We start from the raw sequence: 389,221 nt of genomic DNA on the forward strand, positions 1-389,221 counted from the left end.
TAAAATGGGTCTATATAGAAGATGAATAGCACATGGGGACGGGGGTAAAGTGCTATGTATTTTAATTTATGATTGAAGAAGAATAAAATGATATAGTAATGGGGCGTGATTAAAAAGTTTTGAATATGCACGGGGAAAGATGTTGTACCGGTGGACTTGCGTAAAATAGTTTTGCAAATGTAAAAAATTAAAGGTATTTTGAAAACGGTTTCAAAATATAATTAATTGTAATGCTATGGAAATAAAATCCCTCGGGAAAACGGACTTCAATATTGTGTTTGAGGCATTTAATCGGGCTTTTGCCGATTATGAGATTCAATTGAATAAAGAACAGCTTCAGATGATGTTGAAGAGGCGTGGTTTTGATCCTGAATTGTCTTTTGCCGCATTTGAAAAGGGTGGAATCGTGGCTTTTACGTTTAACGGCATCGGAAATTTCAGAGGGATGCCAACGGCTTACGATACGGGTACCGGGACATTAAAAGAGTATAGGGGAAAAGGGGTGGCTACGGAGGTCTTTAAATATTCTATCCCTTATTTGAAGGAAACAGGGATTAAGCAGTATTTGTTAGAAGTTTTGCAGCACAATACAAAGGCTGTTTCCGTTTATCGAAATCTCGGATTTGAGGTAATTCGTGAGTTCAATTATTTTATGGCCGAGAATGAGGAGGTTCGGAATACAATCAATCGTCCTTTTGTTGCCTGTATAATCAAACAAATTAATAATATCGGCGAATATGATTCGATTCCTGAATTTTGGGATTTTACCCCATCCTGGCAGAATAGTTTTGAATCCATCCAAAGAGCTGCCGAGGGGTTCGTTTGTTTGGGTGCATTTATTGAAGATAAGCTTGTCGGGTATTGTGTTTTTGAACCCGCTTCCGGAGATATTACCCAGATAGCGGTCGATAAACGATACAGAAGGAGAGGAATTGCTTCCGTGTTACTTCATGAAATGATTAAATTAAATCAAAATGATACAGTTAAAATCATAAATACGGATATTTTATCACCTTCGATCACCGATTTCCTAAAGGCGAGAAATATAGATATACAAGGAAAGCAATTTGAAATGATAAAACAGTTATAGCGTGATTTTATAGTAAAATTACTGTTTTATGTTTCTTTTGCTGTTCGATTTTTATCCGATAGGTTTTGGAGAAAGAATGAAATGTTTTGAAAGAGTGCCGCTTTACTAACGGCACTTTTTCAATTTATAATATATCGATAGCTTGTTGTTTTTTCAGAGTCGTATTATTTTATTCATCTTAGAATGCACGTCCTTGTTTCAGATCCTCGACGAATTTATCAATGCGTTGCATCTGAGCAGGTATGTTAATGTTTTGCGGACAATGGGGATTGCATTGATCGCAGCCGATGCAATGGTTAGCCTGTCGCAGGTACGGAACGGAACGGTCGTAGCCGATAAGGAATACCCGGCGGGCCTTGCGGTAGTTCGTATCCCGTGACGAAGAGGGCATGTTGCCTTCGTTGATGCATTTGTTGAAATGGAGTAAGATACCCGGAATATTCATACCGTAAGGACATGGCATACAATATTTGCAATCGTTACAGGGAATGGTCGGGTAACGGGGCAATTGCCGTGCCGTTTCTTCCAAAAATTCCTTTTCTTCAAAGGGGGAGTAAGTGCTTAAGTTGTCCTGAAGGTGTTCCATATAGGTCATGCCGCTTAGTACGGTTAGAACATTCGGAAAAGAGCCGGCAAAGCGGAAAGCCCAGGATGCGACGCTCGATTCGGGACGTCGTTGTTTCAATTGGGCGGCAATATGGTCGTGTACATTAGAGAGACGTCCTCCCAAAAGCGGTTCCATGATTATGGCCGGAATACCCCGTTTCTCTGACTCTCCGTAAAGATATTCGGCATCCGTGTTGCGGGTATTTACCTCTTTGGCATGTTTCCAGTCCACATAGTTGAGCTGAATTTGTACGAAATCCCATTTGATTTCGCCGTGTCGAGAGAGTAGGTAATCGAATATGCGAATATCCCCGCGGTAAGAGAATCCGAGGTTCCGAATACGTCCGGTTTCCCGTTCATCAAGTAAAAAATCCAATAGGCCGTTATCTAATGCTTTATTCTTGGCTCAATTCGCCAAAGAGTTATGGATATAATACTCTGAAACGGACAACGATTGGTATAGTAAATGACCAACTCTTTTAGTCGGCACTTTCTCCACTTATTACACACTTTTTAAAAGAAGGAACAGAAGGAGCTATTTTTAAGGCGAGAAGCGAAAAGCCGTTTGATCGTTTTTCAACGGTTTCCAAACCCTGTCTCGGGAACCATTCGGTATTGCTCATAAAGTGATATTTTTTTGTTTCGATTACTGTAACCAAACCATTTGTGCCTTGCTATTTGGCATCGTCGACGACAGTTTTTAATAAGGCTTTGGCATACCCTTTTCCTTTGTATATTTCTGTCATCCAAAAGAATAATTGATTATTAGATGGTTATGATCTCTACGGGAGTCCATGCTTTTTGTGCGGGAACATATTCGATAAAAACTTTTGCTTTTTCATCCAATCTTTTTTAATTCGTAACCTTCGCTACATTTCTTGTCGGAGAAAACGCAACAGAGATGTTGTGTATCAATATTCTCTTTTGTCAGGGTGATGTATATTTTAGGTTTAGTTTTTATATTTTATAAAAATAGATAATTGTTGTTTGTGTGTTAATCAAGCTTTTTTCGCTTGTCGATGGGCAATAGAATCTTTGGATATGATAAAAAATGATTGTAGTTTTGAGCATTGCTGAATAGATAAAATAATGATATGAAATTAAAAGGCTTATGGTTGGTTTTCAGTTTACTCGTGTTGCCGGTTATAGTAAAAGCGGAACATGAAAATTTACAAAAGCGATTACGGGAAACGATCGCCGGAAAGAATGCTCAAGTCGGTATAGCCGTTATTCTTAACGGCAAGGATACGATCACTGTGAACAATGATTGTCAATATCCTATGATGAGTGTTTTTAAGTTGTACCAAGCCTTGGCTGTTGCAGATTATTGTCAAAAAGAGAAGTTGTCTTTCGAAACGTCTGTTTATATTCGACGATCCGATTTGAAATCGAATACATATAGTCCCCTTCGCGACAGATATCCTCAAGGTGAAATTTTTCTTCCGATTAAAGAGTTGCTGAAATATACCTTGCATTTAAGCGATAATAACGCGTGTGATATTCTTTTTGCTCGAACCGGTGGGACGGAGGCAACTGACAAGTATATACGAAGTTTGGGTATCCGGGATTTTTCCGTTGAATTTACGGAGGATGAAATGCATAAGGACATAAATACCTGTTATAGGAATTGGAGTACTCCTCTTGAAGCGGTTAAAGTCATGGAATTACTGCTTACTCGGCCGTTATTCGATAAAGATTATCAGGATTTTATTAAACAGGCGATGGTTACCTGTGAGACTGGAAAAGATCGCTTGCCTTTTCCGTTAGAGGGGACAGAAGCAATCATCGGTCATAAAACGGGAACAGGAGATCTCAATGATAAAGGCCAGATCATCGGAATAAATGATGTGGGTTTTGTATATCTGCCGAACGGGAAAAGATACACGATAGCCGTTTTTATAAAAGACTCCGCGGAAAATATGCAGGAATCTTCTCGAATCATAGCTGATATTTCTCGTGTCGTATATCAATATGTGAGCGAAATATAGACAATACTACCGGTAAGAGGTATTTCTCTTCCGGTAGCGGGAAGTTTTGTGAGGGGATGGTTCGCTTTATCGGGCATGTTAATTTTGAGCTATGTATTCTTTATACATTTTCTCTATCTCCTTTATTGAAATATCCAATGTCTTTATTTGTTTGAAAAATTCCGGTAATTCTTCGTGCAGGAATACATCCTTGCGAAGAGTCATAATCCGGTCTTTGGCCCCTGCCGATACGAAATAACCGATACCGCGTTTATTGTATATTATTTCTTGCCCCTGAAGGTAATCGTAAGTACGAACGACCGTGTTCGCATTTACCTCCACGGTGGCAGCGTATTCCCTGACGGATGGAATACGCTGCTCTTCTTTATATTGTTCTTGCAGGATTTCGTCGCATATCCGGTCGGCTATCTGCAAGTATATGGATTTACTTTCTTTAAATCTCATAATAAATGAAATTTCGGTTTAATAATTTGTGAACGGGTAAAGAGTTTATAACTCAACCACCAGTTGAAAATAGTAAATAAACTAAAGAAAGTCACACCTGCTGTCAATATATTCTTCACTGTCGCCCAAGTGGCCTCTCCGGAATACAACAGGGCAGACGTGTTTTCGGGGTCCTGTCGTCCTATGGCGATTGATGCGATAAAGCCTAATAGAAACATTATACCCCAAAGGGTTCCCAATGTTTTTAAAAAAGGTTTTTTATACCAATAATTGCCGCCTAATATGAACAAGGAATGATGCCAGATAACCGAAGTCCAGATACAAGCCGAAACCAATCCCCAATTAGAAATTCCGCTTCCGTAAATAACGGAACTATTTTTACCACTCATACAAATCATATCTATAAACATAGAAAATATCTTAGGTAATACGGTCTGATGCAAAGTGGCAGGTACGTTGAATAAAGGAAGCAGAAGAAGACGGGTAATCTCTGCCAAGGATACGGTTAACAGGATAGCCACGAAAAGACCTACCGTAACGTATAAGAATCTTACAATGAACTTTTCAAACATAGTAGCCGGAAGCATAAGGAATGATATGCGTTTCTCTTTCGTTTTCATATTTTCCATAATATTGGCCGCGTAAATAAAAGATGCAATTCCCGCAATTATCATAAAGGCAATCATTCTGCTTAGACAAAAATGTTCTACCGCCCACTCGGGATTATCCAACCAACGCGGCTCGTTATTTGCCTTGATCATGGCAAATATTAACGTCAATGCAAATGCCGCGTAAAGACCGATTAATCGGTATACATTCGTTTTCCAGTTTTCAATGATCTCGCGTTTCATTACCATGACTATGCGCGATAAGCTAAAAAAGTTGTTCGCATCCATAATGTGCCTGTTTTTACTTGTTAAATATTGATTGCATTTTTTCCCTTTCTGTCAGCATAGCGTTGAATAATACTTCCAGATTCAAATTTGTTTCTTCATTTTCAAAATTCGGGAAAATTACGCTATTTCCTTGGATTGATGATTGAATATATAGTGCATTATCTGTCGGTTCATTTATCCCTTGATCTGCAAAATATAATTTATTACAGATGTTTTTTACCGATGTATTTAGCAATACGCGGGTACCGTCGATAATAATTACATGATCCAGCAAGCTGTCGATATCTCTTACCTGATGGGTCGAGATAATTACCGATTTATCATCTGTCATGCCCGAAGCGATCACTTTACGGAACTGGCTCTTTGAGGGAATATCCAATCCATTGCTGGGTTCATCCATTAACAGCAGAGGGGTGTTGGTTGCCAATGCAAAACACATAAATGCTTTCTTCTTTTGTCCCATCGATAGTTCGCCCAAATGGATATCTTCATTCATATCGAAATCGCGAAGACAGGCTCTTAGCTGTTCATGGCTGAAATTCGGATAAAACGGGGTATTCAGTTTCAAATATTGTTTCAAGCTGACCGGTGGTAGAGTGAATTCTTCCGGTACAAGGAACATATCTTTTAATATTTGCGGATGGCGCATTGAAACATTCATTCCCTTGTAAAATATTTGTCCTGCTCGAGGACGAAGTAAGCCTGTCATTAAATAAAGCAAAGTCGATTTACCTGTACCGTTCTTGCCTAAAAGACCGTAAACTGAGCCTTTGCCTAATGTCAGCGAAAAGTCGTCAAAGATTTTTTGTTTTCTCTTTCCATAACTGAAAGATAAGTTTTTTACTTCGATCATCATGGTGGTTATAGATTAATTGGTTTATGTGTGTATTAGTTAAATAGTACACTGCAAATGTGTATAATTTATTTGATTAGACAAGCGGAAACCTTAATATTTAACTCTAATTAACTAATTGAGTGTGTTATATTGTTGATTTTCAGGTGGTATTTGATTTGCCAGACTCTAATTTGCCGAATAGCATTTTACGTTACAGGGGTGGACTGTTGATAAAGGTTTCCAAACGGTAAATCGGAAAAAGAGTTTGAAGAGTGATAGGTGGTGCTTGATCTGCTTGAAATATAATGATAATAATCGGAATTGTTTATACGAATTGTGGATATGATTAAAATAAGTATTTTTGTGTTCAATCATGATAGCGAGCATCTTATAATAAAATACTTACGTGTATTAAAATATAAAACGAAAAAATTATGCAGGATATCGTAAATGGCCGATGCGGTTGGTGTGGAACCGATGAATTATATGTTAAATATCACGATCTGGAGTGGGGAAAGTTAGTGACGGATGATAAGATACTTTTTGAGTTTTTGGTATTGGAGAGTGCTCAGGCGGGCTTGAGTTGGATAACTGTTCTCAGGAAACGCGAAGGTTATCGTAAGGCTTTTCATGACTTTGATGTTGAGAAAGTTGCTCGAATGACCGATGAAGACGTTGACCGGTTGATGCAATTCGATGGTATCGTGCGGAATCGGTTGAAAATCAAATCGGCCATTACGAATGCAAAACTGTTTATTGCCATTCAAAAGGAGTTTGGTAGTTTTTACAACTATACCCTTTCGTTTTTTCCGAACAGAGAGCCGATTGTAAATCATGTTCGGTCAATGAGTGAAATCCCGGTATCTTCTCCCGAATCCGATGCGATGAGTAAAGATATGAAAAAGAGAGGATTCAAATTTTTCGGGACGACAATTTGTTATGCTCATTTGCAGGCTTCGGGGTTTATTAACGATCACCTGACGGATTGCATTTGTCGAAAATCGTAAAAGTACCGTCTCGTTACGGAGTCTTTTCGAGGTATAGGCTGTATATTTAATTGATCTGCCGGGAGTCGAAAGTAAGAATGTGTTGTAATTTATGATATATATTGATTTAACGGTAGTTTTTGAACTCCTTATGAGGGTAGAGAGATAATTCGGAATTTTGTTTTATATATACATTTTGATCTTTAGAGAGACATGATTATTTTTGTCTTTCCGAAAATAGTGCATACAGTTATAGTGCCGTGCAAAATGAACTGCATGTATCGTGTAATAAAAAAGTAATCGAAATAATGAGAAAGAGGCTGTTTTTGTTTGTCGAGCATATTGTTTTCATATTTGTAAGTCTGAGTTTTTCTTCTTTCACTTCTCGAGCGGCCGATGTCAGGGAGCACCGCTTGCTTATCATCAACTCCTATAACGAGGCGGCTCCGTGGAGCCAGGAGTTGATCACCCCGATCGCGTTGTTAACCGCACGGATGGATGGCGTACGTGCCGATATCGTCCATATGAACGGTACGTTCATTCGTAATGCATCGATGTACCGTCAGGTGGAAAATGGTATATTTCAGCGTTTCGAGGATCAAAAACCGGACTACTTGGTACTGATCGGCAACATGTCCTTTACTTTAAGGGAACGTATCGTGAAGGAATGGGGCGATATTCCGATGGTGTTGATTTCCAAAACTAAAATATACGGGCCTCAGGAATTTTATATGACAGGCGAAACATCCGATGTATCGGACGATATGCTTAAACCGTTGATCGACCTGCAGGGCAAATACAATTTCACAATGGTCGAAGTGCCCGATTTGTATAAGGGGACGATCGACATGATGGTGGGGATGCTACACGGAATGCGCAAGGTGGTGTTCCTGGCCGATGAATTCTACCTGAACCGCTACCTAAACGGGCTTATCCGCCGGTATATAAAGGAAACCTATCCTGATTTGGAGTACGAATGGCTCGTGGGTAATGAGCACAACAGTGATCTTATGCAACAATATTTGAACGACCAGGATCCTTCGGTCGGGTTGTTGCTCTCCACTTGGTTTTACGAACGTGTCAATGTGCATGGGTTTCCGATGCTGATCTCGGGTGATGCCCGGATGATCTCTGCCGCGAAACGTCCTGTTTTCGCCCTACGGAGCGCTTATCTGAGCAACGGTATCGACGGGGGGTATTTCCCCGATCCTCGGCGGACGCAGGCAGCCGTCATGCATGCCGTCAATCAAATGTTGGACGGCGTACCTATGCGCACGCTTCCTTTCGCTTACGCAACAGAGGCATTCCCTATCGTCAATTATCCCAGGCTGGTTCAGGATGGGATCCCAGTAGACAGATGCCCCGAGAATACGGTGTATCTCGATAAACCCAAAACATTCTGGCAACAGTACAGCTGGTACATCATCGTGGGATTCGTCATTTTTACAGCAACGATCGTGATCGCTATCCTTAATGCGGTATTCCAGCGTAAGAAGATGGCTCTTTTCAGGAAACACGCCGAGCTGGTCGAGCGTATGCCCATCGCCTATACGCAGGCGACCGTGCGGTACGGTGCAGACAGCCATGTTGCCGACATCGATTGTCACTCGGGAAACGAGGCGTTCGCGTGTCTGATCCGGCAAAATGCCCTCCCGGACACTCCCGGCAAACTGTTTGCTCCCGAATATATCTCCAACTTGATCGAGACCGTATTAAGGAAAGGACTCCCCGTTACTTTTTCGCACTATTTCAAACAGACCGATACGTATTACGAGTTTCTGATGTACCAGTCTGAGCAGGGAAAGGAGTTGGATATCTTCGCCATCGACATTACGGCAAAAAGCAAAGCGACCAATGAGCTGAGGGAATTTGCGGAGAAACTGGACATCACTCTGAGCGTGGCGCATATCATTCCGTGGCGCTGGGATTTGGAGAGCCACAAGATCGCCTGTGAGGCTCAGCGCATATTGAGGCACATGAATTTCACCAAGCAGCGAGGATCAACCCATCTGGTCCATATTATTGAGGAAGCCGAATATTTCGAGCGCATCCATCCCGATGATGTAGTGCACGTAAAGCAGGCCCACCAAGGTTTTCTGGAAGGAAAGCTCCAGTACATCAAGACCGAATTCCGGATAGTTACCGACAAGAACGGACAGTTGCATACCGACTGGCTGGAGGTCCATGCTGCCGTAGTTGAAAGTGACGACCGGGGGCGGGCGAAAGCGCTTATCGGTTCGCTGCTCCTGATCACCGAACGTAAGAAGCAGGAACAAGCTCTTATTGCGGCCAAAGAGAAAGCTAGGGAGTCCGACCGCCTGAAGTCGGCTTTCCTTGCCAATATGAGTCACGAGATCCGTACGCCGCTCAACGCCATCGTCGGGTTCTCGAACCTGTTGCTCACCACCGAGAATGAGCAGGAGAAACAGGAGTTCGTAAACATTATCGAAACCAACAACCAGTTGCTACTGCAATTGATCGGCGATGTACTCGATTTGGCTAAGGTCGAGTCCAATACGTTGGACTTCATTTATAAAGCCGTGGATCTTAACGATCTGATCCGTACGATAGACAGCACGGAGCGTCTGCGCCTGCAACCCGGGGTAGTGCTCAACTTCATGCTCGGTGCGACCGATTGTGTTGTCCACACCGAACCCAATCGCTTGTCACAGGTACTGATCAACCTGATCTCCAATGCTCGTAAGTTTACGAAGAGCGGAAGCATCGTTTTCGGATACGAGTTGCGTGGAGACAAGATTTACTTTTTCGTGAAAGACACCGGTATGGGGATCTCCCCTGAGGGCCAATGCCGACTTTTTCAGCGTTTCGTCAAACTGAACGATTTCATGCCGGGCAATGGACTTGGACTCTCTATCTGCAAAGGAATCGTCGAGAAGATGAACGGGTCAATAGGCGTCGAATCTGCAGGTGAAGGCAAGGGTTCTACGTTCTGGTTTAAAATTCCGTATTTGCCCGCCGAGATCGTAAAGGCGGAACAAGTCGTTGCGGAGCCCCCGAAAGTTCCGCTGGGACGGAAGAACATCACGATTCTCGTTGCCGAGGATAATGAAAGCAACTTCCTGCTGTTCCAGTCCATCCTGAAGACGGAATACAAACTCATCCACGCTTGGGACGGATGCGAAGCAGTGGCACTCTGCCGGGAGCACAATCCCCAGTTGATCATCATGGATATCAATATGCCGAACATGGACGGTTACGAAGCTACCCGGGAGATCCGCAAATTTTCCAAGACGCTCCCCATCATTGCCGTGACGGCCTATGCATTCGCGTCGGATAAGGAAAAGATCCTCAAAAACGGTTTCAACGGTTATGTCTCTAAACCGATCAATCCGACAAAATTGGGTGTTGAAATACGAACTATACTCAACAAGAACTTTACGTTAGTCTGACCAAGGGAACATATCGACCGCCGGGTGTTGAAGACTATATACGGCATCCGTTTCCACAACGATCCCGATGGAAGCGTTTATCCGTATATATCGGTCAGCACTATGCTGGTGGATAAACAGCATCCCAGACTGCAGGAGTTCTTCGAAAAATGGTTTAAAAGCCCCGAAGGCAATGTACACGGGGAAGAGGCTTTCGTTATATAACAAGGTCGTATCTTCAATTTTTAAAATATATTTATTTGTTTTTATTTCCGTTAAAACGTCTTTGGCAACTGCACTCCCGTTACGTGCGGCACAAGCCAGGCGAGTCTGTAACTCTCTTTTATAATCGCTTTCGTGATTTATTGTTTTTAATTAATCCGGCTTTATAGGGTGGAGGTTTTAGCGGGATTTGTCTTTTTATATCTTTCTTTTCTATTTAACACCAGTGATATGAAGTTGTGCGATGTTTCACGTCGGCCATATTGTACAAGCTGTTTCTTTTTCTATTTCGTGTTTCTCCAGAAAAGCCCGGTCCACCGGTTCGAGGTGAAAGCGTATTTCGGCAAACGGGTCTTTCTTCAGCCATTCTTTCTGCATGGCGATCCGGGTGATTTTCTTAAAGTTTTTCAGATATTTCGTCGTCGTGTTGTGATTGCATTTCCGTACTGTCTTTAAATAAAATTCATAATCCTCAATAAACTGGCGGCTCATTTCATCCAAGTAGAAGTCATCCCGTTTGTAGGTAAAATGAATGAATTCGGCTGTGAGCTTTAGGCAGATTTCGTATCGTTCGACCGTTGCCAGGGCCATGTCTATTCCCGAGAGTTTACGGCATTTTTTATTATGCTCCCGGAATACTTCGAGGATCGTGTGGCGTTTTTTTTCGTCCCGTCCGAGCCAGCGGTCGAGAATCATTTGGGCGGTTATGTGTTTTACTCCGTCGATTTCCATTTCTCTTTGAATACGAATGATCTTGCATCGAATGGCCTCCATGTAAAGGTTTAGTTCATAGCCTTTTCTGTTGTTTTTTTCAGATGCTTTTCCTTTTGCGGAATCCCATTGATCCGGGTGGATTGTTTTTTTATCGTGGCATCTGCATGCATACCGTCTATGGTGATACGCATTACAATTGGAGCTTCGCCGTCACGATTTATTCGTGCACGGCGTAAGTAAAAAATTACGCTGAATGTTTTTCTTTCCATTTTTGCTACTTTTTAATGGTTACAAAACTAATTTTAAGTATGCAAAAACTTAAGATGCAAAATGATGATTTTTAGCGTTTTATATGTTTATTCGGTGACCAATTTTCAGGCCTCGTTTGGTCACCGAATAGTACACCGGAAAATGCTTTAAAATACGTTTTTCTGCGATGCGGCTGAAAAGAAAAAATCCTGTAAGTGTGCAACTTACAGGATTTAGCTCTATTCTTCTATGATACTTAGCGGAGAGAGAGGGATTCGAACCCCCGGTACCTCTCAGTACAACGGTTTTCAAGACCGCCGCGATCGACCACTCTGCCATCTCTCCTGTGCGGTTGCAAAGATAAGGGAAAATTTCGAACGACAAAATAAGATTTTGCTTTTTTACGGGAGTACGTTAAAATGGAGTGTGAAAGAAACCAATTTTTATTTCGTACGTTATAGAAAATTAAATTCTAAACTAAACTAATTATATCTATCAAAACAAGAGAAAGATGGGGAGTTTTAAGAACAAAATGCAAGCTTACGGAATTCGGCAAATATTGAATTATGTGGAGAAAGATCCGGAAGCCAATGCACCGAAAGCATTGAAATGGATAAGAAAAGTGGACGTGGATGGAACGTATGATTCTGCATGGAGTAGTCTGGAGACTTGTTTATCCGATCCCGATAATAATTGGAACCTTTTGATTAAAAAGGCTTACAATGAATGGGATCCTTTCGTGAGGAGGAAGTTATTCGAATCGTTGATCTGTAATTCCGCCATTATCGGCAACAGTATGGTGAAAGTGACCGGAAAGAAGCACGGGGTAAATGTACCCTGGACGATTTTGATGGACCCGACTTCTGCCTGTAATTTGAAATGTAAGGGATGTTGGGCAGCGGAGTACGGTCACCAGATGTCGCTGGATTTCGATACCATGGACCGGATTATTAAGGAAGGGAAAGAGTTGGGTATATTTATGTATATCTATTCGGGAGGAGAACCTTTGGTAAGAAAAAGAGATATCATCCGTCTCTGTGAAAAACACCCGGAATGTTATTTCTTAGCTTTCACGAATGGAACATTGATTGATGAGGATTTTGCGGATGAGATGCTCCGGGTCGGTAATTTTGCCCCGGCCATTAGTGTTGAGGGGTTTGAAAAAGAGACGGATATGCGTCGAGGAGAAGGGACTTATCAGGCGGTCATTAAGGCGATGGAACTTCTCAAACGTAAACGATTGATTTTCGGATATTCGACCTGTTATCATAGTCAAAACGTGGATGTTGTCGGTTCGGACGAATACGTTGATTTCATGATAGAAAAAGGAGCCGCTTTTGCTTGGTATTTTACCTATATGCCTGTTGGTGAAGACGCTATTCCTGAATTGTTGGCTACGCCAGAACAACGGAAATACATGTATTATCAAGTTAGAAAGTTTCGGCGTACCAAACCGATTTTTGCCATGGATTTCTGGAATGACGGGGAGTATGTCGACGGATGCATAGCCGGGGGAAGATATTATTTCCATATTAATGCCAACGGCGATGTAGAGCCTTGTGCTTTTATTCATTATTCAACGGCTAATATAAAGAATATGAGTTTGTTGGATGCGCTTAGAACACCGCTTTTCCAAGAATACCAGAAACGTCAGCCTTTTAATAAAAATCATTTGCGGCCTTGTCCCTTATTGGATAATCCCGATCGATTGAAAGAGGTCGTGAATGCGGCTCATGCTCATTCTACCGATATGTTGAAGCCCGAAAGCGTGGAAGATTTGACCGGAAAATGCCAGGGATGCGCTCATAAGTGGGCCGTCGTTGCGGATCAAATATGGACGGAAAGGGGAAAAACACTGAATTAAATTGTTCTGTATCAAATAGCTGACAACGGTATCGGCAACCGATGGAGGCTGGAGAGGGAGTGACTTTTAAAAGTTCACTCTCTTTTTATTTTCACTTTCTTGGGGGATAAATTTTTTATTGTATTTTCGTTTGTATTTTTCTGTGTAAATATAATCTTATGAACAAAGTATTGATTATTGACGACGAGAATCAATTAAGGGGATTGTTGTCCCGTATCATCGGGTTGGAGGGATATGAAGTTTTTCAGGCAGATAGTTGTACGTCCGGGCTGAAACAAGCTAAACAATGTATGCCGGATGTCGTTTTATGTGACGTGCGTTTACCGGACGGGAATGGGGTGGAGATTATTGAAAGATTAAAACAGCTGTCTCCTCGTGCGGAGATTATCATGCTTACGGCACATGGGAATATTCAGGATGGAGTGCAGGCGATAAAAAACGGAGCTTTTGATTATATTACCAAGGGGGATGACAATGACCGGATTATCCCGTTGATCAGTCGTGCTATGGAGAAAGTAGCTCGTGAGGTGGATGAAAAAACGGAAAATAGAGGCGGGGAGAGGAGATATACTTTTGACACGATACTGGGGCGATCGGAGGTAATGCAGGAAGCTATCCATTTGGCCCGGAAGGTAGCGGTCACGGATGTCCCGGTTTTACTAACAGGTGAAACGGGTACCGGAAAAGAGGTGTTTGCTCAGGCTATTCATCAGGGAAGTAATAGAAATAAGAAGTCTTTTGTGGCTATCAATTGCTCTGCTTTTAGTAAAGAGTTGTTGGAGAGTGAGATGTTCGGTCATAAAGCAGGTGCGTTTACCGGGGCCTTAAAAGATAAGAAAGGATTATTCGAAGAGGCACATCAGGGAACCTTGTTTTTAGACGAGATCGGAGAGATGGCATTTGATCTACAGGCAAAGTTACTTCGGATTCTGGAATCCGGAGAGTTTATAAAGATCGGAGATACTAAACCGACGAAAGTAGATGTGAGGGTGATTGCCGCGACTAACCGGGATCTGCCTAAGGAGATCGCTGCCGGACATTTTAGAGAAGATCTGTTTTACAGGCTTTCGGTTTTTCAAATTCACCTGCCTCCGCTAAGGGAACGTATCCGGGATATTGAAGTGTATGTTCATGCTTTTGTGAACCAGTTTTCGGCAAAGATGAGGAAAAAAATCACTTTTATTCAACCTGATTACATGGCTCTGCTTAAACAGCATGCCTGGAATGGGAATGTGCGGGAACTGAGAAATGTCGTTGAACGTAGTATTGTTATTGCCGACGGGGAACAGCTTTCCTCGGGAGATTTGCCTATTGATTTACAGCATGGAAATTTCGGGTCTGGAGAAGACCGACGTTTTTCTGAATTCGAATTAGCCAACATAGAAAAGAATCATATTCAAAAAGTGCTTCAATACACGGGAGGGAATAAGACCGAAGCAGCTCGTTTAATGCATATCGGTTTGACTACTTTATACCGTAAGATAGAGGAGTACGGGTTAGGTGAAAAATAGCGGCTGCTCTGTTTTTTTTGATTGCAGATCGATATGCTATTATGATATGGTACCTTTTCAAAATGAAAAGGTGATAGACGGATAGAATATTCCATTCTATCCGTCTATTTATTTTATATACAATTAGTTATCTTTTGTGGTGATTCCGATGGCATGGCTTTGGCATAGGGAGAAACGAAAACTTAAATTAAATTGAAAAGTCATGGAAGAAGTATTATCATTTATTTTTTTAGGTATGGTTGGTGTTATTTGTTACTGGTTCTTTTTCAAGTGTATTTATTGGTTTGAAAAAATCTGAAAAGGAGGGAGGTTATGTTTACGGTATTGTTTATACTAAGTGTGATGATGTTCGGGTATATGATGTACGTGTTGGTAAAACCCGAAAAATTTTAGAAAGAGTATCAAGCGAATGTAGAAACGAGATAGAAATCCCGGATAACGGGAAATCGTAGTAATGTTTTAAAAGATGAATACGGAAATATTAGGAAGTATTTTGCAGGTCGTGATGATGGTAGTATTGAGCTATCCATTGGGCCGTTATATCGCAAGAATATATAAGGGAGAAAGGACCTGGTCTGATTTTATGGCCCCCGTTGAAAAGTGGATGTATAGGATGAGCGGGATTAATCCCGCGGAGGAGATGAACTGGAAGAAATTTTTGGTCGCGTTGTTGACCGTAAATGTTTTCTGGTTCTTTTGGGGAATGGTGTTGTTGGTTTCCCAGGGGTATTTGCCGTTGAATCCTGACGGAAATGCGGGACAAAGTCCGGACTTAGCTTTTAATACCTGTATCAGTTTTATGGTAAACTGTAATTTGCAGCATTATAGCGGAGAGAGCGGATTGACTTATTTTACACAACTTTTCGTGATCATGTTGTTTCAGTTTATTACGGCGGCTACCGGAATGGCGGCTTTGGCCGGAATATTTAAGGCCATGGCGACTAAAACGACCCGGAATTTCGGTAATTTCTGGGTACTTTTAATAAAGAGTTGTACGCGTATTTTATTACCGTTGTCTTTAGTTGTCGGATGTATTCTGATTATCGAGGGTACACCTATGGGATTCGAAGGAAAGGAACGGATCACGACTTTAGAAGGTGTGGAGCAAGCCGTATCCCAAGGACCCACGGCGGCCATTGTGCCTATAAAACAATTGGGTACGAATGGAGGAGGTTATTTCGGCCCTAATTCTTCTCATCCCTTGGAGAATCCGACTTTTTTATCGAACATGATAGAGTGTTGGTCTATTTTGATTATCCCTATGTCTATGGTTTTCGCTTTGGGATTCTATCTGAGACGTAAAAAATTAGCTTACACGATCTACGGTGTTATGTTGTTTGCCTTTTTGGTCGGTGTCGTGGGTGCTCATTATTTCGAGCTGAAAGGTAGTCCGCAAATAGATGCCATGGGAATTGCCCAGGAGCGGGGAAGCATGGAAGGAAAGGAGATCCGTTTAGGTACTGCAGCCACGGCTTTGTGGAGTCAGGTAACAACCGTAACTTCCAACGGTTCGGTTAACGGTATGCATGATAGTTTGACTCCGCTCACGGGAATGCTATCGATGTTGAATATGCAGATAAATTGTTGGTTCGGGGGAGTGGGAGTCGGATTAATGAACTATTATGTATTTATTATTATTGCGGTATTCATCAGCGGATTGATGGTAGGACGGACACCTGAATTTTTAGGAAAGAAGATCGAGGCGAGAGAGATGAAGATAGCTGTTATCGTAGCTTTGGCTCATCCGTTCTTTATATTGGTATTTACGGCGATCTCCAGCTTTTTGGCCACTCGTAATCCGGAGCTGGCGGAGGCTTGGTTAAATAATCCTTCTTTTCATGGATTGAGTGAGATGCTGTACGAGTATACCTCGTCGGCTGCCAATAACGGTTCCGGTTTTGAAGGGCTGAGGGATAATACCTATTTCTGGAATTTTACTTGTGGTATCGTTTTGATCATGGGACGTTACTTGCCGATAGTAGGTCAGGTGGCCATAGCCGGATTGTTGGCGAAAAAGAAATTTATTCCGGAGAGTGCCGGAACTTTAAAGACGGATACGGGGACTTTTGCGGTAATGACCTTTACGGTAATCTTTATTATTGCTGCCTTGTCGTTTTTCCCGGTATTGACGTTAGGGCCGATTGCGGAATATCTAAGTTTTTGATTGATGGTTTCCGGTGAGAAAAAATCGGGATGGTAAATTGTAAAACCGAGAATTTTTAGGATAAAATAGTATAGAGATGAAAAATAATAGGTCTGCTTCTTTGTTTCCAAAGGAGTTAGTTGTAGAAAGTTTAAAACAGTCGTTCGTGAAATTGCATCCGCGTACGATGTTTCGTAACCCAATCATGTTCACGGTAGAGGTTTGTACTGTCATGATGTTCCTTGTATCCGTATACATTGCGATCACGGGGACGACAGGGCAAGGTTCGTTCGGGTATAATATGATCGTGTCCCTCGTGTTGTTGGTTACTTTGTTATTTGCCAATTTTGCGGAAGCCATAGCCGAAGCGAGGGGAAAAGCGCAAGCCGACAGTCTGAGGAAGACCCGCGAAGAGACTCCGGCCAAGGTGATCGTGAACGGGAAAATAGAGATAGTAAGCAGTTCCAAATTAAAAAAAGGTGATCTGTTCGAGTGCGAAGCGGGGGATATTATTCCTTCCGACGGGGAGATTGTCGAGGGATTAGCCTCTATCGACGAGAGCGCCATTACCGGGGAGAGTGCTTCGGTTATCCGGGAGGCCGGGGGAGATAAGAGTTCTGTCACCGGCGGAACGAAAGTACTTTCCGATCGTATCAGAGTATTGGTAACCACACAACCGGGAGAAAGCTTTTTGGATAAGATGATTGCGCTTGTGGAGGGGGCATCCCGTCAGAAAACTCCGAACGAGATCGCATTGACGATTTTATTGGCCGGTTTTACTTTGGTGTTTGTTATCGTATGTGCTACTTTAAAACCTTTCGGGGATTACGTGGGAACCCATATTACCGTGGCGGCTTTTATCTCTTTGTTTGTATGTTTGATTCCGACGACGATAGGAGGATTATTGTCAGCCATTGGAATTGCAGGTATGGATCGGGCTCTACGAGCCAATGTCATCACGAAATCGGGAAAGGCTGTTGAAACGGCGGGGGATATCGATACCTTGCTTTTGGATAAAACCGGGACGATTACGATCGGTAATCGTAAAGCTACCCGATTTTATCCTGCCAATGGCGTGGACGAAAAGCATTTTATCCGGGCCTGTTTGTTATCCTCTCTCTCGGATGAGACACCCGAGGGAAAATCCATCGTCGAGTTGGGACGGGAGAGAGGTATTCGTATTCGTGATTTGAACGCGGTGGGGGCTTCGATGATTCGATTTACGGCTGAGACCCGTTGTTCGGGTGTTAATTTAGAGAACGGAGTGAGAATACGGAAAGGAGCAGCCGATGCGATTCGTCGAATAGTGGAAAAAGCGAATAACATTATAAGTCGGGAGACGGAAGAGACCATACGGGCTATTTCGGAAAACGGAGGGACTCCCTTAGTGGTTTCGGAGAACGAGAAGGCAATAGGAGTTATCGAATTGCAGGATATTATTAAACCGGGTATACAGGAGCGTTTCGAACGGTTGCGTAAAATGGGTGTGAAAACGGTTATGGTGACAGGAGATAATCCTTTGACGGCAAAATATATAGCTGAAAAAGCAGGTGTGGATGATTTTATAGCGGAAGCCAAGCCGGAAGATAAGATGGAATATATCCGTAAAGAGCAGCAGAACGGGAAATTGGTCGCGATGATGGGGGATGGAACAAATGACGCACCTGCTTTAGCTCAGGCCGATGTCGGGGTAGCTATGAATAGCGGGACTCAGGCGGCAAAGGAAGCCGGTAATATGGTAGATTTGGACAATGATCCGACCAAATTAATCGAGATCGTAGAAATTGGCAAGCAATTGTTGATGACACGGGGAACCTTGACTACTTTCAGTATCGCCAATGATGTTGCCAAGTATTTCGCCATTGTTCCGGCTTTATTTATGTTAACGATTCCCTCTTTGGGGGCTTTGAATGTTATGCATCTTCATAGTCCGGAAACAGCCATCCTTTCTGCTGTCATTTTTAATGCGATCATTATACCTGTATTGATTCCCTTGGCCTTGAAAGGTGTAAGTTACAAACCTATTGGTGCTTCCGCTTTATTGCGGCGTAATCTATTGATTTACGGTGTAGGAGGGATTATAGCGCCCTTTATAGGGATTAAATTGATAGATCTTTTAGTTGGGTTATTTTTCTAAGTCAGGAAAGGGCCCGCGAGGACGACGTGCAGCGGGTCCTCCTGACATTTGGATGACGTTTAAATTAAAATGTAAAGATGATGAAGTCTAATTTATTGAAATCTTTAAGGTTGACACTTGTTTTTTGCGTATTCTTTAGTGTGTTTTATATTTTCATCCTATGGATATTTGCTTTGATTGCGGGTCCTAATCATGGACGGGCAGAGTTAGTTACTCTAAATGGAAAAGTGGTCGGAGTTGCGAATGTAGGCCAGGCTTTTACGAAAGGTATTTATTTTTGGGGGCGCCCTTCGGCAGTTGATTATGCCGGAGACGGGGCTGGAGGTAGTAATAAAGGTACTTCCAATCCGGAATATTTGCGGGAGGTAGAGGCACGAATTGATACTTTCTTAGTAAAGCATCCCTATTTAAAACGTTCGGAGGTTCCTTCAGAGATGGTAACGGCCAGTGGTAGTGGTTTGGATCCGCATATTTCTCCGGAAGGGGCTTACGTGCAGGTAAGACGGGTGGCTCGGGCCAGGGGTATATCGGAAGAAAAAGTTAGAGAGATCGTGGATGAACAGATCGAAAGACCTTTGTTGGGTTTATTCGGTACTTCAAGAGTCAATGTATTGAAACTCAATGTCGCATTGGAAAAAAGTGCGAATTAAGTTTATATTAGTTGGGGTTATTTAGAGAAATGTATAAATCTTTAAGTGATGTTATTGCATTTCGGGGAAGTTCGAAGGTAAAGGAGTGTTGAGATAACTGATCCGTAACGAGAGGACTTCCCATTTTTATCTATTTTTTAATCTTTCTTTTGAAGCCTGTTTTATCATGTTGATAGGCAGGAAGGATTATGCTCGAAGATTTGATTGTAAATTATTGTTTGTTTTAATTTTTAATAAAATGAATTTTTTAGGAAAGACGATTTTGGTACTCCTATTGATAGGAGTTGTCGTAGAAGTAAAGGCGAGGAATAGCCTAAAAAGTGTGGTGTTTAAGGTGAGCGGAGATGTTGTAAGTTCTTATATTTGGCGCGGAGCTTATAACGCGGGAGCCAGTATCCAGCCTACCTTATCGATGGGTATAGGAGCTTTTTCTTTCACGGCTTGGGGATCTAAAGAGATAAGCGGTACACATAAAGAGATCGATTTGACAGCAGCTTATCGTTGGGGAAAATTTAATTTATTCGTGGCGGATTATTGGTGGGAAGGAGAGAAATTGGGAGATAGGGTTTCCTGGAAAAATAACAACTATTTTCATTTCGATAATCGTAACACCGCTCATCATGTGGAGGTCGGTATAGGGTATGTCGTTTCGGATAAATTTCCGTTATGTATCTCTTGGAGCACGATGGTTTGGGGGGCTGATAAAAAAGATAATGAAAAGCAAAATTACTCTTCTTACGCGGAGATGACCTGTCCTTTTTCAGTAAAAAATGTGGATTTGAATTTCACCTTGGGTTTTTCTCCGTATGAAAGCGAACTATATGCCGTTCGCGGTTTTAGTATAACGAATATCGGATTGGGAGCTTCGAAGGAGATACAAATCACCAAGGCTTTTTCGTTACCTGTTTTTACGAGAATTATTTTCGATCCCGCTCATGAAGATGCCCATTTTGTTTTGGGATTTACTTTAAGGTAGTACAAGTGATTTATTTTACGTTTTAGCCCGGGAAGAAATCCTTGCCGGGCTTTGGCAAATCGAGCGGTAATATTTTTCATTTTGAAAAAAGCATTTTCAAAATGAAAAAGCAGAATCAACGATATTATATGACTTCCGGTATGTAAATTATTGATAAAAAGTAAACTATATATTCTTTATCTTTGTAGTATATTTTTTGCTGAAAAACGATTATGGACAAGGAACAAAATGTACAGCATTTTTTAAATCTGATTCGGAAAAGCCGGAGAGGACATTTTAAGGTATATATCGGTATGATAGCGGGGGTGGGGAAGACCTACCGGATGTTGCAGGAGGCACACGAACTATTGCGAAACCGGATAGATGTGCAAATCGGCTATATCGAGACACACGGACGAGTGGATACGGAAGTTCTTTTGAAAGGATTGCCTGTTATTCCCCGGCGGAAAATATATTATAAGGGGAAAGAAATCGAAGAGATGGATTTGCAGTCTATCCTGCAAATTCGTCCGGAAGCGGTTATTGTGGATGAATTAGCTCACACGAATGCAGAAGGAAGTGTGAACGAGAAAAGATGGCAAGATGTTTTTGACTTGTTGGATGCCGGAATAAATGTTATTAGTGCGATCAATATTCAGCATATAGAGAGCTTAAACGAAGAGATACAGGATATTGCCGGCATAGAGGTGAAGGAGAGAGTGCCTGATCGTGTATTTGAAGAGGCGGATGAGGTTGTAAACATCGATTTGACGGCGGAGGAGTTGGTTGCCCGTTTAAAAGCCGGGAAGATTTATAAACCCGAAAAGATAGATATAGCTTTGAACCATTTTTTTAAAGTGGAAAATATCTTGCAGCTCCGGGAGTTGGCATTGAAGGAGGTTGCGTTGCGGGTGGAAAAAAAGGTGGAGAACGAAGTCGTGGAAAACGTGGGACTTAGGCACGAGCGTTTTATGGCCTGTATCAGTAGCCATGAAAGAACGCCTCGAAAATTGATTCGCAAAGTGGCACGGTTAGCCACAAGGTACAATTCCAGATTTTCTGTCCTGTACGTAGAGACTCGTCGTGAAAGTCCTGACCGGATACCATTGGCCAATCAGCGTTATTTGATCAATCATTTTAAACTTGCTTCCGAGTTGGGAGGAGAAGTGATTCAGATACAGTCCGATGATATTATCGGGAGCATCATTCGGGTTTGCCGGGAACGTCAGATCAGTACCTTGTGTGTGGGCAAGCCGGATATTCGACTGTTTTCATTTGTGAGAACCGCCTTACGGTATAAGAAATTATTGAATAATTTAGCGGCATTGAATGTGGATTTGATCGTTTTAGCATGAAAATGTAAGATTATGAAGATAAAGACGAAATTGACCTCGGGAATAGGAATCTTGTTTTTGATTATCGTTCTGATGGGAACACTGTCAGTGGGTTATATTTATAAGTTATCGGCGGATACCCAGAATATTTTGGCTGATAATTACAATTCGTTGGATTATGCGAAACGGATGTTACAGGCTGTCGAACAGATTGAGACGGATCAGTCGGCTATTCAAGTATTTATCGAAAACTTGGAGAGGCAGCGGAAAAATATAACGGAAATAGATGAATCGGAAGTCACGGAACGCCTGATCGGGCATTTTAGATTGTTGCAGGAGAGCCGGAATGAGGAATCTCTTCAACAGGTCCGCATGGATTTGATCCAGATAATGAATCTGAATATGGCTTCCATCCAACGTAAAAGCGAAGTCGCCGCACGGACGGCTCATGAGGCTATGCTATGGCTTTCGATCATGGGGATGGGAAGTATAACCGTTGCTTTTTTATTGTTGCTCGTTTTTCCGGCTCAGATAACTCGTCCCATAAAAGAGTTGACGAACGGTATCATAGAGATTGCCAAACGAAATTATGATCAGCGTTTATATTTTCATAAAACGAAAGAGTTCGGAGATGTTGCGGCTTCGTTCAATACGATGGCGGAAAAATTGGCGGAATATCAGCAGAGTTCTTTGGAGGATCTGTTATCCAGTAAGAAATATATAGAAGCGATCGTGAATAGTATTCGCGAGCCGATTATCGGTTTAAACGAGGAGAGAAAAATCATATTTGTTAATGACGATGCGTTGTCTGTTTTAAATTTGAAGCGGGAAGAGATTATCCGGCAATCGGCGGCGGAGCTTTCTTTAAGAAATGATTTATTGCGCCGTCTTATACGGGAGTTAGTACATCCGAATGAAAAGCATGAACCTTTGAAGATATACGCGGATGATAAGGAGAGTTTTTTTCAGGCTTATTATGTTCCGGTTCGTCTCACCAAAACGGGGGAGAAGGAGCAAAAATACGTGGGCGATCTGATTATATTGAAAAATATTACGGAATTCAAGGAGTTGGATTCAGCTAAGACTACCTTTATTTCGACGATTTCTCATGAGTTGAAGACTCCGATTGCCGCTATTATGATGAGTTTGAAATTATTGGAAGACCAACGGGTCGGACAATTGAACGAAGAACAGTTCTCTTTAACGGAAAGTATTAAGGAGAATAGCGATCGCTTGCTAAATATTACCGGTGAGTTATTGAAATTAACACAGGTTGAGACGGGGAAATTAACATTGAGCCCCAAGGTAACGAAGCCGATAGAATTGATTCATTATGCCCTTTCGGCAACCCGGGTATTGGCAGAACGGTTCGGATGTAATATCGAAGTCGAATACCCTGAGAAGATCTCTAAATTGTTTGTGGATAGCGAAAAGATCGCTTGGGTGATTACGAATCTGTTGTCCAATGCCATCCATTATTCCAAAGAGAATTCAAGGATTATTATAGGAGCTTATGAAGAAGACAAACGAGTCGAAATTTTTGTACAGGATTTCGGAAAAGGTATAGACCCGCGTTACCATCAAAGTATATTTGATCGTTATTTTAGAGTGCCTGGAACCAAAGTTCAGGGAAGCGGCTTAGGACTGGCTATTTCCAAAGATTTTGTTGAAGCTCACAACGGAAAGATCCGGGTGGACAGCGAAGTAGGCAAGGGGAGTCGGTTTACGATTTCCTTTCCTGTTCGGTAACTTTATCCCTCGAAAAAAAAATTTCGAGGGATAATTGATCAATTAGAATATACCGAATTTAACGCCGGCAAAATAGGTACGAGGGAGTCCCGGTCCGTAAATGTATTTGGAATCCCGATTGGCTCCCTTGTCGAAGTCGTTCTGATAACTGTCAAACAGGTTTTGTACGCCTCCGCTTACCTGTACCGTGTAATTATTGAATTTGATATCATAATTCAATTTGAGTGTGGCATCGTAAAAAGAAGAGGTTTTTTTCAATATGCTCTTTTCGATGTATCCTTTTTCATGTCCTATATACATCGGTCCGGTGTAAGTTCCCGAAAGAGAGAATGAGAAGTTTTTAAAAGGGATGAAATTGGTTGTAAGGTACCCGTATGTATCGGGAGAGCGTAGTAATTTACGCGTTTTCTCTGCTTCCGGGTCATCCGTCCAGGCCCGAGACCGGTCGTATTTACTGCTTTGCAAAGTAGCTCCGAATTGAATTTGCGCTTTATAATGAGGAACGATTTTCCCTTCCACGTTTATTCCTTTTACGATCGCTTCGTTACCGTTTCTACGTTCATAGATGATGTTTCCGTCTTTATCCGGTCCGAGAGGTTCCAATACGAAAATATGTCTTAAATTGGTATAAAATCCTTCGACTAACAAGTTCAGTTGTGTGCTTCCGTAGGTAGCATAATAGTCGATGGAAGCACTATAGCTTTTGGAGCGTTCCGTTTTCAGGTCTTTAGCCACTTGAATGATGGCTACCTCGTTGTTTACGGCGGCTACATGCAGGTCTTCATCATAGGTTTGGGGAGCCCGAAAGCCTTCGGAATAGCTGGCTCGCAGGTTGATGGCATCGATCGGACTATATCGAATATTCAATCTCGGACTAAATATAGGGTTATCTACGGCACTATTTTTATCCATGCGTCCCCCGATTAAAAAACTTAAGTGTCCTGTTTTCCATTCGTTCTGTAAATATAAGCTGTAAACATATATCTCTTGGTTTAGGTTTCTATTGTACCCCAGCATGATATCGGTCAGTCTGTCGTAAGAATATTCGAAACCGGTAGTCAACTCCGAGGGGAGGAATAAAAAATGGTTAAAGTCATAAGAGTATTGGACTCCACCTACGAATGTAATATCCGTCGTCTTTCCGTATGCCGCCGTATCCCTGTCTGCACCGTAATATGATTTTCGTCCTATATTTTGCAGAGAGGTATACACATTTAGATGGTGTTTGTAATCTGAAGAATTGAACGTGTAGTTTACACCTCCACCGTGTATGTTGTGTTCTGCCTGCTCCGTAATATCCGTTTCGTGAGGAGGTTTGTCAAGTAAATTTCCTCCCCTGCGGAATTCTTTAATATGATGGTATTCCAATGTAATTTTACTGTAGTTGGTCGGTTTGTAATACGTTCTAAAACCCAATGAGGTATTATTTAGTTTACCTAATTCCGTGAAACCGTCTTTGTCGTGATCGTAACCTTGGCGGTCTCTTACCATGCCGAAAAGGTATGCGCCTGTTGTCTTTTGTTCGTTAGTAATAGCCCCGTTAAAGTTAGTTACGTTATCGAAACTTTCACCGTCAATAGCCGATAAGTTGTGACTGATTTGGAAGAAATTATATAGCGGTTCTTTGGTGATGATGTTGATTGTTCCCGCGATGGCATTTGAACCGAATAGAGCGGAACCTCCTCCTCTCATGATTTCGACACGTTCGATCATATTGACGGGAATTTGTTCCAGTCCGTATACTCCCGATAGAGAACTGAATGAAGGACGACTGTCGATTAATATTTGGGTATAGGGACCGTCTAAGCCGTTGATACGGACTTGTTGGAATCCACAGTTCTGGCAATTGTTTTCCACTCGTAAACCCGGTTGGAAATTTAGTCCTTGTGCCAGACAAAACGAATTGGTGTTTTCAAATATTTTAGGTGTTAATACGTTGATGACCACCGGAGCTTCTTTACGGCTGGTTTCGTTTCGGTTAGCCGTGACAACAGATCCCTCCAGCATGATATTGTCTTCGCTAATCTCAAAATTAATTTCCAGGGTTTTTCCTTTTTCCAAAAATACGTCTTTTTCAACGCTTTTATAACCGATGCCTTGTACGCGTAAAGTATGTTTTCCTGCCGGTAAGTTTTTAAGGAAATAATGACCTGTTTCATCCGTATAAGTACCTATATGTGTGTCTTTAAGAAAAACGGATAAAAAGGGTATATGTTCTTTTGTCTCTTTGTTGATAACGTGTCCCATGATGTTGGCATCGCTTTTGGGGTTGCTGTTTTCTTCGTCAGCGAAACCGGGTAAAACGAATGTTAAAAAGAGGGTTAGTATATATATGTGTTTCATATGTTATTGATAATTAAATAGTTTTTGATTTTTGGATATGCCTGTTATCCCGAATGGACTATTCTTCCTGTTAGTTATTAACAAGAAAAGACAGTTATCCCGAGTAATAAAAATAACTTAGAATAGATTGACGAAAATGTCAGATACAGACCGGGGGGGCCCTTAATTTTTTATGAAAGAAGAAACGCGAAGCGGGTACTTCCGCTTTCCGTGTAATATATAAAACGAGTTTCCGTGTCAATGGGGCGGTAGATACGGAAGGTGCTAATAACAAAAGGGTGAAGAAATAATTGAGATGTGCGATTAATTTTATCTCGTTGCCGGAATGAGAGTGTTGGGGCTGATGATTAGTTGTTGTTTTATGAAAATGCGAGTGAACAATCCTTATCCCGTCCACGATATGGTAGTGAGGGAAAAAAGTGATATTTCCATAGTAACTCAGAAATAGAGCTAACAGGAATATCCTTAGGGTGATATGCGTTCTCTTTTTTTGCATTAGTTTTGTATCGATGCAAATGTAGAATGTTTCTAAATAAAAGATTAATTTTTCTTCTTAAAATATTGTTAAAAATGGAAGACGTTATTCCAATCTCATTACGGGATAACATCTTCCGTTGTTTATTATTTCTCTATTATGATTCGATTTCCGGCAAGAGTTGCCGTAATTGAATCGTCATACATGGCAGAACAAGTAATTGCCGGCAGTAGGTATGTTCCGGGGTACGAGGCGTTGAAACGGAGAGTGAATTTTTTGGTTTCTCCTTGCTTTAATGAAAAATACAGGTAGATCCGGTCGTCTCGGATATCTACGTTCTCAGTTCCTTTAAAAGGATTTATCCTGGAAATCAGACGTTCATTGATAAATTCGAATCCGGAAGGAAACATGCACGTTAAAGCCAGCTCATCGTATTGACCGATCTTACCGGTATTCTGTACGGATATTTCCGCTGTTATATCTTCACCTTGTCGGTATGTAGGCCGATCGATCCGTTTATTGTTACTATAATAAGTAATTTGCATTTTCAATCCGGACATTTCATTCTGTGTTATGACTCCTAACGGGACGGAACTATTGATGGTCCTAACGTGTAATGTTCCGTCGGTATTGTTTTTAACGGTCACGTTAGAGCGTTGTTGTTTAACGGTTAAGGGTTTAAGAATAACTGTTTTTTCGGTTTGGATTTTTTCTTTTCCGATCTCAACCTTTATACCGTTTCCTTCTTTGAAATACCGTTTAACGTATTGAGCCGCGGCACATAGTCCAAAGGCATTTTCCTGGGTACTCATCCAGTCGTTAGAAGCAAGGCGCAAGGCTATTTTTCGCAATAGGGTATAGGCTTCTTCTTGCATGTCCACATCCACCATACTCCGGAGAAGAATGGCATTGTCACGCAATCCGGAACCGTAGCATCTGCCTAATTGCCTGTAAGATTCCGCTTCCGTTGGCAGATTGGCGATCAACGACCGGGCGACTTTATCGTATTTACCTATTGCGTAGGCTCCGGCCAGTTGCCAACGTGCAACGGGATTTTTATAGATTATATCTTTCATCCGGTTCATGGCTGCCAGATTTGGCTTGTCGGCAGAAGCTAAAACGTATAGACGGTAAGCTTGCTCCAGTTCGGCATAATAATCGGAAGGTTTCCAGGTGTTTGCCTGTTGATTCAAATAATTGACGGCATTATTCTTCATGGATGCAGGAACCTGGTATCCTTGTTTTTCGGCTTGGATGAGGAAGTCGGTAATATAACTGCTTACCCAATCCGAGATAAATTTGCTACCGGCCCAGTAGCTAAAACCTCCGTTGTTCCGTTGGTAATTGCGTAACCGGGAGATTACCTCTTTCACGTTGAGTTCTGCGGTTACCCGTTGGGCTTCCGTGAGGTCCATCAAAGTGTTGAGCATAAGCTGTGGAAATACCGCAGAGGTAATTTGTTCTCCGCATCCGTGCGGATACTGAATGAGATCATTTAATCGTTTTTCTAAGTTTAGAGGAGGGATAGAAGTAATTTCCAACATGGAGGTCGGATTGATTCCCTCGATTGGGTTATCGAACGTTAATGTCTCTCCGGCTTTTAGCTCTTTCGCGTCCACCCGTGTAATTCGGGGATTGGGTATGCGGATGTCGATATCGCAACTGAAGTATGCTTTTTCCTGACCACTTTGTGCCGAGAAGGAGAGTGTCGATTTTCCGGTCGTCTCTTTGATCTTAACTTTAAAGAATATAATTTGTTCTCCTGTTTTGTCGAAATGTACCTTTTGTTGAGCGGAGGCGAGATTTTCTATCTTATCGTCTGTTCGGATACTTACGTTTACCTCTTTAATCCGGTCTTTCATGGCGAAGAGGGTAACCGGAATTTCGATTACATCGCCCGGGGTGAAGATACGCGGCATCGTAACGTTAAGCATCAGGGGCTGATTGACACTTGTATTTTTGGAGGCCGAACCGTATTGCCCCTTATGTTCGGCTATAACCATGGTACGTACTTCTCCGATATATTCCGGCATACGTAGGGTATGACTCTTTTTTTCACCCTTTTTTAAGGTAAACGGTCCCTGGAATAGTACTACCGGAGTGAACCGATTGCTCTTGTGGTTCTCTTCCGGTTTTAGTGCTTCGTCTCCGCCGATGGCAAAGGCTTTTTCCAATCTTCCGCCGAAAGCTCCGCATACGTCGTCGTAAAAATCCCACGTTTTCACGCCTAAAGCTTCCCGTGCGTAAAATGCGGGGAAGGGGTCCGGAGTTTTGAAAGAGGTCAGCGAGAGAAGACCTTCGTCCACTACGGCTAAGGTATAGGCCATCGGGTGGCCGTCGGCTTCGCTTACCGTAATCGTAAAATCTTCGGATGGACGCAACTCCTTGGCCATGTTGATCTGAGGATGTAAATGGAGGCTCGGATCTTCCACGTCGATATTCATCACTCCGTATAGTCTTATCGGTTTATCGTTGTCCCGGCCTTTGTGCGGTTGTATTAAGGATACGTTCACGTATATGTTGGGACACATATCCTGTTTTGCCTCTATCTCGAATATCGTAAAGTCGTTTGTTGTCGGAATACGGAAAATATCTTTCACCGTTTTGCCATTTTCGATGCTGATAAGGGCGATGCTACCCGATGAGGAGGGAAATTTGATTTTTATTTTTTCGCCGACACGGTATGCTTTTTTATCGCTGGTCAAAGTCAAGAGATTGGCCATTCCGGGCATGTTCAAGTCGTTGCGCCAAGAACTGATATAAAAGGTCGAACCGCAAGAATGACCGGAAACTTTATCTTTAGCAATGAGGTAATAGCGTCCCCACTCGTTACAGGTAATATCGACGTTAAATTTTCCGTCCGTACTTTTTACCATTTTATGTAATATGGGTTTTCGGTAAGACCGGTTAACGTATGAACCAAGATTATCGTCGCTGGAGTCCCACCACCAGCGCCAATCCAAAGCATAAACTTCAATCTCTATTTCATTGGATGCAACGGGTTGCCCCAGGGTGTTTACGACAACGCCTTTTACGGGTATCGGTTTACCAGCCGGATACCAATTATCATCTGTTTCCGGTAAGGCTATTCCGACGTATTGTGTGTAGGGGGAATATTTAAAAGAGGAGGTGACGATACTGAAATCTCCGCTATTTTCAAAAACCCGAATGGTCAGGAGGGCATTCAACATTCCCGGGGTATTTTCTGTCGTGATATTTTGCGTGGACAAAGTAAAATTGCCGTCTGGATCGGTTGTTCCGTCGAACAGGGTTGTCGTAGTTGTTTTATAGAATCTGGAACGGTCGTCGAAATTGTAATTTTTGTATTTCTCGAATACGGTTTTCCCCTGAGTTAATTTTAATTCGGTAATGGTTTTCAATAAACTGGTTTTAGCCCCGTGTAACCAGCGGGTCGTAACCGGAATCTTATTTTCATGGATTCCTTTCCCCAGTATATTTCCCGGCAAAATAGCATTTATATTTAAGCGGTTAGGCTTTATACTTTCAATCCGTATGGTTTTGGAAAAAGAGGTCCCACCGATTTTGACGATCGTTCGCCAGTATCCCGTTACCGCGTTATCATCCGTTTTGAAGGTAAAACAATACATGCCGTTGTCGTTTCGTCCCTCTTTCCGGGTTTGTACGACATGTCCGTTGGGATCGTATAATTCGGCAATGATGGGATGGCCTGCCGGAATTACGTTTTCTTTGTCTTCCAGGATAAAAGATAAATGGATTTCATTGCCGGGACGCCATACTCCCCTCTCCCCGTACAAGAATCCTTTGAGCCCTTTTTGAACGACGGTTCCCGTTACGTCGAAATTGCTGTAAGATAAAGAACCGGCATCATTGACTTTTAAATAGGCCTGATCATTACCTTTCCGAGCGACGACGGTAAATGCTTTTCCCCGTATCCGGGCTATTGCGATGCCTCGATCATCGGTCCGGGTCGAATCTATTTTTTGGTTTTGATAATTGTAGAAGAATAATTCGCAATGGCTTACCGGAGTGGCGTCAGACAAATCATTTACAGCCACTATGTATTTTCCGTCAGTGCCTGCCTTAGCCGTGATACCTAAGGAGGTTACCACTATATTTTTTTGAGGGAAACGACTGGATACGTAATAATAAGAGTTTGAACAGGGATTATCCCTCTCTTCCCAAGAGTAATCTTCGGGATACCCGTAATAATACTCGTCGTAGTTATCGTAACCTTGCCAGAACTGATCGTCCGAATCATCCCGATCTGGATTTTGTTTTTTGTTACAGGCGAGAGTGGTATAAGATCGTTTGAACCGAAGTTCGACTTTATAAACGACACCTTTTTCCAGTTGAATGTGGTCCGCGAGGTTGATCGTGTAGTCTTGCCATTTATCAGAATGAATCGTTTGTCCTTCTTTTGCCAATACAATTTTTTTATTTAGAATAGGACGGCCTACTCTTCGTAATTCGTAGTCGCCGGCGTATTCGTAAGAATTTTGTTGTAAATAAAAATTCATATTTTGCGGTAGAACTTTAACAACACGTAATTGGATCGCCTTCAGGCCAACCGCGGAAAAAGGGATTAAGATATTCCCATCTGCCGGAGTTATCGTACCTTCTCCAATAAACCGTATTTCTGGCTTCGCTGAAGGGAAGCTTACGGATTGAGCTACTTCTTTGGTTAATTTGTCCCCAGTGGCATTCATGATACCCCGGTAAACGTTTACTTGTACGATACCCCTCATTTTGCTCGTTTCGTTGGTATACAGGCGAACGATATTGCCTTGCACGTTATAGTTCAGCCGGTTTATGCCGTCAATAGTGATTAATCCTTGTAAATCTTGGGTCGGACTTACATTATCAGAGAAAATAACGTCTATACTTTGGGAATAGTCGTCGGTAACTTTGATATCCAGGACGGAGAAGTTGTTTTCACCGGGGATTTCAACGAGTAAATCGTTTCCGTTTTTTATCTTCTTGTCGAAGGTGAGTTTTAAGGTCTGGGAGTGTTTTTCCCGTTTCAGATCGGGAATTGTAAAGTTATGTATATAAGGAGAATGATCCCATACAAGAGAGAGAATCCGATCGTCTAATTTCGCCGTAATCAACCGCTCGATTTGTTCGGGGGTCGTTAGATCCGCATTTGCGATAGCTCCTTTGTAGAAGAATTGATCGTTATTCTCCGGATAGATGCCTAAATTCCCTTCCTGAAAAGAGTATGCCTGGGGAAGTATCTTAACTGTGAAATTAAATTTCTTCAATGCAGCGGGGACATCGAACAATTGGTCTAATTGTACAGAGATTTGGTAAATTTGCTCGTTTTTAAATCTTTCGCTTGGAATAAATTTCAAAGTATTTTGATGGAATTGAAATGTTCCTTTTACTCGGGGAGATATTTTAAAAATATCATCAGCCGAAACAGGAAGAGAATCCAAGTTCGCGTTAAAAAGAATACAAATAGGATCCGTTGACCGTATCATTCCCTGTGTGAATTCGCTGACGTATTTGCTGTATTCTGATTTGTTTGGATTCTGTCTTTCTTTACATGAAGAAAATGCAAAGAGCATGATCAAGAATGAGATAAAGAGAAAACACCTATTCATGGCCTTTGTTTTTGTGATTAATATTAGATTAGGCAAATTTATGTAAATAAAACCAATTCGTTTGGGTTTGTATTTAAATTTTATTCGAAAAAACGAGGATCATTCAGGTAGTATAAGATCCGGATTGTGTAAAATTGTTCGTTACTCCTTTGGACAGTTCTCTTTTAGGGGTTCGTTAAAATTAATGAGGTTAGGACCCGATTGTTTATATTAAATTTGTATTTTTGCAAAATTGAAAAATGATCGGTGGCGGGTGTAAGGTAGAGTTGTCGGTCATGAAATGAGAATCATTCACGTAAAAAGGATAAAGATGAGAATAGCTGTCGTTGGAACCGGTTATGTAGGATTAGTATCCGGTACATGTTTAGCGGAAACCGGAATTACGGTGACGTGTGTCGATGTAGACCGGGCTAAGATAGAGTTGTTGAACAATGGAGGTATTCCTATTTTTGAGCCAGGATTGGCAGAGTTGGTGGTTCGTAACCAGAGTGACGGACGTCTTTTTTTTACGACCTCATTGAGAGAGGCATTGAAAGATGCCGACGCTGTATTTATCGCTGTCGGTACTCCGCCGGACGAGGATGGAAGTGCTGATTTGAAATATGTATTGGGAGTAGCGCGGGAGATAGGTGAAATTATCGATGATTATATTGTGGTTGTTACGAAATCGACGGTTCCTGTGGGGACGAACATGAAGGTAAAGGCCACGATAAAAGAGGCTTTGCAAAAACGAAAGGTATCCGTACCTTTCGATGTGGCTTCCAATCCCGAGTTTTTGAAAGAGGGTGATGCTGTTAATGATTTCATTTCTCCTGACCGGGTGGTGATCGGCGTTGAGAGCGAAAGGGCCAAACGGGTGATGGAGCGTTTGTACCACGTGTTTATCTTAAATAATACGCCGATCTATTTTATGGATATTCCTTCGGCGGAGATGACTAAATATGCTGCCAACTCCATGTTGGCGACCCGAATTTCATTTATGAATGATATTGCGAATTTGTGTGAGATCGTGGGGGCGGATGTCGAGGCTGTAAAGAAAGGGATAGGTAGTGACAGCCGTATCGGTAAAAAGTTTTTGAATGCAGGTTGCGGTTATGGAGGTTCTTGTTTCCCTAAAGATGTGAAGGCGTTGATTAAGACGGGAGATGAAAACGGACATAGTTTAGAATTATTGAAGGCTGTGGAGAGAGTGAACGAGAGGCAAAAAGAGGTGTTGTTTAAAAAAGTAATAGCTCATTTCGGTCCGGATTTGAAAGGTAAACGTTTTGCCATGTGGGGATTGTCTTTTAAGCCTGCTACTGATGATATGCGGGAGGCTCCTTCGCTGGTTCTGATCGAACGTCTGGTGGAAGCCGGAGCTGTAATACGAGCTTATGATCCGGTGGCAATGGAAGAGTGTGAGAGACGCGTAGGGGCGAAGATCGAGTATGCAAGTAATATGTACGATGCATTATCGGATGCGGATGCTTTAATTGTTGTCACGGAGTGGCCTGAGTTTAAGATTCCTAAGTTTACTTTTATTGAAAAGGCTTTAAAGCATAAGATTATATTTGATGGTCGTAATATATATAGTCCGGAACAGATGAAAGAGTTCGGTTATATTTATTATGGGGTAGGACGGCAAAAGTAATTCGTCGTCACAGGATGATTTGTTCGGGAGTATGAATGAGGCATCTTTGCTTCAAAGTTATGATTTATGGATAAATTGCGGATTTTATTTATTATAAATCCTATATCGGGTTTTGGCTTGGGTTGGGAAGTCCCTTATCGACTGAAGCGTATTGCGGCTTATCGTCAGGTCGACTATATGATACGTTTTACAGAATATGCCGGACACGCCAAAGAGTTGGTCGAGAATGCAAAACATGAAAATTATACGCATATTGTGGCTGTCGGAGGTGATGGTACGGTAAATGAGGTAGGAACGGCTTTATGTGGTACGGATATTGCTTTTGGGGTTATTTCTTTGGGGAGTGGGAATGGTTTTGCTCGTCATCTCGGATTCTCCTTGATGATGTCGAAGGCTTTAAAGCAATTGCTTCAAAGCGAGATCACCCGAATTGATGTGGTTGAAATCAATGGTTATTATTCTTTGAACGTAAGTGGGTTAGGGTTTGATGCAGAGGTGGCTCATTTTTTTAATAAAATGAAGATGCGGGGAATATTTTCCTATATTTATTCGATCGTCCGCATGTGGTTTCGTTACCCGAGTAAACGTTATCGTTTTAAAATCGGGGATAAGGTATGGGAGGAGGATTGTTTTATTTTAAGTATTGCGAACAGTTCGCAATATGGAAATAATGCGCGGATTGCTCCCAAAGCTTCTTTACGGGACGGGTTGTTTGACATATGTATTTTAAAACGGCCTAAATATTACCAGATACCCCGTTTTATATATTGTTTTATGAATTCTCGGATATCCAAACTGTCTTATTTTAGTGAAATACAATGTGCAGAGGCGGAGATCGAGGGAGATATATCTAAAGCCCATATCGATGGGGATCCCTATGTTTTAAATGTACCGGTAAAGGTGAGGATCCATCCGGGGGTACTGAACGTAGTTGTTCCTAAACTATCCAGAAAGAAGAAGATTAAAAGGAATGTTTGATTCATACTGTCCCGGAATAATCCGGTAGACAGCATCTAATCAAATTATTTTGTCGGTGCGGGGTCCACGTTCAGGTTAATCTGTTTCTCGATGAGTTGGTCCAAAGAGATAAAAGTTTCCGTTTTTGCTATTCCCGGAATATTTTGTAAGGTGTTGATTAATATATCCATAAGATGTTGGTGGTCATTGCATCTCAGTTTTATTAAGAAGGTAAAACCTCCGGTGATGAAATGACATTCGATGACTTCGGGAATATTTTCAATCTCTTTGACTACTGTTTTATAAGTATGAGCGTGGTCTAAGATTACTCCGATGAAGGCGCATACGCCGAATCCGAGGGCATCCGGTTTTACGATAAATCTGGATCCTTCAATAATACCGGAATCTTCCATTTTTTTCACTCTTTGGTGAATGGCAGCTCCTGATATTCCGCACTCCCGCGCTATTTCCAGAAAAGGGACTCTTGCATTTTTCACGAGATGCGATAATATTTTCCGGTCGATTTCGTCAATTTGATATTTTGCATTCATTTTATTGTGTATTATCTGTTGAAATTCAATACATTATATAGTTGCTTCCGTTGTTTGTAATATTGCCATCCTTCTTCATTGGTAATGGTCTTTATTACGCTGTCGATCATGTTATTGAAAATAGTTGCAAAGTCGTATCCTTCCGGCGGATAGATTTCCGGATTATGTATGTCGTTTAACTTGGCGATATACATGCGTGCGACCATTTCACTGGAAACATCATTTTTGTACATACCTTGTTGCATTCCTTTTTCAATATTGATTTTTATTTTTTCAAAGATAAAATCGGAACGTCTGAGCCGGTGTTTTTCGTATATCTCCGGGTAGGCTTTTGCCAATTTGAAAGTGACAGAAGGCGATACGTTGAAGAAGCGATCGTTGATTTCATTACCGACCAGCAATAAGATGTCGATGGCATTCCATCCTTCGAAATTGTATTTGTCGAAAATCTCTTCAAAACAAATTCTTTCCCGCTCAAATATAGAATTTACGATATCCTCCATATCAGAGAAGTTTTCGTCTATTTCTTCCCGCGTAATATTTACTTTTCGCAAATTCTCATCAGATAAATCAGTGCCGTACCGAAAGACGTAAGTTCTTAATTTCTCTGTAAGCAAACATTTCTTTTCAGTCATAAATGAAATCTGTTTTATGTTTTATGCTGTAAATATACGAAACAATTAAGAATTGAAATAATTATAGGTTGTAAATTATCATATTCTGACTACTTTTGTAGAATTAGTAAGAGTTTGTAAGTATATCCTATGAAGAAGATTATTTTATTCGTGTTGATGTTCAGTAGTTTTGTTTCTTTTGCCGCGGAGAATAAAACAAAGCTGGTTGTTGGTGTCGTGATAAGCCATTTTTATCCGGAGTGGCTTGAGTGGTATAGGCAGGATCTTTCTGCAGGAGGCTTTAAAAGACTCATGCAGCAGGGGGTTGAATTGAATATGAATTATAATTACGTTTATACTCAAACGGGAGTAGACCACGTCACCCTATATACCGGAATGCTTCCGGCAGAACATGGGATCGTATCCAAAATTTGGTATGACCGACTCCGTAGGGGAAGACAAAGTGCCGTAATGACGGGGGATTATTATGAGGTCGGATCTCAACAAGGGGATAGTATAAAAAGTTTAAGTCCTGACTTTATCCAAACCCTTAACTTAGGGAGTGCTTTAAAGATGAATAATGGTTTCTCGAAGGTTTATAGTGTGGCCATGAACGGGGATGAGGCGGTATTGAGCGGAGGGAGTAGTGCCGATCAGGCTTTTTGGTTTAGTGAAAAGACTGGAAAATGGGTTTCATCGACTTTTTATAAAGAGCGGTTACCGGAGTGGTTGATTCGTTACAACGATCGTATTGAGAGTGATTCTTTGGTAAACAGAGGGTGGATGCCATTGTCGGATGAAAGAAGAAGTGCTGCCAAAATCAAAAGTAAATTCGGATTGGCAAATTTGTTTTATTACGACCTTGTTCGGGCAAAAAGGGAATACAAGACCTATCGAGTTTTGAAGGCGACCCCTCATGCTAATACTTTAGTCTGCGCTTTGGCGAAACGATTGATTGCCGAAGAGAGATTGGGAAAAGATAACGATCCGGATTTGCTGGCCGTCAATTTTTCATGTTTGGATTACATGCACAGGGATTTTACCGTAGATTCGGAAGAAGAGAAAGATGCTTTCTTGCGTTTGGATAGGAATATGGAGGATTTGTTGACTTTTCTTGATCTTAATGTGGGGAAAGGAAATTATACCTTATTCGTTACTTTCTCCGAAATGCGGGAATTGATGCCCGAAGACTTGAGAAAGGTAAAACTGAATTCGAGTTATTTTAGTATATATAAGGCCGTAGCTTTATTAAAATCTTATTTGGGGTTGATCTACGGACCGGGAGATTGGATCGCCGATTATGATCAGGGACAGATATATTTGAATCGGGATTTAATCGAAAGGAAAAAATTGAATTTAAAAGAGATGGAAGACCGTATAGCGGATTTCTTGATCGATTTTGAGGGAATTGCAAAGGTTATTACTGCTTATTCACTAACACATACGGCTTTTACTTCGGGCGTGGATCAATTGATACAAAACGCTTTCTCTCATAAGCGAAGCGGAGACGTGTTGTTCTGCCTGTATCCGACCTGGATTTCAGAATTGAAAGAGATGGAAGATATTTATTTCCGGCATAGTAAGCGTCCGTTTGTCCCTCTGTATTTGTATGGAGCCGGGGTAAAAACCGGTTTGAAAGGAAATTTCGATATGGTGGATTTATTGCCTACTTTATGTGATATAATGGGAATACCTGTTCCTTATACCGTACGGGGGAATAAGATAGAATAAACGGTTCCGTTTTTAGGTCTCTCGGAGGGGGAGTTATTTCTCTTTGGGGGACGCTTGTATTTTTTGGTATTGTATCTTCTTGATTCTCCGGTTATCCACTTCTTCTATCGTAAACTGATGATTTTTATAGGTGATGACATCTCCTTTTTGAGGTAATTCGCCTTTAATCTCCAGAATAAGTCCGGCTAACGTATCCGCGTCTCCTTCTATATCTTCAAAACTCTCTTCTTCAATATCGGTTATTTTAAAGAAATCGTTGAGTAAGGTAGAAGCTTCGAATACGTAAGCGCCGTTTTTACTCCGCGTGTAAAAAATCTCCTGTTCGTCGTATTCGTCGTTAATGTCTCCCACGATCTCTTCTATGATATCTTCCATCGTCACGATTCCGGAAGTTCCCCCGTACTCGTCGACCACGATGGCCAAATGGACTTTTTTACTTTGAAACTCTTCCAGTAAATCGTTGATTTTTTTGGTTTCCGGAACGAAATAGGCGGGGCGAAGCAAACTTTGCCATTTGAAATCGTTTTTTTCATCCAGGTGTTGCAACAGGTCTTTGACGTAAAGTATCCCGTTGATATTATCCAGGTTTTCTTCATAGACAGGCATTCGCGAGTAACCGTGTTCCGTAATGATCTCTTTTACCTGCTGGTAAGAAGATTCTATATCTATGGCGACTACGTTGATTCTGGCTCGGATAATATCGATTACGGCTATGTTTCCGAAACGGACTATACCTTCCAGAATGTCTTTCTCTTCATTAATTTCCGAGTCTTTCGTTAATTCCAACGCTTTCGAGAGTTGATCGATGGATATGGCATCTTTTTTTTCGATGCGGTTACTGATGATTGAAGTTGACTTGATTAATAAATACGAGAGCGGTCGAAATAAATGAGACAAAAACAGGAGCGGGCCGGTCATTAGAATAACCACCTTTTCTTGTGAACGATTCGCGTATAATTTGGGTATGATTTCTCCAACCAAAAGGATGATAAACGTAACTGCAATCACTTGGATAATGAAGCCCAGCACGGGATTTGCGGATAAATTGAATAAAGAATTAACCAGATAAGTCGAGAGTATGACGATTCCGACATTGACAAAATTGTTGGAGATAAGGATGGTGGCTAACAAAAGATTGGGCTTTTTTTGAAGATGGCATGCCTTATCGTATCCTTTTTCTTCCAAATGTTTTAGTTGAGCGGGCGATAGTGAGAAAAAAGCAACTTCCGAGCCAGAAATAAGAGCTGAACATATCAGCAGGAATAGTAAAATAATAATGAAAATAAGATCAAGCGTTCCAAATGAACCGGTAAAAATCTGCTCCGCCGGGGGAAAATAATCTGTATCCAAGGTTACTTTAATTGGTTAAACATAAAATCGTCCAAAATTATAAAAAAAACCGGAGGTTTAGCGCTTATCCCGTTAAAAATTCGGTTGTGCGGACGAATTTGTCCCAAGGTAAGCGTAAACCTGGATAAATTAGAAGGGAAGATCGTCGCTATCGTCCGAATTGCTTAAACTGCTTGGAGACTCTGGCATAGGAGGTTCCGGCGTTTTTTCATAGTTGTCCTGTTTGCGGGATAGCATTTGCATGGTATCTCCGTAGATTTCCGTCGTGTAACGTTTATTCCCGTTTTGGTCGTCCCAGGTACGTGTTCTAAGGCGTCCTTCAATATAAAGGGTCATCCCTTTTTTCACGTACTTTTCGGCAATTTGCGCTAAATTTCTCCAAAGTACAATATTATGCCATTCCGTTTGGCTGACACGTTCTCCGTTTTTATTATTGTATGTTTCCGTTGTAGCCAAGCTAAATCGAGTGACCGCAACCCCTCCTTCCAAGTACCTGACCTCCGGGTCGGCACCGACGTTTCCTATAAGAATAACTTTATTTACCATAATTATTTAAGATTAAATTTGACACAAATTACAAAAAATAGTTGATTAAAAAAAGTTTTTGACTTTGAGAAACGAAGATAATATTTTATCGTTGAAAATGAAAAACGGCTCGATGGATAAGATCGCGTTACGTGGAGCGGGAGACAGGCGGGTTGCAAAATTCACTATTTCAATCTGTGGAGTGAAAAAATATTGACAAAAAAGTCTAAGTTTGTTTCATTGTTTGTGGAAAAGATATATATTTGCAGACTGAAAACAGAGTTTAAAGAAATATATTATTGAATATTAAATATTTAAAGAAAATGACAAAGGCGGATATTGTGAATGAAATTTCGAGAACGACCGGAATCGAAAAAGTAGCTGTTCAAGCGACGGTAGAAGCATTTATGGAAGCGATTAAAGGTTCTGTTGTTGAAGGCAAGAACGTGTATTTGAGAGGTTTTGGAAGTTTTGTTGTGAAAAAAAGAGCAGAAAAAACAGCTCGTAACATTTCAAAAAACGTAACGATTAAAATTCCTGAACACTTCATTCCTTCATTTAAACCTTCAAAGAGTTTCGTTGTTCAAGTAAAGGAAAAAGTTAAATAAGAAAGGAGTGTAAGTTATGCCAAGCGGAAAAAAGAGGAAAAGACATAAGATGGCTACTCACAAACGTAAAAAAAGACTGAGAAAGAATAGACATAAGAAGAAGTAGTCGTTTGTGAGTTAAGAGATATAAACCTAAAGGCTATAGCCTTTAGGTTTATTTAGTATAATACGATTAATTGTTTTAGGTAGTGAGTACGGAGTTAGTCATAGATGTAAGAGCAGAAGAAATAGTGATCGCTCTATTAAAAGATAAGCGATTGGTAGAGTTGACGACAGAGAAGACTAGCATGAAGTTTGCCGTAGGAGACATCTATTACGGGAAGGTAAAAAAGATTATGCCGGGGCTTAATGCTGCTTTTGTTAATGTCGGGTATGAAAAAGACGCTTTTCTTCATTACCTTGATTTAAGTCCCCAATTCCATTCACTGGATAATTATATTAAACAATGTATTGCCAGAAGGGGGATGCCGGTTTCCAAATTGAAGCTGGAGCCGGAAATCAACAAGAACGGTAAGATATCGGATGTGCTTAGCGTGGGACAGTATGTTGCTGTTCAAGTCGCCAAGGAACCTATTTCGACTAAAGGTCCGCGTTTAACTTCCGAGTTGAGTATTGCCGGACGTCATTTGGTTTTGATGCCTTTTTCCGAGAAGGTGTCTGTTTCGCAAAAAATAAAATCTGTCGAAGAACGGAAACGTTTAAAACGACTGATAGAGAGTATACGCCCTAAGAATTACGGGGTGATTGTTCGAACGGTAGCAGAAGGAAAGAATGCGGAGTTGTTCGACAGTGAATTATGCGAACTCGTGGAGCGGTTTGAGACTGCTTTCAAACATATACGGGACATAGAACCTCCCAAGTTGATTTTGGGGGAGATCGACCGGACGAGTGCCATGCTTCGCGATATTTTGAACTCTTCTTTTGAAAATATTTATATTAATGATATTACGTTGAGTAAAGAGATAAAAGGTTATATCAGTACAATAGCCCCGGAAAAAGAGGATATCGTGAAGTATGTTTCGACGGATGTACCTATTTTGGATCATTTTGGCGTTGATAAACAGATAAAGTCTTCTTTGGGACGTACCGTCTCTTTTAAAAATGGAGCCTATTTGATTATTGAGCATACGGAAGCTTTCCACGTGATTGATGTGAATAGTGGTAACCGCACTAAACTTGGCGATGATCAGGAGACGAATGCCTTGGAAGTGAATTTAGCCGCGGCTGACGAGGTGGCTCGTCAATTGCAATTGAGGGATATGGGAGGGATCATTGTCATTGATTTTATTGATATGCAATTGGCTGAAAATCGACAGAAATTGTACGATAAGATGAAATCGGCCATGGAGATAGACCGTGCCAAACATACGATTCTGCCTTTAAGTAAATTCGGTTTAATGCAGATCACGCGTCAGCGTGTACGTCCCGAAATGACGGTGACAACGACGGAGACTTGCCCCGTGTGTCACGGTACGGGAAAGGCTGAAGCCGCGGTATTGTTGATCGATAAAATAGAAGATCAGCTGGAATATTTGATTGTTGAGAAAAAATACAAGATATTGAAGATCAAAGCGCATCCTTTCGTGGAAGCTTATTTGAAGAAAGGTTTTTGGTCTATTTTGAGAAGGTGGCGATTCAAATATTTTGTATCTATCCAAGTGATAGGCGTGCCTTCGTTTTATATTTATGAATATAAATTTTATAACCGTTTTAACCGGGAAATCGAAGAGTCGTGATTTGTTCAAATTTGGATTATAAAATATAAATAATTGTCAATATTTGACTTGTATGGTGTATGATAAGTGAATTTTTGCTAAGTTTGCAAGGTTCACTTATTTTATTTGTGATCGAGACATATGAAAATGGATGTTTTATATAAATGGATGTTTATGAAAAAAGGACTATTGGCACTATTTTTTGCTCTATGTGTAGGAAATATAGCGGCTTTTGCCCAAATGACCGAAGACCCTACTTCCTGGTCTTTCTCTAAAGAGAAAACCGGAGAAAATGAGTACGATTTAATTTTAGAGGCCACTTTACAACCGGGTTGGTCTATCTATTCCATGTATACTCCGGCTGGAGGCCCCATGCCGGTATCTCTGACTGTCGATGGGGTTGGAAAGGGCATTGAATTGGCAGGGGATGCGGTTGAAGGAGAACCGAAAAAGAAATATAGCGATATTTTTAAGGTAGACGAATGGTATTTCACGGATAATTATCGATTGGTTCAAAAAATTAAAATAACAGACCCTGCCATAAAGGAGGTAAGGGGAACGATCGAGTATCAGACTTGCCAGGATGGGGCTTGCGTACCGGGGGAGAAGGAATTTTCTATTCAGTTGGAGGAAAAGAAGGCTACAAATACTGCCGGTGCTCCATTAACGACTGATCCGGCGAAGGATGATTCTTTGTGGTTGTTTTTTTGGCTGGCTTTCGTCGGTGGTTTAGCCGCTGTGGTCATGCCTTGTGTCTTTCCGATGATTCCGATGACCGTCTCTTTTTTTATGCATGGGGATGCTAATAAGGCGAAAGCGAAGGCAAAAGCGTTGTTTTTTGCCCTGTCGATTGTTGCGATTTATACGGCATTAGGGTTGATTATTTCAATCTTTTTGGGACCTGACTTTATCAATTGGTTGAGTACGAATTGGATTCCCAATATCTTTTTCTTTATCATTTTTATGGTTTTCGCCGCTTCTTTCTTTGGGGCTTTCGAGATCGTATTGCCCTCCTGGTTGGTAAATAAATCCGATAAACAGGCGGATAAGGGCGGATATATCGGCGCTTTCTTTATGGCTTTCACCCTGGTATTGGTATCCTTCTCCTGTACGGCTCCCATTGTCGGTACCGTTTTAGTGGAAGCCGCGAGAGGCTCAATCCTCCGCCCGATTATCGGTATGTTGGGTTTCTCGATAGCGGTTGCCTTACCTTTCGGTTTCTTCGCTTTTTTCCCGTCGAAATTGAGTAATTTACCCAAATCCGGCGGTTGGCTGAATTCGGTAAAAGTGGTGTTAGGATTTATAGAGGTTGCTTTGGGATTCAAATTTTTGATGGTAGCGGATCAGGTTTATCATTGGGGATTATTGGATCGGGAAGTTTATATCGCGATCTGGATAACCATATTTACCTTGCAGGGACTCTATCTTATGGGTAAAATAAAATTCGCTCACGATAGCGATTTACCTTATATCGGAGTGCCTCGTCTCGCTTTTATTATTTTGACGTTTTCTTTTGTCGTCTATCTGATCCCGGGTATGTTCGGGGCTCCTTTAAAGGCTTTAGCCGGTTATTTCCCTCCTCAGGAGAGTATCGATTTCGATATCAACCGGATTGTCAGGGAGAATGCGAAAGAGATAATGAAGAGTGGAATCAAGGTCGGGAATCCTGCTGATGTTTCAACAGAAAGTGTAAAATATTCGGACTTTTTGCATTTACCTCATGGACTGGAAGGGTATTTTGATTATGATCAGGCATTAAAAGCCGCTCTAAGTCAGAATAAGCCTTTGTTTATTGATTTTACGGGACACGGTTGCGTGAATTGTCGGGAGATGGAACAAAGTGTATGGTCGGATCCGAGGGTTTTAGAGATGTTGAAGAACGATTACGTGGTGGTTGCCTTGTATGTGGATGATAAGGCGAAGTTACCCGAAGAGGAATGGTATATTTCCGAGTACGACGGAAAAAAGAAAAAGACGTTGGGAAAAAAGAATGCGGATTTCCAGATAAAGAAATTCGATTCCAATGCTCAGCCGAACTATATATTATTGGACAGCCGGGGAGGAAACGATACGGATTTGAAACCTCATATCCTTGCTCCACCGCGGGGACATAATTTGGATCGGGATGCCTTTGTCGCTTTCCTGAGAAAAGGATTGGAAGAGTATAAAGCCCGGCAAACGGAAAATTAGACGATTCCCCCTCCAAAGAGCATCTTTGGAGGGGGAATCGATTCTCGTGTCAGAAGTAGAGAGAGTAAAATCCGTGGTTATTGAATATTCGCTATCTTTGCTCCCGTAATATATCACCGTAGGATCGATGGAAACAAATCCCGAACTGGAATTGGCGTATGACTTTTTGGAAAACACGGGCTTGAACGTATTCCTTACCGGAAAAGCCGGTACCGGCAAGACGACTTTTTTGCGTCGGTTGAAAGAGCGGACCCCCAAAAGGATGATCGTGGTCGCTCCGACGGGTGTGGCGGCAATTAATGCGGGAGGGGTAACGATTCACTCATTTTTCCAGTTGCCTTTTGGACCTTATATACCTGGGCTTTCGGAAGCGGTAGGCGGAGAAGGTAAAAAATCAAAAATCAATAAATTTAGTCGGGAAAAGATTAACGTTATCAAGAGCATAGATCTGTTGGTCATTGATGAGATCAGTATGGTAAGGGCAGATCTATTGGATGCCGTAGATGATGTGTTGCGTCGTTACCGGGACCGGTCCCGGCCTTTCGGGGGTGTACAGTTATTGATGATTGGAGACTTGCAACAGTTGGCTCCTGTCGTGAAAGAAGACGAATGGGCTTTACTGAAAGAACATTACCCGTCGATATTCTTTTTTTCGAGCAAGGCTTTGGCTGATACCCGGTTTGTGCCTATCGAATTGAAACGGGTGTATCGTCAGCAGGAATCCTTTTTTTTGGAATTGCTGAATCAAATACGGGAAAATAAGATAACGGCAAATGTATTGAATAAATTAAATGAACGTTATGTTGCGGGGTTTGATTCGGGAAGCGAGGAGTATATCGTTTTGACCACTCATAATTTTCAGGCAAAACAGATTAACGAGAGTAAGCTGTACGCTTTGGAAACGGAAGCCTATTCATTCAAAGCCGAGATTAAAGGGGAATTTCCGGTTTACGCTTACCCGACGGATGAGAATCTTGCTTTAAAAAAGGGGGCTCAGGTGATGTTTGTGAGAAACGATGCTTCCCCGGAAAAACGTTATTATAACGGAAAGATTGCAATTGTAACGGAGATCAATCGTAATTTGATCCGGGTGAAGGGAAAAGAGGACGGGGCATTTATCGATGTAGAGAGGGTAGAATGGTGTAACACGAAATATAGCGTGGATCCCGATACAAAGGAGATCACGGAAATTGTTGAAGGCAGTTTTTCGCAGTTTCCCTTAAAAGCGGCTTGGGCTATTACCATTCATAAAAGTCAGGGACTAACATTTGATAAAGTGATCATTGATTCCGGTGCGGCTTTCGCCCACGGACAGGTTTACGTGGCTTTAAGCCGTTGTAAAACCTTCGAGGGGCTGATTCTGAGAACGCCGGTAAATGTTCGTTCTTTAGTAAATGATACGACGATCGATCGCTTTATGACGGAGTTGAAAGAGCATCAACCCGGATCACAATTGTTGAAAGAGGCTCGTCGGGAGTATTATAAAGAGTTGCTGTTGGAACAGTTTGATTACGGTACATTGCAGCGTCGTTTGCGTTATCTTTTTTTTCTTTTAGATGATAATTTAGGTCGTTTCTATCCGGATTTTGTTGCCAAATACCGGGACGCCAATGAACGATTTGCGGTTGAACTCTACCAGGTAGCCGAGCGGTTTAAAGGTCAATTGAAACGGTTATTGGAAGGGGAGACGTCTCGCAAAATACTCGAGGAACGGATCGTAAAAGGAAAAATATATTTTGAAGAGAGTACGGAGAAAATTTTGGGAACCCTATTGCTCCTGCCTCTACCGGAAATCGATAATAAAGAGGTACGGAAATCGATAGATAAAGCTTTGAAAAACCTGCAGGAGGAATTGAATATAAAGACAGATACATTAAGATCGATCTCTGACGGGTTTGATATAAAGTGTTATTTGATCGCTAAAGCCAAGGCTCGTATCGAGGTCCCTCAGCGAAAACAGAAATCGAAGAAGGCGGATGAGAAGCAGGAAGTTACTCGGGATATTTTGCATCCGACGTTATACGAGGAGATTCGGATTTGGAGAAAGCGGGAGGCCGACCGGTTGAAGCTGCCGGTTTATACGGTGCTTCATCAAAAAGCATTATTGGGAATCGCTAATGTACTTCCTACCAATTCGAAAGAGCTTTTGTCCATTCCGGGCATAGGGAAAAAGGTCATCGAACGTTATGGGGCCGTTTTATTGGACTTAGTCGATCGATATCGTTTTCAAGAAGATAAAAAATAGCGTTAAGTAAAATCTTAACGCTATTTTTTTTATCTGTAAGAATCTTTTATTCTTGAGCCTTGGGTACGAACATGAGGTCTACCACGTCAGCGCCTTTAAACAATTTTTTTGCGAAATTCTGAATATCTTTCGGTTTTACACTATCGACGATTTTGTCGAAATTCTTCGGATCGTTGATGTTGATACCGGAGATGAAGTAGGTTGTCAACGCGTTTAACCAATAAGAATTATGTTCTTTACCTTGTTCGCGGTTTTTCTTCATTGTAGTAACCACTTTATCCAATTCTTCCTGAGTGGGTCCTTCTTTCATTAATTTGTCGATTTCCACGTAAAGAAGTGATTTCAGATGCTCTGCTTTATCCGGGTCGCAATCGAAACTCATGGTCATGCTGTAACTTTGATAAGGTTCTCTGGAAGAACCGGCATTAACGCCCACGCCATAGGTTCCTCCTTCTTTTTCACGGATATTTTCAGTATAGCGAAGATCTAAAATACCTTTCAGAATATTGTTATAGATGTTGTTTGCAACGCTATATTTCATCTCTTTGGAGTGATGGGTAATCACCGTTGTTTTCGGTGTTGTCAAGGCTATTTCGATTACTTTTTCCGTTTTGCCTTTCGGACCTCTAACCTTGTTATCTCTCCAAGTCTCTTTTCTGTTATAAGATTTAATGGAACCGATGTATTTTTCAGCCATCGTTTTTGCAATCTCCGCATCGATGTTACCCACGATGAAGAAAATGAAATCGCTGGCATCTTTGATACGGTCGCGGTAGATCTCTTCAATCTGTTCGATACTTACTCTGTCGAAGAACTCTTTGTTGACAAGTAAAGTTCTCGGATTGTAATTGCTCGTAATCAAATCTATTGAATCCTGCATTATTTTTTGCGGGTTCTTTTGCATATTGGCGATAGCCGCGTATTGTCTTTGCATAAGGGTATTGTGTACCTCTTTGTCGAAACGGGGTTTTTCAAAGCGCAGATAAATCAATTGCATCAGCGTTTCGAAATCTTTTGGAATAGAGCTACCTCCGACTGACTCGGAAAGGCTTCCTATGCTTACTTTTGAACCGGCTCGTTTTCCCGTGAGCAGCTTGCCTAAGGTAATATTGTCATAATCTCCCAGACCGTACGCTCCTACTAAGTCGGCCGTAACTTGTGCGGAAGCTAATTTATCCAAATCATACAAAGAGGTTCCTCCTTTACTATAAGAAGTGACTACAACCTGATCTTTTTCATAGTCGGCTTTGCGATAAACTACTTTCGCTCCGTTGGCTAAAGTCCACTCTTCTGCATCGAATTGCGGAAGTTTTTTAACGGAAACGATTTTGGCTCCCGGTAACTCTTCGTTAATCAAGGAGGACTCTGCTATTTGGTCTTTATACGGTTCGATATCGGATTTGTCTACTTTATCCATAACGGCTAAAGCTTCTTCTTTTGTGATATGAGTAGCTCCTTCCGACGGTCCTTGTACTACGATAACCATGTTTTGAGGTTTGATGTATTCCTGGGCAAGGGCGGAAATCTCCTCTACGGTAACGGTAGGAATAATCGTTTTCATGAAATTGTAGTAGTAGTCGAAATCTACCATAGGTTCACCTTCCAAGAAGTTTTGTTTGATTTCTTCAATATAGGATTCAGAAGAAATTTTATCCTTTTGTTTAAGAGCGGATTCCAAGCTTACCAACGTGTTGGTTTTTACTCTTTCCAACTCGCCTTCTGTAAAGCCGAATCTTTTTACTCTTTCATTTTCACGATAGATGGCTTCCAAAGCTAAGGCTTCTTCATTGGGTTTGGCTGTTGCAGACATGATATAGATACCCGTTCCTCTGACCATTCCGCTAAAACCGCTACTACCGTTGATGAAAGGAGGATTCCCTTTTTGCAGTAATTCACGGATCCGTTGGCTCAACATAGCATTATAGAAAGATTTCAACAATTCATTTCTCATGTATTGGTGATTTTTTTCTTCTTTAGGAGAGGTCGGAAATTTAATGTAAACGGCTACGGAAGATTGGGTAACTTCTTTATCGGTAGCGCATACGTAACGAATATCCTCGTGTGCGGGGACCGTGTATACTTCTCTAACAGCTGCATCTTTTACCGGCGGAATTTGAGAGAAAAGTTCGATGATTTTTTTCTCCATTCGATCCACGTCGAAATCTCCGACGACAGCTATAGCTTGTAAATCGGGTCTGTACCATTTGTGATAATAATCCCGTAACGTTTGGTATTTGAAATTTTTGATGATATCTAAATTTCCGATCACATCTCTTTCTGCGTATTTGGAACCTTCCAACAAAACAGGCATAACCTGAGCTCTGATCCGGAAACCGGGGGTTCTTCTGGTCCTCCACTCTTCGGTAATCACACCTCTTTCGCTATCGATTTCATCTCCTTCCAAAATAAGGTAGTGGGACCAGTCGTGTAATACCAGCAGACAAGTATCCATTAAGCCTTCATTGGTGGTAGGAACATCGCTGATGTTGTAAACCGTTTCATCTTGAGCCGTATAGGCGTTAATGTTACGTCCAAACTCAACACCGTGTTTTTCCAACATATTTACGATCCCTTTTCTGCCGGGGAAGTGTTTGGTTCCGTTGAATGCCATGTGTTCCAGAAAGTGGGCCAAACCATCCTGATCGTCATTTTCCAAGATCGCCCCCACGTTTTGGATGATATAAAAACTTGCTCTCTCTTTGGGTTCTGCGTTATGACGCACGTAATAAGTTAAGCCATTGGCTAATTTCCCTGTTCTGACCTGTGGGTCTAAGGGAAGCGGTGCTTTCATATCATATTGTGCGAATAAGTTTGCACTGATTAGTGATATGATGGCACACACGATTAAAAGTCTTTTTACCATACGAGTTTTTTTAATGTTTTAATGTTTGTGTTTGCAAATATAGTAAACACTGCTTCAATTGATATGAAAAGTTAACGGTTTAACGTTAATTTAGGGGGTAATTGTAAAAATAGGGAAAAATGAACCTGTTTTTCTTTATATAGCAAGATTTCTTGTTAATTATTTTTAATGTTCAACTCTGATTTTGCTAAAAGATAAGGGGATTATGTGACATTTCTTTAGAATTTCCGTATAAAGAAAAATAGATCGGAGAAAAATTATGGAATTAAAAATGGATTGGCATCGTTGGTTTTCCTGGCTTGATTTGGGAATTACGGATCCGGAGACAGCTCCTACGCTTGAAATCGTCATTCAGTTAATCGTTATCGTGATTATTGCGTGGCTTTTAACTTTTATTGCCCGGAAATGGATCGTTAAACTGATCGCCCAAATGGTTCATCGAACGAAAACGAAATGGGACGACATATTATTTCAAGAGCGTTTTTTTGAAAAATTGTTTAATTTGATTCCGCCTATTTTTATCGATTTCGCCATCCGGTTCGTATACGGGGATTGGGAAAAAATCGATACATTCCATCATTTGATCGTTGTCTGGATATTGATTGTGACGGGATTTATCATGATAACCGCAATGGATGCGGCCAATAAAATTTATGAATCTTATCCGATTGCCAGAGACCGTCCGATTAAGGTATTTATACAGGTGGCTAAGATCTTTGTTTTCTCTGCCATTTTTATTACAATTATCAGTATTTTCATCGGAGAATCTCCCCGTAATCTCTTGGTCGGATTGGGTGCTTTTGCCGCGGTACTTATGTTAATTTTCAAAGACTCCATTTTAGGGTTTGTAGCCGGAGTGCAATTATTGGCGAATCAGATGATAAGGATCGGGGATTGGATCGTGATGCCCAGTAATAATGCTGACGGAACGGTGTTGGAAATCAATCTCTATACCGTGAAAGTGCAAAACTGGGATATGACGATAACAACCATACCGACTTACCAAATGGTTTCGGCTTCTTTTACCAATTGGCGGGGAATGCAGGAGTCTGACGGTCGGCGGATTATGAGATGGGTTAATATTGACATGCATTCTGTCCATTTTTTATCGGATGATGAGATTGCCGTCTTGAGAAAATCCGAGTTTTTGAAAGGATATATAGAGAGCATTTTACCTGAAATAGATAAAGCAAATGAGGGAAAGGAGGATATACTTGACGAAAGGCGTTTAACGAATTTAGGAGTGTTTCGACATTATGCCGTATTGCGTTTGAAAGCTAATCCGGATATTAATTTGAACATGACCTATATGGTACGTCAGCTTCAGCCGACTCCGACGGGAATTCCTTTGGAGATTTATTGTTTTTCCAAGAATAAGGAATGGGTTGCTTACGAGAAGATACAATCCGATATTTTCGACCACTTGTTGGCTGTGATTCCCTATTTTAATTTGCAAGTATTCCAGTATCCGAATCGAATTTTGGTAAATGAACCGGGTGAAATGAAAAGTTAGGTTGACAAGCTGGTATAATTAGATTTTTGTACTATTTTTGGAGGCTAAAAATAGTCGAATGAAGCGTAAAAAAAATTTTTGGAATAAGCTAAAAAACAGATATAAGCTGACCATCTTCAACGAATCTACTTACGAAGAGGTTATGCATTTCCGTTTGTCCCCATTGCATGTGTTCATGGCATTGAGTACGTTAGCGGTGGTTTTGATTACGTTGACGATCATATTGATTGCTTTTACTAATTTGCGGGAATTTATTCCGGGATATCCGGATCGAGCCATGAGGCGTCAGATTACTTTGAATGCTTTACGAGTTGACTCGTTGATGGTCGAATTAAATAAAAAAGACCAATTTTTTCAATCCATCCGCATGGTTATGACGGGGGAGGACGGAGATACCACAGCCAGGGTTACAACGTCTGTAGAGAAGATTAATCATGATACCATTGTCATGGGAACTACTCCCGAAGAGAATGGTTTTAGAGAGATGATAGAGGAGAAAGAACGTTTTAATCTTTCGTTGGGACAGATCTCTTCTTCTCCAGATGATTTTTATCATTTCTTCCCGCCGTTGCAAGGGATTGTGACCAATCACTTTGATGAGGCGAAGCGTCATTTCGGTATCGATCTGGTAACGAAACAGAATACCAATGTCGCGAGCGTGTTGGACGGAGTGGTCGTTTTTGCGGATTGGACGGTGGAAACGGGTTTTGTCCTGGCTATTCAACACAGTAGTAATTTGATTTCCATTTATAAACATAATTCCGTTCTATTGAAGAGGCAGGGTGATTTTGTCCGGGCCGGAGAAGTTATTTCGATTGTCGGGAACACGGGAGAAGAGACAACGGGTTTGCATTTGCATTTGGAGTTGTGGAAGGCTGGAAAGCCGATTAATCCGGAGAATTATATTAAGTTTAAATAGATAAAAGAGAACGTTCGGGATAGAGTATGTTTCCGGCGTATGATAGATAATGATGAAAAATATTGCAGTATTAGGTTCGACAGGTTCGATTGGAACTCAGACGTTGCAGGTGATAGAGGCAAATCCCGGACGTTTTCGTGTTGAGGTGCTGACTGCCAATAATCAGGTCGAATTGTTAGCTCAACAAGCCGTTCGTTTTAAACCGAATATGGTAGTTATTGCTAACGAGGAGAAATACGGACAATTAAAGGAGTTATTGGCGGATGAAGATATAAAAGTATACGCGGGGAGCGAGGCGATAGCGCAAGTCGTGGAGAGTTCCATTATCGATACCGTTGTCACGGCTATGGTGGGGTACAGCGGTTTATTGCCTACGATCCGGGCGATAAAAGCAGGCAAGACGATAGCATTGGCCAATAAAGAGACGTTAGTCGTTGCCGGCGATTTGATTCATGACCTGGTAACGGAATATAAGGTAGCCCTATTACCCGTGGATTCGGAGCATTCTGCTATATTTCAATGTTTAACGGGCGAAATGAATAATCCTGTCGAGAAAATTTTGTTAACGGCTTCCGGGGGGCCGTTTCGGGGTAAGGATTATGAATTCTTGAAGCGGGTCACTCCGGAGCAAGCTTTGAAGCATCCGAATTGGAAGATGGGGGCTAAAGTGACGATCGAATCCGCTTCCATGATGAACAAAGGATTTGAAGCAATCGAGGCCAAGTGGTTATTTGGTTTGAAACCTTCCCAAATAGAAGTGTTGGTTCATCCGCAATCGATCGTACATTCGATGGTTCAATTTACGGACGGATGTATCAAAGCCCAATTGGGAGTGCCCGATATGCGTTTGCCTATTCAATATGCCCTAACCTATCCTGACAGGATCGTTTCTTCATTTGAACGTGTCGATTTTAGCCGGTATTCCAATTTGACATTCGAGAAACCGGATCCGGTCACTTTTCGTAATTTGGGATTGGCTTTTGAAGCCATGGAAAAAGGGGGGAACATCCCTTGTATATTGAATGCGGCGAATGAGATTGCGGTCGATGCCTTTTTGAAAGAGAAAGTCTCGTTTACTCGTATGCCCGAAATCATAGAAGAGACCATCTCCAGGGTTTGTTTTATACAGAAGCCCGATTTGCAAGATTATATAGAAACGGATAGGGAAGGACGTAAAATAGCTGTGGATATTATTGAAAAATAGAGTTATACGGAGGATTTGTCGGGAAAATGTAGGAAATTAGACAGATGAAATTATTGAAGCTAAAATTTTAAAATTGAAATATGGAGATAGTTGTAAAGGTAGTACAGTTTATATTGAGTCTTTCCATTTTAGTCTTGTTACATGAATTCGGACATTTTACAATGGCGAAGATCTTTAAGACCAGAGTCGAAAAATTTTATATCTTTTTTAATCCGTGGTTTTCGCTGTTTAAATTTAAGAAGGGAGATACTGAATACGGAATGGGGTGGTTGCCTTTAGGCGGATATGTGAAAATTTCCGGAATGATAGATGAATCCATGGATATTGCCCAGATGAAAGAACCTCCTAAGCCTTATGAATTTAGGGCTAAACCGGCATGGCAGCGTTTGTTGATTATGCTGGGAGGAGTTTTGGTTAATTTTATTTTGGCCTTCTTTATTTATATCATGATTTTATTTGCTTGGGGAGAGAAATATTTGCCGGCAGAGAATGTGAAATACGGGGTTGTTTGTGATAGCTTATTCACGAATGTGGGAGTGCAAACCGGCGACATTGTTATCTCCTTGGATAATCAGAAATTAGAACGTTTTTCCGATATTATTCCGACCATCTTATTGGAGAGTCCCCAAACGATGCAGGTGCTTCGAAACGGACAATTAGTAAATATTGATTTGCCTTCATCGTTAGTGAAAAATTTACTGACATACTCCTCCAAGGGATTCGCGCATAAAATGCTGATAGAACCCCGTTATCCTTATTCGGGGGAGATTGTTGGTTTTGCTAAAGAATCTCCTGCAAAAAACGCGGGTATTACAGAGAGTGACCGTTTTTTGAAATTAAATGGAAAAACGTTTGCTTTTTACGACGAATATACGAAAATCATCCGTTCACATAAAAATGACACCTTACGGGCAGAAATTTTAAGGGGTGCGGATACATTAACCGTGGCTATACCTGTGGGAGCCGACGGGATAATAGGAGTTGGAGTTAAAATAGATCCGGCTTTTGATTATGCCGTGAAGTATTACTCTTTTTTTGAAGCTATTCCGGCGGGCATCCATATGGGGATCGATCAAATCAGTTCCTATTTGAAGCAGTTTAAATTGTTTAAAAATCCGGAGGCGTTGAAATCCGTAGGAGGCTTCTTATCTATCGGTAATATATTCCCGGGATATTGGGATTGGCAAGCTTTTTGGAGCTTAACGGCTTTATTATCTATAATTTTAGGGGTGATGAACTTATTGCCGATTCCGGCATTGGACGGTGGCCACGTGGTGTTCTTGTTGTATGAGGTTATTACCCGGAGAAAACCGAATGAGAAATTTTTGGAGAATGCGCAAATAGCAGGAATGATTTTTTTGTTGTTACTGCTTGTATTGGCCAATACGAATGATATACTCAAGTTATTTCATTAAGACATGCTTTTATGGGTAAAACGGTTGAGCAGTTCAGGGAATACAGGGCAAAAATGAATGAAAAGATTTTAGCCGCCGACAACAGAGTGATTAAACGGATTTACAATCTGGATACGAATACTTATAGGGATGGGGCTCTTTCTGCCACGGTGAAAGAGATGTTGGGTCTGGCCACTTCTATGGTATTACGTTGTGATGATTGTATTAAATATCATCTGGAGCGTTGTCATGAATTAAAGGTAACCACGGAACAATTGTTCGAGATTTTTGCCGTGGCGGATCTTGTAGGAGGTACTATTGTTATTCCTCATATGAGACGTGCGCTTGAATATTGGGAAGAATTGGGAGAATACGTTTCCGAGAACTCCGGGGAAAGGTAGAGGTTCGGTGCAGGTAGATATTTTCGGATAAAACGATAAAAGATGCGTAAAATAGTAGCAGGAGTTTTGATATTGCTGTTCGTTCTTAAAACGGGTTACGGACAGGTAAAGGAAGAACGTTATCGAATTGTATTTTATAATGTTGAAAATTTGTTTGACGTTAAGGACGACCCTAATACATCAGATGATGATTTTACTCCCCATGGAAAACAACATTGGGGAAAGGAGCGTTACCATTCAAAGATACGGCATATTTCGGAAGTTTTGAGTGCGACCGGAGAGGGGGAATTGCCTGTTTTTATCGGGTTGGCGGAAGTAGAAAATCGGGAAGTGCTGGAAGATTTGATTGGTAAAACGGTTCTGGCTGATGGCGGGTATGGTATTGTACATGCGGATTCTCCTGATCCGAGAGGGATAGATGTGGCTTTTTTATATCGTAAGCCGTATTGTCAATTGTTGAAAGCCTGTTTTTTTCCGGTATTTTTGGAGGGAGAGGGTCATACGAGAGATGTTTTATACTGCAAAGGAGTGATCGGAAAAATAGATACGCTTCATTTTTTTGTGGCTCATTTTCCTTCGATGAGAGGGGGTGAGAGTCAGAGTGAATGGAAACGTGTTCGTGCCGCTAAGGTCATTCGTCAACGAGTAGATTCCATTCAGGCCGAAAACCCGAGAGCTGCGATCGTTATAATGGGAGATCTTAACGGTAAGGCCAATACTATTGCACAGAAAGCTATGAAAACGAAAAATTCTGATACCCGTAAAATAAAGGATAAAGGATTGTATAATACCGGGTATTATTTGTTGTGGGAGAATCACGGGAGTTATCGGTACAAGGGCGTATGGCAGACCATCGATCATTTGATCCTGTCCGGGGTTTTACTCAATGGCAAGTTCCCTTTGCAAGCTTCTCGACATTTGACGGTGGGAACATTCGGTTTTTTGTTTGAAGAAGATAAAAAATATTACGGGGTGAAGCCGAAACCTACCTATAGGGGCCCCTATTACGTGGGTGGATATAGCGATCATTTACCGATTTATATCGATTTGAAAAAATAAATTTTTATATTCAATACTTTCGTTTATTTTTGCAGCGTAAAAATTCATAAACAAGATATGGACGATTATCATCAACAGTATTAATCAGGACGGGGGTTCCGTTAACCTCTGTTCATAAATTGAAGGAGGATTAACTATGAGAACATTCCTAATGGGTAATGTTGGGTTCGAAGAAAAGAAAGCGTGGGAACCTAAGTGTTGGATTAATGTTGTTTCACCGACGGAAGAAGACATTCGTTTTCTTACCGATAAAATGGGGGTTCCCCAGTCATTTTTCGGAGATATAGAAGATATCGATGAGCGTTCTCGTTTGGAGATAGAAGATGAGTGGATACTCATGATTTTACGTATTCCGTATAAGGTGGACGAAAGTATTCCTTTTATTACAGTTCCTTTGGGTTTTATTATAAAAGATGATGTCATTATTACGGTGTGTCATTATAAAACGGAGATGATACCTGATTTTATTCAATATGCCGACCGTAAGGGGGTTGAGGTAAAACAACCTTGGGATTTGGTATTTCGTTTGTTTTTATCTTCTTCCGTTTGGTATTTGAAATACCTGAAGCAAATAAACAATCAAATGCACGCGGCTGAGATCGAGTTGGAAAAATCAATTCGTAACGAAGAGTTACAACGCTTGTTAAAAATTGAAAAATCATTAGTCTTTTTTATAACATCTTTAAGAGGAAACGATAACCTGTTGATCAAAGTGAAAAATTTAAGAAGCCAGCGTAAATATTTTGATGAAGATTTGGTTGAGGATGTTGAAATCGAGCAGCGGCAGGCACAGGATTCAGCCCGTATATATAGTGATATTCTGAGCGGTACGATGGATGCGTATGCTTCCGTTATCTCTAATAATTTGAATATCGTAATGAAACGATTGACCTCTATTTCTATTATTTTAATGCTTCCGACGTTAATAGCCAGTTTATACGGGATGAATGTACCTAATTCTCTGGAGAATAACCCGTATGGTTTTTTGATCGTGCTTGTCGTATCTCTCCTGTTTTCGGCGATCGGATTTATTGTATTTAAATGGAGGAATTGGTTTTGATACGGGAGAGTTAAAATATAAAAGGGGTTTAACAAGAACCCCCCTTTTATATTTTAACATACTCTTAACGGATTGTAAATAAACTTTTGGCCATTTTTGATGTCCATAAGGTGAATCAAGGGATGGTGTAGGAAGTGTGAAAGCGGAGAAACTATATACATGCAGACATAATGGAAAACTAAATATGAATAAAAGGGTAAAAAGAGTTTTGCAGATAGGAATACCGGTTGTAATAGTACTCCTTATTTTAGTTCCTCGTTTAAATGATTCTTTCACTAAACGGCAAAGAAGCGGACAGGGCCGACGGGGGATGTCACAGGGTATTTTGCCTGTAAGCGGATGTGTCGCCGGATTGTCGATGTCTAATAATGGAATCATGGCTAACGGGACTTTATTACCTAACGAGGAGGTTGAATTGGTTTCTGAAACGGCCGGGAAGGTAGACAAAATTTATTTTAATGACGGGGACCATGTAAAGAAGGGAAAACTTCTTTTAAAAGTGGATGATTCGGATTTGAAGGCTCAGTTGGAGCGTGCCGAATTTGAAAAGAAGTTATTGGAAGACAAGCTGGAACGTCAGCGTATATTACTGAAGCGGGAATCTGTCAGTTATGAATCGTTTCAACAAATGGAAACCGAATACAATATGCTTTTGGCCGATATCGAGTTGTTGAAAGTAAAAATTGCCAGAACGGAGATTCGTGCTCCTTTTGACGGAAAGATGGGATTTCGTTACGTGAGTGAAGGGAGTTATGTACAGCCGAGTACGAGGGTTTCCAGTCTGGTGGATAATTCTGTATTGAAAATCGAATTTTCAATTCCCGAAAAATATATAAATGTTCCTTTAATCGGGAAAAAGATCAAGTTTAGGACCGAAGGGATAGAAAAAGATATTATAGCGGAAATATATGCTGTCGATCCTCAGGCCGATATCCAGACTCATATGATTACCCTGAGAGCTCGCTATCGGAATACGGCGAATTTGGTGGCCGGAATGTTTGTAAAAGGGGAGTTGATGACGGAAAGCAATCGGACATTTATGATGATTCCCAGTGAGGCCGTTGTTCCGGAGATGAATGGAAAACGCCTGTGGGTGGTGAAAGAAGGGAAAGCCCTGAGTGTACCGGTGGAAACGGAGAGTCGGGATTCCCGTTATGTAGAGGTTATTTCCGGTATTCAACCCGGAGATACGGTACTTACGGGCGGACTGATGCAATTACAGAATGGTATGCGAGTAAGTGTTTCTCTTGCCAAAGAGACAAGTGGGGAATAAGATGGAGGATAGCAATTTATATCTGGTGATGGAATTTTGATATTATTAGGGTTAAAAATCTAAAAATAAAAATGGAATGAGTCTTTCTTCGACCTGTATAAAACGTCCGGTATTTGCCACGGTGATGAATCTGATTTTAGTAATTGTGGGGGGAATCGGACTTTCTTATTTAGGTGTACGTGACTATCCCAGTGTCGATCCCCCGGTTATTTCGGTATCGACTTCTTTCGTGGGTGCTAATGCCGATGTTATCGAAACGCAGATTACGGAGCCTTTGGAAGCGGCTATCAACGGTATTCAGGGAATTCGTTCTTTGAGTAGTACGAGTCGTGACGGTCAGAGCCGGATTACGATAGAGTTTGAGTTGGAGGTAGATTTGGAAACGGCTGCTAATGATGTACGGGATAAGGTATCCGGAACCTTAAGACGTTTACCGCAAGATATAGATCCCCCGACGGTTTATAAGGCAGATGCTGACGCACAGCCTATATTCGGAGTTTCTTTACGTAGCGATAAACGCTCTTTGATTGATTTGAGCGGATACGCCGAGCGTTATTATAAAGAGCGTTTGCAGACCATTCCGGGGGTAAGTAGTGTGGAAATATGGGGTGAGAAACGTTATTCGGTTCGTTTGCGAATGAATCCTTCTTTGTTGGCAGCCCGCAAACTGACTCCGATGGATGTGAAAGCGGCTATTGAAAATGAAAATATAGAGTTGCCCTCCGGTCGGGTGGAAGGTGATAATACGGAATTAACCATCCGGACGTTAGGACGGTTGATGTCTATCGAAGATTTTAATAATTTGGTGATTTCCAGGGATGGGGATAAATTGGTTCGTTTCCGGGATATCGGTGTGGCCGAAGTGGATGCCGAGAATGTGCGTAGTATATTGAAGCGCAACAGGGTTCCGATGGTTATCTGTGCGTTGATTCCTCAACCGGGAGCGAATTACATCGATATTGCGGATAGGGCATACCAAGTTATGGATGATTTGCAGAGGGATTTACCTGAGGATATTGAAGCCGGAATAGCCTATGATAATACTGTTTTTATTCGTGATTCCATTAATGAGGTAGAGGATACGATTCTTGAAGCTTTTGTTTTGGTCGTGTTGATTATTTTTCTGTTCCTGCGTAACTGGAGAACGACCTTGATCCCGGTATTGGCAATTCCCATTTCGCTGATTGCGGCTTTTTTCATTATGTATATGGCCGGTTTTTCCATTAATATATTGACGTTATTAGCCGTGGTTTTGGCCATTGGTTTGGTCGTGGATGATGCGATTGTTGTGATGGAGAATATCTTTACGAAAATAGAGCAGGGAATGACACCTTTAGAGGCCGGTTTTAAAGGATCCAACGAGATTTTCTTTGCTGTTATAGCGACAACGGTCGTGTTGGTAGCCGTATTTTTCCCTATTGTCTTTTTGGAGGGAACTACCGGAAGATTGTTCCGGGAATTTAGCGTGGTTATCGCGGGTGCGGTAATCGTTTCTTCTTTTGTCGCCTTGACCTTTACTCCGATGATTTCGACGAAGTTATTGACGAAGGATGCGACTAAAAATTGGTTTTATCGAAAAACGGAGCCCTTCTTTGAAGGGATGAATCGTGTGTATCGCCGTTGGTTAGAGCGTTTTCTTCAGGTACGTTATTGGGCATTGATTATCATCGGTATCTCCGGAATTGCTATTTATCTTTTATGGTTGGCCATTCCATCGGAAATGGCTCCTTTGGAGGATCGTTCCAATATTCGTATTTCATCGACGGCGCCGGAAGGGGCTACTTTTGAATATACGAATCGTTATTCTCAAGAACTTTCAGCTTTTATCGAAGAGACTGTACCCGAGCAGGATAAGTTGATAGAGTTCGTGGGGGGAGGACAGACCAATCGCTCCAGTTTGAATTTATGGTTAGTGAGTCCGGATGATCGAACCCGGACGCAACAAGAAATCGCTGATGAATTGGCTGTAAGCGTGCGTCAATTTACTGGAGCCCGTACATTGGTTTCCCAACAACAGACTTTTGGAGGACGCCGAGGAGGACTTCCGATTGAGTATGTCATTCAGGCTAAAAATCTGGATGATCTGAAATCGATCTTGCCGAAATTCATGGAGGAGGTAAATAAAAGCCCTCTGTTTTCCGCATCAGACTTAAACTTGAAGTTTACTAAACCGGAGTTGACTATTAACATCGATAGGGATAAGGCTGCGGCCATGGGGGTGACCGTGCAAAATATCGCTCAAACATTGCAGTTGACGATGAGTGAACAACGGGTAGGGTACTATATTATGAACGGAAAACAATACCAGATATTAAGCCAGCTGGAGCGGGAGGACCGAAATAAACCTTCCGATCTGAAAGGAATTTATGTCCGGAATCAGGAAGGAAATTTGATTTCTATGGATAATTTGATCTCTATGCGGGAGAGTTCTATGCCCCCTCAGCTATATCGTTACGATCGTTTTGTTTCCGCAACGGTTTCCGCGGGTTTGTCCAAAGGCGTAACTATTTCGCAAGGATTGAAGGAGATGGATCGGATTGCTGACGAGGTATTGAATGATGATTTTAAAACGACTCTTTCCGGTAATTCAAAAGATTTTGTGGAAAGTTCTTCCAGTTTAATGTTCGCCTTTTTGTTGGCCTTATTGTTTATATATCTGGTCTTATCCGCTCAGTTTGAAAGTTTCAGGGATCCCTTGATTATTATGTTGACCGTTCCTTTGGCATTGATCGGAGCTATGGTTTCCTTGTGGTATTTCGGACAGACCATGAATATTTTTAGTCAGATCGGAATTATTATGTTAGTCGGATTGGTTTCGAAGAACGGTATTTTGATCGTGGAGTTTGCCAATCAACGGAAAGCTGCCGGATTGTCTATGTCAGAGGCTATTCGAGAGGCATCGGTTTCCCGGCTGCGTCCGATCCTGATGACGAGTCTGTCTACTGTTTTGGGTATTTTGCCAATGGCTATCGCAACGGGAGCCGGATCGGAGAGTCGTGTTGCTATGGGAATCGCTGTCGTCGGCGGGATGGTTTGTTCCACTTTACTGACGTTGTTTGTTATTCCCGCTATCTATACCTATTTTTCTTCTCAAAGAGTAAGAATTATAGAGGAGATAAAGGAGTAAAAAGGACTTAAAAAGAGAAAACTATGAGAAGAGAGGTGTTATATCAATCCGCATTATGGAAAACATTCGGTATGCTTATTTTTTTTCTGGGTTTTGAATTTAACGGATTTGCCCAACAGAGAATAACTCTCCCGGAATGTATTAATCAAGCGTTGGAGTCAAATTATGCTATAAAGATAATTCGCAACGAGGCCTCCATGGCTAAGAATAGTGTGGATTATTCTTATTTTTTACCCAGTTTGGCTATTGATGCCAGACAGAATCAGACGCGCAACGATGTGAAGACGGAGAGTAATGCGGGAGAGATCAGTAAATTATCTGACGTGAAAACCGATAATTATTCGGCCGGAGTGGCCTTGAACTGGCGTTTGTTCGATGGATTGGAAATGTTTACTACTCATGAACGTTATAAAGAGTTGGAGTCCAGAGGGGAATTATCCGTAAAAATGGCGGTGGAGAATTTGATCGTGGAGGTAAGTGCCGCTTATTACGATGTGTTGGTACAGCAACATCGATTAAAAGCGGCTAAGCATTCGTTGAATCTGTCAAAAGAACGTTACGATGAAGCGCGTGTTCGCCATCAGATCGGTAATATGGCTGGTTTAGAGTCTCAACAAGCAAAAATCGATTTGAATTCGGATAGTTCTGCTTTCGTGCAACAGAAAGAGATGGTGAAAAGTGCTTATATCAATTTAAATAAATTGATGAATGTCGATTTACAGAAAGTGGCCTATGTGCAGGATACGATATTATTGGACCTGCCATTGGAAATGGCGACTTTGGAGAAAAACACGTTGGTGCGCAATACGGCTTTGTTAATCGCTAAAAAGGAACAGAAAATATCCGCATTGGATTTGAAAAATGCAAGAGCCGTTCTATTCCCGACATTGGATTTTAGTTCCGGATATAATTATAACAAAACGGATGCTCCGGCTTCCAATACGAAACTGAACCGGACAAACGGGTTTTATTGGGGATTTTCCGTGAATATTCCGGTATTCGGTCGCATGCAAAATCGGACAAAAATCAGAAATGCCCGTTTGGAACAAGAGAATAGTGAGTTATCCTATAAAGAGGTAGAAAAAGAGACATTAGGTGATTTGGCGTTACTGTATAACACCTATGAAAATAATTTGCTGATGGTTGGCTTTGAACGGGAGAGTGCGGATGTTGCCGAAAAAAATTTGGATGCCGCGTTGGAGAAGTATAAATTAGGATCCCTCTCCGGTATTGAATTTCGTGAATTTCAGCGAAGTTATTTGGATGCGGTGGATAGAATGTTGTTAGCTCTTTATCAAGCTAAAGTTTCGGAACTGTCCCTATTATTGATTAGTGGAGGTATTTGAAATTGTGGATTGAGGGAAGACAGGAGAGTTACTGTAAAACAAAAGACGGTTTGTGAATAGGTTTCGCAAACCGTCTTTTGAATGTATATAATCAATTTTTAGCAAATCTCATTCAATTTATCTGCCATCGCGTAGGCGATTTGACGACATTGTTCGAAATCTTCTTCTTTGGGTGCACCACAAGCTTCAACGGAAGGTACTACCACTTCCCATTTGATTTTTTCGGCAAATTGATTGAAACGAGGCATGGCTCCTCCCGCCCAAGCTTTACCTCCGAAAAAGGCTACAACATGATTTTTAACACCCATATGTTCCAATTCGTTTAAAAAGGTCTCCATGGTGGGGAAGATGCCTCCGTTGTAGGCACAGCTACCCAAGATCACGCCTTTGTAACGGAAGATATCGTTAATCATATAAGAAGGATGGGTTTTGGACGTATCGTGAATTCGTATTTTTTTAATACCTTTTTCAGTCAAAAAGCGGGCAATCATATCGGCCATCTTTTCCGTATTTCCATACATGGAGCTAAAAGCGATGACTACTCCTTTGTCTGTTTCGTATTTACTCCATTTATCGTATTTCGCGACGATATCGGCGATATGGGAACGTCGGATGGGGCCATGTGTGGCACAAATCATCCGTATGGGAAGTCCTCCTAATTTCTTTAGTGCCTGTTGTGCCGGTTGTCCGTATTTTCCCACGATATTCGAATAGTAACGGCTGATCTCTTCTTCCAAATAATCCAAATCCACTTCATCGTCGAAAACTCCTCCGTCCAATGTGCCGAAAGCACCGAAAATATCACCGCTGAACAGAATGCCTTCCGTGGATTCGAAGGTGACCATGGTTTCCGGCCAGTGAAGCATGGGAGCCATATAAAAATTCAATTTATGTTTTCCCAGATCCAACGAATCTCCTTCTTTTACTTCCAGCAGGTTATCGTATACACCGTAAAAATTTTTCAACATGGGAAAAGTTTTCGAGTTGCCGATCACTGTTACGTCGGGATAATGACATAGTAAAGCTTTGATTGCTCCCGTGTGATCGGGTTCCATGTGATTTACAATCAGATAATCGACTTTACGTCCGTTCAACAGTTGTTCGATGTTCTCCACGTAATCCTCCATTTTGCTTCTTTCAATGGTATCGATCAGGGCTACTTTTTCATCGATAATGAGATAAGAGTTATAGGCTACACCTTTGGGAAGAGGCCAATAATTTTCAAATATATGAGTTCTTCTGTCGTTAACACCTACCCAATAAATGTCCTTTTTTATTTCTACTGCTTGATTCATATCGATTAAGTTTTTAATTAAACGTTTCAATTCTTCGCAAAATTATAAAAAAAAGACTGTCTTCTCGGAGGAAGGACAGCCTTTTTTTAATTTAGTTTCTCTATCAGGAAATAGAGAAAATTTATTTAAGACCTAATTTCTTTTTGATCTCTTTAGGTATTGCATTCTTGTGAATGAGGATATTCATCGTTTTTAATTGCATGAAAGGATAAGAAACATAGAAATAACCTCCGAATTTGTTATATTTATTCCATGAGTTTTTCACGATGAAATAGGGAGTTCCGTTTTGGTCTTTAGCTTTTCCGATAATTTGCATGCCGTGATCGTCGGTTGTTTGGTAGTTATCGAACTCGCGTTGTCTCATTTCCTGGGTAATCTGTTTCTCGGGAGCCGGACCACTTTTGAAAGCGTCCGGATTTTGTTGTTTTTTCGGCATAGCCTCCCATTTGGCGATTTCAGCCCCGCTCATCTCTTTGGTATCAGTTGTCGGAACCACGGCAACACCCGGATTTACAGTAGCAAATCCTTTTTCGCTAACATCGGCGCCCCAGGCAAAAGTATAACCTTTATCGATGGCTTTGTCCATTACTTCCATGAACTCATCGAGAGGTAAGTTGTATGATTCTCCCCATAACCAGTTATCCGGAACCTCAATTGCAAACGAGGTGTAGAAAGGGTGATGCGTGAAAGAGGTTAAACTGACATAGTCGTCCATATTTAGACCTACAACTTCGTCTGCGAATGTCCTGGGGGTGTATTCTTTTCCTTTGTATTGGAATTTTTCAGGTTCGGCTCCTAAATAAGCGTCTAAAATGCCTTCATATCCTTTTTTCCAAGCCGTACTTAGTTTCTTATTTTGGTTTGTGATAACCGCTTCCACGTAAGCTTTTAAAACGGCGTCGATTTCACCGAAAGCATGATTGGATTCTCCGTACTCCAAACCTTCGTATACTTCTAAAGGAACAATACCGTAATTTTTAATCGTATGCACAACATCTCCGAATGAACCGCCTACACCGAAATTCAAAAAACCATGAAGGCGTACGTATTTGTCTGCTTTATCGCTATAGGCATGTCTTACCGAATACATGGCGGAAAGATTAACCGAATCTTTGCCCATACGCATCATTTCCGATTCGAAAAATGCAGTTGCTGACCAGGACCAGCAGGTTCCTGCACGACTTTGATCTTTCACCGAGAGTGTCGGTAATCTGACAATTTCCGTGAAAATATAACCTTCCGGTTTTTGCTTTTCTTCTTTTTCTTTTACTTGGGCGTTGGCAAATAGAGAGAGCCCAAAGATACAAATAAACAGTAACGAACTGATCTTCTTCATTTTAATGTGATTTGTGTGAATAATGATATGTTATTAATTCTATTTCCGTTCAGACTGTCGCCAAAGATAAAAAATTGCTTGTTCAAAACGGAAGATCAAAATTAAATTCAGTGTTTTTTAAGAAAAAAATAACATTTAAATTTTTTTCCATATATTGATTTTCGGGAAAAAACGATACTTGTTGTCGCAAATCCAGATGAAGAGTATACCGCCTATTAAAATAATGATCGGATCCCAATAGGAGGAAGTCGGATTTAAATCTTTAAATAGAGCATGTGTTTGTAGAGCTGCCGAATCATGCGTTACGAGTATGGATGCGAGAGCGTTGTTGGCAAAATGAAGGCCAAGTGCCAATTCGATACCGTCGTCTTTTACGGCAATATAACCTAAAATAAGTCCCATGAGGATATATTGTGACATGGCGTTGAAGTAGCCGAAGCGTTCGACTTCCGGATTGCTCGAATGTAATAAACCGAAAATAATGCCGGTCATCAGAATGGCGATCCACCTGTACTTGAAGAGTAAGGCAAAACCTTGCATGAGATATCCTCTGAATATAAACTCTTCAAAAGCAACTTGAAAAGGAATTAAGGTGATGACAATTACACACATGATGATAAAAGGAAGCGGTTCGAACTGGAAAAGCAGTTCAGACTTGTCACTCAGAAGGTATTGCGAAAGCAGGGAGAGAAGTGTTATGATCCCCCAAATCCCGGCTCCAAACAGAAAGCGATGGATATCGAAACGGTTTCGGCCCGTGAGAATATCTACGGACTTTTTTTGATGGATGAATCTTATACAGATCAATAAGGTGATTACTCCCACGGCGAAAGGAAATAATACTAAGGCTAATCCCGGGTTCGTGTTAGGGACAAGGAAGCTACTGCTTTGCAGGATAGAACCCGTATTCATATAAGTGCTGTAAAGCAGGACGGGAATGGAGGCTATTTGTATGGCTATAAACGTAATGGCCAGGGTGAGGACGTATCTGTACCATTGGTTTTCTCCTTTAGTTGCTTTTTCTAAAAACATAACTGATGTTTGAATGGTTACTAAAATCGTTCTCCTACAGAACGGAGTAATTGTTCCAAGCTGTACTCGTCGGCAATCAGTACTTGTCTGGCCTTGCTTCCTTCGTATGGTCCCACGATACCTGCCGCTTCCAACTGGTCTATGATTCTTCCGGCCCGGTTATAGCCTATCGAGAAACGTCTTTGAATGGAGGAAGTTGAACCTTGTTGAGTATTTACGACCATTCGTGCCGCCTCTTCGAATAGCGGATCTTTGATACCGAGATCGGTTTCTGAACTAAATCCGTTTTCCGTATCCGATTGGTATTCAGGCAACATATAGGCAGACGGGTAGGCCTGTTGGTCCGCAATGAAATGGGTAACGGCATCGACTTCGGGAGTATCCACAAATGCACATTGTACGCGGACCATATCTCCGTCGGCGGAGATGAGCATATCGCCTCTTCCTATCAGTTGATTGGCTCCCGGGGAATCTAATATGGTACGGGAGTCGATCATGGAGGCGACTTTGAAAGCGATCCGAGCCGGGAAATTGGCTTTGATGACGCCGGTGATGATGTTGGTGGACGGTCGTTGAGTGGCGATAATCATATGAATTCCAACGGCACGGGCAAGTTGTGCGATTCGGGCAATGGGTTGTTCAACCTCTTTGCCGGCAGTCATGATAAGATCCGCAAACTCATCTACAACCACTACGATATATGGAAGATACCTATGGCCGTTGTTCGGGTTTAACTGACGTTTGATGAATTTCTCGTTGTATTCTTTGATGTTTCGCACCTGCGCCATTTTCAATAAATCATAACGGCTATCCATTTCGATACAGAGTGAATTCAAGGTAGCGACCACTTTACTTGTCTCCGTAATAATCGCATCTTCTTCTTCCGGTAATTTGGCTAAAAAATGTTTTTCTATAATGGAATAGATACTTAATTCTACTTTCTTAGGGTCAACCATCACGAATTTCAACTGGGACGGATGCTTTTTGTATAATAGAGAGGTAATGATTGCGTTTAGACCTACGGATTTTCCTTGTCCTGTTGCTCCGGCTACTAATAGATGAGGCATTTTGGCCAGATCAAAGGTATAAGGTTCATTGGAGATCGTTCTGCCCAGTGCAATCGGAAGGGCGTATTTGGATTCCTGGAATGCTTTGGAGGCGATAATTCCTCGCATGGAGACGATTTCCGGATTCTGGTTCGGTACTTCAATGCCAATGGTGCCGGCTCCCGGAATAGGGGCGATGATACGGATACCCAAGGCTGCCAAGCTTAATGCGATGTCGTCTTCCAGGTTCTTAATCCGGGCTATCTTAACTCCCGGGGCTGGGACTATTTCATATAGAGTAACAGTCGGACCGATTGTCGCTTTTATTTTGGTGATTTCAATCTTATAATATCGTAATGTTTCGACGATGGTGTTTTTATTTGCTTCTAATTCTTCTGCCGTTACCTTGGGATTTCCTGACGAATGTTCTGCCAATAACTCTAACGTGGGATAGCGATAATTAGAGAGATCCAATGTGGGGTCGTAGTCTTCGTCGGGTCGTAAGTTCCTGTTTAACTGCTCTTCCAGCTTATCTGCGATTATAGTGAGCTCAATGTCTTTACCTGAATCTCCTGTTATAGTTTGTTCGTCGGATTCTGCTTCGATCCTTTTCTCAAAAGGTTCATCCTCTTTTTTTATGTTTATCTCAAAATCGGGTTGGTCTAAATCTTGAAAAGTAGGGGTATCTGGAGTATCGAATTGATGTTCGAATATACTGTTTTCTTCCTCTTCTTCCTGAGGAAATGTTTCCCCGCAAACAGATTCTTTCTCCCTTTCTTCCTCCTCTATCCTCATTGCCTCTGTTTCGGCTTCTTCTCGAATTTTTTCTTCTCTTTCAGCTTGTAGATGCGCTTGTTTTTCCTTACGCTCTCGTCTGCGGATAAAATAATTTTTTACTATGGCGACACATTTATTAAAGGCATTTTCGAATCCGAAAAAGAGAATAACGGAAAAAGAGATTAACAGTAAAAATAAAGTTCCCACTTTTCCGACCAGTGAGTTTAACCAATTGCTGATAAAATAGCCGTGTGTCCCTCCGGGAAAAACATAACCTGTTGGGATAAAATTAAAAAGATATCCGAAGAACAGAGAACACCAGATGATAAGAATAAACCCGATCAATAGTTTTCTCGAGAACCTATAAATAGAGCGTCCCATTACCTGCAGACCTCCGATAAAGAATAGATAACAGAATATAAAAGAGGATATTCCAAACCATTGGTTGATGAAAATATCAGAGAGTATAGCACCTACTTTGCCAGCAGGATTGCCTGCTTCTATTTCGGAATTAGTGATTAATTCCATCGAATTCTTGTCGACTAAACTCTGGTCAATTCCTCCTGTGAAAAAGAACCCGACAAATGAAAGCAGAAGATATACAGATAATAAAATCAGGATTAATCCCATAATTACACGTGTTCTTGGGTCTTGTAGTATATGTGGTTTGTGCCAACTGCTTGATTTCGTACTCTTTTTCTGATTGATTCTTGTTATCATGTGCTTGAAATTTGTAGCAGGCAAAGTTACAATTTATATGGGAGAGTTACAAAGTAAGGATAAATTTCCGATAAAATTTTAAAGGAAGATTTTTTTATAATATACTGACATTACGTCCCGATATAGGGGGGATTGTATACGGTTTTGTGAAACTACAAAATCATAGGTTAAGTTATATTAATTAAGAAATTCTTAGTAAACGATTGGCAGGGATATTGTTAATATTGTGAGAAGTAAAATGAAAAGTTGAGTTAAATCAAAAGATAAGGATATGGCAATTACAAAATCATTACTAAACCTCGGATTAGGTATGGCAGGAGGATGTATTGCATTCTTCGTTACAGGTACTTTACAAAAGGAACCGGTAAAATCCGCTCAGCCCTTGGAGGTCGTTTCTCCGGCTGCGGCTCGTCCGGTAACCATGGTAAACGGTAGTGCGATTAATGTACCTGCCGGAAATGTGGACTTAAGGGATGCTGCCAAAAAGACAGTTCCTGCCGTAGTCCATGTCAAAACGATACAGATGGGAAGGGAGATAGTGGGGAATCCTTTGTTGGAATTTTTTTACGGTAGAGCACCTCAGGTGAGGGAAGTTCCGCAACGTATGGGATTTGGCTCGGGGGTTATAGTTTCAGAGGACGGATATATCGTAACTAATAATCATGTGATCGACGGGAGTGATGATATTACGGTCGTTTTGAACAATAAGAAAGAGTATAAGGCAAAAGTTATCGGGAAAGATGCAAATACGGATATTGCTTTATTGAAGATAGAAGAACATGGATTATCCTATTTGGAATATGGTAATTCAGATGATGTCGAATTGGGTGAATGGGTGTTGGCTGTCGGAAATCCGTATAATTTGACTTCGACCGTGACGGCCGGAATTATTAGTGCGAAAGCGCGTGATTTGGGCATGGATAGAAGAAAAATGAATTTAAGTTCTTTTCTGCAAACGGATGCGGCTGTGAATCCCGGTAATAGTGGGGGGGCTTTGGTAAATGCCAAAGGGGAGCTGATAGGAATCAATACGGCTATAGAATCGCCTACGGGATCTTATTCCGGTTATGCTTTTGCGGTTCCGGCGAATATTGCTCGTAAGGTAGTCGGAGACTTGAAAAATTTTGGAACCGTGCAACGGGCCGTTTTAGGTATTCGCATGAACGAGGTAACGGCAGAATTAGCTAAAGAATTAAATCTAAAAGATGTAGGAGGAATATATGTCATAGAGGTACTTGCTAATGGAGCAGCAGCAAAGGCTGGTATAAAGGAAGGGGATATTATTAAAGAGATCAATGGTATAGAGGTTAATACTGTTTCTGCATTCCATGGCCAACTGGGGAAATACCATCCGGGAACAACGGTAAATGTAAGTGTTGAACGGAAGGGAAAGAGAAGAAATATGGATGTACTTTTGCAAAATATGTATGGAGACACGGCATTGGTGGATATGAAGGATGACGGCATTTTAGGCGCGGTGGTTGAGCCCTTGTCCAAAGAGGAGAGGTATCGTTATGGAATCAATAAAGGGGTGAAAATTACCGAATTGAAAAACGGACATTTTAAAGGTATCGGTTTGCAAAAAGGGTATATTATTGTAAAGATTAATAACCATTGGATATATGATAAAGACGATCTGGTGAAGGCATTGAAGATAGCAGAGAATGAAGGGGTTTTGATTACCGCTATTTCTCCGAGGGGGCGGATCGAATATTTTGCATTGTCGTTACAGGATTAAAAAAAGTTAATAAACCAAAGGTGGCGATTTTAACATATTGGTATATGGATAAAATGTTCTACCTTTGCCACATATTTCGGGGAGAATATAAAAACAATTATGAGACAGCTAAAGATAACAAAATCTATAACAAACAGGGAAAGTGCATCTCTCGATAAGTATTTGCAGGAGATTGGTAAGGAGGATTTGATTACCGTGGAGGAGGAGGTCGAGTTAGCTCAGCGAATTCGGAAAGGAGATCAAAGGGCTTTGGAGAAGTTGACGAGGGCAAATTTACGTTTTGTTGTTTCTGTAGCGAAGCAATACCAGAATCAAGGATTAAGTTTACCGGACTTAATCAACGAGGGGAATTTGGGGTTGATTAAAGCTGCTGAAAAGTTTGACGAAACCAGGGGATTTAAATTTATTTCTTATGCCGTATGGTGGATTCGTCAATCTATTTTGCAAGCTTTAGCTGAACAGTCGCGTATCGTGCGATTGCCTTTGAACCAAGTCGGTTCATTAAATAAGATCAACAAAGCTTTTTCTCGTTTCGAGCAAGAACATGAACGTCGTCCTTCTCCTGAAGAGTTGGCGGATACGTTAGATTTGCCGGCCGAGAAAGTGGCGGATACGTTAAGAGTATCCGGACGTCATATCTCGGTAGATGCACCTTTTGTGGAAGGTGAGGATAATAGTCTGCTGGATGTATTGATCAACGATGATTCGCCAGTAGCGGATAAGACTTTGATCAACGAATCTTTGTCTACGGAGGTCGAGCGTGCTTTGTCTACCTTGACTGAAAGGGAACGGGATATTATTCGCCTCTTCTTCGGGATCAATTGTCAGGAGATGACCTTGGAGGAGATCGGTGAGAAATTTGGCTTAACACGCGAACGGGTTCGTCAAATCAAAGAAAAAGCGATAAGACGTTTGCGTCATTCGTCGCGAAGTAAATTGTTAAAAACATATTTAGGATAATAGAATAAAGCGCCTCGAAGAGGCGCTTTATTCTTTACGGGAGAGTCGCTATCTGATGTTATATTGATGTTTTTCAAAGTATTCCCGTAACTTTCGTAAAGCCGCGTATTTAAGTGTTTTAATGGTATTAACGGAAGCCCCAAGAAGTTCTGCAATCTCTTTATTTTCATAGCCGGATAATACCAGACGCATGATTCTTGCCATTTGTCGGGGAAGTTGGTTGATAGCATGAAGTAAAATCTGATTGGTCTCTTCCTCGATCAGCATATTTAGGATATGCGGGTCCTCGCTTTCTTCATTGATGATTTTATCGTATCGTTTTGTTTCCCTTTGACAGCTTCGAAGGTAATTTAGTGATTCATTCCGGATCATGATAAAAAGAAAATTTTCAATCGAGTTTAAGTTTTGATGTTCTTTTCTATTTTCCCAGAATTTAATGATCACTTCTTGAGCGATATCTTGGGCGATATCAGGAGAATTGACATAGTGAAGTGCTGATGTACAGAGTGTTGTATAGTATTTGCGGATAAAAACTTCAAGTTTTAAAACTTCTCCCATATCTCATTAAACCTTCGTTTGTTGATAGTACACAATATTCCTGCTGATATGATTAATCATGTCATATATCTCTCATTATCAGTTTATTTAAAAATACGTGTTATCGATTTTATCCCTTCGTTTTTGCGTTTCAACAAACGAAGGTTAATTTATATCGAATATGCAAGTATAGAAATAATTTTCGAGAAAAGCCATTTTAAAATCATCCAAAAATGATTTTAATGGCGTATTTTACAAGAAAATATGATTATTTGTGTTATCGTTTATTTTTACTTTTGAAATAAGTTTAAACCCAGTAAGTTTTTTTCGTTTTATGATTTTTGCATGTCGAATCATTTGCAATAGGAGAATGGGTCGATTTTCAATTGTTTTTCTATTTCTTCGAATAGGCTTTATACAAGGAATCTTCTGGAATATTGTTTTCTAATCATGAGATGGTTTAATGTTAATTATTTCTAATTATTATGGTTGTATTAATCCTTTTATATTTTTAGTGGTGTCTTAGTTGTATAATACATTATCAAATTGTTGACCGATGAATCAAAAGGTGCGTTCTGTTGCTCGTTATAGGGGTGTTATGATGAGGCGGAGCTGGGAATTTAGGCTATTTGCTGTAGTTTCAGTGTTACTGATCGTTTTTTTGCAATATCTTTTGCAAGGAGGTATCGGGATGGGGGAACATCGCGTATCGCTTTCCGCTTCGCCACCTTGGTTAAGTACTTATTTCTTCAATATTGCCCAATCTTTTATGTTTGTTTTGGTTATCGGGGAGGTTATGGCGAGAGATAAACATCCGGATTATTTTCTATCTGCGGCAGGTGAAATTGTCGTGGATGACGAAGATCCGTTTTTTGATGATAATTGCTACGGAGATCATATCGCAACAGCCTACGTGAGGTTGCGGGAGAAAAAGAGAAGTACTGTATCCCGGCTTGCTTCTAATCCAGAAGCCGGTCGGTGCGAATTATGGATTTATATCCCGTGGATTATGCCTATGACTGTTTCTTCTGCTGAAGAGGCAATGCCGTGTTATGTAGTGCGGGATAAGGGTGGAGAACGGGAGATCGGCATTCATATGCTGAAACGGGGTGGGTGTTTTTAGATGAATGTGAACTTCCGGAAGGAGAAAACAGAGTAACTCTTTTACATAAAGGAACGGAAGGGCAACGCCTCATGGCCGATGCGGTAAAGTGGGTTCGGGTGAGAAGGGATTAAATCTGTCTGAGAATCTCGATGTGAATTGAATTTATAAAAAACTAACGTACTAAAATAAGACTTATGAAATTTCGAATGATAAAAACAATCGCTTGTTACGAGGCTAAGTTACTGAGACGGAATTGGGGATTCCGGATATTTGTTGTGATTGCTCTATTGGGAACATGGGGATTCCAATATATTGAACAAATTCAATTTTCATCTTGGTTTAAAATTGCAATGCCTGCCTCTTTGCCTTGGTTCAATACCTATGTTTATAATATCTTACAGTCATTGATGGTTCTATTTGTCGTGACGGATGTAATAAAAAGAGATCGGAAATGCGATTCAGGAATTGTGTTTACACTGTATCCGGTTTCTAACAGCGAACTTATTTTGGGAAAGATGTGGGGTATCTCCCGCATCTTCATCGGATTGAATTTTATTTCGCTATTATTAGCGGCTTCGATGAATGTTTTTTTCAGTTTGTCCCCTTTTGATCTTTGGTTGTACTTTTTTTATTTTTTGACCTTATCGTTCCCCTCCCTGATTTTTATGATCGGTTTTTCTTTTTTCATTTCTCGTTTGATAAGAGAACATATTTTTTCTTTGTTGCTATTGTTGTTGTTTTGGGGTGTAGCCTACTGGTATTTGCCGGAGATTTGTGGAGGAGCTTTTGATTTTTTTGCGATTGGAATTCCCAATCTTTTTTCTGATGTCACCGGACATCCGGCACTTTTTCTTTATCTGCTTCAACGCGTTTCGTTCATCGGAATTGGTTTGGGGATGCTGATGTTTTCTGTTCTATGGTTCAACCGGTTAACGGACGGGAAGGAGTTAAAGAGGCTAAGGATTCTGTCTTGCACACTGTTGACTGTCGGGATTATTTGTATGTTGGGGTGTTGTTACTCTTTTCTGCATGATAAGAGTATCAGAAAGAGGTATGCGGATACTTATGTAAAGTATGCGGATAAACTTGATTTGCGGGTGGAGAAATCCTCTATCGTTTACCGTCAGGAAGGGAATCGTATTTTTGTTTCCGCTCAATTGCAAGTAAGAAATACCGGTGTAAGCCGAATGCCGGAACTTATTTTTTACCTGAATCCGGGATTGTCGGTACGTCAATTATGGGACAATGGAAAAAATTTGGTTTTTCATAGGGAAAATCAGGTTATAGTGGTGCAAAAAGAACTTCAGCCAGGGGAGAATATAACGCTGAGGATAGAGTATGACGGCAAAATTGACGAGCGAATTTGTTATTTGGATATTTCGGATAAAGAATATGACCATGCGTATTGGCTGGATAAAAAATGGAGGTTCGGAAAGCGAAGCGCCTTTGTTGAGAATGGATATACCTTGTTACTTCCGGAGTGTTTGTGGTATCCGGTAGCTGTTCCTCCGGTAAACCTAAAGTCTTTGTATGCCACGGAGAAGAATTTTACAACCTATGATCTTCGCGTGTTTAATCCGGATCGTCGAATGGTGATTTCTCAGGGAAAAGCAGAGGAGGTGGGAGATACCGTTAAATTTACGCCGGAAAATAAATTGACGGGAATCACGTTGACTATGGGATCTTACGGTAAGAAATCCGTAAAGGTGGATAACGTGCTGTTGGAATGGTACTATTTTAAAGGGAGCGATCTTCTGATAAAGAAGGTTGAGAATCTTTCGGATTTTCTAATGCCGTTTTTGCAAAAACACTTGAAAGGATATCCGTTTCAGTATTTGAGAGTAGTTGAAACTCCCGTTACGTTGACGTCTTACGTGAGAAATTGGAAAGGAGGGAGTGAAAATGCCCAACCGGAATTGCTGTTTTATCCCGAGCGGGGGAGTAAAATCTTAGCGATGTCGGATTATATTCAATTTCAAGAAGGTGTTGCGATGAACTTCGTGGGCGGAAATGAAATGATTCAAGAACCTAATGTGGATTTTATGCGATTGAGTATATTTTTAGAGTCCTCCTTTCTACGGGAATGGGCTGTACTGAGAGAGCTTGATTTGAATCGGCGCTTAAAATTATATTTGAGACAAGAAACAATAGGTGTTTTACAATCCACGACTATTCCTAATGATTATTCAATCTTACCTTTGTTTTCTGATTATCTGGGATTTATGAGTTCTGTCGATTATCCGGTGATGGATCGTATCATACAAACCATGTTAAAATTTCAGGAAGATAACGTTTCTTCAAGTATCATGAAAATGCCTCTTTTTTTAGGGATAGACGATTATCAACGGGCAATGGCTTACCTGACTTCGCATAGTTTGGAAGATGCATTGAATGATGAGACCCTACCTGTAGGGGTTATGACGGAAATAATCAATATAAAGGCCAGGGATTTGAAAAATAGAATCTCTACCTCTGTACCTTATACGGATCTGCATCGATTCTTAAATGATTTTAGAAGTTCTTATTTTTTTAGAGAGACTGATTTAAAACAATTCAAGCAAGCTTTTACAGATCGGTTTAAGGTAGATATTTCACAATGGTTGCCCGAATGGTATAAAAGTCGGCAAGCAGCTGGTTTAGTAATAAAGGATATAGGGGTCGATAAGGTAGAGAACGGAGAGGTGAAGGGATATCGTGGGCGAATGCGGGTGTATAATCCTTCAGAAGCAGATGGCGTTTTTTCTGTTATGGTCCGGGGTGGATATATAAATCATTTTATGATTAACAGGGGAGAAGCAAAAGAGATTCGATTTTTTGCCGAGAAGATGCCGAGGTTGATCTATGTAAATACCAATTTATCGCAAAACATTCCTCAGACCATTCGTTGGGTTTTCAATCCCACGATAAAAACGGCTGTTGTTTCGGATACGTCGCAAGGAATCTTTGATATCGATAAAAGATACTTTTTACCTGTTCCCGATGAAATTATAGTGGATAACGAAGATCCCGGATTTAACGTAAAGACGGCGGCTTCTAATCGACTTTTGGGGAATATGTCGAGTAGGAAAGAATACCAGTTGCCGATGAAAATTGTCTCTACGAGCTGGGCTCCCGGAATAGATGAAGGGTGTTATGGGGATATTGTGCGTAGTGCTTATGTGAAATTGGGAGGAGGAGAGAATAATCATGCTGTATGGACAGCAGAAATTCAGCAAGAGGGTGTGTATGAGTTATGGATACATGTGCCTGCTCTTCCTGCTTATGTTTATAACGGCTCGTTGGATGGGGACTGTTTACAATATTATACGGTCCAGAATGGAGAAAAGAATGACGAGTTTAATATTAATGTAACGAAGGAACAAGGTTGGGTTTATGCCGGAGAGTATCGGCTTCCACAAGGAGAAAACCGTGTTGTATTGTTAGATAGGGCTCGGCAGCAGATGCGTCTTGTAGCCGATGCCATCAAATGGAAATATGTTAAAAAATAGCCTTTCCTGATTTATAAGTAATCTTTGAGGAGAAAGGGTATCTTTGATTATGTTGATATTGAATACACTACTGCAGTAATAATAAATGTTTTACTAAAATTAATGTTATGAAAACAAAAATTTTTTTTCAGAAGATGATAATGCTTCTTTTTGTTATTTGTTCTTTTCATATGGTGTCTTACGGGCAATCTTCCAGAATAACGGGTGTTGTGACGGATATGGCGGGCGAACCGTTAATAGGGGTTAATGTGCAAATAAAGCGGACTAATATAGGTACTATTACGGATTTTGATGGCAACTTTACAATCGTTGGCGTTATGCCGGGGGATACGTTGGTGTTTTCTTATATAGGGATGAAGAAAGTCGAAGTAGGAGTTAGAGGGCTTAGTGTGATTCATGTTGTTATGCGTGATGATTTTATGGTTTTGTCGACTGATACGTTTCAAAAAAGATTGCTGACTTTTTATAAAGATTGCGTCTTTTTTGATTATGACCGGTTTTTAAGGACGAGGATACAACCTCAGGTGTGTTAATTTTTAGGTGAATGTGTTGGGTACAAAAAGAAGAATGGTTATACTGTAGTATTGTATTCTGTTGATATATATTTGTTTCGAGGGTTGTCTTTAAATGAAAATTTGGACAACCTTCATTTTGTCGGGTAAGATGAGCCTGATACGGTGTTTTTGTGCTTTTGTAATAGGATAGAATATCGATTTTTTCGCCCAGGTGGTTTCTGCGAAATTTATAACGGGGAGTGAAATTGATGCTGAATTCGATGAACCAATGATCGGAGTTTCCATATCGATTGTCGGGACGACAAAAAGGAGAGTTCCTGAGTTGGACGGTATTGATCCAATAGTCCGTTAATTATTAGATATATGGCGAAAAGATGATTTTTTTATTATTTTTTTCGTGTTTCATTCATCCCGTATTGTGCTTTGCGGTGTCTTAAGATAAAATTAGAAGATAAGTTATGGTAGTAGATAGAGCCAGGCTGTTGGCCGAAATTATTATACGGGTTAAATTGCGGAGAGCTTCTTTGGAGGAGAGGGAAGAGTTGGGAAAGTGGTTGGACGAAAGCGATGAGAATCGTCAATTGTATAAAAGTATTATTCGGGGAGAGAGTATCGCAAAGCGATTGAAGTTAGAAGATGAAATCAATCGGACCACGAGTTTCGATGAGGTTCACAAAGAAATCTCCGGAAAACTTCTCGCCGGGAAAAGACAGAAGAGATATTTTGTATTAGGGGGAAGCGTTGTTGCGGCCAGTGTTGTCGTTGCGTGTATGCTGTTGATTTTTGGATTGGAAAAACAACAAAAGGAATCTTCTCCGGTTATGGCCGGACAAGAAAAGGTTGAAATCAATCCGGCAAAAGGGAAAGTAATGTTAGTGCTGGAGAACGGGAAGCAGATTAATTTGAGTAATTCTTTACCGGATACTTTGCACCTCTCTTCTGTCGCTATGATCGGGGAAAAGGGCAAACTATCTTATAGAATGACAGCTGATTCTTTGCCTGTCGAGGAAGTTATACATAAAATTGTCACAACTGTTGGCGGAGATTATCAATTAGTGTTGAGTGATGGTACGAAAGTGTGGCTTAATGCAGAGTCTGAAATTGATTATCCGATTGAGTTTTTGGGAGATAAGAGAGAAGTGTTTTTAAAAGGGGAGGCTTATTTTGAGGTTGCACCTGATCCGGAAAAACCTTTTATTGTAAAAACGACTTCCATGCAGACAAGAGTGTTGGGTACTTCTTTTAATATTAATGCTTATGAAAATGAGCCTAATGTTTATACCACTTTGTTGACGGGAAAGGTAGAGGTGATGTTGAACAAGAGGGGAAATGCCTCTCCGGTTGTATTAAAACCAGCCATGCAACTGAAATTAGATAAGGAGAGTGGAGATTTTTCCGTGGAAAAGGTACGGGTGGAAGAGATTACCGCTTGGCGTTATGGCGTATTCATGTTTGCTGAAGATGATATAGAGGTGGTTACTCGGATGCTGAGTCGCTGGTACGATGTGAAGTTTGTCTTTGACGGTGAACGGAAAGGTCCCCATACTTTTAGCGGACGAATGAGTAAAGATGACAAATTGAACGAAATATTGAAAATGCTTACCTTAACGGGAGGGCCGGAATTTAAGATCGAAGGAAATACAGTGCATATCATAGAGAAATAGAATACCGGAAATGCTTTGGCGAGCATTTCCGGCTTAAAAAACCTTGTTGATAGCAAGGTGTGTGTTTAATTAAAACGTAACAAAAGTATGAAAAAAAACTACAAACCGAAAAGGTTCTGTAGACTTTTGGTGACTTGTAGAGTATTGTTTTGCAGTATTTTGCTGTTAGGTATTACTGCGGCGCTTACAAGTTCACCGGTCTACGGACAACAAAACTCCAAACGATTTTCTTTAAAGCTTGCTCAAGTTAGTGTGTTGGATGCACTACGGGAAATCAACCGATTGAGCGATAATTCAGTTGTATTTAAGAAGGAGGAAGTGGAGAAGGAAACGGTAAAAGTAACAGTAGATTTAAACAATGTTACTACTCTTCAGGCTGTTCAAGCTTGTATCAAAAACACAAATTTGGAATGCAGAGAATTGAACGGTAAGGTTGTGGTGGGACCTAAAAAAGCACCGGTTTCCATTACAATTACTGGTACGGTGAAAGATAAAGAAGGGCAACCGTTACCGGGAGCTACAGTTGTTGTTGCGGGAGATTCTTTGCATTTGGGAACAAGTACGACGATTGACGGGACTTATACTTTAACCGTTCCGAGCGCAGTAAAATCTTTGATTTATTCATTTATCGGTTATAAGTCGCAAAGCGTAGTGATCGGTAACCGTACCGTGATTAACGTTGTACTGGAAGAAGATGTTAAAGAGGTAGAGGAGGTGGTTGTAACCGGTATGTTTACTCGTAAAGCAAATACTTATGCCGGGTCTGCCGTTACGCTAACGTCAAAAGACATCGTTCGTACCGGTAGTTCGAATCTGTTTCAAAGTTTGAAGAACCTGGACCCGGCTTTGTTTATTATGGATAACCTGGATATGGGATCGAATCCGAATAGTTTACCGCAAATGCAAATGCGTGGTGTATCCAGTTTTCCGATAGAAGAGACTGGAATTCAGCTTAAAGGTAACTACCAGAACAATCCCAATCAACCGTTATTTATATTGGACGGATTTAATACCACGGTAGAACGTGTAATGGATATGGACATGAACCGGATCGAGAGTGTTACTTTATTGAAGGATGCCGCGGCGAAAGCAATTTACGGTTCTAAAGCTGCTAATGGGGTAGTGGTTATAACGACTAAACGCGTAACGGGAACTCAGCAATTGGTAACCTATACGGGAAGTGTCGATATTGAGATGCCGGACTTGACCAGTTATAATTTATGTAATGCTGCGGAAAAATTAGAAGCCGAGAGGATAGACGGTATGTACGATTATAAAAATATGGACGAGGAGATCAGGTATTCTCAACTGTATGAGGAGAGAAAGCAACTCATTGCCGCCGGTTTGGATACTTATTGGCTTTCCAAACCTTTACGCACGGGCGTCGGACATAAACACAATCTTTCGGTCCAATTGGGAGACCAGAACCTGCAGGCATTGTTCAGTTTGACATACAATCAGGTGAAGGGAGTCATGAAAGGATCCGATCGTAGAAATATTATCGGAGAGATCGATCTTTCTTATCGCAAGGATAATTTGTTATTCAGAAATAATGCTTCCATAACGAGCAATAAGAGTAATGATTCTCCTTATGGGGCATTCAGTAAATATGCACAAATGAATCCTTATTGGAGAGCCAAGGATCCGGACACGGGAGAAGTGGCCCGTTGGGCTTATACCGGTCAAGGAGCTTCGGTTGCCAACCCTATGTACGATGCTGAAATCGGAACGCTTTACCAGCAATCCTATGTTGAGTTTGTCAATAATTTTGAAATCGAGTGGAGACCTATACAAGCTTTGATTTTAAGAGGAGGAATTACGTTAGGCCTAAAGAGAAATGACGGAGATGAATTTTTACCCGCGACTCACTCTTCATTTGCCGATATTAATAAGTACTCTTCTACCGAAGATCAATTGCGTAAAGGTTCTTACCGGATCGATGAGGGTAAAAGCAGTACCATTTCTGCTAATATAAATGCGACTTATTCTGCGACATTTGCGGATCGTCATAATATCTTCTTGAACTTTAGAACGGAGATAGGAGAAGATAAAAGTCAGGCTTATGTATTTCAGGCAGAGGGATTCCCTAATAATCAGATTGCCGATATCACTTTCGCGCGTCAATATGCAAAAGATTCCCGTCCTTACGGTAGTTCTTCCTGGAATAGGAATTTAAGTTTCGTACTTGCCGGCGGGTATAACTTCGATAATCGTTATTTATTGGACTTCAGTGCCAGAGAGGATGCTTCTTCTTTATACGGTAATGACAATCGCTGGGCTTTAGGTTGGTCTTTGGCTTTAGGTTGGAACCTGCATAACGAGAAATTTTTCAAAAACGATATTGTTCAACAGTTTAAGTTACGGGCGTCTATCGGAGTAACCGGAAACCAGAATTTCTATAACAATGAAGCAGTTGCAACCTATGAGTATTACACGACGGATAATTATTTGGGAATGACGGGAGCCCAGGTTGCACGTATGGCTAATCCTCAGTTGAAGGGTGAACAGAAGAAAGACTATAACGTGGGATTTGATGCCATTATTTACAAGGCTAATATTCGTTTTGACTATTACTGGGCGGATACCAAGAATATGTTGACGGATGTTTCTGTCTCTACATCGACCGGTTTCTCTACCGTGAAAGATAATTTGGGTTTGGTCCGGAATCAGGGTATCGAGGCCTATTTGACTTATAGCGTATTTCAGACTAATAAGGGTTTCTTGCAGTTGTTCGGTTCTTTGACGACCACGACGAACAAGATTATCCGCCTGTCGGAAAGTATGAAAACGTATAATGCATTGCGGGATAAGATGGCAGCCGATAAGGGAAATAATAAACCGGTAACAAAATATGTGGACGGTGAATCCATGAATACGATATGGGCTGTTCGTTCTTTGGGTATCGATCCTCAAACGGGAAACGAGGTTTATGTGAAACGCAACGGGGAATTGACCTATACGTATGACGAGAACGATCAGGTACCGGCCGGAAACTCTTTGGAAAAATACAGGGGGACTTTCGGTTTTAATGCCGAATACAAAGGATTCGGATTAAGTACGACTTTCCGTTATGCTACCGGCTACCAGAAATACAATTCGACCTTAGTAGAACGGGTAGAAAACGTGGATATGAACTATAACGTGGATAAGCGGGCTTTATACGGTCGTTGGAAAGAACCGGGACAGGTCGCACAGTTCAAACGTTTGGGAACATTCCAATATGACGGCGATGCGCAGGCATATCAGGAAAAGACACGTCCCACGACGCGCTTTGTACAAGATGAAAGTTTACTTACCTGGGGAGCTTTGAATGTTTATTATGAATTCCAGCCTGATGTTCTTAAATCTCTTAGAATGAGTAGATTGAAAATTTCTTTTAACATGAATGATATTGCTACCTTCTCTTCTGTCAAGGTAGAGCGGGGATATAGTTATCCGTTTGCCAGAACCATGTCATTCTCTCTTATAGGATCATTTTAAATAAATAGGATATGAAACGAATAACACAATATATAACTTTGTTTATCCTCTTCTTTTCTGTTACGTCATGTAACGATTGGTTGGATGTAACGCCTGCCTCACAGGTCCCAGAAGAGGATCAGTTTAAAGATGAGCCCGGATTTCGACAAGCGTTGATCGGTTGCTATATCGGAATGGCCAGTGAAACCTTGTACGGTAAAAACCTGAGTTGGTACGTACTGGATGTACAGGACGGAAAATATGATTTGTATCCTTCGGCTCAGGTTTATCCGATGGCTGCTTATCAATATAAACATGTGAGAGCCACTCCTATCATCGATGCGGTTTGGTTGAACGCGTATAACATCATTGCTAATGCGAATAACGCCCTGAAATTTATTGAAAAGAGATCGAATGTTTTAGATCCGGTCTCTTATAAGGTGATAAAAGGAGAGTTATTGGCTATTCGGGCGATGTTACACTTCGACCTGATGCGTATTTACGGTTACGGAGATTTGGCCTCCCGTACGGATAAAGAGACAAAGCTCACCATTCCTTATGTGAAAGAGTACAAGAAAGAGACAACGGAACAATTGTCTTATAAAAAGACCATAGATTTGATCGTGGCCGATTTAAAAGAGGCTTTGGATTTGTTGGAAGAGGAAGATCCGATCACGAAAAAGCATACGGATGACTATTATGATAATTTGAATGACGACGGATTTTATAGTGATCGTACCTATCGTTTGAATTATTTTGCCGTAAAAGCGTTGTTAGCCAGGGTATACATGTGGGAAGGTAGCGATGCCTCTTTGTTGTTGGCCCGGGAGGAAGCTAAAAAGGTGATTGAAGAGGGAGAAAAGGTCAATCTTTACACGTGGGTGACGAATGATAACATTTCCTCGAATTTGATTCTTTCTACGGAACATATCGCTTCTTTGAACGTGTTGACCCTGTCGGACAAGATTTCCGGGTATTTCAAATTGAATTTTACGGATACGGATTATGAGCAGATCAAATTGTCAGAGGAGGGAGTACAGAGTATTTTTGATGAAAGCGGAGCGGGTAGTAATGCCGATTTCCGGGGATCATCCAAAATGTTGTTCCCTGCTTCCAATGGCTATTATGTGCCTTTGAAATTAGCTCAGGACCGGGCTATCAGCGGTACCGATTGTTTGAACAGAATCCCGCTGGTACGTATTTCGGAGATGTACCTGATCGTGGCGGAAACTTATTTGAAGGGAACGGATATTAACACAACCGAAGCGGCCAAATATTTAACGACGTTGCGTGAGAATCGTTCTAATTTCATTGATATCTCAGGTTATACCCGGGACCAGTTGTTGACTTGTTTGACGAACGAATACAGGCGTGAGTTCCTGTGTGAAGGTGTGACCTTCCTTTATTACAAGCGTATCGGAGAAGTGAATATTCCGAATTTGTCTACTCCGATGAGTGATGAGACTTATGTATGGCCCTATCCGGAGGCAGAAAGTGGAATGGGTCTTGTTCAATAAGTTTAATAGCATAAATTCAAAGTTATGAATAAATTAAGATTTATATATACGATGTGTATATTCGCTTTGGGATTGCTTGTTGCAGGATGTTCCAAAGAGGAAATACCTACTTATAACGAGGAGTTTCCTTCGGTTACTTTTCCGTGGACGGGAATAGGAATAAAAACCTATCCGGGATATAATACTACTACAAAGAAATTTGAGAAAGTATACTCTTTCTGGTCGGACCCGAACGAGGAGAAAGTCATTGTCGATATTCCGTTGGAAGTGATAGGGGACGTACGGAGTTACGACCGGAAAGTGAATTGTACGCTTGATCTGGACAGTTGTACGTTAATAGAGGGTTCTTATAAAATTCTGGAGGCGGTGGTTCCGGCAGGAGAGGCATTCGGTAAGATCTCGATCGAGGTTACCAAATTGCCGGCTTTGGAGACGGAAACTTGTGTACTGGAACTGGTGTTGACAACTTCGGATGATTTTGCAAAAGGACCGAAAGAGTATATTCGGGCAAAGTTTATGTTTGATAACCAGTTGCCGATGCCGAGATCCGGAACATTCTATTGCCGTACTTACAACTATTTGATTGCTGCAGGTCAGAGTATGAATTTAGCTAATTATAACTATTATAGTAAAAATGCTCATAAGGCGATATTGGAAGCTTTGGACTGGCCTTGGGAATCCGATAAATGGCCGGCATATAATAACCGTGATCCGCTCGGACTGACCTTCTACACTACCGCTCAAACCAACGCCTATTACGATTTGCTGAATGCTTATTTGGAGGCTTACGAGGAAGTACACGGAGAGCCTTTGTTGCATGACGGAGGATTGGCGAAAGGACAACCGGTTAAGGCAAGAAAGTTTTAATTTAACAGATCAAAGATTATTCATATGAAAAATATATTTTATCTATTGGTACTTTTATTGAGTAGTGGCCTTTGGTCATGTTATGACGATAAAAGTACTTACGATACAGAAAAACTTCCGGAAATAAAGATTGACTTGGAAAATATTTCCGAGGTCCAGAATGTTAATTATTTGGGGAATCTTAAATTAGATATACCCATTACAAAAAACGGGCAGGCAAATCATCCGGATTTGGGATATTTGTGGAAGATCCAGTTAGGAACCTCCTCTTTGGATTACGTGACGGAAGAGTTGTCTCATGAAAGAATATTGGATGTTACGGCTACTATGCCGATCAATGCGGGGGGATATAAACTTTTGTTAACGGTAACGGATTCTGCGACTACTTTGCAGTATTTTGCTTCCTTTACGGTGGTGGTGACGAGTGAGTTCGGAGAAGGACTTGTGGTTGCTCACTCTCGCGACGGACAAACTTCCGATCTCTCTTTGGTGATGGACGAGAATCTGACGAAGGATTTTACCGGAGAGAGGAAGGTGATTTCCGATATTTACGCCTCCAAAGGAGAGGTATTCCCGGATAAAATCAAAAATATGATGTATACCGTTTCCGGATCCACCTATGGAAATTATCGGAATATTTTATGGGTAGCGGGAGAAAAAGGAGTTTACCGGATTGACGTGGAGGATTACTCCTACACGGATACCAAGAGTATTGTACCCATGGCGGATGCCTCTTTTGAAGCAGATGCTTTTTATCCTTCCATACAAGCTACTCTTATGGTTGCCAATCATCAGGTTTATCAACATAATCGTCAAAACGACAATATGTTCGTTAAACCGGAAAAGGTTACTAACGTGTTAGGCCTTGAGTCCAATCATGTAGATAATGCGATTCTTGCGGCTGTTGCCGGAGACTTTGCCGGACATCGGGCCGGCGCCGTGTGGTATGATTCTCAAATGGGGTGTTTTGCCCGTTTTAACTCTTTGTTTGCGGCTCCGAAATGTCAATTATTCAGTTCTTCGGAATATAACCAAACTTTCCCGTTCGATCCTTCCAATATCCGGGGTAAAGAAGCCGTAGCGGGAGGCGTGATGGAAAGAGACGGTTTGGCTATGGTATTGCGGGATAAAACGACTCGGGAGTACGAAATATATATTTTTAAAACGCAGAATTCGAACTATGATCTGGTAGCTCCGACTCCTTACGCTCTGTATCAGGTGCCGGCCGGATTGAAAAGCATCATGGATGCGGCGGTTTCTTATACTTTCAGCTCGGTTGACCCGATTATGTACGTGGCAACGGAAACGGATGTTTATGCCGTTAGGATGTCATTGGGTTCGTTGACTTATGAATCCAAATATACGGTTGCCGACGGAGAGAAGATCACTATCGTCCAATTCTATCAGCAAGGACGTTACACGATGAGTCCGTCTGATTTTGATGGAGATGTTTCCTCTTTGGTTCCCTTGAATGCGAAAGCCGTGTTGATCGCCACGCAAGCAGGAGAGGCCGGAAAGGTTTATTTAGTTCCGCAAAAGGATTTGGGAACGGGTAATCTGGATAAAGGAAAACAAATAGCTTATGACGGATTCGGTATAATCTCAAATATCGTTGTCCAAGGAAAATAATTTTTATAAGTAGGTAAGCAGCTACTGCTTACCTACTAATTCATTTCGTATATAATTGCTGTGTATTAAAGATTTTGTTCCGTTTGGGCCTGCTTTTTCATAAAAGGCGGAAAGGGGAGGGTATAGCCTGAAATAACGGCACAATCAGGTTTGAAATATATTTTTTTTCCGGTTGGCAGTAGGAGTAAAGAAGTTTACGATAATTGTCGGAAAGGTGTGTCGGGGATATGATTTGTATTGTAATCGTACATGATAGTATGATCGGGGTGTGTATGTAATCAAAAGTATTTGTGGAAGAAACCATTGTAAAAGTGGAGAATCTATTCCCGTCGAAGAGTTGCGTGCCGTTCAAGGCGTGTCGGCCGTGGAAGTTAAATTGATAATTATGTGGCGGTCCCTTTTGAAGAGCTCCTCATGTAGTTGCTAATCGAAATAAAGAGAATATTCGATGTAATATATAATGTAATTCAAATAAATTTATGGAAGAATCAGTAGTAAGAGTAGAGCATTTGTCTCATCGTTACAGCGTTCAATGGGCGATCCGGGACATTAATTTCGAGATATACCAGAAGGGTATTCTCGGTTTGTTAGGTTCGAACGGTGCCGGCAAGTCGACAACGATGAACATTATGTGCGGTGTTTTGAACCAGACAGAGGGTGAGGTTTACATCAATGGAATCAATTTCCGGGATAATCCGATAGCGGCAAAGATGAACATCGGTTTTTTACCGCAGAAACCGCCATTGTATACTGATTTGACGGTTCGGGAGTACCTTGCTTATTGTGCGGAGTTACGTTCCGTTGAACCGAGAAAGATAAAAGCAGCCGTAGACACGGCTATGGCCAAATGTGGTATCACTCATTTCAATAAACGTTTGTTGAAGAACCTGTCGGGCGGTTATCAACAACGCGTAGGCATTGCTCAGGCGATCATCCACAACCCTAAATTCGTGGTTCTCGACGAACCTACCAACGGTTTGGACCCGAATCAGATCCTCGAAATCCGAGAACTGATTAAAGAGATCGCTTACGATCGTTCGGTATTGCTGTCGACTCACATATTGTCGGAGGTACAGGCTACCTGCGATCATATCAAGATGATAGAGAAGGGTAACCTCGTCTTTTCAGGGACGATGGAAGAGTTTAACAATTATGTTCAACCCAACACTTTCGTCGTGGTAATGAAAAACCCTCCGGCAATCGAGATGTTGCGGGAAATACCGGGAATCGATCGGGTTGAAGAAGTCAGTCAAAACAGTTACCGTATGTGGTTTACCCGTGATAGCGACGTGACTCGCGAGGTGGTAGAGTTGAGTGTTTCCCGCGGTTGGGAGTTAAGCGAGATCACGGTAGAACGTAGCTCGTTGGATGAAGTATTCGCCCGCCTGTCCGGGAAAGTAAAGATGAATAGTCGTTTGTCATGAGAAAGATATACAAGATAGCGATAACAGAGTTACGTACTCTGTTTTATTCCCCGGTGGCATGGTTGATCCTGGTGATTTTCACCGTTCAGGCAGCTATGTCTTACACGGGTTTAATCGATACCATGTTGACACAACAGTTTTCCCGTCCGTTATGGTACAGTATCGTACGTGAGCTTTTTACACGAAGTTTCAGTCTTTACCCGACGATGCTTGGCAACCTTTACCTCTACATTCCTTTATTGACGATGGGGTTGATGAGTCGGGAGTACAGCAGCGGTTCCATAAAATTATTATATTCGTCACCGGTTTCGACGACTCAAATCGTTTTGGGGAAATACTTGTCGATGATGCTTTATAATTTGATTCTTGGAGGAATTTTGCTGGTATTTGTGTTCTTAACGGGTTTTAATGTTCCTAATTTTGACTACACGTTGGCTTTGAGTGGTGTTTTAGGGCTTTACCTTGTTGTTTGCGCTTACGCGGCGATCGGTCTTTTTATGTCCTGTCTCACCTCTTATCAGGTGGTGGCGGCAGTTTCAACACTTGCGGTCTTGGCTTTTTTAAATTACGTCGGCCGGTTGGGGCAGGATATCCCCCTCGTTCGGGATATCACTTACTGGTTGTCCATCCAGGGGCGTTCCTCGCAGATGATCGAGGGGCTAATCACGAGCGAGGACGTCTTGTATTTTCTGATCGTTATCGGTTTGTTCCTTTCTTTATCCGTGATTAAGATTCTCTCGGGTAAGAAACGTAATAAAGGTTTGATCGTGACCAGATACTTCGTTGTGACTTTTCTGGCTTTATTTTTGGGCTACCTGAGTTCCCGTCCCGTCTTCAAGTTTTATTATGACGCCTCGGCGACCAAGTTAAACACGCTGGCCCAGGCAAGCCGGGAGGTGATGGAGAAGATGGACGGAGGTTTGACGGTCACTACTTACGTTAACCTCCTGGAGAGTCATTACCATTACGGTATCCCCTCGGGAGTGAACGGAGATAAAGATCGTTTTAAAGAGTACACTCGTTTCAAGCCCAGGATGAAGATGAAATACGTTTATTATTATAAGGACGTGAAGGACTCGAATAATTACCTGACCGAGCGTTTCTCTGGATTGACGGAGCGCCAGAAAGCGGAGAAGGTGGCGGTGGCTAATGACTTGAATATGAAAATGTTCTTAACACCTGAAGAACTTTCGCACCAGATCGATCTATCGGGAGAGAATTATCGTTTCGTTCGCGTGATCGAGCGAGACAACGGTCGGAAGACTTTCTTGCGTGTTTATGATGACGGTTACGTTTTTCCTAATGAGGCGGAGATTTCGACGGCAATGAAACGACTGGTGACAGATGTCCCGGTGGTGGCTTTCGTCGTGGGGCATGGCGAGCGTGATATACGCAAAGCCGGAGACCGGGATTATTATACCTTTGCGCAGAGCCCTACTTTCCGTCACTCGTTGATCAACAAGGGTTTTGATACGGAAGTGCTCGATTTATCGAAAGTCGGAGAGGTGTCGCCGGAGGTGGACGTTTTGGTTATTCCCGATCCATATACGGCTTTCTCGAGTGATGATATCGATAAATTGAACCGTTATATCGATCGCGGGGGTAATTTGGTCATAGCAGGAGAACCTGGCAAGCAGTCGATTATGAACCCGATTACGCGTATGCTGGGGGTAGAATTCATACCCGGAGAGCTTGTCCAACCGACGGGAGTTTATAATGATAATCTGCTGATTTGTCGATTCAATGAAGAGGGCGTGAACGTGATGACCTCTTATAAAAATTTGTTAAACCGTTACGGTATCGTGATGCCCGGTACTTCAGCACTCTCTTTTGACACGACACGCGGTTTCCGGGTAGCACCTGTTTTGACGACCTCCGGGGAGGGGAGTTGGAACGAGCTCGAAGGTGGCGATAAGGCGGTCTTCAACCCCCGGGTTGGCGAGGTCCAGGGTGCTTACCCGACGATGCTTGCTTTAACGCGACAGGTCGGCGATCGAGAACAACGGATCGTGGTGTTGGGTGATGCCGATTGTATCAGTAACTCGGAGTTGTTGATGAATCGCATCGGTGTTCAGACGTCTAATTTCTCCTTGATTACGGGTATGTTCCGGTGGTTGAGTTACGGTGAGTTTCCGTTATCGATCACTCGTCCGGCGTTTAAAGACACGGTTCTGGAGTTGACACGCGAAGGAATGCCGCTGACGAGTTTATTATTGACATGGATATTCCCTGCCTTGTTCGTTTTGGGAGGAGTGGGTGTTTGGATGAAAAGAAGGTTGGGTTAAATAATATAGAATATGAGAAAAGTATTAAAAATAGCTGGAAATGAGTTAGGTGCTCTTTTTTACTCGCCTGTGGCTTGGTTTATATTGGTGATCTTCACAATCCAGACGGGTCTTACCTATATGGACCTTTTCAAATCTTGCGTGACGTCACAGTTTTTGAATGATGCTCCCGGCGAGGGTAGTTTGACGGGTGTGATCCTGGTCTCTTTAAGCGGTCTTTTTATCGTGGTGCAACAATATTTGTACCTTTACATACCCTTGTTGACGATGAGCCTGATGAGCCGGGAGTACAGCAGCGGTTCCATAAAATTGTTATATTCGTCACCGGTAACGGCAACCCAGATTATCACGGGTAAGTTTCTTTCGATGATGTTTTACGGTTTACTTCTGGTAGGTATTTTGTTCGTTTACATCTTGTTTTCCTGCCTGACGATTCCTCATTTCGATCTTTCGATGGCGTTTTCGGGTTTGTTGGGGTTGTATTTGTTGATCTGCGCTTACGCGGCAATCGGTCTTTATATGTCGAGTTTGACTTCTTATCAGATTGTAGCCGCAATGGGAACCTTAGCGGTACTGATCGTTTTGAATTTTATCGGTAGTGTCGGTCAGGATATCGGTTTCGTTAGAGAGATTACCTACTGGCTGTCGATTAAAGGGCGGGCTATGGTTTTTGTTAACGGTTTGATCTGTAGTGAAGACTTGTTCTATTTTCTTTTGGTCATTCTTTTTTTCTTGGCTTTGTCCATCATGAAGGTCGAATCTCATCGGGCCAAACGAAGTTTGGTCGTGTCTGTCGGGAGATACGTGGCGGTGGTTGCGGTGGTTGTCGGTTTGGGGTATTTGACTTCGCGCCCGACACTGCAATTGTATAAGGACATGACGGCTTGCCAGACGGAGACGGTGACGGAATCCACCCAGAAAATTCTGGAGCAGATTGACGGCGAAATTAAAATTACGACTTATGTAAATCTCTTGGGAACAAATTACATTTACGGTTTGCCGAGAGCGGAGAAAGGAGACATGGACCGTTTTAAACCTTACGTTCGTTTCAAACCGGATATAGAGATGTCTTATGTGCGTTACTATTTGCAGACAGCCCCCCTTCATGGTAAGCGATTCGCCGGTTTGGACGAATGCGGTGTAGCGGAGGAGTATGCGAAGATGGCGAAGGTTTCGTTAAAAGGTTTTATCTCTTCCGAAGAGATAAATAAACAGATCGATTTGCGTCCGGAGGGCTATCGTTTTGTTCGTTTGCTGGAGGCAGCAAACGGACGTAAAACGTTCCTGCGCATGTACAACGACCAGCTACAATTCCCGACGGAGACGGAGGTGGCGGCAGCGTTGAAACGTTTGGCCGTTGATGCGCCTAAAGTGGCTTGTTTGACAGGTCACGGAGAGCGTAGCACGAGCGGTTTCGGTGATCCTGATTATTACTCTTTTGCCAGTAACCTGACATTTCGTTATGCGTTAGTAAATCAGGGTTTTGACGTTTATGTTTACCAGATGAAAGAGGGTGAAGATATTCCTATCGAGTACGATATTCTTGTAATTGCCGATATGAAAAGTCCTTTTACCCCGGACGAGTTGTCCAAGGTTAGCCGTTACATCGAAAGAGGAGGTAACCTTTTGATCGCGGTAGAACCGGATCGTGTGGATTTGGCCCGTCCTTTGCTTTCGTTGTTTGGCGTAAGCTCGGTGCCCGGTGTATTGGTGCAACCGACATCAGATTTTAGTGCCGATTTGTTACAATGTCAGGTGACGGAAGAGGCAGCTCATATTTCTCGTGAATATGCCCGAATGTTAAAGAAAGGAGAACGAGTGACAATGCCTGGAGCTGTGGGGCTCGAGTATGACAATACCGCAGGTTATGCCTTTTTTCCCATCTTACGAACAATCGAAAAAGGTAGTTGGAACGAGTTGGAAACGAGTGATCTGATAAACGATCAAGTGGTGTTGAATCCTGCTGCCGGTGAGTTCGAGGGATCTCATGTCACGGCTTTGGGTTTAAGCCGGAAGACGAAAGGCAAGGAGCAACGGGTAATAATTCTCGGGGATGCGGATTGTGCCAGTAACGCGGAGTTGATGATGATGCGCAAGGGAATCAATGCCTCGAACTACTCGTTGATTACGGAGAGTTTCCGTTGGTTGACAAATGGTGAATTCCCGGTAGAGATCGTTCGTGCGGATCCGAAAGATACAACGGTCGTTTTTCCTATCACGGACATCTTTTGGGTGAAGTTCTTTCTTCTGGGGGTATTCCCGTTATTGTTAATCGCTTGCGGGATCATTATTAATTATTTGAGAAAAAGAGGCTAAATTGCTTAACTATAAATGAATTGTTATGAAACAAAAAATACTTTTTAAAGGCCTATCGTTAGCCGTCATGTTTTTTATGGGTTTCACTTCTGTCGTGATAGCTCAGAATCGCCAGGTAAAAGTAAAAGGCGAAGTTTGTGATCCGGAAATGAATGTCATTTTAGGTGTTCAGATCGTCGAGAAAGGAACGACGAACAGTACGATCACGGATTTGAGCGGGTATTTCGAGTTGATTGTTTCAGAGGAAGGAACACTTTTGATTATCTGTAATGGTTATGTTACTCGTGAGATAAAAGTAAAGGATTTTTTAGCTGCACAGGGACATTATTTATTCATTACCCTTGTGGAAGAAGAGTTACCTGAAGAGCCGCTGATTCATTTTTATAATCGACTTGTTTGTTGTTTAGAAACAAAACGCTAAAGAATATTGTGTAGTGTGTATACTGAGGCAGGCCTTAACCTTACAAAAAAACCAAAGGGGAAAAACGTTTTGTAGGGGAGAGGGTCTGCCTTTTGTATATAATTTCGAATAGAAAACGAATGAGTGAATACGTATCGGTTATTGTATTGCGAATGAATTATTACGGTACGATGAAGCAAATTTATTGGGAATCAATTAAAAATGGGTATTTCGTGCATATTTATAATAAAAATAAAATATTTACAGAAAATTTATTTTTTGTTTTTAAGTGAATTTAGTATGTAAAAATGTTGTTATATACTGAGTTAACAATAAAGAGATGGGAGGTTTCAGAATAAATAGGGTAGTTGAGCAAAATTAACTATGATTTTTAGTTTGGATTTCAAATGAAGATACTTTATATTTGAAAAGTGTGTAACTAAAAATAAAATCATGAAATTACGTCTCATCTCTACATTCATCCGGCATAAAATCAATGCTTTAAGGAAGCTTTGGTTGTCTCGGGTGTTTGTCTCATTTTGGTTGATAGGAATTTTTTGTATTCCGTTTTTATTTCAGGAGGCCGGGCATGATAGGATGGGGTTATCTGTAAGTATTCTATTCTCTGATGCATTGTGTGGCCTTTTCTTGTATTTTATCGTGTGGGATTATTTTAGGGTAAGAGGGAAGGTAAACGTGTCGAATTCTTTTCGAACGTATCCGATTAATGATGCAGATCCTTTTGGGGAGGGTTTGTCCGTTATTCTTTTACAGGTTGAAAAGAGAGCTAAGGTAATTGGAAGGATGGAGTAAAGCCGGGATGGATATGTTTGTAAGAATGCTATCCGATGTTTTGTGTTGAAAAAGGATAGGTAATATGACTGAAATTTAAATTGGAAATTATGAAATTGAATCTTATATTGACCGTAGCTTGCTATGAAGCGAAAGTGTTAAAAAGAAGTTGGTTATTGCGTTTATTCGCTTTATTGGCATTTGTCGGAATAACCGTTTTACAGATTATGACTCAGAGTTCGTGGAGTATAACGGAACACTATATGGTGGCCCTGCCTTCTTCCATGCCTTTCTTTAATGCATACTGGTTTAATTTGTTACAGGTTTTTTTGTTGGTCTTTATTGTGGCGGACCGCTTTAAAAGTGGAAAACACGTGGATACGACCGATTCTCTGCGTGTGCGTCCGGTGAGCAATACGGATTACTTGATAGGAATGGCAGGTGGGATTTTCTCCGTATTGGTAGTATTGAATGTCATCTCCATATTGATATCGTTGTCCCTTAATATTTTTGTCAGTGAGGCACCGGTAAACGTTTGGCTCTATTTCTTTTATTTGTTTACCCTAACCATTCCTTCTTGCCTGTTTATCTTGGGAGTGTCTATTTTGATCTACTCATGGATAAAAAATGCCATGCTTGCTTTGTTGGTATTGTTGGTAGCGGTTGGATTGGTTTATGTTTTTATTCCTTCTGCCGGATATGGTATATTTGATCTTTTTGCCCGGGAAATGCCCAATATGTTTTCGGAACTGACCGGGCATCCCGAAATAGGATCTTATCTTTTACAGCGTTTGACCTATGTCGTTTGGGGTGTGGGATTACTGGGATTTGCCATTGTATCGTATCCTCGAATTCCAAATGGAAAAAAAGGAAAATTGAAATTATGCAGCGGACTTATTCTGTTATCGGGTATATTAATCGGAGGGATCTTCGTCGGGGCGAAAGAGGCCGACAGGCGTTTTCGGAAGCATATGGTGGAAACTTTTGAAAAGTACAGCGCGCGAGACCGGCTCTATTTATCCGATGCAGAGATTACTTTCGAGCAATCGGGTACTACCATGTCGGTGAAGAGTAAATTAACCGTCCAAAATAAGGAGAATCATCCGGTATCGGAGATCGTTTTATTCTTAAACCCGGCCTTGCGCATCAAAGAAATTCGGGGAGAGAGCGGTGAAGCTATTTCTTATCGTCGGGATGGTCAAGTCGTTATTTTGGAAAAAAACTTGGCACCGGAAGAAGAGTTTTCTCTCCAAGTGGATTACACGGGAAAGATAGATGACCGGGTATGTTATCTGGATATTTCCGATGAGGAATATTACGATAACCGTTGGATTACGAATATTTTTTGCTTCGGTAAACGATACGCTTTTTTAGAGAAGGATTATACGTTGCTGGAGCCTGAAGTGTTGTGGTATCCGGTAACAGAACCTCCTGTTCATTGGGTGCATCCTTATTCTACGGGGAAAAATTATACGAATTATGTTTTAAATGTAATTCATAGGGATAAACGTACCGTGATTTCGCAAGGAAATCGAAAGGTATCCGGTGATACTATCCGTTTCGAAAATTGCGATAAATTGACAGGAATCAGCTTATGTATGGGAGATTATACCCACAAATCATTGACCGTGGATTCAGTAAGCTTAGATCTCTATTTTTATCGCGGGGAAAACTATTTTAGAGCTCCTTTTGTCAGCATTAAGGATTCGCTTCCCTCTTTGGTCAAGCAAACGAGTGAGTTGATGGCAACTAAATGGGGGCATCCTTATCTATATGATAGACTCTCTCTTTTGGAAGCTCCCGTGTCGTTCGCTACTTACATACGGGGATGGAGTAAAAAGAGCAATTACGTGCAGCCGGCTATGGTATTCGTTCCCGAACGAGGGATAACTATACCTGAAATCGCAAATCAAATGGCGAAGGAGTATGAAAGAATAAAAAGAGTAAAAAAGAATTTGAATAATACAGGACAAGCTCCTTATGATGAAGAATGGACAATGCGTAGTTTTATCGATTGTGTACAAAGTGTGTTTGTATTTCCCGGTTCTGAATTTGTGAAGGTCGATTTCGATTTGTTAAGAGGAAAACAGGATTATAGCGGAACGCCCGTAACGACAAAGGTGGGAGTCGGAAATAAGCATATTCTCTCCTCATTATTTCAAGATAACGGGTGTGTCGTTCTTTCTAAGGAGATCCCTATAGCCGGACAAATATTCGATGAGTTTCAGATACTGTTATCTCCGGCTTACAAGACGGCGAATACCGCTAACCACTCGCCACAAAACGAGATGCGCGTACTCGATTATCTTTCTGAACATAGTTTGGAGGATGCCGCAACAGATCCGTCCCTCTCTTCGGATATGTTTAAACTACTGTTGCTGAAGAAATGCAATTACTTGTATGAATTGATTATGGTGGATATTCCTGAGCGTTCATTGCAGGCTTTTATGGAAGAATTTATGACTAAATATCGTTATCAACAAGTTACCTTCGAACAGTTTATGAAAGAGTTTGAAGAGCGGTTCGATTATAAGTTGGGCGAGGTATTTGATGAATGGTACAGGAATAAAGGATGTTCTTATCTGGAAACTAAAGATATCGGGGGATATAAAGTGGAACAAGGGGAGTACGAAGGTTATGCGGTTCATTTTAAGTTGTATAATCCTGGAAAGTCCGATATTTTGATCTCGGCTACGGCGAGTGCGAATTGGCTCAAAAATGCTCGCGGGTATTGGGAGAAAAGATTCGTTTTGCCGGCGGGAGAGGCTTTGGAGGTACATATACCGTGTGACGACGTTCCTGGACTGGTTTCGATAACTCCGAGTATAGTATTGAATCAGCCGGCAGCGGTCACGATTATGTTGCCGGACGAATTAGAGGTAATTCGTGATTCTACGCGGGGACTATTTCCGATCAGTCCGGAGCTTTTCCAGCCCGATCCGAATGTCATTGTCGTAGATAATGAAGACGAGGGCTTTTCTTTATTTGATTCGAGCGGGAAACGGATAGCGGAGAAAAGAGATAGGAGGGATACCGGTTACGAGGAGTTGAAGGGTGGTCATCGTTGGACTTATATTATAAGACAGGGATTTTACGGGAAATATATCGCGAGTGCTTATTATAAAAAAGCCGGAGATGGAAAGGCCATGGTCGAATGGAAAGCGAACCTTCCTAAACGGGGAAAGTATGAACTGTTTATTTATAATGTAAGCGGAGGGAGTAATATAATAAGTGTTAATAAGGGAATAACACAATATTATACATTGTATTTCGGGGATAAGAAGGAGGAGATAGAATTTAATGCACGGAGAGAGATAAGTACTCCATGGGTTTCCGCCGGCACATTCTTTTTCGATAAAGGAGAGGTAAGACTGGTGATGAATGATAAATGCGATGTGGACCTCGTGTATGCCGACGCAGTGAAATGGGTATATGTAGGGGAGGAATAAAGTTCGGATTTTATAAACGGATAACCGGTTGCCTGAAAAGGGAACCGGTTATTTGTTTTCAAGAATCTTCTTGTTGAGAACCGAAATTTTATAAGGTGTTGTATATAAATATGATGAATCGTTATACCGTATGAGAAAAGACCATAGAGGAATAGTTGGGAGAGTGCGAATAAGTGTCTACTTTAGTCAAAAATTTAATAACGTATTAAAAGATGGATTATCTTTTAATTGATTAATCGGAATGAAAATGAAAACAGAAATGCAAGAATTCATGGATGCCTTAAAGGCAAGGACTCCGGGAGAACCCGAATTCCATCAAGCGGTAGAAGAGGTTATTGAAACCGTATGGGATACCTATCAGGCTAATCCTAAATACAAGGCTAATAAAATATTGGAGAAAATGGTAGAACCCGAAAGAGTGATTATGTTCCGGGTGCCCTGGATCGACGATAAAGGAGAGGTACAGATCAACCGGGGCTATCGGGTTCAATTCAATAGTGCAATCGGACCTTATAAAGGGGGAATTCGTTTTCACCCGGCAGTAACGCTCGGTACGTTAAAATTTCTGGGTTTCGAGCAGACTTTTAAAAACTCTTTGACAACTCTTCCCATGGGGGGAGGTAAGGGGGGATCGGACTTTAACCCGAAAGGAAAATCTGATAACGAAGTGATGCGGTTTTGTCAAAGTTTTATGACAGAACTCTGTAAATACATCGGCCCTGATACGGATGTTCCGGCAGGGGATCTTGGCGTAGGCGGACGCGAAGTCGGGTATATGTTCGGGCAATACAAGAGAATCCGTAACGAATTTACCGGAGTTTTGACCGGGAAACCCTTTGAGTTCGGTGGCTCTCGGGTACGTCCGGAGTCTACGGGATACGGTACGGTTTATCTCGCGCAACATGTGTTGGCTTCCAAGGGAGAGAAGATTGCCGGTAAGGTTGTTGCTATTTCCGGTTTCGGTAATGTTGCCTGGGGGGCAGCTCAGAAATTGGTTCAGTTGGGGGCTAAGGTTATTACGGTCTCGGGCCCTGACGGATATATCTACGATGAAAAGGGATTGGACCAGGAGAAAATTAACTATTTGCTTGAACTGCGGGCAAGTAATAACGATGTCGTAGAGCCGTATGCGAAAAAATTTGGAGCTCGGTTCAAAGCCGGTAAAAAACCTTGGGAGGTTAAATGTGATATCGCTTTTCCTTGTGCGATCCAGAATGAGCTTAATGGAGAGGATGCCAAACAGTTGGTTGCTAACGGTTGTCGACTAATTGTAGAAACCTCAAATATGGGATGTACTCCGGAGGCCATACATTATGCTAATGAACATATTACTTTTGTTCCCGGAAAGGCGGCTAATGCCGGCGGCGTGGCAACTTCCTGTTTAGAAATGAGCCAGAATGCCATGCATTACAGCTGGCCCGCCGAGGAGGTAGATGCCAAATTATCACAGATCATGAAAGATATTCATGATACCTGTCTCAAATACGGCAGGGAAGGAGATAAGGTGAATTATGTGAAAGGAGCTAATATCGGAGGTTTTATCAAGGTCGCAGAAGCCATGTGTGCCCAGGGACACGTATAATTTGTAGATTGAAGAATCGTTTATATTGAATATTGTTGGGAACAAGCGGTCGTATCGACCGCTTGTTTTGTTTCGATGGAAAATTTTAAACCTTTTATTTCATTCTACGTTTGATAAGGTATGAATTTAATAAGATAATAATGAAAAGAGATAAGAAAAAATATTCGTTACCCGAAGAGGAACGAGACAATCGTTATTCGAAAAGCGATGATGTCCTGAATGCCGAATACAATGAGATTCTGGAATCTATTTTAGAGAACAATGATGAAGATGCGAAGGATAACATGTCTGATTATATGGATGAATTGAGGGAAGAATCTGCTGCTCTGGATGATTTTGAGAAGCAATCGTAGAGGTTATTTTGCGAATGCTCCCAAACCGAAGAGGGCAAAATCATAACGGATCGGATCGACGGGGTCGAACTCCCGAAGACGGCAAGTTAATTCAAGTACCGCTTGTCGATCGTTTTGCGATCGAGTTAAAAGTCCTAATTGTCTGCTGACATTTCCGGTATGCAAGTCCAATGGAATAAGAAGGGCGGAAGTAGGGATCTCCTTCCATAATCCGAAGTCAATTTCATCCCGACGGACCATCCAGCGCAGGAACATATTAATCCGCTTGGCTGCAGATCCCTTTTCTACGTTGGCAATATGACGCAGAACTCTGGGATCCGCCGGAGAAGACGTAAATATCGCGTGCCATTCCGCCAATACGTCGAACATATCCGGATGTTGTCGGTAAGCTCGGGAAAACAGCCCCTCTAATCCACCGTAATCTTTATAAATGCGGGATAGTGATTTGAAAAAGTAGATACAATCGTAATCATTGAAAGTGCGGTGCTTAAAACCGGATAAACAGGAGTAATCGGCATCCGTCGCGTGGAGGACAAAGTCATAGGGAGCGTAATCCACTCGTTTCATCAACTCTTTGCATTTTTTGATAATAGTCGGTCGTTGACCCCAGGCTAATGTGGCTGCCATGAATCCGGCAATTTCAATGTCTTCCTTTTCCTCAAAAAGTTTAGGGATTTGGATGGGATCCGTTTCGATAAAAAAATCGGATCTGCAATACTCAATATATTTCTCGTCAAGAAGTTGTTTAAGTGCAGACATAGTTGAAATTATTTTCAGTTTTTATTAATCGCTCAATCACCTAATCACTCAATCACTCAATCACTCAATCACTCAATCACTTAATCACTTAATCACCTAAATCTTCTCCCCTCTCAGCATCTCCCGTTTTCCCGGGGGACCGGGAAGGCGTTTCAGTTTAAATCCGAGATTGCGGAGGGCTCTTTTCACGGTTCCTTTCACACAATAGGTTGTAAGAATTCCTTCCGGTTTTAATGCTTTGTAAAACTTGGCGAACATATCTTCCGTCCACAAACGGGGCTGTACGTCGGGGGCAAAGGCGTCAAAAAAGACAATATCGAAATATTCTTGGAAGTTGACTTCTTCAAAATCTGCCTTGTGTTTATGGAGCGTGAAATAGGGCGTGACGACAACATCCTCGTTCCAGGGGGCATTATGTAATCGTGCGAATAAAGATGCGTTTTCCGGAGCGAAATGATCCGGATAATTAAGTTGTTCCACTTCGTCAGGGGTCAGCGGATATTTTTCAAAGGTATGGAATACCACGTTCCTTTGATTTTCACGGGCCTCCATAAGTGTCAGAAAAGCGTTTAACCCGGTTCCGAATCCGGCTTCCAGGATACGGATATTCTTTTGACCGTAATGGACTATTCCGGCTTTAATAAATACGTGAATCGATTCCTGTATCGCACCGTGAATAGAATGATAGGGCTCATTCAAATCAGGTATATACAGGGTATTGCTGCCGTCTTCCGTCGTGATGATTGCTCTATCCATCCTTTAGCACAACTCTTGACGCAGAAGATTTGCGAATTCGATGACATCATTTTCCGTGGTGTCGAACGAACAAACCCATCTCACTTCGGCGGCGTCTTCATCCCATACGTAAAAAAAGCATTCATTTTGAAGTTTGGAGATTTTTTCTCTCGGAATAATGGCGAAAATTTCATTCGCTTCCACTTTTTGCGTGATGTTTACGGAGGGTATCTGTTCTGCGGCATTGGCCAGTTTTTGTGCCATGGCATTGGCATGAGCCGCTGATTTCAACCATAAATTATCTTTTAACATGGCGGAGAACTGGGCGGCAATAAAGCGGGATTTAGAGTGTAATTGCATCAATTGCTTCCGGATATACTTAACCTCTTTCGACATTCGTGTATTGAAAAAAATGACGGCTTCCCCGAACATCATACCGTTTTTGGTTCCACCGAAACTTAACACGTCAATCCCCACTTCTTTGGTTATACTGGCCGCGGTGCATCCCAGATAGGCTACGGCATTGGCTAATCGGGCTCCGTCCATGTGGACATACATATCGTGGGCATGGGCGAAATCGCAAATTTCTTTCAACTCCTCATGCGTGTAGACGGTTCCGAGTTCCGTGCATTGGGTTAAAGAGATTATTTTCGGTTGGGAGTGATGTTGATCGTCGAATCCATGCATATGGTTATGAATCAGTCCCAAGGTGAGTTTCCCGTCATACGTCGGAACGGTTAACAGTTTACTTCCGGTCTGTTTTTCGATAGCCCCGCACTCGTCCACGTTGATATGGGCTGTTTCTGCACAAATGATGGCATTATACGAATGTGCGAATGCCGAGAGGCTCAAAATATTGGCTCCCGTTCCGTTGTAAACGAAATAGACGTCTATATCGTCTCCGAACAATTGTTTGAAATCTTTAACGGCTTTCTCCGTGTATTTGTCTTCCCCGTAGGAGTGTTGATGTCCGAAAGCCGATTCTTCCAGTGCTTTGAAAACTTCCGGTAATACTCCGGAGAAGTTGTCACTACCGAAACCTCTAAGTCCCATGAATAGAAATTGAATTAAATGGTTAAAGGAAAATGATCCGAACGAACGGAATATAAAAAGACTACCTCAAAACAGATTTGAGGTAGTCTCTGATATTGAATTATCCCAAGAAAGACAATAATATACCGGCGGCTACGGCAGAACCGATAACTCCGGCGACGTTGGGTCCCATGGCATGCATCAGCAGGAAGTTACCCGGGTTGGCTTCCTGGCCTACGTTTTGTGATACGCGGGCAGCCATCGGAACGGCGGAAACTCCGGCGGAACCGATCAACGGATTGATCTTGTTTTTGGTAAACAAGTTCATGAATTTTGCAAGTAAAACTCCACCGGCACTACCGATACTGAAAGCCAGAATACCGATAACCAGAATAGCCAGTGTCTGGAAATTCAGGAAAGCGGCGGCAGTCGTAGTCGCTCCGACGGAAATTCCTAAAAATATCGTACAGATATTCATCAATTCGTTTTGAACCGTTTTGCTCAAGCGTTCGACCACACCGCATTCGCGCATCAGGTTACCCAGCATCAGACATCCGATTAGAGGAGCAGCAGAGGGTAAGAGTAACGATACGAAGATGGTTACGACGATCGGGAATACGATTTTCTCTTTTTTGGAGACTTTACGCAATTGTTGCATTACAATTTCCCGTTCTTTCTGGGTTGTCAGAGCTTTCATGATCGGCGGTTGGATCACGGGAACCAAGGCCATATAGGAATAAGCCGCTACCGCGATAGGGCCAAGTAACCCCGGAGCCAGCTTAGACGTCAGGTAGATGGCCGTAGGGCCGTCGGCTCCCCCGATAATACCTATGGAGCCTGCTTCCGCGTAAGTGAATCCGAGTGCAAGGGCTCCCAAGAATGTTGCGAAGATTCCGAGTTGGGCTGCCGCACCTAACAGAAAACTTTTAGGATTCGCCAATAGCGGACCGAAATCCGTCATTGCCCCGACACCGATAAAAATGATACAGGGATAAATCCCTAATTTTACTCCTAAATAAATGTAATCCAGCAAACCTACATTATTGTAGTTTGCGAAATTGCCCCAATGTACGTGTCCTCCTTCAAAGAGTTCCGGATGGTATAGTCCTGCCCCGGGCAAGTTCGTCAGCAACATCCCGAAAGCGATGGGTAACAACAACAAGGGCTCGAATTTTTTAACAATGGCTAAATAAAATAGTACGCAAGCTACGACTATCATGACCAGACATAACCAGTTCCCGGAATAGAGATGTGCAAATCCTGTGTCATTTAAGAATTTGGTCACTTTTTCTCCCATATCGATCTCTTCTGCTCCGGCAGCAAAGGGTATGATAAATATTCCGAGTAATAAGGCTATCTTTAACAGGTATTTTTTTACTTGTTTCATTTTCAAATGTTTTACGGTAATTAAGCCAATTCAACAAGTGGGTCGTCCTGTGAAACACTCTGACCTACGGTAACATGAATTGTTTTCACTTGGCCGTCGCTACTTGCCACGATGTTATTTTCCATTTTCATGGCTTCCATCACAAGCAGGCAATCTCCGCGTTTCACCTGACTGCCGACTTTAACACTGATTGCGGATATCGTACCGGGAAGCGGTGCTTTAATCGTGTTGGTTTTGTTGGACGCCGTATTTTGCGCCGGACTCTTGTACGTGGTCGATGTCGGTATTGCCGCGGGCTTGCGGGGTACGGCGGTAGGAGCAACCGTATTCCTACTTTCGTAAGTTACGTCATAAGATATCCCGTTCACCTCAACCGTGGCCTTGTTATGGTCCGTTATATTAACAGTTACGTCGAAGTTATTTTCGTCTATGGTGATTTTGAATTTATTCATAATCTGTTTATTTTACTTATTAAGATTTCTCATGCCATAAATTTTAGAGCTCCACGGAGAATAACGTTTTTCAACCTCTTCGATCGTGATTACATGAGGCTCTTCGTCATGAGAGTTAAAATATAGATGCATAGCCATGGCAACGGCAGCTTGTTCGTGTGGGGTCGGATGAGTATCCGTCGTCACAACTGTTTTTTCCGGTTCTTGAACCGCTTTGGTGGCATGATCTTTCACTTGATTCGCGATCCTGGTCTGTAAATTAATGATCCAGATCAAAAGAACCAATAATAGAAACACTGTCAGCATTCCCACACCTGTAATGAGGAGAGCATAACCCCAGTTTATTGCTAATGTGATCATATGGCTTACAACGGTATATTTGAATGTTTCTTCATCGGGTTAACGACGCGCTTGGTCTGTAAAGACTGGAAAGCGCGGATAATGCGGAAACGCGTATTACGCGGGTCGATGACATCATCGATGTATCCGTATGAAGCGGCTTTGTACGGGTTTGCGAAGGCCGTGTTGTATTCCTCTTCTTTTATGGCGACGAACTTAGCTTTTTCCTCCGGATCGGAGATGGCGGCTAACTCCTTGCCATACAACACTTCAATGGCACCCTTGGCTCCCATAACGGCGATTTGTGCCGTCGGCCAGGCGTAATTGAAATCTCCCCGCAATTGTTTACACGACATCACGTCGTGAGCACCACCGTAGGATTTCCGTAAAGTAATGGTTACTTTCGGTACGGTTGCCTCGCCGTAAGCAAACATGAGTTTTGCCCCGTGGGTGATGATACCGCCGTATTCTTGCATGCGTCCCGGTAAAAATCCCGGTACGTCAACCAAGGTTAACACGGGAATGTTGAAACAGTCGCAGAAACGCACGAAGCGGGCTGCTTTGCGGGAGGCTTCGATGTCAAGTACTCCGGCGTAGAAATTCGGCTGGTTAGCGATTACACCGACGGAACGTCCTCCCATGCGGCAGAATCCGACAATGATATTCCGTGCATAACGTTTGTGAACTTCCAGGAATTTTCCGTTGTCCACGATGGCTTCGATAACATCCATCATGTTATACGGTAAATTCGGGTTATCGGGTATCAACTCGTTTAACTGGTCTTCCAAACGATCGATCGGATCATTGCATGGAACGATCGGGGTTTCTTCCAAGTTGTTAGAAGGCAGGTAAGAGAGCAAATCACGGATAATAGCGATTCCCTCTTCTTCGTTTTCTGCCAGGAAATGAGAAACACCGGATTTCGTTGAATGAACTTCCGCACCTCCTAATTCTTCGGTCGTGATGTCTTCTCCTGTTACGGTTTTTACTACCTTCGGACCGGTTACGAACATATAAGATGATTGGTCGGTCATCAGAATGAAGTCCGTCAACGCCGGAGAATACACGGCTCCTCCGGCACAAGGACCGAATATGGCGGAGATTTGCGGAATTACTCCCGACGCCAGGATGTTCCGTTCGAAAATTTCGGCGTATCCGGCTAAAGAGTTAACACCTTCTTGAATACGGGCACCGCCTGAGTCGTTCAATCCGATAATAGGAGCTCCCACGGTCATGGCTTTATCCATCACCTTGCAGATTTTTTGAGCTAACGTTTCGGAAAGTGCTCCACCGAAAACCGTGAAGTCTTGAGCGAAAACAAATACGAGACGTCCGTCAATTGTTCCCTGACCGGTCACCACGCCGTCTCCCAAAAACTTGGTTTTTTCCATGCCGAAATTATAGCAACGGTGTGTTATGAACATATCGAACTCTTCGAAACTGTTTTCATCCAGCAACATGGCGATTCTTTCTCGGGCGGTATATTTCCCTTTCTTGTGCTGGGATTCTATTCGCTTTTCCCCTCCGCCAAGTCTCGCCTGGGCTCGTAATTCGATTAACTCTTTGACTTTATCTTGATTGGTCATAGTATCAAAATTTATATAGGCTGATTATCTGAAAAAATTATTTTGTCCCGCAAAGTTCCGTCAATACTCTGAACGTTGATTTCGGGTGAAGGAATCCGATTCTTAGTCCTTCTGCACCTCCGCGGGGTGCTTTGTCGATTAGCTGACAACCTGCAGCTTGTGCATCGTTCAATGCGGTTTGAACATCTTCAACGGCGAAAGCTATGTGGTGCATACCGCCTCCGTTTTTTTCCACGAATTTACCGATAGGGCCTTCCGGATCAGTCGACTCCAGTAATTCAATTTTTGTCTGTCCCACTTTGAAGAAGGCCGTTTTTACTTTTTGATCTTTTACTTCTTCAATTGCATAGCATTCTAATCCCAATACTTTTTCATAAAATGGAATGGCTTCATCCAAACTGGCAACGGCAATGCCAATGTGCTCGATATGAGTTGGTTTCATCGTGATAAAATTTAATTAATTAGATATTATGTTTAATCTTAATTTGTTTTCCACACATATTTTTAGAACTTTTTGTCTGCTAAAAATACAAGGTGCGAAATTACTGATTGTTATTGCGATTTTCAAACAATTTGATGTTGATTATTCTTAAAAAACAATGTTTAGAATCGTTTTAAATAAACTGCAAAAAATCAATGGTTTCCTTCTGTAACTCTTTACTTGATAAATACGTAAATCTTAAAAAATGAAATAAAAAATAAGAGATCATGAGTAGACAGAAATTAGTTGTTTTTATTATGGCGATCATCGGAATGATAGCTACTTTTTTACCTTGGTACGAAGTAAACCTTTATGGTTCGATTATGGGATATCAGTCGGCGGGTTGGTTCACGTTCATTATGTTTGCCGTCGCTTTTTTATTGGGGTTGAGGGGAAAATTGAGAGAAGATATGGGTGTGGGTTGGGTATACATCGGTTCGGGTTTCAGTTTGGCCGCGGCTTTTGTGGTGTTATGGCGCATTATCGTTATTTATTTGGATAAGGAGGGGGCTGCGACGACATTGACCGGGGAGATGATGGCGGAGGAAGTACGGGTTTTGTATGGCGCTTATCAGGTAGTCATTGCCGGAATATGTCTTCCTTTCGGGGCATTTCTTTTTCAGCGGAAAAAATGAAGAAAATAAATAAATTCCGGGATCGGGGGACTTGGAGAGTTAAAGAAGAACTCAATTCCCTGATCCCGGAATGGTTGTGTTTAAAAAGAGAGGAATTTGTGATTTTGGAAATGAATTTTTTCATCTATTAAAAAAAATCAGTACCTTGTCGTCTCATTTCTGACGTTGAAAATTATTCATTAAAATAACAATAAGATATGTTTGATAAAAGCGTGTATGTTAGTAGAAGAAAGCGACTTATCGAGAAAATGAGTAGCGGTTTGATACTTATTCTCGGTAATGGAGAAGCCCCTGCGAATTATACGGATAACACCTATAAGTTCAGACAGGATAGCTCGTTTCTTTATTTTTTCGGGTTGAATTTGCCCGGTTTTGCCGGGGTGCTGGATGTAGATTCCGGTAAAGAGTATATTTTCGGGAACGATGTGGATATGGACGATATTATCTGGATGGGCCCCCAACCGACCGTGAAAGATATGGCCGCTGGTGTCGGAGTCGCTGATACGGCACCTTTTACCAAATTAGCTGATTGTTTGAAGGAGGCGATAGCTGCCGGACGCAAAATTCATTTCTTACCTCCTTATCGGTATCGAAATAGGATTATTTTGGAGGATTTGCTGGGCATTCATCACTCTTTGGTGAAGAGTTATGCTTCGTTAGAGTTGGTTAAGGCTGTTATCTCCTTGCGTTCCGTGAAAGAACCGTGTGAGATTGACGAAATTAACCGGGCTTGTAACATCGGATACGAAATGCACGTGACAGCGATGAGACACGCTCAACCGGGAGTGAAAGAACAGTATATTGCCGGATTGATCGAAGGTATTGCCGCTTCTTACGGTAGTATGGTCTCTTTCCCGGTTATTTTATCTCAAAATGGAGAGACCTTGCATAATCATGACCACAGTAAGATATTGACGGAAGGACGCATGATGCTGACGGATGCCGGGGCCGAATCGGTTATGAATTATTGTTCGGATTTTACGCGTACCGTACCTGTCGGAGGAAAATTTAACCAGAGGCAAAAAGAGATTTATAATATAGTACTGGCTTGTAATAATAAGGCCATGGAAATTGCCCGTCCGGGAGTGACTTATCAATATGTACACCTGGAGGCCTGCAAGGTATTGGCCCAGGGGTTGAAGGATCTCGGAATGATGAAAGGAGATGTGAATGAGGCGGTTGCTGCCGGTGCGCATGCCTTGTTCATGCCTCACGGTTTAGGTCATATGATGGGGTTGGACGTGCATGATATGGAAGATTTGGGGCAGATATACGTAGGATACGATGAGGTTACCCGTCCGATTAACCAGTTCGGTGCTTCTTCTTTACGGATGGGAAGAATGTTACAACCAGGGTTTGTTATTACGGATGAACCGGGTTGTTATTTTATTCCGGCTTTGATTGATCAGTGGAGAGCACAAGGCATGCATAAAGATTATTTAGTGTATGATAAGATCGAAGCTTATAAAGATTTCGGGGGTATTCGTTTGGAGGACGATATCCTAATCACGGAAAACGGTTGTGAATGCATGGGAGATCGTCGTGCTCCGATTACCGTTGAAGAAGTCGAAAATACTATGCAAATGTAAATTTAAAATCGTATAATATGAAGTTTGTTATATCAAGTAGCACTTTTCTTTCTCGGTTGCAAGCGGTGAGTCGCGTCATTAGCGGAAAGCCTGCTCAGCCGATTCTGGATAATATTTTATTGGTGGCTAAAGACAATAGGTTGTATGTTACCGCATCCGATAAAGAAACTACCATGGAAGCCCGTGTAGAGTTGGAACAATTGGAGATTCCCGGTAGTATTACCATTCCTGCTAAATTATTGTTGGATATATTGAAGGAGTTTCCGGAACAACCGTTGACTTTTGATATCAATGAGGCGACTCATAAAGTAACAATTATTTCCGACAAGGGCGAGTTTTCCGTGATGGGAGAGAGTGCGGAGGATTATCCGGTACAATCCGGTTTGGATGAAAATTCGGTCGTGTTAGTAACCAATTGCGGCATGTTGTTAGAAGGGATCTCCAAGACCGTTTTTGCAACGGCGAACGACGATCTCCGTCCGGTGATGAACTGCATCCTGATTGAGATGAACGCCGAAAATTTCACTTTTGTCGCTTCTGACGCTCATAAATTGGTACGATACAAGCGTTTCGATGCTCGCACGGATGGAGAGCAACGGGCTTTGATCCTGCCGAAAAAACCCTCTTTATTATTGAAGAATATTCTACCGAAAGATGATAGCGAATTGAAAATGCAATTCAATGAAAAAATGGCCTGTTTCATTTTCGGAGATTACAAGATGATATGTACTCTTGTGGAGGGACGTTTCCCTAATTATAATTCGGTTATTCCTCAAAATAATCCCAAGAAAATTATTATTGAGAAGAAAGAGTTGTATAATACCCTGAGAAGGGTCTCCGTGATGGCTAATCAAGCCAGTAATTTGGTGAAATTCGATTTGACAAGAGGTTCGATGGTTATCTCGGCTCAGGATGTGGATTATGCTATGTCCGGACACGAAACGATCTCGTGCCAATATGACGGAGAGGAGATGGCAATCGGGTTTAAATCTCCTTTCGTGTTGGAAATCTTAGCTAATTTGAATACGGAATATTTTGTATTGGAGTTATCGGATCCGAGTCGTCCCGGTCTCTTCCTGCCTTATGAAAGCGATAATCAGGATGAGGATTTATTGATGCTATTGATGCCGATGATGGTATAATAGCTTATTTGAAATTTAAATTGGAAGTTTGTGAAGTTAAAACTGACCTGCCCGATCGTTTTCTTTGATTTGGAAACGACGGGTATTAACATCGCCAAGGACAAGATTGTTGAAATATCTGTTTTGAAAATTCACCCTAATGGGAAAGAGGAACAGAGGACCCTCCGGATTAATCCGGAGATGCATATACCAGAACAAGCGACAGCGATTCACGGTATTAAGGACGAAGATGTAAAGGATTGTCCTGTTTTTAAGGAAGTAGCCAAAGAGTTGGCCCGTTTTATTGAAGGATGTGATCTGGGAGGATATAATTCGAATCGTTTTGATATTCCTCTGCTTGCAGAAGAGTTTTTGAGGGTGGGAGTGGATTTTGATATGCGCAGACGCAGATTTGTGGATGTACAAACTATTTTTCATAAGATGGAACAACGTACGTTGAGTGCGGCTTATCGTTTTTATTGTGATAAGAATTTGGAAGATGCACATACCGCTGCGGCGGATACCTTGGCTACTTATGAAGTATTGCAATCTCAATTGGAACGTTATGAGGGGCAGTTGGAAAATGATATTACTTTTTTGAGTAAATTTTCGTCGCAAAGTAATAATGCGGATTTCGCCGGTTTTATCGTGTATGATGAGAATGGGGTTGAGGTATTTAATTTTGGAAAAAATAAGGGAGTTCCCGTACTTCAGGTATTGAAGGAGCAACCGGGGTATTTTGCTTGGATGCTGAATAGTGAATTTCCATTGTATACGAAAAAAATATTGACTGAAATTAAATTAAGAAGTGCCGGATTAATGAAGTGATTCGTATGGATAGTATAGAATACGTATAATTAATAAAAAACGTTCGATGGCACTATCGAACGTTTTTTATTTCAAAATGTGTATAGATGAACTTTTTATGGTTTATTTCGTATTGTATATATTTGGGTGAAATCTTTATCTGAATTTTTGCTTTATTTCGTTAATTGGGATTCTGGCATGGAAGTTGTAAAGACGTAGCCCTTGTAGTAAAGAAATGGATTAATAACTAATAATAATTTGTTTTATGAGGTGTAAATGGGCAATTGTAGGTTTATACGTACTTCTGGGCATCTCTTGTAAAGGGAAAAAGGATAATGCGGCTCCCGATATTATCCGTCCAGTGAAGGTTGTAAAAGTAGAATCGTTAGATGCTATCAATAAGGTGTATACGGGGATCGTTGAGGCGGAAGAATATAGCAATCTGGCTTTTAAAGTATCGGGTCCGTTAATTGAAATGAACGTGGAGGAGGGACAGAAAGTAAAGAAGAATCAAATCATCGCACGGGTAGATCCCTTGGATTATCGGTTACAATACGAAGCGAATAAGGCTGCCTATTTGACGGCTAAATCTCAATTGGAGCGAAATAAGAAATTATTGGCTATGCAAGCCATTTCCAAACAAGATTATGAGATAGCTGAGGCGAATTACATTAAAGGAAAATCGGCTTATGAAACTTCACAAAATACATTGGAGGATACGAAATTGAGAGCTCCTTTCGACGGGTTCGTGGAAAAAAAATTCGTGGAGAATTATCAGAAAGTGATGCCGGGAGAATCTATTATAAAATTGGTGAATCCCCGCAAATTAGCTGTCAGTTTTACCTTACCGGAGACAAGTGTGGATTTGACTCGGGTACCGATGACGGTAACGGTTGAGTTTGATACCTATAAAGGGATTTGGTTTAAAGCCCGAGTAAAAGAGTTTATCGATGCTTCTCCTGACGGGACGGGTATTCCTGTAAAATTGTCCATTGATGATTCTCGTTTTTCCAGGGATATACATACTATTTATCCCGGGTTCTCCTGTAAAGTTAACTTGAAGATCGAAACGGCAGTAGCAGGTAGTTATATCGTGCCGATGAGTGCTCTTTTTAAGGATTTGAACACGGGTAAAACATGCGTGTGGTTATACAACACGACTTCGGAGACGGTAAAGAGTCAGGCGGTGGAAATCGGACAGTTGATCGGTAATGATAAGGTGATCGTGGAGAAAGGATTAAATAGCGATAATATCATTGTAGTAGCGGGTGCTAACTATATCACGGAAGGTCAGAAAGTAAAAATATTAAAATAATAAGGAAAAATTATGAATATAGCAAAATATTCGCTGGATAACACGAAGGTAATCTATTTTTTCCTGGCCATATTGATGATCGGAGGCGTTTTGTCGTTTGATTTATTAGGGAAAAAAGAGGATTCTCCTTTTGTAATTAAAACGGCAGTGATTATTACGCAGTATCCGGGAGCGACACCCGCTGAAGTGGAACAATTGATCACGGAACCTATAGAACGGGAAATTCAGTCTATGCGGCGTGTGCATAAAATAAATTCGGAGTCTTTTTATGGAATGTCTAAAATTAAAATTGAGTTGAGTCCTGCGACCCCTCCGGATGAAATGCCTCAGATGTGGGATGAATTAAGGCGTAAAGTATTGAACATCCAACCGAGTCTGCCTCAGGGAGCTTCTCAAATTAGCGTATCGGATGATTTTGGAGATGTATTCGGCATATATTACGGTTTGACGGCTGACGAGGGATTTAGCTATCACGATTTGAGAGAGTGGGGGCAAAAATTGAAAACTCAATTGGTGACGATAGACGGTGTGCAAAAAGTGGCGCTGTTCGGGGAACAAACGGAAGTTGTAAACGTTTTTATAACGATGTCTAAATTAGCTAATTCCGGGTTAAATCTAAACACGTTGATCAATACTATAAAATCCCAGAATTCACTTATCAACACGGGGGTAAAGAGGGCTGGGAATATTGAATTGAAAATCCTTGCCGATGGAACTTATAAGACTTTGGACGATATCCGGAATCAATTAATTGTGACAGAAACCGGACAGCAAGTTCGCTTGGGGGATATCACGATCGTGGAAAAGGGGTATCTGGATCCGCCCTCCAGTTTGATTCGGGTGAATGGTAAACGGGCTATAGGAATCGGTATCTCTACGGTACCCGATATGGATGTGGTAAAGGCCGGAGAGAAGGTGAAGGCTAAATTGAGCCAGTTGGTGGAGATGATGCCGGTAGGTATCGAATTGGTAACTCTTTATCCGGAGAATGAAATTGCAAGAGAAGCAAACAACGGATTTATTTTAAATCTGATAGAGTCCGTCGTGATCGTTATTCTGATTATCCTGCTCGTTATGGGAACTCGAGCAGGGGTGTTGATCGGTTCTTCCTTGCTATTTTCCATCGGCGGAACCATGTTAATCATGCAATTCATGGGTGTAGGATTAAACAGGACCTCTTTGGCGGCTTTTATTATTGCCATGGGTATGTTGGTCGATAATGCCATTGTCGTCACCGATAATGCCCAGATATTGATAAAAAAGGGAATGAGACGGCGAGATGCTCTGATAAAAGGAGCGACCTCTCCTCAGTGGGGATTGTTGGGGGCGACCTTGATAGCAATCTTCTCCTTTTTACCCCTCTATCTCGCTCCTTCGGCAGTTGCGGAGATGGTAAAGCCTTTGTTTATCGTGTTGGCTGTTTCTTTGGCATTGAGTTGGATATTGGCATTGACGCAGACGACTGTATTCGGTAATTTTATCTTGAAAGAAGGAAGCGGTGAGGCGGTGAAGGATCCTTATGATACGAAATTTTATAATAAATTCACCTCTGTATTGCGAGAATTGATACATCATAAGGTATTAACGCTTGTTACCGTGATCATATTGTTTTTCGTTTCGCTTTATATTATGGGGGCCATGCCTCAAAACTTTTTTCCGAATATGGATAAACCCTATTTCCGTGCAGATTGTTTCTTGCCGGAAGGGTATAGTATTCGGGAATCGGAAAAAATATTGATGGAGATAGAGGGATATTTGATGAAACAGAAGGAGGTGAAAAATGTCTCCTTAACAGTGGGTAGTTCTCCGTTACGTTATTATTTGGCCAGTACCTCTTTCGGTCCGAAATCGAATTTCGGTAATTTGTTAATAGAAGTGGACGATAAGTCTGATTCTCCTATTTTAGAGGAGAGATTGAATGCTTATGTCCGGGAAAATTATCCGGATGTATTGATCCGTTCTTCTCTGTTTAAACTTTCTCCGGCCGTAGAAGCCTCTATTGAAATCGGTTTTATCGGGGACAATATAGATACCTTGGTCGCTTTGACCAATCGCACCATGAAAATCATGCGGGAAACCGGAATGGTCACTGATGTGCGGAACAGTTGGGGAAATAAGGTGCCGGTTTGGGAGCCTGCTTACTCTCAGGAGAGGGGACAACGGGTGGGAATTACTCGACAATCCGTTGCTTACGCGTTGAAGATTGCAACCAATGGGTTAGCGCTTGGGGATTATCGGGAAAAAGACCTGTTTATGCCGATTTTATTGAAAGAGGATGGATTGGATACCAAGAATCTCGATAATATGAAAACCTTACCGGTATTTACTTCGAAAGGTTTGACCGTCCCGTTGGCTCAGGTTGTGGATAGTTTTGCTTATGATTATAATTTTAATGTTATCAAGCGTTATAATCGGGATAGGGTAATGATGGCCCAATGCGATGCGAAAAGAGGAGTAAATACGAAAGCTGCTTTTGCCAAGGTCTTAAGCAAGGTGAAGCAGATGGATCTGCCGGAAGGCTATGCGATGAAGGTTTTTGGAGAGGAGGAGACGCAAGAAGAATCAAATCAGGCTTTGGCTGCTAACATGCCACTGACCTTGATACTGATGTTTATCGTGCTTTTGTTGCTGTTCCGTACTTATCGAAAACCGACGGTCATTTTACTGATGGTTCCGCTAATCTTTATAGGTGTCGTTTTTGGATTGTTAGTGATGGGAAAAATGTTTGACTTTTTTGCCCTGTTAGGCGTGTTGGGATTGGTTGGAATGAATATAAAAAATGCTATTGTGCTGGTGGATCAGATAGGAATAGAACAGGAAAACGGTTTGGCTCCTTTGGATGCTGTTTTGCAGGCTACGAAATCCAGGATCGTACCGGTGACGATGGCTTCAGGAACGACTATCTTGGGAATGCTGCCCTTGTTGTTCGATGCCATGTTCGGGGGAATGGCCGCTTGTATCATGGGCGGATTATTGATAGCCAGTTTATTGACCATAGTCGTATTGCCGGTGACTTATTGTTTGATTTTTAGAATAAAAGTAAGATAGGGCATGGTATCCCGATTTTTGAGGTTTCAGGGTCGGGAGCCACCGTCTAAATTCATAAACAAAAAAATATGAAACAATTTATTTTGAGTATATCGATCCTGTTGACTGCTATTACGGTGAACGGACAAGCGTTGACGCTAACCTTGGAACAATATCGCCAAAAGGTATTGGAGTATAATCAAGATGTAAAGCAGTCGAGGGAAGCTGTAAAAGCTGCCGTTTCCGCTTTGAAAGCGATCAAGACAGGTTTTTTTCCCAAGGTCCAGATAGGAGGAGATTATTCTTATCAATTCGAGGATGTGGAGTTTATGCAGGGGATTGATATGAAGCATAATAATTATTCCGCCACCGCAACGGCTTCCCAGAATATATATTCCGGAAGCGGAGTGAAAAAGCAACGGGATGCAGCGAGATTGCAGGAAGCTATTGCGCGGTTGAGTGAGGATTTGACAAGGGATAATATTGTTTATGCCGCAGATTTGAGCTATTGGTCGGTTGCTGCTAACGAAACCCTTTATCTGATATCGGAAGAGTTTGTATTGATTGTACGTGAGTTATACGATATCGTGAATAAACGTTTCGATGAGGGTGCGATAAGTAAAACAGATGTATTAATGGTAAAGACACGGTTAAAGGAGGCCGAATTACAGTTGTCCACGGCTGGCATGAACTTTAAAACAGCCATGCAATCGCTAAAGATTATGATGGGAGTTACTTTGGAGGAGACGGTTGTTGTCATTGATTCTATTCAGAAACCGATGGTTGTTCCCGCGTTACAGCCTGTTGAGACGGCCTTGAAACGTCGCCCTGATTTTCTGATCGCCATGGAAAACCTGAATCTGGCGAAACAACAAACAAAAATAGTGCGGGCAAAATATCTTCCTCAGTTCAGTATCGGCTTAAAAGAGGCATGGGGAACACCGATGATTAATGTAGACGGCAAAGAGCGTTTTACCACGGTAGCTTTTGCTAAATTGAGTATGCCTGTATTCAATTGGGGGGAGAAACGTCACTATGTACAGCAGAATCGAGCCATGGAGGTTTATAAGGAATTGGAAATCAGTAAAGTGGAAGATCAGATTAAAGAGGAGTTAGCTAATGCCTGGGTGAAGTTGAATGAATCGGCCAAACGAGTGGAGATAGCACAGTCCACCTTGGATATTTCCCGGGAAAACTTAATGTTAAATACATTTAGTTACAACGAAGGAAAGTTACCGATATTGGATGTGCTTTCATCCCAGGCGACCTGGTTGCAAGCATATACGAGTGTGGTTTCCGCGAATTATCAGTACAAGGTGGCCTTAGCGGAATATGTTAAAATATTGGGAGGTTACGAGTGACTTAGGGATCGGAGATTCACGGTTTCGGATTTGAGGGTATTACGCTTAGAAAGATAGGGATAAGGTTTTTTATAGTTTGAGTACTACCTGTAAATAGAATTGAATTCCGGCATCGCCGTGATCTCCTTGAAGGGAGACAAAATTAACCTTACATCCGTGTCGTCGAAACGATTGAAAGGCCTGTTCGGCATTTAGGTAGGGTACGTACGTATCATCGGGAGAGTGCATCAGCGTGATGGAAGAGTTCGGAGTCCACTCAACAAGAGAATTTTGTTTTAAAGCTCTTTCCAGTTTCTTTATGGAGTTGTTTTTCTCCGGCAAAAAGAAAGCAGGCGATAAAATGTTTTCCAACCGATGACCTAATCGGGAGTTTATTTCCGATAAATCTTGTTTTCCGTCAAAGAGGGAAATGACCTGATCGGGAGAGATGAAAATCTCGTTCCAAGCTAACTGCAAATGGTTACCCGTGTTTAAACCGAGGAGGAGATAGGGTATAAAAGCGGGTTGGGAGATATAATTTTGGTTCAAAAAACAGTTGTAGGTAGCTTCCAAATCATAAGCACCTCCTCCTGCAAAAGTTTGTTTGACTTTTAGGTCGGTATCGGGTATTTCTTCGATTTTCTTCAATAAAGCGAGAGTGGCGTTTCCTCCTTGTGAATATCCCATCAGGGAGATCTCTTCAGGGACGGGAAAACAAATGGATTGCAGGTACTCTTTGCCGGCCCTGATCATATCAATGCAGGACTGGGCCGTACTGTTGCTGTGAAAGAAGGGATGAAATAGATGTTCCGTTTCTCCGAATCCGATGTAGTCCGACATAAAAACGACTTGCTTAAAGAGAACGGGAGCAAGCTCGAAATGGAGAAGTTGGCGGGAAGGAGCTTGGGATTTTAAAAACAGAGAAGAGTGTTGTACGCTGGTAACTCCCGTTATTTTTTTGTTGGAAGGATAAGCGATAACACCGGACGCAATAATGTCCTGATTCTTGGAGTCCTTTGTCCGGTAACGTATGGCCGTGACATGAATATTTTGTAAAAGAACGGATAAGGACGAATAACGAATGAAAATTTCAGGATACCTGTTTTTTATCTCGTCAACGGAAAATTCTTTTTCCTGGATGACCGATACAAAGTAGTGGGGAGAGACAGATTCTTCATCTTTGGAGCAGGAATAGAGTAATATGAGTCCGATAACCGAAAAGAGGAAGAATTCTTTCATAATGTATATTTTTCATATGGATGCTCAAATATAATAAATTATATAAATTCAGCATCGGATAAATTACCGGGTGAAAAGTAAGATTTTTATTTTTCGTTCGGATCATTCGTTCAAAAATGGAAATAATCGCGGGAAAAAGTGTTTTTTCCGATTAATTGCGGATATTATCTTGATAAATTGTATTTTTGCGGATGTTAGTGAATGGTTTAAAAGTTTGAACGATATGACGATAGAAAAAATGCTTACTCGGCAAGTATTGGAGGCCGTAAAGGCGTGTTACGGGGTTGAATTGACAGCTAAGGATATTCAGTTGCAGGAAACGAGAAAAGAGTTTGCCGGAGATTTGACGGTAGTGGTTTTTCCGTTTACCCGATATTCTCGAAAATCTCCTGAAGAGACGGCGAAAGAATTGGGAGAGTATTTGAAACAGAATATAGAAGAGGTCAAGGAATACAATGTTATTAAAGGTTTCCTTAATGTTACGATCTCTTCTGCTTATTGGCTCGAGGTGCTGAATGAAGTCGCAGAAGAGAAGAGGTTCGGCTACTTAAAAGAGAAGAGCGGGAAGACGATTATGATAGAGTATTCTTCTCCTAATACGAATAAACCGTTGCATTTGGGTCATATACGAAATAATTTGTTGGGGTGGTCTGTGTCTGAAATCCAAAAAGCGAACGGCCATGAGGTGATTATGGCTAATTTGGTAAACGATAGGGGAATACATATTTGTAAAAGTATGATAGCCTGGAAGAAATTCGCGAATGGAGCAACACCGGAATCCACCGGAACCAAAGGAGATCATTTCGTGGGTGATTATTATGTACGTTTCGATAAAGAGTATAAAGCTCAAATAAAAGAACTGGTGGGAAAAGGAATGTCGGAAGAGGAGGCAAAGAAAAATGCTCCGATTTTGTTGGAAGCTCAGGAGATGTTGCGAAGATGGGAGGCTGGAGACGATGAGACTGTGGCTTTGTGGCGGATGATGAATGATTGGGTATTGAAGGGATTTGATGAAACCTATCAATTGATGGGGATCTCTTTCGATAAGATCTATTTCGAATCGGAAACTTATAAAAAGGGGCGTGATCTTGTGTTGAAAGGGTTGGCTGACGGAGTTTTGTATCAGAAAGAGACGGGAAGCATTTGGGCGGATTTGACAGGAGACGGGTTGGATCACAAATTGTTGTTGCGGGATGACGGCACGTCCGTTTACATGACCCAAGATATTGGAACGGCTTACGATCGTTTTAATGAATTTAATATCGATCAGGAGATCTATGTCGTGGGTAATGAGCAGAACTACCATTTCCAAGTATTATCACTGATTTGTAAAAAATTAGGTTTCGAGTGGGCGGATAAAATCAAACACCTCTCTTATGGAATGGTGGAATTGCCCGAGGGAAAAATGAAATCAAGGGAAGGTACCGTGGTCGATGCCGATGATCTTATTGCGGAGATGATTCATACCGCACGGGTAACCTCGGAGGAGTTGGGGAAGTTGGAAGGTTATTCCAGAGAGGAGGCAGAAGAGGTGTATCGTAAAGTTGCTTTAGGTGCTTTAAAATATTTTATTTTAAAGGTGGATCCCAAGAAGACGATGATGTTCAATCCGAAAGAATCGATTGATTTTAACGGGAATACGGGACCTTTTATTCAATATACCTATACGAGGATTAAGTCGGTATTGCGTAAAGCGGCGGAAGCAGGAATTACGGTTGAACCGGGAGATATCCATACTCCGTTGACGGAAAAGGAACAGAATCTGATTAAGTTAATAGCTAAATTGCCTTCGGTTGTAAAAGAGGCCGGAGACAATTATAGTCCTGCCGTATTGGGAAATTACGCGTACGAGCTGGCCAAGGAGTTTAATCAGTTTTATCACGATTACTCTATTTTGAAGGAGGATAACGTGGCTGTTCGGAATATCCGATTGTTGTTGGCCCGGCAATGCAGTGAGGCTATAAAAAGCGCTATGGGTATGTTGGGTATCGAAATGCCGGAAAGAATGTAAACGGAAGGGAAATGAGTATGCTTCAAAAAATAGATCCTAAGGTCATTCAGGAGAATGCCATAAAATTAATCGGTGAGGAGTGGATGCTGATTGCTGCCGGTAATGCCGATCGTTTTAATATGATGACGGCAAGTTGGGGTATGATGGGTTTTTTGTGGAACAAGCCCGTCGTGACCGTTTTCGTACGTCCGCAGCGCTACACGTTTGAATTTATGGAAAATAATGCCTATTTTACGCTTGACTTTTTGGGAAAAGAGAATCGGAAAGCATTGAATGTATGCGGTTCGATTTCGGGTAGGTGTGCGAATAAGATAGAGAAGAGTGGGTTGATTCCCGGATTTACGCTATTGGGGAATCCTTTTTTTGAAGAGGCCCGATTGGTTTTGGAATGTAAAAAAATATACGCGGATTGGTTAAAGGAAGATGCTTTTTGGGAGAAAACGCCGATAACGGAAAGCTATCCTGAAAAAGATTTTCATAAAATATACGTGGGTGAAATTGTTAACGCCTGGATGAAAAAGTAAGAATGGATTTATGTAATTATCATAGTCATTGTACTTTTTGTGACGGAAGAGCACCTGCAGAAGATTTTGTAAATGCGGCGATAGAAGCAGGATTTCATAGTTACGGAATCTCTTCCCATTCCCCGTTACCGTTTGAGACCGACTGGTCTTTGAAACGGAGTGAGGTGGGGAATTATTTACGGGAAATGCAAAGGCTTAAACGAATATATGCCTCAATGCTTGAGGTATATGTAGGGTTGGAAATTGATTATTTGAATGATGAATACGGACCTTCTTCCCTTTATTTTCAACAATTGCCGTTGGATTATCGTATCGGTTCCGTTCATTATGTGGTAAATCCGGAAAGAGGAGAAATGATGGACATGGATGGAAGAGTCGAGGATTTCCGGAGGAATTTGGATAAGGTGTTCGCCGGAGATTTGAAGCTGTTGATAAAGAATTATTTTCAGGCCTCGATGCGGATGGTTGAGTTGGGCGGCTTCGATTTCGTTGCCCATGCGGATAAGGTGGCGATGAACGGTTCGCTTTGCGATCCGGAAATAGTGGACAGCAACTGGTTTCGAAACATGATGATGGATTATTTGAGGGTGATTGCAGAGAAGGGAGTGATGATGGAGATCAATACGAAAGCCTATGGGCGGAGAGGAATGTTATTCCCGGACGTGCGTTATTTTAAAGAATTGAGGGAGTTGAAGATACCCTTGATGGTTAATTCCGATGCTCATGAGCCTGAAAAAATCAATCAGGGCAGGGCGGAAGTATTTGGGTTGTTGCGGGAGGCCGGGATTCGGAGTACGGTACATTTACGAAAAGGATTTTGGGAAGAAACAGAGATAACGGTTTAATAAAAACAAGTATGGGAAAGTATTGTATTTTATCGGTATGCGTGCTGATGCTGAGCTTTTGGAGTTGTTCCGAAGAAAAAGAGGATGACCTGATTGATGTTCTGGAGAAAGAATCCGTTGATATTCGGGAGTATTTGAGGGAAAATGTTACGACTCCCGTTACTACGGTGTGTTTTTATTCCGTAAAAGGTTTGCCTATAGATTCTATCTATATTTTTAATAATGATAAGACGGGAACTTTGGTAAAAGAGGATGAATACGCCCTGATCGATTATGACGTATTGGACTTGAACGGGAAATACATGGACTCTACCGATCCGCAACAAAAACTGGATTCAACTTATGTCAGGACCTATGCGATGGGGGGACCGGTATATAATGTGCTCGATACGGCGAATAAGTTCAATTATATCGGGGAGGCGTTGAAGTACATCGGAGAGGGTAAAACGGGAGAGATGATCGTTCCCTCTAAATTAGGTAGTCAGAACGGAAAGTCGCTACTGTATAAGCTTCAGATAAAACGGGTTATTCCGGATTTCAAAGGGTATGAAGATGCTTTAATTCAATCTTATATAGACAATCACATCCAAGACAAGATCGGCGAGCCTGTCGAGATAAGGCGAAACGATTCGATTGCCTATTTGGTGATGACACACCAGGGAAGTGGCGTCTCTGTGATCAAGGAGGGAGATACGGTTTCGATTTCGCATGAGGCATACGTTTTGACCGAGGGATTATTAAAGCAGTATGAAGTCTGGGACAGCGTGACGATGATTCATCCTTTGGCCCCGAGAAACGGGACGATATTGGAGGTTTACGCGAAGGCTTTGACTTATTTGCACGAAGGCGATGAAGCTACGATAATCGTACCTCATGTGCTGGGGTACGGGCGTGCAGGGGTGAAGAGTGCGAGCGGACAAATTTTAATACCTTCTTTTTCAACTTTGGTATACACGTTGAAGGTAAAGAGGGTAGGTATATTTACTCCTCCGGAAGATCCGGAGACAGGGAGAGGTAATGAACCATGACAGATGGTATTTTAATAACAACTAAAAAAAACGGAAATGAAAAAAAACAATTTAATTTGGGGTTTAGGCTTGCTGATGGGTATATTCGCAGGTTGTTCGGATGGTGTAGATACGATCGATATTAAAAAGGTTCTTGCTCAAGAACAAAAGAATATCGAAGCTTATCTTGATAAAAACGCCAAAACAGAGATAATAAAAATACCTGTATCGGAACAAAGCCAGCATATCGCAGATATGTATGTGTTCAATAACGATCGGACCGGAACGGTTGCGGAAGATAAAGAGTGGGTATTGGTCAATTATGATCTGACGAACTTGAACGGGTATATATTCGATACGACGGATCCGGCTAAAGCCGCGGGTAGCGGATTTACCGCTACTTTTCCTTACGGGGGGCCGGTATATTGCCGGGTGGGAGACGGTAGTTTCGTGGGATTGTTAGCCGGATATGTCGGTGAAGGTAAAAAAGGAAATTTACTTGTACCCTCTCCGGTGATGTACAGTAACGGAATTACCCATCTGTATGATATGAAGGTGGAGAAAGTCGTGGGAAAAGACCTGTTCTCCTATGAGAAAGAGATGATTAAACGGTATATGGATGAGGTCTATTCGAATATTCCTCGGGAAAACATTTTGGATGTGAAAAGTGGCGATACGACAACCTATATTGTGCGGACGACATTGGATTCGGAGGGAGAAAACATTGGGGCGAAAGACAGTGTGCGCGTTGTGTGTGCGGCTTATCTTTTGGATGAAGTGAGAGATCGGGATAACTTAAGACAAATTATAAAGCTCGAGGGAAATAAGTCGGTGAAGTGGTTGGTAAGCGATTTAATAGATGGTTTGAGATTAAGTTTTCCGTTATTGAAAGTCGGTGATAAAGCCGATATTATCGTGCCTTACGGTATGGCTTATGAAGATAAACTTTTTAGAGGGATTCCTCCTTATTCAACCATTATTTATCAGTTGGAAATTAAAGAAAAAATTGCCAAAAAATAAAGAAGTAAAGAGATGGACCTGGATTTGAAAAGTACGCTGGAACTTGTAGTTGGCTGGGCGAAAGAGGTCGGAAGTATGCAACGCTCCTATTTTAGAGGTGATAATTTGGGAATTGAGACCAAATCGAATGTTTTCGATGTGGTGACTAAGGTGGATAAGTTATGTGAAACCTTTTTGTTGGAGCGAATAAATGCCTCTTTTCCGGCTCATGGCGTGTTGGGGGAGGAGAGCGGAGAGCATGATGTTCATAGTGATTACTTGTGGATTGTGGATCCATTGGATGGAACAAATAATTACAGTCAGGGGCTTCCTGTTTTTTGCGTGTCTATCGGATTGACCTACAAGGGAGAATCCCTTTTAGGTGTGGTATACGCTCCCTATCTGGATGAAATGTATACGGCGATCCGGGGGAAAGGCGCTTTTAGGAACGGAATCTCTATTCGTGTATCGGACAAGAAGGATTTGGCCCATAGTGTATTGGGAACAGGTTTTCCATACGATAAGGATGTAAATCCGGATAATAATGCCGCTAATTTAGCTCGTATTCTTCCGCGTATCCGTGGAATCCGGCGATTGGGATCGGCTGCTTACGACCTGTGTTGTGTGGCTGCCGGATTTTTGGATGCTTATTGGGAATTGGGACTGCATCCTTGGGACGTGTGTGCCGGAGAGCTTATCGTACGGGAGGCCGGGGGAGAAATCCGTTCTTTTCGGGAAAACAGGGGAATTGCCATAATGGCCGGAAACATTCATCTGATTACAAAAATGCAAGAATATGTAAAATGAAAAAACGAGGAGGCCTGCCTCCTCGTTTTTCTTAGAAGGAGATGGCGAATTTTGTTTTCATGTTTTTGATTTTTTCATTCCGAATAAGGGAGAGGGTTTTTCGTATCCTGTTTCGTTTAATGGCCGCAAAAGCATGAAAATCTTTTATTTCGATACGTCCGATCTCCTCTTTATGTAAATTCCCTTTTTGACAGAGGAAACCGACGATATCCATTTTGCTCAGTTTATCTTTTTTTCCTTTTCCGATGTATAAGGTATCCCATTCCGGTTTCGGGGGAATCTTATTTTTGCCGGATAAACGATATACCTCCGGAATTTCCGGGAGATAGGCAGGAAATATTTCCGATTCTCCTATGAGAACAAAAGCAGTTCCCGAAGCTTTCATCCTGGCTGTACGTCCGTTACGGTGGATAAAGGCCTCTTCCGTATCCGGGAAATGATAATGGATGATGTATTCTATTTCAGGTATATCTAATCCTCTGGCAGCTAAATCGGTAGAGATTAGGATGGTCGTGCTGCCGTTCCGGAACTTGCATAGAACTCTTTCCCTTTCCGCTTGTTCCAGTCCGCCGTGAAAAAACTCGTTTTCCACCGCCTGTTTCCGAAGATAGGTGCTGATCCGTTCGGCATGTTCTCTGTAATTACAAAAAATAAGGGTCGGGGACCCGTTTAACTCGCCTAACAATCGGTATAGGGTAGTAAGTTTGTCCGGATCTCCTGAATAGACGGTTTTTATTTCTAATTTACCCAAAGGTGTTTTTTCTAAAAAATTAATCGCGTGAGGCGATTTTATCCCGACAAATACGGGGATCTCAACGGCCGAAGTAGCAGAAGTGAGAATCCGCTGCCGAATTCCGTGTAAGCAGGCAAATATTTCTCTCATATCTTCAATAAATCCGAATTCAAGCGATTTATCGAATTCATCCAGGATAATCGTGTGTACCTCTTTTAAATCGATAGTTTGCCGATCGATATGGTCTAATAGTCGTCCGGGAGTACCTATGAGTAAAGCCGGAGGGTAAACGAGACTTCTCTCTTCAACTTGAATATCGTGTCCGCCGTAACAACATACCACCCGATAGGAACTTCTTAGAGAGCGAAATACGGATTCGATTTGGAGTGCCAACTCTCGGGAGGGGGTGAGAATCAATGCTTGTATCTCCTTTTTGTCGCTTGATAATTTTTCTAAAAGAGGAAGTAAAAAAGCTAACGTTTTTCCGGAGCCGGTCGGGGATAACAGAAGGATATCCCTGTTATTTCGTTGAGCTTCGATGGCTTGGATTTGCATCTCGTTTAAGGTTGCAATTCCGAGCGATTGCAATATATCCCGAAAAGTGTCGTCGATAGGTGGCATTAGTATGATATGAATTTTCGACAAAAGTAATATTTACTTTTCGGTTTAAAACAGATACGACTGATTATTCGGTCAGTTTAGTCCTAAAGTGGCCATTGTTTTGGGGCGTTTAAACATAATCATGGCTTCCTTATAGCCTTCGTCGAAAATTTTTTCCGTATTGTTCAGATCGAACATACTGTATTGACTGATATGTTTGGGCATGATCAGAATATCGCAACTTTTAGCATCGATATTCATGTTGGAAAGGATTCCCATGTGGAAGGAGCGCTCTGCGAGATGTACTAAATTTTTAATGTGATCACTGGGTTCAACCGGATCGATATGGACTCCGATAATGATATCGCATAAATCGCGAATCGGACGTACCGGTAAATTCATAAAAACACCGCCGTCCACGTATTGTTGATTGTCGATAACCGTAGGTACGAATACGATAGGGACGGATGAAGATGCCACGACCGATGGAATGACCTTGCCGCTATTGAAGTGAGCGGGAACACCTAAATTCATGTTAGTCGCCGTGACGACTAAAGGAATTTGGAGTTGGTCGAAAGTTTCTACTTGAATGAATTCGGACAATCGTTTTTCCATGCCGCCCATCATCATAACGCCCATTTTGGAGACAACAGGACGAGCGAAGTCTAACATCTTGGTTCCTATAAAGAACGAAAGCGATTCTTCTGCCGTATGTCCGGAGGCGATCATGACTCCGGCAATAGCTCCGGCACTGGTACCGGAAATAATATCGGGTTTGATCCCTAATTCTTGCATGGCCTTGTATACTCCCAAGTGTGCAAAACCTCTTGCCCCTCCTCCACTTAAGACTAACCCCAAATGATAGGGTCTTTTTTCCTTGATTATATCCATAGAATATATAATGTTGCTTATTTACTATACGGGAATGAAAGAGAATGGTTGAAAAAAAGAGCCGGTTTATAACCGGCTCTTTTCGTATTTATTTTACGGTCGCCATATGAGCGATTAATTCGATTACTTTGTTTGAATACCCCCATTCGTTGTCATACCAAGAGACCAGTTTTACGAAGTTGGGATTCAATGCGATACCTGCTTTTGCGTCGAATATGGAAGTACGGGCGTCACCTAAGAAATCGGATGAAACAACATCTTCTTCCGTGTATCCTAAGATTCCTTTTAATTCGTTTTCAGAAGCTTCTTTCATGGCAGCCTTAATTTCATCGTAAGTTGCCGGTTTCTCCAAACGACAAGTTAAATCAACCACGGAAACATCAAGCGTCGGAACCCGAAATGACATACCTGTCAACTTGCCGTTTAATTCGGGAATTACTTTGCCCACGGCTTTAGCTGCTCCTGTAGAGGAAGGTATGATATTACCGGCAGCAGCACGTCCGCCTCTCCAATCCTTGACAGAGGGACCGTCAACTGTCTTTTGAGTTGCGGTAGTGGCGTGTACAGTAGTCATCAAACCTTCAACAATGCCGAATTTGTCGTGGATTACTTTTGCTAACGGAGCCAGACAGTTGGTCGTACAAGAAGCGTTGGATACGATAGTTTGCCCGGAGTAAGATTTATGATTTACACCCATAACGAACATGGGAGTATCGTCTTTTGAAGGTGCTGACATTACAACACGTTTTGCTCCGGCCTTTAAATGAGCTTCGGCTTTTTCTTTTGTCAAGAATAATCCGGTAGATTCTACAACATATTCAGCTCCTACCTCGTTCCATTTTAAATTGGCTGGGTCTTTTTCAGCCGTAACGCGAATAGCTTGCCCGTTTACAACTAATTTGCCGTCTTTCACTTCGATCGTTCCATTAAAACGTCCGTGCATGGTATCGTATCTAAGCATATACGCCATGTACTCCACGTCAATAAGGTCATTAATCCCTACGATTTCAATATCGTTTCTACCCATAGCTGCACGGAAAACCAAACGACCAATACGTCCGAATCCGTTAATACCAACTTTAATCTTTGACATTTCTAATTATATTAATCGGTTAATAATGATGTTATTATTCTTATCATTCTCTTATTTTCATACAAAAGTATGGATAAAAAAATGAAAAACAAAGAAGTTTTGGAATTGTTATACGCGAACGTTTTTTTTCTTAAAAAAATTTGCGCAAACGTTTTAAATTACTATCTTTGCCCACGCAATCTAAGAAATGTTTTTTGCTTTTATAAGTGTAGTAAATTTATTGTTAGTGTGTTAAAAAGAGGCTGAGGCCTCTTTTTTAATTTTTTGCCTGTTTTTCTCCTTGAGGTTTGGCTGAGACTTTTATTATTAAAGCTTTTTTGGTGCCGGGAGTAATTTTATAACGATCGTCCAAACGATGTCCCACGACCCAAACGATGTCTTTTCCGGATTGGATGATAAGGCATTCTTTTTTTTGTTTTGCGCTGAACTTTAAATCGGTAAATAAATCACTCAATTTCTTTTTGCTTCTTTTCATTCCTAATGGACAAAACCAGTCTCCTGTAGCCCAATGACGTACGATAAGAGGATAATTGATTTTATCTAAATCGAAACAGGCGATATGGCTTTCTTTGGGTATTTCAAACTCGGGAGTGATCTCCGTTTCATCCAACGTAAAAGTGACGTTATTTAAATAATAAGTACCGTTGTCGGCCATTAGAGTATGTTCGTCTTCTTTTTCAAGGATATTAAATAATCTCCAGTACGTGCGTCCTTTGGTCAATAAGTACTCTTCCGCTTGAAATTGTTTCCCGGGGATGGAATCGTTACTTTCTAATATATCTTTTACCTGAGTGGTATTAAATCCGTAAGGTTTTAATATCTCGTATAATAAAGTATAAGGTGCAGGTGAATCTAACGTCTGTTGGATATGGATTAGTATCTCTCCGTTTTCTTCGGACATGATTTGTCGTTTCAACTGTTTTATACCGTGTAGATAGATTTGTTCGACTTCCCGCATCGCCTGACAATTTTCCTGTACGGTTTTTAAAAAGGAGGGATTGATGTCTTTGCATACTGGAATAATAAGGTGGCGGATTTTGTTTCGTACGTAATCTAACGTGTTGTTCGTTGAGTCAACACGGTACCCTAACTTATTGAGAGTAATATAATCGATGATTTCATTTTTAGAGCGGTTTAATAGAGGACGTAATATCCGTCCGTTTATCGGACGGATTCCGGTGAGTCCTTTAATGCCGGTTCCCCGGCAGAAATTGATAAAAATAGTTTCAGCCAGGTCATCGGCATGATGTCCCACCACGATATAGTCCATGTTTTTTTTCTGACGGACTTCTTCAAACCAATTGTATCGCAATTCTCTGGCAGCCATTTCAATACTTATTCCTTTGCTTTTGGCGTAAGCGAGCGTATCGAATTTTTTGACGCTATGAGGGATTCCGTAAGTGTCACAAAATCGCTTGACGAATTGTTCGTCCATATTGGATTCTCTTCCACGCAAATTAAAGTTGCAGTGTAGTGCCAATATTTTGATATTTAAGTATTTAAATGCATGTAATAAGGCTATTGAATCAGCTCCTCCGCTTACCGCAATGATAAAACCGGCGTTTTTGTCGATGGAATGCTCTTCCAGAAAATGATTAATTGTCTCTATCATGATTTTATCGTTCTAATGATAGACTAAAATAGCGATTTTTATCGAGATTATGAAAATTAGCATATCGAAAGTTCTGTAAAAAGATGATCGGCCTCCGGCTATCTCGTAAAGAGGAGATTACCAGAAATGTACTTCTCCGTTCTTGTAGGTAAAAGGACGTTCTTCCCGTCCCGTCGTATGATTTCTTAACCAGTATAAGGCTCCGGCCGGGACGGATTCGTACTCGATATAATGATCGTCCGCTGTTTTCCGTCCCAGAGAGTGCCAACCGTTACGGTCGTAAAAGAATAGTTCGTACTCGTTGCCGGGGTATATACCATTACCGTCGTTTTGAGAAAGATAACCTACGGAAGAGATTTGTACCGGTTCCCCGAAATCCAGAAGGAGATTCCTGTAAATGTAAGTATAGGTTAACGGATCGTTGTCGCCTAAATATTCTTCCTGGCGGTTTCTATCCTGAGGAATGGTTTTCCAGGATAAATAATTCCCTTTTGCATCACGGAAAACAAGTTCTGCTATATGAGAGTAATGCGTATTGCTTATTTTCCAATACCGGTATTTTAAATTCGTATCCACTTTGAATGTCGTGTAATGCATGTATGGGTTTTCGGTAATTTTGTGGATGATTGTCGAGTCTTTAAACGAAAGGGTATTGGAGGCACTGAAACAGTTCCCTTTTAATAGTTCTCCGTATACGGTTTTGTAACCGATAACGGGAAATTTCCGGGTAATCCTGATGGTTTGACGTCGGGTGGTATCCGGAATCAAAAATTCGGTTTCGCCATTCATTTTTAAAATAAACGGGAAGTTTCCGTTCATCAGCTGATTGCCTGAGAAGTAGACCGGAAAATAAACAATACCTCTTCCTAATTTTGGGAATGTTACTTGATCGCGTGTTATTTTGCCCCACCCCACGATTTTTAGGGTCAAATCGTTAAACATGGCTATATAGGCGTATTTGACACCGCGGGAAGGAGGGAATAAAAGGTTTACCTTTACATCGGAAGTGTTGAGGTATATATCAGTCACATCTTTATTAAAAGGATCTTTGAAAAATTCTGGAATAAAATTTTCCCCTTTCGGATCACGCGGGATTTCGTTGATGGAAAAAGTTCTCCGGTACACCTTCGGGGCTGTTTTCCCTTCGATCTGATAGGAGGAAAGGGTTTTGTATTTTGGATCGACAACGACCATCCAATAATGATATCCGTTCATGTCTGCCCAAGCCGGGACGAAATCGATAGTACAGGGAATGCCTACCTTGCGCGTTGCTATCACGCGTAACCGACTGTCGTTGATACACTCGTATTTTTGGTAAGGAATACCGGCAATCATATCGGAAGAGGCTTGTTCGCTGCTATAAAACTCAATAGATGTTTCTTTTGCCAATTGGAACGCAGAATATCTTTGATCGTCACAATAAGTCGTCTTTTCTGTAATTTTATTTTCGTAAATGGGAATAATCGAATCCTTCCAATTGTCGAGTAACTCGTTATCGATACGGTAGGGTAATAGATATTCACAAAAATCCTCGAATGGTAAAGATTCCAACCAAGGTTTGGTTTCCAGCATCTTAAAAGCTGCGTCTATGTTATGGATCAAATAGTCGGCTTTGATATGTTTGATATCCTCCTCTTCTTGTAGTTGTTCTCTGTACTCTTTATAACGGTAGGGTTGCATTAAGATGATTTTTTTTAGCCAATAGGAATCCGGCAACGTATCGACAATATTTTTAAACTCTCTCAGGTAGGGGCCGTTGTAGGAAAAATGACCGGGCATATTTTCAATGAGGAAAATAGCCGCTTTCCGTTTCAAGCTATCGGCCCGGTCTTGTGAATAATGCTTTAATACTTTTTCTAATTCTTGTCGATTTTTTCCGCTTAATTTTAAGGCATCGTTTAACTTTTCGGAATGTGTACGACAAGAAAAGCATAACGTGGTGCAGAAGATCCACGATAAATAGATAAACTGTTTTATTTTTATCATAGCAGCTATTCGTTTTATTTTGGCAAAAGTAATGAAATTTATCTCGGTTGTAACGTGTTCTATTTTTCATTTGATATCGATCAATAATAGATAAATCTCTTCTTTTATGACTTTTGTAATTCATAAAATATGTGAAATATGCACGAGTCTCTTGTATTATTGAAATAAAAAAAGATAAAAGGTGGATGAGAGAAATAGTCATGAAATTTTTAATAGGCCGATAAATTGTTTTTTTGTTTGAAGCTCTTTGAGGGGGATAAAATGATTTTTACTTAGTGTTATTAAGTATTGCGATTTTTTTTATTGATGGATATGGTTTATCTTTGTATCCGTTTTGAGTGGAAATCAGTCGTAGATATAATTTAAACATAATAATAGAACAAGTTAAAGCATATGGCAGACGATAAAAAAATTATTTTTTCAATGATGAGGGTAAGTAAAACTATCCCTCCGCAACGAAAGATAATAAAAGATATATCCCTTTCTTTCTTTTATGGTGCGAAGATTGGAGTAATTGGATTGAATGGGTCGGGTAAATCCACTTTATTAAAAATTATCGCCGGCTTGGATTCCAATTATGAGGGGAAAGTTGTCTGGTCCAAAGAACATTCGATAGGTTATCTTCCCCAGGAGCCTTTGTTGGATGATACGAAAACAGTGAAAGAGGTCGTTGAGGAAGGAGTTCAGGAAGTGATGGATTTATTGAAAGAGTACGAGGAGGTGAACCTGAAGTTCTGTGAACCGATGAGTGATGAGGAGATGGATAAATTGATGGTCCGTCAGGGAGAATTGACCGAATTGATAGAACATAACGGAGGATGGGAAATCGATCAGAAATTGGAGCGGGCTATGGATGCTCTTCGTTGTCCGGAACCGGATGCTTTGGTTAAGAACTTGTCCGGGGGAGAACGTCGTCGGGTTGCTCTATGCAGATTGCTGTTAAAGGAACCCGATATTTTATTACTGGATGAGCCTACGAACCATTTGGATGCCGAATCGGTCGAATGGCTGGAACAACATTTGCATCAATATCCCGGAACGGTAATATGTGTGACTCACGACCGTTATTTTCTGGATAACGTGGCAGGATGGATTTTAGAGTTGGATCGGGGAGAAGGAATTCCTTGGGAGGGAAATTATTCCTCCTGGTTGGAGCAAAAAGCGAGACGTATGGAGCAGGAAGAGAAACAGGCAAGTAAACGAAGAAAGACGCTGGAAAGAGAATTGGAATGGGTGAGAATGTCTCCGAAAGCCCGTCAGGCAAAAAGTAAGGCTCGTTTAAAGGCTTACGATCGAATGATGGAGGAAGACGTAAAGGAGAAAGAAGAACAATTGGAGATTTTTATACCGAATGGTCCTCGTCTCGGGAATAAGGTTATTGAAGCGGAGCATGTGTCGAAAGGATTTGGCGAGAAATTGCTTTTCGAGGATTTGGAGTTCCAGTTGCCTCCGGCCGGAATTGTCGGGGTGATCGGACCGAATGGAGCGGGAAAAACGACTCTTTTCAGGATGATAATGGGATTGGAAAAGGCTGATGCCGGGACGTTTGAAGTCGGCCCAACGGTGAAGATTGGTTATGTCGATCAACAACATGCTTCCATTGATCCGGAAAAGACCGTGTATCAAATTATTTCGGGAGGGAGTGACCTGATAACCGTGGGAGGGCGTGAAATAAACGCCCGGGCGTATGTTTCTAAATTTAATTTTTCAGGTTCCGACCAGGAAAAAAAGTGTGGAGTCCTGTCCGGGGGAGAGAGAAATCGCCTGCATTTGGCTTTGGCGTTAAAGGAGGAAGCAAACGTTCTATTATTGGATGAGCCTACAAACGATATCGATGTGAATACGTTGCGGGCATTGGAAGAAGGTTTGGAAAATTTTGCCGGTTGTGCGGTTGTGGTTTCCCATGACCGTTGGTTTTTGGATCGTATCGCGACTCATATTCTGGCATTCGAGGGTGATTCTAAGGTGGTGTATTTTGAAGGGAGTTACTCCGAATACGAGGAAAATAAAAAGAAACGTTTGGGGGATGTTACTCCTAAACGTATACGTTATAAAAAATTAATCGGCTAAGGTTAGAAAGCGTGCCTAAGAAAAAAGAAAATAATATCGTGAATACTGGTTTTGTTCCCGGTATATATAATTATTGCGATCGTTGGTGTGAACGCTGTAAATTTCAATCCCGTTGCATGAGCTTCACGATGGGGAAAAAATTGAAAGAAAGAGCAAAGGTCGATTTCGATGAGGAGTTGCCGGATGATGATGATGTAGCTCTTTCTCGTTTGAAAAGTATCTTCGATTCAACCTATGAGGTATTACGGGAGTTGGCTGAGGAGAAGGGAATCGCGATTGAAGACATATATCGGGCAGAAAATATCGATAAGGGTTTCTGGGGCGAAGATTATGAGGATTTGGACGATGATGACGAAGAGCTGGCCAGAAAAGTGGAGAGGGAAGATATGATCTGCTGTAACCGGATATATGAGACTTTGGCTGATAAGTGTCAGGAGAGTATATATCAGAAATTGGATGAAGAGGAGGAGAAAGGTAATGGAATAAAGACGAAGGAGGTCGATGAAGCATTGGTGGAAATCAGCTGGTATCTGGATCTGATTCACGCGAAAATGAAACGGGCTTTGTACGGCTTTCATATTTACGCGGATAAAATCAATGCCAAACAGGAAGAAAATGATTATAACGGCTCGGCGAAGGTAGCCTTGTTGGCTATTGAAATTTCTTATCAAGCCTGGTCCGTGTTGAAAAACAAGGTGGTTTATTTTCAACAGGATATAGAACGTATTTTGGTCGTTTTGGAGCAAATGCTGCGGGACCTGGAACATCGCTTTCCGGATGCCCGAAATTTTTGTCGTCCGGGTTTCGATCAATAAAATAAGGCTACTTTTAAAAGCAGCCTTATTTTATTGAGGAGGGTTATTTCTTTTTGAACAGCTTGTCAAGTCCTTTCAGTATATTCTTTTTAACTTCTTTGCCCGCTTCTTTCTCTACGGCTTTTATCGCTTTTGTTAAATCTGGTTTCACGATAGGTTTATCAAGGGTTCCTTCAATCTTTACGTCAACATCCAACGCTTTAATATTGCTTGCTCCCGGGAGTGCGGAGAGTACGTTGTTGATATCTTTTCCGAAATATTTCCGGTCGATGTTCATGGAGAGGGTATAGTCCATCTCCCCGTTTACAGTTTGGGAACCGTAGATTGTCGTCGGGTTTCCTGCTAAATGGGTGGTAAAGGGTTCTATGATAATATTTCCGTGATCCAGTTTAAAGTCTATTTTTAACTTGCTGATACTGATTCGGCTTAATTCGTCATTTTTTAATAAAGTGGCTAATTTCGCCATAGCCGGGTTGTCTTTTATTAAGAATCCGGCCGTGGAAAGACTTCCTCCTCCGTTTACCGTGTTCATGATCGGACTCATCTCCTGATCCAAATTAGCGGAAAATTTCATTACGGTAGAGATTTTTCCGGAACAATTCATCGCCATGGGAATACTTTGTTTGATAAAGCTAAACGCATGGTAGGCGGCATCGATATCGAAATCGTCTATCCGGAGATTGAAGTCCACGAATGGTTTAGCCGGATGGGTCGTGTTATAGGATCCGTTCATGAGTATTTTTCCCTCCAGCATATCCATGCTGAGATTTTTAAGGGTAGCCACGCCTCCTGCTGTTTGTACATTCCCGTTAATGTTCTTGACGGTCAGTTGATCGAACAATAAGGTTTTAACGTTGGTATTTAAACCCAGTTGGATATTTTTGGGAACTTCAAATACTCCGTTAGGCGATGAAGAAGCGTTATCCTTTTGTATTTGTGTGGTATCCGTGGCTATATTTGCCATCAATTCATTCAGGTTCAATAATTTTGAATTTAAATTAAAATTCCCTTTTAATGTTTGGTTCTTAAATATATAGGGCAGATAGTCGGCCACGTATCCCTCCAAGGTGAGATCGGATGAATTGATTTGAATCGATAGATTCTTCAAATTCAAACGAGCCGGGGTTACGGTTAAATCTCCGGAGGGGATGACGATGCCTTTGGGAAAATCACTGTTTTTGAACAGAACATCTTTCAATGAAATTTTTCCGGTAGCGGAAAATTTTTCGTATTGTTCTTTTTCGATGTATTGGTATTTTCCGTTGAACGCCATATCTACGGAAAGTATTCCGTTGAGGGTGATGTCTTGCAAGGGAAGAGCTTTTTTAAGACTTTCGAAATTGATGACGCCTTTGGCTTCTCCTTTTAGTGTGGGATCTTCCGGGTTGGAAACCAATAAGCTCATGTCGAACGGATTATCTGCCACGGAAAAGGATAGGGTACGTAAATCTGCAACCGTTAGGGAGGGAGTTCCTCCCGGATTAGTAATACTTAACTTAAGATTGATCTTTTCGATGGATTCAGGAAGCTCCGGATATTTTAAACTGGCATCCAATATATTGAATTGGATATCGAATTGCGGGAGATGATTTTCGTAATATTCTCCTTTCGCCGTGGCATTAAGCTGAAAACCTCCGGAAGTTTTTACTCCTTCAATCTCTTTTTGGAATTCTTTCGGAACCATAGCCAAAAGACTTTCGAATTGGGTATCGGGAGCGTTTAGCTTCAGATCCATATCGTATTTTTCTTTTCCTATACCAACATTGCCTGTCAAATCTAATTTCAGGTCGTTCAACGACATGTCGTTTTTCTTAATATGGAACAGCATCTCCTTCAGATTGGCTTCGATATCGGCTTGCCAGTTGAAATTCGTGTTGTTGACCCATACGCTGTTGCCTTGACGGAAACAGATATTTTCCAAATGGAGTAAAATTTGTAGAAGCGTATTTGTTTCGGAAAGATTTCCTTGCAATTCCAGGTTGATTTTATCGATGCTGAAATAGGTGGAAGATTGAAAATCTTTGTAATCTAAATAAAGGTCCCGGATCTCGATGTGATTGAATCTGACCGATTTTCCGGAGGCGTCTGTTTTTGTCTGAATACTATCTTGTGGAGTGGCGGTTCCCGTACTGTCCGATGCGATCATAATGTCCCAGTTCTCCCGACCGGAGGCCGTTACTTGCGGCATCAAACGGCAATCTTTTAATAAAATACGGTTGATGATGATCTCGTTTCCCGAAATAAGAGATTTTAGATTAACGGATGCTTCAAATTCAGGAATACGAATTAAGGTGTCTTTTACCGTTTCCCGGTTCTCGGATAACATGACATCCGTTAATGTAACGCTTAAATCCGGAAAATTTTTGAACATGCTTAAGTTTACGTCTCCGATTTTTAAGTCGGCCTTCATATACTTTGAGGACTGTTCTTCTATAAGCCGGAGAATGTCGCTTTTAAAGAATACCGGAATCGTTATCAGTGCGATAATGAACAGTATAAAAATACCGAGGATAATAATGAATACTTTCTTCATATTTAGTTGTTTTATGTTTCTAATCAATAATGAGTCCCTACAAAGTTATGTAAATTATTTGAAGTAAGGTTTTATCTTTTTGAGTTTGTGGGGTGCCAATATTTTTTTCTGCTCCAACAGGGAGTAGGTGATTGTTCCCCACTCTTTCTTCGCTTTAAAGATCAGTTGCACTTCCCCGTATTCCAAATAAGGATGGCTCAATATGCTTTTAAAGCTCATGGTATCCATCTCTTTTTTTGTAATGTGTTTGGGATCGGCATAAAAGTGATCCAGCAAAGAGTCTACGGAGAGGTATTTGAAGGAGATTTCTTTCAATTGTAGGGGAGTATGAAAACCACCGAGGCGTTTTCTGTATTTTAGTATCTTGGAAGCGTAGTAGGGACCGATGCCTTTTATCTTGGTTAAAGAAACACTGTCGACCGAGTTCAATTCAAACCGTTTTACCGGAGAGGCCGGATGAGTCGAGAGCTGTACCATGGAATCGGGAATCTCGGCTTGCGTGAGCAGGAAAAAAGGGGTGTCGTCTTCCTCGATTAGAAGAGGAAATACGAAGAAGCCTGTTAGCAGAAAAGATAGTACGATAATTCCTTTTTTCTCTGACGATCTAAGCGGCATATTTATTGTGATTTTATAAATGGTTATAAGTTATGATATTTTTTTGAAATATCAAAGAGAAGGGCTATGCACTATGGAGATTTTGTTTATCAACTATTTAATGTTTTTCCAAGAAAGAAGTGTAAAAAAGTCCGGAAAATAAACGAAAATAAATTTGTGTGGGATGCAAAAATATATACCTTTGCACCGCAATTGTAAAAAAACAATTGACGATTCAGTAGCTCAGCCGGTAGAGCACAACACTTTTAATGTTGGGGTCCTGGGTTCGAATCCCAGCTGGATCACAATGCTTTAGAGACCAAATCGATCATAGACGATTTGGTTTTTTTGATGGCTGATTTTAATTTAATTATCGATACTTGTTATGTTATAATTCGATTTTACGATTTTTTTTCTCTCTCTTATCTGATATGGATTTTGTAAATTCTTTGATTTTTCTGTTTTTATGCCTACTTCTCGCGTGTACATCTCGTTACTCGTCATCTAACAATTCGATTCCAAACCCTTTGATTTTTTTTCCGTTTCTTACGATATAAATTTTATATACTGGTTTTTGTTGGCCGGGATAATTACCGGAATAACCGATTTCTCTAAAGTGGGTAATATCTCCGGACCATAAGTATCGTAAGTTTTGTAAATCTCTCGATTTTCTTTCAAGCGGGTTATAGAAAAGAGATCTTTTATCCGGCATGGGTTTGGGGGAATAATCCCATAACGAGATATAAAACAAGGGTTTTGCAGGTAATATGTATTTGAAATCAACGTTGGATAACCCATCCCTCTTTGCATTCGGTTCTTTAAGAGGTAGTTTTTTGAAATAGATCGAATCGTTTCTGGTCAAAATCTTTTTTTTCGGATCTGGTTGGAGTGGATTGCTTAAGGTAAATGCGTTATCGAGATTTGGTTTTTTTAGGGTATCTGAAAATAATCTGCCAAATGGTCTTTTTTCAAACAAAAAATCATATTCCGAAAATTCTGTTATCCTCTGTGCCGATAAGGAACCCCAGAATAATAGCTGAACCGCAAGCAAGGCGATAAGGCGTTTCATAAGCTGTAATTTTTAATCGTTCTACACAAATATAGGGATATTTTTTACATATGCAATTATATTTGTCATATAACAGGCTGAATAATAATTATGTATAGAATGGTTTATTTATGTCTGAAAAATCTACGGTTGGTAGTAAGCAGGGGTGTTATCATGAGAACAGTGAATTGATCATACACCCTATTTGTCAAATGACAAGAAGTCTTAAACCCGTATTGTTTACAGTTTTTGCTTTTTATCTCTTCTTTCGGTAATACCTTTAATGCTAAAGTATTATATTTATAATGAATGGATATTGGAAGTGTTGGTAAAATAATGATATTGTTTTAATGTCATTAAATATCTATTTTTATTTTATTAATCTAATTTTGATATTGTATATTTGTACCGGATACAGGGTATTATATGATTAAATTTATTGACCATAAAGAGGTTTTTGAACAGTTGTTCCGGGAGAATTATGTCCGTTTGTATTATCATGCCCTTAGCTTTTTGAATGATGAGGAGACGGCGAAAGATACGGTCAATGACGTGTTTGAAAAGGTTTGGAGGAATTTTGAAAAGATCGAACGATCCCAATCTCTTCTACCGTTATTGTATACTTTGGTACGTAATCATTGCGTGAGTCAGCTTCGGCGTCGGAAGGCAAAGGAGCGTTTTGCCTTCGAATGGTCGTTAAAGAAGGAGACAATTAACGAGGACTGCATGGAATATGAACTTTTAATCGAGCGTTTGTGCGATTCCGTCGGAAATTTACCAGGACAAACGAAGACCGTATTCAGGAAATGTTTTCTCGAGGGAAGAAAATATCGAGAAGCAGCAGATGAATTGGCTATCTCTATCAATACGGTTAAGACGCATATAAGTAAGGCTTTACGTATCCTCCGGGAAGAGTATTCGAATGATGCACTTTGGTTGCTGGTATTTTTTTTACGAAAAACAAATAAAAAAGTATTCCAAGACATCACCCTTTTTGAAACGTAGTGCGTGTTCTTAAAAACAGGAGACGAAAACATGCAAAACGATTTTAATTGCGAGGATATAGAATTCGCATTATATATTTTACATCATCAGAAATTATTAGCTGAGCCGAAGGTTCGAGCTTGGTTGGAGGTGAAGGAGCATCGGGATCTGTTGGAAGGATTACGGCGTTACCGGGAAGCCGGTATGCGTGAAAAGGGAGGGATGGAGGTGGACGAGGAGTATCAATGGTTTTTGTTGGACGAGAGAATAACTTTACGGGCGAGTAAAATACGGATCCGTCGTAGGATGATGAAGTTCGTGGCTTCGGTTTTAGTGTTGATTTCCGTGACGATGGCTGTTTACTATCAACAGAGAGAAAGACAATTTATCCAACCGATGGAGTTAACCCGGAATACGGAGAAGAATACGGTAACGTTGATCACCGAAGGCGGAAAAAAGTACTTTTTGGCTTCCGGTACGGGTGCTGAAGATTCTTTAAACATACGAGGGGTGGTTATCGATTCGGTGGGAGGAATGAAATACATGAGAGTATTGCGGGATGATTGTCGGCCGGAAGAGTTTCACACGATAAAAGTACCTCGCGGGGGCGAGTATATTCTGATTTTGGATGACGGGACCCGGGTATGGATCAATTCCGATTCCGAATTGAGATATCCTTTGGCGTTTAGCGGGGCGAAGCGGGAGGTTTTTTTGAAAGGAGAGGCTTATTTCGACGTGAAACGGGAGGAGGATCGTCCTTTTGTCGTGGCGACAACCCGAACCGAGGTCAACGTATTAGGTACGGAATTTAACGTGCAGTCATACGAGAACGGGGTGGAGAATATCACACTTATAAAGGGAGTTGTCTCCGTGAAGGAAGAGGGAACGGGTGCGGATCATGAGGTCGTGTTGAAACCGGGAGAGAATGTCTCGTTGCGTGACGGTTTATTACACGTAGAGGAGGTTGATGTGTTAGAGTATACCTCTTGGAAAGAGGGATTTTTCTATTATAATAACGTACGTTTAGAAGACATACTCGACGAGTTGGGCAGGTGGTTCGATTTTACCGTGTTTTACCGGAATCCGGAAGCCAAGGATTTTCGCTTTAAGTTTTGGGCTAACCGGAAGGATACGGTGGAACAGGTGATCGGACGTTTGAACGAGACGGGTAAATTGCGGATTGAGGTAACGGGAAAAACGGTAATCGTTTTTATATAAAAGATAAAGTGAACGAGGACCAAATAAGAAAGGGATAGTTGAGACCTATCCCCTTAACATGAATTTGGTTCATCGGACGGATGAACATGTTTAATTCTTAACTACAAATCTATGGAAAAAAAATCGATTTCACCTCATTTTGAGGAGCGAAAAACGAAGAATCGGGTGCAAAACATCACGTGTATTCGCTTGATTTTGTTTTTAAGCTTCTTTTGTATGGCCTCGGTTGTTTTCGGTCAGCAAAAGAAACTGAGTTTCAAATGGGAAAATGTGCCTTTGTCGGATGTATTCAATGCCTTGGAAAAAGCGGATGTCTACAAATTCGTGTTTAATTACGAAGATACGAAACCGTATAAGGTAACATTCGACGTGAAAGAAAAAACGGTATTCCAGATTTTGGATACGGTTTTTCGGGATAAGCCTTTTTCCTATAAACAGGAGGGTATCTATATCATGATCCGACGTAAGGAAGCGGATGTAAAACGGTTTGTCGTGAAAGGGAAAGTGACGGATGAAAAGGGTGTGCCTTTGCCGGGGGTTACCGTGTTGCTGGAAGGAACGAATATCGGAACGGCTACCGATTCGGAGGGTAAATTCGAGATGTCAGTAACCCGGGAAAAGGGGAGCTTGCTACTCTCGTTTGTCGGGTATAAATCGCAAAAAGTGGCTTATGAAGCGGATAAGGCTGTGTCGGTAAAGATGGAGGAAGAAGTGACGGATCTGGACGAGGTGGTGATTCGGGCTTACGGTACGCAGAATAAAAAAGAGATGGTCAGTTCGATTACTTCGATAAAGGCCGATGAGATGAAAGAGCTTCCTTCGCACAGTATTTTGAGTATGTTACAGGGGCGTTTGGCCGGCGTGGATATCGTGAACCAGTCGGGAGCTCCGGGTTCCGGGGGGAACCGGGTTGCCGTTCGGGGATATAACTCCTTGATGCAGGAGGGGGCGACCGACGGACAGCCTTTGTACGTGGTCGACGGGGTTCCCATGTTTTCCTTTACCTCTCCGGTAACGGGGACGAATACGTTATCGGATTTGGATCCTTCCATGATTGCTTCCGTGGAGATATTGAAAGATGCCGCTGCTGCCGCAATCTACGGGTCCCGGGCGGGAAACGGGGTAGTCTTGATTACGACTAAAAAAGGACAGGCTGGGAAAACCAAATTTTCCGTGAATTTTTCCTATACGGCTTCTTTTTTACCTGTTACACCCGAGCAGACGGGAGGGCGTTTGGAGAGAATGACCAAGATATACCATATGCGGAATAGCCTGAAAACGGGATATGATTATATGAACGGGCTCTATTTTTACCCGACTTCTTATGAAGATGCATTCAATAGGGGTGACGGAGGATATGACGGATGGTGGGGAAACGGGTTTCCCGATTCAGCGGGAGAAAATAAAGTTCTCCAGGATAGTCTGAATCCCTTCTATAACAACCAGACAAACTGGTATAAATATAGTTTCCGGACGGGTAAGGTGATCAATGCCAATATTCAGGCATCCGGGGGAACCGATAAGATACAATATATGATCGGGGCCGGGTATTACGACGAAAAAGGTATTATGTTGAGCAGTAATTACTCTCGAGCAAACTTAATGGTGAACCTCTCGGCCAGACCTGCTCCTATTTTAACGGCAACGACCCAACTTTATTTGGGGTATATGGATAAAAGCCGAAATCTGAATAACAAGGGAGGAAATCGCGGAATCGAGGGAATGACGGTCGATCCAGCTTCGCAATCCACGCTATTTCCCGGGCATGGAAAAATAGAAGATAAGTTTTTGGAAAAGATCAACCAGACGGTGACCCGGAATGACAATTACCGTTTAATCGCCAGTTTGGGCTTGGAGTTTCAATTGGCTAAAGGATTGACTCTTTCTGGAATGGGGGCGGTCGATTACGCTCAGTTCAACGTGAACGAATTTATTCCGAGTAACTTGGATGCGACTCAGGGTCAAAATCTTTCCATGGGGCAGATATCCAGGGATATTTCGCTGATGAATGAAAATTTGTTGAAATACAGGATAGAGGGTAATATACACACCTTAGAGGCTTTATTGGGGATGAGTATCTCTAAAGAACAGGGATTCGAGAATTGGGGATCCGGTAACGGAGGTGCAAGCGATAATGTGTATTATTATCAGGGACCGGGAGGTATTTATTATACGGAATCGGATAAATTAACTCCAAGACCCCGAACGGATTACCGATCGAACTTTAACGAAAAGGTCATGTTGAGTTTTTTCGGTCGCTTGAGTTATAATTTCAAAAAACGTTATATCGTGGAATTTGCTTATCGCCGAGACGGTTCTTCTACTTTCGGAAGAAATGTACGTTGGGCCAATTTTCCCTCGGTTGCGGTGGGATGGAATTTTGCGGACGAAGCCTTTCTGGAAAATGTGGCGTGGTTAAACAGCGGGAAGTTGCGTTTAAGCTGGGGAAAGTCCGGTCAGGTATTTCTTGATCCGTACATGGCTTACGGGTTGATGTCCAAAAACGGTATATTTCACGGGAATCCGGGGATGACCAGCTATAATGCCGTTGCACCCGATTTAACCTGGGAAAAGACCAAACAGTATAACGTCGGTTTGGATCTGGAATTATTCGATTATCGTTTGAATGTGAAATTTGATTACTATAATAAACTGACCTACTCTTTGATTACGGACGTACCAACTTTCGGGGATGTGCAGGTGATGGATTCTTACAAGAAAAACGCAGGAGAGATCTCAAACGAGGGAATCGAATTGGAATTAAAAGCCGATATACTCAGGAATACGAGGATAAAATGGAGAAGCCGGCTGAATATATCCCGGAACTGGAACAAATTGGAAAAAACCTTTGACGGTAAGGATATGATGGGTAACGTGCTGAAACGGGGTTTGTTCGGTATATACGTGTTTAACGATCAGGGGTATTACCAAAACGAGAAAGAGGTTCCCGTTTATTACAATAACGAGGGTTTCCCGATTTATATCAATAAGGTATACGGGGAGACGAGTGGAGTCGTAGGGGAGGTGAAAATAGAGGACGTGGACGGCAACGGGGAGATCGGTAACGGAGATTTGTATTACATCGGTAGTGCTTTGCCGTTGGCTTACGGGGGATGGGCAAACGAGATTACCTGGAATAATTTTGACTTGAATATCCTTTTCAATTATTCTTTAGGACGGAGAATGATAAATGCCGCACGATACGGTACTCCGATGAACATCGACGGGCCTATGTTCAGGGATTTGAGAAAGACGACTTTCTGGGAAAAAGAGGGGGATCTGACGGATTTGCCGCGCGTGGGGGCTTCCTTCGTTTTTCCGGAATTGCGTTCGAACGTGGAAAGGGTCAATATGCTCCGGTTGAAACAATTGACATTGGGATATAACCTGCCGGAAAAATTCAATAGGAAATTTTATTTCAGCGGCATCCGTTTGTTTATCACGGGAGAGAATATCTGGACTTGGACCAATTATTCCGGTACGGATCCCGAAGTGGTGGATATGGATAGTGGTATTGATTGGGGCAAAGCATACCCTTTGCCTGAAAAATGGACTTTTGGTATAACCCTTAATTTTTAATAGCGATGAAAAGGTTTTATATATATATGATCATGGGACTCCTGTCTGTTGCGTGTACCGATTTTTTGGACGTGAGACCGGAGAATTCAACGACGTTCAATAACTATTTTCGTTCGGGAAAAGATGCGGAAGCACTGCTCAACTCCATGATGTCGAATCTGCGTTTCGCGGAGAATCAGGATCAGGTGCACGCGTGGGCCGGGATGAAGGTGGATAACGTGGCTCAGGATTACCGGGGGAACAGCATAAGGCGTGCCCGGCAATTGGCTCCGCGAACCTATTTTCAGGCGAGTTGGCAATTGTATTATGCCGCCATCCATGATGCCGATCTGCTTTTGGATAACGCTTACCGTTTCCCGATGTCGAAAGAGATCGTGGATATCTATCGTTTACAGGCTTATTTCGTGAAAGGGGTCTGTTATTTTTGGCTCGGACGGGCCTGGGGTGAAGCTCCGATCGTTCCCAACAGCGAGTCCGTTACGGAGAAATTAGGAAAAAGCAGTGTAAAGCAGGTCTTGGAAGAGGCGACGAAATGGGCTTTGTTGGCTATCGATTTACCGAATTACGAAGATTTAAAGGATTATGCCGGAAAGTCCAGAACGATCAAACAATACGCGAGTAAAGGTGCTGCTGCGGCCCTGTTGGCTAATATCTATGCCTGGCGGGCCAATTTGGAAAATAAAAAAGAGTATTGGGAGGAAGCGGAGAAATACTGTACGATGATTATCGAGAACAAGGCCGGTGCCTATGGTTTGGTCGCTGATCCGGAAGAGGTATGTACCCGGGTATTAAAAGGGGGAAGCGAGGAGAGTATTTGGGAAATTTACAGAACGTGGATAACGCCGGGAGAGTTTACCGAACGTGCTTTTGTCAGCGAGGAGTTTATCGGCTGGCCGGTCAGAACGGATATGGACGTGAGCTTTGCTTATCCGGATGTATTGGAGTTTACGAAGGAGACGGTCAATGAGCTTTATCCGTTTGAGGACCTGCGAAGAAAAAGTTATTTCTATGGTATTGATTCGACCGAATTCCATGTGAAGGTTATGCAATACGATTGGCTGACGGGACAAATGGTGGAGGTGATAAAGGTTTACGATTACACGGAAATGGAAAAAGCTTTTGCTAATGTATTCCGTTTTCCATTTTATAATATTAAGGATAATGAAAGTTCGAAACGGTATTTGGGAATGGAGATGAATAAGGTGGTTTGGCGCTTGCCGGATATCATGTTGTTAAGAGCAGAATGTCGTTTCCGTGCCGGATTGCCCGATCCCATGGAGGACGTGGTCGCCGTACGTCAACGTGCGGGATTATCGGGACCCGACCTGACGGATGACTTTGGCGGAGACGTTCAGTTAGCAATATTCAGGGAGCGGGAAAGGGAGCTGTTGTTCGAGGACACCCGCTATTATGATGCCGTGCGAAACGGGTTAGAGTATGTACGGCGGGAATTGCCGGAGGCTTTCGGACGTTTGACCGACGCTGATATCCGAAACGGGGCCTTGTATTATCCCGTGAACGCTGGGGCGATGGAAAACAACGATTTGGTTTTACAAAATGTTTACTGGAACACAAAAGTACAATAAGATGATGAAACATATATTTATAGTGGCCCTTGTAGGTTTTGTTGTAGCTACGGGAGCCTGTACGAAGGATAATTTTGTCAAAACGGGGCTGCATAACGGCCGTTTTGAAGGTAGTTTACTGGAGTATTTAAAAGCTTCAGGGCACTCTTACGATTGGGATTCGACAGCCAGATTAGTAGAACAGGCCGGACCGGATATGATCCGTTTGTTCGAGGGGAAGGATCCTGAGCACCCTGAAATTACTTTTTTGGGACCGACAAACCATTCCATTCGTAGGTATATGCTGTTTGAAGGTTACGAACGAATTTCGGATATAGAACCTGAAGTGTGTGAGATGCTATTGCTTAATTGCATCATCGATGGGAAGATTTACCGGGATGATGTTCCGAGAGGAAAGTACGATGAGGATGAAGCTGAGCCGGGTGATGGCGGGGATTGGTATGTCACTTTGGGAGGAAATTCGATCTGGTTGTATACGCATCAGGAAACCTTGCAGGGAATTCCCGATGTAGGTGCGGTTTCTCTGAATGTATATTCCCAAAATGCATTTCGCGATTTTTCGATTGCTTCTTCGAATATCGAACCGGATAATTGCGTGGTGCACTCTTTAACCTACCAATTTACATTGGGTGATTTATAAAATATAAAAAACAGAATGTTATGAAATGGATCATGTTTATATTACCGATTGTCTGCCTCTGTCTTGTCGCTTGCGAAGAAAAGGAGGGGTATTTGAGGACGGAAAATGCCGTTTATGAACCCGACACGATGGTTGTTCGTCTTGTTCCGGATCCGGAACTGGATGCCGTGCGGATAGAGTATAAATCTCCTTGGCAATCACTGGCGATGCAAGGGTACGAGGGAACGGAACGTATTGATTTTACAGTGGAATCTGTTTCCTCAACAGCCGGAGAGGTGGCTGTTACCTCCTTTATGAAAGAGGTATCTATTTTAGGCGGGGGTATTTTACGTTATCCTTTCGAGGGGAAGTCTCCGGCCGGACGCTATACGGTATCGGTTCGTTTGACAGGCCCGGGATATAGTCAAGTGGTGAAAGATGCTTTTACATTTATCTTAAAATGAAATAGATGAAAAGAGTAAAGTTTATTTATTTATATTGTGTCCTTGGAATAATAGGTATTCCCGGAGCATTCGCGCAATCGGAAGATAAATTGCTGATCATGCTTTCCGGTGAATTGAATGAACATTACCGGGAATTGCAGGGGGAAAAATTTCCCCCCTATTATATGAATTACAGGATTATCGATACTTGGAGTACGACGATTGCGGCCTCGTTCGGGGTATTGAGGGACAATCAGTCCAGGCATACCCGGATCATGATTCCGCATATCCGGATCGGGGATTCTCTTCTGGATAATTTCAGCTATTACCCGATGGGAGCGGAAGTCTCCGAGAGAGGAATTTCATATGCGGTATTGCCTATCGATGACGAGAATAACGAGAAAGCCATCCGTCAGGCGATCTGGATGGAGTCTTCTTCCCGGTACGCGTTTGCCTCGGATATATACGAGCGTTCGAAGGCGCAAAGTAAGGTGAACGTCAAGAACGAGGACAAAGCTCCTTATTTCTCTTTCGCTCCCGTGGAGTCTTATTACGAACCTCCTTTCCCGGCTGACCGGTTGAAGGTCGATACGCACGCCTGGATTGTCCGGTTGAAAAAAATATCCGATTTATTCAACGAGAACATGTATATGACGCGGGGGGATGCGATCTTGACGTATGAGGTCGAGCGCCGTTATTTCGTCGATACGGAAGGTCGGAACGTGGCGGAGAATCTGCCCTATGCCCGGATTATGATTCAGGGGAGTGTTACGGCTTTGGACGGTATGGAACTTCCTTTGTTGCTTTCCTATTTTGCTTACGATCCGGCGGATTTGCCCACGGATGAGCAAATGATTGCGGATACCCGTGAGATGGTAAAAATGTTAGCTGCCTTACGGGAGGCTCCGGTTGCCGAACCTTATACCGGACCGGCTTTGTTATCGGGAGCTGCCAGCGGGGTGTTTTTTCACGAGATATTCGGGCATCGGCTGGAAGGACAACGTATGAAAACGGATGAAGACGGGCAGACATTTAAACAGATGGTGGGGGAGAGTGTATTGGCACCCGATTTTCAGGTGTTCGACGATCCGACCTTAACCCGTTATGCCGGAAAGGCTTTGAACGGTTATTATAAGTTTGATGATCAGGGGATCCGTTCCAAACGGGTTGACGTAGTTGTCGACGGTAAATTACGCGATTTTTTGATGACCCGGGTACCGATAGACGGATTTCCCATGACCAACGGGCATGCTCGTGCCAGTGATGGATTCGATCCGGTATCCCGGCAATCCAATCTCTGTATCGAAACGAAATCCCCGAAGACGAAAGAAGAGCTGCGCCGTATGTTAGTCGAAGAGGTGAAAAAGCAGAAAAAGGAGTACGGTTATTTCTTTAAGGAGGTGACGAGCGGTCTGACTTACACGGGTAAGGGCAGTACCAATTCGTTTAACGTGACCCCCTTGGTAGTCTATCGGATTTACACGGATGGTCGTCCGGATGAATTGGTTCGGGGAGTGATATTGATCGGGACCCCTTTGTCGATGTTTTCGAACATCGTGTGTGCGGGAGACGATCCAGACGTGTTTGTCGGTATTTGTGGGGCAGAGTCCGGAAATGTTCAGGTTACGGCCATATCTCCGACTATTTTGGTTAGCAAAATAGAGACGCAGCGCACGGCTAAGTCCAGTATTCTGCCTCCTATTCTCCCGAGAGTGCATTTACCTCAGAAATAGTTCAATGAAAAAATGGAGTTATGGATAAAAATGGAAAAATAATGAAATATAGAGTACTGTTAACGTTGATTTTGCTCTCGGGTGTCTTGCATGCCCAGACTCCGGAAGAGTTGATTATCTTTACGGCGATGGGTGATGAACAGGTGAGAACGAAAGAGCGTTTAGCTCTTCCGATGATGAGTAAGCCCTTTTATGTTTCTTATGCTGTTTCTCTCTCCCGTCAGTATTCGGTAGAAGCTACTTTGGGTTCCGTGTTGAACTCGGTTCTTTTGCCTCTTCACCTGATGGGAACAGCGCAGGTATTGATCGGCGACTACAATCGAACGAATGATTTACGCCACGTGGGACAATTTTTAAGAGTGGATTTAGGGGGAGAAATCGATTATAATGCGATTCGTTTCGGTTTTTGGTTAGCTTCCGATCAGGCGTACAAGATAGCATTGCAGGAATTTTCAGCCAAGAAAGCTTACCTGGAAGCTAATCCTTACGAGGTTCCTCAGGGGCTTCCCGATCTGTTGCCGACCCCTTCGGTAGAGAAGATGGTTCAGGCAAAACAACCTTATATTTCCGGTATTTCGGAGGTGGAAACGATGGCACGGGAATTATCGGCCGTGTTCGGTCATTACAAGGAGATTATCGGATCGAAAGTGATATTACAGGGCAACGAGATGACTTTTTATAAGTTGACTACGGAGCAGGTAGCGATCAAACAACCGCTGGATTTCGTGGAGTTGTATATGGAGGCAGCCGTTATGACGGCAACTGGGGAATATATACGAGATTCCTATATTTTGCTTGCCCCCTCGTTTACAGCCTTACCTGCGCTCGATGAGCTCAAACAAATCGTGGCTGGTTTTGCCCGGCGTCTGATGGATCTGAAAAACGCAGAGGTGTTTCGAGAGGAGTACAGTGGGCCGATTCTTTTTGAAAACGAAGCCGTACGGCAGATTTTTACAGAGAATCTGTTGGGGAATAACGGTGGTCTATGTACTTACCGGATGCCGTTGGGGGAGAGGGAGGCGACAACCTCTTTCGAAGATAAGATCGGGAAAAAATTGCTCGATTCCCGGTTGAGTGTAGTGAATTACAGTTCTATGACGGAATATATGAGTGTACCCCTATTGGGAAGCTATGTCGTGGATGCCGAGGGAGTGGTTCCTGAAGAAGAGATGCTGCTCGTGGATAAAGGTGTTTTGAAAAAAGAGCTGAACGGGAAGATTCCGACGAATAAAGTGCGTTATTCCACCGGAAGTGCCCGATTTATTCCCGCCCGCGGTGACGTGATCTACGTGACTGCTCCCGGAACGCTCCATGTGAAAGCGAACGACGGGTTAAAACCCGAAGCCATGAAAAAAGCCTTACTTAAAGTGGCAAAGGAAGAGAAAATGGATTACGCTTATATCGTGCGTCGCTTGTCCGGTAACGCTTCCTTGTTGTATCGGGTGGATGTGAAAACAGGAAAAGAGACCCAGGTCCGATTCGGGAAAGTTTCCCCCGTGAACATGGCTAAGTTGAAAAATATCAGGGCGATTTGCTCCTCGGAGAGGGTAAATAATTTTATACTCGATAAAGGAGCCGTCGTATCGATGATCTACCCCGCATCCTTTCTTTTGGATAATGCGGATATAACTGTCATGAATGTCCGGAAAAGAAAGCCTCCGGTTTTAAAAAATCCTTTACTGGAGTAGATCTTGTTTTTTTATTTTCGGTTATCGGATCATGTTTAGCATCCATCCGATAACCGATTTTATAGTATATCGATACGTGTGGAAATTCGGAGATAAGTTGACGGGTTATCGTGCCGGAAATGGTGTTGAGGTTCGAAATGGACCTCAAAAGACATCACTGGAAATTATTTTTACCCATTTTACGGCATCGGTCACGAGTCCTTGCCGGTAGTCTTTATTGATAGCCTTGTCGCTCAGGGTTACCCGGGCATTTATTGAAAAATCGAATATGCCCAAGGATACCCAAGTTCCTTTTTCCTTTTTGCTCAAAGAGATGATAACTTCTTGCTCTTTTTTACCGTCGAAAACGGTATAGGAACGTAATATCTTTAGATTTTCTGGTACACCAATGGTAAAAGAATCTAAGTCACCGAATTCCGTGTAGTAAAAGAATACCTCGTGTTTTCCCTTTTGCGGGAAGGTGACGTTCCACACCACTTTTTGTTTTCCGGAACTCACACTTTTAAAGTATGCACTTTTCACGGGGACGCCATAAAAATGGTTAGTAGGCAACCAAGTATCTTCCATGAAAAATTCATGATATTTTTCCCGTTTTTTTCTTTTCGGAATAAAGAGGTGATAAAACTCTCCGGTTTTACCACCTTGAACCCTGGATCTTCGTTATCCACGATAATTTCATTTGCGTTCTTGTCAGCGGGGAACATCGATGCGTCTAATTTAAAGACCCCGGTGGTCGTGTCCACGTTGGCGTTTCCCATGTCTTTTGTTTTGAAACGTACAGTAGCGGTAATGTTTTGAGCCAAAGGTTTTTGCGGGATGTGTCCATTATATTGCTGTCCCCGGGCCCGTATTTCCCTTCCCTCGTGTGGTAGGATAATCCACCCTTTGTGTTCTCCCGTCTTGATTAGTCCGGGCACCTCACTCCAGTTAAATACCTTGAAGCTATACAAACTATAGGGGGGCTGTTTCTGTGATCTTCATGATCCGTACATCCCGCACATCGAGCAGGGCATCTTTTAAACTCTTGCCCTTTAGGTACTCTGTGGCCAGGTAATCGTCCATCGGGGATGAATTATTGTCTTTGAAATCTCCACGTGACACGTCGGTTAAAATATCGTGAACGATCGGGTATTTCCGAGAGGAAATAAACATTGTTTCTCCGCTGAACATAGGTTTCACGTCATAACTGCTGTTCTGCTTGATAAATTCAATATCCAGGTTTAACCAGAAAATTGCTATATCTCTTTCTGTCATTTCTTTAGTAGGTTCTAAAGAACGAATAAAAATACTGACCTTGTTTATAAAGATCAGTATTTTATTGTAATGGTAGGACGGAAAGTTACTTTATCTCTTTTTCTTTTAAAAGGTCCCGGATTTCTGTTAATAACTGGATATCGGCAGGAGGAGCGGGAGGTGTTGCGGGAGCTTCTTCTTTCTTTTGAGATAGCTTGCTGATTACCTTTATAAGGATAAATATAGAAAAGGCAATGATTATAAAGTCTATGACTACCTGTATAAAATTGCCGTAAGTTAAGGCTACTTCCGGGGAGATCATTTGCCCGTTATCGATGACAGCCTGTTTTAAGACTATCTTCAAATGGGAAAAGTTGACCCCTCCCAATGCCAATCCGATGGCAGGCATTAAAATATCGCCGACCAACGAGGATACTATTTTGCCAAAGGCACCTCCGATGATGATACCGACAGCCATATCCACCACATTTCCACGCATGGCAAAAGCTTTGAATTCTTGTAATACTTTTTTCATTTCGTTTTGTTTTTAGATGTTATTCATGTATATCGTATGTATGTTTTATTTTGTTCTACTTAAATGATGCGGGATTACTGAAAACAGCATGATTTTTAACCGACAAATTATTTTTCCGGTTCATATGATTTTCCCAAATTCTTCCTGTCGTATATTATATGATTTGATCCGTGTATATACAAGCATTATGAGCTTTTGAAAGGAGGTAAAGAGCCGGAAAATCTCCTTCTCCACGGACAATATGTTCCATGATCTCCTTTTTTTCGGGGTCGAGGATAGGAACTAAAATATGTTTTCCTTGCAAAATGAGAGGACCGGTCATGCTAATTCGTTTTTGTCCGGTGGCAGGATGCTGGGATACCGCATAACAACGGCGGTCCGTCAACAAGTTGGACGACTCCGGGAAGATGGAAGCCGTATGGCCGTCCGTACCGACACCGAGAATGATACAGTTGAAACGGGGAAGATCGGAATATCCGGGGAGTTCCCACTTAACCATTTCCGAGTAACGTTCCGCCTCGATATTGGGATCTTGTTCTCCCCAAATACGGTGAATGTGGTCTATGGGAATTTCCAAAGGATGGAAAAGAAGTTGTTCGGCGTGCTTGAAGTTACTTTCATCATCATCCGGGGCCACGCATCTCTCGTCTACCCAATAGAAACGAAGAATATCCCAGGGAATACGTTCTTTGTATTCTTTTGTCCATATTTTGAATAATGTTTGTGCCGTTTTGCCGCCGGATAACGCGATATGAAACGGATTTACCCGGCTTTGTCCGATGATAGAGATGAGTTTTTCACTCAGTGAACGTAAGGCCTCTTCAGCTGTAGTTAAAGTTTCTATTTTCATGTTCAATACGATTTGTTTACATGATTTGAGTAATGCAAGTTATGTTTTATTCGTGATTAAAACAAGGGTTGTTACATCTTTATGCATTAAAATGACCTGTTGCCGAATGGAAATAGTAGGTTGGTAACGTTAACTTTTTGATTTATCAATCGTATAAGAAAATTAAAATATGATATATAAACAAAAGAACATCGATTAATGTGAATCATTGTCAAATTCAAAATTTATTTGTCAAAAAGATTTTTTTTGAGAATAATATTTCTTAATTTTGAACGTAATTAATATGAAAAAATGAGAAAGATATTGTTGAAATATGTCTCGCTGTTCATGCTTCTCTTCCTGTTTGGCACGGAACTATTCGGTTTGGAGTCCGATAGTCGGGGTGTCGTGGGGAATGAAGTATGTGTAGAAGGGGAGAAGGATGATTCAACGCTTTCGACCGCAGAAATAGACCACGGTTGGGCCATAGAGCGATCTCTCGTTTTTTCTCAACAAGAAATTTCTTTTAGTGGTAATCGGGAACATATATCTCTATTATACTATCGGAATATTCAACTTTCTTCTTTAAAAATAGATGTAGCTTTATCGGAGAAAATTCTTTCACAAGAGAATTTTAATACTCTTCTTGAACTACGACACCAAGAAGGTTTCTATGTCTATCAGCTTTGTAAAATAATAATTTAGCCTACCGTTATTTCTCTGTTCTGACCGATTTGCATTTAGAGGGTCAGGTGTAAAGGGTAATGAATGGATGGGTTGATAAGGTTCATTCCGGAACAGGTTTCCCCGGGCATTGATACCTCATCCGGGTATCAAATTGTATCCCCTATGCTTGTGGGTAATTGTAATTGGCATTTCGTGTATTGGAGAGAAAACGGAGGGTCCCGTTTCTGTATTTCACGAAGGGTAACTGTTTTATGTTTTTTAATAAGTAATTATACCATGGAAAAGAAGAAGTTACGCGGGGAATTGGTCCTGCAAAAGTTATATCCGTTTCTCGTGATGGGAGTTGTCTTTGGGTTGGTTTTTTTAGCGTTATATCTGGCATTGTAATATATAAAATTTGAAATTATGAAAAAGAGTGAAAATATAAATAAAGGAAAAAGGAATTTTGGAATATCCGCGTTTCCGATTATTGTTCTTTGTTTTGCTTTGGCTTTGGTCATCTATCATTTCGTGTTCGGTAATCCTGCAAATTTTGTGAACAATGATCCGAATAATCATCCCTTACCTGGAAATTTGTTAGGAACTATTTATAAAGGAGGTATAATCGTTCCTGTGATTCAGACTCTATTATTTACCGTATTGACATTAAGTGTGGAACGTTTTTTTGCTTTGCGCAAGGCAAGGGGTAAAAATGATTTGAAACAGTTTGTAATAAGAGTGAAGCAATCTCTGGCGGATGGAGATATCGAGGGGGTAAAATCATTGTGTGATGAACAGAAAGGAGCCGTTGCTAACGTAATACGGGCATCCTTGGTCACTTATGCCGATGTGAAGGCGAACGATAAAATGCTTAAGGAGGAGAAACAGTTGGCCGTGAGAAAAGACCTGGAAGAGGCGACGATGCTGGAGTTACCTACCATGGAACAGAATTTACCCGTTATCGCGACGATAACCACGTTAGGGACCTTGATGGGGTTGTTGGGAACCGTCATCGGCATGATCAAATCGTTTGCGGCTTTATCGTCTGCCGGGGGAACGGATTCCATTGCGCTTTCAACAGGTATCTCGGAAGCTTTGGTAAATACGGCTTTTGGTATAGCCACGGGAGCTTGTGCGGTTATCGCTTATAACTTTTACACGAGTAAAATAGATGGCATTACGCATAGTATTGATGAAATAGGGGCTTATATCGTGCAAACTTTTGCCGTTCGCGAATCGCAAGTGAACGTTTTGAAAAAGACGGGAAATCGGGTCGCTCCGACGACCGATCCGCTTTTAGCATAAATGAATACGAAAACCGTTAAAATGAATGGGTGATGAGTCAGAAAATAAAAAAGAAATCGACACTTATCGATATGACGGCCATGAGCGATGTGACGGTCTTATTGTTGACATTCTTTATGCTGACATCCACTTTTATCCAGAAGGAGCCCGTGAAGGTTGCTCCTCCGCAGTCCGTATCGGAAATAAAGATACCGGAAAACAATATTGTATCCATATTGATCGAATCGAATGGAAAGGTATTTATGGGTTTGGATAAACCTCAGGATCGGATGGAAGTTTTAAAGAAAATGGGAGAAAATTATCATATCGCTTTTACTGATCAGGAGTTGAAAAAATTTAGTTTGAATACTTCTTTTGGGGTTCCTATTCAAGGAATGAAACAATTTCTTGCGTTATCTCCGGAAGAGCAGGATAAGCTGATCATGAATTACGGCATACCGTGTGACAGTACGGATAATCAATTTAAGACCTGGATGCAATGCGTGCGGGAAGTAAATAAAGAGTTAGTCATTGCGATTAAGGCGGATCAAAGTACTCCTTATCCTTTGATTAAAGATATCATGAATACCCTTCAGGATCTAAGAGAGAATCGGTATAATTTGATTACCAATTTGAAGAATGCACCTGAAGTCTGAGCAATTTTAAAATAAAAAATTATGGCAGAGATTCAACAAAAAGAGGAGGGTGGCAGAAAAAAGGGTAAACAGAAAAAGTTCAACATTCATGTGGATTTTACACCCATGGTGGATATGAATATGTTACTGATTACTTTTTTCATGCTATGTACCTCCATGAGTAAACCTCAGACAATGGAAATCAGTATGCCTCGGAAGGATTTATTGAATGAACAGGAGCAAAATAAAGTGAAAGCTTCTAAGGCCATAACGATTTTATTAGGGAAAGAGGGTAAGGTATATTATTACGTGGGGGAGCCGAATTATGATGATCCCGATTTGTTGAAAGAGACGGATTTTTCTTCCAACGGATTACGTGCTTTATTGTTGGGACGTAATCGGTTCGTGGTTCAAAAGATTCGGGAGCTGAAACAGAAAAGAGCCAACCTGGAGATTACGAATGAAGAGTATATGAAGCAGTCTTCAGAGATCCGGAAAGATAAAGATTCTCCCGTGGTATTGATTAAAGCGACAGATTTTGCCAGTTATAAGAATCTGATAGATGCTTTGGACGAGATGCAGATTTGCAATATAGGGCGTTACGCTATTATGGATATTACTCCCGGCGATTTGCGTTTATTGCAGGATTTGACGCATGATGGGTATGCGGAAGATTTGAAAGAAGTTGTTCGTTATGTAGAATTAAAACAATAGGTTATGGCGAAAGATTTGGATGTAACCTGCGGAGAATGGTGTGATCTGATCTTCGAAGGAAAAAATAAAGAGTACGGGGCTTACGTGCTTCGTAAGAGTTCTTCCAGACGCCATATTACGGCATACCTGATTATTATCGGGTTGATCGTGTTGTTTATGGTATTGCCGATTTTTATTCGTTTTTTAACACCGGTGAAGGCTCAGGAGAAAATGGTTACGGTAACTGAGTTGTCGAATTTGAAGATGGAATTACCGGAGGTAAAGGAAGAAAATAAGGTGGTTGCGGTAAATGTCCCGCCTCCTCCCACGTTGAAGAGCACGATAAAATTTACGGCTCCGGTAATTAAAAAAGATGAAGAGGTGAGGGAGGAAGACGAGTTGAAAACTCAGGAGGAAGTAACTCAGGCGAAGATGGCGATCTCGATAGCGGACGTAAAGGGAAACGATGAGGAGTCCGGAAAGGATATTGCCGATTTGGAGGATCATAAATTAGTCGTGAATGATGAAGATGCTGTTTTCCAGGTGGTCGAACAGAGTCCGACATTTCCCGGTGGGATGAAAGCTTTGTTGAAATGGCTCGGTAAAGAGATTCATTATCCGCCGGTAGCAGAAGAGATGGGAATTTCCGGTAAGGTAATCGTTCAGTTCGTGATCGGAAAGGACGGGAGTGTCAGGGATGTCGAGGTGTTGCGTTCCGTGGATGCAGATTTGGATAAGGAAGCCATACGGGTAGTTAAGAAAATGCCGAAATGGATTCCCGGAAAACAACAAGGTGTGCCTGTTTCTGTACGATTCACGTTGCCGATCACGTTTAAAATTCAACGGTGATTTATGAAAAAATGGAGTAACTATACCGGGTTCGTTTTTGTTTTGCTGCTGATGGTTGCCTGTAAAGGCAACTCGTCGGCGGGACAGGAAACCTTGTTTAGCGGCGTAATGTCCATAGCTGTCGACCAAACTCTTGCTCCGCTTGCGGAGGAGGAGATAGCCGTTTTCGAATCGCGATACCAATATGCGGGAATACTACCTGAATATACGAATGAAGTAGAAGCGATCAATCTTTTATTGAAGGATAGCGTGCGTTTTGTTATAGCAACCCGTCCTTTATCGGGGGAGGAAACGGAATCGTTTCATAGCCGTAAATTTTTCCCGCGATCGATAAAAATCGCCACGGACGGGATTGCCTTGATCGTACATAGACAAAATGCCGATTCGATTGTCAATTTGGATATGTTACAACAGATCTTTTCAGGAAAAGTGACGGATTGGAAAGAGCTCCCTTCCCGTTCCGCATCGGGAGAGATCCAGGTCGTATTTGATCACCCGAATTCCAGTACGGTTCGATACGTGATCGATTCCATATGCCGGGGAGAACCGTTGTCCGGTCGTTGCCGGGCAGCCGGGACGAATCAGCGAGTCATAGATTATGTCGCACGTACACCGGGTGCTTTAGGGGTAATCGGGGTTAATTGGATTAGCGAAGACCAGGACTCTCTTTGCAAAGATTTTAGGAAGGATATTCAGGTTATGCGTGTTAGTCGTTCTCGACAACCTTCTTGTCAAAACAGTTATCAACCTTACCAGTATTATCTCTATACCGGTCAATATCCGTTGAGAAGAGATATCTATATTTTGTTGAATGATCCCAAGGGGGTTTTACCGACCGGATTGACCTCCTTCATTACGGGAGCTCAGGGCCAGAGAATTATTTTGAAGGCCGGATTGTTACCGGCCACGATGCCTGTGAATATCGTGGATATAAGAAGTGAATTGTGAAATTGATGGATAAAAAAATGTAAAGTCATGGACTCGATAAAATTGATAGGATGTATAGGTTTGTTATTTGCCGGATTATGCGGAAAGGCGGCGGACAATAAAGAGGGTATTGAGTTATATCAATCAGGGATGTATGATGTCTCTAAAATCTATTTTTTGAAAAATTTGGAAACCATAGTTCCGGAACAAAAGATGGAGGCGTATTATTATTTGGGTGAAAATTACGTGATGTTAGGGCAAATCGATTCCGCGCGAATTTATTTCGAAAAGGGGATGGAAATTCAACCGGAATATCCTTATAATCGTATAGGGATTGGCATGTTAAAATTGAAAGAGGCGGAGGAAGAGGCGGAGGATATTTTTAAAGAAGTTCTTAAAACCAAAGGATATAAAAAAGATGTCCGTTTACAGGTGGCGTTGGCCCGGGCTTATTATTATGCCGGTAATAGGGAAAAAGCGATGGAATATATACAACAAGCCAAGGAGTATGATGCTGAAAGCGGATTACCCTATTTATTGGAGGGAGATATTTTGACAAAAGAGGGCCGTATCGGAGAGGCTTGTGCAAAATACGACATGGTTCTTTATTTTTCTCCGGATTGCATAGGAGCTTACCTCAAATTGGCTCGGTTATATATGACGGCCAATTCATCGCTTTCAAAGGAAAACTTGAATCACGTGAAGGAGATGGCTCCTGACTTTTGCGGAACGTATGGTCTGCTTGGCGAGCTGTATGAGATGTCCGGCGACTATAGTAATGCGGCGAAGTATTATGGCGAATTTATTCGTTGCGGGTATAGCGATTCGGGTCATAGGTTACGTTATGCGGGAATCCTTTATTTTAACAAACAATACGAAGAGATGTTTCCGGTAATCAATTCGGTCTTAAAAGAGTTGCCGGATAATAAAGTGGCCAAGAGGTTGTATGCTTATTGTCTATCGAAACTGGAGACGGATGCCAACGGGATAGATGCTATCCGGCATTTTATGGAAACGACTTCCGAAAATGAATGCATCGCGCAGGATTTTTTGTGCTATGCCGAGCAATTAGCATCAGTAGAACGTTATGATGATGCTCTCTCTTATTACGAAAAAGCATTGCTTAAGGATGAGACGAAAAGAGAGCTTTACCGGGAGATGATGGATATATGTATAAAAACAAGGCAACCGGATCGGGCCATTCGTTATTACCGAAAATATACGGAAACGACGGATAACTGCGAACCCGGGGATGTGTTGCGATTGGGAAAATGTTTTTATGACGTGGCATGTCGGGACTCCGTTGCGGAATCTCGAAATAGAGAGTTGATGGTAGCTGATTCTTTATTCCATATCGTGAGCGAAGAGGTGCCGCAAAGTTATGTCGGCTATTTTTGGCGTGCCCGGGCGAATTCCATGTTAGATCCAGAGACGGCAAAAGGTTTGGCCCGTCCTTATTATGAAAAAGTAATTGAAATTGCTTTGGGACAGCCGGAACGTAATAAAAAAGAGCTGATAGAGAGTTATAAATATTTGGGGTACTATTATTATTTGCAAGCGGATGCCGTTACGGCTAAGAATAATGGCAATCCCTTACCGGCTAAAACGGAATATGATACTGCAAAATCCTATTTTTATAAAGTGATCGGGCTCGATCCTTCGGATGAGGTTGCCAAGCAAGCATTGGAACAGATCAAGTAGAATCCTGCCAGGAAAACGGTAGGCAATAAAAGATGTCTTTTTCTCCTGATCTAAAGATTGCCTCCGTTTTCCGATTCTACGCGGCCTGTGGTGGGTTGCGTTGGAAGATATGGCTTTTTATTTGAAATATGTTGTAATAATTCAAAATTGGCATTATCTTTGATAGTGTATGAGTAGTTATGCAAAGATTGATTTGGATTATATTGATTTTATCGGTGTCCCTGAGTGTCGGGGCAAAACCTTTCCAGAAAGCTATTTATGAGGGAGAGGAGGAAATTTCAATTGTTTCCGAGGATTGTCAGACGAGTTTTTCTTTGCCTGTAACAGTTGATAAATTAATGAATGTTTACGATTGGATAGGAAATTCGTTTGTTTTGACGCCTACTGTTGATTTGCCTGCTGAATCCGAGTTTCAAAAGGGCAAACGGTCTGATCCTTTTGCGAGGAGTAACCGTCAAACGATGATCGCTTTTTTGAGATGTACCGACAGTTACCGGAAGATAGGGGGGTATTTATTCGAGCGGCATATACAAGGATTTTATATCTATATGTTGAGTAAAATGATTATTTAGTTCTATTTGAGCCTATTAAATAGAGGATATTCCTGCCTTGTAATGTTAACGGTATTAGAATAATAACTTTTTTAGTTGAAATACGTTAACATATTGTTCTGAAGTTTAGAGATTTTAAATTGATGTTATGATACAGAAAATTGGGTATGTTACACAGGTAATCGGACCTGTTGTCGATGTTATCTTCGAAAATAAAGAAGGCGAATTACCACCGATTTATGAAGCGTTGGAGATTGAAAGAGATAACGGGCATAAGTTGATCGTGGAGGTTGAACAACACGTCGGAGAAAATACCGTACGTTGTGTTGCTATGGATACGACGGACGGTTTGTACCGGGGAATGAAAGCTATTGATTTGGGTAGGACTTTAACGATGCCTGTAGGGCGACAAATAAAAGGACGTTTGCTGAATGTCACGGGTGATGCCATTGATTACTTGGCTCCTTTAGACTATTCGGAAACGCTTTCTATCCATAGAGAGGCTCCTAAATTTGAAGATTTATCGATTAAGGAAGAATTTTTGTTTACGGGCATTAAGGTTATTGATTTGTTGGAACCTTACGCTAAAGGGGGAAAGATCGGATTGTTCGGCGGAGCGGGTGTGGGAAAAACGGTATTAATCATGGAGATGATCAATAATATAGCGAAGGGACATAATGGTTATTCTGTTTTTGCGGGAGTTGGGGAACGAACGCGGGAGGGAAACGATCTGTTACGGGAAATGATAGCATCGGGAGTTATTGACTATGGCGAAAAGTTTAAGAATGAGATGGAGGAGGGGAAATGGGATCTGAAGAGTGTGGATATGGAAAAAGTGAATCATTCTCAGGCGACTTTGGTTTTCGGACAAATGAATGAACCTCCCGGAGCTCGTTTAAGGGTAGCTCTCTCCGGATTGACGGTAGCGGAAATGTTTAGGGATTCAAACGAGGGAGGACGAGAAATCTTATTTTTCATTGACAATATATTTCGGTTTACTCAAGCAGGGTCCGAGGTTTCGGCCTTGTTGGGGCGGATGCCCTCTGCCGTGGGGTATCAGCCGACGTTGGCTTCCGAGATGGGTAAATTGCAAGAGCGGATTACATCTACAAAAAACGGATCGATCACTTCCATTCAGGCTATTTACGTTCCTGCGGACGATTTAACGGATCCGGCCCCGGCAACTACGTTTAATTTTTTGGATGCCACGACCGTATTAAGTCGTAAGATTACGGAATTGGGTATTTACCCTGCTGTTGATCCCTTGGAGTCCAGTTCTCGTATTTTGGATCCGAATATTGTAGGTGAAGAACATTATAATGTGGCTCAGCGGGTAATAGAGTTGTTGCAGCATTACAATGAATTACAGGATATTATTGCTATTTTGGGCGTGGACGAACTTTCGGATTCGGATAAAATTGTTGTCAACCGGGCGAGGCGGGCACAAAGGTTTCTTTCTCAGCCATTCCACGTTGCGGAACAATTTACGGGAATACCGGGAGTGATGGTTCCCCTGGAGGAAACCATTCGAGGCTTTAAGATGATTCTGGACGGTGATATGGATGAATATCCGGAACAAGCATTTATGAATGTGGGAACTATCGATGATGTGATAAAGAAAGGAAAAGAGATGATGGCAGCGGCCGAGAAGTAGAGGTTTTGTCGAGTAGAAAGGAGGGTATTATGAAATTGAAAATTATTTCTCCGGAAAAAGTAGTATATAAAGGCGAGGTGGAACGGGTCTCTTTGCCGGGAAGTCTGGGATTTTTTACCGTTTTAAAGGATCATGCTCCCTTGGTCTCCTCGTTGGTTGAAGGAAAAATTGTTTATTTAGAAGCAGAAGGAGAGAAAGAGATGGAGATCGAAAGCGGAGTGGTGGAAGTGCGAGATAACGAAGTGATTATTTGTATCGGTTAAGGTTATGAAAAAATGGATTACATATTTCGTGATGCTGTTTTTGTTTGCAGGGGGTATGAAGGTATATGCCCGCGAGAATCCGGAAGTACCGAACGATACTTTGGGAATCGCATCAAGAATGAGTATGGGCGATGAGATCGATCAGGAAGGAAAGAAAGATGTTTTCCAGCCTAAAAAGGTTATTTTTGAGCATTTGGGAGATACGTACGGGTGGGAAATTGCCAGCAATCTGAAATTACCTTTGCCTGTTATTGTAAGAGATGATACGGGTAAATGGCATGTATTCAGTTCGAAGCATATTGAGAAGGGAAAAAAACACGAGGGCTTTTATGTTGCCGGAGAAGGAAAATACGAGAATAAGGTAGTAGGCGAGGACGTTTCGGGTAATTTGTATCGGCCGATGGATTTTTCTATCACGAGAAATGTGATGTCAATTATTCTGACAGCCCTTTTAACCCTGTGGATGGCTTTTGCTTTGGTTCGTTTTTATAAACGAAAGAGATGGAAAGCTCCTCGTAAGATATTGGGATTCATTGAGATGATTATTGAGATGCTGTATCGGGAAGTTATTGTCGGGATACTGGGAGAAGAAGCTAAGCGTTATGCCTCTTATTTGTTGACCGTATTTTTCTTTATTTTCATAGCCAATATAGTGGGGATGATTGCCGTTTTTCCCGGGGGAGCTAATGTGACCGGAAATCTCTCGATTACGTTGGTATTGGCTTTATGTACTTTTGTTATCGTGAATGTATCGGGAACGAGGAGGTATTGGAAAGACGTTTTTTGGCCGGATGTACCGACTTGGCTGAAGTTTCCTCTTCCGATCATGCCTTTGATTGAAATATTCGGGGTATTCACGAAACCGGCCGCTCTGATGATCCGGCTTTTCGCCAATATGCTGGGAGGGCATTTGATTATCATTATTTTGATATCGTTGATATTCCTGTTCGGGGCTATGGGAAGCCTTGTGGTGGGTACGACGACAGTTTTATCCGTTTTTTTTGCCGTGTTTATGGATTTGATTCACGTGTTGATCGCTTTTATTCAGGCTTATGTGTTTATGATGCTTTCAGCCTTGTTTATAGGATTAGCCCGGGTAAAAAAGAGCAGTGACGAATAATCGAATGAAAACAGTTATGGGGTTGTGAAACGATAGATGAAATTAAGAATAAATTAAAAATGAAAAGGTTATGTTAAGTATGATTTTATTAGAAGCAGTAGCCAGCGTTGGTTTGGCAAAGATCGGAGCAGCAATTGGAGCGGGTATTGCGGCAATAGGGGCCGGTATAGGAATTGGAAAAATAGGTTCTTCTGCCATGGATGCCATCGCTCGTCAACCGGAATCAACCAATAAGATCAGAACCAATATGATTGTTATTGCCGCTTTGGTGGAGGGAGTTGCCCTATTTGCGATTATTGTTTGTTTATTGGCTTTATTTGTATAAACGTTAGATTATGTCGTTATTTACACCGGAATTCGGGTTGGCGTTTTGGATGCTGGTTGTTTTTTTGATCCTGTTGGGTATTCTCGGAAAGTTCGCTTGGCCGGTGATCATAAAAAACATGGAGGAACGGGCTGCTTTTATTGATAAAGGCGTGGAGTTCACCCGGGAAGCTCAAAAGGACAGGGAACAGGCGAAAGTCGATGCCCAAAAGTTGCTTGCCGAAGCGCAAAAGCAGCAATTGGAGGTGTTACAGCAAACAGAACGACTGAAACGGGAAAAAATAGAAGAGGCTCGTCAAGAAGCGGATAAGGAGGCTCGTCGGGTGGTGGAGGCGGCAAAATTGGCTGTAGAACAATCGAAGCGGGAAGCTGAATTGCAAATGCGAAGGCAAGTGGGGATACTTTCTCTTCAGATTGCGGAAAAGTTGGTACGAAGAGATTTGTCTACCGATAAGGCTCAGATGGAAATCATCGATAAGTTATTGAACGAGTTAGAGAATAAAGAGTAAAAAGCATGGATGAAGGATTGATTGCACGTAGATACGCGAAGGCCCTATTCCGGTACGCGCAAAGTTTAGGAGTGGAAGAGTTGGTCTATGATAAGATGAAATTATTTCAGGCAAACTATATCTCTCATCCGGATTTGCAAAAGGCTTTGCTGAATCCGATGTTATCGGTTGATGATAAGATACAACTTTTGTCGACAGCGATCGGGATAGAGCCGGGACAAGCTTATTTGAGGGCCATTCGGTTGCTGATCAAAAATCACCGGGAGATGTATATGAGATCGATTTGTCTGATGTATCAGAAACTTTATAGAGAGGCTTACGGTATAATACGGGTAAAAGTGGTTACTGCAACCGATCTGAAGGAAGAAGGATTGGAGAGAATCAAGGCATTTGTGAGAAAACATACGGATAAAACGATCGAGTTCGTGCATAAAATAGATCCGGCCATTATAGGGGGATTTATATTAGTAATCGGAACCCGTCAGTTGGATGCTTCATTGCTCAGGGAATTAAAGGATATTCGTTTGGGACTTTTGAAATAGAAATTAATTTTTAAGTGAAAAGTTATGATTAAAGCGGATGAAATTTCAGATATATTAGAGATGCAACTTAAGGAGGTGGACACCAGAATGGCTTTTGAAGAGGTGGGGACGGTAATGGAGGTCGGTGACGGAGTTGCTCACGTGTTCGGATTGGATAACGTGCGTTCCAACGAGCTGATCGAGTTTGAAAACGGGGTACTGGGAGTGGCTATGAATCTGGAAGAGGATAATGTCGGGGTCATACTGATGGATGCGGGAGATAAGGTAAAAGAGAATTTCACGGTAAAGCGTACCGGTAATATAGCCTCTATCAAGGTAGGAGAGGGATTGTTAGGGCGAGTGGTGAATACGTTAGGCGAACCGATCGACGGGGCCGGCCCAATTCAGGGTGATTTAGTCCAATTGCCTTTGGAGCGGAAAGCCCCGGGGGTTATTTATCGTCAGCCGGTGAAGGAACCTCTGCAAACCGGGATTAAAGCGGTCGACTCCATGGTTCCCATCGGTCGAGGACAACGGGAGTTGATAATAGGCGATAGGCAGACAGGAAAGACAACGATAGCAATAGATACCATATTGAATCAACGAAAGAATTTCGATAAGGGAGATCCTGTCTATTGTATCTATGTGGCGGTCGGACAGAAGGCTTCTTCTGTTGCCATGTTGGTAAATACGTTACGGGAACGCGGAGCCTTGGAGTATACGATCGTATTAGCTGCCAATGCATCGGATTCGGCGGCGATGCGTTATTACGCTCCTTTCGCGGGGGCGACTATCGGAGAGTTTTTCCGGGATAGTGGCCGTCATGCTCTTGTCGTGTATGATGATCTTTCCAAACAGGCTGTGGCTTATCGTGAGATCTCGTTGATTTTACGCCGTCCTTCCGGACGGGAGGCTTATCCTGGTGATATTTTTTATTTGCATTCCAGGCTATTGGAGCGGGCCGCACGAATTATTTCGAATGATGAGGTGGCTGCCACTATGAATGATTTGCCGGATGCGTTGAAACCTCATATTAAGGGAGGTGGGTCTTTGACGGCCTTGCCCATTATCGAAACTCAGGCCGGTGATGTCTCCGCTTATATTCCTACGAATGTGATTTCGATAACGGACGGACAAATATTTTTAGAGTCCGGTTTATTTAATGAAGGAGTGCGACCAGCTATCAATGTGGGGGTTTCTGTTTCCCGCGTGGGGGGGAATGCACAAATAAAATCTATGAAAAAAATAGCGGGGACATTGAAAATCGATCAGGCCCAGTACCGGGAGTTAGAGGCTTTTGCTAAATTTGGCGGGGATATGGATTCGGTGACGGCTATGGTTATCGACAAGGGACGTAAAAATGCACAACTGTTGATACAGCCTGCTTATTCTCCTATGCCCGTGGAGGAAGAAGTGGCTGTCATATTTTGTGGTACGCAAGCTTTGTTGAAGGGGGTTCCCTTGAAGAATATAGCTGAGTTCGAGAAATTCTTTTTGGAAATTTTGCGATCCAGATACCGGAGAGAAGTACTGGATAAATTACGAGACGGTATTTTGGACGATTCTGTTACTGTTTTGCTGAAAGAGGTTGCAACGGATGTAGCTCAAAAATTTAAGGAATAAACGACATGGCGACGACGCGAGAATTAAAAGGAAGAATTAATTCTGTACATTCTTCTCAAAAAATAACGGGGGCGATGAAAATGATCTCATCGGCGAGGTTACGGAAAGCAGAAAATGCTTTGTATAATACTCGCCCCTATTTAGAACAATTGCAACGTCTTTTGGATCGCATTGCGGGTACGTGCGATTACATTTCTCCATGGAGTATTGAACGGTCCGTGGAAAAAGTTGCCGTTGTCGTTTTCGGGTCGGACGAGGGACTTTGTGGTTCCTTTAACCTCATGTTGTATAAAAAATTGCAGGAAGAATTATTGGATAGGGAGAAGGGAAAAAAGGTAGAGGTGTACCCTGTCGGGAAAAAGATTTTGACGGAAGTGAAACGTACGGCAGGTATCGAAATAAAAGAGATTCCCGAATTGACAGTGCAGAAAGAGCATTCGAACGTTATGTTGTCTTTAGCCGATGAACTGATGTATCGTTTCCTGAAGAAAGAAGTTGATCGGGTGGATATCATATACGCTCATTACAAGAGTATCGGTTCCCAGGAAATGACTTGCTTTCAGCTTTTACCCTGGAAAGGGAAAGAGCTTGAAAAACTTTCGGTCACGGAACAAAATAGAATATATATTTATGAGCCGGATTGCGTTTCCATTTTGGATACGGTCTACCCGTTGACGATTCGATCCGCTTTGTATCGGGCTTTTTTGGAGAACCAGACGTCCGAGCAGGCGGCCCGAATTCTTTCCATGCAAATGGCTAATGATAATGCGATTAAGTTACTGGGAAATTTGCAGTTGGAATACAACAAACTTCGACAACAAGGGATAACGACAGAACTATTGGATATTGCCGGAGGCGTCGTAGAGTGATTTTGGGATATGTTCCGGATAATCCGCATCGATCAAGGTTGATATCTGCCAGTCTTTGGTTAACGAAAGAGCCGAGCGATCTAAAAAGAGATCCAAGTGAGCGTTATCTTCCTGTAGAATGAATTTGGCCGCGTAATCATCGACTAAATTGGAATCGATTAATATTTCTTTTACGATGGGGGCTTTTTCCGCTCCGGTGATATATAGGCTGATATCACGGGCATGAAGCGTGGGGTTACCGGTTAAGGCTATTCGTTTTTGTCCGGTTTCCGGTTGAAAAGCTACGGCGTAATTTTCTTGACAATGGAGAACGGGTTCTTCTCCCGGAAAGACGGAGGAAGTATGTCCGTCATTACCAACACCGACTATAACCATATCGAAAACGGGGATACCGTCTTTGGACGGTAATTGGTCTTTTACCAATTGCGAATAGCGGCAGGCTTCTTCTTCCGGGTCGGCTTCCCCGCGGATACGGAAGATTTGAGATGCGGATAGAGGAATACGGTCTAAAAGCAGCCGTTTTACCAATCCGTAATTACTTGCCGGATGGGTCGGTGGTACGCAGATTTCGTCTACCCAGTAGAGGCAGACACGCTCCCATGGAATATCTTTTCTGTATTTTCCCGCTAAGGCATTATAAAACGGGATGGGGGTATTGCCGCCAGGTATGGCTAAATGGAAAGTCCCCTCTTTTTCTTTCATCTTTTCCATCAGTTTCCGACATAATGCGTGAGCCGTTTTTCGAGGCGAAGAATATACGTGCAATTTCATTTTCCTGTCAATTGGTTTATTCGTTGTACGTTTACGGCTTTATTTTGTTTACGGGAAAGATAGAGTTAAAGAAAAGAAGCTGCTTTATTAAAGAGACCCTCGAATGATTGGTAAAGTAATTCGGGGGCGATGTGCGTATGGGAAGGGAACGGATTCTGATGGTTGTAATCATACGGGAAATCCCATTCCTTTAACATCGTGGTGGCGTTAGATTCACCCAGGGCTTCGATGACGCCGGACGTCGGCATAACGACATCTTTCTTCAACGTGAGGATTCTGATCCGTTCTCTGTTCTTTTCAAAGAAAGCTTCCCTGTATTCTTTGCAGGTTTCGGGAACAAGCATGGCCTTAAAAGCTTTTTCCAGGAAATCTTCTTTACATACCGCAGGTAGCAGCCGGTGATGCTCGTTGTTCTCTAAAAAGTTATGGAGAAAATACTGACGTACGCGTTCATAGGCTTCCTGGTCCATGATATCCCTTGCGTTTCCGTTCATTCGACTGAATATGGAACCGCCGCAGAACATGAATAAGCGGCTGTTTTGAACCAAGTGATCCGGATTGGCTAACAATAAAATCTGAGCAAGAAACGCACCTATCGAGTAAGCGAATATGTTTACAGACGAATCTTCTTTGAAAAGCGGATGTTCGCCGTGTTTGATTTCAGATAATAGTTGCCATAGATTGAAAACGGATTCCCTTCCTGAAGTATAAAAACGGATGGGACTTTCGGATAGTCGACTGCTCAGAGCCACGTTAACAAAGGTCGAATTTTGCAGGTCGTTGATCTGTTGTTTGCGTTTGGTTACCCAAGGCAGGATAGCTCTTGGGTTGTACCAGTTACTGGGAGTCCTGTTCATGTGAAAGGCAATGGGAAAAAGGATAACGGCTTTTCCGGTTGCCAAAGAGAGAAATTCTGCCCAGGTCAGGTATTTTTCCCAGCTTCGTTCGTTTAATCCGTGTAAAAACAGAATCGCCTGGTCGGTTTTCCGTGTTCCTTTGGGAACGAAAATCGTGTATTTGAAATTTTTATTTTCTTCGATACCGTTATCGTGTATCGGGCAAAATTCCGTGGTGGGGATAGACTCTTGGAAACAATTGATTTCGTTTTCCCCGATGCGTTGTATAAAACGATAGGGACGAATTTCCAAAGGTCTGTCTTCGATAGTCGTCTTTTTTTCGTAAGAAAAAATAGTTTTCAGTTGTTGGGTGCGTAACGAAATTTTCATGACTTAGCGTGTTTTTATATACAAACAAAAAAGAGAATACTCTATTTTCCAAAAAAAAGTTTCAGTGCTTTCCGGAAAGGGATAAAAACCGATATAATGGGGTAAAATTCATTTATGCGTGGTGAAAATTCTGAGAAAAAATAATGTATCTTTGTTTAAAAACATGGAAAAATGGGATTGTTGAATCGTAAAATACCGGTTTACATGTACGAGAAATCGAACTTGGTTCGTTTGGTCTTGTTTACAGCTCTTTTTGCTCTTGTATTTATTAATATATATAAACCTTTCAGTTCTTCTTACTGGTATCCTGTTTCCGAATTCAAATTTTTTCTCTTTTCGAGTTTGATCATTTTGACGGGGGTATTGGTGGTGGTCATCAGTCGTATCATAATGTATCATTATGTAAAGTCTCATTTTATTTCATACGGTCAATACGGGCTTTGGATTTTGGGAGAAATATTTTTGATGGCTCTTTTTTACACGATATATACGCTCTCGTTAAAAGAAGAAAAGGAGGTGTTGGATGTTTTTGAAGATTCCATGAAGAACACGAGTTTGGTATTGCTCCTTCCTTACGCTATTCTTGTGCTTTATTTTTCCAAACAGGAAAAAGAACGTCAATTAAGGAGACTGGAAGAGGGAAGGGCGGATGTCGGCGGGAAGGGAACCGTTCTTTCGTTTTATGACGAGAAAGAAGAGCTGCGTTTATCCGTAAAGCGGAATAATCTGTTATACATGGAGTCGGCAGACAATTATGTTTTTATCTGGTACTTGAACAAGGGGATCGTGACCCGGTTTATGTTGCGTAATACGTTGAAGAACATAGAAAAACATTTTATCAATACGACCGTATTGCGTTGTCATCGTTCCTATATGGTGAACTTCGAGCAGGTCAAAGTCATTCGACGCGGAAAAGACGGGATATATTTAGAATTGGGAGTGGATAAGGTTCCGGATATTCCGATTTCAAAAACCTATAGTGAGAAAGTTACCCGGTGGTTTATGAGCTACTCCTCCTGAGCGAAGTTGTGGCGAGATTATTTTTAAATGAAAAAGCCCTGAAAGATTTGTTTTCAGAGCTTTATATCTTAGCGGTGCGGACGGGACTCGAACCCGCGACCCCATGCGTGACAGGCATGTATTCTAACCAGCTGAACTACCACACCAAAATATTTCAAAAAAGCGGTTCGGACGGGACTCGAACCCGCGACCCCATGCGTGACAGGCATGTATTCTAACCAGCTGAACTACCGAACCTTTTTGTATAGAATAACCGCTGTTATTCCCAATTGCGGTGCAAAGATATAGACTTTTTCTTATTCTGCAATACCCGTAGGAAGAAAAATGAAAAAAAGTTATTTAAAAAAGGGGAGACAAGTAAGAAAAAAATGATTCCCGTTATTCTCTTCTGAAAAGATACCTTTTGAGTATTAAAATGTTAAATATACGGAGAATAAAATAGAGATGTAAAATATTTGATTACTGTTTTGGAGTTTAATTTTTTGAGTATATTTGTGGCATTAATATACGTCAAATTTAATTTAATTAATAAGATAATGAACGTACCAGCAGAATTAAAGTACACTAAAGAACACGAATGGATTCGTGTTGAGAGTGAAGAAGCATTTATCGGTATAACGGATTATGCGCAAAGTCAATTAGGTGATATCGTATTTGTAGAGGTCGAAACCGAAGGAGATAGTTTGGAGGCTGGAGATACTTTCGGAACGATTGAAGCCGTGAAGACCGTATCGGATCTTTATATGCCGGTTGCCGGTGAGGTGATTGAATTCAATGCTGCATTGGAAGATCAACCGGATTTGGTAAACAAGGATCCTTATGGAGAAGGTTGGATCATCAAGGTCAAAATAGACGATGAAGCTCAATTGGACGGATTGCTTAGTGCTGATGCCTATAAAGCGTTGATTTAAACATATTATGGATGGTAGAGACTGTACCTTTATTCTTGAGTGGAGGTACAGTCTTTTTTTTTGTATAAACAATTATGACACTAATAAAATCTATTTCAGGAATTCGTGGAACGGTCGGAGGGAGGCCGGGTGAAAATCTTACTCCTTTGGATATTGTTAAGTTTGTTTCTGCTTACGCGACTTGGCTGAAAGAGAAAGCTGGAAAGCAAAAGGCAAAGATTGTATTGGGACGGGATGCAAGAGTATCCGGTGATATGTATGCCAAATTGGTAGAAGCGACACTTTCCGCTTTGGGGCATGATGTCGTGAATATCGGGTTAGCGACGACTCCGACAACCGAGGTTGCGGTTACGGCGGAGAAGGCCGATGGCGGTATTATTCTGACGGCGAGTCATAATCCCAAGCAATGGAATGCTTTAAAACTGCTGAATGCTGAAGGAGAATTCCTTTCTGCCGAAGAAGGGGGTAAAGTGTTGGAAATGGCAGAAGAGGAGTGTTTCGAATATGCTGATGTGGATGGATTAGGGATGATCACGTATAAGGATTATACCGATTATCATATTCAGCAAGTTTTGGATTTAAAATTGGTAAATCGGGAGGCTATAGCCAAGGCCAATCTAAAGGTTGTCGTGGATGCCGTGAATTCCGTGGGTGGAGTTGTCATTCCTGCTCTATTGAAGGCTTTGGGAGTAAAAGAGATCATTCCATTGAATTGTGAGCCGACCGGACATTTCAGTCATAATCCGGAACCTATTCCTGAAAATTTAACGCAAATATCAGAAAAAATAAAAGCATGCGGTGCCGATTTGGGAATTGTGGTAGATCCGGATGTCGATCGTTTGGCGTTGGTTTGTGAGAATGGCGAAATGTTCGTGGAGGAGTATACCTTAGTTGCTGTTGCCGATTACGTTTTAAAACATACTCCGGGAAACACGGTTTCTAATCTCTCTTCTTCCAGGGCCTTGAAGGATATAACCCTCGGATACGGACACTCTTATTATGCAGCGGCAGTCGGAGAAGTCAATGTCGTTGCCAAAATGAAAGAGACGCGGACCGTAATCGGGGGAGAAGGAAACGGGGGAGTTATTTACCCGGAGAGTCATTACGGTCGGGATGCTTTAGTCGGAGTAGGGCTTTTCCTTTCCCATTATGTTGCAGAAGGGAAAAAAATGACGGAGTTGAAAGCAGCCTATCCGCGGTATTTTATTTCAAAAAATAAATTGACCCTGTCCCCGAGTACGGATGTGGATAAGATCCTGACCGGATTAAAACAAAAATATGCCTCGGAGGAGATAACGGATATAGATGGAGTGAAAATTGATTTTGCAGAGGGGTGGGTACATTTGAGAAAATCAAATACGGAGCCCATTATCCGGATCTATTCGGAAGCAAAAGACGAGAATTCCGCCAATCGATTAGCTGATGAAGTTATACAAGTAGCCCGGAGTTTAATCGGATAAAAAAATCGGCAAGTGCCGATTTTTTTATTATTCCACGTATAAAACCAGTCCTTTTAAGTACTCTCCTTCCGGGTGGTAGATGTTGATCGGATGATCGGCCGGTTGTGTCAGCTGATGTAAAATCTTTACTTTTCTTCCCGTGTTGGCTGCTGCCGTGAAAACGGTTTGCCTGAAAAGTTCTTTGGTCATCACCTGGGAACAAGAGAAAGTGAAAATGAGACCACCGGGTTTTACGACTTCGATTCCTTTGCGATTGAGTTTCTTGTATCCTTGAATGGCGTTTTCCAGTACATTCTGGTGTTTGGCGAAAGCTGGGGGGTCGAGGATGATGAGGTCGTATGTGTATTTGGATTTTTCCAAGAACTTGAAGGCGTCTTCAACGAAAGCTTCGTGTCTTGAATCTCCCGGGAAATTTAAATCTACATTTCGGTTCGTGAGCTCGATGGCCCGGGCCGAAGCGTCAACGGAGTGTACCAGGCGTGCTCCTCCACGCATAGCGTAAAAGGAGAAACCTCCCGTGTAGCAAAACATGTTCAATACGTTTTTATCTTTCGCGTATTTTTCTAACAAACTGCGATTCTCCCTTTGGTCAACAAAAAATCCGGTTTTTTGTCCTTCGAGCCAATCGACGTTGAATTTTAAACCGTTTTCTATGGCAATGAAGTTTTCAGATGCTCCGTATAAATATTCGTTACGGGGATTTAATCCCGCTTTAAAAGGGAGGGTTCCTTCCGATTTATCGTATATGGCTGATAACTGATCTCCCATAACCTCTACGATTGCTTTGGCTATTTCCTGACGAACTTTATACATACCGACCGAATGGAATTGAACGACGGCGACACCGGCATAAAAATCGACGATTAAACCGGGAAGATCATCCCCTTCTCCGTGTATCAAACGATATACATTGGAGTCGTGGGATTTTGCCAGTCCGATCGTTATCCTGGTATCGTATGCTTGTTGGATACGTTCTTTCCAAAACGCATAATCGATCTCTCTTTGTTCAAAGCAGAGAACCCGAACGGCGATGCTTCCGATCTGGTAATGTCCGATACACATAAATTCTTCATCGTAGTTGTATACTTCGACCACATCGCCTTCCTGGAGATCACGCGGCATTTTAGCTATGGCACCGGAAAATATCCATGGATGCAAACGGAAAAGAGAGCGTTCTTTACCGGCTTTTAATATTATTTTGTTCATAATTTTATTTGTCTATCACCTGTGCGATATCGATTTTTCCGGCGCAAAAGTAGCTAAAAAACGGATAAAAAAATACCGGGAACTGTTTTCATCGTTTCCCGGCATTCAATTTCTTTGTTTACACTTCCAGCATTTCTTTTGCTTTTTCAAGGATTGTCGTGTCGTCTAAAACAACGATTCCACCGTTTGGACCTTGTTCTAAATGAATACCGGCAGAACTACCCTCTTCATAATTATCCCCTCCGAAGTAGTTTCTTACGGTATCGGTACTGATTCCCAATTCATCCGCAATTTTTTGCATGCTACCGTGTGGCAACATATCTTTAATTCTTCTTAATTCGTTGAATGTAATAGTATAAGTCATAACGTAGTAGTTTTAGAATTATTACCTGCAATAAATGTAGAACTTTATTTTGAGAAAAGCAAATAAAATATTCTGTTCTCCGACTCTAATTTGTAGCCGGTCTGAAACATGGATTTGGATAACTCTTTTATTATGAGAGAATATATTTATTGTATTTAGATTCATTATATTTTATGGCGGTTGCCTCGTATCGCCTTTGTTATGGAGAATCAACGCGTACGACCGATATCTTTCTTGTAGACAGCCGGAAGGACGGAGAAGCGAAAGAGTTTTCTTGTAATTAAATAGGTTTTTTATTTTTCAGGAGAGATGCTTTTTATACCTTTGTACACTCGATTATTGAGTATTAAGATGAATAGTCCGGTTGTTAGATGAGACTATTTATGAAAGAAGATCTAAATTATAAATCTATTTTAAAGCATGAGTTTTCAGGATTTAAATATAAGTAAGCAGATATTGATGGCTTTGGAAGAAGCCGGATTCGAGACGCCTACACCTATTCAAAGAGAGGTATTTCCTGTCGTTCGTTCCGGAATGGATGTGATTGGAATAGCACAGACGGGAACAGGGAAGACATTGGCTTACCTGATACCGATATTGATGAAATTGCATTACGCTCAGGATGTTTATCCGCGGGCCTTGGTTGTCGTTCCGACCCGGGAATTGGTGGTTCAAGTATGTGAAAGTGTAGAGCTTTTGGCAGAGTATATGGATATTCGCTGTGTCGGAATATACGGAGGAACTAATATTCGTACGCAACAGGATAAGGTGTATGAAGGCGTGGACTTGCTGGTGGCGACTCCCGGGCGATTTATGGATATTTATTATAATGGTATTATTCGGACCAAATTGATCAAAACGGTTGTTATAGATGAAGCGGACCGGTTGATGGATTTGGGATTTTTACCTCAATTGAAAAGTATTCTGGAGGTTATTCCCGAGAAACACCAAACCTTGTTGTTTTCCGCCACTTTTTCGGAGGCCGTGAATATGCTGGCAAGTGATTTTTTGCGTGATCCGGTAAGAGTGGAGGTCGATCGGCAGGCGACCCCGGTGGAACATATCGAACAGATACGGTATGACGTGCCCAATATCATGACGAAGATTAATTTGTTGAAGTCGTTATTAGCTGATAAAGAAAGTTTTAAAAAGGTTATGATATTTACGGAAACCAAAAAGAACGCGGATCGTATCGTGGAGCGATTGGCGGACTATTGGAGAAATGAATTAAGTGTAATTCATTCGAATAAGGCACAGAATACCCGCTTGAAAGCCTTAAACGCTTTTAAAGAGGGAACGACTCGAATCATGGTTGCCTCCGATGTGGCGGCACGCGGTATCGACGTACAGGATATTACGCATGTTATAAATTTTGATATTCCTTCTCTTGCGGAAGAGTATGTACACCGTATCGGGAGAACGGCCCGAGCCGGGAAAACGGGAACGGCTATAAGCTTTGTTTCCGAGAAAGAGGAAGAGCGTTTTGACGATATAGAAAAACTGATCTCGCAAAAAGTGAAATTGGCGGATTTACCTGAAGATTTGGAAGTGTCTCAACTTTTATTGGATGAAGAGCGGATACAGACCAATAATATCGTTTACCAGAGAGGAAAACCGCAAGGGGGAGGGGCTTTTCATACACGGAAGCAAAAGAACAGTTATACGACGGATGACAATCGTAGAAACGTAAAGGCCAAAAGGATGGCACATCGTAAGAAAAGATAGAGATATAAAAAAGATCAAAATAATTTTGATCTTTTTTTTTATTTTCTCAAATTTGCCTGCATGAAAGTAAGAAACGTCATATTGATCAATCAGCTTTTTCTGAATATTAAGAAGCGGGATGCGTTTCTTGTCTTGGCGTGAAGTTTTTTCACGGACTTTCCTATGCAAAAGACCGCTGGGTCTGATTATTTGTGAAAAGAATCAAATAAAATAACTTATATTATTTACCAATTTAAATTTTAGGATTATGGAATTGCCATTTTCAGAATCGTATAGAATTAAGATGGTGGAAACCATCCGTAAAAGTACGCGTGAAGAACGCGAACAATGGATTAAAGAGGCGAAGTATAACCTGTTTAACCTGAAGAGCGATTATGTGTTCATCGACTTGTTAACGGATTCCGGAACCGGAGCCATGAGTGATAAGCAATGGTCGGAATTGATGTTGGGTGATGAGAGTTACGCCGGGGCTCGTTCTTACTATAACATGAAGAACGCGATTAAAAATATTTTAGGTTTTGATTATTTCTTGCCTACCCACCAAGGACGTGCTGCCGAAAATGTTCTTTACTCAACCATTATTAAAGAAGGAGATGTACTTCCAGGTAATTCTCATTTCGATACGACAAAAGGACATATTGAATTTCGTAAGGCTTTAGCCATTGATTGTACGATAGACGAAGCTGCCGATACGCAATTGGAAATTCCGTTCAAAGGGAATATGGATCCGGCTAAGCTGGAAGCCGTATTAAAGAAATACCCGAAGGAGAAAATTCCGGCAGTCGTTTTGACGGTCACCAATAACACGGCCGGAGGACAACCGGTTTCTATGGCTAATATACGTGAGGTTTCCGCTATCTGTAAGAAATACGGTGTTAATCTGCAAATTGATTCCGCTCGTTTTGCTGAAAATGCGTACTTTATCAAAACCCGGGAGAAGGGTTATGAGAATAAAACTATCAAGGAGATCGTAAAAGAGATGTTCTCCTATGCCGATATTATGACGATGTCCTCTAAAAAAGACGCTATCGTGAATATGGGCGGATTTGTAGCGTTCAAAAATGAGGAACTATGGAAGAAATGCCAGATGTTCTGTATCATGAACGAAGGGTTTATCACTTACGGAGGTATGTCCGGTCGTGATATGAACGCTTTGGCTCAAGGTTTGGATGAGGGGACTGAGTTCGATTACCTGGAAACCCGTATCAAACAAGTTGAATATCTGGGGGCTAAATTGGATGAATACGGTATTCCGTATCAACGTCCTGCCGGTGGACACGCTATTTTTGTGGATGCCAAGAAGATCCTGACTCATGTTCCGAAAGAAGAATTCATTGCTCAAACTTTAGGTATTGAGCTTTATTTGGAAGCCGGTATCCGCGGTGTAGAGATCGGTTCGATCTTAGCTGACCGTGATCCGGTTACCCGCGAAAATCGTTATCCGAAATTGGAGTTGTTACGTTTGGCTATCCCGCGTAGAACATACACCAACAATCATATGGATGTGATTGCAGCAGCGTTGAAGAATGTATATGACCGGAGAGAATCAATTAATCGCGGTTACGTGATTACCAAAGAGTTCCCGATTATGCGTCACTTTACCGTGGAGTTGGAACCTGCCAAGTAAATTTTGGGGAGTAGAATATGAAAACCGGGTTGGTGTGAGCCAACCCGGTTTTTTCATGTGCGAAAATTGAGTAATTGAATATTAAATGAGTTGTGTCGTAAAGTTTTTCACTTAAAAACTGAACCCACTTTCAAAAATATTAGATTGACTGTAAGGTAGCAGTATACCGGAGAAAGTCAATTGTCTTCCGTTCGTGTTGCCGGTTACCGTTGCCGTCGCGTAGTTACTTCCGTACGAGAGTTGTACCGTAACTTGTGCAAAAATAGCAGCACCCATGACATTGAACGTGTAAGTAACATTCCCTTTCTTGTCTATTCTTTGATGTATACTGGATGGCCAACCGGTAACCGTGATCCCTCCGAGTCCGTTAGGACCGGGATTGAAGCCGTTGAAGGCTAATTGTAAGGAAACCCGATTACGATCCATCGCGATAAAGTTCGTGTTGTTGGTTACGGACATCGGCATGCCGTAATTATTATACAAGGTATTTGCCTGTAATGCCCAACTATTGTTCTTTAACGCTTGTAGTGCATTTTGGTAAGCGATTTCGTTTTGTAACTGGCGAACCATTTTATTATGTGCCCTCATCGCTTGTCTGTGTGCTTTTCTCTCCGCTTTTATCTCTTGTTTTGTTTTGGTTTGTGCTTGAAGACTGAAATCGTAAAACAAGAATGTAGCCATTGCCAATAAAAAAAGTAATCTTTTCATAGCGTCTCTTTTTTATTTTTTTATGTAGTTTAGTTTAACGAATTTATCCCATTCGATACTCCTCTTGTGATGCTAGTCTCTATCCATAAGGAGTAGAATATTGAAATTCTATGGCATATACGTGAGGGATGGAAAGAGGGTTAGCCTTCTTTCTTTAAAAAAGATTAATTTTCTCCTTTTCCGTTAGAATAAATTAGAAAACTTTGAATAAAAACAGATGTGGTATAAGAGATAAGTTGAAGTGTATTGTTTTGATATATAGTGATATAGTTGTCTGACGGATCTTTTGTAAAGACAATCTTTCCTGTTTGTTTCGTTTTTCAAACCGGTGATATTTGTATACTTTTGTAAGCGTTCGAAAACGGAAGTGTATACATGAAATGGAAATATTATGAGCTATTTATTTTTAGAATACCCCAAATGCAGTACTTGCCGGAATGCCAGAAAGTGGTTGGATCAACATCGTGTTTTATATGAGGACAGAGATATCGTTGTGAATAAGCCGACATTTAATGAGTTAAAAGAGTGGATAATCCGGAGCGGATTGCCTGTCAGGAGTTTTTTTAATACAAGCGGGCAATTATACCGGGCACTTCAATTGAAAGATAAATTACCCTTGTTGAGTGAAGAGGAGCAGTTGAAGCTCTTGGCTTCTGACGGAAAACTGGTAAAACGTCCTTTGCTGATAGGAAAAGACCGGGTGTGGGTAGGTTTTCATGTGGAGGATTGGGAAAATATAGGCTGACATGGTCGTACAAATAGAATTTGCACTTCGGGAAAAACCGAGAGGTGTTCATGTGATTACGGATGAAGTTATCTGCCATTTACCTCTTTTGCCGGAAACGGGTATATTGAATTTGTTTATAAAACATACTTCTGCTGCTCTGACGTTGAATGAGAATGCAGATCCCGAAGTCCGGGGGGATCTCGAACGTATTTTTAATCGTTTGGTAAAAGAACGGGAACCCTATTACCGCCATGTGTTGGAGGGGGATGACGATATGCCGGCTCATGCTAAAACAGTCATTGCCGGGGTAACGCTTACGATCCCGATCTCGGGCGGAAAATTGAATCTGGGTACCTGGCAGGGAATATACCTTTGCGAGTTTAGGGAACAGGGGGGAGCACGTCGGCTTGTGGCAACCGTAATTGCTTAGAGATCGTATCTTGGGAAATAAAAAACAGTAGATTGAAAACTTACATTTACTTCAATCTACTGTTTCGATTTTCCTATTATTCCTATTTCTTATCGTATTATTTTTATTTATTCTTTAGGTCTAAGGGGAACTTTTGTGGTTTTCTTGTTCAATATACCGTTTATGTTGGAATAGTTCATGTTGGCCTTGCTTGTTGGAGTCCATGCATAAGCCAAGATCGGTGGGTAACACCATATACTAATGGAGAGTTCCCATAGCGGACTCATTATCTCGTAAAATTTACTATCAGCCGGTCTTCCTTCCCCATATTTTGATGCCAATATGACTCTGAATTGATATTGTTTCCCCTCGCGTAAACCTTTAATCACAATTGTTGGAGTAAATGCAGGAATTTTTGCATGGAGGGTCCATCTTGATTCTGATATTTCCCGATATTCAATAATTGTTAGCGTGACGTCTTTTATGTCTGTATTGTCGGCAATAAGATTTAAGACCACTTTAGTATCTTGTGCAAACAAAGAAGAACTGATCGATAACACGCATAGTGTTAAAAAGATTTTTAATGTTTTCATGATTTTACTTTTTTAGTTACACATTTTGATATTGCAAGGAATAATAGCGTCTTGTTATTTATTTATGTCATTAAGAATAATGATATTTTATTTTGACAAAAATAAATCATCTATTTTTAATAAATGTATCTAAACTGTGTTCTTTTTGTTCCTGGATTGTGGCTATTTTAAATGGAATTATGGTTTTCTTTTTTATACAGTCTATGTTTTCCAATAAATAATAAAAGTAAAAGAGGCGAAAAATGTAAAATAAGAAAGGATAAATACCGGAGATTTCGGTGGTATGATGTTCGTATTTTTTTCGTACATTTGTATCTGGAAAATATAGATATTTTGAAGCGTAAATGATTGATAATAATAAGGCAATAGAGATTCATCCTTTAGAGCCGTTCTTACCGGAAGGGGCGAGATTGTTGATGTTGGGGAGTTTTCCCCCGCCCCGGTCCCGTTGGTCCATGGACTTTTACTACCCTAATTTTCAAAACGATATGTGGAGGATTCTGGGGATTGTCTTTTTTCAGGATAAAAACTATTTTCTGACGGAGGACGGAAAACATTTTTACGAGGAGAAGATACGGGCATTTTTGATTGAAAAGGGAATAGCCTTAAGCGATACGGCCACCAAAATTATCCGCCATAAAGATAATGCTTCGGATAAGTTTTTAGAAGTGGTGGAGTCTTTGGACTTGCAAGTCGTTTTACAACGACTTGCTGCATGTAAAGCGATTGTAACCACAGGACAAAAGGCGACGGATACGCTGATCGCGTTAACTGGAACGGAGCAGCCGCCGGTAGGAGGATTTTCTGAATTTTGTTTTCAGGGGCGGGTGATAAGATTGTATCGGATGCCTTCCTCTTCGAGGGCCTATCCCAAACCGGTGGAGGAGAAAGCTTTGTATTACCGGAAAATGATGGAGGAGATCGGATTGTTGAAAAAAGAAAAAGAATAGGGGATATGGTTATAAAAAGTTTTATAGATAACGACTTGTATAAATTCACGACGATGAATGCTATTCAAAAGAAGTTTCCGGATGCGGAAGTGGTTTATCGTTTCGTGAATCGGGGAAAAACCTCATTTCCGCCGGGATTCGCAACTGTTTTGCGGGAAGAGGTCGATCGAATGGAAAGTTTGGTGTTGACGGAAGAGGACGAACGTTTTATGCGTGCAAAGTGTTATTATTTTGATTCCGTATTTTTTGATTTGTTAAAAGGTTTTCGGTTTGATCCTAAGGAGGTTGAAATTTCACAGGAGGGGGGAGAGTTAAACGTGGAAATTCGCGGGTTGTGGTATCGTACGGTACTTTGGGAGGTTCCTTTAATGGCTATTATCTCTGAATTGTACTTTAAAATGATGGGATTAGAGGCTCGGGATGAGGAGAAAAATGCCGTCTGTAAAGCTAAAGAGTTTGTGCGCTTAAAAGCAGAGATTTCGGAATTTGGAACCCGGAGGCGTTACTCTTACGAAGTGCAGGATCGGGTGGTCGGTATATTGAAAGAGCATATGGGACGTTTTCTTAACGGAAGCAGCAACGTGTATCTTGCCATGAAGTATGATTTGATTCCTATGGGAACACATCCGCACGAGTGGTTTATGTATCATGGGGCTCACTACGGCTATCGTTCGGCCAACGAGATCGCTATGGCTAATTGGGTGGAAGTATATGACGGGTACTTGGGAATAGCACTTGCGGATACTTATACGTCGGCAGATTTTTTTCGAAATTTCAATACCAAATACGCCAAATTGTTTGACGGTCTGCGATGGGATAGCGGTGATCCGTATGAGTTTACGGAGAGAGCGTTGAAACATTACCGGGAGCATCGGATTGATCCGACGACCAAAACAATTGTTTATAGCGATGCCTTGGATCTGGAAGGGGTAAAGAAGATCAAAGCGTTTGTAAACGGCCGGATTCATGATGTATACGGGATCGGTACTTATTTGACGAATGACGTGGGTGTAAAACCTTTAAACATGGTGATAAAATTGTTTGAGTGCAGGCCCAAAGGAGGGGCGGATTTTTTGCCAGTGGTAAAGCTTTCCGATGTGGAGGGTAAACATACCGGAGATCCTCGGGAGATTGATTTGTGTTTGGGTATATTGCGATTATGAAGACATAGAATAACAGAAGGGAAAAATATGTTGGTGACTTATGAAGATATAAGAAAAGACGAGGGAATAAAAAGTTATATAGCTCAAGCGGATAACGTGTTGATAACGTTGGGCTATACGGAACATTCGTTTCCTCATGTGGTGAAAGCGGCCAATACGGCGGAGATGATATTACAGACTTTGGGTTATCCGGAGAGGATAGCCGAATTGGCCAAAATAGCCGGATATATGCATGATATCGGCAACATCGTGAATCGGGTGGATCATGCCCAGAGCGGAGCAGTAATGGCTTTTCGATTGTTAGATAGAATGGGGATGGAAGCGGATGAGATTGCCCAGGTGATAAGTGCTATCGGCAACCATGATGAAAGTACGGCCGCTCCGGTAAATCCGATTGCAGCGGCATTGATTTTGGGAGATAAGACGGATGTGAGGCGTAGTCGTGTCCGGAACCGGGATTTCGCTAATTTTGATATTCACGATCGGGTAAATTATGCCGTAGAAGAATCCGAAATCTATTTTAACGAAGATAGAAGTGCTGTTATTCTCGATTTGACAATTGATACCAAAATTTCTGCCGTTATGGATTATTTTGAGATCTTTTTGGGCAGAATGTTGTTGAGCAGAAAAGCGGCAGAGTTTTTGAATATTCGTTTTGAACTGGTCATAAACGGTCAGCGATTGCTATAGGAGTGGATTTAATTTGCGGTTATGGGAAAAAATATTTTAGTGTTGGAAGGAAGTCCCAGGATGGATGGGAATAGCGATATGTTAGCGGAAGCTTTTGCCGAGGGAGCCGGAGGCCAGGGACACGAGGTCAGCATTATAAAGGTATCCTGTTACCGGGTAAACGGCTGTTTTGCCTGCAGTATGTGTTGGAATATGGGAAAACCTTGCGTACAATCGGATGACATGGAAAAAATATATCCGGAGATAGAACAGGCTGATGCCGTTGTTTGGGTGTCTCCTCTCTATTTCTTTACCTGGTCAACCCAATTGAAAGCCGTTATAGATCGTTTGTATCCTTATTATCTCGATCGTTCTCCTGTTAAGTTGAAGGGAAAAGAGAGTGCTTTGATATTGGCGGCTGCTACCGATCAGATGGCGGAATTGAAAGGTATTCAGGAAACTTACCGGATTATGACGGAGTACATGGGGTGGAAGAATCGGGGAGAGATGTATGCCTGTGACGTTTGGGAAAAAGGTGAGGTCCGACATATGGATTATTTGGAAAGGGCCCGGAGTTTAGGTGCGAGTTTTTAAATTTAGAAGACAATAGATGCGTGGATACCGGGGTAGTTGTCCAGGACGGCGGGAGTGATGCTAATGGCCGTTCTGCCGAAAGGTTTGGTGAAGATATAGGTACTGCCTACACCTATGGCCGTTCCTGCTAGTACATCCCACCAATCGTGTTTTTTCCCGTATACACGACTCCAGGCCACGTAGGTAGAGAGTAGATAGGCGGGTATCCCGAATTTCCATCCGTAACGCCGTTGCAGGAAAGAGGCTCCCGTGAAAGAGATGGAGCTATGGGCGGACGGAAAGGAGTGATCGTCGCTTTTATCGGGGCGTTCCTTGCTGATACTGTATTTAAGAATATAGGTCAATCCGACAGCCGTGGCACCCGAAAGTACCAATTGTTTGGTTCCCTCGTAATCTTTCTTGAATAGGGTCATGGTAAAGGCCGTTACGGGAGCGACGAAGAGAAGGGCGTCTCCCGTTGTACGGATAGCTTTGCGCTGGGCTTGTAGGGGGTGTATAAAAAAGAGTCCCAATAGGGTTATCGATATGAAAAGATAGCGCATCATTTTTATTGAAATAAAGTGATTAATCGAGGGATGAAAACAAGTAATCCGATAATAGCGGCGACGATAGCGGTAAATAATACGCCTCCGGCGGCCACATCTTTGGATTTACGGATTAGTTCGTTATAGTCAGGCGATACCAGATCTGCTAAATATTCGATAGCCGAATTAAAAGCTTCCGCGGAGAAAACCAATCCGATGGCGAAAATGACGGCGATCCATTCGTTATTTGAAATATCAAGTAAGAATCCGGCAATAGAGACACATACCGCTGCAAAAAGGTGAATACGGGCGTTATGTTCATGGGTAATTAGTATTTTAATTCCTTGAAAGGCGTATTTGAAACTGCGTATTCTAGCTTTTATTGAAAATTTGCGGTCATTCATCTTTCTGATAATTAAAAAGTCGGGACAAACATACGAAAAAATGAGAAATGATACGGGAATTTTTTTGATTTATCGTTTTTATGTTTGAAAATTTGTACTACATTTGCAGCCGTAATTGCCAATTTAGCTCAGCTGGTAGAGCAACGCATTCGTAATGCGTAGGTCTGGGGTTCGAGTCCCCAAATTGGCTCGGAAGGATCGGAATATTTTATTCCGATCCTTATTTTTTTGTTCTGAGAGAAATCTAATTCTCCATGGGGGGATAAAATGTACGGTTAGATTGTTTAATAAGAGATGGATATGTAACAATTAAACATTACTTTTGTCTAAATTCAAATGGGGAAATGATGGAAAAGACGGTGTATTTTTTAGGTTCAGGATTTTCGAAAGAAGCGGGAGGGTTGGTTCAGAATGAGATAATCCGGACGATTTTGGACGAGAAGTTTACCGGTGATAATAAAAAGTTGATCCGGGCGAGAGATCATTTTATCGACTTTTTGAAAGAGGAGTTGCATATATACGAGGATCATTATTGTAATGTAGCTCTTGAGGATGTATTTACCCCCATAGATCGTTGCATTTGGGATGGACTTTCTATCGGTCGTTACAGTGCAAAGGGTTTGGTCGAATTGAGGGAGGAGTTTCATGCCCTGATGGCAGCGGCGGTGAATTATAGTTTTAAAAAGAATAGAAGTTGCGGGGATTACGTGGATCAATTTGCCGAGTATATTGACGGGATGGCCAAGAAAAGGATGGAGGACGGGGAGGATCGGGTCGCATTGATTACCACGAATTGGGACGTCCTTTTCGATCATGCCTTGAAGCGAGCCATTGATAACGGGCATCCGGAAAAATTGAGTGTTGTGGACTATTGTTGTTACGTGAGTTCCTGGGAAGCCAATGACGATACGGTGAAGCCCGGTTTGCTGGCGATTGGTTACGGCGGTTACAATATCAAGTATTTGAAATTGCACGGTTCGATGAATTGGTTTCATTGTCCCATGTGTCAACGGATGTACGTGAGATTCGGGGAGGAGATAGAGATGATGGAAGCGGCTTATTGCCGTCATTGTCGCAAGAATTACGGGATGGGGGAGATCAGTTCGATTAAATTAAGGAGTAATTTATTATTGCCTACTTACCTGAAGAATTTGAGTAACATACAGATTAAGTTGGTATGGCAGAATGCAGCCATCGAACTTTCTGAAGCGACAAGAATTGTTTTTATCGGTTACTCTCTTCCCTCTGCCGATTTTGAGATCCGTCAGCTTTTGGCTCGTATGATTCGTCCGGATGCAAAAATCGAGGTCGTCATATACCCGTATGGAAATAGGGTGAAGGCCGAAGTCGACCGTTATAAAAATTTCTTCGGTAGCCGGATAGCAGGTCGGGATATTATTTTGAAGAGCGTGCCCGATTATGTAACGGGTTTAAGAAACGAAATGAAATAGTACTATATCTACTTGATAATAGAGATAGTATGTCTATATTATGATGCGAGAATGACATAGATACGAGTGCGGGTAGGCTTTTGGCTGTCGTACCGGATTTGGCACATAAGTTGAATTATCTTTTCATGCATTTGAGCTCGCGGTAAAACCCCATTCAGAAGAATATGAATGTTTGACTTAATAATGGGAGGATAGGGTTATGATGCCTATTAGAAGATCTCAAAATGGGTTATCGGGTATTGTTTGCTTCCCTCTTTTTGATCGTGAATGGGAGCAGCTACAAACAGGGTGTAATAGCGTCTGATTCGAAAGTTTATTTTAAGATAGCCTCTTTTTTCGCGTGACTTTTTCTCCCTGTTTGGCGAAAAGATAAAGAATAAGCAGTAAAACGATAAGTCCTGCTAAAAAGTATTGCCATCCCCATTTGTCTAATACGATACCCGTGGCCGATCCCCAGAAACTGGAACCGAGGTAGTAGGCTAAAAGGTAAATGGAGATCGTGACGGAACGTTTCATCACGTTGTATTCGCTGACGATACGATTGCAGATGACGTGTATGACGAAAAAATCGAAGGTAAGGATGGCTAATCCTAACGTGACAATCCAAAAATCAGTGATATACATTAACCCGATGCCGGGAATGGAGATGAGAATGGTCGTTTTCAACACCTGTACGGGATTGAAATAGTAAGTTAGTTTTGCCGTGGCGACGGAACCGAAAATACCGAACAAATACATCAGATAGATGTAATGGATCAGGTTGGGAGAAAAGTTAAAAGGTTCTTTTACCAAATAAAATCCCAGGTAGTTATATAAACTTACGAATATGCCTAACATGAGGGAACCGATGATATAGAACGGAACCAACTCTTTGACCGTGATAAATTTTATATTTTCCGTGATCAAGGATTTGAAATTCTCTTTTTTAGGTATAAAATTGGTCGACATAGGACTGAAAAAGAGAAATAACAGAGCGAAAAATGCACATAGTATTCCGATGGATACGGAGGCTATTCTCCAGGAGTATTCTTCACTGATATAAGAAGAGATGACCCGTCCCGCCATACCTCCTAAAGCATTCCCGGCAATATATAATCCGGTGATTTTTCCCTTGTTTTGCGGTAAGACTTCTTCCGAAATATAGGCTAAGGAGACGGAAGTGGCTCCGGAAAGCAGGAAACCTTTAGCGGCACTTAATAGTACAAGGAAAAAAAAGGATGTTGAAAAAGATGAAATGACGGAAAAAATGGAAGAAGAGAGCAAAGCCCAACTGATTAATTGTTTTCTTGGAATACGATCAGCGATAAACATGGCGGTAAATAACCCTATAACCATACCTAACGTGGAGAAAGATATGGCCAAACTGCTATGGCTGGCGGTTAAGGAAAACTCTTTGGCCAGATCGGGAAGAAGCGGTTGAAAATAATAGAGTTGGGCGAAGCAGGAAAATCCCGATAGGAATACACATACTGAAATAACAATGTCTTTTGTCATTTTTTGTTGCAGATAATCTTTGGATTTCATGTACATGTCAGTTTGATCAAAACGCGGGTACAAATATACGTAGTTTCTCTGCTCGATGTCCCTTTTCCGGTGCCTTTTTCCGCTTGAAAAATTGATCGGGTAAAAGTCTGCTATAAAGCTGGTTTTTATTACTTTTGTGTTGTTCGGTTCCGAGGAAAGTAAATGTTTGTAAGAATTTAATATTTAGGTTAAAATGATGAATGTATTATTATTGGCAATTACGGATTTTTCGCTCCCTCTGGAAGACCCTGTTCTGAAGTTCTTGTTGATTTTGATTATTATTCTGGCGGCACCGCTGCTATTGAACAAATTGAGAATACCTCATCTCTTGGGGTTAATTATCGCGGGGGCGATTATCGGTCCGAACGGTTTTAATTTGGTTCTGCGGGATAGCAGCATTATTCTTTCCGGTACGGCGGGACTACTCTATATTATGTTTTTAGCGGGTTTGGAGATTGACTTGGAAGATTTTAAAAAGAATAGCGGGAAAAGTTTGATTTTCGGAATGTATACTTTTCTTATTCCGATGGTCTTGGGAACCGTTGTCGGTCTTTACGTGTTGAATTTTTCCTGGCTGACTTCCATTTTATTGGCCAGTATGTTTGCTTCGCATACGTTAATAGCCTATCCTATTATCAGTAAATTAGGTGTCAGCAAGAATCTGGCTGTTAATCTGACCGTGGGTGGGACCATGATCACGGATACCTTGGCTTTACTTGTATTGACGGTCGTCGTCGGAATGTCGACGGATAGTGTGGACGATATGTTCTGGTATCGTTTGGCGATAGCCGTGATGGTGTTCGGTTTGTTCGTCATGTTGGTGTTTCCATGGATCGGACGTTGGTTTTTTAAGCGCTGTGAGGATAGCGTGTCCCAGTATATTTTTGTATTGGTCATGGTATTTTTGGGAGCCTTTTTGGCGGAGGTAGCGGGCATCGAGTCTATTATAGGTGCTTTCTTGGCCGGAATGGCTTTGAACCGTTTGATTCCTAGAACCTCTCCATTGATGAATCGGGTCGTATTTGTCGGTAATGCTATTTTCATTCCCTTTTTCCTGATCGGGGTCGGGATGTTGATTAATTATCGTGCTTTTTTTAATAGTTGGGAAACGATAGAGGTCGGTGTCGTGATGATAGTCGTGGCTACTGTCGCTAAATACGCGGCGGCATGGCTTACTCAGAAAACATTTCGAATGTCGGTAGACCAACGACGGGTTATTTTCGGCTTGAGTAATGCACAGGCGGCGGCAACCCTGGCGGCGGTGATGGTCGGGTATAATGTGATATTGGGGCATACCGATACGGGAGAACCGGTACGATTGTTAAATGAAAGCGTACTGAACGGTACGATTTTAATGATATTGGTAACCTGTACGATGGCCTCTTTTTCTGCTCAGAAAGGAGCTCAGAATCTGGCTTTGGCCGATATGTCCGATACGGATTCGGATAATAGCGTTGAGGTTGAACGAATATTGATTCCGGTAAGCTATGAACATAACGTGGATGAATTGGTTAATTTGAGTACGGTCATAAAATCAAAAAAGAATAAAAGCGGTTTGTATGCTTTGAATGTAGTGGATAGTCGGGAAACAGACGAAAAGGTACTTAAGCGGGCGAAGAAGATTTTGAATCAGGCCGTTGTGACGGCTTCTGCGGCAGATAATCATGTACAGGATTTGATTCGTTATGACTTGAGTATTGTAAATGCCATCATCGGGGTGATTAAGGAGAGGAACATCACCGATCTGGTACTTGGATTGCATAAAGAGAAGGGTATTTCGACTTCGTTTTTAGGTAAAATAACGGAAGGTTTATTGAGTCAAAGTCATACCACGACCTTGATTTATAAACCGGCTCAACCTTTGGCAACCATAAAACGGCATTTGGTTGTCGTCCCGGATAAAGCGGAAAAAGAGGTCGGTTTTACTTTATGGGTGGCAAAGATCTGGCAGGTGGCCAACAATACGGGAGCTAAGATCGTATTTTACGCTTCCGGACAGACCTTGTCGGCATTGAAGGAGATTTATGCCAAACGTCCTATTGCGGCCGAATTCGTAGAATTCGGAGATTGGGAAGATTTTTTAATTGTGTTCCGGGATATCCGTAAGGATGATGATTTATGGATCGTGTTAAGTCGCAGGGAAGGGCCTTCTTATCATGCTAATATGGGGCGTGTTCCGGGATACCTGAATAAATATTTCCAGGAAAACAGTTTTGTACTTATCTATCCTTCGCAAGCAATGGAGATCTCTCATAACCGATATTTTATTTGATACCACTCTTTTTTCGAAATCTTATCGTAAGGCGCCCTCGTGACGGATGATAGTGAATATTGGTCGCAGGAATGATGTGTATGAAGAAACTTTTTTCAGACCGTTTCGTTATACCTTATGGCTGTCGTAATGATATGGAGCTGTAGAAAAAGAGGATCAAAACAGTATTACGACAGGCAAAAGAGGAGCTGTTTGTATTTTTCAGACAGCTTTATCTTTCGTCGGATAGAAATTTAATAAACTATATGAAGATGATGAAAAATGGAATTTTGGCGGTCGTTATCGGTTTTTTCGCTTTTTTTGCGGCTTGTAGCGATGACGATCATAACGGAGGGAAAAATACTCCCGGAAAACAGGTTATTGAAGCGTTTCAGGCAAAATACGCGACGGCCTCGAATGTGGAATGGAAGATGGATAACGGGTATGCCCGGGCGGATTTTACGTTTGAAGGAAAAAGTTGTGAAGCATGGTTCTCTCAATCCGGTAAATGGTTATTGACGGAAACGGATTTGTCGTATAATCAATTGCCTTCAGCCGTTAAGACAGGATTTGAAGCCGGAGCTTACTCCACCTGGAAAGTAGAAGATGTCGAGATGCTGGAACGGTTGAATATGCCTTTATCCTATCGGATAGAGGTGGAACAAGGACAACAGGAAAGAACGCTTTATTATGATGAGGAAGGAAATTTGAGGCGGGAGGCCGATGACAACAGTACTACGGATTTACCGACGGCAATGGTCAGTTTTATTCAGAAGGATTATCCACAGTCCGTCATCGTTGATTCCGATTTCCTGATCGATGGGCGTAAGATTGTCACTATTTTGGATGAGGGACGGGTAAAAGAGGTTTTATTCGCATCGGACAACTCGTGGCTTCAGACTCAATGGAAAGTACTGTTGACGGAGTTACCTCAGCCTGTCCTTAATACTTTGAAAGGAAATGCTTTTGTAGGGTATACTCTGATCGGAGCCGAATTCAGGGAATACGCATCGGGGGATGACGTATACAGGATAGAGTTACAAAAAAACGGAAGTCTGAATATGTTTGTCGAGATTTATGCAGACGGATCGTTATTTCTTGATTGATTTAACAAATAGATAAAAAGCTGCTTCAAAATGATTTTTGGAGCAGTTTTTTATTGAGATAAATTTCCGGTTCGCTCCGTGTATAAACTAACGTTGATGATTGAAACAAGCCTTATAAAAGGGATGAAAAGCTCTCCATACGGATAATTTTCATATCTTTAAAGTATGAAAGAAGAGGGTATAAAAATTCAATACGCGTCTGATTTACATTTGGAATTCAGTCAGAATACAAAGTTTCTGGAGGAGATCCCTTTGATCGTTAGAGGAGATATGCTTGTTTTAGCCGGGGATGTTAGCTACATCAAAGATCGGCGTTTGAATCGTCATCCTTTTTGGGATTGGGCTTCCGAGCATTATGAACAGGTGTATGTCGTACCGGGGAATCATGAATTTTACGGGGGATACGACTTGGCGAATGTACTGGAAGGTTTTGTCATGGAAGTTCGTTCGAATGTAAGGTGGATTAATAATCGGAGTGTACGGATCGGGAAGGCGGAACTTTTTTTTACCACCTTATGGTCACCCGTTCCGGAAGAGATGTTGTGGGATGTCGAATACGGTATGATGGACTGTCAACGGATCTGTTATTCCGGTCGCCCCTTTGCTGCTGTCGATTATGATAAAGTACACGAGAAGTGTTTATGTTTTTTAAACAAAGCGTTAGAGAAAAGTACGGCGAATAAAAGAGTCGTAGTTTCTCATCATGTACCGACCTATTATTGTAATCCTCCCCAGTTTAAAGATGGCGTTTTAACTTCGGCTTTTGTCGTGGAGTTGAAGGATTTTATAAAAAAATATCCGATTGATTATTGGATATACGGGCACTCCCATTCCAATATGCCGGAAGTCGATATAGAGGGAACGAAATTATTATGTAATCAATTGGGCTACGTGAAATACGATGAGCATCTTAATTTTCAATTGGATGCTTTCGTTGAGGTATAATCGCGTAAAATTTTTTTTTGCGTTTACTTGTATATTCAAATATATGTTTATATATTTGTATTATTAAATGAAAGAATATACAGATGGAACATTGTTTAACGAGGGAAGAATTAGAGAAGATGGCTTATGTATTGAAAGCTGTCGCTCATCCGAATCGATTGAATATCATATGCCTGCTTTCGAGAAATGCCGAGTTGAGTGTTTCTGAAATTTGTGAAAAGATGGAGTGTAGTCAGGCATTGGTTTCGCATCATTTGACGGATATGCTGGCTAAAGGGATATTGTTAATTCGTCGGGAAGGACGGAATGCCTACTATCGATTGGCAGATGACCGTATCACGAACGCCATGCGGTGTATGATGAAGTGTTCGGAATAATTTTTACCTTATTATATAAATGTATGTTTATGTATTTGATATTATAAATTTAAATTAGATAAGATTATGGAAAAGTTTAACGAGTTGATTCAAGGAGATAAATTGGTATTGGTTGATTTTTATGCGACCTGGTGCGGTCCTTGCAAAATGATGCATCCTGTTTTGGAGGATTTAAAAAAGCGCTTGGGCGACAAGATAACAATCGTAAAGGTGGATGTTGACGTTCCTGCCAATCGTCAGCCTGTTTATACTTATCATATACAATCGGTGCCGACACTAATGCTTTTTAAGCAAGGACGGGTACTATGGAATAATAGCGGTGTAGTTCCGGCCAACCAGTTACAGCAGATTATCGAGAAGTACTTGTAAGAAAATTATAAATAGGGAAGAGAGTTATGAAATATATTATTATCGGGGGTGTTGCCGGTGGAGCGTCGACTGCGGCTCGGTTGCGTCGGTTGGATGAAGAGGCGGAAATTATTCTATTGGAAAAGGGGGAATATATCTCCTATGCTAATTGTGGTTTGCCCTATTACATCGGGGATGTGATAGACGAGCGTTCGAAGTTATTCGTGCAAACACCTCGGAGTTTTGCTGCCCGTTTTCGGGTAGGTGTGCGGGTGAAGTCGGAGGTTACGGATGTCTTGCCGGATGCTAAGAAGGTGGTTGTAAAGGATATTGAAACAGGAAGAGAATATGAAGAGACTTATGATAAACTGGTTCTTTCTCCGGGAGCGGAACCGGTTCTTCCTCCGTTGGATGGTATTCAGCATCCGGGTATATTTACCCTTCGTAACGTAGCCGACACGGACCGGATAAAAACGTTTATAGGGGAACATCGCGTGAAACGGGCCTTGATTGTCGGGGCTGGCTTTATCGGTTTGGAAATGGCCGAGAATCTTAAAAGACAGGGGATCGAAGTGACTGTCGTAGAGATGGCAAATCAGGTTATGACGCCTGTAGATTACGAAGTGGCTACGTTTGTTCATCAGGAGTTGAAGGATCAGGGAGTAAATTTGCGGTTGGAAGAGGCTGTGGTCTCTTTCGAGAAAGAGGAAGAAACTATTTTGGTCGCGTTGCGTAGCGGGGATAGATTAAAAACGGAGTTGGTTTTGCTTTCCATTGGTGTGCGTCCCGATCATCGGTTGGCCTCGATGGCGGGTTTGAGGGTTGGAGAGACCGGCGGGATATGGGTAAACGAGTATTTACAAACTTCTGATCCGGATATTTATGCTGTCGGAGATGCCATTGAGTTTCCGAATCCCGTTACTGGGCGTCCTTCGTTGTCTTTTTTAGCCGGTCCGACGAATAAACAGGGAAGGATATGCGCTGACAATATGGTATACGGGAATCGGTATTCCTATAAAGGTGCTATTAATACGGCTATTGCCAAGGTGTTCGATATGACGGTCGGCAGTACCGGGGTTGCGGCTAAATTGTTGGAGAAAAATAGTATTCCTTATCAGAATGTGATCATCCATGCTTCTTCCCATGCCGGGTATTATCCGGGAGCTATGCCCTTGATGATCAAAATTAACTTCTCTCCGGAGGGAGGACGTTTGCTGGGAGGACAGGTTGTGGGGTATGAGGGGGTGGATAAACGACTGGAGATGTTGGCTTCGGTCATACGTGGTGGAGGTAGCGTGTTCGATTTGGCGGAATTGGAGCAGGCTTATGCACCGCCGTTTTCTTCCGCTAAAGATCCGGTAAACATGGCTGGATTTGCGGCAGATAATTTGTGGAGCGGTAAGGTACAAACCATAGAGTGGCGTAACTTAAAAGAGGTCCGGAAAGGGGAGTTTATTTTGCTTGATGTTCGCACGCCGGATGAATATGTATTAGGAAGTATTCCCGGAGCTATAAATATTCCATTGGATCGTTTGAGGCAGGAGATCGATTCTATTACCCCCGATCGGCCGATTGTCGTTTTTTGTGCCGTCGGACTCAGGGGTTACATTGCCGCCCGGATTCTTTCACAAAGAGGTTTTCGGGTTATGAATTTAAACGGAGGTTTGAAAACCTACAGGATGGCTATACAGGAACAAGGTAGTAGTGTTCAGGCGAAGCCAGAAACAAATACGGAAGAGAAAAAAGAAGCGAAAGAGCCTCAAACTGTATCGATTGATGCTTGCGGATTGCAGTGTCCGGGGCCTGTGATGAAATTGAAGGGAGAAATTGAGCATCTCAAGGTTGGAGAGCGGATGAAGATAACCGCAACGGATAATGGTTTTTATCGGGATGTGGTTTCGTGGGCCAAGATGACCGGAAATCAGGTGGTAAGTTTGCAACGGGAAAAAGGTATTATTACGGCTGTTGTTGAGAAAGGCGATTCTTTCCGGCAGAAAGAGAGGTTGCTGGCTGATAATAAAACATTGATTGTTTTTAGTGACGATTTGGACAAGGCCATTGCATCGTTCGTCATTGCTAACGGAGCGGTATCGACGGGACGTAAAGTGACGATGTTCTTTACTTTTTGGGGATTGAACGTGATCAAAAAAGAGCATCCGGGAAGGACGGAAAAGGATTGGGTCGGAAAGTTGTTCGGTTGGATGCTTCCCTCGAATAGTAAGAAGCTGTCTTTGTCTAAAATGAATATGGGCGGTATGGGAAGTTGGATGATGAGAAGGATCATGAAGAGTAAAAAGATCGATTCTCTGGAGAGTTTAATTCAACAGGCCCGACAAAGTGGAGTGGAATTCATTGCTTGTCAGATGTCGATGGAGGTCATGGGAATAGGGCCGGAAGAGTTGTTGGAGGGAGTGAATGTGGGAGGTGTGGCGACTTATTTAGAGAGGGCGGAGGAGGCGAACGTGAATTTATTCATTTAATGAGGGAGCAGGTCAAAACGATCTCGTCTTGACCTGTTTATTTGTTTAACTGATCGATCCAAGCTTTGGTTCCTTTATATTTACAAGAGAGACTGGCTATTTCGGAGGCTTGTTTTAAAGCTTTTAAAAAGTTGAAATGCTCTATATAGTAATGACAAAAGGCTCCATGGAAAATATCTCCCGCACCTAAGGTATCGACAACGGGGAAGTCGGGAACGGTAATCTCTGTTTGCAGATCGTTCTCGAAAGCCAGAACGGAGTTTGCTCCACGTGTAAAAGCTACTTTTTGGGGGCCAGTATGAAACAAATAAGCCTTTTTTTCCAAATAGTTATCTGCAACGGAAGGAATACGAAACGTATCGGAACAGATGATGACGTTGATCCATGGTAATAATTTTTCCATTCCTTTTTTCCAGCTTCCCCCGTCTAAAATGGTAGGAATTTTTTGCTGATAAGCTATTTGGGAAAAATGTATGGCCGATTCTAAATAATGTCCGTCAGTCAACAAGATACGGGTATCGGGAGGGATATCTCCGGGTAGTTGTTCCGGCTGTAAAGAACGCGGACCGGAATTGGTTAATACGGCACGTTCTCCGTCAGGAGTGATTTGTATGGAGGATACGGGGAGTGTCTGGGAAGAATCTTTAAAACCATCGATACAAGAGATGTGGAAATCTTTTAGTTCTTTATGAATAATAGTTGAAAGAGAAGAAGGGCCTATTCCACTAATCAAGAGACTTTTGTTTCCTAATGCCGAAAATGTGACGGCGGCATTATAGGCTGGTCCGCCGCCGGATAATACAATCTCTTTTGCGTTTATCTTTTCGTTAGCATATACGGTTCTTTCAACGTAATAAATCAGATCTATGGTTGATAAGCCTATAAATAATCCGTTCATGAAGTAATTCTTGTTTTTATATATCCAAAGGTAGTGAAAGTTTTGGTTGGAGAATATATTAAAAGAGAAAACCATAACGGAACCGACTGCTATGGTTAACACGGAATATTCCGGAGGTCGATGGGAGATGAATTTGGTGTTTGATCTTTCAGTGGAAGCGGAATGGAATGTATACCAGGAGTCACCGCTCATTAGTAGATTTGTTTTCTATTCGTATCGACAGGAAAACGAGGGATAAATTACCATACCCGTCCGGATTTTTTCCAACCTTTTTTGTAATAAGGGTCACTCAGGTGACTGATGATGACTCCTTTGGATACGCTGGCATGGGCAAAATAACCGTTTTTTAGGAAGATACCCATATGTGTCAGTCTTTTTTTCTTTTTCTTCGAAAGGGTAAAGAAAAGCAGATCTCCGGATTTTAGTTTATGTTTTCCGATACGCCTACAGTCTTTTTGGAAAATATGCGCAACGGTCCTTTCTAATTTTTTGTGATATACATTTTTATAAACGGCCCCGACAAAACCGGAACAATCAACTCCGGTCCGAGTAGTTCCCCCGTATCGATAAGGTACTCTTAACCAGGTGGTAACCTCTTCGAGTAGAGGTAGGTCGTCTTTCCGATTCACGGTGAATCCGAGTTTCCGGGACAGTTGTGCCGTTTGTTGCTTATTGAAGGCTAATTGCCGGTTTGTACCGCAAGAAGAAAAAGTGGCCCATATGAATAGAAATCCAATAAATAGTATGTATCTCATGATTTGATCGCAACTTTAGGACAAATGTAATAAATTTCATTCTTAAAAACGATCCTCTTTCAGCAAGGATTTTTGTAATTTTGCCTTGTTAATGTAAAAAGTATGTTTGAGAAGATCGTGATAGTAGATTCTACCGGATTGAGACCCTGGGCTATACAGGGTTTGAGAAAGTTTGCCCGTCAGGTCGATGTATACGGGGATATACCGGAGAATAATAAGGTTCTCGTAAAGCGTATTGCTGATGCCGAGGGGGTATTGGTATCCTACAATACCCGGATTGGCAGGGAGGTGATAGAAGCATGTCCTTCTATTCGATATATAGGGATGTGTTGTACTTTATATAGTGAACAGAGTGCGAATGTCGATGTGGTGGCGGCCCGGGAGCATGGAATTATGGTGACCGGAATTTGCGATTATGGGGATGAAGGGGTTGTCGAATACGTGATTAGCGAATTGGTTCGGCTGTTGCATGGTTTCGGAAAACAACGGTGGAGAGACGAGGCTTACGAGCTGACCGGGTTGAAAGTCGGGATAATTGGTTTGGGACGAACGGGGAGTATGATTGCCAAAGGATTGAAGTTTTTAGGAGCGGAGGTGTATTACTATAATCGTCGTCGTAAACAGGAGGCAGAACGGGAAGGGATAATGTATTTGCCATTGAACGAGTTGTTACGACAGGTGGATATTTTGGGGACTTGTTTGCCGAGAAATACTTTTGTTTTGGGAAGAGATGACTTTGCTGCTCTTGGAGAAGGAAAGATATTTTTTAATACATCGGTGGGCCCCACTTTCGATGGAGAGGCTTTGGTCGAGTGGTTGGCAGGGACAGGTAATTTTTACGTGTGCGATCAAGTAGGAATGGGAAATTTAAAAAATTCTCTATTACCTTTGGAAAATGTATTATTTACCGATCGGGTTTCCGGACACTCTGCTCAATGCATGGAACGGCTTTCCCGGAAAGTGTTGGAGAATTGTTGTCGTTACATGGAAATCGACGAGTAGATGAATTATTTGGCCCATATACTTTTTTCCGGGGAAGATAAAGACATTCAGCTTGGAAATTTTATCGGAGATGCGGTGAAAGGAAGTTACGATCACTATCCGGAACGTATACGCGAAGGTATCGCCTTGCATCGTAGAATGGATCAATACGCGGATGGGCATCCTGCGGTTCGGGAAGCAGTTTTATTATTGAGACCTGATTTCGGACGTTATTCCGGAGTGTTGACGGATATCTTTTTTGACCATTTCTTGGCTGTTAATTTTGAAAGATATACCTCTAAGTCTCTACAACGTTTTGCATGGGGATTTTATTGGAATTTAATAAGACATTACGCGATACTTCCTCCCCGGATAAAAGGATTCTTATGGCATTTTGTAATCACGAATCGGTTGTGTCGTTACGGGTCTTTAAACGGAATACGGGAATCGTTGTCTATTATGACAAAATACAGAAACTTCGTCGTGGATCCGGATAAAGCCGTTATTTTTGTAAAGGATCGGTATACGGTATTCAATGATTCGGCTGTTACTTTTTTTGATAGTTATAAGGATTGTATATTAAACAAGGCGACAAGATAATCTTATTTTGTTGTTTTAAATAAAGGTTTATATATTTGTGAAATATTGAAAAGTTTAATGAAGTAAAAATTAAATTATGAATGAGTTTTTGGGTTCGACATCAGCTATGTCATGGGATGTTTTTTTAACTAAAGTGATTGATTTGGGAGTGTCCTTAGGATCAAAGTTATTGATTGCATTGGTCGTTTTTCTTGTAGGACGTTGGATTGTAAAAAAATTGAATCGATTACTGGTTACTATTCTAGAGAAAAGAAAGGTAGAAGCTTCTTTATCTTCTTTTGTGAAAAGTTTGGTAAGTATCACGTTAAATTTATTGTTGATCATTATCGTGATCGGGGTGTTGGGAATAGAGACCAGTTCATTCATAGCCTTGTTTGCATCTGCCGGTGTCGCTATCGGTATGGCATTGAGCGGTACATTGCAAAATTTTGCGGGCGGAGTAATGATTTTGTTATTTAAACCTTTTAAGGTAGGAGATTTTATCGAAGCTCAGGGACAAAGCGGTACGGTAAAGGAGATTCAGATATTCAATACCATTGTAACGACTGCAGATAATAAGATCATTATTATTCCCAACGGGGGACTTTCTACCGGTATCATGAAAAACTATTCTAAAGAGGAGACCCGGCGTGTGGATTGGCAGTTCGGTATTGCATACGGGGATAATTACGATAAGGCCAAAGAGGTTATAGGCAGATTGTTGGATGAGGACTCTCGGGTATTGAAGACCCCTGCTTATTTTATAGCTCTTACCTCTTTGGGTGACAGTTCCGTCAATATCGTTGTACGGGCGTGGGTAAATGCCGCCGATTATTGGGGGGTATTTTTTGATATGAATGAGAAAGTTTATAAAACGTTCGCTCGGGAGAACCTGAATATTCCGTTCCCGCAGATGGATGTTCACGTGCATGGAACGAAATAAAACGACTTGCAGGTTGAGAGGTTATTAATTTACAATTTATAATCAAAAAGCCATTCGTCAAAACGAATGGCTTTTTTGTGAGGCAATAGATCGTGTTTTTTCTTTAGATCGTCTATCTTTGTGAAAGAATAAAACAGGATTATGCGATTACTCTGGTTGGATTTAAACTCTTCGTACGCTCATTCTTCATTGGCTTTACCGGCGATTCACGCTCAGCAACCGGGGACGGAGATTGATGTGGAGTGGTGTCGGGTTTCGGCTACGATCAATTCGAACGTGGGGAGTGTTGTGACGGAAATCGTCGGGTATGCTCCGCAAGTTTTAGCGGCCACGGCTTGGCTATTTACTCACGAAGTATTGCGTAAAATTATTATTCGGGTAAAGGCTTTGTTGCCGGATTGTATTGTTATATTGGGAGGACCGGAGATGTTGGGTGATAACGAGGCTTATTTGCGAACCTATCCGTTTATCGATTGCGTGTTTCGGGGGGAGGGAGAAGTAGGGTTTCACGAATGGTTAGCCGTGTATAAGCGACCGGATAGATGGGAGGAGATTATCGGATTGTGTTGGTTGAATGAAGCAGGGGTGTATCGGGATAATGGTATCGCTAAGATTAAAGCTTTTGACAGTTTGGCTTTGCCGGAGCAAAGTACTTTTTTTGATTGGACTAAACCTTTCGTGCAGTTGGAAACGACCAGAGGGTGTTTTAATACCTGTACTTTTTGCGTGAGCGGAGGAGAGAAGCCGGTACGTACCTTACCTGTCGAGCGTATCCGGGAGAGGTTGGATCTTATTCGGAAAAGGGGTATCCGGGACATCCGGTTGCTGGACCGTACTTTTAACGGGAGTTCCCGACGTGCCGTAGAACTTCTGTCTTTGTTCCGGGAATATGCCGGAAAAATGCATTTTCATCTGGAAATTCATCCGGCATTGCTTTCCGAAGAGGTAATGAACTTGCTCCGGGAGATGCCGGAAGATTTGTTGCATTTGGAAGCCGGAATACAGAGTTTACGGGAAAAGGTATTGAAGACGTGTCAGAGGATTGGGAATATAGAAGCCGCTTTGGAAGGTTTGCGTTATTTGTCCTCTCTTTCTAATCTCGTGGTACATGCGGATTTGATAGCGGGTTTACCTTTATATTCCCTTAGGGAAATAGTTGAAGACGTGAGAACCTTGGTCTCTTTCGGGACAAGCGAGATCCAGTTGGAATTATTGAAATTGTTACCGGGAACGGTGATGCGAGAACGAGCTGAAGAGTGGGGAATAATCTATTCGCCGGATCCTCCTTATGAAGTTTTACAAACGCCGGTCATGTCTGTTGGCGACTTGAGACGAGCTCGCCTGCTTTCCCGTTTGATAGACGGTTTTTATAACGCTCTGGCTTGGCAAAAAGTGATTCGTCAGCTCGTCACCGATCATCCTTGTTTTTTGGAAGAGTTTCTTTCTTGGCTTGAAGATCAGGAACTTTTAGAACAACCTTTAAGTCTGGAAAAACGGGGTGTGTTGTTGTATCGATTTTGTAGTGGGGCATATCCCTCTTATTTACCGAAGATAGCAGTGGCATGGATTGCGGCCGGAATACCTTTTACCAAAGAGCCGAGCAGACGTTTAGAAGCATGGGATAGCCGTTTGCCGGAAAACTTGGAGGTGTTGGAAGGGGAGTGGACGGAGGTCATGCGTCTTTATCGTCTCCCCTTTGAAACCGAAACGTACTGGTTCGGATTTGACAGGAGCAAGTCACAATCCAAACCGCTCTTTATAGCCAGAAATTAGTTTTAGAAAGAAAGGTATCTTTGTGTAGGATTACATTGGATTTTTATTCTGTTTATCCAATTGTTAATAAGGAGAGAGCCGATGTTGGTAATGATGGATTCGGGATGAAATTGCAAACCATGAATGGGGAGGACCGGGTGATAAAAGGACATGATATGTCCCTCTTCATCGATAGCGCTGACTTTAAGAGGAGGAGGGAGGGTAGAAGGGGTTACCGTCCAAGAGTGATAGCGCCCGATAACAGCCTGGGGCGGAAGATTACGATAAATCGGATCTTCGGTATCTTGAATGATTAAAGGGCTTTCGTGTCCGTGTTTGGGGAAGGGCAATCGTTCTAATTTTGCACCGAAACTTTCCGCAATGGCCTGGTGTCCCAGACAGATTCCTAAAATCGAATGAGTCGTTTTGCACTGATTGACGACACGAAGCAGATCCCCGGCTTCAGCGGGTATTCCCGGGCCGGGAGAAAGCAGTAAGCCGTCGTATCGGCTTAGTCGAGTGAAATCAATGCGATCGTTTCGAACGATATCGAATCTGCATTTCCCGTTTTCTTTCAGGAGTTGGACCAGATTATACACGAATGAGTCGTAATTGTCGATTACCAATATATTTTTCATGCTTGAAGCTCCCTTTTACGGGAGACAAAAATAGAGAAAACAGGGCTATTTTTAGTTTTTTTCATCGGTTTGAATGATAAAATTAAATACCTTTGGCCCGAAACGCGGGGGTGATAAAGGTAAATGATGCGATAAATTCGGATTATGAGTAAAAATAAAAATTGGTTACCTCTCTTTTTTACAAACTATTTGGGGGTATTGAATGATAATTTCCTGAAGACTTTGGCGTGTTTTATATGTATTGCTTGGGTCGGAAAGGAGCATGAGTCGATGGTCGTTACTTCAGCATCCGCCGCCTTGGTGATTCCCTATTTGCTGTTTTCCCCTTTGGCCGGTCGGTTGGCCAAGATTTATAAGAAGCACAAAATTGTCGTGTGGGCGAAATTTGCCGAATTATGGATTATGGCTGTGGCAAGTCTGGGGTTATTGATGACATCTACTTCTGTTGTATTGATTGCTATTTTGCTGATGGGGTTGCAGAGTGCGCTATTTTCTCCTTCCAAGTACGGGTTGATTCGGGATATCGGAGGTGAAAAAGGTATATCTTTCGGATCGGGGGCTATGGAGATGTTTGCTTTTGTCGGAATACTATCGGGGACTCTCTTGGCTGCTTTTCTTTCCGAGAATGTGAGTATTTTAGGGTTATGCGGGTTGTTGTTTGTGATTGCCTTTTTGGGATGGGGCTGTAGTTTAACGATTCGGGTCCGGGAGAGCGAACCGTTGAAAGAGAGTCATGAAACATTGAATCCGGTTAAATTCGTTCGGGATATGTATATCCGTGCGAGTGATTTTAAAGGGTTGAATCTGATTGTCGTGGGATTGGCTGTATTCTGGTTTATCGGTTCGATGATTCAGATGACCTTGATCGTTTATTGTCGGGGAGAGTTGGGAATGAGCGATTCAGAAACCGGTATGGTCATGTCGTTGGCTGCTATCGGGATCGGAGCGGGGTGTTATCTGGCGGGAGTGTTTTCTCACGGGGAGGTAGAATTGGGATTGGTTCCGTGGGGTGGGATGATGACAGGAATTGCTTTTGCCATTATTTTCTTGTTTGATCTGCAAGGAATTGCTTTTGCCTTGTTGGTATTTTCAGCTGCTTTTTGCAGCGGGATGTATAAAGTGCCTTTGGATGCCTGGATACAAGCGAATGTGAAAGGAAGGGAGTTGGGAGACATGTTGGCTTATTCCAATCTGATCACCTTTTTATTCATGCTTGTTGCCTCGGGTTGTTTCGGAACGATGGAGATGTTATGGGATACCAAATATATATTTTTGTTTTTAGCTACGTTGACATTTTTCATGACTTTTGTTTTGTATAAGCAGGTGAAAGAGATGAGAGGGAGATTTAAGAATTTAAAAATACGGAAATAATGGTAAGAGTGTTTGCTGCTATATATCGTTATCTGCTGGCATTGAGGTATAGAGTGAAATTGGAGGGAACCGAACATTTAACTTCTTCTTCAACGAAATTGTTTTTGCCAAATCATCAGGCAACGGTTGATCCTCAATTGATTTTTGCTCATTTATATAAATACACGAAAGCTTCCCCTTTGGTGACGGAAGCTTATTGTAAAGTTTGGATATTGAAGCCGATATTTCGTTTGATGGGCGTCGTATCCGTTCCGGATCTGGAAAAAAGCCGGAAAGGGATAGAGGTGGTTGCCAATCTTTATAAAAACGTACTTGAGGCTCTCGCCCATGGTCATAGTATGTTGATTTATCCGGCGGGCCAATTGGCCGGTCAAGGGTATGAACGGATTTATAATAAACAGAGTGCCTGGCAAGTATGCCGGCAATTGCCGGAGAATACCCGTATCATCGGCGTCCGTATTCGGGGATTATGGGGTAGCATGTGGTCCAAGGCTTGGAACGGGGAATCTCCTAACTTTTTATGGACTTATTTGAAGGGAATTTTTTATGTTTTGGCTAATGGCCTGTTTTTTTTGCCGCGAAGGGATGTTACGATCAGTTTTTATGATATTACCGATGCGGGATGCGGGAGAGCGGCAGTGAGTCGTCAGGAGTTCAATCGTTATTTGGAGAGTTTTTATAATGCGGAAGGGCCGGAGCCGGTCCTGTTTTTGAAGCATTTTTTTTATTCTCCCGCTTTAAAACGTAAATTACCGGAACATATAAAGGGAGCAGACCCCCAAAAATATGATGGAATCAGCGAATAAAGTCAAAGAATTAATGAATCGGGCCGGAGCATCCGGATCCTCTTTTCTTTTCGGGGTTGATTTTGAATTGACTCGCGGTTTTTTTATCGAGAGTCCCTTGGAACAACAAAATATTCTTTTTGATGTACGGGGAGTTTCTAACGTGGAGCGTGCTAAGATAAACGGTGAGCAAAAAGCATTAGTGAAAAATCCGATTGCTTTCGAGGAGTACGAACGTAAATTCAGGGAGGTAAGGAAAGGATTGTTGCGGGGGGATTCCTTTTTATCGAACCTGACGGTGGCAACAGAGGTCGAGACCTGTTGGTCTTTGGTGGAGATATTTCATCAAAGTCACGCTTTGTACCGGTTATGTATACCGGAGAATTTTGTTTGTTTCTCCCCGGAACGTTTCGTGTTGATAGAGGAGGGCAGGATCTCTTCCAACCCGATGAAAGGGACTATCGATGCTTCTGTTCCTTTTGCCGAAGAGGTGATATTATCCGACTATAAAGAGCGTTCGGAACACAATACGATAGTGGATTTGATCCGTAATGATTTGAATCGGGTGTCGGAACAAGTAAGACTGGAACGTTTTCGATACGTGGATCGCTTACATACCAGTAATGGGGATATCCTGCAGGTCAGTTCGGAGATTACGGGCCGTTTGCCGGAACATTATGAAACTTTCTTGGGAGATATCGTGTTTGACTTATTACCGGCCGGTTCCATATCGGGAGCACCCAAACCTGCTACGTTACGTATTATATCTCGTGCCGAGGGAGAAAAGCGGGGATTTTATACGGGAGTTTTTGGCTTGTACGACGGGAAGCGTTTGGATACGGCCGTGATGATTCGTTTTATAGAGGAGAAGGGAAGGAAACGTTATTTTCGTAGCGGAGGAGGAATAACGATCAATAGTTCTTGCCGAAGTGAATACGAGGAGGTATTGGAAAAAGTGTATTTACCTTTTTAACGGGAAACGGATGTCTGCATTTATTGAGACCATACAAGTGATTGACGGTGAATTTTGTAATTTTTCATTCCATGTGGCTCGAATGAAAGAGACCTCTGTTGTTTTTTTCAGACGGGAAATCGTTTTCATACCGGATGAATTGATAGTTCCCGAAGATTTACGGGAGGGGGTTGTAAAGTGTCGGATTATTTACGATTATGTTATTCGGGAAGTGGAATTTATTCCTTATCATATTCGGAAAATTGCCAGTTTGAAATTAGTGGAGGACAACGAGATTGTTTACCCTTTTAAGTCTACGGACCGGGATGCTTTAAAGAGATTGTCTGATCGTCGGGGAGATCGTGATGAGGTTTTGATCGTGAAACAAGGGCAGATAACAGACACTTCATTTTCAAATGTTGTCTTTCGAGCCTGCGACGGTCTCTATACTCCTTCCGCTTTCTTGTTGAACGGAACCCGGCGTCAGCGTCTGTTGCGGGAAGGGATTGTCCGTGAAAGAGAGATTCGTGTTGCGGATCTCACCCGTTATCAAGGGGTATTTTTGATCAATGCCATGATCGATTTGTCGGATCAAGTATATGTTCCCGTGGAGCGGATCTACTCTTCTTGATGGTGATATACTCGTTTGCTGTTGATAAAGGTAAGCTCTTTTGTACTGTAATTGATATACGCTTTGTTCCGGTAATTGGTAAGGGGTGTTATTTCTAAAGCGATCATATCTTCGGATAACTGATACCAATACCCTTTTGCTTTCCGGGTAGAGTTAGACAACATGTTGAAAATGGTGAAGGTATAAGTATAATCCGGATGAAGGTTCAGGGTAAATTTATCTGTCGGTTGTTGTCGATTAGGAATTAATGCCACGTATTCACCGGTAATCTTTCTTTGCGGATCGCAATCGTTTACCGTATCGAAACGAATAAAATCGGTCAGTGTCAATTGGAGTGTTTGATTCTTTTCGATATCGTTCGAGAAAGAGAGTGAACCTTCGAACACCCCTAATAGACTTGTGTTTGTACCCTTTTGAATTTTTCGGTATTTTTCGATAACCTCTTTCGCGATGCTGTCCATGGTGATTGTTAATCGGTTTCCTGTGGCACAGTCCGTGAGAACCGGATGTTCCCGTATGAGCGAAAACTCTCCGTTAAAATAATGTGGTATGGATAATTCTGTTTGTGCCGGAAAAGTAGTATGCTTCGGCTGTTCTTCTTCTTTCGTTTTCTGTGGTTTGCAACCCGACAAAAAAAGGGTGATGAAGCAAATGCTTACGATTTGTATTGTATTCATATCATTTCGTTTTCTGGGTATAACGGAATGACAAAAATAAAGTTATACCAGTCCCATTTTCTTTAAAAGAATGGAGGCATTCATTGTTTGGCTGATTCCCGGCTTTAATTTGTAATCGTAACTTATTTCCGTTCCGGAATGTGCGATCTCAAAGCAGTTATTGATAAAGTGCCGAGGAAATACATCCGCCAACTTTCCTAATTCTAAATCGTGGGTTGCAATTAAGCCGGAAACAGGAAGAGATAGCAATTTTTGTAGGAAAAGGCGCGAGCCGTTCAATTTGTCGACCGAGTTAGTTCCTTTTAAAATTTCGTCTAAAATAATAAAGAGTTTATCTTCTTTTTCGGCAGTTTCGACCAATTGCTTCAGACGCAATAACTCTGCGTGGAAATAGGAGGTTCCTTTAGCCAGATTATCGGCAGTTCTCATGCTTGAAAAGATAGCTATGGGCTGAAAACGGAAGGTTTTGGCACATACGACGCAACCGCAATTAGCCAAAATCAGGTTAGTGCCTATTGTGCGTAAAAACGTGCTCTTTCCTGCCATGTTGGCTCCCGTGACGATATAGAATTCATGCAAACGTGCTACCTGGAAATCGTTGACAATCCGTTGCGATGCCGGGAGCATCGGATGACCTATTGCTTCTCCGCGTAAGATAACCTCGTCGTCGGGAATGGGAAAGATGTAATCGGGATGGTTGAAGCGGTAATTGGCGAGACTCACGAATACATCCAATTCTCCTATTGATTCTAACCATTCCGGGATGAAGGAGGCATATTTTTCCTTCCATTTAGTTAATCGGCGGATAAGATGAACATCTTTCATGAAAAGTCCGTTCAACAGTATGGCGGCTAATATATTGCCCCGCTGGTCAAAACTTTCCGATGTTTTGTGAAGCGAACGGAATGCTTCTTCTGCGTTGTATTTTTGCTCGTATAGTTTATAATATATCTCTTTCAGTCGCTCCGAATCTACCTGTTTGGATCGAACGTGTTGCATCAATCGGTGAAGATTGCTGAACGAATGGATAAATTGATCCAGTTGGTGTTGGACCCGGTTTATTTTTTTCGCGGAAGAGAGAACGATCGTTAATTGAATAAACGATAATAAAAGCGGTAAAGAAAAGGGTATGATTGAAAACAGACATAAGCTCCAGCCTGCTATTGTCACTATCGGAAGATAGTAGGATAGTTGGAGCATGGCGGTAGGGAGTCGTAATTGTTCTTCGGACCATTCCCGAATCTCTTTTATGGCGATACCGGATAATTTATGGCTGACACCGATAGCTCTGAAACTGTGACACCAGTCCGGATCTTCGCTTAACTCCTGAACGGCTTGTTGTCTTTGTAGCACTCTTTCTTTAGATTTTAGAGGGGAACACAGCCACTCGGAGAGTTTTTGAGTCCCGTTAGGGGTAACCGTCCGGTTGACGGATTGAAAAAGCGAGTTTTCTCCGAATAGATCCAAATCGTGAGAGTAGGCATGCGATAGATCTTTGAATTTGTCTCCCTTAGGCAGGTGCGTCGAATCTCCCGCCAAGTACTCTACCTCTATTTTTGCACCATGACGTAATTCGGTATAGTAGGTTATTTTTTGTAACAATTTGGTTTCCGTATAATTGATATAGACGAAGAGTATTATGGAAAGAATTCCGGTGTATAATGCAAAAAGGTTTCCCGTCGTAAGCAGGGAATATAAAAAGTAGATGATCAGTAAAAAGAGTATGATCTTGGTAAATGTAATGTAGTTACGCGTTGCTTTCAATTTCTTTACCTGTGAGGTCGCTTCTGCTATTTTATCTTGATAATATAATTCTGCATGCATGGATATGGGATTTTTACAAAGATAATTCAAAATGAGTAATAAATGAGATCAGGAGCCTTTTTTAGCAGGGATACGTTGCAATATCCAGGCCAGGGTAATTCCAATCAGGGCCCCGACGGTCGCTTCCGTAAATCTCAACAGACCGTTTAGCAGGGGAGAAATATCCGGTGACATGATAGAGACAATCATGATTACTACTAAGGTAATGGCGGCCATTTTGCTGCCGTCAGGAAGTCCGATCGCCATACATAACAAATCGAGAATGAGTACGGAGATCACCATTCCTGTAATGGTAAAAGGAAACCAGGTAAGATAGGCGTAAGCGATACAACTTCCGATAAACGTGCCTGCAACTCGCAACCATCCCTGGTGGATGGATGTCTTGAAATCATCTTGAAGCACCACAATTCCGGAAATGGCGGCAAGCATTGCTCCCATATATTTGGAACCTTCATGGAACCTTCCCGTGATGTATGCTCCCAGCAGACAAGAGAGTAGTACCACGATGCCTTTTGCGATAGCCGAACCCGGTTTAATACGGGTTAAGATAGTTTTTACCCGAAGTTTCATACTCTCTTGTATCGTCAGACTTAATGAAAAGTTGCACTTTTTGATCTTTAATCTTCCTGGAGACCGAGAGGATTCGGAATATCAGCGGGTAGAGTGATTAAAGCGGATTTAACCGTAGATACGAATTGAACAGGTACTTCGTTAATTACCTGTTCGGTTCTTTACGAGCAGACTAAAACGTTTCGGAACATCTGTTCTAAAATTCATAACCTGACCGGTTGAGGGGTGAATGAATTTCAATTGACGGGCATGTAAGGCTAAACGGTTAATCGGGTTATTGCGTGCGCCGTATTTGGTGTCTCCGGTTACGGGATGTCCTATTTCTGCCATGTGAATGCGGATCTGATTCTTGCGTCCGGTTTCCAATTCCAGTTCAACCAATGAGTACTGACGATTGGATTTAATTACTTTATAGTGGGTAACGGCCCATTTTCCCCGGTCGGAGGTATAAACATTCATGGCTTCATTTTCTTGAAGATAGGTCGATACCTGATCTTCCGCTTTTTCCGGTTCCCCCTCAATAATGGCCACGTATTTCCTTTCAAGAAGCATTTCGTTCCAGTGTTGTTGCATTCTTTCCTGTGTTTGCTGATTTTTGGCGAACATCATTAAACCGGAGGTTTCCCTGTCTAATCTGTGGATGATAAATATACGATTCTGTGGATCAATGGATTTGACGTAGTCACTTAAAATATGATAGGCTGTTTTCTTTTTTTCATTTTGGGTAGCCATGGAGAGTAGACCGCTCTTTTTATTGATAACAATAAGGTCGGAGTCTTCATACACCATGTCCATATGCGGACTGGAAAATTCAACGTTTCCTTTTTCCATGTTTATGGAAATATAATCCCCCGGTTTTAACGGCTCGTTGAATTGTGTCGTAACTTGGCCGTTCACGTTGACCTGTCGGTTGCTCAATATGGATTTTACGGTTGTTCTGCTCTTTTCCGGGAATTGTTTGAATAGATAGGACAAAAGTTCAATTTCCTCTCCGACCGTAAATTGACGTATCTGAGGTTTGTGTCTTCGGGGATGGTTGGTTTTATTCATGGCGCCTTGTTATTTGCGGCAAAAGTAATAATAAAAAGTGACTTCCCTTAAAGGAAGCCACTCTTTTCAAAATTATTTAATGAAGGCTTACACCTCGATCTCGATTAGTTTACTGCCTGCTGCAACGGTTGTTCCCTCTTTTGTTAAGATTCGTTTAACCTTGCCGGCATAATCCGTGGCAATGCTGTTTTCCATTTTCATTGCCTCGAGTATGAGTACGTTTTGTCCTTTAGCCACGATATCTCCCGGTTTTACCAAAATCTTGAAAATGCTTCCTGGCATGGGAGCTTCAACTACTTTTCCTGTAATCGGTTCCTCTTTTTTCTCCTCGACTGCGGATTGGGTCTCCTCTTGTTTATGAGTAGCCATATAACGAGCCTCTTTTTGTTTGGTTAGGAACGTTTTAGCGACAGCCGGGAAGAGTTCGAGCAGAAGTACTTCTTTTTCATTTTCCGCTAATTTAACACCTCCGAATGCCGTCAACACGGGATTCTCCTGCATTTGGTATTTTGAAGTATCATACGGTGTTTCTTCCCGTGTTCCGGCAATTTTCAGACGAAAAGCGGGATCGACGGGAACCGGAGTTTTTCCGTATTCACCTTTGACAAGAGCAACGAATTGGTTGGATACATTAGAATACATGGGTTTGCCGTTTTTGATATCCAAAGCACAGTTTACGGCTTGTGCTCCGACAATTTGGCTTGTTGGCGTAACCAAAGGAGGAAGACCGGCAGCTAAACGAACCGTCGGGATCAACTTCATGGCATCTTCCAATATATCCATGGCATTCAATTGCTTCAATTGAGCGACCATATTGGTGTACATACCTCCGGGAACTTCAGCTTTCTTAACCAATTCGTTCGGTTTCGGGAAATTGAAATAAGCCTCGATGGCATGACAGGCATTCAACAATGCCTCTTCGTTATTCTGTTTTGCGGCTTCGATGGCTTTGTCAAACTCTTTATCCACTTCCGCCGGTAATTTGTCCGTGAGCGGATTGAACGGTTTCGGGAATTGTTTAACAGCGTCGAAAGCTTCCAGTTCTTTACGGATCGTGTAAAGTTCTTTATTGATTTTAGCTACAGCCTCCATGTTTACATCCATTTCTATACCTAACTTCTGACAGAAGATGTAAATCAATTCGATAGCGGGAGCGGCAGGACCGCCTGCGAAGTTCCATATATTGGTATCTACGATATCGGTTCCTTTGACGATAGCCATCAATACAGCTCCCAACCCGTATCCGGGAGTGCAGTGCGTATGGAAATCGACGGGAATTTTCAGATTTTGTTTAAATAACGGAATTAACTCTGCAATCCGGGCCGGGTTGATCAGACCACTCATATCCTTAATAGTGATCATATCAGCCCCGAGAGCTTCCATCTCTTTGGCTTTGTTTAAAAAATAAGCGTTGGTGAACACCGGTTCCGGGTTTTTCTTTCCCTTCAATTTATCCATTAAACTGAGTTTCGGATACTTCGGATCAATGGTGTAGCAAACTGCACAGTCAGCTATACCGCCGTATTTCTTCACGTATTTAATGGTCGATTTTACGTTATTGACATCATTCAACGCATCGAATATACGCATGATCCCAAGTCCGGATTCGATAGCATTTTTACAGAAACCTTCGATGATTTCATCCGTGTATGGAGCATAACCGAAAAGATTACGACCTCTCGACAAAGCGGTTAATTTTGAAACGTCTCCGATACCGGCTTTGATTTTTTCCAAACGATCCCAGGGATTTTCATTCAAGTAACGCATTACAGAGTCGGGAACGGCACCACCCCAAACTTCCATTGCATAGAAGTTTGCATCCTTGTAGTAAGGTAATACCCGGTCTACCTGTTCTTGTTTCATTCGTGTCGCAAAAGCAGATTGTTGACCATCTCTAAGAGTTAAGTCTCTGATTAGTAATTTTTGTGCCATGTTTTATAAGAATTAATTGTTATGTGTTGTATTTTACTATTTCACAAATATATCTAAAGTTATTTTTTTATCCTAATAATTTTCAATGAAATCGAGGAGAAATAATAACAATTCCTTTGTTAATTCAGAAAAATAGTTTTAATTTGTAATATGTGGGGGAAGTTGCTTGTGTATTGTATTCTATGTGTGTGCAAATGAGAAAATTAGGGTTTGTTTTTAATCATAAATGAATTGTAATGGAAAAAATTGCCGTATTTCCGGGTTCATTCGATCCTTTTACCGTGGGACACGAGGAGATCGTCAAAAGAGGATTGAAGATATTCGACCGTATTATTGTGGCTGTAGGTATCAATGCCGTCAAAAGGGAATTTTTGGATATAGATACTCGTATTGCCATCATACAGAAAGTATTTAAGGGTATAGAACGGGTTCGGGTGGAGAGTTATTCCGGCTTAACGGTTGATTATTGTAACCGGATAGAAGCCGGTTTTATCATTCGGGGCTTGAGAACGGCTGCTGATTTTGAATATGAAAGAGCTGTGGGGCAGATAAATAAAGCTATGGATTCTTCCGTTGAAACCGTATTTTTGTTAACTTCTCCGGAACATACCTTTATCAGTTCGACCATCGTGCGGGATATTGTTATGAACGGAGGAGATGCTACCAAATTTTTGCCCACGAATATTACGACTGAAGATCTGATTTGTTTTCAATAGGCACTTAAAGCTGAAACAGAAGAAGGGTATTACGGGGAAGTAGTTCCTTTCGATGTTTTAAATTGCAATTCAAAAATAAAAAATAGGATGATAGAGGCACCGGAAGCTTTATGTTTGGCCGAACAATTAAACCGGACGATCAAAGGAAAGCGTGTTACGGATTTAATTGTGAAGAATACGCCGCATCGGTTTACTTTTTTTTATGGGGATACGGACGAATATGAAAAGCGTTTGTTCGGGAAGACCGTGAGAAGAGCGTGTGCTTTCGGGGGTATGGTTGAGATATGTGCCGAAGATATTCGTTTAGTCTATACTGATGGGGTAAATCTTCGTTATTATGGGCCGGGGGAGAGACTTCCTTCCAAACATCAATTGTTAGTTGGTTTTGAAGATCAAAGTTGTATAATTGCTTCTGTCCGGATGTACGGTGGAATCTGGTGCTTTCCGACCGGAGATTTTGAAGGCTCTTTAAAACCTTATTACGAGAGTGCGAAATATAAACCTCAAGTAATGACGGATACTTTCGATATATCTTATTTTATGGAGTTGCTTAAAGGAGAGGAGCAGGGAAAAAAGAGTATTAAGGCTTTCTTGGCAACGGGGCAAACGATTCCCGGTTTGGGGAATGGGGTATTGCAGGATATCCTTTATCACGCGAGGATCCATCCGAGGAGTAAGGTCTCTTCCTTATCTTTTACGCAAAAGGAGGGGTTGTTTGAAGCTATTAAGGTGGTATTAAGTGAGATGTATTGTTTCGGGGGTAGAAGCACCGAAACCGATTTGTTCGGAAAACCGGGAGGATATATTTCTCATTTGTCGAAGGCTACGCTGGGAAGCAATTGTTTACGCTGTGGCGAAATGATATTGAAAGAAAATTATATGGGAGGTAGTATATATTACTGTCCCGGTTGTCAAAAATACGAATAAAAAAGCTGCTTCAAAAGCAGCTTTTTTATTCGTATTCGATAATATTACCAAGCGAACATCGGTCTGTCGCTCATCATGGCGTTTACCTCTTTTCTTACTTGTGCAATTACATCGGCGTTATCGACGTTGCTTAATACCCGGTCGATCATATCCACGATGACAGGCATATGTTCTTCTTTCAAGCCGCGGGTCGTAATGGCAGGAGTACCTACCCGCAAACCGGATGTGGAGAACGGGGTACGCGTATCGAACGGTACCATATTTTTATTGATCGTGATGTCTGCCAATACCAATGTATTTTCGGCTTTTTTACCGGTTAAATCCGGGAATTTGGTTCTTAAATCGATTAACATGGAGTGATTGTCAGTACCTCCGGAGATTACTTTGTATCCTTTGTCCATGAACGCTTTTGCCATGGCTTTGGAGTTTGCTAACATCTGTTTGGCATAATTGGTATACTCTTCGGATAACGCTTCACCGAAAGCGACGGCTTTAGCGGCAATCACGTGTTCGAGCGGTCCTCCTTGCTGTCCGGGGAAAACGGCGAAATTAATTACCTGCGACATCATTTTGATCTCTCCTTTCGGTGTTTTCAAACCCCATGGATTTGGGAAATCTTTAGGGAGAAGGATCATACCGCCGCGGGGACCGCGAAGTGTTTTGTGGGTCGTGGTAGTTACGATATGACAATATTCCATCGGGTTATTCAGTAATCCTTTGGCAATCAAACCGGCCGGATGAGACATGTCACACATCAGTAAAGCTCCTACTTTATCGGCAATCTCACGCATACGTTTGTAGTCCCAGTCGCGAGAGTATGCGGATGCTCCGGATACGATCATTTTGGGTTTGTGTTCGATGGCTAATCGCTCCATCTCATCATAATCCACCATACCGGTCTCTTCCTTCACGTGGTAAGCTACCGGATGGTAGTTGATACCTGAAAGATTCACGGGTGAACCGTGGGAAAGATGGCCTCCGTGTGCCAAGTCTAACCCTAAGAACGTATCTCCCGGTTTCATGCAAGCAAAGAACACGGCAGCGTTGGCTTGTGCTCCCGAGTGGGGTTGTACGTTGGCGAATTCGGCTCCGAAAAGTTGGCATGCGCGATCAATAGCCAGCTGTTCCGTTTGGTCGACAATTTGACATCCTCCGTAATAACGCGCTCCGGGGTAGCCTTCGGCGTATTTGTTGGTTAAACAGGAACCCATGGCTTGCATTACTTGATCGCTTACGAAGTTCTCAGAGGCAATCAACTCCAGCCCCTGTTTTTGACGTTGACACTCCTTATCAATGAGGTCAAAAATTTGTGTATCTCTTTTCATTATTTAAATTTTTAATATATAGACATTCTAAAATCTTTGCCAAAATTATATTAATACTCGTTGTAAACAAAGTATTTCAAGTTTTTTTTTAATCCTAAAAACCCTTTATCCCGTAGATTCGTAAGGAATAAGGAAATTGAAATATAAAAGGTAAAATAATGAAGATAGGAGAAAAAGAATTATCCGGCGGCGCTTCTTCCGAAGAAGTGTATGAATTGATGGAAACGGGGCGAAGTTATGTATCGGATAACCGGGAAGGAGGCCGGGAACCGGAAAGACCTGCTTTTTTAACCGTACTTTGTATTCTGACCTTTATCGGTAGCGGATCCACTCTTTTAGTCAGCTTCGTGAGTCTATTGATATCCGGTTACATAGAGCAATTGTTTTGGATGAATGGAATGGTTCCCCAGGAGTATCTTTCCGGGCAAACTGTAATGATGGCTTCTTTTATTTCACTCGTGTTGAGCGGAGCTTCTCTTTATGGAGCACATCGGATGTGGCGATTGGATAAATTCGGTTTTTTTGTATACACGACCGTGCAATTCGTGTCGATATTTCTTATTTATAATGTATTGGGTTTATTGGTCAATGCGGCTTTTGTTTTGATGTATTATGCAAATTATAAATATATGGTAAAATAGTTCTAATATTTTATATATTTGATTTCAAATTTAATTTTGAATACTATGGAAAATCCTTTTGAAACGAGTAAACCGAAACGTTCGGCCTTTTTAACGGTACTTTGTATCCTGACTTTTATCGGGAGTGGCTGGGGAATTTTAAGTAATTTAATGGGATTGTTTACAGCGGGGCTTCAGAATTCTGCAATGGAAATACAGCAGTTGTATCAAAGTAGCGGAAGTTCGGGTTCCGGTTTTCTTAAAGCATGGATGAATTCGAGCATGGATCTTATGCAAGTGACAGCCCTGCATGCAACAGCGATTAATTTATCCGGTTTGTTTTTGTCTTTGTTTAGTTTGATCGGGGCTATTTTTATGTTTAATTTGAGAAAGGTCGGGTTTTATATTTATTCGGCAGCTCAGATTTTGGCTTTGTTCGTACTTCCTTATTATGCAGGTTTTTCGATGATCGTCTGGGTCTCATTCCTTACTTCCGGCTTTTTTGTCTTGCTGTTTATTGTCCTTTACGCGGTCAATTACAGGCAAATGAAATAAAAGCGGCGATAAAATCTCCCCGGAGACCGTACAATGTTTTGTTTGCCTACATGGTAAATAAATAAAAAAGCCCTTGGGAACAAGGGCCTTTTTATTCATGTTATCCTCCGAAATTGTCGTACATAACGTTTTCGTCGGGAACACCTAAATCGTATAACATTTTCGTGACGGCCTGAATCATCATAGGAGGTCCGCACAAATAGTATTCAATATCTTCCGGATTTTCGTGATTCTTGAGGTATTGTTCGTAGATTACCTGGTGTACGAATCCCGGCTTATAAGCTACTCCAGCCGCATCAGCCACCGGATCCGGTTTATCAAGAGCCAAGGTCCACCTGAAGTTCGGGTTTTCTTCTTGTATCTTATTGAATTGATCCACGTAAGGGGCTTCCTGCAATGCTCGGGCACCATACCAGAAGGTCACTTTCCGTTTCGTGTGCATGGTTTTAAATAAATTGAAGATGTGCGAACGCATCGGGGCCATACCGGCACCTCCACCGATAAACATCATCTCGTTATTGGTATCCCGTAGAAAAAATTCTCCATAAGGTCCGGAAATGGTCACCTTATCACCCGGTTTGCGAGTGAAAATATAAGATGAACAGATGCCCGGGTTTACATGGGCGAATCCACCTATTGCTTTGTCGAACGGGGGAGTGGCAATACGGATATTCAACATGATGATATTCCCTTCTGCCGGGTGGTTGGCCATGGAGTAGGCTCTGTAAGTGGCTTCCGGATTATGCATTTTCAAATCGAACATCTTCATGCGTTCCCAGTCTGCCCGGTATTTCTCGTTTACCTCAATATCTTTGAAATCAACATCGATGGCCGGTACATCTATTTGAATATAACCTCCCGATTTGAATTTCAAAGTTTCCCCTTCCGGCAATTTCACGACGAACTCCTTCAAGAAAGTTGAAATGTTGTTATTGGAAACGACTTCACATTCCCATTTTTTGATACCCAATACGGATTCGGGAATTTCCATCTCGATGTTTTCTTTCACTTTTACCTGGCAGGCCAGACGCCAGTTATCGTGTTGCTGTTTATAGGAGAAGAAGCCCGTTTCGGTGGGAAGAATGGATCCCGCACCCGATTCTACCTGACAACGGCACATGCCGCAGGAGCCTTTTCCTCCGCAAGCCGAAGGAAGAAATATTTTATTATTTCCGAGGGTGGCCAATAAGGTTGACCCGGGTTCCGTTGTTATCTCTTTTTCGCCATGATTGATGCTGACCTTCACTTCCCCCTTGGGAGTTAGTTTTGCTTTGGCAAACAGGAGCATGCCCACGAGAATGAGTGTTACGATAAGGAACACGATTACTCCTGCCGTGACGATCGCTGTATTTATTACTAATAATGTCATCTTATTAATTTTAGATTTACTGATAAAGTGATCCCGTGATTTTAGATTCTGTGATTAATCGTCACTGAATCGGCAATCTCTAAATCACTGAATTGTTTTACAGATTGATACCCAAAAAACTCATGAATGAAATAGCCATTAATCCTGTCACGATAAACGTAATCCCGATACCTCGCAGGGGAGCGGGGATATTCGAGTATTTTAGTTTTTCACGGATAGCAGCGATTCCCACGATGGCAAGTAACCAGCCGATACCGGACCCTAATCCGAATGCAGTGGCTTCCGCTACGTTTGCGTAGCCTCTTTCTTGCATGAATAATGATGCTCCCATGATGGCACAGTTAACGGCAATCAACGGTAAAAATATTCCCAATTGATTGTATAAAGTCGGTGCGAATTTCTCAACGACCATCTCCACTAATTGTACCATCGCGGCGATAACAGCGATAAACATAATAAAACTTAAAAAGCTGAGATCGATGTTGGCCGCACTCTCTCCCAGCAACCAGGTCAATGCTCCGGCTTTTAGCACGTAGTTGTCCAACAAATAGTTTACCGGAACGGTAATCAGTAACACGAAAACGACAGCTATACCCAAACCGAAAGAAGTTTTAACGGTTTTCGACACGGCCAGATAAGAACACATACCCAAGAAGTATGCGAAAATCATGTTGTCGATGAATATAGAGCGAATGAATATATTTAAAAGGTTTTCCATATCTTCATTTTATCTTTTGGTTAACTACTTCTGTTCGATTAAGTCTTTATTCCTGGAACGGTGTATCCAGATAATGATTCCCACAATGATCAGGGCCATCGGAGGAAGAATCATCAAACCGTTATTCATGTATCCCATATCGTAAAAAGCCTGTGGTACCACTTTGATACCGAAGAGTGTTCCTGAGCCGAGTAACTCCCGGAAAAAAGCCACGATAACCAGGATGATTCCGTATCCCAAACCATTGCCGATACCGTCGAGGAGGGAAGGCCACGGTTTGTTTCCTAAAGCGAAAGCCTCGATTCGGCCCATGATGATACAGTTTGTAATAATCAAACCGACGAATACGGATAGTTGTTTACTTACATCGTAAGCATAGGCTTTTAATATTTGATCCACGATGATTACTAAAGCTGCGACCACAACCAACTGCACGATAATACGGATACGGGTCGGGATGGTATTTCTCAACAGCGAAAGGATCACGTTAGAGAAGGCGGTTACGGCAGTAACAGATAGTGCCATAACGATGGCCGGTTCTAATTTTGCCGTAACAGCAAGAGCAGAACATATTCCCAAAACCTGTACGAGGATCGGGTTATTCTTGCTCAAAGGACCTAACAGTAATTGTAGGTTCTTAGCTGAAAATAATGCTTCTTTTTCGCTCATCAGAATTATTTTTTTAAGAATTGTTCGTAACAGGTTAAGTAATTTTTAAGCATGCTTTCTACTCCTTTGGAGGTGATGGTTCCCCCGGAGATGGCATCCACTTCATGCGGGCCGGTAGCTCCTCCGCCTTTTTTCACGAATATGGAGACCAGATTACCGTTATCAAAGATTGTTTTTCCGTCAAATTGACGACGGAATTGATCTTGAGTAATTTCTGCTCCAAGGCCGGGAGTTTCACCTTTGTGATCGAAAACGGTTCCGTAAACGGTATTTTTATCCTCGTTTAGCGAAATATATCCCCAGATGGGTCCCCATAGACCGGTTCCTTGTAACGGCAAGATGTATTTGATCACGCCATCGATATTGGCCACGTAGACCGGAAGCTGTCTATCTTCGCACGATTTTTTCACTTCCTTGCTGAGATCAACCGCGAAAGCGTTCCCCGCCACTTCTTCTCCTTTCGAATTGACAATAAATTGTTTGGTAATGTATTTGTCGAATAGTTCTTTGGAGTTTTCCGGGGTGGAGGTAATATTCACAGAACGCAGTATGTTCTGTCTTTTTTCATTCTCTATATTTTCATTTTGGGTAGGCTGTAACCACAGGGCTATCACGGACAGCAGAACGGCAACGATGACTACCAGTATAATGGAATATATAAAGGTGTATGTATTTCCTTGTTTATTCATCTCTCTTTGATTTAGAATTAGATCAATCTACCATGACTTTTGCCCTTTTCAACCGGCGTTTAATGTTGCCTTGCACAACAAACCAGTCGATAAGCGGAGCGAACGTGTTCATTAACAAAATGGCTAACATCATTCCTTCCGGATACCCCGGATTCAAGGTCCTGATTAGAATTGCCATTACTCCGAGAATAAATCCGTAAATCCATTTTCCCTTTTCGGTTTGAGCTGAAGTTACCGGATCTGTCGCCATGAATACGGCGCCGAAGGCAAACCCTCCCATCACCAAATGATCGATAGCATCTACGGCTGCATACGGGTTTGTTTCGGGTAAGGTTAGGTTTAACAAGTAAGCCATGCAGAATCCTCCGATAAAAGTGGATAGCATGATTTTCCAACTTCCAATTCCTGTTGCAATCAATAAAATAGCACCCAGTAAAATACAGAAGGTCGAGGTCTCTCCAATGGATCCCGGAATCAACCCCCAAAACATGGTGCTGAAGTCTGCGGTTAGAGGTGTGCCTTGGGCGGCCTGAGCCAACGGCGTAGCCTGTGAAAAACCGTCAGGCATTCCTGCGATCCATACTTTATCGCCGGAGATCATAGAAGGGTAGGAGAAAAAGAAAAATGCCCGAGCCAATAGAGCCGGATTCCAAATGTTCATCCCGGTTCCTCCGAATATTTCCTTTCCGATGATGACCGCAAAGGCTGTAGACACGGCAATCATCCATAACGGTGCGTTTACCGGCATGATTAACGGAATCAACAAGCCGGATACAAGAAAGCCTTCGTTAATTTCATGCCCTCTGATTTGTGCCACGGCGAATTCTATACCTAACCCGACCACGTAAGAGACGATGATCATGGGAAGAACTCTCCATAGACCGTAAAAGAATAGTTCGAAGAATCCGGTTTCCGCTAATGAACCGATTGCTTTGAAATGCTGATAACCTACATTGTAAATACCGAACAGTAAAGCCGGGATCAGGGCTATGACCACGATGATCATGGTTCTTTTTAAATCAACGGCATCCCTGATATTGCAACCTGAAGTCGTTGTGCGATTGGGCACAAAAAGAAAAGACTCGAAACCCGTGAAAACGGAGTGCAACTTGTGCAGTTTACCTCCCTCTTCGAATTTAGGCTTTTGCTTATCTAAATAATTTCGTAAAAAGTTCATTTTCTATTGTTTTGAATTTATGATTTATGATTTTTGATTTCCGAAATCTAAAATCTAAAATCGTCAATTAACTCAGTTCTTTCATCATCAGTTCAATACCTTGCTCTACGATTTGTTGTACCGGAGTTTTAGAGGTGCAAACAAATTCACAAAGAGCCAAGTCTTCCGGTGCAATTTCATACATACCCAATTGCTCCATCTTATCCAGGTCTTCGGCTAAAACGGCTTTTAGCAGGTAAACCGGCAGAATGTCCATGGGTAATACTTTCTCGTATTGTCCGGTGACGACAAACGCTCTCTCTTCTCCATGATAATTCGCGTTCAACGCGTATTTCTTGTTGGGAAATAAGAAAGAGGGGAAGGTTTTGGACATGGAGAATTTGTTGAATCCGGGGGTGGCCCAACCTAAAAATTCGTATTCGTCTCCCTCCGGAATGACGGTTACCATATTGTTGTAATAACCCAAGAACGATTCCGGGGATACTTTATAACCCGTGAGAACATTTCCGGAAATGATCCGTTGGTGTACTTGGTTCTTCAACTTGTTGTTAACGATACAACCGATATTTGCGCCGAGGATTGTTTTATAGTATGCTGGTTTTTTCACCTCGGAACCTACTAAGGCAATAATTTTACGCGCATCGAAATGGCCTGTTAAAAATAACCGACCTATGATGGCAACATCCATGATATTGACAACCCATACGATATCTCCTTTATTGATCGGATCCAAATGATGGATTTGTATGCCTACGTTCCCGGCTGGGTGGGGACCGCTGAAATAGTTGATCTCAACGTTTTTTAGTTTTGCAAAAATGGAATGGGAAGGAGTTCCTTCTCGGAGATTTAAATATACCTTTTTATTGCAAAGCTTTTTCAGGCAATCGATACCCGTCTGTAATGCCTCTTCTTCTCCTTGTAAGGCGAACTCGAAATCAGGAGCTAACGGAGCCGAGTCAAAGCCTGAGATGAAAATGGCTTTCGGTGTGGTTTCCGGGTTTGCAATTACGTCGTAAGGACGTTGTTTGATCATGGGCCATATTCCGCTTTCAAGTAATTTGGAAATGATCTCCTCCCGGTTTAATTTGTTCACATCAGCCTTACCGAAATCTTTGTAGCTGATTTCTGCATCCGCTTTTATGACAATCTCTAATAATTTTCTTCTTTCACCTCTGTTTACCGTATCCACGATACCGCTAACCGGGGCCGTAAACTGGACTTCAGGTCTGTATTTATCCGAGAATAATACGTCGCCTGCTTTAACTTCATTGCCTGCTTTTACCATTAGTTTAGGAGTAAGCGCTCGGAAATCGGTAGGCTTTACCGCGTATAGGTTACATCCCTCCACGGAGGCCACTGTTTTTTCCGCCTCTCCTTTTAACTTGATATCAAGGCCTTTTTTCAGTTTTATTACCTTGGACATTGTTCTTTTATATTTTTGATATGTAGATAATTATTTATTAATCTATCGTAAAACAAACGTTTTCAAAATACCTGCAAATATATAACCTATTATTGAATTTTATCCGTAATTGTCAGGTTAATTCTTACGATGACTTACTTTTTTTTTCGTGAGCTTTTTTTTGTTGTTTTTTTGACGAAATGAACCTTTAAACGGGTTATCGATTGTTTTGGCATGTAATTTGTATAAATACAAGAACTAATCAAAGGTTAATCAAGAGTATCCAAACAATAGAGAAAAGAAATATGAAACAAATCTTGTTTTTTTGTCTGGCGGTATTAGGGGCTGTCTCGTGTAAATCGGCTAAGGAAAATTTGCCGTTGACGGGAGTGAATTGGGTTGCCGAAAGTTTGAACGGTAAAGAGTTAAAAATGAAAAATAGCAACCAACAAGTCAGTATCACTTTTGAGAAGGCGGGGAAAAAGGTGGCGGGACAAGCCGGATGTAACCGTTTTTTCGGGACCTATGCCACGGAGGAGGATAAATTGACCTTTAGTCAGATGGGAGCGACCAAGATGGCCTGTCCTAATATGGATATCGAGGTAACCTTTTTTAAGATGCTGGACGAAACGAATCGTTTTGTAATTAAAAACGATAAATTGAGTTTGAAAAACGACGGGAATGTGATTGCTGTTTTTAAAGCGGAAAAAATAGAAAAGAAAAAGTGATTGAAATAAATATTTACAATTGATTCTTCAGTACATAGAAAAAACATCCGGTATTTGCCGGATGTTTTTTTATACGATTTCGGCAACGACAAAAGTGCTTCCGCCGATGTAAATCATGTCCCGGGGTGATGCTGCTTTTTGTGCGGCTCGATATGCGGCATCTACCGTGGGAAAGGTTTCTCCCGTTAATCCGACAGACCGGGCTTTTTCTGCTAAAATTTTTTCGTTCATGGCTCTTGGAATGGAAGCTTTACAGAAGTAGTACGCGGCATCTTTGGGCAGGATATGCAAAACGCTGTCGACATCTTTATCGTTTACCATACCGATGACAAAATGTAGTTTTTCGTATCGACAAGCATTTATTTGAGCGACAACCTCGGTCAATCCGTCTATATTATGTCCGGTATCGCATACCGTGTACGGATGTTTCTTTAATTCCTGCCAACGTCCTAACAGACCGGTATTTTGTATCGTACGGGCGATCCCGGCGTAGACGGCATGATCCGGGAGAGACAACCCTTGTTCTTTCAGTGTTAGAACGGTTTCTAATACGGTCGGAATATTTTTTCGTTGGTAGAACCCTTTTAGATCCGGTTGGATATTGTCGAATAGGATCCCGTTTCGACGGTGAAGGGTATAGGTGTTTGTAGAATTCCGGTTTACTTCCCAGTTGTCGGAAGCAAATTCAAGAAGCGATTGGCATTCGTCCGCTTTATCCTCGAAAACGAAATCCGTTGCGGTATCCCGCGTACCGATAATTACCGGGACTTGAGGTTTTATGATACCGGCTTTTTCGCGTGCTATTTTCTCGAGCGTGTCTCCAAGAAGAGCCATGTGATCGAAAGAGATGTTCGTAATGATAGAAGCCAAAGGCTTAATGATATTGGTGGAATCGAGCCGGCCGCCTAACCCGACCTCGATGACGGCTATATCTACTTGTTGATCTGCGAAGTATTTGAAAGCCATGGCAACGGTCATTTCAAAAAACGAGGGTTTTATCTCGGCAAAAAGATCCCGGTAGTCTTTTACAAAATTCACGACGTATTCTTCACTGACCATTTCGCCATTGATTTTGATCCGCTCGCGGAAATCTTTCAAGTGGGGAGATGTGTATAGTCCCGTTTTATATCCGGCTTCCTGAAGGATGGAGGCCAGCATATGCGAGACGGAACCTTTACCGTTCGTGCCTGCCACGTGTATGGTTTTGAATTGACGATGAGGGGAGTCAAAATGTTGATCCAACTTTAAAGTATTATCTAAATTAGCTTTATAAGCAGCTTTTCCTTCTCTTTGGTACATCGGTAGTTGAGTAAAAAGCCATTCTAATGTTTCTTTGTAATTCATGATAGATACAAAATCTTTTTATTGAGCGTGCAAAAGTAACAATAATCACGGTAAAGAAGAATACGAAATCGGAAATTTCAGCGTGCGGCTGGTGCTATTTTCGCTTCCTGCAAATTTTAAAGGATGGGGTTATTTACAGGAGAAACATGTTGTAAGAGATGGGAGGGAGAGGGAATGGGCATGGAATGTTAAAAAAGAAATAGTATGATTTTTTGCAGATGATTCGCGAAAAGATGTACCTTTGCAGAAATTATTGAACGCTTTATGAGTAGTGATAATAAAATAGTTCCAGTGCCCGTATTGAGGCGAATGCCGGCTTATCTTTCTTTTGTGAAGACTTTACAAAAACAGGGGGAGAAATATGTTTCCTCAACGCGCATTGCTGAATACATGGAGATTGATGCGACGCAAGTGACAAAGGATTTGTCTCATACGGGAATATCGGGCAAGACGAGAGTAGGATACGAGGTGGATAATTTTGTCTGTATTTTGGAAGATTTCTTAGGGTTCAATAAAATCAATAACGCTTTTCTTGTCGGGGTAGGTTCTTTGGGTAGTGCGTTACTTCATGATAAAGGTCTGCGTAATTTCGGGTTGAATATAGAGAAGGCATTTGATGTGGATCGTTCCAAAATCGGAACGAAGATTAATGACATTGAAATTTATCACATCGATCAATTTCGCGGAATGCCTGCCGAATGTAACGTGGCCATAGGAATTATTACGGTTCCCGCCGAATGTGCCCAGGGAGTAGCCGATCTGATGGTTGCTTGGGGAATAAAAGCCATATGGAACTTTACTCCGGCCCGTATAAAAGTTCCTTCCCATATTGCCGTGCAGAACACAACCATTTACACGAATTTGGCCATATTGTTTAATAAGCTCCATGCTCAAGAGTGACCAATGTCTTTTCATTGCCGTTTTTTTTGTTTTTCCGTAAAAATTTTTACAGACAAGAGGATTCCAAAATCGTTCTTCCATGTTTTTAGTGTATAAATCCCCTGTCCGTTTTACCCCGAACCATTTTTGAAATAACGTCTGATTGGCTCGGTCGTCATACGAGAAATCGGGGTCTAAATTGTCCACGATGATTTCTTTGTGAGACGGTTGGAAAGCGGAGGTGTCCATGTCGATCCACCCGGCTGGGTTTTCGACTTTACTACCGGAATAGGGTAACTCGTTATATATGAAAGAGAATTCATTGGGACGGTTAATGGCCATGCCTGTATTTAAAACAGCCGACGGATAATACAATCCTTCTGCTGTTGAGATCGACCTGAAGGCTTTAGCCTCTCCCGGTTTAATATAACAACCGTAATTTTCTTTGCCCCGGCCCGTGATTAGCTTCATGAAAACAAAGCCGCCTTCTTTGCCCCGATTCATTACTTTCCCTTTTATTTCAACCCATCCGTTCGGATGGTCTTCGTCTCCGGGGTAAAAATTGCGTGTTAAATCTTTTACAGCGAAATATTGATTATGTCCACTTCTTAACCATTTGTCAAACACATCCCGTATGTTTCCTTCTATCTTCAGCTCTTTTGCCAATTGCTCGAGGCTGATAATGCCTTGTTGCTTGTGATAGACCTCTTCCAATCTCATGAAAAGAGAGTCCAAAGAAATCTTTGGACCCAAGTAATTGGTTAGTTCAAACAGGTTCTCGCGAACGGTATGGTATAAAATGTTGGGAGCGACTTCCCGTCCTGCAAAGCGTTTTCTAAACTGTGATACCGTATGTAAGCCTGCAATTGTTTCTCGTCTCTACCTGAAAAATTGTAAATAAAGGGTTTTGCAAGACGGCCGGATACAAAATGCGATTTGTCGGAATATAAAGTTCTAAACAGAAAATCTGCAAAGGGGTACTTTGCGGAATATACATTTGAACGAGTGTCGTAAAACATCGCCATGGCATTCCAGAGAGTGTATTTCCACTTTCCTGTTTTTCTCCATTTCAATAACGGATGACTGATCTGTGCATCGGCTCCTACTGTTTCTACTGCCATTTTTAAGGCGATGGATTGTCCGATCTCGTGGAAATATTCACTTTCCGTGTCGTATGAACCGATGTATCTGACTCTTCTATTGTCTTTTTCTCCTTTTGAGGAAATGGGAATGTTCAGTATTCCCATCAATTCCATGCCGAACCCTTTTTTCCGGTAAAAATGTCATTCCTGGTTCCACTTGTCCACTCATGAATTTTCCTTCATTAAACTCCAATAAAAAAGATACCGGGGTTTCGATAAAACGGACATGAGCTACTCCATGCTCAGCCAGCTTAAATCGGATAATTTTAAATCCGGATTAAAATAAAAATCACTTTGGAAATACGCTTTAATTCCTTTCGGTTTGGCCTGGGCAAAGTGTTCTAAAAATACATCCGGTTCTTGAAACGTGTTCAATGAAAACTTCAAACTGTCTATATCTAATATTCGACTCGTAAAATTACCACCCGGATAAGTAACTCGATGGTTCAAAAACGACAGAATCTTTACCACGAAACTTTACTCCCTGCGAAAAAAGAACTCGTTGATTCGGACGAATAACCACCGTACGAAATTTAGTCATATCGCGCCCGCTATACATCGGGCGGACATTAATAGATTCTAAACTGCCGCCCGTATTTTCCCGACGAGAGAAATCCGTTATTACGATGATAATGAATAACGACTGAACGACACAGAAAAGATACGCGTTTACAAGTGGCACGGAACAAGGCAATGCTACTAATTTCCAATTCTCACCGTATCCTTGTTCTTGTAAAAGTATTATTTTGGGATTATTGATTCAGGTGCGGAAAAAAAACAGGAGAGAATTCTGAGGATCGTTTCGGATTGATTTTGTTGATATAGATCGTTTATTGGAAGGCTTTTTCTTTTGTTATTCCGATGGTTTTTGCTACCTTTGCAAATTGTAAATTACATTAGTAGTAACTAAAAGAAAGCGTAAATGGTAAAGATTAAATTTCCTGACGGGAATGTAAAAGAGTTTGAATCCGGGATTACCGGTTTGGACATAGCGAAGTCGATTAGTCCTAAGTTGGCTAAGGAGGTATTGTCAATATCCGTAAATGGAGTCACGTGGGACTTGACGCGGGGAATTACGACAGATGCCGAGATTAAGCTAAACACGTGGGATGATGAGGAAGGACGCCATGCTTTCTGGCACTCGTCTGCACATCTTATGGCAGAAGCTTTGCAAGAACTCTATCCGGGAATAAAATTCGGGATAGGCCCTTCGATCGAAAACGGTTTTTATTATGATGTAGATCCGGGTGAGGGGGTATCCATCCAGGAAAAAGATCTTGTGGCAATCGAGAAAAAGATGTTGGAGTTAGCGAGAAAGAACGAAGAATATTGCAGGATAGATGTTAGTAAGCGGGAGGCGTTGGATCATTTTTCATCTTTGGATGAAACCTATAAGGTCGAATTGATCAACGATCTGGAGGATGGAACGATCACCTATTATCGACAGGGGGATTTTACGGATTTGTGTCGCGGACCGCATCTGCCCAATACCTCCTATATAAAGGCTATTAAGTTAACCAGCGTTGCCGGCGCATACTGGAGAGGGAACGAACACAACAAGATGTTGACCCGCGTATACGGAATCACTTTCCCGAAACAGAAGATGTTGGAGGAGTGGGTGCAGATGATGGAGGAGGCTAAATTACGGGATCACCGGAAAATAGGTAAAGAGATGGAGTTGTTTACTTTTTCTCAGGCCGTGGGTTCCGGTTTACCCATGTGGTTGCCGAAAGGGGCGATGCTCAGGGATCGTTTGGAAGCGTTCTTGCGGAAAGTACAGAAAAAGTATGGATACGAGCAAGTCATTACGCCTCATATCGGTAATGTAAATTTGTATAAGACTTCCGGGCATTTTCAGAAGTACGGAAAAGATAGTTTTCAAGTAATCACCACTCCGCAGGAGGGAGAGGAGTTCATGTTGAAACCGATGAACTGTCCTCATCATTGTGAGATATATAAATTTAAACCTCGTTCCTATAAAGATCTCCCGGTGCGTTTTGCCGAGTTCGGTACGGTATATCGTTACGAGCAAAGCGGGGAGTTGCACGGGTTGACGAGGGTACGCGGATTTACGCAGGATGACGCGCATCTTTTCTGTACTCCGGATCAGTTGAAAGAGGAGTTTAAAAAGGTAATCGATATTATTTTCATTATATTTAAGGCTCTTGATTTTAAAGATTATACGGCTCAGATCTCTTTACGGGATCCGAACAATAAAGAGAAATATATCGGTACGGATGAGAATTGGGAGAAGGCCGAACGAGCTATTATAGAGGCTGCCGAGGAGAAAGGGTTGAATACCACCGTAGAGTTGGGAGAAGCTGCTTTTTACGGCCCGAAGTTGGACTTTATGGTAAAGGATGCCATCGGCCGGAAATGGCAGTTAGGAACGATTCAGGTGGATTACAACTTGCCGGAGCGTTTCGAATTGGAATATACCGGAGCCGATAATCAAAAACATCGTCCCGTTATGATTCATCGGGCGCCTTTCGGAAGTATGGAGCGTTTTGTTGCTGTTTTGATCGAACACACGATGGGGAAATTCCCCTTGTGGTTGACTCCGGAGCAGGTTGTTATTCTTCCGATCAGTGAAAAATACAACGAATATGCTCAAAATGTTTTGAATTTGTTAAATAATTACGATATTCGCACCGTCTTAGACGATCGTAACGAAAAGATTGGTCGGAAGATACGTGATAACGAGTTGAAAAAGATCCCGTATATGTTGATTGTCGGGGAACAGGAGATGAACGAGCATAGGGTTTCCGTGAGACGTCAGGGAGAGGGAGATAAAGGATCTATGACACCGGAAGAATTTGCGACAATGATAAATAAAGAGGTAGAATCCCAGCTGGACTCTATCTATAATTACTAATAAAGGAGGATTAATTATAGCACGAACAATGGAAAGTAGGGGCTTTAGAGGTCAAAATGACAAGCCACAGCACAGAATAAACGAGCAGATCAGAGCTGCCTCTGTGAGAGTCGTTGGAGAAAATGTAGAACCGGGGGTTTATTCTTTGAAAGAGGCCTTAGCGATAGCGGAGGCTGCGGGAGCCGATCTGGTAGAGATTTCTCCTAACGCGGATCCACCTGTTTGCCGGGTGATTGATTACAGCAAATTTCTGTATCAGTTAAAAAAGAAGCAGAAAGAGATCAAGGCGAAAAGTGTTAAAGTGGTAATAAAAGAGATTCGGTTCGGACCGCAAACGGATGAGCATGATTTTAACTTTAAATTAAAGCACGCCAGAGGTTTTTTGGAAGAAGGGGCGAAAGTGAGGGCATACGTGTTTTTTAAAGGACGTTCTATATTGTTTAAGGATCAGGGATCCGATCTTTTAGAGCGTTTCATCAGTGAATTGGATGATTACGGGAAGGTAGAGTCAGCTCCGAAATTGGAAGGGAAAAAGATGATTGTGGTTATTGCTCCTAAAAAGTAATTTTGATCGATATTTTATAATTATATTTTTCTGAAACACAATTAAAATTAGAACAGATGCCAAAGATGAAGAGCGTAAGTAGCGCGAAAAAAAGGTTTACCTTGACCGCTACGGGGAAGATTAAAAGAAAACATGCTTTTAAGAGTCATATTTTGACGAAAAAGAGCACAAAAAGAAAGAGAAATCTTACTCATTCGACAATTGTAGATCAAGCGAATGTAAAGGGCGTGAAAGAGATGCTTTGCATGTAAGATTATTTTAAATTAAACAGTTATTAACCAGAATGTTAAGCTTAAATAGAAGTTTCCATTGGAACGCTAACATTCAAAAAACAAAAGAGTATGCCAAGAGCTAAAAATGCCGTTGCTTCGAGAGCACGCAGAAAAAAGATTTTAAAACAGACCAGAGGAAACTTTGGAGCAAGAAAGAACGTCTGGACGGTTGCCAAAAACACGTATGAGAAAGGTTTATTATACGCGTACCGTGACAGAAAGAAGAAAAAATCAGAATTTAGAGCATTGTGGATTCAGAGAATTAATGCTGCTGTCAGAATGGAGGGTTTGTCTTATTCCAAATTTATGGGCTTAGTTCATAAAGCAGAGATTAATATGAACCGTAAAGTTTTGGCTGATTTAGCGATGAATCAACCGGAAGCTTTCAAAGCTGTTGTTGCGAAAGTGAAAGAGTTAGCATAGTGATTATGAAATATCGATTAAAAAGGCTGCCGTAAGGTGGCCTTTTTTTATTTTTAAATGTTAACTTTGTGGCGTAGAGTTCCGAATAAAGCAATGGTACGATGGAAGGGGGGAATCCGGGGGGCAGGTAAAATTTTTAACATGATGAAAATAGCATTATTGGGTTACGGTAAAATGGGAAAGGCGATCGAGCGTATGGCTTGTGAGAGAGGGCATGAAGTGGTTTTTATCGCGGATGACCATGACCGTTCTGTCGAACAGGACGAGCGGTTACGCGAAGCGGATGTGGCGATTGAGTTTACGATGCCGGCTGCAGCCGTGGATAACTATACCTGGTGTTTTCGTAACCGAATTCCAGTGGTTTCCGGTACGACCGGTTGGTTGAATCGTTGGGAGGAAGTGATTGGCATGTGTAAGGAATTGCAGGGTAGTTTTTTTTATGCTTCTAATTTCAGTATCGGTGTCAATATATTTTTCCATTTGAATCGTTGGTTAGCCAAGACGATGTCCCGCTTCGAAGGTTATAAAGTATTCGTGGAAGAGACGCACCATATTCATAAGTTAGATGCTCCGAGCGGAACGGCCATTGCCTTGGCAGAAGGGATCATGGAACAGCACGGGAAATATTCTTCGTGGAAGTTGGACGGAGAACCGGTAAGAGAGGGGGAAATCCCTATTACGGCAAAACGGGAGGGGGAGGTGCCTGGTATACATTCGGTAACGTATCAATCCGATGCGGATGAGATCAAGATTTATCATTCGGCTCTTTCAAGAGAGGGTTTTGCGTTGGGGGCCATAATGGCTGCGGAGTTCTTGGTCGGCAGAAAGGGTGTCTACGGAATGGAAGATTTATTGCATTTGGACAATAATAAATAATGGGCGGTTTGTATGCACTTTTCCGTTTGGACGGAGAAGGAATAGATCGTAAATCTAAATAGAAAAATATGAGAGATATCTTAATAAACAAATGGTTTAAATTCGGGATCGTTTTATTGGTATATTTATTGTGGACTTGTTGGGTAAGTTCCTGGTGGCTATTATTAGGCGTACCTGTTATTTTTGATATTTATATTACGAAAAAAATACATTGGGCGTTTTGGAAGAAGAGAGGGGTAGAAAAACAAACAAAGGTGGTTGAGTGGATCGATGCCTTGATTTTTGCTATTGTTGCGGCTACCTTGATTCGTATGTTTTTCTTTGAAGCCTATACCATACCTACTTCCTCCATGGAGAAATCGATGATGGTCGGAGATTATCTTTTCGTGAGCAAATTGGCTTATGGTCCTAAATTGCCGAATACCCCGTTGTCGGTACCTTTTACTCATCATACGTTACCTTTTACGACATCTGCCAAGGCGTATTCCGAAGCCATACAATGGCCTTATAAACGAATTGCCGGTACGGGAAAAGTTAGACGGAACGATATTGTCGTGTTTAATTTTCCGGCCGGAGATACCGTGGTACTCGGCATGGAGAATCCGGATTATTATTCTCAGGTAAGAGACGAAGCCATAAAGGTTAAAAATGCAGGAGCGGGTTTAGGATACATGTTGTCCGACGAGGAAGCCGCTTTGTACGCGGGAAATGCTTTGAAGAAAAAATACCGGGTTATAACTCGTCCCGTGGACAAAAGGGAGAATTATATTAAACGGGCGGTCGGAATGCCGGGGGATGTGTTGGAGATGAGAGATGCTCAACTTTACGTGAATGGAGAGAAAGCGGAGGACAGCAAAGGGATGCAATACAAGTACATCATAAAAACAAATCGTCCATTGGATTTGGCTAAATTGCATGATATGGGGGTTTCTTACGAGGATTTGAGGATGAATTACGGAGATGTTTACATTGTACCTTTGACCGTAGAGATGTTGAAAAAGGTAAAGGCTCTTCCGAATGTGATTTCTGTGACGAGGGAGCGGAGTAGCGAGCAGGTATTTCCGTATAGTTCCGATTATCCATGGACAAGAGATGATTTCGGCCCTCTTCCCATACCTAAGAAGGGAGAGACTGTAACTTTAACTTTGGAAAATCTACCTCTTTACAGACGAGTGATCGGAACATACGAGGAGAATAAATTGGAGGTGAAGGATTCTGTCATTTATATCAATGGTCAGCCGACTGACCAATATACATTTAAGATGGATTATTACTGGATGATGGGAGATAACAGGCATAATTCGGCGGATTCCCGTTATTGGGGATTTGTTCCAGAAGATCATATCGTCGGAAAGGCGTATTTTATCTGGCTGTCCTTAGATCCTGATAAATCATTCTTAAGTAAGATACGATGGAACAGAATGTTCCGGTTTATTCATTAAAAAACGGCTCAGCCGTTTTTTTAATACGATTTAATTTATTATTTTGTCGGTGTAAAAAATACATATACAATGACTGCTAAAAATAATAAAAAGACATTTGTATTAGATACGAATGTTATTCTTCATGATTACAAGTCAATTTATAATTTCGAGAATAATGATATCGTTATTCCTATTGTCGTGTTGGAGGAGTTAGATAAGTTTAAACGGGGAAACGATCAGATCAATTTCCATGCCCGCGAATTTGTTCGCGAATTAGACCAGATTGCGGGACAGGATTTTTTCGTTAAGGGAGCTTCTTTGGGAAAAGGGATGGGAAGATTGTTTATCCAACCGGGAGTCCCTTTTTCTGACGAGATGAAAATTTCTTTTAGCGATGATATTCCTGATCACCGAATATTGGCCGTGGCTGAATATTTAAGTAAAAAGAAAGAGGGCGAGAAGGTAATCTTGGTCACGAAAGACATGAATCTTAGGATGAAGGCTAAATCTTTAGGTGTTCAGGCTGAAGACTATAAGACCGATCAAGTAAAGAACTTAGACACTTTTTTGAATAAAAGCGTCGTTACGATAGAGGATTTTTCACCGGAATTGATCGCCAAACTGTATGAAAATAACGGGGGAATTCCCGTTGCTACTTTTTTTCCGGGACAGGAGATTAAAGGAAACCGGTACTATATTCTGAAGAACGGCAGTAATTCGGTGCTTGCCTGTTATGATCCTGTGAAACAGGTAGTTCGTAAAGTGGAAAAATTGAACGCTTTCGGAATATACCCGAAAAATTCGGAACAGGCTTTTGCCATGGATGCTTTACTCAATCCGGATATATCCTTGGTCGCCCTTAGCGGAAAAGCCGGTACCGGAAAAACTTTGCTTGCCTTAGCTGCCGCTTTGCAACAGAATAAGAATTTCGAACAAATATACTTGGCACGTCCTATCGTGGCTCTCTCCAATAAGGATTTGGGGTATTTGCCCGGAGATGCGACCGAAAAAGTCAGTCCTTATATGCAACCTCTGTTCGATAATCTGGGGGTGATAAAACACCGCTACAATATGCATAGCCAGGAAAGCCGCATGATAGACGATATGCTGAAAGATGAGAGGTTGGTGATTTCTGCCTTGGCTTTTATACGGGGCAGGAGTTTGTCCGATGTCTTTTTTATCGTGGACGAGGCTCAAAACTTGACCCCCCATGAGGTCAAAACGATTATCACCCGTGCCGGAGAAGGGGTAAAAATGGTATTTACCGGAGACCTTGATCAAATCGATTCTCCGTACTTGGACCGGCAATCCAATGGCTTGTCCCATCTGTTTGACCGGATGGAGGGACAGGATATTTTCGCCCATGTGCATTTGGAGAAAGGGGAGAGAAGCTACTTGGCCGAGGTGGCAAGTAATTTGTTGTAACTTGTCGTCACGTGATCGATAAAGAAAAGAGGTGACCGGAATCCCGGTCACCTCTTTTATTATATAAAAGCTGTTGTTACTCTACAATGTCCATGAAGACAGTCTCTTGAGCGTACGGATAGAACTCTCTGTCGGTGGTAGCTTTTTCCTTTAATTGAGGCTCCATTTGAATGGCTTTTTGTAATGCCATGGCCATAGCAGAGGTATCCTTTACTCTGGCGGCAGCGATGGCCATCAAATAGTATTCATAACCGTTTGTCAAATTTAATTTTTTGAACGTATCTAAAGCGGCACGGTTATCTCCGGCCATTAATTGGGAATAAGCTAAGTTGATATCCGGCATCTCTTTCAAATAGGGGATGGCTTGTTTATAATTACCTTCCTGCATGAGGATTAATCCCATATTGTATTTAGCTTCTTTTTTGACGGAGGCCTTACCGAACATCTCTTTTGCTTTTGCTTTGTTGCCTTCTTTCATATAGGTTATACCCAAATTATTGTATGTTTCCGGTTGTTGTTTCATAACAAGGGCAGATTCCAATAATTTTTTGGCTTTACCGTATTCTTTATTCTGGATGGCCATTGCAGCTAAATCGTTTAATAAGTTTGCATCCGTTTGTGAAGAGAGTACGGAATTTTCCTGCAATTGTGGTAAATAATAAGCCGTTACCTGATTTTCAACCTGAATGGTTGCGGGTACCGTGTAGAATACGAAAAAGTCAGCTCTGCGGAGTACGGGAAGAATGACATCTTTCAGTTGCGGAACTTTTTTGATGTACGATTCCAATAGAGCTTCGCGTTGGGCATTGGTCGTGGCATTTTTCATCTCTCTTACCATCATCTCCTTATCCTTGATGTTAGAGTCGTTGAGTAATAAGTAAAGACCTTCCCAGTTTTCGTTTACCGTATTAGCCACGATGAATTTGGAATTTTTAGCCATGGGGGTATTGGTAAAGCCTAAGTCCTTTTCGAAGAAGGCTTTTGACGTTTTAAACCGGTTGGTCGTCAGGTTTTTGTTTAATCTTTCGGCTCCTTCCGGTGAACTGGAAACGAACATGATCATATTGGTAATTCGAGCGTTTTTATCTGCCAAAACTGCTTTCATCTGTTTGCTTGCCTGCATCATGATGTTTGATTTTTTCTGTGCATCAGGAATAACGGATTGCGCTAAGGGGAAAAGTACGTAACCGCTTACCACTCCGACACCCGTAGCCGGGACATCTTTTACGAATGTTTCCGTGAATAGGGGGATTGCGTTAGGATCGGAAGGAATGGAATAGGCATATGTTTTCCATACTTTTACTCCATTGGAGTTTAAAATAGCGGGAGTCAGGGTTACCGACTTGTCGCCCATCATCGCTTCGATGTCTGCCATCAATACGCCTTTTTGCATCCCTTCTTTAAACGGGAAGGACAGGTTGTGCGTGGAGAATGTGTTCCCTTTGTATTCTATCACCGGATAGTTCGTACCTTTTACTTTTTCTCCCTGGAAGTAAAGGGGAGATAAAACTTCTTCACCGCCGGGATATTGCATTTTGGGAGTCACTTTTAATGTCAATTTTTTATAAAATTGTTTCGGTGCGAAAGCAATATTGTAGTTGAAGTTTACAGTCCCGTCCACCGAAATGAGTTGTTCCGGACTTACCTGTCCTATAACGGCCGTTTCGATGGCTTCTCTTTCCAATTTTTTCATGGAATTACAGCTTCCCATTAGGAATGAGAGTGCAAGAATGAATGCGCTACTAGTTATTAAGGTTAGTTTTTTCATAATACTCTTTTTTTAGTTTAACTTATTTTCTTCATTTAATTCTTCTGTTCACTATTTCATAATCACTCTAACGAATTTAAATGAATAAGGTTTGTAAAATTTATTTTTATCTTTGTCCGAAATTTTGATTTTTGAATAGATTGATGATGGAAGATAGAGTTAAGCCTGTCTATATAGAAAAACTTTTTGAAAGTAAGAATCCTAAATTGGCCAGATGGATTCCCGGTTTTGTGTATTCTTTTTTAAAGAGAGTTATTTGCCAGGATCAAATAAATGATTTTATCTCTAAATACGGGGATCGGAAGGGACTGGATTTTTCCGACGGTATATTAGAATATTTGGATATATCCTTTCAGGTAGAGGGTGCGGAGAATCTGCCGGATCCTGACGGGAGATATATTTTTGCCTCCAATCACCCTTTAGGAGGACCTGACGGAATCATTTTGATCTCTTTTTTGGGTCAGAAATATCCGAATTTAAAGTTTCCGGTCAATGATTTGTTGATGAACCTGAAAAATTTGAACAATATCTTTTTGCCGGTTAACAAGCACGGAGGGTTGGCGAAGGAGGCTGCTGCGGCTATCGATGAGGCGTATGCTTCCGATTGTCAGGTGATCATGTTTCCTGCCGGTATGGTAAGTCGTAAGTATCATGGTGTGATACAAGATCCTGAATGGCAAAAGAGTTTCGTCAGTAAAGCGGTCAAACATCATCGGGATATCGTGCCGATACGGGTTGTCGGAAGAAATTCGAACTTTTTTTATAATCTGGCGAATTTTCGAACCAGGATCGGTTTAAAAATAAATATAGAGATGATGTTTTTACCGAAAGAGACCTTTAAAAAAAGAGGAGCCTCCTTTACGATAAAGATAGGAAAGCCCATACCGTGGCAGACTTTAGACAATAGCAAGACCTCCAAAGAGTGGGCAAAGATTATCCGGGATATGGTTTATCGGATGTAGAGGTTCGTTTTGACAGGCAATTAAAAGTCTGGAATGAAAGGTAAAACTCTATATTTTTTTTATTTTTGTGCGTAGATAAATCGTGATACCATGCAACCGGTTATATATCCTGTGGAAAAGGCGAAACTGATCGCCGAGTTGACGGAAGACAAGTTTGTTCGCAAGACGAATAAGGGAGGGAATGAGATTTACTCTTTGAATGCCCATAACGCTCCTTGTGTCATGCAAGAGATAGGTCGCTTACGCGAGTTGACCTTTCGTACGGCAGGAGGAGGAACCGGTAAGGCTGTCGATATCGATGAGTTTGATACGGACGAGTGCACACCTTACCAGCAATTGATTGTTTGGGACCCGAAGGAGTGTGAGATATTGGGAGGGTATCGCTACATATTGTGCGATAATCTTTCTTTGAACGCGGAAGGAGAACCGAATTTAGCTACCACTGAACTTTTTAGATTGTCGGAGAAATTTAAGAAAGAGTACCTGACGAAGATGATCGAGTTAGGGCGTTCTTTCGTGCAACCGCTTTATCAATCTACGAAAATGGGACGCAAGTCTTTGTTTGCTTTGGATAATTTGTGGGATGGATTGGGAGCTTTAACCGTTGAAAATCCCGAGATGAAATATTTTTTCGGCAAAGTGACGATGTACACGAGTTTTAACCGGGAGGCCCGGGATCTTATACTTTACTTTATGAGGAAATATTTTAGAGACCGGGAAAGACTTGTAGAACCGATTCGTCCTTTAGAGATTCATATTGACGAGAAAAAATTCAGCCGGATTCTGATCGGTGCCAATTACGAGGAGGATTATAAGATCTTATCCAAATGCGTTCGGGAGCACGGAGAGAATATCCCGCCTTTGGTGAACGCTTACATGAGTCTCTCTCCTTCCATGAGGACTTTCGGTACGGCCATTAACCCGACATTCGGAGGGGTGGAAGAGACGGCGATTATCATTAAAATCGAGGATGTTTACGAAACGAAAAAGGCTCGCCATATTTCAACCTACATTCCGAGAATATTGCGTTTAAGACGTTTTTAGTATGAGATGCCGACGAATATGAGACTGATGCCGATGGTTAAATAGACGAGAGATTCGATGTAATGCATGGCTAAGGAGAAGTGTTTCTGTTGCATCAGGCGACGGGATAGTCTGTCTGAGAGGATAGCCACAAACGAGAATACGAACCAGGCCTGGAGCATGAATAGGACGCCGAGGAGGAGAAGTTCCCCCGAGACGTTCGTTTTTGTCGGATTTACGAATTGAGGAAAGAAGGCTATAAAGAAAAGGAGCACTTTCGGATTCAAAATATTCATTAATATCCCTTTCTTGTATAATTTTTGTTCTGCCTGCTGATGCCGGGACATGGCAAGTGTGTCCGAATTCCTGTGAAGGAAAGATTGGACGCTCAGGTAAATCAGGTAGGCGGCTCCCATGAATTTCAGTATGATGAATGCTATCGGAGATTGGTATAACAAGAGGGAGAGTCCTAAACTTACGGTTGCCGTGTGGACGATCAATCCGGTACACAATCCCGTGGCGAATATGATTCCCGCTTTTTTTCCCCGGAGGATACTTTGCGTGATCACGAACAATATATCCGGTCCCGGCATTAAGGTCAATAGAATGGAAGCACTTAAAAATCCGATTATGTTCATATTTCCCTCTTTTACGTTCGTTTAAAAGCTGTCAAATCAGTTTATCCGGATTCTGCTTGATGAAATCATCCCAATCCTTGCATTTGGAACCTCCGGTTGTGGGTAGGGAGCCTTGCAAATGGTGACAATAGGCGATGGCAATAGCGTCCGTTTCGTCCAACGTGGAGATCGTATCCGGCATGACCATGAATTTGCCTAAAAGCAAGGCGATTTGTTCTTTAGAAGCTTCTCCGGTTCCCGTGATGCTCATTTTAATTTTTTTAGGAGCGTACTCGAATATGGGAATATTACGTTGTAGGGCCGCAGCAATGGCAACCCCTTGCGCGCGACCCAATTTTAGCATGGATTGAATATTTTTCCCGTAGAATTGGGATTCAATGGCTAATTCATCCGGGTGATAACTATCGATGACTTGTAGGGTACGTTGAAAAATACGTTGTAGTTTAAGATAAGGATCTTCTACTTTTTTCATATCGACGACTCCGGAAACGACAAGTTCCGGCCTGCAATTTTTCCCGGTAGTCCGAATGATGGCATACCCCATAAAATTAGTGCCCGGGTCGATTCCCATTATGAGTTTTTCCATGTTATATTTCCTCCAATAAGGTGCTGAAATAGAGAACTTGTCGACCGAATTGATCGAGTAGCTTTTTCAATAACTCCTCCTGATGTTTTTCGAGGAAAGCCTGATAATCTTTTTCTGCCGGAAAGATCAATTGCAAGGAGAACGATTTGCCTTGCGGTTCTTGTGTTTTTATCCGGGTGAACAGTATATCGCTACATAATCCTTTCTCCCGAATAGCGGGAAGGTGATGATTTTGCATCCAGTTGATCAAGGAAGCTTCTGTGTCGTTTTCCACGTGGAAGGTGGTGTTGTAAACGTAGCGCATGGATAATATGGGAATGAACTGTTTACCTCTAAAAGCCCGATTATAAACAATTCGGCTTTCAGAGGTAATGGTTATTATTTTATCAAATCGGTTTTCATAAACGGCTGCAATACTTCCGGCACGCGAATGCCTTCGGGACTTTGGTTGTTTTCCAACAAAGCGGCCACGATACGGGGAAGGGCTAACGAACTGCCGTTCAGAGTATGCGCCAGCGTTGTCTTTTTGTCTCCTTTGTTTTTAAACCGTAATTTCAAACGGTTGGCTTGGAACTCTTCGAAGTTGGATACGGAGCTTACCTCTAACCAACGGTCTTGTGCTTTCGAATAAACTTCGAAGTCATAGGTTAAAGCAGAGGTAAAGCTCATATCTCCGCCACAAAGACGAACGATCCGATAGGGAAGGCCTAATTGGATCAATAAACTTTCCACGTGTTTAACCATACCGTCCAAGGCTTCGTAGGATACTTCCGGACGGGTAATCTGGACGATTTCCACCTTATCGAATTGGTGCAGGCGGTTCAGACCGCGCACGTCCTTTCCGTAAGAACCGGCTTCCCGCCGGAAACAAGCCGTATAGGCGGTATTTTTAATCGGCAATTGTTCCGCATCCAGAATCACGTCACGGTACAGGTTGGTAACGGGAACCTCCGCAGTCGGGATAAGATAGAGTCGGTCCTCGTTAACGTAATACATCTGTCCCTCTTTGTCCGGCAATTGTCCGGTTCCGAAGCCGGAATCTTCATTGACGACCAAAGGAGGCATGACCTCTTCGTATCCTGCTTTTGTATTTTCTTCGAGAAAGAAATAGATTAATGCTCTTTGTAAACGGGCCCCTAATCCCTTGTATACAGGAAATCCGGCTCCCGTGATTTTTACGCCCACCTCGAAATCTATCAATTGATATTTTTTTGCCAGATCCCAATGGGCTAATTGGCCTTCCTCGTGGACCGGAATATTATCGCTGATCTTTACGATCACGTTGTCTGCTGCACTTTTACCGGGAGGAACACAATCGTGCGGAAGATTCGGGAGTCTGACGATTAGTTCGTTCAATTCTGCTAAGGTGTCGCTGTGTCTCGTCGTTAAAGCGGCAATCTCTTCCTTTAAGCGGGTGGTTTGTGCTTTAGCCGTCTCGGCTTCGGCTTTTTTCCCCTCTTTCATGAATAACCCGATCTGTTTGGAGATCGTGTTCATTTCTGCCAGCTTGTTGTCCGATTCTTTTTGAAGATTTTTTCTCGCATCATCGAGATATATGATTTTTTCCACCAATTCCTTTGCATCAAAGTTCTTGACGGCTAATTTTCGAATAACCGTCTCTTTGTTCTCTTGAATAAATTTTAAATTCAACATATTGATTTCGATTTATGATTTACGTTGGATTCCGGTCATTAAGTTGTCGATCCGAAACTCTTGTTTGCGGTTGTAAAAATAAAAAAAACTCCTGTCTTTAAGAGGCAGGAGTTTAAATATTTTGCATTTTTCTATTTATTCTGCAATAGGTTCTATGGAGACGTAAGATTTATCTCCTTGTTTTCTGGTGAAAACAACGTTTCCGTCAATCAAAGCAAATAAAGTATGATCTCTACCCATGCCCACGTTTAATCCCGGGTGATGTTGGGTTCCTCTTTGACGAACGATAATATTACCGGCTTTGGCAAACTGTCCGCCAAAAACCTTCACTCCTAATCGTTTACTTTCAGATTCACGACCGTTCTTAGAGCTACCTACTCCTTTTTTATGTGCCATATCGTATTAAAATTTTAGAAGTTACAAAATAAATTAAGCGTTGATCTCTTCAATTTGAAGCTGAGTCAAATATTGACGATGACCTTGTTTCTTAGCGTAACCTTTTCTTCTTTTCTTTTTGAAAACGATTACCTTGTCCCCTTTTAAGTGGGATAGTACTTTGGCCGTAACCTTTGCTCCCTCTACAATAGGAGTTCCGACTTTTACCTGACCTTCGTTTTCCACCAAGTATACTTTGTCAAATTCTACTTGTGAGCCTTCTTCTGCTTCCAGTCTGTGTACATAGACTTTACGGTCTTTTTCTACTTTGAACTGCTGTCCTGCGATTTCTACAATAGCGTACATTGTTTTTTATTATTAAAGTTAATACCATGGGGTGGGATGATTCCGCTTTTCATACCCCTGAGGTTAAATTTTCGCTCGGCAAAGGTAATAATAGTTTTTTGAATAGCAATCTTTTCGCTGGAAAAATCAATGATGGTGATTTGTCATTGTTTTATTTATAAAAATATATATATATTTAATAGCTGTATTGTCGTCTTATTTGAAGATCTTGACGTTTTACTTTCGCTTAAAATGTTGTATTTGTTTTCTAAATTGTAAAGATGGGGATAATGAATTTTAATCATATCGATCTGGTAGCCAAGTACGAGGAAAGAATCGTAAGGAGAAGCGGTATTTTCGTTTTTCTGGCGTTTTTGCTAATCGGGGGAATTTTAAGTTTTCACGTGTTTGCGCATAGTGACTGGCGTATTGCTTCTTACGCCTTTAGATTGGATATTCCTTCTGCCATCCCCTACACGAATGCTTATTTATTTTGCATTTTTCAAGCCTTTCTATCTATATTTATAGCGGGTGATTTTATAAGAAGGGAACCGCAAAAAAACACGAATGAAGCTTTATTGACACGTTCTGTCACTAATGTGGAATACGTGTTGGGAAAGGGATTAGCTGTTGTGAAAATTTTGATTGTGCTGGATATCGTGTTAATGGTGTTAACATTGATCCTTCACGTTTCTGCGACGGATGCGGTATTTTCTCCTTTATTGTATCTGTTTTATTTCTTTACCTTAACACTACCGGCCATTTTTTTTACCACGGCATGGATTGTATGTATAAAGATTTTCGTGCGGTCACGGGTTTTTGCTCTGTTGTTGTTATTGTTATGTTTGTGGGGAACTTTAATGCTACTTCCGTTTTTAGCTCACGGGATAGGTGATTTTACGGCTTCGCGTATACCGAATATATTTTCGCCCATAGCGGGACATCCCGGAATAGGAAGTTATCTTTTGCAGCGCTTGGTGTTTGTTTGGTTTGCCCTGGGGTTATTCGCTCTTTCCGTTGTCGGTTTCAAACGATTATCCGAAAAGCGGAAGTACGTCGGATGGATTATACCCGTTTGTTTTTGGGCAGGTATAGTCACCGCTTGTTGTTATCTTTTCCCTTTTGAACGTCATAATGAACTTCGGGATCATTATCGGTCTATTTACGAACGGTACGATAATACTCCCAAGGTGAACACGAATAAACACGAGATCACGTTTCGTCAGGAAGGAGAACGTTTATCTTCGACCAGTAAGCTCATGATCGAAAATCGGAACCTCACGGCGATAGATACGCTACTGTTTTACCTGAACCCGGGGTTGGAGCTTTCCGGCTTGACAATAGACGGAAGGGAGATGTCCTTCGAGCGAGAGGAGCAGGTAATAATTATTCCGTATGGGTTGCAGCCGGGTGATAGTTTATCGGTAACCATGAGTTATTCGGGAAAGATCGATCCTTTTATTTGTTATCCCGATATCGAGAATAAAGAGTTTAACGAGATGGATTTTAACAACATGTTATGTTTAGGTCATCGTTTTTTCTTTTTGACGGACGCTTTTACCTTGTTGACTCCTGAAACGATCTGGTATCCCACGACGATACCGGTTACTAACATCGGTTTTCCCTGGATGTCCCGTCGTGATTACACGTTATACCGGTTGACCGTGGTAGATCCCGTTCAAAAAACAGTTCTTTCGCAGGGAGAGATGTCCGTAAAGGAGGATACGATCCGTTTCGATAACAAGCAGAATCTTTTTGGAATAACGTTAGTGATGGGCGACATGGATAAAGAACAGTTTCGAGCTCTGGATTTTTTAAGTGAATATTACTATCCCCGGGGAGAGATCCCCTGTCAAGGGGCATTTTTGGCTTCAGAGGAAGGAAAAACACAATCCGTAGAAAGAATCAAATGGTTATTTACAACTTATTATAAGTATCCGTACGGGAAGGTGCAGCTTGTAGAAGTTCCTGTTTCTTTTCATACTTTTATTCGCCGGTGGAGAGAGGGAACCGATTACGTCCACCCGGAGCTCTTTTTTGTATCGGAACGGCGAACCAGCCGATTGACGGATTACAAAGACATCTTAGAAAAAAAGATACAGAGAGATTTGGCGCAAATCACTGAAGACATGAAAGATATGTTATGGGATGCGGTGAAAGCTATGCCGTTGGCTGAAGTTGAATCTGACCTAATTGTAAAAAATTTTAATTTGTTTTATAGAGCGGAACGAGAAAAGAATTTTTTTTCCTGGTTGTCTTTTATGAAAAAAAACGAGGATCGTTCTTCTATCACGGCATCTTCCTGGAATAAATACGATTGTTCTTTTTTGGGAAAAGAGGGTACTGTCTTGTTGAGTTCTTTCCGGTATCCCATGATTAATTCACTGTTTAACGTGATGAAGACGGATGAGTCACTTGCGAGTAATATATGGTTCAAAATAGTAAGGGATATGAAGGCAATTGAATTTCTTTCGGAGAAGAGCTTGGAACAAGCGTTTCAACCGGGAGAGGTGGTTCCTGAAATAAAGAGTATTGTAGACGTGAAAGGAAAAGAGTTGAGAAATCGTTTACTAAGTTTGGTGGGAGATTCGTTGAATCGCTTTGTCGATAGCTTTACGGAACGTTATAAACACAAAGAGGTCGATTTTGACCTGTTTTGTAGCGAGTTGAATCGTCGTTTTGATATAGATATTTATCCTGTATTGAATAGATGGTACACGGGGAAAGGGATTCCTTCTTTCGTGGTTCGGGATATAGAAATAAATGGGGATAAGGAAAAAGAGCTGGCTACAGTTTATTTTAAAGTTTGGAATAAAAGTGAGGTAGAGGGAATGGTTTCCGTGAATTATCAGTTTGCAAAAACCTCTGCGTTAAAATACATCACGATTGCTCCTCGTGCTTGTCTGGAGGTTGCGTTAGCCGTCCCGTTTAAAGATGGATTTTCGCAGTTTTCAATTTACCTCGGTTTATCTAAGAATTTACCGGAAGAGTTTGTCATTTGGGATGAGGGAAAAGTGTGGGTAGATCGAGATACGATTCGAGAGATCGACACGACTTGTTTTATGCCCCCTGCTAATGAAATTATCGTGGATAACGAGGACGAGGGATTTGTGATCCGGGAAGAGCGGTCGTCTTATTTCGAAAAGCCGGCTAAGGATAAAAAATACAATTCTTATCCTCCGAAGCAATCCGAATGGCGTTGGACACTTTTTGCTTCGTACGATGCTTATGGGGATGTGGTAAGAAGTTTTTACAGTAAGGGTAGCGGTAGAGGTAAGTCTCAGGTAGAGTGGAATGCCTCGATTCAGGAAGCGGGTACGTACGAGTTGTTTATCAAACATGTTTCTATTGATGGAAATTCTCGGAAATGGAAGGATGCTCCATCGGTGGAATACTCTTTCTTTCATGATAATGTAGAAGATAAAATAGTTTTCATTACTGATCAGTATTGGAAAGATAATATATTAACGGTTAAATTACATCGGGCAAACGGGGAGCAAGAAGAGATCGAGTTGGAGGGAAGAAAAGAGGGGAGAGGTTCTGATTTTTTTTATGGATGGATTTTTTCGGGAAGGTATGAGCTTTCTCCGGGCAATGTGAAGCTCATGCTTCAGGACAAGGGACTTTTACCCGGGGAGGTGTTGGCTGCCGATGCGGTAAAATGGGTTAAGGTAGAGTAAGATTTGTGTTGAAAATGATTATATCCCGGGGAAATCGATTTTATCTCCGGGATTTGTTTTATTTTTGCATGGGATTGGTTTTGTTAATTGGTAATGATATGAAATATATTGCTCGTTTTATCATGAAACTTTTCGGTTGGAAGATGGTCGGAGAGTTACCGAAAGATAAGAAAGCTGTGGTTATTTCCGTTCCCCATACTTCTATAATGGATTTTATTTGGGGAAAGTTGACTTTTATGAGTAAGGGAATACCCACATTTATATTGATGAAGAAAGAGTTTTTCTTTTTTCCGTTGGGAATGATATTGCGTGCGATGCATGTGATACCGGTTGACCGGGGAAATAAGGATAATCATTTGGTGGAGCAGATGGTGGAGGAGTTTAAGAAACGAGATACCATGTATTTGACGATTACTCCGGAAGGAAGTCGGAAAAAAAGGAAGAAATGGAAAAAGGGTTTTTTAGTAATTGCCAAGCAAGCCGGAGTTCCGGTTTATTTAGGACGTATCGATTACAAATACAAGTATTGCACGTGGGGAACCCGTTTTGAACCGTCGGATGATCCGGATGCCGATTTGCGTTACATCATGTCGACTTATAAGGATGCTCATCCTCGTCATCCAGAGAATTTTTCTACCGGTGATTGATTATGAAAGGGAAATTAAATATAGCTATTATACAAGCCCGGTTAGCGTGGGAAAACGTTCCTGAAAATTTAAGGCGTTTTGACGAGCGGATAGAGCATGTGACAGGGGCGGAGGTAATTGTTTTGCCGGAGATGTTTTCTTCCGGTTTTACCATGCAGGGTAAGGAGAAAATAGCTCCTTTTTACGAGGAGACTTATTCGAAATTGTTGGAATGGGCTTCCCGGAAGAAAGCTTTGATTATGGGATCGGTTATCTTTCGCCAGGAGGAGCGTTTTTATAATCGCTTATTGGCTGTTTTTCCGGATGGGAAGGTAGAGTGGTATGATAAGCGTCATTGTTTCACCATGGGGGGAGAAGACAAACATTTTACGTCCGGAAATAAAAAATTGCTCATTGAATACGAAGGGGTGAAAATAGCACCTTTCATATGTTATGATTTGCGTTTTCCGGTGTGGAGCCGCAATACGGAAATGTACGATATGGCTGTTTACGTGGCCAATTGGCCTGCCGTCCGGCGGGAAGCGTGGCAAATACTGTTGCGGGCGAGAGCGATAGAGAATCAATGTTATGTAATAGGTGTAAATTGTGTCGGGAAAGACGGGAACGAATTGGAGTATTCCGGTGATTCTGCGATTGTTTCTCCCAAGGGAGAGGTGCTGGTGCGATGTGAGGTTTACGAAGATGATATTCGTCAGATGGATATCGATTTGGTCGGTTTACGGGAATTTCGGAAGAGATTTCCCGTACTGGAAGACCGAGATAGGTTTATTATTCAGAAATAGTAGTAATTTCGCGTGTATTGTAGATCATAAGTAGTAATAACAGTTAACGGCAACGGATTTTGTATTCGAAGCTATTAAAAATGTAAGAAATGAAAAAAATTGGGTTAACCTTAATGGGATTGTGTATGATGTTAAGTTTGGCTGCGCAGGAGAAAATTTTGACAATGGAAGAGGCTATCGTGGGGTATCACCTCTATCCGCAGTCGAAATATATCGCGTGGCAGGGAGAGAGTAATAATTATACTTATCTTTCTGATAAAAATTTGATAAGTGAAAATGCGGCCACGGGAGAAAAAAGGGTCGTATTGACAACGGAAGAGTTGAATCGGATTTTAGGAACGGAATTGAAGGGATTTCCTCAGTTCTCCTGGTTGGATGAACAGACATTGGCTGTTCGACGTCAAGGTAAAGAGTTCCAAATCGATGTGGTCGGTAAAAGGTTGAAAAATACCATCGTGTTTCCCAAGGGTGCTGCTAATATAACTTATTGTGCTCCGGCTGAGGCTTATGCCTACACGGTGGATAATAATCTTTATTATGTCGATAAGCGAGGAAATAGTTTTGCCGTGACGGAGGATGAGGATAAGAATATCGTGAACGGGCAGTTCGTGAGCAGAAATGAATTTAATATTAACGAGGGGATATTTTGGGCTCCTGACGGAAAAAAAATGGCTTTTTACCGTAAAGACGAGAGTGAAGTAACCTCTTTTCCCTTGTTGGATATCGAGAGCCGTACGGGTACGTTACGTGAGATTAAATACCCGATGGCCGGAATGAAATCGGAGCAGGTAAGTTTAGGTATATACGATATGGCTTCCCAACGTATCGTGTTTTTGAATGCGGATGATTTTGGTAGGGAACAATACCTGACTAATATTACATGGAGCCCCCGAGGGGATGCCATTTACGTGCAGGTCTTGAATCGGGGACAGAATCATATGCGTTTGAATAAATACGATGCGTCAACAGGTAAATTGATAGCGACTCTGTTCGAGGAAAAATCGGATACTTACGTGGAACCGCAGGATAAATTGCATTTTGTCAACGGTTCGGATCGTTTTATTTTCCGGACGAATAACCGGGACGGTTATTTTAATCTTTATCTGCATGACGGGGACGGAAAATTACTTAAACGTTTGACTCCGGTGGAAGCTGATGTAGAGTTTGTCGCTATGGATAAGGCGGGTAAATATGCATACTATCTTTCGTCCGAGATCTCCCCGGTTGAGAAACAGCTTTTCCGGGTGGATTTGAAAAGCGGAAAAAGAAGTCGTTTGACTTCCGCCGAAGGATGGCACATGATTAACATGAGTAGCGACTGCTCCTATTTCGTGGATAATTACAGCAACCAATATGTTCCCCGGGTCATTGATTTGGTAGCTAATAACGGGAAACAGGTGCGTCGTATTTTGACGGCCGAAAATCCGGTGAAGGACTATAAATTCGGAGATATTACTTTGGGCAAAATAAAAGCGGCTGACGGGAGTGATCTGTACTATCGTTTGATCAAACCGATCGATTTCGATCCGAATAAGAGATATCCGGTGATCCATTATGTGTATGGAGGCCCGCATCTGCAGCTGGTTAAGAATTCCTGGAATGCCTCTTTGAGTATGTGGGAGATGTATATGGCCCAGCGGGGATACGTGGTGTTTATATTGGATAATCACGGAACACCTAACCGGGGAAAAGCGTTTGAGGATATCATCCATCGGCAATGCGGACAACAAGAGATGGCCGATCAGATAGAGGGAATTAAATTCCTGACTTCTCAGCCGTGGGTAGATACGGATCGTATCGGTGTTCACGGATGGAGTTACGGAGGATTTATGACCATATCGTTGATTACCAATTATCCGGATATCTATAAGGTAGCCGTGGCCGGAGGTCCCGTTATCGATTGGAAGTGGTATGAAGTGATGTACGGAGAACGTTATATGGATAGCCCTCAAGAGAATCCGCAAGGATATGAGAAAGTAAGCCTTATTCATAAAGCGAAAGATTTAAAGGGAAAATTATTGATTTGCCAAGGAGCGGTCGATCCGGTAGTTGTGTGGGAGCATAGTTTAAGCTTTATCCGGGAGTGTATTAAAAATAACGTACAGGTGGATTATTTTCCTTACCCGTGTGCCGAGCACAATGTACGGGGTCGGGACCGGATTCATTTGATGCAAAAAGTGACGAATTATTTTGAAGATTATTTGAAATAAAATACGGAACAGGAGCCCAGATGGCGGCTCCTGTTTTTTTTATCAAGAAATCGGTCCGCGTGGAAAGTCCCGTTATAGGAAGTTGACGGTATGCGATATTTTGACGCAGGTGGTATCTCGAAGGTATGTAATTACATTTAGTAGTTTATTTTTTCTGTTTCTTCGGGTACTAATGGCTTCGATGTCGGAATTGAAATTTTTGTAGGGAGTAGTTTCCTGTCAATATTCAGGGGGAGGACGATGGTAACTTATGGAGCGATTTTTTTTTGAGGAGGCTATTTGTTGGAATAGGTTCATTAGAGTCTATGACTTTATCCGTATATTTGCCTCGAAATGGAAAGCTGTTTTCAACGTTCAATATTTTAATGTATGCGTATAGATATTTTAAGTGTAATACCGGAATTATTGGAGAGTCCGTTAAATCATTCCATTATTAAGCGGGCGAAAGAGAAGGGAATTGTGGAAATTTTTATCCATAATATCCGGGATTGGTCGAGAGACAAACATCGGAAGGTGGATGATTATTCGTTCGGGGGAGACGCGGGATTGGTTATGATGATTCAACCGGTTTTTGATTGCATTCGGGAGTTGACTTCCCAACGTCGGTATGACGAAATTATCTATACGGCTCCCGATGCTCCGACATTTAATCAACGAATGGCTAATGAATTGTCGTTGAAGGAGAATATTATGATTCTTTGCGGACATTATAAAGGGGTGGATCAACGAATCCGGGATTATTTGATTACCAGGGAAATATCTGTCGGGGACTATGTGTTGACGGGTGGGGAGTTACCTGCCTGTATCATGACCGATGCCATTGTTCGTTTGATTCCCGGGGCTATGAATGACGAGAGTTCGGCATTGAGCGATTCGTTTCAGGACAATTTATTGGCACCTCCTGTTTATACCCGTCCGGCGGATTTTAACGGATGGAAGGTTCCGGAGGTCTTGCTTTCCGGTAATCACGCGTTAATCGACGAATGGCAGGAAGAGCAGGCATACGAGAGAACCAGGTTATTGCGTCCGGATTTGCTGGGGGAAGATGAGTCTTCCGAGTAAATCCACTTCGTCTGTATCGAGGGTTTTATCGTTATAATGAACCTGAAAAGGAAAACGGGTGTAAGGTTGGCGTGAAAAAACAGAATGGATAACGAGTTGAAATGAAGAATCGCTGGCCGATAAATAAATAGCCCGATGATTATAGCTATCAGGCTTAATGAAATGTACGTATCATGATTCCGACGCTATTCCCGAAAAGATTCCGTTATTGTATAGGGCGGGACAAATAGTCTCCAGTGAATCGATCTGTCTGTTTGGGTATCCCCTACAACAATGAAATAACGATAAACGATTATAAAAATAAAAAGACATGTTACCGTAAAGGAGTGGTCACAAACAATAAATATATGATTCCTATCAGTATTACGATTACTGAAATTTAAAAATAAGATCTCACCAAGTCGTTTTAAATTTAATTCGAGTCACGGACCGGATATGCCGGGTGTTTATCATGAACAGAACATGTCCCTGTCAATTAACAAGCTTTTAATAAAAATGAAGGGGTATCAGTTCTTTTCGCTGGAATGTGTATTGAATTTGTTCCCGGAAAATTAGCAACTAAATCGGTATTTTCTGTCGTATCTTCACGTAGGGTGATGGTGAACGTGGCACTACCGGCGTTGGGTACGAATATGGCTGTTTCTGTCGTTTTATAGCCGATGTATGAGATTCTCAGTTTATACTCTTTCCCCATAACGGGTATGTTAAATTCGCATGTACCGTCCGCGGCTGTACTTGCTGCTGCAACTGTATTTCCTGTTTTGACATCTATCAATTCTACGGAGGCTCCTTCAATTGCTTCTCCGTTTGGGGCTTTAATTACGACTTTAACACTACCGGCTAAACTTGGAAGATAGATAAATGCCGTTAAAAAAATCATTAAAATTGTTTTCATAGTGGTTTGATTTTTAGTTAATAATTAAGGTCAGCGATTCTAAATTTTTTTCGAATATAGTGAATAATATTTAAATTGCAAATTTGAAACAGTACGGTTGAGAATAGATAAAATCGTGTTTTTGAGTACCACTTTTTTGTAAAATTCATTGTAAGCTAAAGATTTATTTGTATTTTTGCGCCCGTTATTAGAAAACATAATGTCTAATTTATTAGCAGAGAAAGAATTAATCATGACAGAAGAACAAAAAGAAATGCAAGTAGAACTTGCAAAAGAAGAAGTAAAAAAAACGGCGCCGGCAGTGGCAACTGCTGAGGCTGACGAGGATTTTGATTGGGAGGCTTATGCGAATGATGATGTGATTTCTGCATCAGAAAAAGAAGAATTAGCAAAAAAATACGCCGACACTCTTTCTTCCGTGGTAGAAAAAGAGGTAGTTGAGGGTACGGTTATCTCTATGAACAAGAGAGAGGTTGTAGTAAACATCGGTTACAAGTCGGACGGTATTATTTCGTTGAATGAATTCCGTTACAATCCGGAATTGAAGGTGGGTGACAAGGTAGAGGTATACGTTGAAACTCAGGAAGATAAAAAAGGCCAATTGACCTTGTCTCATAAAAAAGCGAGAGCTTTACGTAGCTGGGATCGCGTGAACTCGGCATTGGATAACGATGAGGTGATCAAGGGCTTTGTAAAATGTCGTACGAAGGGTGGTATGATCGTGGATGTATTCGGTATCGAGGCTTTCTTGCCGGGATCTCAGATCGACGTGAAACCGATTCGCGATTACGATGTATACGTTGGTAAGACCATGGAATTCAAAGTGGTTAAAATCAATCAGGAATTCAAAAACGTTGTTGTTTCTCATAAAGCTCTTATTGAGGCTGAGTTGGAACAACAGAAGAAGGATATTATTTCTAAATTGGAAAAAGGACAGGTACTTGAAGGTACTGTTAAGAATATTACCTCTTACGGAGTATTCATCGACTTGGGCGGTGTAGACGGATTGATCCATATTACGGACCTTTCTTGGGGGCGCGTAAACCATCCGAACGAAATCGTTCAATTGGATCAGAAGTTGAATGTGGTTATCCTTGACTTCGATGATGAGAAGAAACGTATTGCCTTAGGTTTGAAACAATTGACTCCTCATCCGTGGGATGCTTTGAGTGCGGACTTGAAGGTCGGTGACCGCGTGAAGGGTAAGGTCGTTGTTATGGCGGATTACGGAGCTTTCGTAGAGATTGCCGCGGGTGTAGAAGGTTTGATTCACGTATCGGAAATGTCTTGGTCTCAACATCTGCGTTCTGCTCAAGATTTCATGAAAGTGGGTGACGAGGTAGAAGCTGTTATTCTTACCTTGGATCGTGATGAGAGAAAGATGTCTTTGGGTATCAAACAGTTGAAAAACGATCCTTGGCAAAATATCGAAGAGAAGTATGCCGTGGGAACAAAACATAAAGCTATTGTTCGTAACTTCACTAACTTCGGGGTATTCGTAGAAATCGAAGAGGGTGTTGACGGATTAATCCATATCTCTGATCTTTCTTGGACGAAGAAAGTGAAACATCCGGCAGAATTTACTCAGATCGGAGCTGAAATCGATGTGGTTGTTCTTGAAATAGACAAGGAGAACAGAAGATTGAGTTTGGGACACAAACAATTGGAAGAGAATCCTTGGGATGTATTCGAGACTATCTTTACCGTTGATTCCATTCATGAAGGAACGATTACTGAAATTTTCGATAAGGGAGCGGTTATCGCATTGCCTTACGGTGTGGAAGGTTTCGCCACTCCACGTCATTTAGTAAAAGAAGACGGATCTCAGGCTCAGGTAGATGAAAAATTGCCGTTCAAAGTAATTGAGTTCAACAAGGGTGCCAAACGGATTATTCTCTCTCATTCCCGTATTTTTGAGGATGAGCAAAAAGCCGTAGAATCAGCCAAGAGAAAAGACGAAGCTCAAACCACGAAAAAAGCCGTTAAGAAAGTGAAAGAGAAGTTGGAAAAAACGACTTTGGGAGATATCACCGAGTTGGCTGCTTTGAAAGATCAAATGGAGGCGCAAGCTGAAGAAGAAGCTAAAAACGAAGAGGCGTAATTGATTCGTGAAATTTGAATTAACCATATTGGGGTGCGGTTCTGCCGTGCCCACTCTTCAAAGAAATGCTGCCGCTCAAGTACTTAATGTGCTTGAGCGGTACTTTCTTATAGATTGCGGTGAGGGTACCCAACACCAGCTCCGGCGTTTTAAGGTGCCTTACAATAAGATCAATCGTATTTTTATTTCTCATTTGCACGGGGATCATTTTTTCGGTCTGATTGGGCTGTTATCTACTTTTTCCATGCAAAACCGCAGGGGCGAGTTACATGTCTATGCCGACAAGCGATTACAGGAGATAATTGAATTTCAATTGAAACTCATGAACTCCCGCTTAAATTATCCCTTGATCTTTCATCATTTGGGACGGGAGCCGGAATTGATATACGAGGACAAGTTGGTTACCGTTCGTTCTTTTCCATTAAAACATCGGTATGAAGCTCCGGCAAACGGTTTTCTGTTTGCCGAGAAAGAGAGGCCGAGAAGTATCTGCCGGGAGATGGCAGAGGCTTTTCAGGTTCCGGTGGCTTTTATGCATCGGTTAAAAGAGGGAGAGGATTTTATAACTTCTGAAGGAGAGATTATTCCTAACGAACGGCTTACGGCGTCTCCGCCGGCACCTCGTTCGTATGCCTATATGACGGATACTCTTTTCCGGGAATCTTTTGCCGAATACGTGCGAGGTGTCGATCTTCTCTATCACGATGCCACGTATGGAGACGAGTTCGCGGACCTGGCGAAGGCGACTTACCACAGTACGGCAACCCAGGCAGCTCGAATGGCCGTGTTGGCCGGGACCAAACGACTTTTGTTAGGACATTTTTCATCCCGTTACATTGATCCTTCTCCTTTATTGGAACAAGCCCGTATCGTTTTTCCTGATACCGAACTTTCCAAGGATGGAGCTGTTTTTGAAATACCTTTGATAAAACGGTCTCGCCTTTAATTTTTATAACAATTCGTTTATACCTGTACGGGCTACGGGAAATTTTTATCGCGACTAAATTCAGCTTAGGAACCTCGATGTTTAGGGAGAGCGAATCTTTGTAGCTTATTTTAAAAATTATTTAGGAACAATAGTACCAACGACGATTTTGAGTATTCTATATACGTGGTTAAAAGATAAAGTCATTTATTCAAAACTATGTTTATATGGAAGAATCAATTGTGAAGGTGGAACATTTGTCCCATCGTTATAGTGTGCAATGGGCTATTCGAGACATTAATTTCGAGATAACCCGTAATGGTATTTACGGTTTGTTGGGTTCTAACGGAGCCGGAAAGTCTACCACGATGAATATTATGTGTGGGGTTTTGAAACAGACGGAGGGAGAGATCTACATTAAAGGGATAAGTATGCGGGAAAATCCGGTAGAGGCGAAGAGATATATCGGATTCCTACCTCAGAAACCTCCGTTATATAATGATTTGACAGTAGAGGAGTTTTTGACGTTTACGGCTAATATCCGAAGAATTCCGGCCAGTGAAGTGGCTGCGGCGGTGAAGAGTGTAATGGGGCGTTGCGGATTGACTCATTTCAGTAAGCGTTTGATCCGTAATCTTTCCGGCGGTTATCAACAGAGAATAGGTATTGCACAAGCTATCATTCATGATCCTGCATTTGTCGTATTGGATGAGCCTACCAACGGGTTGGATCCGAATCAAATCGTGGAGATTCGCCATTTGATAAAAGAGATAGCGGAAGACAGAACGATTATTCTTTCTACTCATATTCTACCCGAGGTACAGGCTACCTGTGACTATATACGGATGATAGAGGAGGGGCAAGTGGTCTTTGCCGGAACCGTGGAAGAGTTTGATAATTATATCGTTCCCAGCAGTATATTTGCTTCTTTGGCTTCTGCGCCCGACGTGGAGGATTTGAAGTCTCTTCCGGGAGTGATCAGTGCGGAGCATTTGGGAGGTATCAATTATCGTATTCAATTTACGGATGCGAGAGAGGCCATTTCTCATGTCGTCCAAGCCAGTGTGGCTAATGATTGGCAATTATTGGAAATCCGAATGGAAAAGAGTTCGTTGGATAATATTTTTGCCGAATTATCTACCAAAAGTAAAAAATAAAGAGATTGCGTATGAAGATGATATTTAAAATAGCCAAGACGGAATTGCAGTCTTTGTTTTATTCTCCTGTGGCTTGGTTGATACTGGTTATTTTTACTTTTCAGGTCGGTATGATTGCTTCTGCTTTGTTTGAGGAGACGGTCCGTTATCAAGCCATGGGCTATACCGGCGGAGGTAAAACTTTTTTATTCGGGAAAATATTCACTGTCGTGCAAAGTTATCTTTATCTCTACATCCCTTTGTTGACGATGGGAGTCGTAAGCCGGGATTTGGGGGGCGGCACGATTAAATTGTTACACTCATCTCCATTGCGTAACAGTCAGATCATATTGGGTAAATACTTGGGAGTAATGGTCTTTGGTCTGGCTATGATGGGAGTGTTGGTGTTTTATACCGTTTTGGGACTTTGTACGATCCATTTGATGGATCTTCCTTACGTGTTGTCCGGATTATTGGGGTTGTTCTTGTTGTTGGGCGCTTACGCGGCTATCGGTGTTTTCATGTCCAGTATTACTTCCTATCAGGTCGTGGCGGCTTTGGGCACGTTAGGCGTTTTATCCGTGTTGAATTATGTGGGTATGGTATGGCAGGATATGGAATTTATACGGGATCTTACTTACTGGTTATCTATTAGGGGACGGACGGAGGAATTTATACGGGGATTGATATGCAGTGAGGATGTGATTTACTTTTTAGTCGTTATCGCTTTATTCCTCACTTGGGCTACCCTTCATATACGTTACCGGGTACAAAGGAGTCGTTGGTCCGTACGTTGGGGAGCCTATGTCGGGGCGTTGGTTTTTGTCATGCTGGTAGGTTACCTCAGTTCCCGGCCGAAATTAATGTCTTATTACGATGCTACCCGGACTAAACGAAATTCGTTATCGGTTGCCAGTCAGGATATCGTTGCCAGAGCGGAAGGCGGACTCACGATTACGACTTATACGAATATTTTGGATAAGGATTTCTGGTCGACTTTACCCGGAAGAATAAATAGCGACAAACGGGAATTCCGCGAGTTTGTTCGTTTCAAGCCGGAAATGAAGTTGAAATACGTTTATTTCTATGCTGATGCGAATAATGAGGAGTTGGATCAGCGTTTTCCGGATTTGAATGATAAAGAGAGAGCGGAAAGGTTGTGTGATCAGTTGGAGTTGAATTTTTCGAAATTTCGTTCACCTGAAGAGATGCAGGATATAGAGGATTTGAGCGAAGAGGGGAATCGGACCGTACGGGTCGTGGAACGGGAAAACGGACAAAAAACTTTTTTGCGTTTTTACGATTTCGGCGGTTTCAGGATGGGACCCGGGGAAGCTGAGATTTCTGCTGCTATCAAACGCTTGGTCATGAGATTGCCTCATGTCGGATTTCTGAAAGGACACGGGGAGCGAAGTATATATAAGGAGGGAGACAGGGAGTACAAGCGTTTCTCGAGTGATAAGAGTTTTATGTCGGCTTTGATAAATCAAGGATTTGACGTAGAAGAGGTAACGTTGGAAAAAGAGATTCCGGCCGAAATAGATATTTTGGTTATTTCAGAGTTGAGGTCGGCTTTGACTTCGGCGGAAAAGGCCTATCTGGATCGTTATATCGAAAGAGGGGGAAATTTGTTGATTTTGGGAGAGCCGACAGCACAAGATCGGATGAATCCTGTTGCGGAATCTTTTGGAGTTCAGTTTATGTCCGGAAGATTGGTACGACCGTCAGAGGTTTATCAAGCGGATTTAATTCAAAGTATTCCTACGGATGCCGGAATCGCTTTGTGGGATGGGTTGGCATACATGAGAGAGAGGGAGGGGTGTGTGGCGATGCCCGGGAGTGCCGGGTTGATTTATACGCCGGATAAGGGGTACTCCATGACTCCTATTTTGGTCAGCGATACGGTCGGGTGTTGGAATGAAGTCGGAACGAAAAATTTTATTGAAGGGACGATTACTTATGATTCCTTATCCGGGGATAGGATGGGACCCTTTATTACGGCAATGGCTTTAACCCGCCAGGTGAACGATAAAGAGCAGCGGGTGGTTATCGTGGGTGATTCCGATTGTATCAGCAACGGAGAGTTCGCTTCGGGGCGAAAAGGCGTACCCGCCATGAATTATACTTTAGTGCGGTCAGCCTTTTATTGGCTTTCCTATGAAGAGGTGCCGGTGAGAATAACTTATCCGGAGTTGATCGATGATTACCTTTTCGTGAGTGAAGACGGCATGGAGTTTTTGAGCGTTCTATTCATGGGAATATTACCGGCATTGTTGGCTATGGCCGGTATGATTATTTGGATACGCCGGAAAGGCCGGTAATTTGTTAATTATTTATGTTTTGATGTGATGAAAATGATAATGAAAATCGCGAAAACCGAGTTGCAGATGTTATTTTACTCGCCTGTAGCCTGGTTGATTCTTATAATTTTTACCTTTCAATCGGGTTTGGTCTTTTCCGAGGGAGTTTCGCGGATGGTTCTGGAAAAGACGATGGGGTGGAAATTAATGGGCGTCAGTACGAATATTTTCGTTCGGGTACTTTATTCGATGCAGGAATATCTTTTCCTTTATATTCCTATTTTGACCATGGGATTGGTGAGTCGTGATCTGGCTGGCGGAACAATGAAATTATTGCACTCTTCTCCCATGACCAACGCTCAGATTATTTTAGGAAAATATCTTTCTATGATGATATTTGCTTTGGTATTGGTTGGTATTTTTTTAGTCTACCTGCTTTTTCTTTTGTGTTTTGTCGAGAATGTCGATGTGTTGACCATTCTTTCGGGAATTTTTGGCATTTATTTATTGATATGTACTTATGCGGCTATCGGACTTTTTATGTCGTCTGTCTCTTCCTACCAGATTATCGCTGCTATCGGTACGCTGACCATCTTGTCTTTCCTGAATTATATCAACCAGATGTGGCAAGAGATTGCATTTGTGCGGGATGTGACTTTCTGGTTGTCTATTCGCGGTCGGACAGGGGGGCTTATCGGGGGATTAATTTGTAGCGAAGACCTTATCTACTTTATTATGGTTCCTGCCATGTTCGTCACTTTTGCGATCATACATCTCTCTTCCCGGGTTAAACACGTGTCGTGGGGAAAAAATGCCATGAAATACGCGGGAGTATTTTTAATTATTGCTTGCGTGGGGTATTTAAGTTCTCGTCCCCGTTTGATGGGGTTCGTGGATGTTTCCCGGGAGAAGGGCAATACGCTGACTCCCCATAGTCAGGAGATCGTGAAACTTTTGAAAGGGGGATTGACGATTACCACTTATAATAATCTGATGGACCGGGATTACATGAAGGCATTGCCCCAGTACGTGAATTCCGATAAATACTCTTTCTGGAGATACATACGTTTCAAGCCGGAGATTAAATTGAAATACGTCTATTATTATGATACGGTTGTAAATAAACAGATGGAAAACTTTTATCCGGAACTCTCTTTTGAAGATCGTGCCAGAAGGTTTGCAGGAATTCATAAGTTGAAATTCTCCCGGTATTTATCGCCCGAACAGATCAGAAGCGTGATCGATTTACGTCCGGAGGGTAACTATTTTGTTCGGCAAATAGAGCGGGAGAGCGGAGAAAAAATGTTTTTACGCCTTTACAATGATATGTTCCGGGATCCAGGCGAAGCGGAGATTTCTGCCGCATTCAAACGTATGGTAATGGAGTTGCCTACCGTGGGATTTTTAACGGGACATGGGGAACGGAATATTAATCGGGAAGGAGACCGGGATTATATTCGTTTCGCTCAGGATAAATGGTTCCGTCAGGCTTTGGTTAATCAGGGATTCGATGTGCAAGAGGTCGAACTTACCGGAGAAATACCTGCCGTTATTAAGATCTTGGTGATTGCCGATATGAGGAAAGAGTTGACGGATGAGGAGAAAGAAAAGTTGGATCGTTATATCGAGAGGGGTGGGAATCTGGTACTTATCGGGGAGAACGGATATCAAAAGTATATGAATTCGTTGGTCGAACCTCTGGGAGTTTCTTTCGTGAACGGAGTATTGGTACAACCCTCGGAAAATTATTCTCCGGATATGGTGTTGAGCAGACCGACTCCGGAATCATGGGAGTTGTCTTATTATTTTAAAGGGATGGCCAAATGGAATTCCTGTGCCACGATGCCGGGATGTATGGGACTGGAATATGTGACCGATAAAGGGTTTACGGTAACACCTCTTTTAGTGACCGATTCAACAGGCGTATGGAATGAATTGGAAACGACTAATTTTATAGATGATACGGTAAAATTGAATCCGGCGGTCGGGGAGAGAGAGCAACGTTATGTAACGGCTTTAGCCCTATCCCGGAAGATCGGGGAAAAGGAACAAAAGATTGTCGTGTTGGGAGATGCTGATTGTATCAGTAACATAGAGTTATTTAAGAGAAGAGAGGAGATACGTGCTGAGAATTATTATATTATTTTAGGATCTTTCCACTGGTTATCGGATGGGGAAGCTCCGGTTGATGTTCGCCGTCCTCTTCCCATAGATAACGATATCTTTTTGGGAAAGGAAGGTGCTAAGATTACTAAAGTTGCTTTCACCTGGGTAATCCCCGGATTGATATTACTGTTAGCTCTTTTGGTCTGGATCAGGAGAAGGAGCCGGTAGGTTTAGTTTCTTATATTTTCATGGTGTCGTTTTGCGACACCATGTTTTTTTTAATTAGTAAAAAACCATAATAAATAAAAATAGGGCATGGAACTATAATATTTTATGAATATATTGTTTAATAGTAATCATTATAGCGGAGGAGATTATGCGTATCGAGAGCATTTAAAAAAACAAGAAATCGGATAATACCAAAAGTGTATTCATGTATTCTATATTCAGTAAAGGTCAAATGAGTGTCGGTTTGTGCTGATTTTAGTATTAATAAACGAACGATTTTTGATGACATGGAACAAAAGATTATAAAAGCTATAAATTATTGATTCTTTGAATCAAATACTTTAAAAAAAAGAACAATCGAGATCAGTTACGAATTAGTATTAATCGTTGGTTTTTTGATATGGATAGGGGGAAGATTACGCTGATTTAAATTGTTGATGTGTAGTATACAAATAAAGAAACTAAAAGGGTGAATTCCAACAATGATAAGATTAGAAAGCATTTTGGAAGGGATTAACAGGAAGGATGAACGTAGCTGGGAGCAATTGTATGCAGCCTGTTATGCGGCTTTGTGTACCTATACGGAATCCTTCGTGTCCGATATGGATACGGCTAAAGATATTGTGCAGGAGTTGATGGTGGGCATATGGAATTCGGATGCTCATTTCTCAACCTCGGCAGAGTTATTAAGCTATTTGTATAAGTCTCTACACAATAATTCTTTGATCTACATAAGGAATAAAAAAACGCGGGAACGGATTTTAGATAAATTGACAAAGAACGAAGAAGAGGAGGATGATCATGATTTTTCAATCAGAGTCGTGCGGGAGGAAGTTACGAGATTGTTGTATATGCATATAAGAACTTTACCTCGGATGCGAAGAAAGATTGTTGAGTTGAGTATAAATGGTTTTTCGGGAAAAGAGATCGCGAGTAAGTTGGGTATTAGTATTAATACGGTGAAGGTCCAGAAAAATAGAAGTATAAAGTATTTACGTGATTGTTTAATAAATGTGAAAACGGAATACGAACTCTGATTTTTTTTAAAAAAAAGTAATACCGAGTGAAGGTTTAGGTATTTCATAATCGATATGAAGGAAGAAAAGCGATATATTGAATTAATTATTAAGTCCTGGGCAGGAACACTAACGTTAGCGGAAAAACGAGAAGTGGAGAAGTTGTTGGAAAAGGAAGAGTGGGCGGAATTGAAGAGGGAGTTGGAGAATGACCGCGTTTTAATGGGGCGTTTCAAGGAGTATGAAAAATACGATACGGCAGGAGATTTTTTGTTGTTTTTGGAGCGGGTACGCAAGAATAAAAAAACGACGAAAAAACAGAGGTCTATGTCCCGAATGTTTGCTTGTGCGGCTTGTTTCGCGTGTTTGATCATGGCTTCGTGGATATTTATTCATCAAGAATTATTACCGGTTGACGAAAGCATCGCAAAAGTTTCGCCGATGGAACCCATAGACCGGAATAGTATCCGTTTGATTTTAGACAATGATTCCATGATTGCTTTATCGGGAGAAGCAGAAGCTAAAAAATTGGATACGTTAGGAGTTTCTTTCATGACGGGTATACAGACTTTAGATTATACGCGGGTGAAGCGGGATACGTTGGTCGATTCTATGACCTATCATACTTTAATCGTTCCGAAGGGGTGTGTATTCAACATCGTTTTGGAGGACAGTACGAAAGTGTATCTGAACGCGGAAACCGTGATAAAATACCCGAGGTTTTTTGCTGGAAATAGGCGGGAAGTCTATATAGAGGGGGAAGCCTATTTCGAGGTTAGCAGAGATGAGGAGAGACCTTTTATCGTAAAAGGAAATAATTTCTTCGTGGAGGTGTTGGGAACTTCATTTGATGTAATGAATTATGAGAATGAACACGAATCGCGGGTAACCTTACTGTCCGGTAAAGTAAGGATGTGTACCGAAGATACCGTTTGGCAATTAACACCCGGGGAACAGCTCTCTCTTTCTGTTGCCAACGAGATAAATGTACGTCGTGTAAATACAAAAAATGTGATATCATGGATGGATCGTAAGTTCAATTTCGAAGGAGAGACCTTGGAAATGATTATGAGAAAGATTTGTCGATGGTATGACGTGGAAGTACTGTTTGAGAAGCCTTCTTTACGGGAATCGCGTTTTACGGGGACTCCTCCGAATAATATTTCGTTACAGGAGTTATTGGATGAATTTTTAAATTATACTACGGATATAGAATTTACATTACATAACGGTGTGATTAGTGTAAAAGAGTTAAAGCATATTTAAATTTTTTAGTAATTAGTTAATTGATAGAGTCGGAAGATATCTAAAAGGGGAATTTACATTCTAAATTGTATTTCATTTAATTAAAATTTATATTACAAAATAAATATATATAATATTTCATTAAAAATAGTCTAATATCAATTTTCAGCAAATTCTACAACCAATCTACAAACAGCGGTGAAACCCGCGTAAAAGGAGGCAAACGAATGGAATGCGGGTTTCATTTTTAGTAATTTAAAACTAATCTACATGAAAAAAAAGAAGTCAAACTTATTGATGATGGGGAAAAAGATAAGTAGGATCTTATCTCTTTTTATCTTGCTTCAAGTGTTCGGGTTCGCAATTTGTCGGGCACAGTCTCCGACAGAGCCTAAGTTAACCGTGGAATTCGAGAAGTCAACATTTATGCAGGTGTTGGATTACATTAAAGAAAACACCGATTACGATTACATGTGTAATAATGAGGAGATGAAAAAGATTCCTTTGATTACGCATTCTTTTGAGAATGCCCCGGTTTCTGAAATTCTCGAAGTGTGTTTAAAGGATACGGAATACACTTTCGTTATTACTCGAAACGTGATTGTTATTCAAAAAAGACAGTCGAAAGCTGCCGTTTTGGAACAGGTTACGATTCGTGGAAAGATTTTCGACGAGAAAGATCTGCCTCTGCCCGGAGCTGCGATTGTTGTCAAAGGAACCCATTTGGGGGTAACCTCCGATGTAGATGGAAATTTTAGTTTATCTCTTCCCAGGAAGGATACGGTTCGTCTGTTGGTAAGTTTCGTGGGAATGATTACCAAAGAGGTAACCGTTACGGATTTTCAAAAAGAGGTTATAGTTAAGATGGAGCTCGAGGTAAAACAGGTGGAAGAAGTTATTGTTACCGGGTACGGTAATATTCGGAGATCCGCTTTTACGGGAAATGCGGTGAGTGTGACTCGCGAGGAGCTTTTGAAGGTTTCCAAGACGAATGCCGTTGCAGCTTTGCAGGTTTTCGATCCCTCTTTCCGTATCATAGACAATAATTTGTGGGGTTCGGATCCGAATGCCTTGCCCGAAGTACGGCTCCGCGGCCAGGCCAGTATCGGTGTGAAAGATTTGGATCGGAGTAGCGTATCCAAATCGGTATTGCGTAATAACCCGAATCTGCCTCTTTTCATCATGGATGGATTTAAGGTATCGATCGAGCGCGTATACGATATGGATCCGAACCGTATCGAAAGTATGACTATTTTGAAAGATGCGGCAGCCACGGCGCGATACGGAGCTGAAGCCGCTAACGGTGTTGTCGTTATCACGACGGTAGCTCCTAAAGCCGGAGAAGTTCAATTTACCTATAATATGACGGGTATTTTGGAAATGCCTAATTTGCACGGTTATAATCTGATGAACGCCGAAGAAAAAGTGGAGGCTGAAAAAGCTGCTGGTTTGTATGACTTTACGGATCCCGTTTCTCGAACTTTGTATAACGAGAAAATGAAACTTTTAGCCCGCGGCGTTGATACCTATTGGTTGAGTAAGCCTTTAAGAAACAATTTCAACCATACTCATAGTTTGACGGTGGAAGGCGGTTCCAAAGAGATGAGATACGGACTTAATTTTGCTTTTGACGATCAGAAGGGGGCAATGAAGGGTTCTTACAGACAAGGGCTCGACGTCTCTTTTGATTTCCGCTATTTGACGGAAAAGGTACAGGTCTCCAATTTAATCAGGTATGGTGTCGTGAAGAGTCATGAATCTCCTTATGGAAATTTTTCCGAATATACAACCTTACTACCCTATCTTGAATATAAAGATGCTGACGGAAAGTATGTGAAGTCATTGAAGGATTTTGACTTACATTCAGATCGTTTTAATCCGAATCCTTTGTACGAAGCGAATATAGGAAACTATGACAAGTCTAAATACAACGAGTTGACCGAACAATTCAGTATCAGATGGTATATCTATCCTACACTTCAATTGGAAGGAAGATTGCAGATAAATCAGAGGAGAGACAGGGGAGATAAGTTCACCCATCCTGAGTCTTTGTACAGTGAAAGAGAGGCGGGTGACGATATGTCTTTGCAAGGGCAATTAAGTCGTACCGACGGCGATGATGTTTCATGGCAGGGGCGTGTTTCTTTAACTTATAATGAGTTGGTAGGTAAACATAATATGAATCTTTCCGCCGCAATGGACGTTTCAACTTCCAAAAGGGAGAACAATGCAGCTGTTTACAGGGGATTCCCTTCCGGGGAATTTACCTCTATCAGTTTTGCTAAAGAGGTGGTGGATAAGCCGACTTCAAGCGATGAAAAGAGAAGAACGCTCGGTTTTACCTTGATGTTTAATTATTCTTATAATGATATCTATCTGGGGGATGTCTCTGTTAAGATGGACGGTTCTTCCGAATACGGTTCCGATCGTCGTTTTGCGCCTTTCTGGGCATTCGGTGCCGGTATCAATATTCACAATTATCCGTTTATGAAAAATTCCGTTATTTCTAAGTTGAAACTTCGCGGATCTTACGGAACCGAGGGATCCTTGAACTTCCCTTCATATGCGGCGATTCCGATGCACGAGATCGATATTTCTCGTTGGTATGCAACAGGTCCTGGAGCGTCTTTGATGAGCACGAGAGGTAACACGGACTTGGAGTGGCAAAAAACAAAATTGTTTGATGTCGGTCTCGAATTGGGAATTTTAAATGATCTTATTTACATCCATCCTTCTTACTATATAAAGATTACCAATGGATTGGTGGATAATGTTACGCTACCTTCTTCAACCGGTTTCAGTACTTACACCAGTAATGTGGGTAAAACCGAGAATAAAGGTTTCGAGATAGAATTGAGAAGTAACATCATTAATCGTCAAGATCTCTATTTGGCCGTATTTGCCAATTTGGCTCATGTGACGAATAAGATTAAGAAGATCTCGGATGCTTTGAAGGCTTATAATGATAAGGTAAACGAATACTATTCGGATCAGGAGAACGATGTAACGCGTGTATTGACCAAATATGAAGAGGGACAATCCACGACGGCCGTTTACGGAATGAAATCCTTGGGTATCGATCCGGCGACGGGTAAAGAACTTTATGTTTACAAAGACGGAACTGTGGGGTACGAGTGGAAAGCCACGGAGATGAGTGTTATCGGAGACAAAACGCCGAAAGCGGACGGTTCGTTCGGTCTTAACTTCCGGTATAAAGGCTTCTCTTTGTTTACGGCCTTTACTTATAAGTTCGGAGGAGATTTTTACAATACTACTTTGATATCGAAAGTCGAAAATGCCGATTTCAGAAAGAATGTGGATAAGCGAGCCATGGAATTGCGTTGGCAAAATCCCGGTGATATCACCATGTATAAGGATATAAAAGATCGTGAAGTCGATACGAAACCTACTTCTCGTTTTATGCAGCGTGATAATGAATTGAAATGGAATTCCTTGACATTGGAGTATGATTTCTCGGGAGAAAAATTGCAGAAATATGGTATCAATATGTTGCGGTTCTCTGTGGGAACGACAGATATTTGGAGACTCTCTACGGTGAAGACAGAGCGGGGAACGAATTATCCTTACGCGAATTCGGTGAACTTCACTTTAAATATTGGTTTCTGATCGATGGATTAAAAGTTACAAAATATGAAAAGAATAAAATATACATTATTTTTTATAGGTATCATCACCTTCATGTCATGTGAAGATTGGTTCGATGTAAAACCTGACAATCAGGTGAGTAGTGATGATCTGTATTCAACGGGCAGCGGTTATCGAATGCAGTTGAATGGTATCTATATGGGGTTGTCAGAAACTTCTTTGTATGGCGAAAACCTGAGCTGGGGGTTTATGGATATTTTAGGACAATACTATACGGAAGAGTGTCTGACGGATGATCAGAAAGATATCAATAATTTCCTTTACAAAGGAAATGTCGTAAAAGGACTCGCCAGTACGATATGGAGTAGAATGTATCACGTGATAGCCGATTGTAATGACTTGATCGACCATGTATCCAAAGAGAGTGCGAGTGCTTTTGAATTCGGAGAGATAGAGAAGGCAAAAATTTACGGAGAAGCTTTAGCCATGAGGGCGTTCGTGCATTTCGATTTGTTGCGTTTGTTTGCTCCCGCTAAAGATGACGGTAAAAGATACATTCCTTATGTGACGGATATTAACGGTACGATAAATATACCGTTAACCGTGAATCAAACGTTGGAAAGAATCGTGAACGATTTGAAGGAGGCCCAGCCTTTGTTGGTACAATGGGATTCATCCTATGTAATAGAAGATGATCGGTCTGTTATGCGTATAGTTAAGGTTTTAAGAGATACCAGGTTTACGTTATTTTGGAACGAATACGAGACGAAGGTTGTTTCTTACTTTGAGAAACGCCCGGGATATCGTATGCATTATGCTGCTGCAAGAGCTATTTTAGCCCGGGTTTATTCCTATATGGGATTGCAAAAAGAGGCCTATGACGAAGCCTATGCCGTGTGTAACCTGAAAGAGAGTAGCTGGTCGAAACCCTTTGACTTTAATTACGAATGGGATATAGATGGAACAAGTGAAAATGGAAATAAAAAGTTATTAGGTGATGTCATCATGGCATTTTATAATGAGAAAAATGCGGATAATTTTAAACCTTACCTGAGCACGTCCCCTCTTTATTATAGAAACCTGAATGGATTGTTCAGCGGAGATGCATTGGGAAGTGACGTGCGTTATCTCTATCTGACCATGAATTATCGGGACGGTGGCCGTGTTTCCGTGAAAAACAGACAAGGAACTACCGATGTGGAAGCTATTCCGGTCATTCGTAAAGCCGAATTGTATTATATCATGGGCGAGTATTTGGCATCGCACGGAGATGTTGAAGGTGCTTGTGAATTGCTTCAAGAAATTAAAGAGCGGCGGAATGATATCACCCTTTGGCCGGATATCAATAACGTCACGGAGTTCATGGACTTTATGTTGATCGATGCCCGGAGAGAGTTTATGGGTGAGGGACAGTCTTTCTTTATGTACAAGCGATTGAATCGTTCCTTGTGGGACGGTGCCAGTTCGATAGATCTGACAGGGCGGAGCTATTTACCGATACCTGATAGTGAAAACGTATTATTATGACGTTAATTAATAAATTAAAATATAGTATTATGAGATATATATTCATATTAACAATACTGTTTTCCGTTTTTTATTCCTGTAGTGAAGATAAATTGGATACATACGATGCGGAACGGTACGTTTATTTTTCCAATACTTCCGCCGATAGTATTGTGGAATCGTTTTTCTTTTATCCCGGGGCAAACAGTCGAGAGGTAAAGATAGAGATCGGTTATGCCGGGAAAGAGATTACGGGTAATTGCAAGTATCGGATAGAAGTAGATCAGGATTTGACGACTGCGGCTGCAAATGACTATAGTTTCAGCAATGATCAAGTCTGGGAGGCCGGGAAGGATAAGGATACCCTCGTACTTACGTTAAACAAGACTCCTAATTTGGACAATAAACGCGTACGTTTGGTTTTGAAGATTGTTGCAAGTGATGATTTTAATGTCGGTCCTCTTGCGAATACGAGGTTGATCGTTAATTTTACCTCGATGGCCATTACACCTACCTGGTGGGACGAGCGTATCAGTTCTTCTTATTTGGGCAGATATACGGAGACTAAATATGCCGAGTTTATCAAGGCGACAGGTATAAGCAGCATGGAGAACATGAGTGCAAGTGACAAGAGGTATTATTCATTGAAGTTCAAATATTATTTGATTAATATCAAGAATGAGACGGGTAAGCCGGTTATGGATGAAGGAAATGTAGAGATGACAGTTCCTGTTTTGGGTTAATTATAAATTGATATGATATGAAAATAAGAATATTATTAGCCTTATTCCTTTTTGTTTCTCTTTATAGCTGTTATGAAGATAAAGGGAATTATAATTACAAGGCCATCAATGAAGTTCAAATAACGAGTTTTATAACGAATGAATCGGATTACGATTCCGAAGGGGGATACTCGATCGGTTCTACGGTAAAAGTCTCTCCCGAATTGACATTTGCATTGGATGAAGAGAATGTGCGTTTGGGCTTTCAATGGGTTTTGTTTGGTGAAGTGGTTAGCAGGGAGAGAGAGTTGGTGTGGATTGCCGATACGGCCGGATGGTTTTCTGGGAGAGACTGTTATCTTATTATCCAGGATAGCGTGAGCGGTTTGGAATTCGTGTCCGGTATATATTCCAATGATGCAAATGCAGGATTGCAGTTGTACATTCGGTCGGATGATTTGACGGGCGGATGGATGATTGTAACTAAACGGAACGGCGACTACGTGATCGACTATGCCAATATCGAACATCGTCGTGATCCGGTAACAGGTGAGTATGTTGTTGTACCTTATACCATCGAAAATGTTTTTGCGGAACGAAATATGGGATTGGAATTGGGCGGAGAGATAAAGGATCTCGAGTGTTTCTTCGTGGAGCGAGGTTTTATGACGCCTTGCCAGGTTTTGATTTTGCAGGAGGGGGGTATCGGACCGGTTTATGTTGACGGTGCAACTTTCCAAAAGAGTATATCCTTGGCAGATGAATTTGTGGGAGCAAGTTTACCGCAGGGTGTGAATTTTGCCAGGGCTTACGATAAACCGAAAGGAACTATTCTGCTTACCGATGACGGACAAGTGTATTTGAGAAGAAAAGATGATCCGGATGCTTATTTCACCGGAAAATTCCCGGATTTTTCTGTAGCTATCGAAAAAGGAATGGATGCCGGCCCGTTTGCCTCTTATCGCTATGATGAGTTGGTTGGTTTGACATTCGATAAGAAAAACAATCGTTTCCTGATGTTACAGGATCGTTTCGAATATTATGACGGAGCTGTTGAGGGCGGTGTGATTTCTCAGGTGTATCAGGCACCGTCCGAGGAGTTTACCATGATGAATAATATGGGTGATGTGGAGATGCTTTATTACGGTAGTTATAAAGATGGGGACGACTTGAGATATTTCGTTATGTATAAAAATAACAATCCGGGAAAGGATGGAAAATATTACTATATGATATTCAAGTATCATAGAGATTGGGAAACCGGATTGTGGGAAGTAATTCCGTTGATAGAAAAAGTTTTCCCGAGTAGCGAGTTGTTAGATGGAAAGAATGTATTCGCAATTTCTCCTCGAGAGAAACAATATTTCCTGTTTTCGGGAGGTGATCAGCATGATAAGTTGTATGGTTATATGTTTGCGGGAGACGAGGGTGGTGTAGCCAACGCGAGATTGCTTTATGACTTTAAAGGAGCCACGATTAAAAGTATTGAGGTAACTGACCTATCGAGTCGGGCCGTGTACATGGGAATTGGTTTGTCGAACGGGAAATTGTGTGAAATGGGTATTGCAGCCGATGCTTTTATCAATGGTGTTACAGAGGATTACATTGATTTTTATCCTCAAGATTTCGGAGATATTCAGTTTATAAGAAAATTAAGAACAAGTAGTAATCAGTGGTAAAAATAGAAGGGAGAGAGCTTTCGCTCTTTCCCTATTTCAATATCGGGTGTGCGTATGTTATGTGAATCGATTTTCTGGTAATAGAACTGGAATTAACTGTTAAAATTATTAAACAAAAAAGTATGAGGAACAAGACGATTTTTTTTCTGATCGTTGCATTTTTATTGCCCTGTATCGGTATGGCAGGTAGTAAAAAAGACAAAAAGACTAAAAAAGAGACTCCTTACCAACGGCTATTTAAGGATAAAAAGTGCAAGACGGTAAAGGGAGTGATTACTATTCACAAAATGGACGATAAGGTCTATTTTGAAATTCCTTTACAGGTATTGGGGAGAGAGATGTTACTGGGATCCACGATCACGGAGATCACCAGTAATTTATTCGGTAGTGTGGGAGAGAAACCTTTCGATCCGCTTCATGTGGTGTTTGTAAAGGATGATTCGGCCACCGTCAGTTTACGGGAGGTTAATTCTATTCAGACTACCAATACCGAGCGGTACAAAAAGTTGATGAGCGAAGGAAGTATGCCGGCAACCATGGAGAGTTTTGAAGTTAAAGCTTATACTCCTGACAGTTCTGCCGTCATCATAGATATGACGCGATTCCTGCTTAGCGATAAGGGGGAGTTCAGTCCTTTTACTCCGTGGAGTCCGATCTTGATGATGAATCGGGATATGAAGATGGAAAAACAGTATAAAAATCAACTATCCTGTGTCGGTGAGGTTAAATCTTTTGAAGATAATTTTAGTGTTCAGTCTTTGTTGACTTACGAGATGAGTGTGCGGGACAGATGGTTTTATTATTTATACAAGATGCCTTTTTCAGTCGTTATGACCCGTAGTTTTTTGCTTTTACCGGAGACTCCGATGCGTCCTCGCCCGGCTGATCCTCGTATCGGTATTTTCGTGGGAGGGAAATATGCTTTTGACGAGGGAGAACAGACCCAAATCGATTATTATGCTACTCGTTGGAGATTAGAGCCTAAGGATAGGGAGGCTTACGAGAGGGGAGAGTTGGTAGAACCGATAAAACCCATTGTTTTTTATGTGGATAACGCTTTCCCTGAAAACTGGAAAAAGTACGTGAAAAAAGGAGTGGAAGAGTGGCAGGCTGCTTTCGAGAAGATCGGTTTTAAAAACGCTATTGTAGCCAAAGATTTTCCGACGGACGATCCGAATTTCGATCCGGACAATCTGAAGTATTCCTGCGTGCGTTATTCTCCTTCGCCGATAGCTAATGCTATGGGACCTTCTTGGACAGACCCGAGAAGTGGCGAGATCATCCAGGCTAACATTTCGGTTTACCATAATTTGATCCAGTTAGTTCAGGATTGGCGTTTTTTGCAGACGGCCGCAGCTGATCCTTCGGTCAGAAAGGTGGATATGGATGAAGAGACATTGGGAGATTGCATCCGTTATGTTATCTCTCACGAAGTGGGGCATACCTTGGGATTTATGCATAACATGGCTGCTTCGGCTGCCATTCCGACGGACTCTTTGCGTTCTCCGTCATTCACGCAAAAATACGGTACGACTTATTCTATTATGGACTACGCCCGTAACAATTACGTGGCTCAACCGGGCGATGCCGCCCGCGGCGTGCGGATGACACCTCCCGTATTGGGACTTTACGATTATTACCTGATCCATTGGTTGTATACACCTATATACTCGGCTCGATCTTCAAAAGAAGAGGTTCCTGTACTGGACAGATGGATTTCTGAAAAATCGGGAGATCCTGTTTATCGTTACGGGAAACAACAGATTTTAGCGCATTATGATCCGAGTTCCTTCGAAGAAGACTTGGGTGAGGATCCGGTTAAATCGGCTACTTATGGTGTGCAAAATTTGAAGTATATCCTAAAACATTTGAATGAATGGACGGCTGCCGACGATAAGGATTTCAGTTTCCGGCAAAATATGTACAACGAGTTGTTGTATCAATATATCCGTTACATGAATCATGTATTGGCCAATATCGGTGGAGTGTATTTGAACGAACGTTATGACGGAGACCTGCGTCCGAGTTTTGCTATCGTGGCGAAGGAGAGACAAAAACAAGCCCTTCGTTTCATGCTCGAACAAGTAAGGGATATGGAATGGATTGACGATAAGGATTTTCAGGCGGGGATGCCGATTATGGGGACTTTTACGCAGACCATTCAGGATATCGTATTGCCTGCCGTTTTGAATCGTACTGGAATCGTGGCTTTCGGGACGAAGTATACGAAAGAGATTGAACCCTATACTCCTGAAGAGTATTTCAATGATATTTATGAATTTGTTTTTGCCCCGACAAAAGCAGGTAAAGATTTGACCGGGGCGGAACGGAAACTTCAAATGGCGTTGTTGTCGGAATTGATCAAGGGATCCGGAGCAACAAGCACTCAATTAGGATCCGGTGGAGGCATAGGATTCCGGGATCAGAATCTGATCATCGTTCCGGAAACTATACTTGCGAAGAGCAGAGATACCTATGGATTTACAGGGGAGTATGATTCGGGATTGCTGCGGAATCGTTTCATGGTAAAAAATGAGTTGCAGAATCGGTTCGATACTCCTCAGGTGGGAATAAATGGATTCAGTTTTTGGGTACAACTGCCTATAGAGAACTATTCAATGGAACCTCTTTATTTGTCGACTTTGCAACAAACGTTAAGTTTATTGAAAGACAGAGCGAATACAGGTTCAAAAGAGACCCGGCAACATTACGAGTTACTGATTCATAAAGTAGAACAAGCTTTAGGCAGATAATCATCGAATAGATTCAGCAGAGTTTGATTTTTCGGATGAATGCGAAAAATAAAGTGAATAAAATAAGTAGAAATTATGAGAAAAGTTATATATGTCATATCTCTTTTTGCTCTTCTTTTTGCGTTTTCAATGGAAGTCGACGCGAGTAACCGTAAAAAGAAAAAAGAGAAGAAAAATAAAGAGCAGGTAGAGGAATTGACTCCATACCAGAAATTATTTAAAGATAAGAAAGTAACTACCGTGAAAGGATTGATGACCGTACACCAGGTTGATAAAAAGGTGTACGTGGAATTTCCTCTTCGCTTGTTGGAGAAAGATATGTTATTGGCTTCCACTATAGACAAGATTACCGATAACGGCGAAGGTTCCGTGGGAGAATTTGTCGGAGGAGGTTTTACCCTGCGTTTTATCCGTCGGGATTCCGTTATTCAGGCACGGATGGCTGTTGAAACGGATTTTTTACCGGTAGCTCCTTCCAATAGCAGTAAAGATCCGGCTATAGAGAAAGCCTTGGAGCAATCCTCCTTACCGGGAGTCTTTGGTACGTATAAAATTGAGGCCTGGACTCCGGATAGTTCGGCCGTGGTTATCGAATTGACCCCTTTGTTTACGAAACATTCCATTTATACCAATCCGTTTCCTCCCTATGCACCGAATGCGATGTTCGGTTTTATCGGGCGGAGACATAAGTTGCAGGAGAACCGTACGCATTTGAAAGGGATTAAAGCCTATGACAGCAATATTGTGGTAAAATGCGAACAGGGATACGATGTGGATTATTTGGGATTTTTCGGTGGTTATCTGGCACAGGACGTGAAGATTTCGGTAATTAGTAACAAAATATTGATGTTATTGCCGGAAGAACCCATGATGCCTCGCCTTTCGGACTCCCGTATCGGTGTGAATTACGTGATGAGTAATGATTTTACCAGTCCTATGAAGGGATTGGAAAGGGTGTATTATACCAGTCGTTGGCGGATTCAGCCTTCCGATCCGGAGGCTTACAAAAGAGGCGAATTGGTAGAACCTACGAAACCGATTGTATTTTATATGGATACGATTATGCCTCAAGCATGGAAAAAATACATCAAAGCGGGATTGGAAGAGTGGAACGGTGCTTTTGAAAAAATCGGGTTTAAAAACGTGATAGAGGTTCGGGACTTCCCAAAAGACGATCCGGATTTTGATCCGCTTAATATTGAATATTCTGTGATTCGTTATGTTCCCGTCAATTGGTTTATGGCAATGAACCATAGGGTGGTGGATCCCCGTACGGGAGAAATTTTAAGTATGTCTATTTGTATTCCTGATAATTTTATCGGTGGTTTGTACGGAGAACGGGTTCTTTCCACGATGAATGCGGATCCTTCCGTGCGTCGGGCGAAGCTGACCGAAGAGCAGTTGGGGGAGATGATTCGTTTGGAGATGGCTTCTACCATGGGATTTAATCTCGGTTTAATATACAATTGTGCGGCCTCCGCCGTCTATCCTGTCGACTCTTTACGTTCGGCTTCGTTTACGCAAAAGTACGGGTTGAGTCCCTCCGTTATGGATATCGTTCCGAGTAATTATATCGCTCAACCGGAAGATGTCGAGAAGGGGGTAAGGATGACGAATAAAGGTATCGGCGAATACGATGAATATGCTATTAAATGGTTGTATAAACCGATAGAAGGAGCCCGGACCCCTCAAGACGAAAAGGTTACTTTGGACCGTTGGATCAAAGAGTCCAGGAATAATCCGAATTGCCGTTATCGTTTGTTTGAATATTACGGTGCTTTTGATCCTTCCGTGTTCCTTTCCGATTTGGGAGACGACCAGATTAAGGCGTTCGAGTATTTTCTTCAGAATATGAAAGGGGCGCTGGCTCATTTTTACGAGTGGTATAAAGAAGATGACAGAGATATGTCGAAACGGGCAGGTATTTATGAAGGTTTGTGTTCGAATTTAGGTGGAAATCAACTGGTTCAATTATCCAATTTTATAGGTGGAATCCGGATGATCGAGGCCAATGCGGATGAAGATGTGAAGAAATACGAAATGCTTCCGAAAGAAGAACAACGGAAGATGGTTCACTATTTATTAAATTTCTCTAAAGATCTTTCCTGGCTGGAGGACCTGGATCTGATCCGTCAAATGGGACCGGGGCGCGGTTCTATGGTAGATGCTATGCATAGTACCGTTTTTGGTCTTCTCTATTCTAAAATGGGACGTTTGAAACTATGTGAAGCCAAGTTTGCGAATGCGTATACCTCGAATGAACTTTTAAAGGATATTTATCAATTCGTTTGGGAAGGGACTTTAAAGAATCGTACTTTGACAAAAGAGGAGATGAAATTACAAACTTCTTATTTGGCGATGGCATTGAAGAATTCGACTTTGGGCGAATCGGCTGCAACCTTGCAAGCTTCAGGCGATAGGTTATTTACAACAAATCGGTTGGCCTGGAATACCAGTTTGAAAAACGAGATAAGGATGAAAGGAAATAGTCCTATTCATAAAAATAGATTCGAAATGGAAAGTCCGGTCCGTGAAGTAGGGGCTTATTGGCTGCCTTGGTGGATTCGTGTTTCGGATTACCCGACTTCTCATGAATTTTATGCTATGGTTTTGCAGGTACAAGACTTATTGAAAAAGGCGAGCGTAAAAAGTTCGGGAGAGACAAAACAGCATTATGATTACTTACTCTATAAGATTAAGAAATCTTTAGAGAAGAAATAGTTAACGGGTAAAATGTTTAAATAAATGAACAAATGAGAAGCAGAATAATATATTTATTGGTAATTGTTTTGTTACTGCCTTGTATGGCGCATGCTCGGAAGAAAAAGGAGAATCCGAAAGAGGCAGTAACGGAAAGAAAAGACAACCGTTACGAGGAACTATTCAGAGATAAGGCCTGCGAAACGGTGAAAGGCTTGCTTACTTTGCATAAGGTAGACGGCAAGATCTATTTTGAAATTCCCACGAAATTGATGAATCGGGAAATGTTATTGGGATCCACGATTTCGGGAACCACGGATAATATGTTCGGTAGTATAGGAGAACGCCCTTCAGATCCTTTGTTGGTAACCTTTACTCAGAAAGATTCGACTTTGGTCAGCTTGGGTTTGATTCAGACGACTTACATGACTCAGAATGAAACATTGAAGGATCGTATGAACCGGGGAAATATTCCGGCAGTCATTAAAAATTTCGAAATTAAGGCTTATACTCCGGATAGTACGGCAGTTGTTGTCGATATGACGGATTTTTTATTGAGCGATAACGAGACGTTACCCTCTTTTTCTCCCTGGTCTCCGATCTTATCTATGATGTGGGGGAGCCCTCTGAATAAGAATTTTATGCGGGAAGAGTCTCAGGTATTGAAGATAAAAGCTTTCGAGGATAATGTAACGGTTCAATCCCAATTGGCATTCCGTTTATCTGCTGAAACTTCGTATTTCCGTTATTGTTCGGACAAACCGGTCACGCAGATCATGACCCGTAATTTTATTCTTTTGCCGGAGATACCCGCACGTCCCCGTTATGCAGATCCGCGCATAGGCGTATTCTACCAGGGAATGTATGAAATGGGAGATCCGAAAAAAGGGATAGATGTTTTGTATTATGCCACCCGTTGGAGATTGGAGCCTACCGATGAGGAAGCTTACCGGAGGGGCGAGTTGGTGGAACCTAAGAAGCCGATTGTTTTTTACGTGGATAATGCCTTTCCCGATCAGTGGAAAAAATACATCAAAGAAGGTATATGCGAATGGAATGCCGCTTTTGAGAAAATAGGGTTTAAGAATGTAATGCGTGCGGAAGATTTTCCGACAAACGATCCTGATTTTGATCCGGATAACCTGAAATATTCATGTATCCGTTACTCTCCTTCCATTGTTGCGAATGCCATGGGACCCTCCTGGACGGACCCTCGTACGGGAGAGATTTTAAATGCTTCCGTGTACGTGTATCATAATTTGGTGGAGCTGGTTCAGGATTGGCGTTTTTTACAGACTGCCGCCGCAGATCCCTCCGTCAGAAAAATCCGGTTGGATGACAAGGATTTCGGTGACTGTTTGCGTTATGTATTGGCTCACGAGGTCGGACATACGTTGGGTTTGATGCATAATATGTCTGCTTCGGCGGCTATTCCGACGGACTCTTTGCGTTCTCCGTCGTTCACGCGGAAATACGGAACAACCTATTCCATTATGGATTATGCCCGCAATAACTATGTGGCCCAGCCTGGAGATGCCGCTCGTGGCGTGAAAATGACACCCCCTCGTTTGGGATTGTATGATTATTATGTTATCGAGTGGTTGTATAAGCCCCTGCTGGATATAAGGTCTGCCAGAGAAGAGATTCCCGTTCTGGATCAGTTTATTACGGAGAGGTCTGACAATCCTGTTTATCGTTACGGAAAACAACAATTCAGGGAGTATTACGATCCCCGTGCCATGGAAGAAGATTTAGGGGATGATCCCGTGAAGTCCGCCACTTATGGAGTGAAAAACTTAAAATATGTGTTGGAACATATGGATAAATGGGTAAAGGATGAGGATAAGGATTATAAGTTCCGTAAGAATATGTTGAATGAAGCACGTTATCAGTTTGCCCGTTATTTGAACCATGTGATGTGTAATTTGGGTGGTCTTTATTTGAACGAAAGATATGAAAACGATAAGGTCCCGGCTTACGGTGTGGTATCCCGGGAAAGACAAAAGAATGCCTTGCGTTTTGTATTGGAGCAGACCCGGGATCTTTCCTGGTTGGATGATAGGAAGGGATTGCCTTTGGGACGGGAAGTTGCGGAAGAGTTTCAAAAAGACATACTTCGCGGTCTTCTTATGATTATCCATAAGGTTGCGATGACACAAACCTTTTCCGACGAAAAGAAACCTTTCAGTAGAGAAGAGTATTTGAACGATCTGTATGATTTTGTAATGACTCCGACCTTGCAAGGGAAGAAACTCACGAAGGGTGAACAGAGTCTGCAAAAAGGTTTGTTAGCGGCATTGCTGGAGGCATCCGGTGCGCAGAAAAAAGACATGGGGATGAAACCTTTCGAGTGGAATCTGAAAACGCCGTTTGTACGGGTGCCGGAAAGCGTGAGAGCTTTGAGCCGGGAGAAATACGGGGAGATCGGTGAGGATGTGATGGGACGTTTCACGAACAGAAGAACATGGGGTGAACAACGGAATATGCAGCACCCGGCAGAGGTTTCCGGATTTGGAGATCCTTTCTTCCTCTTTAAAACTTTTCCGATGGAACCGGATAATTACTCTTTGTTACGGAAAATGTATTCCGCTTTTAAGGGTAAACAAAACGTAGGGACTCCTGAGATGCAACAATACTATAAATTAATGGTTCGTCAGATGGATAATATTTTCAATGATTGAGATATAAAATAGAAAATTATGAAAAAGATCATATACATATTGTTTCTTTTTACTCTTGTGTTTGGCGTGTGTGATGCCTCTGCCGGGGAACGAAGGAAGAAGAAAGAAGATAAAAAGAAGAAAGAGTTGACTGCCTATCAGAAATTGTTCGATGGTAAGCAGGTTCAAACGGCTCGCGGTTTAATGACCCTTCATAAGGTCGGCGATAAGGTTTACGTGGAATTTCCGGTGCGCCTGTTGAATAAGGAGATGTTGTTTACCTCTTCCGTGGAAAGAATCAGCGATTGCGGAGAGAGTGCCGTGGGAGAATTTTCCGGTCCCGGAGTACCTTTGAAATTTACCCGTATGGATTCTGTCCTTCAGGCCAGGATACTGCTTATGAATCCTTTAAGAAACATGACGGACGATTTAGGTGTCAACGAAGCCTTTAATCGTTCGGCCATGCCCGGAGTATACGGGAGTTACAAGATCGAAGCGTGGACTCCGGATAGCAGTGCCGTAGTGGTGGATATGACCTCATTGTTTATGTCTCACAGTATTTATACGACACCCTTTACCGACTATGCCGGAAATTCATTTTTTGGTCTTGCCGTACGGGATCATAAATTTCAGGAAGATCGTAATTTTTTGAAAGGGGTAAAGGCTTATCCGACAAATGTTGCGGTGACTTGCGAGATGGGATACGATGTGGATATTTACTTCTTCGGTATGTTCCTTATAGAAAAAGATATGAAGGTATCTATCGAGGCCAATCGGATATTGATGCTTTTACCGGAAGAGAAGATGTTGCCTCGTCTGGCGGATTACCGCGTAAATGTGGAATATAACCGGGAAAGCGGTTTCGAATCTCCCCTGAAGGGTGTGAAATCGGTATATTTCACGAATCGCTGGCGTTTGGAACCTTCCGATCCGGAAGCTTACCGGGAAGGAAAAACGGTGGAACCTAAAAAACCCATTGTTTTTTATATCGATACGTTAATACCGGAGTCGATAAAGCCCTACGTGATAGCCGGTGTTAAGGAGTGGAATGCTGCATTCGAGAAAATCGGTTTTAAAAATGCGATTCAAGTGAAAGATTGTCCGAAGGGTGATCCTGATTTCGATATGGCAGACGTGAGTCATTCTACCATTTTGTATGCTCCGATTAAGATGTATGATGTAAAATCTCAGAGGTATTGCGATCCGCGTACGGGAGAGATTATATCGGCTTCTATTCTTATCCCGGTGGGATATGATCCTACTTATGAATTGAAAATGAATACGATGGCTGTCAACCCTCAAATCCGTAACAATCATATTCCGGTGGAGGTTTATGGAGATGTGATTAAATCGGATGTGGCTAGAGAGATGGGTGTCTGTTTAGGATTTACTGATAATTTCATGGCCTCTTCTGTCTATCCGGTAGACTCTTTGCGTTCCGCAACATTTACCCGGGCCCACGGATTGACGCCTTCCGTTATGGATCTCGTGGCTTGTAACTATATCGCACAACCCGGAGATATGGAAAAAGGCGTCCGTATGTTTTCCAAGGGGATTGGCGAGTTTGATTATTTTACCGTTAAATGGTTGTACCAACCAATAGAAGGGACAGTGAAACCGCAGGATGAAACAGAGGTTTTAAACCGGTGGATTATCGAAGCTAAAAAAGAACTCAATTATAGGTATAGTCCCATGATATGGAGTTTCTACCGTTTGTTGGGAGATCCTCGCCGGAACAGGGGCGATTTGGGAGACGATCCGATGAAATCTCTCGAATACAAGATCAACAATATTAAATATGCCATGAAACATTTCAGAGAGTGGTTCAAAGATGATGATAAGGATTTGCGTGTAAGGACTTCCCTTCATTCCTCTTTTTCCAATCTGTTATCGAATGAAATGAATAACTTATTGGGATACGTGGGTGGAATCTACCTGAATGAGGTTACTGCGGACGAGGATATGCCGACTTTTACTGTTGTACCCAAGGAGCGTCAACAAGAGATCGTACGGTATGTTTTGGATATGTCTAAAACGTTCGGATGGATGGATGATAAAGAGTATACAAAAGAGACCGGATTGGGGTACGCGAGAGTTCCTTCTCGGGAGATGCAGTTAGCCGTTATCGGTAGCTTACTCGGTAAGGTCGGCGATCTGAAATTATGTGCTGAAAAATCGGGCGATGCTTATACTCCGGATGAATTTTTGGATGACCTGTATGCCTATATTTGGGAGGGAACGTTGAAAAAACGTGCGTTGACGGAGGATGAACGATTTTTACAGAGGAGTTTTGTTGGTATGGTTATGGCTTCTTCCGCTGTTGCTGAATCTCCGGCTTCTTTTGAAAAGGAACAACAGAGATTCCCTTTTGTGGCCGGGAAGAACTTGGTTTACTGGAAACCGGATACGCGAGAATTCAATCGAATGGAGCAAAAGTGGAGGAACGATTATTTGCCGTCGCAACGTAGCGGTTATCAAGGTTATGTCGCAACAGCGAAAGGATACAATGCGGCTCCGGAATATTATTCCATGTTGGTAAGGATCCAAAAATTATTGCAAGGGGCTGTTCTTTCCAGTAGCGGCGATACGAAAGCCCATTACGAGTACTTGTTGTATCGGATTCGTAAAGCCATGTCTAAGAAATAAACAATAAGTAATAAAGTTAAAAAAGATATATCATGAAAAACAACACGATTATTATACTGTTAGTTGTTTTGTTGATGCCATTCCTTGCAGAGGCTCAGAAAAAGAAAGGGAAGAAGGGGAAAGGGGAAGTAGAGCAAGAGGTAAAAGCACCTAAGAAGGAATCGGCTTATGACAAACTTTTTAAAGATAAAGCTCACGAGAGTGCGAAAGGGTTGATGACGGTTCATAAAATAGACGGTAAAGTTTATTTTGAGGTACCTTTGAATTTGTTGGGTAAAGAGATGCTGATCGGATCTGCGATTGCCGAGAATTCGAGTAGTTTGTTCGGGGCGGTGGGAGAAAAACCGCATGAACCTCTTCACGTTGTGTTTACTCGTACGGATTCTTTATTGAACTTACGTGAGGCAAACTCCTTGCATACGACGGATAACGAACGGATGCGTCAAAACGTGGAGTTGAGTGCTATCCAGGCTGTTATTAAGAATTTTGAAATAAAAGCCTATTCTCCGGATAGTACGGCCGTGGTCATCGATATGACGGATTTTTTGACTAACGAAAATGAGAAGTTGGATCCTTTTTCTCCATGGATGCCGATTTTAATGGAGTATTGGAGAGATGCCAGATTGGAAAAAGAGTTTCAGCAGGCACATACCCAGATCGGAAAAATCAGTGCGTTTGAAAATAACGTGAACGTGCAGACCTCTTTTACTTATACCGTGAGTATTAATGCCGATAACTGGTACTGGCTTTATAAAATGCCCTACACGGCAACCATGAGCCGGACATTCCTTTTGTTGCCGGAAAAGCCGATGCGTTCCCGGATAGCCGATCCCCGGATTGGAATATTCTTCGGAGGTAAGTATTTGTATAGTGATAAGGAGAGAGGAGTAGAGGTGGTTTATGATGCCAATCGTTGGCGTTTGGAACCGAAAGATGTGGAGGCTTATAAACGGGGTGAGCTGGTTGAACCGATAAAACCCATTGTTTTCTATGTGGACGATAATTTCCCTGCGGCGTGGAAGGAATATGTAAAGGCTGGTGTCGAGGAGTGGCAGGCGGCTTTCGAAAAGATCGGTTTTAAAAATGCGATTATTGCCAAGGATTTTCCTAAAGACGATCCCGATTTCGATCCGGAGAATCTGAATTACTCTTGTGTACGTTATTCTCCTTCCTCTGTTGCCAACGCCATGGGGCCTTCTTGGACAGATCCGAGAAGCGGAGAGATCCTGCAAGCTAACGTATCGGTGTATCATAACCTCATCCAATTGGTACAGGATTGGCGTTTCTTGCAGACGTCTCCGGCGGATCCTTCTGTTCGTAAGATACAATTGGATGACGCTACAGTTGGAGATTGTATTCGTTACGTGATTGCTCATGAGATAGGCCATTGTTTAGGATTAATGCATAACATGGCAGCTTCGGCGGCTATCCCGACGGATTCTTTGCGTTCCCCGTCATTCACGCGGAAGTACGGCACGACTTATTCTATTATGGATTATGCCCGTAACAATTACGTGGCTCAACCGGGAGATGCTGCTCGTGGTGTGAAGATGACACCCCCTAATTTGGGATTATATGATTATTATGCCATCAAATGGTTGTATACGTTTCTTCCGGATGCCCAAACGGCTAAGGATGAGCTTCCGACATTGGAACGTTGGATTTCCGATAAATCGGGAGACCCGATTTATCGTTATGGAAAACAACAAATTTGGGCACACTATGATCCGAGTTCGTTCGAGGAGGATTTGGGAGACGACGCAATCAAATCAGCGACTTACGGTGTGAAAAATCTTAAATATGTACTGGCTCATTTAAACGAGTGGACGGCCGGGGAAGATTTGGATTACTCTTTCCGTGAAAGGATGTATAACGAGATCGTATACCAGTATGTACGTTACCTGAATCATGTGGCAGCCAATATCGGAGGAATTTATTTGAATGAAAGTTATCAGGGAGATAAACGTCCGAATTACGCTTTTGTTCCGCGCGAGAAACAAAAACGGGCATTGAGATTTTTGTTAAATCAGATAAAGGATGCCGGATGGTTGGAGAATCCTGATTTTCAAAAAGAGATGCCTTTGATGGGAAATATTTCCAGGGAGTTGGAAGATAAAATTATGAGCGGGATTTTAGGACGATTGGGGGCTGTCTCTTATTGTGCGGAGAAGGCACCTGCCAATCAGGTATACACGTCTTCAGACTATTTAAACGATTTGTATGATTTTATTTTTACGCCTACCAAACAAGGAAAAACCTTGTCTAACGTCGAAAAGAAAATGCAATTGGCTCTTTTGAGTCAGGTGATCGGGGGTGCCAACGTGGAAAAAGATGCCAAGGGAGGAAAAGGCCGGGTACGTATGATCGTGGAAGTTCCCGAGAGCGTTAGGGCCAAAAGTCTGAAATATTACGGGCAGGTGATGGGAAATAGGGGGCTGGCGGATAAGCAGGGATTCAGCTATTACGTGGATATTCAGATGGGTAACGCAGATGTGGCTCCTTACTATTACGATTTAATGAAAAAGACGTTGAATCTGTTGAAAAACCAGGCGATGACCGGTTCTTCAGACACTCGGCTTCATTATAAATTACTGATCCATAAATTGGAACAGGCTCTAAATTAATGTTTCTTCTCCGGTTTCTCTTTGTCGTCATTCTGTTCTCCATGAATGACGACAAAGGAAACCCGATGAAAGGATGTTCAATAACTAAAATTTAATAATTGTATGGAAGAATCGATCGTAAAAGTTGAAAATCTATCCCATCGCTACACGGTTCAGTGGGCTATCCGGGATATTAATTTTGAAATCAACACTAATGGTATATATGGTCTTCTCGGATCCAACGGGGCCGGGAAGTCGACCACGATGAATATCATGTGTGGCGTTTTAAAACAGACGGAGGGAGATGTTTATATAAAGGGGGTCAGTATGCGAGAAAATCCCGTAGAGGCTAAGAAACATTTGGGTTTTTTACCGCAAAAACCGCCTTTGCATATGGATATGACGGTAGAGGAGTACTTAACCCATTGTGCCAATATGCGTTTAATGCCATCTAAGGAAGTGAAAAACGCTGTAAAAGATGCTATGGGACGTTGCGGTATTTCTCATTTTAATAAGCGTTTGGTACGTAACCTTTCCGGGGGATACCAACAACGATTGGGAATAGCGCAGGCTATCATTCATAATCCGGAATTTGTAGTGTTGGACGAACCGACGAACGGGTTGGATCCGAACCAGATCGTGGAAGTGCGTCATTTGATCAAAGAGATTGCAGAGGAACGTACTGTCATCCTTTCGACACATATCTTGCCGGAGGTTCAGGCCACCTGTGATTATATCCGTATGATTGAGGAGGGTAGATTGGTTTTTGCCGGGACGGTAGACGAGTTCGATAATTATATCATACCGAATACCATATTTGTTTCGTTGATCGCTCCGCCTGCCGTGGATGAATTGGCTAAGGTTCCGGGAGTAGTTAACGTGGAGGAGTTGGGAGGAACGAAATTCAGGTTACAATTTTCCGATAACCAGGATGTTATCGAACGTGTGGTAGAGACAAGTGTGGCCAGAGGATGGAGGTTGAATGATATACATCTGGAAAAGAGCTCATTAGATGCCGTATTTGCCGAATTATCCAAAAAGTAAGAGACGATGAAGACCATATATAAATTGGCGTTGGCGGAATTACAAACGTTATTCTACTCACCGGTAGCCTGGTTGATTCTGATTATTTTTACTTTTCAGGCGGGAATGGTCTATACCAATCTTTTCGGAGGCTTGGTACGTGCCCAATCATTAGGTTATCCTGTGTACAATGTTACTGCGGAAACTTATTTTCCATTTTTCAGAGCCATGCAACAATATCTCTATTTTTACATTCCTTTGTTGACCATGGGGATCATGAGTAGAGAGTTGGGGAGCGGTTCGATTAAATTATTGTATTCTTCACCGGTTACCAATACTCAGATCATATTGGGAAAATATCTTTCCCTTATGCTTTACTGTTTCGTGTTGATAGGTGTTTTGATCGTATTTGTCTTTTTTGGCGTATGTACGATTAAAATGGTGGATATTCCATATATGCTCAGCGGTCTTTTAGGACTCTATCTGTTGTTGTGCGCTTACGCGGCTATCGGGCTTTTTATGTCCAGTATAACTTCGTATCAAGTGGTTGCCGCTATGGGAACTTTGGCGGTTCTTGCCGTATTGAGCTATGTAAAAGGAATGTGGCAAGGCATAGAGTTTGTAAAAGATATTACTTTTTGGTTATCCATAGACGGACGGGCGGATGAATTTATCGGCGGGTTGATATGTAGTGAGGATTTTCTCTATTTTGTCATTGTGATCGCAATGTTTCTAATGTTGTGTATCCTGCGTTTGCAAGCCAGGAGACAAAGGATATCTTGGATCGTTCGTTGGGGGAAATACCTGGGTGTTGTCGGTATTGCCATGTTGTTGGGATACCTCTCTTCCCGTCCCGTGTTTATGAGTTATTACGATGCTTCCCGGACAAAATTCAATACACTGACGCCCAATAGTCAGGAAATTGTCAAGAAATTGGACGGGGGATTGACGATTACTACTTTTACCAATATTTTGGATAATGATTTTTACAGTACTTTACCCGAAAATGTTAATTGGGATAAGGAGGTTTTCAAACAATACGTGCGTTTTAAGCCGGAGATAAAGATGAAGTATGTTTATTTCTATGCCGATGCTCAAAACAAAGAGTTGGATAAGATGTACCCGAATATGACGGATAAGGAGAGAGCCCGGAAAATGATAGAGTGTTGGGGTATCGATTCCACGATCGTACTTCCTCCGGAAGAGATAAAGAAAATTATCGACTTGGAAGCGGAAAAAAACCACTCTGTTCGTTTGGTGGAACGGGAGAACGGACAACGGATCTTCTTGCGTTTTTACGAGGGATTTGATCGGAACCCGCGTGAAGGGGAGATTTCGGCGGCCTTCAAACGTCTGATCATGAAATTGCCCATTGTCGGTTTTTTGCAAGGACACGGGGAACGTGATCCGAAAAAGGAGGGAGATAGGGATTATAATCGTTTTTCTCAGGATAAGTGGTTCCGTTATGCTTTGATCAATCAAGGTTTTGATGTTGCGGAGGTAACTTTGGATAAAGATATTGCTCCGGATATAGAGATACTGGTGATAGCCGAGATGAAATCAGCGCTGACTCCGGAGGAGAGAATGAGATTGGATGCTTATATCGAAAGGGGAGGAAATTTATTGATTTTAGGGGAGCCGAGACGTAGGGATATTATGAATCAGATTGTGGAACCTCTGGGAGTAAAATTTTTACCTGGGGTTTTGGTGAAGCCTACGGAGAATTTTCAGGCGGATTTGATCATTACGACTCCGACAAAAGAGGCGGGTGAACTCTCTTATCCTTTCCAGACGATCATCGATTATGAAGGGTGTGTAACGTTTCCGGGAAGTTCGGCCTTGGCTTACGCGGCGGATAAGGGATATAGCGTGACTCCTCTTTTCATGAGCGATACGGCGGGGAGCTGGAATGAATTGCAGACGACCGATTTTATCGATGACGTCGCTACCTTGAATCTTTTGGAAGGAGAGAAAGAGGAGAGCTTGCCGATAGCCTTGGCTTTGTCTCGGAAAGTGGGAGAAAAGGAGCAAAGAATTATCATTTTCGGTGATGCCGATTGTATCAGTAACGGCGAGTTGGGTATGCAACGGAAAGATGTTTGGGCGATGAATTTCAATATCCTTACGGGTTCTTTCTTCTGGTTATCGCATGAGGAAGTTCCTATTGATATGCGACGCCCGACTCCTCCCGATAATGCCGTTTATGTCGGTGAAATCGGGATGTCAGTTGCGAAAATCGGATTTTTGGGAGTTTTTCCTGCCATTTTAATATTCTTCGCTCTGTTTATTTGGATACGTAGACGGGGAAGATGATACCGTAGGTGTTTTTGTATAAAAGTTTCCGGGAAAGTGCGTGATCCCGGAACTTATTAGAGCTTCGGTTGTTGTGAGATATAAAATAAAATTATTAATTAAAACAAAGTTGATGAAGACAATCTATAAATTAGCGATAGCAGAATTGCAGACCCTCTTCTATTCGCCTGTGGCTTGGTTGATTCTGATTATATACACGTTTCAGGCAAGCATGATGTTTACTGAGAGTATATCCGGTATGGTACAAAGTGTCTCTCTGGGGTATCCTTTGAGATCTGTAACAGGAAGAGCTTTCGGGTATATGTTATGGCAAATGACGGAGTACCTTTATCTTTATATTCCGTTGTTAACCATGGGATTGATGAGTCGTGAATTGGGGAGCGGCTCTATTAAATTGTTGTATTCTTCGCCCGTGACCAACGCTCAAATTATTTTGGGAAAATTTCTTTCCATGATGATTTACGCCTTGGTTTTAATCGGTGTTTTATTCTTGTTCTTCCTTTATGGTGTGTTTACCATTAAGGATATGGAGATCGGAACCCTTTTGACCCAGTTCCTGGGAATTTATCTGTTAATCTGTGCTTATGCGGCTATCGGACTCTTTATGTCCAGTATAACTTCCTATCAGGTCGTTGCGGCAATGGGAACCTTGGCTATATTGGCTGTTTTGAACATGGTGGGAAATTTATGGCAGGATATTGATTTTGTAAGGGATATTACCTATTGGTTGTCCATGAGAGGACGCGTCGGTACTTTCCTGAGGGGAATGATATGCAGTGAAGATTTTCTCTATTTCGTCATTGTAATAGCCATGTTCTTAATGCTCTGTATTTTGCGTTTGCAAGCACGGAGACAAAAGATTTCTTTCTGCGTTCGTTGGGGCAAATATGTAGGAGTGGTTTGTATCGCTATGTTACTGGGGTATTTTTCTTCTCGTCCGGTATTGATGGGGTATTATGATGCTACCTCCACCAAAAGTAATACCTTGACTCCCAATAGTCAGGATATCGTGAAGCGTTTGAATGGCGGTTTGACGATCACGACTTACGTCAATCTGTTGGATGAGGATTACCGTTTCGGTCTGCCTCGAATGATGAATATGAACCGGGGACATTTTGAAGACTACGTGCGTTTTAAACCGGAGATCAAAATCAAATACGTCTATTATTACGATAAAGCGGAAAACAAACATCTGGACGAGCGTTATCCGAATTTGAGCGATAAGGAACGGGCAAAGAAATTATGTGAGATCTGGGATTTGGATTCCAATATGTTTTTACCGCCGGAAAAGATTCGGGAAATGGTGGATTTGCAACCGGAAGGGAATCGGTTCGTGCGTTTGATAGAGCGTGAAAGCGGAGAAAAGACGTTTTTGCGTGTTTATGACGATATGCGGAAATTCCCGGGAGAGAGTGAAATTACGGCGGCGTTGAAGCGACTGGTAATGGACCTTCCGACAGTCGGCTTTTTGACAGGACACGGGGAGAGGGATATCAATAAGGAGGGAGACCGGGACTATAAACGTTTTGCCCAAGATAAAAAATTCCGTTATGCTTTGATCAATCAAGGTTTTGATGCCAAAGAGGTTACGTTGGATCAGGATATTCCGGACGATGTACGTATTTTGGTTATAGCCGAAATGAAACAGGCGCTTACTCCGGAAGAAAAGGCCAGGTTGGATGCGTACGTCGCGAGAGGAGGAGATTTGTTGATCATCTCCGAACCCAAACGTCGGGAGTTTATGAATCCGATAGTTGAACCGTTTGGCGTTCAGATTTTACCGGGAGTATTGGTGAAAAAAAGCGAGAATTTCCAGCCCGATTTGATTATGGTAACTCCGACACAGGCAGCTTGTGAGCTATGTTATCATTTCGACGGGATTCGGAGATGGGAAGGGTGTGTGACCATGCCCAGTAGTAGTGCTTTGGCGTACACGGAAGATAAAGGATACACGGTTACGCCTCTTTTCATGAGCGATACCGTGGGAAGCTGGAATGAGTTGCAGACCACCGATTTTGTCGATGATATTCCTACGATAGATGAAAAAACGGGAGAGACGGAACAAGCTTATCCTACGGCTCTTGCTCTTTCAAGAAAAATAGGAGACAAAGAGCAGCGTATTATCATTCTGGGGGATGCCGATTGTATCAGTAACGGAGAGGTTAGTATGAGCAGGAAAGACGTGAGAGCCATGAATTACTCTGTCATCATCGGTTCTTTCTATTGGTTGTCTCATGAAGAGGTGCCGATCGACATTCGCCGTCCGAGCACGACGGATACCGAATTGTACGTGAGTGAGGCTGGTGCTATTGCCACGAAGATCGGTTTTATGGGTGTGTTGACCGCCTTCCTGATCTTTATGGCCCTCTTTATCTGGATCCGTAGGAGGGGAAGATAAAAGTTAAATCGTGCCGAAAATAATTTCGGTTTTGAAGAAATGATGAAAAGTGGAATAGAACCGGAGTTCATTTTTGGCACGTTTTGTTTTATAGATAATTTAGTGTTGGATAGGATGATTTGTTGTTTTCAAATCATCCTATTTTTTAGTTACATCCATTTATCCCAATCCTTCCATACCGGTTCGTAGCCTTGTGCTTTGATGGCTTCCACCATCTCCTGAGGCGTACGGTTGTCGTTGATGGCAAATTGTTCCAACTCCTTATGGGGGACGACATACCCTCCCGGTTCGGTACTCGATCCGGCACTCATGGAGGTCGCACCGAGGTGCATGACATGGTCTCTGAATGCTCTGCTTTCTCGGGTAGATATGGATATTTCCGCTTCTTGATCCAACAGGCGATAGGCACATATTAATTGGACCATCTCCCTGTCATTGATCGGATCATTGGGTGTAAAAGCTCCTGCATGTGGGCGCAGGCGGGGAAGAGAGATGGAATACTTGGTTCGCCAATAGGTTTTTTCCAAGTATTTCAAGTGTAATGCCGTGAAAAACGAATCGGTTCGCCAGTCTTCCAATCCGAGTAAAGCTCCTATTCCCATTTTTTGAACTCCGGCTCTACATACCCGATCGGGAGTTTCCAGACGATACCGATAATTGGCTTTTCGACCCTTAGGATGATACAGAGGGTATTGTTTCTCGTTGTAAGTTTCTTGGTATACGCATACGAAACTGAGTCCGGCTTCGGCTAAACGGGCGTATTCAGCTTCTTCTAAAGGTTGTACTTCCAAGGCTATCTGTGAAAACTTATCCCGAATGGAACGGATTACTTGTTCGTAATAATCCGCGTCGGTTTTGGCGGGAGCTTCTCCCGATACGAGTAAGATATGTTTAAATCCCCATCGGGTGATTACTTGAGTTTCTGCTTCCACCTCTTCTAATGTTAACATCTTACGATGAAGTTCGTTATCGTGATTGAATCCGCAATAAACACAGAAATTGGTACAGTAGTTGGAAACATAAAGGGGAATATAGAGTTGGATCGTATTTCCGAAACGGGCCAATGTCATTCGATTGGCTTCCTGTGCCATATCTTCCAGTAACGGAGCGGCTGCAGGAGAGATGAGAGCCATAAAATCGTCCAAGGTTCGGTGCGGGTTGTTGATGGCGTCAATGGCATCGTTTTTCGACTTGTCCATGATGTTTTTTTTCACATCTTCCCAGTCGTAGGTTTGTAGGGTATCATAAAAAGACATAATTGATGCTGTAATTTAGTGATTCTGGCAAACGTTTATAGATTCAGGAATTCGGTCAGCGGGGAACTGGCTTGTGCGTGTCGGTATTGTTTGGCTAACTTGGCTTCGAATGCCATCCGACCGGCTTCCACCGCTAATTTAAAAGCCCGACCCATCCCTACCGGGTCGGGAGAGACGGCAATCGCCGTATTTACCAATACGGCCGCTGCACCCATCTCCATGGCTGCCGCCGCGTGGGAAGGAGCTCCGATTCCGGCATCCACGATCACCGGAATATTACTTTGTTCGATGATAATCTCCAACAGGTCTTTCGTGACTAATCCTTTGTTCGTTCCGATAGGAGCGCCCAAAGGCATAACAGTGGCTGCTCCGGCCTCCTCTAAGTGTTTGCAGAGTACAGGATCGGCTTGAATGTAAGGAAGAACGACAAAGCCTAATTTTGCCAGTTCTTCGGTTGCTTTTAAGGTTTCGATGGGGTCCGGTAACAGGTATTTGGGATCCGGATGGATCTCTAATTTCAACCAGTTCGTTCCCAAAGCCTCCCGGGCAAGTTGGGCGGCGAAAACAGCTTCTTTGGCCGTTCGAACCCCTGATGTGTTCGGTAAAAGTGTGATATGGGGAGCTTTTAAATGAATTAAGATATCGTCCTCTTTTTCTGACATATCCACTCTTTTAAGAGCAACCGTTACCAATTGGGACTCGGATGCTTTAATGGCCTCTTCCATTAAAGCATTGGACGAGAATTTACCGGTGCCGGTAAATAATCGTGAAGTAAACACTTTATCAGCTATTTTAAGTGGTTCCATGCTGCTAAATTTTATTGATTATAAGATTTATGATTTCTTCTGTTTTACTTGTTAGATTCTCACTGTTTTTGATGAGAGAGGAGAGAGCTATTCCGGATATACCCGTGGAAAATAAAGGAGAAATATCTTTTTCTTTGATTCCTCCGATAGCGTATACCGGAATGTTTATTCCTGTTTTTCGACAAGATTCCATGATGTTTCGATACCCCTCCAATCCCAGAACAGGACTTAATTTTTTCTTGGTTGTAGTATAGGTAAACGGCCCTAAACCGATGTAATCAATCCGTTGAACGGAGCGGGTCATTATATCTTTGAACGTGTTGCACGTGGCACCGATTATTTTATCGTTTCCCAGTAACTTGCGGGCCTCGAGTGGGTTCATATCTTCCTTTCCCAGATGTACCCCGTCCGCATCTAATTCCAAAGCTATATCGACCCGGTCGTTGATAATGAAAAGGGCGTTGTATTTCTGGCAAATGGCCTTTACTTCTGCCCCGGTTTTTAGGCATTCGGATCGATCGGTTTCTTTCATCCGCAATTGTATCCAGCGTATTCCTCCTTTACATGCGGCTTCGACCTGCTCCGGGATACTCATCCCCTCTTTGAAGTCGGTGATGTATTGTAACGGAAGTCGGTGTAGGTCGGTTTTAAACAGGGGGGAATACCGTGAAGGGTGTACTCCTAAACGGGTATCGTTGGATTGAATGAAATCGGAGACATATAGTTGTCCTTCCCGGCAGGCTACCGGTAAGGAGTAGCCTTGTGCCAATCGGGAAGCGATAACGGCCGAAAGAACACATCCCGTACCGTGCTTATCGTGTTTGTTACGGGAAACGGAACCCGAGTATTCATGCGTCGCCGTTATCAACCGATCGGTAGGGTATTCTTCCCGGTTATGACCGCCTTTCCATAAGATGTTTGTCCGTAAGGAGTGACAAACAGTTTGCAATCGGGTGATATTCTCGTTATAGTTTTCAGCCGGAAGAGAGAATAATTTACTTAATTCTTCCGCGTTGGGGGTAATTAAGTAAATTTTTCGCAAAATACTCATCAATTTTTTGCGGTCGTCATGCCGGTGAAATTCGAATCCGGCGCTGGCTTTTAGAATGGGATCCCAAATTATTTTTGTCCGGGGAAGTTTTTGCTTCAAGTAAGCGACGATCTGATCCAAAAGAGTAAAATCTTTAATCAGTCCGATTTTGATAACCCGGGGTGAGAATTCTTGCAGAATGATATCGCATTGTCGGGTAATCTCCTCGAATGTCAACCATCGGGTTTCAAGGTATTCGTTTTGATTCTGAAATGTTATAGCTGTACAGATTCCCAGTCCGTATACCCCGCAATTTTCAAACGTTTTGATATCGGAACTGATTCCGGCTCCGGAACTGGGATCGAATCCTGCTATACTTAGTACCGGAGTGGGGAATAATTTCAGGAAGCGAGAAATGGCTTCTTCGGATTTATTCCATATATAGCCCAATAGGGCTACGCCTGCGAAACCCATTTTGCGGCAGGATGAAACGCGATCCGCATCGACTCCTCCTAAAGCTATGATCTGTTTGTCCGTGGAGTTTAGGAAGCTTTTTAAAGTATCCGGATCAAACTTTGACCGATAACCGTATTTCGAAATACTGTCGAATATGGGACTTAAGAAGAGGTAGTCGGTGTGAAACGGTATGCGGTCTATTTCTTCCACGGTATGGCAGGAAACACTAACGTGATGATACGCGTTTTTCTCTTTCCATTGAGCGACTTGTTCGTATTTTAAGTGAACACCTTTTAGCCCGTATGTTTTTACCAGGCCGAAATGGTCATGAATGACGATTCTGTTCCGAAACGCGGGAATAATTTTTTGGATGAAATTTTCGTAATCCTTGCGGCTTCCTCCCGGTTTTCTCAGGTGTAACAGATGTAATCCGTTTTCAAAGAGTCTGTTTATTATCGATTCTTCGTGGGGAATAAATTCGGGAGGAGTTATAACAATAATCATAGAGTTTTCCTTAGGGAAGGAGAGATATCAATCATGTGTATCTCTCCTTCGTTCATGTTATTGATTTATTTTCTTTCTTAATTTTTCGCTTGCCCTCATGGAACAAAAATGTTCTCCGCACATGGAGCAGAAATGAGCCTCTTTATGACCTTCGGCCGGTAATGTTTCGTCGTGAAAACGTAAAGCTTTCTCCGAATCTAAGGCTAAATGAAACTGGTCTTTCCAACGGAATTCGAAACGAGCCTTGCTCATGGCATAATCCCGCCAGTAAGCGGCGGGATGTCCTTTGGCTAAGTCAGCCGCATGAGCGGCTAATTTGAACGTGATAACACCTTCCTTGACATCGTCCCGATTGGGTAAACCGAGGTGTTCTTTTTGTGTCACGTAACAGAGCATGGAAGTTCCGTACCAGCCGATCATGGCTCCGCCGATAGCGGACGTAATATGATCGTATCCCGGGGCAATATCCGTCACGAGGGGACCAAGAGTGTAAAAAGGAGCTTCGTTGCAATAGTCCAGCTCTAATTCCATGTTTTCTCGAATTTTTTGCATAGGAACGTGTCCCGGGCCTTCGATAAGTACTTGTACGTCGTGCTTCCAGGCAATTTTTGCCAGTTCACCGAGTGTTTTTAATTCGGCAATCTGTGCCTCGTCGTTGGAATCTGCTATACATCCCGGACGGAGTCCGTCTCCGATGGATATACCCACGTCGTATTTAGCCAGAATCTCGCATATATCTTCGAAATGGTCATATAGGAAACTTTCTTGTTTGTGGGTGGTACACCAATGTGCCATAATCGCTCCTCCCCGGGAAACGATTCCCGTAAGACGCTTTAGGGTAAGCGGTACGTGATGCCACCTTAAGCCGGCATGGATTGTAAAGTAATCGACTCCCTGTTCGGCTTGTTCTATCAGGGTATCGCGGTATATTTCCCAATTTAGCTCTTCCACTTTTCCCCGTACTTTTTCCAAAGCTTGATACAAGGGTACGGTCCCCACGGGAACCGGGGAGTTCCGGATGATCCATTCCCTGGTTTCATGAATGTTTTTGCCGGTGGAGAGATCCATGATCGTGTCGGCTCCCCAACGGAAAGCCCATACGGCTTTTTCAACCTCTTCCGAAATGGTCGATGTGATCGGAGAATTTCCAATATTGGCATTGATCTTGACAAGGAAATTGCGACCGATGATCATCGGTTCGCTCTCCGGGTGATTGATGTTGGCCGGGATGACGGCTCTGCCTGCCGCTACTTCCTGCCGAACAAATTCCGGCGTGATGTATGCCGGAACGTGAGCCCCTAAAGGTTCTCCTTTCTCTCTTTTATAGTTTTCCCGGATTTGGTCTACCTGTTGATTTTCCCGGATGGCAATAAACTCCATTTCCGGAGTGATGATTCCTTTCTTGGCATAATACATTTGCGTTACGCCCTGACCGGGCTTAGCTACTCGCGGATGCGTATTCACGTGTTCGAAACGAAGGTGATCCAGCGAGGGGTCGTTTTGCCTCATTTGTCCGTATTCGGAGCTTAATCCTTCTAATTGTACGGTATCGTTTCTTTCTCTGATCCATCGTTCCCTGATTTTTGGGAGACCTTTATTCAGGTCGACCTTGTAGGCGGGGTCCGTATAGGGTCCGGAGGTATCGTACACGACAACCGGTTCGTTTTCTACTTTTTGGCCATCCAAATCTATGGTCGGGGAGAGATTGATTCTGCGCATGGGTACTTCAATATCGAATATCTCTCCTTTCACGTAAAATTTTTCAGATCCTGGCAGCGGACCGCAGGAAACTTCCATTTCTTTTTCCATAATATGATTTTGATTTGATGATTTTTCTGTTTTGGTCGATCCAAGGATATTCTCAGCCGCCTTGTACGGCTTTGATGATGATGATCTTATTTCCGTCTTGTAGTTTCGTATTTTCCCATTCGGTTTTGGGAATAACGGTAAAGTCAATGGCAACGGCAATATTTTCGAAGGGAATACCGTTGTTGCTCAATACCTCTTTTAAGGTGTTTTCCGGAGAACAATGTGTTGCTTTGTCGTTGATGAAAATTTGCATAACCTCGTTGTTTTTGTTCGGTTGAACGTGAGTTCCGACCGGTTTTTTATTAATCAAAATTCAAAAAGGGAATGCACTCTACCTACGCCGGCATTACCCGGATCAGGTTATAGGGTATGATCTCAGCCCGTTGTATTGATCTGTGTTTACAGATAGAAATGAAATTATCTCATTTCTTAGGCACCCCTTGTTGAAAAATGTCAAGACAAAGCTAAGCATAATTTTATTAAAAAAGCAAGGAAAGGAATATTTAACGAAAGAATTATTCAGAGAGGATACCTCCGGATAATTTTCGTATTTTTGTATATCTGAAAAACGAGAACGATGGAAATAATTTGAATATGAAAAAAGTGATTTACCTGGCTTTGTTTTGGTCTCTGTTGATCGTGTTTGGAGCGGGCGGCTGCCAATCTTCCGGTAAGATTCAAACGCTTAGCGGCGTCGTTTTTGATGCTTCGATGAATAATATTATCGTGATTACGACGAAAGGCGATACGGTCGATATCAGTACGATGGATGCAGATCCTGCCAAAGTTCCCGGCGTACTGATTGATGATTCCGTCAAGATCTCTTACCGGAAAGAACGAATGGGTAACGGGACTGTTTTAAAAGCTCGGCAACTTATCGTGACCGTACATTCGCCTTACTATTACATTCAGGGAACCTGGCTCGAACCGAATCCGATAGATGCCGATGATCAACAGGGGTTTACGTTGAATCAGGACGGGACCGCATCCACTGTCGGTATGGCTACCTTAGAGATAAGGAATTGGGAGCTGAACGATGGAGTGTTGATATTGGGATACAAGAGTGTAGGTAACGGACAGACAATCGAAGGACAAGATACGTTGAATATTGTAAAACTAAATGCAGATTCGTTGGTTTTGTCAAGGGATAACGCAATATGCTGGCGTTTAGCTCGTCGAAAATAAAATGATCAATTTTAACGCTTCTAAACCGGAAATGTCGTTAACTCCTGTTATCTTTGCTACATATCATTAAGTAATAAATCTATGAAACAGCTTTTATTTTTACTTTTGTTTGTGCCGACAATACTTTTCGCACAGGAAAAAACCGATAAAAAATACTTGGCCGGAGCGGTTCCGGTAGTAGATGGTATGGTTACTTTTACCAAAGTAATTGAAGCGCCCGGACTTACTCGAGATCAGATTTATGAGAAATTAAGTCAGTGGGCGGAAAAACGATTCGTAGCCGATAAAGAGTTGGAGAGTCGGGTTTTATATATGGATCCTCAGGGTGGAACTATCGTTTGTCAAGGACAGGAGTATTTGGTATTTGCCGATAAATTGTTAGCGTTAGACCGTGCGGTAATAACTTATCAGGTATCATTGACGAGTTTCTCCGGAAATTGTTACATGAAGATCAGCTCTATTATCTATTCGTATAATACGGGACGTACGAACGGTATGGAGCTGTTGCGGGCCGAGAGTACGATCACGGACGAGCATACCTTGACCAAAAAGAGAGATAAATTAATTCGGGCGACCGGTAAATTTAGAATTCATACGATTGATTTGGTAGATCGTATGTACGACGATATCGTCAAGGTATTGGGAGGTAACGTCGGTGAGACGAAAACAAATGCCAATACTCCGTTGAAGGCGGTTGCCCCGGTCGAGATCGCCAGGGAGATGGCGGCAGACATGACCCACTCGTCCAGTCAATTGGAGGGGTATAAACAGATTGCTCCGGATAAAATTCCCGGAAATATAATCAAAATGCTTTCAGAAGGTTGGTCTTTGATTACAGCCGGCAATGACGAAAAATTCAATATGATGACAGCCAGTTGGGGCGGTTTGGGGTATCTGTATAATAAACCTGTCGCCTTTAGTTTTATATATCCTACTCGTTATACCTATCAACTGATGGAAAAAGGAGACACCTACACGATCTCTTTTTTCACGGAGACTTATAGGGAAGTTTTGGAATATTGTGGGAATCATTCGGGAAAAGATGCCGATAAGGTTAAGGAAAGCGGATTAACACCGATTACAACTCCTTCCGGGAGTAAGGCATTTTCCGAGGCGTGGATGATTATCGAATGCCGTAAGATGATTTCTCAGTCTATAACTCCGGAAGCTATATTCGACGAGCAATTGAAAGAAAAATGGGCGGGTAAGCAACTGCATAAAGTCTATATCGGCGAAATCGTAAACGTATGGGTGAAATAATCAGTTGTCTAAATACTCTTCTTTGAATATATTTACGCAAAGAATAAAGATAGATAAGAGAAGAGGACCGAAGATTACGCCCATAAAGCCGAATAGAGAAAGGCCGATAACTACTCCGAATATGGTAATCAACGGATGGGTATCGGCCATTTTCTTTTGTAATACAAAACGGATTAGATTGTCCACGTTAGCAATGACGATGATGGCGTAAACGGTTAAACCGATCGCGTGTCCCCAGTCTCCGCTTAATCCCATGTATAGGACTAACGGAATCCAGATCAATGCTGTACCTATGACGGGAATAATCGTTGCGAAGCAACTCAGTATACCGAATATCAACGGGCTGGGGGTTCCGAAGATATAATATCCTAACATGGCGATAGCTCCCTGAATGATGGCTAATAGAGGAATTCCGATCGCGTTTGATTTTACGATCATGTTGATTTCATGCAATATATTCCGGGAATTCTTTTTGTTGAAAGGAAGAATGTCATTGATATAGGCTTCCATTTTGGTTCCGCCGATTAACATGAAGTAGAGTATGAAAAGCAAAACCAATACGTTCATGGTAAAACTGCTGATACTTCCCATGAGAAATTGTCCTATTTTGGGTAAAATAGAGACCATAGAGGCAATATTGTCTTTACTTAAGGCGTAATAGCCCGTGTGTTGCTGGATGAGATCCGCCAGCCGTTCAATGGGGGCGATAAGCGTTTGGGGAGCGAGATTTATGGCGTGCAATTGATTTACAAGTAGCCAAATAACCAGAAATAGCGGAATTAAAAAACAAAGGATGGTTTCGCATAGCATCAGAAACGCCATTAGCCCTCGTTTCATATGTTTTTTTTCTGTCAGGTACAACATTTGTTGTCTGAGAAGAATATATATGGTTATCGCACCTAAAATACCGCCTAAAAAGGGAATGAATTTGATAAACAAGATGATTCCTAACACGAAGATAATGATGATAAGCGAATATTTCCAGTATTGTTCTTTTATATTACTCATAAGTGTTTCTGTTTATTTTAATGAATATCGACTAATTAACGATAAACGAAAGAAAAAAGTTATACGGATGTATTAAGAACTGTCAAATCGTCATTTGTTTGGATTTGGCATAACAATTGCCGGAAAGATTGCGTAAATTCAAAAATAACTAAATTAAAAATATAGAACTATGTCAACAGGAAAGATTGGTGTTTCAACGGGGGATTTGTTCCCGATTATCAAGAAATTTTTATATTCTGATCATGATATTTTCTTGAGAGAGATTGTCTCTAATGCGGTGGATGCTTCCCAAAAATTGAAAGTGTTGGCCACAAGCGGAGAGTTCAAGGGGGAAATGGGAGAGTTGAAAGTAAGAGTGAAGGCTGACAAAGCGGCAGGAACATTGACGGTTTCCGATAATGGTATCGGAATGACGGGGGAAGAGGTCGAAAAGTATATTAATCAGATCGCTTTTTCCGGAGCGGAGGAGTTTATGGCAAAATACAAGGATAACGGGGCGGCAATTATCGGTCATTTCGGATTAGGCTTTTATTCATCTTTCATGGTGAGCGATAAGGTGGAGATTATCACCAAATCTTATAAAGAAGGGGCAAAAGCCGTGAAATGGTCTTGTAACGGAACTCCCGAATACACGATGGAGGAGACGGAGAAGGCAGAGCGGGGAACGGATATTGTCATGCATATCAATGAAGAGGAGAAAGATTTTCTCGAGGATAATAAAATCAACGAATTGCTGACCAAATATTGTAGGTTCCTGCCTGTCGAAATTATCTTCGGAAAGAAAAAAGAGTGGAAAGACGGAGAGTACAAAGATACGGAAGAGGATAATGTAATCAATGATATAAATCCGGCCTGGACACGTAAACCTTCGGATTTGCAAGAGGAGGATTACTTGAAATTTTATCATCAACTGTATCCGATGGCCCAGGATCCGTTGTTCCATATCCATTTGAACGTGGATTATCCGTTTAATCTGACGGGTATCCTTTATTTTCCTAAAATCGATAACAAATTCGAAATACAGAAAAACAAGATCCAACTCTATTCGAATCAGGTTTATGTAACCGATTCGGTCGAGGGTATCGTTCCCGAGTATTTGACTTTGCTACACGGGGTAATCGATTCTCCGGATATTCCTTTGAATGTTTCCCGTTCTTATCTGCAAAGCGATCGTAACGTGAAAAAAATTTCCAATCATATCACGAAGAAAGTTGCGGATAGCCTGAGCGATATTTTTTCGAGCAACAGGGAAGAGTACGAGAAAAAATGGGATGATTTGAAGATTTTTATCCAATATGGAATGTTGACGGATGAAAAATTCGATGAGAGAGCCAAGGCAATTTTTCTTTTCAGGGATACCGACGGAAAATATTTCACGCTTGAAGAGTACGAAAATTTGATCAAACCGGACCAGACGGATAAGGATAATAAGATCGTTTATTTGTATGCTACGGACGTACATGAGCAATATACTTATATTGAAAAAGCCAAGAATAGAGGATACAGTGTGCTTTTGATGAACGGTCAGCTGGATACCCATTTTATCAATCACCTGGAGCAAAAAAATCCGGATCATCGTTTTGTACGGGTAGATGCGGATGTCATAGATAAATTGATTCAAAAATCCGAAACGAAAGAGACGACTTGGAGTGCTGTCGAACAAGAGGAACTTCGTACCGTTTTCTCTTCGCAACTTCCCAAGGATAACGGTATGTTCATGGTCTCTTTCGAAGCTATGGGAGAGGATAATGAACCGGTTGTCGTTACCCGTGCCGAATTTATGCGCCGAATGAAGGAGATGGCTGCCATGAATCCGGGAATGAGCTTTTACGGGTCGATGGGAGACCAGTATACTTTGGTTGTAAATACGGACCATAAGTTGGTCAACGAGGTTTTAGAGGAAGAGAAAAAGGCGATGAATGCTAAACTGGAACCTTTGGACTTCGAGATCAAAGAGACTGAAAGTAAGAAAACGGAGTTGGATGAATTGAACAAAGGAAAAAAAGAGGAAGAAATTCCTCAGGTGGATAAAGACCGGAAAACCGAATACGATAAGACCATTGCCGATTTAAGGAAACAAAAAACGACTTTGTTGGAAGAGTACGGACGCGGGAATAAGATCGTGGGGCAGTTGATCGATTTGGCTCTTCTTGCTAATGGACTGTTGAAGGGTGAAGCGTTGAATAAGTTTGTAAAAAGAAGCATAGAATTGATTAAATGATCTGCATAAAGAAAGAGCCGGATAAAAATCCGGCTTCTTTTTTGTCATGGGAAAACAAAAAAGAATTATCTTCGTTAAACATAATTGATGTCATTTTATACATAACTCTATGCAGATTATTTATTCTTCAACAAGCTACAAAAGATCGGTAATAAAGTCAATTATCGCGATCGTTTTAGGACTTATTTTAGTATTATGGCCTACGGAGGTGTTGAATTATACGGTGAAAATTATCGGGGCCGTATTTTTTATAACCGGATTGGTGTCACTGATTGTCTCATATAGAGACAAGGGTGAAGATTCCCCAGGCGAATTATCATCCTTTAATGGAATCGGAAGTATTATTCTGGGCCTTTTATTATGGTTTATGGCGGATTTCTTTACCAATATGTTGATGTATTTGTTGGGATTTATTCTGCTTGTTGCCGGTATCGGACAGTTGGTATTGTTGACGTCCGCACGGAAATTCGGTCCGATTCCTGCTGTAAATTATTTGTTTCCCGTGTTGATTCTGTTGGCTGGATTTATTGTATTTGCCAATCCTTTCTCGGCCAAAGAAGGGATCATCACTTTCTTCGGAATTACCACTGTCTTTTACGGAGTGACCGATTTGATCAATCAGTATAATATTAATAAACTACGTAAGCAGAGACAAGAGGAAGAACAACGCCAGAAGATGGGTGGCGGGGAGATCGAAGATGCGGATTACGAAGAGATCAAAGAGGATAACTGAATTTTTCACGTTCTCGAATTTTATTGTTTTCTTTGTGGCAGAATAAAAAAGATCTACAAAGTATCATGGTAAAGGTAATCAATGAAGAAAATTCTGTTTATAATCGTTTTTTGGCAGAGTTACGGGATATAAACATTCAGAAGGATTCCTTGCGTTTTCGTCGGAATTTGGAACGGGTGGGGGAGATTATGGCTTACGAGATCAGTAAGACCTTTCGTTACGATACGTGTAAGGTACGTACTCCGATTGATGTGGCTGAGGTTATGTTACCGACGGATAAGGTTGTTGTTGCCTCTGTCATGAGGGCGGGACTTCCTTTTCATCAAGGCTTTTTAAACTATTTCGACAGTGCGGAGAATGCTTTTATTTCGGCCCGACGTGCTTACCGAGATGATCACGGCTTTGAGATCCGTTTTGATTCGATATATACGCCGGATCTGAGAAAGAAACAACTGTTGTTGGTTGATCCTATGTTGGCCACGGGAGCCTCCCTTGTGGTTGCTTATCGTGAGTTGTTGAAACAAGGCGGAAAACCCGATCATACCCATATTGCGGCAATTATAACCAGTAGACAAGGGTTGTATCATGTGACCGAAGCATTAAAAGAGGAACCGGTTACTTTGTGGACTGGAGCTATTGATGAGCGGTTGACCGATAAATCATATATCGATCCGGGAATCGGAGACGCGGGGGATTTGGCTTTTGGAGAAAAGTTATAAGAAGGTGAAGCGATTTTTTCTCTATCTTTTTTTGTTAACGTTTAGTTTTTAACTTTATTGTATTATCTTTGGCTTGTGGAAATGAATAAATACCTGTTAGCAGCACTTTATGTCGTGGCCGGATGTGTCGTGACAATACCTTCCGGCGGACGTAATGAAAGTGTACCTGTCGGAAGGGATAGTTACAGGTTATTGATATCTTCTACTCAAAAGATTATTACCGTTGCATTGGAGAAAAAGTCAGTTGATGAACTGGCTTTTGATGTGTTTGGAGCCCAAAGCTTAACGACAATATCCGATTTGATTGCAGATCGTTTTTCTTGTTCGTGGGTTGCGCTTCCCGGGTTTAAGTCTCCTGACGTGGCGGCCAATCCCATCCGGGCGCCCGGAAAGGCACTGCAATTCAAGGTTTGAGTCTATATGGTTTTTGATCGCGATAGGTGATGCGATCCTGTAGAACCATCTTAAATATAAATAATCAGTTTTCATAAATACAAAAGAAATATGGGTTTTAATGATATATTAAAACAACTCTTCGGTAATAAATCGGATCGGGATTTAAAAGAGTTGTTGCCTATTGTGGCTAAAGTAAATGCCGAGTGGGAAAAGGTAAAAAAATTAAGCGATGATGAGCTTCGTGCACTTTCGGCAGATTTGAAGGCCAAGGTACACGCCTACGTGAAGGAGGAAGAAGACGAGATTGCAACGTTAAAAGCAAAGATCGAAAATGAGAAACCTTCCATAGAAGAACGGGAGGATATCTATACGAAGATTGACAAGTTAGAGGAGCAGATCGATAAAAAGATAGAAGAGGTTTTAAACGAGATTATGCCGACGGCTTTTGCCGTCATGAAAGATACGGCCCGACGCTTTACCGAGAATAAAGAGATTGTGGTCAAAGCGAATGATTTCGATCGTCAGTTAGCCGTTACGAAAGATTTTGTGGAGATTGACGGCGACGAGGCTATCTATTTCAATTCTTGGATAGCAGGAGGAAACGAGGTTACCTGGGATATGGTACATTACGATGTGCAGTTGATCGGTGGTGCCGTGTTGCATCAGGGAAAAATTGCGGAGATGGCTACCGGCGAGGGTAAAACTTTAGTGGCAACCCTACCTGTTTTCCTGAATGCTTTGACCGGACGAGGGGTGCATGTCGTGACCGTGAATGACTATTTGGCTAAACGTGACTCGGAATGGATGGGGCCGCTCTATATGTTCCATGGGTTATCCGTGGACTGTATTGACAAAACGGAACCTAACTCTCCGGAACGTAGAAAGGCGTATCAGGCAGATATAACTTTCGGAACGAATAATGAATTCGGTTTCGATTATTTGAGGGATAATATGTCTATTCATCCCGAAGATCTGGTACAAAGAAAACACAATTATGCCATTGTCGATGAGGTAGACTCCGTGTTGATCGATGACGCCCGTACCCCGTTGATTATTTCGGGTCCGGTTCCCAAAGGGGATGATCAGATGTTCGACGAGTATAAGCCTCGCGTGGAGAAGTTGGTTAAAATGCAGAGGGATTTGGTAACCCGCATTTTCAATGAGGCAAAAGTGCTTTTGGCCAGTGATGATAAAAAGAAAGTGGATGAAGGAGCCATTCTTTTGTTGAGGGCTTTTAAAGGATTGCCTAAGTATAAGCCGTTGATCAAGTTTTTGAGTGAACAGGGAAATAAGGCGATTTTGGTTAGGACGGAGAATATCTATATGCAGGAGAATAATCGCCGGATGCCGGAGATCACCGATGATCTTTATTTTGTGATCGATGAAAAACAGAATTCCATCGACCTGACCGATAAAGGACATGATACGATTACGGCTGCGGGTGAGGATCCTGATTTCTTTATTTTGCCGGATATCGGGTCGGAATTAGCGGAGATTGATAAGATGGGATTGTCGGACGAGGACAAGATTGCTAAAAAGGATGAGCTGATCCAAGGATATGCAGCCAAATCGGAACGAGTGCATACGGTAAATCAATTATTGAAGGCCTATACCTTATTTGAACTTGACGTGGAATACGTGGTGATCGATAATAAAGTGAAGATCGTGGACGAACAGACGGGACGTATTATGGAAGGACGCCGTTATTCAGACGGTCTGCATCAAGCTATCGAAGCAAAGGAAAATGTAAAGGTTGAAGCTGCCACTCAGACATTTGCTACCATTACGTTACAGAACTATTTCAGGATGTACCATAAGTTGGCCGGTATGACCGGTACGGCAGAAACGGAAGCGGGAGAGTTCTGGGATATATATAAATTGGATGTAGTGGTTATTCCGACCAACCGTCCGGTGGTACGTAAGGACGCCAACGATTATGTGTATAAGACCAAACGCGAAAAATACAATGCCGTTATCGATGAAATTACCCGTTTGGTAGGAGAAGGACGTCCTGTATTGGTCGGTACGACCTCGGTAGAGGTTTCCGAATTACTAAGCCGTATGTTGAAACTGAGGGGTATCAAGCATAATGTATTGAATGCCAAGTTGCATCAACGAGAGGCTGAGATTGTAGCGGTTGCAGGTCAGTCGCAAGTGGTTACCATTGCAACCAATATGGCGGGTCGTGGTACCGATATCAAATTGAGCCCGGAAGTGAGGGCTGCCGGCGGTTTGGCTATTGTGGGGACGGAACGTCATGATTCTCGTCGCGTCGACCGGCAGTTACGCGGTCGTGCGGGACGTCAGGGTGATCCGGGGTCTTCTCAGTTCTTCGTTTCCCTGGAAGACGATTTGATGCGTTTGTTCAGTTCCGAGCGGATTATTCGGGTGATGGATCGTTTGGGACATGAGGAGGGGGATGTGATTCAACACTCCATGATTACAAAATCTATCGAGAGAGCTCAACGAAAGGTGGAAGAGAATAACTTCGGTATCCGTAAGCGTTTGTTGGAGTACGACGACGTGATGAACTCGCAACGGGAAGTTATTTATAAAAAGAGACGTCATGCGTTGTTGGGCGAACGGATTGGAGTGGATATCGCCAATACGATGTATGATGTTTGCGAGGGATTGGTTGAGGAATATAAAGAGGCAAACGATTTGGAAGGGTTCCGTTTAGCCGTGTTGAAGAATCTTTCCGTCAACTACGAGATCACTCCTGAAGTTTTCCAGAAAAAATCGGTAGCTGATATTACGGAAGATTTGTATCGGCAGATGCGGGAAACATACACCCGAAAAGTGGAAAGTATCTCCCGTCAGGCTTTCCCGGTGATTAAGAATGTATTCGAACAGCGGGGAGAGTTGTTTAAGAATATTATAGTGCCTTTCACGGACGGAATGAAGATGTATAATGTCGTTACCAATTTGGAAAAAGCCTATCATTCGGGTGGAGAAGAGTTGGTTCGGGCATACGAGAAATCAATCATGCTTGCCCATATCGATGACGCGTGGAAGGAGCATTTGAGAGAGATGGACGATTTGAAACAATCCGTGCAGAATGCTACTTATGAACAAAAAGATCCGTTGCTGATCTATAAATTCGAGTCGTTCAACCTGTTTAAATCCATGGTCGACAAAATCAACAAAAGCGTGGTTTCCACGCTGATGAAGGGACAGATTCCTTTCGAAGCATCGGAAGATGTACGTCAGGCCGAAGAGAGACGTACGGATTTGAGTAAAATGAAAACCGGGCGTTCGGATATGGCTCCTCAAGCCAACCGGGAACAACGCAAACAGGAACCGGTACACGTGGGACCGAAGGTCGGACGTAACGATCCTTGTCCTTGCGGAAGCGGCAAAAAATACAAAAATTGTCACGGGAAAGAAGAGTAATAAACGAATGAGGAAATCCGGAGGTTGGTTTATTGATCTCCGGATTTCATTCTCTATATAATCTTTAAATCAAAAACATGATTTCGCTTTATATTGATTGGAACGTAAGTCCGGAGATATTTAATTTGGGAGGCATTTCTGTCCGTTATTACGGATTATTGTTTGCGTTGGCCTTTATATTTGGCTATAAGGTTGAAGAAAAGATGTTCCAATCGGAAGGTCTGAGTCAGAAATGGCTGGATAAGCTATGGATATATGTTGCCATAGCCACGGTGATAGGTGCTCGTTTAGGGCATTGTTTTTTCTATGATTGGGATTATTACAGCAGTCATCCACTTGAGATCATTTTACCGGTACGTTTTGAAGGTGGATTCCATTTTACGGGATACCAAGGACTGGCAAGTCACGGGGCTGCTATCGGAATTATTGTCGGATTATGGTATTACTCTAAAAAGGTAAGTAAAAAATCCATATTCTGGATATTGGACCGGGCTGTCGTGCCGATTGCGTTAGCGGGATTCTTTATTCGGATGGGAAATTTTATGAATTCGGAGATTATCGGGGCTCCGACAGCCGTACCCTGGGGATTTCATTTTTTGCGGGTGGACGATAGCGAGTGGATAAAGGCCGTTTTTTCCACGGAACAGATTACACAATACCTGAAGGACGGGATTATTGCCAAGACCCGTACGGGTCTTCATTTCCTCAGGCATCCGGCCCAGTTGTACGAAGCGATCTGTTATTTGATTAGTTTTGCCGTACTTATGCATCTCTATTGGAAAACGAAGGTGAAAGAGAGAGAGGGGTATCTTTTCGGGATGTTTCTCGTATTGATCTTTACGGCTCGTTTCATCATCGAATTCTTTAAGGAGGTACAGGAACCCTGGGAGGCAGAAATGGCGTTGAAGATGGGACAATGGTTAAGTATTCCTTTCGTCCTGTTCGGAGCATTTATGATATGGTACAGTAGCCGGAAAAAAGTTAAGGCAAAAAATTGAATTAGTTCGTTTTTATATATAAATTATTCATTCATATGGCTGCATACAATAAGGAGTTTATGAAAGAGGCGATTCGTATAGCCTTGGATAACGTGAAAAACGGAACGGGTGGACCTTTCGGGGCGATTGTCGTACGTGACGGAAAAATTATCGCTACATCCGGTAACACGGTTGTGCCGGATAACGATCCGACCGCTCATGCCGAGGTGAATGCCATACGAAAGGCTTGTAAGCAGTTGGATTCTTTTCAATTGAAAGGGTGTGATATTTACTCCAGTTGCGAACCTTGTCCGATGTGCTTAGGGGCCATCTATTGGGCACGTCCCGATCATCTTTATTATGCTTCTACCAAAGAAGATGCGGCCGATGGCGGATTCGACGACTCTTTCATCTATAAGGAGATTGCCTTGGACGGTCCCGATCGTTTCATTCCCTTTATCAATAAACGGGAGGAGGGAAGCGGAGAGGAGTTCCGATTATGGAAAGAGAATGAAAATAAAACAGTCTATTGAAAAAGGTGCTTTTTAAAAGCACCTTTTATTTGTTGATTTCATCCAGAATAGCCTGGATTTCATCTTGACAGCCACCGCACCCACATCCTGCATTTGTAGCGTCACCGACTTCTTCTACTGTTTTTAAACCTTGTTCCCGAATCGCTTTTACGATATCGGCCTTTGATACTTGAAAACAGTTACAGATTATTTCCTCACTCATAGATTATATTATTCTACTGTTATGTGTGCGTTTCAAAGATAAAGTATTTTTTTTTAAGAATCATATAAGATTCGATATTATCTATTTATGAGAGGATAGAGAAAATCTATTTACAGCGAAAACGGGATCCTACAAGCGATCCCGTTAAGTTATGTTGAAGAATTCGGATTATTTTAAGTTATTATAGAAGAAACTCCAAAGGTTGTCTTCCAATGGCGGGGTAGCCGTGATGGTGATCATCTCCTGTTTTACAGGGTGCATAAAACTAATGCTGCGAGCATGTAAACTGATACCTCCTCCGGGATTGGAACGAGGCGAACCGTATTTCAGGTCGCCCTTGATGGGACATCCTATTTTAGCTAACTGGCAACGGATTTGATGGTGTCTGCCCGTGCAGAGTTTTACTTCTAACAGGAAATAGTTTTGGCTTCCGTTGATTAACTTGTATTCCAAGATAGCCTCTTTAGCACCCGGACGAGGGCGGGTGTACACGGAAGATTTATTTTTTTCCGTATCGCGTACTAAATAATGGACTAAACGTGCTTCGTCCTCTTGCGGCAGTTCGCTTACGATCGCCCAATAAATCTTGGTTATCTCGTTGTCATGTTCCTGGAACATTTTATTTAACCGGGTAAGAGCTTTGCTTGTTTTGGCGAAGAGGACGACACCGCTTACAGGTCTATCTACCCGGTGGGGAATTCCGAGAAATACATCTCCCGGTTTGTTGTATTTCTTTTTGATGTATGCTTTTACCTGCTCGCTAAGAGGTTCGTCTCCGGTTTTGTCCGCCTGTACAATATCGGAATTTTTTTTATTGACGGCAATGATATGATTATCCTCGTATAAAATTTCCAAACTCATTTTTTCTATTTTTTCAAATTTAATATTGCTCCCTTTCGTTCGGGAAGTTTCTGCTTTTTACATCGTTGATGTAATTGCTTACAGCTCCGCTGATCTCCGCGTACAGATTGTGATAGCGGCGTAAGAAACGAGGGGAGAATTCCTGATTGATACCTAACATGTCGTGTATAACCAATACCTGACCGTCAACACCACCGCCAGCACCGATGCCGATTACCGGTATCGTTAACTCTTTAGCGACGCGGGCGGCTAATTGGGCCGGGATTTTCTCCAAAACAAGTGCGAAGCATCCTGCTTCCTCCAACAAGTGGGCATCTGCTACCAATTTTTCAGCCTCGTCATTTTCTTGAGCTCGAACTACATAGGTTCCGAACTTGTGAATACTTTGTGGGGTTAATCCCAAATGTCCCATGATAGGTATTCCAGCAGAAAGAATGCGGGCAATGGATTCCAGTATCTCTTCACCTCCTTCTAATTTTACGGCATCGGCACTGGTCTCTTTCATGATTCGTATGGCGGAACACAAGGCCTCTTTACTGTTTCCCTGGTAGCTGCCGAAAGGCATATCGACAACAACCAGAGCGCGGTCTACCCCTCTGACCACGGAGGCCCCGTGGTAGATCATTTGATCGAGAGTGATCGGTAAAGTCGTTTCGTGTCCTGCCATGACGTTCGAAGCCGAGTCTCCAACAAGGATAACGTCTATTCCTGCATGATCAATGATTTGGGCCATAGAGAAGTCGTAGGCCGTCAACATGCTTATTTTTTCGCCCTTTAGTTTCATCTCCGATAAAACATGGGTAGTAACTCTTTTTACTTTCCTTTGAACTGACATTGCATTCTGATTTGTAAATCCGCTGACGTATCACTTGGATTCAGGGTTCTGAAATGTTCCGATAAGTGTTTGTGAACCGGTCACTTTCTGACCTAATTTTACATTGATTTGGGTTCCGAGAGGTAAAAAAAGATCCACTCTTGAACCGAATTTAATAAATCCTGCATGTTCGTCTTGGCGAGCTTCTCCTCCCACGGGGGCATAAGAAACAATTCGCTTAGCCATGGCTCCCGCGATCTGTCGCATAACGATCTCTTGTCCGTTTCGAGCCTCGATGGCAATGGTTGTTCTCTCGTTTTCCGTGGAAGATTTCGGCAGGTAGGCGGCCATGTATCTTCCTTGATGGTATTTAAAATATTTGATGATGCCGTTTATGGCAAACCAATTGATATGCACGTTAAAAATATTCATAAAGATAGATACTTGAATACATCGACTTTTCAGGTATTCAGGCTCGTATGTCTCTTCTACGACCACGATTTTTCCGTCTGCGGGGGCTAAGATCGTGTTATCGTTTACTTGAATATGCCGATGGGGAAATCGAAAGAAGTTTACGATCAGCAGGTATATGACGGCGCTTACTACAAGTATGATCCGAAAAATAAGATCGCTTGGAATGAAGACATAGATCAATACGTTTATAAAAGCAATAAACACGAAAACTTTGAATAGTAACGGATAGCCAGCCTTATGTATTTTCATCGGGTAATATTTTAGTTCGCAAAGAGCGATTGGTCTTTATTAGTCTTATTATGATTTTATTTCAAAACAAGTCGCAAAGTTAATACATGAATTCCATATAAACAAAAATAGCGGGGATTGCGAAGATAATTGCATCGAATCTGTCCAAAATCCCCCCGTGTCCCGGTAATATATTACCCGAATCTTTTATCTCGATGCTTCGCTTAAAGAGGGATTCCAATAAGTCCCCGTATATTCCGAATACGACTACGATACAGGCTATGATGGCCGTATCTATGATGGTATATCCTTCGATGTGTGGGGCTATACAAAGAGCGGCAAGAATGGTAGTGACTCCTCCGCCGATAGCTCCTTCCCAGGATTTTTTAGGTGATATTCTGGGGAATAATTTATGTTTCCCGAATTGAGAACCGAACAGGTAGGCGAATGTATCGTTGATCCACACGAGCAGGAATGGGAAAAAGATAATTTCCGGCATCCATTGACCGGAAGTCATGTAAGGAAGGTAGATCAATAGAGTGAAAGGCAAACTGATATACAATAAGGCGTAATAAGAAAAGGCTATGTTCTGAAAACCGTTTCCTTGTTTTCGGTATAATTCCCGGATGGCCATCAGAAAGGTCAACAGGAAAAAGAATAGATATCCGTCTTTGTAATCAATGTAGTTATGCAGAAATCCTGCCGTGAAGAGTACGCTGCCGCACAGGATGCAGAACGGAAAATTAATGTGGATGTTCATTTTTTTTGCCATTCTTCCGAATTCGATAATCCCCAATATATTGATGATAAAAAAGAGTATATAAAAGCAAATGGGGTGTATGAAAATACACCCTGTTAAAATGAATACGAACAGCAATCCGCTGATGGCTCTTTTCCAGAAATTACTCACGATCGTTCTTGTTTTTAATTACTTTTTCAGCCTCTTCTTTATGCTCTTTATTCACCATTACATTTACCTCTCCGAGCATGATATAAGAAGAATCCTTTTGGTTTAAAATCACGGCGGGAATGTTCGAATCGCTTAATAGTTCTTTGATCCTTTCCGCCTCAAATTCTTCATTTGTCGTAAAAACAGATACCCAATTGTCCATGGATTTACATGTAAAATTTAGTCTATGTTGTCATTAGGGTCTTCTTGCGGCTTCACCTCTTCCTCCTCGTCAGACCAAGGACGTTTTCCTAAAATATTTTCCAAATCATCGCTGAAAATTACTTCCCTTTCGATTAATAGTTCCGCTACTTGTTTATGTTGCTCCTGATGTTGCTTAAGTAACTGTTTTGCGCGTTCGTAGGCAGCACTGACCATCTCCTTCACTTCGGCATCGATAAGTTCTGCCGTCTTTTCTGAATAGGGTTTTGTAAAGCTGAAATCGCTTTGTCCCGTGGAGTCGTAAAAACTTAAAGTCCCGATCTTGTCGCTCATACCGTAGATGGATACCATCGCGTATGCTTGTTTGGTAGCCCTTTCTAAGTCATTTTGAGCTCCTGTCGAAACTTGCCCGAAAACGAGTTCTTCCGCAGCCCTTCCTCCCAGTACGGAACACATTTGATCTAACAACTGCTCTTTCGTGGTAATTTGTCTTTCCTGGGGTAAATACCAGGCAGCTCCTAAGGCCTTGCCCCTCGGGACAATGGTCACTTTTAAAAGGGGATGAGCATGCTGTAATAGCCAAGAAACGGTAGCATGACCGGCTTCATGGTAAGCAATCGCTTTCTTTTCGCTGACTTTTATTACTTTGCTCCGGTTCTCAAGGCCACCTACGATTCGGTCGATGGCATCCAGGAAATCTTGTTTTTCCACGGCGGATTTATCTTTTCTGGCTGCGATAAGAGCGGCTTCATTAGCCACATTGGCGATATCTGCGCCTGAGAATCCCGGGGTTTGTTTAGCCAAAAAAGAGTAATCCACATTATCAGCCAATTTCAAAGGTTTCAAATGAACTTTAAATATCTCTTCCCGGTCTTTTAGTTCCGGTAGGTCAACGTATATCTGACGATCGAAACGTCCGGCTCTCAAAAGGGCACTGTCCAAAATATCGGCTCGATTTGTTGCGGCGATGATGATGACTCCCGAGTTGGTTTCGAAACCGTCCATTTCCGTCAACAGTTGGTTCAGTGTATTTTCTCGTTCGTCGTTTGAACCCATGTTGGGATTTTTACCCCGGGCACGTCCGATAGCGTCGATCTCGTCGATAAAGACAATGCAAGGAGCTTTTTCTTTAGCTTGTTTAAACAAATCCCGAACGCGGGAAGCTCCGACGCCGACAAACATCTCTACGAAATCGGAACCCGACATGGAGAAGAAAGGTACGTTTGCTTCTCCGGCCATAGCTTTTGCCATCAACGTTTTACCTGTTCCCGGAGGACCGACCAACAAAGCTCCCTTGGGTATTTTCCCTCCTAATTTCGTGTATTTGTCCGGACTCTTCAAAAACGAGACGATCTCTTCAACCTCCTGTTTAGCTTCCGCTAATCCGGCCACGTCCTTAAAGGTTACTTTCACGTTGGATTCTTTGTCGAAAAGTTTCGCCTTTGATTTTCCCACGTTGAAAATTCCTCCGCCTCCTCCGCCTCCGGCGTTTTTGCTCATCCTCCGGAAGAAGAAAATCCAAATAAAGATTAAGATAGCCAGAGGGAAAATAATGGATATGACATCACTCCACCAGTTGTATTCTTGTTTATAGTCAATGGTAACATCCGTGGCTCCGGGGATCTCTTTGCGAGCTTCCTCCATGTTTTTTTCAAAGGTTTCAGTCGAACCTATTGAAAAATAAAATTGGGGACCGTTTTCATTGTTTTTGAATCCTTTGGAAACTAATTTACTGTAATTTTCAATCTTGTCAGGTTGCAAGTATACGTTTACCCGTCCCGTGTTGGTGATCACCACGAATTCCTTAACATCCCCTTTTTCCAACATTTGAGTTTTGACCTCTTGCCAAGTCGTCCTTTCCGGGCTGGTAGGCATGCTGAGGAAGTTGAAACCGATAATGATGGCGGCGATTATAATATACATCCAATATCCGCTGAATTTGGATCCTTTATTGTTTTTTCCTCCTACGGGAGGAAAGTTGAAGCCTTCATTTTTATTGTTTTCTGCCATAATTTATTGTTAAATTCTCTTCTAATCTTGTTATTTTTGCGTCCACCCAAAAGTCCTCCAGTTGGTAATAGTCCCGCTGCTCTTTTTGAAAAATATGCACCACGACATCCCCGTAATCCAGTACGATCCATTGGGCTTGATCTTCTCCTTCTTTATGTATGGGTGTTTCTTTCAGTTCCTCTCGAACCGAATCGTGAACATAGTCCGCTAAACTCGCGACATGAGAGTTTGACGTTCCATGACATATTACGAAGAAACTACAAAAACAGTTTTCTATTTTTCTCAGATCAATTTTAACGATATCGACACCCTTATGATCATCCAGTGTTTTTATTACATTCTCCACAATTTTTTCTGCTCCACTCATTCTAAAAATAGTTTTAAAATCCAGTACAAATATACATTTTTATTTAAACTTAAAAGGTTTTGGAAGGACTCTTCTTGATTTCTATCAAAAAATGTACCTAAAATCATTTCCTTATTTATTCTGACGATTTGACAGTAAAATAAGTTATAGAAAATGGGGTTGAAAATAATATACAAATTGTTAAAGTTTTTGGAGAGAAGCCGTGTATTTAACAAATCTTATTTATAGTTTTGCAAACCTGAATAGAGAAAATAGGTGAACTTATTTTCTCACATTCTTTAAGAATGACTCGAAATATTGTTCGTTTTAAGTTTAAATGAAAAGAAATGGAGAAATATCTTATACCATTAGTGCCGGGGCCGGTTTCAGTTCCTAAAGAAGTTTTGAATGTTGCGACCTTTAATTACGGTTCAGCCGATTTGGAACCGGAATTCTTGACCATGTACCGGGAAACGGAAAGATTACTGCAGAAAATGATGAATACGAAAAATCATGTCGTCATTCAAACGGGAGAAGGTATGCTGGCTTTGTGGACAGCATTGAAAAGTACTTTAGTGTCAAGAGATCGGGTATTGGTTATTTCTACGGGTATCTTTGGTTATGGTTTTGGAGAAATGGCGGAATCCATTGGTTGTGAAGTAAAAACATTGGCTTTCGGATTCGATGAAACGATAACGGATTTTGATTTGATTGAAAAGGCAATAAAAGATTTTCAGCCTAAGATGATCACTTTGGTGCAAAATGAAACTCCGAGCGGAACGATGAATCCGGTCAAAGAGATTGGCGATTTGAAGGTGAAATACGATGTCCCGTTGTTGTGTGTTGATATCGTATCCGGATTGGGGGGATCTTGTATTGACGTTGACGGTTGGAACGTGGACTTGGCGTTGGGCGGTTCACAGAAATGCTTATCTGCACCGGCGAATATGGCATTTCTCTCCGTGAGCGAAAAAGCGTGGGAAATTGTCAAAGAAGTCGCTTATCCCGGATACGAGGCCTTATTGCCTTTTCTGAAGGCAGTTGAAACGGGGTATTTTCCTTATACGCCTTATTGGCATGGTATTGCACAGTTGCGTAAGGCATGCGAACTAATATTTGAGGAGGGGCTGGAAAATTGTATTAATCGTCATCATACGGTGGCGGAATATTGTCGGGGACGGATTAAGGAGATGGGGTTGAAGCTTTATCCGCTCGAAGATGCGATTTGTTCTCCTACGGTTACGGCCGTTTATGTTCCTGAACATATGACGTGGGAAAAATTGGATAGCGAATTGCGTTTACAGAATATGGTCGTGGGTGGAAATTACAGTTGTTTGGCCGGCAAAGTATTTCGTATAGGACATATGGGATCTCAGGCTAATATGAATTTGGTGAAAGAGGCTATGGACATACTGGAGACGGTTATCCACAATATATAATATCGGCCTTTGAAGCGAGTTTGTAATGACGGAGTGGTTTGAAGTACATCAATTGTCATGCTGGATAAAGACATTATGCGGCATAGATTGTCCCGGATGTGGTTTTCAGACGGCTATGTTGTTACTGATGAAAGGAGAGGTATCGGAGTCGGTCGTAACCTATCCGGCGTTACTTCCGTTTATGTGGTTTATCTTGCTGATTATAGGAAGAATAGTAGGAATAAAGAAAATTGAGACAAGCATATTAAAAATTAGCGGGTTTGCTTGTTTGATTATAATTTTAATATCATATTTGTTTAAATTAATGTCTATCTAAAATACAAACGAATGGAAGTAGAAGAATTGAAAAAAATGAATTTGCCTAACGCGACGGCAATATTGGTTTTGGGGATTTTATCACTTATATTCTGTTGGATGTGCTACGGGAGTATAATCGGGGTCATACTGGGTATTATTGCTATCGTTTTGGCTTCAGAACCTCGTAAGATGTATCTGCAAAACCCGCAACTTTATACGGAAAGTTCTTATAAAAATTTGAATGCAGGAAGAGTATGTGCTATCATAGGGCTTTGTATCTCTCTTGCTATGGTTGTGTTAATAATTCTAATGGTGTTGGGAATAGCCGCAATAGGCTTGGGTTCTTCAATGATGTAGGATAAATGAAATAGAATATGGATTACAGATTTGAAATCAGCTTACCGAATAGTTCGGATTTTAGATGTGAAATCGCAATTGGTGGAGACCAAACGTTTCAACAGTTTCATGATAAAATCGTGGATGTATTGAATTACGACAATTCACAAATGGCTTCTTTTTTTACGATTGACAAAATGGGGAATCGGGGGAAAGAGATAGCGCTAATGGATATGGCGACGGATGAAGAAGAGAGTGATACCTTAGTGATGGATAGTACGAAAATCAGTGATATTATAAAGCCGGGTTGTTTAGAGTTGGAGTATGTTTTTGATTTTTTTACGAATCGTTATTTCAGGGTGGAGTATGCCGGGGAATATGTTCGTGATTCTTCCGATGTTATGCCCGTGTGCGTGTTCTGTGACGGGGATATTCCGGAACAATTTTCTTTTGATGAAGGTAATGATAATTGGGAGTTCGATAAGCCGGAGGAGGAGTTTGACGATGAATATGACGATAGCTTCATGGAAGAGTTCGGGAACGATAGTTACGGGGATGAGGACCGGGAAGATCGGGGATACGACGAGGAGGATTTTCGGGAAGATCGTTACGAGAGTCTGGATGATTATATTGACAGGCTTTAATTGTTTCATCGGATGAAGAAAACGTTGTTAGTGTTACTCGGACCGACCGGGGTGGGAAAAACCGATCTGAGTATAGAGCTGGCGACTTATTTTCAAACGGCTATTATTTCGTGTGATTCCCGGCAATTATTTAGGGAGATGCATATTGGAACTGCCGTGCCCGATCAAGAGCAATTGGCGGCGGTTCCTCATTTTTTTGTCCAGTCTGTTTCTGTAAAAGATTATTTTAATTGTTGGGAATTCGAACAACAGGCTTTGTGCCGGATAAAAGAGCTTTTCTTGGAGAGAGACGTTGTTGTTATGACAGGGGGCTCTATGATGTATATCGATGCTGTGTGCCAGGGAATAGATGAGATTCCTGATGTGGACCCGGAGGTGCGGCAATCGGTTATGCAGATGTTTCAGGAAAAGGGACTGGAATTTATGCGACTCTTGTTGAAAAGATTGGATCCCGTTTTTTACGGTATGGTCGATCTGAAAAATGCAAAGCGGGTGATGCATGCCGTCGAGATCTGTTTGACGACGGGCAAGTCTTATTCTTCGTTACGTACCGGAATTCGGAAAGAACGGGATTTCTCCATTATAAAGATAGGACTAAATAGGGATAAGGATGAATTATATGCCCGCATTAATGCCCGGGTCGACGAAATGTTTAGACAGGGCTTGGAAGAGGAGGCTCGCTCGTTGTATCCTTTAAGGCACTTAAATGCGTTGAATACGGTAGGATACAAAGAGTTATTTGATTTTTTCGATGGAAAAACCGATCGGGGAGAAGCCGTTCGTCTGATCAAACGGAATACTCGTCGTTATGCCAAAAAACAATTGTCTTGGTTTCGCCGGGATACAAGCATCACTTGGTTTCATCCCTCCCAAAAACAGGAGATACTTGATTTTATTGTAAATCACTTCATCACGTAATCTCAGAATCTTTTATTTGTAAATTGATTCGTATTTAAGGTCTGATCTTGTCGTTTTTAAATTGGAAATTAAAAATTCGAGATCGTCGATGAGCACTTCTTTTATTTTGCTATCGTCGTTATACAGTTTTTCAATTTGTCATATATTGCTTTTGATCCCGTTTGGGGGGCATGATCAGGATTAAAAATGATCCGAAAATAATGACCCCGGCCAAAATAAAATCCTTTGTGTTTAAATCCGGACGCATGGCGAAATAATAAATAGTGGCCCAAACTTCTAAACCATAGGTGAGCATGGGCTGAAAAGCTCTGAAAGTCATAAAGGTTTCGGCCGTTGCGGATTGTAGGGTTGCATAGTATAAGTAAGTGGAAAGTGATGTGATTAGAAGGCCGGTGAGACATGCGCTTATGAGGCCTGCCGGATTAATGATATCTTTTATTTTGGGCAGGTAAAGAGTAGATAAGGGGAGGTCTATTAAATCTTTCGCGAAGAAATGCTCGAATAAAGCGATTCCGCTTAATATGCAAATAACCGAAAATCCGCCCCAAAACATCGTATAACCGGATATACTGCATTTTTGACGTGTGGTCGTGTTGGGACTCATGATGGTCGTCTTTTCTACGATTACAGCCCGGATACAACTGGCAAAAGCTGCCAAAACAACAAGTATTGCTATTTTTCCTCGAATGGCTTCGGGAAGAGACAGGAGAAAAAGAACGATTCCGGTGAGGATAACCAGCATGCCGATGATATCGCAGCCATGAGGTTTGCGTTTGAATAAAAGATAGGTCAAAATGGTCGTGATAATTACTTCCAAATTGATCAGCAGGCTGGTTTCGGTACTGCTGATATATAGATAAATGGCTGCTAAAAAGAAATTCCGGAAAATTTGTAGCCAAGTGTACAACCAAGAGTATTTGACTCCGGATTTCCAATTTTGCGTGGTGACCGGTTCCCGGATAATAAGTAATGCTACTCCCCCGGAAAATATTTGTAGTGATGTAAACACAAGTATGTTAATATCATAGTTTAGCAGGCAATACCGGGTGATGACACTATTGACGGACCAGGTAATTACGCTTAGTAAAGCGAACAAAGCTCCTATTTTCATGGATTATTCATTAATTCTCAATTAAGTGTAAAGGGCTTTTACATTCAAAACTCTTTATCTATTTTTAACTGTAACGATAACGCGTGGAAAAAGTTTTTTGTTGTCAAAGTAAAAAAACAGGGTATTTTATGTAAAAAAACTTTTGAAATCATATCTTTGTTAAATAAGATCCGTATAATTTAAAGACGAAATCAGTTATGATGACAGAAGAACGGATTCAAATAGAGAGTAAGAGGGCATATTATGCAACCGGTGTCACGCGTGATCTTAATTTCAGGGTAGAGGCGTTACGACGCTTGAAGAAAATGATCATAGAAAATGAGCATGAGATAAGCCGCGCCTTGTGGAACGATTTACATAAATCGGAAGGAGAGGGTTATCTTACGGAAACCGGAATTGTTTTAAATGAAATCCGAGATTGTATAAGGAATTTACGTCGATGGAGCAGAGAGCGGAAGGTAAGCACTCCATTGTTTTTATTTCCTTCGCGGGGTAGAATACTGTTTGAACCTTACGGAATCGTATTGATTATTGCCCCATGGAATTATCCGTTTCAGTTGTTGATGATGCCTTTGATCGGGGCTATTGCTGCCGGAAATGTGGCGGTATTAAAACCTTCGCCTTATGCTCCTGCCGTCTCGAAAGTGATTTCTCGGATTCTAAACGGGGTATTTCGACAGGAATACGTTTCTGTATTTAATGGAGGGGAGGAAGAGGTGGAAGCTTTGTTGAAAGAACGTTTCGACTATATTTTTTTTACGGGTGGGATTCGTTTTGGACAAAAAGTGATGGAAGCTGCTGCAAAGCAATTAATTCCTGTTACGCTGGAGTTAGGGGGAAAGAGTCCTTGTATTGTAGGAGAAGGATGTAATATGAGATTAACGGCTCGCCGGATTGCCTGGGGAAAATTTTTGAATGCGGGACAAACCTGTGTTGCTCCGGATTATGTATTGATCCCCAGTCATTTGAAAAATGAGTTTATAACACAAATGAAATCGGCTGTTTTCTCTTTTTGGGGAGAAGAACCGAAAAATAGTCCGGACTACGGTAGAATAGTACATGAAGCCGGGACAAAGAGATTGATTAATTTGATGCACTCTTCGGGAAAAGTTATACACGGAGGAGAATATAGTATAGTTGATAGGTATATTGCCCCGACATTATTAGATGAGATAGAGCCGGATAGTCCGATTATGCAGGAAGAGATATTCGGTCCTTTATTGCCGATTATCGGATACGAACATATAAGAGAGGCCATTGAATTTGTCAACAAGCGGGATAAGCCTTTGGCTTTGTATTATTTTGGTAATGTAAAGGAAGGAAAACAGGTAGTGGGTTCGACATCTTCCGGGGGTGGATGTATTAACGATACGATTATGCATTTGGCTAATGCTCGTTTACCTTTCGGTGGAGTCGGGAGAAGCGGAATGGGAAAATATCACGGGAAAGCCAGTTTTGAATTATTCAGTAATCGTCGGGCAATCCTACGTTCTTTTTCCTGGATGGATATCCCTTTACGCTATCCGCCGTATAAAGTGAATTGGATAAAAAAATTTTTAAATTAGCAAACGGATAGTTAACTATCCATAGTAGAAACCTTATAAAAGAAAAGCGTTATGAAAAAGTACATTTGCACTGTATGCAGTTACATTTACGATCCTGCGGAAGGGGATCCGGATAGTGGTATAGCACCCGGAACGGCATTTGAAGATCTTCCCGATGATTGGGTTTGTCCTTTATGCGGGGTAGGCAAGGAAGATTTTGAGCCTGTGGAAGAATAAAGAGATTTTTATCTTGTGTAATTCTCACCTTAGCTTTCAAAAGCTTTGGTGAGATTTTTTTAAGAACAACTGAAAACAAAAGAAGGTAAGCGAAATAATAAAAATGCTGTTCGGTGATAGAACAGCATTTTTATCTATAAGCTTTAGATTGTAAGTGGTATTCTCTAATCACCTAATCTACAATTGTCAATGTGACCACTCTGCGAAAAAATCATTTCCTTTGTCGTCTACAATGATGAAGGCAGGGAAGTTTTCCACCCGGATTTTGCGAACGGCTTCCATGCCGAGTTCTTCAAAATCGACGATTTCGACGGATTTGATGCTCTCTTTTGCTAAAATGGCCGCCGGGCCGCCGATGGAACCGAGGTAGAAACCTCCGTGCTTCTTACAGGCGTCAGTGACGGCTTGTGAACGATTTCCTTTGGCAACCATGATCATAGAGGCTCCGTGGTCTTGGAACAGATCCACATAAGGGTCCATGCGGCCTGCCGTGGTAGGTCCGAAACTACCGGAAGCCATTCCTTTGGGAGTTTTAGCCGGTCCCGCGTAGTAGATCGGGTGTTTTTTGAAATATTCGGGCATGGGTTTGCCCTCATCGATCATTGCTTTGATACGGGCATGGGCGATATCGCGTGCCACGATCAGGGTTCCGGATAGGTTTAGACGGGTTTTAATCGGGTATTTGCTAAGCTCTTTTAAAATATTTTCCATCGGCTGATCCAAATCGATGTTTACCGCGGGGGCCAGATGGGGGGCTTCAGCCGGTAAGAAACGGGCTGGATTTTTTTCCAGTTGTTCCAGGAAAATACCCTCTTCCGTAATTTTAGCCTTGATATTCCGGTCTGCACTGCAACTTACTCCGATACCCACGGGACAGGATGCGGCATGGCGGGGAAGACGGATTACCCGTACGTCGTGTACCCAATATTTTCCGCCGAATTGAGCACCGATACCCATATCCTGACATATTTTCTGGATTTTGGCTTCCCATTCCAAATCTCGGAAGGCCTGACCTCCCTCGTTTCCTTGTGTCGGAAGATTATCGTAATATCCGGCAGATGCTTTTTTCACCGTGGCAAGGCAAGCCTCGGCAGAAGTTCCGCCGATGACAACAGCAAGGTGGTAAGGAGGACATGCCGATGTTCCCAAGTCTTTTACCTTTTCCTTGATGAACGTGGTCAGTGTCTCTTCATTCAATAGAGCTTTCGTCTGTTGGTACAGGAACGTTTTGTTGGCAGATCCCCCTCCTTTGGTTATAAACAGAAATTCGTATTTATTGCCTTGCGTGGAGTAGATGTCGATTTGTGCCGGTAAATTAGTACCGGTATTTTTTTCTTCGGTCATCGTGAAGGGAACCACTTGAGAATAGCGTAGGTTCCTGTCCCTGTATGTTTCAAATACCCCTTTGCTGATAGCTTCGGCATCGTTACACCCGGTCCATACGTTTTCTCCTTTTTTACCGATAGCGATGGCTGTTCCCGTATCTTGACAAGTCGGAAGTTCTCCTTCCGCCGAAACGACCTGATTCAATAGCATCGTGTGGGCTACGAATTTATCATTGTCGGTAGCTTCCGGGTCTTTTAGGATATCGGCTAATTTTTGTAAATGAGAAGCACGTAAGTAAAAAGAGACGTCGGCATAGGCTTCGCGGGCCAACAGTTCCAAGCCCTCTTTTTCAATTTTTAATATTTTTCGTCCTTCTACCTCTACGGTTTTTACGTAATTTTTGGTTAACAGACGGTATTCCGTGCAATCTTTTTGTATTGGAAACGGTTCTTGATACTTGAAATCTGCCATGATCGTTTATGGTTTAAAGTGTTTTTGTATTTTAGATTTCCATAACGGAAAAATTTCTCTAATTCGGCAACGAAATTAAAATTAATAAACGAGAAGTCCAACTGTTTCCCGGATAAAATGAACGAAAAAGAGTTTTCGTCCGATGGTTTAAATAAGATCTCGTAAGGGAGGGGTAAAACTGAAATCCCGGATAATAAATCGGGTTATTTTGTATACCTTTGTCTATCGATTAAAATACAAGGATATGACGTCTGATTTGATATTTTTAATAATTGTACTTTTTCTTTGTTTTGATTTTGTGTGGGAGAGAGGGTTGGAATACCTGAATCTGAAACATATGTCTCCTTGTTTGCCAAAAGCTTTGATCGGAATATACAACGAAACGGAATACCGTTCTTTTCAGGATTATAAACGGCAGAACGGCCGGCTGGATTTCTGGAGTTCGGTATTCGATTTTGTAGTTATGATCTCTTTTTTGGTATTAGGCGGTTTCGGGTGGTATAACGGTTGGGTAGTATCCCTGACGGGGAGCGTCATAGGACAGACGGCTATATTTATATTGGGAGTGTCTTTGGTAGCCTCGGTATTGGATATTCCTTTTGATTATTATGCAACCTTCAAGATCGAAGAGAAATATGGTTTTAATACTTCTACAAAAACTCTTTTTTGGACGGATAAATTAAAAGGAATATGTATTTCACTGTTAATGGGAGGAGTCGTGTTGGTTTTGATTACCTGGTTCTACACGTGGGCCGGAGTATATTTCTGGTTGTATGCCTGGGGGGGTATTACTCTCTTCTCTTTATTTATGTCTTTGTTTTATTCTCAGTTAATTGTTCCGTTGTTTAATAAACAAACTCCGTTGGAAGAGGGAGGCTTGCGGGATAAGATCCAATCGTATGCTGAAAGGGTAGGGTTTAAATTGGATAATATTTACGTGATCGACGGATCGAAACGTTCCACGAAAGCCAATGCCTATTTTACAGGTGTCGGTCCCAAAAAAAGGGTCGTTTTGTATGATACGTTGATCAAAGAATTGACAGAAGAAGAGATCGTGGCCGTGTTGGCTCATGAGATAGGACATTATAAAAAGAGACATACCTTAAAGGGTATGTTCGTATCCGTTTTGGAGATGGGAGTTATGCTGGGACTTTTTTCTTTTTTCGTGAATAATACTTCTTTGTCCCTGGCCCTTGGGGGAGACCGGGCTTATTTTCAATTAGGGTTAGTCGCATTTGCTATTCTCTATTCTCCAATCAGCACGGTTTTAGGGATTGCCATGAATAGCTGGTCGCGTAAGAACGAGTACGAGGCGGATGCTTATGCTGCCGTAAGTTATAATGGAAATGAATTGATTTCCGGTTTAAAGAAAATATCGGTGAAAGCGTTGAGTAATTTGACACCTCATCCGTTATACGAATTTGTCTATTATTCGCATCCCTCGCTTTTAAAAAGGATTGATGCGATTTCAAAAATAAACGATAATGTATAATATAAACAGAACGGATAAGGTCCGATTTGTTTTCAAATTTCAAATCATATGGATGCAATTGTTATTACTATCGGGGATGAGATTTTGTTGGGACAGATATTAGATACCAATTCGCAATATATTGCGAAACAGTTGACCCGTCTTGGAGCGGAGGTGGTGGATATATTGTCTGTTCCCGATCAGGGGGATAAGATCAGGGAATGGATCGATTACGCGATGCGGCATGCAGAGTTAGTCGTCGTTACAGGCGGACTGGGGCCGACGAAAGATGATGTTACCAAAAAGGTGTTGGCAGAGTATTTCGATACGCGTCTGGTGTTGAATGAAGAGGTTTACTCCTGGATCGAGAAATTATTGCGAAACGGGGGGATGAGGATGAATGAAAATAATAGAGGGCAGGCTTTTTTGCCCGAAAATTGTAAAATATTGCTTAATCATAAGGGGACCGCTTCCGGGATGTGGTTTGAGCGGGACCGCAAAGTTTTGATCTCGTTGCCTGGAGTTCCTTTTGAAATGGAGGACCTGATGACCCGTACTGTTATTCCGGAATTGAGGAAAAGGTATCCTCATTTAATGCTGGAATACAGAATGCTGAAGGTGTACGATATTCCGGAATCGGAGCTGGCGATTCGTTTGGAAAGCTGGGAGGAAAAGTTGCCGAAAGGGTTGGGATTAGCTTATTTACCCTCTCCCGGCTTTATTAAATTGCGTTTGACGGCCAAGGGAGAGGGAGTATATAATCTGGATCTTTTTTTTGAGACTTTAAAAGAGGTGTTACAAGGATTACGCTTTACGATCGGAGAAGAAGATTGTATGGAGAGAGAGTTGGGAGAATTACTGTTAATAAAGGGAAAGACTATTGCTACCGCGGAAAGTTGTACGGGAGGAAATATAGCCCAACAGATTACGTCAGTTGCCGGAGCGTTGGCTTATTTTAAAGGGTGCGTTGTAGCTTATGCCAACGAGGTAAAGGAGCGGGTGTTAGGAGTCGATCCTCATACTATTGATGCTTACGGGGCTGTTAGCGAACAGGTCGTGGTGCAGATGGCGGAAGGCGTACGTCGTCTTATGGAAACGGATTATGCCGTTTCTACTTCGGGAATAGCCGGTCCGACCGGAGGAACTCCGGAAAAACCGGTAGGTACGGTCTGGATCGGATTAGCGACTCCGGAAAAAACGATTGCACGGAAGTATACCTTTTCCTTTACCCGTGAACGGAATATCGGAAAAGCGACGATGAAAGCGATAGAAATGGTTGTTGAAGAGATAAGGAACAGATAAGAAAAGCGGTGAATAAATCACCGCTTTTCTAAGGCTTCAGGTTGATTGAATCAGAATTTCTTAGCGCGTATTCGGCTTAGATGTTCGGATGTTATACCTAAATAAGAGGCAATATGTCGTAATTGTACCCGTTGTAATATTTCAGGTTTTTCATGTAAAAGTTGCGAGTAGCGATCTGATGCGGGTTGAGATAAAATGGAAATGAGATGGTGTTCTGTACGAACAAACTCTTTTTCGATCAACTGGCGTGCCCAGTTACACATTTCAATATCTGATTGATACAGCTTAGCTAACGAAATCAGATTTATTTTAAATAAAACGGAATCTTCTAATAGTTCCATTGTCTCGTATCCGCTTTTTCCGTCCACGTACCCGTTGGCAGACAGAATTATATCGTGTTCTTGCCCGAACCAGATCGTAATTTCTTTCCCGTCAGCTTCAATAAAAGCTCTTGCAATACCTTGTCGTATGATGTATATGTTGCGTTCTACCCTGTTGCTATTGAATAGGATATATCCTTTGGGGTGGGAAATCTCTTCTCCTATAAGCTTGAGCTTATCTTCTATGGCCTTGGAAAATGAGTTTATGTTCATGTACGACCGTTTTGTATTGCAAATATAACTGTTTTATATTTAATTGATTTTTATCAATTCCTTTCCTCCGTTAATCCAGTAACTTTGCTGAAATATTAATGGGTCGGATATGGCATGGATGTTATTATTAGTAGCCGGACTATTAGAAATAGGATGGCCTTTGGGATTTAAATTAGCGAGTACGTATGAAAAATATTTCTGTTTTTTCATCGCTTTCTCTGTTATTTCGATGGGAGCGAGCGGATTTTTTCTCTATCTGGCACAAAAGACAATTCCTATAGGTACTGCTTATGTGATCTGGACGGGGATTGGTGCTGTGGGGACCATCGTTATGGGGATCCTCTTTTTTCAGGATGCCGTAAATTTACTCAGGCTTCTGTTTGTATCATTGATACTGATAGGGGTTATAGGATTAAAAACAGTGCATTGATTATACATATGCTTCCGTTTACTCGTTTTTTTTTGTTTCGATATGTCGAAAATGAATGCGGGACATGTGAATGATTCGCAGGTCCCGCATGTCAGTATTTTTTTTCGAAATTTATTTTAAACTTGCCAATGCCTTATCGTAATTGGGTTCCTGAGCGATTTCGGGTACTAACTCTTCGTATATGATTTTTCCGTTTTCATCGATGATTACTACTGCGCGGGCTAAGAGACCGGCCAAAGGGCCATCGGTCATTTCAACTCCGTATTTGTTACCGAAGCAACAATTTCTGAATGCAGAAAGCGGAATAACCTTATCGATACCTTCCGTCGTGCAGAAACGGGCGTGAGCAAACGGAAGGTCTTTAGAAATCGCCAAAACGACGGTGTTGTTCATTTCGGCTGCCAATTTGTTAAAGGTGCGGACAGAGGTGGCGCATACGCTTGTATCCAAACTGGGGAATATATTCAATACGATCCGTTTGCCTTTTAAACTATCTGAAGAAAGTTCCGATAGATCCGTTTTAACCAATGAAAATTCAGGAGCGACCGTACCTACTGCGGGTAGGTTTCCTTTCGTGTTGATACTGTGTCCTTGTAATGTTATTTTTGCCATTGTTTTTGATTTTAATATGTCATTAATATGTATTCAAATGTACTGCTTTTATTTCTTTTTTGCAAAATCACAATTATTTCTAATATTACGTTTCGAACCATTAATAGGTTAGTAAATAAAGGATTATTTTGCATCTATTATTTTTTATGAAAAAGCATTCGGCAAAATTTGTATTTATCTTGAAAACCCCTATATTTGCACCGTCAAAATAGAAACGACAACGGTTCGGTAGCTCAGCTGGATAGAGCAACGGCCTTCTAAGCCGTAGGTCTTGGGTTCGAATCCCAACCGGATCACATTATACGATCGACCCCTTGTAAACTTTTTGTTTACAAGGGGTCGATCGTATTGTTTTATCGTATAAAATTGGTCATTATCGCGGGTTCTTTTTTCGGTATCTCCTGTTTCCCGTTTTCAATACTTTTAAGTAGCCAGGCCATGTTATTTCCCAGTGTCCTCATGGTTTGCAGACCTTCCGCATCCAGAGAGGCTTCTCCGGGCAACATACCATGAACGCTATTCCAATATTGAGAAGAGACTACAGGCATATTGTTTATAGTGAAGTATTTATTTAAACGGTCATAGGTGGCGCTTGCTCCTCCGCGACGGCAGACTGCGACGGAGGCAGAGGGTTTGTATTGCAACAGATCGCCGCAAGAATAGAACAAGCGGTCTAATAGGGCGCATAAAGAACCGTTAGGGCCGGCATAGTAGGTTGGAGATCCGATAACGATTCCGTCTGCTTCTCCGAGTTTTGCCCTAATACTGTTATACAGTTCATCTTTGAATACGCATCTGCCTAATTCCTTACATTTATTGCAGGCAATGCAACCTTGTACGGCTTTGGTTCCGATGGAAACGATTTCCGTTTCGATGTCAGCCGCTTTTAAGGCGGAAGCGACCTCGGATAATGCGATAAAGGTATTCCCGTTCTTTTTTGGACTACCGTTAATCAATAATACTTTCATGTTATTTCTATATTTTGTTTTTTGTTTCTTATTACGCTAATTGATACCTGTTGGTTCCTTGTCTTTTGTTGTAAAGATAGAGTGTGGCAGGTAATATTACAAGTACGATTTACTTTTATATGCTTACCTGCTTATTGAGGCTCTCTTTTTACGGGTATAAGATAACTTTTTCTGTATGGAAGTGGATGGAAATATTTCAAAATATTGGACAATCGGAGAAAACTCTTACCTTTGCATCCGATATAAAACCAAAGAGAGTTTTGTAATCCTCATCGGAGGGCATAATAGAATGCCGGATAAGGTGACTGGGTAAAACCAATCGACTTATCCGGTATTTTTATGTGCTCCGGGCGGGTAGACAGTAACTAAAGTCAATAGAAGTATGGAAAGAGATGCTATGAATTTGGAGACATTGAAAATTTCGACATTATTCGGCAGGTTGTTTATACCTACCTTATTGGGGATGCTCAGTATGTCGGCGGTTACTGTTGCAGATGGAATTTTTGTTGGGCAAGGCGTGGGGAGTGACGGAATCGCTGCTGTCAATATTTGTATACCCATGTTGATGCTTTTTACGGGGGTAGGTCTTATGGCAGGGGTCGGAAGTTCGGTTGTTGCTTCCATTCATTTGTCGAAAGGCAAAGTGAAGGCAGCCCGATTGAATGTAACCCAAGCCCTGTTATTCGTAACGATCGCTACCTTGGTGCCTTCCGTGCTGATCCTGATTTTTCCGCGACAAACAGCTTATTTGCTCGGTTCGTCCGACCATTTGTTGCCGATGGTGACGGATTATTTGTTATGGTTCGTCCCGTCGTTGGTTTTTCAAATGTGGATAGCTGTTTCTTTGTTTGTTATCCGGCTGGACGGAGCTCCTGAATTAGCCATGTGGTGTAGTGTCATCTCGGCTTTGGTTAATGTCGTTTTGGACTGGTTATTCATCTTTCCTTTGGGATGGGGAGTAATGGGAGCCGCTTTTGCCACGGCAATAAGCATCACGGTAGGCGGTCTTATAGCGATCTCTTATTTACTGTTTTTTGCACGTCATTTACGGTTGTATCCTGTCAAACGAAGTCGTAAAAGTTTACGGCTCTCTTTGCGGAACATCGGTTATCAATGCCGTATCGGTTTTTCCTCTTTATTGGGAGAAGCAACCTTGGCAATGCTTATGTTTACGGGGAATCAGGTATTTATGCATTATTTGGGGGACGATGGAGTAGGGGCATTCGGCATTGCCTGTTATTATGCTCCTTTCGTGTTTATGGTTGGTAATGCTATTGCCCAATCGGCGCAACCTATCATCAGTTATAATTTTGGTATGGGGAATGTGGGGCGGGTTGTATTGGCCGGGAAAATTTCTCTTGTCACGGCGGTTGTCTGTGGCTTGATAGTTATGTGCGTGTTTATATTTTACCCGCACGTGTTGGTCGGATTTTTTCTTAATTCCGATAATGCGGCTGCCCGTATTGCCATGGAAGGGTTTCCGTATTTCGCCATGGGATTTATATGTTTTATTGTCAATTTGGCTTCGATCGGTTATTATCAGAGTCTCGAGAGAGTGAAACCCGCAACCTTGTTCGCTTTGTTACGCGGTTTTGTATTTCTTGTCCTGAGTTTTATATTTTTGCCGGAGTGGATGGGTATTGTCGGAATCTGGTTATCTATGCCGTTGTCGGAGGCGTTAACGACTGTTATTATTATAGGGTATTACTTGTTTCGTAAACCTGATTGAATGGATCGTTTGTAAAGAATAGACTTAACGTGGATGTATTATTTTTTGGGTAAATATCTTCTGGAGATTTGATTTGCCCAACTGACAGCCAGTATATAAGCGATGCCTGTCCCGACGATAAATTCGATAATGAATAAAAAAAGGTATGACCAGGATAGTTTCATCTCTCCGTATTCATTCCACAGGAGTAATATACACATCATCGGTAGCGTATATTGGAAAAATATTTGCCGGGTGAGTTTCTGCGGTATTTTGTTTTTCTTTTTCATTCTGTTCGTTTTAGGATACGGTGTTAAAAAATATCGGGTATCTATAAAAATATGATTCTCTCCTGTAAAATGCTTGTTAATTGTGATTTCAACTGTTTGGCATTAATCGGTTTTGCCATATAGCCGTCGAAACCGTTCGACATGATCTTTTGTTCGTCGGAAGCGTAAGCAAAAGCGGTCACCGCAATGATCGGAACTTGTGTGGATAATTTACGGATTTCGCGTGTCGCATCGTAACCGTTCATTTCAGGCATGTTAATGTCCATGAGGATGATGTTAGGATGGTGTTTTTTGAATAGTTCCACTGCTTCTTTGCCGTTCCAAGCATGGACGATATGGTATTCGGACCGGAGGATCGATTCGAAAAGCTTGTAATTGCTCGGATCATCCTCCGCAACCATGATTGTCAATTTACTCTTTTCTATTTTTACAGGCTCTACTGTTTGTTCCTGTTTCTTATTTATCGTTACCGGATGGTAGGGAACGGTAAACCAAAACTTGGAGCCTTTTCCTTCTTCCGATTCAACACCGATAGTTCCTCCCATATGCTGAACGATGACCTGACAAATGGACAGCCCGAGTCCCGTTCCCTGGGCAAAGGTGTTGAGTTTTACGAAACGGTCGAATATTTTTTCTTTTTGTTCCTTGGCGATTCCGCAGCCCGTGTCCGATACATAAAAATAGAGAAACTTATCCTGAATTTCGTAGCCGAATCGAATACTTCCCGCAGTGGTAAATTTGATGGCATTCGCGAGTAAATTCGTCAATACTTGGGTGAGCCTGTTTTTTTCCGTGTTGATTTCACACGCGGGCAATCCCGGTTCGAACTGCAATTTAACGGCTTCCGGGTTTATTTTGGAAAATTGAGTTTGTTCCAAGGTGCCCATGAGTGTGTTTAACTCGATATCCGAATAGATAAAATCTAATGTCCCGGCCTCGATCTTGGAAAGATCGAGAATGTCGCTGATCAGTTGCAGTAACAATTCATTGTTGTTTTCTATGATATTGACGTATTCCTGTTTCTCCTTTTCTTCTTCAAGGGTTGCCAATATACCGGAAAAACCGACGATAGCATTCAGAGGTGTACGGATCTCGTGGCTCATGTTTGCCAGAAATGCTGACTTCAGACGATTGGATTCTTCGGCCCGGTCTTTTGCGGATATCAGCTCTTGCTCCATTTTTTTGCGTTCTGTGATCACGAGTGAAGAGCCCACTAATGTTAAGGGTGCTCCTTTTTCATCCCTGGAATCCACGGTCGCTTGTGCTTCGACCCAGTCGATTCGATGCCCGTTATGGTCGGAAGTTACCACCCGGTACTCTTCTTTGATCTTGTCAATTTTCCCTTCAATCAGAGATTGATAGGTTTTTTTGACTCTTTCGCGGTCTTCTTTAATGATTTTGGAAAAATATTGAGAATCCGGTACGGATAGATGATCTTCGTTGATATTATGCTTTACGTTGCTTAACTCTATGGGACGATTCACATCGCAGAGTATGGTTTTTTTACGTAGGTTCCATTTCCATGGAACGATATTGGCTACTTCCAAAGCCATTGCCAGCTTATGGTTCGTTGATCTGATTTTTTCTTGAGCCTGATGGAGTTCCGTGCTGTCCAGGCAAAAAATATCGATGGTATCCGGCTTGTTGGAGTAACTTATAACCACGTCATAGAAAATGCCGATTCTCTCGAAATAATAGGGGAACGTGATGGTTCTTCTTTCTGTTATCGCTATTTTAAAGAACGGTATAAACGTGGCGAGGGACTCGGGGAACAGTTCGCTGACTTTTTTGCCGATAATGCTTTTTTTATCTCCGAAACTTTTTTCGAAAAATCGATTTACTTCAACAAAGACGGAATCGACCGGGTTGTTTTCCTCGTCTAAAATGATCTTCTCTTTCATGTAAAGAATTGGCATGTTATTGAAGAGATTCAGATAATCGGAGGCGTATTCGATCTCTTTTTGCTGCATCTCTTTTAATCTGTTCAGGACGATAATACGACCTTGTTGGATTAAAAACAATAAAATAATAACGAGGAATACGATTATTCCGATCAGGAGGTATTTGTATTGTTCCCAAAAAGTTACCGGTTTGTTATAAAACACGCTGTCGGGAGGACAAATGTCGGGAGATATGCCTTTCAGGAGTAACGTGTTGTAATTGAACGTAGGGGCTGCTTTTACCGGGTAATAAAAGGGAATGTCTTTCGGTTGTGTACCCGTTAGGACTTCGGATATCGTTTTTATCAATTTGTTTTCAAAATCAGTGTCGTCATACATATACCCTCCGATCATTCCCCCGTGTTTCATGAAGGCGTTTCTCAAAGTAAAAATGGGAACGGAAGAGTTGGATATGATTTGAAAGGAGTTAATCATTAAGAGAGTTCTTCTGTTAAATTGCTGAGCATGGAACCAGGAAGAGAATAAGACTCCCGTGGTCGCTTTGTCTACCAGTTTTAAGGTGTCGAGAAGTTGATTTATGCTTGTTTCTTCGGCATATATGGTTTTGTATTCTACGCGGGGATAATGTTTTTTTAATATTTCGGATATTTCCCATTGAATTTGTTGATTGACATACCTTTTGTCCATGAGAATCAATAGCTTCTGCATATCTGGAAGCATTTCATTCATTAAATCAATATTTTCTTTGGGATATAGTCTTGAATAGAGTAACGTGAGGTTATATTCGCCGGCTAATGAGGCGAGAGAAACTCTGTCTTCGGGTTTAATAATGGTCTTGTTCAAATAATTTTCCGGTGTTCCAAGGTAGTCCTGTTCCGCACAAACGATAAGGGGGATATCTCTCCATTTATTTCGGATTTCGTCTTTCAGGAGTAAAGCAAAATTCCCTACCACGACTAAAAGTTTGGGACGTTTTTCCGAATATTCGGAAAAAAGAAGTTCTGTAAATTCGTTTAATTCCTCCTGCTTGTTGACAACAAACATATTCATGTGTTCGATGTATATATCCAACTTTTGATTCTTGGAAGCCATTCGTATGATGGGATCAATGATAGAGGAACTCCACGGGGTCGTTTCCGTGTAACTGTTAATAATCAGGATATAATCGTTTTGGGATGGGGTGTTTTTTTGAGCGAAAGAAGTAGAGGTATACATACAAAGTATGAAAATGCAGAAAAACGGTTTATTCATAAATACGCTCCGAAAAATAGAATTGATTTTAATCATACCACACACAAATAATAAGTATTGATTTTATAGTTTTATAACACAAAAGTACTAATTTGTATTGAAAAAGAAACTATTTAATTAATTTGTTGTCTATTTTTGATCTCTCTTTTCAATGGGGATGAGTATAAGGTGTAAATAATTGTTTTATAGATAGATGTATTTCGTGTGATTTGTTTTTATATTTTTAGAATATTCTTGTAAAACTACCCGTTACCCGTCTCTTTTTTTATAATTTTGTAGATAAAAATGTTGAAGATATTGGTTTGTAATTAAAGGGTTTTTATGGTAAGAGATAAGCTTTTTTCAGCAGGGTTCTGTCATATCCTTGCTGCTAATTTTTTGCTGTTTTTTGCATTCTATTTGCTATTGCCCGTGTTGCCGTTCTATTTGAGAGAGGAGTTTATGGCTGGCAAATCCATGATCGGTTTTATTTTATCCTGTTACACGATAGCCTGTTTGACTATTCGTCCTTTTTCAGGGTATATGCTGGATACGTTTAGTCGTAAACCTTTATATCTGTTGTCATATTTTATTTTTACCTTGATTTTCGGGGGATATATGATAGCGACCGCTCTCTTTCTTTTCATTTTACTCCGGATTATTCACGGTCTGGCTTTCGGCATGGTTTCGGTGGCGGGTAATACGATCGTTATTGATATTCTTCCTTCTTCCCGGAGGGGGGAGGGATTAGGTTATTACGGTCTGGCCAATAATATCGCCATGAGTTTTGGGCCTATGGTCGGGTTATTTATGCATGGTCATTGTCCTTATGAGGTTATTTTTGCCTGCTCTCTGATTTCCGGAGGATTAGGTTTTGTGATGGCGGGTTTGGTTAAAACTCCCTATAAACAGCCGGTTAAACGGGAGCCTCTTTCTCTCGATCGTTTCTTTTTAGTAAAAGGACTGCCTGCCGGGATTTCACTTCTATTGCTTTCTATTCCTTACGGTATGACAACCAGTTACGTGGCCATGTATGCCGAAGAGATCGGCATTCAAGGTAATTCGGGACTCTATTTTACTTTTATGGCGGTCGGTTTGGCTGTTTCCCGGATTTTTTCAGGAAAACAGGTAGACAAGGGTCGGATTACACAGGTTATTTTATTAGGAATGTACTTGGCCGGTATAAGTCTTTTTGCCTTGGCTGCCTGCGAAGAGATGATGAAATGGAATGCCCGGGCGACTTCTGGACTGTTTTTCTTTATTGCTTTTATGCAAGGGGTGTCGTTTGGGACGATGTTTCCGGCCTTCAATACCCTGTTCGTTAATTTGGCACCTAATAATCAACGGGGAACGGCTACTTCCACCTATTTGACCAGTTGGGATGTGGGTATTGGAGTCGGATTAATGTGTGGTGGTTCTATCGCTCAGGCTTTTAGAGGTTTTAGTCATGCCTATTTCTTCGGTACCTGTCTGACGGTTCTTTCTCTTTTATTTTTCCAATTTAAAGCCGGACCGCATTTTAATCGCCATAAATTACGTTGAGTGTTAGGGTAAAATCTTATATTTGTCGGGTAACCTTATTTCGGTATGAGAAATTTTGTTTTTGTTTTAGTGGTAATATTCGCCGGATTAACGGCTTGTTCTTCGGGGAAACGTCCTGCCTGTGTAAGTCCGGTCGGCAAATTGTGTTTCAGTACGGATAAACTGGAACTGGGAGATATCTATTGGAACGAGGAGTACCGGGATACGGTTATTGTCCGTAATCCCACGGAGAAGACGATCCGTTTGGGGGGATGGGGATATACCGCGGGAGTGCAATGTAGGATGTCGGGAGGAACTCTTCAGGAATGGCAGTCGGGTGATGCGGAAATTGCGGCACGGGGGCAGGATACCTTGCTTGTCGTTGTACAAATGACAAAAGATAGTCAATTGGGGTATTTTTTTACCTTTTTACGTTTTTCAATCGATGGAGTGCTGGTAGATCCGAATCAGGGAGTTTCGCTTGAGGCTAATGTGATCGAACATTTTGATACGGTGTCGACAGGGAAATTGTCACTACCTAAAATTGTAGCGGATAAAAAGGAGGTCGATTTTGATACTATCGTCCAAGGCGAAAAGGTTGAGGCTACCTTCGTGTTGAGAAACGAAGGAGATAAAGATTTGATTATACGTAAAATAGAAACGACTTGCGGGTGTACGGCAGCCGTTCCGGAAAAAAGGATAATCTCTCCGGGTGAAAACGTAAGAATGAATGTTGTTTTTGATTCAGAAGGCAGATGCGGAATGCAGCGTAAAACCATCACCGTGATCTGTAACGATCCCCGGCATGCTTCATTAAAATTGGTTTTGAAGGGATATGTAAAATAATCTTTTTTATTAGATTGTTCTAATATTCGACTTGTTTGGTGTTTTATTCGTCTATTTTTATAAATAGCATTCGATTTTTTTTTATTTTTGCCCTATAGCGGTAAAACAATGATCGATAACCTTCAATTTTTGCATGGAGTAAATCATAAGGAGGATGCGGCTTGGGAAGAGTTGTATCGTTATTATTATGCTCCTTTATGCAGTTATGCCGCTAAACTTACCGGAGATTCGGTTGCGGCCGAGGATATTGTTCAAAACGGTTTTATCAAATTGTGGAATTCCTCTTTTGGTTTTTCGAATATAAAGGCGATTACTACTTATATGTATCGTTTCACGTATAACGGGGCGTTAAATTATATCCGGGATAAAAAGTCGTCTGATGCGATTCATAGAATATGGGTCGACCGACAGATCGTCGATGAGGAAAAAGGGAAGGAGATGGCGTTGGAGGAAGAGACTGTTTCCCGTTTTTACGAGGTGTTGTCTCTGCTTTCGGGCCAACAAAAGGAAATTTTGTTCGGTGCTTTGGAGGGAGCTACCGTGAGAGAAATTGCGGAGAGATTATCTATTAGCGAAAATACGGTGAAAACACAAAAGAAGAGGGCTTACCAGGTCATTCGGGAGCATATGGGAAAAGTTTTTACATCCGTTCTCCTTTTGTTATTTGCAAGATTAAGAAACGTTACGAACAATTATCTCTTCTGATTCCAAAATAATAAATTATTTTTTTTGATTTTTTGTCACCCGTTTTTGGGTTCGGCGTGTTTGTTGGTACAATTTAAGTCATTTTGAGATGAAATGGGAAGATATACATGCCAACTCTATACGAATCGTCGGTTGCTTGATAGACCGATTGAGAGAGCATAAAGCAGAGGAAAACTATCCTGATAATGTTCGGGATGTTGCGGAACATTTGAAGGTTCGGAAATTTTTTGAAAGAGAATACGCGGCAAGACAACGGTATGATTACAGGAAAGCCTGTCGTAATTTAAAAGTCCGGTCGAAAAAAAGGTATATGAAACGCGTAATTGTCGGAAGTGTTGCTGCTGCTTGTTTTATTGTTTTAGGTGTACTGGCGTTGGTTTCCGTGCCCGAAAAAAAGAGGTCAGCGTTGAGACGGGCGGAACAGCGGTTCTATTCTCCGGTAAAACCTGGGGAGAGAAAGGCCGTTTTAACTCTGTCCGGAGGGGATTGCGTAGAGTTGGGTAAGAGTTTTTATCAATTCAATGAAAAAGGAGGGGTCTCCGTCGTCGTTGATTCGACAGGGGTCGTTTACGGGGAAATCCCTCGTTTGACGGAAATAGATGCCCATTCTTATAATAGCTTGTATGTTCCCCGGGGAGGAGAGTATTATGTTACCTTGGTTGATGGAACACAGGTATGGATGAATGCGGATACCCGTCTTCGCTATCCTGTCGTTTTTACCGGGAATCAGCGGGTGGTTGAGTTAACAGGAGAGGCTTTTTTCGAAGTGGTTTCCGATTCGACTTCACCATTTATCGTGAAAACGGGTATCGGGGAGGTGCGAGTGTATGGGACTCGGTTCAATTTGAAGTGTTACGGGGAAGAGCACCGGATTGCCGCTACCTTGGTCGAGGGTGCCATCTCTTTTTCAAGCGAACGGATCGGGGAGGTAAAGCTTGTTCCTGCCGAACAGTTGAGTTATAGGGAGGGAGAAAGTGTAGCGGACATTCGTAAAGTGAAGGTTCAAAACTATGTGTCGTGGAGGCAGAATTTGCTCTCTTTTGAAAATGAAACTTTGGAGGAGATAGTGAAAACCTTGTCTCGCTGGTATGATGTCGACATCGTGTTTGAGGATGAGCAATTAAAACAGCTGGTGTTTAGTGGAAATTTGGATAAATACAGTCGCATCGAAACCTTTTTTCGGTTTTTCGAGGCCGGAGCGAACGTGCGTTTCGAATGGGTCGGAAATAGGATAAAGGTCGGGAAAAAATAAAAAACAGAGGATACGAATCCCAAGCTACCAACTTTGTTTCGCATCCTCCTTTATTACATATCTTAAAAACATGTAACATGAATGACAAATTTATGAAAAAAAATTTACCGGACCGATGGAAATTGCCGGCTAAATGGAAAAAAACAATTTTAGTGATGAAAATGAGTCTTATTCTGATGGTATGGTTGACGATTTCGACATCGGCTGCCGTCTATTCCCAACACGAGACCGTAACCCTCGATGTAAAGTCTTCCACGTTGATCGAAGTATTGACCCGGATTAAGGATCAAACGGGAGTAAGGATTCTCTATAACGTGAGCGGTCTTCGCGGAGTTACCTGTAAGGATATCGTTTTGAAAGATGTACCTGTTGAAGATGCGTTGCGACGGGTTTTGTCGGGTACGGCCTTCGGTTACGAGCAAATTGAAGGAGTGTTTGTTATCAAGGCTGTTGTGAAAGATGAAAAAAAGTCGGTTACGATCCGGGGGTGGGTACGGGATAAAAAGGAGGAATTTTTGCCGGGAGTGACGGTAAGACTCCTCGGTACGAGTTTGGGAACGTCGACGGATACGAAGGGGTGGTTTGCCATCACCTTACCCGTTTTGAAAGGAACGTTGGAGTTCTCTTTTATCGGTTATAAGAAACAGAAAGTCGATTTCACTGAAAAAACCGATACGCTTCGCGTTGTTATGGAAGAGGATGTGGCAGCCTTGGAAGAAGTGGTGGTTCGGGCTTACGGAACGCAGAACAAAAGGGAGGTCATAGGGGCGATCTCTTCCGTGAAGGCTGAGGAGATGAAAGAATTGCCGACGGCCAGTATCGTGAATATGTTGCAAGGACGTTTGGCGGGAGTCAATATCATTCAACAATCTGGAGCACCGGGCAGTGCTTCGGTTATTGCCGTGCGGGGATTTAATTCTTTGTTGGTCGACGGGGCCAGTGACGGACAACCTTTGTGGGTCGTCGATGGGGTCCCGATGCACTCCTTTGTTTCACCCGTTACGGGAACGAATACGTTGGCCGATTTGGATCCGGCCATGATTGAATCCGTGGAGGTGTTGAAAGATGCTGCTGCCGCCTCTATCTATGGTTCCCGGGCCGGTAATGGGGTCATCTTGATCACGACTAAAAAAGGGAAGGCCGGTACGACCAAATTTGCGGCGAATATCTCTTATTCTGTTTCTCAGGTACAGGAGTATCCGTTACAGATAGGCGGTCGTATGGAGCGATGGTTTCGTAATCAGGTAATGAGAAATAGGCTGGCAACCGGTTATGATTGGAATAAACAATTGACGTACTATCCTTCTTCTTACGAATCGGTGTATTTAAGCGGAGGAACTTATGACGGATGGTGGGTAGACGGTAGACCGGATCTTTTGGGTAACCCCGTATTGCAGGATAGTTTGAATCCGTTTTATAATAATTCGACCAATTGGTGGAAACATATTTTCCGTACTGCAAAAGTAGTCAATGCCAATTTACAGGTTTCCGGCGGATCGGAACGGTTTCAGTATATGATCGGGGCCGGATGGTACGACGAAAAAGGAATCATGCTGAATTCCGACTATTCGCGGGCCAACATGTTGATCAATCTGCAAACCCAACCGACGAAAAAAATACGGGTGGATGCCCGGGTGATGCTTTCCTACGTGGATCGTAGTATCAGCAGGGATGACGGGATGGGAGGAACGAGAAGGTACGAGGGAATTACCGTAGATCCGTCGAAACAGAGTACGACTCTTCCGAACGATGGGTTGGCGGAGGATGAACTGTTGAAAAATATCAATCTCCAGAGAGACAGAACAGATGATTACCGGGCTATGGCCAGCATGTCGGTACAGTATAACGCTTGGAAAGGGATAACCTTGTCGGCTTCCGGAAGCGTGGATTATGCCCAGGGAAATAAAAATCAGTTTAAACCTTCCGTGCTGAATCCGGATGAGAAAGAGAACATGTCGGATGGCTCGATCGGGAGAGCGGTTCGGTTGGAAACGGAAGAGTTGCTGCATTGGAGAGAGAGCATCAACGAGGCTCATAATTTCGATCTTTTAATAGGATTGAACGTAAACAAAGAGCAACAATTTCTGATCGCCGGTTTTGGGAAGCGGGGGCCTAGTGATAAGATCTATTATTATTCACCTCCTTATAATCCTATATTCAATTACGGAACCGAAACAAATCCCGATTGGAGAGCAACGACTTCCTATAATTCGGATTTCAGGGAAAAGACCATGGTCAGTTATTTCGGACGTTTAGGGTATAATTACAAACAACGTTACTTGGTCGAGATCGGTTTTCGTCGGGACGGATCTTCCACTTTCGGAGAGAATCACCGTTGGGCCAATTTCCCCTCTTTTGCTCTGGGATGGGCCTTTTCGGAAGAACCTTTTATGCGGTGGGCCTATTGGTTAAACTGGGGGAAACTGCGCGGCAGTTACGGGACTTCCGGACAAATATTCACGAGTGAGTATATGGCTTACGGTTTATTTGTGGCAGGTGCTTCTTTTAACGGTAATCCTTCCGTAATTCAAAGTAAGCCCGTCAGTCCTAATTTGACTTGGGAAAAATCCAGTCAATATAACATCGGCTTGGATTTGGACATGTTTGATTATAGGTTGAGCGTAAAGATGGATTACTATTTTAAATATACCAGCTCCCTATTGTACAAGGTGAGACTTCCCGGAACTTTGTGGGGTGCGGAAGATCGGGATGAGAATGCGATGGAAGTCTCCAACGAGGGAATCGAATTGGAGTTGTTAGCGCATATTTTGCGATCCAGTAAATTGGGATGGCGTATGAAGCTGAATGTTTCCAGAGATTGGAGTCGTTTGGAAAAGACTTATACCGGTAAAGATATCGGGGGAGGATATAACGGTTTTGTAATCGGACGTCCCTTGGGATCTATTTATGCTTTTAACGATACGGGATATTACCAAAACGAGGGAGAGGTGCCCGTTTATACAGACATCAAAGGAAATAAATTGTTTTTAGGTGGCGTCGGAGCTTTCACGGGTGTCAGCGGTTTACTCGGAACCCAACGGATATCGGATGCGAGCGGAGATTACGATATACAGCCGAAGGATATGTATTATTTGGGATCGGCTTTGCCTTTAGTATATGGAGGATGGGTAAACGAGTTAACCTATAAAGATTTCGATCTGAATATTCTATTTAATTACTCTTTGGGACGGAAAATGATTAACATGCGAAATGCTTCTTTGTCGGGTACGGATGGCCCCGTGTTTGCGGATGTAAGGAAACTGACCTTCTGGCAAAAAGAAGGTGATCAAACGGATATGCCGGCGATAGGTCGTCCGTATTATCCCCAGGTACGTTCTAAAATAGAGCGGGTGAATTTGCTTAGCTTAAAGCAGTTGACCATAGGATATAATATGCCTAAAAAGGTGATGGAAAAGATCGGTTTTTCCGGGGCCCGCTTTTTTGCTACCGGCGAAAATCTGTTTTACTGGAGTAATTACTCCGGGGGAAATCCGGAAGTGGTGGATGTTTATAGCGGATTGGATGGCGGGATGGCTTATCCTTTGCCTCGTAAATGGACTTTAGGTTTAACGCTTAATTTTTAATACATGATGAAAAAATACATAGGGATCGGATTGATCGTGCTCTCTTGCTGTTGGGGGTGCACGGGGATGTTAGACGTGAGACCGGAAAATTCCGTCACCTTCAACAATTATTTTGATTCGGAACAGGATGCGGAATTTTTGTTAAATGCCCTGATGGATCAGGTAAGAACCTGTTTGTTAGGTGGTCCCGGATTTCATGCGGTTGCGGGAGCAATTATGGATACTACCAGTTTCTCGGATTATTACAATGCTTTGAATTTGCGTCCGGATACTTATAAAAATTCTGTATGGACTTCTTTTTACTACGCGATCGATAAGGCGGATTTAATACTGAATAACGCACATCGTTTCCCGTTTTCGCAAGATAAATTAAAACCTTATTTGTTACAATGCTATTTTGCGAAAGCACTCTGTTATTTTTTTCTGGCACGGGATTGGGGTGAGGTGCCTATTATCAGGGGAGAAAAATATACCCCGTTGGCTAAAAGTTCGGTTGCGGAGGTACTGAAGGAAGCCGAAGAGTTAGCATTGAAAGCCATGGATTTGCCGATTTTTGAAGAGTTGAAGGATTATGCCGGAAATTCCCGTACTTTGAAACAATACGGATCGAAGGGAGCTGTCGCCGCTTTATTGGCTCATATTTGTGCCTGGCGGGCGGGAGTTTTAAACGAACCGGAATATTGGAAAAAAGCGGAAGAGTACTGTTCCATGATCATTGACGGAAAGGTTGGTTTTTATGATTTGGAGTCGAATCCCGAACTCGTGGCGGAGAAAACGATGTATCGTGACAGCAAAGAGAGTATTTTTGAGATATTCCGTTCCGTACAGGAAGAAATCAACCGTGCTCCCTATTTCGGTACGCAGTATGTCGGCTGGCCGGTTCGTTTGGATCGGGAGACTGAACCGAATTGGGTTTTTTATGCGGAAATTTTTAAAACGACCGTGAACGATATGTATGATTGGGAAGATTTACGCCGTGATAGTTGGTTTTGGGCATTGGATGCCGATACGATTTATTTGAAACGTGTTGACGGCAAAATCGAAGCACATTATTCGGGGGAAGAATATCTAAACGAAAGGCCTTTCTTTAAAATTAATTTAGCTTCATTAGGGGGAAAATACCGGGTGCTTGCCCGGGCTTCGGATACGACTGGCGGTTCGCAAGATTCAACGGATTGGCCCCAGGATTCGATACCGAACGATACCTCTTCCGTGGATACCTTGCCGTCCGATATCATTCGATTGTATGACAACAGAATGATCGAAAAGGCATTCGTAAATAAATTTCGTACTCCCTATTACAAACAGAATGATTATGAGGCCGAACCGGTATTCAGCGGGTTGGATATGAATAAGGTAATCTGGAGATTGGCCGATATCATATTGTTAAGGGCTGAATGTAAGGCTCGGCAGGGAAAAGCCGGTGGGGCCGAAGATTTGAACCGGATACGGGAACGGGCATACGGAAATCGAAATCACGACTATTCGGTTGCGGAAGGAGATTTACAATATGCTGTTTTCAAAGAGCGGGAAAAAGAGCTGATTTTTGAGGATCATCGCTATTATGATGCGGTACGAAACGGTTGGGATTACGTGCGACGGGAGTTATCGGGAGCGTATAGAAGGTTGACGGATGAAGAGTTGAAAGACGGCGCACTTTATTATCCCGTGTTTGGCGGAGCTTTCGTGAACAATAATTTGATGCGACAGAATACGTACTGGAATAAATTGATACAATAATAAATTATGAAAAAAATATATCGTTTATTAGGATTAATAAGTGTCGTTGTATTGATGGCTTCCTGCCTGAAAGACAACTATATCGACACGGGATTGAGTAACGGGCGTTTTAACGGAAGCCTGTTGGAGTACATGGAAGCGAATGCTTATGATTGGGATTCCACGGTACTTTTAGTTCGTCGTGCAGGACCTCGTATGGTTCGTATTTTCGAAGGAAAAGACCCGGAGTTTCCGGAGATCACTTTTTTAGGTCCGACCAATCACTCCATTCGCCGGTATTTAATACAAAACGGGTATAAGCAGGTATCCGATTTGGATCCGCAATGGTGTGAAGACGTGTTATTGAAGCATTTACTTAAAGGAAAGATCTATTTGGACGATATTCCGGCGGGACGCCCCACGGAGCGGGGAGAACCTATAGGAGTGGGAACCGGAGGAGATGATTACACGACGCTAAGCGGCCAGACCGTATGGTTGTTTACGATCCGCGGTACGTATGGCGGTTTGCCGGAAAAAGGAGCGAAGCAGATACAGGGATTCACGATTTACAGTTGGAAACGTATTTTTATAGCCTCCAGCAATATAGAACCGGATCATTGCGTGGTGCACTCTCTATATTACGGTTTTACTTTAGGAGATATGTAATTTTAATTTAAATGGAAAAGAGATATGAGGATGAAGTTAATCATAGGGAGTGCCTTGTTGCTCCTGACATGCAGTTGTCACCAGAAAACGATCGGCTACCTTCTAACGGAAGATGCCGGATATCTTCCGGATACCATGGTGATCCGCAAAACATTGGACCCGAAATTGGATTCTATTCGTATTGAAAGTCGGGCTCCTTGGGTTAGTTTGGCTATGCAAGGGTACGAAGGTACCGAGTTGATCGTTTTTTCGATCGAGAATGTGACTTCGACCGCTGGAGAGGAAGCTATTCGTTATTTTAAAGAAAATTTGTCGATCCGGGGAGCCGGTACGATGCTATTTCCTATCGATAATGATGCTGTTCCGGGGCGTTACGTGGTTTCCGTACGGTTAACCAATCCCGGTTATACTCAGGTAGTAAATAACGCCTTTACCTTTGTCGTCGAGCCTTAATATTTTGAATACTAACAATCTGTATGATGCTGTTTGCAAAATTGACGGACAGCATCATATACGCAAAAAAACAAAAGAATGAAATGGATAAGATGTTATTTGACGGCGGTAGTTGTTTTTCTGGCCGTATCAACCTTCGGGCAAGGTATTGAATTTATAGATGGAGGCTTGGATGCCGCTTTAATAAAGGCCCAGAAAGAAAATAAGGCCATTTTTGTCGATTTTATGGCAACCTGGTGCGGCCCGTGTAAGCAATTGTCGGCCGAGGTGTTCCCGGATAAGAAATTGGGTGATTATTTCAATACCCGTTTCGTTTCCTGTAAAATAGATGTGGATAAAGAGAAAGAGTTGGCTAAAAAATACAAGATCACGGGGATGCCGACTATGGTTTTTCTGGATAAAGAAGGTAACGAGTTAAAACGGGTGATGGGATTGATACCGGCAGCTCGTTTGTTGCATGATGCAAAGGTGGCCCTGGGTGAAGCTCCTGTTTTTGAAGCCTTGTGGGAACAGTATAAAAAGAACAAAAGCGATCTGACCGTTCAACAATCCATTTTGTTGGAAGCTCCGGATTTTGTACGGGGGAAGCAAGGAAAAGAGGCCGAGTTATGGAAAAGTCGGGTGGAAAAGTTGTTTGATTCCTATGTAAAAGTTAAAGATCCTGCGGATTTGATTAATACCGAAGATTTCAGGATTATGACCGCCTACAATCAGAAGATAGAAAAAAATAATAACGTTTTCAATCTTATCGTAAAACGTATGGAGGAGTTTAAGGCTGTAATCCCCTTGGAGATCTTGGCTAACTATATCGTGACTTACGAAAGTTCTTTAATCAATGAACTGGCCATGAAAGGAGATTTGGGGTATAAAGAGGAGATCAATCGGGTAAACGGAGATCTGAAATCGGTTTTTGACTTGGTAAAAACTCGTAAGATTCCGGTATATGACGTATTGACGAGCGAGGCCGATGCCCTCTACCAGATTTATGCTAAAAAAGACCCGGATGCTTACGTGAAAATTAAAAATGCATTTTTGGAGCGGATGGGAGCGGATGCCGGTCCGAACGAATACTACGGAACGGTGATGAATCTGATGGGGCCTACACAAGGGAGAATTACCGAAAATGCTGCCGAACAATGTATCCGATGGTTACAAAAATTGTTAGGTTATAAACTTGGGCCGGATAACCAGGGACAGGTGATTACCACCATGGGGGATTGTTACCTTATATTGAAAGATAAAGAAAAGGCAAAAGAGTGTTACAATCAAGCCTATCTTTTAGCCATTCAATTGAAGAACCCCCAGATGCAAGCGTTTATAAAAAATAAATTGGCGGCGATTGACGATTAAAGAATGAAGAGATGCTGTGATTAAAGGATTTAGTGATTAAGAGATTAGTTTAAATAGAGATCTGATTAATTTGTAATTATTTGTCAATAAAAGAGTTGTGGTGTGTTTTTGTTGGTTAGTGTCTTCTCTTTACGAGAAGGCACTTTCTTATTAGCACTTTGGGACGGGGTAAAAGTGCTATTTCGATGTTTCGATTATACAATAATGATTGTAAGTTCTGAATCATAAATTATACGATGATTGAACTTGACGTGAGTGAGATTCGTAAAAATAAAATATCTTTGTTTGGAACAAATTCGGATAAAGATGAATTTATTTCTAATGTTATCGGTTATGCTTGTTTTATTTACTCCCGTTGTTTCCTGTTCTTCCGCATCGAAAGGTTTTACTTCCTTATCAGAAGAACAGAAAGAGGTATTGGCATATCTGCCCCGTGATATTGTTATTTCACATCGTGGTACGACCTATTGGGCCCCGGAAGAGACGGAGGCAGCCATGCGTTGGGCCCGGAATACGGGAGGTGACTATTTGGAGTGTGATATACAACGGACAAAAGACGGGTATTTGTTAGCCTTGCACGATGAAGATTTGCAACGGACAACGGATGTAGCCGAAAAATTCCCGGAGCGGAAAGATGCTCCGGTGTCTGAATTTACCTTAGAGGAGTTATTGACGCTGGATGCGGGGAGCTGGTTTAATAAGGCCTGTCCGGAACGGGCAAGAAAAGGTTTTTCCGGATTGGATATCTTAACCTTGGAAGATGTAATCCGTATTGCGGAGGGGAATCGAATTTTGCGGGATTCGACCGGGAAGCGTCTTTACCGGAAAGAAAATGGAAAAATTATCATGCAGTACGAGAAAGATCCGGCAGATAACGGGAATCGTCCCGGAATCTATCCGGAGACCAAAGAACCTCGCTTGTTTCCCGGAATAGAACGGGATTTGCGAAATGAATTGGAGCGGTTGGGATGGTATGCCGTCGATAGGGATTCATTAAAATCCGTTCCGACAACGGAAGGGAAGGTCGGGATCGCCAATACCCCGGCACGGGTGATTTTACAGACTTTTTCTCGGGAATCCTTGAGAAAACTGCGGGAGGCTTTTCCCCGCTTGATTCCTACCTGCCAACTGTTATGGTTAGGTGAAAATGATATGAAAAATGATGCCCCCGAAACGTATGCGAAGTGGGTCGATTACGCAATCGAGCAGGGAGCCGTGATCATGGGGCCCAGCATCGGGGGAGAGCCGAACAGGTACGATGATTTGTTAAAACCGTGGATGGCGGCTCTTGTTTTTAACTCGGGGATGCAAATACATGCTTACTCTTTTGACACGGAAGAACAGATGAAGAAGTATTTGGGGAGCACCTATGTTTTGGAAGGAGTAGGCAAAAGAAATTTAGTGGATGGACTTTTCACCAATTTAACAGATGAAACGATTCTTTTTTATAGAGATCATATAAATTTTGAGAACCGACAGAAGAATAAGCCGTTAGAGTCTTCCGAAAAAGTTCTTGAGCGTTTAGGATACTGACCTTACTCGATCCCTCGGGAGATAGTGGGTTATTATATACGCTAACATTCAAGGTTTACGTGATGGAGAATGTCCGTGATTGAATCGTAATAATTGAAAATGGATTAATAAATATTAGTCATTTAAAAATGAGATCACGTGTGGATAATAATATTAACTTTATTCTGTTGTGATATTTGTGATTTAAACGTTATTTTTGACAAATTCACAAATATAGAGCATGAATATGAACTTTTTTAACATCAAAAGAGTCGCTCATTATGAAGCAAAAATAGTAAGGCGTAATTGGTTGTTCAGGACATTTGCCTTGTTTTCTTTAGTCGGGATTCTAATTCTTCAGATACTGGTACAAAGTAATATAATGCAATGGACTTCATGGAATACGATCGCATTATCTTCCTATGTTCCTTATTTCAATGTTTATTTATTCGGTATCGTTCAGGCTGTACTTGTTGTTTTTTTTACTGTTATTCAGTGGGATAAGGATCGGAATAGGGTAGAGACCACGTGTGTCCGTTCATTGAGTAATGCGGAATATGTGATCGGTAAAGCTTGTGGGATGATTCAGGTCTTTATGGCTTTATCTTTGTTATCCCTTTTATCGGGAGCTATTATAAACATTTTTTTTACAAATGCTCCTTTTAACGGATGGATGTATTTTTTTTACTGGATTGTGTTTTTGTTCCCTTCCCTGGTGTTTATTATTGGTCTTACTTTTTTATGTACAGGTCTGGTTTCTGATAAACCGTTACTTGTTTTAGAGTTATTGTTATATATCTTTATTACTTTATATTATTCGGACGACTACTACCAAGGACTTTTCAATTTTTTAGGAGGAGGTGTACCTGTCACGTTATCGGATATTTCGGGTTATCCGGATTTAGGTGGTGTCATGTTACAACGTTTGAGTTGGTTGTTTTTGGGTATGGGGTTTATCGGTTATTCCGGCGTTTTTTTTAAGTGTCTTCCGATTCGAACGGGCCGTGTTGCTGGCCTCGGTGTGTCGACATTTATTGTTGTGCTGGGGCTTATTTGCGGTTTTTCGTTATGCATGCGGCAATATCGATATGTCACTCTCCGGGATGATTACAGAGCGACTTACGAGAAATACCGTTCGAATCGTAAATTGACACAGTGTAATCAAGTTATTACTTATCGACAAGAGGAGGACCAGCTGACGGTAAAGACACGACTACGTTTAAAAAATGAATACAAAGAAACGGTGAATCCGGTGCTTCTATACTTGAATCCCGGTTTGCGGGTTAACCGGATATGCATAAATGGTGAGAGAGTTGATTTCTACAGGGATAATCAAGTGATCGTGCTTAATGAGGCGGTGGAAGGAAAAGGTTTATTGGATTTGGAAGTAGAATATTCCGGAAGAATAGATGAATCTATTTGTTATCTTCAGCTATGTGACAATTACGTGGCGAATACATGGAATGTCGGCTCTGAGCTTTTCCGTTCTGGTAAGAGATATGCGATATTAGAAAAAGAGTATACTTTACTCACTCCGGAGTGCATTTGGTATCCGGTTTCAGTTCCCCCGGTAAATCCGTCCGATGTTTATGCGGTAGAAAAAAACTTCACGAAATACGGTTTGAAGGTAGTCGGGGAGACCGATCGCACGGTTTTGTCGCAAGGAGACCGGATCGAGTCGAACGACACATTAATTTTTAGGAATGAGCATCGGTTGTCCGGAATATCTTTGTGTATCGGCGATTACAAGTGTTATCAAATGCAGGTGGACTCTGTTTTCTATGAATTATTTGTCGTGGAGGGACATGATGATTTTATGGAACATTTTAATCGGATAAAGGATTCTATGACCGGTATTATACGTGAGTTTAGAGATAAAATTGAAAAGAAAAATAATAGAAAGTATCCTTATGAACGTTTCATGGTTGTGGAGACTCCAGTTGCTTTTGCCGCTTATTTCCAAAGCGAGAGGGGAGGTGGTGGGAAGGTACAACCCGAGATGATCTTTTTACCAGAAAGGGGGGTCGGTTTCAAAAACATGGATTTGGCGAGAAATAAGCAGACATACCGGAAAATAACGAATGAAGAAAAGATGGAAAATGTAGAGAGGAGTATATTGACACAATTATTAAATCATATATTTATATCAGAATACGGTAGTTTTATGGAGAAAAACCCGTTGATGAGACTTTTCGTACCCTATTCTTACGGTAGTTATACGTTAAGTGGCAGTCCGTTTACTCTTAATCCGTTGTTTTATAATCATGTGAATCAATTGTATTCACGGGAATACCCGATCTTAGATGCCGTATTAAATAATTTGTTGAACGGGGCGGATACGGTGCAATTTGATCGGATAGATAATTTCGAAGTCAGTAGTCGTTCACATCAATTGGCCGTGAATTATCTTAAAAGTCATAGTTTAAAGGAAGCTTTAAGAGATCCGGGAGTCACATCCGATGTTTTATATCAACTTATAAAATTAAAATCTGTTGCTTTGAGAGAAAGCTATTTGGGGCTGACAGTCTCTTATTTTGATTTTAATGCGTTTATAAGACAATATTGGGAGGATCATAAATTTCAAAAAATTGATTTTACCTCGTTTGACAAGGAATTTACGGAACGATTCGGGATAAGTTGGTGTAGAGTACTACCGGAATGGTACACGGTAAAGCAGATACCCTCTTTCGTGGTCCAAGATGCATGCGTGGAAGAGATTGCAGAAAAGGGAGATAGGAGTTCGGTGGATCGGCGTTACCGAATCCACGTGAATGTCTATAACGAAAGTGAAGTGGAGGGGGTGGTTGTATTGACTTATGCGAAATTGCCGGAAATAGGGAGTAACAGTAAAATAATGTCGTTGTATACGAAAAACGTTTTAATAGAAGCTAAAAAGGCGAAAGAAATAGTTATCGTAACGGAAGGCAAGCCTACATCGGTTTTTTTGAACACGATTCTTTCTGGGAATATACCGGCATTAATCCCTATCGAATATTCTGGGAAGGTGACATATGAAGCGAACCCAGGGGTACGAGATATTGATGTCTCCCGTTTTTTCCCACAGGAGGGAGAATGGATTGTCGATAACGAATCGGGAGGGTTCAGCATATGGCAGGCAGCGACGGGAGATCGTACGCCTGGATGGTTGAAACCTGTTTCTTTTGCGGATACTTATGACACGTATAATGTTATGATGGCGTCGGGGGTGTGGTCGCTAGTGACACATTATGGTTTCTACGGGAGACGGGTAAGGAGCGGTTGGATGAAAAATTGCGGGGGTGGGGCATCTAAAGCAAAATGGTCGGTGAAAATAGAGAAATCCGGATATTATGAGGTTTTAGTCCATATACCAAAATACGTTGGTTTGCAACGAGTGAAGAGATTGCCGGGAGGTTTTTTTGTTCCCTCGTCAATTTCGGATAGAGAGTTGAAACAAAATTACATTGTACGGCATGATGGACAGGAAACGGAAGTTTCGGCGGCAATCGTATCGTTGGAGGACTGGGTTTCTTTGGGACGTTTTTATTTCTCATCGGGAGAAGCCTCTGTCGTGCTGACGGATCAAGGTAGTGTCGATGACCAGATTATATACGCGGATGCCGTGAAGTGGGTTTTTAACGGAGAAAATGAGGTTCCCGAGAGGTAAAATATTTTAACGCAATTTTGAATGTTATTTGGATTGAAACCAGTATTATCTATATTGGTAGGATGTTGACATTGTAATTGCGTAAAATATGGAGAGGATCGAATATATGAAAAAGTTGAGGTATGATTATGAACTCGATTTCGGAGACATTTTATGAGTGTGATAATTTGTTAAATCGCAAATACAAGTCTTATTTTTGGCTCAGGGATATAGAGGCATGGTGATCCTTGCGTTACGAAAGTGCAGATGAGAAAATAACTGGAAGATGACGATATTTTAAAAAGAGTTGGTGAACGAAATGTGGTAGATGTTATTTCTTTAAATTTAACAAATGAAATAATTCTTTTTTTATTATAACTATATTTTTTTTGATAATAAATTGAATAACATAATATTATGATATTTTGTGGTATTCGTCGGTAATTTTAGATATTAACTTTTCTTTATCAATGTATTAATAATTAAAACCTTATTTTTGGTGAAATCCTAAAAATAATGCACGATTATGAACCTTCTAAATATTAACACGGTTGCCCGTTACGAGGCAAAAATATTGAAACGTTCCTGGTTGTTCAGAATATTGGCTGTACTTTCTCTTGTAGGTGTCATTGCTTTTCAAATCATGGTGCAAGGAGACTTAAATTTTTGGACTTCGTGGAATCTGATAGCTATGTCTTCTTATATTCCATACATGAACCTATATCTGTTTGGTATGGCAATGGCCGTGACGGTGGTATTTTTAGGTGGAGAGCTTTTGAACAGGGACCGTAAATTGGACACGATGGAAATTATATACGCCCGGTCTATGAGTAATGCCGATTATGTCGTCGGCAAAAGTTGGGGAATTGTTCGTGTATTTATGGGCTTAGCCTTTATATCCATGTTGTTGGGAGGAATTGTCAACCTTTTTCTCAGTGATGCCCCTTTTAACGGATTTATTTATCTTTTTTACTGGATTGTTTTTTTATTTCCTTCGTTAGGGTTTATCATGGGATTGACCTTTTTTGTTTCGAGTGTTGTTCGTAATAAGGCATTGACGATATTGTTTTTATTGGGGTACGTGTTTTTGACGATCTTTTACCTGAATGAAAGAGAGCGAGGGCTTTATGACTTTTTAGGTTCGACGATACCCAATACTTTTTCGGATCTGACAGGCTATCCGAATCTTGGATCGGTTTTGTTGCAGCGTTTGGTTTGGTTATCACTCGGGATGGGACTAATAGGCTATTCGGTTACTTTATTACGACGAATTCCGAATCGTCCGGGGCGCAGATTGATACAACACGGTCTTTCGACTTTGTTCGTATTCGTGAGTGTTGTATGCGGTTTTATGTTGTATTTTTCTAATTATCAGGAGAGAGAGAGACGTTCTGCCTATCGGTCGAGTTACGATCGGTATCATGCAGGTGATAAATTGACACTTGATAGGGAAACGATAACCTATCGCCAGGAAGGGGACGGAATAGAGGTACGAGCTTTCTTGAAACTCGTAAATCTACATGACAGGGAGGTTCATTCGGTCGTGCTGTATTTAAATCCCGGTTTGGAGGTAAAACGTTTGACAAAGGGAAGTCTGGAGTTATCTTATTTAAGGGATAATCAGGTAATTGAAATAAAGGAGAGGGTTGCTCCCGGTGATTCTCTTTTACTTGCTTTGGAATACGCGGGACAAATCGACGGTTCGGTATGTTATTTGGATGTGGATGATAAATATATCTTCGATACCCGTACGACGGGTTCTTCTATATTTCGTTCAGGAAAGAGATACGCTCTCGTGGGAAAAGATTACACCTTATTGACTCCGGAATGTCTTTGGTATCCGGTATCTGTTCCTCCGGTAAACCTGAAAAACGGGTACGATATTCAGAAAAATTTTGCGGACTATCGCTTGAACGTGGTGGGAATGGGAGATAAGACGGTATTGTCCCAAGGTGTGCGTGAAACTTCGGGTGATACATTGATTTTCCAGGATGAATATCGTTTGCCCGGAATATCCCTGTGTATAGGTTCTTATAAAAAGTATGCGGTGACGGCGGATTCGGTTTCTTTTGAGCTTTATATAGCTGAGGGACACGATGATTTTATGTCCAGTTTTAACGAAATACAAGATTCGATGGCGTCTGTTTTGTCGGATTTGAAATATAAAACGGAAGAGAAAATGAATTGTAAATATCCCTATCATCGTTTTATCGTAATAGAAAGTCCTTCTTCTTTCGCTTCGTATTATCGGAATGAACGGGGAGGGAGTGAGCGAATACAACCGGAAATAGCTTTTTTGCCGGAGCGGGGTGTCGGATTCTGGGGGATGAATTTTAAGAAAACATTGGAAGGGTATGCCTGGATGCAAAAAGTGAATAAGACGATGGGGGCGATGTTAGATGGCGAACGTCAGGCGTTCAAACAATTTGTCCAAAGTACATTTATGAGCGAATACGGTAGTTCAATGGAAGGGAATCCCCTTAAAAGACGTTTTATGCTAAGAAAGATGAGTTTTGACTACGAGTTGAGTAGAAATCAATATGATATTTCTCCATTGTTCTCCAATTATGTAACTTATATCTATTCTTCAGAATATCCGATTATGAATACCATATTGAACGGTCAGTTAAAGCGGGGAAAATCACAGGGGACGGCTTATTCAACATATAGTACTTCCTATAAGAAAGCAATGCATTATCTGAAGAGTCATAGTATAAAAGATGCTCTGGGGAATCCCGAACTTACTTCCGATGTTTTATATCAGATTGTTAACTTAAAAGCTTTTATTTTACAGCTACAATATTTTGGGTTGACGATAGATCAGAAAGAATTCAATGATTTTATCAAGCAATATTTTGATGAACATAAATTCAAACAGGTCGAGTTTGTCCGTTTTAATGAAGACTTTATTAAACGTTTCGGGATTGACTGGCTGAAAGTATTACCGGAATGGTATACGGTCAATCGGGTTCCTTCATATATAATCAGAGAGTGTTTTATTGAGACGGTTGAAGGGGATATGAAAGAACCGGACTATAGCAAGAGGCGTTATCGTATTCGAGCGAGTATATATAATAATAGTGATGTGGATGGAGTAGTTTCGCTCAATTATTCCTTAATGCCCAAAATGGAGGCCGGGACAGCTATGATGACGTATACCAGTGAAGATATGAATAACCGGAGCCAAAACGTTTTGATAGAGGCCGGGAAGGCTAAAGAGATTATTATTCTGTGCAAAGGCCAATTGGTGCAAGTTTCATTGAATATGAATATTTCCGGGAATCTTCCTTCTGTTATTTCTCTTTCTCCTTATGTTTCTGGTAGGGAAACACGGGAAACCTCCTCGGGTATTAAAGATATAGATCTTTCCCGTTTTTTCCCGAAAGAGGGAGAATTAATCGTCGATAACGAGTCGAGAGGCTTTCGTCTTTTAAACGTACCTTCCGGTAATCAATTGCGCAGATGGTTTAAAACGAGCGATACAACGAAATACAAAGATTTTTATAAAGTGACTTTTGCTGAAGAGTGGACCCTTAGCGTTCATGACGGTTTTTACGGGGGACATATACGAAGTGGTTGGAGGAAAGAAGGGGGGGACGGTAGTTCCAGAGTGGAGTGGTCTACGCGGATAGAAAAGGCCGGATACTATGAAGTTTTTGCCTATATTCCCAATCAGTTGTCTTTGGTCCAAATCAAAGCATCCCATGGTGTTGTTTTCGGGATTCAGAAACAAACGCCGATAAAGCAGTTGTATCTTGTTCGTCATGACGGAAGCGAGTCGGAGGTGGAGTTGGAAATTCCTTTTGCTCAACGGGAGTGGTTATCATTAGGACGTTTTTACTTTTCTCCCGGAGAGGCGTCGGTTATTCTGACGGATAAGAAGGGTACTCCGGATCAGGTGATATATGCTGATGCGGTGAAATGGGTTTATGAAGGAGAAAAATAGATATCGAATTTTACTTTGGGATAAACATCTAAACTATACATACAAATATGAATATTCGTAATATAAATACAGTAGCCCGTTATGAGGCAAAGATACTGAGACGCTCCTGGTTGTTCAGGATGCTGGCCATTCTTTCTTTGGTAGGGATCACCTTTTTTCAGCTGTTGGTACAGGGGAATATGGTACGATGGACATCATGGAATCAAATCGCATTGTCTTCTTATGTTCCTTATATGAATGTCTATCTTTTCGGTATCGCGTTGTCGATAACTGTTATCTTTTTGGCAGGAGAGCTTTTGAATAAAACCCGTAAAGTGGACACGATGGAGATTCTCCATGCTCGTCCGATGAGTAATGCGGATTATGTGATAGGGAAAGTTTGGGGAAGTGTTAGAATATTCATGGGATTAGCAATTGTCTCTCTGCTTTTGGGAGTCATGGTAAACCTCTTTTTCAGTGATGCTCCTTTTAATGCTTTCTTGTATCCTTTATATTGGGTATTGTTTCTGTTCCCTTCCTTGGTGTTTATTTTAGGATTTACTTTCTTAACGGTAAGCATCTTGCGTAATAAAGCATTGACGATTCTGTTTATGCTTGGGTTTGTTTTTCTGACGTTGTTTTATTTAAGCAATATTCATCGGGGATTTTATGATTTTTTAGGTACGACCGTTCCGAATGCCTATTCCGATATAACGGGGTATCCGGAGTCGGGGTTTGTAGTTTGGCAACGTTTGACGTGGTTATTCTTGGGAATGGGCTTTATCGGTTATTCGATTGCTTTTTTACAGCGCATCCCAAATCGTCCGGGACTCAGAATGAAGCAGCGGTTGATTGCGACAATACTGGTTTTGCTCGGTGTATGTTGTTGGTTTGTCCTGTTTTCCTCTACACGGAGATCCATGCATGACCGGGAAGAGTACCGGATGAGTTATAACCGGTACGAAGCATGCCCCAAGCTGACTCGAAAGTCTCAGGCTTTGGTTTATAAACAAAAGGGGGATCGGATAGAGGTGACAACGGAGATTCAATTGGTAAACCCTCATGATCGGGAGGTGCGTACTGTCGTGTTGTACCTGAATCCCGGATTGAAGGTGGATAAGATATTAAAAGAGGGAAAAGAGGTCTCTTTTTCCAGGGATCATCAGGTGTTAATCTTGGACGACAAAATAGAAAGTGGGGATAGCGTGAGGTATGTTTTGGATTACGGAGGACGGATAGACGAGTCGATTTGCTATGTCGACCAGCCGGATGAACTGGTATTCGACAGCAGAACCATAGGCTCCTCTCTTTTTCGCTCCGGGAAAAGGTATGCTATGGTTGGACCGGATTACACGCTTCTGACACCGGAATGTTTGTGGTATCCGGTTAGTATTCCTCCCTTGAACCTGACGAATGTGTATGACATTCAGAAAGATTTCACCTCTTATGTTTTAAAGGTTGTCGGTCTGGGAGAGAAAACGATATTGTCTCAGGGGAATCCGGAACCATCCGGTGATACGCTTGTTTTTCGAAACGAAAACCCTTTGCCGGGATTATCCTTGTGTATCGGTTCGTATAAGAGATACTCGGTAACAGCGGATTCGGTCTCTTTTGAACTTTACGTGGCGGAAGGACATGATGATTTTATGGCTTATATAAGTCATGTGCAGGACTCGATGAAATCGATATTATCCGATATGAAAGTCAAGATAGAAGATGCAAAGGGCCGTAGGTATCCTTATCGTCGTTTCATGGCCATAGAAGCCCCGGCTTCTTTTGCCTCTTATTATCGGGATGAAAGAGGAGAGAGCGAACAAGTTCAACCGGAAATGGTTTTTTTGCCCGAACGTGGCGTGGGATTTTTCAGTATGAATTTTAAAGGGTCCAGCAGATCTTATGCTAATAACGTACGGTTGATGAAAGGGACGGAATTGGATTGGGGCGCCATGGAACGCTTGTGGGTTGAACAATTTATTCGAAATACGTTTATGGGTGAATACGGATGGTTCGGAGAAGGAAATCCTTTGATGAGGCGTCTTCCCCGGAAAGGTGGGATAAAAGGTTATAGGTTAAACGGTAATCTGTTTGATATTTCTCCCATGTTTTTTAGTTATTCGGGTTATTTATACTCCTCCGATTATCCGGTGATGAATTTGATATTGAATGGTTTGATGAAGCCGGAAGAGGGACAGCAGCAATTTACCCCGTTATATAGCAGTTCGTACTGGAGAGCCGTTCGTTATCTTGAGAATCATAGCGTGAAAGAGGCCCTTGAAGATCCGGAGATCCCATCGGATGTGTTGCGTCAGGTGTTAAGTATGAAAGCGACGGTTTTGCAAAAACAATATTTGGGTATGATCGTGCCTTCTGCAGATTTGATAAGGTTTATCAACGGGTATATGGAGCAACACAAATACCGGCAAGTGGATTTTTCCGATTTTAACCGGGAGTTTGTAAAGCGTTTTAAGATGGATTGGCTTGAAATATTACCCGAATGGTATACGGTGGATCGAATACCCGCTTTCTTGATCCGGGATTGCCTTATTGAAGAGATCGAAACAAAAGATAAAGATCGCGGTCACAGGAGTTATCGTATTCAGGCAAGTGTATATAACGATAGTGATGTGGACGGAGTGGTTACCCTTAACTATGTTGTTATGCCCTCGCGGTTGAAAAACGTGGGAGGAGTAGTTATAATGAATTCCGGTCAAACGAATGACAATAGTAAGAGTAAAAATGTATTGGTAAAATCCAAGGAGGCTAAAGAAATTGTTGTTATATGTGAAGGCAATATCATGTCGGCTACATTGAATACCAATATTTCCAGAAATATTCCCGCTATAATAACCATTCCTCGGAATTATCGGCAAAAAACGAAAGCGTCCTCGGAAGGAGAAAAAAGGATAGATACTGCCCGTTTTATGCCCGAAGCAGGGGAGTTGATAGTGGATAATGATTCGAAAGGATTCCGGATATCGGATTCTTCTTCCGATAGTCCAATACGTAAATGGTTTAAAAACGCCGATACATCCGAAGTCAGATACAATAATTTTATGGCTACCAATAAGTGGACGCTCGTCACTCATTCGGATCTATACGGGGGATACGTGCGTAGCGGTTGGATGAAGAAGAGCGGGGAGGGGAACAGTAAGGCCGAGTGGTCCGTGCAAATAGATAAAGCGGGATACTATGAAGTTTTTGCCTATATTCCTGACAATATGCAGTTAACTCAATATCAATACAAAGGAAGTGGTGCCTCTATTATATCTGCTTCGATGGTTACAAGAGCGGGAAAGGCAGAATCTATAAAGCAATACTATACCGTTAGTCACGAGGGTAAAGAGTCCGAAGTGGAAATAGAGATACCTTTCTCCGGGAGAGGATGGTTGTCTTTGGGGCGGTTCCATTTCTCCTCCGGCGAATCCTCTGTTGTGCTTAGTGATAAGGGAAGTTCGGACAATCAGGTAGTGTATGCCGATGCGATAAAATGGGTTTGGGATGAGGGAAAAGAGGATGAAGTAATTGAGTGATATAATGTTTATTGCAATGACTTAATCTCAGAATCTCTCAATCACCGAATTCATATATGTCTTTTGATTGGAAACCGGAAACTGTACTTTCGCTATTTCTCTTCCGGTGAAAAAACGTATCTTTGCGGAAAAGAGAGATTATGACTGATAAGAGTGTAATATGTGCCGTTGCAACGGCACCGGGAAGCGGTGCTATTGCGGTTATACGGTTGTCGGGAGAAGGGTCTATCGCTTTATGTGACCGAATTTTTCTATCGCCTTCCGCTAAGAAATTGACAGACGTACAGCCTAACACCGTACATTTCGGGCGTGTTATGGAAGAGACGGAGTTGGTGGATGAAGTTTTACTCTCTGTTTTTCACGCACCTCACTCGTTTACCGGTGAAGATTCGGTGGAGATATCCTGTCATGGTTCCGTGTATATTCAACAGCGAATATTGCAGTTGCTTGTTTCCCGTGGAGCTCGTTTGGCTCGTCCCGGCGAGTTTACGCAACGGGCTTTTTTAAACGGAAAAATGGATTTGTCGCAGGCGGAAGCGGTGGCCGATCTGATCGCTTCCTCTTCTGCTGCAGCTCATAAAATGGCGTTGAATCAGATGCGGGGCGGGTTTTCAAAGGAGTTGATAAAATTGCGTGCGGAATTGCTTCATATCACCTCTCTTTTGGAGTTAGAGCTTGATTTTTCGGAGGAAGACGTGGAGTTTGCCAATCGGGCGGAACTTCGTGCTATTGCCCTAAAAATAGAAAATATGATTGCCGAGTTGTGCAACTCCTTTTCACTCGGGAATGTCATTAAAAACGGTATTCCGGTGGCCATTGTAGGGAATACCAATGTCGGGAAGAGTACGCTTTTGAATGCATTGCTGAAAGAAGACCGGGCCATCGTTTCTGATATAGAAGGGACGACTCGCGATGTAATAGAAGATACCATAAGTTTAAACGGTATGCTATTCCGTTTTATCGATACGGCCGGTATACGTCATACTTCCGACACGGTCGAAAATCTCGGTATCGAACGTACCTTTGCTAAAATTGCCCAGGCGAAAGTCGTATTACTTTTGCAGGATGTAAACCGGAGCAGCGACCAGTTTATTCCTTACTACCGGCAGGTGAAAGAACGTCTCTCTCCCGATGCTAAATTATTGATTCTGTTAAATAAAATGGATCGGACGGAGGTCCTGGATGCCGTTAAGGAGGAGATAGAGACTCAGATTTCCGGCGAACCGATCCTTCCCGTTTCTGCTAAGAAAGGTTATAATATGGATACCCTTATCCGTTGGTTGACCTCCTCCGTCAACACGGAAGCTTTTAGCAATGTCATTGTCAGTAATGTCCGGCATTACGAAGCCCTTACACACGCTCTCGAAGCTATTCGCCGAGTTGTCACCGCTCTCGATACCACCTTAAGCGGCGAATTCATTTCCCAGGATATCCGGGAATGCCTCCACTACCTCGGCGAAATCACCGGTGAAATCACTACCGATGAGGTTTTGGGTAATATTTTTAAGAATTTTTGCATCGGGAAATGATATATCGCAATTAACCGTAACGAATTAGAACCAACTATAATGAAGTCGCTGAAATTCAGCGGCTTTTTTATTTGCCCAAAATCCAGTTCATAGCGATTGGATAGTGTTGTTCACCATATTTTTCTACCGTATTTCTACCGCGAAACAAATTGGGGTTTGTCCCCGATGTCACACTGAGGTAGTCAACAACATGTGTTGACAATGGCTTACATAGGTAGACAAAAAGCGAAATTAAAACTATATGGTTTCATTAAAAATATGGAGAAAACAACATGGAAGTAAAAAGAATTTGTCAATGGTGTGGCAAGCCATTCATTGCGAAGAAAACAACTACGAATTATTGTAGCCATCAATGTGCCAGTCAAGGCTACAAACACCGTATGAAAGAACGAAGAATCGAACTTCGTGAATTACAAGAATTGATAGAAGTCAAAAGTAAGTTAGACCATCAAGATTACTTTACTTTCGCACAAGCAGCACAATTGATGGGCGTTTCTCGTCAATACATCTATAAGCTCGTCAAGGAGGATAAACTGAGAGCATCAAGAATCAGTGCAAGGATGTCAATTATTCGCAGAGCCGACATTGAACTGATGCTTAAAACGCGCCCCTATGAACGAAGAAGAATTAAAGATGACCTTGATATAACTGAGTACTACACTGCCGAGCAAATTTCCGAAAAGTACAAAGTATCGCAAAAATGGATTTGGGCATATACAAGAGAAAACAATATCCCAAAAATCCGTATCCGTCAGTTCAACTATTACAGCAAAAAGCATATTGATGCTGCTTTTGCCAAATACAAGACAGATAATGATCTGACCGAATGGTACACTCCCGAAGAGATAGAACATGGTCAGATATTCTACTCGAAGCTACATTTTGACCTATCCAAGCAGACTGCCGAAGATAATGCTTCGGAGTACTACACCGTGCAGGAAGCCATGAAGAAATACAATCTCACACGGGATTCTGTCTATGGCATTCTGCAGTTCCACGAAATCAAACGTGAGAAGAAAGGTCGTTTCGTGAGATTCCTGAAAGTGGAATTTGATCATGTAATGGGTGTCAGAAAATAAGCTTAAGTCTGAATTTAGGCAGACCAGAAAATGATTCTAAAAATGAGCATTGTCTGTGTCAAGCCATTCCGAACATTTGCTGCAAATCAAGTATAAACTAATAATAATTGTAACTATGTTAGAATGTAAAACAGTAACATTGAGAACACGTCCTTTGAAACATGGGATGCTTTCTTTCTATCTGGATTATTATCCGGGGTATCGTGACCAGGAAACAATGAAAACCATCCGTCACGAAGGATTGAACATTTATATTTATGCCAATCCTAAGAATGAACGTGAACGCAAATTCAATGCAACTATGTCGGAAAAGGCGGAAGCCATCCGATGCCGACGCTTTGAATCTATCGTTAATGACAGGTATGATTTCTTTGACAGGCACAAACTCAAAGCGGATTTTCTCGAATACTACCGCAAGCAGCTTCGCAAGCATGACCAAAAGTGGGAATTTGTGTACCACCATTTCTACAACTTCGTTCATGGCAAATGTACTTTTGAAGAAATTGATATTGACCTTTGTAATAAGTTCCGGGAGTATCTGCTAAATGCCAAGCAACTCAGGCGTGACGGTCGCATTTCAAAGAACTCTGCTTCCGGCTATTGGTCAACATTCAGGGGACTTTTGAAAATCCTTTATCGCAATCGGCTAATCAAAACCAATATCAATGACTTTTTGGATAAAATCGAAACAGAAGATACCCCAAAAGATTATCTAAGTGTGGAAGAACTATACAAATTGGCAGAAACACCTTGCAAAAAGCCGATTCTGAAAACAGCGGCATTGTTCTCATGTCTGACCAGTCTTAGAATCAGCGACATACTATCGTTGCAATGGCATGAAATCGTTGACTTTGCAGCCGGAGGAAAATGTGTCCATACAATTACCCAAAAGACCAAAACAGAGGACATCATTCCAATCAGTGACGAAGCCCTGCAATTGATCGGCTATTCTCCGGAAAAAACCGGATTAGTATTTAAAGGATTGAAACGAAGTTGGACACAGCAACCCATGAAAGAGTGGATTCGCAAAGCCGGTATTACCAAAAATATCACTTTCCACTCCTACCGAAGAACATACGCAACACTTCAAGGAGCAGCCGGCACAGACATACGTACCATTCAAAGTAATATGGCACATAAAAGTATCACCACGACACAACGGTACATGAAAGTCGTAGACAGTAACAAGCGTGAAGCCAGCAACAGAATCTCTTTAATCCGCAAGTAAGAATTAAGGTTCAAATAATCCCGTTTTTATAGCTCAGAGTATGATATTTTGCATCAAATCATACTCTGAGCGTATTTTTTCTTAAATCCTGAACGATTATCTATTACAAACAGCAACTATTTGGAAATCTGCATATACATTTGTCTTATTGTAAAACTCAAACAGTATCAGTTTATGACGAATAGTATTAAAATCTCTCCTCAAAGAACCAGTTTCATACTTTCAGTAAGTGTCATCCTTTATTGGGCAACAGACTCCTATTTATATCTTAATTGCCATATCGACATGATGGAGTATTCCACTCCAGTTATTTTATATATCACGGCAATGATACTCGCCTGTGGAGTACTTCAGCGCTTCTTTTTCCAATTCATTACAAAGAATGAATTGAGTTTGTCTTTTGGCAAGCAAGTAAGACCTCTACCCGAACAAATTAAGGAGATTGATCCGGAGTGTCCAAAGGACAAGAATATAAATCCGGCAATTTTAGTTGCAGAAAGTGTTGCAAAACAAGATTATATGGATAATTATGAAGTACGTGTGGCTGAAATTGAACGTAAAAAAGCCGAAAGGCAGGCAGACATTAAGCGTGTCATCCATGAATATACCACATTTGTAATGACGGAATTTCTCTCAAAAGAAGATCTTGAAATTCTGCATGAAAACATAGAGTATTTCGCACACGGACAATCTGAATTATACAAGCCAATCCGTTCAAGATTAGATAATCCCCTCCGTTCTATCGACCTGATGCACTTTGTGTGGAACATCGGAGAGAGATTGAACATTTCCCTTATAGACAGAGCTACATTCATACATACGATATTCCCACATGAACTAAAAGATGCTTCGATTAAATATCTGGCTAAAAATCTCCGGACATGCGGAGTTTGCAAAATAGCCCTTGATATTCCTAAAACCGGAGATTATCACTTCAAATGTATGAAAGAAGCCCAAGAATAAAAAGCAAATTCAACCGATTAGGATTATTCAACACAGACTGAAATATTATTGCCTTCTGATAGTTGTCAGCATTACATCATTGTGTTGGTTTGCAGCATGTTTAACAAAAACAATGTTATATATGCAAAAAGACAAACTGACCTTTAATGACCTACCGGAAGTGGTAGGAGAACTTTGCGAGAGAATCTCAAGTATGGAAAATCTGCTGACAGAAAAACTTCATCAGCAGCATAACGAGGTAAAAAAGGACACTCATGTGCCTATGACCGTCAATGAAGTCTGCGAGTATCTGGGTATCTCAAAATCCTCTTTTTATTACAAAGCCAAACATGGAGGTATTCCAATCATTAAACAAGGCAAGCACCTGTTTGTCTATCGTGATGAATTGGATAAATGGTTGGAAAGCGGCAGAAAAGGAGAATCGCCTATAAGCATAGAGGAAGAACACGCCCGAATGCTTGCAACTATACGTCGCAAAGCCAATCCTAAAAGCTGGTGAGTATGGAAACGGTAGCACCCATTGAAGATCTTGCTCAGGTCGCTACAAGATGGCAAGATACCATGCTCAGTTTGGAAAAGGAGTACGAACAGGAGCCGGAAGTTCTGAAAATAGGCGAAGTGGCTATCGGGACATTGGGAAATTTCAGTGCATCTATAGGCAAGGCTAAAAGCAAAAAGACTTTCAATGTGTCGGCTATGGTGGCAGCAGCTTTGTCAGGGAAGGAAGTTCTTAACTACAAAACGGACTTCCCAGAAGGAAAGAGCCGCATCCTTTACATTGATACAGAACAAAGTCAAAACCATTGTATGATTGTGATGCATAGTATCATGAAACTGGCAGAGTTGCCGGCTAATGAAGATTGCGACCGTTTCTATTTTCTCGCTCTACGCAAGTTCAACCCCAAGGAGCGTTTGGCTATCATAGATGATGCAATCAGTCAGATTGAGGGTCTCGGTTTCGTGGTGATTGACGGAATCCGCGACTTGGTCTATGACATTAATTCTCCGAGCGAAGCCACGTGCGTAATCTCCAAACTCATGCAGTGGACTGACGAATACCAGATTCATCTTCACACCATCCTTCATCAGAACAAAAGCGATGAAAATGCCCGTGGACACATTGGCACGGAAATCAACAACAAGGCTGAGACTGTCATCCAAATCGAGAAAGACAAAGACGACAGCAACATCAGCAAAGTGGAAAGTGTGCATACACGTTCCAAAGACTTCCTGCCATTCGCTTTTTGCATCAACGACCAATCACTTCCCGAACTTCTGCCGGATTATGTGCCGACAAAAAAGAGCGCAGGTCGTCCCAAACTGGAACCGTTCTCCCCTTATAAAGACATCCATGAAGCCATCCATCGCAAAGCTCTCGAATTGGCTTTTGACGGAAAAGAGACGATTTCGGGATATAAGGCTTTGGAAAAGGAACTGACCACTGCCTACGAACTGGCGGGAACGAAATTTAATCACAACAAGATTGTGAAGATAATTAAGTTTCTCACGAACAAACGCATGGTGGTTCAGGAAAGCCGTGGCATTTATCGGTTCATGCCGGATTACCATTATTGACTCTCCACTTGACTTTATTCTAAAAGTGTCCATTAGTATATAAGTCAAAGTTTAAATGCAACGACTGGTTTCATGATAATCCACGAAACTGGTCGTTGCCATTTTATTTTGCAAATTTATTGTGGATAATTCCTTTTTTTAAAGCCACGGGCTTGCCCGTTGTACAGACATTATCTTGTATGGGGAGCCTAATACCCCAAGCGGCCAATAGGTCGTTTGAGAGTGCCAAATCTCTCAGCAAGCTGATTGGTGAGAAAAAGGCGTTATTTGAGTCTTTTATCTTTTCGCCAGCCATCGGTATGCCTTTCTCGACAAAAACGAAATTTGTATACTTAATTGCTCACAGGGCTTGCCCATTATACAAACCTTATTGAGTTAGGGTAACTCAATACCCCAAGCGATAAATCGCTCGTGAGACTTTGCCAATCCTCTGCAAGCTGAAATTGGCATTATTGCGGTTTTGGAGTGTATTTCAGTAGTGCTTTTACGAACCATTTTATGAACCCTACTGGTTCTTTTATGAACTCTTATGTGAACTCTTTTCTTGCTTTTAAGTGGTATACTGGAGTAACGTCGGTCACCATAAATGCAGATACTAGATGATGAACACAGAACTGTTGTCCGAACACTTGCCAATTTAACGACATGAATCTGCCATATCCCAAAGGCGATTTTGCCAACCTCAAAATGACATTATAATTATTCAATATCTAATGCAGGAAGACTATTATCTTCAAATCTATCAAAGTCAGATTGAAAAAGACGGTCTTGAATGATCCTGTATTTTTCAAACTCTGATTCAGCAAACTCTTTGGCATATTCGGCAGAAACCTTTCCGCTATCCTGTAATATCGGGCTCTCAAATAAATTAATGAATTTGTCTATTCGCTTTGCCCAATCTTCCATTGTCATAGGTATATGACGCATAGCCATACTTTCTGCCATATCAAGGGACGCATTGACTATCCTGCCCATTTCTTCCAATTCTTTTTCTCGCAAATAGTTCTTTGCAACAGACACATCGGTCTTGACAATTTTTCCAGTCGGAGCATTCTCCCAAGTGGTCAAACCCATGTGTTCTTTATCTGCATTAGCCCGTTCTACAATCAGTTCCGCAGCGGTATGTCCATGCACAGCATAATGCATTTTGTTCTGTACCTTCTTGAAGAAAAGACGGGTTGTCGGAGCATTCTTGTTATAGTCTATTGCCGTAGCATAGATATCCGTGAGCTTCTGATAAAAACGACGCTCACTCAGCCTTATCTCCCTTATTTCGGCAAGCAAATGCTCAAAGTAATCCACACCCAAGAAAGCCCCGTTCTCCATTCGCTTATGGTCAAGCACATATCCACGGATGGCAAACTGACGGAGTACAAACGTACACCACTGGCGGAACTGAGTAGCACGAACAGAATTGACTCGATACCCGACACTAATAATGGCATCAAGATTATAGAACATTGTTTGATAATTCTTACCGTCTGCGGCAGTTGCCGAGTTTTTCTCGGTAACTGAATCTTTGACAAGTTCCCCGGATGCAAATATATTTTTTAAGTGCAGTCCAATATTGTCAGTTGAGCAATCAAAAAGCTGAGCCATTGCCTTTTGCGTTGCCCAAATGGTTTCATCCTTATACATCACCTGAATCCCATCCTCTTTGCCTTCAAGCATGAAGATGAGAAACTCAGCCGTACTATTTCGTATTTCTATATTCTTTGCCATAACAAAATCATTTAATATATTGTGGTAATGGTTCACAAAACATTTTATTTACGACCCTATCACGCATTAGCTTCATGTCCGTAAAATTACGACATATATTTTGTGCTATTTCCAGATAGTTATCTGAGCCATCATCTTTTTGATAATAATATGGCTTTATTGAAACACAGTTTTTATGTTCAAACAAGGTGTTTAGCAGCGTTCTGTCCGAGTTACCACAAGAATGCCCCATGATATAAACTTGATATGGAGCAGATTCAATGAACTGAAGTAAATTACGATATTTTCCCGACTCTAAATACTTTATAGATTTGATGTTTCTTAAACACTCATTATCTGATTGTTTAAGGAAATCTTTATAATCCTCATCAAGCTCATCACCATAACCAAATATTATGCTATTAGGATTATTCAAGTCTCCATGAATATGATTTATAGCTGCAACTTTCAGCCCCCCATATTTGTCTGCTACTTCAGTATAATTAAAATTAAGTAACATAATATTCTCAGGAATTATTAAATCCTTTAGGTAAATTTCTTCTATCTCTGACGAACCTATAAACTGCTTTCTGAGCTGTTTGATATCTTCTGTCATAAAATGCCTATCGGAACCTTCATAACCATATCTACAGAGTAACTGTTGGTACGCATCGTCTTGTTGGATTAAATAATCTACATAGTCATAGTAAACCTGTAATTGTGAAATACTAACATCGTCTTTACGAATATTTCCATAAATTTGACGTTGTATCTCCTTATTGCACTTTATATTATCAGTTGTGATAGAAGAAAGATATTGAGCTAAAAGTTCCTGAGTATAATGTAATTGCTTGTTGAGTTCAGAAATTGTATAATCACAGTTGTCTGGATTTATAATTGAATTTCGCAATAAATCATAATATTCCTTTTCTATGTCAACCCATCCTTTGACCTCAATAGAAGTGCATATACTCTTAAAAAATGGAGACAATGAAAATTCAAAGGACTTAGAATCATTGGCAATACAATCAATTATCTCTTTACCGGACGGTTTGTTAAAATACTTAGGAAGATAAAATGCAAAGACATTCCAACAGCGATTGTAGTTGTCTGAAGTAATTTTGATAGAACAAAGACAGTCCTCTGATATAGATGTAATATTTCCTGTAAAAGAGTCAACTCGTTTTTCCCAATACCAGTTTATGAAATCTTCATATCTAGTAGGAAGCCCATGTGCCAAGTCAAAGCCGTTGCCGATAAGTATAATTCGATTCATAAGTGTGCGTTATTCTTTGTATGGTAGTGCTACAAATGCATTCAGTTTTTGGCGCAAAGTGCGCCAATTCGGAAGACGTTTGGTCATCAACATCTCGAAAATTTTATTATGATTATCGACTTTAAAATGACAGAACTCATGTACAATTACAAACTCAATGCACTCACGTGGTACTCGGGCAAGTTCAAGATTAAAGATAAGCAGACGCTTTGAAGGAATACAACTGCCCCATTCAGTCTTCATCTGCTTGACCTGCCATTCAAAAGGATTTTCTTCAAGTTTATTAGCCCAATATTGGAGCATTGATGCCAGTTCCTTTTTAAGATGCGACCTATACCAGGTACGCATTAGTTCTGCTCTTATTTCAATAGAAGTGCCAGGTTTCAAAAACATATAAAGTTTGTTACCTTTAAGTTCCATACTATTTGAATAGTGAGGTAGCTCTTCTACAATAAGTTGATACCGTTGACCAAATAAATAATGACTCTCGCCCGATACGAATTGTCGTTTCGTTTGTCGAGGCTGGGCGAGAACTTCCTCTATCTGAGTTCGAATCCATTCCAATTTTTGCAAGACAAAATTTCTAGCATCATCATCTGTCAGATAATCAGGCATAGAGATATGCACCCTCGCATCTGGAGGATAGACAGCCAAATGCAAATTTTTAATGGATTTGCATTCAACCTCAATTTCGATATCTGCTACTTTTATGGTGTGCATTAAAACTCAGGATTATTTATTGCAATACGGAGGATGTCATCTACATCAAATGGTTTAGATGCAGTAAATAATTCTAAGGCCCTACGAAGTTTAGCTTTCTTTACATCATTCGTCCTAAATCCTTGCTTAGCATTCACTTTGATAAGTTGATAGACCTCCAAAGTTAATGCAACATCTTCGCCTAGATTATCAAATAATGCTTGTTTACCTTGAGTGTCGAGTCTAGGGTCGAATGTACGATTCCCAAGTTCACGAGCCAACTCAGCTATTGCTTTGAGATATTCTTTATAGTCAAGAACTCCTTGGCGATACTCTGCGAGCAGTCGATTTATGCGTTCTGAGAACTTTCTATATTCTTCTGGATTACTCTCACGTTTACGGTTAACTACACGACGAACATTGGCTGTAATCGTTGAAGCGACACCATCCTTTCCTCCAAGTGCTTCCTCAGCCTCATGTTCTGCTTCCTCTGAGTTACCGTCAAGCACAAGGTCAAGAAATGAAAAGTCTTCAAGCATGGCGAGTACTTTTGAGGGCTTGGCATCTATATACATATCAAGTATGTTTCTCATCTGCTGATCATACAATTTCATGTCAACAATATCTCCGGCACGGCGCATTATGGCATTCCGAATATTATCAAAATTCTTGATACGCTCAAATATAGTCTGTGCCTCTTCAGTCGTATAACCAGCTTTCTCCATTTCAAGCGCAATTGCAGAATAACGAGTCACAAGAATTTTTACAGCATTATAGAAAGCTTCGCGTATGGGGGCACTTCGGATAGTTGCAGCTTCTTCTTCATCAGGCTCCGTACTGCGTTGGTCGAATACAAAGTAATCAAAAAATTCGTTGGTCGTTTTTGGATAAGCAACAGGCTCACAAAGATGCTCTACACGTTCAAGTGCCGTGTTCAAATCGCGCTTGGCATTCTCAAATCGATCCGTTAACAATCCTTCCACATCTTCTTTGTCGTAATCTGAAAATGCTCCAGTAGTGTAATCATTGATCGCATCTTCAATATTCTTAAAAAGCTGTTTGTAGTCGACTATATATCCGAACTCTTTTTCTTCATGCTCGTTGTTTGTGCGGTTTACGCGACAGATAGCTTGAAACAAATCATGCCCCTCCATTTTTTTATCAAGATAGAGATAGGTAGCCGATGGAGCATCAAAACCAGTAAGTAGTTTACTTACCACAATCAGAAGTTTCATGTCACCTGGATGGTCGACAAATTGAGTCTTAGCCCATTCCTCAAATTCTTCGGGAGTGCGGTCCTTAAACATCTTTTTAGCCATCTCTGCTTTATATTCAGCCTCGCTTTGTGTTTCGCCCGAAGATGATTCCTCCGGACTCGCATCTTTACCGTTAAAACTTGAAACGACTGCACAATGTCCTTTAAGTTGTGTTTCCTGAAAGACTTCCCAACAACGATAAGCCTGATAAATGCTATCGCAAACCAGCATTGCATTACCCCAACCTTCCCGAAGGCATGATATGAGTTGCATATCCTTTACAATGTCGGCTACAATCTTACGCACGCGGTCACGACTCGAAAAAAGATTCTTCATTACAGCCCATCGGCTTTTTAACTCTTCTTTTGCTTTCGGACTGAGATTGCGTGTAATGTGTTCAAAAAGTTGGTCAACGGCCTGCTCGTTTTCAAGATTCTGCTCTATTTCGCGAGCTTCATAACGTAGGTCGAGAATCACCTGATCCTTAACCGCCTCATTAAATTTATATGTGTGGATATAATTGCCAAAGTTTTCTCTTGATGTAAGTTTACTCTTTTGTTGTTTCAGCAATGGAGTTCCGGTAAAACCAATGAGCATAACATCATCGCCCATGATTTTTTTCATAGCTTTGTTGAGTATACCACCTTGTGTACGATGGCATTCGTCAACAAAGACAAATATATTGCCTTTAGCCTTAAAACCTTGGGGCAGTTTTTCGGCAAGTGCAGCCATATACTGTTCAGGTGATCGCTTTCCTCGGAGTTTCTTCTCCTCTGGAGAAAAAGCAGATTCCTCCTGTCCTGCAATACCGAATTTATGGATAAGGGTACAAATCAAATTCGGTTCAACTTCTGACAGCATCGAAAGAAGATGATTTCCGCTTTTAGCACGAATTGGTTTATGACCGGCATCTTTGAATCCATTCTCAATTTGTTTGTCGAGTTCATCACGGTCGGTGATAATAACAACACGCGGGTCATTTGGCATATTCTCCAATATCCATTGAGCCAGCCATACCATCATCAAACTTTTGCCGGCACCTTGCGAGTGCCAGATAATACCGCTTTGTTTATTGCGGATGCGTGGTTTTGCTGCCTCGAATGCAAAATATTGGTTTGGACGACAAACTTTTTTAATACCGCCGTCATATACAACGCAGTCATGGATAAGACGCAAAATTCTTTTCGGTTCAAGCATCTGAAGCAATGAACGATCAAGTTCATTAGGAAATTCTGATCTTGGAAATAACTCAGGAATTAGTTCGGGCGTGGACGTATCACTGGGATAACTTTGACCTGTTGGTTCCTTCCAACGTAACCAAAACTTTTCTGGTGTCAGTATTGTTCCATAATGCACTCCTTCACTATCGTTTCCGGCAAAAAGAAATTGAGCAGGCACAAAAAAATGGCATATTTCATTATCTCTACCATTATTACGAATCTGTTGGCGCACACCGTCCTTAACGCTAACAGTTGATTTCTTCAATTCAATAACTCCAAGAGCCATTCCATTGACATACACTACTATGTCAGGGCGCCGTGTATGGTATTCTTCTATATTACGGCGGACTGTTACCTCCTCTGCCAAAGAAAATATATTGTTGGCCACATTATCCTCAGGCCACTCAATAATCTTAACTGTTTTACTTTGTCCGTCATCACCTTGAATATTTACTCCATAGCGCAGATAGCTATAAAAGTTCAGATTGCTCTGAAACAGCGTATCCTTATCATGGCATCGGCTTATCTCCAAATCGAGCAAGCGAAGAACTTTATCAATCTCCGTATTCGAGGCGTGTTGTGTATCTTTTATAAACTTTCCAAGAATTTCGGGGATAATTGGAAGGTTATCGGCATCTTGCTTATATCCAAGATACTGATAGCCACAGTAATTGTGGAGGAGATTAATAACACGATTTTGGGTTGTGCGTTCTGAATCTACTAATGGTATCGTGTTCATATCAAACGAATTTTTCCTGTTAATAACTGCTGCATCATACCTTGACGGACTGCAATATATTTATCCCTTTTCACCTCAATTTCTTCAATTTCGTCATTCATATCAGAGAGAACTAATGCTATTTCATTCTGCTCATGTATATCTTTAGGAAGACGAATTTTCGAACTTAAAAATTTCCGTTTAGGAAGATTGTATCGAGTAGATCCTTGTGCTAATTCCATCATTAAATCTCTCCCAATTTTGCTGCGAAGAAGAAATGTTAGAAATCTTGGATTAATATTGGGCTTATAAAATCTAAAGCCAAAACAAAAACTATTAAGATACAAATCATCATATTCTTCCGTTACACATGAACACATTCCGACCTCATCCGGGGTCTCAGAAGACGTGTTAAATATAAGGTCATTTTTTTGAACCTTATTTTGTTTTTCGCCTTTGGAAACATTGACATGCTCAAAATAATTTGGAGATATAGTATCTTTATAAATTACATTTACGAACATAATGAATTTAGAATCGCCATGTCCGAAATCAAGACTAGTTTTCCCTGAAAGTCCGTTATAAGTATATCCCAAATCCTTAAACGCCATTTCTTTCCATGGTTCATCGAAACCAGGAAGTCGACGACGAGCGGTTAGAAGATCTTGCATTGCCGCCTGCATTATAAACCGTTTCTTTTCAAGCAGAGTATCAAATTCACGAATTAACGCATCAATATCGCTCAATGCTTCTGCAATCTTGCGTTGTTCATATACAGAAGAAGCTACTCTTATATATTGTCCTCCTATAATTCTTTGGGAAAGAGATGGTACTCCTGAAGCCTCATTCAATGAACGCCAATTTATACATAAAAAACAGTAATATACATATTTGGGTATGACGTCATTGAATGAATGAGTATAATATAGTGTATCAACCGTCCAAAATCTACCGCTATGAAATTGAGGTTTATCTATACTTCCCTTGCGACCAATACATACAGATTCTCCTTCATATAAGAAATCATTAATATGAGTAATAAGCCCTCCGGTTCCATAAACCGGATATATTCCACTATCTAAGTGCTTATAGTCTCTACCATTACCAAAAGACAAACATTTTGATATTGGAGTAACATCCCAATCCTCTGGAAGAGGACCTAACTCAGTTTGTTTGAATTTAGTTTCAATCATAATTCAAATCCCATTTTAGCGAGATGAGCATTAACCTTTTCTTCAAAGCCACGTACCGATAATTCAATGTCGGATAGGCGACGAGCATAACGATCAACAAGAGTAGTAACTTGTTGTTCAATGTCCATAGTTACATCGAAAGCCGCACTAATGGCTCCACCAACTATAGCTGTATGCCATTTATCATTGACAACCATATCCTTAATTTCCGATTCTTGTAAAGTTGGATATTTCGCAACAACAAGTTTGGTTAACTTTGATATCTTTCGTTTAACATCGGTCTTAGCATCAACCAACTCTTTGTTCAAGTCAATATATTGTTTATATAACTTAATGGTATCATCTGGCAATGCTGCATAATTGACAACTTCCTTCAACCGATATTTAATTGCACTTACACTCAAATCACTAAGACTGTCGAAAACATTCCGATTTTCAGCTATTATAACTTCTCGTTTCTCTTTTCCAATCTTTCCTTTTTCGTTAATAGCAAGATATGCCTCTAAAACTTCTTTTTCTCCCTCCAATGGTTTCGGGCATATAGCGTAAAGATATTTACTTGTAATTTCGTTAACAGTATCATTAAGTTCCTCAGAGTATTCCTCCTCCATCTGTTCTATCTCTCCTTTGAGTTGCAACACACGCTCTTCAGCTTTATTGACCGTATCGTTCTCTTTTTTGAAATAGTGATTGACAACAACATGAACCGGCAACAAATCGCAATTGTAATCCCTGAAGGTGGGATTCTTTTTAGGAACAAACTTTACCTCTTTAGATTTTTTATCGGTTGTAAGAACATCACACGACAATTCTACCGTCCAACCATAGCGAGAAATCAGATAACAATCATCTTGCATGGCTGAGTTCCAATAGTTGAGCAATATGTCATATATCGTGTATTTGTCAACGAGACCATCGATTTCGGAGAGCATTTCCAGGAGTGACTCACTCCAGTCTGCTATAAGTTTTTTAGGCTGGCATCCGAGAGCAAGCGCAAACATCTGTTGTGACACAAGTTTATACCATTCTTCTACTGCTTCCGAAAAGAATCCACTTAAAGTACTGAATTCCTTATTGTGTGTAATAGTTTTTGGAATCTCGTTACGTCCGACGCACAGTTTATAATAATTTTTCTCCAATGGCTCAAACAGCTCGTCTTTGAGTGTCGGACAGTGGCGCCAAAGATAGGAAAATCCATCTTCTACATCCTTGGCAGGTAATCCTCCGTTTAGTTTGAGGTGAGCATAAAGATCTTGCTGAATTTCAGTATCGACTGGTGTTATATAACGTGACACATTGAGATTGCAGTCATTTCGCTCGTTGGTAATTTCGGTGTAAGGTACGAATCGGGCAAAATGAGGTATGGTTTCCTCTTTATCATCAAGGTTACCATTTGCTTCGAGATTTTCAAGAGTTTCCCATGCATCAAATACACGACGAATATCCTGTTCACGAAGTCGATTCTTTGCTCCATCTTTTGCGAATCCAGAGCGAGCATCAATCATAAAAATGCCTTTTGATGTCGAAGTCTTAGCTTTGTCAATAATGATAATACAAGCTGGTATTCCAGTACCAAAAAACAAGTTTGCAGGCAGACTTATAATACCTCTGATATACCGTTTCTCAATAATTTTCCGCCTAACAGCCTCCTCTTCATTACCACGAAACAGAACTCCGTTTGGCAATATACAAGCTCCCCGTCCTTGGGAATTGATAGACTTGATAATATGGAGCAAAAATGCATAATCTTCATAGCCAACCGGTGGAATGGGCGGTAGATTGTCGGAGTTTCCCCATCGGCCAAAGGTGTCATTAGTCTTAATTTCTCCTTTTATCCATCCTTTCTGAGAAAATGGAGGATTGGCAACGACATAGTTGAATGTTTCCAGTTGATTTGATGTTGATTTGAAGAATGGTTTTTCAATAGTATCTCCAACTTCCAACTCTGGGTCGTCATAACCATGAAGATACATATTCATAACCGCCATACCTCGTGTTGCCCCATCAAGTTCTTGCCCAAATATAGAAACACCATCACGATGTTTGGTATATTCCGCAGCAGCACGAAGCAACAATGATCCAGAACCACAAGTCGGGTCATATATGGAAATCTGAGGTCGATTGTCTTTATGTATGCCTATCAGACGAGCCATTAAGCGAGAAACCTCAGCAGGAGTATAGAACTGACCTTTCTTTTTACCACTCTCTGCGGCAAAATTTTTCATCAGATATTCATACGCATCTCCGATAAGATCGTCATCACCTGCACGGTTCTTACTAAAATCAAGGAAATCACGCTGAAAAACAGAAATGAGGCTTGTCAATGTATCAACCTTAGCCTTCCCTGATCCAAGTTTTGTCGAGTCATCAAAATCAGCTTCGTTGATAATGTGATCCAATCGAGGATTCGCTCGGGCTATAGCATGGAGTTTCTTCTGAATCTCCTCGCCTATATTGGTTTTCCCTTTAAGAGCAACGACGTCATCGAAAGAGCATCCTTCAGGAAGGTCAAAGAATATGTCTGAATCAGATTTAACTTTGTCGCTGATATACTTCAAGAACAGCATAGTCAATACATAGTTCTTGTATTGACTTGCGTCCATGCTTCCGCGTAGGATATTGCAACTTTCCCAAAGTATGCTATATAATTGAGTCTTCTTTATTGCCATAACTAAATTTTTGTCTCACCATTTATGAGTTGACGAGGGTCAACATTAAGTAATTCTGCAACTTTAACCAACATATCAAGGGATGGCTGTGACTTATTAGAACACCATCTTGAAATTGTATTCTCGGACTTACCCATTTGCTCTGCCAACCATCTATTGGTTCTTTGCTTTTCTGCAAGTACCACTTTTATTCTATTCAGCATCATTTGTTGATTATTCGACATTGGTATTTAAATTATCCTCGTTAAAATGCAAACAAAAATACATCTAATTCTCCATATAGCCAAGTACATGAGCAAAAAACATCATTTAAAGGAATGACTACAATTGGCATCAAGCTATGCACAAAAACACATTTACCGCTTTTATCTATTTCATCAATGAATTTCATCTTTCAAAAAATTATGCTACACAAACATTATGTTCGCTCAGCATAACACAAAACTTCAATCGCATCTTATTATTCAATCACATACAAATCAACCATCTATCTCGTATCGTTTGGCAATTTGGCGCATTTTTGCTTGGTAATTTGGCACACTATAATAGTCATTCCACCTTATATCGCCCATCCAACACTCCGGCAAACATATCCGCTTCTCTCTTGGAAATACTTAATCGTGTTGCCAATTCGCGCCATCCTTTTACAGCTTCAATAACCTCCGAAATAATCTTTTCTGCTGTTTTACGGTTTAGCATGTAGTCTTCGCAAGCATCCAGCAAAATACTCAGCTCTGCTTTATTAGAAGTTAATGAAACAAGCAAACTTTGATACTCACTCAGCGTGGGATTCATGTCATATGCAGGAGATAGTGTCCAACCTTTTGCAGTCAAAAGAAAACCGTGATTGCGAAAATGGTCATCAGTATTGCCGATACAAATATTGAAAGCCACACGGCGGTATAGTTCCTGTAGGTTTCGCTCCACATCGGTACAGCTCTGAATAATAAAGTCGACTATATCCAGATAACCATGCCCGGTAGTTGCATTGTCACCATCACTCAGCCCCAATAAGGTCATGGCAGATGCAAAATGAATACGTTTGCTATCATTAGTTCTATCGAAGCGTTGTGACAGCAATGTATGATATTTTTCTCTTGTAGCCAATACTTTGGTTTTTGCTGCGTTTATCCCTGCTTTTTTAGCAAGTAAGTGACTAAAATGCTCCCAAAACCCAACATCATAGTCATCCTTACGAGACGGAAACTTAGCAACATAAAGAGTTTTATCCGTATCTATTACATTAGCTTTAGGCCTTGCTCCTCCTAATGATGTCCCAGGTTGCACAAGTTGTGCAATCCATTTCCTATCGGGGAGCATATTGTTTTCTTCGCTCTTCTCAATCTCAGCACTGGCTGCAATCAACTCCCGAATATCTGTCAGAGGTGGGATTTTCAACGATTCACTTACATTTATAAATTCACTATCAGGGGTTTCCTTAAAACGGAATCCACCCATTCGGGAGAAATCATCGATACCAGTCAAAAAATCGAAAGAAGACAATCTTCTTACAGGTCGCTTTTCTTCCGCTGCCGCAATTTGCTCACGACGCAACAACAAAGTTCGTCCCCAACGATCCGGCAAGGCATCAGAAAAGCATCCAAATATATCCTTGTCCAGTTGTGTATATTGTTGTCCCGGGTAATTATTCAGGTCGTCACTCAAAAACAGATTGCTGTGCTGCCTTAACCATTCATTATTGAACGTAAAACTATAGCTGTCCGCACCACGAAGAGACTCATAGCCTAATTCACCAATGAGTTCCATTTCTTTGAGCCAATCGAAATCGGCATATACATACAACTTTTTCATAGATTATTCTTTCTTGGATGCACGTTCTCTTGTTTTCAAACTCAAATCTTGCAAAGCTTTTCCCATTTTATCTTCTTTGGCAAGCAATAGAATATCATCGTCAAGTTGCAATGCGTACAAAACACGTAGATAGATCCCTATTGCAACAGTAGGAATCCCTTTTTCTATTCGGGACACAGTAAGCGGTGAACAGGTGGCACGTTCAGCAACCTGAGCCACACTCAGATTCCGACGTAAGCGAGCCAACTTAATCTGCTCACCTACAATCTGCATCTTCTGCTCCAATTTTCGGGGAAGCTTGGTTCCCATTGTATTCTTTGCCATTACTACATCAATTTAAGGTGCAAAGCAACTATGTTGATGACTTTGCTATAACCAACCTATCATATAATATGCAAAAGTAATACTATTTATTTATTTAATGATGTATTACACATAGAAAAATGCACGTCTTGGCATAATTAACCATATACATAATCTATTTTGAGCAAAAACTTCCAAAAACTAAATGCTATAATGTTGTTTGTAAGCACCATATACACCTATCAACAAACAATATGTTATTCGTTACAAACAATGCAAATTGTTTATCATACACTCATCATATCAAAGAACTATTTTGCTTGCCAAAAGAAAAAGATATAACTCCACTCTCAACTTGACTTTAATGACCGTTATTATATACACGGGCAATAAAGTCAAGTCAAACAGAGGGGAAAAATGGGAAAAGGCTTCGACTGATTTTTTCTCTTTTGGTCAGCAAACAATATCCATGAAAATCTATTGCATTTAGTTGACATTATCGGTGAAAACATCACGGAATTTTGTACTTTTGTAGTCGGATAGAAGATAGGTGAGCTTCATTGAGGATGCAAAATTTCCTCATGGTTCTGATTCATTGAGAAAAGAGTGTAAAACAGCCTCAAAAACAAGTCTCAGAGGTCTCAAAAACAACTTTTCTACCGATTAAATTGCAATAATCTATCATTCAAGCAGCTATGTATGCTGCATCAAAAGCGTGAATTGGTTTTAGTCGTGGCCTATTTCTCTCTTTTTGCTTTTTATAACGTTTTGTTTTCTATCTTTGTATCAATAATGTTTAATAATTTATGATAGATATAATTGATCATTTGGAGGGTATTGTGATTGCTGCAACCATATTGGCGGCTGTCATTATGTTTATTTTTAAATTTTTTGATATACGAAATAATAGAGAGAAGGAGAAAGAATATAAAGACGAATTTAACGCTACCGTATCTCAATTGTCTTCAAATAATTTATCTTCTCAATTATCGGCTGCTATTCTTTTACGGCGGTTTCTTAATGTTAAAACAAAAAATTCATCCTATTTCCATGAAGAAGTAATCAACGTGATATCTGCTTTATTAAGGACATTGCCATCTGGTATTTTGCAGAAAACGTTAGGGGATGGTTTAGCTTACGCTAAGGATCTGAGTAAAATCGATTTGCAAAAAACGAATATGCAAGATTTATACTTGGGTAATAAGGAATTCCGGATCGTTCTGAACAGGACCGATATGTATTTAGCCGATTTATCATTTTCATTATTAGAGAATATAGATGGTGAAGAAGCAGTCTTTTACAATGCTATTTTATCCGGTTGTCGGATAAAAGAATCGAATTTTACAAAAGCGAATTTTCGCGGGGCGGATTTGACGAATACTTTTTTTAAGAATGTGATTCTGTATCAGGCGGATTTCAATGAGGCTGTAAATATTCCTGATGAGATCAGGCAATTCCTTGTTGATGGAATATATTCTGATTCGAAACCATTCGTGATGAAGGCGGCAGACTCTTCCAAAAGTGTGTTTTTTAGTGTACCAAGTTCTTTAAGCAATGAAGATGCAATACTTATCAAAGAATACGAGAAACTTCTTAAGAGTAAGGGGGTAGAGGTTTTTCCTTATGAAAAAGGAGAATATTCCAAATTCGGTCAATTCAATAAAGTCCGTCAATCTGTTCAAAAGTCATCAGCAATGATTGTATTCGGATTAAAACAGATTAATGTAATGGAAGCATTATATCGACCTGGTCTGAAAGATTGTGAATTATGGAAAAACAAATGGTTACCGACTCCTTGGAATGATATAGAAATTGGAATGGGACTTATGAAAGGAATCCCTATTTTACTCGTAAAAGACGACGATATAAATACTGGTGCTTTTGACACTAATCTTAGCGAATGTTTTGTGGCAACCATTTCTTCCAAAATAGATTGCAGGGAAATAGATCAAAATAGTCAATTTATCTATTGGCTCAGTAAATTTTAATTTATCGAATGATAAAATACGCGAATTGGAATCCATGGCACGGTTGTACGAAGATCAGTCTCGGGTGTAAGTATTGTTACGTTTATCGCCAGGACGAAATGTACGGGACTGAAGTAGATAGTAGTAAGGTACATAAAAATACTGATTTCAATCTGCCGTTAAAGTGTAAACGGGATAAAAGCTATAAGATAACTCCGGGGACAGTTGTTTTTACCTGTTTTACTTCTGATTTTTTTCTTAAAGATGCTGACGAGTGGCGTGCGGAGGCATGGGCAATGATTCGGGAGCGTTCCGATTTGGTTTTCTTTTTCTTTACCAAGCGTATCGATCGATTTTCCGCGTGTATACCTGAGGATTGGGGGGATGGATATGACAATGTGATCGTGGGATGCACCGTTGAAAATCAGGCCATGGCAGATTATCGTCTACCGATATTTAAGGCTCTTTCCATAAAACATAAGGCGATTATTGTTGCGCCTTTGTTGGAACGAATAGAACTGTCGTCGTATCTTGATAATACTGTCGAGGAGGTTTCTGTTAGCGGAGAATCGGGAGTTCAGGCTCGTGTATGCGATTATGACTGGATATTGGATTTACGCGAGCAATGTATAAATAAAGATGTGCCTTTTCGGTTTCATCAAACCGGGGCAAAATTGCTTAAAAATGGAAAACTCTATCGTATAAAACGTGGATACCAGATTGCCCAAGCCTATAAGGCAAATATAAATTATAGAATCGGTAAGGATTATAAGCCGATATTATAAAGCTTTGTTGCAATTATTCTTTCCAGTATAGTTTGTGGAGAGAATAGCTTCTATGTATTATTGGTTTCGTCAATTCTAAGTTGACTATTTTATACTTCTGGTTTCATAATTGTTTTTCAGGTTTTGATATTGCAGGGGGTATGTTGGGTCGATTCTTTGGTTTTGATACTGAAATTAATTATTCGCGTTCAATCTCGATTGCAAGACCTATAATTAACATATGGATGTTGTACATTTGTGGCGTTTACTAAATTACAAAAGGACGATAACAGATTGAATGAGTGATATCTTTCATATATATACCGATATTTCATTTCTTCCCGTAAATGAACACGAAGCATACTTGAAGGAGGGATTCGGCGGGATTTGTACTGCGGGCACAGCGATAATAGAGGTTTTTTCGGTGCGTCGCCAAATATCCAAAAATGATATTGTGACGATTTTACCGTTGCAATTGGCATCGATCCACCAGATTAGCGACGACTTTTCCATGACCTTTTTTAAAGTCGATAAAGTCATGTTTTTAGATATAATGAGTGGTTTGGGTAAAATAACTCCTGACTTTTTCTTTTATATGCGGAAAAATTTTGTGTACGCTTTAAATGATGGGGAGACCCAACGATTCCTCGGTTTTTGCCATGTACTTGCTTTCAGAGGTCGCAATGACGATCCTGTTTTTTGCCGGGAGACGATTTTGCATTTGCTGAGAATCTACTACTGGGATTTTTATGTATACTTTCAAAGGAGGACGAGCGATAGCAAGAATCCTCCTCTGAATTCCAATAAGGAGAATATTGCCTTTAAGTTTGGCATGTTGGTTTCCGAACATTATAGTTTACACCGGGAGATTGCCTTTTATGCTGATAAGCTGTGTATATCTCCTGTGTACCTGACTAAGGTCGTTCAGGAGATGAACGGTCAGTCTCCTTATAAGGTGATAGCAGATTATGTGATTGTTGAAATAAAGATGTTACTCAGAAATCCGAACTTTGGAATAAAAGATGTAGTCGGAAAGACCGGATTTTCCAACCAATCTTCGTTAAGTCGTTTTTTTCGTCAGCATACGGGTATGTCCCCGTCGGAATACCGACGTACTGTCCATGTCATACGCTAAACGAGAAATAGGCGACATGATATAGTTAAAAAGATTATAACATGAAACAAAACGAAATGATCCCTGTCGAAAAAGAGGAAAAGTCTTTAGAAATAGAGTTCTCCGAATTACTGACGGAACAAATCCTGTTCCCGGAGAGCGTTTATGTCCATTTGCCGATGGGGGTTGAAATTTATGATGTAAAGGGTGTTTTGCGTGGTATCAACTATCGGGCACAACATATGTACGGAATCGATGACTTACGCGCGGTGATAGGCAAGGTCAATCTTTTCGACAGTCCCTATGTCGATGAACAACTTAAGATGAGGATTCGGTCGGGAGAGGATATCGTGCTGGAGTTCGAGTATGATTTCGACCGGGTGAACAGGGAATATTTCTCGACCCGTAATAAAAATACGATTATTTACGAAGTTAAGGTTGTTGCCATACGGAATAAAAAAGGAACTATTCTCGGGCATATGTTGCTTACCAATGATGTAACGGCAACGAAGGAGGCTGAGTTCCGTACCGAGGAAGGTAAAAAAAATTTGGAGATGGCCATGGATGCCGCCCATATGTCTTCTTGGGTATACGATGTACAGAGGGAAGTTTTTAGTCCCTTGCATGGAGATACGATAGTTGAGGATGCCATGTCGTTGGAAGAGTTACAAAAGATATTGCACCCTCAAGACCGTATGCCGTTGGAGCAGCTTTTCAGACAATTGATAAACCGGGAGATTTTATATGGACAGATAACTTTGCGTTTCTATCATAAACGGAAGCGGCAATATCGCCATTACGAGAGCCGGATGCGGCTTTCCTCCGAGCTCCGGGGTAAATTACTTATCGTGGGTACTCAACTCGATGCGACGGAAAGAATACAAATGGCTAAACGGACGGAAGGCTTGATTGCAAAACGGGAATTGGCTATGCGGGTTAGTAATATCGTTCATTGGGATTTCGATGTGCGGATTCAGAAATTCGAATCTTATAACGATCCTGTTAACGATTATGCTTCCGACAAGCTATTGACGATTGCGGAGTATTTGAACGTAATTCATCCCGAAGACCAGTCATTGGCCTACGATGCCATACAATCCATGTCGTTGGGTAAGGAGCTCAATATCAATTTTACATGTCGTATGCAAACGAAACATGATGATTCGTGGCAGTATTGTAACATTATAGGGGTACCTTTCGAGTATGGTGAGAGTGGTGAGGTTATCCGGTTTACCGGATTCCGGCAAAATATTTCGAAACTTCACCATTTGAACGAAGAGTTGAAGGAACGGAATTATAAAATGGAATTGACGTTTAAAACGGTGGGTATGTCTTACTGGGATTTCGATGTGGAGAGTAAACAATACCGTGCGTTTAATGATCCGGTCAACGATTTTCACCCGGATAAGGTAATTTGGCCGGAAGACTATGTGAATGCGTCCCATCCGGATGATATGGAGCGTGTGAAAAAGAATATTGAAAGTATGCTTCAACGAATCGATAAAGAATTCAGTTTCCAATACCGTTCCAAAACCAAATGGGATCAGGAGTGGCAGACTCTTATTATTACCGGTATCCCTGTTGAAAAGAATAAAAAAGGGCGTATAACCCGTTATACCGGTATTGCTTTCAATAATACGAAATGGGAAAAAATGACTCGGGAATTAGTGGAGATGAAAGAAAAAGCAGAGCTTTCCGATCGGCTTAAATCCGCCTTTTTAGCCAATATGAGTCATGAAATACGTACACCTTTGAATGCTATCGTCGGATTTTCCGAATTGATGGTGAGTTGTGATGACCCAGCCGAAAAAGAGGAATATATGAGTATAATCGACTCCAACAATGAATTGTTATTGCGGTTGATTAACGATATCTTGGATCTTTCGAAAATCGAGTCCGGTATCCTCGAGCGTAAAAGAGAGAGGTTCGATTTGGCGAAGGTGTGTAATGAATTATATCTGATGATCCAGTCGAAGATTACTAATCCGAATGTCGAATTCCGGATGGATAAGGGACCGGAATGTCAGGTTTTTTTAGATCGAAACCGTTTGAAACAGGTCTGGATGAATTATTTGACCAATGCGGTCAAATGTACCAGATCAGGGTACATAAAGATGGGATATTCTGTCGAAAGGGGAGGTGTTCGTATATATGTTGAAGATACGGGTGCGGGTATTTCAAAGGAATTGCAGGACCGGGTATTTTGTCGTTTTCAAAAACTGAATGAGTTTGCCCAGGGGACGGGGTTAGGATTGGCCATATCCCGTGCTATTGTCGAGGCTGCGGGTGGAGAAGTGGGATTTACTTCCGAGTATGGGGTCGGATCGACATTTTGGGCTTGGTTGCCATGCGAGATCGAGATACGGGAAAATACCGATTGGACAGATCGACAGCTTACAGGACAACGATCCATTCTTAATACGGGCGATGAAAAAGAGTTGAAAATCTTAGTTGCTGAAGACAATGACGGTAACTATTTGTTGGTGGAACGTATCCTTAAAGATTATACTCTTACCCGGGTGTTGAATGGTGTAGATGCCGTAAAGAAAATCATCGATGAGAAGTTTGATCTTGTTTTTATGGATTTAAAGATGCCGATCATGGGAGGTTTGGAAGCAACACGCAAAATACGCGAATTCAATACCGAAATTCCGATTGTGGCTCTTACGGCTAACGCTTTTGATTCCGATCGTGTTAGTGCTATTGAAGCGGGATGTAGTGCCTTTCTTGCAAAACCCGTGAAAAGGAATCAGTTGCTTGAACTATTTTCTAAAAAATGGTAAGTGGTGATATACAAGTTAATGGAGAAAAAGCTGGAAATAATTAACAATTTCTAATTGTTTTTACTGAGCTTATTCATTTATTTCTAAGTAGGGTTATTCATGACCCTACTTTTTTATATGGCATCCTTTGAATATTTATAATATATATTTATTTTTGAATTTTCAATCCGAAATTATTTTTTTGGAAAAGAAAACAAAAGGGTCAGCTCAAAGGTTATTTGTGTGTTAAATGTGAATTCACGTTATAATTATTTGGATGATTAACAATTATTCGGACGATAAGGAACTGCAACGTTCTTTGAAAAGGGGTACGATTTCTGCTTTTGTGTATATCTACACCACGTATTTCGATGCGTTATTAAATTATGCTGATCGTTTGTTAAATAATATGGAGACGGCCCGGGATGTTGTTCAGCAGGTCTTTTATAAGGTCTGGGAAGGACGGGCTGTATTGTCAATTACTCTTTCCGTTAAGGCCTACCTTTTTAAATCGGTTTATTACGGTAGCCTGAATACGTTGGCTCACGAAAAAAATGTCAGAAAGTACGAGCAAGAACAATTGTCGGATTTCTATTTTTCTACTATTATACAATCGCCTGAGGCTGAGATAGAATTGTGGCAGTCCGATATCGGCCGGGCTTTACAGGATGCGATAGACTCTTTACCGGAGAGATGCCGGGAAGTATTTTTATTGAGTAAAGTGGAAGGGTTGAAGAACAGGGAAATTGCCGAGCGGTTGACTATTTCCGAGAAAACCGTGGAACGTCATATGTCTATAGCGTTGAGTAAGTTAAGAGATGAGCTGGATGGGGTCCTGCAGATGATTTTGTTTTTTTCTTTTTTCCCTTGGGGGTAAAATCATTTTTAACTGTCTTTGGGATATGAAGACAAAAAAGATGGAATTCCCAAACTTCAATATAGATCAATTGCTGGCTCGTGTATTATCGAATCGAGCGGATCGGGAGGAAATCATTTATTTTTTCCAATGGATAAACGAGGGTGAAAACCGGGAATATTTCGAAAAATTTAAAAAAGTATGGCATTTGACTTCGGGGATACATGCCGACCGGAGATTATTAGAGACCGGATTAGAGGATTATCGTCTTTTCATGGAAAAATCTTTGCGGCGTGATCGACGGCTAAAGCGGGTGTTATGGCAGGTGGCATCGGTGATCGTGATCGGCTTGATAGGTATCGTTGCGTTTGTTTGGTTGCATAGAGATACGATGCCGAAGGAGATGGTGAAGGTCGGACGGGATAAAGCGGTTGTCCTGACCTTATCCGACGGGAGGGAGATCGACATGACCCAGGATTCTTTGTTAGTGGTAAAAGAAGTAGGGACATCTGCCCAGCTTTATAAAATAAATCAAAGAAGAATCGTGTATGAGATGCAGGACTCTTCGGTATTTGCTGATTCTGCCGAATTGATCTATCATGAGATTAGCGTGCGTGCGGGAGAGCGTTTTTTTGTACAGTTGTCGGACGGGACGAAAGTGTGGCTCAATTCGGAGAGCTCGTTGCGTTATCCGGTTTGTTTCAGCAACGGGAACCGGGAGGTTGAGGTTCGGGGCAATCTCTATTTTGAGGTGGTAAAAGATTCGATGCGTCCCTTTGTTGTCGTGGCGCAAGAGATGAAAACCGAAGTGTTGGGAACCTCTTTTGAAGTCAATACATACGGGGATAAGGATGAGGTGAGTACAACTCTCGTGGAGGGGTGTGTGAGGGTATATGCGGGTAATTGTATTGAAACGATTTATCCCGACCAGGAATTCCTTTTTCATACGAATAGTGGCAAGTTCGAGATTCGGAAGGTGGATGCCGCTAATAGGGTACAATGGAAGGATGGTATTTTAGTGATCGATAACGAATCGTTTGATAATCTTGTCCGAAAATTGGAACGTTGGTATGGTATAGATATTCAAAATAATACCGGAATTGTTTTTACCCAATCGTTTAGCGGAGAATTTGACCGGGAGAATGTCCAACATGCTATTGAGACTATTTGTGTAAATCTAAATATTTCTTATTCTATGGAAGAAGGTAGAATTTTATTGAGAAGGTAACAAAAGGAGTATCCGTCGTGCGCCAACACTTTTTAGATACTCCTAATGTTAAGCGTGTTTTTAATATAAACTTAACTTTACAAAATTATGAAAAAAAAGCGGTATTCTCTGTCCGCGTCAGTAAAAAATGTCTTTTGGATATTTTTGTTGACCTTTCTATGGACAAATTTATTGTGCTTTTCGGCCAAAAGTAATCCGATCGAACCACAGCGGGTGACCTTGAATTTGAAAGATGTTTCTCTTTCCATGTTGTTTCAGGAAATAAAGAAACAGACCTCTTACAAATTTTTTTATAACGATGAGCAAGAAAAAGCATTAGGAAAAATTTCGGTCTCGGTAACGAATGAAACCTTAGACAAGGTATTGGATAAGGTATTTGAAGGGACGAAATATACCTATAAAATTTCGGGTGAACAGGTGGTTGTTGTCTCTCGAGAGAGTGTACAAGCGACTGCAGAGAAGCAAATTAGAATTCGGGGAAAAGTAACGGATGAAAAGAAAAATCCTATTCCCGGTGTAACGGTTGTGGTAAAAGGGACAACTTTGGGAGTATCCACGACTGCCGATGGAAATTACGTGTTGACTTTGCCTGAGATGAAGGATTTTTCATTGGTTTTTTCTTTTATCGGAATGGAAACTCAGGAGATTAAGTACGCGGGGAAAGATACGATCAATGTCGTGATGAAGGAGGAGGATGTGAAGTTGGAGGATGTTATTGTAACGGGTTACGCGAACGTGAAGAAATCCAGTTTTACCGGTTCTGTCACTCAAGTAAAGAGAGAGGAACTGATGAAGGTGGGAACCAGTAACGTGATGGATTTGCTTCAGGTATTTGATCCTTCTCTGAGAATAGTAAAAAACAACGAGATGGGATCCGATCCGAACACGTTGCCGGAATTTTACGTACGGGGGCGCTCCGGGATCTCTCAAGTGAAGGAGTTGGATCAATTGCAAGCCGGGGATGTTTCCGAGTTTGCGTTGTCTACGAATCCGAACTTGCCTATCTTTATTTTGGATGGATTTGAGGTGAGCGTGGAAAAAGTGTATGACCTCGATTTGAACAGGATTAAGGATATCAATATTTTGAAGGATGCAGCTGCTACCGCAATTTACGGTTCTCGTGCGGCTAACGGAGTAATTGTAATCGAGACGGTTCCTCCCGCTCCCGGGGAACTGCGTATCTCTTACAACGGAAATTTGGATATCACTGCTCCGGATTTGAGCAGTTACGATCTGATGAATGCGGAGGAAAAATTGGCTGCAGAGTGGGCTGCCGGATTGTTTCAACCGAGGTTACAGAATTTGGGTTCTGTGAGTGAAGAGTCCGAATTGAACTCTTTAATGGGATATTATATAGAGAAAAGAAATCGGATTTTACGGGGTATCGATAACTATTGGTTATCTCAGCCGTTGACCACGGAGGTGAATCATAAACACAGCGTGTATGTAGAGGGCGGTACCGAGAGTATCCGTTTCGGTGTCGAATTGCGTTACGATAAACAAAACGGAGTTATGAAGGAATCCTATCGGGATCGTGTCGGAGCCGGGTTGACGTTGGACTATCGTTACAAAGGTTTGCAAATAAAGAATCAAATCAATTATGACGTGGTGAAGGCAAAAGATTCTCCTTACGGTAGCTTCAGGGATTATACCAGTAAACAACCCTATGATTTGTGGGCCGATGAAGAGACCGGAGAGATGCTTCAGAATACGACTCAGTGGGGAAATTACGGCGGTAGTTCCAAGAATCCCTTGTATGAGGCTATGTTGGGTAATTTTAGCAAAAACGGTTATAAAGAGTGGACCAATAATCTTTCTTTAAACTGGTATATCAATGATTATTTGTTAATTAAGGGACAGTTGGCGCTTACCCTCAAAGAAGCTAATACCTCTTCCTTCACGGATCCCCTTTCCGGGACTTATAGCAGGGGAGATCTTTTCACGAAAGGGGATTTGTATCTGTCGGAGACCAATACCAATACGTTAAACTTGAATTTATTCGGTGCCTATAACAGATCTTTCGGAAAACACAATATAAATTTCAGTATGGGAATCAATCTTCGTACGACTCATGACGAGTATGCGAGATCTCATTACAGAGGTTTTCCGGATGCTGAGCGGCACGAACCTGCTTATGCTTATGAGATCGTTACGAAACCGTCTTTTTCGGATAACGAGACACGATTGTTAGGTGGTTTCGCCACGTTCAATTACAGTTACGATAATATTTACCTTTTGGACGGATCTTATCGTTTCGACGGATCCTCCGAATTCGGGGCGGATCGTAAATGGGCTCCTTTCTGGTCAGCCGGAGCCGGAGTAAACATGCACAATTACGATTTCATGAAGCGGCTTGACTTTGTCTCCTTGTTGAAATTGAAAGGAAACGTGGGAGAGACCGGTAAGGCTAATTTCCAGCCCTATATGGCGAAAAATGTTTGGGACGTCATGTTGGATGACTGGTATCCGACCGGAATCGGTGCGGCTCCGATGGCAATGGGTAATAAAGATCTGACATGGGAAAGAACGCTTTCATGGAGTATCGGTGCAGAGATCGGCTTATGGAATGACCGGATTCAATTCGATATCGATTATTATAACAAAACAACCAAAGACGGTATTACCGAGGTTTCGCTTCCTTCTTCTTCCGGGTTTAAGACTTATATGGATAACATGGGAGAAATTCAAAACAAGGGAGTCGATGTTATATTGAATTTACGTGCTTATTCTTCGAAAAACTTGGATGTGAATCTTTTTGCAAATTTATCACATAATGAAAATAGGATTACCAAAATTTCAGATTACCTGAAACAGTATAACGAACGGGTGAACGATTATTACGAGGGGTATAATCATGATAACTATACGGGTTCATGGGTATTGCAGTTAAGTAATAGCAATAAGGAGTATGCCAAGCCTCTTTTGAAATATGAAGAAGGAGCCTCTTTAACAGCTATCTACGGAATGAAATCTTTGGGTATTAACCCGGCAAACGGTAAAGAAATTTATCAAAAGCGAGACGGTACCATCACTTACGACTGGAGTCCCCAAGAACAGCAGGTCATTGGAGACGAAGAGCCTACTGCTCAAGGAGCATTCGGGGTGAATGTCCGTTATCAGCGATTCACTTTGTATACTACATTTTTGTATGAATGGGGTGGAGATAAATACAACCAGACCTTAGTCAATAATGTTGAAAACGTGAATTTGAATGATTATAATGCGGACCGGCGCGTATGGACGGATAGATGGCAAGAGGTGGGCGACGTGACCCCGTTGAAAGCTATTCAGGATCGGTATTACGTGACGCGTGCCACTTCCCGGTTCGTGCAAAAAAACAATTATGTGACTTTCAACTCTTTATCTTTAGCTTATGACTTTAACCCGACTTTGATTAACAGGATTGGTTTCAGTATGTTAAGATTACAATTTAACATGAAAGATATAAAGACGTTCTCTACGATAAAGCAGGAGATGGGATTGTCCTATCCTTTTGCTCGCACCTTTACCTTCACGTTGAATGCCAGTTTTTAATGCTAACAAAGAGAGATTATGAAAAGAATATGGATTTTTATACTATTACTCGGGGTGTTGAGCTCCTGTAATGATTTCTTGGATGTAACATCCGATACGGAACTTGTCGAAGAGGATTTGTACTCGGATATTACAGGAGTGAGAATGGCGGTAAACGGTGTTTACAAGTCATTGTCTTCTACCGATTTGTACGGTAAGAATTTAACATGGGGATTTGCCAGTGCTATCGGGCACAATTATCAAACCAGTAGTACTACTTATCTGCCGACCTCTTTATATTATGCGGCTCAATTTGATTGGGAAAATGCAGAAACTGTAACGGAGCAAATCTGGAGTAAGGCTTATAATACCATTGCGGCATGCAATGACATCATTCAACACGTGGAAGGGAAAGATACCACCTTCTTCGAGTTGGGAAGTATCGAAAAAGATATGATATTAGGAGAAATGTATGGTGTCCGCGCCATGTTGCATTTCGATATCTATCGTCTTTTTGCACCGGCACCTGTTACGAATTATGCCGGAACCACGATTCCTTACGTGACTACTTATCCCGATCATCAACCGGTGCACAAGACGGCCGAAGAGGTGGAGACTTTGATCATCGAGGATATGGAACGAGCCAAGGCCCTTTTAACTAAGGTGGATACTGTTTTTTGCGTGTCGTGGTGTAAATCGACATCCGCCCGATTACGTCACTCCAATTCCTGGTCGAGTGCACCGCCTAACGACTTTTTCAGCTATCGCGGTCATCGGATGAATTATTGGGGAGCTACGGCATTGTTGGCACGTATGTACTTGTACCTGGGAGACCAGGATAATGCTTATAAAAATGCGTGGATTTGTTATCGTTTCCATCAACGGAACTGGTTTAAATGGACCTCCGCTTCTTATTTAGGGTTGATAACGGATAAAGATTATGTTTACCCGAAAAAACCGGACGAGATCTTTATGGCTTTCTCCAACAATAATAATTATGATAATTGGGAGAGTACGATCGGAACGAGTAATTATGCTTTTCGTATGAAAAATATGACAGAATTGTTCAAAGGAGATGAGGATGATTATCGGTTAGTCGGATATTACAATCGGTATGGTTATCAAAGGTATCTGACCTGGATCAGACCTGCCGGGACTTCTTATACGGCTACTTCTACCGCTGAGAATCAAGGTCCCTATCTTCCGATTATCAGTTTCCCGGAGATGTATCATATCCTGATCGAGTGTATGATCAATAAAAATCAGATTACCGAAGCTGTCGGATTGCTGAATACGATCAGACAAAAAAGAGGGGCTAAAACGACTATTCCAGAAACGATAGCTGCCGACCAACTGAAAGAGAGGTTAGTGACGGATATTATCCGGGAAACCTTGACCATGGGGCAGACCTTCTATATGTTTAAACGGTTGAACCGGGATATCTTCAACGGAGAAGAGAATATAAAGATGAGTTCGGAGAAATGGACGATCCCATTACCGCAAAGTGAAACAGATTATCAATTCTAATGCAGAAATTATGAAAAAAATATACACGTTATTACTTGTAGTCGTTTGTTTTGGGATGACTCTCTCTTGTAACAGGGATGATATCATGTTATACGATTCCGGCGATTATATTCAGTTTGTCAAGCGCCTTACTGATTCTTCGACATGTTCTTTTTTAGCTTACCCGAACGATAATCAATTGCGTTTTCCCGTGGTTGTCGAGGTTATAGGTAAGCCCTCCACACAGGATCGGAATTATAAGATTACAGTGGCCGACGAATACACGAACGCTACGACGGCTAATTATGATTTGCCTGCCAGTTTTGTAATGAAGGCCGGAAAGGTGATCGATACCTGTTGGGTTACGTTTAAGAAAACAAACGAACTTAAAACCAAGGCTTTGCGATTGGCTTTGAAGTTGGAAGCAACGCCTCATTTCAGGTTAGGGCAAACGGATTGTTTGGGAAATATCCTTTATGTCACTAATATGGTTTCCAAACCGGATTGGTGGAATTCGACCGTGACTAATAGTTATCTCGGGGACTATTCGGATAAAAAGTACACCTTATTTATTCAGGAGACCGGTGTTGCAGATTTGAATCCGGATAATGCAGATGAATTACGTTATTACACGATTATATTTAAAAACTATCTGTTAAGGGAGAAGGATAATAATCGTACAGTTCGGGAAGATGATGGAACGGAAATGACCGTTAACCTGATAGGTGGATAATTTTAAAGATTTGAATTATGAAAATAAGAATAATAATTATAGCATTATGGGCGTCTTTATTAGCCGCTTGTTATGAAGATAAGGGAAATTATGATCTTGTGGATTACAACAAGATTACAATTGCCACGGTCGCTGCAGAAACAAAAACAACGGTTGTTTTAGGCGAGTCCGTGAAGATAACTCCTAAAATAACCTGGAAATATCCGGAAAGGGATACGACTGAAAATGCATTTGATTATACTTGGATTCATACTTGGGGTGGCGATACCATAGCTAAGACCCGGGTGTTGGAGTATACGCCGGAGGAGTGCGGTAACTTTACTTGTTATTTGTATGTTACGGAAAAAGCGACCGGGGTGATTACCCGTTATCAAACTTCGGTGACGGTACAATCTCCCTATTTGAAAGGTTGGTTTATCTTAAGTGAGAATAACGGTAAAACCAATTTGAATTTTGTTCGCCGCGATTCCAGAAAAGATAACGACAATAAAACCATTTATTATTGGACGGATTTTATCGATCTTTACTCTCAATTGCATCCGAATGATCCTTTGGCTTCAGAGGTTCCTGTAAGATCTGATGCTTATATTGTCGGTAATGAAGAGGATGAAGTCGTTATAATCTATAAAGGCGGAAGGGCCTCCGTGTTGAACGGTTTGGATTTCTCGAAAGTATTGGAAATTAAGGATGAATTCCCCGGAGGGGTTTATCCTGTCGGATTCGAGACCAAACAATTTATCCGGGGCGGATATTGCGATTTCGTGTTAGGCACCGACGGAAAACTTTACTGGAGGAAGAATACGAATTCTACGGTAATGAAACATGAGCAGATGTTTATGAATGTGGCTGTTTATTTCCCCGGCGGAGGGGCAGATATATCCGAATTCTTCAATATAAATGTATACGCGGCAAATTTTATTTTAGGATACGACCAGCTTCACAAGAGATTTGTAGCCTGTTACACGAGTTTTAATTCCGGTAACTCTTATTTGGGAGGAAAAATAGATATTATTAATCCGGTTGATCCGACCACTTTCGTCGATATCCTGAATTTGGATGGGTATAAATTACTCTATTGCGGGGATTTTACGGACGGAAAGAATTATGTGAATATATTGAAACAGGAGAGTACGGGTAAATATTTGATGCAAACGTATAAGTTATCCGGAGGGTATAATAGCCTGAGTGTAACGAACGCTTCTCAAGAAGAATTTACCGGTAGCGATAAAATTTCCGATAATACCGTATTTTGGAAATTGCGTAAAGCTTCTTACCTCTATTTCGGGGAGGGCAATCGCTTGTATTTCTACGATATGAGTACGAAAGCGGTGAAATTGTATGCTTCTCTTCCGGATGGCGGTAATATTACCCATTTGATGGAGAGTCCGTCATCCGGTGGAGACTATCTGTTGGGTGTTGCCACGGATAAGGGGTATTTTTATTTGATCAATGCCGTTGATGCCGAAATTTTGGGGTCTCCGGATCCGGGGGCTGTCGGTATTCAACATCAGGTATCTGGATTGGGGAATATTAAGAGTGTCTCCTGGAAATGGGGAGGATACTATAATTTGGTATTCGACAGGTATTAATGAGTATTTGTTTTGGATGTGGATTTAAAATCCACATCCAAAATTTTAAAATGCGGGACGTTTTTATACGTCGTGTGTGTATTGTGTAAAATCAATAATTATGAGGATGATCGATAAGTGTTCTCTCCTGTTAATAGCATTATTGCTGGTCTTCGGAGAGAACGGCAGATCGGTTAATGGATGAGTAGCGTTATCAAGCACATGGTAAGGATAAGGCGGTAGACGAACAAGTACCGATGCTACCACGTCGCCTTACGAGTATATGTCGTATAAGATGCATAAGTTGTTGAATAATAAATAATTGGTTTTGTGTTGGTTTTTTGTGAAAAGTTTATCGTTTTTCTCGAGACGAATAACACGTGAGTTATATATTAAAGTAAATCTATTGTATGGAAGAATCGATTGTAAAAGTAGAAAATTTGTCTCATCGTTACACGATCCAGTGGGCGATCCGGGATATCAA

At 41.7% G+C, this 389,221-nt stretch carries 306 protein-coding genes, 6 tRNA genes, 4 pseudogenes and 1 riboswitch; of the genes and pseudogenes, 207 read left to right on the top strand and 109 right to left on the bottom strand.

What is annotated here, in order from left to right:
- The first annotated feature begins 235 nt into the window (after window positions 1-235).
- Window positions 236-1,090, top strand: coding sequence for a GNAT family N-acetyltransferase (locus PGR74_RS07190; protein WP_270516881.1), 855 nt, complete (start codon window positions 236-238; stop codon window positions 1,088-1,090).
- A gap of 178 nt (window positions 1,091-1,268) precedes the next feature.
- Here PGR74_RS07190 and PGR74_RS07195 read toward each other — a convergent pair.
- Window positions 1,269-2,099: pseudogene (locus PGR74_RS07195) on the bottom strand (aldo/keto reductase); the annotation flags it as partial.
- Between the two features lie 6 nt (window positions 2,100-2,105).
- Window positions 2,106-2,657 (bottom strand): annotated as a pseudogene (locus tag PGR74_RS14135) (GNAT family N-acetyltransferase); the annotation flags it as partial.
- A gap of 133 nt (window positions 2,658-2,790) precedes the next feature.
- Here PGR74_RS14135 and bla point away from each other — a divergent pair.
- The gene (gene bla, locus PGR74_RS07205) at window positions 2,791-3,684 is read left to right on the top strand and encodes a class A beta-lactamase, subclass A2 (protein ID WP_041502578.1); all 894 of its coding nucleotides are present in this window, start codon (window positions 2,791-2,793) and stop codon (window positions 3,682-3,684) included.
- Between the two features lie 78 nt (window positions 3,685-3,762).
- Here bla and PGR74_RS07210 read toward each other — a convergent pair whose 3' ends face one another.
- From PGR74_RS07210 to PGR74_RS07220, 3 genes are read right to left on the bottom strand one after another with little or no spacing between them, the layout of a single operon-like run.
- Entirely contained in the window at window positions 3,763-4,128 is a 366-nt protein-coding gene (locus PGR74_RS07210) for a GntR family transcriptional regulator (RefSeq protein WP_041502579.1), read from the bottom strand.
- Window positions 4,125-5,024 carry a hypothetical protein gene (locus PGR74_RS07215; protein WP_041502580.1) on the bottom strand — a complete coding sequence of 300 codons (900 nt, stop codon included), beginning with the start codon at window positions 5,022-5,024 and terminating at the stop codon, window positions 4,125-4,127. The genes PGR74_RS07210 and PGR74_RS07215 overlap by 4 nt, the downstream gene beginning before the upstream one ends.
- Before the next feature lie 13 nt (window positions 5,025-5,037).
- The gene (locus PGR74_RS07220; RefSeq protein ID WP_270516884.1) at window positions 5,038-5,880 is read right to left on the bottom strand and encodes an ABC transporter ATP-binding protein; all 843 of its coding nucleotides are present in this window, start codon (window positions 5,878-5,880) and stop codon (window positions 5,038-5,040) included.
- Between the two features lie 413 nt (window positions 5,881-6,293).
- Here PGR74_RS07220 and PGR74_RS07225 point away from each other — a divergent pair, with 413 nt between their 5' ends.
- The 3 genes from PGR74_RS07225 to PGR74_RS07235 all read left to right on the top strand — a co-directional run bounded on the left by PGR74_RS07225 (window position 6,294) and on the right by PGR74_RS07235 (window position 10,459).
- Window positions 6,294-6,866: a DNA-3-methyladenine glycosylase I gene (locus tag PGR74_RS07225; RefSeq protein ID WP_041502581.1), complete on the top strand. Its 573-nt coding sequence runs from the start codon at window positions 6,294-6,296 to the stop codon at window positions 6,864-6,866.
- 287 nt (window positions 6,867-7,153) lie between these two features.
- Window positions 7,154-10,255 (top strand): response regulator, encoded by a 3,102-nt coding sequence (locus tag PGR74_RS07230; RefSeq protein WP_041505340.1) that lies wholly within the window; start codon window positions 7,154-7,156, stop codon window positions 10,253-10,255.
- Between the two features lie 24 nt (window positions 10,256-10,279).
- The gene (locus PGR74_RS07235) at window positions 10,280-10,459 is read left to right on the top strand and encodes a hypothetical protein (RefSeq protein ID WP_146216430.1); all 180 of its coding nucleotides are present in this window, start codon (window positions 10,280-10,282) and stop codon (window positions 10,457-10,459) included.
- A gap of 246 nt (window positions 10,460-10,705) precedes the next feature.
- Here PGR74_RS07235 and PGR74_RS07240 read toward each other — a convergent pair whose 3' ends face one another.
- The 3 genes from PGR74_RS07240 to PGR74_RS07250 all read right to left on the bottom strand — a co-directional run bounded on the left by PGR74_RS07240 (window position 10,706) and on the right by PGR74_RS07250 (window position 11,764).
- Window positions 10,706-11,311, bottom strand: coding sequence for a phage integrase SAM-like domain-containing protein (locus PGR74_RS07240; protein ID WP_082027549.1), 606 nt, complete (start codon window positions 11,309-11,311; stop codon window positions 10,706-10,708).
- Window positions 11,239-11,439, bottom strand: a complete 201-nt coding sequence (locus PGR74_RS07245) for a hypothetical protein (protein WP_052649422.1) — start codon at window positions 11,437-11,439, stop codon at window positions 11,239-11,241. The genes PGR74_RS07240 and PGR74_RS07245 overlap by 73 nt, the downstream gene beginning before the upstream one ends.
- Window positions 11,440-11,679: 240 nt before the next feature.
- A tRNA-Ser gene (locus PGR74_RS07250) sits at window positions 11,680-11,764 on the bottom strand.
- A gap of 166 nt (window positions 11,765-11,930) precedes the next feature.
- Here PGR74_RS07250 and PGR74_RS07255 point away from each other — a divergent pair.
- The 8 genes from PGR74_RS07255 to PGR74_RS07290 all read left to right on the top strand — a co-directional run bounded on the left by PGR74_RS07255 (window position 11,931) and on the right by PGR74_RS07290 (window position 23,762).
- The gene (locus PGR74_RS07255; protein ID WP_041502589.1) at window positions 11,931-13,283 is read left to right on the top strand and encodes a radical SAM protein; all 1,353 of its coding nucleotides are present in this window, start codon (window positions 11,931-11,933) and stop codon (window positions 13,281-13,283) included.
- A gap of 158 nt (window positions 13,284-13,441) precedes the next feature.
- The gene (locus PGR74_RS07260; RefSeq protein WP_041505372.1) at window positions 13,442-14,794 is read left to right on the top strand and encodes a sigma-54-dependent transcriptional regulator; all 1,353 of its coding nucleotides are present in this window, start codon (window positions 13,442-13,444) and stop codon (window positions 14,792-14,794) included.
- 466 nt (window positions 14,795-15,260) lie between these two features.
- The gene (gene kdpA, locus PGR74_RS07265; protein ID WP_041502592.1) at window positions 15,261-16,958 is read left to right on the top strand and encodes a potassium-transporting ATPase subunit KdpA; all 1,698 of its coding nucleotides are present in this window, start codon (window positions 15,261-15,263) and stop codon (window positions 16,956-16,958) included.
- A gap of 76 nt (window positions 16,959-17,034) precedes the next feature.
- The gene (kdpB, locus tag PGR74_RS07270; RefSeq protein ID WP_270516885.1) at window positions 17,035-19,074 is read left to right on the top strand and encodes a potassium-transporting ATPase subunit KdpB; all 2,040 of its coding nucleotides are present in this window, start codon (window positions 17,035-17,037) and stop codon (window positions 19,072-19,074) included.
- 80 nt (window positions 19,075-19,154) lie between these two features.
- The gene (locus PGR74_RS07275) at window positions 19,155-19,724 is read left to right on the top strand and encodes a K(+)-transporting ATPase subunit C (protein ID WP_270516920.1); all 570 of its coding nucleotides are present in this window, start codon (window positions 19,155-19,157) and stop codon (window positions 19,722-19,724) included.
- A gap of 238 nt (window positions 19,725-19,962) precedes the next feature.
- Window positions 19,963-20,700, top strand: a complete 738-nt coding sequence (locus PGR74_RS07280; protein WP_270516886.1) for a hypothetical protein — start codon at window positions 19,963-19,965, stop codon at window positions 20,698-20,700.
- A gap of 212 nt (window positions 20,701-20,912) precedes the next feature.
- Window positions 20,913-22,034, top strand: a complete 1,122-nt coding sequence (locus tag PGR74_RS07285; protein ID WP_270516887.1) for a sensor protein KdpD — start codon at window positions 20,913-20,915, stop codon at window positions 22,032-22,034.
- A gap of 12 nt (window positions 22,035-22,046) precedes the next feature.
- On the top strand, window positions 22,047-23,762 hold the full coding sequence (locus tag PGR74_RS07290) for a sensor histidine kinase (RefSeq protein WP_270516888.1): 1,716 nt from the start codon (window positions 22,047-22,049) through the stop codon (window positions 23,760-23,762).
- A gap of 42 nt (window positions 23,763-23,804) precedes the next feature.
- On the opposite strand, the gene PGR74_RS07295 is transcribed toward PGR74_RS07290, so the two are convergent.
- Together PGR74_RS07295 and PGR74_RS07300 are read right to left on the bottom strand one after the other, a co-directional pair.
- Complete coding sequence (locus PGR74_RS07295) at window positions 23,805-26,105, bottom strand: TonB-dependent receptor (protein WP_270516889.1); 2,301 nt, start codon at window positions 26,103-26,105, stop codon at window positions 23,805-23,807.
- A 621-nt stretch (window positions 26,106-26,726) separates the two neighbouring features.
- Window positions 26,727-32,042 (bottom strand): alpha-2-macroglobulin family protein, encoded by a 5,316-nt coding sequence (locus PGR74_RS07300; RefSeq protein WP_270516890.1) that lies wholly within the window; start codon window positions 32,040-32,042, stop codon window positions 26,727-26,729.
- Window positions 32,043-32,475: 433 nt separating this feature from the next.
- On the opposite strand from PGR74_RS07300, the gene PGR74_RS07305 reads away from it, so the two are divergent.
- A complete protein-coding gene (locus PGR74_RS07305; RefSeq protein WP_041502597.1) occupies window positions 32,476-33,795 on the top strand; it encodes a UDP-glucose dehydrogenase family protein in 1,320 nt (439 codons plus the stop codon).
- Between the two features lie 66 nt (window positions 33,796-33,861).
- The gene (locus tag PGR74_RS07310) at window positions 33,862-34,773 is read left to right on the top strand and encodes a diacylglycerol/lipid kinase family protein (protein WP_041502598.1); all 912 of its coding nucleotides are present in this window, start codon (window positions 33,862-33,864) and stop codon (window positions 34,771-34,773) included.
- Between the two features lie 44 nt (window positions 34,774-34,817).
- Here the strand turns inward: PGR74_RS07310 and PGR74_RS07315 are convergent, their stop codons facing one another.
- Both PGR74_RS07315 and PGR74_RS07320 read right to left on the bottom strand, forming a co-directional pair.
- Window positions 34,818-35,303, bottom strand: a complete 486-nt coding sequence (locus PGR74_RS07315) for an Lrp/AsnC family transcriptional regulator (RefSeq protein WP_041502599.1) — start codon at window positions 35,301-35,303, stop codon at window positions 34,818-34,820.
- An 11-nt stretch (window positions 35,304-35,314) separates the two neighbouring features.
- On the bottom strand, window positions 35,315-35,938 hold the full coding sequence (locus PGR74_RS07320; protein WP_041502600.1) for a hypothetical protein: 624 nt from the start codon (window positions 35,936-35,938) through the stop codon (window positions 35,315-35,317).
- A gap of 129 nt (window positions 35,939-36,067) precedes the next feature.
- Between PGR74_RS07320 and PGR74_RS07325 the strand changes: the two genes are divergently transcribed.
- On the top strand, window positions 36,068-37,648 hold the full coding sequence (locus PGR74_RS07325; protein WP_041502601.1) for an alkaline phosphatase family protein: 1,581 nt from the start codon (window positions 36,068-36,070) through the stop codon (window positions 37,646-37,648).
- Window positions 37,649-37,681: 33 nt separating this feature from the next.
- Here the strand turns inward: PGR74_RS07325 and gldE are convergent, their stop codons facing one another.
- Both gldE and PGR74_RS07335 read right to left on the bottom strand, forming a co-directional pair.
- On the bottom strand, window positions 37,682-38,998 hold the full coding sequence (gldE, locus tag PGR74_RS07330; protein WP_270516892.1) for a gliding motility-associated protein GldE: 1,317 nt from the start codon (window positions 38,996-38,998) through the stop codon (window positions 37,682-37,684).
- 129 nt (window positions 38,999-39,127) lie between these two features.
- Entirely contained in the window at window positions 39,128-39,547 is a 420-nt protein-coding gene (locus tag PGR74_RS07335; RefSeq protein WP_200889844.1) for a single-stranded DNA-binding protein, read from the bottom strand.
- Window positions 39,548-39,822: 275 nt separating this feature from the next.
- Here PGR74_RS07335 and PGR74_RS07340 point away from each other — a divergent pair, with 275 nt between their 5' ends.
- The 4 genes from PGR74_RS07340 to PGR74_RS07355 all read left to right on the top strand — a co-directional run bounded on the left by PGR74_RS07340 (window position 39,823) and on the right by PGR74_RS07355 (window position 46,281).
- Window positions 39,823-40,131 (top strand): HU family DNA-binding protein, encoded by a 309-nt coding sequence (locus PGR74_RS07340; protein WP_160289131.1) that lies wholly within the window; start codon window positions 39,823-39,825, stop codon window positions 40,129-40,131.
- 188 nt (window positions 40,132-40,319) lie between these two features.
- Window positions 40,320-41,867, top strand: a complete 1,548-nt coding sequence (locus PGR74_RS07345) for an Rne/Rng family ribonuclease (protein WP_041502605.1) — start codon at window positions 40,320-40,322, stop codon at window positions 41,865-41,867.
- Window positions 41,868-42,020: 153 nt separating this feature from the next.
- On the top strand, window positions 42,021-44,036 hold the full coding sequence (locus PGR74_RS07350; RefSeq protein ID WP_041502606.1) for a protein-disulfide reductase DsbD family protein: 2,016 nt from the start codon (window positions 42,021-42,023) through the stop codon (window positions 44,034-44,036).
- Between the two features lie 127 nt (window positions 44,037-44,163).
- Window positions 44,164-46,281, top strand: coding sequence for an HRDC domain-containing protein (locus PGR74_RS07355; protein WP_270516893.1), 2,118 nt, complete (start codon window positions 44,164-44,166; stop codon window positions 46,279-46,281).
- Between the two features lie 46 nt (window positions 46,282-46,327).
- On the opposite strand, the gene PGR74_RS07360 is transcribed toward PGR74_RS07355, so the two are convergent.
- Window positions 46,328-49,144 carry a M16 family metallopeptidase gene (locus PGR74_RS07360; RefSeq protein WP_041505377.1) on the bottom strand — a complete coding sequence of 939 codons (2,817 nt, stop codon included), beginning with the start codon at window positions 49,142-49,144 and terminating at the stop codon, window positions 46,328-46,330.
- Window positions 49,145-49,403: 259 nt separating this feature from the next.
- Here PGR74_RS07360 and PGR74_RS07365 point away from each other — a divergent pair, with 259 nt between their 5' ends.
- The 10 genes from PGR74_RS07365 (at window position 49,404) to PGR74_RS07410 (ending at window position 62,440) form a co-directional block, all read left to right on the top strand.
- Entirely contained in the window at window positions 49,404-50,657 is a 1,254-nt protein-coding gene (locus PGR74_RS07365; RefSeq protein ID WP_041502609.1) for a mechanosensitive ion channel family protein, read from the top strand.
- 58 nt (window positions 50,658-50,715) lie between these two features.
- Window positions 50,716-51,576, top strand: coding sequence for a M23 family metallopeptidase (locus tag PGR74_RS07370; RefSeq protein WP_041502610.1), 861 nt, complete (start codon window positions 50,716-50,718; stop codon window positions 51,574-51,576).
- Between the two features lie 52 nt (window positions 51,577-51,628).
- Window positions 51,629-52,780 (top strand): 1-deoxy-D-xylulose-5-phosphate reductoisomerase, encoded by a 1,152-nt coding sequence (locus PGR74_RS07375; RefSeq protein ID WP_270516901.1) that lies wholly within the window; start codon window positions 51,629-51,631, stop codon window positions 52,778-52,780.
- An 80-nt stretch (window positions 52,781-52,860) separates the two neighbouring features.
- Window positions 52,861-54,195 (top strand): RIP metalloprotease RseP, encoded by a 1,335-nt coding sequence (gene rseP / locus PGR74_RS07380; protein ID WP_041502612.1) that lies wholly within the window; start codon window positions 52,861-52,863, stop codon window positions 54,193-54,195.
- Window positions 54,196-54,206: 11 nt separating this feature from the next.
- Window positions 54,207-54,575 (top strand): carboxymuconolactone decarboxylase family protein, encoded by a 369-nt coding sequence (locus tag PGR74_RS07385; RefSeq protein WP_041505378.1) that lies wholly within the window; start codon window positions 54,207-54,209, stop codon window positions 54,573-54,575.
- Between the two features lie 42 nt (window positions 54,576-54,617).
- A complete protein-coding gene (locus PGR74_RS07390; protein WP_052649423.1) occupies window positions 54,618-55,634 on the top strand; it encodes an endonuclease/exonuclease/phosphatase family protein in 1,017 nt (338 codons plus the stop codon).
- A gap of 136 nt (window positions 55,635-55,770) precedes the next feature.
- Entirely contained in the window at window positions 55,771-56,694 is a 924-nt protein-coding gene (locus PGR74_RS07395) for a magnesium transporter CorA family protein (protein WP_041502614.1), read from the top strand.
- A gap of 184 nt (window positions 56,695-56,878) precedes the next feature.
- Window positions 56,879-57,967, top strand: a complete 1,089-nt coding sequence (locus PGR74_RS07400) for an efflux RND transporter periplasmic adaptor subunit (RefSeq protein ID WP_041502615.1) — start codon at window positions 56,879-56,881, stop codon at window positions 57,965-57,967.
- 76 nt (window positions 57,968-58,043) lie between these two features.
- A complete protein-coding gene (locus PGR74_RS07405; protein WP_041502616.1) occupies window positions 58,044-61,094 on the top strand; it encodes an efflux RND transporter permease subunit in 3,051 nt (1,016 codons plus the stop codon).
- 23 nt (window positions 61,095-61,117) lie between these two features.
- Window positions 61,118-62,440 carry a TolC family protein gene (locus PGR74_RS07410; RefSeq protein ID WP_041502617.1) on the top strand — a complete coding sequence of 441 codons (1,323 nt, stop codon included), beginning with the start codon at window positions 61,118-61,120 and terminating at the stop codon, window positions 62,438-62,440.
- A gap of 98 nt (window positions 62,441-62,538) precedes the next feature.
- Here PGR74_RS07410 and PGR74_RS07415 read toward each other — a convergent pair whose 3' ends face one another.
- The 4 genes from PGR74_RS07415 to PGR74_RS07430 form a co-directional block, all read right to left on the bottom strand.
- Complete coding sequence (locus tag PGR74_RS07415) at window positions 62,539-63,735, bottom strand: FprA family A-type flavoprotein (RefSeq protein ID WP_041505379.1); 1,197 nt, start codon at window positions 63,733-63,735, stop codon at window positions 62,539-62,541.
- 121 nt (window positions 63,736-63,856) lie between these two features.
- Window positions 63,857-65,071, bottom strand: coding sequence for an aminopeptidase C (locus PGR74_RS07420; protein WP_041502619.1), 1,215 nt, complete (start codon window positions 65,069-65,071; stop codon window positions 63,857-63,859).
- A gap of 135 nt (window positions 65,072-65,206) precedes the next feature.
- Window positions 65,207-66,103: a CPBP family intramembrane glutamic endopeptidase gene (locus tag PGR74_RS07425; RefSeq protein WP_041505380.1), complete on the bottom strand. Its 897-nt coding sequence runs from the start codon at window positions 66,101-66,103 to the stop codon at window positions 65,207-65,209.
- Window positions 66,104-66,123: 20 nt separating this feature from the next.
- Complete coding sequence (locus PGR74_RS07430) at window positions 66,124-68,646, bottom strand: FtsK/SpoIIIE family DNA translocase (protein ID WP_041502621.1); 2,523 nt, start codon at window positions 68,644-68,646, stop codon at window positions 66,124-66,126.
- A 271-nt stretch (window positions 68,647-68,917) separates the two neighbouring features.
- Here PGR74_RS07430 and PGR74_RS07435 point away from each other — a divergent pair, with 271 nt between their 5' ends.
- A complete protein-coding gene (locus PGR74_RS07435) occupies window positions 68,918-70,384 on the top strand; it encodes a Do family serine endopeptidase (protein ID WP_041502622.1) in 1,467 nt (488 codons plus the stop codon).
- A 99-nt stretch (window positions 70,385-70,483) separates the two neighbouring features.
- On the top strand, window positions 70,484-71,344 hold the full coding sequence (locus PGR74_RS07440; protein ID WP_041502623.1) for a sigma-70 family RNA polymerase sigma factor: 861 nt from the start codon (window positions 70,484-70,486) through the stop codon (window positions 71,342-71,344).
- 48 nt (window positions 71,345-71,392) lie between these two features.
- Here the strand turns inward: PGR74_RS07440 and PGR74_RS07445 are convergent, their stop codons facing one another.
- Entirely contained in the window at window positions 71,393-71,902 is a 510-nt protein-coding gene (locus PGR74_RS07445; RefSeq protein WP_041505381.1) for a sigma-70 family RNA polymerase sigma factor, read from the bottom strand.
- A gap of 535 nt (window positions 71,903-72,437) precedes the next feature.
- Here PGR74_RS07445 and PGR74_RS07450 point away from each other — a divergent pair.
- From PGR74_RS07450 to PGR74_RS07530, 17 genes are all read left to right on the top strand, one after another.
- Window positions 72,438-73,004: a hypothetical protein gene (locus tag PGR74_RS07450; protein WP_041505382.1), complete on the top strand. Its 567-nt coding sequence runs from the start codon at window positions 72,438-72,440 to the stop codon at window positions 73,002-73,004.
- Window positions 72,995-73,117 carry a hypothetical protein gene (locus PGR74_RS07455; RefSeq protein WP_262509242.1) on the top strand — a complete coding sequence of 41 codons (123 nt, stop codon included), beginning with the start codon at window positions 72,995-72,997 and terminating at the stop codon, window positions 73,115-73,117. Before PGR74_RS07450 ends, PGR74_RS07455 begins: the two co-directional genes overlap by 10 nt.
- A 63-nt stretch (window positions 73,118-73,180) precedes the next feature.
- Window positions 73,181-76,474: a golvesin C-terminal-like domain-containing protein gene (locus PGR74_RS07460; protein ID WP_041502179.1), complete on the top strand. Its 3,294-nt coding sequence runs from the start codon at window positions 73,181-73,183 to the stop codon at window positions 76,472-76,474.
- A gap of 107 nt (window positions 76,475-76,581) precedes the next feature.
- Window positions 76,582-77,007, top strand: a complete 426-nt coding sequence (locus PGR74_RS07465) for a carboxypeptidase-like regulatory domain-containing protein (protein ID WP_041502178.1) — start codon at window positions 76,582-76,584, stop codon at window positions 77,005-77,007.
- Between the two features lie 440 nt (window positions 77,008-77,447).
- Window positions 77,448-78,653 carry a FecR family protein gene (locus PGR74_RS07470; protein WP_041502177.1) on the top strand — a complete coding sequence of 402 codons (1,206 nt, stop codon included), beginning with the start codon at window positions 77,448-77,450 and terminating at the stop codon, window positions 78,651-78,653.
- An 87-nt stretch (window positions 78,654-78,740) separates the two neighbouring features.
- A complete protein-coding gene (locus tag PGR74_RS07475; RefSeq protein ID WP_052634361.1) occupies window positions 78,741-82,133 on the top strand; it encodes a SusC/RagA family TonB-linked outer membrane protein in 3,393 nt (1,130 codons plus the stop codon).
- A gap of 11 nt (window positions 82,134-82,144) precedes the next feature.
- Window positions 82,145-83,629, top strand: a complete 1,485-nt coding sequence (locus PGR74_RS07480; protein ID WP_041502176.1) for a RagB/SusD family nutrient uptake outer membrane protein — start codon at window positions 82,145-82,147, stop codon at window positions 83,627-83,629.
- A 24-nt stretch (window positions 83,630-83,653) separates the two neighbouring features.
- Window positions 83,654-84,496: a DUF4843 domain-containing protein gene (locus PGR74_RS07485; RefSeq protein ID WP_041502175.1), complete on the top strand. Its 843-nt coding sequence runs from the start codon at window positions 83,654-83,656 to the stop codon at window positions 84,494-84,496.
- A 24-nt stretch (window positions 84,497-84,520) separates the two neighbouring features.
- Window positions 84,521-86,125 carry a PKD-like family lipoprotein gene (locus PGR74_RS07490; protein ID WP_041505384.1) on the top strand — a complete coding sequence of 535 codons (1,605 nt, stop codon included), beginning with the start codon at window positions 84,521-84,523 and terminating at the stop codon, window positions 86,123-86,125.
- Between the two features lie 479 nt (window positions 86,126-86,604).
- Window positions 86,605-87,549 (top strand): ABC transporter ATP-binding protein, encoded by a 945-nt coding sequence (locus tag PGR74_RS07495; RefSeq protein WP_041502173.1) that lies wholly within the window; start codon window positions 86,605-86,607, stop codon window positions 87,547-87,549.
- Complete coding sequence (locus tag PGR74_RS07500; RefSeq protein WP_041505385.1) at window positions 87,546-89,834, top strand: Gldg family protein; 2,289 nt, start codon at window positions 87,546-87,548, stop codon at window positions 89,832-89,834. The genes PGR74_RS07495 and PGR74_RS07500 overlap by 4 nt, the downstream gene beginning before the upstream one ends.
- 12 nt (window positions 89,835-89,846) lie before the next feature.
- On the top strand, window positions 89,847-92,150 hold the full coding sequence (locus tag PGR74_RS07505; RefSeq protein ID WP_041505386.1) for a Gldg family protein: 2,304 nt from the start codon (window positions 89,847-89,849) through the stop codon (window positions 92,148-92,150).
- Between the two features lie 25 nt (window positions 92,151-92,175).
- The gene (locus tag PGR74_RS07510) at window positions 92,176-92,571 is read left to right on the top strand and encodes a carboxypeptidase-like regulatory domain-containing protein (protein WP_041502170.1); all 396 of its coding nucleotides are present in this window, start codon (window positions 92,176-92,178) and stop codon (window positions 92,569-92,571) included.
- Window positions 92,572-93,003: 432 nt separating this feature from the next.
- Window positions 93,004-93,363: a hypothetical protein gene (locus PGR74_RS07515; protein ID WP_270516905.1), complete on the top strand. Its 360-nt coding sequence runs from the start codon at window positions 93,004-93,006 to the stop codon at window positions 93,361-93,363.
- Between the two features lie 89 nt (window positions 93,364-93,452).
- Window positions 93,453-96,791, top strand: a complete 3,339-nt coding sequence (locus tag PGR74_RS07520) for a golvesin C-terminal-like domain-containing protein (RefSeq protein WP_270516906.1) — start codon at window positions 93,453-93,455, stop codon at window positions 96,789-96,791.
- Window positions 96,792-97,038: 247 nt separating this feature from the next.
- Window positions 97,039-98,373: an NADP-specific glutamate dehydrogenase gene (gene gdhA, locus PGR74_RS07525; protein WP_041502232.1), complete on the top strand. Its 1,335-nt coding sequence runs from the start codon at window positions 97,039-97,041 to the stop codon at window positions 98,371-98,373.
- A 140-nt stretch (window positions 98,374-98,513) separates the two neighbouring features.
- Window positions 98,514-98,726: a hypothetical protein gene (locus PGR74_RS07530; RefSeq protein WP_041502167.1), complete on the top strand. Its 213-nt coding sequence runs from the start codon at window positions 98,514-98,516 to the stop codon at window positions 98,724-98,726.
- 3 nt (window positions 98,727-98,729) lie between these two features.
- Here PGR74_RS07530 and PGR74_RS07535 read toward each other — a convergent pair whose 3' ends face one another.
- The 8 genes from PGR74_RS07535 to mce all read right to left on the bottom strand — a co-directional run bounded on the left by PGR74_RS07535 (window position 98,730) and on the right by mce (window position 105,458).
- Window positions 98,730-99,485: a TIGR02757 family protein gene (locus PGR74_RS07535; protein ID WP_041502166.1), complete on the bottom strand. Its 756-nt coding sequence runs from the start codon at window positions 99,483-99,485 to the stop codon at window positions 98,730-98,732.
- Between the two features lie 96 nt (window positions 99,486-99,581).
- Complete coding sequence (mnmD, locus tag PGR74_RS07540; RefSeq protein ID WP_041502165.1) at window positions 99,582-100,241, bottom strand: tRNA (5-methylaminomethyl-2-thiouridine)(34)-methyltransferase MnmD; 660 nt, start codon at window positions 100,239-100,241, stop codon at window positions 99,582-99,584.
- Window positions 100,242-100,244: 3 nt separating this feature from the next.
- A complete protein-coding gene (locus tag PGR74_RS07545; protein WP_041505387.1) occupies window positions 100,245-101,273 on the bottom strand; it encodes a threonine aldolase family protein in 1,029 nt (342 codons plus the stop codon).
- A gap of 100 nt (window positions 101,274-101,373) precedes the next feature.
- Entirely contained in the window at window positions 101,374-102,639 is a 1,266-nt protein-coding gene (locus tag PGR74_RS07550) for a sodium ion-translocating decarboxylase subunit beta (protein ID WP_041502163.1), read from the bottom strand.
- Between the two features lie 20 nt (window positions 102,640-102,659).
- The gene (locus PGR74_RS07555) at window positions 102,660-103,091 is read right to left on the bottom strand and encodes a biotin/lipoyl-containing protein (RefSeq protein WP_041502162.1); all 432 of its coding nucleotides are present in this window, start codon (window positions 103,089-103,091) and stop codon (window positions 102,660-102,662) included.
- Between the two features lie 12 nt (window positions 103,092-103,103).
- The gene (locus PGR74_RS07560) at window positions 103,104-103,451 is read right to left on the bottom strand and encodes an OadG family transporter subunit (RefSeq protein WP_041502161.1); all 348 of its coding nucleotides are present in this window, start codon (window positions 103,449-103,451) and stop codon (window positions 103,104-103,106) included.
- A gap of 5 nt (window positions 103,452-103,456) precedes the next feature.
- Window positions 103,457-105,016, bottom strand: a complete 1,560-nt coding sequence (locus PGR74_RS07565) for an acyl-CoA carboxylase subunit beta (protein ID WP_041502160.1) — start codon at window positions 105,014-105,016, stop codon at window positions 103,457-103,459.
- A 37-nt stretch (window positions 105,017-105,053) separates the two neighbouring features.
- Window positions 105,054-105,458 (bottom strand): methylmalonyl-CoA epimerase, encoded by a 405-nt coding sequence (mce, locus tag PGR74_RS07570; protein ID WP_041502159.1) that lies wholly within the window; start codon window positions 105,456-105,458, stop codon window positions 105,054-105,056.
- Between the two features lie 266 nt (window positions 105,459-105,724).
- Between mce and PGR74_RS07575 the strand changes: the two genes are divergently transcribed.
- From PGR74_RS07575 to PGR74_RS07605, 7 genes are all read left to right on the top strand, one after another.
- On the top strand, window positions 105,725-106,132 hold the full coding sequence (locus PGR74_RS07575) for a hypothetical protein (protein WP_041502158.1): 408 nt from the start codon (window positions 105,725-105,727) through the stop codon (window positions 106,130-106,132).
- A gap of 197 nt (window positions 106,133-106,329) precedes the next feature.
- Complete coding sequence (locus PGR74_RS07580; RefSeq protein WP_041505388.1) at window positions 106,330-107,721, top strand: aminopeptidase P family protein; 1,392 nt, start codon at window positions 106,330-106,332, stop codon at window positions 107,719-107,721.
- Between the two features lie 17 nt (window positions 107,722-107,738).
- On the top strand, window positions 107,739-108,863 hold the full coding sequence (gene dnaN, locus PGR74_RS07585; RefSeq protein ID WP_041502156.1) for a DNA polymerase III subunit beta: 1,125 nt from the start codon (window positions 107,739-107,741) through the stop codon (window positions 108,861-108,863).
- 30 nt (window positions 108,864-108,893) lie between these two features.
- Window positions 108,894-109,670, top strand: a complete 777-nt coding sequence (locus tag PGR74_RS07590) for a 3'-5' exonuclease (protein ID WP_041502155.1) — start codon at window positions 108,894-108,896, stop codon at window positions 109,668-109,670.
- 244 nt (window positions 109,671-109,914) lie between these two features.
- Window positions 109,915-110,964 (top strand): efflux RND transporter periplasmic adaptor subunit, encoded by a 1,050-nt coding sequence (locus PGR74_RS07595; RefSeq protein ID WP_041502154.1) that lies wholly within the window; start codon window positions 109,915-109,917, stop codon window positions 110,962-110,964.
- 12 nt (window positions 110,965-110,976) lie between these two features.
- Window positions 110,977-114,012 (top strand): efflux RND transporter permease subunit, encoded by a 3,036-nt coding sequence (locus PGR74_RS07600; protein ID WP_041502153.1) that lies wholly within the window; start codon window positions 110,977-110,979, stop codon window positions 114,010-114,012.
- A 68-nt stretch (window positions 114,013-114,080) separates the two neighbouring features.
- Window positions 114,081-115,352: a TolC family protein gene (locus PGR74_RS07605; protein WP_041502152.1), complete on the top strand. Its 1,272-nt coding sequence runs from the start codon at window positions 114,081-114,083 to the stop codon at window positions 115,350-115,352.
- A 69-nt stretch (window positions 115,353-115,421) separates the two neighbouring features.
- On the opposite strand, the gene PGR74_RS07610 is transcribed toward PGR74_RS07605, so the two are convergent.
- Window positions 115,422-116,570: an alpha/beta hydrolase family protein gene (locus tag PGR74_RS07610; RefSeq protein ID WP_041502151.1), complete on the bottom strand. Its 1,149-nt coding sequence runs from the start codon at window positions 116,568-116,570 to the stop codon at window positions 115,422-115,424.
- A gap of 223 nt (window positions 116,571-116,793) precedes the next feature.
- Between PGR74_RS07610 and argS the strand changes: the two genes are divergently transcribed.
- From argS to PGR74_RS07640, 6 genes are read left to right on the top strand one after another with little or no spacing between them, the layout of a single operon-like run.
- The gene (gene argS, locus PGR74_RS07615) at window positions 116,794-118,581 is read left to right on the top strand and encodes an arginine--tRNA ligase (RefSeq protein ID WP_041502231.1); all 1,788 of its coding nucleotides are present in this window, start codon (window positions 116,794-116,796) and stop codon (window positions 118,579-118,581) included.
- An 11-nt stretch (window positions 118,582-118,592) separates the two neighbouring features.
- Window positions 118,593-119,105: a flavin reductase family protein gene (locus PGR74_RS07620; protein ID WP_041505389.1), complete on the top strand. Its 513-nt coding sequence runs from the start codon at window positions 118,593-118,595 to the stop codon at window positions 119,103-119,105.
- Window positions 119,106-119,107: 2 nt separating this feature from the next.
- The gene (locus PGR74_RS07625; RefSeq protein WP_041502149.1) at window positions 119,108-119,950 is read left to right on the top strand and encodes a histidinol-phosphatase; all 843 of its coding nucleotides are present in this window, start codon (window positions 119,108-119,110) and stop codon (window positions 119,948-119,950) included.
- A gap of 11 nt (window positions 119,951-119,961) precedes the next feature.
- Window positions 119,962-120,978: an FKBP-type peptidyl-prolyl cis-trans isomerase gene (locus tag PGR74_RS07630; protein WP_041502148.1), complete on the top strand. Its 1,017-nt coding sequence runs from the start codon at window positions 119,962-119,964 to the stop codon at window positions 120,976-120,978.
- Window positions 120,979-121,014: 36 nt separating this feature from the next.
- The gene (locus tag PGR74_RS07635) at window positions 121,015-121,977 is read left to right on the top strand and encodes an FKBP-type peptidyl-prolyl cis-trans isomerase (RefSeq protein ID WP_041502147.1); all 963 of its coding nucleotides are present in this window, start codon (window positions 121,015-121,017) and stop codon (window positions 121,975-121,977) included.
- Between the two features lie 12 nt (window positions 121,978-121,989).
- Complete coding sequence (locus PGR74_RS07640; protein WP_041505390.1) at window positions 121,990-122,763, top strand: inositol monophosphatase family protein; 774 nt, start codon at window positions 121,990-121,992, stop codon at window positions 122,761-122,763.
- A 31-nt stretch (window positions 122,764-122,794) separates the two neighbouring features.
- Here the strand turns inward: PGR74_RS07640 and PGR74_RS07645 are convergent, their stop codons facing one another.
- The 5 genes from PGR74_RS07645 to PGR74_RS07665 all read right to left on the bottom strand — a co-directional run bounded on the left by PGR74_RS07645 (window position 122,795) and on the right by PGR74_RS07665 (window position 129,678).
- Window positions 122,795-124,117 carry a DEAD/DEAH box helicase gene (locus tag PGR74_RS07645; RefSeq protein ID WP_041502145.1) on the bottom strand — a complete coding sequence of 441 codons (1,323 nt, stop codon included), beginning with the start codon at window positions 124,115-124,117 and terminating at the stop codon, window positions 122,795-122,797.
- A 72-nt stretch (window positions 124,118-124,189) separates the two neighbouring features.
- The gene (locus PGR74_RS07650) at window positions 124,190-124,987 is read right to left on the bottom strand and encodes a patatin-like phospholipase family protein (protein ID WP_052634359.1); all 798 of its coding nucleotides are present in this window, start codon (window positions 124,985-124,987) and stop codon (window positions 124,190-124,192) included.
- A gap of 88 nt (window positions 124,988-125,075) precedes the next feature.
- Window positions 125,076-126,080 carry a type I glyceraldehyde-3-phosphate dehydrogenase gene (gene gap, locus PGR74_RS07655; protein WP_041502144.1) on the bottom strand — a complete coding sequence of 335 codons (1,005 nt, stop codon included), beginning with the start codon at window positions 126,078-126,080 and terminating at the stop codon, window positions 125,076-125,078.
- Window positions 126,081-126,336: 256 nt separating this feature from the next.
- The gene (tilS, locus tag PGR74_RS07660; RefSeq protein WP_052634357.1) at window positions 126,337-127,692 is read right to left on the bottom strand and encodes a tRNA lysidine(34) synthetase TilS; all 1,356 of its coding nucleotides are present in this window, start codon (window positions 127,690-127,692) and stop codon (window positions 126,337-126,339) included.
- A gap of 117 nt (window positions 127,693-127,809) precedes the next feature.
- Complete coding sequence (locus PGR74_RS07665; protein ID WP_041505391.1) at window positions 127,810-129,678, bottom strand: hypothetical protein; 1,869 nt, start codon at window positions 129,676-129,678, stop codon at window positions 127,810-127,812.
- Between the two features lie 393 nt (window positions 129,679-130,071).
- Between PGR74_RS07665 and ettA the strand changes: the two genes are divergently transcribed.
- Window positions 130,072-131,748: an energy-dependent translational throttle protein EttA gene (gene ettA, locus PGR74_RS07670; RefSeq protein ID WP_041502142.1), complete on the top strand. Its 1,677-nt coding sequence runs from the start codon at window positions 130,072-130,074 to the stop codon at window positions 131,746-131,748.
- Window positions 131,749-131,759: 11 nt separating this feature from the next.
- Complete coding sequence (locus PGR74_RS07675) at window positions 131,760-132,563, top strand: hypothetical protein (RefSeq protein WP_041502141.1); 804 nt, start codon at window positions 131,760-131,762, stop codon at window positions 132,561-132,563.
- A 43-nt stretch (window positions 132,564-132,606) separates the two neighbouring features.
- On the opposite strand, the gene PGR74_RS07680 is transcribed toward PGR74_RS07675, so the two are convergent.
- Both PGR74_RS07680 and PGR74_RS07685 read right to left on the bottom strand, forming a co-directional pair.
- On the bottom strand, window positions 132,607-135,096 hold the full coding sequence (locus tag PGR74_RS07680; RefSeq protein WP_041505392.1) for an AsmA-like C-terminal region-containing protein: 2,490 nt from the start codon (window positions 135,094-135,096) through the stop codon (window positions 132,607-132,609).
- A gap of 54 nt (window positions 135,097-135,150) precedes the next feature.
- Window positions 135,151-135,711 carry a ComEA family DNA-binding protein gene (locus tag PGR74_RS07685; RefSeq protein ID WP_041502139.1) on the bottom strand — a complete coding sequence of 187 codons (561 nt, stop codon included), beginning with the start codon at window positions 135,709-135,711 and terminating at the stop codon, window positions 135,151-135,153.
- A gap of 211 nt (window positions 135,712-135,922) precedes the next feature.
- On the opposite strand from PGR74_RS07685, the gene PGR74_RS07690 reads away from it, so the two are divergent.
- Window positions 135,923-135,995: transfer RNA gene (locus tag PGR74_RS07690), tRNA-Lys, on the top strand.
- 188 nt (window positions 135,996-136,183) lie between these two features.
- Here PGR74_RS07690 and PGR74_RS07695 read toward each other — a convergent pair.
- Window positions 136,184-136,759 (bottom strand): hypothetical protein, encoded by a 576-nt coding sequence (locus PGR74_RS07695; RefSeq protein ID WP_041502138.1) that lies wholly within the window; start codon window positions 136,757-136,759, stop codon window positions 136,184-136,186.
- 405 nt (window positions 136,760-137,164) lie between these two features.
- Between PGR74_RS07695 and PGR74_RS07700 the strand changes: the two genes are divergently transcribed.
- The 8 genes from PGR74_RS07700 to PGR74_RS07735 all read left to right on the top strand — a co-directional run bounded on the left by PGR74_RS07700 (window position 137,165) and on the right by PGR74_RS07735 (window position 148,588).
- Window positions 137,165-137,743 carry an RNA polymerase sigma-70 factor gene (locus PGR74_RS07700; protein WP_052634355.1) on the top strand — a complete coding sequence of 193 codons (579 nt, stop codon included), beginning with the start codon at window positions 137,165-137,167 and terminating at the stop codon, window positions 137,741-137,743.
- Between the two features lie 30 nt (window positions 137,744-137,773).
- A complete protein-coding gene (locus tag PGR74_RS07705; RefSeq protein ID WP_052634353.1) occupies window positions 137,774-138,940 on the top strand; it encodes a FecR family protein in 1,167 nt (388 codons plus the stop codon).
- A gap of 111 nt (window positions 138,941-139,051) precedes the next feature.
- Window positions 139,052-142,519 (top strand): SusC/RagA family TonB-linked outer membrane protein, encoded by a 3,468-nt coding sequence (locus tag PGR74_RS07710; RefSeq protein ID WP_041502137.1) that lies wholly within the window; start codon window positions 139,052-139,054, stop codon window positions 142,517-142,519.
- A 5-nt stretch (window positions 142,520-142,524) separates the two neighbouring features.
- The gene (locus PGR74_RS07715) at window positions 142,525-144,105 is read left to right on the top strand and encodes a RagB/SusD family nutrient uptake outer membrane protein (RefSeq protein WP_052634351.1); all 1,581 of its coding nucleotides are present in this window, start codon (window positions 142,525-142,527) and stop codon (window positions 144,103-144,105) included.
- A gap of 1 nt (window position 144,106) precedes the next feature.
- On the top strand, window positions 144,107-144,745 hold the full coding sequence (locus PGR74_RS07720) for a hypothetical protein (protein WP_041502136.1): 639 nt from the start codon (window positions 144,107-144,109) through the stop codon (window positions 144,743-144,745).
- A gap of 20 nt (window positions 144,746-144,765) precedes the next feature.
- On the top strand, window positions 144,766-145,188 hold the full coding sequence (locus PGR74_RS07725) for a hypothetical protein (protein ID WP_041502135.1): 423 nt from the start codon (window positions 144,766-144,768) through the stop codon (window positions 145,186-145,188).
- Window positions 145,189-145,193: 5 nt separating this feature from the next.
- Window positions 145,194-146,900 (top strand): metallopeptidase TldD-related protein, encoded by a 1,707-nt coding sequence (locus tag PGR74_RS07730; RefSeq protein WP_052634350.1) that lies wholly within the window; start codon window positions 145,194-145,196, stop codon window positions 146,898-146,900.
- Between the two features lie 41 nt (window positions 146,901-146,941).
- Entirely contained in the window at window positions 146,942-148,588 is a 1,647-nt protein-coding gene (locus PGR74_RS07735) for a metallopeptidase TldD-related protein (protein WP_160289124.1), read from the top strand.
- Window positions 148,589-148,732: 144 nt separating this feature from the next.
- Here the strand turns inward: PGR74_RS07735 and PGR74_RS07740 are convergent, their stop codons facing one another.
- The 5 genes from PGR74_RS07740 to pgl (PGR74_RS07760) form a co-directional block, all read right to left on the bottom strand.
- Complete coding sequence (locus PGR74_RS07740; protein WP_146216429.1) at window positions 148,733-149,155, bottom strand: golvesin C-terminal-like domain-containing protein; 423 nt, start codon at window positions 149,153-149,155, stop codon at window positions 148,733-148,735.
- Window positions 149,107-149,505 (bottom strand): hypothetical protein, encoded by a 399-nt coding sequence (locus tag PGR74_RS07745; RefSeq protein WP_110688642.1) that lies wholly within the window; start codon window positions 149,503-149,505, stop codon window positions 149,107-149,109. Before PGR74_RS07745 ends, PGR74_RS07740 begins: the two co-directional genes overlap by 49 nt.
- Before the next feature lie 34 nt (window positions 149,506-149,539).
- Window positions 149,540-149,842 carry a hypothetical protein gene (locus tag PGR74_RS07750; protein ID WP_041502131.1) on the bottom strand — a complete coding sequence of 101 codons (303 nt, stop codon included), beginning with the start codon at window positions 149,840-149,842 and terminating at the stop codon, window positions 149,540-149,542.
- Window positions 149,843-149,927: 85 nt separating this feature from the next.
- Entirely contained in the window at window positions 149,928-150,356 is a 429-nt protein-coding gene (gene mscL, locus PGR74_RS07755; RefSeq protein WP_041502130.1) for a large-conductance mechanosensitive channel protein MscL, read from the bottom strand.
- Between the two features lie 154 nt (window positions 150,357-150,510).
- Window positions 150,511-151,206: a 6-phosphogluconolactonase gene (gene pgl, locus PGR74_RS07760; RefSeq protein WP_041502129.1), complete on the bottom strand. Its 696-nt coding sequence runs from the start codon at window positions 151,204-151,206 to the stop codon at window positions 150,511-150,513.
- Between the two features lie 291 nt (window positions 151,207-151,497).
- On the opposite strand from pgl (PGR74_RS07760), the gene PGR74_RS07765 reads away from it, so the two are divergent.
- The 17 genes and pseudogenes from PGR74_RS07765 (at window position 151,498) to atpG (ending at window position 165,374) form a co-directional block, all read left to right on the top strand.
- Entirely contained in the window at window positions 151,498-151,890 is a 393-nt protein-coding gene (locus tag PGR74_RS07765; RefSeq protein WP_041502128.1) for a hypothetical protein, read from the top strand.
- A gap of 63 nt (window positions 151,891-151,953) precedes the next feature.
- Entirely contained in the window at window positions 151,954-152,259 is a 306-nt protein-coding gene (locus PGR74_RS07770) for a hypothetical protein (protein WP_041502127.1), read from the top strand.
- A gap of 18 nt (window positions 152,260-152,277) precedes the next feature.
- Window positions 152,278-153,078: pseudogene (locus PGR74_RS07775) on the top strand (MotA/TolQ/ExbB proton channel family protein); the annotation flags it as partial.
- Window positions 153,079-153,188: 110 nt separating this feature from the next.
- Entirely contained in the window at window positions 153,189-153,791 is a 603-nt protein-coding gene (locus PGR74_RS07780; RefSeq protein WP_041502126.1) for an ExbD/TolR family protein, read from the top strand.
- Window positions 153,792-153,812: 21 nt separating this feature from the next.
- Window positions 153,813-154,484, top strand: a complete 672-nt coding sequence (locus tag PGR74_RS07785) for an ExbD/TolR family protein (RefSeq protein WP_041502125.1) — start codon at window positions 153,813-153,815, stop codon at window positions 154,482-154,484.
- Between the two features lie 3 nt (window positions 154,485-154,487).
- Entirely contained in the window at window positions 154,488-155,312 is an 825-nt protein-coding gene (locus tag PGR74_RS07790; protein ID WP_041502124.1) for an energy transducer TonB, read from the top strand.
- A 3-nt stretch (window positions 155,313-155,315) separates the two neighbouring features.
- A complete protein-coding gene (locus PGR74_RS07795) occupies window positions 155,316-156,260 on the top strand; it encodes a PstS family phosphate ABC transporter substrate-binding protein (RefSeq protein ID WP_041502123.1) in 945 nt (314 codons plus the stop codon).
- 27 nt (window positions 156,261-156,287) lie between these two features.
- Window positions 156,288-157,940 carry a tetratricopeptide repeat protein gene (locus PGR74_RS07800; protein ID WP_041502122.1) on the top strand — a complete coding sequence of 551 codons (1,653 nt, stop codon included), beginning with the start codon at window positions 156,288-156,290 and terminating at the stop codon, window positions 157,938-157,940.
- A 179-nt stretch (window positions 157,941-158,119) separates the two neighbouring features.
- Complete coding sequence (locus PGR74_RS07805) at window positions 158,120-158,512, top strand: hypothetical protein (protein WP_041502121.1); 393 nt, start codon at window positions 158,120-158,122, stop codon at window positions 158,510-158,512.
- 127 nt (window positions 158,513-158,639) lie between these two features.
- Window positions 158,640-160,145, top strand: coding sequence for a F0F1 ATP synthase subunit beta (gene atpD, locus PGR74_RS07810; protein ID WP_041502120.1), 1,506 nt, complete (start codon window positions 158,640-158,642; stop codon window positions 160,143-160,145).
- A gap of 26 nt (window positions 160,146-160,171) precedes the next feature.
- Window positions 160,172-160,408 carry an ATP synthase F1 subunit epsilon gene (gene atpC / locus PGR74_RS07815; RefSeq protein WP_041502223.1) on the top strand — a complete coding sequence of 79 codons (237 nt, stop codon included), beginning with the start codon at window positions 160,172-160,174 and terminating at the stop codon, window positions 160,406-160,408.
- Between the two features lie 4 nt (window positions 160,409-160,412).
- Complete coding sequence (atpB, locus tag PGR74_RS07820) at window positions 160,413-161,528, top strand: F0F1 ATP synthase subunit A (protein ID WP_082032869.1); 1,116 nt, start codon at window positions 160,413-160,415, stop codon at window positions 161,526-161,528.
- Between the two features lie 70 nt (window positions 161,529-161,598).
- A complete protein-coding gene (atpE, locus tag PGR74_RS07825; protein WP_041502119.1) occupies window positions 161,599-161,853 on the top strand; it encodes an ATP synthase F0 subunit C in 255 nt (84 codons plus the stop codon).
- Between the two features lie 10 nt (window positions 161,854-161,863).
- Window positions 161,864-162,361 carry a F0F1 ATP synthase subunit B gene (gene atpF, locus PGR74_RS07830; RefSeq protein ID WP_041502118.1) on the top strand — a complete coding sequence of 166 codons (498 nt, stop codon included), beginning with the start codon at window positions 161,864-161,866 and terminating at the stop codon, window positions 162,359-162,361.
- Between the two features lie 5 nt (window positions 162,362-162,366).
- Window positions 162,367-162,903, top strand: coding sequence for a F0F1 ATP synthase subunit delta (locus tag PGR74_RS07835; RefSeq protein ID WP_041502117.1), 537 nt, complete (start codon window positions 162,367-162,369; stop codon window positions 162,901-162,903).
- Window positions 162,904-162,927: 24 nt separating this feature from the next.
- Complete coding sequence (gene atpA, locus PGR74_RS07840) at window positions 162,928-164,505, top strand: F0F1 ATP synthase subunit alpha (protein ID WP_041502116.1); 1,578 nt, start codon at window positions 162,928-162,930, stop codon at window positions 164,503-164,505.
- A 5-nt stretch (window positions 164,506-164,510) separates the two neighbouring features.
- The gene (gene atpG / locus PGR74_RS07845) at window positions 164,511-165,374 is read left to right on the top strand and encodes an ATP synthase F1 subunit gamma (protein WP_041505394.1); all 864 of its coding nucleotides are present in this window, start codon (window positions 164,511-164,513) and stop codon (window positions 165,372-165,374) included.
- Here atpG and pgl (PGR74_RS07850) read toward each other — a convergent pair.
- Window positions 165,342-166,145: a 6-phosphogluconolactonase gene (gene pgl / locus PGR74_RS07850; RefSeq protein WP_052634348.1), complete on the bottom strand. Its 804-nt coding sequence runs from the start codon at window positions 166,143-166,145 to the stop codon at window positions 165,342-165,344. The genes atpG and pgl (PGR74_RS07850) overlap by 33 nt on opposite strands.
- A 65-nt stretch (window positions 166,146-166,210) precedes the next feature.
- Window positions 166,211-167,371: a DUF6051 family protein gene (locus PGR74_RS07855; protein ID WP_270516907.1), complete on the bottom strand. Its 1,161-nt coding sequence runs from the start codon at window positions 167,369-167,371 to the stop codon at window positions 166,211-166,213.
- Between the two features lie 171 nt (window positions 167,372-167,542).
- Here PGR74_RS07855 and PGR74_RS07860 point away from each other — a divergent pair, with 171 nt between their 5' ends.
- Window positions 167,543-168,391, top strand: coding sequence for a LytTR family DNA-binding domain-containing protein (locus PGR74_RS07860; RefSeq protein WP_181416501.1), 849 nt, complete (start codon window positions 167,543-167,545; stop codon window positions 168,389-168,391).
- A 72-nt stretch (window positions 168,392-168,463) separates the two neighbouring features.
- Here the strand turns inward: PGR74_RS07860 and PGR74_RS07865 are convergent.
- Window positions 168,464-168,537: transfer RNA gene (locus tag PGR74_RS07865), tRNA-Asp, on the bottom strand.
- A 17-nt stretch (window positions 168,538-168,554) separates the two neighbouring features.
- Window positions 168,555-168,628 (bottom strand) — tRNA-Asp (locus PGR74_RS07870).
- 299 nt (window positions 168,629-168,927) lie between these two features.
- Between PGR74_RS07870 and gcvH the strand changes: the two genes are divergently transcribed.
- Window positions 168,928-169,302: a glycine cleavage system protein GcvH gene (gcvH, locus tag PGR74_RS07875; RefSeq protein WP_041502219.1), complete on the top strand. Its 375-nt coding sequence runs from the start codon at window positions 168,928-168,930 to the stop codon at window positions 169,300-169,302.
- Between the two features lie 74 nt (window positions 169,303-169,376).
- Window positions 169,377-170,762, top strand: coding sequence for a phosphoglucosamine mutase (gene glmM, locus PGR74_RS07880; protein WP_041502113.1), 1,386 nt, complete (start codon window positions 169,377-169,379; stop codon window positions 170,760-170,762).
- A gap of 27 nt (window positions 170,763-170,789) precedes the next feature.
- On the opposite strand, the gene PGR74_RS07885 is transcribed toward glmM, so the two are convergent.
- Together PGR74_RS07885 and PGR74_RS07890 are read right to left on the bottom strand one after the other, a co-directional pair.
- Window positions 170,790-171,968 carry a class I SAM-dependent rRNA methyltransferase gene (locus tag PGR74_RS07885; RefSeq protein WP_041502112.1) on the bottom strand — a complete coding sequence of 393 codons (1,179 nt, stop codon included), beginning with the start codon at window positions 171,966-171,968 and terminating at the stop codon, window positions 170,790-170,792.
- A gap of 118 nt (window positions 171,969-172,086) precedes the next feature.
- Entirely contained in the window at window positions 172,087-172,332 is a 246-nt protein-coding gene (locus PGR74_RS07890) for a DNA-binding protein (protein ID WP_041502111.1), read from the bottom strand.
- Window positions 172,333-172,752: 420 nt separating this feature from the next.
- Here PGR74_RS07890 and PGR74_RS07895 point away from each other — a divergent pair, with 420 nt between their 5' ends.
- Together PGR74_RS07895 and PGR74_RS07900 are read left to right on the top strand one after the other, a co-directional pair.
- On the top strand, window positions 172,753-174,057 hold the full coding sequence (locus PGR74_RS07895; protein WP_041502110.1) for a DEAD/DEAH box helicase: 1,305 nt from the start codon (window positions 172,753-172,755) through the stop codon (window positions 174,055-174,057).
- Between the two features lie 247 nt (window positions 174,058-174,304).
- Window positions 174,305-175,684 carry a tryptophanase gene (locus PGR74_RS07900; protein ID WP_041502109.1) on the top strand — a complete coding sequence of 460 codons (1,380 nt, stop codon included), beginning with the start codon at window positions 174,305-174,307 and terminating at the stop codon, window positions 175,682-175,684.
- Between the two features lie 111 nt (window positions 175,685-175,795).
- Here the strand turns inward: PGR74_RS07900 and PGR74_RS07905 are convergent, their stop codons facing one another.
- Window positions 175,796-176,392, bottom strand: coding sequence for a DUF4251 domain-containing protein (locus PGR74_RS07905; RefSeq protein ID WP_041502108.1), 597 nt, complete (start codon window positions 176,390-176,392; stop codon window positions 175,796-175,798).
- 391 nt (window positions 176,393-176,783) lie between these two features.
- On the opposite strand from PGR74_RS07905, the gene PGR74_RS07910 reads away from it, so the two are divergent.
- Together PGR74_RS07910 and PGR74_RS07915 are read left to right on the top strand one after the other, a co-directional pair.
- The gene (locus tag PGR74_RS07910) at window positions 176,784-177,137 is read left to right on the top strand and encodes an arsenate reductase family protein (RefSeq protein ID WP_041502107.1); all 354 of its coding nucleotides are present in this window, start codon (window positions 176,784-176,786) and stop codon (window positions 177,135-177,137) included.
- 1 nt (window position 177,138) lies between these two features.
- Complete coding sequence (locus PGR74_RS07915) at window positions 177,139-177,549, top strand: secondary thiamine-phosphate synthase enzyme YjbQ (protein WP_041502106.1); 411 nt, start codon at window positions 177,139-177,141, stop codon at window positions 177,547-177,549.
- A 107-nt stretch (window positions 177,550-177,656) separates the two neighbouring features.
- Here the strand turns inward: PGR74_RS07915 and PGR74_RS07920 are convergent, their stop codons facing one another.
- Window positions 177,657-178,121 carry a fibronectin type III domain-containing protein gene (locus PGR74_RS07920; protein ID WP_041502105.1) on the bottom strand — a complete coding sequence of 155 codons (465 nt, stop codon included), beginning with the start codon at window positions 178,119-178,121 and terminating at the stop codon, window positions 177,657-177,659.
- A gap of 344 nt (window positions 178,122-178,465) precedes the next feature.
- Between PGR74_RS07920 and PGR74_RS07925 the strand changes: the two genes are divergently transcribed.
- Genes PGR74_RS07925 through PGR74_RS07940 form a run of 4 tightly spaced genes read left to right on the top strand, consistent with a single transcriptional unit; the run spans window position 178,466 to window position 181,497 of the window.
- Window positions 178,466-179,071, top strand: coding sequence for a uracil-DNA glycosylase family protein (locus tag PGR74_RS07925; RefSeq protein ID WP_041505396.1), 606 nt, complete (start codon window positions 178,466-178,468; stop codon window positions 179,069-179,071).
- A gap of 5 nt (window positions 179,072-179,076) precedes the next feature.
- Window positions 179,077-180,234: a nicotinate phosphoribosyltransferase gene (gene pncB, locus PGR74_RS07930; protein ID WP_041505397.1), complete on the top strand. Its 1,158-nt coding sequence runs from the start codon at window positions 179,077-179,079 to the stop codon at window positions 180,232-180,234.
- Window positions 180,235-180,261: 27 nt separating this feature from the next.
- Window positions 180,262-180,924, top strand: a complete 663-nt coding sequence (locus PGR74_RS07935; protein WP_041502102.1) for an HD domain-containing protein — start codon at window positions 180,262-180,264, stop codon at window positions 180,922-180,924.
- A gap of 21 nt (window positions 180,925-180,945) precedes the next feature.
- Window positions 180,946-181,497, top strand: coding sequence for a flavodoxin family protein (locus PGR74_RS07940; RefSeq protein ID WP_041505398.1), 552 nt, complete (start codon window positions 180,946-180,948; stop codon window positions 181,495-181,497).
- A 2-nt stretch (window positions 181,498-181,499) separates the two neighbouring features.
- Here PGR74_RS07940 and PGR74_RS07945 read toward each other — a convergent pair whose 3' ends face one another.
- Both PGR74_RS07945 and PGR74_RS07950 read right to left on the bottom strand, forming a co-directional pair.
- Window positions 181,500-182,039, bottom strand: a complete 540-nt coding sequence (locus PGR74_RS07945; protein ID WP_041502218.1) for a phosphatase PAP2 family protein — start codon at window positions 182,037-182,039, stop codon at window positions 181,500-181,502.
- A gap of 5 nt (window positions 182,040-182,044) precedes the next feature.
- Window positions 182,045-182,425 (bottom strand): diacylglycerol kinase family protein, encoded by a 381-nt coding sequence (locus tag PGR74_RS07950; RefSeq protein ID WP_041502100.1) that lies wholly within the window; start codon window positions 182,423-182,425, stop codon window positions 182,045-182,047.
- 117 nt (window positions 182,426-182,542) lie between these two features.
- Here PGR74_RS07950 and PGR74_RS07955 point away from each other — a divergent pair.
- Both PGR74_RS07955 and PGR74_RS07960 read left to right on the top strand, forming a co-directional pair.
- A tRNA-Thr gene (locus PGR74_RS07955) sits at window positions 182,543-182,615 on the top strand.
- A 154-nt stretch (window positions 182,616-182,769) separates the two neighbouring features.
- Window positions 182,770-183,876, top strand: coding sequence for a hypothetical protein (locus PGR74_RS07960; RefSeq protein ID WP_110688638.1), 1,107 nt, complete (start codon window positions 182,770-182,772; stop codon window positions 183,874-183,876).
- Window positions 183,877-184,194: 318 nt separating this feature from the next.
- On the opposite strand, the gene PGR74_RS07965 is transcribed toward PGR74_RS07960, so the two are convergent.
- Entirely contained in the window at window positions 184,195-185,400 is a 1,206-nt protein-coding gene (locus PGR74_RS07965) for an MFS transporter (protein ID WP_110688672.1), read from the bottom strand.
- Between the two features lie 193 nt (window positions 185,401-185,593).
- Between PGR74_RS07965 and PGR74_RS07970 the strand changes: the two genes are divergently transcribed.
- The 6 genes from PGR74_RS07970 to PGR74_RS07995 all read left to right on the top strand — a co-directional run bounded on the left by PGR74_RS07970 (window position 185,594) and on the right by PGR74_RS07995 (window position 192,907).
- Window positions 185,594-187,672, top strand: coding sequence for a cation:proton antiporter (locus PGR74_RS07970; protein WP_052634344.1), 2,079 nt, complete (start codon window positions 185,594-185,596; stop codon window positions 187,670-187,672).
- Between the two features lie 251 nt (window positions 187,673-187,923).
- Window positions 187,924-188,757: a PepSY-like domain-containing protein gene (locus PGR74_RS07975; RefSeq protein ID WP_181416500.1), complete on the top strand. Its 834-nt coding sequence runs from the start codon at window positions 187,924-187,926 to the stop codon at window positions 188,755-188,757.
- A 165-nt stretch (window positions 188,758-188,922) separates the two neighbouring features.
- On the top strand, window positions 188,923-189,702 hold the full coding sequence (locus PGR74_RS07980) for a metallophosphoesterase (protein ID WP_052634342.1): 780 nt from the start codon (window positions 188,923-188,925) through the stop codon (window positions 189,700-189,702).
- Between the two features lie 83 nt (window positions 189,703-189,785).
- Complete coding sequence (locus tag PGR74_RS07985; RefSeq protein WP_041502097.1) at window positions 189,786-190,079, top strand: ArsR/SmtB family transcription factor; 294 nt, start codon at window positions 189,786-189,788, stop codon at window positions 190,077-190,079.
- 66 nt (window positions 190,080-190,145) lie between these two features.
- Complete coding sequence (trxA, locus tag PGR74_RS07990) at window positions 190,146-190,448, top strand: thioredoxin (protein WP_041502096.1); 303 nt, start codon at window positions 190,146-190,148, stop codon at window positions 190,446-190,448.
- 26 nt (window positions 190,449-190,474) lie between these two features.
- A complete protein-coding gene (locus PGR74_RS07995) occupies window positions 190,475-192,907 on the top strand; it encodes an FAD-dependent oxidoreductase (protein WP_041502095.1) in 2,433 nt (810 codons plus the stop codon).
- Between the two features lie 37 nt (window positions 192,908-192,944).
- Here PGR74_RS07995 and PGR74_RS08000 read toward each other — a convergent pair whose 3' ends face one another.
- Complete coding sequence (locus PGR74_RS08000; protein ID WP_041502214.1) at window positions 192,945-193,805, bottom strand: PfkB family carbohydrate kinase; 861 nt, start codon at window positions 193,803-193,805, stop codon at window positions 192,945-192,947.
- 46 nt (window positions 193,806-193,851) lie between these two features.
- Between PGR74_RS08000 and PGR74_RS08005 the strand changes: the two genes are divergently transcribed.
- On the top strand, window positions 193,852-194,043 hold the full coding sequence (locus tag PGR74_RS08005; protein WP_041505399.1) for a hypothetical protein: 192 nt from the start codon (window positions 193,852-193,854) through the stop codon (window positions 194,041-194,043).
- 1 nt (window position 194,044) lies between these two features.
- Here PGR74_RS08005 and PGR74_RS08010 read toward each other — a convergent pair whose 3' ends face one another.
- Window positions 194,045-194,560 carry a C40 family peptidase gene (locus tag PGR74_RS08010; protein ID WP_041502094.1) on the bottom strand — a complete coding sequence of 172 codons (516 nt, stop codon included), beginning with the start codon at window positions 194,558-194,560 and terminating at the stop codon, window positions 194,045-194,047.
- Window positions 194,561-194,662: 102 nt separating this feature from the next.
- On the opposite strand from PGR74_RS08010, the gene PGR74_RS08015 reads away from it, so the two are divergent.
- The 4 genes from PGR74_RS08015 (at window position 194,663) to PGR74_RS08030 (ending at window position 198,836) form a co-directional block, all read left to right on the top strand.
- Window positions 194,663-195,562, top strand: coding sequence for an NAD(P)-dependent oxidoreductase (locus PGR74_RS08015; protein WP_110688635.1), 900 nt, complete (start codon window positions 194,663-194,665; stop codon window positions 195,560-195,562).
- Complete coding sequence (locus PGR74_RS08020) at window positions 195,563-196,141, top strand: acyl carrier protein phosphodiesterase (protein WP_052634338.1); 579 nt, start codon at window positions 195,563-195,565, stop codon at window positions 196,139-196,141.
- Window positions 196,142-196,217: 76 nt separating this feature from the next.
- Entirely contained in the window at window positions 196,218-197,063 is an 846-nt protein-coding gene (locus PGR74_RS08025; RefSeq protein ID WP_052634336.1) for a mechanosensitive ion channel family protein, read from the top strand.
- Window positions 197,064-197,204: 141 nt separating this feature from the next.
- Complete coding sequence (locus PGR74_RS08030; RefSeq protein WP_041502092.1) at window positions 197,205-198,836, top strand: B12-binding domain-containing radical SAM protein; 1,632 nt, start codon at window positions 197,205-197,207, stop codon at window positions 198,834-198,836.
- Between the two features lie 2 nt (window positions 198,837-198,838).
- Here PGR74_RS08030 and PGR74_RS08035 read toward each other — a convergent pair whose 3' ends face one another.
- Window positions 198,839-199,453, bottom strand: coding sequence for an anthranilate synthase component II (locus PGR74_RS08035; RefSeq protein ID WP_052634334.1), 615 nt, complete (start codon window positions 199,451-199,453; stop codon window positions 198,839-198,841).
- A gap of 144 nt (window positions 199,454-199,597) precedes the next feature.
- Here PGR74_RS08035 and PGR74_RS08040 point away from each other — a divergent pair, with 144 nt between their 5' ends.
- The 4 genes from PGR74_RS08040 to PGR74_RS08055 are packed head-to-tail and all read left to right on the top strand — an operon-like array spanning window position 199,598 to window position 203,192.
- The gene (locus tag PGR74_RS08040) at window positions 199,598-200,824 is read left to right on the top strand and encodes an MFS transporter (protein ID WP_110688634.1); all 1,227 of its coding nucleotides are present in this window, start codon (window positions 199,598-199,600) and stop codon (window positions 200,822-200,824) included.
- Window positions 200,824-201,630, top strand: coding sequence for a lysophospholipid acyltransferase family protein (locus PGR74_RS08045; protein WP_041505401.1), 807 nt, complete (start codon window positions 200,824-200,826; stop codon window positions 201,628-201,630). Before PGR74_RS08040 ends, PGR74_RS08045 begins: the two co-directional genes overlap by 1 nt.
- On the top strand, window positions 201,611-202,582 hold the full coding sequence (locus PGR74_RS08050) for an aminodeoxychorismate synthase component I (protein ID WP_394341857.1): 972 nt from the start codon (window positions 201,611-201,613) through the stop codon (window positions 202,580-202,582). Before PGR74_RS08045 ends, PGR74_RS08050 begins: the two co-directional genes overlap by 20 nt.
- A gap of 10 nt (window positions 202,583-202,592) precedes the next feature.
- Window positions 202,593-203,192, top strand: a complete 600-nt coding sequence (locus tag PGR74_RS08055) for an aminotransferase class IV (RefSeq protein ID WP_041502088.1) — start codon at window positions 202,593-202,595, stop codon at window positions 203,190-203,192.
- On the opposite strand, the gene PGR74_RS08060 is transcribed toward PGR74_RS08055, so the two are convergent.
- The 5 genes from PGR74_RS08060 to PGR74_RS08080 form a co-directional block, all read right to left on the bottom strand.
- Entirely contained in the window at window positions 203,180-203,869 is a 690-nt protein-coding gene (locus tag PGR74_RS08060) for a hypothetical protein (protein WP_041502087.1), read from the bottom strand. The genes PGR74_RS08055 and PGR74_RS08060 overlap by 13 nt on opposite strands.
- 42 nt (window positions 203,870-203,911) lie before the next feature.
- Window positions 203,912-205,693, bottom strand: coding sequence for a MutS-related protein (locus PGR74_RS08065; RefSeq protein ID WP_041502086.1), 1,782 nt, complete (start codon window positions 205,691-205,693; stop codon window positions 203,912-203,914).
- 48 nt (window positions 205,694-205,741) lie between these two features.
- A complete protein-coding gene (locus PGR74_RS08070) occupies window positions 205,742-206,263 on the bottom strand; it encodes an FUSC family protein (RefSeq protein WP_041502085.1) in 522 nt (173 codons plus the stop codon).
- Between the two features lie 141 nt (window positions 206,264-206,404).
- Entirely contained in the window at window positions 206,405-207,313 is a 909-nt protein-coding gene (locus PGR74_RS08075) for an RluA family pseudouridine synthase (RefSeq protein ID WP_041502084.1), read from the bottom strand.
- 87 nt (window positions 207,314-207,400) lie between these two features.
- Window positions 207,401-209,245, bottom strand: a complete 1,845-nt coding sequence (locus PGR74_RS08080) for a biotin/lipoyl-containing protein (RefSeq protein ID WP_041502083.1) — start codon at window positions 209,243-209,245, stop codon at window positions 207,401-207,403.
- 236 nt (window positions 209,246-209,481) lie between these two features.
- Between PGR74_RS08080 and coaD the strand changes: the two genes are divergently transcribed.
- Entirely contained in the window at window positions 209,482-209,961 is a 480-nt protein-coding gene (coaD, locus tag PGR74_RS08085) for a pantetheine-phosphate adenylyltransferase (RefSeq protein WP_041502082.1), read from the top strand.
- Window positions 209,962-210,048: 87 nt separating this feature from the next.
- Window positions 210,049-210,888, top strand: a complete 840-nt coding sequence (locus PGR74_RS08090; protein ID WP_041505403.1) for a formamidopyrimidine-DNA glycosylase — start codon at window positions 210,049-210,051, stop codon at window positions 210,886-210,888.
- Window positions 210,889-210,932: 44 nt separating this feature from the next.
- On the opposite strand, the gene glyA is transcribed toward PGR74_RS08090, so the two are convergent.
- Window positions 210,933-212,213, bottom strand: a complete 1,281-nt coding sequence (gene glyA / locus PGR74_RS08095; RefSeq protein WP_041502081.1) for a serine hydroxymethyltransferase — start codon at window positions 212,211-212,213, stop codon at window positions 210,933-210,935.
- Between the two features lie 158 nt (window positions 212,214-212,371).
- Here glyA and PGR74_RS08100 point away from each other — a divergent pair, with 158 nt between their 5' ends.
- Together PGR74_RS08100 and PGR74_RS08105 are read left to right on the top strand one after the other, a co-directional pair.
- Window positions 212,372-212,854 (top strand): hypothetical protein, encoded by a 483-nt coding sequence (locus tag PGR74_RS08100; RefSeq protein WP_041505404.1) that lies wholly within the window; start codon window positions 212,372-212,374, stop codon window positions 212,852-212,854.
- Window positions 212,855-212,899: 45 nt separating this feature from the next.
- Complete coding sequence (locus PGR74_RS08105; RefSeq protein ID WP_041502079.1) at window positions 212,900-213,388, top strand: hypothetical protein; 489 nt, start codon at window positions 212,900-212,902, stop codon at window positions 213,386-213,388.
- 100 nt (window positions 213,389-213,488) lie between these two features.
- On the opposite strand, the gene nqrF is transcribed toward PGR74_RS08105, so the two are convergent.
- The 6 genes from nqrF to PGR74_RS08135 form a co-directional block, all read right to left on the bottom strand.
- Complete coding sequence (nqrF, locus tag PGR74_RS08110) at window positions 213,489-214,757, bottom strand: NADH:ubiquinone reductase (Na(+)-transporting) subunit F (protein ID WP_041502078.1); 1,269 nt, start codon at window positions 214,755-214,757, stop codon at window positions 213,489-213,491.
- Window positions 214,758-214,854: 97 nt separating this feature from the next.
- The gene (gene nqrE / locus PGR74_RS08115) at window positions 214,855-215,475 is read right to left on the bottom strand and encodes an NADH:ubiquinone reductase (Na(+)-transporting) subunit E (protein ID WP_041502077.1); all 621 of its coding nucleotides are present in this window, start codon (window positions 215,473-215,475) and stop codon (window positions 214,855-214,857) included.
- 24 nt (window positions 215,476-215,499) lie between these two features.
- The gene (locus PGR74_RS08120) at window positions 215,500-216,144 is read right to left on the bottom strand and encodes an NADH:ubiquinone reductase (Na(+)-transporting) subunit D (protein WP_041502076.1); all 645 of its coding nucleotides are present in this window, start codon (window positions 216,142-216,144) and stop codon (window positions 215,500-215,502) included.
- Window positions 216,145-216,149: 5 nt separating this feature from the next.
- On the bottom strand, window positions 216,150-216,833 hold the full coding sequence (gene nqrC / locus PGR74_RS08125) for an NADH:ubiquinone reductase (Na(+)-transporting) subunit C (RefSeq protein WP_041502075.1): 684 nt from the start codon (window positions 216,831-216,833) through the stop codon (window positions 216,150-216,152).
- A gap of 22 nt (window positions 216,834-216,855) precedes the next feature.
- The gene (locus PGR74_RS08130; protein ID WP_041502074.1) at window positions 216,856-218,010 is read right to left on the bottom strand and encodes an NADH:ubiquinone reductase (Na(+)-transporting) subunit B; all 1,155 of its coding nucleotides are present in this window, start codon (window positions 218,008-218,010) and stop codon (window positions 216,856-216,858) included.
- A 67-nt stretch (window positions 218,011-218,077) separates the two neighbouring features.
- A complete protein-coding gene (locus PGR74_RS08135) occupies window positions 218,078-219,433 on the bottom strand; it encodes a Na(+)-translocating NADH-quinone reductase subunit A (RefSeq protein ID WP_041502073.1) in 1,356 nt (451 codons plus the stop codon).
- A gap of 284 nt (window positions 219,434-219,717) precedes the next feature.
- Between PGR74_RS08135 and PGR74_RS08140 the strand changes: the two genes are divergently transcribed.
- Entirely contained in the window at window positions 219,718-220,140 is a 423-nt protein-coding gene (locus PGR74_RS08140; RefSeq protein ID WP_041502072.1) for an META domain-containing protein, read from the top strand.
- A 69-nt stretch (window positions 220,141-220,209) separates the two neighbouring features.
- Here the strand turns inward: PGR74_RS08140 and PGR74_RS08145 are convergent, their stop codons facing one another.
- Window positions 220,210-221,484 (bottom strand): bifunctional folylpolyglutamate synthase/dihydrofolate synthase, encoded by a 1,275-nt coding sequence (locus tag PGR74_RS08145; protein WP_041502071.1) that lies wholly within the window; start codon window positions 221,482-221,484, stop codon window positions 220,210-220,212.
- 264 nt (window positions 221,485-221,748) lie between these two features.
- Here PGR74_RS08145 and PGR74_RS08150 point away from each other — a divergent pair, with 264 nt between their 5' ends.
- Complete coding sequence (locus tag PGR74_RS08150; RefSeq protein WP_041502070.1) at window positions 221,749-222,384, top strand: redox-sensing transcriptional repressor Rex; 636 nt, start codon at window positions 221,749-221,751, stop codon at window positions 222,382-222,384.
- 740 nt (window positions 222,385-223,124) lie between these two features.
- Here PGR74_RS08150 and PGR74_RS08155 read toward each other — a convergent pair.
- Both PGR74_RS08155 and PGR74_RS08160 read right to left on the bottom strand, forming a co-directional pair.
- Window positions 223,125-223,619 (bottom strand): hypothetical protein, encoded by a 495-nt coding sequence (locus PGR74_RS08155; protein ID WP_041502069.1) that lies wholly within the window; start codon window positions 223,617-223,619, stop codon window positions 223,125-223,127.
- 117 nt (window positions 223,620-223,736) lie between these two features.
- Window positions 223,737-223,976: a hypothetical protein gene (locus PGR74_RS08160; RefSeq protein ID WP_041502068.1), complete on the bottom strand. Its 240-nt coding sequence runs from the start codon at window positions 223,974-223,976 to the stop codon at window positions 223,737-223,739.
- A 451-nt stretch (window positions 223,977-224,427) separates the two neighbouring features.
- Here PGR74_RS08160 and thrS point away from each other — a divergent pair, with 451 nt between their 5' ends.
- From thrS to PGR74_RS08195, 7 genes and pseudogenes are all read left to right on the top strand, one after another.
- A complete protein-coding gene (gene thrS / locus PGR74_RS08165; protein ID WP_041502067.1) occupies window positions 224,428-226,380 on the top strand; it encodes a threonine--tRNA ligase in 1,953 nt (650 codons plus the stop codon).
- A gap of 28 nt (window positions 226,381-226,408) precedes the next feature.
- Window positions 226,409-226,942, top strand: a pseudogene (gene infC / locus PGR74_RS08170) (translation initiation factor IF-3); the annotation flags it as partial.
- Window positions 226,943-227,001: 59 nt separating this feature from the next.
- Window positions 227,002-227,196 carry a 50S ribosomal protein L35 gene (rpmI, locus tag PGR74_RS08175; protein ID WP_041502066.1) on the top strand — a complete coding sequence of 65 codons (195 nt, stop codon included), beginning with the start codon at window positions 227,002-227,004 and terminating at the stop codon, window positions 227,194-227,196.
- A 90-nt stretch (window positions 227,197-227,286) separates the two neighbouring features.
- Entirely contained in the window at window positions 227,287-227,640 is a 354-nt protein-coding gene (rplT, locus tag PGR74_RS08180) for a 50S ribosomal protein L20 (protein WP_041502065.1), read from the top strand.
- Window positions 227,641-227,784: 144 nt separating this feature from the next.
- Window positions 227,785-228,516 carry a 4-hydroxy-tetrahydrodipicolinate reductase gene (dapB, locus tag PGR74_RS08185; RefSeq protein ID WP_041502209.1) on the top strand — a complete coding sequence of 244 codons (732 nt, stop codon included), beginning with the start codon at window positions 227,785-227,787 and terminating at the stop codon, window positions 228,514-228,516.
- Between the two features lie 68 nt (window positions 228,517-228,584).
- Window positions 228,585-229,958 carry a signal peptidase I gene (gene lepB / locus PGR74_RS08190; protein ID WP_041502064.1) on the top strand — a complete coding sequence of 458 codons (1,374 nt, stop codon included), beginning with the start codon at window positions 228,585-228,587 and terminating at the stop codon, window positions 229,956-229,958.
- A gap of 69 nt (window positions 229,959-230,027) precedes the next feature.
- A complete protein-coding gene (locus tag PGR74_RS08195) occupies window positions 230,028-231,365 on the top strand; it encodes a PhoH family protein (protein WP_041502063.1) in 1,338 nt (445 codons plus the stop codon).
- A 76-nt stretch (window positions 231,366-231,441) separates the two neighbouring features.
- On the opposite strand, the gene PGR74_RS08200 is transcribed toward PGR74_RS08195, so the two are convergent.
- The gene (locus PGR74_RS08200; protein ID WP_041502062.1) at window positions 231,442-233,133 is read right to left on the bottom strand and encodes a tetratricopeptide repeat protein; all 1,692 of its coding nucleotides are present in this window, start codon (window positions 233,131-233,133) and stop codon (window positions 231,442-231,444) included.
- 146 nt (window positions 233,134-233,279) lie between these two features.
- On the opposite strand from PGR74_RS08200, the gene PGR74_RS08205 reads away from it, so the two are divergent.
- Window positions 233,280-234,095, top strand: coding sequence for a 1-acyl-sn-glycerol-3-phosphate acyltransferase (locus tag PGR74_RS08205; protein WP_082032868.1), 816 nt, complete (start codon window positions 233,280-233,282; stop codon window positions 234,093-234,095).
- A gap of 90 nt (window positions 234,096-234,185) precedes the next feature.
- A complete protein-coding gene (locus PGR74_RS08210) occupies window positions 234,186-235,139 on the top strand; it encodes a GNAT family N-acetyltransferase (protein WP_041502060.1) in 954 nt (317 codons plus the stop codon).
- Here the strand turns inward: PGR74_RS08210 and PGR74_RS08215 are convergent.
- The 6 genes from PGR74_RS08215 to rplU form a co-directional block, all read right to left on the bottom strand.
- Window positions 235,136-235,756, bottom strand: a complete 621-nt coding sequence (locus tag PGR74_RS08215; protein ID WP_041502059.1) for a LysE family translocator — start codon at window positions 235,754-235,756, stop codon at window positions 235,136-235,138. The two genes, PGR74_RS08210 and PGR74_RS08215, sit on opposite strands and share 4 nt — an antisense overlap.
- Window positions 235,757-235,787: 31 nt before the next feature.
- On the bottom strand, window positions 235,788-236,342 hold the full coding sequence (gene ruvC / locus PGR74_RS08220) for a crossover junction endodeoxyribonuclease RuvC (RefSeq protein ID WP_041502058.1): 555 nt from the start codon (window positions 236,340-236,342) through the stop codon (window positions 235,788-235,790).
- 1 nt (window position 236,343) lies between these two features.
- On the bottom strand, window positions 236,344-236,646 hold the full coding sequence (locus PGR74_RS08225) for a DUF4286 family protein (RefSeq protein WP_041502057.1): 303 nt from the start codon (window positions 236,644-236,646) through the stop codon (window positions 236,344-236,346).
- 74 nt (window positions 236,647-236,720) lie between these two features.
- Entirely contained in the window at window positions 236,721-237,995 is a 1,275-nt protein-coding gene (serS, locus tag PGR74_RS08230; RefSeq protein WP_041502056.1) for a serine--tRNA ligase, read from the bottom strand.
- A 135-nt stretch (window positions 237,996-238,130) separates the two neighbouring features.
- On the bottom strand, window positions 238,131-238,391 hold the full coding sequence (rpmA, locus tag PGR74_RS08235; protein ID WP_041502055.1) for a 50S ribosomal protein L27: 261 nt from the start codon (window positions 238,389-238,391) through the stop codon (window positions 238,131-238,133).
- Window positions 238,392-238,424: 33 nt separating this feature from the next.
- Window positions 238,425-238,736 (bottom strand): 50S ribosomal protein L21, encoded by a 312-nt coding sequence (rplU, locus tag PGR74_RS08240; protein ID WP_041502054.1) that lies wholly within the window; start codon window positions 238,734-238,736, stop codon window positions 238,425-238,427.
- Between the two features lie 269 nt (window positions 238,737-239,005).
- Between rplU and PGR74_RS08245 the strand changes: the two genes are divergently transcribed.
- From PGR74_RS08245 to trmD, 5 genes are all read left to right on the top strand, one after another.
- Window positions 239,006-242,395: an ABC transporter permease/M1 family aminopeptidase gene (locus tag PGR74_RS08245; RefSeq protein WP_160289123.1), complete on the top strand. Its 3,390-nt coding sequence runs from the start codon at window positions 239,006-239,008 to the stop codon at window positions 242,393-242,395.
- Window positions 242,396-242,493: 98 nt separating this feature from the next.
- Window positions 242,494-243,042, top strand: coding sequence for a 1-acyl-sn-glycerol-3-phosphate acyltransferase (locus PGR74_RS08250; RefSeq protein WP_041502208.1), 549 nt, complete (start codon window positions 242,494-242,496; stop codon window positions 243,040-243,042).
- A gap of 2 nt (window positions 243,043-243,044) precedes the next feature.
- The gene (locus PGR74_RS08255) at window positions 243,045-243,824 is read left to right on the top strand and encodes an amidohydrolase (RefSeq protein WP_041502052.1); all 780 of its coding nucleotides are present in this window, start codon (window positions 243,045-243,047) and stop codon (window positions 243,822-243,824) included.
- Window positions 243,825-243,913: 89 nt separating this feature from the next.
- The gene (locus PGR74_RS08260; RefSeq protein WP_052634332.1) at window positions 243,914-246,034 is read left to right on the top strand and encodes a S9 family peptidase; all 2,121 of its coding nucleotides are present in this window, start codon (window positions 243,914-243,916) and stop codon (window positions 246,032-246,034) included.
- A gap of 369 nt (window positions 246,035-246,403) precedes the next feature.
- Entirely contained in the window at window positions 246,404-247,096 is a 693-nt protein-coding gene (gene trmD, locus PGR74_RS08265) for a tRNA (guanosine(37)-N1)-methyltransferase TrmD (RefSeq protein ID WP_041502051.1), read from the top strand.
- A 475-nt stretch (window positions 247,097-247,571) separates the two neighbouring features.
- Here the strand turns inward: trmD and PGR74_RS08270 are convergent, their stop codons facing one another.
- Window positions 247,572-247,991 (bottom strand): carboxypeptidase-like regulatory domain-containing protein, encoded by a 420-nt coding sequence (locus PGR74_RS08270; protein WP_041505411.1) that lies wholly within the window; start codon window positions 247,989-247,991, stop codon window positions 247,572-247,574.
- A 253-nt stretch (window positions 247,992-248,244) separates the two neighbouring features.
- Here PGR74_RS08270 and rpsA point away from each other — a divergent pair, with 253 nt between their 5' ends.
- The 19 genes from rpsA to PGR74_RS08365 all read left to right on the top strand — a co-directional run bounded on the left by rpsA (window position 248,245) and on the right by PGR74_RS08365 (window position 285,657).
- Window positions 248,245-250,092, top strand: coding sequence for a 30S ribosomal protein S1 (rpsA, locus tag PGR74_RS08275; RefSeq protein WP_394341858.1), 1,848 nt, complete (start codon window positions 248,245-248,247; stop codon window positions 250,090-250,092).
- 7 nt (window positions 250,093-250,099) lie between these two features.
- On the top strand, window positions 250,100-251,038 hold the full coding sequence (locus tag PGR74_RS08280; RefSeq protein WP_041502049.1) for a ribonuclease Z: 939 nt from the start codon (window positions 250,100-250,102) through the stop codon (window positions 251,036-251,038).
- 206 nt (window positions 251,039-251,244) lie between these two features.
- Complete coding sequence (locus tag PGR74_RS08285) at window positions 251,245-252,174, top strand: ABC transporter ATP-binding protein (protein WP_041502048.1); 930 nt, start codon at window positions 251,245-251,247, stop codon at window positions 252,172-252,174.
- 11 nt (window positions 252,175-252,185) lie between these two features.
- Window positions 252,186-254,474 (top strand): Gldg family protein, encoded by a 2,289-nt coding sequence (locus PGR74_RS08290; RefSeq protein ID WP_041505412.1) that lies wholly within the window; start codon window positions 252,186-252,188, stop codon window positions 254,472-254,474.
- 39 nt (window positions 254,475-254,513) lie between these two features.
- Window positions 254,514-256,787 (top strand): Gldg family protein, encoded by a 2,274-nt coding sequence (locus PGR74_RS08295; RefSeq protein WP_236684998.1) that lies wholly within the window; start codon window positions 254,514-254,516, stop codon window positions 256,785-256,787.
- Window positions 256,788-257,269: 482 nt separating this feature from the next.
- Complete coding sequence (locus tag PGR74_RS08300; protein WP_041502045.1) at window positions 257,270-257,824, top strand: RNA polymerase sigma-70 factor; 555 nt, start codon at window positions 257,270-257,272, stop codon at window positions 257,822-257,824.
- A 54-nt stretch (window positions 257,825-257,878) separates the two neighbouring features.
- Window positions 257,879-259,069 (top strand): FecR family protein, encoded by a 1,191-nt coding sequence (locus PGR74_RS08305; RefSeq protein ID WP_041502044.1) that lies wholly within the window; start codon window positions 257,879-257,881, stop codon window positions 259,067-259,069.
- Window positions 259,070-259,318: 249 nt separating this feature from the next.
- Window positions 259,319-262,675: a SusC/RagA family TonB-linked outer membrane protein gene (locus tag PGR74_RS08310; RefSeq protein WP_041505413.1), complete on the top strand. Its 3,357-nt coding sequence runs from the start codon at window positions 259,319-259,321 to the stop codon at window positions 262,673-262,675.
- A 24-nt stretch (window positions 262,676-262,699) separates the two neighbouring features.
- A complete protein-coding gene (locus PGR74_RS08315; protein WP_041505414.1) occupies window positions 262,700-264,181 on the top strand; it encodes a RagB/SusD family nutrient uptake outer membrane protein in 1,482 nt (493 codons plus the stop codon).
- A gap of 29 nt (window positions 264,182-264,210) precedes the next feature.
- Window positions 264,211-264,903, top strand: a complete 693-nt coding sequence (locus PGR74_RS08320) for a DUF4843 domain-containing protein (RefSeq protein ID WP_160289122.1) — start codon at window positions 264,211-264,213, stop codon at window positions 264,901-264,903.
- A gap of 17 nt (window positions 264,904-264,920) precedes the next feature.
- Complete coding sequence (locus tag PGR74_RS08325) at window positions 264,921-266,561, top strand: PKD-like family lipoprotein (protein ID WP_270516909.1); 1,641 nt, start codon at window positions 264,921-264,923, stop codon at window positions 266,559-266,561.
- Window positions 266,562-266,683: 122 nt separating this feature from the next.
- Window positions 266,684-269,314, top strand: a complete 2,631-nt coding sequence (locus tag PGR74_RS08330; protein WP_110688624.1) for a zinc-dependent metalloprotease — start codon at window positions 266,684-266,686, stop codon at window positions 269,312-269,314.
- A 75-nt stretch (window positions 269,315-269,389) separates the two neighbouring features.
- Window positions 269,390-272,035, top strand: a complete 2,646-nt coding sequence (locus PGR74_RS08335; RefSeq protein WP_052649427.1) for a zinc-dependent metalloprotease — start codon at window positions 269,390-269,392, stop codon at window positions 272,033-272,035.
- Window positions 272,036-272,067: 32 nt separating this feature from the next.
- Window positions 272,068-274,695, top strand: a complete 2,628-nt coding sequence (locus PGR74_RS08340; RefSeq protein WP_041505417.1) for a zinc-dependent metalloprotease — start codon at window positions 272,068-272,070, stop codon at window positions 274,693-274,695.
- Window positions 274,696-274,713: 18 nt separating this feature from the next.
- On the top strand, window positions 274,714-277,320 hold the full coding sequence (locus PGR74_RS08345; RefSeq protein ID WP_041502037.1) for a zinc-dependent metalloprotease: 2,607 nt from the start codon (window positions 274,714-274,716) through the stop codon (window positions 277,318-277,320).
- 32 nt (window positions 277,321-277,352) lie between these two features.
- Window positions 277,353-279,944 carry a zinc-dependent metalloprotease gene (locus tag PGR74_RS08350; RefSeq protein ID WP_041502036.1) on the top strand — a complete coding sequence of 864 codons (2,592 nt, stop codon included), beginning with the start codon at window positions 277,353-277,355 and terminating at the stop codon, window positions 279,942-279,944.
- 102 nt (window positions 279,945-280,046) lie between these two features.
- Window positions 280,047-280,967 carry an ABC transporter ATP-binding protein gene (locus tag PGR74_RS08355; protein ID WP_041502035.1) on the top strand — a complete coding sequence of 307 codons (921 nt, stop codon included), beginning with the start codon at window positions 280,047-280,049 and terminating at the stop codon, window positions 280,965-280,967.
- A 6-nt stretch (window positions 280,968-280,973) separates the two neighbouring features.
- On the top strand, window positions 280,974-283,259 hold the full coding sequence (locus tag PGR74_RS08360; protein WP_041505419.1) for a Gldg family protein: 2,286 nt from the start codon (window positions 280,974-280,976) through the stop codon (window positions 283,257-283,259).
- A gap of 112 nt (window positions 283,260-283,371) precedes the next feature.
- The gene (locus tag PGR74_RS08365; RefSeq protein WP_041502033.1) at window positions 283,372-285,657 is read left to right on the top strand and encodes a Gldg family protein; all 2,286 of its coding nucleotides are present in this window, start codon (window positions 283,372-283,374) and stop codon (window positions 285,655-285,657) included.
- 149 nt (window positions 285,658-285,806) lie between these two features.
- On the opposite strand, the gene thiH is transcribed toward PGR74_RS08365, so the two are convergent.
- From thiH to thiS, 5 genes are read right to left on the bottom strand one after another with little or no spacing between them, the layout of a single operon-like run.
- Window positions 285,807-286,913, bottom strand: coding sequence for a 2-iminoacetate synthase ThiH (thiH, locus tag PGR74_RS08370; RefSeq protein WP_041502032.1), 1,107 nt, complete (start codon window positions 286,911-286,913; stop codon window positions 285,807-285,809).
- Between the two features lie 35 nt (window positions 286,914-286,948).
- A complete protein-coding gene (locus PGR74_RS08375; protein ID WP_041502031.1) occupies window positions 286,949-287,719 on the bottom strand; it encodes a thiazole synthase in 771 nt (256 codons plus the stop codon).
- 4 nt (window positions 287,720-287,723) lie between these two features.
- Window positions 287,724-289,709 (bottom strand): thiamine phosphate synthase, encoded by a 1,986-nt coding sequence (locus tag PGR74_RS08380; protein WP_082027557.1) that lies wholly within the window; start codon window positions 289,707-289,709, stop codon window positions 287,724-287,726.
- Window positions 289,710-289,766: 57 nt separating this feature from the next.
- On the bottom strand, window positions 289,767-291,518 hold the full coding sequence (gene thiC / locus PGR74_RS08385) for a phosphomethylpyrimidine synthase ThiC (protein WP_110688621.1): 1,752 nt from the start codon (window positions 291,516-291,518) through the stop codon (window positions 289,767-289,769).
- 52 nt (window positions 291,519-291,570) lie between these two features.
- Window positions 291,571-291,771 (bottom strand): sulfur carrier protein ThiS, encoded by a 201-nt coding sequence (gene thiS / locus PGR74_RS08390; protein WP_041502030.1) that lies wholly within the window; start codon window positions 291,769-291,771, stop codon window positions 291,571-291,573.
- Between the two features lie 62 nt (window positions 291,772-291,833).
- Window positions 291,834-291,969, bottom strand: a riboswitch (TPP riboswitch).
- Between the two features lie 143 nt (window positions 291,970-292,112).
- On the opposite strand from thiS, the gene PGR74_RS08395 reads away from it, so the two are divergent.
- Window positions 292,113-292,703, top strand: a complete 591-nt coding sequence (locus tag PGR74_RS08395) for a lipocalin family protein (RefSeq protein WP_041505420.1) — start codon at window positions 292,113-292,115, stop codon at window positions 292,701-292,703.
- Between the two features lie 81 nt (window positions 292,704-292,784).
- Entirely contained in the window at window positions 292,785-293,963 is a 1,179-nt protein-coding gene (locus PGR74_RS08400) for a DUF4468 domain-containing protein (protein ID WP_041502028.1), read from the top strand.
- Here PGR74_RS08400 and PGR74_RS08405 read toward each other — a convergent pair whose 3' ends face one another.
- A complete protein-coding gene (locus PGR74_RS08405) occupies window positions 293,964-294,971 on the bottom strand; it encodes an AI-2E family transporter (RefSeq protein WP_041502027.1) in 1,008 nt (335 codons plus the stop codon).
- Window positions 294,972-295,140: 169 nt separating this feature from the next.
- Between PGR74_RS08405 and htpG the strand changes: the two genes are divergently transcribed.
- The 7 genes from htpG (at window position 295,141) to PGR74_RS08440 (ending at window position 303,943) form a co-directional block, all read left to right on the top strand.
- Window positions 295,141-297,192: a molecular chaperone HtpG gene (gene htpG, locus PGR74_RS08410; RefSeq protein WP_041502026.1), complete on the top strand. Its 2,052-nt coding sequence runs from the start codon at window positions 295,141-295,143 to the stop codon at window positions 297,190-297,192.
- A gap of 109 nt (window positions 297,193-297,301) precedes the next feature.
- Entirely contained in the window at window positions 297,302-297,925 is a 624-nt protein-coding gene (locus tag PGR74_RS08415) for an HdeD family acid-resistance protein (protein ID WP_052634328.1), read from the top strand.
- A 65-nt stretch (window positions 297,926-297,990) separates the two neighbouring features.
- Complete coding sequence (upp, locus tag PGR74_RS08420) at window positions 297,991-298,644, top strand: uracil phosphoribosyltransferase (RefSeq protein ID WP_082027558.1); 654 nt, start codon at window positions 297,991-297,993, stop codon at window positions 298,642-298,644.
- 75 nt (window positions 298,645-298,719) lie between these two features.
- Window positions 298,720-299,058, top strand: a complete 339-nt coding sequence (locus tag PGR74_RS08425) for a hypothetical protein (RefSeq protein WP_146216427.1) — start codon at window positions 298,720-298,722, stop codon at window positions 299,056-299,058.
- Window positions 299,059-299,148: 90 nt separating this feature from the next.
- Window positions 299,149-302,433 (top strand): preprotein translocase subunit SecA, encoded by a 3,285-nt coding sequence (gene secA / locus PGR74_RS08430; RefSeq protein WP_041502024.1) that lies wholly within the window; start codon window positions 299,149-299,151, stop codon window positions 302,431-302,433.
- A 77-nt stretch (window positions 302,434-302,510) separates the two neighbouring features.
- The gene (gene lgt, locus PGR74_RS08435; RefSeq protein WP_052634326.1) at window positions 302,511-303,431 is read left to right on the top strand and encodes a prolipoprotein diacylglyceryl transferase; all 921 of its coding nucleotides are present in this window, start codon (window positions 302,511-302,513) and stop codon (window positions 303,429-303,431) included.
- A 35-nt stretch (window positions 303,432-303,466) separates the two neighbouring features.
- Entirely contained in the window at window positions 303,467-303,943 is a 477-nt protein-coding gene (locus tag PGR74_RS08440; RefSeq protein ID WP_041502023.1) for a nucleoside deaminase, read from the top strand.
- Between the two features lie 25 nt (window positions 303,944-303,968).
- Here the strand turns inward: PGR74_RS08440 and PGR74_RS08445 are convergent, their stop codons facing one another.
- The 8 genes from PGR74_RS08445 to rsfS all read right to left on the bottom strand — a co-directional run bounded on the left by PGR74_RS08445 (window position 303,969) and on the right by rsfS (window position 310,010).
- Window positions 303,969-304,145, bottom strand: coding sequence for a (2Fe-2S)-binding protein (locus PGR74_RS08445; protein WP_041502022.1), 177 nt, complete (start codon window positions 304,143-304,145; stop codon window positions 303,969-303,971).
- A gap of 168 nt (window positions 304,146-304,313) precedes the next feature.
- Window positions 304,314-305,000 carry an RluA family pseudouridine synthase gene (locus PGR74_RS08450; RefSeq protein ID WP_041502199.1) on the bottom strand — a complete coding sequence of 229 codons (687 nt, stop codon included), beginning with the start codon at window positions 304,998-305,000 and terminating at the stop codon, window positions 304,314-304,316.
- 25 nt (window positions 305,001-305,025) lie between these two features.
- On the bottom strand, window positions 305,026-305,841 hold the full coding sequence (panB, locus tag PGR74_RS08455; RefSeq protein WP_041502021.1) for a 3-methyl-2-oxobutanoate hydroxymethyltransferase: 816 nt from the start codon (window positions 305,839-305,841) through the stop codon (window positions 305,026-305,028).
- A gap of 30 nt (window positions 305,842-305,871) precedes the next feature.
- On the bottom strand, window positions 305,872-306,543 hold the full coding sequence (locus PGR74_RS08460; RefSeq protein ID WP_041502020.1) for a phosphatidylserine decarboxylase family protein: 672 nt from the start codon (window positions 306,541-306,543) through the stop codon (window positions 305,872-305,874).
- Between the two features lie 79 nt (window positions 306,544-306,622).
- The gene (locus PGR74_RS08465) at window positions 306,623-307,432 is read right to left on the bottom strand and encodes a phosphatidate cytidylyltransferase (protein ID WP_052634324.1); all 810 of its coding nucleotides are present in this window, start codon (window positions 307,430-307,432) and stop codon (window positions 306,623-306,625) included.
- Window positions 307,425-307,634: a putative signal transducing protein gene (locus PGR74_RS08470; RefSeq protein WP_041502018.1), complete on the bottom strand. Its 210-nt coding sequence runs from the start codon at window positions 307,632-307,634 to the stop codon at window positions 307,425-307,427. Before PGR74_RS08470 ends, PGR74_RS08465 begins: the two co-directional genes overlap by 8 nt.
- 17 nt (window positions 307,635-307,651) lie before the next feature.
- Window positions 307,652-309,643 carry an ATP-dependent zinc metalloprotease FtsH gene (gene ftsH / locus PGR74_RS08475; protein ID WP_041502017.1) on the bottom strand — a complete coding sequence of 664 codons (1,992 nt, stop codon included), beginning with the start codon at window positions 309,641-309,643 and terminating at the stop codon, window positions 307,652-307,654.
- Entirely contained in the window at window positions 309,627-310,010 is a 384-nt protein-coding gene (gene rsfS, locus PGR74_RS08480; protein ID WP_041502016.1) for a ribosome silencing factor, read from the bottom strand. The genes ftsH and rsfS overlap by 17 nt, the downstream gene beginning before the upstream one ends.
- Before the next feature lie 326 nt (window positions 310,011-310,336).
- On the opposite strand from rsfS, the gene PGR74_RS08485 reads away from it, so the two are divergent.
- From PGR74_RS08485 to miaA, 5 genes are read left to right on the top strand one after another with little or no spacing between them, the layout of a single operon-like run.
- Entirely contained in the window at window positions 310,337-311,428 is a 1,092-nt protein-coding gene (locus PGR74_RS08485) for a pyridoxal-phosphate-dependent aminotransferase family protein (RefSeq protein ID WP_041505421.1), read from the top strand.
- A gap of 25 nt (window positions 311,429-311,453) precedes the next feature.
- Window positions 311,454-311,744: a DUF2752 domain-containing protein gene (locus PGR74_RS08490; protein WP_041502013.1), complete on the top strand. Its 291-nt coding sequence runs from the start codon at window positions 311,454-311,456 to the stop codon at window positions 311,742-311,744.
- Window positions 311,745-311,755: 11 nt separating this feature from the next.
- On the top strand, window positions 311,756-312,082 hold the full coding sequence (locus PGR74_RS08495) for a CCC motif membrane protein (protein ID WP_052634323.1): 327 nt from the start codon (window positions 311,756-311,758) through the stop codon (window positions 312,080-312,082).
- A 17-nt stretch (window positions 312,083-312,099) separates the two neighbouring features.
- A complete protein-coding gene (locus tag PGR74_RS08500) occupies window positions 312,100-312,705 on the top strand; it encodes an IS1096 element passenger TnpR family protein (protein ID WP_041502012.1) in 606 nt (201 codons plus the stop codon).
- Window positions 312,706-312,717: 12 nt separating this feature from the next.
- Window positions 312,718-313,623, top strand: a complete 906-nt coding sequence (gene miaA, locus PGR74_RS08505; RefSeq protein WP_270516910.1) for a tRNA (adenosine(37)-N6)-dimethylallyltransferase MiaA — start codon at window positions 312,718-312,720, stop codon at window positions 313,621-313,623.
- Window positions 313,624-313,753: 130 nt separating this feature from the next.
- On the opposite strand, the gene PGR74_RS08510 is transcribed toward miaA, so the two are convergent.
- On the bottom strand, window positions 313,754-314,734 hold the full coding sequence (locus PGR74_RS08510) for a DMT family transporter (RefSeq protein WP_270516911.1): 981 nt from the start codon (window positions 314,732-314,734) through the stop codon (window positions 313,754-313,756).
- 197 nt (window positions 314,735-314,931) lie between these two features.
- Between PGR74_RS08510 and PGR74_RS08515 the strand changes: the two genes are divergently transcribed.
- The gene (locus tag PGR74_RS08515; RefSeq protein ID WP_082027559.1) at window positions 314,932-316,299 is read left to right on the top strand and encodes an aldehyde dehydrogenase; all 1,368 of its coding nucleotides are present in this window, start codon (window positions 314,932-314,934) and stop codon (window positions 316,297-316,299) included.
- 51 nt (window positions 316,300-316,350) lie between these two features.
- Window positions 316,351-316,515: a rubredoxin gene (gene rd, locus PGR74_RS08520; RefSeq protein WP_070807446.1), complete on the top strand. Its 165-nt coding sequence runs from the start codon at window positions 316,351-316,353 to the stop codon at window positions 316,513-316,515.
- A gap of 186 nt (window positions 316,516-316,701) precedes the next feature.
- On the opposite strand, the gene PGR74_RS08525 is transcribed toward rd, so the two are convergent.
- Window positions 316,702-318,312: a fumarate hydratase gene (locus tag PGR74_RS08525; protein ID WP_041502009.1), complete on the bottom strand. Its 1,611-nt coding sequence runs from the start codon at window positions 318,310-318,312 to the stop codon at window positions 316,702-316,704.
- A 244-nt stretch (window positions 318,313-318,556) separates the two neighbouring features.
- Here PGR74_RS08525 and PGR74_RS08530 point away from each other — a divergent pair, with 244 nt between their 5' ends.
- Both PGR74_RS08530 and PGR74_RS08535 read left to right on the top strand, forming a co-directional pair.
- Window positions 318,557-319,804 carry a M48 family metallopeptidase gene (locus PGR74_RS08530; protein WP_041502008.1) on the top strand — a complete coding sequence of 416 codons (1,248 nt, stop codon included), beginning with the start codon at window positions 318,557-318,559 and terminating at the stop codon, window positions 319,802-319,804.
- Between the two features lie 48 nt (window positions 319,805-319,852).
- Window positions 319,853-321,085, top strand: a complete 1,233-nt coding sequence (locus PGR74_RS08535) for a competence/damage-inducible protein A (protein WP_270516912.1) — start codon at window positions 319,853-319,855, stop codon at window positions 321,083-321,085.
- Window positions 321,086-321,135: 50 nt separating this feature from the next.
- Here the strand turns inward: PGR74_RS08535 and PGR74_RS08540 are convergent, their stop codons facing one another.
- Window positions 321,136-321,678 (bottom strand): Crp/Fnr family transcriptional regulator, encoded by a 543-nt coding sequence (locus PGR74_RS08540; RefSeq protein ID WP_041502006.1) that lies wholly within the window; start codon window positions 321,676-321,678, stop codon window positions 321,136-321,138.
- A gap of 109 nt (window positions 321,679-321,787) precedes the next feature.
- Here PGR74_RS08540 and PGR74_RS08545 point away from each other — a divergent pair, with 109 nt between their 5' ends.
- A complete protein-coding gene (locus tag PGR74_RS08545; RefSeq protein ID WP_041502005.1) occupies window positions 321,788-322,108 on the top strand; it encodes a DMT family transporter in 321 nt (106 codons plus the stop codon).
- 111 nt (window positions 322,109-322,219) lie between these two features.
- Here the strand turns inward: PGR74_RS08545 and tpx are convergent, their stop codons facing one another.
- Window positions 322,220-322,720 (bottom strand): thiol peroxidase, encoded by a 501-nt coding sequence (gene tpx, locus PGR74_RS08550; protein WP_270516913.1) that lies wholly within the window; start codon window positions 322,718-322,720, stop codon window positions 322,220-322,222.
- A 222-nt stretch (window positions 322,721-322,942) separates the two neighbouring features.
- Here tpx and PGR74_RS08555 point away from each other — a divergent pair.
- Window positions 322,943-323,016: transfer RNA gene (locus PGR74_RS08555), tRNA-Arg, on the top strand.
- Window positions 323,017-323,073: 57 nt separating this feature from the next.
- Here the strand turns inward: PGR74_RS08555 and PGR74_RS08560 are convergent.
- The gene (locus tag PGR74_RS08560) at window positions 323,074-323,688 is read right to left on the bottom strand and encodes a flavodoxin family protein (protein ID WP_041502003.1); all 615 of its coding nucleotides are present in this window, start codon (window positions 323,686-323,688) and stop codon (window positions 323,074-323,076) included.
- Window positions 323,689-324,070: 382 nt separating this feature from the next.
- Here PGR74_RS08560 and PGR74_RS08565 point away from each other — a divergent pair, with 382 nt between their 5' ends.
- Complete coding sequence (locus tag PGR74_RS08565; protein WP_041505426.1) at window positions 324,071-325,417, top strand: MATE family efflux transporter; 1,347 nt, start codon at window positions 324,071-324,073, stop codon at window positions 325,415-325,417.
- A 38-nt stretch (window positions 325,418-325,455) separates the two neighbouring features.
- Here the strand turns inward: PGR74_RS08565 and PGR74_RS08570 are convergent, their stop codons facing one another.
- The gene (locus PGR74_RS08570) at window positions 325,456-325,686 is read right to left on the bottom strand and encodes a hypothetical protein (protein ID WP_041502001.1); all 231 of its coding nucleotides are present in this window, start codon (window positions 325,684-325,686) and stop codon (window positions 325,456-325,458) included.
- Between the two features lie 41 nt (window positions 325,687-325,727).
- Window positions 325,728-328,874, bottom strand: coding sequence for a response regulator (locus PGR74_RS08575; protein ID WP_394341856.1), 3,147 nt, complete (start codon window positions 328,872-328,874; stop codon window positions 325,728-325,730).
- Between the two features lie 285 nt (window positions 328,875-329,159).
- On the opposite strand from PGR74_RS08575, the gene PGR74_RS08580 reads away from it, so the two are divergent.
- The 19 genes from PGR74_RS08580 (at window position 329,160) to PGR74_RS08670 (ending at window position 359,879) form a co-directional block, all read left to right on the top strand.
- Window positions 329,160-330,359, top strand: coding sequence for an MFS transporter (locus PGR74_RS08580; RefSeq protein WP_041502000.1), 1,200 nt, complete (start codon window positions 329,160-329,162; stop codon window positions 330,357-330,359).
- A 45-nt stretch (window positions 330,360-330,404) separates the two neighbouring features.
- The gene (locus PGR74_RS08585) at window positions 330,405-331,184 is read left to right on the top strand and encodes a DUF1573 domain-containing protein (RefSeq protein ID WP_052634321.1); all 780 of its coding nucleotides are present in this window, start codon (window positions 330,405-330,407) and stop codon (window positions 331,182-331,184) included.
- A 108-nt stretch (window positions 331,185-331,292) separates the two neighbouring features.
- Window positions 331,293-331,889: an RNA polymerase sigma factor gene (locus tag PGR74_RS08590; RefSeq protein ID WP_052634319.1), complete on the top strand. Its 597-nt coding sequence runs from the start codon at window positions 331,293-331,295 to the stop codon at window positions 331,887-331,889.
- A gap of 88 nt (window positions 331,890-331,977) precedes the next feature.
- Window positions 331,978-333,141 (top strand): FecR family protein, encoded by a 1,164-nt coding sequence (locus PGR74_RS08595; RefSeq protein WP_052634317.1) that lies wholly within the window; start codon window positions 331,978-331,980, stop codon window positions 333,139-333,141.
- A gap of 92 nt (window positions 333,142-333,233) precedes the next feature.
- A complete protein-coding gene (locus tag PGR74_RS08600) occupies window positions 333,234-336,725 on the top strand; it encodes a SusC/RagA family TonB-linked outer membrane protein (protein WP_041505453.1) in 3,492 nt (1,163 codons plus the stop codon).
- 3 nt (window positions 336,726-336,728) lie between these two features.
- Window positions 336,729-338,465: a RagB/SusD family nutrient uptake outer membrane protein gene (locus tag PGR74_RS08605; RefSeq protein ID WP_052649428.1), complete on the top strand. Its 1,737-nt coding sequence runs from the start codon at window positions 336,729-336,731 to the stop codon at window positions 338,463-338,465.
- Window positions 338,466-338,471: 6 nt separating this feature from the next.
- The gene (locus PGR74_RS08610) at window positions 338,472-339,110 is read left to right on the top strand and encodes a lipoprotein (protein ID WP_041501999.1); all 639 of its coding nucleotides are present in this window, start codon (window positions 338,472-338,474) and stop codon (window positions 339,108-339,110) included.
- A gap of 24 nt (window positions 339,111-339,134) precedes the next feature.
- Window positions 339,135-339,563: a hypothetical protein gene (locus tag PGR74_RS08615; RefSeq protein WP_041501998.1), complete on the top strand. Its 429-nt coding sequence runs from the start codon at window positions 339,135-339,137 to the stop codon at window positions 339,561-339,563.
- A gap of 78 nt (window positions 339,564-339,641) precedes the next feature.
- Window positions 339,642-340,913 carry a thioredoxin family protein gene (locus PGR74_RS08620; RefSeq protein WP_041501997.1) on the top strand — a complete coding sequence of 424 codons (1,272 nt, stop codon included), beginning with the start codon at window positions 339,642-339,644 and terminating at the stop codon, window positions 340,911-340,913.
- A gap of 306 nt (window positions 340,914-341,219) precedes the next feature.
- Window positions 341,220-342,446, top strand: coding sequence for a glycerophosphodiester phosphodiesterase family protein (locus tag PGR74_RS08625; protein WP_052649429.1), 1,227 nt, complete (start codon window positions 341,220-341,222; stop codon window positions 342,444-342,446).
- Window positions 342,447-342,666: 220 nt separating this feature from the next.
- Window positions 342,667-346,071 (top strand): hypothetical protein, encoded by a 3,405-nt coding sequence (locus PGR74_RS08630; protein ID WP_041501996.1) that lies wholly within the window; start codon window positions 342,667-342,669, stop codon window positions 346,069-346,071.
- A 505-nt stretch (window positions 346,072-346,576) separates the two neighbouring features.
- The gene (locus PGR74_RS08635; RefSeq protein ID WP_110688618.1) at window positions 346,577-349,996 is read left to right on the top strand and encodes a golvesin C-terminal-like domain-containing protein; all 3,420 of its coding nucleotides are present in this window, start codon (window positions 346,577-346,579) and stop codon (window positions 349,994-349,996) included.
- Window positions 349,997-350,043: 47 nt separating this feature from the next.
- Entirely contained in the window at window positions 350,044-353,505 is a 3,462-nt protein-coding gene (locus PGR74_RS08640; protein ID WP_110688617.1) for a golvesin C-terminal-like domain-containing protein, read from the top strand.
- A 140-nt stretch (window positions 353,506-353,645) separates the two neighbouring features.
- Complete coding sequence (gene mnmE / locus PGR74_RS08645) at window positions 353,646-355,034, top strand: tRNA uridine-5-carboxymethylaminomethyl(34) synthesis GTPase MnmE (protein WP_041501993.1); 1,389 nt, start codon at window positions 353,646-353,648, stop codon at window positions 355,032-355,034.
- A 272-nt stretch (window positions 355,035-355,306) separates the two neighbouring features.
- Window positions 355,307-356,113, top strand: coding sequence for a helix-turn-helix domain-containing protein (locus PGR74_RS08650; RefSeq protein ID WP_270516914.1), 807 nt, complete (start codon window positions 355,307-355,309; stop codon window positions 356,111-356,113).
- A gap of 115 nt (window positions 356,114-356,228) precedes the next feature.
- Complete coding sequence (locus PGR74_RS08655) at window positions 356,229-357,341, top strand: tyrosine-type recombinase/integrase (RefSeq protein ID WP_270516915.1); 1,113 nt, start codon at window positions 356,229-356,231, stop codon at window positions 357,339-357,341.
- Window positions 357,342-357,515: 174 nt separating this feature from the next.
- Entirely contained in the window at window positions 357,516-358,304 is a 789-nt protein-coding gene (locus PGR74_RS08660; protein WP_234130853.1) for a hypothetical protein, read from the top strand.
- 121 nt (window positions 358,305-358,425) lie between these two features.
- Entirely contained in the window at window positions 358,426-358,803 is a 378-nt protein-coding gene (locus tag PGR74_RS08665) for a helix-turn-helix domain-containing protein (RefSeq protein ID WP_234130854.1), read from the top strand.
- A gap of 2 nt (window positions 358,804-358,805) precedes the next feature.
- Window positions 358,806-359,879, top strand: coding sequence for an AAA family ATPase (locus PGR74_RS08670; protein WP_270516916.1), 1,074 nt, complete (start codon window positions 358,806-358,808; stop codon window positions 359,877-359,879).
- 699 nt (window positions 359,880-360,578) lie between these two features.
- On the opposite strand, the gene PGR74_RS08675 is transcribed toward PGR74_RS08670, so the two are convergent.
- The 9 genes from PGR74_RS08675 to PGR74_RS08715 all read right to left on the bottom strand — a co-directional run bounded on the left by PGR74_RS08675 (window position 360,579) and on the right by PGR74_RS08715 (window position 372,747).
- Window positions 360,579-361,601 carry a virulence RhuM family protein gene (locus PGR74_RS08675; protein ID WP_234130881.1) on the bottom strand — a complete coding sequence of 341 codons (1,023 nt, stop codon included), beginning with the start codon at window positions 361,599-361,601 and terminating at the stop codon, window positions 360,579-360,581.
- Between the two features lie 7 nt (window positions 361,602-361,608).
- Window positions 361,609-362,856: an AbiH family protein gene (locus PGR74_RS08680; protein WP_223126781.1), complete on the bottom strand. Its 1,248-nt coding sequence runs from the start codon at window positions 362,854-362,856 to the stop codon at window positions 361,609-361,611.
- Window positions 362,857-362,865: 9 nt separating this feature from the next.
- A complete protein-coding gene (locus PGR74_RS08685) occupies window positions 362,866-363,576 on the bottom strand; it encodes a M48 family metallopeptidase (RefSeq protein ID WP_138292050.1) in 711 nt (236 codons plus the stop codon).
- Complete coding sequence (locus tag PGR74_RS08690) at window positions 363,576-366,770, bottom strand: type I restriction endonuclease subunit R (protein ID WP_234130882.1); 3,195 nt, start codon at window positions 366,768-366,770, stop codon at window positions 363,576-363,578. The genes PGR74_RS08685 and PGR74_RS08690 overlap by 1 nt, the downstream gene beginning before the upstream one ends.
- Entirely contained in the window at window positions 366,767-367,942 is a 1,176-nt protein-coding gene (locus PGR74_RS08695; protein WP_270516917.1) for a restriction endonuclease subunit S, read from the bottom strand. The genes PGR74_RS08690 and PGR74_RS08695 overlap by 4 nt, the downstream gene beginning before the upstream one ends.
- Complete coding sequence (locus PGR74_RS08700; RefSeq protein WP_234130884.1) at window positions 367,939-370,611, bottom strand: type I restriction-modification system subunit M; 2,673 nt, start codon at window positions 370,609-370,611, stop codon at window positions 367,939-367,941. The genes PGR74_RS08695 and PGR74_RS08700 overlap by 4 nt, the downstream gene beginning before the upstream one ends.
- Window positions 370,612-370,613: 2 nt before the next feature.
- Entirely contained in the window at window positions 370,614-370,835 is a 222-nt protein-coding gene (locus PGR74_RS08705; protein ID WP_032573711.1) for a helix-turn-helix domain-containing protein, read from the bottom strand.
- 325 nt (window positions 370,836-371,160) lie between these two features.
- The gene (locus PGR74_RS08710) at window positions 371,161-372,423 is read right to left on the bottom strand and encodes a type II toxin-antitoxin system HipA family toxin (protein ID WP_270516918.1); all 1,263 of its coding nucleotides are present in this window, start codon (window positions 372,421-372,423) and stop codon (window positions 371,161-371,163) included.
- A 3-nt stretch (window positions 372,424-372,426) separates the two neighbouring features.
- Window positions 372,427-372,747, bottom strand: coding sequence for a helix-turn-helix domain-containing protein (locus PGR74_RS08715; protein WP_009036646.1), 321 nt, complete (start codon window positions 372,745-372,747; stop codon window positions 372,427-372,429).
- Window positions 372,748-373,598: 851 nt separating this feature from the next.
- On the opposite strand from PGR74_RS08715, the gene PGR74_RS08720 reads away from it, so the two are divergent.
- From PGR74_RS08720 to PGR74_RS08765, 10 genes are all read left to right on the top strand, one after another.
- Entirely contained in the window at window positions 373,599-374,714 is a 1,116-nt protein-coding gene (locus PGR74_RS08720; protein ID WP_160289121.1) for a pentapeptide repeat-containing protein, read from the top strand.
- 8 nt (window positions 374,715-374,722) lie between these two features.
- Window positions 374,723-375,478 carry a DUF5131 family protein gene (locus PGR74_RS08725; RefSeq protein WP_270516919.1) on the top strand — a complete coding sequence of 252 codons (756 nt, stop codon included), beginning with the start codon at window positions 374,723-374,725 and terminating at the stop codon, window positions 375,476-375,478.
- Window positions 375,479-375,755: 277 nt separating this feature from the next.
- Entirely contained in the window at window positions 375,756-376,592 is an 837-nt protein-coding gene (locus PGR74_RS08730; protein WP_041505435.1) for a helix-turn-helix domain-containing protein, read from the top strand.
- A gap of 41 nt (window positions 376,593-376,633) precedes the next feature.
- On the top strand, window positions 376,634-379,354 hold the full coding sequence (locus PGR74_RS08735; protein ID WP_442985415.1) for a PAS domain-containing protein: 2,721 nt from the start codon (window positions 376,634-376,636) through the stop codon (window positions 379,352-379,354).
- Window positions 379,355-379,610: 256 nt separating this feature from the next.
- The gene (locus PGR74_RS08740) at window positions 379,611-380,210 is read left to right on the top strand and encodes an RNA polymerase sigma-70 factor (protein WP_052634304.1); all 600 of its coding nucleotides are present in this window, start codon (window positions 379,611-379,613) and stop codon (window positions 380,208-380,210) included.
- Between the two features lie 25 nt (window positions 380,211-380,235).
- Window positions 380,236-381,417, top strand: a complete 1,182-nt coding sequence (locus PGR74_RS08745) for a FecR family protein (protein WP_041501981.1) — start codon at window positions 380,236-380,238, stop codon at window positions 381,415-381,417.
- A gap of 87 nt (window positions 381,418-381,504) precedes the next feature.
- Window positions 381,505-384,951 (top strand): SusC/RagA family TonB-linked outer membrane protein, encoded by a 3,447-nt coding sequence (locus tag PGR74_RS08750; RefSeq protein WP_052634302.1) that lies wholly within the window; start codon window positions 381,505-381,507, stop codon window positions 384,949-384,951.
- An 18-nt stretch (window positions 384,952-384,969) separates the two neighbouring features.
- The gene (locus PGR74_RS08755) at window positions 384,970-386,457 is read left to right on the top strand and encodes a RagB/SusD family nutrient uptake outer membrane protein (protein WP_041505438.1); all 1,488 of its coding nucleotides are present in this window, start codon (window positions 384,970-384,972) and stop codon (window positions 386,455-386,457) included.
- Between the two features lie 10 nt (window positions 386,458-386,467).
- On the top strand, window positions 386,468-387,169 hold the full coding sequence (locus PGR74_RS08760) for a DUF4843 domain-containing protein (protein WP_041501979.1): 702 nt from the start codon (window positions 386,468-386,470) through the stop codon (window positions 387,167-387,169).
- A gap of 17 nt (window positions 387,170-387,186) precedes the next feature.
- A complete protein-coding gene (locus PGR74_RS08765; protein WP_041505440.1) occupies window positions 387,187-388,758 on the top strand; it encodes a PKD-like family lipoprotein in 1,572 nt (523 codons plus the stop codon).
- The last annotated feature ends 463 nt before the right edge of the window (window positions 388,759-389,221 follow it).

The sequence above is a fragment of the Sanguibacteroides sp. AM78-02pH3A genome (assembly GCF_027666085.1).
Classification (GTDB): Bacteria; Bacteroidota; Bacteroidia; order Bacteroidales; family Marinifilaceae; genus Gabonibacter; species Gabonibacter massiliensis.

What these genes read in the sequence shown, in the direction of transcription:
- PGR74_RS07190 (WP_270516881.1), top strand. Translation starts at nt 236, where the DNA reads ATGGAAATAAAATCCCTCGGGAAAACGGACTTCAATATTGTGTTTGAG.
- bla (WP_041502578.1), top strand. Translation starts at nt 2,791, where the DNA reads ATGAAATTAAAAGGCTTATGGTTGGTTTTCAGTTTACTCGTGTTGCCG.
- PGR74_RS07210 (WP_041502579.1), bottom strand. Translation starts at nt 4,128, where the DNA reads ATGAGATTTAAAGAAAGTAAATCCATATACTTGCAGATAGCCGACCGG.
- PGR74_RS07215 (WP_041502580.1), bottom strand. Translation starts at nt 5,024, where the DNA reads ATGGATGCGAACAACTTTTTTAGCTTATCGCGCATAGTCATGGTAATG.
- PGR74_RS07220 (WP_270516884.1), bottom strand. Translation starts at nt 5,880, where the DNA reads ATGATGATCGAAGTAAAAAACTTATCTTTCAGTTATGGAAAGAGAAAA.
- PGR74_RS07225 (WP_041502581.1), top strand. Translation starts at nt 6,294, where the DNA reads ATGCAGGATATCGTAAATGGCCGATGCGGTTGGTGTGGAACCGATGAA.
- PGR74_RS07230 (WP_041505340.1), top strand. Translation starts at nt 7,154, where the DNA reads ATGAGAAAGAGGCTGTTTTTGTTTGTCGAGCATATTGTTTTCATATTT.
- PGR74_RS07245 (WP_052649422.1), bottom strand. Translation starts at nt 11,439, where the DNA reads ATGGAAAGAAAAACATTCAGCGTAATTTTTTACTTACGCCGTGCACGA.
- PGR74_RS07255 (WP_041502589.1), top strand. Translation starts at nt 11,931, where the DNA reads ATGGGGAGTTTTAAGAACAAAATGCAAGCTTACGGAATTCGGCAAATA.
- PGR74_RS07260 (WP_041505372.1), top strand. Translation starts at nt 13,442, where the DNA reads ATGAACAAAGTATTGATTATTGACGACGAGAATCAATTAAGGGGATTG.
- kdpA (WP_041502592.1), top strand. Translation starts at nt 15,261, where the DNA reads ATGAATACGGAAATATTAGGAAGTATTTTGCAGGTCGTGATGATGGTA.
- kdpB (WP_270516885.1), top strand. Translation starts at nt 17,035, where the DNA reads ATGAAAAATAATAGGTCTGCTTCTTTGTTTCCAAAGGAGTTAGTTGTA.
- PGR74_RS07275 (WP_270516920.1), top strand. Translation starts at nt 19,155, where the DNA reads ATGAAGTCTAATTTATTGAAATCTTTAAGGTTGACACTTGTTTTTTGC.
- PGR74_RS07280 (WP_270516886.1), top strand. Translation starts at nt 19,963, where the DNA reads ATGAATTTTTTAGGAAAGACGATTTTGGTACTCCTATTGATAGGAGTT.
- PGR74_RS07285 (WP_270516887.1), top strand. Translation starts at nt 20,913, where the DNA reads ATGGACAAGGAACAAAATGTACAGCATTTTTTAAATCTGATTCGGAAA.
- PGR74_RS07290 (WP_270516888.1), top strand. Translation starts at nt 22,047, where the DNA reads ATGAAGATAAAGACGAAATTGACCTCGGGAATAGGAATCTTGTTTTTG.
- PGR74_RS07295 (WP_270516889.1), bottom strand. Translation starts at nt 26,105, where the DNA reads ATGAAACACATATATATACTAACCCTCTTTTTAACATTCGTTTTACCC.
- PGR74_RS07300 (WP_270516890.1), bottom strand. Translation starts at nt 32,042, where the DNA reads ATGATACGGTCAACGGATCCTATTTGTATTCTTTTTAACGCGAACTTG.
- PGR74_RS07305 (WP_041502597.1), top strand. Translation starts at nt 32,476, where the DNA reads ATGAGAATAGCTGTCGTTGGAACCGGTTATGTAGGATTAGTATCCGGT.
- PGR74_RS07310 (WP_041502598.1), top strand. Translation starts at nt 33,862, where the DNA reads ATGGATAAATTGCGGATTTTATTTATTATAAATCCTATATCGGGTTTT.
- PGR74_RS07315 (WP_041502599.1), bottom strand. Translation starts at nt 35,303, where the DNA reads ATGAATGCAAAATATCAAATTGACGAAATCGACCGGAAAATATTATCG.
- PGR74_RS07320 (WP_041502600.1), bottom strand. Translation starts at nt 35,938, where the DNA reads ATGACTGAAAAGAAATGTTTGCTTACAGAGAAATTAAGAACTTACGTC.
- PGR74_RS07325 (WP_041502601.1), top strand. Translation starts at nt 36,068, where the DNA reads ATGAAGAAGATTATTTTATTCGTGTTGATGTTCAGTAGTTTTGTTTCT.
- PGR74_RS07350 (WP_041502606.1), top strand. Translation starts at nt 42,021, where the DNA reads ATGAAAAAAGGACTATTGGCACTATTTTTTGCTCTATGTGTAGGAAAT.
- PGR74_RS07355 (WP_270516893.1), top strand. Translation starts at nt 44,164, where the DNA reads ATGGAAACAAATCCCGAACTGGAATTGGCGTATGACTTTTTGGAAAAC.
- PGR74_RS07360 (WP_041505377.1), bottom strand. Translation starts at nt 49,144, where the DNA reads ATGGTAAAAAGACTTTTAATCGTGTGTGCCATCATATCACTAATCAGT.
- PGR74_RS07365 (WP_041502609.1), top strand. Translation starts at nt 49,404, where the DNA reads ATGGAATTAAAAATGGATTGGCATCGTTGGTTTTCCTGGCTTGATTTG.
- PGR74_RS07370 (WP_041502610.1), top strand. Translation starts at nt 50,716, where the DNA reads ATGAAGCGTAAAAAAAATTTTTGGAATAAGCTAAAAAACAGATATAAG.
- PGR74_RS07375 (WP_270516901.1), top strand. Translation starts at nt 51,629, where the DNA reads ATGAAAAATATTGCAGTATTAGGTTCGACAGGTTCGATTGGAACTCAG.
- rseP (WP_041502612.1), top strand. Translation starts at nt 52,861, where the DNA reads ATGGAGATAGTTGTAAAGGTAGTACAGTTTATATTGAGTCTTTCCATT.
- PGR74_RS07385 (WP_041505378.1), top strand. Translation starts at nt 54,207, where the DNA reads ATGGGTAAAACGGTTGAGCAGTTCAGGGAATACAGGGCAAAAATGAAT.
- PGR74_RS07390 (WP_052649423.1), top strand. Translation starts at nt 54,618, where the DNA reads ATGCGTAAAATAGTAGCAGGAGTTTTGATATTGCTGTTCGTTCTTAAA.
- PGR74_RS07395 (WP_041502614.1), top strand. Translation starts at nt 55,771, where the DNA reads ATGAGAACATTCCTAATGGGTAATGTTGGGTTCGAAGAAAAGAAAGCG.
- PGR74_RS07400 (WP_041502615.1), top strand. Translation starts at nt 56,879, where the DNA reads ATGAATAAAAGGGTAAAAAGAGTTTTGCAGATAGGAATACCGGTTGTA.
- PGR74_RS07405 (WP_041502616.1), top strand. Translation starts at nt 58,044, where the DNA reads ATGAGTCTTTCTTCGACCTGTATAAAACGTCCGGTATTTGCCACGGTG.
- PGR74_RS07410 (WP_041502617.1), top strand. Translation starts at nt 61,118, where the DNA reads ATGAGAAGAGAGGTGTTATATCAATCCGCATTATGGAAAACATTCGGT.
- PGR74_RS07415 (WP_041505379.1), bottom strand. Translation starts at nt 63,735, where the DNA reads ATGAATCAAGCAGTAGAAATAAAAAAGGACATTTATTGGGTAGGTGTT.
- PGR74_RS07420 (WP_041502619.1), bottom strand. Translation starts at nt 65,071, where the DNA reads ATGAAGAAGATCAGTTCGTTACTGTTTATTTGTATCTTTGGGCTCTCT.
- PGR74_RS07425 (WP_041505380.1), bottom strand. Translation starts at nt 66,103, where the DNA reads ATGTTTTTAGAAAAAGCAACTAAAGGAGAAAACCAATGGTACAGATAC.
- PGR74_RS07430 (WP_041502621.1), bottom strand. Translation starts at nt 68,646, where the DNA reads ATGATAACAAGAATCAATCAGAAAAAGAGTACGAAATCAAGCAGTTGG.
- PGR74_RS07435 (WP_041502622.1), top strand. Translation starts at nt 68,918, where the DNA reads ATGGCAATTACAAAATCATTACTAAACCTCGGATTAGGTATGGCAGGA.
- PGR74_RS07440 (WP_041502623.1), top strand. Translation starts at nt 70,484, where the DNA reads ATGAGACAGCTAAAGATAACAAAATCTATAACAAACAGGGAAAGTGCA.
- PGR74_RS07445 (WP_041505381.1), bottom strand. Translation starts at nt 71,902, where the DNA reads ATGGGAGAAGTTTTAAAACTTGAAGTTTTTATCCGCAAATACTATACA.
- PGR74_RS07450 (WP_041505382.1), top strand. Translation starts at nt 72,438, where the DNA reads ATGAATCAAAAGGTGCGTTCTGTTGCTCGTTATAGGGGTGTTATGATG.
- PGR74_RS07460 (WP_041502179.1), top strand. Translation starts at nt 73,181, where the DNA reads ATGAAATTTCGAATGATAAAAACAATCGCTTGTTACGAGGCTAAGTTA.
- PGR74_RS07465 (WP_041502178.1), top strand. Translation starts at nt 76,582, where the DNA reads ATGAAAACAAAAATTTTTTTTCAGAAGATGATAATGCTTCTTTTTGTT.
- PGR74_RS07470 (WP_041502177.1), top strand. Translation starts at nt 77,448, where the DNA reads ATGGTAGTAGATAGAGCCAGGCTGTTGGCCGAAATTATTATACGGGTT.
- PGR74_RS07475 (WP_052634361.1), top strand. Translation starts at nt 78,741, where the DNA reads ATGAAAAAAAACTACAAACCGAAAAGGTTCTGTAGACTTTTGGTGACT.
- PGR74_RS07480 (WP_041502176.1), top strand. Translation starts at nt 82,145, where the DNA reads ATGAAACGAATAACACAATATATAACTTTGTTTATCCTCTTCTTTTCT.
- PGR74_RS07485 (WP_041502175.1), top strand. Translation starts at nt 83,654, where the DNA reads ATGAATAAATTAAGATTTATATATACGATGTGTATATTCGCTTTGGGA.
- PGR74_RS07490 (WP_041505384.1), top strand. Translation starts at nt 84,521, where the DNA reads ATGAAAAATATATTTTATCTATTGGTACTTTTATTGAGTAGTGGCCTT.
- PGR74_RS07495 (WP_041502173.1), top strand. Translation starts at nt 86,605, where the DNA reads ATGGAAGAATCAGTAGTAAGAGTAGAGCATTTGTCTCATCGTTACAGC.
- PGR74_RS07500 (WP_041505385.1), top strand. Translation starts at nt 87,546, where the DNA reads ATGAGAAAGATATACAAGATAGCGATAACAGAGTTACGTACTCTGTTT.
- PGR74_RS07505 (WP_041505386.1), top strand. Translation starts at nt 89,847, where the DNA reads ATGAGAAAAGTATTAAAAATAGCTGGAAATGAGTTAGGTGCTCTTTTT.
- PGR74_RS07510 (WP_041502170.1), top strand. Translation starts at nt 92,176, where the DNA reads ATGAAACAAAAAATACTTTTTAAAGGCCTATCGTTAGCCGTCATGTTT.
- PGR74_RS07515 (WP_270516905.1), top strand. Translation starts at nt 93,004, where the DNA reads ATGAAATTACGTCTCATCTCTACATTCATCCGGCATAAAATCAATGCT.
- PGR74_RS07520 (WP_270516906.1), top strand. Translation starts at nt 93,453, where the DNA reads ATGAAATTGAATCTTATATTGACCGTAGCTTGCTATGAAGCGAAAGTG.
- gdhA (WP_041502232.1), top strand. Translation starts at nt 97,039, where the DNA reads ATGAAAACAGAAATGCAAGAATTCATGGATGCCTTAAAGGCAAGGACT.
- PGR74_RS07530 (WP_041502167.1), top strand. Translation starts at nt 98,514, where the DNA reads ATGAAAAGAGATAAGAAAAAATATTCGTTACCCGAAGAGGAACGAGAC.
- PGR74_RS07535 (WP_041502166.1), bottom strand. Translation starts at nt 99,485, where the DNA reads ATGTCTGCACTTAAACAACTTCTTGACGAGAAATATATTGAGTATTGC.
- mnmD (WP_041502165.1), bottom strand. Translation starts at nt 100,241, where the DNA reads ATGGATAGAGCAATCATCACGACGGAAGACGGCAGCAATACCCTGTAT.
- PGR74_RS07545 (WP_041505387.1), bottom strand. Translation starts at nt 101,273, where the DNA reads ATGGGACTTAGAGGTTTCGGTAGTGACAACTTCTCCGGAGTATTACCG.
- PGR74_RS07550 (WP_041502163.1), bottom strand. Translation starts at nt 102,639, where the DNA reads ATGAAACAAGTAAAAAAATACCTGTTAAAGATAGCCTTATTACTCGGA.
- PGR74_RS07555 (WP_041502162.1), bottom strand. Translation starts at nt 103,091, where the DNA reads ATGAATAAATTCAAAATCACCATAGACGAAAATAACTTCGACGTAACT.
- PGR74_RS07560 (WP_041502161.1), bottom strand. Translation starts at nt 103,451, where the DNA reads ATGATCACATTAGCAATAAACTGGGGTTATGCTCTCCTCATTACAGGT.
- PGR74_RS07565 (WP_041502160.1), bottom strand. Translation starts at nt 105,016, where the DNA reads ATGACCAATCAAGATAAAGTCAAAGAGTTAATCGAATTACGAGCCCAG.
- mce (WP_041502159.1), bottom strand. Translation starts at nt 105,458, where the DNA reads ATGAAACCAACTCATATCGAGCACATTGGCATTGCCGTTGCCAGTTTG.
- PGR74_RS07575 (WP_041502158.1), top strand. Translation starts at nt 105,725, where the DNA reads ATGAGTAGACAGAAATTAGTTGTTTTTATTATGGCGATCATCGGAATG.
- PGR74_RS07580 (WP_041505388.1), top strand. Translation starts at nt 106,330, where the DNA reads ATGTTTGATAAAAGCGTGTATGTTAGTAGAAGAAAGCGACTTATCGAG.
- dnaN (WP_041502156.1), top strand. Translation starts at nt 107,739, where the DNA reads ATGAAGTTTGTTATATCAAGTAGCACTTTTCTTTCTCGGTTGCAAGCG.
- PGR74_RS07595 (WP_041502154.1), top strand. Translation starts at nt 109,915, where the DNA reads ATGAGGTGTAAATGGGCAATTGTAGGTTTATACGTACTTCTGGGCATC.
- PGR74_RS07600 (WP_041502153.1), top strand. Translation starts at nt 110,977, where the DNA reads ATGAATATAGCAAAATATTCGCTGGATAACACGAAGGTAATCTATTTT.
- PGR74_RS07605 (WP_041502152.1), top strand. Translation starts at nt 114,081, where the DNA reads ATGAAACAATTTATTTTGAGTATATCGATCCTGTTGACTGCTATTACG.
- PGR74_RS07610 (WP_041502151.1), bottom strand. Translation starts at nt 116,570, where the DNA reads ATGAAAGAATTCTTCCTCTTTTCGGTTATCGGACTCATATTACTCTAT.
- argS (WP_041502231.1), top strand. Translation starts at nt 116,794, where the DNA reads ATGACGATAGAAAAAATGCTTACTCGGCAAGTATTGGAGGCCGTAAAG.
- PGR74_RS07620 (WP_041505389.1), top strand. Translation starts at nt 118,593, where the DNA reads ATGAGTATGCTTCAAAAAATAGATCCTAAGGTCATTCAGGAGAATGCC.
- PGR74_RS07625 (WP_041502149.1), top strand. Translation starts at nt 119,108, where the DNA reads ATGGATTTATGTAATTATCATAGTCATTGTACTTTTTGTGACGGAAGA.
- PGR74_RS07630 (WP_041502148.1), top strand. Translation starts at nt 119,962, where the DNA reads ATGGGAAAGTATTGTATTTTATCGGTATGCGTGCTGATGCTGAGCTTT.
- PGR74_RS07635 (WP_041502147.1), top strand. Translation starts at nt 121,015, where the DNA reads ATGAAAAAAAACAATTTAATTTGGGGTTTAGGCTTGCTGATGGGTATA.
- PGR74_RS07640 (WP_041505390.1), top strand. Translation starts at nt 121,990, where the DNA reads ATGGACCTGGATTTGAAAAGTACGCTGGAACTTGTAGTTGGCTGGGCG.
- PGR74_RS07645 (WP_041502145.1), bottom strand. Translation starts at nt 124,117, where the DNA reads ATGCCACCTATCGACGACACTTTTCGGGATATATTGCAATCGCTCGGA.
- PGR74_RS07650 (WP_052634359.1), bottom strand. Translation starts at nt 124,987, where the DNA reads ATGGATATAATCAAGGAAAAAAGACCCTATCATTTGGGGTTAGTCTTA.
- gap (WP_041502144.1), bottom strand. Translation starts at nt 126,080, where the DNA reads ATGTCAAAGATTAAAGTTGGTATTAACGGATTCGGACGTATTGGTCGT.
- tilS (WP_052634357.1), bottom strand. Translation starts at nt 127,692, where the DNA reads ATGATAGAGACAATTAATCATTTTCTGGAAGAGCATTCCATCGACAAA.
- PGR74_RS07665 (WP_041505391.1), bottom strand. Translation starts at nt 129,678, where the DNA reads ATGATAAAAATAAAACAGTTTATCTATTTATCGTGGATCTTCTGCACC.
- ettA (WP_041502142.1), top strand. Translation starts at nt 130,072, where the DNA reads ATGGCAGACGATAAAAAAATTATTTTTTCAATGATGAGGGTAAGTAAA.
- PGR74_RS07680 (WP_041505392.1), bottom strand. Translation starts at nt 135,096, where the DNA reads ATGAAGAAAGTATTCATTATTATCCTCGGTATTTTTATACTGTTCATT.
- PGR74_RS07685 (WP_041502139.1), bottom strand. Translation starts at nt 135,711, where the DNA reads ATGCCGCTTAGATCGTCAGAGAAAAAAGGAATTATCGTACTATCTTTT.
- PGR74_RS07695 (WP_041502138.1), bottom strand. Translation starts at nt 136,759, where the DNA reads ATGAAACGCCTTATCGCCTTGCTTGCGGTTCAGCTATTATTCTGGGGT.
- PGR74_RS07700 (WP_052634355.1), top strand. Translation starts at nt 137,165, where the DNA reads ATGATTAAATTTATTGACCATAAAGAGGTTTTTGAACAGTTGTTCCGG.
- PGR74_RS07705 (WP_052634353.1), top strand. Translation starts at nt 137,774, where the DNA reads ATGCAAAACGATTTTAATTGCGAGGATATAGAATTCGCATTATATATT.
- PGR74_RS07710 (WP_041502137.1), top strand. Translation starts at nt 139,052, where the DNA reads ATGGAAAAAAAATCGATTTCACCTCATTTTGAGGAGCGAAAAACGAAG.
- PGR74_RS07715 (WP_052634351.1), top strand. Translation starts at nt 142,525, where the DNA reads ATGAAAAGGTTTTATATATATATGATCATGGGACTCCTGTCTGTTGCG.
- PGR74_RS07720 (WP_041502136.1), top strand. Translation starts at nt 144,107, where the DNA reads ATGATGAAACATATATTTATAGTGGCCCTTGTAGGTTTTGTTGTAGCT.
- PGR74_RS07725 (WP_041502135.1), top strand. Translation starts at nt 144,766, where the DNA reads ATGAAATGGATCATGTTTATATTACCGATTGTCTGCCTCTGTCTTGTC.
- PGR74_RS07730 (WP_052634350.1), top strand. Translation starts at nt 145,194, where the DNA reads ATGAAAAGAGTAAAGTTTATTTATTTATATTGTGTCCTTGGAATAATA.
- PGR74_RS07735 (WP_160289124.1), top strand. Translation starts at nt 146,942, where the DNA reads ATGAAATATAGAGTACTGTTAACGTTGATTTTGCTCTCGGGTGTCTTG.
- PGR74_RS07740 (WP_146216429.1), bottom strand. Translation starts at nt 149,155, where the DNA reads ATGGAAGATACTTGGTTGCCTACTAACCATTTTTATGGCGTCCCCGTG.
- PGR74_RS07750 (WP_041502131.1), bottom strand. Translation starts at nt 149,842, where the DNA reads ATGACAGAAAGAGATATAGCAATTTTCTGGTTAAACCTGGATATTGAA.
- mscL (WP_041502130.1), bottom strand. Translation starts at nt 150,356, where the DNA reads ATGAAAAAAGTATTACAAGAATTCAAAGCTTTTGCCATGCGTGGAAAT.
- pgl (WP_041502129.1), bottom strand. Translation starts at nt 151,206, where the DNA reads ATGAAAATAGAAACTTTAACTACAGCTGAAGAGGCCTTACGTTCACTG.
- PGR74_RS07765 (WP_041502128.1), top strand. Translation starts at nt 151,498, where the DNA reads ATGAGAAAGATATTGTTGAAATATGTCTCGCTGTTCATGCTTCTCTTC.
- PGR74_RS07770 (WP_041502127.1), top strand. Translation starts at nt 151,954, where the DNA reads ATGGATGGGTTGATAAGGTTCATTCCGGAACAGGTTTCCCCGGGCATT.
- PGR74_RS07780 (WP_041502126.1), top strand. Translation starts at nt 153,189, where the DNA reads ATGAGTCAGAAAATAAAAAAGAAATCGACACTTATCGATATGACGGCC.
- PGR74_RS07785 (WP_041502125.1), top strand. Translation starts at nt 153,813, where the DNA reads ATGGCAGAGATTCAACAAAAAGAGGAGGGTGGCAGAAAAAAGGGTAAA.
- PGR74_RS07790 (WP_041502124.1), top strand. Translation starts at nt 154,488, where the DNA reads ATGGCGAAAGATTTGGATGTAACCTGCGGAGAATGGTGTGATCTGATC.
- PGR74_RS07795 (WP_041502123.1), top strand. Translation starts at nt 155,316, where the DNA reads ATGAAAAAATGGAGTAACTATACCGGGTTCGTTTTTGTTTTGCTGCTG.
- PGR74_RS07800 (WP_041502122.1), top strand. Translation starts at nt 156,288, where the DNA reads ATGGACTCGATAAAATTGATAGGATGTATAGGTTTGTTATTTGCCGGA.
- PGR74_RS07805 (WP_041502121.1), top strand. Translation starts at nt 158,120, where the DNA reads ATGCAAAGATTGATTTGGATTATATTGATTTTATCGGTGTCCCTGAGT.
- atpD (WP_041502120.1), top strand. Translation starts at nt 158,640, where the DNA reads ATGATACAGAAAATTGGGTATGTTACACAGGTAATCGGACCTGTTGTC.
- atpB (WP_082032869.1), top strand. Translation starts at nt 160,413, where the DNA reads ATGAAAAAATGGATTACATATTTCGTGATGCTGTTTTTGTTTGCAGGG.
- atpE (WP_041502119.1), top strand. Translation starts at nt 161,599, where the DNA reads ATGTTAAGTATGATTTTATTAGAAGCAGTAGCCAGCGTTGGTTTGGCA.
- atpF (WP_041502118.1), top strand. Translation starts at nt 161,864, where the DNA reads ATGTCGTTATTTACACCGGAATTCGGGTTGGCGTTTTGGATGCTGGTT.
- PGR74_RS07835 (WP_041502117.1), top strand. Translation starts at nt 162,367, where the DNA reads ATGGATGAAGGATTGATTGCACGTAGATACGCGAAGGCCCTATTCCGG.
- atpA (WP_041502116.1), top strand. Translation starts at nt 162,928, where the DNA reads ATGATTAAAGCGGATGAAATTTCAGATATATTAGAGATGCAACTTAAG.
- atpG (WP_041505394.1), top strand. Translation starts at nt 164,511, where the DNA reads ATGGCGACGACGCGAGAATTAAAAGGAAGAATTAATTCTGTACATTCT.
- pgl (WP_052634348.1), bottom strand. Translation starts at nt 166,145, where the DNA reads ATGAAATTGCACGTATATTCTTCGCCTCGAAAAACGGCTCACGCATTA.
- PGR74_RS07855 (WP_270516907.1), bottom strand. Translation starts at nt 167,371, where the DNA reads ATGAAAATTTCGTTACGCACCCAACAACTGAAAACTATTTTTTCTTAC.
- PGR74_RS07860 (WP_181416501.1), top strand. Translation starts at nt 167,543, where the DNA reads ATGGGATTGTTGAATCGTAAAATACCGGTTTACATGTACGAGAAATCG.
- gcvH (WP_041502219.1), top strand. Translation starts at nt 168,928, where the DNA reads ATGAACGTACCAGCAGAATTAAAGTACACTAAAGAACACGAATGGATT.
- glmM (WP_041502113.1), top strand. Translation starts at nt 169,377, where the DNA reads ATGACACTAATAAAATCTATTTCAGGAATTCGTGGAACGGTCGGAGGG.
- PGR74_RS07885 (WP_041502112.1), bottom strand. Translation starts at nt 171,968, where the DNA reads ATGAACAAAATAATATTAAAAGCCGGTAAAGAACGCTCTCTTTTCCGT.
- PGR74_RS07890 (WP_041502111.1), bottom strand. Translation starts at nt 172,332, where the DNA reads ATGACTTATACTATTACATTCAACGAATTAAGAAGAATTAAAGATATG.
- PGR74_RS07895 (WP_041502110.1), top strand. Translation starts at nt 172,753, where the DNA reads ATGAGTTTTCAGGATTTAAATATAAGTAAGCAGATATTGATGGCTTTG.
- PGR74_RS07900 (WP_041502109.1), top strand. Translation starts at nt 174,305, where the DNA reads ATGGAATTGCCATTTTCAGAATCGTATAGAATTAAGATGGTGGAAACC.
- PGR74_RS07905 (WP_041502108.1), bottom strand. Translation starts at nt 176,392, where the DNA reads ATGAAAAGATTACTTTTTTTATTGGCAATGGCTACATTCTTGTTTTAC.
- PGR74_RS07910 (WP_041502107.1), top strand. Translation starts at nt 176,784, where the DNA reads ATGAGCTATTTATTTTTAGAATACCCCAAATGCAGTACTTGCCGGAAT.
- PGR74_RS07915 (WP_041502106.1), top strand. Translation starts at nt 177,139, where the DNA reads ATGGTCGTACAAATAGAATTTGCACTTCGGGAAAAACCGAGAGGTGTT.
- PGR74_RS07920 (WP_041502105.1), bottom strand. Translation starts at nt 178,121, where the DNA reads ATGAAAACATTAAAAATCTTTTTAACACTATGCGTGTTATCGATCAGT.
- PGR74_RS07925 (WP_041505396.1), top strand. Translation starts at nt 178,466, where the DNA reads ATGATTGATAATAATAAGGCAATAGAGATTCATCCTTTAGAGCCGTTC.
- pncB (WP_041505397.1), top strand. Translation starts at nt 179,077, where the DNA reads ATGGTTATAAAAAGTTTTATAGATAACGACTTGTATAAATTCACGACG.
- PGR74_RS07935 (WP_041502102.1), top strand. Translation starts at nt 180,262, where the DNA reads ATGTTGGTGACTTATGAAGATATAAGAAAAGACGAGGGAATAAAAAGT.
- PGR74_RS07940 (WP_041505398.1), top strand. Translation starts at nt 180,946, where the DNA reads ATGGGAAAAAATATTTTAGTGTTGGAAGGAAGTCCCAGGATGGATGGG.
- PGR74_RS07945 (WP_041502218.1), bottom strand. Translation starts at nt 182,039, where the DNA reads ATGCGCTATCTTTTCATATCGATAACCCTATTGGGACTCTTTTTTATA.
- PGR74_RS07950 (WP_041502100.1), bottom strand. Translation starts at nt 182,425, where the DNA reads ATGAATGACCGCAAATTTTCAATAAAAGCTAGAATACGCAGTTTCAAA.
- PGR74_RS07960 (WP_110688638.1), top strand. Translation starts at nt 182,770, where the DNA reads ATGATGGAAAAGACGGTGTATTTTTTAGGTTCAGGATTTTCGAAAGAA.
- PGR74_RS07965 (WP_110688672.1), bottom strand. Translation starts at nt 185,400, where the DNA reads ATGAAATCCAAAGATTATCTGCAACAAAAAATGACAAAAGACATTGTT.
- PGR74_RS07970 (WP_052634344.1), top strand. Translation starts at nt 185,594, where the DNA reads ATGATGAATGTATTATTATTGGCAATTACGGATTTTTCGCTCCCTCTG.
- PGR74_RS07975 (WP_181416500.1), top strand. Translation starts at nt 187,924, where the DNA reads ATGATGAAAAATGGAATTTTGGCGGTCGTTATCGGTTTTTTCGCTTTT.
- PGR74_RS07980 (WP_052634342.1), top strand. Translation starts at nt 188,923, where the DNA reads ATGAAAGAAGAGGGTATAAAAATTCAATACGCGTCTGATTTACATTTG.
- PGR74_RS07985 (WP_041502097.1), top strand. Translation starts at nt 189,786, where the DNA reads ATGGAACATTGTTTAACGAGGGAAGAATTAGAGAAGATGGCTTATGTA.
- trxA (WP_041502096.1), top strand. Translation starts at nt 190,146, where the DNA reads ATGGAAAAGTTTAACGAGTTGATTCAAGGAGATAAATTGGTATTGGTT.
- PGR74_RS07995 (WP_041502095.1), top strand. Translation starts at nt 190,475, where the DNA reads ATGAAATATATTATTATCGGGGGTGTTGCCGGTGGAGCGTCGACTGCG.
- PGR74_RS08000 (WP_041502214.1), bottom strand. Translation starts at nt 193,805, where the DNA reads ATGAACGGATTATTTATAGGCTTATCAACCATAGATCTGATTTATTAC.
- PGR74_RS08010 (WP_041502094.1), bottom strand. Translation starts at nt 194,560, where the DNA reads ATGAGATACATACTATTTATTGGATTTCTATTCATATGGGCCACTTTT.
- PGR74_RS08015 (WP_110688635.1), top strand. Translation starts at nt 194,663, where the DNA reads ATGTTTGAGAAGATCGTGATAGTAGATTCTACCGGATTGAGACCCTGG.
- PGR74_RS08020 (WP_052634338.1), top strand. Translation starts at nt 195,563, where the DNA reads ATGAATTATTTGGCCCATATACTTTTTTCCGGGGAAGATAAAGACATT.
- PGR74_RS08025 (WP_052634336.1), top strand. Translation starts at nt 196,218, where the DNA reads ATGAATGAGTTTTTGGGTTCGACATCAGCTATGTCATGGGATGTTTTT.
- PGR74_RS08030 (WP_041502092.1), top strand. Translation starts at nt 197,205, where the DNA reads ATGCGATTACTCTGGTTGGATTTAAACTCTTCGTACGCTCATTCTTCA.
- PGR74_RS08035 (WP_052634334.1), bottom strand. Translation starts at nt 199,453, where the DNA reads ATGAAAAATATATTGGTAATCGACAATTACGACTCATTCGTGTATAAT.
- PGR74_RS08040 (WP_110688634.1), top strand. Translation starts at nt 199,598, where the DNA reads ATGAGTAAAAATAAAAATTGGTTACCTCTCTTTTTTACAAACTATTTG.
- PGR74_RS08045 (WP_041505401.1), top strand. Translation starts at nt 200,824, where the DNA reads ATGGTAAGAGTGTTTGCTGCTATATATCGTTATCTGCTGGCATTGAGG.
- PGR74_RS08050 (WP_394341857.1), top strand. Translation starts at nt 201,611, where the DNA reads ATGATGGAATCAGCGAATAAAGTCAAAGAATTAATGAATCGGGCCGGA.
- PGR74_RS08055 (WP_041502088.1), top strand. Translation starts at nt 202,593, where the DNA reads ATGTCTGCATTTATTGAGACCATACAAGTGATTGACGGTGAATTTTGT.
- PGR74_RS08060 (WP_041502087.1), bottom strand. Translation starts at nt 203,869, where the DNA reads ATGAATACAATACAAATCGTAAGCATTTGCTTCATCACCCTTTTTTTG.
- PGR74_RS08065 (WP_041502086.1), bottom strand. Translation starts at nt 205,693, where the DNA reads ATGCATGCAGAATTATATTATCAAGATAAAATAGCAGAAGCGACCTCA.
- PGR74_RS08070 (WP_041502085.1), bottom strand. Translation starts at nt 206,263, where the DNA reads ATGAAACTTCGGGTAAAAACTATCTTAACCCGTATTAAACCGGGTTCG.
- PGR74_RS08075 (WP_041502084.1), bottom strand. Translation starts at nt 207,313, where the DNA reads ATGAATAAAACCAACCATCCCCGAAGACACAAACCTCAGATACGTCAA.
- PGR74_RS08080 (WP_041502083.1), bottom strand. Translation starts at nt 209,245, where the DNA reads ATGGCACAAAAATTACTAATCAGAGACTTAACTCTTAGAGATGGTCAA.
- coaD (WP_041502082.1), top strand. Translation starts at nt 209,482, where the DNA reads ATGGAAAAAATTGCCGTATTTCCGGGTTCATTCGATCCTTTTACCGTG.
- PGR74_RS08090 (WP_041505403.1), top strand. Translation starts at nt 210,049, where the DNA reads ATGATAGAGGCACCGGAAGCTTTATGTTTGGCCGAACAATTAAACCGG.
- glyA (WP_041502081.1), bottom strand. Translation starts at nt 212,213, where the DNA reads ATGAAAAGAGATACACAAATTTTTGACCTCATTGATAAGGAGTGTCAA.
- PGR74_RS08100 (WP_041505404.1), top strand. Translation starts at nt 212,372, where the DNA reads ATGAAGATAGGAGAAAAAGAATTATCCGGCGGCGCTTCTTCCGAAGAA.
- PGR74_RS08105 (WP_041502079.1), top strand. Translation starts at nt 212,900, where the DNA reads ATGGAAAATCCTTTTGAAACGAGTAAACCGAAACGTTCGGCCTTTTTA.
- nqrF (WP_041502078.1), bottom strand. Translation starts at nt 214,757, where the DNA reads ATGACATTATTAGTAATAAATACAGCGATCGTCACGGCAGGAGTAATC.
- nqrE (WP_041502077.1), bottom strand. Translation starts at nt 215,475, where the DNA reads ATGGAAAACCTTTTAAATATATTCATTCGCTCTATATTCATCGACAAC.
- PGR74_RS08120 (WP_041502076.1), bottom strand. Translation starts at nt 216,144, where the DNA reads ATGAGCGAAAAAGAAGCATTATTTTCAGCTAAGAACCTACAATTACTG.
- nqrC (WP_041502075.1), bottom strand. Translation starts at nt 216,833, where the DNA reads ATGAATAAACAAGGAAATACATACACCTTTATATATTCCATTATACTG.
- PGR74_RS08130 (WP_041502074.1), bottom strand. Translation starts at nt 218,010, where the DNA reads ATGAACTTTTTACGAAATTATTTAGATAAGCAAAAGCCTAAATTCGAA.
- PGR74_RS08135 (WP_041502073.1), bottom strand. Translation starts at nt 219,433, where the DNA reads ATGTCCAAGGTAATAAAACTGAAAAAAGGCCTTGATATCAAGTTAAAA.
- PGR74_RS08140 (WP_041502072.1), top strand. Translation starts at nt 219,718, where the DNA reads ATGAAACAAATCTTGTTTTTTTGTCTGGCGGTATTAGGGGCTGTCTCG.
- PGR74_RS08145 (WP_041502071.1), bottom strand. Translation starts at nt 221,484, where the DNA reads ATGAATTACAAAGAAACATTAGAATGGCTTTTTACTCAACTACCGATG.
- PGR74_RS08150 (WP_041502070.1), top strand. Translation starts at nt 221,749, where the DNA reads ATGAGTAGTGATAATAAAATAGTTCCAGTGCCCGTATTGAGGCGAATG.
- PGR74_RS08155 (WP_041502069.1), bottom strand. Translation starts at nt 223,619, where the DNA reads ATGGAATTGATGGGAATACTGAACATTCCCATTTCCTCAAAAGGAGAA.
- thrS (WP_041502067.1), top strand. Translation starts at nt 224,428, where the DNA reads ATGGTAAAGATTAAATTTCCTGACGGGAATGTAAAAGAGTTTGAATCC.
- rpmI (WP_041502066.1), top strand. Translation starts at nt 227,002, where the DNA reads ATGCCAAAGATGAAGAGCGTAAGTAGCGCGAAAAAAAGGTTTACCTTG.
- rplT (WP_041502065.1), top strand. Translation starts at nt 227,287, where the DNA reads ATGCCAAGAGCTAAAAATGCCGTTGCTTCGAGAGCACGCAGAAAAAAG.
- dapB (WP_041502209.1), top strand. Translation starts at nt 227,785, where the DNA reads ATGAAAATAGCATTATTGGGTTACGGTAAAATGGGAAAGGCGATCGAG.
- lepB (WP_041502064.1), top strand. Translation starts at nt 228,585, where the DNA reads ATGAGAGATATCTTAATAAACAAATGGTTTAAATTCGGGATCGTTTTA.
- PGR74_RS08195 (WP_041502063.1), top strand. Translation starts at nt 230,028, where the DNA reads ATGACTGCTAAAAATAATAAAAAGACATTTGTATTAGATACGAATGTT.
- PGR74_RS08200 (WP_041502062.1), bottom strand. Translation starts at nt 233,133, where the DNA reads ATGAAAAAACTAACCTTAATAACTAGTAGCGCATTCATTCTTGCACTC.
- PGR74_RS08205 (WP_082032868.1), top strand. Translation starts at nt 233,280, where the DNA reads ATGGAAGATAGAGTTAAGCCTGTCTATATAGAAAAACTTTTTGAAAGT.
- PGR74_RS08210 (WP_041502060.1), top strand. Translation starts at nt 234,186, where the DNA reads ATGCAACCGGTTATATATCCTGTGGAAAAGGCGAAACTGATCGCCGAG.
- PGR74_RS08215 (WP_041502059.1), bottom strand. Translation starts at nt 235,756, where the DNA reads ATGAACATAATCGGATTTTTAAGTGCTTCCATTCTATTGACCTTAATG.
- ruvC (WP_041502058.1), bottom strand. Translation starts at nt 236,342, where the DNA reads ATGGAAAAACTCATAATGGGAATCGACCCGGGCACTAATTTTATGGGG.
- PGR74_RS08225 (WP_041502057.1), bottom strand. Translation starts at nt 236,646, where the DNA reads ATGCGCTACGTTTACAACACCACCTTCCACGTGGAAAACGACACAGAA.
- serS (WP_041502056.1), bottom strand. Translation starts at nt 237,995, where the DNA reads ATGTTGAATTTAAAATTTATTCAAGAGAACAAAGAGACGGTTATTCGA.
- rpmA (WP_041502055.1), bottom strand. Translation starts at nt 238,391, where the DNA reads ATGGCACATAAAAAAGGAGTAGGTAGCTCTAAGAACGGTCGTGAATCT.
- rplU (WP_041502054.1), bottom strand. Translation starts at nt 238,736, where the DNA reads ATGTACGCTATTGTAGAAATCGCAGGACAGCAGTTCAAAGTAGAAAAA.
- PGR74_RS08245 (WP_160289123.1), top strand. Translation starts at nt 239,006, where the DNA reads ATGAATTTTAATCATATCGATCTGGTAGCCAAGTACGAGGAAAGAATC.
- PGR74_RS08250 (WP_041502208.1), top strand. Translation starts at nt 242,494, where the DNA reads ATGAAATATATTGCTCGTTTTATCATGAAACTTTTCGGTTGGAAGATG.
- PGR74_RS08255 (WP_041502052.1), top strand. Translation starts at nt 243,045, where the DNA reads ATGAAAGGGAAATTAAATATAGCTATTATACAAGCCCGGTTAGCGTGG.
- PGR74_RS08260 (WP_052634332.1), top strand. Translation starts at nt 243,914, where the DNA reads ATGAAAAAAATTGGGTTAACCTTAATGGGATTGTGTATGATGTTAAGT.
- trmD (WP_041502051.1), top strand. Translation starts at nt 246,404, where the DNA reads ATGCGTATAGATATTTTAAGTGTAATACCGGAATTATTGGAGAGTCCG.
- PGR74_RS08270 (WP_041505411.1), bottom strand. Translation starts at nt 247,991, where the DNA reads ATGAAAACAATTTTAATGATTTTTTTAACGGCATTTATCTATCTTCCA.
- rpsA (WP_394341858.1), top strand. Translation starts at nt 248,245, where the DNA reads ATGCAAGTAGAACTTGCAAAAGAAGAAGTAAAAAAAACGGCGCCGGCA.
- PGR74_RS08285 (WP_041502048.1), top strand. Translation starts at nt 251,245, where the DNA reads ATGGAAGAATCAATTGTGAAGGTGGAACATTTGTCCCATCGTTATAGT.
- PGR74_RS08290 (WP_041505412.1), top strand. Translation starts at nt 252,186, where the DNA reads ATGAAGATGATATTTAAAATAGCCAAGACGGAATTGCAGTCTTTGTTT.
- PGR74_RS08295 (WP_236684998.1), top strand. Translation starts at nt 254,514, where the DNA reads ATGAAAATCGCGAAAACCGAGTTGCAGATGTTATTTTACTCGCCTGTA.
- PGR74_RS08300 (WP_041502045.1), top strand. Translation starts at nt 257,270, where the DNA reads ATGATAAGATTAGAAAGCATTTTGGAAGGGATTAACAGGAAGGATGAA.
- PGR74_RS08305 (WP_041502044.1), top strand. Translation starts at nt 257,879, where the DNA reads ATGAAGGAAGAAAAGCGATATATTGAATTAATTATTAAGTCCTGGGCA.
- PGR74_RS08310 (WP_041505413.1), top strand. Translation starts at nt 259,319, where the DNA reads ATGAAAAAAAAGAAGTCAAACTTATTGATGATGGGGAAAAAGATAAGT.
- PGR74_RS08315 (WP_041505414.1), top strand. Translation starts at nt 262,700, where the DNA reads ATGAAAAGAATAAAATATACATTATTTTTTATAGGTATCATCACCTTC.
- PGR74_RS08320 (WP_160289122.1), top strand. Translation starts at nt 264,211, where the DNA reads ATGAGATATATATTCATATTAACAATACTGTTTTCCGTTTTTTATTCC.
- PGR74_RS08325 (WP_270516909.1), top strand. Translation starts at nt 264,921, where the DNA reads ATGAAAATAAGAATATTATTAGCCTTATTCCTTTTTGTTTCTCTTTAT.
- PGR74_RS08330 (WP_110688624.1), top strand. Translation starts at nt 266,684, where the DNA reads ATGAGGAACAAGACGATTTTTTTTCTGATCGTTGCATTTTTATTGCCC.
- PGR74_RS08335 (WP_052649427.1), top strand. Translation starts at nt 269,390, where the DNA reads ATGAGAAAAGTTATATATGTCATATCTCTTTTTGCTCTTCTTTTTGCG.
- PGR74_RS08340 (WP_041505417.1), top strand. Translation starts at nt 272,068, where the DNA reads ATGAGAAGCAGAATAATATATTTATTGGTAATTGTTTTGTTACTGCCT.
- PGR74_RS08345 (WP_041502037.1), top strand. Translation starts at nt 274,714, where the DNA reads ATGAAAAAGATCATATACATATTGTTTCTTTTTACTCTTGTGTTTGGC.
- PGR74_RS08350 (WP_041502036.1), top strand. Translation starts at nt 277,353, where the DNA reads ATGAAAAACAACACGATTATTATACTGTTAGTTGTTTTGTTGATGCCA.
- PGR74_RS08355 (WP_041502035.1), top strand. Translation starts at nt 280,047, where the DNA reads ATGGAAGAATCGATCGTAAAAGTTGAAAATCTATCCCATCGCTACACG.
- PGR74_RS08360 (WP_041505419.1), top strand. Translation starts at nt 280,974, where the DNA reads ATGAAGACCATATATAAATTGGCGTTGGCGGAATTACAAACGTTATTC.
- PGR74_RS08365 (WP_041502033.1), top strand. Translation starts at nt 283,372, where the DNA reads ATGAAGACAATCTATAAATTAGCGATAGCAGAATTGCAGACCCTCTTC.
- thiH (WP_041502032.1), bottom strand. Translation starts at nt 286,913, where the DNA reads ATGTCTTTTTATGATACCCTACAAACCTACGACTGGGAAGATGTGAAA.
- PGR74_RS08375 (WP_041502031.1), bottom strand. Translation starts at nt 287,719, where the DNA reads ATGGAACCACTTAAAATAGCTGATAAAGTGTTTACTTCACGATTATTT.
- PGR74_RS08380 (WP_082027557.1), bottom strand. Translation starts at nt 289,709, where the DNA reads ATGATTATTGTTATAACTCCTCCCGAATTTATTCCCCACGAAGAATCG.
- thiC (WP_110688621.1), bottom strand. Translation starts at nt 291,518, where the DNA reads ATGGAAAAAGAAATGGAAGTTTCCTGCGGTCCGCTGCCAGGATCTGAA.
- thiS (WP_041502030.1), bottom strand. Translation starts at nt 291,771, where the DNA reads ATGCAAATTTTCATCAACGACAAAGCAACACATTGTTCTCCGGAAAAC.
- PGR74_RS08395 (WP_041505420.1), top strand. Translation starts at nt 292,113, where the DNA reads ATGAAAAAAGTGATTTACCTGGCTTTGTTTTGGTCTCTGTTGATCGTG.
- PGR74_RS08400 (WP_041502028.1), top strand. Translation starts at nt 292,785, where the DNA reads ATGAAACAGCTTTTATTTTTACTTTTGTTTGTGCCGACAATACTTTTC.
- PGR74_RS08405 (WP_041502027.1), bottom strand. Translation starts at nt 294,971, where the DNA reads ATGAGTAATATAAAAGAACAATACTGGAAATATTCGCTTATCATCATT.
- htpG (WP_041502026.1), top strand. Translation starts at nt 295,141, where the DNA reads ATGTCAACAGGAAAGATTGGTGTTTCAACGGGGGATTTGTTCCCGATT.
- PGR74_RS08415 (WP_052634328.1), top strand. Translation starts at nt 297,302, where the DNA reads ATGCAGATTATTTATTCTTCAACAAGCTACAAAAGATCGGTAATAAAG.
- upp (WP_082027558.1), top strand. Translation starts at nt 297,991, where the DNA reads ATGGTAAAGGTAATCAATGAAGAAAATTCTGTTTATAATCGTTTTTTG.
- secA (WP_041502024.1), top strand. Translation starts at nt 299,149, where the DNA reads ATGGGTTTTAATGATATATTAAAACAACTCTTCGGTAATAAATCGGAT.
- lgt (WP_052634326.1), top strand. Translation starts at nt 302,511, where the DNA reads ATGATTTCGCTTTATATTGATTGGAACGTAAGTCCGGAGATATTTAAT.
- PGR74_RS08440 (WP_041502023.1), top strand. Translation starts at nt 303,467, where the DNA reads ATGGCTGCATACAATAAGGAGTTTATGAAAGAGGCGATTCGTATAGCC.
- PGR74_RS08445 (WP_041502022.1), bottom strand. Translation starts at nt 304,145, where the DNA reads ATGAGTGAGGAAATAATCTGTAACTGTTTTCAAGTATCAAAGGCCGAT.
- panB (WP_041502021.1), bottom strand. Translation starts at nt 305,841, where the DNA reads ATGTCAGTTCAAAGGAAAGTAAAAAGAGTTACTACCCATGTTTTATCG.
- PGR74_RS08460 (WP_041502020.1), bottom strand. Translation starts at nt 306,543, where the DNA reads ATGAAAATACATAAGGCTGGCTATCCGTTACTATTCAAAGTTTTCGTG.
- PGR74_RS08470 (WP_041502018.1), bottom strand. Translation starts at nt 307,634, where the DNA reads ATGGACAATTGGGTATCTGTTTTTACGACAAATGAAGAATTTGAGGCG.
- ftsH (WP_041502017.1), bottom strand. Translation starts at nt 309,643, where the DNA reads ATGGCAGAAAACAATAAAAATGAAGGCTTCAACTTTCCTCCCGTAGGA.
- rsfS (WP_041502016.1), bottom strand. Translation starts at nt 310,010, where the DNA reads ATGAGTGGAGCAGAAAAAATTGTGGAGAATGTAATAAAAACACTGGAT.
- PGR74_RS08485 (WP_041505421.1), top strand. Translation starts at nt 310,337, where the DNA reads ATGGAGAAATATCTTATACCATTAGTGCCGGGGCCGGTTTCAGTTCCT.
- PGR74_RS08490 (WP_041502013.1), top strand. Translation starts at nt 311,454, where the DNA reads ATGACGGAGTGGTTTGAAGTACATCAATTGTCATGCTGGATAAAGACA.
- PGR74_RS08495 (WP_052634323.1), top strand. Translation starts at nt 311,756, where the DNA reads ATGGAAGTAGAAGAATTGAAAAAAATGAATTTGCCTAACGCGACGGCA.
- PGR74_RS08500 (WP_041502012.1), top strand. Translation starts at nt 312,100, where the DNA reads ATGGATTACAGATTTGAAATCAGCTTACCGAATAGTTCGGATTTTAGA.
- miaA (WP_270516910.1), top strand. Translation starts at nt 312,718, where the DNA reads ATGAAGAAAACGTTGTTAGTGTTACTCGGACCGACCGGGGTGGGAAAA.
- PGR74_RS08510 (WP_270516911.1), bottom strand. Translation starts at nt 314,734, where the DNA reads ATGAAAATAGGAGCTTTGTTCGCTTTACTAAGCGTAATTACCTGGTCC.
- PGR74_RS08515 (WP_082027559.1), top strand. Translation starts at nt 314,932, where the DNA reads ATGATGACAGAAGAACGGATTCAAATAGAGAGTAAGAGGGCATATTAT.
- rd (WP_070807446.1), top strand. Translation starts at nt 316,351, where the DNA reads ATGAAAAAGTACATTTGCACTGTATGCAGTTACATTTACGATCCTGCG.
- PGR74_RS08525 (WP_041502009.1), bottom strand. Translation starts at nt 318,312, where the DNA reads ATGGCAGATTTCAAGTATCAAGAACCGTTTCCAATACAAAAAGATTGC.
- PGR74_RS08530 (WP_041502008.1), top strand. Translation starts at nt 318,557, where the DNA reads ATGACGTCTGATTTGATATTTTTAATAATTGTACTTTTTCTTTGTTTT.
- PGR74_RS08535 (WP_270516912.1), top strand. Translation starts at nt 319,853, where the DNA reads ATGGATGCAATTGTTATTACTATCGGGGATGAGATTTTGTTGGGACAG.
- PGR74_RS08540 (WP_041502006.1), bottom strand. Translation starts at nt 321,678, where the DNA reads ATGAACATAAACTCATTTTCCAAGGCCATAGAAGATAAGCTCAAGCTT.
- PGR74_RS08545 (WP_041502005.1), top strand. Translation starts at nt 321,788, where the DNA reads ATGGCATGGATGTTATTATTAGTAGCCGGACTATTAGAAATAGGATGG.
- tpx (WP_270516913.1), bottom strand. Translation starts at nt 322,720, where the DNA reads ATGGCAAAAATAACATTACAAGGACACAGTATCAACACGAAAGGAAAC.
- PGR74_RS08560 (WP_041502003.1), bottom strand. Translation starts at nt 323,688, where the DNA reads ATGAAAGTATTATTGATTAACGGTAGTCCAAAAAAGAACGGGAATACC.
- PGR74_RS08565 (WP_041505426.1), top strand. Translation starts at nt 324,071, where the DNA reads ATGGAAAGAGATGCTATGAATTTGGAGACATTGAAAATTTCGACATTA.
- PGR74_RS08570 (WP_041502001.1), bottom strand. Translation starts at nt 325,686, where the DNA reads ATGAAAAAGAAAAACAAAATACCGCAGAAACTCACCCGGCAAATATTT.
- PGR74_RS08575 (WP_394341856.1), bottom strand. Translation starts at nt 328,874, where the DNA reads ATGATTAAAATCAATTCTATTTTTCGGAGCGTATTTATGAATAAACCG.
- PGR74_RS08580 (WP_041502000.1), top strand. Translation starts at nt 329,160, where the DNA reads ATGGTAAGAGATAAGCTTTTTTCAGCAGGGTTCTGTCATATCCTTGCT.
- PGR74_RS08585 (WP_052634321.1), top strand. Translation starts at nt 330,405, where the DNA reads ATGAGAAATTTTGTTTTTGTTTTAGTGGTAATATTCGCCGGATTAACG.
- PGR74_RS08590 (WP_052634319.1), top strand. Translation starts at nt 331,293, where the DNA reads ATGATCGATAACCTTCAATTTTTGCATGGAGTAAATCATAAGGAGGAT.
- PGR74_RS08595 (WP_052634317.1), top strand. Translation starts at nt 331,978, where the DNA reads ATGAAATGGGAAGATATACATGCCAACTCTATACGAATCGTCGGTTGC.
- PGR74_RS08600 (WP_041505453.1), top strand. Translation starts at nt 333,234, where the DNA reads ATGAAAAAAAATTTACCGGACCGATGGAAATTGCCGGCTAAATGGAAA.
- PGR74_RS08605 (WP_052649428.1), top strand. Translation starts at nt 336,729, where the DNA reads ATGATGAAAAAATACATAGGGATCGGATTGATCGTGCTCTCTTGCTGT.
- PGR74_RS08610 (WP_041501999.1), top strand. Translation starts at nt 338,472, where the DNA reads ATGAAAAAAATATATCGTTTATTAGGATTAATAAGTGTCGTTGTATTG.
- PGR74_RS08615 (WP_041501998.1), top strand. Translation starts at nt 339,135, where the DNA reads ATGAGGATGAAGTTAATCATAGGGAGTGCCTTGTTGCTCCTGACATGC.
- PGR74_RS08620 (WP_041501997.1), top strand. Translation starts at nt 339,642, where the DNA reads ATGAAATGGATAAGATGTTATTTGACGGCGGTAGTTGTTTTTCTGGCC.
- PGR74_RS08625 (WP_052649429.1), top strand. Translation starts at nt 341,220, where the DNA reads ATGAATTTATTTCTAATGTTATCGGTTATGCTTGTTTTATTTACTCCC.
- PGR74_RS08630 (WP_041501996.1), top strand. Translation starts at nt 342,667, where the DNA reads ATGAATATGAACTTTTTTAACATCAAAAGAGTCGCTCATTATGAAGCA.
- PGR74_RS08635 (WP_110688618.1), top strand. Translation starts at nt 346,577, where the DNA reads ATGAACCTTCTAAATATTAACACGGTTGCCCGTTACGAGGCAAAAATA.
- PGR74_RS08640 (WP_110688617.1), top strand. Translation starts at nt 350,044, where the DNA reads ATGAATATTCGTAATATAAATACAGTAGCCCGTTATGAGGCAAAGATA.
- mnmE (WP_041501993.1), top strand. Translation starts at nt 353,646, where the DNA reads ATGACTGATAAGAGTGTAATATGTGCCGTTGCAACGGCACCGGGAAGC.
- PGR74_RS08650 (WP_270516914.1), top strand. Translation starts at nt 355,307, where the DNA reads ATGGAAGTAAAAAGAATTTGTCAATGGTGTGGCAAGCCATTCATTGCG.
- PGR74_RS08655 (WP_270516915.1), top strand. Translation starts at nt 356,229, where the DNA reads ATGTTAGAATGTAAAACAGTAACATTGAGAACACGTCCTTTGAAACAT.
- PGR74_RS08660 (WP_234130853.1), top strand. Translation starts at nt 357,516, where the DNA reads ATGACGAATAGTATTAAAATCTCTCCTCAAAGAACCAGTTTCATACTT.
- PGR74_RS08665 (WP_234130854.1), top strand. Translation starts at nt 358,426, where the DNA reads ATGCAAAAAGACAAACTGACCTTTAATGACCTACCGGAAGTGGTAGGA.
- PGR74_RS08670 (WP_270516916.1), top strand. Translation starts at nt 358,806, where the DNA reads ATGGAAACGGTAGCACCCATTGAAGATCTTGCTCAGGTCGCTACAAGA.
- PGR74_RS08675 (WP_234130881.1), bottom strand. Translation starts at nt 361,601, where the DNA reads ATGGCAAAGAATATAGAAATACGAAATAGTACGGCTGAGTTTCTCATC.
- PGR74_RS08680 (WP_223126781.1), bottom strand. Translation starts at nt 362,856, where the DNA reads ATGAATCGAATTATACTTATCGGCAACGGCTTTGACTTGGCACATGGG.
- PGR74_RS08685 (WP_138292050.1), bottom strand. Translation starts at nt 363,576, where the DNA reads ATGCACACCATAAAAGTAGCAGATATCGAAATTGAGGTTGAATGCAAA.
- PGR74_RS08690 (WP_234130882.1), bottom strand. Translation starts at nt 366,770, where the DNA reads ATGAACACGATACCATTAGTAGATTCAGAACGCACAACCCAAAATCGT.
- PGR74_RS08695 (WP_270516917.1), bottom strand. Translation starts at nt 367,942, where the DNA reads ATGATTGAAACTAAATTCAAACAAACTGAGTTAGGTCCTCTTCCAGAG.
- PGR74_RS08700 (WP_234130884.1), bottom strand. Translation starts at nt 370,611, where the DNA reads ATGGCAATAAAGAAGACTCAATTATATAGCATACTTTGGGAAAGTTGC.
- PGR74_RS08705 (WP_032573711.1), bottom strand. Translation starts at nt 370,835, where the DNA reads ATGTCGAATAATCAACAAATGATGCTGAATAGAATAAAAGTGGTACTT.
- PGR74_RS08710 (WP_270516918.1), bottom strand. Translation starts at nt 372,423, where the DNA reads ATGAAAAAGTTGTATGTATATGCCGATTTCGATTGGCTCAAAGAAATG.
- PGR74_RS08715 (WP_009036646.1), bottom strand. Translation starts at nt 372,747, where the DNA reads ATGGCAAAGAATACAATGGGAACCAAGCTTCCCCGAAAATTGGAGCAG.
- PGR74_RS08720 (WP_160289121.1), top strand. Translation starts at nt 373,599, where the DNA reads ATGTTTATTTTTAAATTTTTTGATATACGAAATAATAGAGAGAAGGAG.
- PGR74_RS08725 (WP_270516919.1), top strand. Translation starts at nt 374,723, where the DNA reads ATGATAAAATACGCGAATTGGAATCCATGGCACGGTTGTACGAAGATC.
- PGR74_RS08730 (WP_041505435.1), top strand. Translation starts at nt 375,756, where the DNA reads ATGAGTGATATCTTTCATATATATACCGATATTTCATTTCTTCCCGTA.
- PGR74_RS08735 (WP_442985415.1), top strand. Translation starts at nt 376,634, where the DNA reads ATGAAACAAAACGAAATGATCCCTGTCGAAAAAGAGGAAAAGTCTTTA.
- PGR74_RS08740 (WP_052634304.1), top strand. Translation starts at nt 379,611, where the DNA reads ATGATTAACAATTATTCGGACGATAAGGAACTGCAACGTTCTTTGAAA.
- PGR74_RS08745 (WP_041501981.1), top strand. Translation starts at nt 380,236, where the DNA reads ATGAAGACAAAAAAGATGGAATTCCCAAACTTCAATATAGATCAATTG.
- PGR74_RS08750 (WP_052634302.1), top strand. Translation starts at nt 381,505, where the DNA reads ATGAAAAAAAAGCGGTATTCTCTGTCCGCGTCAGTAAAAAATGTCTTT.
- PGR74_RS08755 (WP_041505438.1), top strand. Translation starts at nt 384,970, where the DNA reads ATGAAAAGAATATGGATTTTTATACTATTACTCGGGGTGTTGAGCTCC.
- PGR74_RS08760 (WP_041501979.1), top strand. Translation starts at nt 386,468, where the DNA reads ATGAAAAAAATATACACGTTATTACTTGTAGTCGTTTGTTTTGGGATG.
- PGR74_RS08765 (WP_041505440.1), top strand. Translation starts at nt 387,187, where the DNA reads ATGAAAATAAGAATAATAATTATAGCATTATGGGCGTCTTTATTAGCC.